This is a genomic window from Adlercreutzia sp. CNCM I-6215 (genome assembly GCF_977072315.1).
The window spans coordinates 1-424559 of sequence record NZ_CDRVMA010000001.1 but is presented as its reverse complement, the minus strand read 5'-3'; the positions used below and the strand labels follow the sequence as shown (position 1 = coordinate 424559).

The following is a 424559-nucleotide window of genomic DNA, read 5'->3' as shown; positions in this document are numbered from 1 at the left end:
TGGGCGGCGGTACCAATTTATCTTACCCAGGGTACCAAGCCCGCTGACTGGCGGTACCAGATTCTGCTGATTGTTGGTACCGGAGAGGGTTACTACTCACAAACGTCAGGGTCTTTCCCAGTATGCCCTCGATCAGAGGCGAGAAGAGCCCCCTGCACAGGCCACACCATGATGAACAGCGACAGAATTCCGCACACGCCTAGGCAGCTCAGCCCGTTCACGAAGGGACGCACGCCCCGGAACCGCACGACTACCATAAAGGCAGCCAACACGAACAGCGCGGCCGCCGATGCGGCGGAGTACGAGATGAGGCACTGCAGCACCGCCACGATATACAGCAAGGCGGATCGCACCGAACATCGATGCCCAGCGAGGACGTCCAGCACCAGCGATGCCCCACTGATGGCAGCGCCACGTAAATGGACGAATTCTTATGCCCGTAGAAGTTCAGCATGGCGCGGGCATGGGGGGCCGATGAGGCGCTGCCACAGGAAAACGGATGCCAGGTTGACCACCGGGAAAACTCCGGCACCACCATGACGAGCCACAACAGCTCGCAAATTATTCCCGAACCGGTATAGCGCGCGTAGGCGGTCAGCCGCACGGCCGCCGCAACGGGCACTCAATCGTAGAGCCACTTCGCATAAATCCGCAGGCGCCTCATGCGCTCGTTCGCCGCCGTCGTGAGAAGTATGAATGACACAATGGCGACGACAAGCAGGCCGAACTTGTCCCTTGGCGTGCGAAAGACGTACAGCACGGCGATAACGGCGATTGCGACGACCTGCATGACGAGATATTTCGTGCCGAAGATGGACGATATCACATGCCTGAGGCCCACCGGTTCGAAAAACGGCAACAGCAGGAGCGCGAAGAGGGCTACGTATTTGGAGGCGCGGACGAAAGCTTGGGGCCAATGCAGGATAGTGCCCCGAATGTTGGCGTAGGCACCTATAATGAAGAACACCCTAAGCAATCACTGGGTTGTCTGAGTCCAAACCAGTATAGGATTAGTATCGGATTAGCTGTTTAGTAGCACGGAAAAATGTCCGCACCTCCGTGCCATATATCTCGAAACCATAGAGTGAAGCACGCTTCCAACAGCAACGATGCTAAGGTCTTCCACGAGCCCCAGCTTAACGAACTTGAATAGGACTGGACTGGAGCGGGCTCTATTTGAAAACCGCATCGAGCCGATCAAAGTGGATAAGCTTTAACAAGATTAGCGCAAAGTTGCGGCACAACCATTTCAAGTCCAGACAGGTGCCAGCAAAATAGTTGTTCGACTTATATTCAGGAAATCTAAAATACTCGGGATTTCCGCCCTCCAGATATTTGCAATACAGGACACAGAAGTCATCTACATATTCCAAATACTTCCCACCTACACCATAGGCTGAGAGGAATTCTCTCGATAAGACTCCAAGATCGTGAGTTTTGGGGAAATGGTACGTATTTTTGAATAATAGATATTTGAAGCCAACCTCAATAGCCTGCCTTCCCACAAAGACAGTGGCAACTGAATCTGGATGGGTGCCTGTCAACACATTGAAGATATTAATGTACTCAAGCCAGTAATCCCTCCAAAGCGCCGTACGTTCCGCTACGCCAAAATCGGTAGCGGTTCCGTCAACTGAGCGAATACGTTCCACCGTTTCCTCGATAGATAAACCTGAAGAGAAGATGAATTCCTTTCTCGACTCCCAGTTGCTATCTTCATGAGGGGCGCCATTGAACAAGGGAGCTTTGCCGTAGTTAACGTGGGTCGCCGCGAAAGCTCCATCAAGCTGTATTACATCTTCATAGCTTAGTTCGTTTCCGAAAGACGCAAAGAGGCTCATACCAATACTTCCTGCGATACTAAATGCATTTCCTGAGCAATCCGCAATGCCGTCAATTGCGCACCGTCCCGTGATCGCCATGCCCTGCCACATAGCGTTCTCCCTCTACTCCGTAATAGCCCAAGGCAAGTACAAGAGGCCAGGTAATCGTAATAAGCGATTCCATAAGCCCGACGACAAGAAGACAACCAAAAGCAGACAAAACAACGGTAGAGCCCACACGCGCAGAAACCATCTTACTCGCAGCGAGAAGAATCAATATACAGTACAAGACAACGCCAATGAGGCCGCCAGACACTAAAACATGTAGAAAAAAATTATGTGCGTTATTGTAAAGATAATCATTGAAGAATAGAGCGAATCGAACACTTGCACCATAACCTAGCAACAAATGCCCAGGCGCCATCATCGAGAGCACGCCTTCCCATACAAAAGTGCGCAGCGTGAAAGTTGTCGTCTTTCCCAAAACGCCCACCAAGATGGGGGCGAACAGCTCTTGCACCTTCACCACCATCAGCAATACAACCGTAACGGCATAACCTCCCAACAAGCTAAATCCATTGACCAAGGAGGCAATGCGGGGCAATCTGCAGAGTGCGAGCAGGATGAAAAAGAACAGTATCGCAATGACCGATGTGGCGGAGTACGAAACGAGAAACTGAACGCAACCAATAGCCGCAAACATCACCGAACGCGCAGACAGACGACGTCCCTTCCGACGATCGAGCAGCAACGAGCAGACGATGGAGGGGAGAACGATATCGATCGACGAGTTCTTGTGGCCAAAGAAATTAAACGGTTCACGACCGCCGAAGTTGAACCCATCGGGAAAGGCCAGAATAGATACGGTATTGCAAATGGAGAGAAACCCGGTGACCACAAGAAGCGCGATCAGAAAATCCGTCATATGCCTTTGTCGAGCATACCCCACCATCAGCACAGCTACCGCTAGGGGCATCCAGTCGAGGAAGCATTGCACGTAAATCCATCCCCGACCGAAGCCCTCGTTCAGAAACGTCGAGAGAAACATGACCGCCACTATCGCAAGGGCGATGCCCGAGAAGATATCGAGTCGCTTTCTAACCGCCCCTAAAAAGAGTGTGACGATCGCAGCAAATATTTGTAAACCCAGGAGAACGGAACTATAGTCCAGTACCAACGCATTGAAGAAACCAGTCGGTGGATAAAACGGAATCAGGAGCAACGCAAACATGAGAACGTAGCGCCAGTCCGCGCAAGGACGATTCACGTAGCCGGGTACACTGGGACGACGCGAGCGCACGTTGGGACGCGCTAAGGTTTCGTCCACATGTCCCGACCCGTTAGACCGCGATCCCGATTCTCTATCTTCATGCCTCGTTTCCAAAATTCGCCTTCCTGTGTTGCGCAATAGACCCCAATAGGTGCTGGTCTATCGAATGATATATCCGCAAGGGCTATCAGAGACAGCAGACACCCCATCAAGCACAAAAGCAGAAGAAGTTCGAAGGCGTTACGTCTGTTCGCAAGGCAGAGAAAGGAGCGTCGGGGAAGTTTATCCAATTTACTTCCCCGACGCATAAAAGGCCACGCTACTTTCCGCAGCATCCGTTCTTCCGACAGGTTATCGGATGGTCGGTTGGCACCCAATCCCGGGGTCGTCGTCAATGATCTTTTAGCGCGCAGCGAGCAGTGCGTCTTACGCTTGCTACAACGGGTCTGCAGACGCCGTTTTCACTTCCCCGTTGAACAGATCAGCAAAATCCAGCAGGCTCTTTTCTGGCATGGGGCTGTAGGTGGCGAAATCTGCTGCAGGGGTAATGATTCTTTTGGCGGCACAGAAGAGCATTTTATGGCGTCGCGAGCCGAAGCGCACGGTCTTGCCGTGCACGCCAGGACGCGGCATCGCCTGCCCGGAGTGCACGGCATAGTAGCGCACGATACCGTCGTTCTGTAGGCTGTCACGCTCGAACATCATCCGCGCCTCGTCTCCGGCATCGGATCCATCGGAGTAAAGCCAAATATCGGGGCCCGCCGATAGTCGTCGGATCAGGCGACGATCGAGGCGGGTCTTCCATCGGGGCACGCGGCCGTCATGCTGCTCCAAAGCTGCCCGAAGGGCCATCCCCTCTAAGCGGTCCACCACTATCTTTGATCCGTCCAAATCCGTCCGCACCCGCCACGAGCCAACGATACGCTCGTTGCGCAGTGCATGAGCCGACCTCGCCAATACCTTTACCGACCATGCCAGGGGAATGGTCGCCCCGCCCAGGCGCAACTCGAGCCAGATATCCTCGCTCTCGCCCAAGTCGCGTGCGAAGCTGAACTGGAAGGAACGGCCCAGCCTCACCGTTGCCGTCGGACAGCCCTCCACGGCCTCCGTCAACACCAGAGTGTCCGCGCTGCCGCCGCGATCGGCCTTTCGGGGGCGCCGACGCAGCAGCAATTCCACGCCCCCTCCCCAACCGGCGAAGAACGGAGAGCTCAGCGTACCGGATACGTGCAGCTCGCCATCGCGCACGGCAATCCGCGTCAGCGTCGCGCTTGCGCAGCCGGCAGCAAACACGAGGGCGTCGCCCCGCAACACCGCAAGAGCGCCGGGAGCCACACGCCAGCGCAACGGTTCGCGGCGCTTCAGGCTCAGTGCGAACAGTCGATGCTCCTCCCGCAGATTGGGGTGCCTCAGCACCAGATCGTCGTCCACGCGCTCCATGAGGCTCCCTAGTCGGCCCAGCGCCCTATCGTAGGCCGCGCCCTCCAAGTGCGTGGGCAGCGCGATGCCCGCCTTCAGCTTCCACGAGAGATCGTTCACGAGCAGTCCCTGGATATAGAGGGGCACCTCGTTGCCGTAGCGGCCGAAAAAATCTTCGAACAACGCGATGTTGTTGCCATAGAGGCGCTCCGGCTGGCGCAGCGCGGTGGATGCCCCCTCGTCGCTGCGCATCCACCGGTATTCGGCTTCAGCGCAGAAGCCCAGTTGCATGCTGCGCTGGAGCACATCGGTGCAGTACTTTTCGTCCTCGTGCACGATGACGCCATTGGCGGGCGCGAAATCGAAGAGCACATTCCCGTCGAAGCGATTGCGCACGGCCACGTTCATGGTGGCTTGGGCAATCGTGGCGTTTTCCGGAAGCGTCAAATCGTAGACGCCCGTCTCTCGCAGTACATCGTAACGGTGGTGCAGCCGTTGGCGCTTCCCGTCGCGAATCGACACGATGGGATAGGTAGCCAGTTCCACTTCCTCGGGGCATGATTCGAAAAACTTCGAGACATTCTCCAGCGTCTCGGGGCTTAAGGAGTCGTCCGGGTCGAGGAAGAAGAGATAGCGGCCACGTGCGGCCCGGATGCCCGCATTGCGCGCCTCGGAGACGCCGGCGTTCGACTGCGCGATAACGCGCACCCAGGGACGCTCTGCGGCGAAGGCCTCGCAGAGCGCAAGGGACTCATCCGTCGAGCCGTCGTCGATAAGCAGAACCTCGAGATCGCTCTTGCTGATGGTTTGGCGCTCCAGGCAATCGAAGCACGCTTTCAAGTGCGGAGCCTTGTTGTACACGGGAACGACGACGGAGGCCGCAGGCCGACGATCTGAATATGGCTCGCGGTCGGTCATTGGCTATCCCTTCAACGACTTCTCAAGGATCTCCCGACCGAGCGCGAACTCGATGATGCGGTCCGTCGCATGGCCGTCGCACGCGCCCATGAAGCGGTCGCGGAACTTATCCACCTCGGACGAATCGAAGCTCTCGGAGCTTTCCGCAATCGCCTGAACCACCTCTTCGGTCGAGGTGCAGACAGGGCCGGGGGTGAGCGCGTCGTAATCGTAGTAGAAGCCGCGCCAATCAGCGTACTCGCCCTGATCGAAGGCGAAAAACACCATGGGCCTGCCGAAAAGCGAATACTCGAACACAAGCGAGGAGTAATCGGAGATCACCGCATCTGCGCTGCAGATAAGCTCATTGATGGCGATATCGTGCGTGACATCGAAGGCGAAATCATGACAACTCTCCGGTATGGCGGGCAGCTCGCGCACAAAGGGGTGATGTTTGATGAGAAGCACCGCATCCTCCCCCATGGCACGCTTCATGGCCTCGATGTCGAGGGCAGTCGGCGCTTCTGCATGGGCCACTCGGCCCCGAAAGGTGGGGGCGTACACGATCACGCGTTTGTCCTTCGCCTCGGGGACTACGGATAGCAGCTTGTTGCGGCTTTTCTTCAAGTATGCCTCGTCGAAGAATACATCGGTGCGACTCACGCCCATCGGCTGCACGATGCCGGGTTCATCTTGCAGCACCATAGCCTCCTCGTAGGCCCATACGACCTCCGGGCTGCTCACCGTGACAAGCGAGAGATTCTTGTAGAACGGATGGCGCAGAATCTCATCGCGAGACCCGCCGAAGATGAGATCGGCGGTGCTCATACCCCATTTCTTGAAAGCGCCGCACCCATGCCACAGCTGAACCACCTTCGTTCCCTCTCGCAGCGGCAGACAGCTTACGACGTTGGAAGCGTCGTTCAGAAAGATGCACTGGGCAGTGGCGAGATCACGGACGGCCTCGATGCAGTTGCGGTAATACTGACGCAGCCTCACGCGGGTCTCCCCGAGCGAAATGAATTCGACGTCGAGTTCGGGCACGCGACTCAGACGTTCGTAGAGAACCTCGAAGCTTTCAGGGACGGCCGGTTCCTTGTTTTCCAGAAAGACGACCTTCCCCGGTTGGATGGGCCGCTTGGCCGCGCGGCGGTACTCGCCCGGCAGGATGCGGAAGAGAAGCAAATCCTTTGCCCATTGGCGCACCCGATGAAGGACGGCGCCCTTCACTCGCGCCAAAAGCGGCTTCTTCTCACTGATCTCGTTCATCGTTTCCTCGCTTGGATGACCCTACATGTTCCAGCGGATGACCGTCTTGCCCATGGGTTTGCGGATGTCCGCCTCGAAGGCCGCCGAAATGTCCGATATTTGCCGGGTCTCGTTCACGCTGCAGACGAGAGCGGCGAGATAGTCAAGCACCTCTGGATGCTCGTGATAGAGCTGCACCGTGGCCTCGAAATCCTCTCGACCACTGCGGCTGCTGCCAAACAAGCGCAAGCCCTTTTCGAGCACCATGCGGGTGTTGATGGGCACGTTGTTCTCGGAGACGCCGAGCAGCGACACCGTGCCCTCGGGGTTGATGCGGTCGATGATCTGCTCGATGGCGGCGACGGATCCCTCGCCGCCGGCGCATTCGAAGGCGTGGTCGACGAGTTCTACGCCACTCACGTCGTCGACCAGATGCGTCTCGTCGGCGAACGTGAAGTCGTGCAGCTTCGATTCGTTGCGACCGAACACGACGATCTTCGCATCAGGGTACCGCGTATGCAGAAGCAGCGAGACGATGTAGCCCATGTTGCCATCGCCCCACACGCCAATGCGCTCGCGTCGGCCATGGGCAATTTTATCGAAGCGGGAGATGGCGTGGGTGGCCACGCTCACAAGTTCGGTAAAAGCCGCTACCTCGCAATTCACGTCCTGCGGGAGTAGCACCACGCGCTCCGGCGGAAGAACCATGCTCTCCTGCATGAACCCATCGAAACCGCTGCCACAGAACCGGCTGGACCGAAGGTAGTTCTCAGCGATAAATTCATCCTGTTCGGTGGGGGCGTTGGGGAGCATAACGACGATATCACCGGGCTGGAACGTACCTACGTTATCGCTGACCACACGGCCGATGCCTTCGTGGATGAGCGCCATGGGCAGTTTCTTGGCCAGTACCTCCTTGCTACGCGTTCCCTGGTAGTAACGTTGGTCGGCGTTGCAGATGGAGAGGTGCGTCGGCCGAACGATGACCTTGTCGGTGGTGTCCTGAGATACGACAACCGGCTCGATAGTTCGGGGGGCCGTAAGACGATAGACGGTATTCAGCATCGGCTAGGCCTCCAGCATCGCTTCTGCCACGCGCAGATCCTGCGGATAGGTGATCTTGATGTTCGACACGTCGCCGCGCACCAAAGCCACCTTCTTGCCGCGCAAAACGAAAGCCTTGCAAGCATCAGTGAGAATGGCGCTCTCTTCAGGAGTGAGCGACTCCAGCGTTTCGCGCAATTCGCGCATATTGAAGCTCTGGGGCGTCTGGCCTTGGTAGAGCACGCTGCGGTTCGGGATAGAAGAGATGAGCTCGCCGTCGAGACTCTCAACGATGGTGTCGGTGGCAGGCACGACGGTATCGCAGGCGCCATGAGCGAGAGCGGCGGCGATGTTATCCTCGATGATGCGCAGCGAGACGAAGGGCCGCACCGCATCGTGAGTGACGATGATGGAGGCGTCGTCCGCCTGGCACTCGTCCTCGAAGTAGCGGATGGCGTTCATGATGGTATCGTTGCGCTCGGCACCGCCAGCGATGACGTTGACGGCATCGGCGTACTGCGGGCAATGCCTGGCGATGATGTCCTTCGTCTGCTGAACCCAGGTTGCCGGCGTCAGCACGAGAATCCCGTCAAAGCATCCGGCAGCACAGAATTTCTCCAGCGTGTGAACGAGGATGGGCTTGTCGCCCAGATAGAAGAACTGCTTCGGCTTGTTAGGGTTCCCCATCCGAACCCCCGACCCTCCCGCAAGAATAGCAGCAAACTGCATGTACGCTCCTTTAGTCAACACGCAGCGCCCAAGACGCCACGGATCTTGTTACGTCTGCAATTCTACCATTCGCCCAAGATCGGGACTGACGTTCCACGACAGTCGCATATTGCGGCACTTTGTGAAAACCTATTTCAGGCAGCTGATAGTTGTATGTTCCGGTATAAAATAGATTTCTCAAACGCAAAAAAGGAGCTCATATGTTGATTTTGCTATTTCCCGCCCTCGGCATCATTGCTTTTTTCCTCATCAACCAATTAGGTGGAAGGCACATTCAGCAGTCCTATCAAAACGATCTCTTCGACGACGAATTCGGCAAGAGCTCAGTATTCAACATCGCCTTTCGCATCATTGCCCCCGTCGTCGTTCTTGCTTCCTTTGGTCTCATTTGCTTTTTTATTGGCTTCCGTTTCGAATTCTCGTATCTTTTGATCTCCGGAGGAACCTATTGGATCCTCCGCATTTTGGCATGGACGTTAAAGCGCCGAACCGTTCGCTCTAACCTTGCAATGGTCTTTGCCCAAGCCGCAGTTTCGCTCCTCTTGTCTTGGTATCTGTTTACGGCAATCGGGAATGACCCCTTGCGATCTCTGATTCCTGACGTCGGAGATGTTTCGCTGGAGTTTATCATCCTCGCCATGACCGTGCTGTTTTACATCTTGGCTGAAAGTCCGATGTTCCGAAAAGACCGCTCGCCTAGATCGCCTCTGATGGAAAAGCAGCTATTTGCCATCGACAAGCTCTGCCGAAAATCAATGCCCGAACGATATAAGCAAGATACGGCACTGCTGATCTTGTTCTACACTTTCGCGCTCATCGAGGACACCTATCGACCCTCGTGGATCCGACAAGCCGAGCGAATCGCTTACCATGTTCTCCCCTTCAAGAAACCGCGAACCTTTGGGCTGATGCAGACAACGTCTGACCGTCCGCTTTCAGATGAAGAGAGCATCGCTTGTGCGTATGACAAAGTGTCGGATATTTACGATGAGTTCATCGAAACATACCCTGAGTTCACAATTGACCCCATGAATGAAGAAGGACACGCACCCTGTCTGGTTTCCTTCCAAGATGGCTATATCTACGAGTTAGCAGAGATGCTCACAGCGTTAGAGATTCGGTCAAGCACCCTATACGGAAAATACTGTGGAACATATCTTCTGGACGTATATAGCTATTTCGATGCCGCCGAAGCTTTCGTGCTCCGGCAATACAACATCAGCCGATCCCAGAGCATCCAAGTTTCACACATCACGACAAAACGATGGGCTTCCTTGGCAGTTAACGGATGGTGTCCTCTGAACCAGCAGAGAGGCTTCGCTTGCCAGGGAGGAGAAGATGCGACGAGGACGCTTGTCGGCAGATATCATCCGGGCGGAGAGAAGCTGCAGTCGCACCTGATGAAGCATGATCTGAAAGGATGTGTTTATTTCGCATATTGGGGCGTTGACGGAACGGTAATCGTGCTTTCCGAGAATTCTAGAGAGGAGGAAGCTTCAACAGTAGCCAAGGAACTCGATATGTCGATCGAATCCATTTCATACCACTTTGAAGAACTCGCCTCAAACCCTCGAGGCTTTCTTGACGCTTCGCTCATCAAAGAGACTCATGGGTAAAACCAATCGAAGCAAACTATCGCGGCATAGCTAGCCGTCCGCCGTATTTTACGAGTGCCATTATTCCCGCACTCCCGAACCACGATGACAATCGATCATTTGCACCATCTTTATTCTACCGATTTAACGGCTTCAAGTGTTTGCGCATCTCTTCATACTCCTGAGTAGCCAGTTGAAGCTCTTCGAGAACACGCTTTCGCAAAGTCTGAAACGAATCCAGCATCTCTTTTGGATCCCCTATCAATAAATGCGCTTCAGAGTCGTCGGTCTGGTCGTCGATGAATATCGAAAAGACGCCACCCCCGCCATCCCGAATCACATATTCCGGCAATAACTTATACGTCTCTTCGATCTCCCCGCTGCAATCTTCGTAGTAGCGAGAGACAGCATCAATGAAATTGCTCGTCAGTTGACAGATGCTTTCGTGAATCGCCGTTACTTCGCAGTAAAACGACAGTTTCACAGAACCACTGCAGACACTTTCGATAATTTTCTGATATATATCAATTCTTTTTTCAAACAACTTTTTATTAGTAAAAAATATCGGATTTCGCAATTGATATAAATCAAAACCAGCATGCTGGCGATCATTATCGTCTGGACAAAGAGAAACTATAAGCTGGCCATGCTGGGCGTGATTTCGAAGAGTGTGAGCCAGCGCATAATTAAAATTGCCGTCGTATTCACGACGAAGATCATCGATAAAGACTTGGGCCTCAGCGTATCCATCCTTTTTGGCTGCATTGCAGAACGCTTCTAGGAACTCAACGAGGTTAACGCCATTGGAAACATAATTCATCGCATAAGCATTGACAGTAATCCTATCAGCCATACCCGTACCATTGTCGGTCGTTCCGTCAACGATCCCGCTATCAAACATCAAAATGCCATGAGTCAGTTGCCTATAGTTCCAGAGATATACGTCAAAAAGCTGGTCTACACTTGTCAAAGCGCCGGATAAAAGGATCCACTTCCTCATCACGGGGCCATATTTCGAACCAAAATACCGCCCTTCAGCAACCAACTTCACAATCCAGTCATCTGATTCGTTTGCCTTATAGCTCGTACAAGAATCCATACGAGTTCCATCCTTCCCGATTGGCGACCCTACCGATTTCTCAGGTCTTTTTCATTCCCTCCATGGCATCCTAATCGTTACAGAGCCGCCTCGGCAATCCTCTCCAACTCACTTCGAATCCCCGGGAAGGTTCTCCTCCCCTCTACGTAGTCCGCAGCCTGTATCTGCCCCTGTATTCGAGACAGCAGGCTTAAGTCGCCACTCGCTTTCAGACTCCGCGTGTTACCGACTATCTTGCTTCTCAACTTGTTAGGCGCGACCAATGCACCATCAGGTGCTAGGCAAACACCTGTTACGATCTTGAAATCACCGGGAAGACGATACTTCGTTTTGGATCCCTTCGCCCGGTGTCCATACTTGTGCAGAACGCCATCGACCTCATAGGCGAGTTTTTTCCAGGAGAAGTTGTCCTGTGAGGAGAAGGTCATGTCATCAACATAGAGAGTAAACGTGCACCCGTATGTACGAGCGAGGTCCTCTATTTCCTCGAACATTTTTGCATAGGCAAAGTACGCCACTGCCTGACTTGCCGGACTCCCTGTGGGTATCCCTCCCTGATACGTGCAAATATCTGTCAAGCACTGCGCCACATCTGGCGAGCATTCAAGCCTCTCGCGAAAAAGACGGTACACGTACTCCCGAACGCAGCTTGGGTAGAAAGAGCTGATGTCCATTGTCATAACATAGCCATTAGACCGATGCTTTGAGGCATTGTCCTTGTAAGACTTTCCCTTGGTCGCAGATATCACCCAGTCGGGCTTTTCGATTCGAGCCATCAAATCCCATACTCGACGTTGCCACTTTTTCATCTTGCTGCATGGAGCCTCGATGGTTCTGCTTCCCCCTGAAGACTTCTCTTTGTCAAAAATGTTGTATTCTGAGAAACACTTGACGCGGCGAGAATCTCCCTTTTGCATATACAATAGCTCTTCAAGATCTCGCCTCCTTCCCAGGCGATAGATGGGGCTTCTCTGAAGAGGATATTGTCTGACCGTCTTCTTCATCGGAGGTTCACCGCCATGTTTTCGATCACGGAATTCAGAACCTTAGAGGTGAGCAGCCTCGCCTTGGCCTCATTAGAACCCCCGTCGTATTGCTCTGCCAGCAACATGATAGAGGACAACTTGATGCCAGTCACATCGGCATAGCGCTCCAAAATTCGCATGGTAGGCTGCTTCGTGTTGTTTTCGATCTCGGACAGATAGCTTCTGGATATACCCAGCATAGAGCTCATCTCCGAAGCAGAGTAATCGAAAATGAGACGTATTCTCCTCAAGGCAGTACCGATCATCTCGTCCTCGTTTCTTTGAACGTTCACGAATGCCAGGCAGGCCTTTACCAAAATCGAAGCTCTACGAGGAAAACAGGCTCTTCATGGCCACCACGATTCTGATAATCGCAACGAGCAGATCGGCTCTATTTAAAATAAAGCGCGCTACTCGGGCACGAAGCGAGACTCGCTTGCCCTGCCGTTCCTCTCCTTTCGTCTCGGTGCTTCCTGTAGTAGGTCCGCAGATTCCCATGAATCGCTCCCTTCCGCCTCGCACGACAATACTTTTTTCGCGAGGCCTCCCAGAGAAGAGAGGGGTCCACAAGAAGCGGCCTACCCGGCTTTCTGCGCTCCGCGCGCTCCCAGCGCGGAGCGCCGGGCGGTGTGCACGAAGCAGTGGCTGGGGCAAAGCCCCACGGGCGTCAGAGACGCCCCAATGGATGGGAGCCGACCCGTCATAGGTGACGACCTTGATTGGGAGTATAACATATCATTTCGCTATTTGCGACAAAATTTCGCAAGTAGCATACAATGGCAGAGTTGCCCCCGTTCCCCGTTCGAGAGCGTTCACATATTTTGATCCACAAGCTGATCGAAAACACTAGGCTTTTAGTCAATGGTTCTATAACATTTCGTCGATAAGAAAAGCTCATGCCAGAGCTTTATCGGCCCCGAGCGCCCGCGTTCGGGGCCGTTTTTCTTGAATACATTTCCGTACGCAACACCGAGCGCTCCATGGTACATCAATTCTGACAGCCTCCCATGACGGCATCTTTTTCATATTCGAAACGCAAAACCGAAGGAATCGCATGACCAAAGAAGCGCTCATTACCAACGTTTCTTGCAACCTGCAGAAGCAAGCCGGGATCGCTTACGCCATCGGAATCGAGAACGTACGCATACCTTTCTATCAGGTACCCTCCGACTTCTTTTGCGAAGAATACACGACACTTTGGAGGAAGCACAATACAGCCCTGTTTAGATCGTTGCAGCTCTACGTTCGCTATTTAACTATTAGCATGGGAAGAAGTACTTCCTGATGTCGATTCCGACGCAACACCAACATTGATCATGGACTATCTGCATCCAGTTTTCAAGACAATTTGAGACGTCCCCATCACCTTCAAAGACCAGCTTTTGAGAGCGGCAACTATTTTGTCTCACGTTTCAATAGGAGATCTCGAATATATCTCGAGCAAGCACAAGGATCGCAGGAGAAACCAGGCAGACGCAATGAAGCGAGCTGCAGCAATAGATGCTGATTTGTCGCCCCCATACGAACTCGCCGCTAAGGATCTGTACGGATCGGATACTGCCAAACATTTTGCAAGTCTTCATGGTAGATTCGTGCATGACGCGCATCCAACCCTTCTGGAAGAAATAAACGACGCCCAGCAAGACTCAAGTGGAGTCACCGTATACCACTCAGAAGGATCGTACAATTTGAGCGCTGAGATCAAAGTACTATTACTTCACTTGCCCCTGCTCTGCACGTCCTATCAAGCCTTCAACGAGTACGCTAATAGCAAATATCGGTCATTGAGCCACCATCCTTATCCGGAAAACGGACGCAGCTCGAACGAGAATGCGCGATTGGACTAGCTCCGCATGATATTGCCCGATACCGACCGCTTCGCTCCCGCATATGTCTCCGTTATAAAGTGAATAGACCAACCGTCAGCGAGTACGGGCGTCGCACCTATTATAGATTCCCTCTCTTGCTTACGCGGTAATCTATAATAGGACAATTGCGGTAACTTGAAAGACTTGAAGGTCTCTTAGCATCCTTGCAGCCACATTGCCAATGATCAACTCTGCTTCGACAATCTAAGATAGAATATCTAGCATTCGAATAACGCATCACCGCAGAACCAGGAAAGCAGATTAGTGCGCAAGATCGTCATTGGCATAGCAACTTTTCTTCTGGCGGCGCTCTATGCGCTGTGCTCGTTGTTGCCGCAACGGCAATGCATCGCGTGCATCAGCCGGCAGAGCGATAGCGCGCCGATCGACTTTCGACTCATTAAGGACTATTGCGAGCGCCGCGACCCGGCTTGGGAAGTCATCATTCTTCCCAAGCAGCTGCGCAATCCAGCGACCTACCTGCTCGAGGTGGTTCGCCAGGTCTACTACATCGCGACAAGCCGCGCCGTGGTGCTGGACTCCTACTGCATCGTCGTCGGGCTTCTGCACGACCGCATCCGCGTGCCTGTCATCCAAATTTGGCACTCCCTGGGCAACATGAAGCGGTTCGGCTACACCGCCTTCGGCACCGACGAGGGGCACTCCGAGGCGACGGCGCGCCTGATGCACATGCATGAGGGTTACGACGCCATCGCCACCTCGTCCTTAAGCTTCGCCGACGAATTCGCCGCCGCGTTCAACACCGATAAGAGCAAACTCTTCGAGGCGCCCCTCCCCCGGGTCGATCTCCTGCTGGACGAGGCTCACCGCAACCGCCAGCGCGAGGCCATCCTTACTGCCCACCCGCAGCTACGCGGGCGCGAGACCATCGTCTACTGCCCCACCTTCCGCAAGCAGCCGGCCGCCAACGAGGCCGAGGCCGCGGCCGCGCTCATCGATGCTGTCGACTTCGACCGCTTCAACTTCGTCTACAAGCCGCACCCCGTGAGCAAGCAGGTCATCGACGACCCGCGCGTCGTCACCATCCCTAGCGGCCAGCTCGATGCTCTGTTCGTGGCCGACGCCATCATCAGCGACTACTCCACCGTCATTTACGAGGCCGGCCTACTCGATATCCCCGTCTACCTGTACGCCTACGACTGGGCCACCTACCGCGAGAAGCGCGGCCTCACCATCGATTTTGAAAACGACGTCCCCGCCCTGTTCACAGGCGATCCCAATGCAATCATGAAAGCCATCGAGAACAAAGATTTCGACGCAAAAGCCTACCGTGTCTTCGAAAACGCCAATGTCACGCTGCCGAAAAGCGCGTCGTGCACGGAGACGATCTGCGAAGCCATCATCAGCGCTGCAACGTCCTGCGAGAAAAATTCCTAAGCCGCTGAGCCCTATTCGTGATTCTCATAGAACGCAATAGCGTCCTGGATGGAGCCGTCGAACTTCTTCGTGCCTTTGTCCAGCACGATGCCGCGGGTGCAGAACTCTTGCGCAGCCGATGAGGAGTGGGTGACGAAGAGCACCGTCACGTCCTCGTCCTCCATGATCTCGCGCACGCGGGCGAAACACTTCTGCTGGAACTGTTTGTCCCCCACCGACAGCGCCTCATCCACCACGAGAATCTCTGGATCGCTGGACACGGCGAAAGCGAAGCCCAGGCGCGACTTCATGCCCGACGAGTAGGTGCGTACCGGCTGATCGATATACACGCCCAGATCGGCGAACTCCACCACTTTGGGCTCCAGTGCGGCAATCTCGTCCGCATCGAGCCCCATGGCGTGCCCGCGCAAATGAATGTTCTCGCGCCCCGTGAGCGCCATGTCGAAACCAGCCGTGAGCTCCAGAAGCGCGCTAACCGTGCCGTTCACGATCACCTCACCCTTAGTTGGGAACGTCACACCGGTAATCATCTTCAGCGCCGTCGATTTTCCCGCGCCGTTGTGCCCGAGAAACGCCACAGCTTCCCCCTTCTTAATCTCGAAGGAGAGATCGTTGCTGGCGTTCACCTTGGTAATGAGCTTGCGCTTGTCGCGGCTGCTGAAGATGCTGAAAAACCGCTGCCGGTCGTTCTCGTACAGCTTGTAGGTCTTCGTGACATGGTCGAACTTGATGGCGACGGGCGCCTCGGCGCTAGAGGACATCGGCCACCTCCTCGTGCGTGCGCCGGTAGATCACCAGCGTGACCAGCAGCGTGACGACGAACACCACGACAAAGCCAATAATGGCCTCCGGCTTGTCCCAAATCCACATCTTGTCGTACACCGCGCAACGGTACATCGTGACAATGAACGTGATGGGATTGAGCATAAGAACGAGCTCAATAACGGGAATTCCCAGATTAAACACGTTGAAAATGATACCCGACAACCAAAAGAGAGGCGTCGAGAGCGTCTTCATCAAGTTCATAAAGTCCTTGCTGATGGCCGAGAGCAAACTTGTCACAAGCGAGAACATATTGAAGAACACGAACATGAGCACAAGGGCCACCGGCAATTGCAGCAAATACAGATCCAACGGCAAACCGCAGAGGAAATAAACGATAAGCAGCGCCACCACAAGCCCCAGCTGAACGACGAACGTCGAAATGCTGAAGATCGTCGGAATGCCCGCAAGCGGAAACTTAATCTTCGTGACCAAATACGAGTAGCGCTTGAAAACATTGATTCCCGTGCCGAGAATTTCCTGAATGTAGAACCAGGGAACAAGGCCGCCCATAAGCCAGAGGATATAGGGGACATCGGAACCCGTCTGGTCAGCACTGCGCAGCCCAACCTCGAGCGCGAACCAGAACACCAGGATGTACACCGCCGGCTTCGCGAAGAACCACAGGGGGCCAAGTACCGCGCCCGCCGACGTTTTCTTCAGATCGAACAGCCCCAGGCTCAAGATTTGCTTGCGCCATTGCCACTGTTCCTTGAGTATCTCCGAGAGCGTGCCCACGATCCTCGTTTCTCGCAACCGATAATCAGCGAGCCTCTATTCTACCATTGCTTCGCCGCCATCACAGTACCCATACGCGATTGTTCGACCGCAGGATGAGAACGCCAGTCTCCGACTTCTCCGAATTGCAGGGACTATACGCCGCCTACAACAGCGGCAGCTGGCAAAAACAACTGCTTCCCCTTCGACGATTGCCCTAAGCAGCAGGCACGACCTGAAGTCTGAATCCAAGGCAATCAAGCACATTAACAACAGTGCTGAAGCGCGGATTGCCCGATTTGCTCAGCGATTTATAAAGGCTCTCGCGTCCGAGGCCCGTTTCCTCGGCAATAGCCTTCATGCCGCGCGATCGGGCGATAACGCCGAGCGCATCTGGCAGAATCGCTGGATCCCCCAGCTCTAGGACGGCATTGAGAAACGCAGCAACGTCCTCGCTGGAATTGACATCCAACGATGGATCCCATTCTATCCATTCGCTATTCATAGTCACGCCTCCACGACTCGTAGATCTCCTTGGCGAGTTTAATGTCCTTCGTTTGAGACGACTTCGTGCCTCCAACGAGCAGCAGGAGGAGGGCTGCGCCTTCAAGGGCGATATAGGCGCGATATCCAGCTCCGAAATGAAATCTCAACTCGAATACTCCATCGCCTACCGCTTTCCAATCCCCCGTCAATGCCCCATAGTGCTTGATCTGAAGGATCCGCGCATTGATACGCGCGATCACATTGCGATCCCTGAGAGAAGACGCCCATTTCTCATAACGCGGAGATTTGACAATCCTCGCAGTTGCTCACCCCTTATTGTATCTTATAGGATACTAATGTCAAGACGGAATTTGCGCTCTAAAGCGATATCCGACCTTGAGACTGTCCTCGATTCATCGAGTTAGGGCAAGCCCAGCCTTTGCTGGAATACTACCATACATTTGTTCTATTTTCAACGTACAATTACCCTTTATGCAATGCCAACAGGGAGAAGGGCAGAAGCATCCCCATTACATATCAACGCGACTTCGTCCATCTAATTCGCGTCACAGCTCGTCCTTCAACTCCGCCGCCAGTTCTGCATCGTGCAGACGTAGACTGCAATCGTCGGATTTCGGGAAAGCGAGCAGCGGCAGAGAACCGTACCAAATGAGAGCGTCATCGATAATCGCCAAACGCGTCGGTCCGTCCTCGAACCAAGTAGTTTCAATACCAGCCTCTCCGAGCAGAGTGTCAGCGGCGGTATCTCTGGAACCCGACCGCTCGTTCTCCTGGCGCTTTCGCACCGCGCAAGTCACCTTCAGTCCTCTTTCGCATGCATCCCGCAGCGCAGGCAGGAGCTTCTTCACCGCTGCCTCACTCGCATAAGGGGCCCTCACGAGAATCGAGCGCTTAACCTTGCGGATATCCGCTTCGAACCGGCCAAGCCAATCGCTCTGCCCAACAAAGGAGCCTCCATTCACCCCTTCATCCTCATCTGCCGGCGAACACACTTCGTAGCCGAGATTCCCGTAGGTCTTCAATCGTTTCTTGTACATGCGCTCGAGCATGGGAACCGAAACGTCCACATAGTCGTAGACGATCACTTCTGTCTTGCCTTCGAACTCGCGATGCAGCCGACCCGACTGCTGGGTGACGTTGCCGTCCCAGGATATGGGCGTCGTCAAAAACAGCGCATCAAGCTGCGGCATATCGAAGCCCTCTCCCAGATAGCTCTCCGTCGCTACCAGAATGAAGGGCTGGCCATCTTCGGACCGCTTAGCCCTTTCGATGGCCTCGCGTCTCTGCTTGGGCGTGCCCTCCCCGACCAACAGCCTCGCATCAAGGCCGAGCGAGCGCAGAGCGTGATGGAGCATTCGGGCGTGATCCTTCCGCTTCGACACCACCAAGGGCGTGCACCCGGCCGTTACGGCTTCACGAACGTCCTCAACGACCAGAGCGTTTCTCTTGTCGTGCGCGCAAAGCTTCTCCAACACTTGGGAATACGACGCACCCGCCTCCAAATCGGGCAACCGCACGCCCGTAAAGCGCGGCCGGAGAACTCGCCGATAATTCTGCAGCTGGGCTTGCTGCTTAGGATCGATTTGAACGCGCACCGGCCCACAAATCAGATAGGTAATGCCTTCCAGCCCATCAGCACGCTTCGGCGTAGCACTCAGCCCGTAGACATTGCGTGCGTTCACGGCCTTCAAGATGCGCTCGAGCTGCGGCGCTGCACCGTGATGACACTCGTCGACGATGACGAGCCCATACTCCTTAACGAAGTCTTTCGCTCTCGGACAACCCTCCGCATCCTTTTCAACCAAAGATTGGAACGTGGCAATATCGACGATCCCACCCCGCTCGCTTTTCCCTCCGCCGATCTGTCCAATGAGCGATCGCTTCCGACGGCTCTTGCGACCGGTCGGAGTGAGCAGCGGTGGTAGCTCCTCGTCGATATCAAGGAACTCGCTGAGCCGCTCCTTCCATTGGGGCACGAGGGCCGTTTTCGGCACGATCACCAGCGTCGGCATTTTGAGCCGCGCTATGACGGCAGCCCCTATCACGGTCTTTCCAAACCCCGTAGGAGCCGAGAGAATCCCGTTCTCGAACCCGAGCAACCGCTCCACTGCTTCCAATTGACTGTCCCGCAACTCGCCGTTGAAGCTCACCCGAATACCGGACCCCGCAAAGCGTTCGTCGCTTACTCGATAAGGAACGCCGGATTCTTTTAAAAGTTCGACGAGCTTCTTCTCAGCGCCTCGCGGCAACGCGATATACCCGCCGCGCTCCTCGGCAAGGCAAATGATCCTCGGTTTCCCGAACACCGATTGGTGCATGGCCTGGGCACGATAGAATTCCGGATTGCCGAAGGCGGCGAGCCGCAGCAGCCGATTGCGCGCCGCCGATGACAGCCCCTCTTTGGAAACATAGAGCATGTCCGCCTTGACGATATGAACCATCGGGGGAAAGTCTTTGGAGGTCAATAGGGCTCTCTTGGGGTGTTTCCACGGCTCACCATCCGAACCGGAGCGCGCTATCTGGCGCCCATAGGCCAATCCACCCAACGGGCCTCCAGCGCATCTCCTCACCACCTCTTTCGCCTTCTCTTCGCTTACTTTCACGACCTTCGAGAGAAAGAGCCATTGATCCTCGTACGGCTCGAACGCCTTGTCCACGAATACCGAGTTCCCTTGGCGCTGAGCGGCGCCCTGAAAAGGCAGCGCTATCAGGTTTCCGAAACCTCCCGCAGGAATGGTAGACTGCGTTGGGAACATCCTGTCGTAGGAGGAAAACGAGAGCGATTCGTCATGAGTCATACCCTCGCTTATGACGGCGCTTCCCAAATCTCGCGCCAAGGAGGCTGCTATGGGCTCATCGAAGAAAACCCAGGCATGGCCGCCATTACCGGAGCGCGACCGCTCCACGGCCACCGACACCCCCAGGCGCTCCGCCGCATCCCGATAGGCAGAGACCGCCTTCTGCCATCCCGCTTTGTCGAAATCGGCTACGAGAACCGATGTCTTGCACTCGCTATCGAGGACATAAAGACCTACAACACCCTTAAAGGAAGGATCGCGTCCTTTGAAATGGTCTATCAGCTCGCGATCGCCCAGCGGCGCGAACGACCGCGATGGGCAATCAGCGCACTTCGCTCGCACATTCTGGCATTTCGGGCACACACCGCGAACCCACTCGTTAGCGCAAGCAGGCGCATAGGCAATGCCTCCATCTTTGCGCCGATAACCGTGGGCATACACATCCTCGCGACCCTTGAACAGGCTTCGGAACAACCTTAACTTGTCAGAAGCCGGGCTCGCAGCCGTAACCAGACCTTGGGCAATCGCCTCTTCATCGAATGCCCGCGACGCGCGAGACCACTCTTCGCCCGTTGCATAGCGCCGCTCGCCTTCGGGTGATTCGCACACCACAACTGCGGACACCGAGCCGTCCCCAACATGGGGAATCATTTCGAGGCACGTATAGAGCCGTCCATCAAAGAGCGCGTATTTGGACAGCTCTTCCATTCCCTACCGCCCGTGCCTGCCGTACCAGCGGGGCTTGTCTTCTTGGCGGGTGTGGCGGCCGTGGTAGTGGTGGCGCAGAACCTGGTCGAAGATGCCGAGGCGCCACAGTATCAAGAACGACCCCAGCAGCATGATGGCGATCATAGCCCACACCGCAACACCGTGAGTGCTGCTCATGACCCAGGCGCCCACGCCCAAGAGCGCCGTCCAGGCGTACACGATGACCACGCTCTTGCGCACGCCGTAGCCCTTGCGCAGAAGCATGTGGTGCAAGTGCTTGCGGTCGGCCTGTTGGATGGGCTGATGGTGGTACACGCGGCGGATAATGGCCGCCGCCGTGTCGGCGATGGGGATGGCGGCGATCACAAGGGGCACCGCCAGCACGATGACCGTGGGCGAGCGCATAACGCCCATGAGCGAGATGACGCCGATCATGGCGCCTAAGAGCAGCGAGCCCGAATCCCCCATGAAGATGCTCGCCGGCGCGAAGTTGTAGCGCAGAAACGCGAGCGTCACGCCCAGCAAAATGATGGACAGCATCGCCGTCTCTTCCAAACCGCGCCCGAAGGCGATCAAAAACAGGAAGAACGACGCGATGGCCGCGATGCCCGCAGCTAGGCCGTCCAGGCCGTCGATGAGGTTGATGACGTTCATGAAGCACACGAGGTACAGCACCGTGAGCGGATAGGACCACCAGCCGAACTGGATGAACCCGGCGCCGAGCGGGTTCGCGATGCTCGACAGCAGAAGCCCCGAGGCCGCGATGATGGTCGCCCCCAGAATCTGCCCGGCGAACTTCACGCTGGGCTTCAGCGAGTACACGTCGTCCATGGCGCCCACGCACACGATGGTGAGCAGCCCGCACATGACGCCGGCGTGGTTGATGGCCCGATCGGTGCCGTGGATGTAGAACCCGGCCCAGCCGAAGAAGTACTCTCCGGCCACCTCCACGATGAGCGCCGCCGCGATGCCCGCCGCCATGGCGACGCCGCCCATGCGCGGCGTGGGCTTCTTGTTGACGCGCCGGGCGCTCGGGTAGTCGACGGCATCCAAACGCAGGGCGAGCCTCCGTGCCAACGGGACGCACAAATACGTCACGACGAAGGCAAGGAGGCCCAGCACCAGGAAATGTCGCAGAGTTACTCCCACGCGGCGCGCATGCAGCCTAGAACTCGAGGCCGCGGAGCCACTCGGTGAGCTCGGCCAAGGTCTCGTCGGTCACGCCCAGGCGCTGCTCGCGCTCCTGCAGGTACTTCTCGCGCTCCACGAACTGCGCCAGCTGCTCGTCGGAGAACTCGCTCATATCGATGGCCCGCACGTCCACGACGCGCTTCGCGAAATCGGGCAGCTTGTCGTTCATGGCCGTGATCTTCACCACGTCGCCCGTGTGCGGCGCCTCCACATAGTAGCCGTCGCCCAGATACATCGCCACGTGGTGCACGTCCCCGCCGTCGGCGAAGAACAGCAGGTCGCCCGGGAGCAACTCCTCGAAGGGCACCTCCACGCCCACCTCGCACTGGTAGTAGGTCGTGCGCGGCAGCTCGATGTTGAACACCTCACGGTAGCAGTACTGCACCAGACCCGAGCAGTCGAAGCCGGCCGGGGTCGTGCCGCCCCACAGATACGGCACGCCGAGGAACGAGTTCGCGCAGGCGGTCAGGTCGTTCAGCGTGCGGGCCTCGCGCACCGGCAGGGGCTGGCCCGTGGCGATGAGCGTATCGAAGCCCTCGAAGCGCTCGGCGTCGATGGCATCCTGATGCTGCTGCATCGGCGTGTCCGCCGCGGGCATGGAGGGCTTCTCCAGATACACCGGCACGTGGTAGAGCTCCTCGGCCGCCGCCATCTGCTGGCCCCACTCGGCGAGCGCCTGCTGGTACTCGCTCGTGCGGGCGACGTAATCGCGGTACTCGGCCACGAGCGCCTCGTATTCCACCTTGTCGGTCACCGGATCGAGGTACTTATCCAGCCCCGTGACCTCGTCCTTCACCGGCAGCACGAAGGTGTCGGCCAGCTCGTAGGTCAGTGGCACGTCGAAGCGGGTGAGGTCGTAGGTCTCGATGAGGTCCTGCAGCTTCTCGGAGTAGAAGATGTCCGTGGCGTAGCGGCCCACGAGGAAGTCGCAGGCGTCCACGAAGCTGTCGGAGTTCGACTTGCGCGCGCCCGCGTAGAAATCGCCCATGGAATGGCTGAGCAGGTCGGCGTAGTCGGAAAGCGACTCGTCCACCGTCTCGTACTGACGGAAGTCGCTCATGATGGTGTAGGTGGCGCCGGTGCCGTCGTCCTCGCGCGTGGGCAGCTGCACGGAGTTGCCGTGGTAGGTGCCCTTGATGCCGAACAGGTTGTTGTTCGGCGCCTGAGCCAGCGTGGAGTTGCCGGAGGCGGATTCCAGGATGGCCTGGGCGATCATAACCGACGCGTACAGGTCGTTCTCGGCGGCGATGGTGCGGGCCGACTCGCCCACCAGCGAGATGAACTTCTCGGTCGTGAGATCCTCGCTGTAGTGGCGCGCCACATAGGACGAGTTGTCGATATGCGTGAAGGAGATGGAGGGCACCGTGACGGCCACCTGCTTGAGCGGCGTCTGAGTCTGCCCCTTGATGACGGCGGCCGTGTGCGACTCGTCCGTGACGCCGCCGGCGTTGCCGGGCCTCTGCTGGCCGGAATCGACCGGGTTATCCGTATCGATGATCGGCTCGTCCGGTTCCGCAGGCTGCTCGGGATCGGTAGGATCGGTAGGATCGACGGGATCCACTGGCTCGGCAGGATCGACAGGATCGGTCGGCTCCGTTGGGTCGGTAGGCTCGGCCGGATCAGTGGGCTCGACAGGATCAACCGGATCACCAGGTTCGGTCGGCTCTACGGGCTCAACAGGATCGGTAGGCTCCGCAGGATCAACGGGATCGGCCGGGTCGACAGGAGCAGTCGGATTCTCTGGATTGTCCGGATCAGCCGGCACCTCGGGAACGACCGGCTCCTCCACATCCGGCGTTTCAGGCTGCGCAGGCGTCTTTGCAGGCTCCTCAGATTCCGGCGTGGTCTCCACAGGAGCGGGAACAGGCTCGGGCTCCGGCTCAGAAACCGCCGTCATCTCGGACTCCGGCACCGTCGGCTCATCATCGACCGCAAGGCTCCACAACTCGGCGCGCTGCGCCTCGGTCAGGCCGCCGAACTTGTCGGCATGACCCGCCATATAGTCAACGCAAGACTTATAGAGGGTCTTGCCTTCTTTGATCCAGACAAGCGCTTCCTCGTAATTGGCCGGAATGTCATGATCCCGGTCGTCCTTAACCGTGTGCCCGTCGCCGTTGTCGGCATAACCGGTGGTGTACGTTGCGGCCACGCCGCCCACAGGGGCAACGACTAGAGCCGCAGCAGTAAGAATAGATACTGCCTCCCTCGGTGAAGTCATCGTGCCTCCTCAGTAGTTGTCGTTTCGCGTTTGCGCATTTGAGTGCGCAAAACCAGGGCAAATTTTTTGCCTTGAAGCCCGCATTATAGCGCGAAGGGAAGACCTGTCCAACCGATAAAATCGATGCATTTGGCAAACGTTGAGCGACCGTCTCGGCGAATTACCTGGTCATACACTCCTATTTGCATCTCTGATCTGGCATTTTGTCACATAACCCGCAAAATGGCGTCTCAAAGACCTCATATTCAACTTCCCGGCGCCGCGGGACGAAGGGCCTTGTTCGCTTATGAGCGGGGTCATCAATCATGTTAGCAAAAGGCGCGCCTACTCGATGACGCGCTTGGCGAAGTCGGGGGCGAAGTAGTCGAAGGTGGCGCGCATGACGCGGCCGCCGCCCGTGGAGGCGTGGATGTACTCGCCGTCGCCGGCGTAGATGCCCACGTGGTAGACGCCCGAGCCCGACCCCCAGAACAGAAGGTCGCCGGGCACCAGCTCATCCAGCGAGACCCCGACGCCCAGCGCACTCTGCTCGGCAGCCGTGCGCGGCAGCTCGCGACCGAGAGCGTGGGAGAACACCCAGCGGGTGAACCCGGAGCAATCGAAACCCGAAGGGGTCGTGCCGCCGTAGGAGTACGGTACCCCGAGCTGCGCATCAGCCTCGGCGACGACCGACTGCCGCCGGCCCTCGAGCGCCTCAGCCTCAGCTTGGGCGGCCGCCTCGTCGGCCACATCGCCCACGTACTCTTTTATCTCGCGGGCGAAGTCCTGAGTTTTCGTGAAGGGGCTTTCCACCTCGGACGCATAGGCCGCAGGATGGGAGAAGGCGGTGCACAACGCCGCCAGAAGAGCAGCCGCGACAATCATCCCCGCGGCCTTGGTGTGCGCTTTGAACATAACCATGGGGCCGAAGCCTAAAGGAGGAAAGCGCGCCCGCCAACCCCCTCCACAACTTGCCCGCCTTCAGTTCACGCCCCGTGCGCGAGAACTAAACCGAACCCCCACGCCCCGTTCACGCCTTCCCCATTCATGACAAATGAAGTCAGAAGAGAAGTTGGGTCCGGCGGAGACGCGGGGTGCTGCTCACAAAGCGAGTTCCGCAGATGGTATCGAAGGCGCAAAGGGCGTGGGACGAGGATCGCCCGACGCCTTCGATACCATCGAGGACTGTCTGAGCGACTGAGCAGTACCCCGCGGCTCCGCCCCCGGAAGCCCCGCACCTACACCTCGCGCGGAACCTCCCCGGTCTCCAGCAGGTTCAATAGCTGCGCCTCGTCCAGCACGGGCACGTCCAACGCCACCGCCTTGTCGTACTTCGAGCCCGCGTTCTCCCCCGCCACGACGAAGCTCGTCTTCTTCGACACCGACCCCGACACCTTGGCCCCCATGGCCTTCAGGCGCGCCCCGGCCTCGTCGCGGGTCATGCCCGAGTGCGCAAGCATCCCCGTCAGCACGAAGGTAAGGCCCGCCAGCACCTGGGGCACCTCCTCGCCGACAGCGACGGCCTCATCGGCCATGGTCACGCCGGCCGCGCGCAACCGCTCGATGACCGACACGTTGTCCGGCGTGCGGAAGAACAGCCACATCCCGTGGGCCACCTTCGGCCCCACGCCGTAGACGCCCGCCAGCTCGTCCTCCCCGGCCGCCGCGAGCGCGTCCATGGAGGGATAGGCCGCCGCAATGGCCTCGGCCGTGGTCTTACCCACGTGCCGGATGCCCAGCCCGAACAGCACGCGCGCAAACGAGCGGCCCTTCGACGCCTCGATGGCCGCCACGAGCTTCTTCGCCACCGTGTGCCCGAGGCGCACCGGCTCCCCGTCGGCCTTCACGCGGCCCATGTCCAAGCTCGCCAGCTCTTCTTCGGAAAGCGAGTAGTAGTCGGCCACGTCCGCCACGCGCCCGCTCTCCACGAGCCGCGAGACGATCTCCTCCCCCATGCCGTCGATGTCCAGCGCCCCGCGGCTCGCCCAATGCAGAAGCCGCTCCAGCGCCTGGGCCGGGCAGTCGATGGAGATGCAGCGGAACGCCACCTCGCCCGGGTCGCGCACCACGGAGCTGCCGCAGCTCGGGCATACGCTCGGCATCTCCCAGATGCGCGCCTCGGGGCTGCGCAGGGAAAGCACCGGCCCCAGCACCTCGGGGATCACGTCGCCCGCCTTCCGCACGATGACCGTGTCGCCCACGCGCACGTCCTTGCGGTGTACCTCATCCAGGTTGTGCAGCGTCGCCCGGGCCACCGTGGAACCAGCCACCACCACGGGCGTAAGCTCCGCCACCGGCGTGAGCGCGCCGGTGCGCCCCACCTGCACGGTGATGTCGCGCAGAAGCGTCGTCTTCTCCTCGGGCGGGAACTTGAACGCGATGGCCCAGCGCGGCGCCCGGGCGGTGAACCCCATAGCGCGCTGGCGGGCGAAGTCGTTCACCTTCACCACCACGCCGTCGATCTCGTAGGGCAGCGACTCGCGCCGATCCAGGCACTCACGACAGAAGCCGCGCACTTCCTCGGCCGTGGTGCACAGCCGCACGTCCGGGTTCACGTGGAAGCCGGCCTTCCGCAGCCACTGCAGAAGCTCCCACTGGCCCTCCACCTCCAAGGCGGCGTCATCGGCGATGGCGTACATAAAGGTAGAGAGGTCGCGCATCTTCGTCACGGCCGGGTCCTTCTGGCGCAGCGAGCCAGCGGCGGCGTTGCGCGGGTTCGCGAAGGGGGCGCGGCCCTCCTCCTCGGCGGCGGCGTTCAAGGCCTCGAAGCTCTTCTTCGGCATGTACACCTCGCCGCGCAGCTCCAGCGTCTCCACCCCCGGCGCGATGGCACCGCGCGCCTCGTCGCGCAGGCGCAGGGGCACGTCGCGCACGGTGCGCATGTTCACGGTCACGTCCTCGCCGGTGGTGCCGTCGCCGCGGGTGGCCGCCCGCACGAGCACGCCGTCCTCGTAGGTGAGCGCGATGGAGCTGCCGTCGATCTTCAGCTCGCAGCACAAAGGCGGAAGCGCCCCTCCGCAGGCCTCGGCGGTGCGTTCCATCCACTCGTCAAGCTCGTCCAAGTCCATGGCGTTGTCGAGCGAGTACATGCGACGCTCGTGCACGACGGGCGCGAACTGCTCGCCCACGTAGCCGCCGACCCGCTGGGTGGGCGAGGCCGCCGTCACCAGCTCCGGGTGCGCCGCCTCTATCTCGCGCAGCTCCCGCATGAGCGAGTCGAAGGCCGCGTCCGAAATGGTGGGCGCGTCCAGGGCGTAATACTGGTAGCTGTGGTGCTCGATCTCGCGCCTGAGCGCTTCGGCCCGCGCCGCCGGATCCTGTCCTTCGAACAGATTGCCCTGCTCCGCCATGATTCCTCGCTTTCCGCATGAAGAGGCCCGGAAGCGTTTCCGGGCCTCGAATCTCTTCGCGCCTATGGTATCACTGGCGCGGCCGCAGTGCCGCCAACTCCTCGCCTAGCGGGCGTTGCTTCCTCAGAGCGCAACTCCTCCCGAGCGTGCGCACTTCCTAGTGGGTGTGGGCCACGATGGTCGCCTGGGGCAGCGACACGCCGTAGACGGCCATCTGCACGCCGCGGGCCATCAGGAAGAATCCCAAGAACAGCGCGAAGGTGCCCGGCCACAGGAAGAAGGCGATGCCGCAGAACAGCGACACAATGCCGGCGAACAGCACCCAGCCCCAGCCGGGAAGCGCATCGCGGAAGCGGACGGCCGCCACAATCTCGAAGATGCCGTAGGCCACCACGAAGATGCCCATGACCCAGGGAATCACCACAGCCGACGCTATGGGATGCACGATGAACAGCACGCCCAAGATAATATCGCAGACGGCGTAGGCGAGCGCCCAGCCGGACAGCCCCTCGGCCTCGCGGTACTTGAAGTAAGCGTAGGCATCCACGATGCCCGCGGCCAGAAACATGCAGCCGGCGATGACAGCGATGCTCACCAGCGTGAGCCCCGGCACCATGAGCAGCACGAATCCGATAATGACCAGGGCGATGCCCGCGGCGAACAGGCCCCAGTTGCGTCCTACCTTGATGTCCATGATAATCACAACTCCTTAACCCTTTGGCTATCCGCCATCGCAGTGTGCTACGGTGACGATATTCATTCTAGAAGCGGGAACATGAGAATTACGCCGCGCGGCCGTCCCGTTTCCGATAGGATTGCGCTGCGTTGGCGCTGCGTTTCATGAGGGTTTCGCTCATTATTTGGAAGGCGTGGAAAAGATGGAAGACGCGGAGGATCTGAAAGTGGCCCCCGGCCGGGGCAATGCCGAGCTGGCCTGTCTGCTGCCGCATCCGGCCGCCGATGCCAACAAGTACACCCGCGGGCACTTGAGCCTCGTGGTCGGCTCGGCGGCCTACCCCGGCGCGGCCTGCCTGGCGGCTGCGGCCGGCGAGCGTGGCGGGGCCGGCTACACCGAGGTGTTCTGCGCCGGGAAATCGATGATCACCGTGCGCGGCTGGCGGCCGTCTTTGGTGGTGCGCGACTGGAGAGCGTGGAAGCCGGCCAAGGCGCCGGCGCCCCGGCCGGGCCACCCGACGGCCTGCGTCATCGGCTGCGGCTTCGACGCGGCGGAAACTTCCCTCACGTCACTTCTCATGGAAACGGTGCGGGGCTGGAAGGCGCCCCTGCTCGTCGACGGGGGCGCCCTCGGGCTTCTCGCCAACGCCACCGGCCTGCGCCTGGCCCGCGAGCGGGCCGCCGCTGGGAGCGCGACGCTGCTCACGCCCCACGGCGGCGAGGCGGCGCGGCTGGCCCAAGGCGCCCGGGAGGCCCTGGAAGAGGCCGAGGACGCGGCTGCCCGGGCAGTGCGCAGCCCCCTCGCGGAGGCTGCGGCCGCCCTCTCCCCCGCAAGCCGCGCCACGCTAGCCGAACCCGACCCCGCGCCTGCGGCCCTGGCCTGCGCGCTCGCCGAGGCCTATGGCGCCGTCGTGGCCCTCAAAGGCCCCGTGACCTTCATCGCCTCGCCCGACGGCACCGCGGAGGTCATGGACCGGGGCACGTCCGCGCTCGCCAAGGCCGGCACGGGCGACGTGCTCGCGGGCATCGTCGGCGCCCTGCTCGCCCAGGGCCTTTCCCCCCGCGACGCCGCAGCCCTCGGCTGCGCCCTGCACGCCGAGGCGGGCCGGGCCGCCGCGGCCGCCCTCACCGACATCTGCGTCGCCGCCGAGGACCTCATCACCTACCTTCCCGACGCCATCCGCGCCATCGAGTCCTAAGGCGGGGCGGCACGCTCGCCCCCTCCTATTGACAGGGGTTAATAGCGAATCTCGCTGCGCTTTCCTCTTTGTAGCCTTATACTGAGGTGTCATTGAGAGCAGAAAGGGGAGGCCGTGCACGCCGTCAAAGTCGACAGCCGCAAGATCATGGCTGCGGGCCTGATCATCGTGGCCATCTTCGCTGCCGTCGCCATCACGGTGAATCTGTTCTACTTGGGGCAGATCCAGTCCCTCGTGCGCAACACCACGACCACCTCGGTCATGGAGCTGGCCACGGCCCGCGCCCACTACCTGGACGAATGCCTCGCCTCCGACCAGAACTCCGTGAAAAGCCTCGCCCACTTCATCGCCGACGTCACCCCGCAAGAGGCCCGCGACCAGGTGAAGGACTTCATCTCCACCCACGAGGCCGCCGCCGCCTGGATTCGCTCCAAGGACGGCGACACCTGGTGCTCCTCGAGCGAGACCGACCTGTACGATCCGGCCCTGGAAGACGAGCTGTTCGGCCCGGCCATGACCGGCGAGACCGGCTCCTCGGAGATGTACCTCGGCCACGGCGGCGAGCGCCGCATCCTCTTCTACGCCCCCATCGTGGACGCCCCCGTCACCGCCGGCCCCGGGACGACCGCCACACCCGCGGATCCCGGCGACGTCCTCGGCGCCGTCTACGTCTCCTACCCCGCCGACGAGCTGTAGAATTCCTACGGCACCACCTATTCCAGCGCCGGCGCCACCTTCGTCGTCGACTCCTCCGGCACCATCGTGCTCGACGCCAACCGCGGCGCCGACGAGGCGGTCCAGGGCAGCCTTTCGGCCCTCATCAACGACAACGCCGACTCGTCCCAGGTCTCCTCGTTGCTCGCCGGCATCGCCTCCGATACCTCCGGCAGCCTCGTCATGACCCTCGACGGCGCCGACCAGTTCGTCTTCTACACCCCCATTAGCGCCAAAAGCGGCTGGTCGCTCGTGACCATCCTGCCGCTTTCGGTGGTGGAATCCGACGGCACGCAGATCGTCGGCATCACCAACCAGATGGTGGCCGTGCTCGCCGTGGCCGTGGCCGTGGCGGCGGCGGCCATGGTGGCCCTCATGGTGTACCGGCGCCGCCGCGAGCACCGCTACGAGCAGTACATCCAGAGCGTGTACTCGGCCATCGGCGCCAACATCGACACCGCCATCTTCATCGTCGATCGCAAGGAGCGCCTCATCGAGGCCGTCTTCGAGAACACCCAGGACATCCTCGGCATTCCGGCCCGCGACTTCTTCGTCCCCAACGAGCTGTCGCCCAACGAGGCCTACGCCAACGTGGCCGCCATCGTGCACTCCGGCGCCGGCGATAAGACGCGCACCTGGGAATTCGAGGCGGACAACCCGGCGCTGGGCCGCTCGCAGTGGCTGCGCATGACGGCGCGGCCCGTGATGCTCGCCGAGCGCGAGAAGACCATCTTCTCGCTCACCGACGTCACCGCCGACCACGAGATCCGCGCCCGCCTCGAGCGCGCCGCCACCGCCGCCGAGGACGCCAACCGCGCCAAAAGCTCGTTCCTCTCCTCCATGAGCCACGACATCCGCACGCCCATGAACGCCATCCTGGGCTTCTCCACGCTCATCGACCGCGAGGCCGACAACCCCGCCCATGTGCGCGACTACAACCGCAAGATCGCCACCTCCGGCCAGCATCTTTTGGGGCTCATCAACGACGTGCTGGACATGTCGAAGATCGAGGCCGGCAAGACCACCCTGGCAGCAAGCGCCTTCGCCCTCTCCGGCACCGTGGAGTCCGTCGAGGCCATGATGCGCCAGCAGACCGACGCCAAAAACCAAGTGTTCACCGTGGAAGTGGACAAGGTCGAGCACGACCGGCTCGTCGGCGACGAGGGGCGGCTGCGCCAGATCCTCATGAACCTGCTCTCCAACGCCATGAAGTACACCCCGGAGGGCGGCCACATCCTCTTCCGCGTCGACGGCTCCGCCAAGCGCCATGGCGAGCTGCAGCACCTGCGCATCATCGTCCGCGACGACGGCATCGGCATGTCGAAGGACTACCTCGCCACCATCTTCGATTCGTTCACCCGCGAGGAGTCGAGCCTCACCAACAAGGTTCAGGGAACGGGCCTCGGCATGGCCATCACGAAGAACCTCGTCGATCTTATGGGAGGCACCATCTCCGTGGAAAGCGAGCCGGGGACGGGCAGCACCTTCATCGTCGATCTGGACTTCCCGCCGGCCGACGACGAGACGGACGGCAGCGAGGGCGACGGCGGAAAGCGAGCCGGCGACGCGAGCGGGGCCGACGGGAACGCCCTGGCGCACAAGCACGTCCTCGTGGCGGAGGACAACGCCCTGAACGCGGAAGTCATCACCGCCATCCTGAACATCCACGACGCCACCTGCGAGGTGGCCGCCAACGGCGAGGAGGCCGTGGCGAAGTTCGGGATGAGCGCCCCGGGCACCTTCGACATGATCTTCATGGACGTGCAGATGCCCGTCATGAACGGCCACGACGCCGCCCGGGCCATCCGCGCGATGGATCGCCCCGACGCCGGCACCATCCCCATCATCGCCATGACGGCCAACGCCTTCGCCGAGGACGAGCGCCAGGCCCTCGCCTGCGGCATGAACGCCCATGTCGCCAAGCCCATCGACGTCCACACCCTGGAACGCGTCGTAGCCAAGCTGTCGCGATAGGGCAAAACCGCCCTGTCGCGTTAGCCGCATTTGTCTGTTCGCTTCGCAAAACTCAGCAAACCTCGGGACAAAACATAAAATGCGTCGCAAATGTCGAGAAAATCACGATCGTGCGAGTTCTGAGAAGAGAAAAACTCGCACGATCGTGATTTTCTCCGCAAAATGAGTCAACGAAGGCGCTTCAGACTCGCACAATCGCGATTTTCTCTGCACGAAATGCTGAAAAGTTGTCCCGAGGGCTTGCTTTGGGATATCGATGGTTGCGCAGGAAGGTGGATCGACAGCGGGTTTCGAAGATCGCTCATTCTACCCGGCTGCAAGCGCTCCCGGGAGGTCGTCCAGCAGGGAGCGGGCGTCCTTGAACTGGCGGGTGAGCTCCTCCATGGGGTCGCGCCGCCGCTCGGTGGCCGCCACCGACTCCTCGGTGATGGCCATGGCGCAGGCCACGGCGTCGGTATGGGTGTAGGACAGCGAGAGGGGAATCTCCCGCACGCCCTGCTCCCGGGCCACTTCGCGGGCGCGTCCGGTGAGCACCACGTAGGGGCGCCCCTTGCTCGTGCGGCGCACTTCCACATCGAGCCAGCCGATGCCCTCGGAAAACCCCGTGCCGAGCGCCTTCAGCACCGCCTCCTTGGCGGCGAAGCGGGTGGCGTAGTGCACTTCGGGATGAGCATGGGAGTCGCAATAGGCCCGCTCGGCGGCGGAGTACACCTTCTCCACGAAGGCCGGCGAGCGATCGATGATCTTGCGCATGCGCGCGATTTCCACGATGTCCACGCCGAGGCCCACTTCCTCGTTGGGCACGTCCATGGCAAGCGCGCCATCGACGGCGGCTTGGGATTTCTTCGATCGGGCCACTCCATCTGCCTTTCAGATCATCGGGGATACGCAAAGGCGCCGCCTCGGGGTCGAGCGCGGCGCCGAAAGAGATTCGAAGCTATTCGACCGTCACCGATTTCGCGAGATTGCGGGGCTGGTCCACGTCGCAGCCGCGTTTGACGGCCACGGCGCGCGAGAGCAGCTGCAAGGGCACGCTGGCCGTGATGGGCGAGAAGGCGTCGCGCACCTTCGGCACGTAGATGACGTGGTTGGCGTGCTTAGCGATTTCCTCGTCGCCCTCGGTGGCCACGGCAATGATGCAGGCACCGCGGGCCCGGGACTCCTGCAAATTCGACACCACCTTGTCGTAAACGGGGCTCTTCGTCGCGATGGCCACCACGGGGAATCCCTCGTCGATAAGGGCGATGGGGCCGTGCTTCATCTCGCCGGCGGCGTAGGCCTCGGCGTGCAGGTAGCTGATCTCCTTCATCTTAAGGGCGCCCTCGTAGCTGGTGGCGGCCCCCATGCCCCGGCCGATGAACAGGGCGCTTGTCGCGTCCACCATGGCGTCGGCCGCCGCCTCCACCGCCGGATCGCAGTCGGCGAGGATGCGCTCGACCTGCTCGGCGGTATCGGCCAGCTCGCTGAACAAAAGCTTGATCTGCCGGCCGGTCAGCCGGCCCACCGCCTGGCCGAGCAGCATCGCCAAAAGTGTGAGGGAGACGACCTGCCCCAAAAAGCTCTTCGTGGAGGCCACGGCGATCTCCTTGTTGGCCTTGGTGTAGATGACGCCGTCGGATTCGCGGGCCACCGGGCTTCCCACCACGTTCGTGATGCCGAAGACCTTCGCCCCCTTCACGCGGGCGTCGCGGATGGCCGCCAGCGTATCGGCCGTCTCGCCCGATTGCGATACGGCCACGACCAGCGTCGTGGGCGTGATGATGGGATTGCGGTAGCGGAACTCGCTGGCGACCTCCACCTCGCAGGGGATGCGCGCCCAGCTCTCGATGAGGTTCTTGGCGATAAGGCCCGCATGGTAGGAGGTGCCGCACGCGATAATGTAGACGCGATCGACCAGGTTGAGCTCGGCCGGCGTCATGTCCAGCTCGTCGATAACCAGCGAGCCGGCGACCAGGCGGCCGGCCAGCGTATCGCGGATGACGCGGGGCTGCTCGTGAATCTCCTTCAGCATGAAGTCGGGGTAGCCGCCCTTTTCGGCGACGTCGAGATCCCAATCGACATGGGTGACGTCGGGCTTAATGGGGTTGCCGGCCTCGTCGTAGTACTCGATGCCATCGGGGCGCAGGCGCGCCATCTGCCCGTCGGCGAGCACCACCACATCGCGCGTGGCGTCGATCATCGCAATGATGTCGGAGGCCACGTAGCTGCCGGTCTCGCCGCAGCCCACCACGATGGGGGAATCCTTGCGGCAGGCGATGATCGTGCCCGGCTCGGCATCGGCCATGACGGCCAGACCGTAGGCCCCGACGAGCCGCGCGGCCGCCTCGGCCACCGCCGCACGCAAGTCGCCGGTGCCTTCGGCGAGCATGCGGTGGTAGGACTCCTCCACGAGGTGCGCCACCACCTCGGTATCCGTCTCGCTCTTGAAGACGTGCCCGCGACCGACGAGCTCCTCGCGCAGCTCGGCGAAGTTCTCGATGATGCCGTTGTGCACCACGGCGATGTCGCCGGAGCACGAGGTGTGCGGGTGCGCGTTGGCCTCGCTCGGCTTGCCGTGGGTGGCCCAACGGGTGTGCCCGATGCCGCAGGTGCCCGTCATTTCGAAGTGGCCGAGGGTGTGCGCGAGCTCGGCCACCTTGCCCTTGCGGGTGATCACCTGAATGCCGCCGTCCTGCTCCACGGCCACACCCGCCGAGTCGTAGCCGCGGTATTCCATGCGGGTGAGCCCCTCCACCAGGATGGGCGTGGCGCTCGCCTCACCGGTATAGCCGACGATTCCGCACATAAATGCTCCTTTATCGAAAGCGGGCGGCACGAGGCCGCCCTCACTCATTTGCCGGTTCGCTATTGTACCGAAGGGGTGCCGTCCCCGGCCGCCTTCCACGAAAAGCCCGTCTCGACCGCTGCCGGATCAAGCGGAAACACGGGGTGTTCTGACCGAGCGAGTTCCGCAGCGAACAGGACAGGACTGAATGTCCTGTCCTGCAGAGCGAGGACTGCCTGAGCGAATCAGAATACCGCGTGGTTCCGCCCTCGCCCGACGCCTACCCGCGAACCTCGGCGCCGGTGGCCTTTTCCACCTTCGACACGAGCTTGCCGTGGGCGCGCTCCACTTCCTCGCTGGTCAGCGTGCGGTCGGGCGCGCGGTAGACGAGGCTGTAGGCCATGGACTTCTTGCCGGCGCCCACGCGCTCCGCATCGCGGTACACGTCGAACAGCGCCACGGATTCCAGAAGCTTCCCGCCGGCCGAGGTCATCACCTGGACCATCTTCTCATGGGGCACGTCCTCGGCCACCACGAAGGCCTGATCCACCGTGACGGCCGGGAAGGTGGGCACGTCCACGTAGTCGCGGGCCGGACGGCACGCGCGCACGAGCGCCGCCACATCAAGCTCGAAGGCCACCACAGGCGGCTCGGCCCCGAAGGCGTCGGCCACGAGCGGATGGATCTCCCCCACCCAACCGATAACCGCGCCGTTCGCCATCATCTCGGCGGCGCGGCCCGGCTGCAGCTGCGGGGCCTCCTCGGCGGAAAGCGCCCGAAAGCGCACTTTGGGCAGCGCCAGCTCGCGGGCCAGGTTCTCCAGCACGCCCTTGGCGTCGAAGAAGTCGAAGGGCACCGCCGGCGAGTTCCACGCCGCCTCATGCATGGAGCCGGCCAGGACGCCGGCGAGCTTCTTGCGCTCCTTGGCCTTCTTGCGGCCCTCGGCGGCCATAAACACCGTGCCGATCTCGTAGAGCTGGATGTTCTTCACGCCGCGGGCCTGGTTGTAGGCCACCGAGCGCAGAAGCCCGGGCACGATGGACTGGCGCATGACCGACATGTCCGCATTCAGCGGGTTCAGAAGCTCCACGGCCAGCCCCAGCCCCTCGGCGGGCAGGCGCAGCCGCTCAATGTCGCCGGGCTCGGCGAAGGAGTAGGTCATGGTCTCGTTCATGCCGGAGGCGCGCAGGGTGTCGTTGATCACGCGCACCGTCTCCTGCTCCGGCGTGCGCGCGCCCACGCGCTCGCGGCCGCCGGGCAGCGTCGGCGGGATGCGGTCCATGCCCCACAGGCGCAGCACTTCCTCGTACAGGTCAATCTCGCGCTCCAGGTCGGGGCGGAAGGTGGGCGGCAGCACCGAGAGCACGGAGGGGTCGTCGGTGGCCTCCACGGCACAGCCGAGGCGCACGAGAATGTCCTCGATGAAGTCGGCGGGAATGTCGGCCCCCATCATGGCCACAAAGCGCGGAATGCGGAAGATGAGCTCCGGACGGGCGGTGGGAAGCTCGTATACGTCCACCACGCCAGGGCGCACGGTGCCCCCGGACACCTCGGCCAGAAGCGCCGCCGCGGCCTGGGAGACCACTTCGCACAAGTGATCGTCCACGCCGCGCTCGTAGCGCATGGAGGCCTCGGAGATAAGGCCCAGGTTGCGGCTCGTGCGGGAGGTGCGGCCGCGCTCGAAGGCGGCGGACTCCAAAAGCACGCAGGTGGTCTCTTCGGTGACCTCGCTGTTCTCGCCGCCCATGACGCCGGCGAGCGCCACAGCGCGCTCGGGGGTGGCGATGACCGTCATGTCGCTCGTCAGCTCGCGGTCCTCCCCGTCCAGGGTGGTGAGGCGCTCGCCGTCGGCGGCGGCGCGCACGACGATATGAGCGCACCCGTCGGCGCTGGCCACTTTCGCGAAATCGAAGGCGTGCAGCGGCTGGCCGTACAGGTACAGGATGTAGTTCGTCACGTCCACGACGTTGTTGATGGAACGGCCCCCGGCAGCGGTCACGCGCTCGGCGAGCCATTCAGGGGAAGGCCCCACCTTCACGTTGTCGATGACGCGGGCGGTGTAGCGCGGGCAGCGCGCGGCATCGGGCACCTCAACGGTGACGGCGGCCGCCACGTCCTCGCCGGCAGTCACGGCAGCCAGTTTCTCCACGTCGCCGGAAAGCGGCCAGGCCACCGGCTGCTGGTACATGGCCCCCACCTCGCGGGCCATACCCACCATGGACAGGCAGTCCGGCCGGTTCGGCGTGATCTCCAGGTCGAGCACGGTATCTCCCGCGCCCATGAAGTCCGCCATGGACTGCCCCACCGGCGCATCGGCGGGAAGCACCCAGATGCCGGAATGATCCTGGCCGAGCCCCAACTCGCGCTTCGAGCAGCACATGCCGCAGCTCGCCACGCCGCGCAGCTTCGATTTCTTGATCTTGAAATCGCCGGGCAGCACCGCGCCCACGAGCGCCACGGGCACCTTGATGTCCGCCGCGATGTTCGGCGCCCCGCAGACGATCTGCACGGGTTCCTCGGCGCCCACATCCACCGTCACCACGTGCATGTGGTCGGAATCGGGATGCGGCTCGCAGGTGAGCACGTGCCCCACCACAACGCCCTCGAAGGCCTCGCCGGTCTTCTCCACGCCTTCCACGCCCGTGCCCGTCAGATCGAGCCTGTCGCAGAACGCCTTCAAATCCTCCGGCACCGCCGTATACTCAGAAAGCCACTTCAAAGATACTTTCATACTGGTTTCTTCCTCTTAATCGCCTGTCTCGCATGACAACGAGAGTTCTGACTGGTTCCTGCCTATTCCCTACCGTGACCATGTGCAGAGGGATTTCGGGTGGTGCTCACCAAGCGAGTTCCGCAGCGAACGGAAATGCCCAGTGGGCATTTCCGCCGAGCGAGGACTGTCTGAGCGACTGAGCACTACTCGGAAGCCCGACCCCGGCAGAGCTACAACTAAAATTGCCGCAAGAACCGCATGTCGCCTTCCAAAAGCATACGCAAATCCGGCACGTCGTACTTCAGGCAGGCGATGCGCTCCACCCCCATGCCGAAAGCGAACCCCGAGTACTCCTCCGGGTCGATGCCGCTCATGGAAAGCACGTTCGGATCCACCATGCCGCAGCCCAAGATCTCGATCCAGCCGGTGCCCTTGCACATGCGGCAACCCTCGCCGTGGCAGATGCCACAGCTCACGTCCGCCTCGGCCGAGGGCTCCGTGAACGGGAAGTAGTGGGCGCGGAAGCGCGTCTTGCGCTCGGGCCCGAAGATCTGCTTGCACACGTAGTCGAGCGTGCCCTTCAGGTCGCCGAAGGTGATGCCGCGATCCACCACGAGCCCCTCGATCTGGTGGAACTGCGGCAGATGCGACGGATCGGCCACATCGCGGCGGTACACCTTGCCCGGGGCGATCATGTAGATGGGCAACTCCCAGTCCTCCATGACGTGCACCTGCACGCCGGAAGTCTGGGTGCGCAGCAGCACGTCGGACTCGCCGCGCACCCGCGAGGTGTCGCCGGACAGGTCGTGCACGTAGAAGGTGTCCTGCATGGAACGGCTCGGGTGATCGGCCGGGGCGTTCAGGGCCGTGAAGTTGTAGTAGTCGGTCTCGATCTCCTCGCCTTCCACCACTTTGTAGCCCAGGCCCAAGAAGATGTCGGACACCTCGTCGATGATGCCGTTGATGAGATGGCGGGTACCCACCTGCTGGGCGCGACCGGGTAGCGTCACGTCCACGGCCGCCGCCCCCATGGCCGCCTCAAGTTCGGCGGCATCGAGTGCCGCCTTGCGGGCGGCCAGTGCCTCTTCCACTTCCACGCGGGCCGCGTTCACGGCCTTGCCCACGCTCGCGCGCTCTTCAGCGGGCACCTGGCCCATGGATCTCAAATACCCGGTCAGCGTACCGGACTTGCCCAGCACCGCCACGCGCACCGCCTCGAGCGCCGCCGACGTGTCCGCCGCGGCGATTTCGGCCAAGGTGCGCTCGCGCAGCGCCGCCAACTCCTCTGCGATTGCCATAAGGTTCGCCTTTCTTCTCGAGCCAACAAAAAAGAGCCTTCTTCCGTCCCGCCTGGGGCCGCTTGCGGCTTACCAGGAATCCAAGGACGGGAGAAGGCTCTCGCGGTACCACCTCGGTTGGCAACGCACCCGCGCACCCATTGGGTGGCGATGCAGCGTCGCCCGCTTGTTCGCGCTCTGTGACGGGAGCACCCGGCACCCCTACTGGTCGCCTCGCCCGTGGGCGTTCGCGTTCGGGAATGCTGCTCGGAAGGGAATAAGACGCACCCAGGGGGTCGGGCTCTCTCAGCCGGTGAAGCCCTTCTCTGGCGACCGTGACGCGCGTCCGCTGTCTTCGTCATCGCATGTAACGCCACAGTATAGCGCACTTCAAGGCGGAGCGAGCGCAGAACTTTCCCGCGCCCGACAGACGGGAAGCGGGCCACGGGCACGCGAAGGCAGACGGGAAGCGGGCTCCGGCGAGCTGCGAAGAGGCCCGGCGTCCCGGCAGCGTGGCGCGGCGCCCTACAGGAAGCGGTACTTGACGGTGCGCAGGCCCCAGGCGCGGCAGCTGGAGAAGCCGAAGGCCTTCCACACGCCCGGCTGCAGATCGAGGACGCGGGAACCGCCGCCCATGGAGCCGCAGTCGTTCACCGTGGCATACACGGTCTGACCGCCGTAGACGATTTCCACCGTACGTCCGAAATAACTGCGGTAGTTCGGCATCGATTTGGGCACCGCCACACCCATGGAGTTGTCGTCGCAGACGGCGCCGGTGGACGTGGTGCCGGGGTTCGGCGTGTTCGGATCGGTGCTGCCGCCGTAGGCCGAGGCCACGCCTGAAAGCCACCCTTCCTCCGACGAGCCGCCCGACGAGCCCGAGTTGCCGGAGCCGCCCGAGCTGCCGGAATTCCCCGATGATCCTGAGCTGCCGGAATCGCCAGAGCTACCCGACGAGCCGCCGTTATCGGAAGGGCCCTCGTCGTCGGAGACGACCGGCTCGCGATCGCCCGTATTGGCGTCGGGGCTCTCCTGCACGGCCGCGGCCGCCGCTGCGGCGGCCTCCTCTTCCTGCTTGCGCAGGGCCTCGGCCTGAGCGGCGAGCTCGGCCAGACGGGCCGCGTGCTCCTCCTGAGCGCCCTCCAGGCGGGCCGTGGCATCCTCCACGACGCTTTGGGCCTCGGCGCGCTTGGCCTCCTGGGCCGCCAACGCCTCTTCCTGCTCGTTCTTCTGGGCGTTCAGCTCGTCGCTCACGTCGTCGAAGGCACGCTTGCGCTCCTTCTGCTCGGCCACCTCGTCGGCCTGATAGGACATGATCTGAGTGACGTACTCCATGTTGCGGAGCAGCTCGTCGAAGTTCTTCGAATCAAGGATGAGGCCCAAAAGCCCCATGGAACTGCCGTCGCGGTACTCGCCCACGGCCACCTGGCCTAAAGCCGCGCGCCCCTCGAGCATGGCCTGCTGGGCCTCCATGGCCGCCGCCGCCGTCTCGTCGATCTTGGTCTGCAGCTCGGCCACCTCAGCGGTGAGCTGCTCGTACTCGCTATTGATCTGGGCCATGCGGGATTCGGCCTCATCCAGCGTGGCCTGCGCCGCATCCACGGCAGCCTGAGTGTCGTCGGCAGGATCGGCCGCAGCCGGAACCGCGCCGATGCCGACGAGGGAGAAGGCGAGCAACAGGGCGAGAAAGACCCTCGTCGCTTTTCCTTTTCCGAACGCTCGCTGTGCCAAGGTTTCCCTTCCGTTCTGCCATTACGCCGCAGCTTGCCCCGGGCGAACACGCCGACCGGTGCGCTGCGTCGCTCCATCTTCCCCAAATCGACCGACCGAGGCAAGCGTCTTGCCGAAAAAGACACGAGCCGTCGACTCCTTGTCCATGGAGCATAACACTTTTTGACCATAATGCAAATACTTGTTCGTATTATTATTGCAATTTATTCGGTGTTCCGTTATACTGCGCCAAAAGCAAGAGAAAGGAGCGGCCATGCACGCCATGGTAACGGCCCGAGTGCCCCTGGAAATCCGCGACCAGGTGAACGCGAAGCTGCGGTCCATCGGCTCGTCCCCCACCGAGCTGGTGAACGCCGCCTACGATTACGTACTTGCCACCGGCGAGCTGCCCGATGCGCAACGGGGAGAATCTCCCCTTCGCATCACCCTCACCGACGCCCAGGCCAACGAGCTGCGCTTCCGCTTGCGCCAGGCCACGCGCCCCGTACCGGCGTCGTTCTGGGAGGCCCGCGACGGCGCGCCCGCAACCAGGGAAGGAGAATAGCCATGCGCCTGCTCATCGATAGCGACGTTCTGCTCGACTTCATCGGCGAACGCGAGAGCACCGCCGCCGCCTGGGTGAAGCTCCATGCCATGGAGCTGGCCGGGGCCGCGGAGCTGTGGGTCTCCGCCGAGGCCTTCGGAGAGGTGCGCGCCGCCCTCGCCGAGGCCCTATCCGACCACGACGCCCGCTCGGCTTTGCGCTCGGCCATGGCGTTTCTGTCCGTGTGCTCGATCGACGGCCCCGACGTGCGCTTCGCCCTGGAGCACGAGGGGCTGCCCTATCGCGCGGCCCTCACCGAATCCTGCGCCCGCAAGCTGCAGGCCGACTTCATCGTCACCCACGGCGGCGAGGTATCCGTCTCCCGGGCCGTGCGCCGCGTGGCCCCCGACGAGCTGTTCAGCGTGCTTGAGGCGGAGCAGGGCATCGTCTTCGACGTCATCGACTTCTAGCGGGGAACCATGATCGACGAAATCCAAGTGAAGGACGTGGCCCTCATCCGCGAGGCCTCCCTTTCGCCCTCCCCCGGTCTCACCGTCCTCACCGGCGAGACGGGCGCCGGAAAGACGGCGCTCGTCAGCGCCGTGAAGCTGCTCGTCGGCGAGCGCGCCGACAGCTCTTACGTGCGCGAGGGGGCGAAAAACGCCGAGGTGCGGGGGCGCCTGTTCCCTTCCGATCCCACCGCCGAAGAGCTCGTCGCAGTGCGCAAGGTCAGCGCCGACGGGCGCAGTCGCGCCACCATCAACGGAACCATGGCCAGCGTGTCGGAGCTCGCGCGCACGGTGGGGCCTTTGGTGGAGCTCTGCGGGCAGCACGAGTACCAATCGCTGCTGAAGCCGGCGGAGCACGGCCGCATCCTCGATGGTTGGGCCGATCTGGAAAGCACCGTAGGGGCGGCCTTTCGCGAGGCCCTCGCCGATGCCCGTGCCGCCGAGGCGGCCCTGGAAGAGATGAGGGCAACGGCGAGCGCCTCCAACACGCAGCTGGAGGAGGCCCGCTTCACGCTGCAGCAGATAGAGGCGGTGAACCCCGAGGGCGGCGAGTACGAGGAAACGCGCGACTGGCTCGCCCGGGCCGAGCACGCCGAGGTGCTCGCCCGCAACTCCCACGGAGCCGCCGAGGCGCTCTCCGGCGACGGCGGGGCGCTGGACGCCCTGAACACGGCCATCTCGCTCATCGAGGAGGCCTCCCGGGCCGACGAGTCGCTGGCGCCCTTCGCCACAACGCTGAGGGAAACGTGCTTCGTCGTGGAGGACGTCGCCCGGGATATGGCCGGCTACTGCGACTCCATCGATTTCGACGGCGAGTCTTTGGCGGCGGCCCAGGAGCGCATGGGGCAGCTCATGGGCCTCATGCGCTCCTTCGGCCCCACCATGGAAGCCGTCTTCGAGCGCTGGGACGCGGCGGCGGCCCTCGTCGGCCTCGTCGACGACGCCGATGAGAACCTGGCCCGCGCCGAGGCGGCGCTGGAAGCGGCCGAGGCGGCGCTAGCCCAGGCGGCGGCCGCCTACGACGCCGCCCGCGCCGAGGCCGCCCCGCAGTTCGCGGCAGCGGTCAACGAGGTGCTCGGACGTCTGGAGATGGGAACGGCGGCGCTGGTGTGCACGGTGGAGCCGCTGCCCCGCGAAAACTGGAGCGCCGCGGGCAGCGCGAGCGTCGTCTTCGAGTTCAAGCCCGGCGCCTCCATGCAGCCGCGCCCCTTGGCCCGCATCGCCTCCGGCGGCGAGATCAGCCGCGTCATGCTGGCCATCAAGGTGGCCTTGGGCGCGAAGGACGGAACCGAGACGCTTGTCTTCGACGAAGTGGATGCCGGCGTGGGCGGCAGCACCGCCAATGCGCTCGCCACCGTGCTGGCCGAGCTCGCGAGCAGCCATCAGGTCATCGCCATCACGCATCTGGCTCAAGTGGCCGTGCTCGCCGATGCCCATTACACGGTGACGAAGACCGCCGGCGATGCGCCCGAGACCATCCTCACCCCCGTCACGGGCGATGCGCGCGTGGCCGAAGTGGCGCGCCTGCTATCGGGCACCGCCACCGAGACCTCCCTCGCCCACGCCCGCGAACTCCTCAGGCAATAACCCGGCGCTTCCGCACAGATCGGCCGCTACCATCGGCAACGGCCGATCCGCACCCCCGCCCGTAGGGGCAGACCTTGGTCTGCCCTCCCGACAATGGCCATACGCGCGACAAGGGGCGACCAAGGTCGCCCCCTACGAAGATTATCCGACAAGTTTTTCGCAGAGATACCGCTATTCGGCTGCCTGCTGATCGGCCAACTCCTGGGCGAGGGCCTTGGCGTCGTCATAGGCCAGAAGCTGGTCGATGGTCACGAACTTGTAGCCCTCGGCGCGCAGCTGGGGCAGCGCGATCTTCAGCGCCTCAATGGTCTGGCTGCGAGGGCCGCCACCGTCGTGCATGAGCACGACATCGCCGGACTTCGCCGACAGCAGGCGCTCCGCAATGGCGTCGGCGCCCGGTCGCCGCCAGTCCTCGGTGTCCACATTCCAACCGATCTCGCTCGTGATATAGGGCTGCAGATTCCAGATGATCTCGTCGTGGAAGTTGCCGCCCGGCGAGCGGAACACCTTCGACGCCTCGCTGCCCGTCGCGTCCGCGATGGCCTGCTGGCCCATCTGCACCTCCTCGATTTGCTTTTCAGGGCTTTGGCGCGTCATGTCCACGCCGTTGCCGCCGCCGGTGGCCGCATGGTCGTAGGAGTGGGTGCCGATCTGGTGCCCCTCGGCCGCCATGCGCTTGATCGTGTCCACGTAGTCGGTCTTGTCGGAAATCTGCTCGCCGATGGTGAAGAACGTCGCCACGGCATCGTTCTCCTTCAGCACATCGAGCAGTTCTCCAGTCGTATCCCACGGGCCGTCGTCGAAAGTGAGCGCGATGACCTTCTCGCCGTTCGTGTTCGCGTTGTACTTCAGGTAGACGTTGTCGGAGCCCTCCTTCACCGTCTCCTGCACGGATTTGCCCGATACCTTGCCCGTGCGCGTCTCCACCTGGGCCGGCTCGCCGGGCACGTACACGTGGATGGCCCCCTCGCCCAGCTCCACCTGGCCCGGGGGCGTCTCCTCGGTGGTGACATCATAGTCCTCGGTCGCGTCGGCGCCGTCGTCCAGCTGAACGACATCGCCCTTGTGCAGCTCGGTCGCGCCGTCGGTCACCTCGTTGCCGTTGACCGTGCCGGCAAAGGCGGCACCGCCCCCCTCTTCCAAAACCTCCCCATCGACCGCGAGCAGGTTTCCCGGCTTCGGAGAGACCACGCCCTCGGCGATCATGTCGTTCAAGGTCGTGCCCCGATCCACCGTGCGCGTCATGCCGTTGACCGTCACGTTGAACTGCAGCGGGTTCAAATACAGATATACCCCCACGCCGATAGCGGCCAGAATGACCACGGAGACGATAATGGAGACGACGCTCGCCTTCTTCTTGCCCTTCTTCTTGTAGCGCCCTATGTCGGCATAGGGAACCACCTGGCCATCGGCCTTGGTGGCCGGGACGACCCGCGGGGGCACCTGGGCCGCATAGCCCGCGTAGCCGTGCGGCGACGATGCCTGGTGCGGCTGGGGCTGGGGCTGGGGCGGCTGATAGTCATGCGGCTGATAGGGTTGCGCCTCGTGAAGGCGCGGATCCTGCGACTGGGCGGCAGCGGCCGGCTGCTCGCGGGGCGCAACCGACTCCTGCTGGAGGGTCGGCGCCTGCGGTGCCGGCTGGGTCTGATATCCTGAGGGGCCGGCCGTCGACTGCGGCTGCGGCGCCGCGGCCCCATGGGCATGGGGAACCGAAGTCGGCGCAGGAGCACCCGGATGGCGGCGCGTGGGCTTCTTGTGCTGTCGCGGATTGTTGCGGGGGTTGTTCGAACCGTGGGAGGCGGGCTGATCGGGCATCGCTTTATTCCTTTGGAAGTACTTCAGGTGGTGCAGGAGCTTTCTCGCGATTATACGACGAAGCGCCAGAACGTCCACAGCAGAGCAGCTTGCATTTCCGTAAAGTTCGCAATCCTCAAGAGTTCCACGAAAATTGAACGCGTCTCGTCATCCCGTCGGGGCGCCCCGCGCCGAAAGGCGCCCGCGATAGCGGCGAGGCGCCCGGGCATCGGGCCCTAATTCGCGCGCGACGACCCGTAGGCGGCGTGCTTGCGGTTGCCGTAGGCGCTTCCCTTGCGCGCGCCCCTCTTCAAATCCTTCAGCACGTCTTCCTCGGACTTGTCCTCCACGGTGCTCTTCAGCTTCACCACCTGGTCGCGCAGGCGCGCCGCCTCCTCGAAATCCATGTCGCGGGACGCGGCGGCCATGTCGTCCTCCATGGACGAGATGAGCCGCAGGACCTCTTCACGGGAAAGCTCTGCCAGCTCCTTGTTCACCTGCTCGGCGGTGGTGCCCTCCACGTCTTCGGTGATGAAGCCCATGATGTCGTTGATGGCCTTGCGGATAGTCTGGGGCTTGATACCGTGCTCCTCGTTGTAGGCCATCTGGATGTCGCGGCGCCGGCGCGTCTCGTCGATAGCCCGACGCATGGAATCGGTGATGCGGTCGGCGTACATGATGACCTGGCCGGACACGTTGCGCGCCGCGCGGCCTATGGTCTGGATGAGCGAGCGGTGGTTGCGCAGAAAGCCCTCCTTGTCGGCATCCAGGATGGCCACGAGCGACACCTCGGGCAAGTCGAGCCCCTCGCGCAGAAGGTTGATGCCCACGAGCACGTCGAACTCGCCGCGGCGCAGATCGCGCAGGATCTCCGTGCGCTCCAGGGTGGCGATGTCCGAGTGCATGTAGCGAGCCTTCACGCCCTGATCCAGCAAATGGTCGGTCAAGTCCTCGGCCATCTTCTTCGTGAGCGTCGTGATGAGCACGCGCTCGTTTCGCGCCGCCCGCTCCTTCGCCTCGTCGATGATGTCGTCGATCTGGCTGGCGCTCGTGCGCACGACGATCTCCGGATCCAAAAGGCCCGTCGGGCGGATGACCTGGTCCACCTTCGCCTGGCTCACGCGCTCCTCGTAATCGCCCGGCGTGGCCGATACGTAGATGAACTGCGGAATGCGCTCCTCGAACTCGTCGAAGCGCAAGGGGCGGTTGTCCAGGCAGCTGGGCAGGCGGAAGCCGTGCTCGGCCAGCGTGATCTTGCGGGAGCGGTCGCCCTCGTGCATGCCGCGGATCTGCGGCACCGTGACGTGGGACTCGTCGATGATGCAGAGGAAGTCCTTCGGGAAGTAGTCGATGAGGGTGTAGGGCGGCTCGCCCGGCGCGCGCCCGTCCAGATGCCGCGAGTAGTTCTCGATGCCGGAGCAAAATCCCATGGTCTCCAGCATCTCCAAGTCGTAGTTCACGCGCATCTCCAGGCGCTGGGCCTCCAGGAGCTTCCCCTCTTCCTTGAACTGCATGAGGCGCTCGCGCAGCTCGTCCTGAATCGTGTCGAGAGCCTTGTCCATCTTCGGCCGCGCCGTAACGTAGTGGGACGCGGGCCAGATGGGCAGCGCCTCGTAGCTATTCAGCACCTCGCCCGTGACCTGGTCAATCTCGTCGATGGACTCGATCTCGTCCCCCCAGAACTCGATGCGGATGGGATGGTCGGCGTAGGGCGGGAACACGTCCAGCGCGTCGCCCCGCACGCGGAAGGTGCCGCGCTTCTGCTCGTAGTCGTTGCGGTCGTACTGGATGTCGATGAGCTCATGGATGACCTCGTCGCGATCCATCTCCTTCTGCTTGTCGACGAACACTGCCATGCCGGCGTAGTCCATCGGCGAGCCGATGCCGTAGATGCAGCTCACCGACGCCACCACGATGACGTCCCGCCGCGAGAGCAGAGCCGAGGTGGCCGCATGGCGCAGCTTCTCCACCTCCTCGTTGATGGAGGCGTCCTTCTCGATGAAGGTGTCCGATGAGGGCACGTAGGCCTCGGGCTGGTAGTAGTCGTAGTAGGAGACGAAGTACACCACGGCGTTGTCGGGGAAGAACTCCTTCAGCTCGGCCGCCAGCTGGGCCGCGAGCGTCTTGTTCGGCGCCATGACGAGTGTGGGCTTCTGCACCGCTTCGATGGTTTTGGCCATGGTGAACGTCTTGCCCGAGCCGGTGACGCCCAAGAGCGTCTGGTAGCGCAGGCCCTCTTCCACGCCCTTCGCAAGCGCCGCGATGGCCTCGGGCTGATCCCCCGAGGGCTCGAAGGGCGAGACGACCTTAAACGGGGTGCTCGCCAGCCGCACCTCGGGCAGCTTCCCCGCCATTTCCATGCCTTCTATATTGGAAAGATGAGTGGACACGCGCGTCCCTCCTCTCGCAGTAATTCTCTATAAGGAGAACAGTCTAGCACCTTCCGCAGGAAATGAACAGATGTTCGCTTAAAGTTCACAGCGCGACCGTGCTGTGGCGCCGGCACCCCTCCCCTAATGATGAGTGCTATACTCTGCAATCGCTGTTGACATCTCGTGACGTGAGGAGCTCATCGTGGCGAACGTGAAGAACGTGGCCCCCGGCGTCGGTCTGTGCGCCGCCATCGCCATCCCTTGCTGGTTTCTCGGCGAGGCGCTGCCCGTGGTGGGCGGCCCGGTGTTCGCCATCCTCATCGGCATGGTCATCGCCCTTTGGTGGAAGCAGCCCGCGCGCGGCACCGTGCAGGACGGCATCGCCTTCACGGCGAAGAAGGTGCTGCAGTACGCGGTCATCCTGCTGGGCTTCGGGCTGAACCTCGCCCAGATCGCGGCCGTAGGCGCCGAGAGCCTGCCCATCATCCTCACCACCATCGCCACGGCGCTCATCGTGGGCTATATCTTGTACCGCGTGCTGTCCGTGGATTCCGCCATCGCCACGCTCATCGCCGTGGGCTCGTCCATCTGCGGCGGGTCGGCCATCGCCGCCACGGCGCCGGTCATCCGCGCCAAGGACGAGCAGGTGGCCCAGGCCATCTCGGTCATCTTCCTGTTCAACGTGGTAGCGGCGCTCATCTTCCCCACCCTGGGAGGCATGCTCGGCATGTCCAACGAGGGCTTCGGCCTGTTCGCCGGCACCGCCGTGAACGACACCTCGTCGGTCACCGCCGCCGCAGCTGCCTGGGACGGCATGCACCCCGGCTCGAACGCGCTGGACGACGCCACCATCGTGAAGCTCACCCGTACGCTCGCCATCATCCCCATCACGCTCGTACTGGCCATCGTCATGGCTCGCAAGGAGAACGCAGCAGGCGCCGGTGCGGCTGTGGCCGGACCCGGCACCGACGGCCTGGCAGTGAGCGACCCTGCCGCCAACGCCGCAGCGGCTCCCACCGGCGCGAGGCTTCTCGGCGGCTTCTCACTGAAGCGCGCCTTCCCCACCTTCATCCTGCTCTTCCTGGCAGCCTCGGTCATCACCACGGTTGCTGTTGCCGCTGGAGCCGACGCGGCCGCCTTCGCGCCTCTGAAGGCCTTGAGCAAGTTCTTCATCGTCATGGCCATGGCCGCCATTGGCCTGAACACCGACCTCGTGAAGCTGGTGAGGAGCGGTGCCAAGCCCATCCTCATGGGCCTCATCTGCTGGATCTGCATCGCCGCCGTCAGCCTCGCCATGCAACATATGCTCGGACTGTGGTAAACCGAAAGCGGCCCCGAGGCGTTACGCCATCGAGGCCGCTTTTGCGCCCCTAAACAGCCAGCCGCAGCCTATCGTTTGCTCGCTAACAGGCTCTAGTCATAGGGATTACAATCCAAATCGCGCGGCCAATCATGGCATTCGAGGCAATAGTTGCTGGTCACCTCATTACCCCTAGCATGACATACATTGCATGACAGGTAGCCGCCATGAACTGAGTCGTGAGGATTGGAATCGCCATACGATTCGGTGCGCGCTGCAACGCTTTCATAGGTGCCGCCGTGGCAGCCCAGACAGGCATCGTCGGAAACGTAAGGATCATTTTGGCCAGAGGCCACGGACACCTGCTCCGTATTTGCCTGAGAATCGCCGGTTTCGGACAGGTTGGAACCCGTATTCTCAGCCGAGCAGGCAGCCAGCCCCAAGCAGGCCGTCAAGGCAACTCCGGCGATCATCGCAATAGTACGTTTGCTGTCGATTCTCATAGTTATTCTCCTTGAATGGCATGGCGGGCAGATACATAACCGAAAGTGGCCGCTCGACCGACGGAGGTGGCGGGAAGGTGGCGCGGATAGGTTCCCGAAAAGACTCCGCCCGAGGCATTGCCTGCGGCATAAAGACCTTCGATGGGCTCATCGTCCCAGTTCAACACACGGCACGATTCGTCGATGGTCAAGCCGCCGACCACGGTCAGTACCGTGCTGTTCGTCACGAGGCCGTAGTACGGGCCCTCCGCCAACGGCATGGCGGTTTCCAAGTTGCGGCGGAATTGCAAGTCCTTATTCTCGGCCGAGGAGAAATAGGCGTTGTAGGTGTCAACGGTTTCCTGGAGAATTGCCGCATCCAGCCCCAGCTGTGGCGCCAAATCGGCCACCGTGTCAGCTTTGAACATCCAGCCCTTATCCATATACTGCTTGATGGTCTCATCTGCGGTGGGCTGCATGTCGGCCATGGCGTCAACCATACCCTGGTTCAAGATAATCCAGCACCCCTTGCCGCGACCAGGCTGCGCATTGATAGCATTGGACACGAAGTTCATCGGCAGCCCCTCGTTCACAAAGCGGACGCCACGTGAATTCACGGCGATGCCAAGCGAGGAGGTAAACCAAATGCCCGGGATGTCAAGGAACTGCGCAGGCGTACCGAAATTGAAGTTCATAACCGCATGGGGAATGGGATCCATTTGAGCGCCCAGCTGCAAACCCATCATGTGCCCATCGCCGGTGGGGCCAGTAGAGGGATCCCAGCAGCTTGAGGCGGCGTAATCCTCGGAGCGCGTCCACGCCTTCATCATATCGGGATTCGCTTCATAACCGCCCGTGCATAGCACGACGCCCTTGGTCGCCTCAACTGCGTAGTAGCCGTCGGCATCCTTCGCGACAGCGCCTGTCACACGGCCCGACGCATCTTGGACCAGCTGTACACCTGCGGTATTAAAGCGAAGATCGATATGGAGTTCGTTCTGCATTACAGCGGTGAGGGCATCCATGACGATAGGACCGAAAATCCAGCTCGTCCAGTTATAGTCCTCGGGAACGGCGAATTTGTGCTCACCCTGAATCACCTGGATGCCATAGCCCGTCTCTGGCTGAGTGGTGTTGTAAATCTTGATATCACGGCCCGCTTTATCTAACGAGTCCTGCATAAAATCGATTGCCTCGCCAGAGTTGTTCACGAACGACCATACTACATCGGGTCGGGCGCGCCAGTAGGAAGCTCGCAGAATCTCTTCCACATACTGAGCCGGATCAACGACGTTGCCCGTCTCGGCCTGCATGCGGCTTCCGCAGCCGCCCACGCTCTCCCACGTATTGCGGCCCTTGCTCATCTTTTCAAGCACTACCACGTTGGCACCCAGCTCGGCGCCCTTCAGCGCGGCCATCGTGCCCGAAATGCCGCCGCCGATCACCAGCAGATCGCACTGATCGGTGTGAGTTATCTCGTCTGCGCCGATTTCCCGGGACTCGAAGCCCACAGGACCCGCAACGACATCCCATTCAGCCCCATAAGCGGGCATAAGGTTGACGTTCTCTCCGTAAATCTCAATCAGCTCGTTACCCACAGTCGCCGCGGACTCTTCCGCATAGGCCGCGTCGGCTGATCCTGTTGCAGCGGCAACAGCAGTCGCCGTGCACAACCCGCCGGCTGCCAAGCCCGCAAGGCCAACGCCCCGCAGGAACCCTCGACGGGAAATCCCCTGATTTCCCTGCGCATCCATCGTGCTTTTCGATGCACCCATCGCCATCTCCCTTCACTTCTGAACTCACTTTCGTCAAGCGACGGGAGCATTCTGCTGGCTGCACCCTATGCGGAGTCAAGGACTTTTTAGCGCACAAGAGGGGAGAAGACATAGTAGTACTGCACGGCATCGCTTCCATCAGCGCGCAGAGGGAGATTTGCGTACAGGAGCTGCGTGTAAATATTGCCAGTTAACTCCGAGCCTTCCCGGGACAAAGCGGACGACACCATGTCGAGGACACGAACGTATAACGGCTCGTTAAAAGGCATCGTTCCCTTATCGCGTTCGGAAGATTCAGAGAATATCCCATCAACCCGGATCACCAAGGCTACCGCCTTGAACGAGGGCACGAAGCGCACATGAAGGCTAGCCAAGTCGACGTAATCGGCAAAACGAGTTGGAACAGAAAAGCCGCTCCGCGGAAGGTCGGGCGACGGCTCCGCCCCATCTCCCAACCCCTCGACATGATAATGAGGCGTATAGTGGACAAAGGGGATTTCGCGGGACCAGGTGCGCACCAAACGCTGTTGCTCCGAAGAGGCCTTGGTCCAAGCGCTTTCCAGATAGAAAAACGACGGAATGTCGATCACTTCATACGCCTCTAGTAGGTATGGAACCTTCGCCAAGAGCGCCCTATCGCGATCGAGAGATTCAATCAGATCAGAAGCCCGCCGACGCTCCTCCGCCAAAGGGCTTACGCGCTGGCCCAATTCGCAATCCATAGATGTTAAATCACCTGCAAGGATAACCTCTACGGATTCTTTCATCGAGATGCCGTAAGAGCCTAATAGGCGCGCCGTGAGTAGGCACAGCATGTTCTCGAAATGAAATCCCCGATAGTTGTTCTGCCCGCGGGCCCATGGATCTTTCGGCAGATACTTCTCGTAGAGACGAATAGTGCTGGGAGCCACCCCGAGAACCGCACAGAGTTCCTTTGTCGTTATCACATTCCCCTCCTTCAACAACGACGCCCCATTCAGCATACACCCTGCACCCTATGCCGAGTTGAGAGGTTTTTCCAGAAAAGAGAGTGCCCATTTCTCTTCTCCTATCGTTATAACGTGTTATAATTATCTGAACTGATTGGAGGCATTATGGCAACGGCAACACTTACCAAGGTCGGCAACAGCATGGCCGTCCTCCTTCCCAAGGCGCTTCGACAAGAGGCAGCTATAGACCAGGATACCCCCCTGCGACTTGCCTCACCTCGCAAGGGTGTGGTAGTCATTACCTCCATGCTCGACGACGAAGAGGATAGACTTGCTCGCCTACGACGCGTCGAAGCACGCATCGCTGCCCGACGCAATAAGATAAAACCCTGGCCGGAAGGACTTACCGCTGACGACTTGATTGCGCAGGCAAAGGAGGAGCGCTATCGTGACTTCCTTGCTCTTTGACACCAACGCCCTCATCTACTGGATACATCCCGATTCATCTTTTCACGAGGAAGCGCTCTGCCTTGTGGAGGAGGCATACATCAATCGAAGCACAATATGCGCTCTCTCCTCCTCTCTGAATGATGTTTACTACATCCTCTGTCGCCACTATATGACGGAAGAAGAGGCGCGTGAATCGTTGCGGGACATCGTCGACACCTTCGACCTTATCGATCTCACCGGGCTTTTCGTGCACGAATCCATCGACTCCGACGAACCCGACTACGAAGACGGCCTCATCCGCGTCGCCGCAGAGGAACTTCAGGTAGAAGCTATCATCAGTTACGACAAAGCCGCCTTCAAGAACTCATTCGTTCCGAAGATGACGGCCCAAGAGGCACTTGTTGCTTTCTTCCAAACAGAAAAAGGTCCCGAGGATTGATTTCTCGGGACCCCATTGATTGATTCTAAGTCTAGCAGGTGGCTCTTACAGCTCCTTCTTATACTCGTTCCACCAGGCCAGGACCTCGTTGCGGAGCTCTTCGGGGGTGCCGTCGTTGTTGAAGACCACGTCGGCTGCCTCGATGCGGTCGGCATCGGTGATCTGGCGAGCGATGCGAGCGCGCACGTCCTCCTCCGAAAAGCCCGAGGCCACGGCGCGCTCGATACGGGTCTCCAACGGCGCCAGCACGGCCATGACCACATCGGCCCCGTAAGCCAGCGACTGCTGGCGGTTGCGGAACACCGAGTACTCCACCACCACGGCAGGCTTGCCCTCGGCCTCGAAGCCGTCGATGAGGTCGGTGTAGCGCTCCTCGATGCGGGGCATCGTGATGGTGTTCAGCTTGCGCGTGGCGGCCGGCGTCGCGAAGGCCTTGGCGGCCAGGGCGCTGCGCACCACTTCCCCGTTCTCATCGAAGATGTCATCGCCGAACGCTCCGCGCAAATCGTCCTTCACCGTGTCCCACATGAGCACCTCGTGCCCCACCTGATCGAGATCGATCCAAGCCAGGCCCTCGTCGGTGAGCGCCTTGCGCGCCGTGGACTTGCCGGCGCCCATGCCGCCGATGAGAAACAGCTTCTTCATGCGAACCTCCTCCAAAACCGCGCACCTTCGCGCGATCATACCCAAGTAATTCAACGGAACCATCATACACGAGAAAGGCCGCTCCGAAGAGCGGCCTTTGAAAAGTCACTGGTCGTTCGCAGTCGCACGAACCCGCAGAGGCTACTCCTCGACGGTCTCCACCTCGACGACCTCGGCCTCGGCAACAGCCTCGTCCTTCTTGCGGCGGGCCGGCTTCTCCTCGGCCTGCACCGACTCGTCCACGTCGATCTCGAAGCCGAGCTCCTCGGCGGCGGCCTTCATGGACAGGGAGATGCGGCGGCGCTCCGGGTTGATCTCCATGACCTTCACCTTCACATCGTCGCCCGCATGCACGACCTGCGCCGGGGTGTCGATGTGACGGCCGGCCATCTCGGAGATGTGCACAAGGCCCTCGATGGAGTCGCCCAGCTCGACGAAAGCGCCAAAGGGAACGATCTTGGTGACCTTGCCGTCAACGATGGTACCCACGGGGTAGTTCTCCACCAGCTGGATCCACGGATCGGGCGTGGTCTGCTTGAGACCGAGGGAGATGCGCTCACGCTGCAGATCCACGTCGAGCACCTCGACCTCCACCTCGTCGCCCACCTTGACGACCTCGGAGGGATGGTTGACGTGGTTCCAGGACAGCTCGGAGATGTGCACCAGGCCGTCGATGCCGCCCAGATCCACGAAAGCACCGAAGTCCACGATGGAGGACACGTTGCCCTTGAGGCGCATGCCCTTGGAGAGCTTGGAGAGGATCTCGGCGCGCTCGTTCTTGCGGCCCTCCTCCAAGAGAACGCGACGGGACAGCACGACGTTGTTGCGGTTGCGATCCATCTCGATGACGCGGGCCTCGATCTCGGTGCCCAGGTAGGCATCCAGATCCTTCACGCGGCGCAGGTCCACGAGAGAGGCCGGAAGGAAGCCGCGCAGGCCGATGTCCAGGATAAGACCGCCCTTGACCACCTCGATGACCTCGCCGGTGACCACTTCGCCGGCCTTGAACTTCTCCTCGACGGAAATCCAGGCACGCTCGTACTCGGCGCGCTTCTTGGAGAGGATGAGGCGGCCGTCCTTGTCCTCCTTCTGGAGAACCAGAGCCTCGATCTTGTCGCCCAGGCTCACGATGTCGGACGGATCGGCATCCTTGCGGATGGACAGCTCGCGGGCCGGGATGACGCCCTCGCTCTTGAAGCCGATGTCCACCAGCACCTCGTCGTGCTCCAGCTTGACGACGGTACCGTCGACGAGATCGCCCTCGTCGAACTCGGTCAGCGTGCCGTCGATCATCTCGTTCATCTGCTCGTCGGAGATGTCGGAGAAGTCGATCACGGAGGTGTTCTTGATTTCGGTCAAAACGGACCCCTTTCAAAAACTAAATCGGGGACCCTTCGTCATGATGGTTGATACGTACCATGTTCGCTTGCAGAAGCAAGGATCGCGGTGCAACAAACATGTCTCGGGGGCCAACAGATACTTACACTTGCCGCCTATCGGCAAGCCCGCCCAGTATAGCACCGAAGGCGCGCGGCGCTTTGTGAATTTTCCCCGAGTGCTGACATTTTTCGCAGCGCGCCCACAAGGCGGCCGAGAAGAGCCCTCAGCGCGTCGAAGGCGCCCTACGAAAGCAGCAGCACGTCCTTCCGGGCGCGCGCCTCGCTACGCACCTCATCGGTAAACCCGCCTATACTGAAGAGGACATAGACGGGCGGGCCGCCAAAGCGCCGGAAAGAGGGGTCGTCCAGGGCCTTTCGAGCCTGCTCTTCCAAGTGCCTCAGCACATTGGCGCCCACGGGCCTCGCCCAGAACTTGCACTCGCCGAACACCGCTCGGCCCTCTTCGGCGCCCAGCCCCACAACGTCCAGCTCCACATCGCGTGCGCCCCACCAAGCGCCCACCCGCTCGGGCATGAAGGGGAGCGCCCCTTCCGCGCCCGCATCCCACAGGCGGTCGCGGCACACGTCCTCGTACACGTAGGCGACCTGCCCGTCGACGAAGTTGTTCCTAATCGTCTTCAGCGCCTCCGCCCGCCGCCCCGTCTCCAACAGCCCCATCTGGGGAAAGACGAAGCGGAACCAGAAGCGCAGGTAGTTGTCCTTGATGCGGTAGAGGCCCTTCTTGCTCTTCTCGGGGTTCTCCTCCGTCACGGGCACCACGCGCTCCAGCACATCGAGCCGCTCGAGCACTTTCAGGTACTTCGACAGCCCCGTCTGCCTCACGTTCAGCGCCGCGGCGATCTCCCCGCTCTTGCGGTTGCCCGCCGCCACCGCCTTCAAAATGGAGAAATAGGTTCCCACCTCGCTCACCTCCTTCGACAGAAGGAAGTTCGGCTCGTCGTACAGATAGCTGCTGGAGTTCAAAACGCTCTTCTCGATGCCGCGGTACACATCGTCCACGCCCCTGAAGCTCTCGATGTACTTGGGGACGCCGCCCGTGACGCTGTAGAGCTCGACCAGTTCGCGGCGCCCGATCTCCTTCGTGAAGAAATCCCGGTAGAACCGAAAGGGAATCTGCTTCATGCGAACCTGCGCGGTGCGCCTCCCGTAGAGGGGGCTGTTATAGGAGAGCACCTGGCTTTCCATGAGCGAGATGAGCGAGCCGCACAGGATGACCATCACGTTGCGCTTGGAAAGCATCGTGTCCCAGATGCGCTGGAAGACGGAGGGGAACGCCGGGTTCGCCTTGCCGAGGTACTGGAACTCGTCCAGCGCGACGACGAGGCGCTCGCCGTCGCTCGTCAGACGGTCGAAGAGAACGTCCCAGTTGTCTACGGACACCTGGCCGAGCAGCTCGTCGCCCGTGAACGCGGCCACCTGTTTCTGGAAGGCCGCGCGGTTCTGTTCCTCCGACTCCTCCGTCGCCAGGAAGTACAGCGCGCGCTTGTCGCGGACGAACTCGGTGATGAGCGCCGTCTTCCCGATGCGGCGCCGGCCGTAGATGACCGCCATGGCCGCCTGGTGGTCGGCGAACTGCTCCTCCAAGGCGGCGAGTTCTTCAATGCGATCGACGAACGCGTCCACAATTGCCCCTTTCTCTCCCATGCTTCGTTGGAGGGATATTATACTTCAAAGTATTATACTTCAAAGTATAATCTGATGCACATCCAGCTCACGCAGGGCCTCCTCGCCCTATTCTTTACTTTCCGCATCATCTTTCGTGAGCGCAGACGTTGCGCTAGAATGAGAGGATGCGTTTGCGTCCGGTCGGCTTCATCGGGATAAGGCTCAGCCATGGAATTGACTCTTTCGGTGTTCCTCTCGCAGGCAGGAAATCATCCGATCCTGCTCGGCATTCTGGCGCTGGTCATCGGCGTGACCATCATCTCGGGCGCCACCGACGCCCCCAACGCCATCGCCAGCGCGGTCTCCACCCGCTGCCTCACCCCCGGCGCCGCCCTCGCGCTCGCTGCCGTGTTCAACTTCGTGGGGCTGGTGGGCATGACCTACATCTCCACGGCCGTGGCCCACACCATGTTCAACATGGTCGATTTCTCCGGCAACACCCACCAGGCGCTACTCGCGCTCATAGCCGCCATGATAGGCTCCATCGGCTGGGGCGTCTTCTGTTGGTTCTGGGGCATTCCCGCCAGCAAGTCCCACTCGCTCATCGCCGGCGTCACCGGCGGGGCCATCGCGCTGAACGGGCTTGCCGGCGTCGTGCTCTCCGAGTGGATGCTCGTCATCTACGGCATGGTGTTCTCGCTGGTGGGCGGCTTCATCCTCGGTATGACCACCACCAAGATCATCGAGTTTCTCTTCTCCGGCGTCAACCGCCAGCGCGGCAACAAGGTGTGCATGGTGCTGCAGGACATCTGCGCCTGCGCGCTGTCGTTCCTCCACGGCGCCCAGGACGGGCAGAAGTTCATGTCCATCGGGCTTTTGGGCATCGCGCTCGCCTTCGGCATGGAGACGAGCGGCGCCACCGACTTCCCCCTGTGGCTCATGATCATCTGCTCAGCGGCCATGTCGCTGGGCACGCTTCTCGGCGGCAAGCGCATCATCAAGTCCGTGGCCATGGACATGGTGTCGCTGGAGAAGTACCAGGGCGTGGCGGCCTCCCTCTCCACGGTGATCACGCTGTTCGTGGCATCCATGACCGGCATGCCCGTCTCCACTTCCCACTGCTCCACCGCCTCCATCATGGGCGTAGGCGCCTCGAAGAGCTTCCGCCGCGTGAACTGGGGCGTCGCCCGCCGTATGGTGTGGGCCTGGGTGCTCACCTTCCCCTGCTGCGGATTTATCGGCTGGGCCTTGGCCAAGCTGTTCATGATGCTGTAGAAAAGGGCCCGGACATGAGTCCGGGCCCTTGGGTGAACCGCAGCTGGGATCGCCTTACGCTTCCTCAGCGGCTTTTGCTTGGGCCTCGCGGATGGCCTTGGTCATCTGATCCACGCAGGAGGTGGAGCGCCGCCCGCAGGTGTGGCCCTCCATCATGGCGACGATGTCGTCGACGTTCTGGCCAGCCACCAGCTTGGAGATGGCCTTCAAGTTGCCGTCGCAGCCGCCGGTGAACTGGACGCTCTTGATGGTGTCGCCGTCCAGTTCCACATCGATCTGACGGGAGCAGACGCCGCGGGGAATGTAGGTGTGCATGTCGGTTCCTTTCTCGCACCTTGTTTCGGCGAGATTGTACCGCATTGTGGCCTACACCGCCGTCGCGCCGCGCTCGCCGGTGCGGATGCGCACCACTTCCTCCACAGGCGCCACGAAGATCTTGCCGTCGCCCACCTCGCCGGTGCGGGCGGCGCCCACGATGGTGTCCACCAGCGCGTCCACCGCGTCGTCTTCCACCACTACCTCGAATTTCACCTTCGGCACCATGTTCAGCATCACTTCGGTGCCGCGCACGTACTCGCTCCAGCCGTGCTGGGCGCCGCAGCCGTGCACCTGCGAGATGGTCATGCCCTTCACATCGGCGGCGAACAGGGCATCCTTCAGCGGCTCCATCTTCTCGGGCCGCACAATAGCCGTTACTCGTTTCATAGCCGCAACTCCTTTCTCAATCGCTCCGCCGTGCTAGTCCAGACCCAGGTAGGCCGGATAGGCCGACTCGCCATGGACGGCCACATCGAGCCCAGCCGCCTCATCCTCGGCGCTCACCCGCAAGCTGCCCTTGAAGCAGGCCTTGATGATAAGCCCCAGCACTACGTCCGCGATGGCCACGAAGGCGATGGTCACCAGGATGCCCAGCACCTGCGAGCCCAGAAGCGACCAGTCGCCGGTGTACAGAAGGCCGCCGTGCTCGGTCCAGGAGAGCCCGGGCACGCAGAACAGACCCGTGAGGATGCCGCCCACGATGCCGCCGACGCAGTGGCAGCCGAAGGCGTCCAGCGCGTCATCGTAGCCGAGGCGCCGCTTGGCCTGGGAAATGGCCGCGTACACGATGGGGCTCACGATAAGTCCCATGACGATCGCCGCCCAGGGCTCCACGAACCCTGCCGCCGGGGTGATGGCCACAAGGCCGGCCACCAGGCCCGTCGCCGCGCCGACGAGCGTGCACTTCCCCACTGTGATGCGCTCGGTGATCATCCAGGAAAGCACGCCGGCGGCGCTCGCGGCCACGGTGTTCAGCAGCGCGAGACCCGCCACGCCATCGGCGGCGAACTCGCTGCCAGCGTTGAAACCGAACCAGCCGAACCACAGAAGCGCCGCGCCCAGGGCCACAAAGGGCACATTGTGCGGGCGGTAAGACAGCACCGCAAACCCTTTGCGCCGCCCCAGCATAAGGCAGAGGATGAGCCCGGTGAGGCCCGAGGAGATGTGCACCACATCGCCGCCGGCGAAGTCCAGGGCCCCGATCATGTCGCCAATGAGCGAGCCGTCACCGCCCCACACCATATGGGCGAGCGGCGCGTACACCACGACGACCCACACGGCCACGAACGCGCATACGGCGCCGAACTTCATGCGTCCAGCTACAGCACCGGTGATGATGGCGCAGGTGATCATGGCGAAGGCCATCTGGAAGACGATGTCGATAATGGCCGGATAGCCCGCCGCTAACTCGGGGTCGTTGGCCAGCGCTCCTTGGCCGGACAGCACCGCGAAGGCGTCAGGTGTGCCTTCGGCCTCGGCCACCATGTCGTTCACGGCGCTCAGGCACCCGATCTGGTCGAGGCCGCCGAAAAACGGCAACGAGCCGTCGCCGCCGTAGGCGAACGACCAACCGCAAACGACCCACATAACCCCAACGATGCCGAGCACGCCGAACACCATCACCATGGTGTTCACGACGTTCTTGCGACGGGAGAGACCTCCATAGAAGAAGGCGAGTCCGGGCGTCATGAGCAGCACCAGCATGGCGCAGACGAGCATGAACCCAGTGGAACCGGTGTCAATCATCGCGATCAACCCCTTTCACAGTTCGCGGGCCCTCGGCGAAAAGAGGTCGGGAGGCGCCGCGCGCCGCACCGCGCGGGCCTCCCCACCCCTTGTCGCCCAAGATGCCCAACGGCAAGGACACCCCGATTGTTCCACGGCACCTGGTGACCTGCGCGCTCAACGATGATTGTTAACCCCCTCAAAAATAAGTGTTAACACTGGCGACCATTCCTTGTTACTGGGCGGAAACAAATGCCCGCGCGTCCCGTCACAGATCGCCGAAGCATTACAATGGCAGCGTTGCCTTTACAAAGAATCGGCGCGATTTGGTCACAAAATCGAGTTCTGGGTTTTTGCAGACCTCAAGACGACATAAGAGCAAGAGGAATATATCGCTAAACGATATACTACACAAAGTCGCAACCGTTAATTGGGTCGTATCGCCCATAAAGAAAACCCAGAACTCGATTTTGTGACCACTTTTTCGAAAAGTTTTGTCACAACGCGGAAGGATGCACTCATGAGCGTTACATTTCGACAGGTCGAGCGCGACGAAGAGGTCGAGGCCCTGGCCCATATGGCCTACCATATTTGGAACGAGTACTGGCCGGCCATCATCGGCCAAGCGCAGACCGACTACATGGTGGAGAAGTTCCAGAGCCTGAATGCCTTCCGCACCGACATTGCCGACAATGGCTACGAGTACTTCTTCATCATGCAGCACGAGGACGAGACGCCCCACGAGCTGGGCGCGGCGACGCACGGCGCCGACATCCACGACCAGGGCGACACCGTAGCCGGCCGCGTCAACGACGACGTGGAATCCGACCGCGACGACGAGTTGGCCCACGACACCGAGGACTTCGCCCGCACGGCCGCCGTCCCCCGCATCGTCGGCTACACCGGAGGGCACGTGGAGGCGGACACGAACCGCTTCTTCATCTCGAAGATCTACCTGTTAAAGGAACACCGCGGGGAGGGCCTGTGCTCGGCCACCATCCGCTTCTACGAGCGCCTCGCCCGCGAGCGCGGCCTCGATGCCCTCTACCTCACGGTGAACAAGCACAACGAGATGGCCATCCGCGCCTACAAGGCCAAGGGCTTCGAGGTCATCGACGCCGTGGAAACCGACATCGGCGACGGCTACATCATGGACGACTACATCATGGAGAAGAAGCTGCAGTAGCTGGCCCCGCGAGTCAGCCTCCATAGGGGCGACCTCGGTCGCCCCTCCCAATCAGAAAACAAAGTACTGCGGAATTCTCTTGATCCGCAATGCCTATTCGTCGACAAGAAACCGCGCCACATAATCTGCCGGAGCGATTGAGCGCACCTTTGATCGAGCAAACGCCGTAACGTCTCGCGTGACGATGAAATCAACGCGGGCGTTCTCGGCGCAGGCGCGCACTAAACCGTCTTCGAAATCAGGCTCGTCGGAATCTGCAGCCTGACGACAGAGGGCGTAATCGACTGAGCAGATAATGAAATCGTCCATCACAGCCTTGATGTAGGTTCGCGCGTCCTTCTCCCCCATGGCTTTGGAGAGGATGTAGTACAGATCTTTGAGCGACGTGGCGCAAACATATGCGACGACCTCTTCATAGGCCACGGCCTCGGCGATGGCGGCGGCTGCATCGAACCCCTCCGGCCGTGCCAAGGCGAGGTCGAGCATAACGTTGGTATCGAGAAGCACCTTACTACTCATAGCGGCTCGCAACGAGATCGCGAATCTCTTGGTCACTCAGGCGAGCGATGTCGCTACCCTGATGCTTCTTCGCAAGGCTCAGCATCATGGCCACACCGCCTTTTTTCTTCGAGTGCACACGCGTATCGGGGAGCGCCCCCGTCTCGCAAATGTAATCGACGAGGACACCGCTGCAGTATTGCCCAAAGGACAAGCCGTACTCTTGTCGTGCCAGGGCGTCGGCAAGAAGGATCTTCTCGGCATCGGCCCGTCCCGAAAACGTCTTCGTCGCCATAGCAACCTCCATTCGCTAGCCTCACTGTACCTCATCCTAAGGAATTTGTAAACAAGTACACAGAGCAGTGTATCGTATTTGGGACTCTATAGCACGAGGCGCCCGTCCTACCGCACGAAAAGAAGGACGCGCATCCGTGACGGGTGCGCGTCCTTTCTCGAACAGCTGGCATCGCCCCTGGGGAGGGAAGGAACGGGCGAGCCAGACGGATTCGGCTATCGGAGGAGGCCTACGCCCATCCTTCGAGTGCGCCGCCTCCACGGCTCGCGACGATTTGAATCGACTTGTCGACTTGCGCTATTGCTCGACTGCCTACCAGGGAAAGAAGCAGGTGTTTTGGCTGAACGAAGCGCGTTGGCTGTGAGGTTCGATTAACCTAGCGCCTCGCGCACCGTAGCGGCGATGCCTTCGGCATTCAGGCCGAGGTCGGCGAAGAGTTGGGGCACGGGACCCTGGCCGATGAAGCGGTCGGGGATGCCCAGCGTGACGGCAGGCGTCGTGGCACCCTGGCGGGCCAGCACCTCCAGCACGCCCTCGCCGGCGCCTCCCGCGATGACGCCCTCCTCCACCGTGACCACCAAACGGCAGGCCGCCGCCGCAGCGATGGCCTCCGCATCCAGCGGCTTCACCCAGCGCATGTCCACCACGCGGCACTCGATGCCCTCGGCGGACAGCAGCTCGGCGGCGGCGCGGACTTGGCCCACCATGCGACCGAAGGCGAGCAGGGCCACGTCGCCCCCCTCGCGCACCGTGCGGGACTTCCCCACTTCCAGAACTTCCGGCACATCCGGCAACGGCGCACCCTCGGCCTCGCCGCGCGGGTAGCGCAGCGACACGGGGCCCTCCAAAACCAGCGCCGTATGCAGCGCGTGCACGAGCTCCGCCTCGTCGGAGGGCGCGAGCACCCGCATGTTCGGCACCATGCGCGTGTACACCATGTCGAAGACGCCGTGGTGCGTAGGCCCGTCATCGCCCACCAGGCCCGCGCGATCGAAAGCGAACACCACATTCGCCTCCGGCAGGGCCACATCGATGATCATCTGATCCACAGCCCGCTGCATGAAGGTGGAGTACAGCGCCACCACGGGCTTCTTGCCACCCGACGAGAGGCCGGCCGCCATGCCCACCGCCTGCTCCTCGGCGATGCCCACGTCCACAAAGCGCGAGGGGAACTCCGCCGCGAAGGTCTTCAGCCCCGTGCCGCCGGTCATGGCCGCCGTGATGGCCACCACGTCCGCGTCGTTGGCCGCCTCGTCGGCGAGCGCCGCACCGAACACCTCGGTGTAGCTGGGGGCGCGCCCGGGCTTCTTCAACGCGCGGCCCGTGGCAATATCGTAGGGGCCGGTGCCGTGGAACGCCTCGGGGTCGCGGCGGGCGGGCTCGTAGCCCTCCCCTTTCCGGGTGACCACGTGCACAAGGGCCGGGCCGTCCATTTCCAGCACGAGCGATAAAACGTCGCGCAGCTCGGCGATGTTGTGGCCGTCGATGGGCGCGGTGCACACGATGCCGAGCGACTCGTAGATCATCGTGTGGGGAATCACCATTTGCTTGAGGGATTCCTTCATGTTCTTGCCGAAGCCGAGCAGCCCGCGGGCCGCGGGGCCTCCCTGCTCCATGGCCGCCTGCAGGCCCTCGCGCGCCTCGCGGTAGTGGCTGTTGGCGCGGATGTTGCCCAGATGCTTCATAAGAGCGCCCACGTTGCGCGAGATGGACATCTCGTTGTCGTTCAAGATGACGACGAGCGGCAACTGCTCGTTGCCCATGTAGTTCAGCGCCTCGAAGGCCATGCCTCCGGCGAGCGACGCGTCGCCGATGAGGGCCACCACCTTCTCGTCGGTGCCCTTCAGCTGACGCGCCTTCGCGAGACCCGTGGCGATGGAAAGCGAGTCGGACGCATGGCCCGACGGGTGCACGTCGTAGGGACTCTCCGACGGCTTGGTGAAGCCGGAAAGGCCGCCGTAGGTGCGCAGTGTTTTGAACGCCTCGCGCCGGCCAGTGAGCAGCTTGTGGGCGTAGGCCTGGTGCCCCACGTCGAACACCACGCGGTCGCGCGGCATGTCGAGCAGGCTCTCCAAGGCCACGATGATGTCCACGGCGCCCAAAGACGACGCCACATGTCCCCCGGTGACCGAGGTGGTGGCGACGATCTCCTGGCGGATCTCGCGGGCTAAAATGGCCAGCTCCTCGTTATCGAGCACCTTCAAATCGGCCGGCGAGCTGATAGCATCGAGTATGCGCGGGACATCCATGGGCGGTTTCCTTTAGGCCTCGCGGGGCATGTCGGTTGAACCCGTAGGGGTAGCGCTTGCGCCGCCCTCCTCGGCCGTCGTTTCCTCTTCCGTCGCCAGAAACGCGTCCAAGTCCTGCTCGGACAAATCGCACGCGGAAAGGCCCAGCTTCACGGCCTCCTCGTACAGCTTCAAGGCGTCATCCAGCGAGATGTCCTCGGCGGACACCTCGTCAACGATCTCGGAAAGGCGCTCGTGCACGTCCTCGAAGGTGCGACCCTGCTCGTCGGCCATGGCGCCTACACCCCCACCTGCACACAAGCAGCGGCGCCCGAGGCGCCCACCAGGGCATCCACCGGGCCGGCGGCGGCAATGTCGGCTCCGACCGCATCAGCCGCGCCCGCGCCATCGCCTTCCATAGAACGCGCGATGCGCCCCAGCACGCCGTTCACGAAGCGCGGCGAGTCGTCCTCGCCGCCGAAGCCCTTGGCCAGCTCCACCGCCTCGTTGATGGAGACCGACACCGGCACGTCGTCGCAGTGGAACATCTCGAAGACGGCCAGGCGCAGAATGGAGCGGTCCACGATGGGCATGCGGGAGAGCGCCCAGTTCTCGGACGCCGCTTCAATACGCTCATCTACCTGGGCCTGGTTCGCCTCCACGCCGCGGATGAGCGCCAGGGCGTAATCGGTCAGCGTCCCCTCCTCGATGCGGCCGAACGCGCCCGCCTCGGCAGCATCGGCCTCATCGGCGGGAGCCTCGCGCGCCACCAGGCACAGCCCGCAGTCGAGCAGCTCGCTGGGCGATTTGCCCGTCAGCTCGCTCGTGTACAGCACCTGCACCGCGCTGATGCGGTCGCGGGTGCGCTCGTGGATTCTCGGAGCCATACCGCGCGCCACCTACGCCTTGAACTGGAGGCCGTCGATGTACACGTCCACCGAGGACACCTCCACGCCGGCCTGGGTGGCCAGCGCCTCGGCGATGGCGCTGCGCAGCTGGGCCGCCAGCTCGGGCAGCACGTAGCCGTAGTAGACTTCCACGTGCACCGCCACGGAGAGCTTGCCGTCGTCGCCCATCTTGGTCTCGATGCCGGAGGTGGAGGGCTTGTTCGCCAGCATGGAGCGGATGCCGCTCGTGGCGAAGGAGCCCAGCGAGGCCACGCCGTCCACCTCGCTGGCGGCCACGGAGATGATGGTCTCCATGACCCCCGGGGCGATGGAAAGGCCCTCGACGTTCATCTGATCTGTCATAGTACGTCTCCCATCTGGGTTTCGATAAAGTCGGTTGTCGCGTCACCGGCCAAGAATACCTCGTTATCGAGCACGCGTTTGTGGAATGGGATAGTTGTTGCGATTCCTTCAATAACGAACTCGTCCAAGGCGCGCTTGGCGCGGGCGACGGCCTCGGCGCGATCCTGGCCGTGCACGACCACCTTGGCCACGAGCGAGTCGTAGTAGGGCGAGATGCGGGAACCGGGGCGCAGGTAGGTCTCCACGCGCACGCCGGGGCCCGCCGGGGGCTCGAAGCGCGTGACGGTGCCGGGGCAGGGGCGGAAGCCGTGCTCGGGATCCTCGGCGTTGATGCGCAGCTCGATGGCGTGGCCCGAAGGCGAGAACGGCGCGCGGCCCGCGCAGCTCATGGGCTCGCCGGCGGCGATGCGCAGCTGCTCCTTGATGATGTCGGTGCCGGTGATCTCCTCGGTGACCGGGTGCTCCACCTGCACGCGGGTGTTCATCTCCATGAAGTAGAACTGGCCGCGCTCGTCCAGCAGAAACTCGATGGTGCCGGCGTTGCGATAGTCCACGGCGCGCACGGCCTTCAGGGCCGCCTTCATCATGTCGCGACGCAGGTTCTCGGAAAGCGCCGGCGAGGGGGCCTCTTCCAGAAGCTTCTGATGACGCCGCTGGATGGAGCAGTCGCGCTCGCAGAGGGCCACAGCGTTGCCGTGATCGTCGGCGAGCACCTGCACCTCCACGTGGCGCGGGCGCAGCACGAGCTTTTCCAGATACACCCCGTCGTTGCCGAAGGCGGCGCCGGCCTCGGTGCGGGCGGCCTTGTACTGGGCCGCGAGATCGGCCGGGTCGTGCACCTCGCGCATGCCCTTGCCGCCGCCGCCAGCCGTGGCCTTGATGAGCACCGGGTAGCCCACCTTCTCGGCGAACGCGGCAGCTTCTTCCACCGTATCCAGGCAGCCGTCGGAACCGGGCACCGTGGGCACGCCGCACATCTTCATGGTCTCGCGGGCCGACGACTTGTCGCCCATGCGGTCGATGCACTCAGGGGCGGGGCCGATGAACACCAGGTCGTTGTCGGCGCAGGCGCGGGCGAACTCCGCGTTCTCGGCCAAAAAGCCGTAGCCGGGATGAATCGCCTCGGCGCCGGTGTTCTTCGCCGCGGCAATGATGGAGGCCATGACCAGATAGCTCTTGTTCGACTGGGCAGGGCCGATGCAGACGGCCTCGTCGGCGTAGCGCACCGGATAGGTGTCGGCATCCTCCGTGGAGTACACGGCCACCGTCTTCACGCCCAGCTCGCGGGCGGCGCGCATGATGCGCAGCGCCACCTCGCCGCGGTTGGCAACTAGAATTTTCTCGAACATGCTTGTCTCCTACGCGCCCGGCGTGGGGTCGTGGGGCTCCACGTAGAAGAGCACGGTGCCGTACTCCACCGGCGTGGCGTCGGACAGGCACACCTCGCGCACGGTGCCCATCTCCTCGGCGGCGATCTCATTCATGAGCTTCATGGCCTCCACGATGCACAGCGTCTCGCCGGCGGCCACCTCGTCGCCCACCTTCACGAAGGGCGGCTCGCCCGGGGCCGGGGCCTCGTAGTAGGTGCCCACCATGGGAGCCACCACCGGCTTCCATGTGGCCGGACGATCGCTCGCCGGCTCCTCGGCGGCCGGCGCGGGCACGGCGGCAACGGGAGCCGCCTGGGCCTGCGGAGCGGCGGGCACGGCAGCGGCCGGAGTACCCTGACCCGGCATGCGGACAGCGATGCGCATGCCCTCTTCCTCTACGACGATCTCCCCGACGCCGCTCTCCTCGGCAACGCGAACCAGCTCGCGAATCTGATTGATGTCCACGTAATCGTCCTCCTTGGTGGCGCTGGACTCCTGCTCCAGCATGAAATCGACTTTCTCGGATACCCGGTGCTTGCTCAAATAGGTGCGGGCCTCGTTGGGGAACAGGGCGTACATGAGCACGTCCTCCTCGCTTTGGGCCAAATCGCCAATCTCGGCGGCGCACTCGTCGTAGGTGGTGGTCACCAGCGTGCCGGGGGCGATCTTCGGATCCAAGATCTCGGCATCGCCGGCCACCTTCGCCACGATTTCCTTGTCCATGTTGCCCGGCGCCTTGCCGTAGTAGCCGCACACATAGTCCTTCATCTCCTTGGAGATGACGCTCCAGCGCTTGCCCGTCAGCACGTTGAACACCGCCTGGGTGCCCACGATCTGGGACATCGGCGTCACGAGCGGCGGATAGCCCACCTCGGCGCGCACCTTCGGAATCTCGGCCATCACCTCGGGCAGACGGTGCGCGGCCTTCTGCACCTCCAGCTGGCTGATGAGGTTGCTCATCATGCCGCCGGGCACCTGGTGCGAGTACACCTGCATATGAATGAGCGAGGACACGCCGCGCTTGTAGTGGCCGCGCTTGCGCATCTCCTCCCAGTACTCGGAGATCTCGAACAGCAGATCCAAGTCGAGGTCGGTGTCGTAGCGGCTCTCCTTCAGAGCGGCCACGATCATCTCCACCGCCGGATGCGAGTTGCCGAACGCGAGCGGAGCATGAGCCGTGTCGGCCACGGCCACGCCCGCCTCGGCGGCCTTCAGGATGTTGGCCGGGGCCATGCCGCCGACATAGTGGCAGTGGATGTGCACCGGCAGGCCGATTTCCTCGTTGAACGCCTTCACCATGCGCTCGGCGCGATAGGGCGTGAGCATGCCGGCCATATCCTTGATGGCGATGGTGTCGGCGCCCAGATCCTTCAGCTGCTGGCCGTATTCCAAGTAGGAGTCCAGCGTGTGCACCGGCGAGATCGTGTAGGAGATGGCGCCCTCGAACAGACCGCCGCACTCCTTGATGGCCTCGGCGTTGTCCACGACGTTGCGGATGTCGTTCAGCGCGTCGAACACGCGGAAGACCTCGACGCCGTTGCGATGCGCCGCGTTGATGAAGCGGTGCACGATCTCCTTGGAGTAGTGCTTGTAGCCGACGAGGTTCTGCCCGCGCGAGAGCATGGCGAGCGGCGTGTTGGGCGTGTTCGCCTTGATGGCGCGCAGACGCTCCCAGGGGTTCTCGTCCAAAAAGCGCAGGCAGGAGTCGAACGTCGCCCCGCCCCACGCCTCGATGGCCCAGTAGCCGACGCGGTCCATCTTCGGCAGGATCGGCAGCATGTCGCCGATCTGCATACGGGTGGCCCAGAGGCTCTGCTGACCGTCGCGGATGGTCGTGTCCATGATCTGAAGCCGTGGCATGAACTCACACCTCCTTATACACAGGTTAGTCAAAGATCAAGTTTCGGATTATAGGGGAAGCCTACCACGGCCCTGCGCCGCGCCGTCCGATTTGCCGACAAGAAACATCAACGAAGCGGCGGGAGGGGCGAACGCGGCCGAAGGGTTGCGCAGGGGGCGGCATCGGCAATCCTTAATCCAAGCGCTCCCTTCGCTCAACCACCGCAGTTCAACCACCGCAAGCCTCAAAAACCAGAGACGCCTTCTGCCCGCTTGGCATTTTTCGGAAATAGATGGGAGTTTCGAGCGCCATCGGGAAATAGATGGGAGTCTCGAGCGCCAAAACCGCCTCTCTCGTAAGCAAAACGCTCCGAGAAGTACGCAAAACTCCCAACAACTTCCGATTCTCCCGTCCCGGCTGCGCGAAACTCCCAACAACTTCCGATTCTCGCGATCCTCTTCCGCAATATCCCGGAATCGCCCTCTCGACATCCCCGCCACCTTAAATCCAACCCCTTCGATAATCCGCATCCGAATCAACGATCAGGGCCTTTCCCATCACGAAACAAGAAGGAGTTGTGATAGCTCCTCAGCTGCTTGCGAAGCCGCATGTGCCGATCCAAATGGCCGGCCCCTCTTTTCTTCTTAGGTTTGCCCATTCTCGCTGACAGCTGATCAAGGAGCTCAGCGCATTGGAATACATTGCCGAGCTGAGAGCCCGTCATGGTGACCAGATCATAGCCCGCCAGCAGAAGCGCGTCCTTTCGCCGCGCATCGCGGCTGACCCTATCGTCTGTCCCGTGGAACCTCTTACCGTCATACTCCAAAATCAGGCGCTCTTCGGGCCAGAGAATATCGCACACCGCACGCCGACACCCGCAGGCTCGCTGGATGCTCTCGGAGAAGTCAATGGGCTCGTTCAGGCGACCGCGCCGCAAACCCAAACCACCTTCGCGCGAAGAAATAAACGCCAAGGCTGCAAGCTCGGTTTCCATAGGGGGATGCCGACTTCGCCATAACATGCCGCACGGCACGTCTGGCCAACTGAACGCCATCGTGGTTGCGGGCGCGCGCAACGAAGGCCGACAGGCGGCTCGGCGTCGTCAACGGCGAGCGCACCAAAGACGACGACAGCTCGTCGGAAAGCGGGTAGCAGCCGCACAGTTCGAACCCGAGCGCGACCAGCTCTCCAAACGCAAGCGCCTTGGCCATCTGAAGGAACAAGAGCTCGGGCGAGCTGACGAGAACGCTTGGCGCGACCTTGACGAACGACCCGCGAGGGAAGGCGACCGTTGTTCGATGCTTCTTAACTACCGGCGTGTCTCTGGCTCCCTGCGAACCCTCGACAAGCACGTGCACAGGCGCTGAACAAACGTCAATGCCCGCATCGCGTAAGCAGTCGATAACGTCCTCATCGCGGAAAGCGCATTGACGGAGAGACGGAACGAAAAGGACGGGAAACGAAGGCGTATGCCCAGTCTCGCCTGGCCGCATGTCGTGAAACACCCGCAGCGCGAGCGGGTGAGAAGAAGACCACCAGCGCCAGAACTGAAGAGCCGATATGTAACCGAGGTAAAGCTTCATGGCGCACCACAATAAACGGAATTGTCGCGGAATAAAGCTGGCGGGATCGCCTCGACAAAACCAACATTCATGAGCGTATAAGTCCTGGTCATAGGATAGAAATGCGACTCTATTACGGCTTGCGGAAGACACGCTCTCCATAAGCCCCCATGACAGCCCCGCCGCATAGGAGCGCCTCGCGTTTTCCACCGCATCCGACACGCCAAGTTTTCCACCGCGCTTGCTGAGCCGCGCTTCCATCGCATTCAACAACCGTTTTTCGCTGCGTCCCCTCCCCGCCCAACCTTTCGCTCTCCTTTCGCCTTCATCTCGTCGCCAACCGATCCGGCAGCATGATGCCCTTCCATATTTGCCGCCCCCCTTTCTTTCGACTCTCACCCAAAAACTCCTCCTCCCGCCCCATTACCTTCCATCCCCCTCCTTTATCGCTTCCCTCCTCCCCGCTTTCCTACCCCGCCCCCATCAGGCTAAACGCGAAGTTTACCCCGCTGGGGTAATAGCTTTTCGGGGCGGCGCGGCGCACACTGGGCGCCATCGTTTCTAACACAAGTAAGGAAGGGAGGAAACGATCATGAGCATCGACGAAGAGAAGGGGGCCGCGGGCGGACCGGCTCCCAAGAAGCGTCCCAAGCGCGGGTGGATCGTCGCCGGCGTGGTGGCGGCCATTATCGTGGTGGCCGGCGCCGGGTTCTGGGTGTGGCACGAGCAGCCGAGCTTCTGCAACGCCATCTGCCACAGCCCCATGGACTACTACGTGGAGACCTACGACTCCGGCGACCCGAACCTGGGCGTGACCGTGCACGCGAAGGCCGGCGAGTCGTGCCTCGACTGCCACACCGCCGAGCTGACGACCCAGATCTCGGAGGTGTGCGCCTGGGTGTCCGACAACTACCCCATGACCGAAGACGGCACCATGCTCGCCACCGGCAAGCAGTTCGCCAGCGAGGAGTTCTGCGCGCGAGCCGAGTGCCACGGAGGCAAGTCCTTTGACGAGATCACCGCGGGCCTGTGGGGATTCGCCGGCAACGACGAGAAGTACAACCCGCATTCCAGCCATCAGGACATGGCCTTGGAATGCGGCGACTGCCACAAAGCCCACGAGAACCAGGTGCTCGTCTGCAACGAGTGCCATGATCTGACCCTGCCCGAGGGATGGGAGGCTCCCAATGTCCAGTAACGTAACACGTCGCAGCTTCTTCAAGGGCGCGGGCCTTGCGGCCCTGGGCGGCCTGTCCGCTGCGGCCCTCTCCGGCTGCGGGCACGGCTACGCCGCCGCCGAGCCGACCAATCCGAGCACCGGCGACTTCGACGGCCCCTCCTGGTTGGGAGCGCCGCCCGTCATCGACGAGGCCAATATCGCCGAGACCATCGAGACCGAGGTGCTCGTCGTGGGCATGGGCACCGGCGGCATCCCGGCCATGATCTCGGCCGCCGAGAACGGTGCGAAGGTGCTCGGCATCGACCGCCAGGGCACCCCGCATAACGTCCGCGAGGACATCGGCGCCATCGATTCGCGCCTGCAACAGGCCTCCTTCGACGAGTTCCCGGAGTTCCGCATCGAGAAGAAAGAGGCCGTCGAGGACATCGTCCGCTACGCCAACGGCTTTGTGAACTACGACCTGGTGAAGCTGTGGGCCGACGAGTCCGGCGCCATGGTAGACTGGCTCACCGACATCATCCAGCGCGACGGCAAGCTCGTCATGGAATTCGAGGGCGGCGTGGGCGACACCTCCGACCCGGGCCGCGACAAGGCCTTCGCCACCGGCCACAGTCCGCAAAAAACCGATGCCGTGGCCGAGGACGAGGAGTGGGGCTTCGCCGAGTCCATCTTGGCCTACGCCGCCGAGCAGGGCGCCGAGACACGCTGGTACTGCGAGTTCATCAAATGCGAGACCGACGAGTCCGGCCGCGTGACCGGCGTCATCGCCCGCGACGTGCAGGGCGACCGCCACTACCTGCGCATCAACGCCAGCAAGGGCGTCATCCTCTCCACCGGCGGCTACGGCAACAACCTGGAGATGATGGAGGACCGCCAGGCCTGGAACCAGAAGATCCGCATCGCGGCCCCCGGCTCCGGCGGCAACCCCACCGGTTCCGGCATTAAAGCGGCGCTGTGGCTCGGCGCCACTATGGACCCGCTCGGCGCGGCCTGCACCTTCAACCGCGCCTGCGTGAAGCCCGACCAGTACGCCGGCGACGGCGTGCTCGGCCGCTGGTTCTGGTTTGGCGAGCAGCCCTTCCTGAAGCTGAATCTGAAGGGCGAGCGCTTCTGCAACGAGAGCGGCCCCTACGACTACATGCTGCACTCCACCATCATGCAGCCGCACCAGACCTACGTGGACATCTGGGACGCAAACCACGCCGCGCAGGCCGAGGCCTTCGACGAGGTGGGCTGCTGCCGTCTGTTCCCCTTCCCCAACGGGGCGAAGAACAACATCCCCATGCAGGTGGTGGACGGTATGATAGAGAAGCTCATCGAGGACGGTTACGTGCAGAAGGCCGACACCATGGAAGAGCTCGCTGAGAAGCTGAACCTTCCCGTGGAGACCACCGTGGCCTCGTGGAAGCACTACAACGAGATGGCCGCGGCCGGCGAGGACACCGACTACTACAAGGAGAAGCACCGCCTGATGGCCATCGACACGCCGCCCTTCTACGGCGTGCGCACCGGGGCGTGGTTCTTGGCGACGCTCGACGGCGTCACCATCGACACGAACATGCACCCGTGCGACGAAAACGGCGACCCCATCGAGGGCCTGTACCTCACCGGCAACGACTCGGGCGGCTTCTTCTCGGTGAGCTATCCAAACCTGCTGACGGGACTCGCCTGCGGGCGCACCATGACCTTCGGCCGCCGCGCCGGCATGCTGGCGGCAACCGGGCAGGCGTAAGGCGTCCGCGTCTTCAAGGCCCCTTCGCCTTCGCGAGTCGTTTATTCCGCAACCCGCGAAGGCAGTTCGTCAAGCCCTTCCTAAGGGACACCACCCGTCGCGCCTCCCCTCCAGCGACCAGCGGTTATGAGAGCGAGCCCCCTGTCCCGCGCGGACAGGGGGCTTTCGCGTGTAGAATGGAGGGAAGCGGGAAGGAGCGAAAGGGAGCGACATGGAAACGGAATGCACTGCAGAAAAGGCGAGCCCCTTGTGCGGGTTCGTCGCGCTGCTTTTGACGCTCGGCACCACCTCTCTTATGAACGGCTCGCTCTTCCCGCAGTTCGACGCGATCTTCATGTTCGCCCGCGACATCTCCGTCACGTTCTCGGCAGCAACTTTGCTCGGCCTTGGACTTGCGGCCTACCGCGCCCCGCGCCTTCTGCGGGAGCGCGCCATCGTCGCCGTGGCGGTGGCGTGTCTTGTAGGCGGCGGCGCGCTTCTGGCCCTGGGGCTTGGGTTTTCCGCGCCGGCGCCCCTCGTTGCGGGTGCGAGCCTCGCCGCCATCGGCCGATCGGTGGCGACCATATCGGTGGCGCTTTATCTCGCGCGCCTCGAAATGCACGCGACGGCCGTGATCATCGCTGCGGCCTACACCGTTCAGCTGGCGGCGAGCCCCGCGTCATCGCTTCTGCCCCCGTGGGTCGGAACCGCTCTCTTCCTGGCTTTCCCCTTGGCGGCCATCGCGCTTACCGCCCGGGGGGCGCGCCTCTACTTCGCCGTGGCCCACGACCGGCCTTCGCCGAGCGACATCGCCGTCACGCGGCCGGCCTCGTTCCTCGCGCCGTTCTCGGCCCTGTTCGTGTGCTTGTTTTTGTTCCAGGTGGCCTTCGGGTTCGCCCTGCGTTTCGGAGAGGTGGCGGGCACGCCGCGCATGTCGTTTCTCTCGGCCATCCCGCTTGCCCTCGTGGCCCTTTACGTGATTTGCTCGCGCCGGCGCTTTCCCGCCGACGGTCTCGTGCAGCTGTCGGCCCTCGCGGTGATGGCCGGGTTCCTTCTGGCAACCCAGCCCCTGCTCGCCGCCGACAGCGGAGCGGCCGACGTGGCGCTGCTGAACGCCGGCAACGGCCTGTTCATCATGGCCGCCCAGATGGCGCTCATCACCATTGCCACGCGCAATCCGCTCGGGGCCATCACAACGGTAGCCTGGGGCAACGGCGTTTCGGCCTTAGGATCGCTCACAGGAGCCGCCGCGGGCATGCTCGCCAACGGCGCCGCTGCCAGCGTGCCTGCCCTGCGCGTGGCCATCCCCGCGGCGCTGCTGCTGGTCTTCGCCGCCTACGTGACCATCGGGCTGAAGCGCTTCACCTTCGCCGGCGCCATCGACGGCATCGATCCGGTGCTGGTGGGGGCGACGACCACTGGGAAGGGAACCGATGCGGGAGCACAAGCGGTACCGGGCGCCGGAACGGGGTCAGTGCCGGTGCCGATGCCCGCGGCCCGCACCCCCGAGGAGGCCTTTGCCTCCCGCTGCGCGGCCATCGCCGAGGAGTTCTCCCTTACCCCGCGCGAGGCCGAGGTGTTCGCCATGCTCGCCCGCGGCCGCGACCGCGCCTACATCGAGGAGGCGCTCGTCGTGTCCCGCAACACCGTGAAGGCCCACGTGAAGCACGTCTACGCGAAGCTCGGCATCCATTCCCACCAGGAGCTGCTCGATCTAGTGGAAGGTTGAACACTTCCCAGCGGCCACGTTTGCAGCGCGCTGTCAATCGAGAAACTGTTGCCTAATTATGAACAATTTACTTGCCTTTTCCTCGCTTCAACAAAGCCCCGTGTACGGACGATAAAATATGCAAGAAAACAATTGACACGGGAGGCATTGTGGCCATTCGCATCATCGTGGACTCGTCGGCGGACATGGAAGAGGGCTACGCCCGCGCCCACGACATTACCATCATCCCCATGACCATCGCATTCGGCTCCGAACAGTACGCCGAGGGCGTCGACCTTTCGCGCGAGGAGTTCTTCGAGCGCCTCGTAGAAACCGACGAGCTGCCCCGCACGAGCCAGATCCCTCCCATGGTGTTCCAAGACCTCTTCCAAGAGGCCGTCGATGCCAGCGACGAGGTCGTCTGCATCACGCTTTCCAGCCACATCTCCGGCACCTACCAGAGCGCCTGCATCGCCGCGGCGCCGTTTAAGGAGTCGGTCTTCGTGGTCGACAGCGAGAACGCCACCATCGGCGAGCGTATCCTCGCCGAGCGCGCCTGGGCCCTGCGCGATGAAGAGCTTTCCGCCGCCGACATCGCCTACTGCCTCAACCAGGAGAAGAAGGACATCCGGCTCGTGGCCTCCCTGGATACGCTGGAGTACCTGCGCCGCGGCGGCCGCATTTCCGGAGCGGCGGCCCTCGTGGGCGGCATGCTCTCCATCAAGCCCGTGGTGGGCGTCGTCGATGGCGACGTCGTTGTGCTGGGCAAGGCCCGCGGATCGAAGCAGTCGAAGAACATGGTGTTCCAGAAGATCGACGAGGCCGGCGGCATCGACTTCACGCGGCCCATCTGGGTGGCCTACTCGGGCCTGTCCGACGCGACGGCCCGCAAGTACATCGCCGACAGCCTGACGCAGGCGAAAGCCGCCGAGGAAGCAGCCGCCGACGAGTCCGCCGTGCCGGACGACTTGCCCCTCGCGCAGGTCGGCGCCGTCATCGGCACCCATGTGGGCCCGGGCGGCGTCGCTTTCGCCTTCTTTGCCAGAGAATAGACGGAACCAGAAGGGCGCCGTTCGCTCTTCCATGGAACTAGTCCAATCCTCCAGAACAGTTGCATGCCCATTTTTTCCAAGAAATTGCGTTTGTTAGCGTGAAGAGGGGCTATTCGCCTCCGTTTGACTCTGTTTTCAGCTCAAAACGGAGGAATTGCGCCCAAATTCACCGCATCGGAAGGGGCAGCGCTCCGAAAACGAGTCCGTGAATGCTAACAAACGCAATATTTCGGAAAAAACGCGACGGCGTTTTGCCCAAAGCACAAAAAGGGCTCCCCTAAGGGAGCCCTCGAGATCACCGAAGCGGCGCGGAACTTTAAACGCGCTTGATGACGCGGCCGTCGCGGGTGTCGATCTGCAGGACGTCGCCAATCTCGATGAACGTCGGCACCTGCACCTCCTTGCCCGTCTCAAGCGTGGCCGGCTTCAGCGTGTTGGTGGCGGTGTCGCCCTTGAAGCCCGGTTCGGTGTGGGTGACCTCGAGCTCCACGAACATCTGGGGCTCCAGGCTGATGAGCTCGTCGCCGGCGTACAGAAGCGTCGCCTCGTCGTTCTCCTTCAGCCAGTCGGCCGCGGAGCCCACCATATCGGCGGAGACGGGCATCTGCTCGAACGTGCTGTTGTCCATGAACCAGTAATCGGCGCCGTCGTTGTAGAGGTACTGCATCTTCTTGGACTCAAGACGCACGGAATCGAACTTCGTGCCGGCGTTGAAGGTGTAGTCGACCACGCGGCCGGTCTTGATGTCCTTGAGCTTGGTGCGCACGAACGCGCCGCCCTTGCCCGGCTTCACATGCTGGAACTCGACGATGGTGCACATCTTGCCGTTGTTGATGATGCACATGCCGTTCTTGAAATCGGCGGTAGAAATGCTTGCCACGGATGCTTCCTTTCCTGCTCACGCGCTGCGGCAAACCCTCTGGTCGCCCGCCGCGTTTGGTTCAAACTGGTACAGTATAGCCGTCTCGCGCCCTCTTCGCAAAGAAAATATGAGAGGACGCAGGTCGACGAGGACAAGCATCCCTCCATCGACCCCTAATCGCCCCTAATCGACGTAGCTGTTGATGAGGGCGAACAGCTCCTGTTTCTTGTGGATGTCCAGTTTCTGGTAAAGCCGGCGCAGGTGCGTCTTCACCGTGTTGTCGGAAATGAACAGCTCCGTGGCGATGGAGGAGATGGTGTGCCCTCGCGCCACCAGGGCCATCACCTCGATTTCCCGCTGCGACAAGGCGTACTTCCTCCCGATGAGGTCGCACCGGAGGGCCGTCTTATCCTCGTAGTGCGGCTGCTCGGCATCTCCCAGGGCCTCTTCCGCGATCGCGTCGTCCGCATCCAAGTCGATGGCGCCATCCGACGCCGGATCGGTCGCGCCCTCCCGCGTCCGAGCCAGCGACAGGAACTCGATGGGCCGGCTCGTCTCCGAGCGCGAGGGATGAAGCGCCCGTGTTCCGTACAGAACAAGCGCCAGAAAGCACACCGACCCGAGAGCTATAACGGCATACGGGGAGACGTCGAATGCCGTGCCGCAGGGGGCCAAAGCGCCCAGAAGGTACCCCAGACCTTGCGCGGCTACGCAAACGAGCGTCTGGAAGCTCAGGCAGAACACCGGGTCGATGCCGTAGTCGTGCGACACCTGAACGGCGAGGATCTGAACGCTCAGCGACAGAAAGCTGTAAATCATGTACAGAAGCGCGGCCGCAACGACAAGCGGAGTCCCATAGGCGAACGGAAGCGCCCCGAGAGCCACCACGATCAGGGGAAACGCCAGCCGGAACACACCGTCGATGGTGTAGCGCACCGTCCGAAACCGCCACAGCAGCATAAGGGCGATGGGGGCGAACAGCCCCGCGAGCGCGGAACCGTAGTTGACAAACGTCATCGCCGTCGTGTCGATGGAGAGAAACCGCACCACTCCGCCGAGAAAGGCAAAGGCTCCGCAGTACAGCACGCTGCGCCAGAAACTGCCGAGCCCGTGGATATAGCTCACCCGGTTGTCAGCGAAAGAGCACGTCGCCATCGGCGAGGCAAGGTCGATCTGGCGGTTCTGCGCGAGAAGCAATATCCAACTGGCGGCCATAAGGGCCGTTGAAATCGCCAGCGTCACCGCCGCGCCCGTAAAGGATTCGAAGAACGTCCTTGCGAAAAAGCTCACCACCCATGCCAAGAGCAGCGTCATCAAACTGACCTCGATATCGCGCAACGATATAACGTAGAACCACGAGAATACAAGCGCATAGGAGCCCGCAACGGGAATCGCGATGCCGAGCACCCACTGAGCCGTCCCCTCCACCATCGGCAGGCCGGACACGAGCAAGCTCGCAAGGGCGACGCAGGGAACCACGCCCATCCCGAAATGGCGCAGCGACCGCCGCGACAGAGTGCACCACAGCATCGCCACCGCGCTCACCACGACGCCAATTGCAATTCCCACGCCATGGGAACCGTAGAAGGCCCCCGAAGGGACAGAGAGCCAGTCGCTTTTCCACAAGAACAGCGACGAGAGCGACATGGCCGCCGCCATGCCGATCGACGATGAAACGACCTTGCCCACATCGAACAGCTTCACCGATTGCGACCCCCTCTTCAACTGCGAACAAACCGAAGTCTACCAGATCAGGAGGAGAACCGCCGCAAGCGGGGCATCTTTCGCTCCTCTCCAATCTCTCTGCCATCAGGCATTTCTCGGTAATTCACGAAAAAGGTTGACAGCTGAAAACGACTTTTCACCAAAACAGGGTCTCACACAAGCCGCTCTTCCGAGGCCAAACTGGCATCAGACGGCACAGACACCGGAGGGGTGTCGCCTCGAGGAGAAAGGAGACCATTTATGGCACAAGCAACAGAGAGGACCGTCTCGCGGAGGGGGTTCGTCAAGGGCTCTACCCTATCGGCCTTAGCGGCCATGGCCGGAGCAGGGGCCGCAAGCTCCCTCTTCGGCTGCGCACCCCAAACGGCAGAGAAGGGCGAAGACCTCGCGCAAACGGGAACCACCGACGTCGTGGCCAACGACATCCCCGAGGAGGGAGAGGTCATCTGGCAGAGCTGCTGCCACTGCGGCTTCGTCGCCTGCCCCCTGAAGTGCCACGTCGTGGATGGAACCCTGCGCTGGGTCGACAACGACACCGAAGGCGACGACGAGTTCGGTGGCGTCTCGTTCCGTTCCTGCCTGAAGGCGCGCTCTGTGCGGAAGTGGATCAACAGCCCCGATCGCCTCAAGTACCCCATGAAGCGCACCGGCAAGCGCGGTTCAGGCGAGTTCGAGCGCATCAGCTGGGACGAGGCGCTCGACATCATCGCCGAGAAGTACCGTTACACCCTTGACACCTACGGGCCCGAGGCGTTCTTCCTGTGCGCAACGGGAACCCGCAACTACCCCATCCAGCGCCTGTTCAACCTCACCGGCGGACATCTGGGAACCATCAACTCCGAGTCCAACGGACAGATCGCGCAGACCGCCAACTACCTCTTCGGCTTCGACGGCCAGACCTTCGACTGTGCCGGTGGCCTCGGAAGCAACACCTCCGCCATTAAAGATGCCGACTGCGGGCTGTTCTTCGGCTGCGGCTCGGGCGAATCGCGCATGTGCGGAATGGGGGAAGTGTACGAGGTGGCCAAGGCGCGGGAAGCCGGCATCCCCGTCGCCTTCGTCGACTACCGCCTGGGCGAGGGGTCCTCGGGCAACCCCGATGAGTGGTTCCCTATCTACCCCGGCACCGACGGCGCCCTGGCAAGCGCCATCGCCTACGTCATCATCAGCGAGGGCAAGCACGACAAGGCCTTCCTGGACAAATACGTCGTCGGCTTCGACGCCGACACCATGCCCGAATCGGCTCCGGCGAACTCCTCCTACATGGACTACATCATGGGCACCGGCTACGACAATATCCCCAAGACGCCCGAGTGGGCGGCCCCCATCTGCGGCCTTCCCTCCGAGAAGATCACGTACCTGGCGCACTTCATAACCGACCATGAGACCTGCTTCATCACCCAGGGCTTCGGGCCCCAGCGCCGCCACAACGGCGAATGGAACGCCGCCGCCATCGCCGCCCTCCCCGTCATCACCGGCAATATCGGCCGAGCGGGCACCTGCCCGGGGCTCAACGGCAAGGGTATGCAGATGAACTTCGACGGCGGCATGTGGAACTCGGTGCCCATCGGCGAAAACCCCGTCACCAAGAAGATCTCCATCTCCGGGCGCTTCAACGCCATGGACCATCCCCTGGAGATGACCGCACTGACCGACGGCATCCAGGGTGGCGACAAGCTCGAGGTCGGCATCAAGTTCCTCGCTCTTTACGAGGCCGGCTGCTTCGGCAACTCCAGCTCGGATTTGAACTGGGCGGCCACCATCCTCGAGGACGAGAGCAAGTGCGAGTTCATCCTCGGCTGCGACGTCATCATGTCTACCTCCCTGCCCTTCTGCGACATCATCTTGCCCGATCTCATGTACCAGGAACGCATGAACATGGTCTCCACCGTGACCGGCGGCTCCGCGCTCGGCTTCGTCTTCGGCCGCCCCGTGCAAGAGCCGCAGTTCGAATGCCGCCTCTCCTACGACTGGGTCGCCGATCTCGCCGAGCGCCTCGGCCTGCGCGACGAGTTCACCGAAGGCAAGACATGGGAGGAATGGATGGAGACCCGCTACGAGGAGTACAGTCGCCCCTCGGCCCCCAACGGCAACGCCCCGTCCTTCCAGGAGGGCTTGGAGATGGGCTTTTGGCGCGATCCCGTCGAGGCCGTCCCCTTCATCGCGCTCAAAGATTACGTCGAGGACCCGGAAGGACGCCCCCGGACGACTCCCTCGGGCAAGATCGAGCTGTACTCCGAGCGCCTGGCCACCATACGGGACACCTGGACGTTCCACAACGGGGAGCGCGACGTGGTGCGGCCGGTGCCCAGCTATTTCCCCGAGATCGAGGGCGTGGCCGACGTTAACGAGACCTACCCCCTCCTGTTCTCCACCTGGAAGGCGAAAAACCAGTTCCACAGCCGCTACCAGGTGATCGAGGAGCTGCAGCAGGCCTGCCGTCATTGCCTGTGGATCAACCCCATCGACGCCGAGCCGCGCGGCATTGAAAACGGCGACACCCTGCGCGTGTTCAACGACCGGGGCGAGGTGGAGATCATGGCCCGCGTGACGGCGCGCATCATGCCCGGCGTCGTGGGCATGCCCCATGCCCACCGGCGCGAGGTGGTCGACGGCGTGGACATCGGTGCCAACGCCAACACCCTGAGCGGCCACCACTGGTCGCCCATTTCCAAGAACTGCCCGTCGACCGGCTCTACGCTCGTGCAGGTCGAGAAGGCTTAAGGAGGCTTCCCATGACGCAATACGGTTTCTATTTCGACTCTTCGCGCTGCACCGGCTGCAAAACCTGCGAACTCGTCTGCAAGGACTACCACGACCTGGGGCCCGACATCTTGTTCCGCCGCATTTACGACTTCGAGGGTGGCAGCTGGGAGAAAACCCCCGAGGGGGCGTGGAACAAGACGGCTTTCAACTACCATCTGGCCGTCTCCTGCAACCACTGCGACAGCCCCGCCTGCGTGGAAAACTGCCCCACGGGCGCCATGCGGAAAGACGCCGAGACGGGCCTTGTGAACGCCGACCCGGAAGTGTGCATCGGCTGCGGCACCTGCCAGAAGTCATGCCCCTACGACGCGCCGCGCATCGATGCGGAGCTGTCGGTCTCCCGCAAGTGCGACGGCTGCCTGGCCCGCGTGCGCAACGACGAGCAGCCCATGTGCGTCGGCTCCTGCCCGCTGCGCGCTCTGGAGTTCGGCCCCATCGACGAGCTGCGCGAGAAGCACGGCGATCTCTGCCAGGTGCCGCCCCTGCCCGAGCCGACCACGGGCCCCAACCTCGTCATCGGAAGCTGCCAGGCCATCGACTCCGACACCTACAACCTCGACGAGGGCTACCTAGCCAACCCCCTCGAAGTGGAGTAGCCATGAACGCGCCCGCTGAGAACACCGCGCCCTGCGCGCTGGTACTGGGAACGCTCTTCCTTGAGAAGCCCTCTTCTTCGACAGCCAAACTGCTTTTGGAGGGCCTGGCGTCCGCGGATCTTCCGGCCGAGTGGCCCTATGGCGATAAGGCGGCCTTGGAGGAAATCGGCGAGCAGCTCCAGTGCACGGTCGGGGCCGACCCTGCTGACCTCGACCGCGACTACCATCGGCTGTTCGTGGGGCCAGGCAAGCTCGCCGCGCCCCCGTGGGGGTCGGTCTACCTCGACTCGGAGTCGGTGCTGTTCGGCGATTCGTGCGTCGCCCTGCAGCGCTGGATGCGCGCCCGAGGCATCCAGCTGCACGAAGGGGAAAGTCGCGAGCCCGTCGACCACATTGGGCGCATGCTCGTGCTTCTCAGCTGGCTTTCCGACAACCAGCCGGACCAGGTCGGCCCTTTTCTGGACGAGCACTTGATGACCTGGGCACTGCGCTATTTCGAACAGCTTGGGCCAGCGGCCGCCGGCACCCTGTACGAGCCGCTGGGGCGCCTCGCCTTGCTCACTTTGGAGGCCATCGCCCAGTCGCGGTAATCCTAGTCCCTCCCCGTTTCAAGGGCGTCCGACCCTCCCCTTCGTCGGACGCCCTTCTCTTTCTCACGTGAAGTTGGTCCATGCAGTCAGCTTCGCCCTTCGGCAACCTTAGGAGCCCCTATGAATTTCCTCTTTCTCTTGATTATCGCGGCAGTGGCGGCCTACCTCCTCCGAAGCCCTCTCAAGGCTCATCCCTCTCTCTTCTACAGCATTGCCGCGATGCTCGTCCTTCTCTACTTCTTTGGTGCCACCTTCGGCGTTCCCCGCTGGCTGTGGATGCCCCTGGTCGATCTCATTCAAAAGTGCGAGCTTGCCGTCGCCCTCTTCGCAGTCGTCATGCTCATAGGTTGCCTCGGCAAGGAGCAGACTCTCTACCGTCGAATGAAGCCGATCAGGGCCGAGCTGTCCATTATTGCCTGCATTCTCTGCCTCGGGCACATGGCCGTGTACCTTGGCTCCTACCTGCCCAGACTGCTCGGCAATGCGAGCATCAACAGCAATGTTGCCGTCGCCTTCGGCGTGGCCGTCGCACTCTTCGTGCTGCTCGCTCTTCTTGGCGTGACGTCCCTCGGCATCGTGAAGCGGGCCATGAGCAGCCGTCGCTGGACGCGCATCCAGCGATTCGCCTACTTATTCTTCGCTCTGATATTCTGCCATCTTGCGCTCATGCTTCTTCCTGCTGCCCTACACGGAGGCGTTGCCGCCCAAGAATCGCTTTTCGTGTATACGGCGGTGTTCGGAGCCTACGGAATACTGCGTTTGGGCAAAGCTGTTGCGGAGCGCCATGAAGAGACGCAGGAGGACGCGAGCGCAACGCCAGCCATCGCCATAGAAGAAGAGGCGGCCGTCGGAGATGCCGCTTAAAGGCACGAGCAAACTACCCCTTTCGATATGGGCGAAAATTTCGACTTGTTAGATTTCTTGTTTGGCAAAGCAGCTCCGATAAGACCTGCTATTTACGTTATTCGTCAGTTTTGCCCCGCGATACTCGGCGCTTACGATCCCCAAAGTCTAACAAGTCGAATTTTCCGCCCCATCGGGAGCTTATTCTTGCCCGGACACGTCACCCTGTTGGACGATCGGTCGGCAGTGGCGCTTCTTTCGGCCCTGTCGCCTACGCCTCTTCTGTTGCGGGGGCGCCCTGCGGCTCGTCGGCGGAAGGCCTCTCCGTCCCTTTGCGCCGTCTGCGGGCGGCGTCGCGCAGCTTGCCGTAGAGGCCCATGTAGGCGTTCACGATGACGCCGGTGAAGGCGGCGCAGACGAAGGTGCCCTCGCGCACGCCGGCCAAATGACCCACGAACAGGAACGCGCACAGGCACGCCAAGGCCGCGCAGGCGAGATCGAAGCCCACCTTCACGGTGCCGAACCGGGCGCCGGTCTTGCGCACCACGGCCTGCACCACGGCCTCGCCGCAGTTCATGACCGTGCCCGAGACGACCGTCATCACAATGCCCAGCGCGAGAACGACCATGCCGCCGATAAGCCACAGCCACGAGGCGACATAACTCGTCGGCGCAGCGGGGCCGAGCAGTGCCATGAAGGCGTCAATGCACACGCCGAAGAACACCGAGATGGGAATCTGCCACAAGTCCACCAGACGGAACTCCCGACGAAGAAGAGCGATTTGCACCAGCACGAGAAAGCACTGCCACCCCAGCATGAACGTGCCGAAGCTCACCATTGTGAAGCCGATGGAAAGCACGTTGGGCGTGGCGGAGATGGGCGAGTTGCCCAAATCGGCCTTCACGACGATGTCGATGCCAAGCCCCATGACCGCGATGCCCGCCAGCATAAGCGCGATGCGGCCCGTCAGAAACAGGGCGGCGCGCAGCGTCAGCGATCGCTCGGCGAGAGCGGCGGCCGAGCCTTCCGCAGATTTCGTCGAAGGAGGAAGACCGTCTTGAGTGCCTCGGACGCCTTCGGCCGAAGACGCAGTCTTTAAGCCGCCGGCTTGCGGCGAGGGTCTGTCGGACGGATCGGCAGATGCGCCCGAGCGCTCGCGCCCCATGGATTTTCCCTTGGTCCGAATCTCGCTTCCACGATTGATCTTCCGTTCCGTCATCGTCTCCTCACCGTCCTTTCCGGTGTCGCGGCGTGCAAATACCTTTCAGTTATAGCACGGGAAGAGACGCGGTTCGCAGAAAATACGCGAGCACGACTGCGCAAAGGTTAGATGGCGCAAACTCAACCGCTCACCACCGACGAGCGGCAGAACGACGGCGACGCAACGGCGACAAGGCGAAGCCCTAGATGACCACGAGGTCGTGGGTGGAGTTGGTGAACACGTCGAAGCCGTCGGCGGTCACGACGCCGAAATCCTCCAGGCGCATGCCGAACTTGCCCGGCAGGTAGATGCCCGGCTCCACGGTGACGACGTTGCCGGCCACGAGAGGCCGCTCGTTGCGCGGAGCGAGCACCGGCTCCTCGTGGATGTCGATGCCCACGCCGTGGCCGAGGCCGTGGCCCATGCGGCCGCCGAAGCCGGCCGCCGCCAGCACCGCCTCGGCCTGCTCGTGGCCCTCTTTGCCCGTGACGCCGGGTCGAAGCATAGCTTCCACGGACTCGTTGGCCTCCCGCAGCGCGTCCCACGCCGCCCGCATCTCCGGGTCGGGCTCGCCGAGGAAGACCGTGCGGGTCATGTCCGAGCAGTAGCCGTAGGAGCGGGTGCCGAAGTCGAGCACGACGCACTGGCCGGCCTCCAGCATGGTGGTGCCGGGGATGGCGTGCGGGCTCGCGCCGTTGGGCCCGGTGGCCACGATGGAGGGGAACGCCAGGCCCTGGGCACCATGGCGCAGCATGAACTCCTCGAGCTCCAGCTGCACCTGGCGCTCCATCATGCCCGGGCGCATATAGCGAACGATGTGTTCGAAGGCGGCGTCGGTGATGGACTGGGCGCCGCGCATCCGCGCGATCTCGTAGCGATCCTTCACCGCGCGCAGTCCCACCACGACGCCGTCGGTCTCCACGAAAGGCTCCCCGGCATCGGCCTCGGCGAACGCTTTCTGCAAGCAGCGGTACTCGGCGAGCGAGACACCGTCCTCGATGCCCAAAAGCGCATCGGCGGCCCCGGAGGGCCGGCCTCCCCACCGCTTGACGGCAAACTGCGCGTGGGTCTCGCGCTCGGCGCTCACTTCCAAAGGCTTGTGCCGCGCGGCGTTCTCGCAGGCCGTCACGTAGCGCGAGTCGGTATGCAGCCACGCGTGGTCGGGACAGACATACAGAGCATGAGCCGCCTCCTCGTCGAAGACATCGTCGAAGGCGGTGAGCCACTGGACGTTCGACGTGTCGCGCACGAGAAACGCCCCCACGCCCAGCTCGGGAAACGTCTCGCGCAAGCGAGCCAGATGCCGCTCGCAGGCCTTCGGATCATTCAATTCGTCGAATACCGTCATGAATTCCTCCTGGTTCGTCCGGACGCCGGTGCGACGGGGCATCCCGTGCTCAAGCAATGGCTCGCTCGGCGGAACAGTTCACTGGACTGTTCCGTTCGCTGCGCAACCTGCGCGCGGGACGCCCCGTCGCACCGGCGTCCTACCCTATCGGGCTATTCGCTACCTTCGGCCACAGCGTTTTCCAGCAAAATATCCAGTGCGCGCAGGTAGCCCTCTTTGCCGAGGCCCTTCACCTGGGCGATGCAGGCCGGCGCGATCACCGAGGTGCGACGGAACTCCTCGCGCTTGCTGATGTCGGAGATATGGATCTCCACCACCGGCACGTCGATGCATTCTACGGCGTCATGCAGCGCATAGGAGTAGTGCGTGTGGGCCCCGGGGTTGTACACGATGCCGTCGTAGTTGCCATGAGCCGCATGCAGCCGATCGATGAGCGCGCCCTCGTGGTTCGACTGGAAGCAGTCCACCTCGCAGCCATGCTCGGCCCCGTAGGCACGCACCATCTCCTCGATGGCCTCAAGCGTGTCCGACCCGTAAATGGCCGGATCGCGCACCCCCAACATATTCAAGTTCGGCCCGTTCATGAGCAATATCTTCTTCATTTGGAAGCTTCCCACCGGCGCAGATGCTCCAAAATCACGTCGTCAGGCACGGCCACCAGTTCCCAGTCGCCGATGTCACGGGGCAGCACGAAGCGCACCTCGCCGGCACGGGTCTTCTTGTCGCGCTTCATGGCGGCCAGCATCTCATCGGCCGGCTCCGACCAGTCAAGCGCCGGCAGCCCGAGCCCGTCCAAAAGCTCGTCCTGGGCATCCACCAGCTCGGCCGACGTGCCCACCACATCCACGCCGAGGCGCGCCGCGAAGCGCATCCCCTCGGCCACCGCAGCCCCGTGGGAGAACGTCCCATAGCCCGCGAGCGCTTCCACCGCATGCCCCAGGGTGTGCCCGTAGTTCAGGCACTCGCGCACCCCGCGGCTCTCCGTCTTGTCCTCGGCCACAATGTTGGCCTTGAACACCACCGACCGCGCGATGGCCTCGGTGACCACCACCGGATCGCGCGTCTCCAGGGCGGCGGCGTGATCCATCATCCAGAAGAAGAACTCGTCGGAATCGATCACCGACGCCTTGGCGATCTCGGCGCAGCCGCAGGCCCATTCGCGGTCGTCCAGCGTGGCGAGCACCGCCGTGGAGGCGCACACGTAGGCCGGCTGCTTGAACGTGCCCACGAGGTTCTTCCCCTCGGGAAGGTTCACGCCGGTCTTGCCGCCGACCGAGGAATCCACCATGGCCAGAAGCGAAGTGGGCACCTGCACAAACGGGATGCCCCGCATGTAGGTAGAAGCGACGAACCCGGCCAAGTCGCCCACGACGCCGCCGCCGAGGGCCACCACGGCGCAGTCGCGCGTGAGCCCAAGCGATGCCATGGCCGACCAGATCTCCCCGGCCACCGCGAGCGACTTCGAGTCCTCCCCCGCGGGCACGACGATATCGCTCACGCGGAAGCCCGCCGCCTTCAGCGACGACTTGGCCTCTTCCAGATACAGCGGCCCCACGTTGGAATCGGTGAGGACGAGCAGGTGCGGCGCCCGTCCCACGCCATCGAGCCGCCGCACCGACTCGCCGAGGCCGGCGAGCACCGTGGCTCCGATACGCACGTCGTAGGGCGCCTCGCCGGGGATGTTGACCACTATCTTTGTTGCGGGCACAGGATTCCCTCCTTTTCCAAAATGCGCTGCACTTCCCGCGCGATGACCGGCACCGATTTGCCAGCGGTGCTCACGCGCACGTCGGCCACCGCCTCGTACAGCGGCAGGCGCTCCTCGCAGCGGGCCCGGGCCGCTTCCAGGTTCTGGAACAAGGGCCGGGTAGACGTATCGCTGATGCGGCTGGCGGCCTCGTCGGCGGTCACTTCCAGATACACCACGAAGCCGGCCTCGCGGAAGACGTCGTGGTTGGCCGGCGTGACCACCACGCCGCCGCCGCAGGAGATGAGCAAAGGGTCAGGCTTAGCGCCCAGCTCGCGCAGCACGTCCGTCTCGATGGCGCGGAATCCCTCCTCGCCGCCCTCGGCGAAGATCTCCTTCACCTTCTTGCCCTCGCGGCGCTCGATGTAGGTATCCATGTCCACCGAGGCCGCGCCGCACGTGCGGGCGAGGCGCCGGGCCACCGACGTCTTGCCGGCGCCCATGAACCCGACGAAAAAGACCGGGCGAGTCAGCTCCATGCGTTCTGCCATCTTAGCGCCCCATGGTGCGCAGCCGCGCCTTGTAGGCCTTGATGTTCGCCTTGATGTCGGCCATGCAGGTGTCGCCGAAGGCCTCCAAGTAGGCGTTCGCCAGCGCGAAGGCCACCTCGCCCTCGGCCACCACGGCCGCCGCCGGCACCGCGCACACGTCCGAGCGCTCTTTCGACGCCTCCTCCACGCAGAGCGTGTCCAGGTTCACCGTTTCCAGCGGCGTCATGAGCGTCGGAATGGGCTTCATGGCCGCCGTGATCACGAGCGGCATGCCCGTGGTCATGCCGCCTTCTAAGCCGCCGGCGTTGTTCGACGTGCGGCGGAACTCGCCGTCGGCGAGCACGATGGGGTCGTGCACCTGCGACCCAGGACGCGCGGCTGCCTGAAAACCGAGGCCGAATTCCACGCCCTTGATGGCAGGGATGGAAAAGAGCGCCGCGCCCAGCCGCGAGGTGAGCCGATCGGCGCCCGTGGCGTAGGTGCCGAGCCCCGGCGCAAGCCCGCAGACTACGATGCGGAAGGTGCCGCCCAAGCTCTCGCCGTCGGACTTCGCGCGGTCGATGGCCTTCTTCATGGCGATGGTCGTCTTCGCGTCCGGGCAGCGCATCTCCGACAGCTCGATGTCGAGCGGCTTGTGCTCGGCGGCGTCGGCCATCGTCTCCTCGGGCATGGCCGCATCTCCCACCGACACCACGTACGACATCACTTCCACGCCGAGCGCCGCCAGAAACTCGCGCGCCACGCCGGCCGCGGCCACCCGGGCCGCCGTCTCCCGGGCGCTCGCGCGCTCCAAGATGTTGCGGCAGTCATCGGTGTTCGTGCGCAGGGCGCCCACCAGGTCGGCATGCCCCGGCCGGGGCGTCACCTCGCGCACCAAGTCGCGCGGCGCCTCGCCGAAGGCGGCCATACGCTCCGTCCAGTTCTCCCAATCGCGGTTGGCCACCTCAAGCGCAATGGGACTGCCGATGGTGCGACCGAAGCGGATGCCGCTCGTGACGCGCACCGTATCCTTCTCGATGACCATGCGGCCGCCGCGCCCGTAGCCGGCCTGGCGGCGGGCCAGATCGGAGTTGATGTGATCGACGGACACGGGCAGGCCGGCCGGCACGCCCGTCACGATGGCCGTAAGATTCGGCCCGTGACTTTCTCCGGCAGTGATGTATTCCATAGACGCAGCTTTCTCGCAGGGCGCGCCGACAGAGGGCGCCCGAGACAGATCGGCACCCATTGTAGCGCACGCAGAGGCACCCGACCGTTTCGGGACGGTAAAGTGCGGGCGGAAGCGGCCCCTGAGCCCTCTTAGAACTCGGCGTTGCCCACCGTGCGCGGGTGCGGGATGACGTCGCGGATATTGCTCACGCCCGTGAGGTACATCACGAGGCGCTCGAACCCGAGCCCGAAGCCCGCGTGCTGGCAGGTGCCGAAACGGCGCAAGTCCAGATACGCCCGGTACTGCTCGGCGTCCATGTCCAGCTCGGCGATGCGCCGCTCGAGCACTTCCAGGCGCTCCTCGCGCTGGGAGCCGCCCACGATTTCCCCGATGCCCGGCACGAGGCAGTCCATGGCGGCCACGGTGCGCCCGTCGTCGTTCAGGCGCATGTAGAAGGCCTTGATGCCGACGGGATAGTCGATCACGAACGTCGGGCGACCGAAGTGCTCCTCGGTGAGGAACCGCTCGTGCTCGGTCTGCAAGTCGATGCCCCATTCAACGGGATACTCGAAGGCGCGCCCGGCCGCTTGCGCCGCGAGCAGGATATCGATGGCCTCGGTGTAGGTGACGCGCGCAAAGTCGGAGGAGGCCACATGGTCCAGGCGCTCGAGAAGCCCCTTGTCGACGAACTTGTTCAACATGGCCAGCTCGTCGGGGCAGCGCTCCATCACGTCGCGGATGACGTACTTGAGCATGCTCTCGGCCAGTTCCATATCGTCCTCAAGGTCGGCGAAGGCAATCTCGGGCTCCACCATCCAGAACTCGGCGGCATGGCGCGCCGTGTTGGAGTTCTCCGCGCGGAAAGTGGGGCCGAACGTGTACACATCCCCGAAGGCCATGGCGAAGTTCTCGGCGTTCAGCTGGCCGGACACGGTGAGCGAGGCGGGCTTGCCGAAGAAGTCGGCGCTCCAATCCACCTCGCCGGCCACAAGCGCGCCGTCCGAGGCCGCGGCAGCCTCCTCGCTCACGAGCGGTACCTGGGCCGGGTCGATGGTGGTCACGCGGAACATCTCGCCGGCCCCTTCGCAGTCGCTCGCCGTGATGATGGGCGTGTGCACGTAGACGAACCCGCGATCTTGGAAGAAGCGGTGGATGGAGGCGGCGGCCACCGAGCGGATGCGGAACACGGCGCGGAACAGGTTCGTGCGCGGCCGCAGATGCTGCTGGGTGCGCAGGAACTCCGGCGTGGCGCGCTTCTTCTGCAGCGGGTAGTCGGGAGCCGAGGCGCCCTCGACGCGAATGCTCTCGGCGGCAAGCTCGAAGGGCTGCGGGGCGTCCGGCGTCAGCTTCAACGCGCCTTCGCACACGAGAGCCGCCGACACGTTCTGGTGCGCAATCTCGTCGTAGTTTTCCAGCGTCGCACGGTCCATGACCACTTGCAAGTCCTTGAAGCAACTGCCGTCGTTCAACGTGACGAAACCGAAGTTCTTCATATCGCGGACTGACTTGACCCAACCGGCAACGGTGACGGTCTTCCCGGCGAAGGCGTCGGCATCGGCGTAGAGCTGGGCGATCTTAGTGCGGTTCATTATGGCGCGACCTTTCGAGCTAGGGTGTTTTCCATTGCCGCTATGATAGCAGGACAGCGCCGCGCCGCCTATGGGGCCAAAGGCATTTCGGCCGCCCACCTGCGCCTCCGAGGCGTCTTAGGCGAGATTAAACCCGGCCGCCTGGGCCATAAGGGCGAACAGCTCGTCCTCGGGGATGTCGAGGGCCGCCTCGCCGGTGATGTCGCGCAGGATGCCCACCGTGACCACGGCCTGGCCGACGAGCATGCCGGCACCGTCGAAAAACCGGCACCCCGCCGCCCGGGCCGCCCGGGCCAGCGCCGTCTCGCCGTGGCCGTACACCACGTCGAACACCGTCTGGTCCGCGCTCAGAAGCGCCGTGTCGAAGGGGGCAGGGTCGCCCGCCTTCATGCCGAGCGGCGTGGCGTCGATGATGATGTCCGCGCCCGCGATGGCCTGCCGCGACGTGGCGTAGCTGCCGAACTTGAAGCCCACCTGCTTGTACACCTCGGAAAAGCTCAGGTGCCCTTCCTTGAAGGCGGGCATGTCCACCACCCGTCCGACCATCGCCCCCAGCTCGTCGGCGTAGGTGCGCATGACGTTGCGGGCCTTGGCCTTGTCACGGCCGATGAGGATCACCTCATCCGGCCCCGCCTGGGCCACGGCGTGCAGGATGGAGAGGGAGGTCGGCCCCGTGCCGCAGACGACGACGGACGTGCCGCGAAAATCGACGCCGGCCCGTTCCAAATAGGCCACGCAGCCCTGGCCGTCGGTGTTGTAGGCGATAAGGGCCCCGTCCTTGTTCACGAGCACGTTGGCCCCGTGGGCGAGCGTGGCCGAGGCGGCCCGCACATCGGCGGCAGCGAAAGCCTCGGGCTTATAGGGCGTGGTGATGTTGATGGAAAGGAAGTCGCGAGCCGCAAGGAACGCCTCGGTCTCGGGCGCCGTCGGCACATCCATGAGACCGTAATGCCAGGGCAGCCCCGCCTTCTCGTAGACGGCGTTGTACATGACCGGCGATTTCGAATGGCTCACCGGGTGCCCCAGCACATACAGCTTCTCGCTCACAGCGATTCCCTTCCCGTTTCGCGCGAGGCCCCTTCGACCCCGCGCTGCGCGCCCTGCCCGAAGCGGCGCGGGGCGCTTCCTTGTCCGCGGCGCGCCGCGGAACGGCTCGCCTCGCATTCCGCGATATTGATTGCCGGCTCCGGCTTGCGATCTCCCAAAATAGCCCGCTCGACGTTGCGCAGCAGCAGCGTGTGGGGCAGATCCTGCTCGACCAACGGCTGCAGCATATAGGCCTTCATGCCCGTCAGATGGGCTCCCAGCACATCGGTCGCCAGCTGATCGCCAACAACGACCGTGTCGGCGGCGGCTCCCCCGATCTTCCGCCGGGCCGCGAGAAACGCCGGCGGCAGCGGCTTTAAGGCCTTGGCCACGATGGGCATCTCCAACTCGCCGGCGAACCGGTACACGTCGGCGTGCCAGTTGTTCGAGAGCAAACAGAAGCTCACCCCGGCCTCCCGCGCCCGACCGAGCCACATCCCCACATCGCGCGGCACGCATCCCGTATCCCGGGCGCGCACGGTATTGTCGATGTCGAGCAGCGCATGAGTCAGGCCGCACCCGAGCAAATCGCGCTCGATATCGATGGCGCTGATGCGCGAGAAATAGCGATCGGGGGTGAGAAGCGCCATGGGTCGCACCTGAAGACCAAAAGGGCGCCCTTAGGCGGCCGCGCCTTCACCGGCGGCAGCATCGCCCGACCCGTCGGCGCCACCAGCGTTGGAATTATCGGCGATGGCCTGCTGATGCTCCTCGTAGGTCTTGCTGAACGCCGCCTGCATGTTGCCGTCGGCATCGGGATAGAAGTAGAAGAACATGTCCTCGGTTTGGGTCGGCTCGCACACGGCGGTGAGGCTCTCGAGGCCCGGCGAGCAGATGGGCGTCGGCGGCAGGCCCGCATTCGCGTAGGTGCTGTAGGGCGTCTCGGCGTGCACCTCCTCGGCCGTGGGCTCGCGGCCCACCTCGTAGGCCGTGGTGGCGTCGGATTCCAGGTAGGGCCGATCGGAGGCGAGGCGGTTGTAGAACACCCCGGCCACATGATCGCGCACCTCCTGGTCGCCGGTGGACTCCTTGGCGACGATGGAGGCCAGGTTCACCGCCTGGTACAGCGTGAGCCCCTGGCTCGCCGGGTAGCTGTTGGCGAAGTCGCCGAAGATGCTGGCGGTCTCCGTGCCGAACTGGTCGAGCATCATGCGCACGACGGCCTCGGCATCCATGTCCTCGGTCACGGCGTAGGTCTTGGGGAACAGGAAGCCCTCCAGCGAGTTCTCGCCGGCGCTTTCCAGAAACGCGTAGTCGGCCGCATAGGCGCTCGCGTTCTCGGAAGCGGCGAGGAAGGCCTCAGCGGTGATGCGGCCGCCCGTGGCGCTCGCCACCAGCTCGGACAGCTCCGCACGGGTGATGTCCTCGGGCACGGCGAGCGTGTCGCCCACCTGAGCGGGGCCGACCATGATGGCGCGCACCAGCTCCTCGGGGGTGCTGCCGCCCTGGAAGGTGTAGGTGCCGGGAATGAGCGCCGAGGCGGCTTCCAGGCGCGTGACCTCGTCGGTGAACTCCCGCGAGCTGCCGATGAGGCGCGCGGCCACGAGCGCGTCGCCGATGGAGGAGGCGGTCTCCCCCTCCGTGATGGTCACCTCCGCCGACTGGCCCGGCGCGAGCAGTTCCACTTGCGAGCCGGCACAACCGCGGAAGGCGAAGAAGCACACGGCGGCGATAACGACGACAGCCACGACGGCCGCGCAGATGAAGGGCGCCGGGGACTTCTTCGGCATGATGGCGCTCGTGTCGTAGGTGCGGAACTCCCGATCCCCCTTGGCGTGCGCCGCCCGGGCAGCGCGGGAGGAATGGGACGAATAGGTGACCTTCTTGCCATGGAGAGCCAAGGTGCGGCCTTTCTCTACGAAACGGCCCGGCGATTAGCCCCGCGAATACCTCAAGCGCGGGCACGCTCGTCGAGCCAAGATTGCAAAAACAGACTTGCGGCTATCATATCAACCTTGCCGCGCATCTCCTTCTCAGTCAGACCCTTTTCACGCAAACTCCGCTTGGCCTCGGCCGAGCTGAGCCGTTCATCTGCGAAAACGTGGGGAATGCCGCAGGCGTCGCTGATGCGCGCGGCCTCCTTGCGAATGCGGGCCGCCTGGGGGCCCTCCTCGCCGGCGAGCGTGCGGGGCAGCCCGCAGACGAGCAGCTCCGGCTCCCAGTCTTCCAGAAGCCGGCGGAAGGGCTTGGCGCAACCGGTCACCTCGGCGGCGGGCATCACGCACACCGGACTTGCCACGCGCTCGCCCGGGTCGCTCACCGCCACCCCCACGCGCACTTCCCCGATATCCAGCGCCATCACGCGCACGGGCTACTTCACCTCCAGCAGTTTCTGGCGCAGCTCGGCTTCCATGCGGCGCATCTCCGCCTCGGCCTCGGCACGCTTGGCGCGGCCCTCGGCCTGGATCTTCATTACCTCATCGAAGGTCTGGATGAGGTTCTCGTTGGTGGCCTTCAACGTCTCGATGTCCACGATGCCGCGCTCGGACTCGCGGGCCACCTCCACGGTGGAAGCTTTCAACTTCTCGGCGTTCTTGCGCAGAAGCTCGTTGGTCATGTCGGTGACGGCGGATTGGGCTTTGAGCGCCGCCTCGTTGTTGGCGAGCCCCAGCGCCAGCAGCATCTGGCTCTTCCACAGAGGAATAGTGTTCACGAGCGTCGTCTGGATCTTCTCGATCATGAGCATCTCGTTGTTCTGCACGAGACGGATCTGCGGCGCCATTTGCATGGCCACGGTGCGGGACAGATCCAGATCCGACAGCTTCTTCTCGAAGCGGTTGCACGCAGCGGCGAGTTTCTGCACCGCCTCGGCGTCCTCGGTGGAACCCGACGCCTGAGCCCTGGCGGACAGCTCGGCCAGCTCGCCCTCGCGCACCTCGGCCAGGCGCTGACGGCCGGCCAGAAGGTACATGGTCAGCTCCTTGAAGTAGGTGAGGTTCAGCTCGTAGAGCTTGTCGAGCGTGGCCGCGTCCTTCATGAGCTGCACCTGATGGCCCTCGAGGGTCTTGGCGATCTTGTCGACGTTGGCCTCGGCGGTGTCGTAACGGGCCTTGAGCGACGTGATCTTGTTCGCCGACTTCTTGAACAGGCCGAAGAAGCCCTTGTCGTCGTCATCAACGTCGAAGTTCTTGAGCTCGGTCACTACCCCGGCGATAAGATCGCCCGCCTCGCCCAAATCCTGGGTGCGCACCTTCGCGAGCGCCGTCTCCGAGAACGACGCCATCTTCTTCTGGGCGCCGGCGCCGAAGGTGAGTACCTGCTGGGAATTGGCGATGTCGATCTGCTGGGCGAAGGCGTCCACCTGGGCCAGCTCTTCGGCGGAAAGCGAGTCGGCGAGGCTGGGCGCGGCGGGCGTGTCCACCTCGACGATGGAGGCCTCGGCCACCTCGCCGTCGCTTACGGGATCGAGCGTGAGCGTCGGGGCGGGAATGTTCGTGAGATCGGTCAGTTCGTTGGTCATAGCATATCCTTTCACGGGCACGGTACGGATGAATCGGAAATTGCGAGGGGGCCTTGCGAGCCTCGCGCTCAAGAGCGTCCGGGGTTAGGCGCTCGAAGCCATTGCTTACGGTTTCACATCGAAGGGGCCTTCCGTGAGTCCCTCTTGGGCGAGCATGGCGTGCAGCACCGAGATGTCGGCGGACACATCGAGGGAGAGGTCTTGGTACGTGTCGTCGAAGAGCTTCTCGAAAGCGCTGTGCAACACTTCCAACGTATGCTCGATCTCGCTGCGCGAGCTGGAGATATTCTCGCCCTGAATAGGTTCCTCCTCTAACCGGTCGTAGGCATCGAGCAGCTTCACCGTGGTGGGAAGGTAGTACGCGGTCAGGCGGTCGAGCCCGGCGATGATGGCCGGCTCTTCCTCGGCGCGGGCGAGAATGCGGCCCACCACGTCCTGAATGGCCGTAATGCGCTCGCTCACCGCGGCGTCGTCGATGGCGGCGTTCAGCTCGTCCATCTGCCGCACGTAGTCGCGGCCGCAGGCGACAAAGGCGCGCTGCTCGGGCGTCAGGCGCTCGGAGATATCCTGCTCGCGGGCCGCCCGCGCCGCCGCCTCAGCTGCCCGGGCCGCCTCGGCCGCCTCGCGCTCGGCGAGCGTCTGGCGCTGGCTCTGCTGGAACTGACGATACTGGTGGTAGGCGTTCTCAGTCACCATGAGGGTGGTGTTCTCGTCGTCGATGCGCCCCTCGGGGAGGTAGCCGCCCTTGATGAGCGTGCGCGAGGCGGCAAGGGCGGCCTTGGGGCTCACCTGCATGCGCGCGGCGAGGTCGTCGAAGCCAACGGCCTCGCGCTGGCCCACCGCCCGCTGGAGAGCCTTCAGTTTCGAGGCACGCCGTAGGTTGCGGATGCCGAAGCCGAGCAACGTGGCGAAACCGGCCGTCAGAATGCCGAGGATCGCCGTCACGGCCACTTCGGGATTCCCGGCCACCGCCGGCGCCAGCGCCGAGACTAAGGCGGGAATGCCGAAAAAGACCATGCCCGCCCCGCCGGCCGCCGCCATGACGACCCCGGAGGCCGTCAGCCCCCACGACGAGCGGAAGCGCTTCTTTGCCTTGGCCAGCGGCGCCCACTGTTGGGCCTGCTGGGCCGCGGAGGTCACCGCCTGTTGAAAACCCTGGGGGACGCCACCTGTCGGCGCGCCCTGGGACGCCCCGTAGCCCGGATGCCCGTAACGCTGCTGCCCGTGGGCTTGCTGAGCCGCCCGGCGCTGCGCCTCTTCCTGGGCCTTGCGCGCCTTCTTCTCGCGCTTGCGCTTCTCCTGCAGCTCCTTATGGGCCTTCAGGTTCTTCTCGGGCGACTGCCCTAGCGCCTCGGCGGCCTCGTTCACCCCTTGGTCGACCATGCGGGCGAACTGCGAGAACGCTTTGTCAACCGACCGGCACATCTTCTGGAAATCCTTGGCCGACATGCCGGGAATGGGGCTGCCCGAAGGCCCGACCGACCAGGAACCGGCGCCCGGCGTATCCGGCGCCGGCTTCGCGCCCCGGGAACGCCCCTTCGCATTCCCGTTGGCGCTGTCCCGCTGGGCGCTCCGCTGCTGTTCTTGGAAATCTTCGGGCATCTCGTAGACGTACTCGGGGCCGGGTTGCTGCGGCCCGGGTTGCTGCGGCGCGCCTTGCGGCCCGGGCTGCCGAGACGCACCGTAGGGTCTCCCCCAGCTGTCGTACGGCCCTCGACCGCCCGTTCCCGGACTCTGCGGATTCATGGAACAACCCCTAACGCGCCCGCGCAATCGCCGAACCGGATCGCGCATCTCTTATTTCCCCGTCATCTTACCACGCTCCCGCGACCTCGCTCCCCACCCGCACGGAATGCGCACCACCTTTAAGTTTCCCAAGCACGAAGAGCGACCGACGGGGAACAACATAAGGACGCCAGCCGCCGCCTGCGGAACCCGTTATATTCCAAAACGCCCCAGTCGGTTGACGAACAAGGGGGGTTCTGCACGAGATCTCGAGTTATAAGCGTTACCAAGAAGCGATAGCTCTTATAGGCTATTGTTATTCGATATATTATTGTCAAAATGCCGCTTCCCAAACTTCCCGAGACGCTTATAACTCGCGATCTCGTGCAGAAACAACCTCTGTCGGCGACAAACAACTTGTCTCATCGCCGTATTCTTAGGGAACCTTCATCAGCGTGAGCCCTCAAACGAACCAAAAACGCAGAAAGGAACCCAGCAATGCTCAACGAACTCTCGCCCAACGACACGTTCTGCGACTATTACCAGCAGTGGGTGGCCATGTATAAGGAAGGGGCCGTGCGCGATGTCACGCTCAGCAAGTACCGGCTCACCTGCGCCTGGCTGCAACGGCTCATCCCCTTGTTGACCCTCGCGGAGCTCAACCGCATCACCTACCAGAAGCTGTTGAACGACTACGCCGCGAGCCATGAGCGGCAGACGACTATGGATTTCCACCACCAACTGAAAGGCGCCGTCCTCGACGCCGTCGACGAGGGCCTCGTGGAGCGCGACCCAACGCGCAAGGCCATCATTAAGGGAAAGTCCCCGCGAGCCAAGAAGCAGAAGTACCTCAACCAGTTCGAGCTGCATCGTCTTCTGAACGACCTCGATTTGGGGCCCGAGGTCAGCTGGGACTGGCTCATTTTGCTCATTGCGAAAACGGGCCTGCGGTTTTCCGAGGCCATTGCGCTGACGCCCGACGATTTCGAGTTCAGCCGCCAGGTTGTTTCGGTCAACAAAACCTGGGACTACAAAACGGGAACGGGGTTCGTCCCCACCAAGAATCGCTCTTCCGTGCGCAAGGTGCAGCTCGATTGGCAGCTCGTCATTCAGTTCTCCGAGCTCACCAAAAGGCTTCCCCGCGATGAGCCGATTTTCGTGGAAGGAAAAGTCTACAACTCCACCGCGAACAGCGTGCTGGAACGCCACTGCAAGCGCGCCGGCGTCCCCGTCATCTCCGTGCACGGGCTGCGCCATACCCATGCATCGCTGCTCCTGTTCGCTGGCGTCTCCATCGCCAGCGTCGCCAAGCGTCTCGGACACGCCAGCATGAATACCACCCAGAAGACCTACCTGCACATCATCCAAGAGCTAGAGAACCAGGATGTCGACCTCGTGATGCGCTCAATCTCCAGCCTCATCTAGACCCCCGCACGCTCACGCTGATGAAGGGCGATGAGCGAGTCGAGCTTGGAGAAGAGCGTTCCGATGCGGGATTGCTCGCGCGCGTCCGGCAGCAGAATTCGAGTATCGTTGATCGCGCTCTTCGACAAACTGGGTAATCCGGTCGATTCATCTTTCGCTTTCCAATTGATTCGTAGAAAGCAGCTTAGTGCGAATTCGATATCTATTCCAATTTTCGGAATTGCATAAAACAGCGTGTCAACCGTCCAAAATGGCGCATAAAGCTTGTAGGGCTGATCGATCGTTCCTTTTCGCCCGATCCCGATGGCATCTTCGTTTTTTGAAAGAGCTTCGTTGACGTACGTCATCAAACCGCCTGTCCCGTAAACCGGAATCAAGCCTGGTTTCAAATGCTTGTAGTCTCTTCCACTGCGAACATCAACCACTTCCCCCAACCTACGCTGTTCCCAGTCATTAGCAGATGCCTGCTGAGATGATGCAAAAAGCTCAAATACGAAGAGGCCGCAGGAGATTCGCAACAACTTGGGAACAGCGTACGTTCGACGAGTTCGTTTACGCTTCCGGCTCGCGCAATGCGGACAATCTCGACCTCGAAAGCCATTCCGTTTCAAACACATCTGGCTTCGTGCCGCAGAGTGAACAATTTGAGAATGGCGGCACGATGGCAGAGGCTGACAAAACTGCTTACTGGATCGTTGAGCCGGGATCATTTGCCTACAATCCGGCGAGGATCAACGTTGGTTCCATCGGGTATCTCGCTACCAGGGAAAATGTCATTGTCAGCTCGCTTTACGAAGTGTTTCGATCTGATGAGACCTGCGACGATAGGTTTCTGTGGCACTGGCTCAAGTCGGCCCTCTTCGCCAAGCAGATTGAGGCGTTGCAGGAAGGCGGAGTGCGCCTCTACTTCTTCTTCGACAAGCTTTTGAAGAGCGAAATCACCATGCCCTCAATCAGAGAGCAGAGCATCATCGGAAGCCTTTTCGATTGGCTTGACTCGCTCATCGCCCTTCATCAGCGTGAGCGAGTCGAGGCGTGCCTATAGGTCGAAACCACCTTCTAAGACGAATCGCCTCAAAAGATTGTCGGCACGCATGCGCACTTTGAATGCGGGAATCGGAGCGCCTTCGAGAGCCGAGAAGTACTCGCGCGCACGAGCCGCATCCAGGCTGTCAATCAACTTGTCGAATCGACCGAACTCGTTGAGGCTTTCCTCATCCGCGCCTGCCACAAGCAGCTCTGACAGAATTGCCGCATCCACGCCGAGCAGGCTGCTCGCCCGCCCGATCTGGACATTCTTGGCATGACGCTGGTACTCCGTCACATAATCGCGGAACGTCTTACCCGGATCGACGTACACGTCTCCGCTCTGAACGTCGTGGATGAACAGGTTCGCGTACTTCTGCTCCTCCTGGCTCAGGCTGGCGAAGCTCTTGTGCAGCGCCGCCAGAGCCGCCTCGGTCGCCTCAGCCTCGGAGCCTTCCAAATCGAGCTGCTTGAGCCACTTGGTGAAGTTGGCATTCATGTAGTCGGTGTCGATCTTAGTGGTGTCTATCTCCATGAGATGCCCGCTGAGATCGTAGGGGATATCCGCTCCTCCCCTTTCACGGCCACCGCCTCCGGCAAGCTCTTTGTAGCGCTGCGCAAACGCCAGGTAATCTGTCTCATCGTAGGGAACGGCAATTACCTCGTACAATTCGCTACGCTCTGCACCACATTCGTCCTCGCAGGCTCCCACCGCGATCGCCTCTTCCACAACATCATCCCCCACGGGGAACTGGTACTCCGACTCGTCCCAGCGGAAGCCCTGCACCTTCGCCGCCTCGAGGAGCGCATTGAAGGACCGGAACAGCTGCGCGAATTTGTTGCGTGCCTCCGAGCTGTCCGGCAGCTTCGACAGATCGCCCGCGCCGTTGTCCTCGAACAAGCCGATCATATCTTCGAAGACCAAGTTCATGGCAAGCAGGTTCTCGCGCAGCTTGGGCACGAACAGGCCGAAGGGCTTGTCGCCGGAGTAGAGGCTGATGGCCTCCTCGATGTTCTTTCGCATAGTGTGCGGGCGCCGGTAGTAGCGAATGGTGCCGTGGGGCTTCTCCGACTCGTTGAACAAGCGGTTCGTTCGGCTGAACGCCTGGATGATCATCTCGTAGCGCAGCATCTTGTCCAGATACAGCGTGTTGATCCACTTCGAGTCGAAGCCCGTCAGCATCTGATCAACCACGATCAGGATGTTCACGCACTTCTCGGGCGTCTTCTCGATTCCCAGGTAGGGCCGCTTGTGCGCCAACCGGTTGGAGACATCGGTCTTGAACGCCGACCACGTCGGCAGCGCGAACTCCATGCCGAAACGCTCGTTGTAGTCGGCAATGACCTCCTCAAGTGCCTCCTCCTTGATAAGCGACCGGTCGATCTTCTCCTGCTCGTTGTCGATCGAAGGATCCACGAGCACCGTCGTCATCAATTCGGGCGCCGTCTCCTTGAACAGATGGTAGTAATCGAGCGCCTCGGGGATGGAATGGGTGGCGAAAATCGCGTGGAACTTGCCGAAGCGGCTCAAGGTGGGCCAGTGCTTCACGATGTCGGCCACCACCTGTCGCTGATGCTTGGTCACGTCGCGCTGATCGGCCGTGCCGTACTGGCTCTCCGGCACCAGGCTCTCAATGCCGTGGCAGCGGTTGCCCATCTCGTCGAGGAAGGGGGCCATGGGCATCTCGTCCATGATCTGATAGTACACGCGCTCGCGCCGCGGGTCGCCCATCACCTCTTCCATGGATTTCGCCTTGGCCTCATCCAGAGCCACGGCCTGGCGCAGATCGAACTCGGGGTAGGTGGCCACTGGGCACGTGTCGAAGCCGAGCACATTGCCGTCGCGGATGCCGTCGGCGATGCTATAGCGGTGCAACTCGTCGCCGAACACGTCGGTGGTGGTGCTCAGCTTCTTGCGGTTCTCCTCGTGAATGGGCGTGCCGGTGAAACCGAACATCAGCGCCCCAGGAAACACCCGCTTGATGGTCTCCATGTTCTTGCCGAACGTCGAGCGATGGCACTCGTCCACAATGAACACGATGCGCTTCTTGCGAATCGCCTCCAGGTCGCGGGCGCTCATGGCATCCTCGTCGATGTTGCCCATCTTCTGAATGGACGTGACGATGAGCGTATCGGAGGGATCGCTGCTCTTCAGCTTCGCCTTCAGCGCATCGGTGCTCTCCGTTTTCTGTACGGTCTCGGATTCGTTGGCGAAGGAGCGGTACTGCTCCAGCGACTGAGTACCCAGTTCGATGCGATCGACCAGGAACACCACCTTGTCGGCATCCTTGGAGTTGGCGATGAGCTGGGCGCACTTGAAGCTGGTCATGGTTTTGCCGCTGCCCGTGGTGTGCCAGACGAAGCCGCCTTTCAGGCCCTTGGTTCCCCACAGTTTGTCGCGGTCGATCACCGTCACGCGGTCGGAGATACGGCTGGCCGCATAGTACTGGTAGCTGCGCATCACCTTCAGCACGCCGTCGGAGCTGTCGGCCACCGTGTAGTAGCCGATGAGCTGATGGGCCATGGGTATGCTCAGCAGGTGCTTCACCACATCGCTCCACTGGTTGATGGGGTTGTTGTTGAAGTCGGCCCAATGGAATTGGAACTTCTCGTTGAAAGCGCCATCGGGACCCGGGTTGGCGAAGTACTTCGTCTCCTCGGGGTTCATGGCGACGAAGATCTGCACCAACGAGAACAGCCCTTCGAACACGCCCTCGGCGGCGTACTTGCGAATCTGACCGATGGCCTCAGATACCGGCACACCGCTCTTCTTCAGCTCGATATGGAACAGGGGCATGCCGTTGATGAGCAGCATGAGATCGCCCCGCCGGTCGTGGCCCAGCTTCGACTTCGAGGGGAACACCGGCTGTTGCGCGATCTGGTACCGGCTTTGCCCGCCAGCGATCTCGTCGCGATGGAATATCTTAAGGGCCACTTCCTTGCCGACATGCAGGTCGTCGTTGGCGTTGTCCCGCTTGATGATAATCTCTTTACCGTTGATCAGCTCGTTAATGGCCACCGGCGTGCGCTTCTCCCGGATCTTTTCGACGATCTGCTGCATCTCGGTAGGCGTCAGGGGCGCGCCGTTCAGGCAATCGCGATGCTTGTTGTTCTCGAAGAGGATGGCCGCCCAGTTGTCCAGCAGCTGCTGCTCGGTCGGATATTTCAACACTCCGCCCGCATCGTCCCAGCCGTAGGCCTTCAGCTTCTCGATAACCGCTTCCTCGAATGCCGCCTCTGTATCGAAAACCATGAGCTAATCCTCGTCATCCTCGGGCAGGTTCCCCGTCTCGTACTCTTCGAGTCCCTCGTAGCGATAGCTCGCGTCAATGCCCTTCATGAACACCTCGCGATCAGCGGCTTTGTCAGTCAATGCCGCATTGAGAAGAGCCTTGATCTCCCTATCTCGCACGGGACTGCGTTCCATGGCAAGCAGATAGTCCTCTTTGTCGACCTGGCTCCAGTCGATTACGACACCCAGCTCTTGGCGAAGCATGGCATCGAGCCAAATTCGCATACTTCGACCATTGCCTTCCCAAAAAGGATGCGCCACATTCATTTCAACGTACTTTTCGATGATCTCATCGAAGGTGCTTTGCGGCATGGCGCTAATGCTTTCAAGCGCAGCATCCAAATAGAGAGAAGGAGCGAACCGAAAGCTCCCCTTGGCGATATTGCCGGTTCTCACATCTCCTGCAAAGTCGTAAACATCGCAAAAGAGATGGGCGTGAATCGCTTGCAAGCCTGCAAAAGTTCCTATCTCGAAGGTGTCGAGCAGCCCTTCATCGAACAACTCCAATGCCCGCTGCTTCGACAGTCGTTCCTCTTGGCGAGAAAGCTCTACAGCGTTATGGATGCCCAGCTTGTTTTTTAGAGTCATGGCAGCTCCTAGACAAACATCTTTTCAAGTAACGCTTGCTTAAGGTTTTTAAGAATATCCAACTCACGCTGATGAAGGGCGATGAGCGAGTCGAGCTTGGCGAAGAGGCCTGCGATTTGCCGCTGCTCGTCGAGCGAGGGCAGCAGAAGACGCACGGTTTGATATTCCTCGAACGAAATATTGAGAAGCCCGTCCATTCTCGCGCCAGATGAGACGAGCGTCCTCAGTTGGTCTTCCACTTGACCGCCGTTTAATTCTAGCGACGTGAATGCGGGGCAGTCGCTGCGCAGCGAGAAGCAGTGATACACGAACGGGATGCGCGCCTCATCAGCCAAAAGGTTGAAACAGGATCCAAATGGTCGCAGCTTGGACGCGCCATGATTGTAGGCCAACTCGCCCCTTCGTAGAACAATGTACTTCTGCAGACTTTCTCCCGCATTGTCGGTCGAATACCTTTCACTCTGCTCGATGAACCCCGATTCGGCGGTGATCATCATGACCGGGGCCTCGGAGAGCGGATTGCGGCGAGTCACTTCGTCGCATATTTCCCCCAACCTACGCTGTTCCCAAGGGTCGCTGAATCCTTCGAAGCGGAGGGCGGGGACGAGGGCGTTTTCGGACTTACGCTGCTCTTCCATGTTACTCACCGCCCAAAAGCTTACGCAGTTCCGCGATGCCGAGCATGTCGAACTCGTCACCCACAAGCTGGCCGAGCATTGCATCCAGCTCTCTTTCGGCTTCGCTGATCTGCTCTGCCACATCGGCATAGGTGTCTTTGTATTTCTCTTCCAGCGCGTTCACTTTCTTGATAAGACCCTCAATAGACACTTGCGGCAGCGCGTTCAGATCATCCGTGAGGGGCTCCACCCATTTGGCCTCGAGCAGCTCGTACACCTGCTCGTCGGTCAGCGCCTCAATGGTCTCGTGGGTCTTCTCTTCGAGGGCCGACTCCTGAGCTTTGGCATCCTTCTTCAAGCTCTTTAGCTTCTTCTGGAGGGCCGCGAGCTCATTCCGCTTCGCCGCGATTTCCTCCTCGGTCAAATCGCACGAATCGTCGGCATCGCCCTCTTCGGCGTCCTCGCAGGGCAGCTCCTCTTGCAAGCTCTCGCACTCGCCATTCAAGTGGCTCATCTCATCCTGCAAATCACGCAACTGCTCGGCTTCCACACTCAAGAGCGCGTCTTGTACAAGAGAGAACGGCAGGATATGGCCCTTCCATCCGTCCTGCACCTCAACGTCTTTGCCGCTCTTCTTCTTGATGACGTATTCCGGATCGACCTTCCTCGCAGCGTCGAAACCTTCCGTTTGCAGCATTTCCAAATCGGCGGCAATAACGCCCCAAGCATCATCAAGCGCCTGATAAGCGTCATATTTATCAACCAGAGTAAACGGTTCCACGAGCTTGAACACCTCATCGGCCACCGCAGCCTCCGCGCTCGGTGCGTCCACCCGCTGCCAGTTGCCGATGAGCGTCGCCACGAGCTGACGGCGCAACCCAGAGAACTCTGCGTGGTAGCGGGCAACGTAGCCTTCGACCGCCTCATTCCCCTGAATTGCATCGGCTACGTCCTCGCACGCCATCCGAGCGCAATGGCCATTGTTGGCCGTAAACAGCGCCTCACGAAGGCCGGGAAGCGCCTCCCAATACTTGCTTAGGGCGTCAATTTCCTGAACCGGAATGCCACCGAACATCGACGCATACAAGTCCCACGTTTCCGTAGGCTCAGAGGAATCCACGTAGCGCGGGATATTCAAGTTGTAATCGTTGGCGCGTATCTCGTCCTTTCCCACAAGGCGCGAGTAGCCCTCGATCGTCCGACGAGCCGTAACCGTATCGACAATGCGGCGGATATCCGAGGAGCGCAGCTGGTTATTCTTCCCGACTTTCTCGAAGTCCTTGGAAGCGTCGATGATGAGCACGTCGCTCTCGTCGCGCTTTTGGCGCAGCACCATGATGATGGTGGGGATGCCCGTTCCGAAGAAAATATTAGCAGGAAGACCGATGATGGCGGCAATCTTGTCGTTCTCGATGAGGTTGCGGCGAATCGTTCCCTCTTCTCCCCCTCGGAACAGGACGCCATGGGGCAAGACGATGCACATGATACCCGAGGGTTTCAGATGATACAGGTCATGCAGCAGAAACGCGTAGTCCGCCTTCGAGCGAGGGGCGATGCCATAGGCGAATCGGATGTCGTTCTCCTTGCCCTCCGGCTCCCACCGCTGCGAGTAGGGCGGATTGGAAACCACCGCGTCCACGTAGAGCGAGTCGTAGGTGCCCGATGGATCCGAATCGTCGAAGTAGGGCCAGTCTTCTTCCAAAGTATCGCCGTTGCGCACCGTAATGTTAGACGGCTTGATGCCCCGCATGACGAGGTTCATGCGCGTGAGGTTGTAGGTGGACTGATTGAGCTCCTGGGCGTAGTAGGCGATGCCGTCCGCATCCCCCATGCGACGCTTCACCGCATCGCCGATGGTGATGAGCAGCGAACCAGAGCCGCTCGTGGGGTCGTAGATACGAATCGTGTCCTGGCTCCGCAAATGATGAGCGACGATATCCGCCATGAGCACCGACACCTCGTGGGGTGTATAGAATTCGCCAGCTTTCTTGCCGGCGTTAGAGGCGAACTTCGAGATGAGATCCTCGTAGATGTAGCCCAGCACATCGTAATCTTGGTGCGTGCTCATGGGGATGGTCTGAATGAGATGGACGAGATCGCGCACGGCTTTCGTCTGCGACCCTGTATTGTCGCCGAGCTTGCTCAGTCCCGTCTGTAGCGTGATGAAGATGCCGTCGAACACGTTTTTGTAAAGGGGGCTCACAAGGCGGCTGAAGGCCGAGAGTGCCTCGTACACCTGCGACACAGCGAAATCATTGCCGGCTTGGATCCAAGTGGAGAACAGGTTCTGATAGGAGATGAAATAGCCCAGATGATTCTGAGCATAGCCTACGGTCTCCTCGTCCTCTTCCACCAGCTGCTCCATATCAGACGCCGTCATACCCTCGCCCAGGAAGAACTGCTCCTCCTTCTCGGAGAGGTACTTGTAGAAGATGAAGCCCAGAATGAAATCCTTGTACTCGCTCGCATCCACCTTGCCCCGCATGCGGTTGGCCGATTCCCAGATTTTCGCGGCGAGCTGTTGCTTGTTCATTCCGTTCCCTTTCGAATGGTGCACAGATCATTTCATTATAGCTAACGCTTTTATCACAGCGTTAGCATCAGTCGGAGCAACGCATCTGGAAGCGGCGCGGTTATACCGACATTTATACCGACATTTATACCGACATTTATACCGACATTTATACCGACACGATCAGCATTCAATGAGATTCTCTCAAGCAATGCACGGCTTGTATGTTCCGAAACGCAAAAGAGGGGCGAGGCAATGCCGCGCCCCTCATGCAGTCGCGCCCCTCCGCGCCGCTACAGGATCATGTTGCGGGCGATCTCCAGGGCCTCATCGATGCCGTCGGGGTTCTTGCCGCCGGCCTGGGCCATGGTGGGCTTGCCGCCGCCACCGCCCTGGATGGCCGGGCCCATGGCCTTGATGATGGCCCCGGCGTTGAAGCCCGCCGCTACCGCCTCATCGGTGCCGGCGGCCATGAGCACGGGCTTGCCGTCGTTCACACCGGCCACCACCATGGCGCCGGGCGCGTCCATGCGGCTGCGCACGACGTCCCACATATTGCGCATCTGGCCGCCGTCGCGAACCTCGGTGCGCGCGATGATGACGGGGTACCCCGCCGGCGCCAGCTGAACCTGGGAGAGCAGCGTCGAGAACATGTCGTCGCTCACCATGTCCTTGGCGCGCTTGGCCTTGGTGCGCATCTCCTTCAGGGCCTTCTGGTCGGCCGCCACGCGCTCGGACACGTCGAAGGGCGGCACGCGCAGCGTGGCCGCGGCCTCCTTCAGCTCGGCTTCCACCTTGTTCACGTAGGCGAGCGCGCCGTAGCTCGTCACGGCCTCGATGCGGCGCACGTTGGCGCCCACCGACGACTCGCTCGTGATCTTCAAAAAGCCGATCTCGGCGGTGTTGTTCACATGGCAGCCGCCGCACAGCTCGCGGGAGAGGTCGCCCGCCTCCACCACGCGCACGACCTCGCCGTACTTCTCGCCGAACAAGCCCGTGACCCCGGCGGCGCGGGCCTCTTCCAGCGACGTCTCGTAAATGGTGGTGGGCGTGGCGCTCATGATGTGCTCGTTGGCCTCGCGCTCCACCTCGGCCAGCTGCTCGGGCGTGCACGCCTCGAAGTGGGTGAAGTCGAAGCGCAGGCGGTCGGGGCCCACGTAGGAGCCGGCCTGCTTCACGTGGTCACCGAGCACGCGACGCAGCGCGGCGTGCAGGATGTGGGTGGCGGTGTGGTTGCGCTCGATGGCGGCGCGGCGGTTCGCATCCACGCGAGCCACAACGGTATCGCCCTCGGCGAGCCCCGCCTCCTCGGCGCGCACCGCGTGCACGAACAGGCCCTTCTCGGGAGCCTTCGTGTCCAGCACGTAAAGGCGTCCCTCGCCGTTCTCGATGACGCCGGTGTCCCCCACTTCTCCGCCCATCTCGGCGTAGAAGGGCGTGGCGGCCAGCACCACCTCGCCGGTCTGCCCCGGCGCCAGGGTGCCCACGCGCTCGCCATCGACGACGACGGCCAGCACGCGCGTCTCGGCGGCGGTGGCGTCGTAGCCGATGAACTCCGTGGGGCCGAGCTCGTTCAAAAGATCGCTGTAGATGCCGCCGTAGGTGGACCAGGCGGCCTCGGCGTCCTTTGCACCGGCGGCGCGGGCACGCTCGCGCTGGGCCTCCATGGCGGCCTCGAAGGCCTCCATGTCCACTTTCACGCCGCGGCCTTCCGCGATCTCCTGGGTCACTTCCACAGGGAAGCCGTAGGTGTCGTGCAGGGTGAAGGCCTCCTCGCCGGAGAGCACGTCGCCCTCAAGCTTGCCGAGGGCCTCCTCCAGGTAGGCCTGGCCCTGGCGCAGCGTGGCGCCGAAGCGGTCCTCCTCGGCCATGATGAGGCCGCGCTCCAGCTCGCGGTTCTCCACGATCTCGGGGTACACATCTCCCATGAGCCGCACGATCTCGTCCACGTACTCGTTGAGGAAGTGCCCCTCGATGCCGATGAGCTGGGCCTTCATGATGGCGCGGCGCAGCAGACGGCGCAGCACGTAGCCGCGGCCCTCGTTGCCCGGCAGGATGCCGTCGGCGATCATGAAGGTGACCGAGCGGGAGTGATCGGCGATGATGCGCAGAGCCAGATCGGTTTCAGCATCCTCGCCGTAGGTCACGCCGGCCAGACGCTCGCCCACGGCCACCAGGCTGCGCAGCACGTCGGTCTCGTAGTTGGACTGCACGCCCTGCATGATGGCGGCCATGCGCTCGAGTCCCATGCCCGTGTCGATGTTCTTCTTGGGAAGGGGCGCCAAGGTGCCGTCCTCCTGGCCGTCGTACTGGGTGAACACGCAGTTCCAGTACTCCAGGAAACGGTCGCAGTCGCAGCCCGGCGCGCAGTCGGGGCTGCCGCAGCCGAACTCCGGGCCCTGGTCGTAGTAGATCTCCGAGCAGGGGCCGCAGGGACCGGTGGGGCCGGCGCGCCAGAAGTTGTCGTCCTCGCCGAGGCGCGAGATGTGGTCCTCGGGCACGCCCAGGTTCTTCCAAATCTCAATGGTCTCGTCGTCGTCCTCGAACACGGTGAAGTACAAGCGCTCCGGCGGCAGCCCCAGCACGTTCACGGAGAAATCGTAGGCCCAGGCGCACATCTCTTCTTTGAAGTACGCGCCGAAGGAGAAGTTGCCGAGCATCTCGAAGAAGCTCAGATGACGGCCCGTGGTGCCGATGATGTCGATGTCGTTGGTGCGCACGCACTTCTGCACGGAGGTGGTGCCGATATAGGGCGCCTCCAGCTGCTTCTGCTGCAGGAAGTAGGGCTTGAACTGCACCATGCCGGCGCTCGTCAGAAGAAGCGACGGATCGTCGGGAATGAGCGAGGAGGAGGGCACGAGCTTGCAGCCCTTCTCCTGGAAGTAGTTCAGGTACTTCTCGCGAATCTCAGCGGTGGTCATGTAACGCATAGGTGTTCTATCCGTCCTTTACGGTCAACGAAAACAGTTGCAGCAGATTATAGCGCTCCTTGCGCGCTACTTTTTGGAAGACGACGTGTCATCATGGGAATGGCGCGCCGTCACCTTCCCATGGGCCTGCGAGCGCAGCTTCGGCAACTTGCGGCCGAACAGCGTCGCGTCGTCCAGCTTGATGGGCTTCATGGAGCCGGTGGTGACGCCCGGTGACGTGGCGTCCGACAGCGGGTTCACTTCCTCGTTGTCCGACGGCACGCCCTTGAAGAACACGCCGTCCTCGGCCACCAGGTGCCGGCCGGTCTTTTTCTCGAAGTAGTAGACGAACACCGATTTGGCCACGGCCACCAGCGGGATGGAGGCGAGCATGCCCACGAGCGACCCCATAAGACCGCTCATGGCGCCGCCGAGGGCCGAGCCCACCATCAACGCGATAAGGGTGAGAGCCGGGTGGATGTCCACCGAGTTCGCCATGATCTTCGGCGAGACGAAGGTGTAGACGAGCTGCTGGATGACCACGGTCCCGGCCAGGGCGATAAGGGCCACCAGCGGGCTCACGAAGACGGCCGCGATGGCCGCGAGCGCACCTCCCAGCCACGGGCCGATGATGGGGATGATGTTCATCACGCCGGTGATGAGGCCGAGCACGGCCGCGTTGGGCACGCCGACGATCTGGAACAGGATGCCGCAGCCCACGCCGATGACGGCGCACTGCAGAAGCGTTCCCTTGATGTAGCCGCCCATGACGCGGGTGAAGGTGGCGTGGAAGAACTCGGCGTCCTCGGCGTGCTTGGGGCCGATGAGCCGGCGCGTCTCGCGGCCCATGGCCGGCAGCTCCATGAGGATCCAGAAGGCGATGACGAGCGCGAACCCTAAGGCCATAAGGCCGTTGGCCAGCGTCGTGGAGAAGGCCACGATGCCGTTGGCGCTGCCCTGAGCGATGGAGGAGGCCCAGGATGCGGCCGACTTCTGCACCTCGCTGATGACGTTCTTCACCGTTTCGTCCTCGAGCATCGGGGCGTAGCGGGCGTACAGGTCGTTGCCCCAGGCGATGACCGCATCAACATAATGGGGCAGGTTGCTGACCAAGTCGTTGAACTGGGCGTTCAGGCCGAACATAGGCGAGAACAGAAGGAAGCCGATAAGGGCGAGCACGAGCGCCATGATAACATAGGCGATCGTGGTGCCCAAACCGCGGTTGATATGGCGCTTCTCCAGCCCGTTCACAATGCCGCGCAGGCAGAAGACGATGATGACAGTCCAGATGAGAATGGCCACGGGCACCGACAGGATGTTCAGCAGGTAGACGATCGCCGCCAGAAGCAGGATGGCCGCCACCACGGCCCACAGGTCGAAGAAGCGCGTGCGGGCGCGGGCCTGCTTGGTGCGCGAGATGGCGTTGGCGGCAGCGGTGGCCGTGGCGGCCGCGCTGCGCGGGTTGTTGACGGAAGCGGGCGCGTCGGCTCCTCCCTGCGATTGAGACGCGTCGGTGCTCATGGGAATCTCCTCAGGTGCAAGCTACTGAACGGTGTAGGGGCTGTTCCCCACGGGGGCCGGCTCGGCCTGAGCCGCGGCGGCGTTGGGAGAGACGGTCGGCGAGGCAGCGGCTGCGGGGTCGGCAGGGGCCGTCGCGGCCGGCGCGGCCGGCGCGTCGGTGTCGATGTCGGCGTTGGCGTTGGCCACGGCCGCATCGGCGATGGTGCCGGCGGTGCCGGAGAGCTGGTCTTCGAAGTCGTGGGCACGTTCTTGGCTGGCTGCGTTGGCGGCCTTGACAGCGGCGCGGCGGTCTTTGCCCTCGGCGACGACGGCGCGGGCGGCATCCCCCATGGCCGAGACGGCGGCGGCAACGGTCGCCCCGCGCTCGGGCGCGCGGCCGGCCTTCGCGGCGGCGCTGGCGTCGGCAGCGGCTCCCAAGCTCACGGACTCATCGGAGGCGTAGCGCGGCTTGAACTTGCTGCGCAACTTGCCCGTGAGCGAGTTCACCAAATCGATCGGAGCGCTCGTCACGGTATCGACGGCACCGGCGGCCTTCGAGACGGAATCGGTGATCTGGGTCACATCTTCCAGAATCTGGTCGACGCGCATGAGTTCCAAATTCGCCGCGTCCACCGTGAGCGACAGACGCTCCACCAGCGGATCGACGCGGCCCACGGCGGGCTTGGCCTCCTCGGCGATCTCGTTCACGCGGGTAAGCAGCGGGTCGATCTGATCGGTCACCAGGGCATCCACATGGGCGATGAGGGGATCGACCTGGGCGGTGATCTTCTCCACGTTCTTCAGCGTGGGGGTGAGCTCCTTATGGGCGTCGTCGATGGTCGAGCGCGTCGAGCGGATGGTGAGCGCCAATTCCACGACGAACCATACGAGCACCGCGCCGACGAGCACGTAGATGACGGGCAGCGCGATGTCCACGATCCCTGCGAAATCCATGATGAGCCTCCTTATAATTCCGAAGACCTGACTATACCATTACTGGAGTCATTCTAATTAAGTTGCGCAGGGCCTCCACGGAACGCGTCCGCATAGTAGCCATTCCGTAAACGGAAGTTGACATCGTGTCACACGCGAGCGGCATCGCCAGCGGCACCCGCGCTGGGGCGCCCTCGCCGGCACGTCGCCCCAACACGATGCCTGGCTCGCTGCGCGGCGCCCGCAACGCGGCGGGCGCAACACGCCGAGCCGCGACTCAACTCCCCTGGCGGTCGCGGGCGGCGGCGTCGGTGCGGTAAGCCTCCCAGCCGCGCTCGCCGGGTTGGTAGAAGCAGCCGCGCTCAAGGCCCTCGGGCAGATAGCGCTGATCGACCCAGCCGGCCGGGTAGCTGTGGGGGTACTTGTACTCGCCGTAGTTTTCCGAGCCGGGGCGATGACGATCGCGCAGGTAGTCGGGCACCTTGCGCACCGGGCCGTTGCGCACTTCGCGCAGCGCCGCATCGATCGCGGCCTCGGCGCTGTTGGACTTCGGCGCCAGCGCCAAGTAAATGGCGGCCTGGGCCAAGTTGATGCGGCACTCCGGGTAACCGATGACCTCGGCAGCCCGGAAGGCGGCCTCGGCCACAAGCAGGGCCTGGGGGTCGGCGTTCCCGATATCCTCCGAGGCAGCGATGTACATGCGGCGGGCGATGAACTTCGGATCCTCTCCCCCGTCGATCATGCGGGCGAGCCAGTACACGGCGGCATCCGGATCGCTGCCCCGCATGCTCTTGATGAACGCGGAGATGATGTCGTAGTGCATGTCCTTGTTCTTGTCGTAGGGCAGCGCGCGGTGGGGCGTGGCGGCCCGCACCATGGCCTCGGTGATGGAAACGGGGGCCTCCTTCGTGCCCGGCGCCACCATACCAGCGGCCAACTCCAACGTTGTGAGCGCCCCGCGGCCGTCGCCGCCGGCCAGAGTGACGATGGCAGAAGTGGCCTCATCTTCCAGAGCATAGCAGCCGGCAAGCCCCCGATCGTCGGCCACGGCACGGCCCACCAACTCGGCGATCTCATCATCGGCGAGCGAATGCAGCTCCACGATGCGCGAGCGCGAGATGAGGGCGGAGTTCACTTCGAAAAACGGGTTCTCCGTGGTGGCGCCCACAAGCACCACAAGGCGATCTTCCACCGCGTGCAGAAGCGCGTCCTGCTGGCTGCGATTGAACCGGTGAATCTCGTCGACGAACAGGATGGTGCGCAGGCCTCCCATGACGAGCCGCTTCTCCGCCGCATCGATTTCCCGGCGCAAGTCGGACACGGTGCCCCCGATGGCTGATACCTCCACGAAGGTGGCGCGGGTCGACTCCGCAATGACATGGGCGAGCGAGGTCTTGCCCGTGCCCGCCGGCCCGAAGAGGATGACCGAGCTTAAGGCGTCGTTCTCGATGGCCGCGCGCAGCCAGCTGCCCTCGCCCACAGCCTCCGCCTGCCCGACCACCTCGTCGAGCGTGCGCGGCCGCATGCGCACCGCCAGCGGCGCCACGTCCCGCTTCCGATCATTTTCCATAGCAGTAAACAAAGTATCCATAGCCCGTAATGGTACCACGGAGCCCATCAAAATAATAGAACAAATGTTTTTGGTCGTTCGTCCGATAAAAGAACGCTAGCGATGGCCCGAAGGGCCGAGCCCGCAACCGTGAACCCACTCAGAGGTGCGCCCAAGGAAGCCAGCGAGCGGCGGCGAGGCGCCTCAGATTGCCCCGCCTTCGGGTCAAGCGGCCTTCGTGCCGCGCAGCACCCGAAACAAGGGGCAAGATGGGGCGCATCGCCGCCGCGCAGCGTCGACAGGGCGTAATTGCGATGCAATTACGCCCGCAAAAAGAAGCGGCCCGGCGGAGGGGGCCGCCGGGCCAGAAGGAGGGGGGATGCGACTCTCGCGGAGCCGCTTTCTGCTTTAAAGAGACAAAGCAGGCAAGTGATCGGAGGGGGTTGTCTCACTTGCTGACGTCAGTATAACAGCCACCCTTGAATTCCCTATGATGCACCCATGGTGAACTTGTGGATTCATAGGCTCATCGTTAAGTAATTCTTCACATTTTAGAAGAAACCTCATCAGCGGTAACACCTATCCCTGCCGGCGGGCGAACAGCACGTTGTTCGTCTCGAGCCAGCTCTCCACGGTGCCCGTGTCGAAGCCGTCGGCCGGATCCACCACAAGCGCGTACATTTCCTCCTCGGCAAGCACCGCGTCCAGCGCGTCGGTGAGCTGAATCTCGCCGCCCACCCCCGGCTCCGCATCGGCCAGCAGTTCCATCACGCGGGGCGAGAGCAGGTAGCGGCCGAACACCGCCAGATTCGACGGCGCATCCTCTAGCGCCGGCTTTTCCACCAGCGAGTCCACCTTCCACACATCCTCGGCTACCGGGGCCCCGGCGATGACGCCGAAGCGGCTCACCTGGTCATCGGGCACGGGCATGACCGCGATGACGCTGGCGCCGCCATGGGCGTCGGAAACCGCCTTCATGGCCGGCAGCATCTCATTGCCCGGCACGAGCACGTCGCCGAGCAGCACGTAGAACGCCTCGTCGCCGGTCTTGGCCGCCGCACAGCGCACGGCATGCCCCAACCCCAGCGCCTCCTCCTGATACACGTAGCTGACCGGCAGGTTGCCGACATATTCCACCGCATCGGCATAGGCGTCCTTGCCGCGCTCGCGCAGAAGCGCCACCAGCTCCGGGTTCGGCGTAAAGTGGTCCTCAATGGCCTTCTTCTCGCGGCTGTTGACGATCACGACCTCATCAGCGCCGGAAGCCAGACCCTCTTCCACCACATACTGGATGGCCGGGCGATCCACTACCAGCAGCATTTCTTTGGGCTGGGCCTTGGTAGCCGGCAGAAAGCGGGTACCGAGCCCCGCCGCGGGAATGAGTGCCTTCATCGAGCGCCTTTCTCTTCGTTGTTCGCGTGCCGCCCATGATACTACAGATGACGCGCGCGTCGCCTCTCTCCTTCGTCGAGTTCGCTATACTGTCCCCCATGAGTAAAACGGACGCACATAGCCTCGACCCCATTCCCGACGAGCAATTCCTGGAGGCGCACGACGCCGCCGAGGGCAAACCGGCCGGCGTGCGCTTTTTGGCCTTCAACACCGTCATCGACATCGAGGCCTACGGCGAGACGGCAGCATGTCAGGCGGCCTTCGAAGAGGCCCGGGCGCTCTGCCGCCGCTATGAGCGCCTGTTCAGCCGCACGCTTCCCCACTCCGACATCGCACGCATCAACAGCGCGCACGGCCAGCCCGTGGCCATCGACCCTTTGACCTACGACCTGCTCGAGAGGGCGCTTTCCTACTGCGCGGAAAGCGAGGGCGCCTTCGACATTACCGTAGGCCCGGCGGTGCGCCTGTGGAATTTTCACGAGGGCACGGTGCCCGATGATGGTGCACTCGCCGAGGCGGTGCGCCACGTCGACTGGCACGCGCTCAGATTGTGGAAGACGCCGGCAGCCACAGCGGCCGAGAGCGACGCCGATGCCGCAACCGAGGCGGTGCCCGGGTTCGAGGCAGCGCCCGAACCCAAGGCCTGCTTCGCGCAGCTGGCCGACCCCGATGCCGCCGTGGACGCCGGCGGCATCGCCAAAGGATGGATCGCCGATGCGCTCGTGGCGGCCATGGAGGCCCACGGACTCTCGGGCACCATCGTGAACCTCGGCGGCAACGTGGCCGTGAGCGGCACCAAGCCCACAGGCGACCCCTGGCGCGTGGGCATCCGCGATCCGCGCGACCCCTCCCAGCTCATCGGCGCCGTGCCCCTGGTTGTGGGGTCGGCTGTCACGAGTGGCGTCTACGAGCGCTGTTTCACCGCACCCGACGGCACCTTCTACCACCACATCCTCGATCCGCGCACGGGACGCCCCGTCGAAACCGACGTGGCCGGCGTCACCGTCATCTGCGAGAAATCCATCGACGCGGAGGGCTTCTCTACCACCCTGCTCGCCCTCGGCCTCGAACGCGGACTCGCCCTCGCCCGTCGACACCCCGAAATTCTGCAGGCCTTTTTCATCGCCCCCGACGGCACTATCACCAACGCCCGCTGAGCGAGCTATGAAGTCTTTGTATCGGGGAGAAATCGTCGCCTCCTCGAACCGTCGGAGAACGCTAGACTAATCGTTGCATCAATGAACTAACTTTCCGACAGCCGAAAGGGCGCAATGGCCGAGGTCGCGAACAAATTCAACCTGGACTCCACGTACTTCGTGGCCTTCGAAATGGCCCATGAGGCCCTGCGCCGCGGGTTGGAGCAGGCGAGCGACCTGAACATCACCCAGTACCGCATTTTAACGAAGCTGATGCAGGCCTCGGCGCCCGTAAGCCAGGGGGAGCTCGGAAAGATTCTAGGCATGAAGCCCAATGTGGTGACCCAGGCCGTCGACGCCCTCGTCGCCCATGGGTACGCGACCCGCGAGGCTGGCACGACCGATGGCCGCACGCGGTTCCTCGCCGTCACCGACGACGGCGCCGAGCACGTCGCTGCCGTCAACCAGTCCCTGGTAGAGAGCTTGTACGCCACCTTCCCAACCCAAGATCCCACGTATCGCACCATTCTGGAAGCGGCGGTTGCCGCCGCAGCCCACATCGAACCCCCACTGCACGCTGGGCGCGCTCAACGTTTCCCTGCCACGCGCTCGCTCGTATCCATCGAGCTCATCCGCGCCGAGACAGAGCGCACCCTGCGCGATGCCACGGGCGCGTCGCTCAACGAGTGCCGCATCGTCCAACGCCTCGGCGAGACGGATCATCCCGAACGCGTCGGAACCCTGGCAGAGCAGCTGATGATGTCGCCGGTGAACGCGGCGCGCGCCGTGGATCGCCTCGTGGGCCGCGGCTGGGCCAAGCGCCTGAAGTCGCCTCACGACAAGAAGGCCGTGTACGTGGCCCTCACCGACGAGGGCGTTTACCAGGGATTTCTCATCAGCGCCACCGTGAACGAGCTGGCTGCCACCAAGCTGTGGGTGCGCCTGACTCCCGAGCAGAGGGACGCCATCGAGCGCGTGGGCCATGTGGTGGTGGCCGACCTGAACGCTCAGCGGCAAGCAAAGGAGCAGGCCGCCTACGACCTGCTCCGGGAAATCTAGGCGAGGCTCATCTTGTCCGCATAGACCTTCGCACCGAAGAGCATGGCCACATTTGCCACGACATCCGCCGCGAACCAGCCGCCCAGCGCCGGCAGGCTGATGCTCGCCGCGTTCAGGGCCGAGAACGTGCCGACCGTGAGCGCTGCGACGACGGCGCCGCACAACGCCACCGCCGCGATGAGCGAAAGCTCCAGGCTGTGCCCTGTGTGCCAGCGAGCCACGCAGGCGCACACCACCATGGAGGCCGCCCCCAGAAGCGTGCCGAGGAAAGCCGCGAACCCGATGACGCCGACGACGATGATCGGCAGCCCCGGCAGCTTCGAGGACATGGATCCCACCTGCACCGCCGACAGGATGCCGAGCACCACCACGACCAGACACGCCAGCGCCACGAGCGCCGTCGCCCAGCCCCAGAGAAACGCCGTCAGCGGGCGCGGGCGCACCGCGGGAGCGCCCGCATCGCCCTGCGCCCGCGAGGCCAGCGCGCCGTAGAGCACCGCGCCGGCCGTCGACACGCAAAGCGCGAGGCCAGCCGCGAACAGGAAGGCCACGAAGGCCGAGCCCGTGAGGATAGAGCAGATCACATCGAGCACCGGCACGCCCGAGGCCGAGATGTAGTCGAAGGCGAGCACGCCGGTGCCCCCGGCCACCGCAAGCCCGATGCGTCCCAGCAGCGCAATCACGAGCGCCATGGCATACAGCGCGAGAAACGGCCGCGCCATCGCTTTCATATCTTTCATAACGAACTCCTATCCGTACGCGCGCTCGCGCCCTTACGCCTGGCCGCCGTTGATCTCGTTCTCCACCGCAGAGGTGCCGCACAGATACCCGCCGCAGAAGGCGAGCCCCACGTCCCCCATGAGCGATCCCAGAATCGGGTCGCCGATGTAGCTGTTCTCGCCGCAAGCGCCCCCGGCGGTGTGCCAGCCGGCGTACAGGCCGGGGATCACGCGGCCGTCTGTGCCCACCACCTGCATCTGGTCGTTGATGAGCAGCCCCGCCTTCGTGCCGTACAGGTTGCCGCCGATGCGGCAGCCGTAGAAGGGCGGCTCCACGATTGGGTGCAGCCACTCGGCGGGCATGGGGTACAGAAAGTCGTCCTCGCCGCGCTCGCAGGCGTCGTTCCACTTCGCCACGGCCTCGGTGAGCACGCCCTCGGCGAGGCCCAAATCGCGCTCGAGCTCCTCCAGACTGTCGCGGCGCTTCAGCACGTCGGCGTCGATGGCGTCCTGCACGCCGTGGTGCCAGTCGCGGTAGTGCTCCGGCACCTTCTCGATCTGCTCCAGGTCGGGGGTCAGCAGCTTGCGGCAGTGCTCCTGGGCGAATCCCGCCAGGTGATCCTCGTAGTTCGCGTCGAAGATGATGTAGGAGCGGTGGCCCGGCGGCGTCATCTGGATGGTGGCCAAATCGCCCAAGGCGTAGATGGCGTTGGCGCCGTCCTCGGCCACACGGGAGTCCATGTAGCGCAGGCGGTTGCCGCAGCGGTCGATAGTCAGCCACGGCTGGCGCGAGAGCTGGGTCATGCCGTCGTAGAGGAACCGCGCCCAGGTGCCGCCCTCGGCCTGCCAGTCGACCCCGCCGTCGAAGGAGGCGGAGCTGTTGAACCCGGACACGTCGGCACCCACGCCCAGCCCCATGCGGAAGCACTCGCCGCGCTCCCCGGCCGTCAAGTAGCTGGAGGCGCAGCCCATGGCCGCCGTGGGGATGTACTTGTCCAAGAGCGCCTTGTTGTTGCAGAAGCCGCCCGCCGTGAGGATGACGGCGCGGTCGGCGCGGATGTAGCGCTCGGTCTCGTAGTCCTCGTTCACCACGACGCCCACGATGCGTCCGTCGTCGTCCTGCACGAGGGCCACAGCGGGGCTTTGGAAGTGGAAATCGACGCCGTGGGCGTAGCCGTAGTTGTACATGGCGTCGGTGGCGTCCTTCATCTTCAGCACGTGGTGGTCCAGCGTCGAGCGCTTCGGGGCCACGTACACCGGCACCTCGCCCAGACGCCAGTGCACGCCGCAGTCGGCCATCCAGTCCAGCGACTTGCCGCCCTCGCAGGCGAGCCGGTAGATGAGCTTCGGGTCGGCCGCGTAGTGGTACTCGTCCATGGCCCAATCGGTCAGCGCTTTGGGGTCGAAGGGATAGCTCGGGAAGGCGAACTTCTTCTCCTCCTGGCCCGAGTAGCCACCCAAAATGCCGCACATGCCGGCCTCCTGGGCGTTGCCGCCGGGAAGCCCCATGGCCTCCACGCAGATGACGTCGGCGCCCAGCTGAACCGCGCGGGCCGCCGCGTTCAGGCCACCGCCGCCGGCGCCCACCACGCAGATGTCGCACTCGTAGTCCCAGTTGGCAGGCACGGCCCGGGGAGGGATGGGCGTGGCGTCGTCGGCGGGGAACGAACTGGCGTTGTGCTCGCGGTAGGTGCCGTCGGCGGCGGTGGCGTTGGTAGCGGCGGAAGGCTCGGCGGTCACGGCCGCGGAGCCGTCGGCGGCCCAGTTGCCGCTGCGCACCTCGGCGGCCACGGCCGGCTCGGCGGCGGCAAGGCCCAGCATGGCAGCCCCGGCGGCGGCCACGGCCGAGCCGGTCAGGAAGTCGCGGCGGGAAAGGGCGCCAGCGCCCGTGGTGTTCTCGGCCATGGCTAGGCCTCCTTTCCAGTTAGGGCAGCGGTGGCGTCGGCATCGCTCGCTGCGGCGGCATCTCCGCCGCTCTGCGTCGCCGCGCCGCCAGCCGTCTCGGCGCCGGCGGCAATCTCCGCCTGGGCGAGCGCGTCGGCCACGGCCTGCTTCACCCCGGCGGTCGTAATGGTGGCCCCGGCGATGGCGTCGATATCGGCACTCTGGGCCGCCTCTATCATCTCGGCGTACCGCCCGTCGCGGATGGCCTCGTAGCCGCCGCGGCTCTGGCTCTCCCCTTCTTGGGTCGTTTCCAGGCAGGTGATGCGCCCGTCATCCAGAAGCAGCGTCACCGTGATGGCGCCCTCCATGCCGCGCCCGTGCCCGACATACACCCCGTCGGCGTAGTCGCCTTGGGCCCGCGCCCCCGCATCGGCCGCAACCTCGGCTGCCCAGGGATCGTCGGTGCGCAGGGCCAGCTGCTCGGCCGAGGCGGCGTCCTTCGACCCGGATCCCTCGAAGGACGCCCCGCAACCGGAAAGCCCCAGGGCGAGGGCGGCCGCGCTGCAGGCGATGGCCGTCGTTGTTCGCTTCATGTTCCCTCCTATCATTCGACTGTGCGTTCCAATTATTTCTTCGTGAAAGTTTTCTTTTTCTTTCTTCAATGAACTTTATTTTGGGAATCTTAGCAGTATTTCCCCCGTTTATCAATGCTTTATTGACTCATTTACCAATTTCGTCAATTATTACCAACTTGCAAAATTATGGATATTGACTGAAGAGTTCTACACAGGTATGGTACTTCCCAGCATCAATTTGATGCCCCGCGCAGCCGGTGCGAGTGGGTCAGCGAGGCCTCTTGTGCTCCACCCGCGGCGGGCTTCGCGGCAAGGAAGGCACCGATCCTTAAAGGAGGGATCACCATGTTATTCGACGTGTACGGCCCGAACGCCGGCTTCCAATGGCTCGGCCTGGCGATGGTGCTCATCGCGCTCATTCTGCTGAACGAGTTCGCCCGCCGCACCAAGGCCGGCGGCATCTTCATGTTCTTCGGCGTCTGCGGCGCCATGACCGTCTACTGCCTGGCCGTGGAGATCGGTGCGGCGTCCGGTGCCGAGTGGGCCGTGAACAACCCCACCCACACCGATATGAACAGCTGGTTCCACTACGCCAAGGTGTACGCCGCCACCGCCGGCTGCATCGGCTTCATGATGCTGAAGTACTCCTGGGGCAAGATCGGCCGCTCGCATTGGTTCAAGGCCTTCCCCTTCGTCATCGTGGCCATCAACATCCTCATCGCCGTGGTGAGCGATTTCGAGAGCGCCTTCCGCGCCTTCGGCACCACGTGGGTTTCCACCGAGGGCGTCACCCTGTACGGCGGTTGGCACAACGTGTTCAACGGCATCGCCGGCCTGCTTAATATCGCCTGCATGACCGGCTGGTTCGGCATCTATATCTCCAAAAAGCGCCAGGACATGCTGTGGCCCGACATGACCTGGGTGTTCATCATCGCCTACGACCTGTGGAACTTCTGCTATACCTACAACTGCCTGCCCACCCATTCCTGGTACTGCGGCATTGCCCTGCTGCTCGCGCCGACCATCGCCGGCCTCATCTGGAACAAGGGCGGCTGGATTCAGAACCGCGCCTTCACGCTTTCTATCTGGTGCATGTTCTGCCAGATGGTGCCGATGTTCGTGAACGACTCCGTCTTCGCCGTGCAGTCGGTGAACAACCCGGACGTGAACCTGGGCGTGTCCATCGTCGCGCTGGTGGCCAACATCGCCGCGCTGGCCTACATCGTCTACCGCGCCAAGAAGCTCGGCGTGAACCCGTACAAGCAGGAAGTGTTCGTGGGAACCAAGGACTTCCAGAAGGCCATGGAGCGCCGCGCCGACACCGCCTACCTGCTTGAGACCGAGCCCGCGAGCGCCACGGCCGCCGAGATCGCCGAGATGGTGGCCTACAACGAGCTGCCCGCGACCGGCACCCCTGGCTACGTCTACGTCGCCGTGGAGAAGGACGAGCAGTAGCCCGCTGCGCGACTAAGCGAGCGTTCGGCTAAGCGGCTGGCCGAACAAACCAGTACGGAAGCGAGCGAGCCGGCCGAACAAACCAACACCAACGCAAGTGCTCGCGTAAGCCCATTCTGCAGTGTCCCGCAACAGGGGGATCCGCAATCGCGCGGATCCCCCTCTTTTTTCGTTTTCGCGAAGCAAATGCCAGTTGAGGGCAGAAATGGCCAATGCCTCAGTCGAAAAATGCCAGTTGAAGGCAGAAATGGTAAGATAATCGTCCTTTTTCGAGCCGCCCTCTTACCATTTCGCCCATCAACTGGCATCTTCAGCGACTTTTCGCAAATCGTACACCCCCCCTGCCTACAAATGACGCAAGTTAACGCGGTAGCTGCGCAGGCGCTCCTCGCCGATGTCGGAGATGACGGCATCGAGGGCTGCGAGAATCTCCTCGCGTCGCTCAGGCAGCCGACCGCGCAGCATCACCGGATTGGACGCCCCCAGCATGGCGAACTCCACGGGAATCTGCAGCTGGGCGACCAGTTCCTTCACCTCCTCATATTTCTCCACCTCGGTCGCCTCATGCCATCGTCCAGCTTCGATCTCTCGGTACAGCGCCGAGCTACGGTAAGCAGCTCAGAGAACTGGTGGCTGACGACTTTCTTGCGCGTACCGACTTCGGCGAGGTGCCGCCACGCGTGGAATACACCCTCACTCCCCAAGGCGAGAGCTTCGTGCCCATCCTCCTCGCCATGAAGCAGTGGGGCGAAAAGGAGCTGGGGCTTTAAGGCAGCCTATTCGAATTTCTCGAGTAGGCTGCTCTTTCCCAGTTGTTCGAATTTCTCGAACAGTTGCGTGGCCTTTCTCCAACAAGTCATAACTTCTAAAAATTTTTGAGAAGTTATGGTACTATCTTCTCAAAAATTTTTAGAAGTTGGTATCTGGAGGAAGCCATGGACAACATTGCGGCCCTGGTGGCGGAGGCGCGCGAGCAGCCCCTTCCGAGTTTCATTCCCCGCTCAGAAATCATCCGCGAGCTCGCAGAGCCCGCTAGGTTCAACCTGGTCGAGATCATCACCGGCATGAGGCGGTCGGGCAAGACGTTCTACCTCTATCAGAAAATGAGCCAGCTTCTCGAGGCCGGCGTCCCCCACGACCGCCTGTTCTACTTCGACTTCGCCGATGACCGGCTCTCTCCCCTTGCACCCGACACGATGGCCTCCGTGATCGAAGAGTTCTGGCGGCAGGTGCCCGAAGCGCGCACTGAGGGGTGCTATCTGCTCCTCGACGAGGTGCAGGAGATGGAGCGCTGGCAGGGCGTCTGCCAGCGCCTCGCCGAGCACGAGAAGGTGACGCTCGTCATTACGGGCTCGTCTTCGAAACTGTCATCGGAGGAGATCGCGACCAAATTCCGCGGCCGTTCCCATTCCCATGAGATGCTACCGCTCTCTTTTCGGGAATTCTGCCTCTTCCAGGCCGTCGAAGGCGATCGTTTGAAAGGGCCGGCGTTCTCGCCTCAAACCCAGACCTTCCTCGAGGGACTGTTCGACCGCTATCTGACCGAGGGCGGTTTTCCTGGAGTGCAGAATCGCCTCAACGAGGATCGCATCGAGCTTTTGCAGAGCTATGTGCGCGATGTCGTAGCCCGAGACGTGGCCGAACGCTTGGGCCGCGAGGACATCCGGATCGCCAACCAATTCGCCCTGTACGGCCTGCGCAACACGGCCTGCGAGTTCTCCGTCAACCAACTCGTCGAAAGCTTCAAGGAACTCGGATTCAAGATCTATTGGGAGAAGGCGGATCGCATCATGGACCTTCTGCGCCAAGCCTTCCTGCTCATGAAAGTGGAAGAGCACGCCTTCGCGCTGAAGCCTCGGACCACGGCGACACCGAAGATGTACGGCATCGACCCGGGCATCGTCTACGCCGTCTCGCGAGCCAACCAGCAGGATGTGGGCAAACGGTTCGAAACAGCAGTCTACCTGGAACTACGCCGGCGCATGGCGGGCAAGCGCACCGAATCGATCACCTCCTACACTGCACCTGGGCCCCGGGGACAGAAGGTGGACTTCCTCCTCGGCGATGCTCTCGCCGCCGAGCCCTACGCCCTCATCCAGGTGACGGCGTCCATGGCGTCCCCGCGCACCCGCGAACGGGAGGTGGATTCCCTCGTTGCCGCCATGGAAGCGACGGGCATCAAGGAAGGCACCATTGTGACGCTAAGGGAAGAGGAGCGCATAGAAACCGAAGCCGGCCCCATTGAGGTTGTCCCTGCCTGCAAGTGGTTCTTGCGGTAGAGACGACTCGCTCCCGACAAATGCACCACGCAAAAGGCGGTCGGCCCGAGGGGCGACCGCCTTGCGTGAGATCTCGGTTGCCGCTGGAAGGAAGGAGGGAGGAAGGGCGGCTCCGAGGAAGGTTTCGAGCTTTGCTCTGCCACTATAATACGGAAAAGCCCGTCTAGGCGTATCACCTAAACGGGCTATATTGCGGAACACAGCAGCGGCCAATCGCCACTTGGAATCCGACCGCGCGCAGCAGATGCGGCACGGGTCGCGAATCGCTACTCGTCCTTCGCCGCGCGGGCCTTCGCCTGCTGGTCGGCGACAGCCTCCTCCAGAAGCGTGAGCTGCGCGGTCGCCTTCTTGGTACCGCGGAACACCATGAGCACGTACACGAGCAGGGCCACCCACAGAAGCGCGTAGGCCGCGATGATGTAGGGGGCGGAGGGCAGGATGGTGGAATAGATATCGGCAAGAATGGGATTCATGGCTCTCTCCTATCGTTCGTCGTCGAGGGTTTCCTTGAGCGCTTCGACGCGCTGGGTGAGGCGTACCTGGTTGAAACGCGTGCGGTACAGCACGAAGCCCACGAGCAGCATGCCGAGCGCGCACAGGCCCACGCACATGCCCATCTCGGGGCTCATACCGCCCTCGCGCAGCACCACGGGGTGAATGGACGACGGAATGAGGCGCGTGATCATGAAGCAGATGGGTACGTCAATGGTGGCAATGATGGCTACCACCGCAGCAAATGTCGCGCGGCGCTCGGGCTCGTCCACGGAGCTTCGCAGCACGAAGTAGGCGATCACGATGAGCATGAGAATCAGGTAGGTCGTGAGCCGCGGCTCCCAGCTCCACCACACGCCCCATTCGAAGCGCGTCCACATCTCGCCGGTGATCATGGTGAGCACCACGAACAGAAGCGCGATCTCCAGGCAAATGCGCGAGCAAGTGTCGAAGCGCTGGTTCTTCGTCATGAGGAACCGCACGGCGTAGTAGCACCCGAAGCCGAGCGCGATGAACGACGTGATGGCCACGGGCATGTGGAAGTAGAAGATCTTCTGGGACAGGAGCATCTTCTGAGACACCATCACGTCCCCGATGAGCTCGGCACCATTCACCGCAGCGCCGCCGACGGGGGCCACGTAGAAGAACGCCATGAGGAACCCGACGGTGGAAAGCACCGCGCCCGCGATGAGCGCCGGCACCACCAGCTTGTCGGGCCACTGCCCCGCCTCGGGCAGCTTCAACTTCTTATCAGTCACTCAGTCCTCCTTTAGTTGACGACGAAATCGTAGAGAACCCACGAAGCCAGGATCATGATCACATCGTAGCCAGCGCCAAGGGCCAGCGACGTAAGAAACCCGTCGGCGAACACATCTCCGCCCACGAGCGCGCAGGTGGTGGCCGACACGCAGGCGTACAGAAGCGGGAAGATCACGGGCACGAACAGAAGCGCCAGTATGACGTCCTTGCCGCGGGTGGCCGCCGTGATGGTGGAGAGCATGGTGCCGATGCCGGCGATGCCGATGCTGCCGACGACTAGCGGCACCACGAGCAGCCAGCCCGTATCGGCCGGCGCCGCGAAGCTGGAGAAGAACACCCAGTACAGCGGCACGGCGATCACTTCCACCAATGCCAAAAACACCAAATTCGACGTCGCCTTGGCCAGAAAGATCACGCCGCGGTCGAGCGGGGCCAGAAGCAGCCCTTCCAAGCAGCCGTTCTCCGTTTCCTTGGAAAACGAGCGGTTCAGACCCAGAAGCGACGTGAACACCACGAGCGCCCACAGAAGGCCGCCGGACACCTCGAGGAACTCCGAGCCGGGGCGGGCGAAGGAGAGCGCCACGCCGAACACCACGATGACGAGGAAGGCGTAGATGCCCATGGACACGATCATGTCCTTGGTGCGAAACTCCGCCTTCAAGTCCTTCGCGAGCAGCGTTTTGTACTGCGTCCACGTGCTGGGGGCCTTGCAGATGCAGCTACGCGTCCCTCCGCGATCAGCCGCGCGGTACTCCGATTCGCTCAGACAGTCCTCGCTTTGGGAATGCCCTTCGGGCATTCCTGGTCGCGTGTCGGCGCTGCGAGCAGAGCGAGCAAGTACCCTTGGGGTAAACTGCGCTCGGTCGGAACACCCCACGTCTAATCGCTGCTCTTCCTCAGCCATCTAGCTCACCCCCATCCCTACCGTCGTGCGGTACAAATCGGCGAACTCGTCGGGGCTCATCTGGTCCTTCTCTCCGAAATGAACCACGCGGCCGCGAGCGAGCACGAGCACGTGGCTCGCAAGCGCCAGGCCCTTGTCCAAGTCGTGGCTCACCATGACGAACGTGCGACCCTCGCGCACCGAGGCGATCAGCTCGTCGAAAATGTGCATGGCATGGGGGTCGAGCCCCGAGTAGGGCTCGTCGAGCAGCACTACCGACGGGTCGTTCACGAGCGCCCGGGCGATGGAGACGCGCTGGGTCATGCCGCGCGAGAACGTGCGCACCCGATCGAGCCGGCGATGTTTGAGCCCCACGGCATCGAGAAGCTCTATCACGCGGTGCTCAGGGTCGGCCACGCCGTAGAGCTTCGCGTACAGAAGCAAGTTCTCCTCGGCGGTGAGGTCGGGGTAGAGCATCGGGTTGTGCGAGATGAGCCCGATGGCCTCGCGCACGCGCTCGGGCTCCTCCTTCACGTCGATGCCCGCGAGCGTCACCGTTCCCTCCGTGGGCCGCGACAGCGTGGCGAGCATGCGCAGAAGCGTGGTCTTGCCCGCGCCGTTGGGCCCGAACACCGAGAGGAACGCGCCCTCAGGCAGCGCGAACGACACGTCGTCGACGGCCTTGCGGCCGCCGAACGACTTCGTCAGGTGATCGACGGTAAGCGCCGTTTCCACGGGACTACTCCCCCGCCTTCGCGCCGGCGTTAGCGGCGTCGGCATCAGCATCTGCGGTATCACCGGACGCCTCGGCCACTGCCGCCGCGTCCGCATCGGCCGCCGCGTCGCCCTCGGCATCTTCCACGAGCGCCACTTCCACAGCCACCGTCTCCTCGACGACGCTCTTGCGGGGCGCCGCATCGCGCGAGGCCTTCCCGCGCTCCTTCGGCTCGGCCTCCGCCAGCTCGGCAGCGGGCACATCGCCCACGGCCGGACCGCCGCGACGGCGCTCGGCGCGCTTGGCGAACAGCGGGATCAGGCAGCCCACCATGAGCAGGGCGAAGCCCACCCACACGAACGAGATGAGCGGGTTCACGCGCACATCCATGGAGAAGTCGCCCTCATCGTTCACGCCGCGGTACACCACGAACAAATCCTCCAGCGGGAACCCGATGACGCTCGCCTCCAGCTTCTGCTGCTGGGTGGCGCTCACCAGCTGCACGGCCGGGTTCACCGTGCCCACGAACTGGCCGTCCTTCGTCACGTCGAAGGTGAGCGCGTAGCGCACGTTGCCGTTGCCGAGCTCATCGATGGAGTTGCCCGTGTAGGTGAGCTGGAAGTCCTGGATGTCGAAAGTCTCGGAAACCGAATCGCTCTCCTCGTCGTAAGGCAGATACCCCGTGATCTCGGTCACGTACATGGACGAGCCGATAAGGCCCACCAAAATGATGCCCATGGCAGCGTGGGCCACCGAGCCGCCGAACAGGGCCAGGCGGCGGCGCAGCTTGGCGCCATCGACCCGTTTGAGCGAGCGGACGGCCATGAACAGCGCGTTGAAGAACAGAAGGCTCGCCACGGCGAAGCCCACCACGGCCAGACCGTTGTAGTAGATGGGGTTGCCCTGCTCGAGCAGGCCCGAGGCCTGGGTGCCGCCCATGTCGATCATGGCCTGGTAGCTGGGCAGAAGGTACGTGGCGAAATAGATCATGAGCACGACGAACAGCACAAGCGCGCACAGCGCCGGCACGCGGGCACTCCGCCAGAACGCCTTCTTGTCGGTGCGGCGCCAGCCCAGAAGCGGGCAGATGGCGAGCACGGCCAGATAGGCGATGCCCAAGGGCCGGGCGATGGCATTGTAGGTGCCGGCCGACAGCGACTGGCCGCCGAAGGGCAGCCAGCTCGGCAGGGCCGAGGACACCGTCATATAGGCCAGAAGCACCGCAAACACGATCATGATAAGGTTATTCACGTAGTAGGCCGCTTCCTTCGACATCATCGACTCGATGTCGTCATCGGCCGCATCCGTCGCGCCGAAGCTCTTGCGGCGCACGATAAGGCCCACGATACCGGCCAGAAGCGAGCAGATGATGAGCGCGCCGAACATGACGAGCGAAACCGGGTCGCCCTCGAAGGCGTGCACCGACTGCACCAGGCCCGAACGGGTGATGAAGGTGCCCAGCACCACGAAGCAGAACGTCAGGCAGGCGCAGAACACGCTCCAGCGCTTGAAGGCGCCGCGCTGGCGGTACACCGTGAACGAGTGGATGAGCGCCACGCCCACGAGCCACGGGAGCAAACTGGCGTTCTCCACCGGATCCCAGCCCCAGTAGCCGCCCCAGCCGAGCACCACGTAGGCCCACACGGCGCCCAGCCCAATGCCTACGCCCAAAAGCAGCCACGAGAACATGAGATAGGGCGTCGAGCGGTTCACCCATTCCGTGGAATCGTCGTTGACGATGAGCGCCGAGATGGCGTAGGCGAACGGAATGGTGAGGCCCGCGTAGCCGATGAACAGCGTCGGCGGATGAATCGCCATGGCCCAATGCTCCAGAAGCGCGTTCATGGAGCGGGCCGACGCCATGGCCGACAGCGTGCCGTCGCCGGTGAAATAGCGCGCGTCGGTCGCGATGAAGGGCATGTTGCCCTCGGAGAACAGGAGCACCGACACGAAGGCCGTCAGCACGAGCGAGGAAATGGCAAGCGCGCCGTTGTCGAGCGGGCGGATGTTCTTGCGCGTGGCGAACACGAGCACGGCGTTGAACACGGCGATGAGCCACGCCCAGAACAGAAGCGAGCCCTGACGCCCCGCCCAAAGGCCGGCGAGCTTGTACAGCCACGCCTCAGGAGCCGTCGAGGTGGAGCGGTTGTCCAGCACGTATTGGATGGTGTTGTCGCCCGAGAAGAAGCACCACACGAGCACAGCACAGCACACCGTGAGCGCCGCGGCCACGAGAACCGCGGCCACTCTTCCGCCCCAGGCGAAGGTCTCCGAGCGTTCGAAGGAGCGCTTCTTGTAAAGGATGTGGGCCACGCCCAGGCAAAGCACCGAGATGACGCAGCCGGCAAAGGCCACCAGCAGGCCGAGAAGTCCGATCATCGACATGGGCTAACCCTCCAGCGCGACATCGGTGGCGGCGAACTTGCCGTCATCGCCGAGCGAGCCGGTGAGCACCACCGTAGAGCCCTCGGCCACCTCGTCGGACAGGGCGCCCTCGAACACGACTGGCACCGAATCGCCCGCCTCGGTGTCCACCAAAATGAAGCGGTCGCCCTGGCCCGCGGCCTTCAGCGACCCGGCCCCCACGGAGCCGGCCACCTTCACAACCTTGCCGTAGACGCTCTCGCCATAGCCCAGCAGCTGCTCCACGGTAAGGGCGCTGTCGGCGTTCTCGTACTTCGACGGGCACTTCGTCACCAGCTCGGAGCACTCCAGCACGCCCGCATCGTTGATCTTGCCCGTGCAAATAGCGGTCACGTCGTTGCCGAACGTGGACGAGGCAGCGCCGTCGTAGCGCACCTCCAGCTGCGTGGCGGGGTCGCCCTCCGGGTCGTAAATCTTGAAGGTGAGCACGTCATTGCTCGTGGAGAAGGAATCCTGCACCACGTTGCCCGACACCTGCACCTTCTGGCCCGCCTGGGGATTCTCGGCGGCCTCGGCGATGCTCATGGTCGTGGCGGCGGTGTTGCCCCCCACGAATGCGAGCACCAAGATAAGCACGATGATGATGACGCCGGAGACGGCGATCATCCTCTTCTTCATCTTCGCGTTCATAGTCCTCCTGTTTCTAAGGTACCAAAGCGGTGTGGACCTGCCTCCCCGAAGGCCCGAAAAATTACCAACAGCCAGTATCGCCCAAGCTTTCGAAGGCGGCTAGGATAATTCCGGCGAAACCAGCAGATCAGCGCAATCGCCATACTTTCGCAATAAGGGGGGTTGCTTAGAATTGCGGAAACGCCTCGCGCCATCAACCTGCGCCTGCTCGCCCCTCGCATGAGAAGACCAACCACGAACGAGGGCGCGCACCGCGGGTGGGTGCGCGCCTTCGGGGAGGGTGCCGGCAGGGCGGTCCGGCACGATTATCGAGCGGTGCGCCCCGTCGCCGCAGGGGCGAGGGAGCGCGACGCGCCTTCTAGTAGGTCATGTTCAGCAGGGCGTAGCCGGCCTTCAGCTCGTCCTCGCACTTGTCGAGGTTCTCCTGGGCAAGGCCCGGGTTGTGGGCGCCCTCGGAGTTCTCCACCATTACGTAGTCCCAGTAGAACTGCGCATGGCGGTGAATCTGGCGGGCTTGCTCCAGGGTGGCCTCATCCAGGGAGTCCTTCTGCTCGGCCAGGGTCTTGATGTAGGCGTCCAGCTTGGCCGCCAGCTCGTGCTCGCGGTCGGTGGTCTCCTTCTGCCACTGGACGATCTGCCCGGGCAGGTCGGCGTGGCAGCCCTCGCACTTCTCCATGATGGCCGGATCCTCGGTGGGGTTCACCAGGTTGTGAGAGCTGTACTCGGTGCCATCCTCGGCCTTGGCGGGGGCCATGTGGCAGTCGGCGCAGGTGTAGCCCTGCTTGGCCATGGAGGACTGCGCGCCTCCGTAGATGGTCTCGAACTCGGGATGCTGGGCCTTGAGCATGGGCGCGCCGGTCTCGGTGTGCTCCCAATCCTTGAAGCCCATCTCGTCGTAGTAGGCGAGGATGGCCTCGGCGGTCATGCCCTCAAGCCCCGTGTAGGGGTTCGTGGTTGCTTTGGTCTCTGGGGCGAAGTAGTACTCGTTGTGGCACTGGCCGCACACCTGGGAATCGGTGGAGACCTTATCTGCATCGGCACCCATGGAATTCACGAAGAACTTCTGGGTGACCGTGGTTTTCGTCGGGTCGTTCTCATGGCAGTTGTAGCAGCTGATGGGCTCGGTCATCTGCATGAGCACCTCGGCGAAGGGCTTCTGGTAGGCCGAATCGCCCTCGGAGTTCACCATGGCGGTGTACTGGGGCGTCTTGCAGGTGATGCAGTTGGCCAGCGTGTTCTCGTTCACGCGGGGCGTCTCGGCCACGGACTGCAGGCTGTAAGGATGCCCCGCCGCCTCGTCGTAGCCCTTGGCGAAGCCGTAGCCGGCGTACATGGTCACCAGCTCCGGGTACTCGGTCAGGTAGTCCTGCTTGCCCTGGGGGCTGTTGGACTCGTTGGCCATATAGGTTTGGTACTCGTTGGGGTAGATGTCCTTCCAGGATTCCGCCACCACGACGCCGAAGGAATCGGGCTCGGGTGTCTCGGCGGGAGCCGCGGCCGCAGGGGCATCGCTTTCTCCCCCGGACGGTGCCGCCGCCGGTTCCTGGGCGGCCGGCGCGCAGGCGGCCAGCGCCGCGACGAGCGCCACGGTACCGGCCGCGACGGCCGCCATCTTGAACGTCGATCGTTTCATGTTCCCTCCTTTTGATCGCTTGTCTCACGGGCGGCCGCGCCCTGGACGGCCGCAACGATAGCCCAAGCTTACGCCCCAGATCCCGTCACTGAAAAGGGACGGTTTCACTCATATTCATGGGGACAGCAACGATAAAGGAAGGGGACGGTTACACCTTGTTTACATCTTTCCTCGAAGCGTGCCGGCGGGGACGCCCGAGGCGGAAATGCAGGGCCGACGTGGGACACGCGTCCACGCAGGCGCCGCAGGCCATGCAGTCGCCGGCACGCACGATGGCATCTTCCCCCGCCAGCGCCGGCGCGAGAATCACGGGGTCGGCGAGGCAGACGTGGGTGCACTTGTCGCAGTGGATGCAGGCGTCGTGATCGATGGCGACGTTCACTTGCCCCGCGCGCCCGAGCACTTGGAAGGTGCCGCCCAAGGGGCACAGCGCCCGGCACCACAAACGACGGCTGACGAGCAGCTCGGCGATAACGATGGCCAAAAGCGTGCCCGCACCGGCGAGGCCGCCGAAGACGAGGCCCTTGTTCACCGCGCCAATGGGCGAGATAAGCTCGAAGACGGGGAAGCCCACGAGAGCCGACAGCAGCACCACCGCCACCGCCACACCGATCTTCGCGCGCCGCGGCACCGTGCGCTCGGGCACTTTAATGCCAAGCCGCCGACGAGCCGCATCCACGCCCTCGCCGATGAGGTTCACCGGGCACACCCAGCCGCAGAAGGCGCGTCCGCGCACGAGCCCGTATACCACGACGACAAGCAGAGCGCCCGTAAGCGCCGACGCCGCCAGCAAGCTGCGCGACGCCACCGTCACCTCCAAGGCGTCCAACGGATCGAACAGCGGCGCGCCGGCGACGCTCGAGGAGGACAGGCTGCCAAAGAAGACGCCCTCAGCCGGCGTCGCCACTTCCCCGTCGCCCCCCACGAATAACCCCGCCAGCCCCCATCCAGCCAGCATCGGCGGCAAGCAGAACAGCACCAGCACGAAAACCTGCACCACCCGCCGCACAACCGTTATCTTTCCCATAGACCGAGTCACAATTTTCTCCTCAACAATGGCAACGTGCAGAGGGAACACGGGGTGTTCTGACCGAGCGAGTTCCGCAGCGAACGAAACAGCCCAGTGGGCTGTTTCGCCGAGCGAGGACTGTCTGAGCGAATCAGAATACCCCGTGGTCCCGACCGGCGGAGAGCCACAAAGCGAATCAAGGTACCCCGTAGCTCCGCTTTTGGGCGACTATCTACCCGAGTGTCTCATCCTCGAAGTTCACGTACACAAGGTTCACGTTCAGCACTCCCGGAATCTGAATGAACCGGCTCGAAATCTCGTGCGAGGCGCCGGTGGAGGGAGCCTCGATGGTGACGACGATCTTGTACCCGCTCACCTCGTGCACCTCCACCCCTTCCATGGCCGCCAGTGCCCGCGCCACCTCGTCCACCGATTCCGGCCGCGCCTCCACCACCAGTGAGGAGATGACCACCTTCTCGTCTTCCATGACCTACTCCTGGGCCACGGGATGGCAGGTGATGCACTCGGCGCGGGGGCCGTCGATCTCGTGGGTGGACACGTCCCCGCCCACGTAGTGGTCCGCGGGCAGCGGTGTGGCGGCGGAAAGGAACGTCTCCACCTCGTCATTGCCGCCGTGGCAGCCGAAGCAACCGTTGGCGCCCAGGCTCTCGTAGCGGCCCTCGTGGCTCGCCGTCATGAGCGGCGGCTCGCCGGGATTGTAGGTGGCACCGGTGTCGGCCATCTCCTGGGTGCACCCGGCCAGCGCCATGGCCCCCAGCACGCCGGCCAGCACGGCACCGGCCAGAACCTTCCGAACCTTCTGAACCTTCTTCATGTTCCACATGGGTACCCCTCCTTAAATCTTCTCGATGGAAACGCAGGTCTTCTTGAAATCGGGCTCTTTCGAAAGCGGGCAGTAGGTGTCCTGCACCACCAGGTTGATGAGCGTCTCCTCCGCGAAGAACGGCGCGAACACCATGCCCGCGGGCGGGCGGGTGCGTCCGGCCGTCGATACCGTGATGTCGCAGGTGCCGAAGCGTGAGGTGAGGCGCACGCGATCGCCGTCGGTCACGCCCAGCTTCTCGCAGTCGGCCGGGTTCATGTCCAGCAGCGCCTCGGGCAGCGCGCGGTTGAGCTCGGGCACGCGGCGGGTCATCGATCCGGTGTGCCAGTGCTCCAGCAGACGCCCCGTGCAGAACCAGAACGGGTACTCGTCGCTCGGCTCCTCCGCCGGCGGCTCGTAGGGGCGGAACACTGCCGAGGGCTTCTTGTCGGCGGACTTGTAGAAGCTCACGCCGCCGGCCTTGTCGTGCTCGCCGTAGGTTTCCACGCCGTACTCATCGAAGCCGTCCTCCTGGGGGCCGTCGCAGAAGCGCCAGAGCGTCGGCAGCCACTTCCCGTCCACCTCGCGCACGGGCCAGGTGAGACCGTGGTTGTGGATGTACTCCTCGTAGGGGGCCAGCTGCTTAGCCTCCATCTTCAGCTTCGCCTCGGCGTTGATGGCCTCGGCATCCGGGTTCAGGCTCGGGTTGCTGAAGGTGCGGTACTCCTCCCAGATGCTTGAGCACACCTCGCGGTCGGTGCCCTTGAAAGCAGCCGCATCGGCATCGTACCAGGCGCCGAACAGGTGGTCGAAGGCGTCCTCGCCGCCGATCTGCTCGCCGGCAAGCACGCGTTTGGCCACTTCCATGAGCATCCAGAGGTCCCACTTCGCCTCGCCGGGCGCGTCCACGGCCTTCTCGAACACGGCCGTGCGGCGCTCGCCGTTGCCGAAGGCGCCCTCGCGCTCGACCCACATGGCCGCCGGCAGCACCACATCGGCGTACTGGCAGGACAGCGTCGGGTACACCTCGGACACGCAGATGAAGGCGTCGTTGATACCCTTAAGGTCGCCGCGCCCGAGGAAGCGGGTGAGGTTGGGCATGGAAACGGCCCAGTTGTTGTGGGCGCTCCACAGGAAATCGATCCCGCCCTTGGAAAGCTCGCGGAACATCTTCACCGTGTGGTAGCCGGGGGTTTCGATGGCATCCAGATAGCCGTTGGGCAAATCCCAAATGGCCTCGGTGTAGCGGCGGTGATCCGGGTTCTTCACCACCAGATCGGCGGGAAGGCGGTGCGAGAAGGTGCCCACCTCGCGGGCCGTTCCACAGGCCGTGGGCTGGCCGGTGAGCGAGAAGGCGCCGTCGCCGGGCAGGGCGTAACGGCCGGTCAGCAGGTGGATGTTGTAGATGCAGTGGTTCATCCAGGTGCCGCGGTTGTGCTGGTTCACGCCCATGGTCCAAAGCGAGAGCACCCGCCGGCTCTTGTCGGCGAACACCTCGGCCAGCTCCTGGATGTCCTCGGCCGGCACGCCGGAGAGCTCGGAGGCGTATTCCAGGGTGTAGGGAGCAAGGCGAGCAGCGAAGGCCTCGAACGTGATGGGTTCCACGTTATCGACGGCCTGGCCGATGTCGCTTTTGTCGTAGCCATCGTCGGTGGCGTTGCCGATGTTCTCGGTGCCCTGCTTGAACTGCACGTGGTCGGCCACGAAGTCGTGGTCGTACTTGTCGTTCACGATGAGGTAGTTCGCGATGGCGTTGGCGATGGCAATATCGCTGCCCGGACGGAAGGTGAGCACCTTGTCGGCCGAGGCCGAGGTGCGCGTGGTCATGGTGGTCACATCGTAGTGGCGCACGTTAGCATCGGCGAGCTTGCGGGCCGTCAGGCGCGAGTACAGCATGGGATGGGCCTCGGCCATGTTGGCGCCCCAGGTGACGAAGACGTCGGTCTCGTCGATGTCGGCGTAGCAGCCGGCCGGCTCGTCGGTCTGGAAGACGTTCATGAAGCCCACGACAGCCGAGGCCATGCACAGGCGCGCGTTGGGATCGATGTTGTTGGAAAGCAGACCCGCCTTCCAGAACTTCGCCGTGCAGTAGCCCTCCACGATGGGCTGTTGGCCGCTTCCCCAGAAGGCCAGGCGGCTCTTGTCGGCCTTCCACGTGTCGCGCAGCTTGCCCGCTACCAGATCGAGGGCCTCGTCCCAGGTGGCCTCGCGCAGGCCATCGGGCGTGCCCTTGGTGGACTTGTCGTCGCGAATGAGCGGCGTGGTGAGGCGGTCCTCGCCGTACAGCGCGCCGGCCAAATAGTAGCCCTTCACGCAGTTGAGGCCCCGGCTCGAGCCGTTCTCCGGGTCGCCCGTGACCGAGATCACCTTGCCGTCCTTGGCCTCCACGATGACGCCGCAGCCGCAGCCGCAGAAGCGGCACACGCCCACGGTCTTCACGGAGTCGCCGCCCGATGCGGCCGCGTCAGCCCCGGTACCGGCGAGCGACGAGCAGCCGGCCATGGTGCCGGCCGCAGCCGCCGAGGCAAGGGCCACGGCGGTGCTCTTAACGAAGGTGCGTCGAGTCAATTCCATGTTGTTCCTCCCTTTCGGCGTGGGCGCCGTATCGCCCCGCCTTCGCGTATCTGCTAGGCCGCGCCGTTGCGGCGGGCCACGTAGGTTTCCTCTTGAGCGCCCGCGGGCACCACCACGATGGCGGGCGCGGGGTCGCTCACCGGACAGCGCTGCTCGCACAGGCCGCACCCCGGGCACACATCCGACACCACTTGGGGCGCGAACACCGCGTGGATGTCGTCGCCCTCGCGCGGCCGGTAGTCGATGGTGATAGCCTCGTCGATGAGCGGGCAGGCGCGGTAGCACACCTCGCAGCGCATGCCCTGAAACGACAGGCAGGTGTCCTCGTTGATAACGGCCACACCCATACCGGCACCGCGGCGCTCGGCAGGCACCTCCAAAGCGCCCGTGGGGCAGACTGCCGCGCAGGGAAATTCCACGCACAAGCGGCAGGCCTGGGCCCGGGCGTTCACATAAGGGGTGGAAGCCTCGCGCCCCGCGTTCAGCGGAGCCGCGTGAATGGCCTGATAGGGGCACGCCTCGAGACAGCGCCCGCAGCGCACGCAGCGCGCGGCGAAGTGCTCGGGCGCACCGGCTCCGGGCGGCCGCAGCAAGGGTAGGGGCGATGGCGCGGCGGAGGCGACCGCGCTCGCCGCGAAGACGCCCGCAGCGGCCAAAGCGGCGATTCCCGTCAAACGCATAGCCGAACCCCCTCTTCTGTTCGCACGTCCGTCGCGCGGACAGCGCGCTGCGGCATCCTTTCCGCAGCCGTCTCGCCGACGCTCATGAGACGCTTTTTCGAACCGGATTGTTTCGGCGCACAGTCTAGACGGCAACCGTCCCCATCGCGAAGGGACAGTTGCCCGTTATTTCATGGGGACGGTTGAAAAACCCGGATGGGGACGCCTCCATGGGGCTTTCACATTTGCTAAGCTGTTGAGTCAGGAAATGAAGAACCGTCTGAGCAAATCAGAATGCTCGCGATCACGCCAAGAGGCGATTCGCAACCGGGAGGCCCCATGCACTTGGACGAGCACAGCGACACCCCCTTCTACCGCCAGCTGGAAGCCCAGCTGCGGGAAGGCATCGAGAGCGGCACCTACCCCACCGGCTCGCGCCTCCCCTCCATCCGAGGGCTGGCGGCCGATCTGGGCTGCGCGCGCAACACCGTCGAGCAGGCCTACCATCTGCTCGTGCAGGAAGGCTACGTGGCGAGCCGCCCCGGCAGCGGGTACGTCGCGCAGAACGTGACCTACCTGCAGCCGGATGCCTCGGCACCCTCCTGCGCCGTGCTGCTGGGAGGCCCCCGGCGCAAAGCCCGCTACGACTTCACCTACGGCAACCTGGAGCCCGGCACCTTCCCCGCCGCCGCCTGGCGGGCCATCACCGACGACATCTTGCTGTCGGTGGAAGCCGCCGGCTGCGACGCCTACAACGACCCTTTCGGGGAGGAGAGCCTGCGCGCGGCCATTGCGTGGCGGCTGGTCACGCAGCGCGACATCGATTGCACCCCCGAGCAAATCGTCGTGCAGGGCGGCACGCAGACCAGCGTTCAGAACCTACTGACCCTCTTCGATGCCGCCCGGGACACCGTGGCCATGGAAGACCCCGGCTACGACGGCGTGCGCTCGGTCATCGAACGGGCGCGCTTCGCCATCAAGCCCTGCCGGGTGACCGACGACGTCCGCGTGTTCCTCTCCGACCTCGAGTCCTCGGGGGCGCGGCTGGCCTACCTCACCCCCTCGAGCCAGTTCCCCACCTGCCGCATCATGCCGACCGATGTGCGCGAGCGCGTGCTCGCGTGGGCCGAGGACGCCGACGCCTACATCCTAGAGGACGACTACTGCCGCGACTTCCGCTACCGGGAGCGCTCGCTGGCGCCTTTGGCCTCCATGGACGACCGGGGCCGCGTCATCTACATGGGCACGTTCTCGAAATCGCTCTCCCCCGCCCTGCGCATGAACTACCTCGTGCTGCCCACACCCCTCCTTAAGCGGTGGCGCGAGGCCTTCGCCAGCTCATACTCGCCGGTGCCCTGGCTCAACCAGCAAGTGCTCGCGCGCTTCATGACCGACGGCTCGTGGGGCCGCCACCTGCGTCGCGTGCAGACGAGAAACCGCCGCAAGTACGACGCGCTCACGGCGGCGCTGCGCGAATATATGGGCGGCAAGGTAGACGTGCTGGAATGCGGCACGGGGCTGCACCTGCTCGTGCGCGTGCGCGACGGGCGCAGCCAGGACGAGCTCGTGGCCGCCGCTGCCGCCGCCGATGTGGCGGTGTATCCCACCAAGAAGTACTGGGCCAACCCCGCCCGCGCCGCCGAGGGCGTCGTGCTCGTGGGATTCTCCTCCATCGCCGAGGTGGACATCCGCCCCGGCATCGCCGCCCTAGCGCGAGCGTGGTTCGGGTAGGCAACGATAGCTGCTGTGGTTTCAGCCGCCACCCATAGCACGAGACGCCTTTTCGCCAAACATCTCCACCGATTTGGGCATTATGCCCCCTCGTGTTACTTCGTTTTGGCAAAAACCCATGTCGTGCTACGGGTTTTTGTCCGCTTTGGACCCATCAGCCGTAGCACGAGGCGTCTTTTTGTCGGAGTTCTTCTGCGATTGCGGCAAAAAGGCGCCTCGTGCTACGACCAACGTCCGAGAACAGCCCTTTCTGCCGGTTTCGCAACGTATGCACTGCCTTGCTCTAACGCAACGATATTGACGGGTGCATCATGGATGTCGCGCACGCTAAGCCGGTCTACCAGCTGGCAGGCGCGGATGAGACCGATGGAGGTGCCGGGGAAAGCAGGTAGGAAGGTGTCGTAGAAGCCGCCGCCGTAGCCCAAGCGGAAGCCTTCGCGGTCGAAGGCGAGGCCGGGCACGAGGGCCACGGGACAGGCGAAGACGGCGGGGCGCACTTCACGAGAGGGGTCGTCAGGGGGTTCTTCCACGCCGAAGGAGCTGCGCACAAGGCCGTCGAAAGATTCCACTGCATACCAGCGCATCTCGCGCGTGCTCGGAACAACGCGCGGCAGGCACACGGTTTTCCCCGCCTCCCACGCGCGCTGAATGAGCTCGCGCGTATCCACCTCCGCGCCGAAGCTCAGGTAGGTGAATACCCCGTCGGCCGCCGCGAACTCCGGCAGCGCCGCCACATTCCGCGCAATCGCCTCATCGATGGCGCACCGCTCCCCCACAGACAGCCCCTCGCGCACCGCTTTGAACTGCGCCCGCATCAGCGCTTTGCTCGCCTTATCTGTGGGTGCGATCATTGGCATCTCCTTCCGCTCGCTTCCCGTGGCCCTCTCCGTTGGAACCCATCGCCATCGACAAGGGGCGACCAAGGTCGCCCCTACGGAGGAGGAGCCTTTTCCGTAGGGGACGGTGCTTGCGCCGCCCTCCCAACTGCAACCCACTACCGCTCCCGACAAGGGGCGACCGAGGTCGCCCCCTACGGAGGCAGCAAAACAAAGCGGGCCCCGGTCTCCCGAGGCCCGCGTCATTTCCGTGGTGGAGATGATGGGATTCGAACCCACGACCCCCACGTTGCGAACGTGATGCTCTCCCAGCTGAGCTACATCCCCACGAAGGTGTGCGCTTTCGCGCAAGGCAATAGTTTGCCCGATTTCGAAGCGGTTGTCAACCGCGCGATTTAAGAGACCACACGTTCTTCCAGCGAGTAGTCCACCAGCTCCATGGACTCATCCACGAACGGCGCGAACAGCGGCTCGCCGTTCTGGGACAGCTCCACCATACCGGTGAGCACGTCGACGTACTGATAGGATTGACGAGCGGTGCGGCCGCGCTTGCGGTCGACCTCCATGATGAACAGCTGCGGGTGAACCTGGGTGAGCACGCCTTCGCTCTCGACGATCTTCGAGCGGCCCATGTTGGCGCGCACTTTCAATCGTTGACCGACGAAATCATTCAAGGTATCATGAATGCCATCGACGATCTTTGCCTGCTTGGCCAAATCCATTGACTAACTTCCTCACATGTTGGCGGTACAAGTACAGCCCCATATCATACCACGATTGTCAACCCCCGCAACTTTTTTCGGTCGCGGGAAGTGCGACAGCCTTTAGCGGAGCACCGTCGCACTTACCCTCTGAGTCGGTGCGCAAGACAAGTGACGGAGGAATAGACCCCAGCCTGTGCGACCGCACCATTTGCTTACCGACCTTGCCTGCGTCTGCAATTTAATGCCCCCTAGAAGGCCGCGACGGGATTACCGTTCAGTGAAGAGGCTCAGGTTCGAAGGCGCAACCGCCTGTCGCACCGCTACAATGGCGCTTGCCCAGAGAACAAGCGCTTCGGGAGGTATTTCATGGCACTCATCGTGATGGCGGACTTCGATTTCGGCGATTGCGACTTCGAGCGGAAGATGGTGGAGGCCGCCGGCATCCAGTTCAAGAGCTTCGACGACGCCCGCAACCGCACGCCTGCCGAGATCATCGAGCATTTGCGCGGGGCCGACGGGGCCATCACCTCCTACGGGCGCTTCACCGCCGAGGTGTTCCAGGCTCTCCCCCAGCTGAAGGTGGTCAGCAAGACCGGCACCGGCGTGGACAACATCGACGTGACGGCGGCCACGGCCGACGGGTGCGCCGTGTGCAATGTGCCCGCCTACGGCACGGAAGTGGTGAGCGATCACGCCATCGCTCTTGCGCTCGCGTGCCTGCGACGCATCAATGAGATCGATGCCGACATGCGCGCCGGCATCTGGGACTTCCATCGCCGCCGTCCTCTGGGCCAGGCGCACGGGCGCGCCTTCGGCGTCGTGGGCTACGGCAACATTGGACGCGCGGTGGCCCGGAAGGCGCGCGGACTCGGGTTCAACGTCGTGGTGTGGGACCACAAGGGCACGCCGGGGCGCCTCACGCCCGAGGACTTTCCCTACGTGACCTTAGAAGACCTGCTGAAGACCGCCGATGTGGTCAGCTTCCACACGGCGCTCGTGCCGGCCACCCATCATCTGCTGAACGCCGACAACCTGAAGCTTATGAAGGACGACGCCATCGTGGTGAACACCTCCCGTGGCGCGGTCATCGACAACGACGCCGTGGCCGCCGCTCTTTGCGCGGGCAAGCTCTGGGGCGCCGGCATCGACGTGTTCGAGCACGAGCCGGTCTCGCCGGACGCCCCCATCATGCACGCGCCCCACACCGTGCTCACCTCGCACGCCGCCTATTGGTCCGAGGAGTCCGCCGTCGAGCTGCGGCGTCGCTGCACCCAAAACGCCATCGACGTAGTGCTTGGCCGCGCCCCCGAGAACTGCGTGAACCCCGAGGCGCTGCCCGCCGCGTTGGCGAAGTAAGAGGATTCTGGCGCGAAAATGCGGAATTGGTGCATACGCGCCCCGCTTTCGTCCGCTCATTATGTTCAGAATAGGCAAATAGGGGCCATTTCGCGCCACGTGGGGAATGGCCATGCACCAATTCCGCATTTTCGCGCCACGTGGGGAATGGCCATGCACCAATTCCGGCAGAATGCGCCAATATGGGCGGAGCTTTCTGCATACAGAAGAGCCCGGCCGCAGGCTGGACGCGGTCGGGCTGGAAGAGAAGCCGGGGAGACGGGAGGGAGTGCCGCCCTGGCGCGGGAAATGCTCGTTGGCGGCCGGACGCTGCAGGTGCCACTCACTGGCGGGCGGACGTTGCAGGCGCTACTCACTGGCGAACGGCCACGGCGAAGCCGCTCGCCACCGCGGCCGTCGGGAAGCGATCGCGATGGCTGCGAACCGCCTACCGCTCGCGCAGCTCGTGGCAGGTGCCGCACTCGAAGGTGCCGCGGTGGTGGCACTGGGCGCAGTACTTCATGGCGTCCTTGGGCAAGTCCTTCGAATGGTTGTTGTGGCAATCGGTACAGGTGGTCGGGTTCTCGTCGTGTTTCTCGCCGGCCGGGCGCTCGTGCGGATTCACCGTCGTGCCCTTGTCGTCGGTCAGCGCCGTAGAGTCAGCCGTCAGTGCCGCCATCTCGGACAGCTCGCCGTGGCAGGCGATGCAGGTGGCCTCGTCCACCGTGACGACCGAAGGCTTGGTGGCCGGCTTGTCGCCCATGGCCACCCCGTCGTGGGCCTGGGAGAGCACGGCCTCGTCAGTGTGGCAGGTGACGCAGGTCACGCCCTGGGCCTCGTGGGCTGTGCCCTGGGGGCAGGCGGAATCGGTCGCTGAGGCGGCCTCGGCGGTATGGCAGGTGACGCAGTCGGACTCCATCGTCCAGTTCACCGGCTGGCCCGCCGCTGCATCGTCACTGGACGCCTCGCCGACGTTCTGCTCGGCGGCGGCACCCGACCCGGTGTCGGCCGTAGGCTGGCTCGGCGAGCAGCCCAGAAGCGTCGCCGTCAGGGCCGCCACGGCGAGCATGGCCAGGCAGACCGCCGCGAATACGAGACGGCGATGGCCCCGCTTCACTTCACATTCCATGGGATTCTCCTCTCATCTCGCGCACGGCTCGGCGCCGCTCGCAGGGAGGCGGCCGTCCTGCGCCTTCTCGCACGGGACGGCCGTCTTACTCACCTATCGGCCGAAAGCCGGCCGTTTTCCTCGCGTATCGGCCGAAGGCCGGCCGCCCGGGCGCGGACGGCCGTGGCCGATGGATCCGCAGCGCTACTCGGCGTCCCAGTTCTCCAGACCGGAGGCATAGCGGGCGGCGATGCGGCCCCACACCTGGTTCTCGGCGTTGTTGCCGCCGGTGATGCCGTAGGTGTGGCTCTGGAAGTTGCCGAAGCAGCCGGCCGCGTACAGGCGCGGGATGGGGTTCTGCGCCGGATCGAGCACCTGGGCGTTCTCGTTCTTCATAGGACCGCCCAGAGTGGAGCAGGAGCCGGGGTAGATGGACACTGCGTAGTAGGGGCCGGCATCAAGCGGCACCATGGTCTCGGCGGCGCGGTCGAAGCGCGCGTCCTTGCCGGCGGCGGCGAAGCCCTGGTACTCCTCGAAGGTGGCCTTCAGGGTGTCCACATCCATCAGCGGATCGAACTCCTTGATCTTCTGACCCAGCTCCTCGATGGTGACGCCGGTGAGGATCCAGCCGCGCTCCAGCTCGGCCTTGTTGTCCTGGCTCCAGCCATCCCAATCGCGCACGGAGTCGGGCAGGTCGCTGGCGAAGTTGCCGCACTCGAAGAAGTCGCCCTGGCTGGTGGACAGCTTGCCGGCGTCGAAGCAGCTCTGGTCGAAGATGCCCCAGGAGGGAATGCGGTCGAAGTCGGCGATGGAGTCGTCGAAGGACAGCAGCGTGTGCCAGCCGTTGTGCGGCGAGCCCATGTTGTTCTCGTTCACGAAACGCTTGCCCAGACGGTTCACGTTGAAGTAGCTGAAGCCGGGCATGAAGTACAGGATGGAGAAGTCGTACTCCGGGTCGCGGGTCCACATGGAGTACATGGAGATGGCCATGTCCATGTGCCACAGCTTCGCCCCCACGTCCTCGACCATCTTGATACCGTCGCCGGTGTTGAAGCACCAGCCCTCGAACTTGAAGGGAGAGCACTTGAGGTACTGGTTCTTCAGCTCCTCGTTGAACTCGAAACCGCCCAGCGTCATGATGACGGCCTTGCGGGCCTTCACCGTCTTCTCCTCGTTGCCGATCATGGTGTAGGCGCCCACGATCTCCTTGGTCTGGGGATTCTGGATGAGACGCTCGTCATGGCAGTCGAACAGTACCTCCACGCCCAAGGCCTCGCGCTGGGCATCCAGCTCGTGGAAGGACAGCATGCCGAAGCCGTCGACCGAGGACAGCTTGCAGGAGCCCTCGTAGGCGTTGTCGTCCAGGAAGAAGTACTCGGGGATGGCACCGGCCAGCGCCTGCTCCACCACCTCGTAGGTCATGCCGTACTTGTCGGCGTACTCGGTGTTGCGGGCGCACTCCTCGACCCAGGCCTCGATCATGGCGTCCGGGGTCTTGCCCTTAGTGAAGGCGCGGATGTAGTCCTTGAAGCGCTCCTTCTCGGACTCCTCCACGATGGTCCACTCGCCGTTGTTGATGGAGCTGTTTCCGCCACCGCGCTCGGGAGCCTTCTCCAGCACGAGCACCTGCTGGCCGCACTCGTCGGCGCCGATGAGCGACGCCCACATGCCCGCGCCGCCGTAGCCGATGACGAGCAGGTCGCACTCGTAGTCCCAGGTCTGGGGCAGCCAGTCGCCGGTGTTGGCGAGGGTGTCGGCGCCGCCCGCGCTTTCATTCGCGCAGCCGGCCAGCGCCGCCGTGCCCGCCATGGCCGCTGCGGCCAGGCCCGCGCCCTTCAGAAACGAGCGACGGGACACGCCGAGTTGTTCGTCTTTCTTCATGAAAGATCCTTCCTCCTCATGTCGTGCGGACGCCCAAGGGTCCCCCGAGAGGCTTCGCGCTCCCTGGGATTTCGCGTTTCAGCGAACTCGCGAAGCTTCCAGAAAACACTCTCGAAGGCCGCCCGCTCCCTTGGCGGGCCCCTCCCCTTGCGGCTCTCATCCGCGTTTGCAAGACCCAAGATTACGCAGAACCGCTCGCCCGCGCATCTGAGCATCCGTCGGATTTTCGAAAAGAATCTTTCGTAGAGCAAAGACGTTTTCCCAGATCAACGCATCTAGGATTATCAATCCGATAGGCGCAAATCCCCTGATAGGCTATGATTTGAAGCTCTATGTGGACGAATCGGCTAGAATAATCGGCATCGCACAGAGGCACAGCCTGGGGAGGGGAAGCCCGTGTCAGCAACCACGCATGCGCGCGAACCTATCGAAAACGCAACCGAAGAGAGAAAAGCTCCGCACCTCGGACAGGGTGATGGAGCGGAGCCCGCAACAAGTGGCGACGGCGCGGCGGCCGAGAAGGGGTCGAGAGGCGTCCGGGGCGCAGGACAGGGCGACGCCCCGGACGCGGAACGTTCAGCACGCGCCACAGTGACGGATTCCGCCCTCCTGAACTTCCTCATCGTCGTGCTGGGATTCGGCCTGTGCCGCGCCTGGATCGTCTTCTGCCTGGGAGCGCCGCTCGTCTTTCCCGCCGCCTCCCCGACTCGTTGGATCTACCTCGCCAGCGGGGCGCTGTGCGCGGCCGTTGTGGCCCTCGTCTGCCGCGCGGGAGGAAACACGATCGCCCTCATGCGCCGGCTGCTCTTCCGAATAACGCCCTTCGCGCTTCTGGCCAGCGGCATCCTTATCCCCTTGGCGATACGAGCCAACAGCGAGCTGCTCATGGCATGCGGCTTTGTGGTCGGCGGCATCGGCGCGGGGCCATTGCAGGTGCTTTGGGGCGATCGCTTCTCGCACCACTCGGTGCAGTTCGCCGCCTTCGCCTCCCCGGCGGCCGCCATCGTCACGGCAAGCGTGGCCGCGCTCTCGGCGAGCCAGACGAGCTTCATGGGGTTCATCGTCGTGCCGCTTCTGTCCTTCGGTCTGCTCGTCTTCCATGCGGATCGCACCGGGCACCCCTGGCGCGAACTGGTCGGCAAGAGCGATCTCGACTCCTCGCGGGACAGCGCGCCTCAGAGCGCGGTCGCGGAACCTGCCGAGGCGGCGAGGGCGCAACCGACAGGCTTCAGGGCCGGCAGCCGCGTACCCCTCGGCGTGGGCAAGCTCATGTTCTCTATCATGACGTTCTCGCTGCTCTGCCGCATGTTCGACACCATGAACCGCGGCGTGGATCCCTTGGCGTTCCTCGGCGGCAGTCCGATCTTCGCCCTCGTCGTGGTAGGCGCGGCCTTCATCGCCATCGTGGCGAAGGCGGGAGAGCGGTTCAACCCCACCCTCATCTACCGTCTGTCTCTCCCCATCATGGTGGCGGGTTATGTGGCCATCGCCCTGTTGTTTGACAGCCACGCCGCCATTTCGCTGCTCATCATCAACGTGGGCTACGAGTTCTTCGACATCCTCACGTGGGTGCTGTTCGTCGACGCCTCCCGGCGCCGCAACGAGAACGCCCTGTACATCTTCGGACTGGGCGTGGCTTTCATGTTCTGCGGCATGGCGCTCGGCAATGCGGCGAGCCACATCTTAGACACCCTGGTGTCCAGCGGAAACGTGCAAGCCAACGTCGTGGCCATGGCCGCCATCCTGTGCCTGGTGATCGTAGCGTTCCTCGTCCTGCCCGAGGGAACTGTGGCGCAGCTTTCCCGCCGCGAAGGGCACGCGGAACGCGGGGCAGCGCGCGCGACCGAAAGCGGCGTTCTCGGCGAATCGGAGGCAGGAGACGGTGCCGCGTCGAGCAATCAAGCCGAAGGTGCCTCCACGGCGGATCGCATTGAGCGGCACTGCGCCGCCGTGGCCCGCGACTTCGGGCTCACTCCGCGCGAGAGCGAGGTCATCGTGCTTCTGGCCTACGGACGCACGCTGGCCATCATCGCTCGCGATTTGCACATCGCCCAGGGCACAGCCCGTACCCATATCGAGAACATCTACCGCAAGCTGGACGTGCACAAGCAGCAGGAGCTCATCGATTTGGTGGAGAACCACGAAAGCTAAGGGCGCGCGGAATTCGGCAATCGTCTGGTCAAAAAACGCGTAAAGCGGCAGCCTATCAGGATCACAGGGAGAACTTCTCCCGAGTTGGAGAGAAGTTTCGAGCGTTTAAGGCCTGCTCGACAGGGAGAATCGCCGAAAAGGGCACTATAATTTGCCACCTTACGAGTTTTTTGACCAGAAGCCCCCTGAATTCCGCGCGACAACGGATTTTGGGGGCTTCTGCTGTCCGTGGCTACTCCGCGACCTCCGCAGCCTCGACTGCGGCCTTGGCAGCAGCTGCCTGGGCGGCGGCGCGCTCCGCCCGCTCGCGCTCGATGGCGGCCAGGGCCTCCTGGGGCGTGGGAGGGCGCGGCGTTTCCCGCGCGATGGCCGCGGCCAGGGCCTCCTCGTCGGCTCCCTCGATGACGATGCCCTTGATGGCGTCGCCGATGGCCAGCTGCTCGATCACCTCGAGCCCTTCCGTCGCCTGGCCGAACACCGTGTACTTATCGTCGAACTCGGGCTGTTCGTCCAGCGAGAAATAGAACTGGCAGCTGCCGGAGTTGGGCGCGGACTTATGAGCCATGCACAGGCTGCCGAGCCGATGGGCGTTTCGCGGGTTGTCCTCCCACTCGTCGATGATGGTGTAGCGCGCGTCCCCCGTGCCCGGATGCATCCCGCGAATGGCCCCTTGAGCGGCGGCGAGCACCTGGGCCGGTCCCATGGTGCGCGTGGTGGGACAGCCGCCGAGCACCACCGATCCGGGCTTCTTCGCGTGGAACTTCAGACTATCGTAAAAGCCCTTCGCGGCCAGCTCGATGAAGTTGCCCACGGTGACGGGAGCCTCGCATCCGAATAGCTCCGCGCGAACGATGCCACGCGATGTTTCAATGACGGCGACTTCGCGGCCGTTGGGCTTATAGCCCGGGGTGTATATTTCCAGTTCGATGCGTGCCATAAACGCTCTCCTTCCCTGCAAGAGCGCACCCGCCTCGGCGCCGCGCCCATCCGAACGCCGCGCCTCTCAGACGCCGCGCTCGCAACTTCTAATAAAAAGCCCTCCCATCTTAAGACAGGCGGGGCGTATGCGCGTCCGATGGAGCATCCTATTTTGCTGCAAAGAGGCCGCAACTCGAGTTCTCAAGAACCGAGAAGGCCCGACCGCGGGCTGGAAGCGGTCGGGCCGAAAGGGAATGAGGCGGCGCGAAATCTGCAGCGAGCAGCCGAAGTTACCTAGGCGGCGAGGCGCTTGGCGATGGCGCCGATGAACTCGCCCGTGGAAAGGGTCACGGGGTTCGGCAGCGTCGTGATGCGGGCGAGGTCGCCGGTCATCTCGCCGGCCTCAATGGTGGCCAGGGTAGCCGCTTCCAAGCGGTCGGCGAAAGCCACGAGGTCGGGCAGCTCGTCCAATTCGCCGCGCTTGCGCAGGGCGCCGGACCAGGCGAAGATGGTGGCTACGGAGTTCGTGGAGGTCTCCTTGCCCTCCAGGTGCTTGTAGTAGTGACGCTGCACCGTGCCGTGAGCCGCCTCGTACTCGTAGACGCCCGCCGGGCTCACGAGCACCGAGGTCATCATGGCCAGCGACCCGAAGGCGCTCGACACCATGTCGCTCATCACGTCGCCGTCGTAGTTCTTGCAGGCCCAGATGAAGCCGCCCTCGGCCTTCATGACCCGGGCCACGGCGTCGTCGATGAGCGTGTAGAAGTACTCGATGCCGGCCTCCTCGAAGCGGGCCGCGTACTTATCGTCGTAGATCTCCTGGAAGATGTCCTTGAAGCGGTGGTCGTACTTCTTGGAGATGGTGTCCTTGGTGGCGAACCACAGGTCCTGCTTGGTGTCCAGGGCGAACTCGAAGCAGCTCATGGCGAAACTCGCGATGGAGGCGTCCAGGTTGTGCATGCCCTGGGCCACGCCGGCGCCGTCGTACTCGTGCACCAGCTCGCGGATCTCCGTGCCGTCGTCGCCGGTGTACACAAGCTCCACCTTGCCGGGGCCGGGCACGCGGATCTCGGCGTTCTTGTACACATCGCCGTAGGCATGGCGGGCGATGGTGATGGGGCGCGTCCAGTTGCGCACGCAGGGCTCGATGCCTTTCACAATGATGGGGGTGCGGAACACCGTGCCGTCGAGCATCGCGCGGATGGTGCCGTTGGGGCTCTTCCACATCTGCTTCAGGTCGTACTCCTCCACCCGAGCGGCGTTCGGCGTAATGGTGGCGCACTTCACGGCCACGCCCAAACGCTTGGTGGCCTCGGCGGACTCGATGGTGACCATATCGTCGGTAGCGTTGCGGTTCTCCAGGCCCAAATCGTAGTACTCGGTCTTCAAGTCCACGAAGGGGCAGATCAGCTCGTCTTTGATCATCTGCCAGATGATGCGGGTCATCTCATCGCCGTCCATCTCCACAAGCGGCGTGGTCATTTGAATCTTGGTCATGGTGCTCCTTACGACAGAAATCGGTTGCGACCATGCTACCGCGAAATGTGAGCAACTCGCCCCGCAATTCGCCTAGAAACAAGGTTGTAACGGGGAATTGAAGCATGGGAAGCAGGAAAGGAGAAGGAAGCTGTCCGGCTCGGAGGGGCCGAGGGAACCCGTGCTCAAGCAATGGCTCGCTTTGTGGAACAGCCCACTGGGCTGTTCCAGTCGCTGCGCAACCTGCGCGCGGGCCCCCTCGGCCCCTCCGAGCCTACTCAACTTCGGTTGCTTCGGGGACAGACGCAATCTCTTCCAGGAACGCTTTACCGTAGGTGGCGAGTTTTTTCTCGCCGACGCCGGGGAGGGCTAGCAGCTCCTCTTCCGTGGCGGGGCGGGCGGCGGCCATAGCGGCTAGGGTGGCGTCGTGGAAGATGACGTAGGGCGGCACGGCGGCCTCCTGGGCCAGGCGCAGACGCAGGGCGCGCAAACGCTCGAAGAGATCGGCGGCGCCAGGACGGGCAGCCTTCGGCGGTTTGGCCGCGCTCCCCTTGCGCACCTTCGGCGTCTGCTTGATGCGCAGCGCAAAATCGGGCTCAGCGGCCTCACGGTAGCGGGGGCCGAAGCCCACAAGCGGGAACTTCCCCTCGGTGATGGCGAGATACCCGTCGGCAGCCAAAAGTTCCACCACCTCCATGAGCAGGGCGCGCCGAGCCTCGGAGGTGCCGTAGACCGGCAGGTTCACCAGGCCCCACTGGCGCAGATTCTCGGTGTCGGCGCCGCGCAGCACGTCCACCACCGTCGTCTTGCCGAAGCGGCCGCGCAGAGCCTGCACGCAGCGCATGATGGCGCGAGCCTCGGCGGTGACGTCCACGGCCTCGAATTCCCCGTCGCAGTTCGAGCAGCACCGCTTCGCCGACGAGCTTGCAGAATTTTCCTCGGTCGGGAGGGCGGACCAAGATCCGCCCCTACGGAGGGTGGGGTCGCAGGCGGCATGGCCATCGCGGGAGTCTGGGGCGCAGGCAGCACCGTCAAGCAGGTTTGCGCCACCGGCACCCGCCCCACCGTAGGGGGCGACCTCGGTCGCCCCTCCCTGCGACGGAAGAGCCCCATCCCGAGCATCCTCCCCGAAGTAGCGGAGGATATAAGAGCGCAAGCAGCCGGTGGTGTAGCAGTAGCCGACCATGGACTCCAACATGCGGCGGCGGCTCGCGCGCACCACCTCGGCCTCCTCGGCCGTGAGCCCCTCGTGGGTCGATTCCTGCTCGATGAAGAAACGGCCCGTGGCGATGTCGCCGTCGCACCACAGAAGCAGGCATTCGGCCGGGCTTCCGTCGCGCCCGGCGCGGCCGGCCTCCTGGTAGTAGGCCTCCACCGACCCGGGCATGTTGTAGTGCACCACGTAGCTGACGTTGGACTTGTCGATGCCCATGCCGAAGGCGTTGGTGGCCACCATGACCGGGGCCGTATCGTTCACGAAGGCCCGCTGGTTGCGCTCGCGCTCCTCGGCGGTGAGCCCCGCGTGGTAGCGGGTGGCCGCGATGCCGCGCTCGCGCAAGTGGTCGCACACCTCCTCCACCGTCGCCCGCTTGGCGCAGTAGACGATGCCCGACTCGGCCCGTCGCTCGTCGATGAAGGCATCCAGGCGCGCCAGCTTCTGCTTGGGCTCGCGCCGCTCCACCGCGAAACGCAGGTTGGGCCGGTCGAAGCCCGTGACCGTACAGGCCGCGTCGCGCAGGCCCAGAAGGCGCACGATGTCGCGGCGCACCAGATCGGTGGCCGTGGCCGTGAGCGCCGCCACGGGAGGGCGGACGGGCAGCTCAGCGATGAACTGGCCGATGGAGAGGTACGAGGGGCGGAAGTCCTGACCCCATTGGGACACGCAGTGGGCCTCGTCCACGGCGATCAGCGCGAGCCGCGCCGTACGGGCGAACTCGGCGAAGCGCGGATCGGCCAGGCGCTCGGGAGCCACGTACATGAGGTCGTAGGCGCCCTCGGCCGCCCGGCGCAGCACCTCGGCCTGCTGTCCGGGCGCCAGCGTGGAATTCAGGTACGCCCCGCGGATGCCCGCTTCCTGCACGGCCCGAACCTGGTCGGCCATGAGCGACACGAGCGGGCTCACGACGAGCGCCATGCCCTCCATGACGACGGCCGGCACCTGGTAGCACACCGACTTGCCGGCACCGGTGGGCATGACTGCCAGCACATCGCGACCGGAAAGGAGCGCCGAGACCACTGCCTCCTGCCCCGGACGGAACGCGTCGTAGCCGAAACGGCTCGCCAGCACAGCCCGTGCCTGCTCCATCTTCTGATCCATGAACGTTCCCCGCCTTCGGTCGCCTCGTCTTTTGCAAGCCAGTATAGCGGGTATCGGCTCTGCCGTGGTCGCGGCAAAGCCGTCCCAAAACCGTCATCGGTTCCCGGCGCTTTCCCACACCGACCGCTGCGGCGTCGCCATTGCGTCCGCCTCAGCCGAATCGCGCCGACACGCAGCACCGCTACCCCAACCGCGCCAGCGCGTCCTCAGCAGCGGTGAGCACCTCGGCCACCTGATCGGGATCCATGGCGGAAAGCGGCACGCGGGGTTCGGGAGCCGCTGAGAAGTCGCCGATGGCCATGCGCAGCCACGCCACATCGTGCCAGGCGCCCAGCTTGTAGCCGGCCTCCTTCTGAATGCCCATGAGCGCAAAGCCCAACTTCTCATGCAAGGCCAGACTCGCCTCGTTGGGCACGGTGATGAGGCTGTAGGCGTTGCGCACGCCCTGCAGGGCCAGAAGGTCGATGAGCGCCCAGAACAGCACGCTGCCCCATCCTCGGGAGGTGCAGCCCGGCGCGAAGTAGATGGACAGCTCGGCGTTCCACGCATAGGCGGCGCACTCCCCCAGCCGGTGCGCGTAGGCGAACCCGACGATGGAGCCGTCCTCTTCCACCACCAGATAGGGATAGTCGCCGATGATAGAGGCCATGCGACAGCGGAAGGCGTCCAACGAGGGGGTCTCAGTTTCGAACGTGACCGCCGTATCGCGGATATAGGGCGCGTACACGGCCAGAATGCCTGCCGCGTCTGCCTCCGTCGCCAGTCTTACCGTGCGCACAACCGAACCTCCTTTGAATCGCCTGCGTGACGCCGTGACAACTATTGTATGCTCGCACCCATCGCCGTCAAAAGGCGAACTGGCGAGCGGAGGGGAAGCCGCGCGCTACTCGTACTCCACCACGGCCAGATCCGCCGGGCCGCTCACGATGAAGCCTACGTCGCGCACAAAACCGCCGGCGGGAACGTTCCCGTTGTGGGCGCCGTTGGCGACAGTGAGCCGCGTGCCTGAGGCCGAAGCCTTGCAGTTCCACGCGTCCTCCAAGGTCACCTCGCCGTTGAAGGGCACCACGACCGACCAGCTCTTCACGCCGGCGCTGTAGTTCGAGCCGGCCATCTCGTAGCGGAAGAAGGTGCGGCCGCCCTCCTCCCAACGGTCGGCCACCTGGAAGGTCCACTGCAGGGTGTCGTCGGCGGAGACGAGCATCTGGGCTCCGGCGCTGTTGTCCTTCACCTCGGCCCGGGCCAGCGCCACCTCCTCGCGGGAAAAGCCGGGGCTCTTCAGGGTGTCGACGAGCCATAGGCCCTCGTCAGTGAGGTCGTCCAGGGTGAAGCCGGAGGTCTTCGCGCAGCCGGGCTTGAACAGGGCCGCCGTCTCGTCCTTATTCGACAGGTTCCAGCAGATGTAACTCACGTCCAGCTCGTTCATGAGGCGTACCCACAGGTTCGCCGAAGCGTAGTCGATCTCGCCGGCACCGCTTGCCTCGCAAATGCCGAACTCGGTCACGAACACGGGCAGGCCGCCGGCCACCGCCGTGGAAAGCGCACGGCGCAGGTCATCTTCATGAGTGGCGGCGTAGAAGTGCAGCGCGTACATGACGTTGGCGTCGGGCAGCGGGTCGGCCGCCGCGGCGGCGAGATCCTGGGACCAGGTGGGCGTGCCCACGACGATGACCGCGTCCGGGTCGTTGGCGCGAATGATGGGGATGATCGCCTCAGCGTAGGCCTTGATATCAGCCCACGTGGTGCCGCCGTTGGGCTCGTTGCAGATCTCGTAGATGACGTTGTCCGCGTCCCCCAGGGCGCCGGACACGGAACGGAAGAACTCCTCGGCGGCCCACTGGTTCGTGGCGGGGTTCGCATCCGACAGGGTGTGCCAGTCGACCACCGCGTACAAGTCGGCGGCCTGGGCGTACTGGACGCCGCGCACCACCAGGTCGTTCAGCGCCGTGCGGTCGCCCGTCTCCGTGGCGTAGCCGCCCTCTTCCGCCGAGTAGGTGGCCAGGCGCACAACGTTGGCGCCCCACACGTCGCGCAGCTCGGTGAAGAACTCCTGGTTCACGTACTGCGGGTACCAGGCCAGACCGTGGGTGGAGACGCCGCGCAGCTGCACCGGCTCGCCGGAGGCATCGGTGAGCTGGGCGCCGACGACTTTAAGCGCGCCGGTCGTGGAAGGGGTGGGCGCGGGGGGCGCGGCCTCCTCGGACGGGGCCTCTCCCGCGGCGGCATCGGCCGGGGCCGCCGGCTCTGCCTCCAAGGTGTCCTGGGGACGGCTCGCGGGCTCTTCCACCACCAGGGCATTCGAGCCCCCGGCCGGGGCCAAGCCGCCCACCGTCATGGCCAGGGCCACGCCGACGCCCGCCAGCGCCACGAGCACCGCCACCGCGATGCCGATGCGCGCGAACCTTGCCCGTCCCGCCGTCTTTCCCATGGCACCCTCGCTTCCAGGGCCTATCGGCCCGCTCACTTCCAGGACCTAGAGGCCCGATCGTCCTTCGTCAGGCTCGCCATTGTACACCGCCGCCGGCGCCAGCGTCACTTCCACACACATTCCCAAGGCGCAGGCCACATCCGCCAGAAGATCGGAGGTGATGTTGGCGCGACCTCGCTCCACGCGGCTGACGACGGCCTGATCCACCAGGGCCCTCTCGGCCAGCTGTTTCTGCGTCATACCCTGCTCGCGGCGCGCCTCGGCCACCGCGCGCCCGATGGACTGGCGCAACTGGCGCCGGTCGTCCAGTATCTCGCCATCGTCATCGACGGGAAACGGCCCGCGCAGCACGAAATAATCCTGCGAACAGGCCCCCTTCCCAATAGCGAGCAGGGCGAACTCGCTGTATTCCCGGAGGCCATTCGCCCTCAAGACCTCTCCCAGGTTCTGCCGTCCCGGAGGCACCACGCGCTCGGCCACCCAGCGACGCGCCCACGCAGGCCCTATCGCGCGCTCCCCCCTTTCGACGAACGAGGAGAAAAGGAACGGCACCTCTTCGGGGCCTGCGCCCTCCGCTATCTGGATGCCCCATTCGTCGCGTTCGGCGTCGTAGAAGAGACGGCCGCAGGGAACGGCATTGCGGGCGCGGCCGTCGATGATGTCGAAGGCGAACACGACTACCCCTCCCTCGACAGGCCGTCCGACCGGCTCTCGACGACGATGCCCCCCGCGAGCAGATGCTCCCAGCGCCGTGCAAGCATCTCGCGCATCTTCGCAACATGGGCATCGGATACCGCGTGGCCGATGCCATCGGTCAAGGCCCGTATGCGCCCCTCGCCGAGAGGCGGCATTGGCAGGGGCGTCTCCACCAGCTCGCCCACGAAGCGCAAGTTCTCTTCCAACGAGCGCGTCCCCAGGTAATTGTTGGCGTTCACGTCGCTTAAGGGGTCGAAGGCGCGCACGCGCTCCTCATCCCCGTAGCAAGAGAACACGAAGGACAAGCCGCTATCGAACAGCGGCGCGAGGCGCACCGAGCCTTCGGGGCTGCGTATCACCTCTATGTTTGCGCCGTGGCGATCCCGATTGGCGATGAGATAATCAGCAATGATGAGGGCCGCCACCTGCGGGCCCCAACCGTAGCGCCGCGCAAGGTCGAACGGCGACTCCCCGGGGCGCCGGTTCAAGTCGTAGAATAAATCGAAGGCCATCTTGCGCTCGTCGGGCGCGCGGAAGCTCGGCGACTCGTTGAGCCACGTCTCGCGCTCTTCGCCGTCGATGACCACGAGCCCGTGGATGAGCCGATAGCGTGCATGGGGAATGCCCAGGTGCTCCATCACGCGGCCGGCCAGAAGCTCATTGACACACTCATGGCCGTAAATGCCCCGGTAGCTGTCGTAGCAGGAGAGCTTGTAGTAGCGGCGCGCCCTCCCCTCGCCGGCCCGCGCCTTCGGGAAGGTGCCGCTCGTTCCCGAGGTTGTCGTGCGCTCGTCCCAGCGCAGGTGGCGGAAATCCTGCAGCTCCGCAACCAGATCGTCCATAACCCCTCCCTTCAATATGATTTTTGCATCATATCACAGAAAGAGATCAGACGGTCGCCTCTTTCAGCAGTGCAGCGCCGAGGGCGAGGAATTCCTGCTGGGTCAGGGTTTCGCCGCGGCGGCGGGGGTCGATGGCGGCGGCATCGAAGATGGCGGGAAGGTGATCGACGATGTCGGCTCCGTCGAGGACGAAGGCGCCCCCAACACCACCAGACAGGGCGCCATCCACGGCCCTTAGCCCAGCCGACGAACCCGAGGCTCCCAGCAAGAGCGAGCCGCGGCCGGAGAAGTAGGTCTTGCAGGAGTTGGCGATGGTCTTGCGGCGGTTGGCGAAGGCGGCGTCGGCTATGAGAGCCGCAGCAGCGATGACCTCCGGCGTGGCAGGTGCCCCATCGGCCATGAGCGGCACGCGACGGTTCAGGCGGATGACGGCGGAATCGACCCGGGGCGGCGGGAAAAAGTTGCCCGGGCCCACGGGAAAGCGGCCGGCCGGCTCGGCGTGCAAGCCGAGCTTCACGGTGTAAGCGCCGTAGTTCTTCGTGCCCACGGCGGCCGCCATGCGGTCGGCCACCTCCTTCTGCACCATGATGGTGGCGGAGTCCAAGAAGAGGAAGGATTCGAAGTAGTCGAGCACGACGGTGGCGGCCACGGCGTAGGGAAGGTTCGCGACCAGCTTGCTGGGAAGACTCGGCTGAAGCTCCTCCTGAGGCACAGCCACGCGGTACCTTGATTCGCTCAGACAGTCCTCGCTCTGCGAAACAGCCCACTGGGCTGTTTCGTTCGCTGCGGAACTCGCTCGGTCAAGGCACCCCGTGTCTGCGCCGATCTCGGCCATAGCCGCAACAATGTCATCCCCGGTTACGTCAAGGGCGTCCTTTTCTATGAGAGCGAACTTCTCGCGCCAGGGGTGCAGGGTGTCGGCGAGGACGGCGGGCAGGTCGGGGTCGCGCTCGATGGCGACGACGCTGGCGGCGTGCTTCAGGAGCGCGATGGTGAGCGTGCCGATGCCGGGGCCCACTTCCAAAACGCGGTCGGCCTCGTCCACCTCGGCCAGGGCGATGATCTTCTTCAGCACGTCGTCGTTCACGAGAAAGTTCTGGCCGAGCGTGTACTTGGTGCCGATGCCGTGGGCCTCGAGCACCGCGCGGGTGGCACTCGGCGTAGAGAGCGGCGACAGGCGCCCGTCGCCGCCGGCATAGCTATCGGTGGCCGCCACGGCCGTTGCCCTTCTTCTTGGTGTTCTTCTTCCCGTAGGCCGGGCCGCCGCCCTTGCCGGAGGACTTGCGCGGGCCGCGGGAGCCCGACTTCGGGGCATCCTGCTTAGGGGCGGGCGCCTTCTGGCTTACGGACAGCTTCGCGCGATCCTTCGGGCGGTGCTCGGCAGCTTCGGTCGTCCCGTCGTTGTCCTCCTCCTCTTCGACTTCCTCGATTTCTTCCACGCCCTCCACTTCCACAACCTCATAGTCGTCATCGAAGTCGAGGCCCAGGGCGCCGAAGCCGCCCACGGGGGGCAGCGGGTACTCCTCGGCGTCGGCCGTGATCTCGCCGTCAGCGCGAATCTTCCCCACCCAGTCGAGCACGAGCTCTACGGCAAAGCCGGCCACGGACAGCGCCGAGCGCACCGTGCCGATGAGCGGCTCGAAGCCGTGGGGATCGCCGCCGACTCCTACCACGTGGATGACCGCAGGGCGCTTGGGCCGCGTGCGCAGGTCGGTGAAGTAGTAGGGCTGCAGGCGGTCGAGCAGCGCCTTCATCTGAGCCGGCACGCTGGCGAAGTACACCGGGCACACCACGATGAGCTCATCGGCCGCATCCAGGTGCTTGCGCACCTCGTTCATGTCATCGTCAATGACGCAATGGTGGAACAGAGCACCGGATTCCGCCACCGTCTCTTGAGGCAGCAGCGGATCGCCCTCCTCGAACACGTGGATGGGCTCCTCGGCGACGGCGCGGCACTCATCGCAGCCGATACACGGCCGCACCTCGGTGGACGACACCGACACGATGGACACCCCGTCCTCCGGGCACTCCTCGATGCAGGCATTGAACAGCTCGTCGGCCAGCGCGGCACTGCGCCCATCGGCCCGACACGACCCGTGCAAAATCACTCTATGCATTGCTGCTGCCTTTCTGCCACGGGGTGGGCTTGCGGTTGAGGAGGCGCTGTGCGTTCTCGTAGAGCTGGGCGAGCAGGGCGGCACGGGCCTCGGGCGTCGTGGCGCCGCGGACTTCGCAGAGCACGTCGGCGGTGTAGATGGTGTGGGCGGGGCCGCAATCGGTGCCGCGCAGAGGCTCGGGGGTCATGTAGGGCGAGTCCGTCTCGGTGAGCAGGCGATCGGCCGGTACCAGCTTGGCGGCCTCGCGCACCTCGTCGGCGCGCTTGAAGGTAAGCGGGCCCCCGAAGGCGATGTAGCAGCCGGCCTCCACCCAACGCGCCACCTCAGCGGCATCCAGGTTGAAGCAGTGCAGAAGCGTTCCCGCCTCGGGAAAGCCCTCCTCTTCCAGAATGGCGAAGCCGTCGTCGTGAGCCTCGCGCATATGCAGCGCGATGGGCAGTCCCGCTTCCTTGGCCAGGCGAATCTGAGCGCGGAAGATCTCGCGCTGCACATCGCGCGGCGACAGGTCGTAGTGGTAGTCGAGCCCGATCTCCCCCACCGCGCTCACGCGGCGGTCGCGCAAACGCTCGCGCAGGGCGGCCTTAAGCTCCGGCGCCCACTCCTTGGCGTTGTGCGGGTGCACGCCGGCCGCGATGCGCACGTGGGGCACCGCCGGAGCGGCGACAATGCCGGCCGTGCCATCGTCCTCTTCTTCCATGACCTTCAGATCGCGAGCGGCCTCCATGAGCCAGAGAGGCAGGACGTCGAAGGTGGCGAAGCCGTCCTCGGCCGGATCGACGATGGTCTCCACGAAGGCGACGCCGTGAGCACCGCCGCGGGCCAACTCGCAGGCCGGATCGGCCAGCATCTGCAGATGCGCATGGGTGTCGGCCACCGGGCCTTCCAGCACCGGCGAGGGCATCACACGCCACTTCCCCCCTTTGCGCTTCTGCCGAAACAGTGCGTCATAAAAAACGGGATCTTGGTCTCTCATGATCGCCTACAGCTCGGGCAGATTATCCACATCCAGGCGGGGGAAGAGGGGGTCGCCCACCTCCACGGCGACGCTGGCGGGCAGCTGGCCCCAGGCCGTGGCCTCCTGGATGTCGGTGGTGTCGGCGATCTCTCCCAGGCCCAGGCGACGGAACACCTCGGCCGAGGTGTTCGGCATGAACGGCGCCATGTACAGGGCGATGATGCGGATGGCCTCCAGACAGTTGTAGATGACGCCGGCCAGCTCATCGGCGCGGGCGGGATCTTTCGCCAGCGTCCAGGGGGCGCTCTCCTCCACGTACAGGTTCACGCGGCTCGCCAGCTTCTGCACCGCCGCCGCGGCCCCGGTGAAGTCCACCTCGGCCATGCAGGCGTCGTATTCCGCGTACAGGGTGTCGGCGATCTCGCGCAGGGGGTTGTCCTCGGAACCGGCAGGCGCCTCGGGCACGCGGCCCTCGAAGTACTTCGTGGTCATGTTCGTCACGCGGGAGACGAGGTTGCCCCAGGTATTGGCCAGATCGGCGTTGTACACCTGCACCATGCGCTCCATGGAGATGGAGCCGTCGTGGCCGAACTGCACGTCGCTCATGAAGTAATAGCGGTAGGCGTCCACCCCGAACACGCGCACCAGGTCGGCCGGCATAAGCCCGTTGCCCTTCGACTTCGACATCTTCTCGCCCTTGGTGAGCAGAAAGCCGTGGCCGAACACCGTGTGGGTGATGGGCATGCCAGCGGCCATGAGCATCGCGGGCCAGATGACGCAGTGGAAGCGGGTGATGTCCTTGCCCACAAAGTGGTACTGAATGGGCCAGCGACGATCGAACTCGGCCTCGCGCTCGGGGTCGCCGTAGCCGATGCCCGTGAGGTACGCGATGAGCGCGTCGGCCCACACGTAGAACACGTGGCCCTCATCCCACGGCACGGGGATGCCCCAGTCGAAGCTGGAACGGGAGATGGACAGATCCTGCAAGCCGCCCTTCACGAAGGAGACGATCTCGTTGCGACGGCTGACCGGCCGGATGAAGTCCGGATGCTCGTCATAGAAGGCGAGGAGTTTGTCCTGGAACTCGGAGAGCTTGAAGAACCAGTTCTCCTCGCCCGAGGACTCGTAGCGCACCGGGCGCTTGCAGTCGGGGCACACGAACTCGCCGTCCTCGTTCTTCTCCAAGTCGCTCTCAGCGTAGTAGGTCTCCTCGTGCACGCAGTACCAGCCCTCGTAGGCGCTCTTGTACAGCCAGCCCGCGTCGTAGAGCCCCTGCCAGAACTTCTGCACGGCACGGGTCTGGCGATCCTCGGTGGTGCGCACGAAGTTGGTGTAGTCGATATCCAGCGTCTTCCACGCATCGGTGAAGGCCGGGGCCAGTGAGTCGCACCAGGCTTGCGGGGTCATGCCGTTCTTTTCGGCGGTCTCGGCGATCTTCTGGCCGTGCTCGTCGGTGCCGGTGACGAACGACACGTCGTAGCCGTTCATGCGCTCGTAGCGCGCGATGGTGTCGGCGGCCACCGTGGTGTAGGCGGTGCCCAGATGCGGCGCGGCGTTGATGTAGTAGATGGGCGTGGTGACGCCGAAGGTTCCCTTAGGCATAGCGGGTAAGACTCCTTTTCCGGGCGCAGGCGGCCGATGACACCGCCGCTCCCCTTTAGGGTTGTTGCGTGCAGGCTATCTTAACACAGGGAAGGGCCGCACGATCCTTCGACTCCGCGCTGCGCCGTAGGCGCGTGATGGCGCGGGGCCGTGAGGAACCAGGGCGGCAAGGGTCGCGAGGGACGCGAGCGCCGCAAGGATCAGGAGCGCCCGAGGATTCCACCCAACGTTGCCGCAAGATCCTTTACGCTGATGGGCTTGGAGAGATGGTCGTCGGCGCCGGCGCGCTTCGATTCCTGCACATCCTCGGTGAACGCGTTGGCCGAGAGCACCACGACGGGCAGCGCGCGCAAATCATCGCGCTCGCTCTCGCGGATGCGGCGCGTGGCCTCGAGGCCGTTCATGACGGGCATCTGGATATCCATGAGCACCACGTCGAAATGGCCCGGCTCGCTCGCGTCCAGCGCATCGAGGGCCTCCTGGCCGTTGGCCGCCGTCTCGGCCGCCGCGCCGAGGGACTCCAGCAGCGCCACGGCGATCTCGCTGTTAAGCTCGTTGTCCTCCACAAGCAGCACGCGCACGCCGCTCAAATCGGCGCCCCTCGGCGCGGGCGCATCCCCCTGCGAAACATCGCACAGGGCGTCGGCGTCGTCGCTTTCCTCGAGGGAGCCTTTCGCGTCCCTTTCCACATAGCGCATGCTCACCCGCACCGTGAACACCGTGCCGCGACCCGGCTCGCTTTCCACATCAATCGTGCCGCCCATCAGCGAGACGACGGACTGGGCGATGGAAAGCCCCAGCCCCGTGCCCTCCACGGACTCGGTGCGCGAGTCGTGCTCACGCGCGAAGGGCTCGAAGACGTGCGCCAGAAACTCAGGCGCCATGCCGCAGCCGGTGTCGGCGAAGACGAACTCGTAGTCGCTCGTCCCCTCGACGCGAGAGGCGTGCTCGACAACCCGCAGCGACACCGAGCCGCCCGCCGGCGTGAACTTCACCGCATTGCCGAGCATGTTCATGAACACCTGTTGCAAGCGAAGCCCGTCGCCCTCTACCAGCGGATGGGCGAGCCCTTCGAATTCAATCACGAAGGCGATGCCCGATTCTTCGCAGCGCTGCGAGAACATCGTCTCCATCTCGAGAGCCAACGCTCGCAGATCCACCTCTCCCACGGTAAGCACCAGGCGCCCGTTCTCGATCATGGAGAGATCGAGAACCTCGTTGATCAGCGCGAGCAAATGGTTGCTCGACAGCGTGATCTTCGCCAGGCAGTCGTCCACTTTCTCCGGATGCCCCTCGTTCATGCGCGCGAGCTCCGTCATGCCGATGATGGCGTTCATCGGCGTGCGGATATCGTGGCTCATGCGCGAGAGGAAGTCGCTCTTGGCGTTGTTGGCGGCAACCGCCGCGCGATAGGAGTCCTCCATGGCCAGCTGGAGCTGCTTCTCGCGCTGCTTGAGCGCCGTGACGTCCTGGGTTGTGTAGAGAAGCCGCGTCGGCATCCCCGCCGCGTCGCGCTGCACGCAGATGAGGTTGATGTCCTCCCGTTTGACGTCTCCCCCGCGATTCATCTGGTACTCGAAGCGGATCTCGTCGGAGCCGGGCGGCATGAGATCGATGATCGTGTGCTTGTCGTAGAGCTTGGCCACCTCCGCCTTGGCCTCGTCGCCCACGACCAGGCCCTGCAGGCGCTCTATCATGGCGGTGTAGGGGCCTTCCAACTCGTAGGGGTCACTCGGCGTGACCGGGCCGCTCATGTAGCGGAACCGATCGGCATCCAAATCCATGAGCACCAGCCGCTCGGTCAGCTTGGCCACCCCGCGCTGCACGTCCTCCCGATCGCGCATCGAGCGGGTGAGCGAGCGGTGGCGGCGGTTGTTGTAGAAGATAATGCCGGCAATGACGAGGACGAATACCACCACGATGACGAACAGGGCGTTCCAACCGCCTTCATTGGCCTCGTTGATCATCTGCTCGGTAGCGGCGGCCGGGAACGTCTCCAGCATCATCCAGCCGAGACCCGGCACCTCGCGAAGGCACACCGAGCCCGTGCCGCGCTCAGCCTGGTAGCTGTACGTGACCGTCTCGTGATTGGCAAAAGCGCGCTCCAGATCGCGGGCGCCAGAGGTGGCAGAGGGGTCGGCCTGCGCCTCTTGGATAAGGTTCCTGCCAACATAGGAGGAATCCGTGGCGGCCACCACCTCCCCGGTGGGCAAGCACAGCATCACCTGGGACGCGTAGCCGAAGAAATCGCCTGACAGAAGATCGGCGAGCCGGTTCTCGCTGTAGTGGGCCAGAAGCAAGCCCACGACCGGGCCGTCCGCGCCCTCGCGAACCGGTGCGAAGAAGTACACGAGGTTCTCGTGGGTCATGCGGGTGTTGAATACGGCCTCGATGCCAGATTCGCCCGCCATGGCCCGCTTGAAGTAAGAGCGATCCGACACGTTCACCGGCTCGTGCTGGGGCGAGTGCTGCATGCCGTCGACATCAACGAAGTCGATGGTGTCGAAAGGCGAGGTCTCCTCCACGCTGATGAGCCATTCCTCGCTGGTGACGATGTCGGTCACATCCGCCGACTCCGAGGCAAGGGCGGCGATAGTCTCGATGTCTTTCTGCGTGTTCTCCATGAGGGTGGAGACCAGCACGCAGGATTGGGCCGTGGCATCAGAGACGTACTGGTTCGCCTGGGCAACGATGCGGTTGCTCGTCTGCTGCATGAAGGTGGACAGCGTGACGACGACCGCGATGAACACGAGAACGAAAGCAGCTATGGAGAGCCAGTACTTTTTCCCCTCGTCTTCCACAGCGTCCTCTCTCGTCGCGGCACAGGTAATTACACATGATACGCGAAAGAGGGCAGCTGAGAGATTACAAGTTGGAACCAGCGGCGGGAGCGGCGACGTCGGCGAGAGTCAGCCCCGAGAGGTAGTCCCCGATGGCCGCCTGAAGACCGCCCCACACGCGGCGGGACGGACAGCCCTCGGCGCGCTCGCAAGTGGAGAGCGACCCCATACAATCGAGCAGCTCCAGGCCGTCCTCGGAGGCGGCGACAATGTCGGCCAGCGTGATGGAGGCCGCCTCACGGGCCAAGCGGTAGCCGCCCTGGTTGCCGCGGGTCACATCGAGCAGCCCCGCGCTGGCAAGCGGCGCGACGACCTGCTCGAGGTACTTCTTGGAAAGCCCCTGGCGATCGGCGACGTCCTTCAAGGCCACACGGCCCTCCCCCTGGCTTTGGGCCAGGTCGATCATGAAGCGCATGCCGTAACGGGTCTTCGTCGAAATCTTCACCGGAGGTCGCCATTCTGGGTAAATCGTCGGGAATATGGTAACAATCATAGGAGGTTCTTGACAATCTCCGCAACCCGTCTATATTAATCTCTAGCAAATTACTAGACTTAGATGGAGAAGCTCGATCACGGCCCTGAACCGTGCCGGGCGAACCCATCCCCAACGCGGAAGCAGGAGCATCATGAGCCAGATCTACCTTGACCATGCGTCCACGACGCCTGTCCGTCCCGAAGTAGTGGAGGCCATGACCCCCTATTTCACCGAGCATTTCGGCAACCCCTCCTCCATCTATCCTTTGGGCCAGGAGGCCTCCGATGCCGTGGCCGCCGCCCGCGAGAGCCTGGCCGGCCTTATCGGCGCAACGCCGCGCGAGATCTTCTTCACGAGCGGCGGCACCGAATCGGACAACTGGGCCCTCAAGGGGTTCGCCCGGGCCAACGCCGCCAAGGGGCGCCACCTTATCACGAGCGCCATCGAGCACCACGCGGTGCTGCACACCTGCCAGGCGCTGGAGCGCGAGGGCTTCGAAGTGACCTACCTGCCCGTGGACGAGCACGGGCTCGTGAGCGTTGAGGACTTCAAGGCGGCCATCCGCCCGGACACCATCCTGGCCTCCATTATGTTCGCCAACAACGAAATCGGCACCATCGAGCCTATCGCTGAGCTGACGGCAGCTGCCCATGATGCCAACGTCGTTTTCCACACCGACGCGGTGCAGGCCTTCGGGCACGAGCCCATCGACGTGAACGAGCTGGGCATCGATATGCTGTCGGCCTCCTCCCACAAGATCTACGGGCCTAAGGGCGTCGGCCTCCTGTACGTGCGCAAGGGCGTGAAGCTCCAGAACCTCCTCGACGGCGGCCAGCAGGAACGCGGGCGGCGCGGCTCCACGGAGAACGTGCCCGGCATCGTCGGCTTCACCCGCGCGACCGAATTGGCCGCCGAGGAAATCGCCCCCGAGCACGACCGTCAGCTGGCCCTGCGCGACCACGCCATCCGCCGCATCCTGGAGGAGATCCCCTCGGCGAAGCTCAACGGCAGCTGGGAGAGCCGCCTGGCCAACAACGTGAACTTCTCCTTCGAGTTCATCGAGGGCGAAGGCATGCTGCTGCAGCTGGCCGCCCGGGGCATCTGCGTGTCCTCCGGCTCCGCCTGCACCTCCGGCTCGCTGGACCCGAGCCACGTGCTTTTGGCCATCGGCCTTCCCCACGAGATCGCCCACGGCTCGCTGCGCTTGACGCTGGGCCGCGACACCACCCTGGCCGACATCGACTTCGCCGTGGACTCGCTTAAGGCCACGCTGCAGCACCTGCGCATGATGAGCCCCCTGTACGAGGACTTCCAGCAGGGCAAGGTGGAATCGGTCATCGAGCGCTTCAAGGCCGACGGCTTCCCCTACGCGAACTAACATCACCCTATCACCTCCTTCATCGTCCTCCCCACCCATAGAAAGAGAGAATCCCTCATGGCCATGAACTACTCCGATAAAGTGATGGAGCACTTCACCAACCCCCAGAACGTCGGCGAGATCGAGAACGCGAGCGGCTGCGGCACCGTGGGCAACGCGGTGTGCGGCGACATCATGCGCGTGTACCTCGACATCGACGAGAACAACGTCATCCGCGACGCGAAGTTCAAGACCTTCGGCTGCGGGGCCGCTATCGCCACGAGCTCTATGGCCACCGTGCTCGTGAAGGGCAAGACAGTGCAGGAGGCGCTGGAGGTCACGAACAAGGCCGTCATGGAGGCCTTAGACGGGCTGCCCCCGGTGAAGGTGCACTGCTCGCTGCTGGCCGAAGAGGCCATCCATGCGGCGCTGTGGGACTACGCCGAGAAGAACGGCATCGTCATCGAGGGCCTGGAGAAGCCCGTGAGCGACATCTCCGAGCACGACCACGGCCACGGCGACGAGGACGACGAGTAGCCGCTGGCTCTCCGACAAGCCGCTGGTTCGACCCGGAAGCCCAAGGGCTTCCGGGCTCTTCTCTTTTCAAGCCGGCGCGTGCCGCAAAGTCGCCCACCCCTACGCTGCGACGACGATGACGTTCATGCCGTCGCCCGCGCAGGTTTGCAGCACCACCGACTCGCCGTAACCGGTTACCCGCGAAGCGATGGTCTTCCACGTGGCCGTCTCCTCCACCTGGAACACATCCCTCACCGTATAAGTGCGCTGCCCTCCCGAGCGGTCGCACACGACGACGGCATCGCCCGAGGACAGCGAACGCACCGGTGCGAACGAGCCGGGGTTATGTCCGACGAAATAGCCCCAGCTGCCGTCATCCACCGCGTCCGACCCCAACCACAGACCTCCCCCGGAGCTCGGCGTCGTGCCGCCGCGCACATCGCGGTAGGGAATGGCGGTACCGTCTACCACCAGCGTGCCAGGCTTGAGCGTTCCATCGACGTTCGATCCCTCATCAGATGGCACCTCTTCGGAAGCGGAAGAGTCGCCTTCCGCCGATGCTTCCACCGAAGGTTCGGGCCCGGGCGCGCTCGGCTGAGAGGCGAATCCCCCGCCTTCCGCCGCACTTCCGGACCCCTTCGACGCCTCCTGGCCGCCGCGCTGTTCGTCCGCCCGATCCGCCTCTTCCGAACACGCACCCGCAGCCTCGCCCGATGAGGCACCTGGACCCTCGGCAGAAAGATGAGCGTCCTGCGCCCCGGCGGCTTCGGCCGGCGTTTGCTCCCCTGCTTCCGTGGCAGCTTCCCGCGCCGCCGCGTCCGTTACCCTATAGGCCGCAAGCGCCTGCCGCACTTCGGCGCGATGGGAACGGGCCGCAGCGGCCACCTTCTCCTCCAACTTCTGGCCCACCAACGGAGCCCAAGCGTCCCCGGCTCTCACACTTTCCTCAGGCACGGACCCCTCACTTCCCCAAGCTACCGCGCCAAGCCCCAGGCCGGCGCCCAAGGTAAGCGCCAGCGCTCCTGTCACCACAGCCTTCTTTTTGCGTCCAACAACCTCTCCCATGCTCTCACCAGGCCTTTCGCTCTCAAAACCGAATGTTTGTTCGCATTGTAATGTAATACAAGCCCAATGAAAAGCCCTTTTAGTACAAAAGTTCGCTTCAATTTCGCAGTGCCGAATCCCGACGCTAGCGCAGCTTGGCGCGCCGCTCTTTCCAGTCAGGCATGAAAGTGCCCATAAGCGCGTGGAAGCGAGGGCCGTGGCCGCGCTCAAGCAGGTGGCACAGCTCGTGGACGACCACGTATTCCAAGCACTCCGGCGGGTAGAGGGCCAAGCGCACGTTGATGCAGATGCGGCCGGTCGAGGGCTGGCAGCTGCCCCAGCGACTCGTCATGTTGCGGTAGGCGATCTTGCCCGCCTTCACGCCCATGACGGGCTCCCACGCCTCGATGAGCGCCGGCACGCAGGCCGCAACGACCGCTTTCCACTGGGCCACTTCCGTAGGCGTGGCCGCGGCGGCCTCGACACGGGGCGATTGCGCGATCTCCTGCTGCTGGCGCTCTATCCAGTCGCGCTTCTCCCCCACGAACTTCCGGATGGTGGCGAGCGGCAAGTGCAGGGGCGCCGACACCTCGATGCGCCCGTCGGGAGGCTTTACCCGCAGGTGCATATTCTTGATGGCCTTGCGGGTGAGCCAGACCTCCAGCCCGTCGATGAAGACGAGCTCGGGAGGCATCATTTTTGCCGGACGCTTTCTCGCTGCTGCCATGAAATTATTCGACTCGCTTCGCTCGCTCAGAATGACACCGAAGTCATCGCGCGGCCTCCATGGCCAGGTTGTAGGCGTCGTTGCGGGAAATGCCGAACTCGGCGACAAGGTGCTTGGTGACCTCCTTGGTGCGCAGGCCCTCCGCCACCAGCTCGACAGCGCGCTCGGCAGCCGATGCCGCGGCCTCCTCGGCACCGACGGCCGCCTCCGTCTCGCCCGGGGCGTCTATCACGAGCACGATCTCGCCGCGAACGCCGCCGGGCTCCTCGGCACGGGCCGCGAACCGCTCGCGCAGCTCGGCGGCACTCCCCCGGGCCACCTCCTCGTGCAGCTTCGTCAGCTCGCGGCAGACCGCCACCTCGCGCCACGGCAGCACCTCGGCGATGACCGAAAGCGCCGCCACCAGCCGGTTCGGGCTCTCGTAGAACACGAGAGCCGCGTCCAGCCCGGAAAGCTCTGCGAGCACCGTCCGTTGCTCGGTCGCCTTGCGTGGGAAGAAGCCGCCGAAGTAGAAGCGCGAGCACACCGTTCCCGAGGCCACGTAGGCGCAGGCCGCCGCCGAGGCGCCGGGCAGCACCTCCACAGCAACGCCGGCCTCGCGCGCGGCGGCCACAAGTCGCAGCCCCGGGTCGGACACGCCGGGCATGCCGGCGTCCGAGCAGTAGGCCACCACCTCGCCGGCCGCCACGCGCTCCACCACGCCCGCAGCCCGCGAGCCGATCATCGCCTCGTCCAGCCGCGCGAGCCGCTTCTCGATCCCGAAGTGCGCGAGCAGCTTCCCCGTTACCCGGGTGTCCTCGGCGCACACCACGTCGGCCTCGCGCAGCGCCTCCAGCGAGCGCAGCGTCATATCGCCCAAATTCCCAATGGGCGTCGGCACGATGACGAGTTTTCCTGAAGTGCTCATAGGTACATTATATATGAGGAGGCGGCCACTTAGCCCTCGTCGCCCAAGCGTCGTTCGGCATCGCGAAACGCGCGGTCATGATCGCGGGCCCCGATGGCGAGGATGTCCACGATCTGAACTTGCCCGTCGCGAATACGGTAGATCACACGAAGGCCGTCGGCCCGAAACTTCAACTCCCGGCATCCGGCCAAAGCTCCGCTGAGCGCCTTGCCTATCTCCGCGGGACGAACGCGGAGTCGGGCAAGCCCTTTGTTGAGCATCGAGCGAACCGAGCCGTCGAGCGCCTCGTACTCCTTGCGGGCCCCACGGGAGAAGACGAGCTCGTAACCGCTCATGCGAAAAGCTCCCCATCAGGAAGGTCATCGGGATCAAGGGCCAAGAAGGCATCATAGCCCTCGTCGCCCAGTATCTCGCTGAACGGCACGGTCTCCCCCGAGGGATCGCGATCGATGGCGGCCAACCGCTGCGCCGCGACATCGTAGAGGCGCTGGAGGCGCAGCTGCTCCAGTTCCACCGCCATGGCCTCGAACTCGTCGTAGTCCACGATGACCGTCTCGATGCTGGCATTGCGATCGGTCACGAACAGCGGCTCCCGCTTCGCGCGGCGGCGGCACTCTCCGAAGTTCTTAGAGGCCTGGGTGGCGCTCACCACCCGATCCTTGCTGAAAGCCAGCTTCCCATCGGCGACGACAACCATGATTTCGCTCCTTATGCGTATGCAATCTACTTTAACACCGTATTTTTATGCGTATTATAACACGGAAAATGGGTAGGCAGCGAATAGTTGTCCCGAAGTCCCTATCTCATTGTGGCCCCCGCCTTCGCAGAGTACTAGCTGGTCTTGGACTATCTGCGCCTGCAGAACCGCTTAAGCAGAGGCTCCCGGCAGGAAAGCGGCATCCTTGTCCACGAAATCGGCAAGCAAGCGGGCATAGTCGCGATAGTATCCGCTTCTGTCGTGCTCCACGACCCGTTCTGCGAAGGCATCGACCCAACGAAGTAGGTGCTCCTCCAGAAACAGTCGCTGCTCCGTCAGCAGCGACGCCCTTTGAGCCTCGCCGGCCCTCGTTGTTTCAAGAGCCAACTCCCGCATAAAGGCCAATTCGATGGCCATGTGATCATCTGCGACCTTGCCCATGCCGAGAGGTTTAAAGCCGTTGCGCAGATACACGTTTCGAACTTCGAGAGTATTCGGCTGAAAGAGCGCATTGACCCTCGTAGCGTATATGGATTCCCACATGCACACCGCCGGCTTGCCCACGCCTACGAACAGGCGGTTGTACTCCCCCTCCAAGGTAAGCGGCGCCGCATCGGGCGCCTTCGGGCCGGCGCCTTCGCCAACCTTGCAAGTACGGCAATCCCGAAGGCCCCAGGCCTCGCCTAAAACCTCGAAGCACTGGTCCATAACCTCACAGGATTCATTTTCCGCGAGAGCCCGGTCGGGCACATCCGAGAACACGCGCTGCAGCAACCCGTACATTGCCGCCCGGGCGACCAGCACCTCATCAAGCGCATCACTCTGAACTTGGTTCATCTCAACAGCCCCTTCTTCGCCATACGGCCAATCTCCTGTTTTGAGAAACCGCCGCGCCCCCTGGGAGCGCGGCGGATACGGGAGGGCCACTCGTGCAACCTCGACAACAGCCGGATGACTTCAGTTCCTACATCAGCCAATCCCGAAACGAGCTGGCCGCATAGGCGCTCTCGTCGACATACGTGGCAGGAGAGGTGGTCGATTCCGGCGCACAGGCCACTTTGCCCAAATTCGTCCCCGTCTCTTCCATATCGCCGAACGTGAGCGCTCTCATAAGGCACGCCTGGACGCAATCTGGCTCTATGCCCTTCGCGCGCAGATCATAGCAACCATCGCATTTCTGCGTGATGTTCAGATCGACGCGATACTGGGGAGCCCCATAGGGGCAGCTTTTCACGCAGGACTGGCAGCCGATGCACGCGCTGTCATCATGCTGCACGGTTCCATCCTCTTCGTCAACGTACATGGCCCCTACGGGACAGTTCGCCACGCAGGCGGGATCCATGCAGTGGTTGCAGGCGAGTGACAGGTGGAAGACGCCCGGTTTGGAACCGTTCTCGCTCACGAAGCTGCTCACCCGACGGAAGAACGCCCCTTCGGGAAGATGATGGTTCTCCTTGCACACCATCATGCAGCTGTGGCACCCCGAGCACAGACTCTGGTTGAAATGAAAGCCCTTCTTTCCCATGATCTTCTCCTATTCCGCGCTCAGAACGACCTGACGACTGCTGTCGCTTCCCAGCGGATCGCCCGCATATTTGCTCACGCGCACGTTATTCGAATTGAACGAGGTGCACCCCATACCCTGCATGAGGGTGCCGTTCAGGGTGCTGACGCCGCCCATGACGTCAATGCCCTCCTCATTGAACTGCGACCAACCGCCATTGGGAAGTGCCAGCACGTCGTCCATATAGGTGGGGCTGACGCACGCTATGCGAAGCACGCTTCCGTGAGGACTCTCCACCAGAACCGTGTCGCCCGTGGCGATACCGTTCTCCTTCGCCACCTTCTCTCCCATGAACACCGGTGTGGCAAACGCCTCGCCCAGAGACTTGGTGTTGCCGTATACGCCGTTGCCGAAACGAGGGTAATGCGTGTTGTACATCAGGTAGGGAAAGTCGCCCTTCACCTGGCCTTCGAAATCCGCGTAAGTGGTCTCGATGCCCTCCACGGGCGTCACGTAGGTGGGATAGGGCTTCCACTCGTCGCCTGCACGAAGCTTCGCCTGGTTGAGGATATCGGCCTTGTACTGGCAGTAGATCTCGAATTTCCCGGAATCGGTGGCCAGCGGGTGGGCAACGGGATCGTCCACGAAGTCCTTGTACGCAATGAAGCCAAAGTTGTCGCCCTGCTTGCGCTCTACCTGGTAGACGCCCTTTTCCTTGAACTCCTGCAGCGTGATGCGCCCCTGTTGCGGCTGGCCCTCCACGCCCATGGCGTCAATATCTTCCTGGGTTATGGTAAGCAGGGGCTCATAGGTCACACCGTCGTCGCAGATGACCGTGGTGCCCGCCATGATGTTGTACAGCTTCTGCTCTTCGGAAAGCGGATACATGCCGGCGGGGTCTTCCCCCAGCGCCGTGAGGATGGCGCTCTCGAATTCCCGGTTCGTGCGCGCTTCGTACAGGGGATCGCACACTTTATCGTAGTGGTACACAATTTCGCGGCCGCCCTCGCCCGTCTCCAGGATGGCCTCCTTCTCCAAGTCGCTGATGACCGGAACGACGATATCGCAGAACTGGATGTCCAGCTTCGGAAGGATTCCGCGGCCCACTACGCATTCGATGCCGCCCTCGCGCAGGGCCCGCACCGCTTTCACGGTATCGGGGTAGGAGCGCATGGCAGACCACGTGCCGAAATCCATAAAGCGGACGTCCAGGTCGCGCTCCTCGCAGGCGCTCTCGGGAGCGTCGTTGCGAATGTCTCCGGTGAAATGGTACTTCTTGTTGAGAATCGCATCCCACACCTGTGCGGCGCTCACCACGTCGTCGCACGGCTCGCCGAGCATCTTCTTCGGGGCGATTCCCAGCTTTTCCTTGGCCTCGTCGACTCCCGAGCTGCCCGTCAAAATAAGGTTGCACGGCGCATCGCTTCCGCCATCGAAGTAGTAGCCGCCCCAGCACTGCCCCGGTTTGCCGTAATGGCCGCCCATGGAGTTGACGGCGATCATGAGCTGCTCCAGGTTCTCCGTGCGGTATGGCGCATGCAGCCGAAGGCATTGAACGTCATGACCTTGTTTTCCTTCGACAGCAATGTGGCGAACTTGGTGATTGCCTCCACCGGCGTGCCGCAGATCTTCGTGGCTCACTCCGGTGTTTTCGGAACGCCGTCGTATTCCCCCTTGACATAGCCGAGGAAGTTCTCGGCGCTCGCCGCATTGGCCGGCATCGATTCGGCGTCGAATCCCACGGTGTACTTGTGGAGGAAGTCCCAGTCCACGACGTTGCCGCCCTCTTCATCCAAGCGCAGCATCTCGTAGGCGACGGCTAACAGGAAAGCCGTATCGGTGCCCGGACGAACGGGAATCCAGTCGGCCTCGAGCATGCTGGCCGTCATATTGTAGTCGGGACCCACCACGGTGAAAGTCGCGCCGTTCTCCTTCGCTTTCATGAAGTGCCACATGGGAGAACCCATGGCGTTCCACGCGGGATTGAAGCTGTAGAGCACCACGTTCTCCGCGTTGTACATTAAGTCGAAGCGATCATTGGCCTGGCCGCGCTTCACATCACAGCCATCATGCTCCGCACCCAGGTGGGCCGGCGCCAAACGCGCGCTGCCGCGGGATCCCGTGGCCATGATGCCCACGCTGCCGCCCAAATAGCTGGCATAGGGCAGCCCGTCCCACGACACGCCCAGAAACGAACGCGAACCAAACTGCTCGAACACCCGCTTAACCTCGTCGGCCACGTACCCGACCGCCTCGTCCCAGGAGATGCGCTCCCATTCGTCCTGCCCGCGCAGCTCGGGATGGTAGTCCACCCCGCCCGGCTGCCAATGCTTGCGCTTCATGGGATACTTGATGCGATCCTCCCCCAACCACGTGGAGGACAGCGTTTTGCCGCGCGGACAGCTGCGCTGCTGAGGGTAATCCTGGGAATCATCGTGAGTGTCGTCGGTCTTCTGGCGAATAATCACACCGTCGACCACATAGCCCTTGTTCAGGCAACGTCCGCCGCAGGACTGCCAGCAGGAAAGCGTCATCCACTGACCGCCCTCCGGCAGAACGTCGATTGGCTGCCGCTGAATACCCGTATCCTCTCCCGTTTTCGGCGTCTTGGTGGGCTCAACATCGCCGCCAACGCATCCCGATAGGGCAAGCGAGCTTGCCAATAGCGAAGCCGCTCCTAGAAATGCACGTCGTTCCAGCATTCCCATCTCCTCTTTCTCGCTCCCATGCAACGAACTCGGGAATGTGCCATCGCTTCAGGCCGGCTCACCCGCCCTCGTTGCCTTACGGGAAGGATTATGGAATCGCGGGAAAACGGCTTCAATAGACGGCAGATCAATGAATCCTTAACAAATTACAACACGAAGGTCAGCAGAGGCAACGTGCATCTCGAGATGCTAGAATTCCTTAGAGAACGAAAGGGGGCACTGTGGGCGGGAAGGAACTTCGCATCGATGTGAAGCTCGTTGTGCTCAGCGCCGTCCTCATCACCCTCATTATTGCCGTTGTCGGCCTCTGGTCGGCCAAAACCCACGAGCAGCAGCTGAGGCAGGAACTCGTTGAGCAAGCCCGAGGTTTCGCCCAGCAGATGGATGCCGTGTGGACTTTCGTCGACGCCAATCAAAACCGCATCAATTACACTTCGGACGGCATATACGAATTCAAGGGACTGCACTGCTCAGTTGCGGCAAAAGCGGTAGCCCAGCTGTTCAACAGGAGCACCGACTACGTGGTTAAGTTCACGCGCACCGATCCGAGAAACCCCGGAGATGCCCCTGATGAGTGGGAACAAGGCGCTCTGGCCTCCTTCGAGGAAGATCCCGCCATTGGAGAGTACTACCAACTCGTGGAAAACGATGAGGCGATGAGCCTCCGCTATTGCACGCCGCTCACCGTGGAAGAGGGGTGCCTGTCGTGTCACGGAGCGCCCAAGGGCGAGATAGATATCACCGGCTATGCAAAGGAAGGATGGAGCATGGGCGATATCGCGGGCGCCCTGAGCATCAGCATCCCCGCGGAACGATACATCGAATCCTACAACGCCGCACTTGCGCGAGATCTCGTCTATTACACCTTGGCAATGTGCGCCGCCTTGGCCATCCTTTTCTTCGCCGTACGCCACCTCGTCACCAAGCCTTTGCACTCGGTCGTTGAGAGTTTGGGCGAAGTGGGCCGAGGGCGTATCGACATGAAGCTGAACAACAGCCAGTCGACCAAAGAGATGTCGACCATGATCAACGCGTTCAACACTATGACCGACGAGCTGGACGATCTCTACGGCAATCTGGAGCAGCAAGTTGCCGACCGAACCGAGAGGCTGCAGAAACTAAGCGAGCAGGCCATCGCCCAGAGGGAGGAGATAAAGAAGGTCAACGAACGCCTGCAGCAGGAATCGGCCTACAAGTCCGACTTCCTCGCGACCATGAGCCACGAGTTGAAAACCCCCCTTACTGCCACTATCTCCTATCTGGAAGCGCTGCAATCGAAGCAATTCAACTTATCAGACGAGGAAAAGCAACTGGCCTCAAGCGCCGAGGCCAGCAGCAAAGAGCTGCTGCTGATCATCAACAATATCCTTGAAACCAGCAGATCCAAAGACATCAAGGAGAAGATGAACTGGGAAGTGATCGATGTACTCGACTTTACCGAGTACCTTCTGCAAGAAACGCTCCCCCTCGCCCGGCGCAGAAACGTGACCATTGTGCGGAAAGCAGACCCGGCCTGCCCCCTCATCTACTCAGACTGGGGCAAATTGCGTCACGTTTTACTCAACCTGATGAGCAATGCCATCAAATTCTCGCACGAAGGGGGCATCGTCGAATTGGCGGCACGGATCTGCGAAGACGGCAAACACGTGCAGATCGCCGTAACGGATCACGGGATCGGCATTGCGCGGGAAGATCTCGACTCCATTTTCGATCGGTTCTCCCAGACGAGTCACTGGGGAAACGCGAATCCAGACGGAAGCGGCTTGGGACTCTATATCGTGAAAGAGTACGCACAGCTCCTCGGCGGAGAGGTAGCCGTTGAAAGCGAGCTTGGAAAAGGGTCTGCGTTTTTCCTCGCACTTCCCACTCATCCAGAAGGGGCTCCCAGTGAACAACATACTGCTTATTGACGACAATCGAGAAATTCACAATTCTCTCCGGCCGATTGCCGCAGCTCACGGCTACAGCCTCCTCTCGGCCTACGACGGTCTCTCCGGGCTATCAATGGCGCAGAGCTGCGGTGCCGATATTATCATCCTCGACGTGATGCTGCCCCAATCCAACGGATTCGCCCTGTGTCGGAAGATCCGAGAAGCCGGCTGCGACACTCCGGTTATATTCCTCACGGCGAAAAGCGATATCGTCGACAAGAGCATCGGCTTCGAAGCCGGAGGCGATGACTACATGACCAAGCCCTTCCAATCCGAGGAGCTGTTCATGAGGATATCCGCCGTGCTCCGCCGAACGGGATCGCAGAAGGCAAAGCCCGAGCCCCCAAAGGAAAACAAGCAAGATGTGGTTCTCGGCGATTTAGTGCTGAAACCGAGCCAATACCTCGTAGAGAAACATGGCGAGAACGTTGGCCTTACCGCCAAGGAATTCGAGATACTGCACTTGCTCTCCTCGAGCCTGGGGGATGTTTTCAGCAAGGAGCAGATCTACGAGCACCTTTGGAACGAATCGAACCCGCTCAGCCTCGACTCGATTACCGTGCTCGTTCGCCGCATAAGGGAGAAAATCGAAGACGACCCTTCTAATCCCGTCCACCTTCTCACCGTATGGAGGATCGGCTACCGGCTGGTCTAACGCTGCGCCTCGCTCTCGAAAGACGCAACGTCGAAAGGCGACCGTAAAGGACATATCCCGCCCCGCACAGGGATGACGTCGTGTGTGTCGACAGCATTTTCGACGAAACGCTGTCGCGCTCCTCCCGATCCTCTACATGATTAAAAAAGAGCTTCCCTGACATTTGTCGGGGAAGCTCACCTCTCTTGAAAGCAATTCAGGAAAGAAGCGGCCGCCTACCCCACGACCTCGGTGGTCTCCACCTCTACGGATGCCGCCACGGTCTCGGGTTCCTCAGGCGCTCCGTCGCGGGCCACCGCCCGGGCGGCGCGGGCCTCGGCTTCCTTCTCGGCCAAATTCGCCTTGGCCACGGCGATCATGAGCTTGATGCGGTTGAGCTGGTTCACCTCACTCGCACCGGGGTCGTAGTCCACGGCCACGATGTTGCTCTCCGGGTAGCGGCGGCGCAGCTCCTTAATGGTGGCCTTGCCCACCACGTGGTTCGGCAAACAGGCGAAGGGCTGGGTGCACACCACGTTCGGACAGCCGGAGCGAATGAGCTCCACCATCTCAGCGGTGAGCAGCCACCCCTCGCCCATGGAGTTGCACAGGGAAAGGATCTCGCTCGCGTAGTCGGCCAGCTCGTAGATGTCCGCCGGCGGGTGGAAGCGACTCGACTTCTCCAGCGCGTCGTTCACGGGCTTGCGCAGCTTCTTGATGGCGGCCAGGCCGATCTTGCTCCCGAGCGCGCTCTTCTTCGACTTGCCGATAGGCTGCTGGAAGATGCCGCCGGCGATGCCGAACAGGAAGAACTCGATAAGCCCGGGCACCACGGCCTCGCAGCCCTCGCGCTCGATGACGTCCACGATCTGGTTGTTGGCCGTCGGGTGGAACTTCACGAGGATCTCGCCCACCACGCCCACGCGGGGTTTCGTGCCCTCGCCGGCCAGGGGCAGCGCGTCGAAGTCCTCCACGATGCGGCGCACCGTGCGGCGGAACTCCGACTGGCGCACGCCGCGCTCGAGCTGGTGCTTGCAGGCGTCCATCCAGTACTGGAACAGGCGGTTCGCGCTGCCCGGCTCCACCTCGTAGGGGCGCGTGCGATACAAGCACATCATGAGCAAATCGCCGTACTGCAGCGCGTAAATGGCCTGGTAGAGCATCTTCGGCGTGATCTTGAAGCCAGGGTTCTCCTCGCCCAGGTCCTTGAAGGAGATGGCGATGACCGGGATGTGCCCGAGCCCCACGGACTTCAGCGCCTTGCGGATGAGCGAGATGTAGTTGGTGGCGCGGCAGCCGCCGCCGGTCTGGGTGATGAGCACGGCCAGCTTGTCGGTGTCGTACTTGCCCGACAGCACCGCTTCCATAATCTGGCCCGTGACCAGGATGGACGGGTAGCAGATGTCGTTGTTCACGTACTTCAGGCCCGCGTCCACCGCGCCGTGGTCCACCGAGGGCAGAAGCGCCACGTTGTAGCCGGCGCGCTTGAAGATGGGCACCAGAAGCTCGAAGTGGTAGGGGGCCATCTGGGGCGCCAGAATCGTCCAGCCCTCATCGCGCATCTGCTCGGTGAACTGGGGGCGCGCGAACTCGGTGGAGGCGCCCTCGCGTTGCTCGATCTCGGCCGCGGCCACCACGCCATCGGCCTTCTCGGTGAAGCTGGCGGGCACGAGCTTATCCAGGTTGTCCAAGTCGATGCACGCAGCCGGACAGCCCCTCTTCTCGGCGGCGGCGTCGGCTTCCGCCTCGGCCTCGCGGTCGGCCTGGTCCTTCAAAGCTGCAAGCAGGCTGCGCACGCGAATGCGCGCCGCGCCCAAGTTCGACACCTCGTCGATCTTCAGCACCGTGTACACCTTGCCGGCCGCCTCGAGCACCTCCTGCACCTGGTCGGTGGTAAGGGCATCCAGGCCGCACCCGAAGGAGTTCAGCTGGATGAGATCGAGATCGCGCCTTTGGGTGACCACCTTGGCCGCCGCGTACAGGCGCGTATGGTACATCCACTGATCCACCACGCGAATGGGCCGCTCCAGCTGGCCCAAGTGCGCCACGGAGTCCTCGGTGAGCACGGCCAAACCGAAGCTCGTGAGCAGCTCGGGGATAGCGTGGTTGATCTCGGGATCCTGGTGATAGGGGCGCCCGGCCAACACGATGCCGCGCGTGCCGGTCTTCTCCATCCACGCGAGGGTTTCCACACCCTTCGTGCGAATATCGCGTTTGAACGCCTCGTCCTCGGCCCAGGCCGCCTCCACCGCCGCCCGGATCTCGTCAGCCGTGAGCGCGGGGCCGCACCCGTTCGTCTCTTTCGCAAAGTTCTCGGTCAGCTCCACCACCAGGCGCTCGGCCAGCTTGTCCTTGTCGTGGTAGGGCACCCACGGCGACACGAAGGCCACATCGGTCTCGCGCAGCTCGTCGATGTTCAGGCGCAGCGCCTCGGGGTAACTCGCCACAATGGGGCAGTTGAAGTGGTTGCCGGCGGTCTCGTCCTCCTGGCGCTCCCACTTCGAACACGGCATCCAGATGAAGTCCGGGTGCTTGTCGAGCAGGTTCATGATGTGGCCGTGCGAAAGCTTCGCCGGATAGCACACGCTCTCGGAGGGCATCGATTCGATGCCGGCCTCGTAGGTCTTCTTCGTGGACGGGTCGGACAGCACCACCCGGTACCCCAGCTTCGTGAAGAAGGTGAACCAGAACGGGTAGTTCTCGTACATGTTGAGCGCGCGCGGGATGCCCACGGTGCCGCGGGGCGCCTCCTCGGGCGCCAGGGGCTCGTAGCCGAAGGTGCGCTCGGCCTTGTACTCGAACAGGTTCGGCACGGCCGACTTCTCGGTGCCGGTGCCCAAACTCTCGCCCTTCTCGCAGCGGTTGCCGGTGATGAAGCGGCGGTGCTTGCCCGTCGCCGCATCGATGCCGAAATCGTTCACTGTGAGCAGGCAGGCGTTCGAGCAGCCCTTGCAGCGCACGGTGCGATGCGTCGGCGCGAGCGCCTCGATCTCCTCAAGGGACAAAAGCCCGCTCAGGGGCACCTTCGGGCCCAGATCCGGCGACAGCGGCACGTTCTCGGTGCGCCGGCGCGTCTCCTCGAAGCGGTCGCGGGCCAACAATGCCGCGCCGAAGGCGCCCATGTTGCCGGCGATGTCGGGACGGATGGCGTTCACTTCGGAGAGCTGCTCGAAGGCGCGCAGCACCGCATCGTTCAAGAAGGTGCCGCCCTGCACGATGACCTTCGTGCCCACATCGTGCGGGTCGCGAATCTTGATGACCTTGAACAGGGCGTTCTTGATAACGGAAATCGCCAGACCCGCGGCGATGTCGCCTACGGTGGCGCCCTCCTTCTGGGCCTGTTTCACGCGGCTGTTCATGAACACGGTGCAGCGGCTGCCCAGATCCACCGGGTTCTCGGCGGAGATGGCCGTGGCGGCGAACTCGGCCACGTCCAGGTTCAGGCCGCTCGCGAAGGACTCGATGAAGCTGCCGCAGCCCGAGGAACAGGCCTCGTTCAGCATGATGTGGTCGATGACGCCGTCCTTCACGCGCAAGCACTTCATGTCCTGGCCGCCGATGTCCAGGATGAACTCCACGCCGGGCAGCATCTCCTGGGCGCCGCGCAAATGGGCCACCGTCTCAATCTCGCCGGAGTCGACCCGCAGGGCCTCCAGCAGAAGCCCCTCGCCGTAGCCGGTCACCGTGGCGTGGCCTATCTGCACGAGCGGCTCATCCGTTTCCGGGTCGCGGGGCAGCGCCTGGTACAGCTCGGCCACGGCCGCCTTGGCGCAGCCCAGCACGTCGCCCTTGTTCGAGGCGTAGGTGGACCACAGAAGCGCCCCGTCCTCGCCGATGAGCGCCGCCTTGAACGTGGTGGAGCCGGCGTCGATGCCGAGGAAGGCCACGCCCCGGTAGTCCTCAAGCGACGCGCGACGCACGCGCTCGGCGTCGTGGCGAGCGTGGAACTCCGCCAGCTCCGCCTCGTCGGCGAACAGCGGCGCCAGGCGTACCACCTCCGAGCCCTGCATGTCGCCCAGGCCCTCCAGGCGCGTCAGCACATCGAAAAGCTTCTCGGGCCGCGCGCCCTCTGCCACACCGGCGATGGCGCAGCCGGCAGCCACGAACAGGTGCGCGTTCTCGGGCACGATGATGGCCTCGTCGGTCAATTCCAAGGTTTCGTAGAAGCGCTTGCGCAGTTCGGGCAGGTACTGCAAGGGGCCGCCGAGGAAGGCCACATGCCCCCGGATGGGCCGGCCGCAGGCGAGACCGGAGATGGTCTGAGTCACCACCGACTGGAAGATGGAGGCGGCGATGTCCTCCTTGCGCGCGCCCTCGTTCAGAAGCGGCTGCACATCGGTCTTGGCGAACACGCCGCAGCGGCTCGCGATGGGGTAGATGGTCTCATGATCGGCCGCCAGCTCGTTCAGGCCGCCGGCATCCGTGTCCAGAAGGGCCGCCATCTGGTCGATGAAGGCGCCCGTGCCGCCGGCGCAGGTGCCGTTCATGCGCTGCTCGATGCCGTTGTCGAAGTAGATGATCTTCGCGTCCTCGCCGCCCAGCTCGATGGCGACGTCGGTTTTGGGGATGAAGGTCTCCACCGCCGTCTTCGACGCGATAACCTCCTGCACGAAAGCCACGTCGAGCCACTGGGACAGAAGCAGGCCGCCCGATCCGGTGATGGCGATGGTCATGGTCTCGTCCGGATAGGCCGAGGCCGCCTCGCGCAGCACCTCCACGATGGTGGCGCGCACGTCGGCATGATGGCGGCGGTACACCGCCCACAGGATTTCGTTGTCGTTGTTCAGCACCGCCAGCTTCACCGTGGTCGATCCCACGTCGATGCCGATATGGAAGGGGCACGCCTCCGCAGCGGCGCTGGCCTCGGCGGAAGTCTGGGCCGTCTCCACCGTGGTCACCCGCGGCGCGCAAGAGGCGCACGCCGCAGATGCCAGCTCTTTTGCCGAGGTTGAGGCCTCGGTGATGATCTCGGTGTACTTGCTGTTCTTGGCATTCTTCTTCATTGGCTTACTCCCAACTTACAGCTCGATGGACTCGCCGGGCTTGATAAACAGAAGGCGCATGGCGATGCGCGCCATGGTCTCAGAGGATTCGGGGCAGCCGCGCTCGATCCAGTGGGCGATGACCCCTAAGTAGGCGGCGGCGTAGAAGGCCACGTAGTACTCCACGAAAACCGTAGGGTTGTCGCGGTATTTCTCATGCAGGATGTTCTGCACCAGGTTCTCGCAGACCGCCTCACGCAGCCGCGGCCCGAAGCGCACATCGCCCCCGGGGCCAAGCACCGCGTGCAGAAAGTCGCTCTGCTCGCGCAGGTAGTCGAACAGCTCCACGAGGAACGGCAGCGGGCGGCCCGTCGCGCGGAAGGCCAGCATGTCCGCCAGGGTAATGGACTGCATGCGCTCCTGCAGGGCATCGAGGTCGGCCATGACCTCGTCCTCCAGCACGGCGAGCAGCCCGTCCTTGTCGCGGAAGTGGTTGTAGAAAGTGCCGCGGGACGTATCGGCCCGCTCGCATAAGTCGTTCACGGTGAGCGCATCGTAGCCGCGCTCCTCCATGAGCTCGACAAGGGCGCCGCGCAGGGCGCGCCTCGATTTCGCGATGCGCCGATCCTCGCAGGGGGCGGCCGGCGCGCAGGTTGCCGTGGCTATGACGGTCTCCTTCGTTCGGTTGCGATACAGCGGTCGGATTTCGACAGAACGGCCAAAAATGGACACTCTGTTCAATAGCTCGCATTATAGAGAGCGCCGCCCTTTTCGGCAACCCCTTCCTTCCCCTTCCACCACCCTTCCAAAAGCCTGTTTTCTTGTCGAAGGCGGCCCGCAGTTGCTCTTTTCCTGGTATCTTGGGGTTTCGCATTCGTACCACCGCGTTTATCGAGGAGGCAGGCGCCTGCGCGCCGAACCCTATGGCAAACAGACCTGGCAAGCATTCCGCTCCGCTCAACTCCGGCACCTCGCGCCGGGGCGCCCACTCGGCGCCGCTCGGCTCCACGCAGGGACGCCGCGGTTCCCACTCCGCCCCCGTAACGAGCGCCGGCCGCAGCACCCGGAGCGCCCAGGCCGCCCGTTCTCGCAGCGCCCAGGCGGACGCCTCGCGGACGCCTCGCGCCTCCCGCGCCCGCTCCTCCTTCGAGGGCACCGGCTTCGCGCCGACCGCAAGCCCCGTTTCCGCCGCGGGCGGCTCCCAAAGCTTCGCTGCCACGGACAGCCTTGCCCGCGCCAAAGCGGCTCGCAAGAAGTCGCGCGGTAAGAAGATCGCTCTCGGCATCGCCGCGGCCCTCGTCGTCATCCTCGCCGGTGCCGGCACGGCGCTCGCGCTCTACCTGAACGGCATCAACGCCACCATCCAGGGCGGCCTCGATGACGCCGAGTTCAAGGAGCTCGGCGAGCAGCTGGCCCCGGCCAAGGCCGACGGCTCCTATTACGTGGGCATCTTCGGCAGCGACGCCCGCAAGGGCGAGACAGCCAGCCGCTCGGACGTGACCATGCTCGCCCGCATCGATCCCGACAAGGGCGTGGTCGATCTCATCTCGGTGCCCCGCGACACCATGATCAATATCGAGGGTCACGGCACCCAGAAGATCAACGCCGCCTATGCCTTCGGCGGCCCGTCCGAGGCCGTGAAAACGCTCTCCACCTTCGCCGGCGTGCCCATCACCCACTACGTGGAGGTGCACTTCGAGGAGCTGAAGGACGTTGTGAACGAACTCGGCGGTATTCAGGTGAACGTGCCCGAGAGCTTCTATTCCGACACGAGCGGCATCTCCCTTGAGGCCGGCGAGCAGACCCTCGACGGCGACCAGGCCCTCGCCTTCGCCCGCGAGCGCCACGCCACCCGCGCCGGTGACTTCTCCCGCGCCCAGGCCCAGCGCATGATCATCGAGGCCATCGTGGAGAAGGTGCTCTCGAAGTCCATCACCGAGATCCCCGGTACCGTGGAATCCCTCGCCCGCTGCGTGACCACCGACTACTCCGTGACCGATCTGGTGTCCCTCGCGCTCACCTTCAAGGACAAGGGACTCACCATGTACTCAGCCGCCTGCCCCAGCTACACCCTGAACCAGGACGGCATCAGCTACGTGGGCACCCAGTACGCCGAGTGGCAGGACATGATGCGCCGGGTAGACGCAGGGCTTGATCCAACCGACACCTCCGCGGAAATCCCCGAGCCCCAGGCAAGCGATACCGAACTGGGCGCCGCCACCAACGCCGCCTCCCCCGCCGAGTACCGCGACCTCATGGCCGACGCCCTCACCACCGACGACGTCGTGGACGTGGAGTAGGCGACTATCCGCACCAGAAACACCGAGCGGCCCGGGCACTCGCCCGGGCCGCTCTTTTTTTGCAAGATCAAAGGCAACCGTCACATAGCTGCCGAAAGTTCATTCATCTTCCTTCGCACGGGCGCGTTGGGCCAGACGCCACGCCGAGCCGAGATTGAGCGCCCCATGCACAACAAGAAGCGCGAGGAGCACCTTGGCGGAAGCAGCATGCAGCGGCCCCCAAAAGTAATAGCCCTCGGCATAAAAGCCAAAGGCAGGCAGAACTGTTCCCGATTCCATGAGACCCGACAGGACAGCAACTGCAACGGAAAGCACCAGCGCAGCATCGAGCAAAATTCGTCCCTTTGCTCGCCAGGCGCCCCGACTCGTCAAAAGGCGGCCGGCAAAATCAACATGCTGGGCCCCGTGCACAAGCAGGACCAACCCGATACCAAGCCCCAGCCACTCGTGCGCGCCAACGCCCGTCATCGCAGGCAGCGACACCACGATATACAAAACCAGCGCCAGCGCATCAACAACGAGCACTCTCATGAGCGTCCCACCTTCCGCACGATGCCAACAAGCGCCACCACAAGGGCCACCGGCATAAGTATCCACAGGTTCAAGCTCGCATCCGATGCCTGGTGGTAGCGTGAGCCGAGGGTTTCCCAACCATGGCACTCCACCGATGCGCAGGAAGCTTCCGGGCACGTCATCTCGTGCACGCCATCCGGCTCGGGCACGTCGTCGAAACCGTGGCAGCTTCCTGAAGCGCATCCCACCACAGGACAGGGCGAAGTCTCCGTAATGGGTCGCACACTCAACGCCTCAGGCTGAACAAGCATCACAGCACCGACCGAACAGACTGCGGCCAGCAGAAACACCGCCGCCGTCACGGCGATCTTTTTCATAGGACTCCTTCCTCCTCCGAAAGAGAAGGGCCGCCCGCCCTGCGGCAGGCGGCCCGCATGTCAGAAAGACGCAGGGCTGATTGGAGGGCTCGGCTCGCGTCCGCGCAACTGACTACTTCTCGGAGGGACGCAACGGGAGAAACTTGAGCCCCAAGAAGAACACGAGGAACCCAAGGGCCACGACGCCCAGCGTCACGCCCGCCTCCAGCGGCGTCGGCCAGTAGACGAGGTTCGCATAGGCATCGGCAAGCGTGCCATCGGCGTAGGTGATGCTCATGGAATTCACTGCAGGTGCCATGTCGGCCAGGTTAGTGATTTGGAATCCGCCCACCAGCAGCTGAACGCGCTTGCAGAAGATGCCGGCGATGGCCAGCAACGAAGCCGTCACCAGAAGACCGTTGCGACGCAGGGCAGGAGTCAGGCAGATGACGGCGCACGCGACACAGCCGATGATCTCGAACCAGAAGTAGGGGGCCAGAGGACCTTGGGTCAGCATGGCCACTACCTCTGCCCCTGCGCCACCCGGGAACCCTTCGGTAAGCAGATCACAGCCAAAGAAGTACAAATCCACCAGCACAAAGGCTCCGAGCAGCTTGGCGAGACGCACGATGTTGTCTTGCTCCACGTTGAGGTAACCGGCACGGCGCAATCCAATGACAACAGCCATCACGAGCGCCGTACCACACACCAGAGCGGAGGACACGAACCAAGGAGCCAGAAGGGCTGTATGCCACATCTCGTGCCCCTGCTGAAGACTGAAGATCCAGGCAGTTACCGAATGGACGAGCACGGCGGTAACGAGAGCGATCACCGAGATGACGCGCAAGGCCACAGCGCTGACCTTGCCGCGCTCGGCCTGAATCTGGGCCCACAGGTATACGCACGACAGGATGAGGTAGGTGGAAAGGACAATGATATCCCACATAAGCGGGCTGCCCAGATTGGAGTAAACGAACAGCTCCCACACGCGGAAGGGCTGGCCCATATCCACCACTACAAGACCGATGGCGACCACCGTGCAGGCGATGGATGAGAACACCGCCACTTTCGAGATACCGCCGAAGCCGCGGATGCCGAGGGCCTTGGGCACCGACGAGATGATAAGACCGCCGGCCGACAGGCCCACGAAAAACATGAAGCCCGTGATGTAGAGGCCCCAGCTGTCGAGGTTGCGCATGGCGGTCTGCACCATGCCGCCCGACAGCTGCATAAACCACAGCACCAAGCCGACCACCATCACCACGGCGCTCACGCCGATGGCAACATTGAGAGCAGGACTCTTGACGGCCGTCGACGCGTGCTCACTAGCACGCCCTCGATCGCTGGACGCTGAGAAATCGAGGTCATCGCTGGCAAGGGCTCCACCCTGCATATACTCGGACATAATGTCACTCCCCTCTGCTAGACGAGATAGTAAGTTGAAGGCTCCGTGCCACGATCTTCCAAGAGCCGCTTGTGCGACCGTTCCGCAAGAAGACGGCTTACCTCAGAAGTCGGGTCATCTAAGTCGCCCCAAAAACGTGCTCGACCCACGCAAAGGTGCATGCAAGCCGGCTCAATGCCTTGAGACGTGCGGTGGTAGCAGAACGTGCACTTCTCCACGACGTGCTGCTGATGTTCGGGCGCATCCTTGCTGCCCATGGCATAGTCCATGTGGAATACGGGCTCTTCCCAGTTGAAAGAACGCACACCGTTGTAAGGGCAAGCACTCATGCACATGCGGCAGCCGATGCACTTGTCGTAATCCTGGCGCACCACTCCCGTTTCGGGATCCTTGTAGGTCGCTCCCACCGGGCATACCTTCACGCAGGCGGGGTTCTCGCAATGCTGGCAGGCGACGGGGATATAGCCGAACTGCAAATTGTCAGGATACGAGCCGCCCACCATGTCGAACCCCATCTCGCCACCGTTATCGGTGAAGATGCGGTTCCACCATACATCGTTGGGCAAGTTGTTCTCCGTTTTGCACGCCATGGCACATACGTGGCAGCCAATGCACTTCTTAGTGTCGATCACCATTCCATAACGGGTCATTTATCTCACCTCTCCCTCGTACTTGCGCACTTCGACGAGCGTGTCGTCGAACGACGTGTTCATATGAAGCAGATTCAAATGGTCGCAGGTCAGCTCTTGATAGCTGCCCGCCACATAGGCTCCCCGGTGCCATCCCTTGGGCGAGGAGACCATGCCCGGCCTGACGCCCATATCGAATTTCGCCTTGCACACGCAGTGGCCCCGATCGTTGTAGGCCTCGACGTAGTCGCCCTCGGCGATGCCGCGCGCTTCGGCATCAACGGGGTTCATGCGCAAATAGGGCTCCGGATCAAGCTCGCGCAGCACAGGAGCATGGTTGTACTGGGTATGCAAGTGCCATCTTGTGCGCTCGCAATAATGGTACAGGGGATATTTTTCGTGCTGCTCGCTCTCATCGTAGGCCTCGAAGGGCGTATGGTAGGTGGGCATATGGTAAAAGTCCTTGTCGATGGGCTTGCCGATGTCGATGCGAGCGCCGGGATTCTCCACGTAGAATTCCAGACGGCCGGAAAGCGTAGGCCAGCGCTGTTCTTCCCAGTGAATCCAGTTCTCGTCTCGGTCGGCCAGCACGCCCTTCTCCTTGAGGTTGTCGAAGGTAATGCCCACCGGCTCGCCCTTCTCGGTATCGACCACCATGCGCATCATTTCCTCGTTGGACTTGGCGTAGAACGCCTTGGCCGCCTCGTTGTCCATGCGCTCGGCAATGGCCCGGAAGATCTCCACGTCCTCCTTCGCCTCACCGATGGGGTCGGCCACCTTGTTCGCCATGTACAGGAAGGGAGTGTGCGAGCTGGCCTGAATCCAGTCGTACTCGAAGTAGTGGGCGCAGGGCAGCACAATGTCGCTGTACTCGCAGGTTTCGGAGAACTCCATGTCGTTCGTCACGATGCAGGGGATCTTCGGCAAGATCTCCTCGATGGTCTTGCGCTGGGCCGCATAGCTGCCGACCGGGTTCGCCCCTATGTTGTAGAGAAGGCGCACGGGGAAATCCTCGCCCTTCAGCTTGCCCGTTTCCAAGACCTCGGGCAGATGAAGCCACGGCAGCTCGTCGTGAAGGCCCTTGAGTCCCGCCGGGAAGGCGAGGCCGGCCATGTTGATCGTCGGCTTGCTCTTCCCCAAATGCCCGATAGAGGCGCCGCGCTTGCCGATATTGCCCGTAAGGGCGGCGAGGCAGGCCCAGGTCATGCCCATCTCCTCGCAGTTATCGTACAGGTGGTAGCCCGCATAGATGGTCGAGGGCGTGTCCTGGGAGTACATGCGGGCAAGCTCCACGATGGTATCCGCCGACACCTCGGTGATGCCCTCAGCCCACTCTGGCGTGCACTCGGCCATATGCTCCTTGAACAGCGACCAGGCCGTGGTAACTTTCACGCCGTTTACCTCGAAGCTGCCCTCGAGTGCGGGGTTGGCCACGTCATTGATGAGGCCCCAGGCGTCCTTGTCGGCGTCCCATACCACATAGTGGGCCGACTCCTCCAACGTGGGCACCTTGCCGGCCTTCACGCCCTGGAGTAGCAGTGTGCCGAAGAACGGGTACTCGGGCAGCTGTGCCGGGCCCTCCTCGCCGAAATCCGTCGCGCGGAGGAAATGGCCGTTGTCCTCGCGCACGAGCAGGGGAGCGCAGGTCTTCTCGCGCATGAAGTCCAGGTCGTACCATTCGTTGGCGATGATAGCGTTGAGCATAGCCATGCCGAGCGCCGGATCGGTACCGGGTTTGATGGGCACCCATTTTGTGGCCTGTTGGGCCGCGATGGTGTAGGTAGGGTCGATGACGACCAGATTGGCGCCAGCGTCCTTGGCCTCCATGCAGAAGTGCCAGCTATGGGGCTGGGAGTTGGGCGGGTTCGTATCCCAGATCAAAAGCGTTTTGGCAAAACGGTAGTCGCCAGCCATGTTACGCTGGTTGAAGTCCCAACCGCTGCCGGTCACCTCTCCGATGCCGACCAGATCGCCGTAGTCCAGGCACACGTCAAGCCCCTGGAACCCAAAGGCATTCGCGAAACCAAGACCGGCGATCAAGCCGCCGTAGGCGGCGAAAGAGTTGCCGGCAGACACAAGCACGCAGTTCGAGCGCACGCCGTAGTTCTCCGTGTTGTAGGTGAGCGTATCGGCGACAAGCTGGGTAGCCTCGTCCCACGACAGGCGCTCCCACTCGTCGGTGCCGCGGTTCTCGACATGGGGCTCTTCCAAGCTCCACGTCTTCCGCTTCATGGGATACAGCACGCGGTTGAAGTCGTACATGCGGTTCGCATGGCTAAAACCACGCATACAGATTCGCTCGTAAGCGGGATACGGAAGATCCTCATTAGATCGTATGTTTACCATTTTGCCTTCGCGAACCGTGGCAACCATCGAACAATTGCCTTGGCAGTTGCAACCGCAGACGCAAACGACCTCATGCTCCTCGTCGCCCGCAGTCTCCTCATCGGTTGCAGCAAGAGCCGTCATCGTGGCTCCGCTCACTGCAGCGGCTCCGGCTACAGCAGCTGTAGTTTTGAGAAAGCTTCGGCGCGAAATGCCTTTGACCGGTACGTTCAGTTCCGACATTTCTCCTCCTATCTCCAAATGCAGCGGAATCTCTCCGCTCTCCATTCGGGCGCCATGCATAAGCGCCCGCCCTCGCGCGGGGTCGGCCCCTCCCCGCTCTCAGTGCGCAGTATAAACCCTTTGTTACTTTGTCGCAATACATTGTGACAATAAATTTGAGCCTATTTTCTCTGTTTAGCGATTCCAGCTCTTTTCAAACCCCTGGAGGCAAGGCTCACACGCATCGGCAGATCCTGTACTGTCGGTAAGCTGCACAGAAAGTTCGCCTGCGGGTACCACTTTCAGCTCCCGCAGGGAACGCCCCTCGTCCACCGCGACGTTGAAAGACACGCACAGCCGCCCGGGTTCCGGCACAGCACGACGAGCAACGGAGAGCCAGCGAGGATGAAAGGCCAACGACCCCCCTTCGGCGTCTTCGAGAACCTGGCGGCAGCCCTCCCTCTCTAGGGCTCGTCTCACCAGATCGCGATCGCCGTCGAAAGCCAGCGCGGTCTTTAGGAAGAAGTCGTCGTAGTCGAAGGCATAGCAGGCGTGAATGTCGGCGAAGGGCTCGTTCATGTTTCGCACTTGAGCTCGATGCTTGTTCTCCAATGAGCAATAATGCAGCGCCAGTCCCAAGCCTTGCTCGCGCGCCCACAGCATCAGACGCAAGCAGTCCTCCTCGCTATCCTGCACCGCCAAAGCACCCGCATAGGTGTAGTCGAACATCACCTGCTGGGGAGGGTTGCGCAGCGTAAGGCCCAAGGACTCAAACACGGGCCAGTTCCACATGGCATAGGCAAACTCCAGCAAATTAACGCCGTCAACGCCTAGGGCATCGAGCTTCGCCAAAAGCTCTTTCATGAACGAGTCGGTTCCCGGAATGACGGGCATCTCCACCATGACCGTGGGCACTTGCTCGCGCGCCCAAGCCATACGTTCCAGCACCTTTTCCAAAAGCTCCGGCTTGTCATCCTGCTTGACAGAGAATCGAATCTCATGAAGGCCCGCCCGCACGAGACGATCGATCAGCTCGCGGCTCAGCAGGTCCCCGGACGTGTACAGGCGCAGATGAGCCGCGGGAAACAGCTCGGAGGCACGGGAGAAGAAAGCCACAGCCTCGTCTGCCATCAAAAGAGGCTCACCGCCAGTAAGCGCAATGCAGGCCGGGGAGCCGGGCTCTGCAGCCAAATCGTCCAGCTGGCGACGCCATGGAAAAGGTCGCTCGCACCAGTAGGCAAAATCCTCCTGATTGGGATTGAAGCAGAAGAAACAGTCGCGATGGCAGTTGTTCGTCAAGGCAAAACTGCGGCTCACGCAGGAGCCGGTGCACGCCTCGCAGGCAACGCTCATGGGGCCGATGGCCACACTCGCTCCTCCATTGCGGATGCGAGCCCCCCGCTCGCGCAACTGGCGAAGCAGTCCCTCGCGTTCAAGTCGTTCGCTATCGTACGGGGCGAACGCTATGCCAGTCGCCTCCAGGGCGGCCATGTGCTCGGCCTCGATGTCCTCGTACAGAGCGAGGGCCGAACGGCGCCCCTCGTCGCCCGCTCCCTTTTCGGTTTCCTTCCCGACCGCCATCTTTCCCCCTGGATAGCATCGATACGAAAGCTCGATGTAGTCGTCTTAACGTCACAGTGTCACATTATCACAATATCTTGCGACAATAAAGACTTGACTTGTCCCTCTTTGCCCAGGCATGTTTCCTGCGCACGTTGACGCGCCGTTCCGCGCCCTGGCCCCTGAAGGCAAATGGGGCCTATCGCATGAAATCCCGGTGAGCAAGGCGAGCCTGTACCATGGCGACAATGTCGTCATCGGCGAGCCCTGCGTTCGAACATACGCGGATCATGTCGTCGATTACTAGCTCGATGGGAGAATCTGAAGCCGTATGAGCACCCAAATCGTGGCGCTCGGCCACGAAAGTGCCCCGCCCCTTGCGAGTAGAAATGTAGCCCTCGCGTTCCAAATCCATATAGGCGCGATTCACCGTGTTGTAGCTGATATCCAGATCCACCGCCAAGGCGCGCACCGTAGGAAGCCTATCGCCGGGGACAAAGGCTCCCGAGCCAATAAGATAGGCAATGCGGTTCTTAATCTGTATCCACACCGGAAGGCCGGAGTTGTGGTCTATAGCGAAAGATTCAAGGACGCCCATGATGCTTCTTTCTCGCGAAACGGTACTTATATCCTATCAGAGCCCTCGCCCCTCGCGTTGGACGCCTTCAGCAAAACCATCGCTTACGGCCGTGGGCACCGTGACAACAGCGCTACCGGATCCCTTCACCGTCTCGTATTGCATGAGCATGGTACGCAGCTTCAGGGCCGCGTCCTCATCCCCGTAGATGCGGGCAGCCTCAGAAAGCATCTCCGCCAAATCGGCTTCGACACTCGCCACCGTCATGCGAGCATTGCGTTCGCGGTCGGCCTGAGCCTCCAAGGACATGACGTTTTGCAACTCCGCCGGGATCACGATGTCGCGGACCTTTACGGAGATGATGTCAACGCCCCACCCCGAGGCCTCTTTCTCGATATCGGCCTTGATCTCCTCATCCAGCTGATCGCGACGCAAGGCCACCTCCCCTACCGTTGAGCGCCCCACTGCCTCGCGCAGCGACGTCTGAGCAAGATACGATATGGCCGCGTAATAGTCCTCCACTTCCACGCAGGCCTTTTCCGCATCCCACACCACCCAGAACAGCACCGCGTCGATGTTCACAGGCACAAGATCGGCCGTCAACGTACGCTCAGCACGGAAGGGGGTGGCGATAATGCGCTGATCGACGCGAATGGTCCCATGCTCCAAAATGGGAATGGTGGCATAGAAACCAGGTCCCACCACGCGGTTCAACTTGCCGAGCCGCAGCACGACCACCTTTTCCCACCCCAGAGCAATATGCAACGAAGAAGAGGCCGCAAGTGCCGCGAGCAGAGCCGCAAGAATGCCCACGAGCGAGATGCGCCCCTCCAAAAGAAGATCGCAGACAAGCGCCGCAGCGGCCGCGGCCATGAACACGGCGACGCTGAATACGAGAGCGCCGTTGCGCGACGATTTCTTGGGCACATAGGAGGTTGCCGCCAGCATTTCCGCTTCGCTGTCGCTCCACGGGCCCGGCGCAGCTTCCCATTCAGCGCGGCGCGCTTTGCGACCCCTTGCGCTTTTCGTCATCGGTCGATCCTTCCTCTCATCTTGCTTAGCAAGTTGCCTTATTGTTCATCGTATTCCAGCGTTCCCGCTGCGAGGGCACAGCTCAGCCTCCAGCTACCGCGAACGCCATACGCATCGCGAGCTCGGGGTTCTGGGAAACGTCGAAAGAGGCGAGCCCTGTCACGCAGACCCTCAGGGCCGCCCCGCCAAGGAGCACACAGACGGCAATCCAGAGGCCCTTTGTGCGCCGATCTCCTCCAGGGTAACGACACTCCAAGATAAAGGGCGCGACCAAACCGGCTAGCACGAGCACCACCCAAAACATAATCGCCTCATCACCCGTCAGAAGGGCGCGGCCCCCCGCCTCTGTTCGGATATCAGTCAGCAAAAACGTCGCAAAGAGGGCCAGAGCCACTGCCTCTGCGATGATTATCGCACGGTCCATGTGACTTAAGCATCGCAGCGCTGAACCGAACGGCACGCGAGAATCAACGAAAGATGCAACGCCGAAGGCCACGGCCACCCCGCACGACAGCGACGAGAGACAAAAGAGTGCCGGCACAAGCCACGACCCAAAGGCGACAACCGAGGGCAGCTGCATGAGGAGCACTCCCGTGTAGACCGCTGTGATAACTCCTGCGATCACAGCGGCAACGGAGGCGACGAGCACTACGAAGAGAGGCAATCGCGCGCCAATACCATTCGAGGCAAGAGCGAAGAAAGTCGCCAAAGCGCCCGAGGCCAGAAGCGCCCACGCACCCACCGTCACGACCGTGAAGCGAGGGGCCAGCCACAGAGAGAGCACCCGCTCGGGACGGCCGGCATCGGCCATGAGGCAAAGCGATCCCACCGCCAGCAGCACCAGGCAGAGCACCCAGCCGCGGGATAACAGCTCATGGGGCACTCGCAAGTTTCTTCGCACCCACCGAATCAAACGGGGCTGCGATTTCTTTGTAGTGCGATAGGTCGCTCTCGTACCGTAGCGTCCTAAATTGGCGCATTCCAATACGCCCATAACAGCACAGGTGCCCGCCCCCGCTCCCCCGAAAAACAAGTAGGCTACGGCAAGTTCGCTGAACAACATTCTCCCCTGCCTTCCAACGCCGCCCCTACATTTCGCGAATCATCACGTGCAAGTGTATCCCCTCAATCACTTTATCGCAAGTTATTACGATAATCATTTCAAGAGCGGAATCTCCCCGTCAAACGTCAGGATCTCAGAGCCGCGCTACAGAAAGTCCACGACGCCGCAGTGGGTGTGGTAGATGGCGACGCGGATGTCCAGGTCGTGCTCGGCGGCAAGGCGCGCCAGCTCCGGCGAGGCGGCCAGCTCGGCTGCCGCGGCCCGGGCGTTCGCCACGCTGGCCTCGTAGGGGTCGCGCACGTCGCCCAGGGCCGCGACGATGCGCTCGGTGATGGCGGCCACCGGCCCCGCTTCCCCATCGAGGGCCGCCTTGATGGCGCCGCAGTGGGTGTGCCCCAGCACCAGCAGAAGACGGGTGTGCAAGTGTTCGCAGGCATACACGGCGCTGGCCAGTTCGATGGGCCCCACCACATTGCCCGCCACGCGGATGACGAACAGCTCGCCCAACCCGGTCATGAAGACGTGCTCGGGCACCACCCGCGAGTCGGCGCACGTGATGACGCAGGCGAAGGGGCGCTGACCGTTCTCGAACAGGTCGGCAATGCGCTCCTGGGACAGATCGCGCTCATGGTCGAGCGCCTCCACGTAGATGCGGTTGCCCTCCACAAGCCGCCGCAGCGCCTCCTCGGCTGGCACATGGGCATCCCCGTCGTAGTCGTCAGCGGTATAGCCCGCCGTCGTCAATTTCACAGCTTCATCCTCGCTCATACCGTCTCCCATCTTCCCGCGCGATTCTTTCTGATGGCTCTATAATGGCCCGAAGAGAGAATTTGGGCAAAGGGGCACATCCATGAGCGGGCCGAAGACGAGTCAATTGGAAATCGAGCGGATGATCCGGGCGCAGCTTGAGGCGCTGCGCTCCGACGTGGATCACAGTCGGGCCCGGGCGCGGCGACGCATCGCGGCGCTCCTGAACGAGCTTCTGGACGAGGCCGAAGGTTGTGCCGAAGCCGAGGAGGCCGCTGCCTCCCTGCGGCAGCTCGCCGAGGCGGCCCTCGCGCAGCTGACAGCGGAATGCGCTTTTACGCCGGCAACGGCCATGGCGGAATCCGTCGCCCGGACCGAGCGCTGCTCGTCGCGAGCCGTAGCCATCGCTGATGCCTTCGAGCGCGAGGCGCACCCCCTGGCCGAACGCATCCAGCGAGCCCGCGCCCAAGCCGCAGCCGCGTCCGAAGCACGCGACTTCACCGCCGTGCTGGCCAAGGCCGCCAAAGAGAGCGCCACAGCGGCCGCTGTGGAGGCCGCCCGCTCTTTCATGGCCGATGAGCATTGTCTGCCGTCGGAACCATCGGCCGTCGAAGCCCAGGGCGGATCAAGATCCGCCCCTATGGAGAAGGCTGCTGCAGAGGGGACGGCCATGCAGGTTGAGCCCGTAGGGGGCAACCTCGGTCGCCCCTCGCCCGCTGCTGTGGACGAAAGCGGGACATTGATCGCCCGCAACCATGTGCAAGAGGTCGCCCGTCGGGCGCTCGCGCTCATCGCCTCCCCCTGCACCCTGCCTGCCGATCGCGCCCTGCTCCTGGAAACGACGCGCGAGCTGGGCCCGCAGGCCGCCGCGCAGCTGGCGCTTCTGCTCCCCACCATGGAATCGAACGCCGCAGCCATGGCCGATCTTATCGCCCTCATCGAGGACGCCGAGGCCGACCTGCGCGCCCAGAGCGTCCCCTTCGCGGAAGCGTTCGGCACCTTTGCTACCTTGGAGGAGGCCGTCGGCCGCCTGGAGACGCTGCGGGCCCTCCAGCTTCAAGTCGATCGCAACGCCTACCTGAAGGCCTGCATCGACGCCGTTATGGCACGCCACGGCTACACCATCGCCCGCTCGGTCACTATGGGGCGCGACCTCATGGGCACCCATCGGCTCTTCGGCCGAGAAGACGCCACCGAGGGGCTGCACGCCTTCGTGTCGGATGCGGGCGACCTCATGCTGCAGGTGGCAGGGCTGCCTGGCGGCATCGAGGCAGTGGAAGACGGCGAGGTCGTGACCATGGAGGCGGCTCCTGGCGGGGCGCGCACCGAGCGACTCCTCGCCGACCAGCACGACTTCTGCGCCGTCTACGACGAGATCGCGGAGGATCTGGCCGCCTTCGGCATCACCAACACTGTGCGCTACAAGGCCGCACCCGATACCGCCTTCTGCCGCGAGATGCGAGCCGTCGCAGACGTCGAGGCGCGGGCGGGAATGGCGGAGCGCGACGGAATCCGCGCCTCCAACGAATCTCGCGGGCCAGGGCTGACCGAGGTCAGCCCCTACGGAGAAGATGCGGCGGCGAGGCGCGAAGCGCGGAAGCGCAGGCGCAGCGGCAACGCGACAAGGGAGATGAGATAGCATGCGCCTGTGCTCCTGCGGCTTCGCCAACCCCGACGATGCGATGCGCTGCGCCGCTTGCGGAGGCGCTTTGTCGCACGAAAGCGCAGGTGATACTCTGCTTTTGGAAGACGTGCGGAGCGGGGAGGTCGTCCGCATACCGGCCCCAGGCGGCATCCTTGGGCGCGCCGGCGACTTCTCGCCCGACCTCTTCTCGCCGAGGGTGTCCGGCGCCCATGCCGTGGTGGCCGTCGACAGCGAAGGGCGCTGGACCATCGAGCACACGGGCCGCAACGCGTCGGCCGTGGAGCGTGGTGGCGTCTGGTCGGATCTGCGCTGCGGCGCGCCCCAACCGCTGTTCGGCGGCGAGATGCTGAAGCTGGCCGACATGGTGTTCCGCGTGCAGGTGGGCACCCAGGCGGCCGTGGCGGACGGGGCCGCCGTGGAATCGGACGTGCAGGACGCTCCCGCCGAAACTGCCTGGTCCGTGCGATGTCCCGTGTGCGGGACCGAATATGCCGTGGAAGGCCCCGAAGGTCGCGTTGCCGCCTGCGCGTTCTGCAAGGATCCGCTGGATGCCCGGCAGATCGCGCGCGTCGCGGCGCGGGCCATGTCCGGCCGGTAGGCCGCCATGTTCGTCGACCGCATCTACTTCCCCGTCACCACCTTAGGTCCCGGCGAGCGCGTCGTCGTGTGGACCTGTGGCTGCACGAAGCGATGCCCCGGCTGCGCCAATCCCGAGCTGTGGGAGACGCGCCCCGAGGCCGCCATCGAGCCCGCGCGCCTCGCTGCCGTTCTGAACGACCTTGCCGGGCGCACCGGTGCCCATCGCATCACCTTCACCGGCGGCGATCCGCTGGAACAGGCGCCGGCCCTCGCCTCCGTGCTCGCGGCTATCCGCTCCACCTTCGACGACATCCTCATCTACACCGGCTACACCTTCGGGGAGCTCACCGCCATGCCCAAATTACCGAAAGGCCTGCTTCCCCTCCCCTCCTCCCCGCAACCAAGCAGCGGCGGCCTTCCCAACGAAGGAAGCGCCGGGGCCGCCCCCAGCGCGCACCCGGAGGATGCGCCGCTCATCGACGTGCTCATCGACGGGCCCTATGTCGAGGCGGAAAACGACGGCGTCTGCGCGCTGCGCGGTTCCACCAACCAACGGGTCATCGTGCTCAATCCGGCACTGGAAACCCTGTATCATGAGGAGATGCAGAAACCGCGCTCGGTGCAGAACGCGGTGTTCGACGGCCGGGCGATATCCATCGGCATCCACGGCCGGCCCCAAACGACCCGCGAGAAGGAGTAGCCCCGTGAACATGCCTACCTGGCAGCGCGAGCTGGAGAACTTCATCGGCATCAAGCCGCTCTTCGTGCTGGAGGGCAACGTGTCCGACCTCTACCCGTGGGACTGCGAAGGGCAGACCCAATTCCTTCCCCTCGCCCACATCCTGCCGGAGCTGTTCGCCGCACCGGACGGCACACGTCCCTACCGGTTCCTCTACGTGGATCCGCTGCGGGGCGTGCACGACCCCCTCGGCACCGGCGAGGTGCGCGCGCTCGCCCAGGCGGCCCAGCGCGAGGCGGAGCGCCTCACCGCCGAGGCCGACGCCTTGAACCCCGGCGCCGACCCGGCGAGCCGCCAGCAGCCCTTTGCCGCCAACCGCCTCATCCACGACTCCCTGCTCGTGCGCGCGGCCCTCTCGCGGCGGCTCGGAGAGGAAGAACCCCGCTCCGTCGCCTGCGTGTTCGACTTCGCGAGCCGGCTCGCCTCCTCGCCGGAGGACCTCACTCCCGAGGAGAACGCCGTGTTCATGAACCTGCTCCTCGGCGCGAAAGACGCCATTCGCGGGGACGGCGAGCACGTGAACACCCTCGTCCTTGTCGCCAACAAGGCCACCGACCTGCCCTCCTGGCTTGTGCGCGGCAACCCCGACGTGCGCGTCATCGCACTGCCCAGCCCCGATCGCCCGGCCCGCGAGGCTTATCTCGACATCGCCTTCCCCGACCTTGCCGCGCCCGAGCTCGACCGCCCTCGCGAGAAACTCGTCGACACCACCGACCGCATGCTGCTCACCGAGCTGGACGAGCTGCGGCGTCTGTACGCCCGCGGCGGCACGGCGCCGGAGCATGTCACCGAGCTCGTGGACCTCTACAAGTACGGCATCCGCGAGAACCGCTGGAGCGCCATGATGGACAAGCTGCGCGACGACCCCGCGGCCGCCCTGCGCCGCCGCGTGAAGGGCCAAGAGCCTGCCATCGCCAAGATCGTCTCGGTGCTCAAGCGCTCGGTGCTGGGCTTCTCCGGCATGCAGCACTCATCGGGCACCAAGCCCAAAGGCGTGCTCTTCCTCGCCGGCCCCACGGGCACGGGCAAGACGGAGACCGTGAAGGCGGTCACCGAGCTTCTGTTCGGCGACGAGCGCAGCTACCTGCGCTTCGACATGTCCGAGTACGCCGCCGACGCCTCCGACCAGAAGCTCTTCGGAGCCCCGCCGGGCTACGTGGGCTACGAGGCCGGCGGCCAGCTCACCAACGCCGTGCGCGCCAACCCCTTCTCGGTGCTCCTGTTCGACGAGGTGGAGAAGGCCCATCCCTCCATCATGGACAAGTTCCTTCAAATCCTGGAGGACGGCCGCATGACCGACGGCCAGGGCCAGACGGTGTACTTCGGCGAGACCCTCATCTTCTTCACGAGCAACGTCGGCATCTCCGAAGAGCTCCTCGACGAGCACGGGCGCACCATCGGCCGCCGCAACATCGTGCAGCCCGGCGAGCCCTACGACGTCATCTGCGCCCGGGTCCAGCAGGCCATGGCCACGCACTTCAAGCCCGAGGTCTTGAACCGCATCGGCGACAACATCGTCGTGTTCGACTACATCTCGCCTGAGGCCTCGCGCCTCATCCTGGAATCGCAGATCCGGAAGATCAACGGAAACGTGCGGAACCGCTGCGGCATCACCGTGGCCGCCGCCCAGGCCACACTCGACCTTCTGGCCGAGCGCGCGCTAGCCCCCGAGGTGCGCGAGAACGGCGGCCGCGGCATCGGCAACCTGGTGGAGGATGCGTACCTGAACCCGCTGTCCACCTTCATCTTCGACGAAAACGTGGAAGCTGGCGAAGCCGTAGAAGCCGTCGCCAGCGCCGGCGCTGTCACGTTCCGCAGGGCCGATGGGGGGGCCGGAGCCACTGATGGCTGCTAGCCCGAACATCTCGCGGGAGCCGCGGCGGGACGTGGCACCCACCATCGTGGACGCCGCTCCCACGCTCGTGGACATCGACTCCACCGCCCCCGTCCTCTCCGGTGCCGACCTTCCCTTCCAAGGCGACGGAGACCGCACCTTCACCCTGCACACCGCCGACGTCATCGGAGCCGGCGGCCAGGGCACGGTCGTCGCCGCCACCGATGAGGAGGGCCGCACCTTCGTCGCTAAGATCGCCTACCAGCCCCACGCCGTGCGCGACCGCCTCGCACGCCGGGCCGTGCTCGGCTACCTGCGGCGCCTCATGGCCGAACACCCCCTCGGTGAGGAGCACTTCCGCGAGACGCACCTCATGCCCCTGTACGCCACGGGCCAGATCAGCGACGAGGTGCCGGGGCTCGGCGAGTCCACCTACGATGTGGTCGTCATGCCCCTGTGCGACGACGCCTTCACCCGCGACGGCGCCTCCTTCGAAGAGCTGCGCGACAGGATCATTCCACAGGCCGCCAGCGCGCTTGCGCACCTGCACGACGAGGGCATTGTGCACCGAGACGTGAAGCCGAAGAACCTCTATCTTCTAGAAGGCGAGGTGGTGCTCGGCGACTTCGGCATCTCCTCGGTGCTGGAAGAGGGCCGCGATACCGGCGCCACCAAGGTGGACCGCCGCACGCCGGGCTACTCGCCCCATTCCTCGGTGGTGCAGCGCGAGAACGACTGGTACGCGCTCGGCTACACCATCTGGACGCTGTACAACGGCGGCCGTCACCCGCACCAGACGCTCATCGACGGCGACGACCTGTCGGCGGTGCTCGCCGGCGGACGTCCCGTAGCCTTCGAGGCCCGCGCGCCCGAGCATGAGACGCTGGGCCAGCTCATCTACGGGCTCACCTACGCCCATCCCCAGGGGCGCCTCGGTTACGAGGACATCCAGCGCTGGCTGGCCGACCCGGACGCGTTTCGCTACCGCGACCCGCTGGACGCCGCCGCCATGGCGGGGCCAGCGGGCTATCAGTTCGAAGGCAAGGTCTACGAGAGTCGTGCCACCCTGGTCACGGCGCTGGCGAATAATTGGGAGAAAGCCAAGCGCCACCTGTACACCCACGGGTTGGAAGACTACTTCCGCAAACTCGGCGAGACAGATCTGGCCGTGGCCCTGAACGACATCACCGACCGCGATCCGGACACGCTGCCCGAGGACGAGAACGGCGACGAGGATCTGGGGCTTTCCCGGGCGCTTACGCTCATCGACCCGGCGCGCGGCGCTGTCTTCTGGAAGGGCGAGGCCGTCGTGCCCGGGGCCTCCGCCGTAGATGCCCTGTTTGCGCGAGCCTCGGCCACGCCGCTCGGCTTCTACCGCCTTATCGCCGACGAGGAAGCGGTGCGCGACCTTCTGGGCATCGTGGCCGTGGCCGGCTTTTCGGGCCCGGCCCGCGCCGGACTTAAGTGGCTGCGCGAGCACGAGGACGCGAATTTGGGCGAGAAGGTGGACCGCGTACTGGCGGTGCTCGAGGCCACGGCGGCCGACAAAAGCGCCGTGCGCTCCTTCGCCGCACGCTACGGAAGCGACGGCTGGGCGGCGTGGGTGCAGCGGAACCTGAAGGCCTACCACGGACGCACCGGCGCGGGCGATAGGCTTATCCGGGCCGTGGGCTCCGCGACCGTGAACACCTCGGCGCCCCTGGCTGATACCGTCGAGGCCCGCGCGCGCTTGGTTCAGCGTGCCGACGATATGGCCGCCCACACCGAGGGGAGCCCGCACATCCACCACTTCGGCATTATCCGCGAGAGCGAGACGGTGGTGCCCGCCACAGCCGCCGGCTACTTCACCGCCGAGCTGTTCGGGCGCCCCGTGCCCCGGGGCTTCGCCACCGAGCTCATGGAAGCCTCCGCCGCCGATAAGGCCGCCGTGGCCTGGGCCCGCAAGCATCTGCGCGGTGCCCGCGGCGACGCCCTTGCCGAGGATGCCACCGCGGCCCTGGAGGAGGCCGCTTCCCAGATAGATGCGCTGGCCGACGCCGAGGGAAAGCACGCTCCTGTGGACGGCCTTTCCAAACCCGCCTTTTTCGGACGGCTCGTCCTCGCGGTCGCCTTCGTCCTTTTGGTGTGCTTCGTCACGCCCCGCTTCACCTTCGGAAGCTGGAAGAACGGCGTCGTGAACGCCGGCGAGCCGCTCGCCACGGCGGCCACGGTGCTCATCTCCCCCACCGGCATGGGAGAAAACTCGGTGTACCCGGACGCGCTCTGGGACATCTCATCGGTACCCACGGCCACCTTCACCGGAGCGGCGCTCCTCGGTTTTCTGGCGGCGGCCGCCACCGTGCTCGCCCCCAAGTTCGCCAGCGCCGCCTTCGCCATCCGCGGCGTGCGCACCCGCGGGCAGACGCGCCGGCGCGCCACCGCCCTGCGCAAGGAGGCGGCCCGCATTGCGGAAGGCGGCGGCGAGGCCGCCTGCTGGATCACCGGCAACGAGGAAGGGCCCGTCCCGGTGGCCCGAGACACGAGCGCGTTCATCGCGAAGACCCGGGCGCGCCGGCACCCCGAGGCCACCGCCACGGCCCTTTCCAAAGGGCTTTTCTGGGGCGGGGCGCTCATCGCGGCGGCCGGCGTCACCATCGTCACCGCCTCGGGGCTGGGCTACAACGCCTGGGCCGACCTGGCCAGCGAGACGGGATGGGACTTCCTGCAAGACCAGCTCATCTGGGGCATCGCCTACTGCGGTCTGGCCGCCCTCTCCTTCGCCGTCATCGCCGTCGCGCGGCGCGAGCATCCCACCATGGTCACGCTGACGCTTCTGACCATCGCCTGCGTCATCCCCTTCCTCGTCCTGTTCGCAGGCACCATCGGCATCTTCATCGTCGTCCTGTACTTCATCTTCTCCCTCTTCCGCCGCTAGGAGCGCCCCATGAGCACCGATACGCCTTCAACCGACACTGCCGACATAAGCTCCGCCGCCTCTCTGGCCACCCTGGTGCACCGTCGCCAGAACCTGCAGATCCTCGCCACCTTCGCCGCCCTCGTGGCGCTTGTGCTGCTGCTCAACCTCACGCCGGTGCCGGGCTGGGTGTGCTCGTTCATCGAGCTGGAGCCCGACGTTCCCGCCGACCTGCTCGGCGAGGCCTACTGGGACGACTGCTTCGGCGGCCCTCTGGGCGATTTCGCCGCCGGGTCGCTTCCCCGCCCCGAGCATTTGAGCTACGTCCCCGAGGCCGACCAGTTCCTCGCCGAACTGGAAAAGCTCGCCGCCCAAGAAGAGGCCATCGAAGCCGCAGAAGCCGAGCAAGCGGAGGCGGAACAGAGTGAAAAGGAGTCTTGAGAGATTCGCCCTCGTTACGCGCCCTTTATGCCCAGCCGATCAATCTGCGACCGCGCGAACTCCTCGATATCTCGCAGCTTCGAAAGCGGTGCGCCCAGGGCGTCTTCCGTATCGCGCAGCACATCGGACGCTACACGAGCTTGTTTGCCATCCGAAGTGCAACGAGCGGAAAGCAACTGACCGCCACGAGCAAGAGGGAATCCGCCATCCCGCAGTGGGTGCGGCAGATGCTTCCCCTCTCGCCACATTGTTTGCTTGCTTAGCCCCATAATGGCCTGAAGCGAGATTGCGAGCAAAGGGGCACATCTGCGAGCGGGCCGAAGACGAGCCAATTGGAAATCGAGCGGATGATACGGGCGCAGCTGGAGGCGCTGCGCTCCGATGTGAACCATGGGAGGGCCCGGGCGCGGCGGCGCATCGAGGCGCCGTTTTCCGAGGCGCTCGCCGAGGCGGAAGATTGCACCGAGGCGACCGAGGCGGCGGCTTCCCTTCAGGAGCTCGCCGAGGAGGCCCTCGACCGCATCGCCTGCGAATGCGCCTTTACGCCGGCCACCGCCACGGGCACGCCACCATGGTCACGCTCACGCTGCTGTGCCTGGCGCGCTTCATCCCCTATCTGGCCGTGGCCGCGGGCTTCATCGGGTTCGCGCTGGTGGTCATCTGGTTCATCTTCCCCCTCTTCCGCCGTTAGGAGCACACCCGTGAGCAATACCGCCCCCGCAACCGATGCCACCCCCACCGCTCTGGCCGCCGCCGTGCGCCGCCGGCAGAACCTGCAGGTTGCCGGCACCTTCGCCGGGCTCGTGGCCCTGGTGCTGGTGCTGAACCTCACGCCTTTGCCCCTGTGGGTCGAATGGATCGGGTTCGACCGCCACACGCCCGCGAGCCTGCTCGGCGAGGCCTACTGGGACGACTGCTTAGGAGGCCCTTTGGGCGACTTCGCCGCCGGGCCGCTGCCGCGCCCCGGCTCCTTAAGCTACGCCCCCGAGGCCGGCGCCTTCCTCGCCGAGCTGGATAAGGCCGCCGCCCGAGAAGAAGCCGCCAACGCCGCCGAGGCCGCCGGAGACGGCGCGGCAGAGGACGATGCCGCAGAGGACGAGCCGGCAGAGGGCAGTGCCGAAGCCGCCGAATAGCGGCCCTGCCCCACTTCCCCGCCCTTGGCCGCTAATGCGCAATGGCTCCGCGCTCAAAGGCGGGCGGCCCAAGGAAGCTGCGCCCCTATCCGATCTATCTGGCCACGAGCAAATTGCTCTATCTCTGCCAATTTGGGGAGCGAGCGATTCAGGCTGTTCTCCATGTCGGAGACAATGCAGCCCATCGACCGCAGTGCGCCTTCGCACACTTCATCAATCAGGCGCACCATGACCTTCTTAGAAAGCACGAGCTCCTCGGCGAGCAAGAGAAAATCACCGCGACCCACTTCGTCCACCCTGCTCGTGCGCCCAATGCGCATGGCCATATGGCGGTCAAGACCCCGATACACCGCCGTAGAGGCCACATCATATACCGGCGCGAGCTCGAACGCACGCCAATCGACGCCCCGCATGGCGGTAATGTTCTTGAGATGCCCATCGCAATTTCCCACAACGGCATTGAATACGAGGAGCTTCGCGAACGCCTGCAGATCTCTCACCGGATCGGTCGAACGCGCCGCTATTTCATCGCCCACCCACTTGGCATAGCGAACGCCGCCCGCTTCGTATTTGCGCTCAGGCAAGAGTCCCAGCACCTGGCAGAAGTCCTCCTGATGCATCCGCAACACACGATGAAAGTCAGCGCCGGCGCGGTCTTCGCGCTCAGGTAGCACCTTCCGGTCGAACCGCTCGATAACGAAGAGCGGCTGCCCCTCGATGACATCGATAAACGAGTCGGGAACGTTCAAGCCGACCGACCCGGCAACGCGCAGGCAGAAATGCTCGTTTTCGCTCAACTGCTCGAAACGCCGGCTCGACGTCTTTACGATATGCGTCGAAGGAGCGCTCCCACAGGGCAGCGCGTAGTGAGCCACGCCATCTTTTCGCTCAAGATACAGGCCCATCTTCGATTGAGCGCCCGCAAGAGACAGCTTCGCCTCCTCTTGCAACTGCGCTACCCCGTCGGCTCCTTCACGAAAAACGGCTCCTACCGTTTCGCGTGCAAGCGGCTCGTAGCCGTAAGCCTCTGCTGGCGCTTCAACATCTTCACGCCCCAGCACCACAGCGCCTATGCACTCGCTGCCCAGCGCGTCGAGCACCTTGAGATAGGACGAGCTCTCCACCTCCAGCTTTCTTGCCACCGCCGCCAGCGCGGCGCCTTCCGGCAGAAGGTTCCTGAAGAACGGTCGCGCTCGCCGCGCCGAATAGGGCTCCCCTTGGAACGGAAGCGCCACTGACAACGGCGCTGCGGGAAAGCGCTCGACGAAGGAGGGATCGTAGGAGAACTGCTCCTCGCGCCCAGGAACGGTCTCTAGGATCCCAACGCGATGACGTTCTCCCTCGATTTCCCCGAACACTGCCATACGCATAGGTTACCCCCGTTCCCGAAATTCAAGATCGAGTCCCACGCGGTTGGCAACGCGAATGGCCTTCTCCAGCTGCGCTGTCGGCTTACCGCCCTCAAGCTGCGAGACGAACATAACGCCCACATCGCAAACTTCTGCCAGCTCGGTCTGCGTATACCCGAGCCTTTTCCTGCGATCCCGTATCGCCTTTCCGAACTCTTTGGCATTGCGGATAGCCACGGCGCCCCCATCCTCTTCGAATATCGTGATCGGGATAATACTGCGGCTCTTTCCAAAAACTATCGCGATCGGAATAATTAGGCGTAAATATCCATGAAATATCGCGATCGGAATAACCACGCGACAAAAAGCGGTGAAGCAGATCCTCCCATGCTCTCCCCCTGCTCTCATCGAAAGAGAGCCGATCAGTTCTCCCATCCAACGAGGCCGTAGTCGTAGCTGTCGAGGCGGCAGACGTCGCAGAACTGCTGGGGAGGGCCATAACGGCCGCGGCCGATTAGGATAATGCGCGAAGGCGGGGCAATCTAGCAATAGAAGGTGGCCAGCGACGAGAGGTAGGCGAGAAACGCCTCATCCCACCGGCTCAGCAGCCTATCGCGGCGGTAGGCCACGGAAAATCCCCACGGGGCATCCTCAATGGGCACGCCGACATAACCCTCGTGGGGAAACGAATGCACATGCGAGCGCACCGTTATGGCCATCGTGCCGCGATCCATGGCCCGCTCGAGCACTTCGATCATCTGATCTGCGTAGCTGAGCGAGCAACCGGGAGCCTCGCGAGCCAGGCGCTCTGCCACCGGGACGAGGGAAACGTACTCGTCTGGCGATAGGCACGCTACCTCGCACCCTTCCGCATCCGCAAGGCTTGCCGTCCCACGCACGGCAAGCGGGTGGGCGGCGGGCACCCAGAAAAACATCATGTCCTTGTGCAGAGGCACTGTCACCAGCTGCTCATTGCAAATCGGATTGTTCAAGAGCGCGAAATCGCATGCCTTCTCCAATAGCATCGTCTCGCAGTCGCGATCGAGCACGGCCCGGAGGATCTTGACGCGAGCTCCCCATGCGTTCCTTTCGGAAAATGCGCAGATGTCCTCCCGGGTTATCACGTTGAACAAACCCGTCGAGGCCGCCAAGGTTACGGCCCGCTCCTCGCGGCGACGCATTTGCTCGATCTCGTCCATCATAGCCCGATGGCGCTCCTCGAACATACGGCTAAAGGAGCAGAAGACGTGCCCGTATTCGGTGAGGCGCACGCCTTTGCGGTCAGCCTCGAACAACGGCACGCCCATGGAGCGCTCCAGCCGCTCGATGGCGCTGGCAAGCCCCTGCTTGGTAATGAACAGCTCTTGAGCCGCCCGCGCGTAGCTGCCCGTATCGGCAAGTTTTGCCACATAGGCGAATACCCTCGTATCCATTAAGCCCTCCACCCGTCCATTGCAGACCCATGGCCCAGCATAGCCCTTCATCCCGTAGCGGTGCAAGTACGCAGCTTGTTGGAGGAGGGCAACAATCTGTTGATTCCCGAACCCCGAGCCAGCACGCCACAATGGCCCCATCGAGAAACCGCAGACGATTCGAGGCCATCCATCGAACGTCTCACAACTCCAGGGAGGAGCATCATGGACATTTCCCGTCGAAACTTCTTGAAGCTCGGTGCTGCCGGAACCGCCGCGGCCGGTTTGGCCGGCCTGACCGGCTGCGCGCCCTCGGCACCGAGCGCCGCAGCCTCTAGCAACGACCTGCCGGTCACGGGAGTCGAGGACTGGCTCGGCAGCGCCCCGGAACTCTCGCCCGACGACTGCGCCCGGACCCTCGAGTGCGACGTGCTCGTCGTGGGCTCGGCGCTCTCCGGCTCCATGGCCGCCTACGGCGCGATGCGCAACGGAGCCGCCGTCACGGTCATCGAGCGCAACGCCGCGCCCCATATCGGGGGCATGACCATCTCTTTCCTCAACTCCCAGACCCAGCTGGAAGCAGGTCTGCCGAAGTACGACCCCGTGGAGACGGCCAACGCCATGTTCAACCTCACCCAATATCGCTCTGACATGCGCCTGAACGCCGTGTGGTGCGAGCGCTCCGGCGAGGTGCTGGACAACCTGAGGGCCGACTTCCTGGAGCCTTACCACCAGTACTATATGCCCATGAGCCTTGAGGGCATCTTCCCCGAACCCAGCCAGGAGATCACCGCCTACATCAGCACCGGCGTGGCCTTCTCCGAAACGGACATTCTCACTGACTTCACCCACAACATCCACCAGTTCCTGGAAGACAAGGGCGTGGAAACCCACTACAACACCAAAGCCGAAGTGCTCGTGCAGGATGAATCCGGCCGCGTCACCGGCGTCATAGCCACCAACGAAAACGGCGAATCCGTTTACTACAAGGCCGCCAAGGGAGTCATCATGTGCACCGGGTCTTTCGGAGGCAACGAGGCCATGATGCGCCGCTTCTACCCTGAGCACTTCGCCGAATGGGCCCTCGCCAACAACGCCTACGAGGCCTACATGGGAGACGATCCGGTAACCGATACCGAGATGGACGACGGGCTGGGGCACCGCATGCTCTGCTGGGCCGGCGCCGAGATGGAGGAGATCTGCGCCTGGGCCGCCTGGCAGACCACCGGTTGGCGCTCGTTCCCCTACCTGCTGGTGAACTCCAAGGGCGAGCGCTTCATGAACGAGTGCACCTCGCTCCTCACCTCGGCCCACATCGCTGCCGACCAGCCGGGCCACGATGGCGTCGTGTGGCAGATCATCCCCACCAACGACTTCGAAATGCCCTCTTCCTTCGGCTATGACCGCGCCATGGCAGCCGAGATGTTCAAGATCGAGGAGAACGAGCACTACGAAGCCGATTCCATTGCGGAGCTGGCCGAAATGATCGGCCTCGATCCCGATGTACTCACCGCCACCGTGGAGCGCTACAACGAGCTGTGCGAGGCGGGAGCCGACACCGACTACATGAAGGCGGCCCGCTACCTCGACCCCATCGACGACGGCCCCTTCCAGGCGTGGAAGATGCAGTACCTGTTCTATTGCACGCTCTCCGGAGTGCGCTGCAATGAGAAGCTCCAGGTGCTCGACGCCAACCATGACCCCATTCCCGGCCTCTATGCCGGTGGCAACACCGTAGGCTACCGCTTCGGCGCGAGCTATGAGTCACTGCTCCACGGCGGCTCCAATGGCCTGGCTGCCACCCACGGCTATCTCGCCGGCGAAAGCGCCGCCCTGGCCTAGGACAGACGGAAGCCGCAGAATTCCCACCCTCCCCATCGGGGCCCTTTGCAGGGCCCCGGTCGCTTTTCGGAGGTCTCATGACGCGAGAGCAAAGGCGATTTGCTAGACTATGCGGATACGAGAACACCGCCGCGCTGAAAGCCGCGTGGACGAAAGACGAGGAGCCGCCATGCAGATCACCCCTGCCGAAGTTGCCGAGACCCTAGCCATGGTGTCCAAGCAGAACTTGGACATCCGCACCATCACGTTGGGCATCAACCTGCGCGGCTGCGTGGACGCCGATGTGGACAAGCTGGCCTCGAAGGTCTACGACCGCATGACCTCGGCCGCCGAGAAGCTCGTGCCCACCGCCGAGCAGCTCGAGCGCGAGTTCGGCATCCCCATCGTGAACAAGCGCATCTCGGTCACCCCCATCGCGGAGATCTGCGCCGCGGTAACCGCCGACGACCTCACGCCCGTGGCCGTGGCCATGGACCGCGCCGGCAAGGAGGTGGGCGTCGATTTCGTCGGCGGCTTCTCGGCGCTCGTGCACAAGGGTGCCACCCGCGCCGACCACAAGCTCATGGACTCCATCCCCGCGGCGCTCGCCGCCACCGACCGCGTCTGCGCCTCGGTGAATGTGGGCAGCACGCGGGCCGGCATCAACATGGACGCCGCCTTCAAGATGGCCGGTATCGTCAAGCGCGCTGCCGAGCTCACCGCCGACCGCCAGTGCATCGGCGCCGGCAAGCTCGTCGTGTTCTGCAACGCCGTGGAGGACAACCCCTTCATGGCCGGCGCTTTCCACGGCTCCGGCGAGGCCGACGAAGTGGTGAACGTAGGCGTGTCCGGCCCCGGCGTCGTGCGCGCGGTGCTCGCCGACCTGCCGAAGGAAGCGGACCTCACCACTGTGGCCGAGGCCATTAAGGCCACGGCCTTCAAGATCACCCGCGCCGGCGAGCTCATGGCCCGCGAGGCCTCGCGCCGCCTCGGTGTGCAGCAGGGCATCCTGGATCTGTCGCTCGCCCCCACCCCGGCCGAGGGGGACTCCGTGGCCGAGATTCTGGAGGCCATCGGCGTGGGTCAGTGCGGAGGCCCCGGCACCACGGCGGCGCTCGCCATGCTGAACGACGCCGTGAAGAAGGGCGGCGTCATGGCGTCGTCTTCGGTGGGCGGCCTGTCCGGCGCCTTCATCCCCGTGTCTGAGGACGCCGGCATGATCCGCGCCGCTGAGGACGGAGCGCTTTCCATCGAGAAGCTGGAGGCCATGACGTGCGTGTGCTCCGTGGGCCTCGACATGATCGCCGTGCCGGGAGATACCACCCAAGAGGCCATCTTCGGCATCATCGCCGACGAGTGCGCCATCGGCATGATCAACAACAAGACCACCGCCGTGCGCCTCATTCCCGCCATCGGTTGCCAGGTGGGCGACCAACTGGACTTCGGGGGGCTGCTCGGCTACGCCCCGGTCATGCCCGTGAACCCCTACGCCGGCACCGTCTTCGCCCACCGCGGCGGCCGCATGCCCGCCCCCTTGAACTCGCTGAAGAACTAGCGGCTCGAAAACCATGATCTGCGCTTCCCTCGCGTCAAAATGCACCACGAATCGAGAACGGAAAATCGCCTAACCGGGGTGCGTGATTTTGTTGCCGACTATTTCCCGGTAGGTAGTTCCAAAAGACTAGCCGTGCAACTATAATAGAGGCGTACCAGCAAAGCCCGCTTCCTTCGTCATCCAAAACTCAGGTAGCACGGGCGGCGCAGGTGCAGTTGAATTAGAAGGGCCAGTTAGCGCTGGCCCTTTCTCTTTATCAACCTCAAACTGTCACTTTTTCATTTTCGTCGCAAAGTACCCTGGACACTTTCTCATTTTCGTCGCATACTAACGATAAGCTATAATCAGCGGCGAAGGAGGCATCATGCTGAAGCGAGCTGCCTACGAGCGACTTGTAAGTTGGAAGAAAGATCCCCACCACCGCGCTCTGCTTGTGGACGGCGCGCGACAGGTGGGAAAGACCTACCTCGTCCGCGCCTTCGCCCAGAGGCACTACGGCACCACCATTGAGATCAACTTCGTTGAGTCCCCCGAAGCGAAAGCCGTCTTCGCGGGGAACCTCGATGCCGATACCCTCATCCCCCAGCTCTCCGCATTCAGCGGCACCGCCCTCACGCCGGGAGACACGCTCATTTTCCTCGACGAGATCCAGGAGTGCCCGCGGGCGCGCACGGCCATCAAGTTCCTCGTGGAGGACGGCCGTTTCGATTACATCGAGTCCGGCTCTCTCCTCGGCGTCACCTACGAAAACGTACCCTCCCTCCCCGTCGGCTACGAGAGCGAGCTGACGCTTTATCCCCTTTCCTTCGAGGAATTCTGCTGGGCCCTCGGAGAAAACGAGACAGCCCTCGAGATGGCGCGCGCATGTTTCAAGGAAGAAGCCGCCGTGCCCGCCGTCATCCACCAGAAGCTCATGGAGCTGTTCAAGTACTACTTGATAGTGGGCGGCATGCCGGCCGCCGTGGCCCGATTCGCCCAGACCCGCGACATCGCCCAAGTGCAGAGCGTCCAGAAGGACATCTTAAAGCTGTACCGGGCCGACATCGTGAAGTACGCCCGCAACAAGGCCCACGTCGGCGCTATCTTCGACGCTATCCCTGCTGAGCTCAGCAAGAAGAACAAGCGCTTCAAGCTCTCCGACCTCGCAAAGTCGGCACGCAGCGAGCGCTACGAGAGCGACTTCATCTGGCTGGCCGACGCCGGCGTGGCGATCCCCTGTTACAACGTGACCGAGCTCGTGGCACCGCTGCGCCTCAACCGCCAGCACAGCGTCTTCAAGCTGTTTTTGTGCGACACGGGACTCCTCGTCGCCATGCTCGGCGACGGCGTGCCGTTCAAGGTACTCCAGGGAGAGCTTGACATCAACTGGGGCGCCATATTGGAGAACGCCTTCGCCCAAATGCTCACAGCCAACGGATTCGACGCGCTCTACTACGAGAAGGCCAAGCACGGAGAGATCGATTTCGTCGTGCAGAAGAGCGGTAAGGTGGTGCCCATCGAGGCGAAATCCGGCCGGATATTCCGCGCCCACGTCGCCCTCGACAACGTCCTGCGTGTCAAGGAGTGGGGGCTCGATTTCGCCTACGTCTTCTGCCGTGAGAACACGACGGTGGAAGTGGAAATTCCCGAGGGGCGCGACATCCAATGCGCCATCGCCTACATGCCCTGGTATATGCTCGCTTTCCTCAAACCCGACACCCTTCCCGATTCCTTCGTCGTGGAGCTTCCCTGACGGAAGGCGACCTAGGTGCTGCGCCCATTGCAGCTTCAGAACTTTGCATTTTTGCCATTTCGCCTCTTTTCAACTTTGCATTTTTGCCATATTGGCCATATCCACTTTGTCAGTTTCATCGCAAGGCACGCTCGCCCTCGGTTTTCCCGGAGCAACGCGCTAGCATAGCCCCCAGAAAGCGCCCGCTGCATGCGGGCCCAACCCCCTTCGCCCAAGGAGCACCCGATGATCAAGACGTTCAAGATGAAGCTGTACCCCGGCATGGAAGAGGAGTACGAGCGGCGGCACAACGAGCTGTGGCCCGAGATGATCGACATGATCCACGCCCACGGCGGCCGCAACTACACCATCGCGCTGGACCCGGACACGCTGACGCTGTTCGGCTACATCGAGATCGACGACCCCGAGCGGTGGGCCGCCGGCGCCGATACGGCCATCAACCGGAAGTGGTGGGACTTCATGGCCGACATCATGGAGACCAACGAGGACAACTCGCCGGTCTCCGTCGACCTGCCCGTGCTGTTCCACATGGATTAGCGCCCCGTGGCCAAAACAACGTGGTTCTCGTAGTCTGTCCGCTTGAGCGGATGCCTCGCTGCGGACGTTTTCCCAGATTGCGGCTTTTCGGTTCTCGCTACAGCACGCTTGAAACTACGAGAACCGTGCCGTTTTGGACAAAACGGCATCTCGCTCCGTCGTCTTCACTATAATGAGCTGTTGAAATCGAAGGCGAGACGGCGAAAGCGAGCGAGATTATGCATGTGCACACCCCCATTACCGTGCGGTACGGCGAGACGGACATGATGGGGGTGGTCTACCACGCGAACTACCTGCTGTACTTCGAGGACGCGCGTATCGACTTCCTTGACGCGGTGGGGTTCTCCTACAACGAGTGCATCGAGCAGCAGGGCTACATGAGCCCCATCCACGACGTGGAGATGCACTACCGCGCGCCGTTGCGCTACGGCGAGGCCGGCTTCGTGCGCACCTCGGTGGCGAAGAACCTGCCCATGCGCACCGTTTACCGCCAGCAGGTCTTCCGCGCCGATGATGCGGCGGGCACCGACGAGGCCGGCGAGCCGCTTTTGCGCGAGGGCGCCGCCCCGCTCGTGGACGCGCTCGTCACCGTGTGCGTCGTGGAGCGCGGCACCTTCAAGCCCGTCAGCCTGCGCCGTACATTCCCCGAGCTGCACGCCCTCTACGAGAAGATCGCGGAAGAGGCGTAAGGGCTACTGCCGCGAGAGCAAATGCAGTTGAGGTGGAGCGGCCGAAGCCGCCCCCTGCGGATGAGACGGAGATATCAGTGCCAGCCAAAGCCATCCCTCCAACTGCTTGGCAAAAGTTGCAAAAGACGCAAAAGATGTCAAGGAGGCCTCCGAGATGACCAACCCCTTCACCCCGACGTTTGGCGTCATCCCCGCCCACATGGCAGGTCGCGAGCATATCATTTCTGAACTTATCCGCGCTCTGGAGGCCGGTCCGGGCGACCCGGGCCTCACGACCATCCTGACGGGCGCTCGCGGCACGGGAAAGACCGCACTCCTCTCGTATTTGGCCGATGAGGCCTCCTCCAGGGGCTGGATCGCGGCCAACGTGTCGGCGCTCCCCGGCATGCTCGACGAGATTCTTCAGCAAACACTCAAATACTCCTCTCATCTCATAAGACTATCTTCGGGAAAGACTGGGGTAACCGGACTGGAAGGCCCAGAGCTCGGTCCATATTCTCGGCACAGCACAAAAGCCAGCCGCAGGGAGGGAAAGCGGCTGGCTTTGAGCCAGAGGGTATTGCGCGGTTACGAGATGGTTGGACGGCACCTTACGCCAGGCAGCTGCGGACGCTGATGCGACCGAAGGTCATGGCCTCGCCGAGGCGCTCAAGCCTGGCAGGGCGAGAGAGAGTATAATCGGAACCGTGATGGACGATACGCCAACCCCATCCAGAGGAGACGAGTCATGAGCCGAGTTGCCACCTCTACCGACGAGACCCCAAAACCCGCATGCTTCCTATCGCGCAACCTGCGCCTCGCTGGCTCCGCCGTGCTCTTGTGCCTCTGGTGGGGATCGTTGCACAAGGCGCTGCAACTGGATCTCCGATCCACATCCCTGCACGCAATCGCGCCCTGGCCTTTTCATGACCTCGCCCTCAGCGGCAATACCATAGCCGCCCTTTCGACTGCGCTCGGAATCATCGGAGGCTGCCTGCTGCTTTTTCTCGCCTGTCGGCGCAGAGAGGGCATTCTTCGCAGTCGCAAAGCCCAGCAGCAACTCCTCCTCATCGAGATGATTCTCAGCGCCCTCTTCTACCTCGCTATTTTGATCCCCGTTGACACTCCCAAGATTTGCTCTGTTCTCTATGGGGGAGTCTGCGCCTGCGCGGTGGGAAACATCGCTATCATTGGGGGCAAACTTGAAACCTTCGACAACCGACAGGTTGTAACCGTTGCGCTCTTCGGTTTAGGTGCAGATATGATACTTGCGCCGACCTTCCCGCCCCTGTTCGCTCACGCGCCCCTCCTCGCGGCCTTTTTCTCCCTTGCATGCGTGGCGGGGCTGGCTCTCCTGAATCGGCGCCTCGACGGAGGCAGCTGCCCCTCGGAGAAGACGACTTGGATCGCTGAGCTTAATCGTATGCCGGTCTTCCTCGCCTTCACGCTTTTCGCCTACGGCTTCGTGTTCGGAGCTGCTGAGGCTCTTCGGGGGCAGCTTTCCGACAGCAGCCCTTTTGGCTGCCTCTCCGATATCTCTAGCACGGCCATCGCCGTCATCGTGCTTACCGTTCTATTCTACGGACGCCCCGCCAGCGTGGAGCTATGGTCTCGGCTGCGAGGAACGGTCTTTCCCCTTACACTTATCGGGGTGGCCCTCATGCCGGCCACCGCTCAAGGCTCGCTTGTCGTTATTGGCGGATCTGACCTGCTTTTCTACGCGTTTTTGGCGGCCATCTGCGTCGATGTGGTCCAGCTAACCGGTATCGGAATTGCCCTCATCGTGGCCAACGTGCTGTTTTGGAGAGCCCTCGGTGCTTTCACCGGGACGTTTGCCATCCTGCTGGGCGGCAGCCTCCAATCGCTTTCGCCCGAATCCTATTCCCTCCTTGCCGCGCTCATCATTGCCGCCCTATCCGCCGCGACGCTGTGGATCGGATCCGACGAGCAGATCCGCAAAAACTGGGGACTGCGGCCCAAGCTCGCTCCCAAGCAGTTCAACGATGCCGCCGTTCAGCACCGCTGCGAAGTTCTTGCCGCCACCTATCGACTCACACCTCGAGAGACGCAGTTCATCACCGCTTTAGCCCAGGGGCGTCGCCCGGCAGAGATTCAGGCCGCCGAGAACGTAACCATTCACACCGTTCGCGCCCACATCCAGCACGCCTATGGGAAGCTCGGCATCCACTCAACAGCCGAACTCCAAGCGCTCTTGAAAACAGTTCCCCTCGACGAGGGGAAGCTCACCAGGTAACCCTTCTTGGCAGGCCGCGCGCAGCCACCAGATACCGTAAGCTCTTTTCGAGTATTACGAAAAGCACTTTCGACCAGGCAGTTCTCATCATTTCTTGCTATTGTTAACAATTGATAAGAAGCGCTCTTCATCTACATCCCTTTTAGACCTTGCCATCTCGCAGCCCTCTCCCGCAAAGTAGTTTGCAGAAACCGCGGGGCGCACGGCGCACCCCGCAGAGAAGGGCGCGGCTGCGCGCCAGGGAACTTGAGCAGAGGAGCCGATCTATGCCTGAGAAAAAGAAGAAGCGAGCAAGCCTGTCATCATTCACCATCATTTTGAGCATATTGGTGGGCCTCGCCATCGTCACCGTCATCATGGGGGCAATGGGAGTCGAAGGAGTTCAAGGCGCCACCTTGTCTGATGTGCTCACTGCTCCTGTTAAGGGCTTCCAGGGAGCCATGGGCGTCTGCATCTTTGTCATGGTGCTCGGCGGTTTTCTGGGCATCGTCACCGAGACGGGCGCACTTGACGCCGGCATTGCCGCCCTCGTGCACAAGCTCAAGGGCAACGAGCTGATGCTCATCCCCATCCTCATGTTCGTCTTCTCAATCGGAGGCACCACCTACGGCATGAGCGAGGAGACGGTCCCGTTCTACCTGCTGCTCGCCGCTACCATGGTGGCCGCCGGCTTCGACTCGCTCACCGGCGCGGCCGTGGTGCTCCTCGGCGCCGGTTGCGGTGTTTTGGGCTCCACGGTGAACCCGTTCGCCGTGGGCGTGGCCGTCGACGCGCTTGCCGGCGTGGGCATCGAGGTGAACCAAGCCATTATCATCGTACTCGGCATTATCTTGTGGCTCGTGACCTTAGCTATCGCCACCGTCTTCGTCATGCGCTACGCCAAGAAGGTCAAGGAGGACAAGGGGTCTTGCTTCCTGTCGCTCCAGGAGCAGGAAGCTATGATGGAGGAATGGGGTCTTGAGGCCTCCGAGCGAGAGGCCCGCTCCAATGACGAGGCGAACGCTCCCACGATGACGGGCCGCCAGAAATGGTCGCTTGCCGTTTTCGCATTCACCTTCGTCGTCATGATCGTCGGCTTCGTCCCCTGGGGCAGCTTCGGCATCGACGTCTTCGATGCCGGCGCGGCCTACGAGGAAGTGGTCACGCCCGTAACCGGCGAGGAGATTACCGCCGCCTACGACGAGGCCAACGGCACCGTTACCACGCTGGAGGGCGAGGTTGCCGGCGAGGCCGTCATCACCGAGGAAATCTCCCCCGCCTGGTCATCGGTCCTCACGGGCATTCCTCTGGGCGGCTGGTACTTCGACGAAGCGTCCACCTGGTTTCTGCTCATGACCCTTGTCATCGGAATTATCGGCGGCATCTCAGAGGCCCGCTTCGTCCGCGCCTTCATCAACGGCGCTGCTGACATGATGTCGGTTGTACTGGTTCTCGCCCTGGCTCGCTCGGTGGCGGTGCTCATGGCCGAGACCGGCCTGGATATGTGGATTCTAGAAAACGCGGCGAATGCGCTGGCGGGCATGTCGGCCATCGTCTTCGCGCCCTTGTCCTTCCTTCTGTACGTGGTCATCTCCTTCCTCATCGGCTCGTCCTCGGGGCTTGCCACGGTCTCGATGCCCATCATGGGCGGCCTGGCTCACCACCTGAACTTCTCCGTAGAGGCCATGGTCATGACGTTCTCGGCAGGCAACGGACTCGTGAATCTGCTGAATCCCTCCTGCGGCGCCATCATGGGAGGTTTGGCCTTGGCTAAGGTCGAGTACACCACCTGGGTGAAATTCATCGCGAAGTTGTTCTTGGTGCTCGGCATCGTCTGCATGGTCATCTTGACAGCGGCCACGGTCGTCTTGTCCTAAGCGATGAAGGAGCATCCCGTGACTGAACTTACCGTTATCCGCTGCAACCACAACTACAACGCCTGGAAGGCCGTCCGATCGGAGGTAGGCTGGGCCTTCGCCGGTACCTTCCGTTCTTTCGAACGTCCCACGGCCGCCGACGCCGTGGCCTCCGGCGCACTGTCCGGCGTGCCCTGCAAGACCGTCGACATTACCGATGCGGCTTGCAGTATCGCTCCCTGGGACACCCTTCCCCGGGCGATGTCCGACGCCGTGTGCGCGGCGGCCACCCGCGGCGACAAAGTGCTATCGCTGAACGGCTACTGCATGCTGGCCCCGGCGGTAGCTGGAGGCCTCATGCGCGGACTTCCTGCCGGCACGAGGCTCGGGGTCGTGTGGCTGGACGCTCATTACGACAACGTGGTGCTGGAAGCTACCGAAGCGCATGAGACAACGCTCGTAGGCATCCCGCTTTCCACCCTCATCGGCGCCACCGCCTCAGCGTGGCGAACCACGTCCTGCAAGATGCCCGAACCACTGCCCGCATCGTGTCTTCTTCACGCTGACGGCCGCGTGTGGGTTCCCGAGGAACGCGAAAGCGCCTTGGCCTCGGGCATGCGCATTGTAGAGGAGAGCGAGTTCGCCGATTTGGAACAGTGGAAGCGCCACGTAACATCGTTGGCCGACGCGGTAGACGCCCTCTACGTCATGTTCGACGCCGATATCATGGCGGCCGAGTGGGTGCCTGGCTTTTACCGTGCCGAGCCGGGCGGCCTGCCCCGCGAAGAGGTGCTCGAGCGCCTGGCCTGCGTGATGGAAACCGGCAAGGTTGTCGCCGCTTCCACCTGGTGCTTCGATTTTGACCGGGAGCCCGAGGCAGTTCGCGTCAACGCCGAATCCCAGGGCGCCGTCGTCCAGGAGATCCTCACAGGCTGGGGATTTTCGAGCTAAGCGAGTCGAAGAGCCCCATTGCAAAGCCAGCCGCAGGAAGGGAGCGGCTGGCTTTCTTTCTAGGAGCAAGAGAAAGTTAGCTTGCGAAACTCCTTGCAAGATTTGCCTCCCAAAACCGCGACAGCACGAGCGATCAGATGCCCGAAGATAAGTCGCTCGACGATATTGCTGCCGGCCTACTCTTCGTCGATGAGGTGCAAAAGTTCCTCGCGCTTATTGATGCCGAGCTTGCGGTAGATGTTGCGCACGTGGGTGCGCACGGTGCTGACGGAGAGCACGAGCGACTTCGCGATGTAGGCCGGGGTGAAGCCACGCGCCAGATACACGAGCACCTCGGCCTCGCGGGGCGAAAGGCCCCGGGCTTCGGTCACCTTGGCACAGCGGGCCTCCAGGGTGTTCTGCATGCTCGGCTCGGCGAGCTGGAAGGCGTCGCCGGGCGCATCGGCGCGGGCAGGAAGTACACACTCGTCGGAGGCTCCCGCGATTGCAGGCGCGTCCTCATATGCCGCGCGATCGCCCGAGGCGGTCCGGGCGTCGCCTGCAGCCGGATGCACGGCAGGAGCCACTCCTTCCGCAACGGCCGACTCGCGGGGCGCCACCAGCTCGTTCCACGACGTGCGGCCGAGAAACACCAGGAGCACCGCCACGAACGCACCGGTGAGCACCGCGAGCCACGGGGCGAAGTCGTCGGTCACCGTAAGCACCTGGGAGAGGATCTGCCCCAAAAGCGCCGCAGCCGCGGCCACGCCGCAGGCGAAGCCCGACGCCACGTTCGCCGGCAATTCGCGGTTGCGCACCACGGCGAGCAGCACCGCGCACCCCAGCAGGGCGAGGACGATGTAGAACACGTAGAGGGCCACCACCGAGGCATCCCGCGGGAACGTGCCTGCGGGAAACGCGCCCAGCACTACGAACGCCGCCGCCATAAGGGGCACGAGGATGCGGTAGGACCAGGGCAGCAGGGGCGTGCGCCCCCACAAAAAGCAGACGCCGAACATCACGAGCGCCGCAACCGCTCCCCCGAGAAACGACGCCTGCACGACGCCGAAAGCGCTATGGGCCATCACGTCGGTCATGAACGCGTACACGGCGAACCCCAGAAGGGGCAGCCAGGTCACCGACACGAGGCGGCGCATCGTGTCGGCGGGACGGGCGAGAGGAAGCGCAGGGTCGCCCATGCGGGCGGCCACCGGCGGCACGACGACTCCCGCCACGAGCAGCAGGCAGAACACGGGGACGAGCGCCGAGGGCGGCAGCAGCGCGAGAATCCAGCCGACAAAGGAGGCCGTCAGCACGACGAAAGCGCACAGGACGAGGGCCTGGTCGATGGGGACGGCCACGGCTCGGGCCCATTCCGCCACCAGCGGGGGCAGCGCAGCCCCCGCCAAAAGCCCCGCGCCTACGGCCGCCGCCGGCAGCGGCATCGGGGCGAACAGAAGGCCCACGGCGCCCATCGTGCCGAGCAGGTAGGCTGCGGCCGCGATGGCAGTGACCCGGGCGCGTGCGAACACTTTGCGCGGGCGCTGCAAGCCGCGCAGGAGCACCACGACCGACGAGGTGACGGCGGCGAGAAGCAGCGCGAACAGAAACGTGTCGGCGATTGCCTCGAACTGAGGGGCCTCGGCGAACGCCCCGATAGTCGGTGCATGGGCGAGCAGCGTGGCCACAAAAGCAACGAGAGCGAGATGAATAGGGCGCAGGGCGAGCGCGGCGTGTCCATCGTCGCCGGCATCGCGCAACGCGAAACCCTCCATGGCCTTTCCGCCTCCTTTCTTCGCTCCGGTACCTAGACGAGATGTCCGCACATCGCCGGGCGATCGCGCGACACAGCGCACCGAGCCGGCGCGCTCCCTTCCAAACGCCGATTCTAGCATCGCCGCGGGATAGCGCCCGTCGATCCGGGAACTCGTGGCCGACCTGTGATAATGCAGCCGGACGCATCTGTTTCCGACTGCGTTTTCCACAATACCCAAAAAGTGCGATGCCCTTACCCATAAGCGGCGATGGCGCCCGACGGCCGCGCTCCCTATAGTGGACGTCGTTCCTCTTGGAGGCGGACTCCCACGGCTTGGTCTTCTGGGGCCATTGAGGCCAGGCCGCTCCGCCTTCACCAAGGGCTATGCGGGAACCTGGCGCAGCGCGCCGGGAACTCGAGGGGCGGCGGTTCTCCTTTCTGGCCGCCGCCCGCTTTCTTTACCTTGTGCTAACTCGGAACGGCCGCGTATCATCAGGGGGACCGCGGCCGGAATCGCAGGGCCGTCGCGTCGGAGAGAGACGCAGCGGCCCTTCTTTTTTCGGCGAGGCCGCTCTAGAACGGGCTCGTATAGAGGCGCAGGCCGTCGGGGAGGCGCACGAGACCGGCATCCTGGAGCCACGAAGCGGCCGGAGTGGCCAGAACATCGCGGCCGTTGAAGTGCTCGACGACGATCTTGCGTCGCGCGGCAGAGGCGCCCTCGCGCTTGAGGGCGGCGCGCACCGAGGCGACCAGGGCGGCGACGGCCGCCTCCAGCAGTTTTTCGTCGTCTGAAAACGCCAGCAGCGATTTCAGACGCGGCGCGGCCCAGAGCACCGGCACACCGTCGGCGATGACCACCATCGCCCCCTCGCGGCGGGACGGCCGCGCGGCCACGACGGCGGAATCGACCGCAGGGGCGTCGCCCGCCACACCCCACGCCACGTCGGGCCAGGAAATGCCGGCGCCGAAGAGGCACGCGGGGTCGTCGGCGGGAAGCGCGACGAGGGAGACGGGCGCTGACGCATCCGCAGGCTGGGCGAAGGCGCGCAGGGTCTCCACGGTCTCGCGCTGGGCAAACTGGGCCGGCCCCATGTCCTCCACGAACATGCCGCGCGCCAGATCGCCCGCGTCCTCCATGGCCTTGAGCACCGGGTACAGCGTCGTAAGCCCGCCGGGCACACCTGCCGCCAGCGCGATGTCGCGCGTCACAACCCCGTAGCGGTCGAGCAGCGATTCCACCAGAGACACCGCTTGCACCGTGGAACTCTGGCCGCTCGGCGCCAGGGCCGACCAGCGCCCGGCGAGGGCGGCGTCGAAGGCGGTCGCCGCAACCTGGCGGCCCACCACGGCCGCACGGGCCGCCATGCGGGCCTCGCTGCGAAGAGACCGGCCCCGCCGGCTGCTCGCCCGCCGCCGCGAGGGCGAGGGCGTCTGGCCGCTGGCCGCGGACGCCGATGCCGCTGCGGCCAGCCCTCCGGCGCGGGGAAAGCCCAGACCGTCGCCGGTCGCCTTCCCCTGCCACACGAGCCGCTGCAGCGCCTCGGCCACCTCGCGATCCGTCGGCGCCACGGGCTCGGTGAGCCGCGCGGCGCCATCCGCCAAGGCGCGAAATGGAAGCGGCCCTTGGGCTGCCAGCACGTGGCGCACGATGACATCCAGCGGAGGGTCTTCCAGGGCGCCTGCGTCATCTTGGCCCGGCTCGGCTACAGCGACTTCCGCCACGCCCGCCTGGGCGTCCAGGGACACTGGCGCCAGGGGCGAGTCCGTCGGGAAGAACGAGACGAGGTGCGCCTCCCCCGCTATCGACGCCGCCCACAGCACTTCGCCTACGGCGATGAGCTCGTCCAGCATGGCAGGCCGATAGTCGGGCACGCGGGCCGGCAGCACGTCTCTCTCCCACTGCTCCATGGGAAGGGCCGCGCCCTCGAACTGCGCGATGACCTGGGCTACGCCGTCGATGCCCGCAAGCGTCGGCTCACCGGTGCGCGCGACGTCCTGGCGATCCAGCAGGAAGCGCACATAGGCGTCGGCGGGAACGGGGCGCACCGCCTCGCGGGCCCGGGCGAGGGACCGGCTGCGCAAGCGGGCGAGCACGGTGCCGTCCGCCCAGCGGTCGGGCTCGAGGCGCACGAGCCTCCCCTCGGCGGCCAACCGCTCCAATGACTCCGCCGCAAGCACCACGCCGACCCCCAGGCTAAAAGCGGCCTCTTCACTGTCGAAAGGCCCGTGGGTGCGGGCGAAGCGGGCCGCGAGGCCATCCAGGGGGCGGGACAGCTTTCCCTCCCTCTGAGCCCAGGAGGGAACCGCAATGCCGAGCACCGCGCTCAAACGCGGGCCGTCATCGGCGGCGACCCATCTTTCCGCTCCGCCGATGACGGCGGGGAAAGCCCGCCGGTCCGCTTCCAAATTAGCAAGAAGAGCAGCCGCATCAGCGCCCGCGGAAAGAGCGCCCGCCTCGCCGTTCTCAGTGCGCGCAGCGACCTCCTCCACCGTGAGCGGCCCCAACTCCCGCAGAAGGTCGGCCACGCCTTCCGCGCCCCGCGCCTTCCAGCCCGCGGCCGTCCGCTGCAGCTCGGCCACGGTGCGCGCCACCACCTCCGCATCCAGCATATCTTCCACAGCACCGGTGCCCAGAAGCTCGCCCAGAAGCACCGGATCCACGGACAGAAGCGATGCCTGGCGCTCGGCATGGGGCAGATCGCCCTCGTAGAGGTGCTCGCCCAGATACCCGAACACGAGCGGCGCCGCGAAAGGCGACGGCGCGGCCGTGCGAACTTCGCTCATCTTGATGGAGCCCGAGACAAGACCGTCCATCACCTCGCGCAGGGCCTGCAGGTCGAACACGTCCTGCAGGCACTCGCGCAGAGCCTCCAGAATGATGGGGAAATCCTCCTCGCGCCGGGCCGCCTCCAAAAGCTGACCGCCCTTGAGACGCTGCTGCCAGAGCGGCGCCCGCTTGCCCGGGGCCGTCGGCGCCATGAGCAGGGCCCGGGCCGCGCATTCACGGAAACGGGCGGCGAACAGGGCCGTGAACCCCACGCGCTCACGCACGATGGATTCCAGCTCGTCGGAATCGAAGCGGAACAGATCGCTTCCCGGTAGGGCGTCCTCGGCGGCGGGCACGCGCAGCACGATGCCGTCGTCGGAGGCCACCGCCTGCGGATCGAAGCCCAGCGTGGAGGTAATGCGATGGGCCACGGCCAGCGCCCAAGGCTCGTGCACGCGGCGGCCGAAGGGAGAATGCAGAATGACACGCATATCACCCGTTTCGTCGGGGCATGCCTCCACCACGAGCCGCCGATCCGTGGGCACCGCCCCGGTACAGGCGCGCTGCGCCTCTATGAGAGCCGCCAAGTTGCGCAGGGCGTCCTCGTCCAGCCCGTCGGCCGTCAGGCGATCGCGCAGCGCCGGGGCCATGGCATTCTCCTCCGAACGAGCCTCCGGCGCTTCGTCCCGTTCGGCAGCGCGCGCAATGCCGCCGTCGAGCGCCCGCACAAGAGCCCCCCGGGCGCGGCCCGTCTCGTAGGGGCGACCAATGGCCTCGCCGTGCCAGAAGGGCAGTCGCGCGGCGCGTCCCGGCGCCGCTTCCACGATAACCCGGTCGGCGCCGATCTCCTTGATGCGCCAGGTGCTCGTGCCCAGGGCGATGATGTCGCCCACGCGCGACTCCATCACCATCTCCTCGTCCAGCTCGCCCACACGCCGGCGCCCTTGACGGGCGTCGCCCTCGGGCAGCACCACCGAGAACATGCCGCGATCGGGAATGGTACCCGCCGCCGTTACGGCCAGGCGCTGGGAACCGGGGCGCGGCGTGAGCAGCCCCGTCTCGCGATCCCACAGGATGCGCGGCGCGAACTCGGCCACCTCGCCCGAGCCGTAGCGCCCGGCGAGCATGTCGAGCACTCCCTCGAAGGAGCGTCGGCCCAAATCGGCATAGCAGGCCGACCGCCGCACGCAGGCGAGCCACTCGTCGGCTGGAAGGCCGTCCGGCGCCATGGCCACAGCGGCCACGGTCTGCTGGGCCAGCACATCGAGCGCATTGCGCACGAGCCGCGTGCTCTCGATGGCGCCGGCCTCCATGCCCTCGGCCATGACGGCGGCATCGATGACCTCCACCCGGGTACGCGGGAAGATGATGCCCTGGGAGCGGTCGCCCACCTGGTGGTTCGCCCGCCCCACGCGCTGCAGCCCGCTGGCCACCGAGGGCGGCGCGGCCACCTGCAGCGCCAAATCGATGGAACCCATATCGATGCCCAATTCCAAGCTGGAAGTGGCCACCACGCAGGGCAGCTCCCCCGCCTTCAGCTCCCGTTCCACCTGCAGCCGCTTCTCCTTGGAGACCGATCCGTGATGGGCCTTCGCGATGACCACCGCGGGCTCGGTCACCAATTTGGTGGTGGAGCCGATGTCGGAGCGGAAGGCCGTCCCCGGCGCACCCCGCATGGCATCGGCGCCCGTGGGCACGCCGCGCACCGCATCGTCGCCGAAAGCCGTCGCATCGCCGCTACCCGCAGCTGCCCAGAAGCCGGCCACCTCGGAATGGGGCGCGTCCAAGCCGAGGCGCTTCGCGTACAGCTCGTTCAAGCGTGCCGTCAGCTTTTCGCACAAACCGCGCGAGTTCACGAAGACAATCGTGGATTTGTGGGCCAGCACCTCGTCCAGAATGGCCGCCTCGATATGGGGCCAGATGGAGGAGCTGCCCAGGCGGCTGTCAGGATGCGGCGCGGGCGACGCGCCCTCGGCCATGACAGCCCGCAGCGCCCGATCGGATTTCCATGCATCCTCGACGGGTGCCCGGCGCGGACCGGCGCCCCGCTGCCGCGTGCCGTCCCCGGCACCGGCAAATCCCCCGAAGGCGGGGACGGCCGTCATGTCGCGCACGGGCACGCGCACCGAAAGATCGAGGCTCGGAAGCGCCTCCGTGGCTACCACCGTCACGGGCCGCACGCCGCCGAGGAACCGGGCCACTTCCTCGCGCGGGCGCACCGTGGCCGACAGCCCGATGCGCTGGGCCGGAGCCTCCAGCAAATCGTCCAGCCGCTCCAAAGACAGCGACAGGTGCGCCCCGCGCTTGTCGCCGGCCAGGGCGTGCACCTCGTCCACGATGACCGTCTCAACCGTGCGCAGCGCCTCTCGGGCCGCCGAGGTGAGCATGAGGTACAGCGACTCGGGCGTCGTGATGAGAATGTCGGGCGGATTGCGGGCGATCTTGCGGCGCTCGTCAGCGGGGGTGTCGCCGGTGCGCATGGCCGTGCGGATTTCGGGGGCTTTCGCGCCACGGCGCGCGCTCTCGACGGCCGCCAGCTCGGAGATGGCCGAAAGCGGCCCCTGCAAGTTGCGGTCCACATCGGCGCCGAGAGCCTTCAGGGGCGATACGTACAGCACGCGCACGCCGCGAACCCACTTCTCGCCTGTTTCAGCGACCCGAGCCTTCTCGCCCATGAGCGCGTCGATCGCCCACAGGAACGCCGCCAGCGTCTTGCCCGAGCCCGTCGGCGCTATCACGAACGCGTTCTCGCCCCGCGCGATGGCCTTCCACGCCTCGCCCTGCACCGCCGTGGGCGCCCCGAAGGCATCGGCGAACCAGTGGCGCACCGGTTCCGAGAACGAGGCCATGGCCTCAGCATCATCCATAGGTAAGTTCCCCTATCAACTACTGCTCTTAAGCCACGTCCACTGATGCAAGGTCTTTGTCGACAAGCCATCGCAAATAGTCGGAGCGCTTCATGCCTAAGCTATCCGCCCGCTTATCCATGCGCTCGATCTTCTGCTCGGTCTCCTTAAAGCCCACGAGCCTCAAATGCTCCCCAAACTTGAGGGGGCGCCCGACAACGACTTCGCCGACCGACACACCCGGGATCTCCCCCCGCACAAGCATGTCGTCCCATTCCTCGATCTGTTCCTGGGTAACACCAAAATAGTCTTCGATTTCCTTTGGGGACATGTTCTCAAAATCCTTTTTGGACATTACTGCCTCCTTGCAAGTCCGAGTTCCCGGAGAACACTTTTTGTAGGCGGCGTGAAAGCATGGTATATCAGCAGTACAGCTACCTACTTTCGTTAAACGAAATTATACTGCAGGGCGAGCGGCTCGGCAACAACCATCAACAAGCGTTGCCTCGCTGAAACCGTCTGAGAAAATGTGAGGGAAAACGGCCCATGACAGCCTCCTTTACATCGGACGGCTGTCCTTCGAGCACAGAAGTTAGGGATATACCCAGCCTTTAGAACATTTGTTTTCGTTCATTATAAGGGAACAGATGTTCTTGTCAAGAGTAAGTTTCGCCAACTTGCCTATGAAACCGAGACGGGCGCCGCCTCCCCCGTTCCCTCCTGGTAGGACTCGATGAGATCGATGAGCTCTTGCTTGGAATGCACGTCGGTCTTGGCGTATATGTGCTTGATGTGCGTCTCGATGGTGCTCTTGGAAAGGGTCATGACCTCGCGCATGTAGGGCACCGATCGGCCGCGGCCCAGATAGCGCAGCACCTCGGTCTCGCGCGGCGAGAGCTTGAAGGCCTCAGCCATGGCCGCCACGTAGTCGACGGGCTCGGCGATCGGCGCCGCGCAGGTTCCCTTCCCAGCCTCTTGCGCCACGACACTTCCGGCAAGCCCCTCTCTCGACGTCACCTCCGACCCCAACCGCACCCCAGCGCCGATTTCCGCTGCAACCGGGCCCAAAGCCCCGGCAACTCCCAGCATCCCCGGCGACTCAAAGCGTTTCTGCAGGTGCAGAAACAGCGGCAGCATCACCACGCACAGGCACACGAGCGCCAAGTACAGCGGCAGGCCAAAGCGCGGCGATACCGATGCCCCCAGTATCGCGCCCGCGAGAAATCCCAGCTGAACCATGGCACGGAAGATGCCGAACGTCTCGCTGGGAAGACAGAATCCCTTCGCCGTGATGCGCGCGAAGATCGCGAAGAACAGCACCTCCACGTACAGAGCCGCCGCACAGGCGAGCACCGAGGCGAGCACATTGCACGCCGGGTCGTCCAACGCCCGCAGCGAAAGCGAGAACACGATGAGCGGAATGGCCCACTCGTACAGAAACGAGAAGCTCATACGGCTGGTATGGGCAATGGCGAACACGGCGATGAGCCCCGCCACCACGCCACCAGCGATATAGAAGAGGATGCCGCGATCGTCCATGCCGAGCGCGACCAAACTCTCGGGGGAAGCGCTCGTCACCACGCACCCTGTGGCAATACTGCACACCATGGAGCAGAATGCCAATTTGACGAGGGAGGGAAGCACGCCGGAAAACGGCTCGATGGGCTCAGGGAAGGCGAAGCCCTCCGGTTGGTCGTTCTTGCAGAGCAGCAGCATGAGGCTCGATGCCAAAGGAAGCAGCGCCGCCACGATGCCCGAGACGGGCGCCGGAATCAGATAGATCAGCAGCACGGCCGCTACGAACACCGCCAGCGACGAGGGAATGCTCGCCTCGGTGACCTCGAGATCCACCTGGCAGAACAACTCGCCCCATGCTATCCAGAGCACTGCCGAGGCCAGCCCTCCCACGGCGCTGGTGAAAAGCAGCAGAAGGCCGTCGGGCATCACGAAGAACAGCAAGGTCGTCGCGGACACCACCGCCGATGCGGCCAAAACAAATCCCGGGGCCAAAGGTGCTCGCCGCCGGGGACGAAAGGCGAGCACGAGAAGCCCGACCGCCGACGCCGCGAGCGAGATGCGCAATGTATCGACGCCGCGCGCGCTATCGGGCGCGAAGATGCCGTTCGAGAACCACGACCCGTACACCCAGGCGATTAAAAGGCCCAGGCCCAAGTAGCGCAGCCGCGCCTGACGAAAAAATGAATCGAGCGATTGCACCCACGCGAACACGGCTCTCCTCCCCTTGAGCTTCCAACAGTTCATTGTACCTGCCGCGCCCGATATGGCAACTCACGTGAAAGGGGTGATGCTTCTGAACAGGAAAAACAAAAAATCACGGAGTAGCACGATGGCAGAGGACGCCGGTAAGGCGCACACTGGACTCGCGCTCGACCCCCAAATCGGATGCGCCGAGCAACGCGAAAAAGAGAAGGAAGGGACCTATCATGACCATCGAGACATCGTTCAGTCGCCGTCACTTCATCACCGGCACGCTCGCCGCGAGCGCCGCCGCGGCCCTGGGGCTTGCCGGCTGCGCGCCGCAGGGAACGCCCACGGCCGCAACGGGCGGCGACGAGCCGGCGGCAGGCGCCGCCGCGGGCAATGCCCCTGCCGAAAGCACCCCCACCTCCGACGTTCCCGCCTGGCTGGGAGAAGCGCCCGCCATCACCGACGCCGACTGCGCCGAGACCGTCGACTGCGAGGTGCTCGTCATCGGCGCCGGCTGCTCGGGCCTCGTGGCTGCGAACTTCGCCGCCATGGAGGGAGCCAAGACCCTGCTCATCGAGAAGTTCGACAAGGGAACGGGCCTGCGCGGCTCGGCCATCGGCGCCGTGGGCTCGCGCAAGCAGCAGGAAGCCGGCGTCAACATCGACCCGCAGGAGATCTGCAACGATCTGGTGCATTACTCCCTGAACAACGCCAGCATGGATCTGTACCAGCTGTGGGCCGCGCACTCCGCCGAGGCTGTGAACTGGTACTGCGATCTGACCGACGGCGTGGATCAGTGCAAGATCGACCTGGAGTGGAGCATGCCCGCCGAAGAGACGCGCTACAAGTGCTGGCCCACGGGTCATGGCGCCATGCTGGACAACGGCAAGGCCGGCAAGGACGAGGCCAGCGGAGAGGGCGTCACCTACGCCCAGGTGGAGGCCAATTTCCTGGCCCAGCCCAACGCCGAGCTGCGCTACCTGACGAGCCTGGAATGCCTCATCAAGGAAGGCGATAAAGTGGTGGGCGCCTACGCCTCCACCGACGAGGGCGCCACGTTCCTGCGCATCAATGCCGCGAAGGGCGTCATCGTGGCCACCGGCGGCTACGCGAACAACCCCGACATGTACATGGCTCTGCAGGCCGAGAACGCCAAGGGGCTGTGCGGGGTCGTGCCCTTCGGCAACTTCAACGCCCAGGGCCAGGGCATCAAGGCCTGTCTGTGGGCCGGCGCGGTGAAGGACGAGAACCCCACCTCCATGGTGTTCGACCGCGGCATCATGCGTCCCGACCAGCTGCCCGGCGCCCCCTTCGATATGGACTTCGGCTACTTCCACATGGCCACGCAGCCCTTCCTGAAGGTGGATATCGAAGGCGAGCGCATCACCAACGAGTCGTCGCCCTACGACTTCCTCATCCATGCCCTGGCGCGCAAGTCCAGCCAGCGCGCCTGGTTCGACATCTGGGATTCCAACTGGCCCACCGATATCGAGCGCTTCCATACCATCGGCTGCTCGGGCCTCATCAAGGGCGAGGGCACCAACCAGATGGACCCCGAGGGCGTTGAGGGCACGGCCGCCATCATCGACGCTTTGGTGGAAGAGGGCAAGATCGTGAAGGCCGACACCTTGGAAGAGATCGCCGACGCCTTCGGCATCAACAAGGAGACCTTCCTGGCCACCGTGGAGCAGTACAACGGCTTCTACGATGCGCAGAACGACACCCAGTACGGCAAGGAGCCCTTCCGCCTGTCGGAGATTCGCACGGCGCCCTTCTATGCCTGCAAGCTGTCGGGCATGGCGCTCGCCACCCTGGACGGCATCAAGATCAACACGAAGTTCCAGGCGCTCGACGAGAACAACGCCCCCATCGAGGGACTCTACGTCATCGGCAACGACTCGGGCAACTACTACAACGGCACCTACCCGAACCTGGCCGCCGGCCTGAACGCGGGCCGCTGCGTCACCTTCGGCATGCTCTGCGGCCGCCAGGTGGCGAACTTGTAGGGGCACCTTCCGTCCCCTCGGGCGTTTTGCGGCAAGAGAATCTCCGAGCCCTCCCTTTTTGGTGGCGCCCTCTCCCAGGGCGCCGCTTTTCCTTTCCGGGGTCAAACGCTCGAAAAGCCATTACAATGGAGGCAGCTGACGGGACGCGAGCAACCGCAAGGGAGGGAAATCGTGCGCAGCAACGAGGTGGCAAAATTGGCCGGCGTGACCGTGCGCACGCTGCGGCACTATCACCAGCTGGGGCTTCTGTCCGAACCGCCGCGGCGCGCCAACGGGTACCGCGACTACTCCCCTGCCGACGTGGCCCGCGTGCTGCGCATCAAGCGCCTGGCCGGCTTGGGCTTTTCCCTCTCGCGCATCGGGGACGTTCTGGAAGAGATGGATGCCGAGGGGCACGCGACATCCGCGAGCGCCTTAGACGAGCTCGACCGCGAGCTGGCCCTCGAGATCGCAAGGCTGCAGGAACAGCGACGCACCATCGCCGAACTGCGCGCCGAGCACCTCGATCCTGACCTTCCCGTGCGCTTCGCCCGCATCCTGCGCAAGCTCGCCGGCGTGGACAGCCTCGCCGAAACCTCCCCCGACGACCGCACCGCCCTCATCGTCGCCGCGCACCTCTACGACGAGAAGGAGCTCGGCGAGCTGGAGCGCGTCGTGGATACCATCGCAAGCGAGAGGCTCGTGGAGGCCATGGAACGGCTCGACGAGAAGCTCTGCGCCCTCGCGCCCGATGCCCCCGAGCAAGAGCGCGCCACACTCGCCGCCGAGTCCCTCGAGACGCTTGTCCCCGTCATCGCCTGCTTCGATGCCGCCAACTGGCTGCGCCCCGCCACCGACCGCGAGCGATTCCTGGACGAAATAGCCTTCGCGGGCTACAACGAGGCCCAGCAGGACGTGTACAACCGCATCGAGCGCGGCATCGAGGAGATCATGACCGAGCGGGCGCAACGGGAGAATGCGACTGCGGCCTCTCCACAAGTCGTCCACGAGCCGTTTGACTCCGACGCAACGTCATAGTTTTTACTGGCCCCTCGAACCCCTGACCCGCCGTTCGAGAAAGGCCCCGCCATGACCCTCGCGTCCCCGAAATTCCGCCGACCGCGCAAGCCGTACCGGCCGCGCAAGACCGCTCCCCGCTACCTGCTCTCCTGCGCCTGCTCGCTGCTGGGCAATTCCGTGGCCAGCGTCGTCTTACCGCTTGTGCTCCTCGCCACCACCGGCGACGCCCTGGCCGCTGGCACCCTCGCGCTCATCTGTGCCGCACCCCAGTTCGTCATCGGCCTTGTCGGCGGGGCGCTCACCGACCGCTTCAACCGACGCAACGTCTCTGTCGTCTCCGACATCCTGTCGGCGGCCAGCGTGGCTTTGCTGCCCATCGTTGATATGATCTGGGGACTCTCCTTCGGCTGGTTCGTGGCACTGGGACTCCTCGGCGCCGTCGGCGACATCCCCGGCATGACGGCCCGCGACTCCCTCGTGCCCACCGTCTGCGAGCGCGACGGGCGCAGCCTGCAAAAGTTCATGGGCCTCACGCAATCGCTGGACTCCCTCGTGGTCATCGCAGGTCCCGCGCTGGCCGCCTTCCTCATGGGCGCAGCAGGAAGCGTGAACGCCCTGTGGTTCACGGCCGCCATGTCGCTTTCCGCAGCTCTTCTCACTCTCACGCTGCCCCGCTCCCTCGGCGCCGTCTGCGGCGCGACAACCCCCGCCGCCAGCCCGACCGGCGTCCCGGCTGCCAGAGCTGTCAGCTCCACCAAAGACGAATCCCGACGCGGCCTTCTGCCCGACGCGTGGCAGGCCCTGCGCGACGGCGCGCATGTGCTGTTCGCGAGCGATACGCTCTTGCGCTCGTCCATGCTCATCAGCTTCGGCATCGTCATGGTGATGGGCTCGCTCCAGGGCCTCGTGCTGCCGGTGCATTTCACGGCCGCGAACAGCCCGGAGCTGCTCGGCTACGTGCTGTCGGCCATGTCCGCCGGCATGCTCGCAAGCTCGCTCGGCTATGCGGCGCTCGCCCACAAGCTGCGCCGCCGCACCTGGTACATCCTGTCGCTCACCGGCATGGCCTTGGGCATTCTGGGCTTGGGCCTTTTGCCCCCGTTCCCGCTGCTCATCGCGAGCGCGCTCATGCTGGGCCTTTCGGCCGGCCCCATCTCGGCCCTGCTCGGCTTCTTCATCTTCGACCGCATTCCCGCCGAAAACCGCGGGAGCGCCCTGGGGACGCAGAATTCGCTCACCCTGGCCGCCGCGCCCGTGGCCGTCTTCGCCACCTCGCTCGTCGTGGAGGGCGCCGGGGTGTCCGTGGCCGCCCTGGCCCTCGCTGGCTGCTGGATGCTCATCACCGTGTGGGCCCTCAACACCCACAGCCTGAAGTACCTGGACGACAAGGAGAGCCATCCCGACCCCATTCCCTTCGTTCCCAATGCCGAGCGCGTCTAGCACCGCGCGACGTCCGAAAGCCAGCAGTACGACTATCTGGCTTTCAGCGGCGCAGCCATCTGGCAACGGTCTTCGAACAAGTTGCCCGCGAGCCGGAAGGCGGGCGCCCCGCAGGCACACCATGGAGCCGGAATCATTCCCCAACCAAGGAGACACCATGGCTTGCACAACGCTTCTCGTGGGCCGCCGCGCCACCAACGACGGCTCCACCATCGTCGCCCGCAACGAGGACGGCGAGGACTTCTCGTTCGATCCGAAAAAGATGATCGTGGTCATGCCAGAGGACCAGCCGCGCACCTACACCGGCGTGGCCAGCCACCTGACCATCGATCTGCCCGACAACCCTCTGCGCTACACCTGCACGCCCAACGCCGACCCGGCAAATGGCGTGTGGGCCGAAACCGGCATCAACGCGGCGAACGTGTCCATGTCGGCCACCGAGACCATCTCGGCCAACGCCCGCGTGCTCGGCGCCGACCCGCTCGTCACCTACCAGCCCGCTGTCGGAAAGCCCGGCGACGCCAACTACAAGTCCGAGGTGCCCGGCGGCATTGGCGAGGAGAACCTGCCCACCATCACGCTGCCCTATATCAAAAGCGCCCGCGAAGGCGTTGCGCGCCTCGGCATGCTCGTGGAGAAGTACGGCACCTACGAGACCAACGGCGTGGCCTTCGGCGACGCGGACGAGGTCTGGTACTGGGAGAACATCGGCGGCCACCATTGGATCGCACGGCGCGTGCCCGACGACTGCTACGTGGTGCAGCCCAACCGCCAAGGCATCGATCACTTCGATTTGGCCGACGCGCTGGGCGATCAGCACGACTACATGTGCAGCGCCGATCTGGCCCAGTGGATCCGCGAGAACGACCTGCTCATGGATATGCCCTCCCACGAGGACGATGCCGGCGAGACCGTCGAGGGACTGCCGCGCTACTTCAACGCCCGCATCGCGTTTTCCACCTACACCTGGCTCGACCAGCTGTACAACGCCCCGCGCAAGTGGTACCTGTGCAGCCGCCTGACGCCCTCCGACCCGCGCTTTGCCGGGCCCGCGCCCGAATTCGGCCCCGAGAGTCTCGACATCCCCTGGGCCATGCGCCCCGACAAGAAGCTGTCGGCGTCGGATGTGAAGGACCTGCTCGCCACCACCTACGACGGCACCGAGTACGATCCCTACGGCACCAAGGGCACGCCAGAGACGCGCCACCAGTACCGCTACGTCGGCATCGACCGCACCTCCGAGTGCTCCATCCTGTGCATTCGCCCGAACGCACCCAAGGCGCTGCGCGGCGTGCACTGGTTCGCCCCGGCGTCGGGCCCCTTCAACACCGCCGTGGCCCTGTACGCGAACGTGAAGGAGCTCCCCGCCTACCTGGACACCCCCACGGAAGTGACCACCGACAGCCTCTACTGGAACAACCGCCTGTTGGCAGGTCTTTCCGACCCGCAGTTCTTCGAGAGCTACGAGGCCATCCAGGGCTACCGCCTGAACACCATGGCCCAGGGCTACCAGTCGCTGCGCGAGACCGACGCCGCGCTTGAGAAGCTCGCCGCCGAAGGCAAGGCGAACCTGGACGATATGGACGATCCGACGGTGATCGCCGAGCTCGAGCGCGCGAATCAGGCGCTCGTCGATAGCGTGCAAACGCAGACCCGTGCCCTGCTCGGCACCGTGCTCGACCAGCGCACGGTCACGATGAAGAACGCCTTCAACATGAACGACCACTGAGAGCGCGCCGTTGCGCCCCCGAGCGCAACGCCAATGCCTGATTGGGGCCGGCCCCGGCGCCTCGCCATTCGCTGGCGACGCCGAGGCCGGCCTTTTCGCATTCACGGTTCTTTCGCATTCACGGTTCTTTCGCATTCACGCCCCACTCGCTCCCCTCTCCCTGCAACACAGGGCTCTTCTCGTGCAAGTGAAGCGGCGCCCCCTTGCCGTCGCTGCCCCGTCGAGGCACACTAGCGCTACGGACAGGAGACGGAAAGGAGCGCCCGTGAAGCTGACCGTGGAAGAGCGGCCCGACTTAGAAGAGGCGGAGGTCACCATCCGCTGCCCGGCCATCGACCGGCGGGTGCGGGCCATCATGGCGACCGCGAACGCAGTGGATTGCCGGCTTCTCGGCACCGACGGCACAGGCACGTTCATCGTGGAACCGTCGGAAGTGCTGTACGCGGAAACCGTCGACGGCCGCACCTTCCTCTACGGCCGCGACCGCGTGCTGGAGAGCCCGCTGCGCCTCTACGAGCTGGAAGAGGCCCTCGCCGGCACCGAGTTCGTGCGGGCCTCGAAATCTCTCATCGTGAACTTCGACCACGTGCGGGCGCTTCGCCCCTACCTGAACGCCCGGCTGGAGCTGGTACTCGATAACGGCGAATCCGTCATCGCCTCGCGCCAGTACGCCCCGGCCATCAAGCAGAAGATCGGGCTGTAGAAAGGATTCGCCATGAGAAACATCGTCAAGAGCGCCTTTGTCCGCGCCTGCATCACCTTCACCGTCGCCATGGCCCTCTGGTGCACAGCCGGCCTCATCTTCGCCGGGCCCGTCGAGGGCATCGTCATCACGCTCTCGCTGCTCGCCGCCGCCTTGGCCCTGTGCGCCCTGCAGGCATTCTGGTTTACCGAGGCGGTCATCGGGCGATTGAGCTACCCCGCACGCATCGCCGGGTTCGGCCTGACGGGCCTTCCGGCGCTCGTCCTGTGCGCCGCGCTCGGCGGTTGGTTCCCCCTGGACAACATCGGCGCCTGGGTCAGCTTCGTTGCCATCTACCTGGTCACCCTGGCCGCCATCACCGCCGGCTACACTATCTACTACCGTCGCACCGCCGGCAGCTTCGACGCCGCCCTCGCCCGCTACCGCGAAGGCCGGAAAGAGTAGGCCATCGCGACGAGAAGCGATTACGTCGGTCCTCGTCCGCGCTTTCCCCGCCCGGAAGGCCGAGTGCGCCGATTTAGTAGGAAATCTGCACTTATCAGCGTCTGGAAGGCTCCTACAGTCAATTATTATATTGTTCTACGTTAATTTCGACGGCTTTTTTCAATCCAGGACGCTGATAAGTGCAGATTTTGATACAAATTCTGACAACTCGGCGTCCGACCAATTTCGCATACTGGCTCTTAGCGGATCCAAGCGCGTCGACCCGCCACAATATAACAAGCTTGGCCAACGCGTCCGTCTCTTCCCTAGAAAGAGCTGCGGCATCGCCTCATTCCAGGCAAGTGCTGAGGCCGATTCTCCTGTACAAGCGGTACTAGTTTTGTATAGTTACGTTTATTATAATCGTGACTATACAAAACCCTTATCGGGAGCGCCGACAAACAGCGGCTGTTCCTCTTCTCGAAAAGCGGCTTTACCGACGCCTGCCGAGCCGAAGCCGCCGCCTGCGGGTGCCGCCTCGTAGCGCTTGCAGATATGGGGCTGGGGCAATAGAACCGATCCGCTTGGCCGCCCGCGCTTGGCCTAACGCAGCCGCTTCTCCCCCAGAAACGGGCTCGGTTCGTCGCGGTAGAGGACGGTCAGGGCGTGCATGGCGCGGGTGACGGCCACGTAGAGCAGGTTGCGATCGGCCTCGGTGGCGTACTGGCGGCCGTCGGCGTCCAGCAGCACCGCCTCGTCGAACTCGAGGCCCTTGGCTAGGCGCACCGAGCTGACGACGATACCGCCCGGGTAGGCGTCCGTTTCATCGGTGAGCAGCGTAAGGTCGTGATCGCGCGCAATGAGCTCAGCGTAGCGGGCGGCGAGGAAGTCCGATTTCGCGATGACTCCCAAGGTGCGCCGCCCCGAGGCACGCCACCGCTCGATGGCTTCGTCCACCGCCGCGAGCACCCCCACGGTGTCGCCGCAGCGCGCAAAGCGCACCGCCTCCCCATGGCGCTGGACGGCGACGAGACCCGCAACGGGCATCACCCGGGCGGCCAGCTCGGTGATCTCGCTGGTCGAACGGTAACTCGTCATGAGCCGCACCACCCGCGCGCCCGGATAATGGGCCGCCACCGCCTCGGGCGCCGACACCGCACGGCCGTCCACGAGCTGGTTCACATCCCCCAGGATAGTGCGATCGCAGCGGAACAGGCGGGAGATGGCCTCGTGCTGCACCGGCGTCAGATCCTGCATCTCGTCGATGACCAGATGGCGCACGGCAGAAGTGGGGGCGAATCCGTCGGGGCCCGCGAAGGCCAGGGCGCACAGCACGACGGGGAAGGCGTCCTCCCATTCCACCACGCCCTTGGCCGGCGCCTTAAACAGGGCGCTCTGGCCCGTGTCGGCTAAAAAGCGCTTGTACAGCGCCAGCGGGTTCTTGGCCCGCATCATGCGCAGGAGCCGCCCGCGCAGCTCGCGGCGCGTCGGCATGGTGTGGACATAGCGGCCGAAGGTCTTGCCATGGGCCAACTCCAACGCGTCGCCGGCGATAAGGTCGAGGCGCTCATCGAAGGGCACCGGCGCGTAAGCCGCAAAGCGCTCGGCGAGCCAGGACGCCTCGGCCACGTCGCCCCCGACGGCCAAGTCGCGCGGCTCGAAGAGCTCCGATGCCGCCACCTTCCCATCGCCGGAGCCCTTCTCCCCCAGCTGAGCGCCGAGCCACGCCGTCAACGAGGCAGCGAACGCCTCGGTGCCCTTGGCGGCAGCACGGGCCGCCCGAACCGGGTCGGCCTCATCGGCAGCCGACACCGGGAGCGCCACTTTCGTGATCCCTTCCAAAAGGAGGGCCGCCAAGTCGTGCAGGCTCCACTGCCGCACTGGCTCCTCGCCCAGCTCCGGCAGCACCCCGGAAATGTAGTCGGAGAACACCCGGCTCGGCGAGAGGATGGCCACCGACTGCGAGGTCAGCCGCTCTTTCTGGCGATACAACAGGTAGGCAACCCGGTGCAGCGCGATGGAAGTCTTGCCCGAGCCGGCCACGCCCTGAATGATAAGCGTGCCGGGCGCCTCATCGCGAATGACGGCGTTCTGCTCGCGCTGGATGGAGGAGACGATATCATGCATCTTCGCGTCAGACGTGCGCCCGAGAACCGTCGCGAGTACCTCGTCGCGCACGCTGGAGCTGGAGTCCACCGCGTAGCGCAGCTGCCCCTCCTCGATGGAGATCTGCCGCTTGAGCGCGAGCGTTCCCTCCCGGCGCCCGGCCGGTGCCTCGAAGGCGGCCGGCCCCGGCTCGAAGTCGTAGAACAGCGCGGCCACCGGGCTTCGCCAATCGGAGATGAGCGCCTGGTTCTCCCAGGTGAGGGCGAAGCGCCCGAGGTAGGTGATCTGGCGTGCGGCCGCCGTCTCGCCTTCGGCCGAACCGGCAGATGAGGACGCCCCTTCCTCGCCTTCGACGAAATCGACCCGGGCGAAGTAGGGCGAATCGAGCAGCTTCTCCAACCGGCCTCGGGAGCGATGGGCCAAAGCGGCCTGGGCGTCCATGCGGTTCAGCTCATAGGCAGAAAGATGCGCCTCCTCCGGCGCCAATTCGCCACGCGAGGCCGCCAGCTGCGCCCCCGCCTCGCGATGGCTCGCCTCCGTACGCTCGGCCAACCCGCGCGCTCGATCGACGGCCGCGCGCACCGCACCCAACACCTCGTCAAGGTGGGCTTGCTCTTCCGCTTCTATGCTAGGGGATCCTCCATCGGTGTCCGCATCGGCATCTGCGTCTGCAGACCGAAGCAGGGCTTCGTCATGTTCCGCATCCGCAGCCTTCTCCTTCCTCGTCCAGATTTCGCGAAACGCGGACGGCTCGGCCCTCGCTGAGCCCCGTCCGGGAAACCTGAGAGGTCGAAGCCGTGAGATGCGCCGACGTCAAGGGGAAACGCTATGCTAGCGGCCCCGCGCCTGAGCACCAGTCGCCACCGCACCGACCTCCACAAAATTCGCGCAACTTCGCTTCCCATGCTAAGACGGTATGGCTGTAGCGAGTCGTTTACCGTTTGATGCCAAGGGGCAGCAGCCAGACGTCAGCAGGGACAACTTCCCTTAGCATGGAACTCAGCGTTTACGTGGCGTCAAAAGCGTCGCCGACTGCGGCGCCCGATGCCGCTGTCGACCGCGGCGCTCGACGCCGCCGACCACGACACCCTACGCCGCCGACCCCGAGACAAGGAGCGCTCATGCCCATGAACCCCGCCGTCCAAGCGGTCATCAAGGCCATCACGCGCCTGCAGCCCGACGTGGCCAATTCCTGGAACTCCCAGCGCAAGGTGGAGGACGCCGCCGGCAAACTCACCATTGCCGACCCGCGCTGCCGCATCGACAAGATCACCGCCACAGCCGACGACGGCTACGAGATTCCCTTGCGCGTGTTCACGCCCCTCGACATCGACTTCTCCCTGAAGCGGGGCCTGCACGTGAACGAGGATCACCGCGGCACCATCCTGTACTTGCACGGCGGCGGCTGGGCCAACGGCGACGTGGAATTCTACAGCGACGCCTGCATGCGCACGGCGCTGAAGCTCGAGCGCCGCGTCATCGCCGTCGACTACCGGCGCAGCCCCGAGCACCGCTTCCCCACCGCGCTTGAGGACTGCTACGCCGTGGCGCGGCAGCTGTTCGCCGGCACGCTTATCCGCGACGCCGATCCCGGGCGCATCGTGCTCATGGGCGACTCGGCCGGCGGCAACCTCACGGCGGCCGTGAGCCTTCTCGCCCGCGAGCGCGGCGACTTCCGCCCGCGCACCCAGATCCTCTTGTACCCGCTCGTGTACAACGACCACTCCGAAACGACGCTGTTCGATTCCGTGCGCGACAACGGCGAGGACTACATTCTCACCCGCCAGGCCATCGTCGACTACATCGAACTGTACCTGCGCACGCCCGCCGATTTCCACGACTCCCGCTTCGCGCCGCTCATCGCGACGTCGCTGGCCGACCTGCCCCGCACGCTCGTCATCACCGCCGAGTACGACCCTTTGCGCGACGAGGGCGAGGCTTTCGCTGCGCGCCTGGATGCGGAGGGCAACGAAGTGGCCTGCTTCCGCATGAACGACGGCGTCCACGGCTACTTTTTGTACCCCTCCGTGCTCTCGCTCGTGCGCGACACCTACCGCCTCATCGCGCACTTCCTCGATGGCGACCCGCTCCCGAAACCCGGTGACCGGCCATGGCTGACGCTTCTTGGTACCGACTAGACAACGTCGGCAAGTTCTACGCCGCCCAGGCGGGAAGCCCGAACCAGACCATCTTCCGCTTGGCGGCCACCATGGCCGACGAAGTGGATGAGCAGGCACTGCAGCGCGCGCTGGATGCCACTGTAGCGCAGTTTCCCGGTTTCAACGTGTCGCTGCGAAGCGGCATGTTCTGGCATTACCTGGAACCTTCCGGCACCTCGCCGCGCGTGACTCCCGAAAACCTGCCCATCTGCTACGGCCTGCATGCCGGGCCCCAAAGCGTGCTCTTCCGCGTGAGCTACTATCGCCGGCGCATCAACGTCGAAGTGTCCCACATGATCTCCGACGGGCGCGGGGCCCTGGAGTTCCTAAAAGCGCTGCTCGGCGCTTACGTGGCCGAGCGCTACGGGTTGCCCGAAGCCGCCGCCTGCGCCTATGCGGGCACCGAGGCGCAGAAGACCGAGGACAGCTTCACGGCCAACTACGACCGCTCCGCGGCGGGAAAGGCGAAAAAGCCGCGCGTCTTCCATCTGACGGGCCTGAAGACCGACGCCGACCCGCTTTACCTGGAATACCACCTATCGGCCAGCGCCGTGCATGCCGCCGCCAAAGACGCCGGAGTCAGCGTCACCTCCTACCTCATCGCGGCGGTCATCTGCGCCGTGCGCACTACCATGACTGCCCGCGACCGGCGCCGGGCCATCCACCTGGACGTGCCCGTCGACCTGCGCAGCCTCTTCGGCTCGGCCACCCTGCGCAACTTCTTCGGGCTCGCTTTCGTCTCCTACACCCCCGGCGATGCCGATGCGCCCCTAGCCGATGTGGCCGCCGAGGTGCAGCGCCAGCTGACCGCCGGATGCGAGCCCGCATCCCTGAAGCGCCGTATGATGGCCATGATCAAGCTGGAGAAGAACCCACTTCTGCGCGCGGCGCCCCTCATCGTGAAGGATGCGGCGCTGGCCGTCGCCGACGCGCGCGCCGCCCGCGAGGTCACCACTACCGTCTCGAGCCTCGGCCGCGTGGCGCTGGACGAATGCACGGCCCCCTACGTGGAAGGCATCAGCGCGCTCACGTCCACCTCCGGCCTCAACTTCATCGTGTGCACCTACGGCGACGATCTATCCATCGGCATCTCCAGCCGCTTCCTCGGCCAGAAGGTGACCCGCGCCCTGGCAGAGGTTTTGGAAGACGAGGGGATGCGCGGATATCTGAACGCAAACCGCGACGCGCCGGCGTTCCACCGCCCCGGTCCGCTGGCGGCCGCCCGCAAGGCGGCTCCCGTGCCATCGGTGTTCCCGCCGAACTCCTTCGAGCGCAAGAGCACCCGCGTCCGCACGGTTCTGGCGGTGCTCACCCTTATCTGCATCGCACTTATCGCGCTTTTGGGCGGCACTGCGGGCGGCAGCGCGCTGGCCGTGGGGGCGCCGTGTGCGGCCGTGGCCCTGAACTGGCTGTTCGTGCGGAACATGATCGTGCACGCCCCCGACTTCATCCGCGTGGTTGAGCGCTACTTCCTCGTGCTTTTGGCCGTGGCGGGGCTGTGGTTCGCATCCACGGGAAACCTCATCGTCACCACCTACGTGGTGCCGGGCCTGTGCATGCTGGCCCTCGCGTTCAACGCGGTGCTCCTCATCGCCTTCCGCGGACCGTTTGTCACCGGATACGCGAAGTACCTCATCTACGAGGTGCTGCTCGGGCTCGTTCCCCTGGCGCTTCTGGCCGCCGGCCTCATCACCTGGCCGCCCTTGGCCATAGCCGCCGGCGCAGCCGCCGCGGCCCTGCTGGCCATCCTGCTCCTGGTCGGCCGCAAGCAACTGGCCGCCGAAGCCCGCAAGCTGTTCTCGCTGCGGTAGGCCACCTGTCTCCAGTCCCTACCCCACCACTGCCAGCACGATGGCGGCGGCCAGCACCGCCACGCACACGGCCAGGGCCACGAAGTCCTCGGCATGCAGCGGGTAGTCCTTGTAGCCGCTCGTGCGCGTGCGCAGGTTGAAGCCGCGCACCTCGGCGGCGATGGCGGCGGAGTTCGTTTTGCGCACCGAGCTCACCAGAAGCGGCACGCACAGCGGAATCATGAGCCGCACCTTCTTCGCGAAGGAGCCGTCGAATTCCACGCCGCGGGCTGTCTGGGCCTCCATGATGCCGGCCATGTCGTTCATGAACACGGGGATGAAGTGCACCGTGCTCGTGAACGTGAACGCGTACTTGTAGGGCACGTGCAGCTGTTTGACGGCCGCGTTCGTCAGATCGTTCATCTTCGTGACGTAGAACACGAGGAACAACGGAATGGCCGCCGCCATGAGGCGCACGATAACCGTGAGGGCCGCCAGCAGGCTGCCGGCGCCGATATAACCCCAGGGCAGAGGCACGAGCGGCATACCGTGGGGCGTCGTGAGCAGGATGACCACGGCCAGAATGAGCGAGAACGCGAACACCGCCTTGCACAGCCCCGCTGTCTCGCGGCCCAACCCGCACGAGGCGGCCATGACGAGCGCGGCGGCCAGAAGGATCAGCAGAAACACCAGGTTGCTCGTCACGAAGCAGGCGATGGCGATGAGCACCGCGCCGATGAGCTTCACACAGGGGTTCATGCGGTGCAGAAAGCTCTCCCCCGGCACATATTCCAGAAACTTGGCCATTAGTCGATCGCCTCCACTTCCACGGCTTCGACCTCCCTATCGCATGCCTGAGCTACCGCCGTCACCATTTGGGCCACGGTGTTGGCCTCGGCCACGGCCGCGGGACAGGCCGCCTCGCGCCCGAGGATAAGCGACACCTCGGTCACCTGGGGCGGTAGGATGTGCGCCTCCTTCAGCACGCGCCCGTCGCGCAGCACCTCGAAGGTGGGGCCGTCGGCCACCACGCGCCCGGCCGTCATGGCAATGACGCGGCGAGCGAAGTCTCCCACCACTTCCATGTCGTGGCAGACCATAATGACCGTGGTGCCGTTCTCGTTCAGCTCGCGCACCACGTCCATCACCTTCACGCACTCGCGGAAGTCGAGGCCCGTGGTCGGCTCGTCCAGAATGATGGTGGGCGGCGCCAGCACGATGATGGAGGCCAGGGCGAGCAGCTGCCGCGTGCCGCGGTTCAGCAGGTAGGGCTCGGCATCCGCGTCGAAGCCGAAGCGCTCGATCATGGCGTCCACCCGCGCCTCAGCTTCGGGCCCTTCCTCGCCGAGGGCCGCAAATCCGAACATGAGCTCCTCGCGCACGGTGTTGCAGCAAATTTGCCGATCGGGGTTCTGGAAGAGAAAGCCGATGCGCCGGGCCAATTCGCTCGTCTTCAGGGAGGTCGTGGGCACGCCGTCGATGAGCACCTCGCCGGAGGTGGGCTTCAAAAGCCCGTTCACGAGTCGCATCGTGGTGGATTTCCCCGCTCCGTTGGTGCCGACGAAGGCCACGAAGTCGCCGTTGTTCACCGTGAAGCTCACGTCGTTCAGCACGGCCAGCTCGCCGTCGTAGGACGCCGACACGTTCTTGAACTCGATCATGCGAGAACCTCCTTCAGCGCCGCCGCGGCCCCGGCCACGTTGCGCACCGTGGGACCGGCGTACAGACCTTGGGCGGAAAGCGCGTTCATAAGCGTCGTCGAGCGCGGCACGTTCACACCGAGCGCCAGCAGCTCCTCGGAGTGGGCCAGCACCGCGTCCGGCGTATCGGCGAAGCGGATGCGGCCCTCGTCAACGATGACAAGCATATCGGCATAATCGGACAGAAGCGCGATCTTCTGCTCCACCACGACGATCGTGGTGCCGTGTTCCCGGGCGTAGCGGGCCAGCAGATCGAACACCGTCACCGACGAGGCCGGGTCCAGCTCGGCGGTAGGCTCGTCCAGCACGAGCACCTTGGGGTGCAGCGCCAGCACCGAGGCCACCGCCACCTTCTGCTTCTGGCCGCCGGACAGGCTGTCGATGGTGCGGTCGCGCAAATCAGCGATGCCCATGGCGTCAAGCGCCTCGTCCACGCGCGCGGGAATCTCCTCACGTGGCACCGCGAAGTTCTCCAGGCCGTAGAGGATCTCGTCCTCCACCACCGTGGACACCATCTGCGAGTCGATGTCCTGGCACACACTGCCCACCAGCCGCGACAGGTCGGTGAGCGAGGCGTCCACCGTGTCGAGGCCCTCCACCGTGACCGAGCCGTAGAAGTCGCCCGGATAGCAGTGCGGAATGATGCCATTGATGGCGTAGGTGAGCGTGGACTTCCCGCTGCCCGCCGCCCCGGTGATGCCGACGAAGCAGCCATCGGGAATGGAAAGCGTGATGTCACGCACCACCGGCGCCTCCCCTTCCCGATACCGAAAACTGAACTCGTTGAACTCGATCATGATGACCTTTCTTGCTTGTAACTCTCCCAGGGCGGAACCACAGTCGAGTAGGCGCGAGATGCGGGGCGTGCCTCCCGCGCGCAGTTCATTGAAGTGCATGAGGAAGAATCCGCGGCCCTCGGAGAGCCCTGCACTTCAATGCTGTTTGAGCACGGGAGGCACGCCCCGCAGCTCGCGCCGGACCAGCAGTTTAACGCTTCAGCACCTTCTTCAGAGGCGTCGCCAGCACCTCGACGAAGATGCAGTTGAAGGTGGCGGTGCCCAGCACGATGGCCACGTAGGCCGCCATGGCCACGGCGAAGTCGCCGCCCACGGACACGACGTTGATGTAGGCGGATAGCGCCGCGAAGGTGAAGCCGGACACGCAGGTGGAGACGAAGGTGTTCACAAGCGGGTTCACATCCAGCTTGCCGATCTTCATGGGCACGCGGATGAGCAGGCCGCACACCAGAGCACCCAGCAGCTCCGAGGGGATGTTGAGCAGCGGCGTGGCGTTCAGCATCGGAATCTGGCACACGAGCCCGGCGATAAGGCCGATGACGAGCGACTGGGCGATCGTCGGGCGAATGAGAATGATAGCCAAGCAGTAGGCGGCGATGATGAAGTTCGGCTTCATACCGAAGGAGGCGAGAAGGCTGCCCACCGTGAGCTTCAGCACGGCACCGGCAGCCAAAAGCACCGCTACCAGAATGAGATCCTGAATGGCCAGCCCCTTCTTCTCGGATGCGGCCACGGTGCGCTTGGCACCGGCGGCGGGGGTCGCGGTTTCAGCGTCGGCGGTCATACGGAGTTCTGCCATGTCGATCAGTCCTTTCTCGGGCGGTTCCTCACCGCCCCTCGTGCCCGCGCCTGCGGGCGTCCTCTTCCGTAGCAATTGCTCCTTCGCCGACGCCTTTCGAGAGGTTCCCAGCCGACCCCAACAAAAAAGGGATCTGTCCTTCGCTTAAAGGACAGATCCCTTGATCTGCGGTGCCACCTTTAATTGATTCGCACGATGCGAACCCTCTCATGAACGGGCCATCACCCATTCTGCCTTTAACGCAGGCTCACGGTCCAGATACTCGGCCTCATCGGAACAAACGACGGCGGGCCTTTCCCCTTTCCCTCGGCGATCCATTTACCCTCTGGCGTTCTGCGGGAATCTCAGCTGCGCCCGCTCTCTGTGAGTGCCCGGATGGCTTGACTTTCGCCTCATCGGTTTAAGGTATATTCAATTGCTGGTTGCGTACTTTAGCACAGAATCCCGATCGCGCAACCCCTCAATTCGGCAACCTGCCAACGAACCGGCACATCGGGCTCTAGTTTTCACCCGTTGCGCCGACGAAGAACTTTGCCCAAGCAGTAGAGCGAAAAATGTGCAAAACGGGGTACTTCTCGTAGTTTTACCAGGCTCCAGGATCAGCTCAACTTCAAAACGGAACCATTTTCCCAGGTCGAAATTGTCCGCGTCGCCCCATCTAGTCCAAATGGCTACGAGAAGTGGGGCATTTTGCACAAAACGAGGCACCTCCTCGCAATGCGAGTACCACTTCGCAGATCGTCGCCGCCCGAAACCGACAAGCCATCGCGGTTCGCAGCCAACAGATCGCCTCGGTCGCGCTCGACAAGAACACCCCGAGACAGCCGCCGCTCAATCCCAGGCAGATCCGTCCCAGATACAATCTTCCAATCCGCTTTCGGAGTTCTGGACGCACTCCTTCAACCCGCCTTCGGAAACCTCCCCCTTCAGCCATTCGCGACGATGGTAGGCCTTCAGAGACCATCCCGTCGCATACAGTTTCCTCTGAGCGTTCCCGAAACTCTTGGCGCGAATTTGAATGCGCCTGCTCATGCGAGCCCCCGCCTCATGGGCCACGCTGCGCATCTCACTGCGATCGTACAGCTGCCGTGTCGTCACCGATATCACCTTGTAGCCATCGGCCTCCAATGCCAACCGCTTCGAGGAATCCTTCGCGATCTGTCGCGAAGTAAGATGCTCGGCATTCGAATCGTACTCGATCGCCAGGCGCGACTCGCTGTGACAGAGGTCGGGGACGAGTGTTTCCCTTTTGGCGATCTTGCGCGCTTTTTTGCTCGGCCTCACGCGTCGATTCATTTCCAATCCGGGGAGGGCATAGCCGCCATAACGATGGGGAATGCTCAGCACGGACCAAAGAAACGCCTCTGGCGGTGAAGCGGCATTATCCACCACGAATCGCAGCGCCGACTTCGCTGCCGCCGATCCACGTAGCCCAGCGTTGCGGCGGATAAACGACTCGATGCGACGTTTCGAGGTCAAAGGCGCTCTACTGCCCAGTCCGTTGCGCGATGACGGGTCGATGAAGAACATCCCGCACAGGGCATCGCCCGCTTTTAAAAGCTCGTGCAAAGGAAGAACAAGTGCGAGCTGCACGAAGCACAACTCGGGGCAACTTGCATACACGCCGTCAGCGATGCGAACGAACGGCTTCTCCCGATAGGGATAAATCGACACATGAGTTACTGCCTGGGGAACGGTGCTTTTGCGATGATCGGGTACGAGCGCGTGATAGGGCTGCGGAATCTGAGGGAAAATCTTCTCCAGATAAGCAACTGTCCGCGCCGTCGGGACACACCGCTTCAATGCATTTGTTCCCACGGCGCTCTTTGACGACGGCCGGCAAGGGGCCGACAGCCAATACGAGAATGAGGATGTGCCGTAGAGAACGAATCGCATGCAGGGCAGTTTAACGGCCCAGGCGTATCGAGGACGCACGAACGGCAGATTCACCAACTCTCCGCTGTGCCAACCGTTTCACTCATGGTTGCGGCCTCCGGGGTTGCACCTCCGCAGTCGGCTCGCCCGCGTCTGCAACCGCCCTATGCGCTGTCGGCTCCAAATGTGCAAAATGGGGCACTTCTCGTAGCCCAAAAGTGGACGCTTTATCCTCGCGATGACACTGAACAGGGATTTCTCGTTCAGTCCGTCGAAGGAGAGCACCCTTGCTTCCTCGAAAACTACGATAAGTGCCCCGTTTTGCCCATTTCGCACACGAAGCACCGAGGGGCTTGGCACAGGCCCTCGCAAAAAAATGCGCGCAGAACCTCTCGCCCGTCCCCGCAACGCTCTCGTGACAGACGAGGGCAGCGACTCTTTCGACCTCCTCGCTCCCCTATACTCGAAGATGCGCGGCGCTCTGCGGCGCCGTCGCATTGCCCGCCGGCCGTGCCGCCCATGCGACGCGCGCAGCACGGCGGCCCATTCGCAGCGAGACAAAGGAGCGCTCATGGATAACGTGGTTCTGGTCACCTTCGAAGACGAGGGGAAGGCCTACGAGGAGTTCAACCGCCTGAAGGACAACGAGGCGACGGCCGACTTCACCATTTTGGAGATGGCCGTGGTGAAGAACGTCGACGGGGCCATCATGGTGCCCGACGGATACCAGGACGGCTACGACGAGACCGACAACACGGCCTTCGGTGGGGTCATCGGCGCCGTGGTCGGCTTGCTCGGCGGCCCGGTCGGCGTGCTTCTAGGCGCCGGCATCGGCCTTGTGGCCGGCATGGCCATGGACGACAAGGACATCGATGACGATGACTCCCTCATGGAATACTGCGCGAGCGAGCTTACGCCGGGCGCGACGGCGCTCGTGATGCTCGCCAAGGAGGACAGCGAGGACGCTCTGGACGCCCAGTTCGACGAGACCTGCATCATCTACCGCTGGGACGCCGACGAGGTGAATGCGGAGGTGGAACGCGGGGAGGCTCTGCGCGACTCGTTGGCCGCCGAGACTCGCAAGCAGCTCCGCGAGGCCCGCAAGGAGGCTCGGAAGGCCCGTCGCGAAGCTCGCAAAGACAAGTAGCGCGCCGAGCCCGCTCAATGCGCTCGGCCCACGTCGAGCCCCTAAGCACAAAGCGGCCGCCCTCCACTCGGAAGGGCGGCCGCTTCCATTCCAGAAGGCGGTCGAAGCGTCTTACACGATCTTCTTGCCCAGGCAAGCCGCCAACTCGCGCAGCTCGGCGACAAGCTCGCGGAACTGGGCCGGCATCAGCTGCTGGGGACCGTCGGACAGCGCCACCGGCGGGTTGGGGTGCACCTCGATCATGAGCGAGTCGGCCCCGGCGGCCACGGCGGCCTTCGCCAAGGCCGGCACCAAATCGCGCTGGCCGGCCGGATGCGACACGTCGATGCACACCGGGTACAGCGACTGCTTGTGGATAACCGGCACCGCCGCGATATCCAGCGTGAAGCGCGTGGCCGTCTCGAAGGTGCGGATACCGCGCTCGCAGAGCACCACGTTGTCGTTGCCGCAATCGGTGATGTAGTCGGTGGCGGCGAGCCACTCGGCAATGGTGCCGGCGAAACCGCGTTTGTACAGCACCATCTGATGCGTATCGGCGGTCACCTGGCCGATCTTCTTCAGCAGGCTGAAGTTCTGGAAGTTGCGGGCGCCCACCTGCAGGCCGTCCACATAATCGCTCACGAGCTGGCAATGGGCCGAGTCCATCACCTCGGTAAGCGTCTTCAGGTTGTACTTATCGCCGGCGGCCTTCATGATCTTCAGGGCCTCTTCGCCGAGACCCTGGAAAGAATGCGGGTTAGTGCGCGGCTTAAACGCGCCGCCGCGAATCCAGTGCAAGCCCAAATCGGCCACGCACTCGGCCACTTCCTCGAACTGCTCGGCGGACTCCACCGAGCAAGGCCCGGCGTAAATGGTGATCTCGTCCGTGCGCTGGCCGAGATCGGGAATGGGGGCAATCTTCACTTCGCTCATACGGACGGCGTCTCCTTCATGATCTTCAAGATGGTAGCGTAAATCTCCCGGAGGTTCTCGTTGTAGAGCGGCCCCTCGTTGTAGCTATCCACCCGCGCGAAGATTTCCTCCTCGCGGCGCGCGTCGTACAGACCCAGATGCGCACCGGGTTTCAGACCACGGATGACCAGCGAGTGGCCGGCGCGCTTGTTCAGAAGCGCGACGATCTCGCGGTCGATCTCATCGATCTGCTCACGATGCTTCTGAATCTCGGCAAGATTGCTGTTCTCTTCAGACATCGCTTTTCCTTTCGTGTACCAAAAACTTGAACGAGCCTGGCCGCACCGCCCTAAAGCGCCGCCGCCCTCGCGTGGCGTTCATGATAGCAAAGACCCCCGTCCGCACGGGGGTCGCAAGGGAAAACGGATATAGAAGCCCTTAATGGGCAGGCATCGGCAAAAACGAAGGGCGTGTCCAACGCGTCGGCGCCGAGGATGTCGCCGATCCCGACCTGCGCGATTTGCCACGCTGCACGGCGCCGGGGCGGCCCAGGGGCGCGCTGTCCCGCGAGGTACTCGCCCCGCAGCAGAGACGTCTACCGGCGCGAAATCCCGCCGGCCTTCTTCTCAGAATCGCGGGTGTACCACTCGATGAACAGATCTACCGCGCCGTTGACGATGAACGTCGCGCCCAGCACGAGCACGAAGGTCATGGAGGCGCCCCACGGGTTCACCACGATAAGCACACCGCCGATACCCACCAGCACCGCCGTCGCCAGCACGGCAATCCAGATGCTGCTGCCGAAAGCGCGCAGCCCGAAGGCGCGCACCACGTTCACGATAGCGAGCAAAATGAGCACCACGCCGAGCACCACCGAAAAGAACCCGGCGATCACTTTCGGAAAGATAAACGCAATGAGCGCGATGATGACGTAGAACACCGCCGACATAAGGGTGCCCGAATCGCGGTAGCGCACACTGCGCTGACGGAAGTACGACACAAGCCCCGCCGCGCCCATGACCGCGAGCGCCACGCCGAACAGCAAGATGATACCCTGCACGGTAATGGACGGATAGATCATCAGAAACAGACCGAATGCGATGCAAAGCACCGCCTGCACCATGTTATTCGATCGCACCAAGTTCAGAAACTTCTCCATGACGCTGCTCCTATCGCCCGACCCGTACGGCGTTCTCGCCTCGATCCGATACCGACGGGCGCCGGCCCCTCCCATGGCGCACTCGACATCGAAGCTATCTCTTATGGGCGTCATGGTAAAGCGAGCGCACAAAACCAAGCCCGTCGGGGGCTCCTTGAAAACAATCGGTTGAACAGAGATGAAGCTTGCCACCATTCCGTCAACAAGAGCACCCGCGCGAAATAATGCTGTTGCCATCTTGTTAACAGCGGGGATAGCTCTAGCGTCGCGCAGACTCCAGCTCCAGACCCAAGTCATCGCAGTACGCCTGACAACCTTCTAGCAACTTGGGAAAGTCCCCTTGCACCACATCCCAGACAATATCGGTGTCTACATCACCATAGGCGTGGGCAAGCCGATTGCGAACGCCCTTGATAGCCCGGCGCTCGAATTCGTAGTGCGCAAGGGCTTCGTCGCTGAGCGAACCGGCTTCCTCAGTCACCCGGAGCACCCGATTCATGATGGCCTCCGAGAAAAGCCGATCCGCATCAGTAGCGGGCCTTTTGAAGCGCTCCTCGGTGATGCCCAAACGCTCAATTTGCCCTTGGGTCTCCGTGATGAGATCGAACATTTCCTGAATGCGGGCGAGATCAGTGGCCTTAGCGCTCATAGACCAGCACCTTCTCCCGCTCGATGGCCGCGGCGAGGTTGGGATTCTTTATCTGCTTGGCCGTCACCACGTCGACGGCGCGCCCGCAGGCACGTTCGAGGTGCTTTTGGAACTGGGACACCTCGAACAGGGTGAAGGGGGCCGCCCCATCGTACTCGAGGCGAACATCCACGTCGCTTTCGGCAGCGAAATCCCCGCGGGCGAACGAGCCAAACACGTAGCCCTTCGTGATGGCGGCGAAACGGGCACACTCAGAGGCGACAGCTTCAAGCACATGCGCCCTTTCGGTCTCGCAGACCTCGCGCGCCATGCCAAAATGGGACACGCAGTCCTTATTCGCGGCCTCGTTCAACCGCTTAGCCTCGCTCGCGTCGCCCCCGTCCACGGCCGTGCATGCCCGTGCGTCTTCGAACTTAATCACATGAGGGCACACGGCAGCGTAGCGCTCGACCAGCGCCTCACCCTCGTAGCCTTCGGCGATAAGCCGGCGCAGCACGTCAAGGGACATTCCCTCGTCCTCCACGTTCAGCGGCTTGATGAGCAGTCCCTCGTCGGTTTGCTCGATGAGAGCATACTCGGTGAAGCCCATGTCCTTATAAGCTTTTGCCGGAATAGTGATCTGCCGCTTGCTGGACACTTTGATCCGCTGCGGCGCCATGCGAGCCGCCTCCGCCATGCTTTCCTCCTCACCAAGCGCTTGGTACCAAGCTTCCAAGCAAGTATAGCATAAGGCGACCCGCCAACTACTGACAGGTCGCCTAAGCTTAGTGCTGTTATCTACTTGTGGCTTATGCGGTCAGGGGCTCGAAATCACCATCGGGCTCGACTGCCGCAACGGCACGAGCGGAGACGCGCTCGGTCTCGGTCGCGGGCACGAGCAGCTTCGAGCCCAGGGCCATGAATCCCAGCGTACCCACCGACACGACGCCCAGCACGATCAGCACTTCGGGCACCGTCGGTGCGTAGGAGCCGAGAAGCGCCCAGCCGCCGTCGGACATGATGCCCGGGGCGCCCTCCACGTTCGGCACGATGAACGAGGTGAACAAAAGCCACAGGCGCTTGCAGAGCACGCCGGCGATGACGAGCACGCTCGCCCCCACCACGAGCCCCGTGCGCTCGCGGTTCTTCGCGAACACCAGCACAAGGAACGGGACAACCAAGCCGCCGACGATCTCGAACCAGAAGAACGGCGACGTAGGCCCGCTCGTCATGAGCGCCAGCGTCTCAGCACCGGCCGCCCCAGGATAGGCCATGGTCAGTACCTCGCAGAAGATGAAGAACGCGTCTACAGCGATGCAGGTGGCCAGAAGCCCAGCCAGCGATGCCATAAGCTCGCGGGAGGTCTCGAACAGGCGCGCCTTCTTCAGCGCGGCCAGCACGCACAGCAGAAGCGCCAGGCCCGAGTCCATGGCCGAGGCCACGAAGATGGGCGCCATAATGGCCGAGTACCAGCCCTCCTTAGCAATTTGCAGACCGAAAATCCAGGCGGTCACCGAGTGCACCAGAATGGCGCAGGGCAGGGCGAACCGCGAGATAACGGACACCGCGTGGTCGTTGCCACGGCGCATGTTCACCAGGTACAGCACGTTGATCACCAGATAAAGCGTGATGACGCAGATGTCCCACACCAGAGGCGAGGTGGGATTGGGGCCGGTCACAATACGCCAGATGCGCTGGATGCCGCCCAGGTCGATGAGGACGAACATGCCCGCCAGACAGATGCACACCGTCGATAGGATGATTGCCGGCATAGCCACAGCCTTGAAGCGCTTGATGTGGAAGACGCTCGCCGAGGAGGCCACGATAAGGCCACCGGCGGAAAGCCCCACGAAGAACATGAACATGGTGATGTAGAGACCCCACGACACGCCGTTGGACATGCCCGTCACCGCCAGGCCGCCGACCAGCTGGAAGATGTAGGCTCCGATACCCGCCACCGACAGCACCGCAAGTACCGCCGTGAGCAGTTTGTTCTTGGTTAGAAGTTCCATTTCTCGAACCTTTCAGAATGAGGGAGAGAAGGCGGGGCGCCAGCCACAAGGGGCCACATTTCCCCAGGGGATCTCGTCAAACCCCCGAAAAGAGCTGCCGGACCGGCTTATCAGGCCGTCGGCGCAACCGCCCCGCCGCGCATTGATCGCATTAATCGAAGTAGTAGACCTGCGGACGCGTGCCCTGCTCTTCGAGAAGCGCGTGAGCCTTTCGCTCGACGACGGCCTTCGACACCTCGGAGGCCGGATCGTCCAGGTCGCCAAAGATGCGGGCATGGGTCGGACAGCACACGACGCACATGGGCTCCTCGCCGCGATCGGTTCGCTCGCGGCACAGCGTGCATTTCTCGGCCACACCGCGCGGGCGCACCGGCACTTCCGCATCGCCGTAGTTGAAGTCCACGTCGCGCACCGGCTCTTCCCAGTTGAAAGAGCGCGCATTGTAGGGACAGGCGGCCATGCACATGCGGCAGCCGATACACTTGTCATAGTCGATCTCCACGCGGCCCATCTCGTCCTTGTAAGTGGCACCCGTCGGGCACACGCGCTGACAGGCAGGATTCTCGCAATGCTGGCAAGCAACGGGGAGGAACGTGCGCGTCAGGTTCGGATAGGTGCCGACGGCTCCGTCGATCACGTCGCACCCCTCGGTGGTAACGCGGTTCCAAAGCATTCCCGTGGGCACGTTGTTCTGCATTTTGCAAGCGTTCGCACAGGTATGGCAGCCAACGCAACGCTCGAGATCGATGGCAATTCCCAGTTTCGTCATGGTAGTCACCTTAAGCCTTTCGCACTTCCACTAGCGTGTCGTTGAAGGGAATGGGGGCGCCGGTAAGAAGGTCGGCGTCGCGTTCGTTCACATGATCGTTCGTCACGTTTTGCGGATTCCCCGAGATGCAATCCTTCGACCACGCGGCTTCGTAAATGCGCGCGGAGGTGGGGCGAATGGCGTTGTTCCCGAAAGCCTGGCAACTGAACGATCCGCGATCATTGAAGACTTCCACGGCATCGCCATCCTCAAGTCCGCGCTCGGCCATCGCCTGCGGATTCAGCTCGATACGCGGCGTGTAGAACTGCGCGAGCCACGCCGCACCGCGGAAATGGGAGTGCACGAAGAATCGCGTGCGGGTTTGGGCAAGCTGCAGCGGATACTTTTCCATAAGCGGATTGCCGTCGAAGACCTCGTTGTTCTCCTCCCACTGGGGAAGCGCCTGACCCGAATGGTGCTGGGGCTCGTAGTAGATCTCCATACGCCCCGTTGGCGTGGGGAATTGGAGATCGGCGTACCCGATGCGCGGCTCCTCGATTCCCGCCAGGGGCATCGTATTGTGGTTCTGCACGAGAGCGTCGAAGGTGATGCCGGCCACCAGCGGATCGGTCGCCTCATCGATCTGGAAGCGGGCCAGTTGCTCGGCGCCTTCGGGAAGCACCGATTCGAGACCCACCGATTTGGCGATAAGGTACATGACATCGTAATCGGGCTTCGACTCGAAAAGCGGATCAATGCATTTCTGCGACAGCTGAATATGGTTGTAGCCGCCTCGCACAATGCTGTGCTCCACCGTGTCCTCGAACTTCGAGCATACCGGCAGCACCACATCGGCAAAAGCCGCGGAATCCTCGTCGTACATGCCCACATGCAAAATGAAGTCGAGCTTCGGCAGCCATTCGCGCGTCTTGTTCATGTTCGCGTAGTACTGCTGCAAGGTGTTGCCGAGCGATATGATGACATGCACGCCCGCGTCCGTATCGGCGAAACGATCGGCACGCACGGGAATGTCTGCCGGCACCATATCTTCCGGCAAGGGCCACGCCGCCAGCGCCGCCCCATAGCCCTGACCGCCGCCGGGGTGCCCCAAAGCCGCACCAGGCTTACCAATCTGCCCCGTGAGCGCCGTGAGAATTACCATGGCGTGACCCTGGATATCGGGGTTCGAGAACTTGTCTGAACCACCGTAGCCGAAGCACAGATAGGCAGGACCGCCGGTAGCGTACTTTTCCGCCAGCGCCTCGATGACCTCCTGATCGATATCGCATTTCTCCGCGGCCCAGGCGGTGGTGTAGTCTTTCTGACTGGCCTTAAGCTGCTCGAACACCGGAACGACTTTCTGGCCTGCGACCTCATATATACCTTCAAGCGCGGCAGAAACACCGGGAGCGTCATAGGGAACAGCCGCATTAGTCGCCGTGTCCCATACGAGATAGTCGGCGGGATCGGCGGCCTCGCCGGTGGCAGGATCGATCTTGGGCGTCTTTCCGCTACGCAGCAATTCGCCGGTAGCCAGATCCAAGAGGAACGGCATAGAAGTATGGGCGCGCATATAGTCCTCGTTGTACCATTTGTTGTCGATGATATGCGAGATCATCGACAAGTACAGCGCGCCATCAGTTCCGGGCTTGAGAGGAATCCACTGATTTGCCTTCGATGCCGTAGTCGAGAAATGCGGATCCACGACAATGATTTCAGCGCCGGCTCGTTTTGCGTCGAAGAAATCATCGGAACGCATGAGTGAGGTCTCCAAGAAATTGATACCGCTCAAGATAATAGTCTTCGCGTTCACCCAGTCCCGCGTCTCGTTGGAGCACGACGCAAAGCCACCGCCGCCAATGGCAGGATCCACACCGTTGCCGATACCTCGATCGATACCCGGCTCCACACCCGTGCCGGCACCCAGAATCGAGGCGAGCATGCCAAAGCGCGGTTCGTTAGAGGCGGAAATGTAGACCGACTCCTTGCCGTAAGCGTCCCAGGCGCGCTTGAGCTCGGTGCCGACGATCTCCATAGCCTCGTCCCAGCTGATCTTCTCGAACTTACCTTCTCCACGTTCGCCAACGCGCTTCAGGGGCGTTTGCAGACGCAGCGGACTATACACATGCTCTATCTCGGAAAGACCCTTCATGCAGCAGCGCCGATATTTCGGATCAACGGCATCGCTCGGTTCGATCTTCGCCAGATGGCCGTCGCGCACCGTGCACTTGATGGAACAATTTCCCTGGCACATGAACTGGTGCAGGGTGTAAATCGTTTTCTCGCCGCCGTCAGCTGTGGCTTTCGTCGGTGCCAGCGCGCCGCCGCCAATGGCCACGCCCACAGCGCCCGCGCAGGCGAGGCCCGCGGCTGCGGCGCCGGTAGTCTTCAAGAAACCGCGTCGAGTGAGTCCGCCCGTGGGATGGGTTGCTTCGGACATCTCTCCTCCTTTGAATTCCCAGGGATCGAGCCGTGGGACGCCACGCGCACCTGCGGCGAATGCATGCGCCGCGAATGGATTGCGACAATGTCGCCGCGCCAGTGGGTCTTAGACTCTTTGCGCCTGCGTCTCCTCAACTGCGCAGGTCGCTATCCCCTCTTCTGGTAATCCTTGAGAATTGGCCAAATTCCACGGGAAGCACTATAGCAAATTGTCCTATGACAATGCAAGGATTATCATAGGACAATTTTCAAAACAGGTTATCTATTTTGAGGATAGTTCATCTATTGTGAGCCGCGCGCTGGTGCACTAAGCCCACTACATAGACCAAATCCTGCTCAGCAAAATAGCGGTAGATTATATCGAAGGGGTCTACAACGACTTTGCGAACCGTGTCGCCGAAGCGTCGCTTGATTGAAGTGGGCAGTATCCTCGACCCCATCTCGGGCGCAAACTCAAGAAGAGATACCGCATACCATATCTCCTCGCGCTTTGAGTCCATGTATACCTGGGTCATATCCTCAACAAAGCCTTCAGAGACCTCGACTTTAGCCACGACCAAGCCTCTTTTCGACTTCGGCTCTTGCTTCCGCTACGCCATGGAATACACGCCCGGCCGCAAAATCGGCCTCTCCCCTCTCGAGCACTTCCATAACTCTTCGCTCGTACAACGCCTCCTCTACAGCACGCGCTTTTTCTTGTGCTAAAACATCCTCGGAGCAAAAGATGTAAGCAGCATTGCCGTTCTCGGTAATGTGGACCACTTCTTCAGCAGCCCTGTCTTTAATTTCTCTTTGCTTGGTTTTCAAGGCGGCAAAGGAGTAGATAGGGGTAGCCCTTGGTGCCTCATATGCAGGAACTGGCATGGCAATCTCCTTAAAGTTCTTAGTTAGGTATCTATATAGTACTCAAAATCGATACCTTATTCAATATCAAATTCAGTTCCATAGATCAACGGATTCTGATTTGCGCTTCTGCCGCTTCTTCGGCCTCACCGATGGCTACTGGCTTCGCGCCCAAGAAGCCTACGACCTGGAAATCACAAGGCGCAAGCTCGCCCCCGAGCTCAAGCGAATCCGTCCCTTCAACCAAGCTGCCTGCCTGTAGGAATCTAGAATCCCATCGCCTTCAACCGCTCCAAAGCGGGCGCGGCGTGGCGGGCGCCGGCTTCGGGATACGGCTCGGAGGCAATCGCGATGCCGAGGCGAACATCTTCCGCCGCCTTTCCAAGCACTTCGTCTACGACGCGAGCAGGCAGGCCCCATGAGCGGGCCTCAGCTACAATATTCTCTCGCTCGATCCTATCGATGCGAATGCGGCCATCGATGCGCAAGCCCATGAACAGCACGTTCGGCGTAATCTCAAGGGCTGGCACGACGTCATAGAGCGGCGCGAGGCACACCTCGTCGCCCCCGTGGAGCAGCGCGTAGTTCTTGGCGTGAGCGTCGGTATTTCCCAGAACGGTGTTCACGAAGAGATGCCGCAGCAGCCGCTTGCGCTCTTCCAGCGAGTCGGCGGCATAGCGGGACAGCAGCTCGGCAATGCCCTTATAGGTCGGATCGCTTTTCGTGGGCGTCGCTGTTGCCGCGTACTTGCGCCCCGGCTCTATGCCGAACGCCTGCGCGCAGTCTTCCTGGTGCAGCCGCACGAGCCCCCGTTCGGTTTCAACTCGGTCGAAGCGTTCCACAGCCAGCGTAGGCGGCGCGTCGGGCAAATCGAGAATGGCCGAGCCAGCCGTCTCCGTCACATGTCGCGCGACCTCCATTCCCCATGCTTCCGCTTCGACTAATCCTGCAAGCCGGCCCTGGGGCTGCGGCTTCAATATATGTGTTGAAGGAGCCCCGTCCAAAGGAAGCGCCACAGAATTCAAAGCCCTATGGCCCGGCTCGGCCGCAGCCCAGTCTTCTGATCTCGCAATCACGCACAGCTTCTCCTGAAACCCGCCAAGCGACACCCGCAGAGAAGATGCGTCATCGTAAGGGTGCGACGGCAATGCCGCCAGGCGCGCCGACAGTTCCTCGGGAGTCAATCGCTTCTCGCGCGGCAGCTCCTGGCTCGCACGCGCCAACGCCCAATCTTCCGAGGGCATCACCTCAACGGCGCCGGCGCACTCCCAACCAATCTGGGCGAGCAATCCGAAATAGTCGCCCTCGGCAACGCCGTAGAACCGCTGCAGCTCAGCGAGCCTCGCGTCTTCGGGCAAAAGCCCCGAGAACCAGGAAAACGTCCGCCGGACACCGAAGGGTTCCTCTTGCACGCAGAGCGCCGTTGAGAGCAGAGGCGAAAAGGGGCGCTCCGAAACCGTCTCTTCCGAGAACGCGAAACGAGCGCCATTCTTCGTGCGAGCCAGTTGCCCAATCTTCTCGCCGCCGAGGCGAACCTCAAGGGTCTCGGAATTCACTGTTGACCCCCTTCTTGGCGCGAGCGCAGAAGCGACACCACCGACGCAGGGGCATCATGCACTTCGGCTTGAGCGCCCTTGGGGAGCACCACCAGCTTCAAGCCCAAATCGCTGATGGCACGCATGAGGGTCTGGGAGCTGACGCCCTTGCCATTTTCAAGAGCCGAAAGGGTGGCGTGGGAGGCACCGATGATCTCGGCGAACTCATCTTGGGTGTACCCCTTTTCCTTGCGGGTTTTCTGGAGAAACGACCCGAGCTGGTCAAGGCCGTACACATTGGTCCACTTCATCGTACATCTCCCATCGGATATCAATTTTTCTTGATATTAGCCGATATCGGGAAAATGTCAAATATTCTTGATAGATTGGAAAACGAGGTGATTGTCAAATATTTTTGACAGTTAGCCCTTGAGCAGGTCGCCCAGGCCCTCGTTGAAGCCCTCGGCGAAGGCGCTAGGGATGACGACGGTGCCCTTGCCCTCGCGCAGCGACTCGTTCAGCAGGTGCATGGTGCGCAGGCGCGAGACCGCCTCGTGGTCGCCGATGAGCCCTTCCATTTCGTCCAAGATCTCGTAGATGTCGTGCTCCGCCTCCATGAGGATGATGCGGGCCTTCTTGCGTTGCTCGGCCTGGGCCTCCAGACTCATGGCCTCCTGCAGCTCCTTCGGCAGCAGAATGTCGCGCACCTCCACCGAAAGCACGGTCACGCCCCAGGGCGCCACCTTCTCCTCCAGCACCCGTTTGAGCTCCCGATCCAGCTGCTCGCGGCGGATGGCCACCTCGGCGGCGCTTGCCCGGCCGATGGCGTCGCGCAGGGCCGTTTGGGCCGCCATCTCCACGGCGCGGGTGAAGTCGCCCACTTCGGTGCAGGCCGCGGCGGCGTCCCACACGTGCCAGAACAGCACGGCGTCCACGTTCATGGGCACGAGATCGGCCGTCAGCGTCTCCTCGGCGTAGAAGGTGGTCACCCGGGTGCGCGTGTCCACCCGCATGGTGTTCGACTCGATGACGGGAATAGTCCAGAACAGCCCCGGCCCCGACACGCGGTTAAAGCGCCCGAGGCGAAGCACCACCACGCGCTCCCACTGCTGAGCGACATGGCAGCAGCCGATGGCGAGCAGCGCCGCGAGGGCCGCCACCACGATGACCTCCAACGTCACACGGCCGACCGTAAGCCAGCCGATGCCCAGCACCGCAGCGAGCACCGCGACGAACAGCACGGCGGAGAACAGCAGCACGCCCGTCGAGGACGCACGCTCCCCCACCACCTCCGTGGCCGCATCGGGCGCCACGCGGAACCGGCGCTCGCCGGAAGACTTCTCCTTGCGGGACATTTAGGCTCCCTTCTCGGCCCGGGCTCCGGGCTTCTCGAAATCGATGATGCGGGCAGACACCTCGCCGCGCTCACGGGCCTCATCGTACTTCAGGCGCTTGATCTTTCGGCTCATGGCGCGCTCGATATCGTCTAGTCCCATGCCCAGCTCGCGACACGAGGCGATGCACTCGTCCAGCACCGCGTCGGCCTCGCCCTCCCCTTCCGCACCCATCTTCGCACCCAAATCGGTCACGAACACGCCACGACCCCGCGTCGATTCCAAATACCCGTCGGACACGAGGCTCAGGTAGGCCTTGTTCACCGTGTTGTAGTTGATGGAGATTTCCGAAGCCAGGCCGCGCACCGTGGGCAGCTTGTCGCCGGGCGCCAGGGTGCCGTCGTTGATGAGGTAGGCGATGCGGTTGCGCAGCTGCACCCACAGGGGCAAGTCGCTTGTCGGATCAACTTCGAAGGGAAACATGGACGACCTTTCTCTCAAGGACTAGAAGGGGACGGAAACAACGGGCAGCATCCCGGCCGCCACTACGACCGCGCGCAAACAGGCGCCGCCAACAAGAACGCAACCGGCGCTGGCGAGCAACGCGCGCGAGGCGAGAGACGCCTCGGCGACGTCCTTACTCGCATTGCAACGCGCGAGGACAGCCTCTATCGCAAAAGGAGCAACAAGGCCAACGAGCACAAGGCCGCCCCAGAACGGCAGAGAGCACGCACCGTTCAATACGGAGGCCACCGATGCCAACGCGGCCGCATCGGTAGGCGTTGCCCCCGAGGAAGCCGAGCCGCCGTGTTCCAGCCACGCTGCACCGAGCCACAGCGCCACGACGACCGCCTCCAGGGCAAGGAGAACCATATCGGCGCGAACGACTTGCCGCATCGTTCGGCCGAAAACCGTCGCCATTCCCGAAAATACTGCCACCATGCCCACAAGCGCCACTCCGCACGAGAGAGCCGAGATCGCGAACAGCCCCGGCAGCCACGGGCCGAACCACAACGGCACCGACGGCATACCCGACAGCAACAGTCCCGTATAGATCACCGCGACGAAAGACACCGCCGCAAGCAAGACAGCGAGCGCTCTGAATAGAGGCAGAGACACCGACGGCACCCCGAGCCACACAAGAAGCATGGCTGCCGCCAACGTGCCACAAAGCAAAAGTGCCCAGAATCCTACGACCAGATAATTCGAAGGGGATGAAACCGCCAGCAAAAGGATGCGATCGAGGCGCCCCACATCAGCCGCAAGGCACAGGGCCCCCAGCACTAAGACTACCAGCGAGGCCACGAGTATCGGCACGAACAGTCGGCGATAGGCAGCGCTTCCGTTGTCTCTGAAGCGCACAACCACTCCGCGGCTCACGGCTCTCTCGTCAGCGAGGAGCATCAGCACTGCGGCAATCAAGAGCGCGCCCGCCCCTGTCCCTCCCAGAAAGAGGTAAGCAACCACCAGTTCGCTGAACACGACTCCTCCTCTTGCCCTAGACAATGCCTACGGAACCCACCGACCCCGCATTCCGGCGTTAAGATTATCATAAGACAATCGAAGAAGCGATGTGTCCGTCAGGAAAGATTCAGGGAGAGCAGCACCAAGAATTTCGAGTTGTTAGACATCCAACGCGCTCGCAGGTGATTGCCTGCTTCCATCTTGTCTTCTCATATATCGTATTTTATTACTTTTCTTACACATTTTGTTCTGCCACAGTTTTTGAGCGAACCATCGCGCGTACCTAAAGTCTAACAACTCGAAAAAACAGCCCGAATCCGACGGCAAGCTTTTCCGAGAAGGCCTTCGTTCCCGATTCGCACGGTTAATTCACGTTGAAATCGCGCCGCTTTTGCGTCGGTTACAGCAACACCTTCACGCCGAAGTAGGCGAGCACCAGCAAACCTACGATGATGCGGTAGACGCCGAACGCCGTGAAGTCGTTCTTCTTGATGTAGCCCATGAGGAACTTGATGGAGATCACCGACACCACGAATGCCGTCACGATGCCCACCACGAGCACGGCGATCTCGGTGGCCGTCATGGCCAGACCCACGGCCATCAGATACTTGATGAGCTTCAGCACGCCCCAGCCGAACATGACGGGAATCGCGAGAAAGAACGTGAACTCCGCCGCCGCCGTGCGCGAGCAGCCGCACAGCATGCCGCCGATGATGGTGGAGCCCGAGCGCGACGTGCCGGGGATGATGGCAAGCATTTGGAAGCAGCCGATCTTCAGCGACGTCTTCCAGTCGATCTCGTCCACGGTGCGCACGCGGAACAGGGCCATCTCGGCGTCGTCGCCATCGTCGCCCGGACCCACCTCGGGCACGGGACGCGCATGGGCGCCGCGGGGACGCCGGGGGGCGCGACTGGCCAGATAGGCTGCCTCGCGCCGACGGTTACGACGCTCCAGCAGGATGAACACGACGCCGTAGACGATAAGGGCGATGGCCACCGTCCACGCGTTGTAGAAGTACTCGTTGAAGAAGTCGTCCAGCGTAAGCCCGATGGCCGCCGCTGGGATGCAGCCGATGGCCACCATGCCCCACAGCCGCCACGTACCGCGCTTCTCGACCGACGTCTTTCTCGGCGAGAACGGGTTCAGCTTATGGAAGTACAGGATGAGCACGGCCATGATGGCACCCAGTTGGATGACCACCAAGAACAGCTCCAGGAACTCCGCCGACACGTTCAGCTTCACGAACTCGTCCACGAGAATCATGTGGCCCGTGGAAGAGATGGGCAGCCATTCGGTGATGCCCTCCACGACGCCGATGAAGAACGCCTTCAGAACTTCGATGAACATGTCCACAGAAACTGCCTCCGTACGATTTGCTTGCCTGTCGGCCCAAGCGGCGAGCGGCAACCCAGGCCAGAGCGCGCCGCCAACACGAGGAAAAGCGCACAAGGGGCACTCCCTCTTTCGAGCCTCGGAAATGCTATCACGGCACTGCGAATCGTCAGGATTCCTACGGAGAAAGTCCACGTTTGTCACTTTGGTCTACCGAGGCGCCGGCCAGCCCAGCGCTCGCAGCGCGCGACACAACCCGTCGTGTCGCGCGTGCCGCCCATTCCACCACGGCTTGTGGACATAGCCGATTTCATGTCAGATACAACATATCAAGCAGGTTCGTTTTCCCTGATCAAGGCCTCTTTTCGAAAGCAACGATGCGCCAACGAACACCAAGCATCGTGGTAATAAAACTATCGAAGATCGCACTTTTACCAACGATGTCAGTTCCATTGGGGTATCATGGGACACCCGCGAGAGACCGGAAGCGAAATGTTTTTCCGGCCCGGCAAACGCAGCTTTCAACTCAACAGGCCTCGCCCTCTTCCTGGCGCTCAGGCGCACTGCGGCACAACCCGCGGCGCACGGACGTCCTTGCCTCATCACGGATGCGCCCACCAACCGAAGGGTCTCCCCCTTCCGACAAAAGGATACTATCATGCTGAAAGCTGCCCACCCCGGCGGTCTGATCCCGCCCATCCTCCATCCCTCCCCGCTCAACCGCGAAAACACCGGCGAGCGCACCGACCGGACGGGCGCGCTCCTGTTCGCAGGCGCCGTGGCTTCCTTCGGGCTAGCTCTCGTGCTCATCGGCGCTGCCGTTTCGTTCGCCGCCGGAGCGCCAGCGCCGGCGAACCTCGACCAGTCGACCCTCGTGTTCGGATCCTTGGCAGCGGCCTGCGCCCTGGCGGCACTCGGCATGATGCTGGCCTTGCGGGAGAGAAGCCTGCGCACGCAGCAAATGCGCCGCGTCACCCGTGCCGAGCAGATCCAGGGAGAGCTGGACAGTCTGGGCCTCACGCCCAAGGAGATGCCCATTGCCAAGCTCATCCTGCAGCATCAAAGCTATGCGACCATCGCCGCCGAGCGGCACCTGGCCGTGCGCACGGTGCAATTCCATGCCACGAATATCTTCCGGAAGGCCTATGTCAGCAATCGGCGCGATTTCGAGCGTGTCATCCTGGCCGACGAGCGCAACGACGACCGGAGCGACGGCGGCCGTCGCGACACTCCCTGCTGCCGCAGCAACCAAACGACACCGCCCGACGGCCGAGGCGCCGCGCGCCCCGGATGCGCCCTCCGCGGCCAAAATACCTGCTTGCCCGGGGGCGGCTCCGACAACCCGGCGACGGGCCTCCCCGCGCAAAACCCTGGCAGCGAGCAAGAGCGCGGAGATCCCGACCGTCCCGCTGGCAGCCCCACGACCCTCCGCAGCAGGGCAGCCCTGCGCCACGGCAGGCAGGAGGGAGGACGGCCATAGCCAGCGCCGTTCGCTAGCGCGCCCGCCCATCTGCTAGGCGGCGCCGGCACTCGCAGGCGCGTCCGCGAGAGGTCATCATTGGGGAAACAGACGCCCGCGCGCCGCCTTCGTCGTGGTGCCCGCGTGCTACCATGAACCCATGAGCAACTTCGCCGACATAGCGTGCCCTGCATCGCCGCAACTCGAAAGCACAACGACCGCCTCCCCTGACGGCCGCCCGAAAGACTCGGCAACATTTGCGGGAAGCCGCTCTCGAAAGACGCCCGACGTCCCCGAAGGCGAGATGCACGGCCACGGCTCCGGCGGCCCCAAGGACGTCTGGACGCACAACGTGGAAGCCACCGCGTCCCTCCTCATCGCCTTCGGCACCCTCATCACCACCTGCAGCGCCCAGGGCCTTTTCACCCCCTCGACCGCCAGTCGGTGGATTCTCGAGTACCTCGTTCCCTTCCAGCTGCCGATTTTCTACTTCTGCCTGGGCTTTCTCTACCAGCGCTACCGCACGACGCGCACCCCTCGCGCCTGGGGCCAGAACCTCCGCCGCGAGCTGGCGCTCATGGGCATCCCCTTCGCGGCGTTCACCGTGCTCGTGCTGCTCACGAACTCGGCCGTCGGCGCTCAGCCGCCCTTGTCGGTCGCCGATCTCCTCCGCGCGCTCTTCATCGAGCCCGTCATTCCCGTCGGCTACTTCTATACCTGCCTCATCATTTACGCCATCACCCCCACCGTGAAGAGCCGCCGCAACGCCAGCGGCCTCCTGTTCGCCGCCGTCGCAGCGAAAGCGGCCATCGTGGCGCTCGCTTCGCTGCCCGCCACCGCCGAGATGGCCACGCGCCTCCCCTACGCCGTCACCTCCGTGGCCGAGAACTGGATCTGGGTCGCCGGCGGCATGGCCATGGCGCTCTACCGGGGCCTGCCCCTCGTGCGCGGATCCGAGAAGGCCTGGGCCCTCGGCGCCCTGTGGGTGGCCACCAGCGTGATCGCCTTCTACGCCGGCTGGACCGGCGAGACGTCCCACGCCGTTCTGGACGCGCTCGGCGTGCTGTGGGCGACCTCCCTGTTCTCCACCGTGTTCCGCAGCGGGCGGCAGAACCGCTTCTACGGCTTCGTGACCCGCTACACCATGGCCATCTGGCTCTTCCACGGCATCTGCCTCGCCCTGTACTTCCATCTTTGGAAGGCGGCCGGCATCTCCATCGCGGCAGCACCGTGGATGGCGGCCGCGGGGGCGGCGCTCGTCTGCTACGGCATGCCGGTGCTGATCATGGCCGCCCTTTCGCGCCTTGGGAAGGCCGGCATCATCGTGTATCCGGCCCGCTATCTGCCGCCCGCGCCGGCCACCATGCTCCGGAAGACGCCGCACTAACGTATACTAGGGCCCATGAACAAGTCGCAAACATCTTTCCTGGCGGGGCAGGACCCGTATCTGGCGCCGTTCTCGTCCATGACCGACGGGCAGCTGCGCGACCCCAAGCAGCTCGTGGGCCTGGCCCGCGCCATCGACCCGGAGGGCGCGCCGGAGCGCTTGGCGTCGGGCCTGTTCGTCGCTGAGTCCGTGAACGTCATCGACCGCGCCCTTAATGCCGGGTGCGTCCCCTTCGCCGTGCTCACCGATGCGCGCTGGCTCGCCGCCTCCGAAGCGCTCTTGGAAAAGGTGCGCGCGGCTAATCCGGCCGCCCCCGTGGCCGTGGTCTCCTCGGAGGAGATGCGCGCCATCACCGGCTACGAGATGACCCGCGGGCCCTTGGCCGCCTTTCACCGGCCGCCCGAGCCCGACCTGGCCGCCCTGCTTACTGGCGCCCACCGCGTCGCCGTGCTGGAGGACGTCACGAACTACACCAACATCGGGGCCATCTTCCGCAGCGCCGCCGCCCTCGGCATCGATGCGGTGCTGCTCACGCCGGCCTGCCACGACCCGCTGTTCCGCCGCGCGTCGCGCGTTTCCATGGGCACGGTGTTCCAAGTGCCCTGGGCCCGCATCGGGCACGCGCGCGATTGGGCGGCCGAAGGCGTGGCGCGCCTGCGCGAGGCCGGCTTTGTCACAGCCGCCCTGGCCCTGGCCGACGACGCGCTTTCCATCGCCGATACGCGCCTGAAGGCAGCCGACAAGCTGGCCCTCGTACTGGGCACGGAAGGCGACGGCCTGGCCGCCTCCACCATCGCCGCCTGCGACTGGACCGTGCGCATCCCCATGCACCACGGGGTCGATTCCCTGAACGTCGCCGCCGCCAGCGCCGTCGCCTTCTGGGAAACCCGCCGGGAAGGCTAGCGTCGCGCAGCCACATCCCGTAGGGGCTGACCTTGGTCAGCCCTCATCAGGCAAGGTTATCCCTCTTGTGAGGGGCGACCGAGGTCGCCCCCTACGAATGGAGCGGAAGCTCGGCCCCCTACGAGCCGGTCGGAAGTCCCATGGCGTTCGCGATCGCCATCGTCACGCCCACGGCTATCACGCCCACGACAACCAGCGCGATGCCCAAGATTCGCAAACGAGCTCCCTGCAGAAGGCGAAGCCTCGGAGCCGCCCGACGTAAAACGCGGACGTCGGTCAAAATGAAAAGAAAGCCCGTGAAGAACGGAATACCGAACGTCCAATACTGAAAGGCGATCAGCCAGAACGGCCAGGTGGCGTAACGTTCGTCGGGCGTGAACGGCATTGCGATGAGAACTGCCATGAACAGCAGCCACACCACCAAGAGGGCGACATCGACCACGAGCCCTGCCGTCTCACCGGAGGAGAGCGTCGAGAAAGCACGCCTTACCCGAGAAACGACTACGCCATGCGGTCTGTCATCGATCGGAGCTGCGGCACTCACCGCCGTCGCGGCCCAATCCGCAGGGGAAACCCGACCCGCGCCGGCGACCTGGGTCACAACGACACCCCGGTCTGCAGGAGAAGCCCCGGCTGGGGCGAGCGCCGCGAGGAACGCAGACTTCAGGTCGCGCACCGTCTGGAAGCGGGCCGCCGGATCAAAGGCGCAGGCACGCTGGAGCACGGGGCGCAGCGCGAAAGGCACTTCCGGCCCCGCGAACCCCGCCGCAGCCACCGACGGCGACGGATCGCGCTCGGCCAGCAGGTAGTAGAGCAGCATTCCCAGCGCGTACACGTCGCTGCACTCGTCGGTCTGCCCGTAGCCGAACTGCTCGGGCGGCGCGTAGCAGCGCGTGCCGAAATGAGCCGTGTCCCCCGCAGCCCCCTCGCGAAAGGCCCGGGCAATGCCGAAGTCGATGATCGTGAGACCCGCATCGCTCACCACGATGTTCGTCGGCTTCAAATCGCGATGGATCAAAGGCGGCGAGAACTGCTCGTGCAATTCCATCACCCCGTCGCAAAGGAGTGGAAACCACTGCGCCGCCAGGGCGACCGATCCGTCGCGTTCGTACACCTCGTCCCGCAGTGTGCGTCCCTGGATGTATTCCATGACCACCACCAGCTCGTTGCCAGTGGTATGAACATCGTAGATGCGCGGCAAATGTCGGAAGCGACACCCGGCGCGCTGCGCTTGGAACAAGTGGCCGTAGGCGTCTCCCATGGCCGCATCAGCCGCGATGCGCTTGCGAACGAACGGTCCGAGCTCCGCCGCGTTGGCCCCCACAAAGTACACCACCTCGGTCGCCTCATGGGGCGCCGTCTTCAATACCTCATCGACGCGATAGCACACGTCGCGGGCAAGGGCGTCAAGGTATGCGGCAAGAGGGTCGTTTTCCATAAATGCCATGGTACCAAAGTTAGCTAATGGTCGCCTCGCCGAACCGGTAAAGCTCCTCCTCAGTCTTCTGCAGCGTATAGCCATGGCTGATGGCGAAGATGACAATGGCATCTCGCCGATTCTTGCAATACAGCTCGTTGGCGCCTCCCGCCTGCAAAAGGCGGTTCGTCTCGCGCAACGAGCATCCCATAGCGAAGGCAAGTTTCAGCAAGTTATCCCGCGAGGCGCGCCGAGCGCCGGTGAAAATCTGGTAGCCGAAGGTCTCGTTGATACCGGCCTCTCTCACCACCACTGAGCGCTTCAGCCCCTTCTCTAGCAGAAGGGCGTCCAGGTACTCCGCCAAGCTGCGCTCGCCCACCTCGCGCCGTTTGATGAACGCCCGCGGATCCGGCGCGTCCAAGAGCTCGGCCAGCATATCCTCTGTCAGCGGTTCCTCCACGCGCTTCTTTCTCCTTCGACCCATATCACGAAGCCCCTATTGTAGCGCCTCGAGCGCCCGCCTTCGGAGACGGGCGCCCGAGACGTGCGCCATCGGGCACGCTAGCTCAGCGAGAACGTCTGCTCGGCCAAGACGGCGTCGCTGAAGCTCAAAAGCTCCTCGACCTCAACCGTGATGTCGCTCATGTCCTCCAGGGCGTAGCCCATCTCCACCGTCGTAGAGGAACCAGACTTCACATCGCTCGAGTACTTCTCGGAATCCCAATCGCTGCCGATGGCTGTGCCCAGCTCAACGCCGTTTTGGAACACTTTGGGATAAAGCGCCACCATGAAGCTGGTCGCCTCGTCGGAATTGTTCGTGAAGGTGTAGGTCACCACGGCAGCCGGATTTCCCTGGTAGTCCTCAGTCACCCGGCAGCCGTCGATGGTCACGCCGTAAGCGGCCGCGTCCGATGCGCTCTGCTCGGCCGCCTGGGGCTCAGTCGCAGATCCGGAATCTTCGACCGCTGCACCCTGCGCCGTCGCCGTGTCAAGCCCGCTCTCCTCCATGGCCTGGTCGAGGGCGGCGCTGAAGGCGCTCTGCATTACGAGCACGAGAATGAAGGCGATCACGGAAAGCACGAGGCCGGCGATCCCTAGGCCCTTGCCGCTCTTCTTCCCCTTCGAAATACCTACCAATCCAATGATGGCGAAGACGATGCCGAGAATGGCCAAAAGGAAGGAGAGGTTGTTGATAATCGGCAGAATCGACGTGACCAGTGCCACGATTCCCAATACGAGAGAAGCCACGGCCATAGCCGAGCGAGGTTGCGTTTCCATAGATGATTCCCTTCTTCTAAACGCGCTATTCCTAACGGACAAGGAAGAAGGGTATCCGTTCTCGTTAACCGTTTCATTAGCTGCCAGCTAAGGCGGCCGCAAATTTTCCCTAGCTCAGGTCGACCTTGGCGCGCACGAGGTAAGCGGACAGGGCGACACCGCCACCGGCCACGGCAAGGTTCACCACCGTCTGCATGATGGACACCACGCTGAGCATAAACGACGCCGTTCCCGTGTCCCCCACCATGGCCAGAACGCCGACAATAGAGAACAGAAGAGAGATCACCCAGCCAATTCCCACATACAGCGCCACGGCCGCAGCCACCTTATGCCGCCGCGCCCACCAAGCGCCCAGCGTCAACGAGAGGAACGCCAGCCCCACGGTGTAGGCGGCGGACACGAGGGCATTCGCCACGCCCATGATCGACGAGACCACCCCGCCGTTGCCCGTCAGCGCCGACCAGCCGCCCAAAAGCGACAGCACCACCGACACCATGTCCCCATCGCCGTCGGTGATCGCGAGCATGGCCAGCGAGGCGAGCGCGCAGGCCATAAGCGTGAACACCGCCGCCAGCAAAAAGGCAGCCCAGAACTTCGCCGCCACCAGCGTGCCCGCGCGCACCGGCAGCGTGAGCGTGAGATAGCCCTCGTCGGTGAACATCGTGCGGTAGAAGCGCATCGCGATGAACACGTAGACCGCCACAAGGCTGGCCCACACGAGAAAGCCGCAGAACAGCGCGGCCATTACGAACACCACGGTCAGGTTGGAGGCGGCCGATGCCTCGTTGACGTAACGGGAGGCGAATCCCGCCGCGCGGCTCACGGCGTCGGTGGCCTCGATGCAGCCGATGCCCACCACGCCGGCGACGACCATAACGGCCAGCATGATGGCCGCGGGCTTCCAAAGCGCCCGCATTTCCTGGGCGAAGAGCTTTCCTAGCATCGGAACTCCTCTCGAAAGAACGCGTCCAGCGTCGTGCCCTTCTCCTGGGTCACGTAGGCCACGGGCGCGTGCAACAGCATCTGGCCATAGCGCAGCAGGATGAAGTCGTCCAGGAACGCCTCCACATCGCGTACGAGATGGGTGGAAAGGATGATGGACGACTGCGGCCGATAGGCGCGAATGACCGTTTGCAGGATGTAATCGCGGGCCGCCGGATCCACGCCGCCGATGGGCTCGTCCAGCAAATACAGTGCCGCGTGGCGGGCCATGACGAGCGTGAGCTGCACCTTCTCAACCGTGCCTTTGGAAAGCGCCGAGGTGGGAGCGTCCTCGGGCACGCCGAGCCGGGCGAGCATGTCACGCGCCAAGGCGGCGTCGAAGTCCTCGTAGAAGTCGGCGAAGTAGGCGATCATCTCGCGCACGCGCATGGAGCGGGAGAAGTAGGGCCGCTCGGGCAGGTAGGAGACGAGTGCCTTCGATTCCGGGCCCACCTCATAGCCCGCCACGCGAATGTCGCCCGCCGTGGGATGGGCCACGCCGGCGATCATCTTCAGCAGCGTGGTCTTGCCCGAGCCGTTCGGGCCGAGCAGCCCCACGATGCGGCCGGCGGGCAAGCTGACAGTAAAGCGATCGAGCGCCACCGTGGCGCCATAGCGCTTAGTGAGGTCGCGGCACTCGAGCAAGGGCGGCGGCGCAACTTCGGGGACAAAGGCATCCATGGGAAGCCTCCTCATCGTTCGGAATCACTGGCCCCATCCTAGCACGGACGCCGATCGTCAAGCAGGAACCCCACCGAATGAGCGAATCGCTCCCGCTAGCCTCGCTCGAAGGCCCAGAGGTTGGCGCACTGGGCGAGCACGCGCTCGGCATCCCACGTGCGAGCGCTGTTGGCGGGGCTGTTGGGGTCGTGAATGACCAGCTCGCCGTTGTCGGCCACGCCGGCCACCACGAGAAAGTGCCCTGTGCTCGTGAAATCGCCGGGGCGCATACTGCAGATGATCGGATGCCCCTGGGCGAGCTCCTCCTTAAGCCGCCCTGCGTCTGCCGGCACCTCGTGGGAGGAAAGCCCCAGATCGGCCGCGCCGTCGGTCATGAATCGCCAGGCGGTGAGACCCTCTTCCACGTAGCCTTCGGCCTCGCTGAAGGCGGCCATGGCGGCGGGATCCTTGTCGGTCTTCCCCGTCAGCGCGATGTAGACCATGGCCAGGCTCGTCGGCCCGCATCCGGCCTCTCCCACCGTGGCGCCGGCATAGGAAGCATCGCGGTACTGGGGGTCGGTCTGGTAGAGAAAGGGCAGCTCGCCGCCGCGCCACTCGTCGCGCGGGGTGCTAGCGGCCTCGGCTCCGCCACCCGCGTCCGCAGCGGCCACAGAGGCGTCGGCCGTGGGCGAGGCGATGCCCGGCCCCGCGAGCCCCAGCCCTTCGGCGTACAGGTTCGCCATCTGGAACAGCGCGACTACGACGAAGACGGAAAGCGCCGCCACGCCCAGCACCGACCACAGATGCCAGCGTCGCCGCCCGATGCGGCGGCCCCGCGCGGCGCGGCCCGTGCGAACCAGACCGCCCAGCATGGCCGCCACCACGCCCGGCGTAGCAGTCGGGGCTACGGCCGACCCGCGCGACCGCCGCCGCTGCGGCGAGGAGCTCCGGGCGGTCGTTGATCCCGCACCATCGCCCGGCCGGCCCCCCGCGCCCTGCGGCCGCACCCAGGCATCACGCCCGAAAGGATTGGGGGCGACCCCCGAAACATTCCGAACACCCGAAGCACCCCGAGCATCTGAAACGTCCAAAGCGTCCACTCTCCCAGTGCGGCTTAGGGGCGCATCTCCTCCGTAAAAGTTCCCCTCGTCAAAACGGTAGGCAGCAGTGTCCATGGGTTTTCTCCTTACGTTGCACCCCCACCTTACCGACCAGCCGGCTTACGCGTCCCATAGCGAAATCTGACATTTCCGGCAGGGCACCTTAACTTTTCCTGAAGCTGTCACGGGATGGCATGCCCATTGGCAAAACCCGGGGCGAATCGCGTACAATAGCCCTTATGGAAAAACGCGCTCACATACTGGTGGTGGACGACGAGCAGGCCATCGCCGATCTGGTTGTCAACCTGCTCGTGGCCGAGGGCATGGACGCGCTGGCCTGCTACAGCGGACAGGCGGCCCTCGACATACTCGCCCGCACGCCGTTCGACCTGGCCATCGTGGATATCATGATGCCGGGCATCGACGGCTTCGAGCTGTGCGTTCGCATGCGCCAGATGCGGGACATTCCCGTCATCTTCCTCTCGGCGAAGGACGAGGAAGTCGACCAAGTCGTCGGCTTCACCTTGGGCGCCGAAGACTACGTCACCAAGCCCTTCCGGCCCCGCGAGCTGGTGGCCCGCGTGAAGGCGCGCCTGCGCCGACGCCAAGCAGCGCCCCAGGCTTCCTCGACCCTGCTTTCCGCCGGCGCCATCGAGGTGGACTTGCGCACGCATCTGGCCACGCTCCACGGCGAGCCTTTGCACCTCACCCCCAAGGAGTTCGCCATTCTGGCGATTCTGGCCCAGTCGGTCGGCTCACCGGTCTCGGCGGCCGATCTGTTCGAAGGGGCCTGGCACGAGCGCTTCGACGACGCGGCGGCCAACACGGTCATGGTGCACATCCGCCGCCTACGCAAGAAGCTCGCCGATATCGACGCTTCCACGACGTTCATCGAAACCGCTTGGGGCGTCGGTTACAAGCTGCGCGGCGCGCCCAGCGACACCGGTCATGGCGCTTAAAAGCGAGCAGGCCCGCGTCCTGCGCCGGCGCGTGCTCGGCGGCCTCATTCGCAACCTTTTGCTGTTTAGCGGGGCCTTCGCTCTGGCCTGCCTGGCCATCGAGACCTTCATGGTGCCCTCAATCGCGAACTGGGTGGCCGACTCGACCTCGTCCTGGCGCACCCTGAACTCCTCCGAGCAGTTCCAGCAGATCCTCACCGACCAGGGGCTGCTCGACGATGCCAGCCTGTTCGACCTCTGGGTCAACGAGGCCGTCGAGGGCGGCTACACCAACGATGCGGGCACTATCACCAAGATCCAAGGCGAAGTGAACGAGATGGAAGACGCCCTGGCGGAGTATGCAAGCATGATGGCCGACTCGCCCGAGAACGCCGAGGCTGCCGCGGCCTACGCCAAGGAACGGGCCGAAAAGCTCGGGGAGGATGTGGCCGTCGCCTCGGGCACCAACGCCGCGGCCATCGGCGACGCGAGCACCTTCATTGACGACGCGACCGCCCTCGATGCCGAGACCGACAGCGCCCCGGCCGACAAGACCGCCCGGGCCGTTCCCCTCCTTCCCTATCAGACCATTCTGACCGCCGAGGCCATTCCCGCTGACGACGCGAGCGCCGCCCAAGCCATAGCGGCCCTGCGCGTGTCGGCATCCCTGCAGGAGCTGGGGCTCTCGCTGCCCGAGGCCCAGACGTTCATGCCGCCGGAGACCACGGTGGATGCGGCCACGCGAATCCTCGTCAGCGCCGCCGTCCTGGGCTATGATCAGCCGACGCTGAACGACCTTCTGCAAAGCGCCTTTCGCCAATCCCAGGAGCAGGCCTACAGCGCCTGGCTCGACCTGACCTCCGCCGAGGAGGCGCGGGCGCTGGGCGTCTCCGACGAGAACCCGGTCTGGCAAATCCAGTACGGCGAGGACGGCGTCTACCGCATGCGCGACGTCGCCACCTACACGTTCGTCAAGTCGTTCAAGCTCCCGCTGGCCCTGCTCGTCTTCGTGGCCGGCTGGCTCGCCATCATCCTGAGAGCCCTGAACCGGTCGCTGCGCTACTTCGACGAGCTGTCCGGGGCCGTGGGGCGCCTGCTCGCCGACAAGGACGCCCCCATCGAGCTGCCGACCGACTTGTCCATCGCCCGCAATGAGCTGGCGGTCATCCGCTCGCAGTCGCTGGCCGACGAGCGCGCCGCCCACGCCGCCGAGCAGCGCAAGAACGAGCTGGTGGCCTATCTGGCCCACGACATCCGCACGCCGCTCACCTCGGTGCTCGGCTACCTGGACCTGCTGCGCGAGACGACCGATCTGCCCCGGGAGACCCTGCGCAAGTACGCCGACATCGCCTATTCGAAGGCCGAGCGCTTGGAAAGCCTCATCAACGAGTTCTTCGAGATCACCCGCTACAACCTGTCGGCCATTCCCATCGAGCGGGAGACCGTGGGGGTGCGCCTGTTCTGCCAGCAGGTGGCCGAGGCGTTCTTCCCCGAGGCCGCCGCCCGCAACATCCGCATCACCGTGGACGCCGCCGGCGCGGGCCAGTTCTTCGTCGATCCGGACAAGCTCGCCCGGGCGCTGGGCAACGTGCTGCGCAACGCCGTGGCCTACGCCGACGCGAACTCCGTCATCGCCATCGCCGCCCGCCAGGACGCCCGCACGACCACCATCACCGTGGCCAACCGCGGACGCGAGATATCCGACGCCCATCTGGAGACCATCTTCGAGAAGTTCTACCGCGAAGACGGGGCGCGCTCCTCGAAGAAGGGCGGCGCGGGGCTGGGGCTCGCCATCGCCCGGGAAATCGTCGTGGCGCATCACGGCGACATCGAGGCGGCGAGCGAGCGGGGCGTCACCGTGTTCACCCTGCGCATACCCACCCAGGGGGAGGAGATTGAAGGGGCAGCCGCCGCGCCGCGCATCCCGGGCGCGACTGAGGGCGTCCAACGGCCGGTTGAGCCCGTGCCGCCCCGCACCGTGCGACCGGCAAGCACGCGAGCAACTTCCGCGCCGCCTTCCGCAACGGCGCGTCGCGGGCCCTCCGCCCGCCCGATTCCACAACGCCCCGTCGGCGAACGGACGCAAGCGCCGCGCCAAGGTACCTCTCCGTTAAATCCTCGTAACGCTCGCCACGGACAGGTTCCCGCGCGTAAGACGGTACGCGATAATGATGCGACACCCCGGCGGCGCGGCCTGTCCCGCTAGCTTCAAAACCAAAGCAGGCATCGGCCCCGAAGCACCGCTTTCCCACTTAGCGAACACCCAAGGAGGCACCATTGAACCCCATCCGCATCGGCATTCTCGGCTATGGCAACCTCGGCCGCGGCATTGAACTGGCCGTCGCCGCCAACGACGACATGGAATTGGTGGGCGTGTTCACTCGCCGCGACCCGGCCAGCGTGCACCCGCTCGGCGAGAACGTCGCCGTCTGGCCCGCCACGGAGCTGGCCGCCCATACCGACGACATCGACGTGCTCATGCTCGCCGGCGGCTCGGCCACCGACCTGCCCGAGCAGACCCCGGCAGCCGCTGCGCTCTACAACGTGGTCGACTCCTTCGACACCCACGCCAACATCCCGGCGCACTTCGCCGCCGTCGACGCGGTGGCCCGCGAGGCGGGGCATGTGGCCGTCATCTCGGTGGGCTGGGATCCGGGCATGTTCTCGGTCTCGCGCGTTTACGCCAACGCCATCATGCCCAACGGCGCCGACTACACCTTCTGGGGCCGCGGCGTCTCCCAGGGGCACTCCGACGCCATCCGCCGCATCCCCGGCGTGGTGGACGCCCGCCAGTACACGGTGCCCGTGCCCGAGGCGCTGGAGGCCGTGCGCTCCGGTGCCAACCCGGAACTGACCACGCGCCAGAAACACACCCGCGAGTGCTTCGTCGTGGCCGAGGAGGGCGCCGATACGGCCGCCATCGAAGAGGCCATCGTCACGATGCCGAACTACTTCGCCGACTACGACACCACAGTCACCTTCATCTCCCAGGAAGAGCTCGACCGCGACCACGCCGGCATCCCCCACGGCGGCTCGGTCATCCGCACCGGCACCACGGGCGCCGCCGGCGAGAACACCCATGTGATCGAGTACTCGCTGAAGCTCGATTCCAACCCGGAGTTCACCGGCAGCGTGCTCGTCGCCTGCGCCCGCGCCTGCTGGCGCATGGCCTGCGCGGGCGAGACGGGCTGCCGTACCATCTTCGACATCGCGCCGGCGCTGCTCTCGCCCATGACCCCCGAGGAGCTCCGCGCGAAGATGCTGTAAGGCCGCGCGCCCAACAGCGCCAGCGAACACGCACGCTCATCAACAAGCGGACCGCCCACCAGGTGGTCCGCTTTTTCATCGCTCGAGGCATTTTCATCGCTCGAGACAACTTGCCCCTCGGTTTTTCCAAGAAATTGCGATTGTTAGCAAACGAAGAATGCCCAAGGAGACGAGGACGACGCGAAGCGGAGCAAAACCAGCTCATTGCGCCTCATCTTTCCTTTAAAATGCTCTATCTTCCCATCAGAAGATCCCGCTTCAGAACAAGACAGAGCGTGAGCCGCCCCCTCGTGCTAACAATCGCAATTTTTGCGAAAATAGAGGCGCGCAAATTGTCCCGAGAGCATCCGGCCGCCGTAGAGCGAGGCGCAACGCGGGGCGGCCGGAAAGCCGGATATCCTGCTAGAACTTCGCGAAGCGCTCTTGGCGTTGGCGAACCAGCTCGTCGGGCGTGAGGTCGGCCAGCTCCTTGTAGGCCTCGCGGACGTAGTCGCGCACGGCGGCAATGGCGGCCTCCGGGTTCTCGTGAGCCGGGCCCTCCCCCTCCGAGATGACCGCGTCGATGATGCCGCCGGCCAAAACCGAGGCAGCGTCCATCTGCATGGCCTCGGCGGCCTCGGGCGCGCGGGTGCGGTCCTTCCACAGGATGGAAGCGAAACCTTCCGGCGAGAGCACCGAGTACACCGCATGCTCCTGCATGGCCACGCGATTGCCCACGGCCAGCGCCAAGGCGCCGCCGCTCCCGCCCTCGCCCAGAAGCACGCTCACCACGGGAACGCGCAGGCCGGCCATGGCGACCAGGTTGTCGGCGATGGCGTTGCCCTGGCCGCGCTCCTCGGCTTCGGTGCCGCAGAAGGCACCCTGGGTGTCCACCAGGCAGAGAATCGGCCGGCCGAACTTCTCCGCCTCGCGCATGAGGCGCAGCGACTTGCGGTAGCCCTCAGGTTGGGGGCAGCCGAAATTGCGGGCCACGCGATCGGCCAAGTTCACGCCCTTCTCCTGGGCGATGATCGTCACCGGATGGCCGGAAATCCAGCCGATGCCGGCAAGAATGGCCCCGTCGTCGGCAAAGGCGCGGTCGCCGTGCAGCTCGATGAAGCCCTCGACGATGCCATCGATATAGCGGCGCGCCGTGGGACGGTGCACGTTGCGGGCGATCTGCACGCTCTCCCACGCGCTGCCGGCCGGAGCCTCCAAACTCACCCCGGACTTGCGGGCCTCGCGGCGGGCGTGGCGCTCCAATTCGCGGCGGCACGCCTCCTCGGCCTCCTCGGGGCTTTCCGACCGCCCGATGAGCTCTCCCACTACCGGCACTCCAGCCAAGCTGCGCCACAACCCGGCAGCTTCCTCGTCGCGAATGCGCTCGCCCACCGCCTGGGCCTCAGGAGCTACATCCACCGAGCCGTAGGCGCCCGGGCCGACGCGCAGGGCGTCCATGACGCTGTGGTAGGTGACAATGCGCCCCATATCGTCGGCGGGCGCGTGCAGCGCGAGCAGCTGCGCCAGAACGCTGCGCATCTGGGAGCGCTCGACAATGGCGTCGATGAGCCCGTGCTCAAGCGCGAACTCGGCGGTTTGGAACCCTTCCGGCAGCTCCTGCTTGATGGTGTCGCGGATGACGCGCTGCCCGGCAAACCCGATGAGCGCGCCGGGTTCGGCCAAAATGATGTCGCCCTGCATGGCGAACGACGCCGTCACGCCGCCGGTCGTGGGGTCGGTGAGCACGGTGATGAAGGGCAGATGGGCCGCCCCCAGGCGTTCCACGGCGCAGGACACCTTCGCCATCTGCATCAGCGAGATGAGCCCCTCCTGCATGCGGGCGCCCCCGGATGCGCAGAACACGACGACCGGCAGACGCTCGGCGATGGCGCGGTCGATCATCGCGGCCACTTTCTCGCCCACCACATGCCCCATCGAGCCCATGAAGAAGCCGGACTCCATGACGCCGATGGCCAAAGGCAGCCCCGCAATGGTCGCGCGCCCCGTGCGCACGGCCTCTTCAAGCCCGCTCTTTGCGCGCTGGTCGGCGATTTTCTCGGGATAGCCGGGGAAATCGAGCGGATCGAAATCGGGCATAACCGCGTTCCACTCCTCGAACGAACCGGCGTCCACCGTGGCGGCCAGGCGCTCGTCGGAGCGCAGGCGCTGCAGGGTGCCGCAGGCCGGGCAATAGCCGCCCAGCTCGATGATCTCCTCTTTGTCGAAGAAGAGCTTGCAGTAGTGGCAGCGGCGCCAATGGGTCGGGCCCTCATCGTCGTCGACAAGCGGCGCTGGCGCCGGCGCCGACTCCCAAGGCGCCTCGGAGGGCTCCGTCGTGCTGGCGGCGGGCAAAAGCTCCACCCAACCGGTACGCAAGGTGCCCTCGGTGGCCGGAGCGAACACGCGCAGACCGCGCTTGGCAGCGTGGCGCAGGAAATAGGCGTCCTCGACGAGCGGCGCCTTGGCGCTGTCGAGGAAGATGAGCGCTGCGCCGCAAGCCTTGGCCGCCGAGAGCACCGTGTAGATGTTGGCGGAAAGCGTATCGGCGTCCACATCAGCCGTGGTGCTGCCCAGGTTGTGCGTGGGCAGCATGCGCCGAGCGAAGCCGTCCAGCGAGCGGTTGTCCACCGTGGCGAAGACGACGTCGAGGCCCGCCTGCTCCATGGGCACCACGAAGGCCCGGGCGTTCTTGGCCGAGGCGATGACGAGGGCCCGGGGCTTGGCCCCGGCCGCCGCACTTACGGCGAAGTCGTCGCCGATGGTGGACCGGACGTGCTCGGAGACGTCGGCCACCTTCTCCTCCGGGTCGCGATGGGTCGCCCCGGCACGGGCGCCCACCAGGGCCGCCGCCGTGTCCGGCAGGGTGCCGGCCGCTTCCACGATGGCGTCCAGGGCGTAGGAGACCGCCGATTTCAGCGAGCCGTCCTCGGTCACCACGGGCACCGCAGGGCCATCCGCAAGCTCGGAGACGAAGTTCCCCGCCGTGTCGAAGCTGATGTACTTGGAAGCCGCTTTGGCCATAGTTACTCCTTGGGTGCGAGCACGTACTTCTGGGTGGCCGTGGCGCAGACCTCGCCGTCCACGGACGCCTCCACCTCGGCCACCACGAGGCGGCGCGACGACTTCACGATGGTCGCTCGCAACGTCACCGTCTCGCCCGGGGCCACCTGCCGGCGGAACTTCGCCGCGTCTATGCCGGTAAGAAAACCGATGCAGCCGCGCAGCTCGGGCGATTGCAGCACCGCGATGGAAGCGCATTGGGCGAGCGCCTCCATGATGATGACGCCCGGCAGCACCGGGTGATCGGGAAAATGCCCGCGGAAGATATCCAGGTCGGCGGGCACGTCCAGCTCTCCTTCAATGGAAGCGCCGGGCTCGATGGCCACAATGCGACTCACCCACACGAACGGATCGCGATGGGGCAGAATCCCCTCGATGACCTCGCGCCCCCAGGGCAGCGGCGCGACAATCGTCTCTTCGCTCATCGACTCCCCCTAACCTTTGTACGGCGAGAAGGCCAAGGCGGCGTTGTGGCCGCCGAAGCCCAGCGAGGTCGACAGGGCCACCTTCTGCGGATAGTCGGTGACCGCCTCGGTGACCACGGCCACGGGGCAGTCCTCGGCGGCCACGGCGAAGCCGGCCGTGGGGGGCACCGCGTCGCGGGCCACGGACAGGGCGCACACGATGGCCTCCACGGCACCGGCGGCGCCGAGCATGTGGCCCGTGGTGCCCTTGATGGACGTGACGGGCAGCTCGGCGGCCGCCTCCGCGCCGCCCATGAGATTCGCGAGCGCCTTCGACTCCGTGGCGTCGTTGGCCGGCGTGCCCGTGCCGTGGGCGTTCAGGTGCCCCAGATCGGCCGGGGTGAAGCCGCCCTCGGCCAGAGCGGCGGCCATGGCGGCGGTGATGGCGGTGGCCTCCGGGTCGGGCGCGGTCATGTGGTAGGCGTCGCCCGTGCTGCCGAAGCCAGTGATCTCGGCGATGGGCTCGGCCCCGCGGGCGAGCGCGCTTTCCAACGACTCGATGACCAGGGCCCCCGCCCCCTCGCCGGCCACGAACCCGCCGCGGCGGCCGTCGAAGGGCAGCGAGGCCTCCTTGGGATCCTCGGCGCGGGTAAGGGCCGACAAATTGGTGAAGCCGGCGATGCAGATGGGGCTCACGGACTCCTCCGTGCCGCCCACGAGCGCCGCGTCGATGTAGCCGTGGCGAATGTCGCGCAGCGCCGTGCCGATGCAGTGGGCGCCGGTGGCGCAGGCGGTCACCACGTTCAGGCACTCGCCGCGCATGCCGTAGCGAATGGCCAGGTTGCCCGCCGCGATGTTCCCGATCATCGTGGGGATGAACAGGGGATTCACGCGCTTGGGGCCCTTCTCCTCCAAGGTGGCGAAGCTCTTCTGCAGCTCGTCGATGCCGCCGATGCCGGTACCGAACACCACCGCGATGCGGTCGCGGTTCTCGTCGGTGACTTCCAAGCCGGACTGGGCCAGCGCCTCGTCGGCCGCCACGATGGCGTACTGCACGAAGCGCTCGAAGCGGCGCGCCTCCTTCTTGGTCAGGCCGTGCTCGACGCCGTCGAAGTCGCGCACCTCGCCGGCGATGTGCACCTCGTACTCATTCGTATCGAAGCGCTCGATGGGCGCGATGCAGCACTCGCGCCCCATGAGCGCCTCCCACAACGCCCCGACGCCCACGCCGGCCGGCGTCACCGCGCCCACGCCGGTGATGACGACGCGATGGGTGCCGTCGGGCCGCCGGGTCTGAATGCTCTCGCTTGCGTTCTCGCTCATAGGGACATACCTCCGTCCACGCAAATGACCTGACCGGTGATGTAAGACGCCTCGTCCGAGGCGAGGAAGCGCACCAAATGGGCGATGTCGTCCGGCTCGCCCAAGCGCCCGCTGCCGATGCGGCTCACGATGGCCTCGCGCTGGGCATCGGAAAGCGCGTCGGTCATGTCGGTGGCAATGAAGCCGGGCGCCACGGCGTTGGCCGTGATGTTGCGGCGCGCAAGCTCGCGGGCGAGCGACTTCGTGAGCCCGATGACGCCGGCCTTGGAGGCGGCGTAGTTCACCTGGCCCGCGTTGCCGTACACGCCCACCACGCTGGACATGTTCACGATGCGGCCCCAGCGCTGCTTCATCATCAGCTTCGCGGTGGCGCGGCAGCAATGGAAGGTGCCCTTCAGGTTGATGTCGATGACGGCGTCGAAGTCGTCGTCGGACATGCGGGCGGCCAGGCCGTCGCGGGTGATGCCGGCGTTGTTCACGAGCACATCCACCCGCCCGTTGGCCTCGGCCGCGGCGGCGATGAGCGCGTTGGCCTCCTCTTCTATGGCCACGTTGGCGGCCACGGCCAGGGTTTCCACGCCGAACTCTTCGGCGATCTCGGCGGCTACCGCCTCGGCGGCGGGCAGGCTGCGCTCAGAAGAGCTGTTCACCACCACGTTCATGCCAGCGGCCGCAAGCTCCCGGGCCACGGCGCGTCCGATGCCGCGGGTGGAGCCGGTCACAACGGCGCAGCGGCGGTTTTCTGGTTCGGTCACGTCTATTCCTTTCCGAATTCCTCGACGAAGGCGTCGAAGGAGGGGCGATCCTGAATGGCGGCTCGGGGCGCGCTGCGGTCGATGCGCTTCACGAGATTGGCAAGCACGCCGCCGAAGCCCACTTCCGCGAACATCTTCGCGCCGGCCTCCTGAAGCTTTGCCACGCTGGCCTCGAACTGCACGGGCGACACCAAGTGCGCCACCAGCTCCTCGCGAGCGCCGGCGGCGTCAAGCGGCGCGGCGTGCACGTTGCCGATGACCGGCACCACCGCCTCGCGGAACTCCACCTGCGCCAGGTAGTCGGCGAAGGGCTCCTGCGCCGACGCCATGAGCGGGCTGTGGAAGGCGCCGGACGTGGCCAGGCGCGAGAAGCGGCCCTTGCTCGCGGCCCAAGCCTCCTCGGCGCGAGCCACCGCCGCCGGCGTGCCGGCGACGACGATCTGGCCGCCGCCGTTCAAGTTCGCGGGCACGAGCACCTCGCCCTCGGCGCACTGGGCGCACAGCGCCTCGGCCTCGGGCAGCGTGATCTTCAGAAGCGCGCTCATAACGCCGGGGTTCGCGTCGGCCGCCTCTCCCATGAGACGCGACCGCTCGGCGATGAGCGCGAAGGTGTCCTCCTCGGCGAGCATGCCGCCGAGCACCATGGCGGAAATCTGCCCGAGGGAGAACCCGAGCAGCGCGTCCGGCACGATGCCGCGCGCCTCAAGCGCCCGCCCCATGCCGACCGACAGCGCCGCGATGGCGATCTGGGCGTTGCGCGTGTCGTTCAGCTCTTCGGGCGACGCGTCGCGCACAAGCGCCGCCACGTCGCGGCCGAGCACGTCCGAGGCGCAGGCGAACACGGACGCCACCTCGGGAATATCCAGCATATCGGCGCCCATGCCGGGCTTCTGCGAGCCCTGGCCCGAGGCCATGAACACCAGACCAGCCGGGCCCAAGGGCGCCAAGGGAGTCTCATCAAGCATGGCGGCCTCCCTACACGCGCGCCCGGCGGCTGTTCAGCTCGGCCAGCTCGCCCAAGGAGCGCCCGGCCAGGGCCTCGGCCTCGCGCACCATATCGGCAATGACGCCGGCCGCCGTGCCGCGCTCGGTCACCAGCGCGGCCACCTGGCCCGCCATGACCGAGCCGTTTTCCACGTCTCCCGCCACGGCGCGGGCGAGCGAGCCGGCGTACATGCCCTCCAGCTCTTCCCCGGAGGTGGCGGCCATCTCAATCTTGCGGCATTCGCGGGCGAACTTGTTCTTCAGGCCGCGCACGGGATGCCCCGTGCCGCGCCCGGTGACGATGGTGTCGGAGTCCTTCGCCTTCAGCACCTTCTCCTTCCACGCCTCGTGCACGCTGCACTCCTCCACCGTGAGGAAGCGCGTGCCGCACTGCACGCCCTCGGCGCCCAGCGCGAAGGCGGCGAGCATGCCCCGGCCGTCCACGATGCCGCCGGCGGCGATGACGGGAATGGAAACCGCCGCACACACCGACGGCACAAGGGCCATGGTGGTCAGCTCGCCGATATGTCCGCCGGCCTCGGTGCCCTCGGCCACCACGGCATCGGCGCCGAGGCGCTCCATGCGGGCGGCCAGCGCCGAGGAGGCCACCACGGGCACCACCTTCACGCCCGCTTCCTTCCACATCTTCATGTAGTTCGCAGGACTGCCGGCACCGGTGGTCACCACTTCCACGCCCAGCTCGCACACCAGCTCGGCCACCTCGCCCGCGCGCGGATCCATCAGCATGACGTTGATGCCGATGGGCTTGCTCGTGAGGGCGCGGGCGCGGGCCACCTGCTCGCGAATCCACTCGGGCCGGGCGCCCCCGCAGGCGATGATGCCCAAGCCGCCGGCTTCGCTTACGGCGCCGGCCAGCCCTCCGTCGGCGATGCGGGCCATGGCCCCTTGCACGACGGGATACTCAATGCCCAAAAGCTCTGTGATACGGGTCTTCATGAAAGCAGCTCGTCCTCTCTTTCGCTGCGGCAACACGCGCCTTGAGATAAACTATCTGAGAAATCTTAAGGAATTCGCCCCAAAAACTGACCGCGCGTTTAAAATCTTCACCAAACATCTCATCGTTGAGCAGAAAACTTGGCGATATGGGGCATCATAGAGCAGGTTGAGGCATCATTTACGGAAAGGAACGGCTTTGGGCAGCGTCATCATCGGATCGGGCAGAGCGCTGCCCGCGCGCATCGTCACCAACGACGAGCTCTCGGAAATCGTAGACACCACCGACGAGTGGATCGTCCCGCGCACGGGCATTCACACCCGCCACGTCGCCATCGAGGAGACCTGCACCGACCTGGGCACCCAGGCGGCTCTGCGAGCGCTGGGGCTTGAGGAGGGCGGTTGGCAGCGCGAGGCGGGAGCGATCGATGCCGCCACCCTTGGCATGATCATCTGCCCGACGCTCACCGCCGACACCCACTTCCCCTCCGAGGCCGCCCGCATCCGCGAGCGCATCGGTGCCACAAACGCCGTGTGCTACGACATGTCCTGCGCCTGTTCGGGCTGCGTCTACGGGCTTTCCACCGCCGACCTCATCATGGCCGGCGCCGCCTTCGCGCGCCAGGAAGCCGCCCGCACCGGGACGCCTATGCGCTGCAACGACGTGCGCCGCGTGCTCGTCGTGGCCGCCGAGCGCCTGAGCAAGCTCGTCGATTGGGAAGAGCGCGCCACGTGCATCCTGTTCGGCGACGGCGCCGGGGCCGTGGTGCTGGAATGGCGCGACGAGGCGGAGGCCGGAGCCGGCGGCGCTGATGGCACTGCCGAAGCCGCCGGTGCCGCCGGTGCCGCCGGAGCCGACGCCCCTGGCATCCTCTCCTCGTACATGGAAAACACCGACGACGTCGACCGCACCCTCTGGTGCGACAGCGCCTTCGCCTCCCGCGAGGTGCCCTTCGGCGCCAACGGCACGACCGCCGCCGACGGCACCTCCACCACCGATGCCCCGCGCCTCGCCGCTGCCGACGCGGAAAGCGACCCCTATATGCGCATGACCGGCCAGGCGGTGTTCAAGTTCGCCACCTCCGCCATGATTCGCTGCACCGAGGAGGCGCTTACCCGCGCCGGACTGACCACCGACGACGTCACCCTGTTCACGCCGCACCAGGCCAACGAGCGCATCATCCGCTACGCCGCCAAGAAGATGGGCCTCCCCATGGAGCGCTTCCAAGTGATCATCGACCACGTCGGCAACGTCAGCGGCGCCAGCGCCCTCATCGCCCTGAACGAGGCGCTTTGCGAGGGCAAGCTGCAGCCGGGAGACATCGCCTGCATGACCGCCTTCGGCGGCGGCCTCACCGCCGGCTCCTGCGTGATCCGGATCTAGGCTGCAGCCGCGATGCGGTCGGCGGCCTCCTGCACCTTCGCTTCGATGCGGGCCTTCTCATCCCCTTCGGCCAGTATCGGCTGGTAGGTGTTGCGGTCGGTCTCCGTGGAAACCGAGGCGGCGATGAAGTCCACATCGTCGTTCTTGGCCACCGTATCGCCGGTCACGGTGAAGGTCTGCTGGAAGATGAGGCAGTCCTTGTCGTCGGGGTTGGTGTTGCCGCCGAAGCAGAAGTTGCCGAGGCTGTGGACGATGTAGCGGTCCTGATACACCTCCCAGCCCTGCACCACATGGGGATGCGAGCCCACCACCAAATCGGCCCCCGCATCAATAGCGGCGCGCCCGGCGGTCTGCTGCCCCTCGGTGATGTCGTACTCATGCTCCTGGCCCCAGTGCACGTACACGATCACGAGCTGGGCGCCCTCGGCGCGGGCCGCGGCGATGTTGTCGGTCATCTCCTTGGTGTTCTCGGCGCTGTCCTCGGGGAAGTACGACCCGATGAGCGCCACCTTCACGCCCTTCACATCCAGATACGCGATGCGGTCGTAGCCGAAGCTTTGCACCCCCTCGGCGTCCAGCGCGGCAATGGTGTCGTCGTAGCCCGTCTGGCCGTAGTCTTGGGAGTGGTTGTTGGCCAGCGTGGCCGCCTCCACCGAAGCGCTGGAGAGGATCTTGGCGTACTCCGGCTTGCCGCGGAAGGCGAACTTCTTGTCGGCCCGCTCGCCGCCCTCGGTCAGCGCGCCCTCCATGTTCACCACGGTAAGATCGTCGGAGCCGAACAAGTCGGCGACGTTGCGCAAGAAGTAGGTGGCGTCGCCCTCCTCGGCCTGCCAGCGGCTGTTGAAGGACCGCTCGTTCTCGTAGTTGATGTCGGTGCCGAGCGTGCAGTCGCCGGCGAAGGTGACGGTCAGCGTCACGGGCTCGGGAGCGGTGGCAGGGTCGGAAGCGGCGGCATTCCCGTCGGCACCCTGAGAGGCGGCATCGTTGGCAATGGGAGCCGCAGCCGCCGCCGAATCAGCCGACGATCCGGCCGCCGCACCTCCCTCGGAAGCGCCGGCGCGGCCGGCGAGCAAGAGCCCGATGGCCACAAGCTCGACCGCGATAACAACAATGAGAAGGATCTTCAGCGGAGTCGGACAGGTCGGTTTCGCGTACATGTAAAGCCTTTTCTAGAACCTTTAGAACACTAAGAGGCAAACGATTACAACAAGAAGAACGACGATCAGGGGGACGGCCACCTTGACGAACAGCGGCACGCCGGAGCCGCCCTGCGCTCCGCCATAGTTGGCACTTCCGCTCATAACGCCGGCAAACCCCACGTCGGAGGCGCGAGAACTACGAGGGCGACGCACAGGCGCCGGAGCGCCGGGAGCCCCCTCGGCGGGCGTGGCGAACCCCTGCCCGGCCCGAGAATACCACGTGCGATTGTCCATCGTGTCAATCATCGGGTCATGGCGGTCGCGATCGTCGCGCGAGTAGGCGGAAATCTGGTGGCTCTCGTTGAAGGTGCGCGAATCGATGCTGCCGCGGCCGTCGATGACCTCGCGGTTGAGCGCACGGCCCCGGCGAGCCTCGGAGAGGGCATCGCGGGAGGCACGGGCGCGCTCGTAGCTTTCCATGGAAGAGCGAGTGAGGTCGTAGCTCTCCTGGGAAGAGAGCGGGGGCACCACGCGGGTTCGGCGCTGGCCGGCGCGCTGGGCCGGAGTCGCCGCGGGCGCGGGCCGCTGCTGGGCGGCGCGACGAGCCTCCTGCTCGCGCTGCTGGGCCGCGAGCGCCTCGCGCCGCGCCGCGCGATCGGCGTCGCGCTGGGCGGCGCTGGCGGTATAGGCGCGGGACGCCTGCTGGGAGCGCAGGCGCGCGTCACGGGCGCGCATCTCGTCTTGGGTCGCGTAGGACTGCAGAATGCTCTCTCGCGAGGGGCGCGTGGTGATCTTGCCCCGCGAGCCCTGGGGAGCCCGGCCGGCCGGAGCCGGCGCATCGGGTCGCTCGGGGCTGCGGCCGTAGGCATCCCCTCGGGGGTCTTGGTTCATTCCCATGGATGATCAACCTCGTGTTCGTTTCCGTCGTGCGTTTCGCGTGTTCGTTTGGTGGCAGCACGCCTGCCGCCGAAGCAGCTTGCGTGCGGTTGTGTCCATCGAAATACAGGTGGGCTCATTATAGGCAAAATATCGCCTTGCGACCTCCCCTCTTCGCGAAAAGCCCTCAGACCTCAACAATCGGCAGCGACGAAAACCTCAACGCGTGCAGCAAGGGTCGCCAACGTCGCTCCCCCGTAGGGCTGACCTTGGTCAGCCCTAGCGAGTGGGACGACCACGCGCGACAAAACAGGGGCGACCAAGGTCGCCCCCTACGGGAGCCAAACGGCAGCGGCCCCCCACAACTTCTGCGCAACCCGCGCCGTTTCCGCTTGCATGCCGTCAACAATGGCGACGGGATGGAAACGGGCGTATTTCAAGGCGGCTTCTTTCTTCCGAACAAGTTCTCTTACGCATACGCGATTCCAACAATGCCCAGTTCAGAGCCTATTTGTGACCTGGACACCCTAAGATAGGCACTGTCAAGTTCCATTCTTGGCCCTTACCGCACGAGAGGGTTCGCCTCGCAAAGAAGAAGCCCGTCCGCGACTCCGTCGATAGGCCTCGTGAAAGGAAGAAGCGTCATGAAGGCATCGAAACTCATAGCCGCCGTTGTTTCCGGCGCCGCTGCGCTCGCCCTGGTCGGCGGCATTGCCTACGCCATGGAGCCCGACCGCGATCCGGCCACGCTGCCCATGCCCGAGGCGGCCCAGGACACGTCCATCGTCAAGCAGGTGGCCTCCATCATCGTCTACGAGGATCAGGAAGAGGCGGTGGCCATGGCCTCCGAGTTCGACGACATCCACGACGAGCTGGCCATGGACGCAGTTTCCAGCCGCGCCTCCCTGTCCGCCAAGCACAGCGCAAGCCACGATGCCGGCGCCAAGGCCGCCGCGAGCGCTGCCGGCGAGACGCCCGAAGGCTCCGACGATTCCATCGATGTGGAGGCCGTCGACGTGACCGAGCCCCTCGAGACCATCTCCCCCGAAGGCGATGAAATGGTAGCGGACTCCATCGACGTGAACGTGGCCATCGTCACCTACGTCCCCTCCTACGAAAGCGCCTCGGCTCCCGCCTCCGGCGCGGGACTGTGGATGGGCTCCGATAGCACCACCGATGGCAGCTGGGGCTACTTCATCGGCCACAACCCCGGCGACTTCACCTGCGTCATGACCCTGAAGAACGGGGATCCCGTCACCGTGTGTGACTCCGATGGGAACACGCGCACCTACTCCGTCGTCGACGAGTTCATCGTGCCCGACGACACCTACTGGGAGGACATCCAGTCCCGCGTGACCGACTACGGCGAGTCGATCATTCTGCAGACATGCTGCGGGGACAACGCCCATTACCGCGTGGTCATCGCCGTCTAGAGGCGACAGCGACCCGCTCCTCCCCTCCTCCGAGCCGCCCGGTCTTCCCGGTCGGGCGGCTCTTTGCCGGCAGGTTGCGTTACCCTAGGGAAGCACTGCGGAATGCACCCTCGAGAAAGGATCCTCATGGCACGCCTCGGCGTTATCGACCTCGGCTCCAATTCGGTTCGCCTGGTCGTTTACGAGACCAAGCGGGAAGATGCCGCCAAGCCCTTCCGCACGTTGGTCGACGAGAAGAAGATGGCCGGCCTTGCCGCTTACGTGACCGACGGGGCGCTCTCCAACGCGGGCATCGCGCGAGCCGTAGCCGTGCTGGGCGACCTGCTGAAGCTGGCCGACAACCTCAACTGCGCGCGCGTCGATATCTTCGCCACCGCCGTGCTGCGCAACTGCGCGAATTCCGAAGCGGCAACCGCGGCCATCGAGACAGCCATCAACCATAAGGTGCGCGTGCTCTCCGCCCGCGAGGAGGCCCACCTCGGGTTCGTCGGCGCCTCCATCGGCGCACCCCTTGCAGCAGGCACGCTCATCGATGTCGGCGGCGGCTCGACGGAGCTGACGGCCCTTGCGGCCGATGGCGACCATGCGGGGATCTCGATACCTTTCGGCTGCGTGCTCGCCTACGCGAACTACGTGCGCTGCATCATTCCCACCCCGGCCGAATGCCGCACCATCGCCGACGCGTTCCGCAAAGAACTCCAGGCGCTGCCGAATTTGGAGGGGTACCGAAGCGAGCGGCTCTACGGCATCGGCGGATCGGTGCGCGCCCTCGCGAAGATGGTCGCCGCCGTGTGGGGCGACGACACCCGGCCCAAGAGCATCAGCCGCAAGGACATGGAAGGGCTCGCCGATCTCCTTCAGGGCGACGTCTCCGTTTTCGCCCATCGCGCCGTGAAGGCCGCCCCCGACCGCGTCCACAGCCTCGTTCCCGGCATGATCATCGTGCGCACGCTCGCAGAGGAGCTGGGCGCCGCCGAAGTTATCCCCTGCAAATACGGCATCCGCGAGGGCTACCTCGTCACGCACATGCTTTAGGGCCCCGCCGGTTTACCCCGTGGAGCCGGTCAACCTCGCTTGCCCCACATCCCGCAGGGGCTGACCTTGGTCAGCCCTCCCAACCGGAATGGTGCCCCCAGCTGCGAAGGGGCGACCAAGGTCGCCCCCTGCGGATCGCACTTGCAGGGCTCTACAACAGCTCGGCCGCCAAACGCCGGGCCTTCTCCATCACCTCGCGCTCCAGATCGGCAATGGCCGGCGGTGTCCAGCTCACGGCATCGGCGCCGGCCGCAATGGTAGCGCGGATGGCATCGTCGGTCGGGCCGCCCGTGGCGATGATCGGCAGGTCGGGATATTCCCGGCGCAGGGCCTCCACCACCTGGGGCGTGCGGGCGCCGGCGGCCACGTTCACGATGGAGGCCCCCGCCGCAATCTGGCGGTGCACCACGTCGTCGGCAGCGCAGGCGGTCACGCACACGGGCACGGCCACCTTCTCCACGAGCGCCGAGATGGACTCCACGGGAATGGAGGTGTTCACCACGACGGCGGCCACGCCGGACATTTCGGAGTGCAGGGCCGCCTCCACGCAGCGCTCGCCCTGGGTGATAGAGCCGCCGACCCCGTTGAACACCGGGCGCTGGGACGCGGCCACAAGCGCCTGGGTGATGGCCGGCTGGCAGGTGAAGGGGTACACCGCGAGCACCGCATCGGCGTCGCAGTGGCAGATGACGGCCAGATCCGTCGAGAACACGAGCGAGCGAATCTTGCGCCCCTGAATGGCGATGCCGGGGGCCGTACGCATGACCTCGGGCACAGCGAGTACGCTCTCGTGGGCCCGCGCCCGCTCCGCATGTTCTCTCTTGATGACCTTGGTCACAGCCGCGCTCCTCGCTCTTGCCGCCCGTGGCGCCCTTGCCAGCGCCTTCTTCTTAGAGCGCTCAGTATAGCAATCCCGGCGCCCGCGCTACCGCTGAAGTCGCCCCCTGCGCCATCTTTCCGCTTCCGAGGCGGCAAGGCGCCTTCGGTGGGGTACGCTTCTGCCGACGATACCCTGCGGCGCGCAAGCCTTAAGGCCCCGGCGCCGCCCACGGAAGGAGTGCCCTATGAACGTCGTGTGCCTCGATTTGGAAGGCGTGCTGGTTCCCGAAATCTGGATCGCCTTCGCCGAGGAAGCCGGCATCCCCGAGCTTAAGCGCACCACCCGCGACGAGCCCGATTACGACAAGCTCATGAAGTGGCGCCTCGACGTTCTGGCCGAGCACGGGCTGGGCCTGCCCGATGTGCAGGCGACCATCGCGAAGATCGACCCCATGCCCGGCGCCCGCGCGTTTTTGGACGAGCTGCGCAGCCTCACCCAGGTCATCATCATCTCCGACACCTTCGAGCAGTTCGCCAAGCCCCTCATGGAGAAGCTCGGCTGGCCGACGTTGTTCTGCAACGAGCTCGTCGTCGCCGAAGACGGCACCATCACCGACTTCGCCATGCGCTGCCCCGAGACCAAGCTCACCACGGTGCGCGCGCTGCACTCCTGCGGCATGCAGACCATCGCCGCCGGCGACTCCCACAACGATTTGGGTATGATCCTGGATTCGAAGGCCGGCTTTTTGTTCCGCACCACCGACGCCATCAAGGCCGAGTACCCGGAGCTGCCGGCCCTGGAAACCTACGACGAGCTGCTCGCCGCCATCAAGGCCGCCTTATAGTTCCGTTCGCCCTAACGGGACGAACGGACCCGTCGACGCTGCGGTTCCGACAGGCACCTGCCCTTCGCATTCAGCGCTTTCCCTCACGGCCCGAAGGCCGCTCGGCCGCGCTTCAAGCGAATTGCAGGTGCCTGTCGGAACCTCGCTGACTTCCTTGGGCGAACCTGGTATCTTTTGCATTCTTATGGAAGAAGCACTCCTGGAAATAATCGAAGCCGTGCGCAGCGGCGTCGTCGGTGGCGAAGGGGCCGACAGCAGCGCCGACGCCGCATGGCTCGACAAGCTGGTGCGGCGGCACAACCGCGCCGCCCACGACGGCACGCGCCAGGTGGCCAAGCGGCGGCTCCTCCCCTTCTACCTGCGCGTGAAGGCCGAGGAGCCCGAGCGGTGGGCGGCGTGGAACGTGAGCGAGGCGACCGACGCAGCCCTCGTGCGCCTTCTGCAGGCCAAACCGCGGCGCACCGCCTCGGGCGTGGCCACCATCACCGTGCTCACGAAGCCCTGGCCGTGCTCGGGCGCCTGCGTGTTCTGCCCGAACGATATCCGTATGCCGAAGAGCTATCTTTCCGACGAGCCGGCCTGCCAGCGGGCCGAGCGATGCTGGTTCGACCCCTTCCTCCAAGTGGCCGCGCGCCTGCGGACGCTGACCGCCATGGGACATGTCACCGACAAAGTGGAGCTCATCGTGCTGGGCGGCACCTGGAGCGACTACCCCGCCGCCTACCAGCGCTGGTTCACAGGCGAGCTCTTCCGCGCTTTGAACCTGCCCGACGAGGAGCGCGCCCGCGAGGCGACCGAGCGCCAGAGGTGGTACGAGAACCGTGGCCTCCCCCGCGACCGCGACGCGCTGGCCGCCGCCGCTGCGCCCCTCCAGCAGCGCATCGACGCCGGAGAGCTCCCCTACAACGAGGCATGGCGGGAGGCCTACGGCGAGGAAGGCCCGCGCGGGCATGAGGCCAGAACACTGCCGCATCCCGGCATGTCGACGGAGGATCAGAGGGCAGACCAAGGTCTGCCCCTACGGGAAGGCGTTGAGGGTGAGGCGCTGCAAAGCTGCTCCTGGGACGCCCTTTTCGCCCTGCATCGCGCCAACGAAACGGCACCGAAGCGCGTCGTCGGGCTGGTGGTGGAAACGCGCCCCGACCTCGTCACCGCCGATGCCTGCCGAACCCTGCGCGCGCTCGGCTGCACCAAGGTGCAGATCGGCATCCAGAGCCTCTCCGACGACCTTCTCGCCGCCAACGGCCGCGCCATCACGTCCGCGCGCATCGCCGACGCCATGGCCCTCTTGCGGCGGTTCGGCTTCAAAAACCACGTGCACTTCATGGTGAACCTGCTCGGCGCCGACCCCGCCTCCGACATTGCCGACTACCGTCGTCTCGTCACCGACCCGGCGTTTCTGCCCGATGAGGTGAAGCTCTATCCCTGCTGCCTTGTGGAAAGCGCCCGACTCACCGACTGCTACGAGGCCGGCCGCTGGCGCCCCTACACCGAGGAAGAGCTCGTGGGAGTCCTCGTCCAGGACGTGCTGGCCACCCCGCCCTGGACGCGCATCTCCCGCATGATCCGCGACATCTCCGCCACCGACATCCTCGCCGGCAACAAGAAGACCAACCTGCGCCAAGTGGTAGAAGCCGCCGTTGATGCCACGGGCGAGACGGTTGCCGAGATTCGCTCCCGCGAAATCTCCGTAGAAGGCGCCACCGTGGGCGACCTTTCCCTTCAGACCATCGCCTACCAGACCGCCACCACCGAAGAGCGCTTCCTTGAATGGATCACCCCCGAAAACAAGATCGCCGGCTTCTGCCGCCTGTCGCTGCCGACGGCACTTCCCCGCGACACCGCCAACGAGTCTTCTCCCCCTCCCATCAAGAGCGAGCAAAGCGAGGCGAGGGGTTCCTCGTTTGCTTCCCCCTCCGCGCCGCAAGAGGCCATGATCCGCGAAGTGCATGTGTACGGGAAGGTGGCCGCCCTGCACCGCACCGGCGAGGGCACCCAGCATCTGGGCCTCGGGCGGGCGCTCGTGGAAGAGGCCTGCGCCCAAGCGGCGGCCGCCGGGTACACCGCGATTAACGTCATCAGCGCCGTGGGCACCCGCGTCTACTACCGCAACCTCGGCTTTAAGGACGCCGGGCTCTACCAGAAACGGCCGCTGCCATGAGCATCGCCGACGAGCAACGCGTTTCCGCATCTGGAGCAACGACCACGCAGAGCGCCTCGCAACCCGGCGCCTACTCCCCCCAGGTCATCCGCAAGCTGAACGCCCTCACGAGCGACTTCTACGCCCGCGAGGCCGCCTCGTTCTCGGCCACGAGACAAGCCCCTTGGCATGGCTGGGAGAAGGCTTGGGAGCTCATCACGGCCCACGATGCCGTGCAAGGCCCCTTCCCCAGCCACGCCGCCCGCGTCCCCGATGACAGTGCCGGCGATTCCGGGGCGCCCCTCACCATCCTCGACCTTGGCTGCGGCAACCTCCGCTTCGAGCGCTTCCTCGCCGAACACACGAACGCCCCCCTGCGCATCACCGCCCTCGACAACTGCCCCGATCTGGCATCTCCCGCAATCGGCGCCCTATCTGCCGCCTTTCCGCACAGCCCTAGCAGCTCCTCTGCTGCTTCCAAAACGAAAGGAGGGGATGCTTCAGGACAGGGCACGAACCTCCCCGAAAAGACCACCGTAGATCTCCGCGCCCTCGACATCGTGGAATCCCTCCTCGACGGCACCTTCGCCGATCGTCTCCCGCGCAACTCCTGCGACCTCGCTGTCGCCTTCGGACTCATGCACCACCTGCCGACAGGCGCCCTGCGGGCCCGGGTTCTCGAAGGGCTCCTTAGTTCCCTGAGGCCCGGCGGCTTCGCCATCGTGTCGTTCTGGCAGTTCCTGAACGATGCGCGCTTGGCCGCCAAGGCCGCCGCGGCCACTGCCGAGGGCCGCGTCGCCCACGGCTTGCTCACCTTCCAAGAAAACGACTTTCTCCTCGGTTGGCAGCACGCAGAGGGCGTCTACCGCTTCTGCCACCATACGCCCGAGAAGGAAATCGATGCCCTCCTCGCCCCCATCCGCAACCCCAGCGCACCTTCTGCCAGCAGCTGCGCGTCCACCGCCTCCCTCCCCTTGCGTGAGGTCGCCCGCTTCTCCGCCGACGGCAAGCAGGGCAACCTCAACCGCTACCTCATTTTGCAGCGCCTCTAGCCCAGACGCACCCTCGTCCCCACCGTTTTCCAGCCGCGAATTCACGGTCTTCCCGTAACAAGCGTCAATTCGTGACTGACCGGAGACCAAAACAGCCCCGTTTGAGAGAAATGCAGCCGCAAAATGACGCTTGTGACGTCAACATCGTCATTTTGCGGCTGCTCGCTCTTTTGGCGAAAGTTTGAAGGAGCTAACAAGAACGGCACATCAGCGGGAAATCTGCTAAAGTGCGCACCATGGCAAGAATACCTGACACCCCCAAAGTCGCTCGCCGCCGCGAGCGCGAGAAGCGCACCATCTCGAACATGGTGGCGATTTATTGCGCCGGCAACCACGAGGCGACCGCACGCACCGAGACCAGCCATGCCGGCGAGGCGCTCTGCCCCGCGTGCAAGGCCATCGACGACTACTGCGTCCTGCGCACCGAGCGCTGTCGGTCCATGGCCCACAAAACAAGCTGCGAGGAATGCGGCAACCACTGCTACGCCCCCGCCCAGCGCGAGCAGATCCGCGCCATCATGCGTTACGCCGGTCCGCGCATGATCACGCGCCACCCAATCGCTGCCATCCGGCATCTGCTAAAGAAATAAGGCCGACGCCCTCTCGTCCCTCGGCGAGACTACATCCCCAAATACGCCAGCAGCCCCTCGCAGCCGTCGCGCACGTCGGCGTAGGTAGTCTCGAAATCACCCGTGTACCAGGGGTCGTCGACGCTGCGGCTGGTGCCGGCGAATTCCAAGAGTTTGAGCACCTTGCCGTCCGGGTCGCCGCCGAGGATCCAGTTCATGTTGCGAATATTGGCCGTGTCCATGCCAATGATGAAGTCGAAGGCGTCGTAATCGGCGCGGCGCAGCTGGCGGGCGCGCTTGCCTTCGAAGCCGCCGATACCATGCTCGCGCAGCACCACCGCCGTGCCCGGATGCACCGGGTTGCCGATCTCCTCGGTGCTCGTCGCCGCCGACTCGATGTGGAACTGCTCGGTAAGCCCCCGCCGCGCCACCATGTCCTTCAACACGAACTCGGCCATAGTCGATCGGCAGATGTTGCCGTGGCAGACGAAAAGGACACGAATGGGAGACTGGGTCATGGGGAAAGCCTTTGCAAGGAGACCGATTGTTTAAAAGATACGGTGCATATTATCTCACAGCAACCCCCATCGCCCTAAGCCACAAGTCGCGGTTTTCTTCCAGTATCGCGAAGGCGCCATAGCACCCGTCGGTTACTTCTGGGAAAATACCGCCCAAGCATTGGACGGCTCGCTCGGAGCAACGGCCTTCCCGTACGCGCCTCGCGCTGCGAACCGAGGAACCGAGCAGAGGGAACAGGAGCATCATGGCAGAGTTCATCTACCAAATGTACAAGGCCCGCAAGGCGGTGGGCGACAAGGTTATTCTGGACGACGTTACGCTGTCGTTCTACCCCGGCGCGAAGATCGGCGTCGTGGGGCCCAACGGCATGGGAAAGTCAACCCTGCTGAAGGTCATGGCCGGCCTCGAGGAGGTTTCCAACGGCGAGGCGCGCCTGACGCCCGGCTACACCGTGGGCATTCTTCTGCAAGAGCCGCCGCTTGAAGAGGACAAGACCGTCCTCGAGAACATTCAGATGGCCTTCGCCGATGTGCTGGCCAAAGTGGAGCGCTTCAACCAGATCGGCGAGGAGATGGCCGCGCCCGACGCCGACTTCGACGCGCTCATGGACGAGATGGGCAAACTGCAGGACGAGATCGACGCCGCCAACGGGTGGGACCTCGACTCCCAGCTCTCCCAGGCCATGGACGCGCTGCAGTGCCCCGACCCGGACGCGCCCGTGAGCATCCTTTCCGGCGGCGAGCGCCGTCGCGTGGCGCTGTGCCGCCTGCTTCTGGAGCAGCCCGACCTGCTGCTCCTCGACGAGCCCACCAACCACCTGGACGCCGAATCGGTGCTCTGGCTCGAACAGCACCTGAAGACCTACCCTGGCGCCGTGCTCGCCGTCACCCATGACCGCTACTTCCTCGATCACGCCGCCGAGTGGATCTGCGAGGTGGACCGCGGGCAGCTCTTCCCCTACAAGGGCAACTACTCCACTTACCTGGAGACCAAGGCCGCCCGCATGGCCGCCCAAGGCCAGGCCCAGGCCAAGCTTGCCCGCCGCATGGAGCGCGAGCTGGAATGGGTGCGCAGCTCACCGAAGGCCCGCCAGGCGAAGTCGAAGGCCCGTCTGGCCAACTACGACGCCATGGTGGCCGAGGCCGGCAAGGCGAAGAAGCTCGACTTCGCGGAAATTCAGATTCCCGCTGGCCCGCGTTTGGGCTCGAAGGTGCTCGTCGCGAAGAACCTGCACAAGGAGTTCGACGGCCGCGTGCTCATCGACGACCTGTCCTTCGAGCTGCCTCGCAACGGCATCGTGGGCGTGATCGGTCCCAACGGCGTTGGCAAGACCACCCTGTTCAAGACCATCGTGGGCCTTGAACCGCTCGACGGCGGCGAGCTGGAAATCGGCGAGACGGTGAAGATCGCCTACGTCGACCAGAACCGCGCGGGCATCGACCCGGACAAGAAGCTGTGGGAAGTGGTGTCCGGGGGCACCGACTACATGATGGTCGGCGAGACCGAAGTGCCCTCCCGCGCCTACGTGGCCGCCTTCGGCTTCAAGGGAGCCGACCAGCAGAAGCCCGCAGGCGTGCTCTCCGGCGGCGAGCGCAACCGGCTGAACCTGGCGCTCACCCTGAAGGAGGGCGGCAACCTGCTCCTTCTGGACGAGCCCACCAACGACCTGGACGTGGAGACCCTCTCCAGCCTGGAGGCGGCGCTGCTCGACTTCCCCGGCTGCTCGGTCGTGGTCAGCCACGACCGCATGTTCCTCGACCGCATCGCCACCCATATTCTGGCCTGGGAAGGCGACGACGAGAACCCGGGCCGCTGGCACTTCTTCGAGGGCAACTTCGAGGCCTACCAGGCCGACCGCGAGGCACGCCTCGGCAAGGAAGCCGCCAAGCCCCACCGCCTCCACCGCAAACTAACCCGCGACTAGGCGCCGACAGTGGCCCTGGGGCCGACGAGGGCGCACTTATCATATTCCCCCATCGAAGAGGGCGGTCTCACAGGGATCGCCCTCTTTCTATCTTTTGATTGATATGTTGCTGAGTTTTTCTCTATCATTTTCTCGAATTCATGTCGAATATGTCCTAATCTAACTGATATAATACCCCTATTAGGCAATCTATAGATTGGATAATCATGAGAGAACACGACATGTCCCAGCAAATTAAGGAGATCCGGAAGCACTACGGGCTCTCCCAACAGGCCTTTGCGCGGCTACTCGGCATCGGCGAGGCCAGCATCACTCGCTACGAGAAGGGTATCGCCCCCACCAAGGCCAACGCCAACCTCATTCGCGCCACCATGATTCCCGCGTTCATGGCCGGCTGCCTCGAGCGCGACGGCGACGCGCTTACCCCCAAGCAGCGCGCATCGGTCGAGAAGATCGTCTACGCGGAAGTGACCTTTGACGAGGGAGGAGACGTCATGGACACGACGGAAATCTACGAGATAACGTTGCAGCAGGAGGTGTTGAACGAATCCGCCTGGGACATCATGGCGCAGATCTCCAGAGCACGCGCCGAGGCAAAGCTCAAGGGAAATGACGAGCTAACGATAATCTACGACGACATCGAGCAACAGATCGCTCGCCTTGTGCCCGAAATTCTCTCGGACTCAGCGGCCAACCAACATGCTATCGATGAGATACGAGGGCAACTGAAAGGCTTTCAGCAATTTCTTTCGACCCAGCTCGCAAAGGCGGCCTAATCATGGGCGATGAAGACAAATACACCGAAAGAGAGTTCAGCGAAAAGTTCGAAGAGCTGCGCTGGAATCTCCTGAGCGCCTATCGCCCTACCCTTGAATCGCCACCTCAGGCTTTTTTGCTCGGGGGCCAGAGCGGGGCAGGGAAAACCACGCTCCACAAGATCATCCATCGCCGACTGGACGGCAATGGCATCAGCATCAACGGGGACGACTATCGAAAGTTCCACCCCCGTTTCTTGGAGCTTCAGCGCATCTACGGAGACGAGGCCGTTAACTATACTGCGCCATGGGCAGGACGCATGACCGAGGCGCTTATCGACTCGCTTTCGCGCATCGGGTACAACCTCGTCATCGAGAGCACGTTGCGCACGGCAGAGGTGCCCCTGAAAACGGCGGAGCTGCTGCGCCAGCGCGGTTACGGGGTGTCCCTCGCGCTCATGGCCGTAAAGCCGAAGATATCGCTCGTCAGCTGCCAGATACGCTACGAGGAGATGCGCGTGGCCGGCACCACGCCCCGAGCCACCGATCCGGCGCACCACAACAAGATCATCGACCAGATCGTCTCCAACCTCGGCGTCCTGGAAGCAAGCGGAATGTTCGACGAGATCGCCCTCTACGACCGAAGCCAAACGCGTCTGTTCCCCCGCGAGGGAGCTGGCGACAGCGCCGAAGAAGCCTTACGCACCATCCTCTTCGACCCCTGGACTCCCGAGGAGCGACGCCACTACAACGAGCTCAAAGCCAAGCTGAACTACCTGAAGACAAAGTAAAACCCGCCCTGCGCTACCAACGACGAGCGGGTTTCAAGCCCCGTGGGGGACGAACCGAACCGTCCCCCACAGCTGTCTTCATTCTAGCACGAATGGAGATACCGCGGGATAGCCGAGAGATGCGCTATTCGTTATGAACGCTCTGTAGCCGACTCTTCTTCCCCAGTGTCGTCAACTGGCTCAGAATCATCAATCGCCTCGAGCCCATCGGCCGGCTCGGGATCACCGGGCTCTTCGGCATCATCAGTCTCCCCGGCCTCCTCGGCGAGGGCGGCGTCTTCGGCCAGAAGGCGGTTGAACTCCTCCACGTCGTACAGCTCGCCGGTGTCGCTCAACTCGTCCACCACGGGAATCTCGACGGCGTCGTCCGCATCGCCGGCAAAGTCCTCGCCCCAGCCGTCCGCAACGCCGTAGTCCTTCATGCCGAAGCGCGCACGACCGCAGCTCACCAGGCGCGGCTCGAAGCCTTCCGCCTCATCGTCGCCCACAGCATCGGCATTGTACCAGTGGCACTCCTCCACCGGCACGGCGGCCACTGCAGCAGCTGCGGCGGCGGCCGGTGTGGCGCCCTTCTTGGAACGCAGGGCGTTGCGGCGGCGCAGAGCGGCCTGAAGAGCGGTCTCTTCCACGACCTCGCGCGCATCGCCATCGGTACCCTCCCCGCCTTCGATATTCTCCTCGTCGAGCAGCGGATTGAAGGTGCCCGCTGAAGCGGCGGCCGCCTCGACCTCGGCAGCGCGCTGGCGCGAGGACTCGACCGCCAACCCCGCCACGGCGCCCGCAGCGGCAAGGCCGAGGACGCCCACGGACACAGGACCGGCCATCTTTACGGCATCGAGCCATTCCACCTCGCCGGTAGACGCCAGCGCCTCGTGCATGGAGCCGCCCACGCCGTACTTCATCACCTGCACCACGTGGTGTCCGCCCTGCTCGCTCACGCCGAGCTCCGAGGCTGCGGCCCAGCCGCGCTCGCGCAGCACCGCCGCCCGCTCGTTGGCCCGGGACACCACGGCATCGCGGTCGTCGAAGGCCAGAGCGTCCAGCGGGCAGGCGGCGACGCAGGCCGGCACGGAACCTTCGGCCACCTCGGCCCCGCACCCGTCGCACAGGCAGAGTTCGCCGCGCTCTCCCCGATGGCGGGGAGCGTCGGCGGGACACACCATAGCGCACAAGTGGCAGCCCACGCAGCGGGCCGCGTCCAGAGACACGAAACCCGTCTCGCCGCTCACCGCCAGCGCCCCGGTGGGGCACACTTCCGCGCAAGGCGCCTCGGCGCAGTGCACGCAGCCGGCGCGGGCCGCCTCCCACACGGTGCCGCCGTCGGCCAGCGTGCGCTCGAAGCGCGCCACGGCAAGCGGCGCCTCCTCGTCCAGCACGGCCGCCCGCCCGAACGCGCGCGCCGCCATATCCTCCGACGACGACGCAGGCCCGAGGCCGAAGCGGCCCTTGCAGGCAGCGACGCACGCCTGGCAGGCAGAGCACCGACTGCTGTCGAAAAGAATTGCCTTGACAGCCATGATGCTCCCCCTAAGCCTTCTCGATATCGACCAGGAAACCCTTGACATCGCGGGCCGCCCCCACGGGGCTTTCCGCCGCAGGGGCCAAAACGCCCCACATGGCCGCCGCGGCGTCCTCGCTGCCGAGGGCCATGCCGTTCAAGCACACATAGTGGCCCTCGTTGCCTTCGCATTGGAAGGGACGGATACGGTCGGTGACGAGCACCGGCGCCTCCGCGGATCCGCGCTCGTTGAACACGCGGGCCCACTTCCCCGTGGCCAGGCCGCGAATGCGAGCCAAACTCGCCGACATTTCCACGAAGCAGCCGGGCTCCGCGGCAGCCAGCGTCTCGCTCAGGGCGCGCCGAGCGCCGTCGCGGCCGTCCGAGCCGTTGATGACCGCCGCAATGGGATAGGCCGCGCGATCCGCCTGCATAGAGGAGTAGTCCGGCGCCAGCGCATCGGCCACGGCGGCATCCACCGCCCCGTCGTCGCCTGCGGCACCGGGTGCCTTCGCGGCGGCCGCCAGCAGCACCGGAGAGGCGTAAGCCCCGTTCAGGCGATTGTTCAACGGGGACTCCAACGGTTCGTAGTGCTCGGGCACAGGCCCGTCGCCCAACCGGTCGGACACCAAAAGCCCCACCTGTTCCCAGGTACCGGGGAAGGCCTGGTTGTCCGGCTCGAGCCATCGTCCGTCGCGCAGAATCGGGAAGTCGGGCGCATCGATGCAGGCCCAGCTCTCCCCCTCCCAAGTAAGGAGATTGCGCTCGCGCACCCAGGGCTGGCCCGCCAAGTTCGCGCTCGCCCGGTTGCCGCGCACCCGCACGTTGCCGGGCCACGTGAAGCCCCAGCCGGGGAAAAGCCCCAGACCGCTCTCGTCGGCACCGTCGCGACGTCCCACGGGTTGCTCGGCCGCATCAGCCGCACTGGCGCCGTTCGACCACAGCCCCGCCAGGAAAGCCGCGCCGCAGGCCGTCGAGCCGTCGGCGCGCAGCCCGTCGGCACCTTCCAAAAGCACCAGCTCGCCGCCGTCCCAGTCGCTGTCCTCGACGACATAGCCGTTCATCGCCCAGGCCACCTTCACCAGATCGATGCTGTCGGATGTCACGTAGTCCCACCGGGCCTTAAGGATCGGATCCGTCGCCGCACCGCCCTTGGTGTCGTACAGGTTGAACACGCGCTCCCACATATCGCCGATGATGGCAGCGTCCGTGCGGCTCTCGGCCGCCGGCTCAACCGCCGCCTCAGCATGCTGCAGAAGGCGGCCGCCGCTCGCCCGGATGCCGGCCTTCTCGAAGCCGAGGACGCTTGGCAGCTGGAACACCGTCGTCTGCTGCTGGGAAGGATCCTCCACCCGTTCCCAAAACGTAGCCGTGAGGTTCGGCGAGCCGTCGGTCACGACGAGCCACGCTAGGCGCCCCACGTCGTCGGCCGTAACGCCCGAAGACGCGCTCCCCACCAGATCGGCGCCCCACAGGAAACACCCCTGCAGCAAGCCTGTGCACAGCGCCTCGCTGAACGACGCACCGCCAGCCGGTGCCTTGGGCAGCCAATCGTAGCCGTAGTCGTTGTCGAAGGCCGCCTCCTCGCCCCACCACTCACGCAGGGCCGACACCAGGGCACGGGGCCGCAGTGAACCCGCGCCGGCCGGCTCGGTGTGGGCCTCGAGCCACGCCTGGAGCGTCGTCTCGCCCTCGGTGGGCCAGGGAAGATCGCCGCAGAACATGTCCGGCGAAAGCCCCATGGCATCGGCCAGCCCCTCATTCGCAGCGCCCCCCAGGTAGGAGATGCCGCCCCCGGGCACGCCGATGTTGCCGAGCAGCAGCTGCACCACAGCGGCCGCGCGCGCCGCCTGGGCCCCCGTGCCGTGCTGCACGAGACCGGGCCCGGCCAGCACCTTGCCCGCCCCCTCCACCGCGCCCGTGGCCGCGAAGGCCCCGTAGGCGCGCTCGAGCAGCGACCGCTCCACGCCGCAGACGGTGGCCACCGTGTCCAAGTCGTAGCGGGCGAGAAACTCCTGCAGGCGCACCCAGGCGCAAGCCGGGTCCTGCAGCGTGATATTGCGCTCGCAGCGCGGCTGGGACGGCACGGCCCAGGCAGGGACGCCCTCACCGCGCACCCAGGAGAACTCGCCGTCGAAGCGCATGTTCCACGTGTCGAAGCCGTCGGTCTGATAGCCCCAACTGGTCTTGTCGTAGGTGCCGGTCATGGGATCCCAGCCGAAGAAGGCGCCGCTTGACGCGTCGAAGGAGAAGGCGGGGTCCATGAGGTAGGAGGCGTTGGTGAAATTCAGCACGTACTCGGGCTGCCAGAGGGAATTGTCCATGGCGTATTTGGCCAGCCCCCCGAGAAACGCGATGTCGGTGCCGGGGCGGATGGGCACGTGGATGTCGGCCATCTCGGCCGAGGCCGAGCGCAGCGGATCCACGGCGATCCAAAGCGCGCCCGCATCCCGGGCACGCTCGATCCAGCGAAGGGAGAGCGGCTGGCTTGTGGCAACATCGGCACCCAGAGTGAGCAGGCAGCCCGTGTTCGCGATATCGCTCCAGAGCCCGTCGGGCTCGGCGATGCCGAGGGTCGCGGCGACACCGGCTGCGAAGGCACGCCGACCGAAAGCCGCTTCGGAGTCGATGTTCACCACGCCCCAGGATCGCAGCGCCTTGGCGAGCAGGAACTGCTCCTCAGCCACAAGGCGCGCGCCGCCGAAGCTGCCGATGGCCCGAGTGCACATGACCGGCACGCCGCGGGGACGCTTCCGGGCGCCGTAGTCGTTGTCGCCGTAGCCATCGTCGCCGTAGCCGCCGCGGTCGCTCCAGTCCCATTCGTCGAAGTCCGTCTCGCCCTGCGCCTCATCGTCGGCCTCCACGCCCTCGATGCTCTCTTCGAAGGTGGCGTCCCGCGCGTCCTTCACCAAGTTGGCGATCTCATCCAGTGCGCGATCCCAGGAGATGTCCTCCCATGCATCCGACCCGGCGCGACGCACCCGCGGCGAGGTCAAGCGCCCCGGACTGGCCGTCGTCGCGCCTTCGCTCGCGGCGTCGTTGCCGCCCGCGCCATTGCCACCATCGCCACCGGCGCCGTCCTCGGTCGCCCCTTCGGGCGCCTTCCACAAGTCGGTCAGCGCCTGAGCGCGCAGGCAGAGCCGCCCTTCAGAGAACGGATTCGCGCCGTCGCCGCGCACCGCCGCCACCCGCCCGTCCTCCACCTCGAGCACCAGTGTGCAGGCGCCCGGACACTCCTCGCAGACGACGACCGGCCCCGCAGGGGCCGCAGGCTCTTCGGCCGGCGCCTCGTCGGTGCCGGCGGGCTCTTCGGCGACCTCTTCGTCGGCCCAGGCTCGATTCGGATCCAAACCCCATGCCGCGCTTCCCGCCGCCACGGCTCCGGCGCCGGCCAGAAAGCCTCTCCGCGTCAATTTCATGGACGAACGTCTCCTTCGCACAGGCCCGCGTCCTGCTAGCGCAAGCCTATTCACACCCTGTCTCTTAGAACCTTCATTTTCACACAAGAGACCGTCGTGCGGACGCTCAAAAACCCCGAGCGCGCGCCGTAGGCGAGATGCCCACAAATTGTCCACGATTGCGGCGCTGATCTGCCCATTGATGAGGTTTATCCTCGTCTTTTCCCATTGGAAACATTCGCCCCCTAACCTAAGCGCATCAGAAAACCGCACCATGAAGGAGGCCCCATGGCCCGCATCAATCGCAACTACGAGAAGCTGCCCGGCAGCTACCTGTTCTCGGAAATCGCCCGGCGCACCGCCGCCTACCAGGAAGCGAACCCCGACGCGCGCCTCATCAAGATGGGCATCGGCGACGTCACCCGCCCGCTCGCCCCGGCCGTCGTCGCCGCCATGCACGCCGCCGTAGACGACCTCGCCGCCGCCGAGACCTTCCACGGCTACGGCCCCGAGCAGGGCTACGCCTTTTTGCGCGACGCCATCGCCGAGCACGACTTCGCCGCCCGCAACATCGCCATCGACCCCGACGAGATCTTCATCTCGGACGGCGCCAAAAGCGACTGCGGCAACATCGGCGACATCTTCGCCGAGGACAACGTCGTGGCCGTGTGCGACCCGGTCTACCCCGTTTACGTGGACACCAACGCCATGGCCGGCCGCGCCGGCGACTACGACACGGACACCGAGCGCTGGACGAACATCGTCTACATGCCCACTACCGCCGAGAACGACTTCACGCCAGCCCTGCCCGACGCGCCCGTCGACCTCATCTACCTCTGCTCGCCGAACAACCCCACGGGCACGGTGCTTTCCCGCGAGGCCCTGCAAAGATGGGTCGATTACGCCAACGCCACGGATGCCGTCATCCTCTTCGACGCCGCCTACGAGCGCTTCATCGCCGACCCCGCCATCCCCCACTCCATCTACGAAATTCCCGGCGCGAAGACGTGCGCCATCGAGTTCCGCAGCTTCTCGAAGACCGCCGGCTTCACCGGGGCCCGCTGCGGCTACACCGTGGTGCCGCGTGACCTGGTACGCGAGGGGCAGAGCTTAAACGCCATGTGGAACCGCCGCCAGACCACCAAGTTCAACGGCGCCTCCTACGTCATCCAGCGGGGCGCGGCGGCCATCTACACTCCGGAGGGGGCGGCCCAGGTGGACGAGACGATCGACTTCTACCGCGCCAACGCCCGCACGATAAAGGAGGGCCTGGCGGCGGCCGGCCTTGAGGTGTACGGCGCCGACAACAGCCCGTACGTGTGGTGCCGCACCCCTAACGGCACCGGCTCCTGGGACTTTTTCAACCGCCTTCTGGAAGAGGCCAACGTCATCACCACCCCCGGCGCCGGGTTCGGGCCGGCCGGCGAGGGCTACATCCGCCTGACCGCCTTCGGCGACGCGGACGACACGCGCGAGGCCGTCGAGCGCATCAAGCGGATGCTCGATGCCGAGAGTCGCGACTAGCCGAAGCGCACCACGGAACCGGCGCTCAGTCGAGCCCGCGCGCCGTTTGCTGACGCTTGTCAACAAACGCTCCACAATTGATCGCCGATGACGCGACTCAACAATTCGCCGCTATACTGGTCACCATCGCATTGACCGCATCGATTCAAGGAGAGACACCATGAACACCAACCATGCGAAGGCCATCAAGGGCATGAGCATTGCCAATATCGTGCTCGCAGCCCTCGGCATTTTCGGCATGCTCATCGCTTGGGCAGGCCTCGGCGTCGGCGGCGCCGCCATTTCCGGCTCCGGCTACGACTACTTCTACACCGACGACGGCCTCTATTTCACCACCGATGACGTGTCAGTGCTGCTCGGCATGCTGGGCTTCCTCGTCTTCCTCGTGATCGTCTGCGCCGTGCTCATTCTCATCGCCGGCATCCTCGGCGTGCGCGGCGCGGCCAAGCCCGACAAACTGCGCGGCATCATGATCTGGAACATCGTCGCCGCCGTGGTGAGCCTTCTCTCCTGCTGCTGGGTGTCGCTCGTGCTCTGCATCATCGTGGCCGTGTTCGCCAACAAGGATCGCGCCCTGTACGCCGCCGCGCCGGCGCCCGCGGCTCCCTACGGCTACGCGCCGGCCGCTGCGCCTGTCGCACCGGTAGCCCCGCAGCAGCCCGTGCAGCCCGCAGCCGCTGCGCCCCAGCAGCCTGCCGCTCCGGCCGCCGCTGTTCCCGTGGCCGCTGCCGTGGCCGCCGAGGCCGTTGCCGGCGCAGTGATGCCCGCCACGGCCGCTACGGCCCCTGCGGCAGAAGTCGTCGCCACCGAACAGGTCGTCGCGGCCGAGCCCGCAGCAGACGAACCCGTAGCTGCCGTCGCGGAGGAGACGGTCGCCGAGCCCGTCCCCGCCGCCGTGGTGGAAACGGTCGAGGAGGACACCTTCGCCCCGGCCGAGACTCCCGAGGAAGCCGCCGAGGCCGCAGCCGAGCCGGCCATCGTCCTGCCTGACAACTACATCGAAGACGCCCAGGCCGGCGTAGCCGTCGTCGAGGAGATCTCCTCCGACGCCGACACCGCAGCCGCCGACACTGCGACCGACGACGCCGACAACGACAAGCCCACCGCCTAACTTCGACTCGCGGGCAAGCCACATCGCTGCCGCCATCACCCGCCACGAAGGCCCTCCCACTCTATAGCCGGAGGGCCTTCTCTTTCTTGGAACGATCTTCTCTCTTTTTTTCTCTCTCTTTCTTTCTCTTTCTCTTTCCCTTTCTCTTTCCCTTTCTTTCTCGAACCGATCTCCTCTTGCCCCAAATCGGCGCATATACCCCATCCACCCGCAGAGCACCGTTCGCTAACCCGTAGCACGAGAGGGGTTTTTGCCAGGCCACCGCAGCCTTCCCGACAAAAAGCCCCCTCTGGCTGCGGGTCGAAACTCAAAAAGGGGCAAAAACCCGTAGCCAGACGTGGGTTTTTGCCAAAGCAGCATAGCCCGAGGGCCCAAAATGTCGCAAACGGGAAACGGCGATGGCAGAAAACCGTCTCAGGCTACGGATGGGTGCGCAACCGCAGGCGGTCAACGCCGTCTGCTTGCCTTCCCATCTTCTCTGCCAAAGCGCCCGCAATCGGCGGCGGCGAGCAGGATAGTTACCGAACTGCTTCGGAAAGGCTACGGGGCGGGGACTTGCCCACCTGGAGAGAGACCTATAATCGACCCATGAGACAACGCGCGCCCGCGCCAACGGCACCAGTGGCGGCGTCAACAGCCGCGCCGGTGGCGGCACCAGCGGCGGCATCGGCGCCAGCGCAGCAGCCACAACAACGGCCGCACCAGTAGCAACGGCGCCCATAATACAGCGAGGCGCGCCGACCCAAGAGGCACAAGCGCAAACCATCAGGGGTGAGAGTCATGAACCGCGAGAGGGAAATCGTCAAGGCGAGCGTATACGGCATTATCGGCAATGTGCTGCTCGTCGCCTTCAAGATGGCCGTCGGGTTCATGTCCCATTCCATCGCCATCATCTTGGACGGCGTGAACAACGCCACCGACGCCTTGTCCTCCATCGTCACCATCGTGGGCACGAAGCTCGCCGGGCGCCGGCCCGACCGCCACCACCCCTTCGGCTACGGCCGCGTGGAGTACCTCACCAGCGTCGTCATCGCCATCATCATCCTCGTGGCCGGCTTCATCTCCCTGCGCGAATCCATCGACAAGATCATCCACCCCGGCGCGCCCAGCTACTCGACCATCACCATCATCGTCATCGTGGTGGCCATCCTCGCGAAGATCGCCATCGGCATCATGTTCAAGCGCTTCGGCGACAAGACGAACTCCGAGGCCCTCATCGCTTCGGGCATTGATTCCAACTACGACGCGGTGCTCTCGGCCGGCACGCTCGTGGTAGCGGCGGCCCAGAACTTCTGGGGCCTGAACATCGACGGCGCCGTGGGCCTCATCATCTCGCTTGTGGTTCTGAAGGCCGGCTTCGAAGTGCTCGGCGACGCCCTCTCGCCGCTTATCGGCGGCCCGGAGGACAAGAAGCTCGTCGACGACATTATCGCCTACACCAACAGTTTCCCCGATGTGAGCGGCACCTACGACGTGGTGCTGGACAACTTCGGCCCCAACGAAGTCTTGGGCTCGGTGCACATCGAGGTGCCCGACGATATGTGCGCCCGCGACATCCACGCCCTCACCCGCCAGATCAGCGAAGGACTCACCGAGAAGTTCGGCATCCTCACCACCGTGGGCATTTACGCCGAGAACACCACCGGCGCCTTCGCCCCTCTGCATGCCGACCTCGACGCCCTCGCGAAAAGCGACCCGGCGATCCTGCAGGTGCACGGCTTCTACGTAGACGAGAAAACCTCGACCGTCTACTTCGATTTGGTCATAGGCTTTAAGGCCGACGACGACGCCATCCGCGACAAAATAATCGCCCATCTGAAGGAAAAATATCCCGATTACACCTACAATGTCGTCATCGACCACGATTACGAAGACGATCAGCCAACGTAGGCGATCATGGGGAAAGGGGCGCACGATGGCGGGCGAGAGCCAGAAACTGAAGCTGCTCAACCTCGCCAAGATGCTCTACGAGCGCACCGACGAGAGCCACGGCCTCACCTGCCCCGAAATCATCGCCGGGCTGGCCGAGGCGGGCATCGAGGCCGAGCGCAAATCGGTGTACCGCGACTTGGACGCCCTTCGCGACTTCGGTCTCGACATCGCGAAGCTTCCCACGTACCCGGTCAGCTACGCCCTCGTCTCGCACACCTTCACCGCCGCCGAGCTCATGCTGCTCACCGACGCCGTGCAGTCCTCGCGCTTTCTCACGGTTCGCATGGCCCATCGCCTCACCGAAGGGCTGGCGTCTCTGGGCTCCTGCCACCAGGCCGCCGCGCTTTCCAAGAACGTGCACGTGGAAGGCCGCATCAAGATGCAGAACGAATCGGTGTTCCATCACGTGGACACCTTGCACGAGGCCATCCGCCGCCACCGGCAGGTGGCCTTCCGCTACGTGAAGCACGACGTGAACAAGCGCCCACAGCCCCAAGGGGGCGGCCGCATCTACTGCGAGACGCCGGTGTGCCTCATTTACTCCGAGGGCTGCTACTACCTCATCGCCTACAACGAGAAGCACGACTCCTTCCCCAGTTACCGCGTCGATCGCATGCAGGGGCTGCGCATCACCGACGAGGCGGCCGTGCGCAACGAGCGCATCGCCACCTTCGATGCGGCGGCCTACACTTCTCGCACGTTCTCCATGTTCGGCGGCGAGACGACGCCGGCGACGCTGCTGGTGGAGGAATCGGTCATGAGCGCCATTATCGACCGCTTCGGCAAGGACGTGGAAAGCGCGCCGGTGGATGCGACCCATGCCCGCGTGCACGTCACCGTGGCCGCCAGCCCCGTGTTCTTCGGCTGGCTCGCCCAGTTCGGCACCGCCGTGCGCCTAGAGGCCCCCAGTGCCCTGGCCCGCCAGTACGCTGACTACCTGAGAGACATCGCCGACAGCTACTAGAATCGTCTAATGCACGACCTTCTCGATGAGGGACTGAAGACGGTGAACGTCGAGCGGCTTGGGAAGATGCGCATCCATGCCGCATTCCAGCGAGCGCTTGCGGTCCTCGGAAAACGCGTTGGCGCTCACGGCGATGATGGGCAGCGACGCGCGCAGCGGGTCGGACAGCGCGCGGATGGCGCGGGTGGCGGCATAGCCGTCCATGACCGGCATCTGAATGTCCATGAGCACCAAGTCGTAGGCGCACGCATCGGCATCTTCGATCATCCCCACGGCCACCTCGCCGTTTTCCGCCGTGTCCACCGCATAGCCCGCGTCGTCCAGAAGACAGCAGGCGATCTCGCGGTTGAGCTCGTTGTCCTCCACGAGCAGAATGCGGTGCACCGGGCCCCGCCCGCGGCTCGGACGCGGCGCCTCGGCGGCCACGTCGGCGGGAGCCTGGCGGAAGGTGACGTCCACGGTGAAAGTGGAGCCCTCCCCCGGCGCGCTTTCCACGGCGAGCTCGCCTTCCATAAGATCGAGCACGTTGCGCACGATGGTGAGCCCGAGTCCCGTGCCCTGAACGCCCGAAGCCGTGGTGTTGCTCTCCCGTTCGAAGGGCATGAACATGCGCTCCATGAACGCGGGCTCCATCCCTACGCCCTTATCGGCCACGACGAAGCGGAAGCTGGCAAAGCCCTGGGGCGCGCCGGCGTTCTCGGCCACGCTGATGCGCACGGTGCTGCCAGCCGGCGAGTACTTGATGGCGTTGTCCACCAGCTGGGTGAGCACGTGGGACAGGCGCACGGCATCCACGAGCACGCGATCGTGGGCCAGAGGCTCAATGTCGCAGGCCAGGGTGACGTCGGCGCGGTCCGCCAGATCCACCATGTCCATGCGCGCCTGCAGAACCAGCTCGGAAAGCGAGCATTCCGCCTCGGCCAGCTGCACATGGCCCGCTTCCATGCGGCTGATCTCCAGCGCCTCGTTCACCACGTCGAGCAGCTGCTCGGAAGCGGCCAGCACTTTGTCGCTGTAGGCGCGCACCCGCTCGGCCTCGCCGCCATGGGCCGAGATGAGCGACGCGTAGCCCACCACGGCGTTCAACGGCGTGCGGATGTCGTGGGACATGTTCGAGAGGAACGTGTTTTTCGCCACGTTGGCGGCCTCGGCCTCGGAAAGGGCGTTGCGCAGCATGGTACGGTGCTCGAGCTCGCGGGCATAGGCCTCGCGCAGCTGGGCGTTCACCGCCTCCAGCTCGTCGGCCCGCTCGCGCAGCTTGTCCGTGGCGTCGTTGATGAACACGTAGAAGAACTCGCCCGCGTCCAACGTGACGTGGTGGCCGTAGTCCTCTATCCAACGCACCGAGCCGTCGCGGCGGATGATGCGGTACTCCACGTAGTCCATGGAGTACCGGTCGGCCTGAATCTGACGGCTGATGGAGTGCTCCACGGCCTCGATGTCCTCGGGGTGCACCATGCCGGGGAAGGTGCCGCCCGTCAGCGCGACGAACTGCTCCTCGTCAGCGCAGCCGAAGATGCGCAGGCAGGCCTCGTTGACGTAGACCACCGCCTCGTCGCCATCAGCATGGTAGACGAAAAAGCCGCCTGGCATATGAGCGAGAACGTCGCCGATGTCGAGCTGGGCTAAAGCGGGGAATATGGAGGGCGCCGAGGTTGCCATGTGCTGCTTTCTTCTGTCGGTCGAAAAGGTGCTTTCCGTATGCTACCACGGCCGTTGCCCAGCGCCCCCGAAGCTGTCGATGAGCCCACGAATTTGTAACGAAAGAGAAACGTGGAAGGCTTACGAGAAATCGAACATGGCGGTGGAAAGGTAGCGCTCGCCCGTGTCGGGCAGGATGACGACGATGTTCTTGCCCACGTTTTCGGGCCGGCGCGCCAACTTCGCCGCCGCCGCCACGGCCGCGCCCGAGGAGATGCCCACGAGCAGTCCGTCATGGGCAGCCAGCTCGCGCCCGGCCTCGAAGGCCTCCTCGTCTTCGATGGCGATGACCTCGTCGTAGATAGCGGTGTCCAGCGTCTCGGGCACGAACCCGGCGCCGATGCCCTGAATCTTGTGGGCGCCGGCGCGGCCCTCGGAGAGCACGGGGGATCCGGCCGGTTCCACGGCCACCACCTGGATGGCCGGGTTCTGCGCCTTCAGATAGGCCCCGGTGCCCGACAGCGTGCCGCCGGTGCCCACGCCGGCCACGAGGATATCCACCGCGCCATCGGTGTCCTCCCAGATCTCCGGGCCGGTGGTGCGCTCGTGCACGGCCGGATTCGCCGGGTTGGAGAACTGCGAGGGAATGAACGAGTTCGGAATCTCCGCCGCCAGCCGCTCGGCCTCCTCGATGGCGCCCTTCATGCCCTTGGCGCCCTCGGTGAGCACGAGCTCCGCCCCAAAGGCGCGCATGAGGTTGCGCCGCTCCACGGACATGGTCTCGGGCATGACGATGATGATGCGGTTGCCCCGCACGGCGGCGATGGCAGAAAGGCCGATGCCGGTGTTGCCGGAGGTGGGCTCGATGATGACCGTCTCGTCGTCGAGGACCCCGGCCTCCACGGCGGCGTCGATCATCGATTGGGCGGCGCGGTCCTTCACCGAGCCGGTGGGGTTGAACGACTCCACCTTCCCGATGAGCGTGGCGGGCAGCTCGTGGGCGCGCTCGTAGTTGGTCAGCTCCACCAACGGCGTATGCCCGATCAGCTCGGTGATGTTCTTGCGGACGGTCATGGCAGGTCCTTTCTGGTTGAGGCAAAGTCGACTACCGGTCGGGAGCGCGGGGTGTTCTGACCGAGCGAGTTCCGCAGATGGTATCGAAGGCACAATGATGCAGGGAAGCGCAATGCCTGCTGCGCCTTCGATACCAGCGAGGACTGTCTGAGCGAATCAGAATTCCCCGCGTTCCCGACCGACGAGGAGGTGCATTGCCCCCATCCTACTGAATGCCCCCGCTTCGTCAACGGCCCGCGCCATAGCGGTTTCCGATGGCGACGCGGCCGAGAAAACCGTCGCGAACCGTCAAGTTCCCCCTTCCATCGTCGCTCGGCGGCCGTATAATACCTAGCAGTTCCCTAGACTTGAATTCCAACCCGCCATAGGAGCTTCCCATGACCCTGCAGCAACTTCGCTACCTCATCGCCATCGCGAACCACGGCTCCATCTCGGCGGCGGCACACACGCTGTACGTGTCCCAGTCGAGCCTGTCGGTGGCCGTGCGCGACATCGAGCGCGAAACCGGCGTCACCATCTTCGAGCGTTCCAACCGCGGCATCACACTCACGAGCGACGGCATCGAGCTATTGGGTTACGCGCGCCAAGTGGTGGAGCAGGCCGACCTCATGGAGCAGCGCTACTCCGGCCGCGGCGGCGAGGCGGCGCAAAAGCTCTCCATCACCTCCCAGCACTACGCGTTCGTCGTGGAGGCGTTCCTGGAACTGGCCGAGGAATACGAGGGCACCAGTTACAACTTCAGCCTGCGCGAGACCCGCACCTCCGAGGTCATCGAGGACGTGCGCGACTTCCGCAGCGATCTGGGCGTGCTGTACCTCTCCACGTTCAACGAGAGCGTCATCGGGCACGCCCTTTCCGACGCGAACCTCTCCTTCAACCTGCTGTTCACCGCGCAGCCCCACGTGTTCGTCAGCGACAAGCACCCCCTAGCCTCGCGCACCGAGGTGACCGTAGAGGATCTGGAGGACTACCCCCGCTACGCCTTCGAGCAGGGCGCGAACAACTCGTTCTTCTATTCCGAGGAACCCTTGGCCGAGCTGCCGCACAAGAAGTGCATCTCCGTGAGCGACCGCGGGACCTTGTCGAACTTGCTCGCCCATCATGACGGCTACACCATCTCCTCCGGCGTGCTCTCCAGCGAGATGTACACCGGCATCGCCAGCGTGCCCCTGCAGACCAAGGAACTCATGCGCGTGGGCTACATCGTTCACAACGAGCGGCAGCTCTCCCCCCTTGCCGCCAGCTACATCGAGAAGCTGAGCCTGTTCGTGGAAGGCTACCAAATCGGCCTCGCCGGGCTGTAGGCCGAAGCAGCGCGGGCAGCATCCCCCTGCCTCTGTTCCCTCCCGGGCGGCCTAGAAGGTCCTCGCGATGGTGCCGCCGCCGAGGACGACGTCGCCTTCGTAGAGGACAGCGGCCTGGCCGGGGGCGGCGGCGCGTTGAGGTTCTTCGAAGGTGACCGTCAGCTCGTCGGGGCCGGTCTGCTCGGCTGTTGCCAGCACCGGTCGCTGGCGGTAGTGAGTCTTCACCTGCACCTTGCGCGGGCCTTCCAAAACGCCTCCGCTGATGAGATTCACATCGCAAGCCACCACTCCTGAGCTGAGCAGTTCGTCTTTGAAGCCGACGACGAGCCGGTTGGCGGACGCGTCCTTCCCCAGCACGTACAGCGGCTCGCGAGCCGCCACGCCGATGCCCTTGCGCTGTCCAATGGTGTAGCGGATGAGCCCCGCATGCTCCCCGAGAACGCGTCCTTCCCGGTTCACGATCTCGCCCGGCTCGAAAGCGGTTGCAACCGAAGCAGCAACCGAACCCGACCCCGTAGGGGCGGACCTTGGTCCGCCCTCGGCCGCAACCGCCAAGGGCACGCACGGGGCCTCTCCCTCGCAGCAACGTGTCCGGCACCAGCCTTCGATGAACCCCGCGTAGTCGCCGTCGGGGACGAAGCAGATGTCCTGGCTCTCGGGCTTCTCCGCCGTGACGAAGCCGTGGGCGCGGGCCAGCTCGCGCACCTCGTCTTTGGTCAGCTCGCCTAAGGGGAACAGCATGTGGGCCAGCGTATCCTGGGTAAGATGGTACAGCACGTAGCTCTGGTCCTTGACGGGGTCGCTTGCCCGCAGAAGCTGCCAGCGCCCGGTCGCCTCGTCCCAACGGCGCCGAGCGTAGTGCCCCGTGGCCACGTAATCGAGCCCCATCTCACGACGGCGCTTTTGCAGCGCCTCGAACTTCAGGAACCGGTTGCAGTCGATGCAGGGGTTGGGCGTGCGGCCGGCCAGATAGGCGTCGCAGAACGGACGCACCACCGCCGCATCGAAGCGATCGCGCAGTTCGAAGGCATCGTGGAGAATGCCAAGACGCCGGCACACCGCCCGCGCATCTTCTACATCGCGCGACGATCCGCACGTCGACCCCGCGCAAAGCGCATGCTCGCCCAGGGCGCTTACGGCGGCCGTGCTTTCTCGCCCGGCCCCTCCGTCTCGCAAGACCATCGTCGCGCCACGCACGGCATAGCCCGCTTCCTGCAACAGCAGCGCGCACACGGAGCTATCGACGCCCCCCGACATCGCCGCCATCACGCCGGACGCCCCGGGCACCGCAGCCGCCTCTCTGTCATTTCCGAAAGTCATGGGGCGCATCATAGCACAGCGCGGCCCTCGCCCGCTTTCCCTCTTTTCCCCACCTCTCAAGCGGCGCACGAAACCTCGCCGGCCGAACGCGGCGTCAAAACATGCTACGCTGCGTCCCATGCAGGGGTACCACCCGGCGGCACGTAAAGCCACCCCGTGGTTGAGAGGGCGCAGGCGCCCAACCCTTCGAACCTGTCAGCTAACACTGTCGTAGGGAGCATGCTCACCAAGCACACGGGGCGCTTCCTGCGGGGAGCGCCTTTTTTGGCGCAACTCGCAGCCAGTACTCCGGCTTCCGGAAAGGAATCGTCGTGATCGAACCTTCCACCAATCCCACCGCCCGCACCGAGGCGGAACTGCGAGCGCTCATGGCCCGTGCCGTGCACGAGGTGCGCGAGACGAACCCGCTCGCACCTTCCATCACCAACACCGTGACCCAGAACTTCGTCGCCAACGCCCAGCTCGCCGTCGGCGGCTCGGCGGCCATGGTGTATTTGCCCGACGAGGGCGAATGCGTCGCAGCCCTGGGAGGGGCCATGTACATTAACCTGGGTACCCTGCTGTCCGTCTACGAGCAAACGGTTCCCGCCACGGCGCGGGCCTGCGCGGCGGCGGGCAAGCCCTGGGTGCTCGACCCGGTGGGCATCGGCATCGGCAGCCTGCGCACCCAGCTCATCGAGGCCGCGCGCGAGAATCCCCCCGCTATCCTGCGCGGTAACGCCTCGGAGATCATCGCCGTGGCCGAGCTGTGGGGACTCGGGAACGACGCGGCCGAAGACGCTTCCGGCGACGGTCCCCGCGGAGTGGACAGTACCGACTCTGTGGACGCCGCCGAGCGCGCCGCCGTGGCGTGCGCCCGCTTCACGGGAGGGGCCGTGGCCGTCTCCGGCACTACCGACCTTGTCACCGACGGCGCCCAGGTGGCGCGCCTTTCCGGCGGATCGCCCCTCATGACCTGCATCACCGGCTCCGGCTGCTCGCTGGGGGGCGTGTGCGCGGTCTACGCCTGCGTGGCCGATCCCTTCGTGGCGGCGCTCGCCGCAACGGCCGCCTACAACCTGGCCGGCCTGCACGCTGCCGAAACCTGCAACGGCTCCGGCAGCTTCCAAGTCGCCTTCCTCGACGCCCTCTACAACCTCACCGCCGAGGAAGTGGCCGAAGCGCCCCTGGAACTCACCAGCACATCAGCCGCATAAGCCGAGAAGCAAAAGGAGATTCCTATGAACACGCTTGTTGCCGTTGCCATCGCGCCCTTTGGCGTGGGAGACGAGCTCGCGCCCTATGTGGCCGAGGCCGTCCGCGTCATCCGCGACTCCGGCCTGCCCCACCGCACCACCTCCATGTTCACCGAGATCGAGGGCGACTGGGACGAGGTCATGGCCGTCGTACGCGACGCGACCATGATCCTCGCCGATCAGGGCATCCGCACCGAGGTAATCCTGAAGGCCGACATCCGCCCGGGGCACAGCGACACCCTGCACACCAAGGTCGAGAAGGTGGAGACACTGCTGACCGAGTAGGGGTTCGTCCACAACTTTCCATCATCTCCATGGAGGCCCTTGCGCTTTCGCGTTGGCCCGCTATGATGCTGCCCGAAATACGACACGAAGCGAAAGAGGTTCCATGCTCCGCAAAATTATTCACATCGACGAGGACAAGTGCACCGGCTGCGGCCTGTGCGTCGACGCGTGCCACGAGGGCGCCATCGCCATGGTCGACGGCAAGGCGCGCCTGGTACGCGATGACTATTGCGACGGGCTGGGCGACTGCCTGCCGGCCTGCCCCACCGACGCCATCACGTTTATCGAACGCGAAGCCGCCCCTTACGATGAGGCCGCCGTCGCCGCGCACCTGGCCGCCCGTAACAACAGCGGCATGTCCAGCAGCGCTCCGGCTGCGCCCCATGGCGGCTGCCCCGGCTCGGCCGCCCGCACGCTCATCGATGACGCCCCGAAGCCGGCACCGTCGCCCGCGCACCATGGCGGCTGTCCCGGCTCCCGCAGCCGCTCCCTGGACGGAGCCCCGGCACCAGCCGCTCCTGTACCGGCTGCTCGCACCGCCGCTCCGGCCGCTACCGGCGCCACCGACGCGCTTTCCGCCGTGGCCGCCGCTCTGCCGAACCGCTTGGCTCAGTGGCCGTGCCAGATCAAGCTCGTACCGGTGCAGGCCCCCTACTACCAGGGCCGCGGGCTGCTTATCGCCGCCGACTGCACCGCGTTTGCCTGCGCCAGCTTCCACGAGCGCTTCATGAGCGGCAACGTCACCATCATCGGCTGCCCCAAGCTGGACGAGGGCTCCTACACCGACAAGCTCGCCGCCATCATCGCCGCCAACGACATCACCTCGGTCACCGTCGCCCGCATGGAGGTGCCCTGCTGCGGCGGCCTCGAGCGCGCCGCCGCCGAGGCCTGCGCCCAGTCGGGCAAGGACATCCCCTTCGAAGTGGTCACCTTCGCCGTCAACGGCGACGTCATCGGCTAGAAACAACCGACGCGCACTTGATTGAATGCGCCCCCTAGCTCATCGAGGATGACCAGGTCAGCCCAGCTCGACCATAACCGCCTCCGAGACGATCCCGGCTACCTCCGGGATCGTCTCTTCTTCCAAGGAAGAGAAGCTCATCACGAAGGCGGGACGGCGCCGACCCCTCCCCTCGCTGCACCCAGACCGCACCTCGTCGCATACCCTTCGGGCACCCTCGACTTCGCGAGCCTCGCACCGGCAGCCTACCGTTTCGTTCGAGCTGAGCCCAGGAGCGCCCGCCTCGCAACCCGTGAACCGATAACGGCCCAAAGGCGCCAGGCGCACACCCCGAATCGCAGCGCGCCGGGCCACGCGCTCCTCGAAAGTCGCGCCATCTCTCTTATCTCCTTCGACGCCCCTCACTTCCATGAGAAAGTGCAGCCCGGCGCCCGCATTGGCAAAGTGCAAATGATCGCCGGCCGAAGACGCCGCCAGTGCGTCAATCAGCGCGCTCAGCAACCGCCGGTAACGCGTCCGCTGGCGATTGACATGGCGCTCGTAGTCCCCCGACTCCATGAACCGCGCCAACGTCAGCTGCTCCAATGCACCCACCGTGCAGGCGTAGAAACCGAGCCTGTCGCGGAACCGTTCGGCCAGCGCCTCGGGCAGCACCATGTAGCCAATGCGGAAAGCACCCCCGAGCGTCTTCGAGAACGTGTTCGCGTAAATGACCCGCCCAGCCCCATCGAGGGCCGCGAGTGGAGGTACGGGACGCCCCGCCATGCGGAACTCGCAGTCGAAGTCATCCTCGATGAGGTAGCGCGACCGGGCACTGGAAGCTTTCACGCTCCGACCGCGAATCTCCCTAGCCGCTGCACCGTCCTCGGGCGCGGCAACCCCACTCTGGGCCCATTCCAACAACGAGCGCCGGCGCGACACCGGCACCGTGATACCGGTGGGAAACTGGTGCGACGGCGTGCAGTGCAGCACGTCGATGCGGGCACGCTCGAGCGCCTCCAAGACCGGCCCTTCCCCATCGAGAGCGATCGGCCGCACCGCCACGTCGTTCGACTCGTAGATGCGCGTAAGCCGCGGATAGCCGGGGTCTTCCACGCCGTACACCAGGTCGCGGCCGAGCAGCTGCACGAGCAGACCATAAAGCGACTGGGCACCGGAACCGATCACGATCTGGTCGGGATGCACCTCCATGCCGCGAAAGCCCCGCAGATGCGCCGCGATGGCCGCCCGCAACCGAGACGATCCCTGAGGCCCCGACGCCTCCAGCACCGTGCGCTCGCTCTCGTCGGCCAACACGCGCCGCAGCGTCCGTGCCCACGCCGCGTAGGGAAACACCCCTTCCGGCGCCGTCGCCCCCGTGAAATCGGCGAGCCATTTGCGTCCGGCGCCATTCTGGCCGCACCAAGATGCCCCACATCCGGCATCGTTCTGGCCGTTCCAAGATGCCCCACATTCGGCCCTGTCATCCTCGATGCTCGCGTTGCTCCGGATTTTCGTCGCATTCCCGCAGAGGCTCGCTTCGCCCTGGAACCCCCCACGCGCCCCCGAAACATCCCCTTTGCCACAAGCTATACAAAAGGACTCGTCTTTTGTGGCAAGTTTTTCGAGGGTTTCGACGCCGCCACCTTCCGAAACCCCCATTTTGGCTACGCCGAGCGCGCTTTTGCCCTCGAAACCGGCTTTGGAAGGCGATTTCACGGTTTCACGCGTCGAAACCCTCGAAAAACTTGCCAAATTCGCGCCGATTTCCTGCACATAGAAGCCGCTGCGGGGCACGGCGCGCACATAGCCCTCGGCCACCAGCTGGTCTAAGGCCCCCTCTACGGTGACGACGCTCACTCCCAAATGCTTCGCGAACGCCCGCTTGGAAGGGAGACGCGCGCCGGCCGCAAGAGCACCCGACTCGATGTCGGCTCGAAGCGCCCGGTAAAGCTGCTCGTACAGGCTCGTCTCCCCTCCGCGATTTAGCACATACGTGAGCATCGCTTTCCCTTCCTCCTCCTGCAGCACGCTTTGAACGAGCTGCTCCTTTACGACCACCTGGTCTTCCGCCAGATCGTCAGCTCGTCGGCTCTTTGCGAAACCGAGGCCACTTCCAACTGACCTTATTAAAACTTCCCAAATTGAATATAACACTAAGTTCAGTTATCCCTTACCCTTCCGCTCATATCTTTTGCAAAAGGAAGGAGTCCTCGTGACCGAAACCGCCCCCGCCGCTAACCAGGCCGGCAACCCCGCTACTCCCATCACCTCTGCTGAGCGCGTAGCCCTCAACCGCCAGCTCGCCCAAATGCTGAAAGGCGGCGTCATCATGGACGTCACCACCCCCGAGCAGGCCCGCATCGCCGAGGCCGCCGGAGCCGCGGCCGTTATGGCGCTCGAGCGCATCCCCGCCGACATCCGCGCGGCCGGCGGCGTGTCCCGCATGAGCGACCCGGCCATGATCAAGGGCATCCAGGCGGCCGTTTCCGTCCCCGTCATGGCGAAATGCCGCATCGGGCACTTCGCCGAGGCACAGATCCTCCAGGCCATCGACATCGACTACATCGACGAATCCGAAGTGCTCTCGCCGGCTGACGACACCTACCACATCGACAAGACCGTCTTCGCCGTCCCCTTCGTCTGCGGCGCCCGCGACCTCGGCGAGGCCCTGCGCCGCATTGCCGAGGGCGCCACGATGATCCGCACCAAGGGCGAGCCGGGCACCGGCGACGTCGTGCAGGCCGTGCGCCACATGCGCCGGATGAACGCTGAAATCCGCCGCATCCAGAACCTGCGCGACGATGAGCTGTTCGAAGCGGCGAAGGAGCTGCAAGTGCCGGTGGAGCTGCTGCGCGAGGTGCACGAGGCCGGCAAGCTGCCCGTCGTGAACTTTGCCGCCGGCGGCATCGCCACCCCGGCCGACGCGGCCCTTATGATGCAGCTGGGCGCCGAGGGCGTCTTCGTGGGCAGCGGTATCTTCAAGTCGGGCGACCCGGCCCGACGCGCCGAGGCCATCGTAAAGGCCACCACGAACTTCAACGATCCTGAGATGCTCGCCGCCTTGTCCGAAGACCTCGGCGAAGCCATGGTGGGCATTAACGAGCAGGAGATCCAGATCATCATGGAAGAGCGGGGGCAGTAGAACCCATGTCCCCAACCATCGCCGTCCTCGCCCTGCAAGGGGCCTTCATCGAGCACGAGCAACGCCTGCAATCCCTCGGCTGCACCACCATCGAGCTGCGCCAGGCCGCCGACCTCGCCCGTCCCTTCGACGGCCTGGTGCTCCCCGGCGGCGAATCCACCGTGCAGGCGAAGCTGCTGCACGACCTGGGAATGTTCGAACCGCTACGCGAGCGCATCACCGAGGGCTTGCCCACCCTCGGCACTTGCGCCGGCCTCATCCTGCTCGCCGACCATTTCCGCACCCTGCCCGTCACCGTGCGCCGCAACGCCTACGGCCGCCAACTCGGCAGCTTCCACGCCGAGGGTCGCTGGGAAGATGAAGCTGTTCCTCTCACCTTCATTCGCGCCCCGCGCATCGAAGCTACCGGCCCCGGCGTCGAGCCCCTCGTCACCCTGAACGACGCACCGGTGGCCGTGCGCCACCACAACCAGATCGCCGCCGCCTTCCACCCCGAACTCGACGACGACAGCCGCCTCTACGAAGCGCTCCTCGCACCTTTGAAGCGCGCCTACTGAACCAACCGATAGACGGCGCCCGGGCCGCGCGACGGCCCCAGCCGTTCCACAAGAGACTTGTCCATCAGCCGATTGAGCGCGCGGCTGATCGTTGCCTTCGACTTGCCCAACGCGTCCATAAGAATCCGCGAGCTCACCGGTGTGGGCGCCTCTTCCAAGAAGTCGACGATGTCGCACTCCACCGTACCCGGCGCCAGCACATGAATGGTATGGAAGCGACCGGTTTCGTCTGACCACTCCGTGACGGATCGCACGATCTTCCCGCCCGCAGCGCCCTCAGGCAGCCAAACACCACCGCGCCCGCCACCCCCCGCGCGCTCTCCGAGCCCGAACCCGAACCGCCCTGCCTCCGCGCCAGCGCCGGCCTTGTACAGCGCCACCTCGAAAGCGGTGATGTGGTCAATGGCTACCGGTTCCGGCATATTCGCCTCGCGCAAGCTGGCCCGAATCTGGAAGTAACCCGTGCCCTTGTTCTCCACCACACTGCCCACCTCGGCAAACCCCTCGGCATAGGGGGTGGCGCGCAGGATGTTGGCCAGTGCCTGGTTGCGCGGGAAGGAAACGCCAAGCTCGCCCAAACGGTCGACCGTCATAGCCCGGCACAAACCGCCTGGACTCAATATCTCAATGCGGTCGTCGTACATGGTCACCTGAACCTGGGAGGCGCACCCGTCCGGCGAGTAATCGCGGTGCATAAGCGCGTTGGCCACCGCCTCGCGCACGGCCGTCTCGGGATACTCGGGTCTATCGATGCGAAACGCGCCTTCCACTTTCGACGAGACGCGCACGTTGCGACGCAGCGCCACCATCAGCTCCGATATCATCACAGGGATGGGCCCGACGATCTCACGAGAATCGAGAAAGCGCAGCCCTTCGACGCTCACATCGGCCTTCGACGTCCCCGGGATCACCGTAAACGAAAGGCAGGCCCGCGGGAAATAACGCTGTGGAAAGCGCCCGAGCGCCATAAGTCCCGCCAATGTGGGTCGCACGATCCCCTCCCCGTCACGAGCCGTCACGCAGAGCGCCTCAAGCAGCTCCTCGTCGCTCATGCCCTTGAACGCTCGCGGCGAATCGGCACGCTGCCGGCGAATAAACCCCTCCAGAAGTTCGTCGTCAAAATCTCCCGCTGAAGCCCCTTCGACCACTTCGCGATCGTAGTGCGGCGGCCGACGCCCCTCCAGCAGGCGGTCCACCTCGTAGGGGCTCAGCCTCCGATCACCATCCCCCACACGCGCATAGGAGCCGTCATGCATTGCGCGCGACTTGACGAAGCAGGGCTTAAGCTCGGGCGGCAGTTCGGGCACCGTGGCCACCACCACAGGCGATCCTTCGAACTCGACAATCTCGACTGACGCCCGCACGGGCGGCTCCATCTTCTCGCCGCACATCTGGGCAAGCGCGTCGGCCACAGCACGCGCCTTGAAGCCCGGAACACCTTGGAACCCCGCTCGCTCCGCGAGCCCCAGAATCACCACGCCACCCGACGTGTTCGAAAACGCGCTCAGCGTCTCCGCCATGCTTTTCGGAAGCCCCTGAGAAGCCGCTTTCACCTCTACCCGCTCGGTGTCGGTGCCAAGACGTCGGGCGAGACCAATATAGCTCTCCAGATCGAAATCGTACACGCCCATAGCCCACCCCCGCAAATAGTTTCAAGAAGTCTCATCAGTATGCAACAACTTGAGACTATTTGCAACAACGCTTGTATTTGTTGGTGCGCGCAAACCCAACATTGTGCAAGACCCCTGCTCAGAGAATTCAAATCATGATTTGACTGTAACATCTGCGGGACCGACATCACCGGCAACACCTCCGCCCATGCGAAAGAACACATGAAGGCCGGTGAAGGATCTGGGCATCATAGTGAAATCCGTCAGATAGTCACCGGCTACAACACGGTTAGCCATAAGAAAGAGGGACATTGGGAAACGAGGGTTGTCGGCGGTCGTTGGGAATAGACGTTAGGCAGGGGTCATTAAGGATGCGCTTGATATTGCTGTCAAGCCCTGATAGACGATTTGTCCGTTTATCAGCCACAGTTGCTTAGATGCCGGCAGAGCATGAAACAATTTCTGCCAGTAGGCGTCATTTCGCGATGCGCATCTTTTATATCCAATAGGCTGCATGGGTATCGCTAACCCACACAGCCTATTGGCGCCCAATCTCTCTAACGTACTTATCTGCGACTATTGAATCTTCTGCGACCGACATAGAGCAGCAAAGAAGCCAGTCCTATAGCAGAAGCGCAAAAGAGAATCAGAGCAATACGCACAGGCAAGCCTAAGCTGTCACTTGTTTCTGCCAAAAAGCCTAAAGAGCTAGCAGGCTTATCAGTATCAGTGACGGAGTTCGCGTTATCTGTCTGACCCGAATTGATTTCCTGGTTACCTCCTGATGCCTCAGGTGCATCCGAACCACCGTTATTCCCTTGGCCACCGTTCATGCTTCCGCTATTGCCCTGATTGGTTCCACCGTTGTCTCCGCCTCCCTGCTCGCCACCACCTGACGGATCGCGTCCGTCATCGGTTACGCTCACGGCAAGATTCAATCTCTCGCTGTATTCATCAAAAGGCATCCCCTCTTTATATGCGGCGATTCGATACTTCGTATCTCCCGTAACACTGATAGGTCCGGTGTAAACGCGTCGCGTCCCGTTTGCATCGCAGGGGCAGGTGTCGTCGGTGGTGTAGTAGATGGTCGCTCCTTCGGTGGTGGTTGTCAGGGTTAGCTTCGAACCTTTCGGTACCGTCACGCTGTTCTCTTTTGGAGCCAACGCATCGAACGTGTTCGTTCCGATGGTTGCGGTGGGCCGCACGGGTTGCGCTGCATCAGAAGTGGTGCGAATCGCCAGCTCCTTGGAAAGCGACGTGCCAGTTGCCGCAAGGGTGAGCGCCGTCATTCCGGGAAGGTCACCATAGAGCGAGAACGATGTCTTGCCCTCGGAATCCGTCATGCCAGTTGCGATGCCCTCGCCAGAAGCGTCCAAGGCGCTGATACCGTCGAGCGCCGCGATGCTGGGCGCATCCACCTGTGCCGTCACCGGCTGGTTCGCCACAGGGGTGCCGTCCGAATAGCGCACGTAGGCCACAACTTGGACAGGTTCAGGAGCATCGCTTTGCAAGACGACGGCATTCTCATAGTTCGCAACGAGCTGCGCCGGACGTTTCTCGACGGTGAGCGTCTTCGACCATGACCCGAACAGATCGCCCAACGAACACTCCGTATAGCTCTTCGCACCGTTCAGCTTCACCGAAACACTTGCTCCTTCGGACAAGGGTTCTTGCGGGTAGATGCGCAGGACCTTGGCAAGCGCTCCTCCTCCGTCGGCCTCGCTGGCGTCTTTCGAGTCGACCCATTCAAGACGGGCTCTCTCGCCATCCACGAGGGCGCTCGTTCCTGCTCCCTCATCGGCTTTCATGTATTGGCTGAATTCCAGCTCTATATATTCGGGGCAGGCATTCGCAGCTACAACGCTTGGTGCCTGCGTTGACTTCAAACCTACCTTCAGCCCGGTTCGGATGGGGAGCACCGAAAGCCAGTCCGTCCTTGCTACGTCATACCCTTCTTTGGCGACCCTCACCTGATAGAAGCCGGTTGGCGTATCCCATTGGAAGGCTCCGTCTGCGCCCGTGGTCAGCGTGCCCTCCTGCTCGTAGTCTTCGGCATTCCATTTCCGTGCATTGCGGCCGTTTGCATCGTCTGCAACATAGATGGTCGCCTTGGCACCTTCTACGGGATTACTATCCAGCGCCTCATATACGATGCCCGACGGGTCGATGATCACATTTGACCCGATGCCGTAGAACTTGTCCCAGTCGATGATGTTCCTGACATCGTCGCTGCCATTGTTCTTCTTAGGAACTTCCTTGCAAACGCTCTTCCTGTAAGCGGTTGCCTGCTCATAGGCGTTCTTTGCCTTGTCGAGGTAGTGCGCGCGCAGCAGGTGAATCGAGGTGGATCCTGCATCGATCGCCAACGAGGCCTTGCTCACCACGCCGCCAGCAGTGCTAGCCCCCTCCGTCACTACAGAGCTGCTCCCCATGGTTGCGACAAGGATGATCGTCGATCCCACCGTGTTCCAATAACCGGTCATTACATCGGTGTAGTTATGGTCGTCCTCGTTCTCCATGAGCTCTCGGTACTTCTCGGCCGCATCGCGTTCGGCGTAGAGCGCCTTGAGGCAGTTCTGGCATGCTCCATCGCAAGGGTTGCGCTTCTTGTAATAGAGAATCCATTGGTTTATGGATTCGATGTCGGCTTCAAGGACGCCTAAGGCATCCATGTTGTCTAACCATGAGTCCATGGCGAATCTCAACCCCACACCACTTCCGATGACGCCGACGCCGCCCAGAACCTGATTGACATTCGTGCACTTTGAGATTTCATTGGCCACCTCTTCTGTCTCCTTAGCCCACATCTGGCTCTTCGCCCAGGCTTTCACCATGGGCGTGATCCTCTCAGGCGGAACGTCCTTGAGGATGCGGCGCGCAAGCACGTTGTCGAGCACACTCTTTGCGCCCTCGTCGATCACGCCGCTCACCATGTCAATCCCCATACCAAAACCATCCAACCCGGCGGCTTTGAGTGCATCCACCTTGGCGGAGCGCATATGGTCATCTTTCTCCTTATGTTCTGAGAAATCGACCTTGTAGGTGTTCTGCTTCTTTGCGTTCGGATCCGTAGCTCCTTGGGGTGCGCTTTCCGTCACCAAGCACGAATAGCCCGTGTAGACGCCTTCCGTCTTGCCGTCAGCACTGTTCTTCTGCGAGTCGGTGACGTAGAGCTCGGCTTCGAGGCGGCCGTCTTCCAAGGTCTGGACTTGGACGCCCTTTGCGCTGTCGCCTTCGGAAACCTTGACGACGCCGCCTAGCTTGTCCTGAAGGCAGTTGTCCATCAGGGCCGACGGTGAGCCCGATGCGCTCACCTTGCCGATGCCCGCGCTCGTTCCCATGGCATCCAGGCTGTTTCGTATGGAGCGGTTCGTCAGCTTTCCGCACGCATAGTTGTTGTCTATGGACTCCTTCATCCTGTGGAAGAAATCCTTCACTTCCTTGATCGTTGCGGCATCCTGACCCGCATACCACCCATCTATCTCCGCATCAGTCGGAATCGAGTACTCGCCGATATCCGGGTCTTCTCCCGTGAAGTCGGGGTCGTCGATCGCAGCAATCCAGGTGTCGTCCGCATCTATGGGTGCACGGAGGCTGTCTAGGCTGATATCCGCGCGCTGCGCCTCAATCTCAGCCAGTGAAGCCTGCGCCTCCGCTTCGGTGAGCGTGCCTTCTTTGACACGCTGCTTTATCTCATTTTCGAACGCCTGTAAGGACGCATCTATTCCTTCGCAGGTTTTGCTCAGCTCGCTGCCGCTGGACGACGTGTCTCCGAACAGATTCTCCAAGTAGAGGTATCTGTCCTTGGCTTCCTGTTCGGCGCGCTTCTTGATGCGCTCCTTGAAGTCCTCGTCGTCCACGTTCGACGCATAGGCCAAGGCGAAGTTGTTGAACGTATAGGTCTGCGGGATGAAGAGCTCCTCGGCATCCAATTCGGAGATACTGAAAGACCCCGAGTCGGGATTGTCTGCCAGCAGCTGCAGATAAGTTTCGTCCACGTACTCGCCGACAAAGCGCGTATATTGCTCGTCGCTTGATTTCTTTGTAAGCGGGATGGCGACCGTCCTGTCGTCCTGCATGACCGCATACATCCATAAGGTGTCGCCGGCGTTGATCTCGTTGCCTGCTTTCTTCACGGTGACATCGAACGTCCAGTAAGCGCACGATTTCCGGGCAAGCTGGTGATGGATGGTCAGGCATTTGTCGCTCTCCTTGCCGTCGGCGATGAGATCCTGCGTCCGGCCTTCATTCGTCACCTTAAACGACCAGATCTGTGCCTGGGGTCGGTAGGTGCAGTCCGCATAGGAAGAGAAAGTGGCTCCTTCTGTGGTAGCAGTTGCATCCACCTTCACACGGTCTCCGTAAAGAAGGGAATCCGTTAGGCCTTCCGGCAGGTCGAAGCCTACCGTTGCTTTGCCCTTGCTGTTCGTGGTAACCGATTCGCCGACGTTTTGCCCGTTGATGGAAAGCTGTGCGGTTGCGCCCGGACTTGCATAGACGATGGCGTTATTGCCCTTCTGGCCCACATAGCCGGACGGCACCTCAACGCTCATCCCAAGGGATGCGAACGAAAGATTGCCCGCAGGCACCGTGGCCCCAGAAGCCGAAAGGGAGAATGGCATCGAATATACCCGTTCCTTCGTCGGTGTCAATGCGATGGATATCACCCCGGAGGTGGCACCAGAAGGGATCTTCACGGAAAGAGCGCCTTCTCTCGATGTGCATTCGAGGGTCTCGCCCGTATCCAACGCGGCTGATGCGTCGCTGTAATCGTTTCGGGGAATGTCAAACGTGAGGGTCGCATCCATGGATCGGTCGAATTCGTAGCTGATCTGAAAGATTGCTTCGCAGTCGACGACAACGGAGCTTTGAGGCATCTTCGCAGTGACGGACTTCACGCCGATCGATGCCAGGGCATCCTCCGCCTTGAAATCGGGAACGCTAAGCGCAAGTGCGCTGGTAGCTTCGTCTTCGATGCGAATGTCCTCACTGGCATAGGGAAACGCGAGTCGCTTGATCACGCCTAGGTGAGAGGCGCTTACATTCAGTGAGGGCTTGAATGCCACTATCGTGTAATCGCCTGCCTTCAGTTTGCCGGTATCGAAATGCCAGGCGGGATTCTCTTGGCCGTCAGGCCAATACACTTGCGCATAACCATCCTGGATGCACCGGGCATTGCTTGCAGTGCCGTCGAACACCAGCACGCGGCTCGTCCCTTCGAAGGCGGCGTTGAGCGAGATGGTCGCACTGCCCCAGCGCGGAAGGACGGCGGCGAACTCTCCCGCTTCTTCGTTGAAAGTTGCAGTTGCAGGGGAAAGAGCGAGCGACTCTGCAGGGGTCACTTCAAGGGAAAGCTCGGCGAGGGCGGCAGGATCGTTGGCGAGCGATTCGGACAAGATGAGCTGACCGCGCTGCACCAAGTAATCGTCGGTGGCGCTCTCACCCGTCAGGTTTTTCCCTGGCTTGAGCTCTGCGCCGTTGCGCTTCAACGTAAACGAAAGGCTGTTCCAATTGGATACGGGAGCATATTCGGGATTGCCGCCGGTATCGCTGCTTCCCGTTTTGCATCGCAGGCTTATGGGATAGACCCGCTGAACCGCCAGTTTCGAAAAACCGGTTATCGTGCCCGCGTCCCAATCGCCCGTCATCTGTCCAGCGGGACGCAGCAGCTCCTTGTCGTAATACCCTGGCATCGTTATGGTGATGAGCGTTTCTACAGCAGGTTTTAAGCCTTCTGCCGTGAAGGCGCCGTCATCCGCAACGTTTGCTTGATAGGTGGAATCACCCTGCTGCACGATAACCTTCACGTCGGTTGTCGCGACACCCTCGGGAAGGTCGAGTTTACCCGTGACCTTCACGGTATTGATGTCGTCGTCGAGCCAAACCCAATTGATTCCTTTTCCTTTCTCTAGCTGTGAGAGCTTCCAGGGGTCTGACTCCGTGCCGTCTGTGCGCTTCTTGTAGGCATAGACAGTGGATCCATCATCGCAGGGCGCATACACGCTGCCTTCGTAGTAGATATCGTCATGAGCTAGGCGCACATCCGGGTTGTCGATGCGCAGCATCACCGCACCGCATGAGTCGAATGCGCCACCAAGGTACTGAAGCGATGTCGGCAGCACGATCAGGTCTTGCGAGGCAAGCCCGTCGCAATCGGAAAACGCACTGTCGCAGAGGCGCTCTATGCCGTTGCCGTCTGGGGATGTCTCAAATGCAACAGAGGTAAGGTCACCTGCCGAGCCTGAGCTGAAGGCGTACTCCCTGATCTCCTTGACGAAGCTGGGGAACGTGACGCTCTGCAGATGTTGGTATTTAAACGCTGCCACCGAGATATAGACGTCGTAGCTTCCGTCGAGCACGGCTGCTATGTCCATCGATTTAAGGCCGCCATCTCCGTAGAGCATGACCACGTCGCGGGTTTGCCCATCGACCGTATCCTCATAGCCCTTGTTGAGATAGGCATACACTTCGGCATCATGCAGTGGGTCCGGCGCTTGCCAGCCGCAATCGAACGACCAGCCCGGATCGTTCCAGTAGCCGTTGTCCTGCACGAGCGTTCCTACCCACATCTTCTTACCGGAGCAAGAGGCGGACGTCTTCCATAGGAGCGACTTGTCCAACTCGGGGTAGTTTTCGCATTCATAGTTGTCCAGCGTGGCAAGGTTCTGGGCATCCACGCCGCTCGCAAACGGGTTGGGGCCTGGTTCTACGGACGCTTCTGTGACTGGCTGGCTATCTTCGGCGCCTTCTGCCACATCAGCATCATCCGAAGAGACAGTAGACTGGTTCGAAGCATCCTCATCCGGAACCTCTTCGTCGGAAACGGATGCGCCACCACCAGCGATGCTGTCCGTATCATCCTCGGATGCGCCATCAAGCAATATGTTGCTGGAGACTGAAAGCGCATCATCGGGCACATCGACTTCAGAATCGCTCACAGGGAGCAGTGCCGCCTGAGCGTCTTCGCTCGCGACTGCGTCCACCCGACTTGAATCTTCGGCAAATCCGACGATGGGACACATGGTCACAACCAGTGCCAAGGAGAGTGCGACGGCACAAGCTTTTGCAAAAGGAGATTTTGCTGTCTTGTCTTTTCTGGGCATGGCGGTTTCTATCTTTCTCTTGGTGAGGGATCCCGTTCATTCTCCGAAATCGAGGAACGAGGCACAATAGAGTTGCCAGGTTCGGCAATTGCCAAAACGGAAATCGTACGCTAGGGGGCGCATTTCCTGAGTACCATAGTCATTGCAACCTGCAAGCAACGAGAAAGCGCGAAATGAAGTTTCACGAACAACTGAATGCATATATCGAGCAGATCGACTGCATGGCGAAAGAGGTGAGCGAGCAGTCGGGAGTATCCGCCGCCACTCTGAGTCGATATCGTACGGGGTCGAGGCTCCCCGATACGGAATCCGACGCCTTTGAGAATCTCTGCTCTGCGATCGCCGAGCTGGCACGGCAGAAGCAGCTTGGCGATATAACCGCGGAATCAGTGCGTGAGCAGTTCATGCAGTCATCCGACCTTCGCCCCCGCGACGCCGATCGGCTCCTCGAGAACTTCGACCTCCTCCTTGCAACGCTCGATGTGGGCATCAGCAAGCTCTGTCGCCATATAAACTACGATGCCTCGACCGTGTTCCGCTTTCGCAATGGCTCGCGCCGTCCATCGGATCCCGAAAAGTTCGCATCGTCGGTGGCGGAGTACGTGGCGCGAGAATGGGACTCTGCTCGCGATAGAGCCGTGCTGGCGCATCTGCTAGGTTGCACTGAAGAGGAGCTAGCGGAAAGCTCCGTTCGGTACGAAAAGCTGATGGAGTGGCTGTTCGACGATCGCGACCATAGGGATCATCCCGTGTCGGATTTCCTGTTCAAGCTCGACGAGTTCAACCTGAACGACTACATCAAGGCCATCCACTTCGACGAACTGAAAGTTCCTTCCGTGCCGTTCCAAATGCCCACATCGAAGACGTACTTCGGTCTCGACCAGATGATGGAAAGCGAACTTGATTTCCTGAAGGCCACCGTGATCTCCAAATCAACCGAGCCGGTGATCATGTACAGCGACATGCCCATGGGAGAGATGGCGAAGGATCCGGAATTCCCGAAGAAGTGGATGTTCGGCATGGCCATGATGCTGAAAAAGGGGCTTCACCTGAATCAGATCCATGACTTGAACCGGTCCTTCGAGGATATGATGCTGGGACTTGAGAGCTGGATCCCCATGTACATGACGGGCCAGATTTCTCCGTTCTATCTCAAAGAGCCGTCGAATAACGTTTTTCTGCATCTTCTGAAGGTTTCCGGAGCCGCTGCCCTTTGCGGTGAGGCCATTGTGGGCCACCATGCCGAGGGAAGATACTATTTGACCAAATCGAGGAAGGAGTTGGGGTACTATACGGCGCGAGCCCAGGAGCTGCTGAGCGCTGCGCGACCCTTGATGGATATCTACCGCATCGACAACAAGAACGAGTTCAACGCTTTTTTGCAGGTCGATTCAGAAGCAATCGGGAAGCGCAGGAGCATCCTCTCTTCGCTGCCGCTCTACACCATCGATGCGTCCCTTCTGGTGGAGATGCTTGCAAGGTCTGGATTCGATGGAGAAGAGGCGGCCGGCATTGCCGATGCCGCCTCTTCGGCTCGTCGGCGCGTCGTGCATATTCTTGAGACTAGCGAGATCCATGTCGAGATACCGCTGCTTACCAGAGAGGAGTTCGAGGTCTATCCGTTGAACCTCGACCTTTCGAACGTATTCTGCGAGAAGGGCGTCGCGTACACGTACGAGCAGTACCTTGCGCACCTGGAGGATACCGACCGTTTCGCAGCGGATCATCCTCGGTATCAGGTAGAGAAAACTTCTTCACAGACGTTCAGGAACCTACAGATCAGCATTCACGAAGGCAGGTGGGCTATGGTGTCGAAAGAGCTTGTACCATCAATACACTTCGTCATACACCACCCAAAACTAAGACGTGCGATAGAGGAGTTTATTCCGCCTGTGGCCGAGAAATAGCCTCTGCCGCTGTTGTCTGAAGCAAATCGCGCAAACTGCTGGCAGGACTGCCATTATGTTCATCGATTATGAGGCTATCGTCCTTTCGCCATATGGCCTCAATCTTGCTATTGTTTGCGTCTATATCATCAGAATCAGGAGCCTGGTAATCGGAAAGCCCGCATGACATTAGAACACATCTAATGTCATTACAGTTGCCTTATTCGTTCGAAAGTAATTGGGCTTCGATGCCAGCCTCTCTGCAAGGTGACGTTAGATGTATTCTAATGTCATTCCAAGGCGGAGGAATACTTCCTATGTTGCATCCTGGGCATCCTCTTTGCTTGGAAGGCGCCTTGCGTAATAGCGGAACACCTCGTCGTAATGGTCTTCCACGAACTTTTCCACCAAAATAGATGTCTCTGTTTTAGTAGTAGCTCGGTTCGCTTTGCTGTAATCTTCATTGTCTTGCTGTGTTTCGCCGTGCGACATTCCTGAACCTCACCTCCTATTACGCATAACGCGAAGAGCGCACCCTATGGGCGGCTCTTTTTCGAAAAATTTTTCATTAGGTCGTGAATCCCAAGATTCGATTAGATGTTCTAGGGCTCTTGGAACGGCGCAGGGAGGCACAACATGTCATAACTGATATGACACGGTTAGCCCTGCGAAGAAGGACATTGAGAAATGCTGGTTATCGACGTCCATTGGGAGTGATTTGGAATCCTCTCGCGTATCAATGCGATGTAATAATTGCTCATTATCACGAGCAACTCCGAACTATGAAATATAATTTTCCAGAAATATGAGTAACTCAAGTTTGGTGAATGGCTATAGTGATTTACGAAATTCTCGGAAGCGCTCAACGATGCGCCAGGCAATTTCGCAGTATATCAAGCCCATCAAACACAGTCAGCAGATGCAGATCCTTGAACAATGCAAGACAAAAGCATATAATCGTCTTACTATTAGTAAAGGAGGTCGGTCCTATGGCAACTGCTTCTGTAACGGTGAGAGTCGACGAAGATACCAAGCGCGCCGCAGCTAACATCGTGGAAGATTTCGGCTTCGATCTCTCATCAGTCACGCGCGCGTTCTACCGTCAGATCGTACGCGAGCAGCGCATTCCCCTCACGCTTGAATATCCAACGCCTAATCTCGAGTCTCGCGAGGCAATAAGGGAAACGAAAGAACTCATCGCATCGGGAGATCCGGGCTACGCCACCGTATCAGAAATGTTCGAGGCGATGGGAGCATAGCGGTGCTGAGAGCCAATTACACCCCGCGCTTCCAGAAAGACGTTAAGCGCCTTAAGAAGAAGCACGTAGCGCTAGATCCTCTGAAAGAAGTCGTGGAATTGGTGGTCGCCGATACCCCAGATAGCCGATCAGAACTTGTTCGCCGGCATAACATGCATCGGCTCAAAGGCGAGTGGTCGGGAAGCATGGAATGCCATGTCGCAAACGCTGGCGACTGGTTGCTTGTTTGGGCGCAGACCGACGATCAGGCGTACTTTCAGAGAACCGGTGGCCACGACGATCTGTTCAGTGGATAGGAAGTGCTTTAGGATTGTGCAATCCACCAGGCAATATTGTTTTTCTGAGCTTACTCAGACCCTGTTCTCGCATTTTTCTGAACCGGAATTAACCTCATGTTCACACTTTTCTGAACTTGGAACATTAGCGAGCTAGTGCTATGCTCACTCCCCCTCGCAAACCGGAAAAGCCTCATCGTAGTCGGGGTCGTCCTCGCGGCGCACGAATTCGTAGAGAAGGCGGCGCGTGGCGGGCAGCTCTTTCTTCTTCAGTTGGTGTTCCCACAGCACGAGCACCTTCCAGCCGGCCGCCTCTAGCGCCGCCAGGTTTTGCTCGTCGCGCTCGACGTTGCGGGCGAACTTAGCCTCCCAGTAATCGAGGTTCTTCTTGGGCACCGACAGGCTGCACACGGGACACCGATGCCAGAAGCAGCCGCGGATCTCGATGGCGAGCTTGCGCCCCACGAACGCCACGTCCGGACGCCCGGGCGCTTTCCTCCAATCGCAGCGGTAGCCGGGAAAGCCCATCTCGCGCAGCATGCGGCGCACGAGCACCTCCGGCTTCGTGTCGCGCCGCTTGTTGCCCTGCATCGATTTGTGAGTGGCCGCCGACACAACCCCGAAATCGTAGCGGTTCGTCTTCGATAAGCGCACGCGAGATTCAGCGCCCTCCTCGCCTTCTGCAGAGTCTTCGTCGGCAGCCGCCGCTAAGACTTGCTCCCTCGCCTCGATTGCGCGATCAGTCACGCCGTCGGGAGCATCGCCCGCATCGCCCTGCGCAATCGTCTCTTTCGTTTTCTCTGTTGGCTTTTTCATGGCCGTTATTATAGCGCCTGCGCCTTCCCGCTTGCGGAACCCTGAACACTCCAATTAAGAAAGCGTAAGGTGTGCGTCTTTTTGCAAATGCTGTCACGCGGCGCGCAACCCAAGCGCTACCATGGGAGCCCCCCATCGGCTCGCCAGTCGCAACTGGCGCATTCCAGCGGCAATCACACGTCGCCGGAGCCGGCCGCCCCAAAAGCGAACCGAGCCCCAAGCGACAACGCAGCAGCCGAAGGCAAGCCAAACGAAACACCGAACCCAGGAAGGAGGAGGCCCCATGACGAACGCGCCATTCGCGCTCGACCGTCGCGAGTTCATCGCGCTCGCCGGCGGATTGGCCGCCGTGCTCGTCGTCGGCGACGGTGCCTATTTCTCCTCCCGCAGGTCGGCCGCCCACGCCCAGCCTGTACCTTCCGAATCCGGTACCCTGACCCAACCCGAAACGCCGCTTAACGGCACGATCGCCTCACCCAACACAGAGACAGCAGCGGCCGCCACGACCTCTCCCGAGACCGAGTCAGCAGCCGCGACCAATACCGAAATGCCTCCGACGACGCTTGAAGACCTACCCTGGAACCTGCGCCTCGTGAACCGCGACCATCCCCTCGCCGCCGACTTCGCGCCTAGCAATCTGGCCGAGTTGCCCGACGCAAGCTGGGTGGAGCCCCACGTCAACCACCGAGTGGATGCCCGCATCGTCGAAGATCTCACAGCCATGCTCACGGCTGCCGAAGCCGCCGGCACACATCCCATCATCTGCTCCTCTTTCCGCACCTACGACTACCAGGAGAATCTCTTCGAAAACCGCATCGAGCGAGCCGAGCGCGAGGAGCATCTGGAAGGCACCGAAGCCGAGGAGGCCGCCGCATTCTGGGTTGCCCCACCGGGCGCCAGCGAGCACCAAACCGGTCTCGCCGTCGACATCGTGGACGCTGACTACCTGGAACTGGACGAAGGCCAGGAATCCACGGCCACCCAGCAGTGGCTCATGGCCCACTGCACCGAGTACGGCTTCATCCTGCGCTACCCCACGGACAAAAGCGCCACAACCGGCATCGGCTACGAGCCCTGGCACTACCGCTACGTCGGCAAAGAGGCCGCCTCCGACATAGCGGAAAGCGGTCTCTGCCTCGAAGAGTGGCTCGTCGAAACGTACCACGTCCAGGCCTGAAGCCGCTCCGCTCCTTTTCCGCAACTGCACCCTTCCGCAGCCGCCCTCTCCGAAACCTGCCCTCTCCGAAACCGCGAAACAAAAATGCCGAGCCGTCCCACAAGAAAGGCGGCCCTAAGGCCGCCTTTTGCAAGGAGTGGGTATCGCAAGAACTTACAGCATCCAGGGCTGAACAATCGTGATCGGCACCGCCGCGCTCACGATGAGCAGACGCAGCATGAAGCCGCCGACGAGCACGCCCGCATCCGACAGCGCGCTGATCATCTGGCCCGTGCGCGAGGTCTCGAACTCGTGCTTGGCCAGCCACAGCATCCAGCACTCCAAAATCGTCGGGAGCACCAGGCCCACGATGACGAACAGCAACCAGAACGCGACGGCCCAATTGCCCGCCACCAGCGACATCACGCTCTCCCAGCCAGCGGGGCTGGGGTTGAACGCCGTGATGAACAGCAGCGCGGCAACCAGCACGAACTCGATGACGGGCAGCCAGAAGTGGAACTTCTTCATGACGACGACCTCGTTGAACTCGTCAGGCGCGTAGAACACGCCGACGAGCAGCACCGCGGCCATGCCGGTGGACACGGCGGACACGAGGAACAGAATCGGCAGAAGCGCGCTGTTCCACAGGGGGAATCCCTGGCACACGCCGAGCAGGCAGCCGGTGTAAATGGCGACGCACAGGCCCATGACGAGCCCCACGCAATCGAGCCACATCGGCACCTCGCGCTTCATCAAATCAAGCACCAGCACGATGAGCGCGACGACCACGAACACCGCCAGAAACACCACGCCCCAGGTCATTACCGATCCGAAGTTCGTAAGCAGAAGCGCGAAGCGCAGCGGATGAGCAAAGCCCGCGGCAGCGTCGAACATCAACAAGCACAGACCGATGATAACCACGATCGGCGCGATAAGGCGTCCGACGCGCATGAGGCGCTTGCAATCCGGATGGCGGTAGCGGACGAACACTGCCGTTGCGAACGCGCCGCCGCCCAAGCCGGCCAGGAAGAGGTACCACGCGATGATGGCGCCCCAGATGGGTTCGTAGATCATGTCAATCACCTCACGTAATAGATCTTGGCGCGGGTCAGATCGCCGGCGATGGGGGCCGCACCCGTGCGCGCGATTTCCTTGGAAATCTCGCTATCGGAATCGTCCAGATCCCCGAAGATGCGAGCACCGGTCAGGCAGGCATCGACGCACGAGCACATCTTCGTGCCGTTCTCATAGGAAGAAAGCGTGCAGAAGCGGCACTTGTCCACCTCGCCCGTCTTCGAATTGCGCGTGCGCACCTGATAGGGGCAGGCAGCCATGCAGTACAGACAACCGATGCACCGGCCGTGATCCACTTCGACGATGCCGTCGGAGCCCATGTGCGCGGCTCCGGTGGGGCACACGCTCGCGCACGGCGCGTCCTCGCAGTGCATGCACTGCAGCGGGATGTGTTCCACGGTCACGTTGGGGTACTTGCCCACTTCACGCTCTTCAAAGCGGATGAACGACTCATCGGGAAGCAGGTCGTTCTGGCGCTGGCAAGCCGTGCGGCAGGCATAGCAGCCGATGCACTTCTTGGTATTGATGAGCATTCCGTAGCGTGCCATCATTCACCTACTTTCTGCACGGAAACCAACGTCTCCTGCGTCATGGCCGAGCCATAGGCCGGTTCCATGTGGAAGGGAACGAAGTCCATGAAGTTCAAGCCAACCCCATAGGCCGTGCGCTGATCGGGAGACTTGCAGCCATAGTGCGAGGGCATGTAGATGGCCGTCGGGTTAATGCGCTCGGTCACCTTCACCTTGATGGGGCCCTCGGCCATCGTGTTCGACAGAATGACCTCGTCACCATCCGCGATGCCCAGACGCTCGGCCACCTCAGCGTTGATCCAGATGCGGTCGAGGCCGTAGGACTTCGTGATGTCCATCAAAGGCTCGCAGTTGGCGGTCTGCGTATGCGTGTGGATGGCCTGCTTGCCGCCGATGAGGCGGAACTCGCCGACGGTCTCGTTCGGCATCACCTGGGGCTCGACCCACACCGGGCACGCGGACAATCCAGCCGCCTCGCACGCCTCGCTCGTGAACTGAATCTTGCCCGTCGGGGTCTTCCACTCGGGAACCTTGCCGTAGGCATAGGCCTTCTCGGGGAACGAGATCGTGCCGACCTGGCGCAGCTCATCGAGGCTCGTGCCCACGCTGCGCAGCTGCGCGTCGGCCAGCTCGTCAACGGTGAACGGGAAGTACTGCCCCACGCCGCACGCCTCGGCCAGCTGCGTGAAAATCACGTCCACCGGACGCGTGTTGGGGTGAATCACCTCGAGCACCTGATCGCGCAGGGAAACAACCGGCACGCGTCCGCCCACGAACTCGGGCAGCTCGCGACGCTCCAGGTAGCTGCACTCGGGCAGCACGTAGTCGGCCAGCATCGCGGTTTCCGACATCTGCACGTCGACGACGACCATCAGATCGAGGTTCGCGAAGTCCTCTGCCAGCTGGGCGGGGTTGGAATAGCCGGCCGCCATGTTCGAGTTGTAGAAGAACAGGCCCTTGACCTTGCCCTCCTTCGCCATCTCGGCGACGTAGAGGTTGGTGCCCATGGAAGAGAGCGCCAGCGGGTACTCCTCGGCGCCCCACATCTTCGCCTCGACCTTCGGCACCTCGGGGAACTTCGCCGGATCGAGATCGCCCGCCTTCACGCTGGGGAGGAACAGCGCCCCGCCGGGCTGGTTCCAGCAGCCCAGAAGCGTGTTGAACAGGCAGAGCGCTCGCGCCGTCTCGCCCGAGTTCGCGTACGAGCACCCGAAGGCACCGCGCCAGCTCGGCTCGATGGAGGCCGCAGGGGCCGCCTCGGCGAACTCGAGCGCCAGCCGTTCGATATCGGCAGCGGGAATGCCCGTGATGCCCTCGGCCCATTCCGGCGTGTAGCCCGCAATGGCGCTCGCCCACTCGTCGAATCCGACACTGTTGGCCGCCACGTACTCGGCATCGTAGAGATCGCGATTAATAAGCACGTTGGACATGGCCAAGATGAGCGCCAGGTCGGTGCCAGGGTTGATGGGCACCCACTCGTCAGCGAAAGCGATGCTGTTGTTCAGGCGCGGATCCACCAGCACGATGTGCGCGCCGTTCTCGTGCGCCTGCTGCAGCGCGGCCACCGAGCTGGGCCGGATGGCGTCGGCATAGCTGCGGCCGATGAACATCGTCATCTTCGAGTTGGCCACATCCGATTCGAAGTTGGCCGCCCCGATGGCCTGCGTGAACCCGGACTCCTTGGAGAGGTTGCAGGCGGCGCCGTGCGTGTACACGTTGGGGCTGCCGAGCGCGTTCATGAAGCGCTTCGTGTAGTACTTGCCCGACGGGCGCGGATCCTGCACCATGGCAAGCGCCTCGGGGCCGTACTGCGCGATGATATCGTTCACCTTCTGGCCGATCTCGCTGAGCGCCTGATCCCATCCTATTACTTCGAATTCGCCGTTTTCGTTCTTCTTCATCGGGTCGGTGAGTCGATCGGGCGAATAGGCGATCTGGGAATAGCCGTACCCGCGCGCGCACAACTTGCCCTGCGCGTTCGGATGGGCCTCATCCCCAATGAGCTTCGTGAGCTCGCCGTCTACGACGTAGGCGTAATAACCGCACTTGCTCGAGCAGGAATTGCACAGCGAGTGCACCACTTCGGTTCGCTTATCCGTCTCGGCATCAGCATCGGCTTCGCCGCGAACCGACAAGCTCACAAGGCCCGCGCCGGCGGCCACGGCAGCCACCCCGGCGCTTCCAACTAAAAAGCTGCGCCGTGTTAAAGCGTGTCCTGACATAATGGTCCTTCTCTCTATCGTTTAAGCCTCGACGATGGTGACCGTGGAAACCACGCCCTCGTCGATGGCCTTCTGGGCAATATCCTCCCAATCGATGAACTTGATGGCGCCGTTGGGGCACTGCTCGGCACAGCGACCGCAGGAGATGCACTTGGTCGACGTGCCGGTCTGGGCGTTGATGTGGGGCATGTTCCAAGGGCAGGCGGCAGAGCACATGCCACAGCCGATGCACACGTCCTCGTCGACAACGCGAGCGCCGGTCTCCTCATCGGAGTGGATGGCATGGACGGGGCAGTACTTGGCGCACTGCGGATCGACGCACTGCTTGCAGGAGGCGACCGTGAACTGGCAGTTGCCGAAGATGCCGTCGTTGGTATCGACGCCGGAACCGAAATTGTAGTTGTCCCACACGCGCACGCGGGCGATGGACTGCTGGGTCGCGCCGTCGTTCTTCAGGGTGCACATCATCTCGCAGCGCTGGCAGCCGGAGCAGCGAGCGCGGTCGGTGACGATCATTTTCGTAGGAGTGGTGCGCAGCTCGATGCGGCCCGAGGCAATGGAGGCGGTGGTCACGCCCCAGGAGGCGAGCACGCCGCCGACCACCAGGCCGGCAACGCCGCAACCGGTCATGGCGAGCACGGTGCGACGGGTAAAGAAGGGCTGCTTCTTCTCGGAGGCCGGCGCAGAGCCGGGCTCGGTAGCGGACACCGGGGCCGCGGGCGGCTGCTCGGTGGCCACGGTTTCATTTTTCTGGGTGTCAGACATTTGAACTCCCCCTTGTAACTTCATGCTTGTCTCAGAGAGAACTCAAGATCGCGACGCCACGCAACAGAGGGCATCATAGTCATGAATGAAGAAGCTGTGTACCCTCTTTGAGGGGGATTACCGAACGTTTGATTTCTCCTCATCCGTCCGTAGAGGAGCCGTCATGTTTCCGTTGAAAAAGATCCCCTCATTGAGGGGAGGGGGATAAAATTGCCCTCCCTTATACTCGTACGCGACGATTACTCCAGATCGACGACCTAGTACCACGCAACATGAGTACACGAAGAGATTTGGAGCTTCATCATGGCTGATTCAAAATTGGATCCCAACAAGTCCTATGGCTGGACCGGTAAGATCCTCCGCGTCAACCTGACCGACAAAACCGTTTCCGTCTCGCCCACCGACCCTTATAAAGAGTATTTGGGCGGTATGGGAATAGCCAACAAGATCATGTACGACGAAGTGCCCGCCGGCACCGATCCGCTCTCCCCGGAGAACAAGATCGTGTTCGCCGTCGGCCCTCTGACCGCCACCGGTGTTCCCCTGGCGGGCCGCACCACCATCGCCTCCCTTTCCACCTATACCACCGATCATCAAGTTGTTGACGCCCACACCGGCGGCATGATCGGTGCGGCCATCAAGAAGGCCGGCTGGGATGCCATCGTCATCGAGGGCGCTTCCGACGAACCGGTTTACCTGAAGATCGACGATGACGACATTGAGATCAAGCCCGCCGATCAAGTGTGGGGCCAGGGCACCCGCGCCACCACCGAGGCGCTCTCGCGCAAGGAGGGCACCGACTTCTGCGTGGCCACCATCGGCCCTGCCGGCGAGAACCTGCTGCCCTACGCCTGCATCATCAATTCCCGCAACCATTCCGCCGGCGCTGGAGCCGCCGCCGTCATGGGCTCGAAGAAATTGAAGGCGCTCGTCGTGCGCGGTAGCCAGCCCATCTACGTGGCCGACCCGCAAGAGGTGGCCGACCTGTCCGACTACATGCTGCGCGAGATCGTCGGCTCCAACAACAACCACGTCGTACCTTCCACCCAGCAGGAGTGGGCCGAGTACTTCGACAAGGGCAGCCGCTGGACGGCCCAGAAGGGACTGACCTGGGCGCTGGCCGAAGGCGGCCCCATCGACACCGGCGAGCCGAAGCCCGGCGAGATCAACACCGTGGGCTACCGCTGCATGAAGGCCTTCAAAGACGAAGGCCCAGAGGCCGAGAAGTACACCATCAAGATGGACGGCTGCCACAGTTGCCCCATCCATTGCTACTCCGACTTGCGCGTGCCGGCCTCGGCGGCCAACGGCGGCTACGAGATCACGGGCAACACCTGCGTGCCGAACTTCCCGTTCACCAACTACATGATCAAGATTTTAGGCGACAACACTTCCGTTGAAGCCGGCAGTGAAGACGCCCTCATCTGGGATCAGGTATTCGGCTCCACCATGGACGATTTGGGCCTGTGGTGCAACTACGGGCAGATCTACCGCGACATCGCCCACTGCTATGCTACGGGCCTGCTCCAGAAGGTGCTGCCCCCCGAGGAGTACGCGGAAATCAATTGGGAGGGCTTCAAGAATAACGACCCCTCCATGGTGCCGCCCCTTCTGGCGAAGATCGCCGCCAACGACTCGGAGATCGCCTACATCGGCCACGGCCCCATCGTCTGGACCGAGCGTTGGAACGATCCAGACTGGTGGAACACCCCCGCTTCCACGCTCATCAACGTGCGCGGCTGGCCGGTGCACCATGCCCATGAGTGCTTCGGACAGGTGGGCCTGCTCTATAACATGGTCTTCAACCGCGACGACATGATCCACTCTGCCGTGAACTTCCAGGGCTGCGGCTTGCCCTTCGAGCTTAAGCAGCAGATCGCGGCCGAAGTGTGGGGCGACGCGAGCGCCATCGATCCGGACAAGAACTACACCCCCATGAATGAGTATAAAGCGAACTTCGCCTGGTGGTCCATCGTCACCGACGTGCTGCACGACTCGCTCACGCTGTGCAACTGGGTATGGCCCATGACGATGAGCCCCACGAAGGCTCGCGACTATCGCGGCGACCTGGATCTGGAGGCCAAATTCATGAAGGCCGTCACCGGCGAAGACGTGACGACGGAAGACCTGTACAAGATGGGTGCGAAAATCACCACGCTGCAGAGAGCCAACACCGCGCGCGGCATGGTGGGTGCCAACGGGCAAATGGGTACCAATGACTTCCGCAACGTGCACGACGTCGTTACCGAGTGGCCCTTCACCATGGATCCGGACATCGAGGTGTTCACCGAGGGCACCAACAAGATGGACAAAGAGGATTTCCAAACGGCCCTCACCATGATGTACGAATGCTTTGGCTGGGATCCCGAGCTGGGCTGCCCGACGGCCGAGTGCCTGGACTACTACGACATGCCCGACGTGAAGGAAGACCTCGCCGCCCTCGGCCTGCTTCCCGACGCCTAGGGAGATGCGCAGAGCGAAACCAATCTGCGCTGAAGGCTGATCCGTAGGGGGCGACCTCGGTCGCCCCTCCCAAGCGGCATCACCTCACCTGATAGCCGACCCCTTCTAACGCGAGCTCCGAAGGAGCTCCCCCTTCGTGAAAGGAGCCCCCGCAAACCGGTTGCGGGGGCTCCTTTTTTGCACGCACCCGTAGCACGAGGCGTGTTTTTGCCATCAGAGAAGAGCGCCTACGACATTTTTGCCTCTCGGGCTGCGGGTCGTCTTCGCCCGAACAACAAGCCCGATGCCCTGAACAGGTATTTCTTGTTCTTTTGGAAAGTTAGTCGCCTAAAACACCGCAGCCCGACCCACAAAAATGTCCAACTCATCTGAAAAGCGCGACAAAAATACGGGTCGAGCTACGGTTTCGACAGCGCAGCTCACAGACTGAACCGCCGAGGCTTGGGCAGGCAAGTCTTACACGTTGCGAATGCGCTCGACGGCGTCCCACTCGGCGAGGGCCTGGGCGCGGCGAGGAGTCAAATACGTCGTGGAATAGAAGTAGACGTCGCCGTTGGAAGCCTCCACGCGCTCGATGTCGTCGGCGCGACCCTGCGCGCGGGCCTCAGCGAAGGCCGCCTCCACCGCTTCGGCCTTCATGCGAAACGGGTCGTTGGCCAAGCTCTCCCGCGCCATGGGGCGGGGGTAGACCGACGACTCCTCGCGCACGCATTCGATGAAGGTGGCCACGGGGTCGTCCTCAGCGGCGAGGAACGCCCAGCGGGCGTAGGCGTCGGTCATGGCCGAATCGTCGTAGAGGTAGTAGCTCTCGGCACCCATGAGCAGGCGGATGTGCGCGAACTCGGGATGCGGGTCTTCCTCGGGAATCTGGTTGGAAGTCTCCTGGGGCGGGGCTGGCGGGTACCCTGATTCGCTCAAACAGTCCTCGCTCTGCGAAACAGCCCACTGGGCTGTTTCGTTCGCTGCGGAACTCGCTCGGTCAGGGCACCCGCCAGCCCCTCGGACGTCTTCTTCTGTCGCGGAGCTCGCCCGATCGACGCACTCAGCCTCTCCGCTCGGCTTCGCCTTCGCCGATCGCTCCGTCCCAACCTCTGCCGCATCCGCTGAGACGGCTTTGCGTTTGAAGGGGGATGCGCCCACGGGGCGGCCGTTGGAGGAGGAGAAGGCGGACTTCACGTGCTTGTTGGCGGCGCGGCGAGGTGCGCCTCCGGCATCGGGGCCCTCCACGTCGCCCGCATCGCGCGAGCCGTTGGGATCGCCGAATTCCATAAGCGCATCGTAGACGGCCATTTCCAAGTCTTCGGGCATCATCGACGGGGGCACCAGACCGGCAGCCTCCCATTCGCAGGGACACGATAGGAGGCTTTCCCGCGAGGCCGCGCGCACCACGTCAAGCACTGCCAGAATGGCCTCCCGACGCGCCTGCTCGGGGTCGAGGGCGTCATCTGCGACCTCACCATCGGCCGCTGCACCCGCAGTGGCCAGAGCCTCGCCATGGGGCAGCGCGTCGGCGATGTCCTCGCCGGCCGCCTGGGCGCGGGCCAACTCAATCACCGCAGCGCGGATCTCGTCTTCCTCGCGCACGGCTACTCACCGTCCATGGCCGCCACAAACAGGTCGGTGCGCGTATCGCGCAGCGAGCAGTGCTCGCACATCAGGCAGGCGACACTGTAGGAGTCGCAGGGCACCACCGCATCAAGCTCGGCCAGACCGGCCCCCTCCCGTGCGAGGAAGTCGCCGATGAGCGCTCGCACCGCCTCCACGGAGAACGTCAGTGTGTTCGCCTTTCCAGCGGGAACGCCGCCCACGGCCTCCCGCACATCCTCGATCGTGAGAGCCAGCGCCTCGTCGAAGGTGCGCCCCTCGATCATCGAGCAGGTGGCGCTCGCACACCCCGTCATCGCCAGGCATCCGCGCGTCTTGAAGCCGGCGGCCTCGATGACGCGCGTCTCGGGATTGATGCGTCCGAACAAGCGGAACGCCACCTCGCCGCGCTTCGACTTACCGACCATCGCCTGGGCGTTCATCCCCTCGGGGCGACCGCCGTTGTGGTAGTCGGCCACAATGGCCAGAAGCTTGTCCGAGTATCCGGCCACTTCGTCGTCCACTTCGGTTTGGTACACATCGGCCGTGCGCAGCAGCACTTTCTGCTTCGGCTCGTGGTATATGTCGCGACCCTCGCTCATGGGCTCCTCCTCTTCTTCGATTGTCCACCTGCAAGATTACCAGAACCTCCGCTGCGCCCCTCCCCTTTTTCAGGCGATGTCAGATTGCGGAAACGTAACGGCTCCCTCGGCAGATTCGCCGCAGCCAAGATTCCCCGCGCACAAGTCGGAAAAAGAGCTATGATGGGGAATCGCGGGAAAGCCATGATGGAACATGCATCGGGCGAAAGGGGGATTCATGAGCGTTGTCGTGAGCGGACTTCTAAGCCGCGCGAAGGCCTTTTGGCCCATGCTCGCAGGCATCATCTGCGCACGCACGGCTCTCATCGTGGCGTGCTACGGCAGCTACGCCTCCACTGACGACGGCATCTTCACCGACGGCTCCATGTTTGTCACCTGCGCGCTCTTCATCGTAGCGTTGCTCATCTTCTCGCGGTCTCGCCGCGAGCTCGGTGCTACCGCCGTGCAGTGGATCATGGTGGGAAGCATCATCGTCGCCGCCGGAGCCTCCATGGCGCTCTCCCTGCTCGACAGCACCGACCAAACTCTTGCGGCCACGGCTTTCGCCCTCAGCATTGCCAGCACCCTGGCCCTGTCGCTGTGCATGTTCTACTGGCTGCGCTGCCTGCGCGGCACCGACGAAGTGACGGCCGCCCTGTTCGTGTTCTCGGCCTTCTTTATCAGCGTCGGCATCGTTTACCTGCTCTCATTTCTGCCCACCCGGGCGCAGAACATCATCGGCATGGCGCTCATCGTGGCTCAGTTCGCCTTCCTCGGCCCGGCCGGCCTGCGCGCCGAGCACCCCACGGAGCGGCCGCACCGCCGGGCCCGTACCTTCTTCACCTTCGCCCGCAGCAACATCCAGGACTCCCGATTCCTCGCCGCCTGCGCCGTCGGCATGGCGCTTCTGGGATTCGTCGACGGCTTTCTCCGTGGCTACCCCGACGGGCTGCCCATCTCCTTCACCTGGGGCTCGCGACTGGCCTACGCCCTGTGCTCCATGCTGATATGCGCCCTGCTCATGTTCCTCGTCGTGCGCCGCCGCGAGCGCGTCATGACCGTGGACGCGTTTATCACCATGGCACTTCTGGCCTCTCTCAGCCTCGTTCTGTTCGGTGCTTTCCCTTATCGCTGGGAAATCGGAGCCGTGACCGTCAACACGTTGAACATCGTCATTTGCGCCTACTGCTGGTACGTCATCATCGCCTTCACCAGCTTCGGAACCCGCGACCCCTACGTATACGCCATGGGCGGCTGGGTGATCTGTTTCGGCTCGCGTTCCCTCGCCCGCATGCTGCTGTACTTCACTTACCCGTTGGCCGGCAACGATTTGCTCATCAACTCGCTGCTTGGGGCTCTTGTCCTCATTTCCACCCAAGTGGTTCTCGTGCAGTTCATGCACGCCGAGCGCGGCGAGTCGTCCGCAGAGAACGATCGTCTGGAAGCCGAGAACGAGCGGGTCACGCGCCAAGCCGAAGCCGATGCGGCCGAGTCGGCAGCGGCGCTGGCCAAAGCTGAGCAAACGCTGCAGAGCGTCGTGTTCAACGCCGCGAAGCGCGAGGCTTCCGCCCAGCAAACAGCCTCCGAGGCTCTGAAAGCCGCCGAAGCACGCCAGTGCATCCGTTGCAACGAGGAATGCGCCGCTATCCGGGAGCAGCTTCTCCGGATCGACCCCTCCTCGATCTCTCTCGCCTCCGCCCCTTCGTCTTCCCCCTCGGCGACGATGCCATCGCCTCTCGCCTCTTCAGCCTCGGCCGCCTTGGAGCCATCCCCTATCCCTTCCCCGCTCTCCATGGGCGAGCTGTCCGATTCCATGCGCCGCAACGTTGAGCGCATGGGCGAGCACTTCCTGCTCACCAGCCGCGAGATGGACGTGCTCACCCTTTACGCGCTGGGTCACACACAGAAGAAAGTGGCCGAAGAGCTGTTCATCACCCCCGCCACCGCGCACAGCCACATCAAGCGCATCTACAGCAAGTGCGGCATGCACTCGCGCCAGGAAATCCTCGAGTACCTCAATTCTTACGGAAACTGAGGCCGAACGTTGGAAGAGAAACGACCCCAAGCCCCGAATCGTACCGGCGAGCCGATCGCGCCGCAACGCTCGAGCGCCCCACAGGAAGCCGCTCTCTACCTGCGCTGGCTCGGCATTCTCTGCGCCATCATGGCCGCCTTCTGCCTCGGCGTCTTCGCCATCGGCTACAAAGACCCCAGCGTAGGCCGCGTGGCGACCCTCGCCGGTCTCATCGTCGCCAGCGCCGGCTTCTTCTGGCTCGCCCACCGCAAATCGGGCAAGTAGTTTTACCTCGAGAGATGGCGAAAGGCGTCTAGAGCGTCGCTCCCACTTCCCTGAGCACCTTTAGAATGCGCTGGAAATGATGTCAGCAGAAAACGCACCTCCGAAACAGCTGCCCAGCGCGCTGGCGTGAACTGCGTTAGCGAAGTGAAACTCGATTAAACCTCGTAGCTCTCCTTCAGGGCTTTGAATGCGGGCATCGAGCGTTCGATGGTGTCGCGGGCGATGCAGTAGGACAGCCGCACCCAGCCGCCGACGCCGAAGCTGTCCGAGGGAACGATGAGCAGCTCGTACTCCTTCGCGCGATCCGAGAACGCCTGGGCGTCCTCTTCCAGGGCGCGCACCCACAGGTAGAAGGCGCCGTCCGGCTCCACGTACTCGTAGCCGAGCGCGGAGAGTCCCTCGGTCAGGGCCGTACGGTTCTCCGCGTAGGCGGCCACGTCCGACGGCTCCCCCACGCAGCGGGCCGCCACGCGCTGCAGCAGCACCGGCGCGCACACGTAGCCGAGCGCCCGTCCCGCGCCCGCCACGGCCACCGCCACCGCATCGCCGTCGTCGGCGCTATCCGAAACGTATACCCATCCGATGCGTTCGCCGGGCAGCGAGAGCGCCTTGGAGTAGGAGTAGCACACGATAGTGCGGGCATAAAGCGACGGCACCCAGGGCACTTCGATGCCGTAGGTGATCTCGCGGTAGGGCTCGTCGCTGATGAGGTACAGCGGACGTCCCAGCGCTTCCTCACGCTCGCGCAGCATGACCGCCAGGGCCTCAAGGCTCTCGCGGGTGTACACGGCGCCCACCGGGTTGTTCGGCGTGTTGATAATCACGGCACTCGTCTTCGGCCCGATGGCCGCGCGCAGCGCCTCGATGTCGGGCTGGAAGCTCGGAACCGCCGCCGGCACTTCCACGATGGTACAGCCGGCCGCCTCGATCCAGGTGCGGTACTCGGGGAAGTACGGCGACACCACGACCACCTCGTCGCCAGGTTGGGTCACAGCGGCAATGGATGAAGCCAAGGCCGCCGCGGCACCGGCCGTCAGGTAAAGATGGCCCGGCGTCGCCGTCGTGTCGTAGCGATTGGACAGATACGCCGCGATGGCCTCCTTCACCTCGGGCAGACCCGCCGCGGGCGAATAGGCGTGAAGGGTCACCGGATCCATGTCCAGAAGCTCCAGCATGGTTTCGCGCACCAAATCGGGCGCCGGCACCGAAGGGTTGCCGATCGAGAAATCGAACACGTTCTCGGCGCCGATCTCGGCCTTGCGCGCCATCCCGTAGGCAAACAGCTCGCGGATGGCACTCGGCTCATCGCCCAGCCCGTACATCTTCTCGTTGATCATGGCAGTCCTTTCGCACACTCTCGCCAGCCGCCGCGCGCGGGGACTGGCCCTCATTGGCCCTAAGCCCAGTCGGATTCTCAGTTCCCCCTCAGGATACTACAACGGCGCCCTCCCCCAGGCTCGCTTCCGCCGAGCCGACCACAGCGGCCCCCAGCTGGACGATCTTCTCCTGCAAGCCAGGATGAGCGCGGAACGCGAAGGCGCGTCCTTCCTGTTCTCGCACCAAATACCCCTCGCGCTCCAGCCCCAGAAAATCGGCCCGGGCGGTGCCGTAGGCGATGCGGAAGCTGCGCTGATGCGGCGCGATGCGCAAAAGAGCCCCGGGTTCGCGGCACAGCGCCACCAGGATGGATTTCTGGCGCGCATTGATATGGGACTCGAAGATGCGCTCGATCTGCTCGTTGAGCTGCTCGAGATAGGTGATGGAAACCGCCAGCCGCTCCAGCTCGCGCAGGTACAGACACACATTCAACTCGAAATAGGGCGTGAAATCGAAGCCGAAACCGTAGTCGGTCGACCACGACTCGAACACCGCCTCGTAGCGGGCCGCATCCACCGGCGCCTCCGCCAAGGTCGGATCGAAGCCCTCCGGTATCCAGCTGAGCACGGGAAAACCCCACTTCAACGCCAGGATATTCCGCAAAAGCAGTCCCACGAGCACGTTCAGGCGCGGCAGCACGTTGAAGTAGCGGAAGAACCAGCTGATGTTGAGCAGCCGCAATACGGGACCGAAACGCATGTCGTCCCCTGCGGCACAGGCCCGCTGGCACACCAGATCCATCAGCACCTGGGACTCCGGGGGCGCCAAGCGCGGATCCAACGGCGCGAGCACCCGCTCGGGCAGCTCGGACAAATCCACCCCCTCGGAAAGCTCGTAGTACAGCGTCTCGATGAGCCCGTGGGTCACCGCGCGCCGCGCCAAGCTGTCGCAATCGCTCGAAAGACGAAAGTAGTTGGCCACCAACTGATCGAGAGACGTCAGCGGGGGCGCCCCCGCGAACAGCTCGTGCACCCGCTCCTCGTCCACCGCGATGCCCTCGTCCGCCAGGCCGCGCACCAGCGTGCGCTCGATGAAGCGCGTCACGAACGGCGACCCTTGCATGTCCTTGAGCGATCGCGCCAGCGAGGAGTCCTCCTTCGAGCGCACCTCCAGCATCTCGGTGTTGAACGACAGCGAACTGGTCGTGACCATCCACATGTCGGCCGTGCGCTCCGGATCCTCAGGGATGAACACGGCGGCCTGCTTGCGCACGGCGAGCAGGATGCGCCAGATATCCTCCTTCGAGTAGCCCTCGGGAAGATCGTAGTCGTCCAAGTCGTCGAAGAGCAGAATGCCCACGTCCACCGCCGTGCGCAGCTCGTGGAAAATGGGCAGGCTCATAAAGGCCACCAGCTCATCCACGGAGAGTCGCTTCGGCATCGCCTCCGTCTTTCCCCGCATCGCAGACTTTCCCGCCATCGCGCCGCCTTTCCTTGAGCTTGCCCTCTCGCTCCCATTCTATCAGCTTCGGAATCTCCTATTATCAGAAGTTGATCTTAAAGATAGTTATAATTGAGAATGTTATTATTATTTTGTACCAAAGTTATTATCAGAAATTTAGATATTGATAATTGAAGAGCGGGCCTTTATAGTGAGGTCAGCGAATACGCGAGCGACCAGAGGAGGCCCATTATGGGAGACTGGCCCATCATCATCCGCTAATTCCAGGGCGCAAACCGCCCGAATTCCCTGCGGCTGCCCTCCGCAGGACTCTCTGAGGTGAGAACCCCGCTGCGAAAGCCCTTGAAACGCAGCGGGGTTTCTTGCGTCTTGACACTTGTCAGAGCTTAAAGCCCTCGACAACGTCTATAAGCTCCTGTTGAGAATGAACCCCCAACTTCACGTAGATATTCTTGGTGTGAAAGCGAGCCGTGTTCAGCGATATGACGAGCTTCTCACGAATGACACCCACCGTGCGCCCCTGGGCCAAAAGCGCAAACACCTCTCCCTCCCTCGGCGTGAGTCCATACTCGGCGCCCACCGCTGCGCACTTCTCCTCGATCGAGGCCACCCCAGCAAACATCCCGGACGACATCTCCCTACCAGGTCGTGTCGCTTCCGCACCTTCGCCGCAAGTTCCATCGCGGCGCCCACGCACCTCCATCACGGCCGGAGGTCGCAGAGGCTCCGGCGACCGGATGGCCCCGATAGCCTCGACGAAGCTCACATTCTTCAAAACGATGAAGCAGAACGCCACGAACACCATAGCGCTCGCGAAGCTCGTCCACACGAGCGCCTCCTCGGTCCAGCCGAGCAGCGTCATGGCGCTGTTGCCAAGCACAGCACCGACGCCCACCCCCGACCAGTACAACGCCAGCATGAGCGCCGCCGTGGGCAGCGCCGTCACGCGGTTGCGCCCGGCGATGCTCCCCACGAGCAGGACGAGCAGCAGGTTGAAACAGGAGGCCCCTGCGTCAATGAGCGTGTTCGAAGCCGAGGCGACACCCCCCGACACCACCCGATCGCTCGGCTGCAGAAACATGCCGGCGATGATGAGCAAAGCGCACAGGGCAAACAGGCCGTCGGCGTTGGGCATACGCCCCCGCGCCAGGTACATCACGAGAATCACCGCGAGCGGTATGAAGGCCACCGGCAGGGCCGGCGCGTCGTTGAAGGGGCCGGGCAGTGCTATCACGAGACCTTGGGCGATGCTGAACACGAAGATGGTCACGAACAGCAAATGGCCCGTCGGCAGAAACGACTGGGGATTCGCCACGGCCATCTCGGCCTGCGGCTCAGAACGCGCGGCCTCCTGCAGCGGACGGGCGACAAGCGGCCGCACGCAGAGGAAGAGCACCACGAAGCAGCCGGCGTTGGCCGCCACGGCGGCCGTCGGCCCAAGCGCGCTCGCCCAGGGCTGCAGCAGGTAGGCGCACAGGCACGCCGTCATGGCCACCACGGGCCGCCGCGCCGCCTCCAGCTGCGCGAAGGCCACATAGGCCAGCACGAACAGCCACGCCTCGGCAAGGGAATCCAGCAACGAGCCGACCAGCAGTAGACCGGGGCTCGCCCAGGCGAAGCCGCAGCTGTCCAGCACAAGATAGCCCGTCACCGACACCAGGGCGATGCCGTTGAACAAGCGCGGATGCAGACATCCGGGGCGATGGCGCGCCACGACCACGAGGGCCGCGAGCACCACGACCCCGAACAGGGTCGCCCATTCGCGCACCCACGGATCAATGGACACCAAGCCCGGGTAAATGCTGCCATTGGTAGCCAGGAAGCTGAACAGGGCACAGGCGATGGCCGCGGCCACCCGCACTGAAGCCGCCATTCGGGCGCTCTCGCCCGATCTTGCGGAGGAAACCCCCGCCTCGCCTGCCGGCCGCACCTCGTCTACCATAACACCCCTCTTTGTCGCGCGCGCTAATCTGGCCGGCCCATCCTACCACGGAAGCCCCATCTGCGCCCCGCATTCTGAATGTGGGATGTCCCACCCTGCACCTTTTCCGACGAATTGCGAAAAACCGCCCCGACGATGTGGGGCGCCATCGATGCTTGAGCTCTAAGGTAGTAGCCAGAGAGACATCCACCATGCGGTCGGCGCCCGTCGCGGGACCGGCCCCGAACGAAGGAGGGTTCACCATGACCGATTCATCCGGACTTTCCCGCCGCGGCTTTCTGCAGGCCGGCATGCTGGCCGGGGCCGGGGCGCTTGCCGCCGGGGCGCTTGCCGGCTGCGCGCCGCGCCCCCAGGAAACCCCGCACCCCGAAACCGCCTCGCAAGAGGCCCACACCTACTGGCTCGGCGAAGAACCCGCTGTGGCCGATGCCGACATTGTGGACACCCGCGACACCGACTTCCTCATCATCGGCGCCGGCAACGCCGGTATGATGGCCGCCGGCACCGCGAGCGACCTCGGCCTCGACTTCATTGTAGCCGAGAAGGGCACGAGCGTGGGCGACACCCGCGAGTACGTGGGCGCCATCAACTCCAAGTACGCCCTGGAAGTGGCCGATCCAGTCGATGAGATGAGGGTGCTCAACGAGCTGACGCGCTATGCTTCGGGCCGCGTGGACCAGCGCGTCATCAAGACCTGGCTTCGCGAGGGCAAGGAGATGATCGAGTGGATCACCCCCATCATGGAGGCCAACGGAAAGACCCTCGGCGTCACCCCCATGGAGGCCGATCATCCCGCTGGCGGCACCTACTACTTCGCCCCCACCATCGAGCACTTCTTCAACCCCACTTACGAATACCCCATGCGCAACGACATCCTGGAGTGGCACATCCAGGAGGCCGGGCACGAGATCAGCTACAACTACGACCTCGTGAAGCTCGACCACGACGGCAACCGCGTCACCGGCGCCGTGTTCGCCACGCCCGAGGGCCTCGTGCGCGTAAACGCCGCCAAGGGCACGCTGCTGGCCACCGGCGGCTACGCAGCCAACCCCGAGATGATCCGCGCGAACTTGCCGCTCGTCCCCGCCTGCTGTACCGCCGCTAGCTACTCGCCGCGCTGCGACGGTTACGGCCTGCGGGCAGGACTTTGGGCCGGTGGCATAAAGGACGTGAACGGCGCGCCAGTCATCTTCGATCGCGGCGCCGTGCCCGCCGGCGTGGACTGCGGCTATGTGACCGACGCCGATGGGCGCGAGCACTTCCCCGCCACCCACTACCAGCTTAACATCGGCAGCCAGCCCTTCCTGAAGGTGAACCGCAAGGGCGAGCGCTTCGTGAACGAAAGCCTGCCCTATGACACCCTGTGCAATGCGGCCAGCTACCAGCCCGGCGGCGTATGGTGCCAGATCTTCGACGGCAACGCCGTAGACGACATCCTGCGCTTCGGCACCACGGGCTGCGCCGCCTACACCACCGCCTTCATGCAGATGGGCATGCCGCTCGACGACTTCATCGCCATGGATGGCGGCACAGGTCTCATGCAGAAGGCCGACAGCCTGGACGAGCTGGCCGTGCTGCTCGGCTTTGAAGGCGAAGCGAAACAGCGCCTCATGGACACCATCGCTCACTACAACGACATCGTGGAGTCGGGCGTCGATACCGACTACGGCAAGGAGCCCCACCGCCTCTCGAAGATTATCGAGCCGCCCTTCTACGGCTGCTGGTTCGGGGGTGCGTTGCTTACTACCTTGGACGGCCTGCGCATCAACGAGGACATGCAGGTGCTCACCGCTGACGGCTCGGTGATCGAGGGATTCTATGCCGCCGGCGACGTGTCTGGCTGCTTCTACTCCGACAACTACCCCGAGTACATCGTGGCCTGCGCTTGCGGCCGCACCTGCACCGAGGGCCGTCATGTGGCCCGTCTGCTGGCCGGCGACCTCGCCTAGCCCCTAGCCCACCTGCTGAAAGGAGCGATTACCATGAGCGAAGAGAAGAACCCCACGACGGCCTCGGCCACCGAGCACGACCCCGTTATCGCCGGCACACCCGAGGCCGCCGGCGCCTCCCCTGCCCCCAAGCGCCGTGGACGGCGCACCGCCGTGGTGGCGGCCGTGGTGGCGGCCATCCTCGTGGTGGCTGGGGTCGGCATGTGGGTCTGGCACGAGCAGCCCAGCTTCTGCGGCGCCATCTGCCACACCCCCATGGACAACTACTTGACCACCTACGAATCCGACCTAAACAGCCCCGCCACCGACAAGTGGGGCAACGAGGTGGCCGATCCGCGCACCATGCTCGCCGCCTATCACGGCAAGCTCGGCAACGACTGCATGGACTGCCACGTGCCCACGCTCAGCGAGCAGATCGGCGAGGGCGCAGCCTGGGTCGCCGGCAACTACAACTTCCCGCTCGTCGAGCGTACCGCCAGCGAGCTGACGAAGGCATCGGGCCGCGACGCCGACGAGCTGTGCCTGAACGAGGCCTGCCACAACCTCACCCGCGACGATCTGTATGAGAAGACCGCTGACATGGGCACCTACAACCCCCATTGGGCCCATCACGAAGAGCTGGAATGCACCACCTGTCACAAGGCCCATCGCGCTTCGGTCATGTACTGCACTCAGTGCCACGCCCAGGCCGAGGTGCCTGAAGGGTGGCTCTCCATGAGGGAGTCCAATGAGCTTAGCGGCGTGAAAGCTCCCGTCGCGGATTAGGGGCGAAGCCATCTAAAACAAGCAATTCCGGCACTGCGTTTTATCTGGGGAAATGCTGCATATTCCCAGGTAGAAGAACCGCTTGCGCAGTGCCCGAAAACCGTGTTTTAGCCGCATCGGTTCCCGAAACGCGAGTTTTATTCACGCCGGATCCGGAAAGCACGTCTCAGCGGCACAGCGGCACGGCTGCGCAGCCGCACGGCATCCACGGCCACAAACGAAGGGCCTCCCGCAGGAGGCCCTTCGTTTGTCGCTGCAAGGCAGCACAAGCTTACTTCACGTCGTCCAGCTTCTTGCCGGAATGGTCGTGGGTCATGCACATGGCGATGAACGCGACAACTGCGATGGCCACCATGTACCAGGCCGGCGCGATGGCGTTGCCCGTGAGGTCGATCAACCAGAACGAGATGAACGAGGCCGAGCCGCCGAAGATGGCGTTCGCCAGATTGAACGAGAGGGCAAAGCCGGAGTAGCGCACATCGGTCGGGAACGTCTCGGTGAGATAGCTGGCCAGCGTGCCGTCGTTGATGGTGAGCAGAAGGCACATGAACAGCTCGACGATCAGAATGATCCAGAAATTCATCGTGCCGAGCAGCATGAACGCCGGAACCGTGAACACGATGAAGCCCACGCAGGCGCCGATGAGCATCTTCTTGCGGCCCACCTTGTCGGAGATGCGGCCGGATAGGAAGATGAAGGCGATGTAGACGACGAGCACGATGGTGGTGATGGTCGACGCGTCGCTCGGCGGGTAGTTCAGCGTCGTCTCCAAGTAGTTCGGGAGGTACGTGAGCACCGCATAGAATCCCACGGCATTCAGCACGCAGGCGCCGAACGAGATGAGCAGCACCTTGAGATGCTTGGTGAACAGCGTGCGGATGGGATGCTCCACCTTCTCGCCCATTTCCTTCATGCGCTCCTGCATTTGGGCATATACCGGGGAATCCTCGAGATGGGTACGGATGTAATGGGTGATGTAGCCCAAGGGAAGCGCCAGCCAGAACGGGATGCGCCAGCCCCAATCGACGACGAAGGCCGAGTCGGCTCCCCAGACGGAGAACATGAACGTGGCCAGAAGCGAGCCCACGAGCAGGCCTGTTGCCGTGGAGGCGGGCACCATCGAGCAGTAGAACCCGCGATGATTGTGCGGCGCGTACTCCGCGATGAAGGTGGCAGCGCCAGCGTACTCGCCTGCCGCCGAGAACGACTGCACCATGCGCAGCAGCAGAAGCAGCAGCGGCGCGCCCACGCCGATAACGGCATAGCCGGGCAAGCATCCGATCAGGAACGTAGCGCCGCTCATGAGGAGAATAGATACCGACAGGGCCCACTTGCGACCCTTCTTGTCGCCCATGTTGCCCCAGAAAATCGCGCCGATGGGGCGCACGAGGAACGAGAGCGCGAACACGCCGAACGTGCTCATCACTGCCACCGCGTGGTCTTCCGCGGGGAAGAACACCATGGCGATAACCGTGGCCAGATACGAATAACTTGCGTAGTCGAACCATTCGATGAAGTTACCGAGGAAGGAAGACCCCGTCACCTTGCGCAGGACGGCATGTTTCTCTGCTTCGGTCGCCTCAGCGTACGTCGTTGCCGGCCGTACCGCTTCCTTAGTGCTAGATGCCATGGTAATCACCCAACCCCAAGCGCTCCGTTGTAAAAGTTCCGGTCATGGCTTCTCCTTTCAATAAGGCCCTGACTTAAGCGTTTACCTTACCATAGGAATCAATTTATGCAGGCGGGATTAGCAAAATAGTTAGTCGCACAAATCCGCTTTTTCCATTTTGACCTGGAATCTTGCCGAAAAAGAAGGGAGCTTGATCCAACTTATGACAACGAGGACGCGCAAAAAAGGAGCCCGCACGATGCGGGCTCCTTGCACAGATGCCGTAGGCTGATGCGAAATGCTTACTTCCACATCTCGGGGCGCACGAGGGTGGGATCCTCGACGCGGTTCGGGAAGTAGTCGAGGCACTCGCCCTCGCGGTAGACGTCGGCGGTGGAGCAGTGCAGGCCGCCGCCGAACGGGTAGGCGTCGCGCAGGTCGCAGGGGATGACGTTCATGCCCAGCTTGTCCATCTGCTCCTGCTGGTAGACCTCGGAGGCCTCCACGATGACGGTCTTCGGGTCGAGGACCAGGCAGTTCATGGACAGCCACACGGAGGAGTAGCACAGCGCCGGCGGCTCGGTGTGCGCGGGCTGGGCGGCCTCGACGATCTGCCAGTCGTTGGCCTCGAAGATGGCGCGCTGCGGCTCGGGCAGCGGGCGGTGCGGGTTGTTGATGATCAGGCCCGGGCGCAGCGGCACGAAGGTCGCGTCGATGTGGATCGGGTAGGGGTCGCCGGGGAAGTTCACGGCGTGCACGCGGTACTCGGGGTAGTAGCGCTGGAACCAGTCCATGGCGGCGCGGTTGGTGGTCAGGCCGTGCTGGATGAACAGGTCCTTGCCCATGCGCATCACGTCGGCGGCGTCCCACATCGGCTCGACCTCGGTGGTCACGAAGTCCTTAGCAGCCGTACGCTCGAGACGCTCCTCCAGGGAGATCTTCTCGTCGTAGTAGTTGTGCTTGTAGGAGCGGTCGGTCAGGCGCGGGCGGGGGGCCTGGGTCCACTTGAAGTCGGGATCCTGCTCGAAGTACTCCTCCATGAGCGGCCAGTAGGCGAGATACTCATAGTAGCGGCAGCGGAAGGAGTTGGCGGCGGCCATGATCTCGTTGCCGATGGTCAGCAGGATGTCGCGCGGAGGCATGCAGGTCATCATGGAGTCGTTGCGGAAGTCCGGGGTGCCGATGGCCTGGTTCCACTGCAGAGGCGTCGGGCGGTCGACGACGACGCCGCGGTCCTCGAGGATCTTCACGAGGTTCTCGAGGCACTCGTTGCCGCGAGCCACGGTGTCGGAGGGACGCAGGCCCCACATGCCGCGCATCTCGGAGTCAACCGGCACCTTCTCAGAGGTGGCGGGCTCCTCCGGCGGGATGACGGAGTTGTCGCAGCGGCCGACGATGACGCGCTTCAGCGGATCCCAGTCGTTCCAAGAGCTGACGATCTTTGCCATAACATGTGCTCCTATCTCATAGGCACTCTTCCGTCTCTTTTGAGACTAGGGGCACTATATCATTTTTTGCACGTGCACAAAACCCTTTTACCGAAGAAAGTTTTCAATTTCCCAAAAAATCATTGTCATCTCGTCAATCACTGGGTTAAGGCCTTTTTGTGCAAGTGCTTCGGTCATCAAGAAATAGGGATGCTGCTCTAGCCGAGCGGAGTTGCTGCCGTAGCTGAGCGCGAGACGCTGTTCTTGCCGAGCGGAAGATGCCGCCCTAGCCGAGCGCGACGGCGGAATCCAGCAGCATGCGCGCGATCTCGCGCACGTCGTACCCTTCGGAAATGGCCTTGACCGCTCCCCCGTCCACCAGGGCGACCACTAGCGACGGCGTCAGACTGACACCGGCGCGAACAAGAATGCGGTTCACGGCCGCGTCCAGCGCCTCGCGACCCTTGCGGTAGGCCTCGGTAACGACGGGGGCCTCGGAGGCGGCGATGAGCTGAGCGTAATGGGCGGGCATGGAAACCGTGTCATCGGGAAGGCAGGCCTCCAGCAGAAGGTCGACCAAGCGCTCGCGGCATTCCTCGGGATCGAGGGCGTCAGCCGCCTGGGCCACCTTCTCGGCGCGCGCGATCCACAGTTCAATGTTGTAGCAGCCGGCCTCGTAGAGAAGCTCGGTAACGGAATCGAAGTAGTAACCGACCGAAGAAGAGGCCGCACCGGCCCATTCTGCCACTTTGCGGTAGGTAACGGCCTCGGGACCACGCTCGCGAAGCAGGGCGGCCGCAGCCAGCACCAGCGAGGTTCGCGTAATCTGAGCTTTCAGGGATTTGGGCTTGGACAACGGCTTAGTCATGAGAGACTCGCTTCCTTATTGATTACTTGGCGTGACTCTATCAGAAAATGCCCAACAATGAAACCCCAGATGAGAGTTATTTTCTGGAAATATTTGGAGTGCCATCAAAGTTTCGCTTCATTGTGCAAGTGCACAAGCAAGCGGCAGCCAGGCGACCCTCCCCGATCGCCCGGCTGCCGCAGAAATTGTCGCTTCCCGACTACTGGATCTCGGTCAGCTTCTTCTTGGAGTTGTCGTGGGTCATGCACATGGCGGTGAACGCGACTACAGAGATGGCCACCATGTACCAGGCCGGCGCAATGGCGTTGCCCGTCGCCTCGATGAGGGCGATGGAGATAAACGACGCCGAGCCGCCGAAGATGGCGTTGGCGAAGTTAAAGGACAGCGCGAACCCGGAGTAGCGCACCTCGGTGGGGAACGTCTCGGACAGATAGCTCGACAACGTGCCGTCGTTGATGGTGAGCAGAAGGCACATGACGAGCTCCACGATCAGGATGATCGCGAAGTTCTGCGAGTTCAACAGGTAGAACGCCGGCACCGTAAACACGATGAAACCCACGCAGGCGATGATGAGCATCTTCTTGCGGCCCACCTTGTCGGAGATGCGGCCCGAAAGGAAGATGAAGGCGATGTAGGCCACCAGGCAGATCGTCGTGATGAGCGACGAGGAGCCGGCGTCGTAGCCCACGGTGTCCTGCAGGTAGTTGGGCAGGTAGGTGAGCACGGCGTAGAAACCCACGGCGTTCAGCATGCAAGCGCCGAAGGACACGAGCAGAGGCCGCAGGTGCTTGGTGAGCAGAAGCTTGATGGGTTTGTCGTCGGACTCGCCCTTCGCCTCCAGCTTCTCCTGCATCTCCTGGTACACCGGCGAGTCGGACACGCGAGTACGAATGTAGTGCGTGATGAGTCCGAGGGGACCCGCCAGAAGGAACGGGATGCGCCAGCCCCACTCGGTCACGAAGGACGAGTCGTGGCCCCAGGTCATGAACATGAACGTGGCGAGCGCGGAGCCGATGAGCAGGCCCGTGGCCGTCGAGGCGGGCACGAGCGAGCAGTACAGGCCGCGGTGGTTGGACGGCGCGTACTCGGCCAGGAAGGTGGCCGCGCCGGCGTACTCACCGGAAGCCGAGAACGACTGCACCATGCGCAGGCACAGAAGCAGGATCGGCGCCAGGATGCCCACGGCCTCGAAGGTGGGCAGAAGGCCGATCACGAAAGTGGCCGCCGACATCATGAGGATAGAGGTGGCCAGCGCCCACTTGCGGCCCTTCTTGTCGCCCATGTGCCCCCAGAAGAAGGCACCCACCGGACGCATGAGGAAGGACAACGCGAACACGCCGAAGGTCTCCAGCAGCGCCACCGTGGGATCGCCCGGAGGCATGAGCACGAGCGCGATGACCGTCGCGAAGTAGGAATAGGACGCGTAGTCGAACCATTCAATGAAGTTCCCGAGGAAGGAGGAGACCGCCACGCGCCTCAGTGTCGCGTGTTCCTCGCTATCGCGCTGGACTGCAACCACTGTTTCGCTAGACGCCATGGAAATCACCCAGATCCTTTCCGAACCCCTTTTTATTTTGTGTTTTCCGCATCGGGAAACACCCCCTTTAGAAACGAGGGAGGCCCGGCATCCGTGTCTCGCAGATGCGCGAACCTCCCCATCTTCGTGCAAGCTGGCACATCCCGGGGTCGGGAGGTTACACCTCGTGCCAGCCAGCACACGTGCCGCACCTTTTGGGCCGTGCGCGCCCTTAATGCGCCGAGGCCGCGCGAGAGCTTCGCACGGCCCCAGTTACATCCTAGTAGTCGCCCATGTAGTCAACTTGGGCCTTGCTGGCACGCAGCACGAACGCCTTCTCGGCCTTCTTGCCGCCGGCAGCCAGCTTGGAGAGCACCACGCGCTTCAGACGCGGATACGGATTCATGCCATACCACGCGAAGGCGGTGCCCCCGGTGTAGCACTCCACGATGCTGTGCACGGGAAGCGAGGCATCGCGCTCGGCATCGAGCTTGAGGTACTCGGCGATCTCGTCGGCGCACACATCGCGGATTACTTCCACGCTGATCTCGAGGTCGCGGGCCAGCTGCTTGAGCTGGTACTCCACCTCGGCCTCGTCGGCATGGGGGAAATAGGTCACGTCGTAGGTGACGGCAGAGAGCCCGGACGCCTTGGCGAAGGCGATGAACTTCTCCAGCGACACCATCTGCACATGCTCCTCGGTGCGCTCGGCGATGTCGAGCTCAGCGGGGAAGCCGGCCACGCCGTTCTGAGCGAACACGGCCTCCAGCTGCTCTTCGGTCATCGCGGGCTCGAACTCCACCGACGAGGCGATGTGCGTCAGGTTCTTAGTCATCTTCATAAGAAGCCTCTTCCTATACGGCAGTCATTTCTGACGCGCTGCTTACAGACCCTCGATGTCCTCTTGCTCGGCAATGCGGGCGGTGAGGTTCTCGGCGATCTCCTGCTGCTGCTTCGCTTTGCGCTCGGCCACCATGCCCTTGACGGACGGGATGGCGCCACCGGCGATGATCATGAGACCACCGATGATGGTGTTCACGGTCAGCGCCTCGCCGAAGACGACCAGGCCCACGAAGATGGCCACGGGCACCTCCCAGTAGGCGATGGTACCGTAGTCAGCAGCCGGCAGGTTGCGGCCGGCGACCAAGAGAAAGCCCAGAGCGATAGGACCGCAGATGATCCACAGCAGCACCGCACCGATCCAGTTGAAGGTGGTGAAGTGCACGGACAGCGCCCAGTTCTCCATGCCGGGCTGAGAGCCCAGGGAGTTCAGGATGATGGTGATGAGGCCGGCGCCCAGCACGGCGAAGATGAAGTTCCACACGCCGCGGGCCGTGGTGTCGGCGTCCTTGCGGTAGCCGTTGAAGAACATCGACAGGCCGTAGAACAGGCCAGACAGAAGGCCGAAGGCGTCGCCCACGCCCTTCTGCGGGAACTCGGGCGTCGAGGTCTCGAGGCTGAAATCAAGGCCAAAGACCTGACCGCCCACGCCGAAGCCGAGCAGACCCTCGCCGAACAACATGCCGATGAACACGACGAGCAGGCAGATCCACTGCAGGCCGCTCATGGGCTCCTTGCGGAAGATGCGGGCCGCCAACACGCAGATCACCGGGCCGGTGTAGATGAACAGTACGGCATTGGCAACGGTCGTGAGCAGCGTCGAGGTCACGTAGCATGCCAAGGACATACCAATCATCAAACCGCCGAGAGCGATGGCGGGAGTGAGCTTGAGCTCCTTGAAGGTCTTCACCTTGTGGGTGGCGACCATCAGGATGACGAAGAACAGCACGCCCATGCCCATGCGGCCGCAGGCCATGAGAGCGCCAATGGAGTCGCCGGCGTTCAGGCCCATGGTGCCATCGAACATATCCGTTCGCGTGGCCCAGCGGCTGAACAGGGGCACGAGGCCCATGCCGGTTGCAGAGATGAGCATGGCAATGGTACCCCACCCGGTCTTCATCTGATAGCCCTCGGTGGCGTTGGTGTTTTCCTGTGCCATAATCCCTCCTTTTTCTTTCCTCTGAGGTGAGATAGGTTGAATGGAACGTCCCCTCGCCCTTAAGAGAGGCGCCCCGGACACGGAACATGCCCTTAGTTCCGTGAAACAAAGAAAGGGAACAGGCCGCGCCTTTGCGTTGAAACCTGTTCCCCTTTCTTTTCTAACTTGTGCTTCTCAGGCAGCTGCCCTTAGCTGCTGATCGGCGATTCTAGCTCTCAGGCTGCTTTTCGAGCCCAGGAGCCCACGATAAGCGTCGTGCTTACTTCCACATCTCGGGGCGCACGAGGGTGGGATCCTCGACGCGGTTCGGGAAGTAGTCGAGGCACTCGCCCTCGCGGTAGACGTCGGCGGTGGAGCAGTGCAGGCCGCCGCCGAACGGGTAGGCGTCGCGCAGGTCGCAGGGGATGACGTTCATGCCCAGCTTGTCCATCTGCTCCTGCTGATGCACCTCGGAGGCCTCCACGATGACGGTCTTCGGGTCGAGGACCAGGCAGTTCATGGACAGCCACACGGAGGAGTAGCACAGCGCCGGCGGCTCGGTGTGCGCGGGCTGGGCGGCCTCGACGATCTGCCAGTCGTTGGCCTCGAAGATGGCGCGCTGCGGCTCGGGCAGCGGGCGGTGCGGGTTGTTGATGATCAGGCCCGGGCGCAGCGGCACGAAGGTCGCGTCGATGTGGATCGGGTAGGGGTCGCCGGGGAAGTTCACGGCGTGCACGCGGTACTCGGGGTAGTAGCGCTGGAACCAGTCCATGGCGGCGCGGTTGGTGGTCAGGCCGTGCTGGATGAACAGGTCCTTGCCCATGCGCATCACGTCGGCGGCGTCCCACATCGGCTCGACCTCGGTGGTCACGAAGTCCTTGTTGGCGGTGCGCACCAGGCGCTCCTCAAGGGTGATCTTCTCGTCGTAGTAGTTGTGCTTGTAGGAGCGGTCGGTCAGGCGGGGACGGGGGGCCTGGGTCCACTTGAAGTCGGGATCCTGCTCGAAGTACTCCTCCATGAGGGGCCAGTAGGCCAGGTACTCAAAGTAGCGGCAGCGGAAGGAGTTGGCGGCGGCCATGATCTCGTTGCCGATGGTCAGCAGGATGTCGCGCGGAGGCATGCAGGTCATCATGGAGTCGTTGCGGAAGTCCGGCGTGCCGATGGCCTGGTTCCACTGCAGCGGGGTCGGGCGGTCAACGACGACGCCGCGGTCCTCGAGGATCTTCACGAGGTTCTCGAGGCACTCGTTGCCGCGCTCGACGGTCTCCAGCGGACGGAGGCCCCACATGCCGCGCATCTCGGAATCGACGGGCACCTTCTCAGAGGTGGCGGGCTCCTCCGGCGGGATGACGGAGTTGTCGCAGCGGCCGACGATGACGCGCTTCAGCGGATCCCAGTCGTTCCAAGAGCTGACGATTTTAGCCATGGTTCATTCCTTTCTTGAGCACGCCCTAACCGTGCTCGCGACGATGAGGAATAATTACTATCGACAAAACCGATGAGCTGATCGGTCGGCTTTATCGATGGGTTCAATATAGCACCATTTTTGTTCACCTGCAAGAAAAAATTTCCCAGTTGAGCAACTATTTTTTTTGTTGACCTGTTGTGCATACGAGCAGAATAGGAAGAGCGCGTTCTCCACCTTCGCGGAGAACGCGCTCTTTTAATACATTAAGTTAATGTCAAGGGGCGCCTATCGCACTCCCCCTGACAGGTTGCGCATCGGTGCCTAGTCGGCGACGATGACGGTGCCCGTCTCGCCGCGCAGGCCGGCGGCCGCGCACTCGAGCGACGTGATGAGCGCCTTGCCCTCGGGGTAGTTCTCGACGTACTCGATGCAGGCCTCCACCTTCGGCAGCATGGAGCCCGGGGCGAACTGGCCCTGCTCGATGTACTCGCGGGCCTCTTCCACGGTCATCTCGGAGATCTGCTCCTGCTCGGGCGTGTTGAAGTTGATGCACACCTTCTCCACGGCGGTGAGGATCACGAGCATGTCGGCGCCGAGCTCGGAGGCCATGAGGGCGCTGGAGCGGTCCTTGTCGATGACCGCGGGGGTCCCGACGTAGCCGTTCTCGGTCTCGAAGACCGGCACCCCGCCGCCGCCGGTGGACACGACCACGTAGCCGTCCTCCACCAGGTCGCGCACGGCGTCGAACTCCACGATGCGCTTGGGGATCGGGGAGGCGACCACCTGGCGCCAGCCGCGGCCGGCGTCCTCCTTGACGGTGATGCCCATGGCCTCGGCCTTGGCCTTGGCGGTCTCCTCGTCCATGAACGCGCCCACGGGCTTGGTGGGGTTCTGGAACGCGGGGTCGTCCTCGTCGACGACGGTCTGGGTCACGATGCAGGCGGTCGAGCGCATGATGTCGCGGGACTTCAGGTCGTTCAGGATGGCCTGGGACAGCTGGTAGCCGATGTAGCCCTGGGACATGGCGCCGGCCTCGGGGAAGGGCATGTCCGGGGTCTTGTCGTCGTTGGCCGCCGCGTAGGCGAAGGCGTTGTTGATCATGCCGACCTGCGGGCCGTTGCCGTGGGAGACGACGACGTTGGTGCCGTCCTGGATCATGTCCACGATGTGCTTGGCGGTGTTCCGCACGAGCTCGAGCTGCTCCTGCGGGGTGTTGCCGAGGGCGTTGCCGCCCAGGGCGATGACAGCGGTCTTGCCGTTGCCCTTTTCGTAAGCCATAGATTTCACCTCAATCTTTCGGTGAACCAGCCAATCTCGCTTCTAGGTTGCATGTAAGAGAGACGAGACTGCGGTTCCAAACGGAACATAACATGCAACGGATGTGATTCTAGGTTTCAGGGCGATGACGACGCCGCGCAGAAGCATTCCGTTGTCAAATCGTAGGGGCGGAGCGCTTGTCCCCGCCCACTACTTCCAGCAGGGGCGAGCGCTCTCACTCGCCCCGATAAAGCATGTTCTGGGCAGATTAGCCGCAGAGGGTGGCGTACATGACGGCCTTGATGGTGTGCATGCGGTTCTCGGCCTCATCGAACACCTTGGAAGCGCGGGACTCGAACACCTCGTCCTCGACCTCCATCTCGGTGACGCCGAAGCGCTCGGCGATGTCGGCGCCGATGGTGGTGTTGGTGTCGTGGAAGGCCGGCAGGCAGTGCAGGAAGATGGCGCCCTCGTTGGCCATGGCCATGACTTCCTTGGTCACGCGGAACTTCTCGAGATGCTTGATGCGCTCGGCCCACACCTCGTCGGGCTCGCCCATGGACACCCACACGTCGGTGTAGATGACGTCGGCGCCGGTGCAGGCGTCCTTCACGTCGTCGGTGCACTTCACGGTGCAGCCGTTCTCGGCGGCGATGGCCTCGCAGGTCTTCACGAGCTCGGCGTCGGGCATGTTCTCCTTCGGGCCGCAGGCCACGAAGTTCATGCCGAGCTTGGAGCACACGACCATCAGCGAGCGGGCCACGTTGTTGGCGGCGTCGCCCATGAACACGAGGGTCTTGCCCTTGATGTCGTAGTTGAAGTTCTCCTGCACGGTGAGGATGTCGGCGAGCATCTGGGTGGGATGCCACTCGGTGGTCAGGCCGTTCCACACGGGCACGCCGGCGTTCTCGGCCAGATCCTCCACGTCGGTCTGGGCGAAGCCGCGGAACTCGATGCCGTCGTAGAAGCGGCCGAGCACGCGGGCGGTGTCCTCGATGGACTCCTTCTTGCCCATCTGGGAGCTGCCCGGATCAAGGTAGGTCACGCCCATGCCGAGATCCATGGCGCCGACCTCGAAGGCGCAGCGGGTGCGCGTGGAGGTCTTCTGGAACAGCAGCACGATGTTCTTGCCCTCGAGGTAGCGGTGCGGGGTGCCGGTGCGCTTGAGATCCTTGAAGTTCTTGGAGAGCTTCAGCAGGTACTCGATCTCCTCGGTGGAGAAGTCGAGCAGGCGGAGGAACGGACGACCGCTGAGATTGATAGGCATGTTCTGTTTCCTTTCCCTTGAAAGAGACATTTGTATCGCGCGGGGCCCCCGAGAACCGGGGAACCCGCGCCTCTTTTACGGCCCAGCGCTGGCTGGCTAGACTGGGCCGGAAAAGACGGACGTAAGAGTGCTCCTTGACGGAGCGGGCGCCTTGCGGCTTACAGAGCCTCGCGCCAGGCCGGCATGGACATGCAGCGCGGGCCGCCACGGCCGCGGGAGAGCTCGGCCGAGGGCATCTCCAGGCAGTTGATGCCCTGCTTGTACAGCACGTCGTTGGTGACGTTGTTGCGCTGGTACACCACCACGGTGCCGGGGCGGACGCAGAGCGTGTTGGAGCCGTCGTTCCACTGCTCGCGCTCGGCCGCGATGCGGTCGCCGCCGCCGCAGGGGATGAGCTTCACCGGCTGGCCGACGTACTCGGAGAGCACCTTCTCGAGATCCTCGTTGCGCTCGCGGATCTTCGTGCCGCCCTTGCCGTCCGGGGTGATCTCGAACACCGTGAGCGGGCCCATGATGCCGGGATGGATGGTGAACTTGTCGTAGTCGATCTGGGTGAACACCGTGTCCAGGTGCATGAAGGCGCGGGAGGACGGGATGTTGAAGGCCAGAATCGTGTCGATGGTCGAGGTCTCATCGTTGAACACGTTGTGGGCGATGGCGTCGATGGCGTCGGGCTCGGTGCGCTGGGAGATGCCGATGGCCAGCACGTGCTCGTTGATGTTCAGGATGTCGCCGCCCTCGATGTGGAAGGTGTCGTTGCGATCGTAGTAGGTCGGCGTGCCGGCGAAGTCCGGATGGTACTTGAAGATGTAATCGCCGTAGATGGTCTCGCGGTTGCGCGTCACCGAGTACATGCGGTTGATGGACACGCCGTTGCCGATCATCGCGAACGGGTCGCGGGTGAAGTACAGGTTCGGCATCGGGGCGCACACGAGCTTGCAGCGGTCGGACACCATGTCCACCAAAAGGTGGGTGTCCTTCTGGGGCAGCTCCTGCAGGTTGATGCCGGCCATGGTCTTCATGACCATCTCCTTGGTGCCCGCGTAATTGGAGTTGATGTAGTCGGTGATGATGTCGTGGTACATGTCGGTGCGGATGCCGGCCTCGTAGATCCACTGATCGAGGAACTGCTGGCGCAGCTCGGGCTTGGCGTCCAGAACCTCGGCCATGAGGTCCTCTAGGTAAACCACTTCCACGCCCTCGCCGCGAAGGATGTTCGCGAAGGCGTCATGCTCCTCCTGGGCCACCGGGAGGAACGGGATGTCGTCGAACAAGAGCTCCTCAAGCGTATTGGGGGTGAGGTTCAGCAGCTCGTCGCCGGGGCGGTGAAGGATGACCTTCTTGAGGTTGCCGATTTCGCTCTTGACGTTTACTCCTTGCATGTGACTCTCCAATCCGGCGGCTTGAGGTCCGCCATCATAGTTGAGAAGCTGCGGGCGAATGCCACCCTCAGCCCATCGCGGTCGGCGCGATGGATGCATCTAATGTCTCAGAATCCGGGCCAGGGGGAAGAGGTAAAGTGGTATTAGATGAGGGTTTAACTTGTCATTACCAACCCTCTGCCAGCCTTACACCCTTAGTAAACGCCCCTTGCTACGTCTCCTTCGCCCCAGGTCAAGCGTGCGACCCGAAGCTTTTGCATCGGATGCCTTCCTTGCGCATCGACGGTGCTTTGCTTTTCGGCCCCCTAACAATTACAGCCGAGGTCGCAATTCGTCGATGAACCTAAAGTATCATCATTTTTGTTCACATGCAATAAAAAAGTTCCAATCGTTTAGGGATTCAATCAAATTTCACGAATGCATAAGATAGCACAGCCTCTCCCTTGGTCGCGCTTGAGCCTGGAAGGCGGCTTATCTGAGGTGTTTTACCAGCTAAAAGTCATGTTTTTCTCATTTGGCCATGTTTAATGCACTCTTATTGGCTCCATAATCTACTTTGTCAATTAGTAGAGCGTGCATCATTCGGCCTCTTCTGCCCTCATCTTTTTTCAGTTCAAACCCTCATTTTTCGTAGTGCAGATGAACAATTTTACTTCAAGGCGTATACTGCACCTGAGAAACCGAGTCGCCCTTGCGAGTCGCTCGGCCACCCCACACGCTCGCCTTCGGAAGGAGACGCACCATGGCAACTCCCCGCCCCGCTGATCGAATCCTCGTTACCTCTGCCTTGTTTACCGGTGCCGACGACGAGCCCGCGCCCGGAGCCGTGGCCATCGGGGGCGACCGCGTTTTGTGGGCCGGCCCTCTTGAAGTCCTGCCCGAGCATCTGCGCGGCACCGATACCGAAGTCGTCGACTACGGAAACGCTCTCGTGATGCCGGGCTTCCACGACGCCCATCTTCATTACTTCCACTCCGCGCTGTACCTCTCCCCTCTGGCTGAGCGCTTCGTGGGCGAGAACGAGGCCGACGCGGTAGCGCGCCTGGCGCCCTTGGCCGCACGGCGACCGGCCGGCTCGTGGCTGCTCACCCAGGGCTGGCGCGACTACTTGTGGAACCCGGCCGGCATGCCGAGCCGCGCGTCACTTGACGCTGTCTACCCCGACCGACCCGTGGCCATGTACTCCGGCGACGCCCACACCCTGTGGCTGAATAGCTGCGCGCTGGAACGCTTGGGCATCACGGAGGAAAGCGAGCCGCCCGCAGGCGGGAGCTACGACAAAGACACTGACGGGCACCTTACGGGCATTGTGCGCGAGGCGGCAGCCATGGAGCTCATGCCGCGCATCGTGGCGGAATTCTCGCGCGAGGAGCTGCTGGACGCCTACCGCTCCTTCGAGCGTTATCTGAACGAGCACGGCATCACGGGCGTGTGCGACGTGTCGCTCATGGCGATGCCGGGCCTCGATTTCGTGCGCGACGACCTGTTCGGCGCCTTGGAAGAGGCCAGCGAGCTCACCGTGCGCGTGTCCATGTTCCCCACGCTTTTGGAAGACCGCAGCCGTCTGGCCGCCCTGCAGGCCGCCCACACGGGCCCGCTCCTTTCGGCTCAGGGCTTCAAGCAGTTCTTCGACGGCGTTTCCAGCCAGCACACCGCCTGGGTTCACGACCCCTACACCAACGCTCGCTTCGAGGGCGACTGCGGGCGCCCCACCGTGGCGGCTGAGGTGATGGAGGCGCTGGTGGCCCCGGCGGCGGCCGAGGGCTCGCCCGTGCGCATCCACGCCATCGGCGACGAGGCCATCCACCGCTGCCTCGATATCTTCGAAGCCCACCCGGTGGCCTCCCCCGCCCATCACACCATCGAGCATTTGGAGAACTTCCAGCCCGACGACATCGCGCGCATCGCGCGGGCGGACGTCATCGCCAGCGTGCAGCCACGCCACATCACCCTGGATCCCGGCGGCCCGGAGCGTGATTTGGGCCCCGAGCGCGTCCCTTATATGTGGCCCTTCCGCACCCTGCTCGATTCCGGCGCCACGCTGGCCTTCGGCACCGACTCCCCCGTTACCGACATCGACCCCATCGACGCCGTCTACACCGCTGTCACTCGCCGCGATGCCGACACCCACGAACCGCTTGGAGGCTGGCTGCCCGAGGAGCGCATCACCCTGGCCGAGGCCCTGCGCGCCTACACCGCCGGCAGCGCCGCCGCCGCCCAGCGCGAGGGCGAGCTAGGGCAGCTGGCCCCGGGCATGTTCGCCGATATCGTCGTGCTGGACCCGAACCCCTTCGAGCTGGCCCCCGAGGACATCCAGCAAGCAAAGGTGCAAGCCACCTACGTCGCCGGCAAGAAGGTGTACGAGCGATGAGATTGGGCCTCTTTAGGCTAAAATGCGCCGATTCCGTATTTTAGCCTAGGCCATCGCCCTCAAGCACTTTCGAAAGCTGCCAGAGCTCTTCCATCTCCTCCATGGAGAGGTCTTCCACGCGACGCCCCTGGCCGGCGGCCGCACCTTCCATGAAGGCCCAACGAGCGCGGAACTTGCCGCAAGTGGCGCGCAGGGCCTCCTCAGCCTGGACGCCCATCTTGCGGGCCACGTTCACCAGGGAAAACAGCACGTCTCCCATCTCCAGCTCCACCGCTGCGACAGCCGCAGGGTCGGCCGCGGCATCCACCTTGCCGTTCGCGGACTTCGGCGCGGCGGCGTAGGCGGCCTTAAGCTCGGCGACCTCCTCGTCCACCTTGACCCACACGTCGTCCACCGTTTCCCACTCGAAACCGGCCGAGGCCGCCTTCCGCGAGATCTTCTGCGCCTGCTTCAACGCCGGGAAGCTCTTCGGCACGCCGTCGAGCAGCCCCTGGGGCACGTCGGCCGCGGCATCGGCGGACTCCTTCTCGGCCATCTTTATCTGATCCCACACGTCCAGCACCTCGTTGGCGTCGCCGGCCACCACGTCACCGAACACATGGGGATGTCGCCGCACGATCTTCGCGTTCACGTCGCGGCACACGTCGTCGATGGTGAACTCGCCGGCATCCGCGGCAATTTGCGACTGCAGCACCACCTGAAGCAGCACGTCGCCGAGCTCCTCGCGCATATGCGCCACGTCATCGGCCTCGATGGCGTCCACGGCCTCATAGGCCTCTTCCACCATGTTGCCGGAGATGCTCTTGTGGGTCTGCTCCTTGTCCCAGGGGCACCCGTCCGGCGAGCGCAGCGCCTCGATGGTGGCCACGAACTCGTTGAAGGCCGGGTGCTCGGTCGGCTGCACCTCGGCTACCAGCTTCTCAGTCACAGTGTTGCTCCCTTCGATTGCGGTTTTCCGCAGCATTATAGCGCTCCTGCTTTCGTGCACCCCTCCGACGTCTTCGAGCAACGCCTTTCCGCCCTTTTTCGCGGTTTCCCAAGAAGCTCGACCGGCCTCATCCGAGCTATTTCGTCATCAAATCCCCATTTCGGAGCCTTAAAAGCGCACATTTTTCTGCAAAAACGCGACATTAGCGGGAAAAGGGGTGTACAACCTGCGGTTTTCTATTATGATCGTGTAGCTAAAAACGGAGAAACGCTGGTACCGAAGCCTTCTGGTACCAGCGTTCTTCGAGTGAAGGCCCTGTTAGAAGGGCACCGACTAGAGAAAGAGAAGTGATATGCCCGCACCTACCATGACCCCTGAGCAGCGCGCCGCCGCCCTCGAGAAGGCTCGCGTCGTTCGCGCCAAGCGCTCCGAGATCACCAACAAGCTCGCCATGGGTCTCACCACCCCGGCCGAGGTTCTCGATCAGATCGACGACCCGATCATCGGCCGCATGAAGGTCAAGGCTTTCGTGAACGCCCTGCCCGGCTTCGGCAAGGTGAAGACCGAGAAGCTCATGGAGGAGCTGGGCATTCCGGCCGAGCGTCGTCTGCAGGGCCTCGGCTCCAACCAGATGGCCGCTCTGAAGGCCGCCCTTTCCTAAGTCTCAACCGAGGCAATCTTGCAAGCGCCCGCCTATAATAGACGGGCGCTTTTGTTTTGGAAGGAACCGGCATGCCCCTTATCTATGTAGACACATTGGAAGACCCACGGCTCGATGCGTTCGCGCGGCTGACCGAGGCTCAGCTGCGCAGTAAGCTGGAGCCGGAGCGTGCGCTGTTCATCGCCGAGTCGCAGAAGGTGATCGAACGGGCCTTCGAGGGCGGCATGGAACCGATCTCACTGCTCATGGAAGAGAAGTGGCTACCCTCTATGGCTCCGCTCATCGAGCGCATGGAGGCGCGCCGGCAAGCACGGGCACGTGAGCTCGAAACGACGCAAACAGGGGCGCAAGGCGCTGCACCTGCACCGACCGGCGAACCCGAAACGCCCCTCGCGCAGTTGCCCTCCGGCCCCGACAGCCTGCCCGTGTTCGTGGCACCCCACGACGAGCTTGCGCGCCTAACGGGCTTCGAGCTAACGCGCGGCGCCTTGGGTGCTTTCCGCCGCTCCGCCCTGCCCACCGTGGCCGACGTGCTGCGCGACGCGCGTCTGGTGGCCGTCCTCGAAGATATCACGAACCACACCAACGTCGGGGCTATCTTCCGCAGCGCGGCGGCCCTCGGAGTAGATGCCGTGCTCGTAAGTCCCGCCTGTTACGACCCGCTATACCGACGGGCCGTGCGCGTGTCTATGGGTGCCGTCTTCCAGGTGCCTTGGACGCGCATTGGCGATGAGGACGTGCCGAACCGTCCCGGCTGCGGCACCTGGAGCGAGCAGGGCATCGCCGAGCTGCACGAGCACGGCTTCACCTGCGCCGCCATGGCGCTCTCCGACGACTCGGTGACCCCCGACGAGCTGAATGCGCTGCTGGCCGAGCGCGAGGCCGCAACCGGCACTCCGGCGAAGCTGGCGCTGCTGTTCGGCACCGAAGGCGAGGGGCTCTCCCCCGCCACCATCGCTCGCTGCGACTGCACCGTGCGCATCCCCATGGCCCATGGCGTCGATTCCCTGAACGTCGCCGCCTCCAGCGCCGTGGCCTTCTACGCCTTCCGCCGTTTGAGCCAGCTGGGGAGGAGACCGCAGTGAGTTCCTTCGACTTCGGTCTTGCGACCTCCGCCCAGGATGGCACCGGAAAGAAGAACGAGAGCGCCGCTCAGAACGAGGCGGGGCCAAGTAGCCATACGAGCATGACGGGTCCGCGGAAGGCCCCTCGAAGCGTCAAGATCGCGACCTGGGCCGTACGGCTTTGCTTCGCCTTCGTATTCGTCGTGAACGTGCAGTGCGCGTTGGGCTTCGCGTTCGCGCCCGAGGTTTACATGGGCGCTTACGAGCTTTCCGGGGTGCCAGGCCGCGTGGGCATCCAGGGCATCGGCATCGCCTTCCTCATGTGGAACTGCACCTACCCGCTGGTCATTTGGCGCCCAGAACGCCATCGGGCCTTAGCCGGCGTCGTTCTGATCCAGCAGATCGTAGGCCTGGCCGGTGAGTCCGCCATTCGCGCCACCCTGCCCACCGGCCACGACCTCCTCGCCAGCAGCATCGATCTGTTCATCACCTTCGACGCTGTGGGCCTGCTTCTGATGGGCGCCTCGTGGGGCATCCTTCTCCTGCTCGAAAAGCACGCCAGACAATCCGATGGCCAAAATGGAGGCAAAATTTCGAGTTGTTAGGTGTTCCGCGAGGCGCCTTTGCCTATAAGTCCGCAATGTCTGAAGCATATGTATTGCTATTCATTATTTTTTATCATATTTAGAGAAATTGGTCTTCTGGAGAAGCCAGTAGGGCAAGAGCCAACACCTAACAACTCGAAATTTCGCATCCGCTCGCTCGAATTTCCTGTCCCGAAAACGGGAAAGGATCGCGCGGGGCGATCCTTTCCAGGAGAGAGAAGGGGTTCTCGGGTTTGCTTAGTTCGCCGACACGGCGGCACGAGAGCGCGTCCGCGCCGGCAACCGCCGCTGATTGGCGGCTGGGCCTACTTCATCAGCTCAGCGACAGCCTGGGCGAAGGCGAGCGGGTTGTCGGGCAGAATGCCCTCCACGAGGAGTGCCTGGTCGAACAGAAGGCCCGCGTAGGTGCGCACCTTTTCGTCGTCGCCGGCCTCATGAGCCGCTTGCAGCGTGGCGAACACCGGGTGCTTGGCGTTCACTTCCAGCACCAGGTGCATCTCGGGCAACTCGTCAGTGCCCGGCTGGCTCTTCAGCACCTGCACCATGGCCAGCGACATGCCGCCCTCGCTCGTGACCACGGCCGGCGCATCGGTGAGGCGGGTGGAAACGACGACGCGCTCCACCTTGCCGTCAAGCGCCTCCTGCATAATGCCGAACAGCTCGGCATTGGACTCGGTGGCCTCCTCGGCCTCCTTCTTCTCCTCATCGGTGGTAAGGCCCAGGTCCTCGGAGCCCACGTTCTTGATGAAGTAGGGCTGCTTGTTCTCCTCGTCGCCGTCCACCGCGTGCTCGCCGTAGGTGCCCATGGCCATCATGCAGAACTCGTCCACGTCCTGGTCGCACAGCAGCACGTCGTAGCCCTTGGCCAAAACCGTGGTCACGAGCGGCATGGCGGCCAGGCGCTCCAGCGAGTCGCCCGCGGCGTAGAAGATGGAGTCGGCACCGGCGGGAGCCGCGGCCAGATACTCGTCCAGGGTGATCATCTTCTGCTCCTTGGCGGAGTAGAACAGAAGCAGGTCGGCAAGCGTGTCCTTCGCCATGCCGTAGCTCTGGTAGATACCGAACTTCAGCGTACGGCCGAACTGCTTGAAGAACTCCTCGTAGGCCTCACGATCGTCGTCGCGCATATTCGCCAAGTCGGCCTTGATCTTCTTCTCGAGGCGCCGGGCGATGGCGCGCAGCTGACCGTTGTGCTGCAGCGTCTCGCGGGAGATGTTCAGCGTGAGGTCGGAGGAATCAACCACGCCGCGCACGAAGCCGAAGTAGTCGGGCAGAAGCTCCTCGCACTTGTCCATGATGAGCACGTTGGAGGAGTACAGGGCGAGCCCGCGCTTGTAGTCCTTCGAGTACATGTCCCACGGCGCGCGGCTCGGCACGAACATGAGCGCGTCATAGTTGAGCGACCCTTCCGCGTGCACGGAGATAGTGCGGGCCGGGTTTTCGAAGTCGTGGAAGTCGGTCTTGTAGAACTCGTCGTACTCCTCCTGGGAGACCTCGGACTTCTTGCGCTTCCAGATGGGGACCATGGAGTTGATGGTCTCCACCTCGGTGTAGCTCTCCCACTGCGGCGCGGCCGGCTGGTCGCCCTCGGCCGGCTCGGGGGCCTCCACCTTGCGGCTCTTCGTCACTTCCATCTTGATAGGATAGCGCACGTAGTTGCTGTAGCGCTTGATGAGCTGCGTGAGCCCGTGCTCGCTGGCGAAGGTGCCGAAGGACTCGTCGGCGGTGTCGTCCTTCAGGTACACGATGACGTCGGTGCCATGCTCGGCGCGCTCGGCCGGCTTGATGTCGTAGCCGTCGATGCCGTCGGACTCCCAGGCCCAGGCCTCATCCGAGCCGATGGCGCGGGAGACGACGCGCACCTTCTTGCCCACCATGAAGGCGGAATAGAAGCCGACGCCGAACTGGCCGATGATGTCCACATCGGTGAGGTCGTCGAGTCCCTTCGCCTCGCCGGGCTCGCTTTCAGCAGCAGCCTCGGCCTGGGCGGCCTTGAATTCGAAAGAGTCGGAATGGGCGATGGTGCCGAGGTTCTTGTCCAGCTCGTCTTTGGTCATGCCGATGCCGTTGTCGGACACCGTGACCGTGCGTTCGTCGGCGGAAAAGCCCACCGTGATGGCCAAGTCGTCGCGGCCCACGGCCACAGACGGATCGGTAAGGCTGCGGAAGTACAACTTGTCCACCGCGTCCGACGCATTGGAGATAAGCTCGCGTAGGAAGATCTCGCGATTGGTGTAGATGGAATTGATCATGAGGTCGAGCAGTTTCTTGCTCTCTGTCTTGAACTTGCGCATAGGTTCTTGTCCTTCTTTCCTTGGGGCGGAAGACGCATAACGTTCCTAGTGTAGGTCGCGCGCCGGCAGTCATCTCGCGGTGCATTCGGTCTGTACGGCAGTCGTTGACCGGCGGCGACAAAGGCGTTAGCAGTCTCCCTTATCGAGTGCTAACACCACATTCTACGCAGAAGGAAACCTAAGTCAATACCTATCAAGTTTTCTTTAAGTTTGGACGAGGGAAGCCTCTCAAAATGAGGTTTCAATTTTGAGAGGAAAGACAAGGGAGCATCCTATCAAAATTGAAACCTCATTTTGATAGTGACGTTCGCCTCCTACAAGCGCTTCGAGCAAACAGGGGAGATCACCTTCCGCTCCCTGTGCAACATCGCTATCAGTTCCCCCTAAATCCGGGCCACCAAGTCCTCGGGCGACGGGAGCACACTGGCGTAGGCCGCAGGCAGCTCGTCGCCTAAACGGTACTCGCTCACGCCAATGGGCGCGCCCCCCGACCAGCTCAATTTTTGCACACAGTGTGTGCAAAAATTGCTTCGTCGATTACAGCCCCCTCCGCCCTAAAGCTGAACCTCACCGTAGTCGAGGCTGTGCTCTTCGCGCATGACGTTAAGCCACGCATCCGGGGACACCGCCGGAACCGTTGAGCGTGCGAATCCCTTGGCGTCGCGAGTGATGAGATAGTCGGCCCCCACCCTCTCGGCAGCAAGGGCAATCAGGCAATCCTCGAAGTCGTCCCAGCCGAGACGCGCCGCTCTCTCAAGGGAGGCGCCCGTAAGATCTACCGGCTCAATCACTGTGAGAGCTTTCAGGATCGCCGCCTGCAGCCGCGCCGAATCAACATAGCGGCTCAGGACGTAGAAGGCATCGACGACAGACTGGGAAGGAACCCACAGCCGAGCATCACCAAAGAATCCGGCGATGACTACTTTCTGAGCTGAGAGGAAAAACGGCTCCTTGCGGCCCAGGTAGTCGATGAGCACATTGGTATCAAGCAAGAGATTCATAGCGCCCTCGCTTTCCGTCCCTCACGAGGGAGCGATAATCGCCATCGGGCGCCTCTCCCCTCCAATCGACATCGAGTGTCGAAGCGGCCAGAAAGGCATCCAACTCCTCCCGACTCGGCCGAGAAGCAGGAGCAGTCGTCGGCAGCTCCCGTCTCTCGAGAAGATAGTCGAAGGCACTGTTGATAAGATCGGACGTGTTCGCCCCCAGAGAGGCCAGCACGCCCTTCGAAGCATCTTTCTTCGCCTGCGGAACCCGCGCACTCACAAGAACACTTTCTGCCATAACAACCTCCCATCGAATATGTTATACGTATAACATATTCGATGGGAGATGGTCAAGGGCATAGGGGATCTAATCGCAAGCTCCCTAAGGCCCAGCATCTAGCGCTCGCGGTCGATGAGGTCGATGAGCTCCTGGCGAGAGTGGACGTCGGCTTTCACGTAGATATGGCGAATGTGGGACTTCGCCGTGTTGAAGGAGATGGTGAGGTTCTGGGCGATGTAGTCGATGGAGCGGCCGCGCACGAGAAGATCGAACACGTCGCGCTCCCGGGGCGAGAGCCCGTAGCGCTCGGCCACCGCATCGCAGCGCATCCGGTAGTGACCTGGCCGACGCTCTCCCAGCGCAACATCGCCCGGGCCGCTATCGGGAAGAGCAACGCCAGCCCCGCCGGCTCCTCTAGGCTCTACCGCATCATCTCCGTCGCCTTCGCCGCCATCCGCCGCGTCGCTGCAATTGTGAGCCGTCCCACATCCGACGGAGCCCACTCCTTCTGCAGACACCCCCTCGGCAGACGCCCCCAGTGTTGACAGGCCCTCAGCCGCCATTCCGGCCGCCCTACCCGACGGGCGCTCCTCCGGACGCAACGCGTCGCCGATCAGGCGGTCGTTCAGCACCAGCATGGAGACTACCAGGAGCGCGAAGACCATGGCCACCGAGATAACCTCCAAGGACAAGCTGCCGTCGCCCTGGCTGCGCACAATTTCCAAACCCGCCAGCCAACCGAAGGTCGTCCCCAAAGCCGAGGCCCCGCGGCCCAAGCCGAACACCAATATCGGGGAAAGCCGCGACGAGTAGGCCACATAGGCCAGCAGACACCAGATCACCAGCACGAAGCAGTTGTAGGCCACCGTAATGAACTGGCTGCCGAAACCCGTTCCGCCCAAGAGGGGCGTCACGAGAATGCCGGCTGCCACGGCAATGATGATGGGATAGTACAGGCGGCTCACATCGAACTGGCGGCGCAGCAGTCCCACCACCACGAACAGCACCCCGGCCACTACCGCGGTGCTGAAGATGATGAGCGCGCCGTCGGCGTTCAGCGAGCTGATGGAGGAATGGGGCACGGAAAACCCGCGCGAGACGCCCACCACGACGGAGAAGACCGCCACGGCCACGAGCAGCCTCACGAAGAACCTTCGCAGGGGAACCGGGCCCTCGGGGCGTCCGCCCTCGCCCTCATCCGACCATTCGGGATTAGTCAGCGTGGAGACCACGGCCAGAACGGGAAGAAGGGCCGTGAACACCATGCCCACCGGATCAGGCAGCCCTACGGCCATGAAGTAGATCATGGCGGCGAACACGAAGGACGCCGCCGTGTACATGGCAGCCTCGCGCGCCGGCGCCTTCGAGTAGACGACGCCGAACCTCAGCACGATGACCGACGTGCCCGCGCCGGTCAGTGCAGCGCTCACGATAAGGTAGAGGTTCGCATCGGCGCCCAGGCTGGACGATGCGTAGGTGCCCACCGTGGCCGCGCCCACCACCACCGCCACCGCAATGAGGAGCAGGTTGCTGCCCACGAGCCGCCGCGTGAGAGGACGCACGAGCGAGAGCAGGACGAGGGCGACGCCCAGGGCAAGCGTCGAGACCAGATAGGTGAGGGAAATGGTGTCAGGGGGCAAGTCGGAGGCGGCGGAGGGGAACACGAGCACGTTGCTGTTGTACGACACCCAGATCCACGCGTAGTAAAAGCCGAAGCCCACCAGCTTAAGGGCGGGCCACTGCTCCTCTATGGTCATGCCGAGGCGGGTCGGCGCCAACTCGCTGTTGGACGCGAACGCCTCCTGATTATCACCGAACCGCTTGAGCATGCGCTTCCCCCATAATCGGCGGCCCGCCGTCCCCAAGGCCGCACTGTCAACTGAAGAACGGGCGTCGCCGTCCCATTCGTTCCACGGCTCATATCGTATACCCTCGGCTATTGGCACAACATTCCCCCTGTTCGAATTCTCACGGCGGCTGAATCGGCTCCCTCCGCCCCTCTCCTAGCCCTCAGCGCCCACGGCATCCTCATCGGCCTCTTGCGCCGCCGAGGCGACGGGCAGCCCGGCCTTCTCCGTGCGTGCCAAGAGCGGGAAGCTGATGGCATGGGCCGGGCAGGCGTCCCTGCACTCGCCGCACTTGGTGCACTCCGCCAGGGAAACCGACGCTTCGGGATGATGCAGGTCAATCCCCTCGGGGCACACGTCGGCGCACCGCGAGCAGCTGGCGCCCGAGCAATGCAGGCAGGACTCGGCGGCCACCGTCGGACGGAACGTGCGGTTCAACCGCGCCATGAGGCCCAGCAGGGCGCCCAGGGGGCAGAAGCGGTGGCACCATTTTCGCAAGAGCACGATCTCCGCCACGAGGATGACGGGGAACACCACGAGCGACAGCGTCGCCTCGCTGAACTGGAGCAGGCGCCAAAGGGCGATGAAGGTGGCCACGGAAAGGCCCACGGGGCAGATGAGGCAGAACACCGGGAACCCGAAGGCGGCCGTGGTGAGCACCGTGGCCCCGAGCACCCAGTTGCGCGAGTCGTTGGCCCCGTCGCGCTCGGCCGGCGTCGGCTTGTCGGCCTTCCGCTCCTTGATGCCGAAGACCCGGCGCAGCAAGGGCACGGGACAGCCCCAAGCGCAGAAGGCACGACCCGCCAGGGCCACGAGAACCGCAACGATGACCAGGCCGATCAGCAGCGGCGGCACGATGGTGCGCGAGGCGATGGCAGCCTCAACGGCCCCCAACGGGCAGATGGCGGCGATGTCGCCAATGCCCCAGGCCGACGGCGTTCCCGTGCCCGTATGCACGGCGAGTCCCACGCCGACCAGGCCCAAAAGGCCGACGGCGGCTATAGTGCGCTTCGTCTTCAACTTCATGGGCCTACACCCCCATCTCGCTGCCGTCTTCCACCACCGTGCGCCCGAGCTGGCCGGCTGCCTCGGGAGGCACCACCACGATGCCCCGCCGCGTACCGCCGGCAAAGGTCCCGTACACGAGCGCCGTGCACTCGAACTCGCACTGGCCGCAGCCGTTGCACGCGTCGCCGTCCACCACCGGATGGCCGTCGACGAAGGCCAGCGCGTCGAAGGCGCAGGAGTCCTCGCAGACCGTGCAGCCCTGGAAATAGGACAGGCAGCGGTCCTTCTGCACCACCGCCACGCCCAGCTTCTCGGCCGTCTCGTCGAAGGATCTCAGCGCGCCGGTGGGGCACACCTCGATGCACTTGCCGCAAAAATCGCAGTAGCCCTTGTGGAAGTCGAGCACCGGCGTGCGCGCCCGCAGAAAGCCGTCGCCCACCGAGGCCACGGCCACTGCTCCCGTGGGGCAAGCGCTGCGGCAGCGATCGCACTTGAGGCAGGCGGCCGCAAGGGCGCGCTCGTCCTGGCCGCCCGGCGGACGCAACAGCTCGCCCTCCCCCGCAAAGGCCACGCCGGCCCCGCCCACGCCCGCGCCCACGGCGCAGACCGCTGCCAGGCCGACGAAGCTGCGGCGCGTCATGGCGGTCATGACGCCACCGCGCCTTCCGCGGCGGATGGAGTGCCCTCGCAGGCGCCATCCCAGGCCGGGCGAATCTCATCCACTGCGGCACCGAGGGAGAGCGCCGCGGCGACCTCGTCGAAGAAGGCCGCCTCCGACTCCACGTACCCGCGCGTCATCTGGGCGACGCCGCGGTAGAAATCGGTCTCGGCGAACTCGTCCACGGCCTCGCACAGAGCCGGCAGCCAGTTCTGCTGATGGTGCACGAAGAAGCTGCGGGCCAGCGACACCGCGTCCGCCAGCGACACCGCGTCCGCCAGCGACACCGCGTCATCCCCGTCAAGGGCCTCGTTCGCGCGGTCCGCGAGGACTGCGGCGAACTGCAGCTCGAAGCCGAGATGGTCTTCGGGGGTCGTGTTGTCGGCAGGCAGATCGAGGCCGCCCCGCCGGTAGTAGGTCACCGCGCCGTCGCGGGCATCCTGCATGAGGATGCGCTCCTCGCTCGTGAACACCGACTCGTAGGGCGGCGCCAGAATGCGGTCGTAGCTGCCGGCGCCGAGGAACACGCGCGCGTAGTCGACGGCCAGCTCCTGGCGGGTGCCGCCGTGGCGATGGCGAAGATACTCCTTGATGGCGCGCAGCCCCTCGTCGATGGCCGTGCCATCGCCGGCAATCTCGATATGGGCGAATGCCTCGATCTGCTCGTCGGTGAGCTCGTACAGGTACAAGCTGGCAAGGAATCGGCAGAAGGCGGCGCGCGTCTCATTGGCCTCGCGCATTTCCTGGATGGCAGCCCCGTCGAGGGCGATGCGGTTGGTCTGGTCCATAGGGCAACTCCTTGGGAAGGGCCGCCCGGCCGGGAGGGGAAGACCGGGCGGCGGGAACAGTGAGGCTAGATGCTCACACCGAACAGCGACATCAGCGCGATGGACGCGGTCCACATGAGCACGCGGTAGGCGACCGCCCCGATGAACGCGCCGACGACGGCCACGATGGCCAAAGACAGCGCGCCCTCGGTCTTCTTCATGCCGGCCACGCCGCAGGCCGCGGGCACAACGCCGCCGCAGACAACGACGCCGACCCAGAACAAGATCGCGGAGTCCCCGCCCACGATGCCGGCCAGAAGGCCGTAGGCCAGGGAGGTCACCAACGCCGCGGCCGCGCCGACGAGCGTCTCGGTGGCCGCGAAGGACAGGGCAGCGCCCTCTTCCCTACGGGCGGCGCACAGGAGGTACCACAGGGCCGTGCCCGCAGCGAGCGCCGTGCCCAGGTAGCCCAAGGGCAGCGCAACAGTGTTCCAGGCCAGCTGCGAGGACATCATGTAGGAGGAACCGCACGCATAACTGAAGACGGCGGCCATGGCCACGGCGACGACACCGAGGCCCTTGAGCACCCCTTCGGAGGCGCCGCGCCGATACAGCACGAGGAACGCGACGGCAACCACGACGTCGATGCCGAGGAGCACGGCCTCCAGGAAAATGCCCGGAGCCGGGTGCGCCAGCACGGCCATGATGCGATCGACGTGGGACAGATGGGTCGCCGAGGCGATGCCGCCCACGATGATGAGGACGATGCCCGTGACGACCGCCGGCACAACCGTTTTCTTGGCCAGGCCCTTAAAGGCGTCGAGGCCGGCGCAGGCGACAAGCCACGCCCCCGCCCCCGACAGGGCGGTGAACAGAACGAGGGACCATTGAATTTCCATGGGTGCTCCTTACTCGGCCACCGGGTAGGCAGCCGTATGCGGATGATCGGCCGGCGCGATGCGATCCTGCCATTGGCCGATCATGCTCGTCATGATGTAACGGGTCGCAGGGTGGTTGCCCACGTCCTGCAGGGTGTGGATGTCGCCTTCGGAATACTTGGCCAGCTCCTTGGAGGCGTCGGAGTCAGGGTCGTCCAAATCGCCATAGAAGCGGGCGCCGGCCGCGCAGCTCTTCACGCAGGCAGGCAGCTTGTCCTGGGAGGTGAGATGCCCGCACAGCGTGCACTTCTCGGCGCACTTCTCAGCCGCGTTCCACGAGCGCACGCCGTAGGGGCAGGCCATCATGCAGTACTTGCAGCCGATGCACTTCTCCTTGTCCACCAACACGACGTTGTTCCCGTCGCGGTAGCTGGCGCCCGTGGGGCACACCGACACGCACGGGGCGTTCTCGCACTGCTGGCACATGGTCGGCAGCGCGTAGCGGGTCATGTCGGGATACTCCCCCACCGGGCCCACGGTGAACACCTTCGACCAGCGCTCGCCCAAGGCGACGCCATTCTCCATCTTGCATGCCACCTCGCACCCGAAGCATCCGGTGCAGCGGTCCAGGTTCACAACAATGCAATTACGCGCCATAGTCAAACACATCCTCGGTCTTGTCGCTGGGAGCGGGCATCCAGGGCTGGAACTGCTCGGGTTCGATCCACACGCTCTTCAGGATCTCGTCGTCGCTCGGACTTACCTTCACCTGGAAGCCGCGCAGGGTGTAGGTGCCGTACTCGGGGTTGTAGGGCGGGTCGTTCTTGGTGAGCACGTTGATGTTCATCACCTTGTAGGCCTGGGCCGGGTCGTCGGAATCCAGCAGCTCGGGAGCCCAGAAGCGTTCCTGGTACACGACGCCCTTGGCGATGGCGGTGGTGACGCGGGCCTTGCCGTGGGTCTTGCCGCGGCGGCTCTCGATGTTCACCCACTGGCCGTCGGCGATGCCGTACTTCTCGGCGTCCTCGGGGTGGATCCACATCTCCGGCACCGGGTAGATCTCGCGCAGATAGGGAATGTTGCGCAGGGTGCCGTGGTGGTACATGGGCAGTCGGCCCTCGGTGAGCACGAGCGGGTACTCGGTGTCGGTCAGGGGCGACTCGGCCGGCTCCACGTAGTAGCACAGAGGCTCGTAGTCGGCGCTGGCCGGCGGCAGCACGAGCGGCGCCTCCTCGGCGCACTGGGACCACGGGGCACCGGTGCGGCCCAAGATGATGTTGGACTCGCAGTACACTTCCAGCTTCTTCGACGGCGTGCCGAAGCCCTTGGGCTTGCCGGGATTCTCCTCGTCGTCGGCGAGGTAGGTCTGGTAGGTGCGGTACTCCTCGGGCGTGGCCCACTCGATGACGCCCTTCTCGCAGGCCTCGTCCCAGGTCATATCCAGCTTGTTCAGATGCTGCAGCTGCTTTTCGTACTCGTTCTTGTAGAACGGCGTGGTCATGCAGGCCACCTCGTCGAAGGCCTTGGGGCAGTGGGTGTTGCCGAGCTCGGCGCACTTCTGCACGATCTGGGTCCAGATGATGCCCTCTTCCACGGTCTCGAACAAGTGCGTGACCGCCTGGCGCATGACGATGGTGTTCAGCTGCGGAATGGTGAGGTTCGTCTCCAGCCACTCGGTGGTGGGCAGAAGCAGGTCGGCGCAGAGCACCGAGAACGCCGTCGGGTACATGAAGCACTGCACGATGTAGTCGAGGTTCGGCACGATCTCATCGAGGCAGGAGGAGTTGCCGAGCACCACGTGCTTGTTGCCGGAGCGCTCGATCCACATGTGGATCTGGTAGGGGTCGCCGTCCTTCATGGCCTTGAACACCGAGGGGATGTGCGCCATGTCCCAGCACAAGATGCCCTTGTGCTCGATGGTGCCGCAGCGCTTCATGACCTTCTCCTTGGAGAGCAGGCGGGGCGTGTTGCCCAGCTGGTCCTTGCAGGGGGCCGGCGCGAACTTCTGCAGCATGGTGCCGGGCTTCTCCACATTGCCCATGAGGAACTCGAGGTTCAGGGCACCCAGGGCGCACTGCTGGGACTGCACATACTGGTCGATGCACACGCCCTGCATGATGCCGGACTGGCCATTCGGGTCGGTGTAGATCTCAAGGGCGCGCTCGATCTGCTCGGGATCGAGCCAGCAGATCTCAGCGCCCTTCTCAAGCGTCCACTCCTCGCAGGACTCCTTCAGAAGCTGGCCGCCCGTGGCGCACTGCATGCCGTTGACTTCGTAGGTGCCGAACAGCGCCGGGGAGAGTCCCTCGTTCATGGGGAACTCCACGACCACCGGGGCGTTCTTCTCGGGATCCCATACCACGTAGTCGGCATCGGTGCCGGGCAGGCCCGCCTCGGTCGCCTTCAGCGTGAGGCGCGTCTCGGGGTTGATGAGGTAGGGCATGTTCGTCCAGGTGCGGCAGAATTCCGCATCGTACTTCTCGTTCTCGAGGATCCAGCGGGTCCAGGTGAGCAAGAGGGCCGCATCGGTGCCGGGGCGGATGGGCAGCCACACCTCGGCCTTGGCGGCGTCCAGGGTGTAGCGGGGGTCGATGACCACGGTGCGCAGGCCCTCCGGGCGATTGCGCAGCTCGGCCAGGGCGCGGCCGCCGGTGGCCACCGAGGAGTTGGACGGGTCGGTGCCCCAGAGCACGAGCGAGGTCACCGGGCTGTCGGTGTAGTAGTAGTCCCAGCCGTTGGAGTCGGAGAACGACAGGTTGTTGGGCTTGCCGGCGCCGTAGGCCAGAAGCGAGGCGCCCATGCGGGGCAGGTAGCACTGCGAGCAGCCCGGCTCCCACACGTTGGGGGTGTTGATGGCCTCGCCGAAGCGCTTCACGTTCGAGAAGTGCGGGTTTCCGCCGCCGCCCGTGGAAACGGAGATGGCCTCGGAGCCGTACTTGTCGGACACTTCGTTGATCTTGGTCGCGACCTCGGTGAGCGCCTCCTCCCACGAGATGCGCTCCCACTGGTTGCTTCCGCGCTCGCCCACGCGGCGCATGGGGTACTTGTTGCGGTTCGGGTGATAGAGCGCCTGGATGCCGGCGAGGCCCTTGGCACACACGCCGCCCTGGGACATGGGGCTTTCCGGATTCCCCTCGATCTTCACGACGCGGCCGTCCCGCACATGGGCCAGCACCGCGCAGCTGGCGATGCACGCGCGGCAGGACGTCTTGATGATCTTCACGTCCGACGCCTCGTCGGCATGGGCCGGATCAACTGCCGTGAGGCTGTCGGCCGCACTGATGCCCAGTGCCGTCACCGCTCCCATGGCCGCCGTGGATTTCAGGAATCCGCGACGCGTCATAGTGGCTCGACTCATAAGCCTTCTCCTTCTTTCCTCTTGATTGGCTTGCATGTCCCTGGAACAGGTGGCGTGGCGGCGCTAGGCCAGCAGTGCGCGCATGCGCTGGCCCGCTTCCGTCGTGCGCCAGGCACCGTCCCATGAGATACCGTCTACGGTCTCCAGCTTGGAGATGAAATAGCCGGGATAGATCTGCTTGGGGAAGCTCAGGGCCGGATGTCCCGCCAGGGCCTCCTCTATGGCGGCCTTGGAGGCCCCCGTCTCGCAGAGGGCGAGCACGCGCCCGTAGGCATCGCCGTAGCCGTCGGGCTCGGCGGCCAGAAGCTCGCTGAAACGCTTGGCGGGCTCGAACTCATCCAGGGCCGCGCGGCCCGCCTCAGTGGTATGCAGCAGATAGTCCACGGGCTGATCGGGAAGTTCGGCGGCGGGGGAATCAGCCACCGCGACGTCTGCGCCGCCATCGGCGCCCGCGGCATCGGCAGCGTCGGCGCTCCCGGCGCCGTCGGAGGGCAGGCTGCCAGCATGGGCGCCTTGCTCTTCAGACACCTCGATGGCCTCCACCGCCCCGCACTTCAACAGCATGGCGTAGAGCGCATGGGGCGTCTGCGTGGTGAGGGCCATGGCCCGCGACCCCGCAAGCGCGTCTTCCGCCTCGCGGAAGGGCCTCTCCTCCAAGGTCTCGCGCAGGCAGCCGAGCAGCGCCAAGGTGTTCGCGCGATTGGCCAGAAGGGCCTTGCGCACCGCTTCGTAGTTCTCCATCGTCTCTCCTCGCTCTCTTCGGCGATGGGAGCACTCTACCGAGAAGGGGCGTGGGGCCGAAACGTCCGCAATTGATGAAAAACCTGGAGCTCGTTGGTGAAATAGCTCCAAGAAGGGCCATCACCCATGGTTGGTGATGGCCCTATGAGATGCCCGTTCAGACGGAAAATTGTGGGTGAGGTTATCGCCGGGAACCTACTTCTCCAAAAGGTCGATGGCCTCCACCAGGGAGCGCATGATGTTGCGGCGGGACAGGGCGCCGACGAGCTTGCCGTTCTCCACCACCGGCACCTTCTTGATGCGCTTGGCGGCGAACAGGGCGCACACCTCGTCCACCGGCGTCGTGGCCTCTACGGAGATCACGCGGCGGGTGGCCACGGCCATGACGTTGAGGCCCATGAGCTCGCGCAGGCGCGTGGCGGCGTCCTCGTCGTCGATGTAGCGGTAGCCATTCAGCAGCGTGGAATCGACGAGCGCGATCTCGGTCTTGCCGAGGTAGCTCGCCACGTCGCCGTCGGACACGAAGCCCACCAAGTCGCCAGTGCCGTTCACCACGGGAAGCCCGCTCGTCTGGTTGGCGTCCATAAGGCGGATGACCTCGGCCATGGTAGCGGTGTCGGCCGCGCACACCGGCTCGCGGTTCATCACGTCGGCTGCCGTGTAGGTGCGCTCAGCATCCCATGACTCACCCAGGGTGCCGTCCACGGTCACGCCGTCGAAACCGGCCGCGTAGTCCACGGGCTCCGCACCGCGCTCGGCCGCCGTCACGGCCGCAGCGCCGGGCATCTTCGCCTTGTCGCGCACAAAGAACAGAATGACGAGCGCCGCTACGCCCATCAAAATGAAGGTGGTCATGAAGGCCATGTGATCGCCGAGGTAGGCCTGCTCGAGCGGGGCGGCGTCGGGAGCCACGGAAGGCGCCAGCGCCGAGATGGACACCAGCACCGCCGTGCCAAGGGAGGCCGCCACCTGGTTCAACGTATTTGACACACCCTGAGCGTGCTGGATGACGCTGTTGTCGAGCGAGTTCACGCCCCAGGTGTTCAGCGGCGTCATAGTGAACTGCAGGCCCACCACGAGCACCGTATAGGTGATCGTCAGGTTGATGAAGCTGCTGTCGATGCCCAGCCGCGCCAAGCCCGACGCCCCCAGCACCGCCACGATAACGCCAGGAATCACCACGCGGCGCACGCCGAAACGGTCGAACAGACGCCCCGACACAAGACCCATGAACGCGCCGATAAGCGCGCCCGGCAGCATGGCCACGCCCGACATAGTTGCGGAGAATCCAAGCACGCCCTGAATGTAGAGCGGCGTGATGACGCCCGTGCCCATAAGCGCCGCCTGCACGATGACGATAATGACGACCGCTGTGGCGTACTTGCGCGTACGCAGAATGCCCACCTGCAGCATAGGCTCGGGCAATGTCAGCTGGCGCCGCACGTACAGGGCGCACAGCACCAACCCCGCCGCGATGAGCCCCGCAGTGACCGCCATGTTATCGGAGGAGGCGAAGGTAGACAGCCCATACAGCACGCAGACGAGCCCTACCGTGGACAGAACCACCGAAAGCTTGTCAAAGGGGGCGCGCGCGAAGTTGCCGTAGTTTCTCAGCACCACCACAGCCAGCACGATCACCACTACCGACAGCACGGTCACGATAGCGAACAGCGCCCGCCAGCCCACCGAATCCACCAAAAGGCCCGCCACCGAAGGGCCCACGGCCGGAGCAAAGCCAATGATGAGCCCGATGACGCCCATGGCCGTGCCGCGCTTCTCGCGGGGGAACACGAGCAGGATCACCGTGAACACCATGGGCATGGACATGCCGGTGCAGGCGGCCTGCAGCACGCGACCGAGCAGCAGCACCCAGAAGCTCGGCGCCACAGCTGCCGCCAAGCTGCCCGCCGTGAACAGCGCGAAAGCCGAGATGAACAGCTGGCGCGTGGAGAAGCGCCCGATAAGATAAGCCGAAAGCGGAATGACGACCGCTTCCACCAGCGAATAGCCGCTCGTCAGCCACTGCACCGTGGTGGCGTCCACTTGCAAGTCGCCCATGATGGCCGGCAGTGCCGGCGACAACAACGTCTGGTTCAGCACGGCCAAAAGCACGCCCACCAGAAGCACGCCCACCATCACCAGTTCTTTTCTTCCAACACCCAATGCCATTCCGCATCTACCTCGCTCTCGCATCTCGTCCGTGAAAAAAGTGAATGTTCTGATGCTATGGGTTCAGCGGAAAAAGAAAAGAGGCCGCTCGGTAAGCGGCGAGGAGGCTCCTGCCATCTTTGCAATACTGCAAAGATGGCTAATCCCCCAATTCGCGCAGCATATCGAGAAGCTCTTGGCGGCGATGAATGTCCAATTTGGTGTAAATATGCTTAGCGTGAGTACGCACAGTATTCTCGCTGATAACAAGCCGCTCGGCGATGGCCGCCATGGAGTTGCCGCGGGCGATGAGCTCCATCACCTCTGTCTCGCGCATGGAAAGACCGTGGCGTTCCTGCAGTACCAGGCACTGCTTGGAAAGCCGGTCGCGAATGGCACCGGCGTCCTCCGAAGCCGAAGGCCGACGTCGACGACGTTTGGCTGGCGTGGCCGGTTTATCGTCGGCAGTAGATCTTACGCGGGAATCGCCATCCTCCAAAGACTCCGCTGACGCTCTGCCCAGTTCCGCTCCTAAGCCGCAGTTCGCCTTTCGAGTATCCTCGCCAAAGACCGAGCCGCTTCCTCTCCCCACTGACACGGCGGGCACGGCGGCAAGAGAATAGAACTCGATGGGGTCGGCGGTTACGGTGCCTTTCGACACCATCGGCCTGAAAAGGGTTCCCGTAGAGACCAGGAGCGTGATCCCCAGTCCGCAGCTAGAGATAAGCGCCACGAAATACAACCACTGGGAGCCCGCGGGCACCGTCAATTCGCTCGCCCAGCCAAAAAGGAAGCCGACGCTTTGCAAAATATAGACGATAGCCCCAAAGAACCCGTAGATGAACACAGGATTGATACCACGATCGCGGGAGACCTGGGCGCACTGCATCATCATGAGCATCTGCACAAGGGAAAAGACCATGTAGGCGACCGCCGCGAAGGCGTTCAGATACACCAAGCCACAAAACGGCATGAGAAGAAATCCCAGCGTGAGCAGCGGATATACCACGCGGAACACAGAGATGAGGCCGAAGCGAAAGCTCATGCGGTGCCACAGGACTAAAAGCACCGCAGCCGCAATAAACGAACCAAGCATGGACGCGCTGTTGACAAGCGAGCTAATTTCCTCATGTAGCAGAGCGATTCCGCGAATGACGCCGGCTACCAGAGCAAGCGACCCCACGCATAAAGCACTGCGCCAATAGTCGGCCACCACTTGACGGTAGACGCGCGGGTGCTGACGCGGGACGTCCTCGAACATGGGCTGCTCGAAGTTCATCTCGCGCACCGAAAGTGCCACGCACAGACCGCACAGAGGCACGAAGATCAGGGGGACGAGAAAAGCCGTTAGCGCAATGGGCACTAAATACAGGGCAAGGTAGATGAAGGGAGCGATAGCCGTGCCCACAATAAGGCGGAAATTGCCGGTTCTCGCATCGAGGGAAGCAAAATACCGCTGCCAGAGCATGAACATGCCGGCGCACCCGATTCCGAGAAGCACCCCGCCAGCTCCCACAAATGCAATGGCAGCCGATGCCACGTACATGGCCGTAATCAGACAGGCCGACCCAAGGAATAGCAGGACAGCGGAAAGCGAGACGAGCATGCGCCGAGCACCGTAGGGAAAGAAATACGATCCCAGCATACTCGCCAGGAAGGCGCCGCCAAAAGCCACAGCCTGAGTCAAAAAGAACGTGAGAGTCACTTCCACCGTCTGAAACTCAAGGGGAAGAAACGGGAAGATGCCGCCCCATACCGAGGTGGCATTCACCGTGAGGAAACAAGCATAGCCCCAACTTGACGCATGGCCGATTGCGCTGGCACTCTCGGTCGCCATAGCTTGACCTCCTCTCTTATCTCGGTGGCACGCATGGTAGCATAGGAGGACGCGCCTGTTAGGCAAATGACCGCACTTCGGTATCACCCGAAAACGCGCGAACTGGGGCTTTGTCCTTAAATCACACTTGTCGTGTGATTCGGCACTTCCCCTTTTCCGGTACTTTTGAAAGCGGCGAGAAGGCAATTCAACTAGAGGAGGGACTATGACTGAAACCCAATCCACCCTGTCGCGCCGCACCTTCGTCAAAGGCTCGCTCGCGGGCCTGGCTGCCACGGGAGCCGCGGGTACCGCACTCTTCGGATGCGCACCCCAATCTGGCACCGGAGCCGGGGAGGAGCCCATGGCCGCCACCGGAGAGGAGACTGCGCCCGACGAGATCCACTGGAGTCAGTGCAACGTCAACTGCGGCGGCAACTGCGTCTTCCAGTGGCACTCCCGCGATGGCAAAGTGCTCTACATGGAGACCGATAACACAGGAGATACCGACTTGCAGGCCCGCGCCTGTCTACGCGGCCGCTCCATGCGACGCTGGCTCAACAGCCCCGACCGTCTGCTGTACCCCATGAAGCGTGCGGGCAAACGCGGCGAAGGAAAGTTCGAGCAGATTACCTGGGACGAGGCTATCGACACCATCGCCAGCGAGCTGAAACGCGTCATCGACACCTATGGCAATGAGGCCATCTACGTCAACTATGCCACAGGCATGTACTCGAAAACAGGCAACCCCACCGCCCGATTGCTCAACCTGCTCGGCGGCTACCTAAACCGTTCCTATGACTATTCGGCCCACATGATCGAGGCCGTCGCGCCCTACATGTACGGTACGTCGCTCGACGGCTCTTCTCTGACTGAGGCAACCGAGCATTCTGATCTCATCGTCATGTTCGGCAACAGCCCCGCCGAAACTCGCATGGGCGGTGCCAATGCCTCATGGGATTTCGCCCGCCTTCGCGAAGCCATTCAGAACCGCGGCGGCAAAATTATCTCTATCGACCCGCGCATGAACGAGACGGTCTCCGGCCACCCTGACGAATGGCTTCCCATTCGCCCTGGTACCGACGCGGCCCTCTGCGCGGCCATCGCTCATGAATGGATCGTCGAAGGCAAAGTGGACAAGGAATCCCTCGATACTTACTGCCTCGGCTACGACGAGGACACCATGCCCGAATCCGCCAAAGGTCAGAACAAATCCTACAAGGATTACATTATGGGCACTGGCTGGGACATGGTGGAGAAGACGCCCGAGTGGGCCGCCCCCATCACTCAGATTCCTGCCTCCAGCATCCGCGAACTAGCCAACACCATCGCTGCTGCTAAGGCACCCTTCATCACCCAGGGATGGGGCCCCCAGCGCCACACAAATGGCGAGGACGCCTGCCGCTCTATTTACATGCTGCCGCTCCTCCTAGGCAAGTGGGGACTTCCGGGCACCAACAACGGGGAGCGTGAATCCATGGCGCTCACAAGTCTCGTTCCCGGCTTGCCAGCAGGCGAAAACCCCGTCACGCTTTCCATTCCCGCTTATCAGTGGGTTAACGCCGTGGATCACGGCCATACCATGACCGCCACAAATTCCGGTCTTGTCGGAGGCGATGAACTTGGTACCGATATCAAGTTCATCTGGAACTACGCCGGCAACTGTCTGACCAACCAGCATGGCGATATCAACATGACCCATGAGATTCTCGTCGACGAATCGAAATGCGAGTTCATCCTCGTCTGGGACACGGTCATGACCGACTCGGCGAAATACGCTGACATTCTGCTGCCCGATGCCATGCGCTCAGAACAAATGAACCTGCAGACCCAGGGATACACCGAATGGTACGCGGGCGTAGTTCTGGGTACTCCCGCTCAAGAAGCACCCGGCGAGTGTCGCTCGAGCTATGACGTCATGGCCGACATTGCCGATAAGTTCGGCGTGCGTGATGCGTTCACCGAAGGCCGCACTCATGACGAATGGGTAAAGTTCCTCTATGAGCAGGGGGCCGAAGAAGATGGCTCCATGCCGACCTGGGAGGAAATGCTCGAGCAGGGCGTATACAAGCGACCCGTTGAACCCTACATCGCCTTCGAGGCGTTCCGCAACGATCCCTCCGCCAACCCACTGGGCACCCCCTCCGGAAAAATCGAGATCTTCTCCGAAGCGCTGGACGAGATGTCACGTACCTGGGATCTTGAAGAGGGCGAGGTAATTTACCCCATCCCCGTCTTCCAAGCAGGATTTCACGGATACGGTTCCGTCACCGAGGAATTCCCCCTCTACTGCTGCGGTTTCCATCACAAGAGCCGCACCCATTCATCGTTCGGCTTCATCCCCGAGCTTGAAGCCGTGGCCCGTCAGCAGCTGTGGGTAAACCCCGCTGATGCCGAGAGCCGCTCAATTGAAGACGGCGACCTGATTGCCGTGACAAGTCCGGTTGGCGAGATTCGCATCGAGGCGAAGGTGACGCCCCGCGTCATCCCCGGAACTGTAATGATTCCGCAGGGCGCCTGGCACAAGGCCAACATGAATGGCGACAAGGTGGACGAGGGCGGCTGCGTGAACACGCTCACGCAGTACAAACCAACGCCGATGGCCAAGGGCAACGGCACTCACTCCATGATCGTCCAGATTGCGAAGGCCTAAGGGAGGTACGAAGATGACTCAGTACGGATTCTATTTCGACAGCACCCGCTGCACCGGCTGCCGCACCTGCGAGATGGCCTGCAAAGACTACAACGACCTGCCCGCCAACTACGCTTTCCGCCGCGTGTTCGACTACGAGGGTGGCGATTGGAAAGACAACGGTGACGGTACCTTTGAGCCGACGAGCTGGGCCTACCACGTGTCCATGGCCTGCAACCACTGTGCAATGCCGGCCTGCGTGGCCAATTGCCCCCAAGGCGCCTTGGAAAAGGATGCCGATACCGGGCTCGTGTCCCGCGACGAGGAGAAGTGCATTGGCTGCGGCACTTGCGTGAAAAGCTGTCCCTACGAGGTGCCCGTAGTGGACACCGAGACCATGAAATCCGCGAAATGCGACGGCTGCGCCTCCCGCGTGGCCGAGGGCAAGATGCCGATCTGCGTGGACGCCTGTCCGCTTCGGGCCCTCGAGTTCGGGGACATCGAAAAGCTGCGAGCGGCGCACCCCGGCACCGTGGACGGCATTGCCCCCATGGCTCCTCCGGATGCGACGAAGCCCTCTGTGGCCATTCTGGCCTGCCCGGCCGCCAAAGACTGCGGTGACACCACCGGCGCCATCGCGAATCCGAAGGAAGTGGAAAACGCCTAAGGAGCATTCAGGGCCGCCGCGACCCCTCCCTCATAGGCGGCGGCGCGCTTCCGATATGATTGAGGCGTAGCACGGATTCGCCCGATCTACGCCGTTTGAAGGGACTTGGAGACCATGCCGAAGGGATTTTTCTTCGATAACGCGCGCTGCACTGGATGCAGGACCTGCGTCATGGCCTGCAAGGACTACCACGACCATGGGCCCGACGAAGGATTTCGCCGCGTGCTCGACTACGAGGGCGGCGACTGGAACGTAGCAGAGGACGGAACCGTTTCCCAAGACGCCTTCGCCTATCACATTTCTCTGGCCTGCAACCATTGCGCCAGCCCCGCCTGCACCCAGGTATGCCCCACAGGGGCCATGCATCGCGATGAGACGGGGCTTATCTGGCCCGACATCACCAAATGCATCGGTTGCGGCTACTGTACCATGGCCTGCCCCTACCATGCGCCCGTCATCGATAAAGAGCTCAAGCGCTCGAGCAAGTGCGATGGCTGCCGCGAGCGTCTGGCCGCGGGGCAGGCCCCTATCTGCGTGGAGGCCTGCCCCTTGCGCGCCTTGGATTTCGGGGAGAAGGGCGACATCTTCGAGCGCCATGCCGAATGGTGGGACGAGGTGCGCGGCGACATCCTTCCTTTGCCTTCGGAAACGGAGACCGGGCCCAATTTATTCATCCGGCCCTGCCCCGCTGCTGCCCAAGGTCGCAAGGGCGCGCTGGTCAACCGCAAGGAAATCGGCTTATGACAAGCGGCCTCGACAATCTTTCCCTTGCGCTGTTCACCGCCTTGGCCCCTGCAGGCGTCGTAGCTTTCATCATCATGGCTCTGGCGCGCCTATTTGCTATCGACCACGAGCGCGCGGTTCGCATCGACCGCATGATCGCGCTGCCTTTCGCCGTTGCGCTCGTTGGCTTCATCGCCTCGGCAACGCATCTGGGTACGCCGGCCAACGCGCTTCACGTGTTCTCAGGCGTGGGAACCTCTCCGCTTTCCAACGAGGTGCTGGCCGCCGTGATGTTCTTATTCCTGGCTGGATCCTATTGGATGGTCGCCTTCAAGGTGAACTTTCCCGATGCTGCTGCGAAGCCATGGCTGCTCGTCGCTTGCCTTGCAGGAATCGCCCTGCTAGCGTGCACCTCCCAAGCCTACGCCGTGCGCACCGTGCCCACCTGGAACACACCTTATTCACCGGCGAACCTTTTGCTCACGGGCTTATTCGAGGGGACCGTGCTAAGCCAGCTGTTTCTTGCCGCTGCGAAAGTACCCCTATCACGATGGAGTTTTCTCCTTGTGGGCCTGGGGGCGGCGAGCCTTGCTGCCGGCGTCGTCTCCATGCTCGCCCAGAACGCCTATCTGGCCTCAATCGCCAACAATGAGATATCCGCAGCCTCGCTTGCGCCGGGCTACCCCCTTGTCATCGGCATCTTCGCCCTTGTCGGGGCTGGCGCGCTCCTCCTCGACGGCTGGGCCCTGCGACCCCGAGCAACCGAGTGTGCGCGCCTCATCCTGCGTATCGCCGCCGCCATCCTCGCCTTCGCCGCCGTCTTTGCAACACGCATTGTGTTCTACAATCTGCATATGACCGTCGGATTCTAGCCCGCCGAAATCACTGACTTGCTCAGGAGGCTTTCCTTGACCCCATCCGTAGATGTCCTGAACAGCCTGTCATTTGCAGGCGCCACACTATCTCCCCTGTTTCTGCAGGATCCACGCACTGGTAGCGCAGGAGCGCTTTTCGAAGCATTGAGCTTGCTTAACGCCGACGAGGCTACGGCAGAATGGCCTTTGGCCGACAAAACCGAGGCGCAAGAAGGCCTCGATCTTATCGTTGCGGGGCTGAAAGCGAGCCGCGCCACCGAAGCCGACGGGGCTTTCTGCGCCGAAGACAAGCTTGTGGACGAGTACCGAAGACTGTTCATCGGCCCTGCGCAAAAACCGGCGCCGCCTTGGGGCTCCGTCTATACCGACCGGGAGCAAGTCATCTTCGGGGAAAGCACACTGCGTCTGCGGAGCTGGATGCGCCAACACGGCATCGCTCGCCTCGCAGACGACCGCATGCCTGACGACCATATCGGCCTTATGCTCTCGCTGCTCGCCACTTTGACTGAAGAACGCCCCGAGCTGGTAGAAGAGTACTTGTCTGAGCATCTTCTCCCTTGGGCCCCCCATTATCTGGGCCTTCTGGAAGTCTGCGCCGAGCATCCTTTCTATAAAGGGCTCGCCCTTCTCACCAAAGCCACGCTGAAGGGAGCGCAGGACGAGCTGTCGCTTGTCGTGATCGAACCTCGCTTTTATCGCTAAGCGTCGACGGGTAATGTTGCCGTACGAAAAAGGGGCCGCCAAAGCAGCCCCATGCCATCAACAAAATCTCCTGCACCACGGCGAAAGAGTCCCTACGCTGTGGTCTTCACGGCGCCCTTGTCACAGCGGTTGCCCCAGGAGTCGATGATGTCCCTGTCGCGGTAGACGCAGATGACCTCGCAGTGGTTGGCGCACTTCTGGCATTCGATCTCGCGGGTCTTGAAGTCGAAGTCGAGCATCGCCTCGAAGTCGAAGGTGCCGCTTACGAACGGACCCGACTCGGCTCCCGTAATAGGGCCGGCATCGGCGGCAAGCAGCGCCACGCCGAAAGCGCCCATGAGGTGCCCGTCCGGATCCACCGCCACGGGCATCCCCAGCTGCTCCTCGAAGGCGTGCACCACCCCAGCGTTCTTGGAAACGCCGCCCTGGAACACCACGGGCGCGGCGATCTTCTTGCCCTTGCCCACGTTGTTCAGGTAGTTCGACGCCACAGCGTTGCACAAGCCGGCGATGATGTCCTCGCGCGCGTAGCCCACCTGGATCTTGTGCACGAGATCGCTCTCGGCGAACACGGTGCAGCGGGCGGCGATGTTGGCCGGCTTGGTGGAAGTGAGCGCGATGTCGCCGAACTCCTCTACCTCCACGCCCAAGCGGTGCGCCTGCGACGACAGAAACGAGCCGGTGCCCGCGGCGCACAAGGTGTTCATGGCGTAGTCCACCGCGATGCCGTCGGACACGCAGATGATCTTGGAATCCTGGCCGCCGATCTCCAGAATGGTGCGCACGTCCGGGTGCAGATGGGTGGTGCCCACGGCATGGGCGGTGATCTCGTTCTTGATCACGGAAGCCCCCAGCATGGCCCCCACGAGACGCCGCGCGCTGCCCGTCGTGCCAGCGCCGACGATATCCACCCCCGCGCCTTCCACCTGGCGCTCCAGCTCGCGCACGACATTCTTCGACGCCTCGGTCGGGTTGCCCTCGGTCCACAAATACGAACGCGCGATGATGGCGCGGTTCTCGTCGATGATCACGCCCTTCGTGGAAATGGAGCCGATGTCGATGCCGAGATAACCCTTTGTCATTTGCTCTTCTCCTTCTTCATGGAAAGCATGTCGTAGAACGCCTCGAGGCGCGTGTCCAGGCCGGTGTCGGAGGTCTGGGAGTCGTAGGTAAGGTACAGCACGGGCACCGAGTAGTCCTCGCTCACCTTCTGCAGCACGGGGATGCAGTCGATCTCCGGCGTGCACCCGGCGCTCTTCGCGTGGATGAGGCCGTCGAAGCCCCCCGCAGCGTACTTCTTCGCCGCCGCCACGGTGAGCGTGGAGGTGGGCCCCATGTCATAGGTCAGGTAGTCTTTCGCCCCCACGCGCAGGTTCGGCTCGTTGTAGCGAAGGTAGCGGTTCGTGAAGTTCAACATGCGGTGCACTTCCACGCCCATGGCGACGAGCTTGTGGTCGAGCCCTAGGTTGCTGCGCTCGTCGATGGCCGTAAACATCTCGCCGACGATGCCGATGCGGATGGGATCGGCGGGCTTGTCCAGCGGAATGGCGCGGAAGGCGGCCATGGCCTCGCGGTACGCCTCATTGATGTCGCGCTCGTCCAGGCAGGTGCGCATGGCGTCCATCGCCGACACCCAGGCGGCGTCGAAGGCCCCGCGCTCCATCTCGAAACCGGCGTTGGCCAGGTAGAAGTCGCGCAGGGAGTCCAAGTGCTCGATCATCTTCGCCACGGCCTTCAGCTTCACCACGCCGTGGGGAACGTCGATGTTCGGGTTCACCGTCTTCAGCACTTCCTTGGCCCAGCCGATGTACCCCAGTTCGATGCCCCGGGCAAAGTTCATCATGATGAACTCGTAGCCCATGTCCCGCAAGATGGACTCCTGCAGCTCGCCGTAATAGCCCAGCCGGCACGGGCCGCCGAACTGGATGAGGATGTCGGCGCCCAAATCGAGCGCCTCGGCGAAATCGCCCAGGATGTGCTTGAAAGGCGTGCACACGTAATCGCTCGAGTTCTGGACGCCCACCTCGCTGGCGGCGCGGGTGGCCTCGGGCAGGGGCAGGTAGTCCACGTCGAGCACCTGCTCGCAGAAGAACTTGAACGCCGGATCGTAGTAGCAGTAGCGGAAGAACGCCGCCTTGGTGTACTTATGGTGCTTGGCCTTGTGCTTGGCGGCTTTGGCGGCCTTGCGGTCGGCCAGAAGCGTCGGGGCATGGCGCCGCTCCAGCTCAACAGCCACCGAGGAGCGCACCTGCTCGATGAGGGCCTGGGGCTTACTCATGGACATAGCCTCCCTTCTGCTGGAAGCGCAGGATGTCGACGAAGCTCTCTACGCGAGTCTCCACGCCGGCGGTGCCGGACTGCGCATCGATCATCAGGTTCAGAATCGGCGTGCCCTGGATGCAGCGCATGATGGCGTCGTCGGTCATGGAGTCGGGGCCGCAGGGGAAGGCGCTGATGAGCACGATGCCGTCGATGTCATCCTGCGCCAGGAGGATAGAGCCTATGAGCTCGCGGTTGATGAGCCACGGCATGGTGCCGGAGAACTCGAAGCTCTTCTTGTAGGCGCGCTCGTGATCCATGGCGTCGGCGTAGACGACCGTGGCGCCCATCTCCTCGAGCGAATCGATGACCGCGCCGGAGAGGTACGGATCGTGGGAAATGTAGGGGTGGGCCACCACGAGGATGCCAAGCGGGCGCGCGACCGCATCGTCGCCGGCCGCGGCGGCGGCATCGGCGGCCCGGCGCTCGTCGACCAGGCGGCGCAGCGTGCGCTCCTGGGCGGTGGCCAGCGCCTCGTCGTGGGCGCGCTGGGCGTCCCAGGCGGCCTTGAAGGCAGCGCGGGCGTCCTTGGGCGCGACGCCCATGCGGGCGGCCATGTCGCAGAAGGCGCGGCGCACGTCCTTCGCCTTCCGGGCATTTTGCACCTCGCAGGAGATGACGCGCAGCTTGTCGTCGCGGAAGGTGTTGCGCACCATATCGGTGGCCGACTGGAACTTCGTGCAGAACCCGCTGCGGTGGTCGCTCGTCGGATAGCAGGGCACGAAGACGGCGTCGCAGCGGCCCGCAAGGCTTTCCACGTGCCCGATGAACACCTTCGAGGCCAGGCAGCACTCGTCCACGGAAAGACGATCGCCCCCATCGGCGATGGCCTTGTCCGTCGGGTCGCTCACCACCACGGTGCGCCCGATGGATTCGAAGAACGTGGTCCACAGCACGCCGAAGCGATAGAACAGAAGCGCGCGGGGAATGCCCACCACCTGCACATCGGCCCAATCTGTCGTTTGGGGCACGGGCAACCTCCTCAGGTATCGAGGCGCCGGCCGAGCGGCCCGGCGCGAATAAGCAGTACCGGCAATCATAGCACAGCGCCCCTTGAACCTTCGTCCAAGGGGCGCTGTCTGCACATTTCGAAATGCTGTCCGCTATTCCACGTGGATCTCGAGGGCCTTCACGCCCGCCGGCGACTAGGACGTGGCGAACGACTCCTCCAGGGGACCCTTCACATCGGCCTTGCGGCCAATGAGGCTCTTGCCGTTGTCGTCGAGGCCCGAGGTGGCCACGGCGATGGTGGTCAGCCGGTACTGGGTGCCGTTCAGATTCATGTCGAGCGGCCGGGTGAGCTTCAGCACCAGCTGCACGCTGCCGTTGGCGTTGTCCGTCGTGCCCTTATTGGTGTAGTTGTTGCCGGAGGAAAGGCCCGCAGCGTCTTCCACCGCCTGAAGTGTCCCCGACAGCGACACCGAGTCTCCGAACTTGACGTTGCCGATGTTCTCGGGCTCGGTGTTGGCGGGATCGACCGATGCCGGCGAATCCGTGCCCTCGGCCGGAGCGACGGGAATCTGGTTCGTCTGCGTGTCGATCTGCCCCGCATCGGCCACCGTGACAAGCCAGCCCTCGGTGTTGGACCAGGCCACGTTCAGCGTCACCGTGGAGGTGCGCAGCTCGCTCGTCTTCACGCCGTCGGCCTCGCTTTCCACGGTCTTCGAAAGATCCACGGTGATAGGGCCGCCGTCGATGGTGAGATCGGAGGTGGTCTTCACGATGGACGCATCAACCATGGCCTCCCCGTAGGTGGGGTCGTTGGTCGCGAGGATGTCGTTCAGATTGGCCAAGATGTCGTTGGCGTTGGCGCTGGCCAAAGGCACCGCCGCCGCCTCTCCCACCACCAAGTCGCCGGGAACCCACGTCTCGCCGGCATCGGAGTACTCGAAGGGCAGCGTCACGGGCACGTTGATCTCGACGCCCTTGTTCTTGAAGGTGGCCGTGGCAGTGGCCTCGCAGGTGACGATCTGGTTGCCCGGCGTGCCCAAGTTCGTGGGCTCGTTCAGCACGATGTCGCTGAACTTCGGGCCGATGAGCGCGTCTTGGGAGACATAGGCGTACTGCGAGATGTCCGGCGCGTCCATGGCCACCTCGTCGAAGGCGGCGATGACGCGGGCGTCGGACAGCGGCACCCGCTGGGTCTCCTCGGCGACCGGCTGCTTGTTGAAGAAGCCGGAGGTGAACAGATAGGTGAGCACGCCGGCGGCTACGAGCACGCAGATGATAAGACCAACGATGACGGCCGTGCGCTGGCCCTTCTTCACGTCGCGGGGCTGAGCGGCCTCGACGTTGCCGTAATCGTCCCCGGCACTCTGGATGAACGCCGCAGCGGCGGCTTTCGCGGCGGCGGCCTTCTTGGCCTCGGCGGCCGCGCGGGGGGAAAGACCCTCGTCGGGGGCGGAATCGGCCGGAGAGGCGCTGCGCGGATCGAGTTCAGTCATAATTCCTCCTGAGAAAGCAGACCGCCATTATGCGGCCTTAGCCTCGCAGTATACTGTATTTGACTCGATGTCGGCTAGAGCAGCGAAAGAACTATTGGACAGATTTCCCCAGGTTGCCGGCGATGACGACGCAAATCGCCATGAGCAACAGGTTGAAGATGAGCGACGTGGGAAGCTGACCGCCCGTGGCATAGCACAGTCCCAACCCGAACACCGAGGCGACCACGCCGGCCAAAGCGAGGCTGCGCAGGGCCGCCACGCGCCCCGGGTTGCGCGAGGCCGCGCGCCCGAGAACCCCCGCCGCAATGGTAATGCCGTTGGCCACCGCAGCGGCAATGCCCAGCACAAAGGCAGAAAGCGGAAGCCCCGTCGTAGCGCCCGCCCCGTCGGCAAGAGCCCCGTAGATCACCACGCCGCCCACGGCGAGTCCGAACAGGCCGCAAATCATCAGCAGGTACGAGAACATGCGCAGATACCATGAAATGGTGCTTGTCTGTTCGACTGCCACCAGCGCTCCTTTCAGCCTGCTGCCCTGCGGGCAATGTGACGGACGCCCCTCAAGCTTGCGGGCTTGTTGTGGGCTTGCCGCCTGAAGATGGGGGTCATGATACCATAGGCCCATGGATCCGACGGTTCTTCAACAAACCCCCTTGCAGCCCTCGCCCGGCATCGGAGACGGCAGCAAAAGCGAGCGCACTCCCCTGGCGCTTCGCGTGTTCGGCGCCCTGCTCATGGCCGGGGGCGTGGCCGTCGTGCCCGAAGTGATCCACACGCTCGCCCAAATGGGAACCATCTTCGTCGAGAAGACCTACACCGACGACTCGCTGCTCACCATCATCCTGTACGTCACGCTCGCGCTGTCCGCCTGCTTCTGCGCCCTGGCCTCCGGTGTTCTCGGCTTCCGCCTCCTGCGCGGCAACCGCCGGCGCGCCCGCCTCATCGCCGAGGCCGTGGCTATAGGGCTCGTCGTCGCCTTCTCCGCCGATCTGCTGCTGTTCGGCGTGAACCCGGGCCTGTGGTTCCTCGGCGCCTGCGCCCTCATCCTCATCGCGGCCCACGTCTGGGTGGACCCGTCGCTGTCCGGCGAGCGCGAGCTGCAGCGGCGGCTGCGACTCATGCAAACGCGCGAGGAGGCCGAGGACGGCACCCTCGGTCTGGACAAGACCGGCCGCGGCTATATCGAGCTGGACTTCTTCAACCTGTTCTGGATCTTCGTCATCGCCTCGGTGGCCGGGGTGGTCATCGAGTCCATCTACCACGTGCTCGTGGTCGACTTCGGCCACTACGAGGATCGCGCCGGCCTTCTGTGGGGGCCCTTCTCCCCCATTTACGGCTTCGGCGCCGTGCTCATGACGCTGGCGCTCAACCGCTTCCACAACGCGCCCATCCCCGTGGTGTTCCTCGTTAGCGCCGTCATCGGGGGCGCCTTTGAGTACTTCGTCAGCTGGTTCATGGAATACGCCTTCGGCGCCATCGCCTGGGACTATACCGGCACCTTTCTCAACATCAACGGTCGCACCAACTTCATGTTCATGTGCATGTGGGGGGCCCTTGGCGTGGTGTGGGTGAAGCTGGCCCTGCCGGCACTTTTGCACACGGTGAACCTCATCCCGTGGCGCTGGCGCTACTCGATTACGGCGCTGTGCGCGGCGCTCATGATCTTCGACGGCGCCATGACGCTCGTGGCCCTCGACTGCTGGTACTCGCGCTTGGCAGGCGCAGCGCCCGACAACGCGCTCGAGCAGTTCTGCGCCGAGCAGTTCGACAACCAGTGGATGGAAAACCGCTTCGAATCGATGAGCATCCACCCCGATGCCGCCCATCGCTCATCCTAGGAGATTTTCGTGACTGAAGACCCGTACGACATCCTCGGCGTTCCCCGCACGGCCACGTCCGACGAGATAAAGAAGGCCTATCGCAAGAAGGCGCGGGAGAACCACCCGGATTTGAACCCGGACGACCCCGAGGCCGAGGAGCGCCTGAAGAAGATCAACGAGGCCTACGACCGCATCACGAACCCGGAGAAGTACGCCCGCGAGGATGCCCGGCGCTACCGGTCGCCCTACAACCCCACCTACACCGGCTACGGCACGCCGGGCGGCAATCCCTTCGGCAGCTCCGGCCCTGGCAATCCCTACGGCGGCGGCTCGGCGCCCGGCGGCGGGTACCAGTACCAGTGGGTGGAAATCAACTGGGAGGACTTGTTCAACACCTGGAACCAGGCCTCCTCGGTGCCGCGGCCGGAGGTATCGACCACCGATTCGGCCGAGCTGCGCCAAGCGGTGCTGTTCATCGACGGCGGCAACTACAAAGCGGCCCTCACGGTGCTCGCGGCCCTGCCCATCAAGGAGCGCACGGCCCGCTGGCACTATCTGGCGGCGCTGGCCAACTACGGCGCCGGCAACACCGTGGCCGCCGTGGACCAGATCCGCACCGCCCGCAAGGCCGATCCCACCAACGGCGACTACCGCCAGGCCGAGGCCGTCATCGGCGCCCGCGCCCGCACCTACCAGCAGGAAAGCGAGAGCCGCGGCTTCGGCGGCTGCGTGGACCCGAGCTCGCTGTGCTGCTGCCTCATGTGCGGGCCGGCCCTCTGCCAACCGTTCCTGTTCTGCCTGTAGTTTATTAGTAGCGCGGAACGTCGAGCGTCGTCCACTCGGGGGCGTAGCGGGCGACCCAGTGGGCCACGCCGCGGATGGCCACGGCCTCGGCGAAGGTTTCCGCCACCGACAGCACCACGTACAGGATGAGCGTGCAGAAAATCATCGGGCCGGCCAGGGCGGCGATGAGCGACATGATCTGCGCGAAGGAGGGATCGGCCGCACCGCCGATGGCGGCGATCGTGGGCGCGGCACCCATGATGCAGAGGAACATGATCGAGAACACCACGATGCTCAGCACGAGCGAGATGCCGATGACAATGGCCATGGGGATGAGCGTCACCGCGAACAGCTGGCCCCAGTTGCGGCGCGCCTTCTCCCAGATGTCCTTCACGTTGAAGCCATCGCCCAGGCTCTGCCCCATGATCATGCGCATCTGCATGATGATGCCGGCCACATAGGTGGCGAGGGAAACGGCGATGGAGACAACCCAGCCGATGAAGGGAATCCAGCCGAAGATGCCGCCGATGATGCCGCCAATCAGGCCCACCACCAGCGTCAGTACGAAGGCGTAGAAGCCGTATTCGAAGTTCTTGCCCGTCACGATTTTTTGGGGCAAGAGGCTGCGGCCGCCGAAGGGCACCTCGCGGGACCAGAACAGAAGGTAGCCGGCCACGACGAAGTTCAGAATCGGCACGCACATGATGAGGCCGAGCACCAACAGCCGGCTCACGTAGTTCGGCGTCGCCTTCACGTCTTCCCAGGCGGCCTTCAGGCAGCTGGTGGCGTAGGCGGGCGCGGGCTGGGTCGGGGGCGTGTAGTTCATCGGATCCATGGGAACCTCCTCTTTCCGGAGTCGAAACGCCTGCACCTTGCGGCGGCCAAAGCGCGGCGCAAACCAGAGGCACTCCGACTCGAATGGCGTTGGGGCTATTGTGACACCATTCCCCTTTTGACACCGAATCAGTGGGAAAATTGTCACCTAATTCCGCAAGAATTAAGCAAGCTTGAAGGAGTCCCTGAAGAGCAGACTTCTACATCTCGCGCTTCTCCACCACCGTGTAGACAGGAAGGATGCTCGCCTTCACCACGCGATAGCAGAGAATGGCAGTAATGGGCATCCCCAAGCACAGAAGCGTGCCCACCTTGAAGGAGGCCATGGTGCCGAAGGTGTCAATGAGGGCGCCGGCCACGGTGGGCCCGAAGGCGGCCCCGCAGGTATAGCCAGCATTGAGCCACGTGATGGCCTCGGTGAGGCGCGCGTCGGGCACGGCGCGCTCGCAAACGCCGTTGGCCACGATGAGCAGAGGCGCGTAGGTGCACGCGCCCAGCAGCGCCACCACCATCAGCGTGGGCGCCGAATCGATAAGGAACATGGTGCCGAAGGACAGGCCGACGGCGCAGGCGGCCACCACGAGCTGCTTGGGCAGAGGCGCCCGCAGACGCACCATGCCGAACAGAAAGCCCGCCGTCATGGACACCGCCCCCGAGGCCATAAGGACCGCACCGGCGAAATCGGGGCTGTTCAAGTCCTCGGAAAGCGACACTGTGGCCGTATCGAACAGGCCGAGGAACGACCCGGCGAAGGCGTAGATCACGAACAGCACGCGCACCGCCTCGGAGGTGGCAAGCAGGCTCTTCGAAGGCACGGAGGCTGCCGAAGCGACGGCAGCCGCCCCCTCGGCGAGCGCGCCCTTCGAAGCGGCCGCACCGTCTCCCGCCACATCGGCGACGGCATCGGCGGCATCAGCGACATCGACGATATCGGCATCGTTCCCCGCAGCCCCAGCCTGCGACCAACCGGGATGCGGCTCGGTGCTCTTGGCCGTGCACAAAAGCACAACCCCGACGGCAAAGGCGACACCGCCGCACACCATGCCCGCCACCGGGGCGATGGCGGCAGCGAGCGCGATGGAGATGGACGGGCTGAAGATGAACGCCATGTCGTCCAGCACGCTCTCGTAGGAGAACATCGTACGCAAATCGGGGGCCGCCTCGCCCAAACGGCCAGAGCGGATGAGGTAGGTCCACCGGGCGCGGGCCATGGCCTGGGGGCTTGGGAAGAACCCCACCAGCAGCGCCCCTACGAACAGGGGCCATACCGGCCCGTGCAGCGCCACGTTCGCAATCAGAACAACAAGGCCCAGAAGCGACACGGCCGCGGCCTTGGGCACCACGGCCGACTGGCCGCGCTCGTCGATGCGCTTCGACACCCGAGGCGTCACCACGAAGATGGACAACGCAATGAGCGAGGAGGACAGCCCTGCCGTGAGAAAAGAGTAACCCGACAGCGTGATCATCGTGACCACGCCGATATTCAGCATGCTGCCGAAAAAGCGCATGAGCAAACACGCGATATCGAAGGGGTACGCCTCGCGCACGCTCAGCACTTTCTTGTAGACCCCCGGACTGACCGCCGCCACGTTCCACCTCCTTCATCGTCCCGTAGTCACGTCGTACTGCCTAGAGTAGCACGGCGCCGCAGGTGACGGAAGGGGCGGCTCCAAGAAACCGAAGGCCCCCTTGGACGCGCCCACAAGCCCGGCGCAGCCTTTCGCCCCTCTCGGTGCCCGAAACGCGCAAACGGCCCCACAGCCAGGGCAGGCTGCGGGGCCTAAAAGAGGCGGCCGCCGGGCAAGCGGCCGATCCGCCGGAACGAGGCGGCAGCTGGCACCTCAGAGGGAGCTGGCCCGAAAGAAGGGGCACGAGCCAGCGTCAACCAACCAGCTACCGAATCTCGTCCAGGGGTATGCCATTATAATCGTGGGCCGTGAAGAACAGGATAACGCCGGCCACCGCGCTGATGGCCATCATATAAAAAGCTGGCATGAGCCCGTTGCCCGTGGCGTCGATGAGCGCCGTGGCCACAAACGACGCCGTGCCGCCGAACACCACGTAGGCGATGTTCGAACCTAAGGCCGCGCCGGTGTAGCGCACTTCCGTGGGGAACATCTCCGCCTGATAGCAGGCGATGTTCGCATCGTTGAGCGATAGCGTCACGCACATGATGAGCTCGGCCACAATCACGATGGGCAGCGACGCCGTCCCCAGCATGAGGAAGCAGGGAATGGAAAGCACGATGAAGGCGACGCATGCGGTGAGCAGCATACGCCGACGCCCCACTTTATCGGACAGCGTGCCCGAGCCGAAGATGATGAGCAGATATGCAATGAGCGCGATGTCGGTGGCCAGCTGCGCCTGGGACGCCTCCATTGAGGTGTAGCTCGTCAGGTACGTCGGCAGATAGGTGAGCACCAGGTAAAATCCCACCGCGTTCACCATAGTAGCGGCAACGGAGGACAGCAGGCGCTTGCGGTACTTCTTGAACACCAAGTGCGTCGGATGCTCCGCCTCCTTGTTCCCCTCTTCCATCTTCACGAAAGCCGGAGAGTCTTCCAGCTTGGTGCGGATGTAGTGGGCGATGAAGCCGAGTGGGCCAGCCAGAAGAAACGGAATGCGCCAGCCCCACTCAATAATGGCGGCCTCGGGCAGAACCATTTTCAGCACAAGGGCCATCGTGGAGCCCGCCAGCAGGCCCGTGGCCGTCGATGCGGGGACGAGCGAGCAATAGCGGCCGCGCTTCTCAGGCGGGGCGTACTCGGCCAGAAACACGGCGGCACCCGAGTACTCGCCAGCCACTGAAAACCCTTGCACGCTGCGCAGCACGAGCAACAGGATGGGAGAGGCCAGGCCAATGGCCTGGTAGGACGGCAGACAGCCGATGAGGAAAGCGGCACCGGACATCAGCAGAACCGAGATGGCCAGCGACTGTTTGCGACCTTTTTTGTCGCCCATGCTTCCCCAGAACATGGCGCCGAGCGGGCGGAAGATAAAGGCCAGGGCGAAGATGGCGAAGGCCATCAAAGTGGAGTTCACCTCGGAGCCGGGAAAGAAGACCTGGCCAATCGTAATGGCGAAGTACGTGTAGGTGGCATAATCGAACCACTCGATGAAGTTTCCCAGAAACGACGAGGCGGCAACGCGCTTCAAATCGCTGTGGGGCTCGTGAGCAACAGGGGCGACCTCAGCCGCGGCATCGTTAGTCCTCATGGAAATCACCTGCTCCGCTGAATTCATCCTCGATGGCGATGACCATATTGGCCACGGCAACGTCACGCAGGATGATGCCCTTTTCGCGCGTAGAGGCACCAGGATGCGACAGGCAGCCCGAAGGGGGCGTGTAGTCGGCCACAATGGGCAGCACATCGTAATTGGGAAGCTCGGCGGGCAACCCCGTGTACAGCGCGGGATCGATGCGGTCCATGTCCACCAAATCGGGATAGAACAAGAGCATGAGGGACGTCTCCATCACGCCAGCATGTTCCAAATCCCAACCCGTGAAACCATCGGGGTACAACTCCTGGATGGTGGCATCGTCAACGAAATCCCAGTAGGACAAAAGCTGGATTTTCACGTTCTTGATGCCCTCGGCCGACGCCTTCTCGAGAGCCAGCTCGGCGCCTTCGAAGATAAACTGGTAGTTCTCGTAATGGCCGTTCATGAACACGATCTTGCGAGCGCCGTCCTCGATGAGGCTATAGCAGATATCGCGGGCCAAAGAGATGATCGTAGTACCCGACAGCGAAGTCGTGCCCGACAGGTGGAACCCGCCGCCGCTGCGCTGCTGGGAACGATAGCCGAAATTGATGGCCGAGCACACGATACCCTCGAGCGCGCCGTCCGTATCGGCCGTGAGCGCCTCAGCGGTCGCGCCGGCCATGGCCTTGGTAAGAGCGGCGTCCACGCACATGGCCATATGGCTGCCATGCTGTTCGAGCGCACCAACGGGGATGAAGACGACGGCATCCTTCGCGAGCTTCTCGCGGTAGGTAAAGGCGTCCATCTCTTCCATGAATACAGAGTTTTTCATAGTCACTCCTTGAAAGCAGGGGCCTTCTCTCCCAAAAAGACCCATTTGGCAAGTGCGTAAGCGGAGGGCCGGACTCTCACTTCCCCAGCCAGACCCTCCGCGAAAGCAGGGGACTTAGCGGTCGTCGGCGTCGGGATGGTCCCGATCGTAAGCGTCGGCAGCTTTCTGGGCGCCGTCGGCCATAGCAGCCAGCTTCGGATCCATTCCATCCGGGTTCGCATCGATGAAGCCCGCACCGCCGGCTCCCACTTGGGCCGCCAGGGCCACTTCGCCATCAACAGCGGCATCGTCGACTTCTTTGTTCGCCGCACTGGTGGTGAAGACGATCTGGCTCACGCCGCCGATAACGATGAGCGCGCCGCCAATAAGCTGGAAGGCGGTCAGGGTCTCGCCGAACAGGCACAGGCCCAGAAGCGACGCCATGATGGTCTCTTGATAGGAGATGGCAGCCAGCTCGCCGGCCTTCAGGCGCTTGGTGGCATGGGTGAGCAGATAGAACGCGCCGAAGCCGGTGATGAGAGCGGCGGCAATCAGCCACAGCCAGGAATCGAGCGGCATGGTGAACAGGTTCCAGGGGTGCGTGATGATCTGGCCAGCGGCGTCGACCTGCGTTACGCCATTCACTTTCTCGGTATAGGACAGCGGCTGCAGGCAGAAGTTGTGCCACAGAAGCAGCACGAGAATGGCCAGCGATGCGAACAGGAAGTTCCACCAGGAGCGCACGTTCGAGTCGCAATCCTCGCGATAGCGCGAGAAGAACAAATAGAGGCCGTAGGCGACACCCGATGCGAAGGCAATGGCGTTGCCGAAGGTATAGGTGGGATCGAGATCGAGCGTCAGGCCCTCGGGAGTGACGATGCCCACGATGAACAGCATGCCGACTACCACGGCGATGATGCAAAGAATGCCACGCCAATCAATCTTTTCCTTGAGGAAGATCGCCGCAAGGATCGTCGAGTAAATGGGGCCGGTGTAAATGAGGAACGACGCGTTCGCCAACGTCGTGTACTGGGTGGACAGGCAGTACAGGCCGGAAAGCAGCCCCAAGAAGATGCCCGAGAGCAACATCATGCCCGAGAACCGCGTGGCCTTCACCTTCTTGAAGCCGCCGATAAACAAGAAGATGATCGTGAGCGCAATAAGGCCCGCGAAGTTGCGCCAGAACGACACGAAGTCGCCTGGGGCGTCAATGAAGCGCGTGAACGCTCCGATGCCGCCCATCAAAGATGACGAGCAGAACATCATGATAAATCCGATGAGCTTGTACTTCGCCCTTTCGTTCATAGGAACCCTCTTCCCATTCGATTTCGAAGACGCCTCATTGGAAGCACCTTCCCCTATGAGAAGAATTGTGCGGCCCAGTCGTAGGCGAGCGCAAAGGTCGAGTCGCAAACCCTGTTCCTCGAAACAGAATGTCAGCGGGTTTTTGTTTGAAGCGGAGGACAAATTGGCAATAATGTCGCAAAATTGCGACAAGGGGGAAACCGCATCATGGTTCTCTTGACGTTCACCTTCAGTTGTCATCAATACAGCCACAGCGATCAGGTACTATGCGTTTAAGGAGGACATGACCAACCCCCGGATGCATACCCGAAACGAGCAGAAGGCGGCGCTCCTATGATCACTGACCTCACCCTGGGCGAGAACATCTTCAATTCCCCCGATTTGAGCATCAAGATGAAAATTCTTCATGCGGTGAACAAATCTCTCGATCAGATTACCGTGGCCGAGATCTGCCGCAACGCCGGCATCTCGCGACAGACCTTCTACCGGCACTTCGAGAGCAAGTATGACATCCCCTGGTGGTACTCCATCTTCTGCCGCCAGTTCTATTTGAACGAGATCGGCCGCACCATCGATTGGAAAACGGGCTACTACCACCATCTGCGGCTCATCGCCCAGGAGCGCGATTTCTTCCGTGAGTCCATCCAGTATTCGATCAACACGCCCTTCGGGCAGACCATCATGCCAGAAAACCGCAAGGCCGTGCTTCTCGACACCTTGGAGAACTACCGCCATGTCGAGGTGAACGACAACCTGCGCTTCATCGTGGAGGTGTTCTCGAAGCTGGAATGCGAGGTCATGAACGACTGGTTCCGCTCCGATGAGCCCACCGATCTTGCGCGCTGGACCGACGATTTGGTGAGCCTCGTGCCCGACCGCCTCTACCGCGCCCTGGAGATACCCGCAACCGATCGATAGAGTCGCGCAAGCCCTTCATCCCGTCTCGCAATGAACCCGCCGAGGCAAACCAGCAGGTTCGCTTCGGCGAACTTGTAGTACCATGGGAACGCGAACGTCAAGGCGCCCGCGGGCGCACACGATAAAGGAGCGAGTCTCAATGTACGACGGTCTTCAGAGCCCGGGGCGCAACGACGAGTGCTGGTGCGGCAGCGGCAAGAAATACAAGAAATGCCACCTCGATTTCGACGAGCGCCTGGAAGAGCTCGCCGAGGCCGGCGAGGAGGTTCCCCCGCGCGATTTGCTGAAGACCCCGGCCGAGATCGAGGGCATCAAGCGCAGCGCCGAGGTGAACATCGGCGTGCTGGATTACGTGGCCGAGCGCATCGCGCCGGGCATTACCACCGAGCAGATTGACCAGTGGGTGCACGACTACACCGTGGAGCACGGCGCCATTCCCGCGCCGCTCGATTATGAGGGCTTCCCGAAGTCGGTGTGCACCTCGGTCAACGAGGTGGTCTGCCACGGCATCCCCTCCCCTGACGAGGTGCTGCGCGAGGGCGACATCGTCAACATCGACTGCTCCACCATCAAGGACGACTTTTTCTCGGATTCTTCTCGCATGTTCTGCATCGGCGAGGCGTCGCCGGAGGCGGCCGATCTCGTGCGCGTCACGAAAGAGGCCGTGCAGGTGGGGCTGGACGCTATCAAGCCCTGGGGGCATCTGGGCGACATCGGCGCGGCCGTGAACGCCTATGCGCGCGAGCACGGCTACACCGTCGTTCGCGAGTTCGGCGGCCACGGCATCGGCCTGGAGTTTCACGAGGATCCCTTCGTGAGCTTCGTCACGGAAGCAGGCACCGGGCCCATTCTCGTGCCGGGGCTCTGCTTCACCATCGAGCCCATGATCAACGCCGGCGCCCAGGAGATCGACATGACCGACCCCAACGGCTGGACAGTCCGCACCGCCGATCGGTCGCTCACGGCCCAATGGGAGGTCCAACTCGTCATCACCGAGGACGGTTACGAACTGCTCAGCTGGTAGAGGGATAGCTCACCGGGCACCGTTTCCGAAATGATGGCGGTAACTTTACGGTCGCCATACGCTTAGCGGCCCGCTCCGATTTCGGGGCGGGCCGCTTCTATGCTGACTGGTGTTCATTCAAGAACCCTTTCTCTGAGAGGAGCTTTTCCCATGACCGAGAACACCAACCAAACCCCTGGCGTCACCGCCGGCTACGGCCCCGAAGGCCGCGAGCTCGAGCGGGGATCTCTCGCCTATGGCGAGCCCGCTCGCACCCCTGGCGACGTTGAGACCGCCGCTGCGGGCGATGCGAGCGAGATGCTCGGCGAGGTGCTGCAATCCCAGGAGCTGAACCCCGACGAGCCCGCCGTCACCAACGAGCCTGCCGTTATGCCGCAGGCTGCGCCCTCCGTCGCCGTGGCACCGGTTCAGCCGCAGCAGCCGACCGCCGCGACCCATCAAGCCGCCTACCAGGCAACCTACGGCGCACCTCAGCAGGTAGCAGCGGCACCCCAGGCTCCCACTGCGGCCGCGACGCCCGGCACCGTCCCCACGGCCTCGCCCCACGCCGCGGCAGCCGCAACCGCGGCCGCCGTCCAGAAGACGCGCAAGACCATCGACCCCGAGCAAGTTTTCCGCATCTGCGGCATGATCGTCGGCGCCGTCATCATCGTCTTCGGCCTGTGCATGCTCGCCTACTACACGCCCGACGACGTCAGCTCCCTGTTCGACACCTACCAGATGAACGGCTCCGCCGGCTTCGCAAGCGCCGGCGCCACCTCGGCCCAAGTGCTGAAGGCCGGCTTCTCGATGCTACTCATCGGCTTCGGCGCCACCGACATCTGCGCCTTCGGTGCCAAGTACATGAAGGCCAAGAAGCGCGAGCAAAAGTAACAGTTTTCGGTGACGTTTTGCATTTTCTGTGAGGGTTGCTATAATGGTCACCGATTTACGCCGAAGCCCACAAGCTTCGAACGATGAGGGCTCTGTTTTTGGAGGGGACAGAGCCCTTTGTCATATCTAGGGACTCTAAGACAGATTTCGGGTTATAGGACAAAAAGCGTGCCCGCTCCCACTGCTCACTGCCTGTATTTCGGAAATAGATGCGAGTTTCGCGCAACTGAAATTAGGAATCAGGAAATAGATGCGAGTTTCGAGCGCAGTTTTTGGCAATTTGGCTCAAAATGGAGTCGTCCTGGCGCGCGAAATTCCCAACTATTTCCGGAACGCGCGCGAAACTCTCATCTAATTCCGAAGGGCGCGCGAAACTCTCATCTAATTCCCAAATCGCTTCTCGTTGTCATCCGTCGCGCCCTGCCTGCAGAAAAAAGCCCCTCCAGCAGAGAGGGGCTCCGGTAAAGAGGGGCTCTGGCAGAGAAGGCTCGCCGAAGTCACTACACCGCGAACACCACCGAGCAGATGCTCAGCAGGATGGCGCCGAACACGAGCGTGAACACCATCATGGGCCACACGAACTTGAACCAGTGGGACATCTTCATGTCCAGCATCTGCAGCGTGGCCATCACGAGGCCCGTGGGCGCGATGTAGAGCATGGCGTACTGGCCGAACTGGTAGGCCGCCACAATGATCCAGCGGGGAATGCCCACGGTGTCGGCCAAAGGCGCGAAGATAGGCATCGCCAGCACGGCCAGGCCGCTGGAGGAGGGCACCACGAAGCCGAGCACGAAGAAGATGAGCAGCAGGCAGATCACGAACAAAGGGCCGCTCATGCCGGCCACCAGATTCGAGGCCGCATTCAGCATGGTATCGCTGATCATGCCCTCGGTGAGCACGTGGTTCACGCCGCGGGCCAGGCCGATGATGAGGGCCACGGGCACCAGGCTGGAGGCGCCGGCACCGAAGGCGTCCACCATTTTCGCCTCCCCCACGCCGTCCTTGCCCGTGCCTCCGATGAACATAACCAGGATGGACAGCGTCACGAATTCGGCGGCCATCTGCGGGAACCACCAACCGAGGTTCATGACGCCCACGATCATGATGATGAAGGCGGCTACGAAGATGACGAGCACGATCTTCTTGCGCAGGCTGAACTCCCGGGCTGCTGCGCCGCTTTCATCCAGCTCCCACTGGGCATTGAACTTCTCGCGATCCTCGTAGGAGTAGCTGAATTTCGGGTCGGCCTTCACCTTCTTGGCATACCAATGCAGGTACAGCAGAAACACAATGGCGCCCACGACGAGAGCGAAGGCGCGCACGGCGATGCCCTCGGTGAACACGGTGCCGGCCGCATTCGATGCGATGACGGCCGAGAACGGGTTCACCGTGGAGAACGTCGTGCCGATGGAGCCGGCCATGAAGATAGCGCCCACGACCACAATGGAGTCGTAGCCCAGCGCGATGAAGATCGGCGCGAGAATCGGGTAGAAGGCCACGGCCTCCTCCTCCAGGCCGCACATGGTGCCACCGAAGATCATGAACACCGACACGCCGAACACCAGCAAAAACTCGCGGCCCTTGGTCTTCTTCGTGAGGGCCGCAAGCCCCGATTCGAAGGCGCCGGTCACCTTCACTACGCCGATAAGGCCGCCCAAGCACAGGATGAACACCATGACGTCGATGCCGTCGATGACGCCCCATACCATGGAGTACGGAATGTCGGCGATGGACACCGGGTGCGGGTCGAGCCCCTCGTAGGTGCCGGGAATGGACACGGCCTTGGTGATGGCGCCGCTCGTGAACTGGTCGATGTCGATCTTCACGCCGAGGTCGTCCAGCGTCTGCTGCGTGGCGTCCAGCTGCGAGGTCTCGCCGGTGGGGGTGGTCATCTCAAGCTTGCCGCTGTCGGCGTCGTAGAGCAGCTTGGAGTACTGGCCCGCCGGCACGAACCACGTGCAGATGACGGCGATAATGGTCACGATGAACAGGATGGTGAACGCCGAGGGGAAGGAGAACTTGCGTTTCTTCTTCTCCTTTCCCGGTTCCTCGGTTGGGATGGGGCGGGCCTCCATGGTTGTCTCAGCCATGATGATCTCCTATCTGAATCGGGGCGGAGTGCCGAACGCCTCCCCGCGGATCCTCGTCGCCCGGTCCGGCAGACGGGCAGCCGGCCGGGCGGCCCGTCGAAGCGCGGCCCGAGGGCCCGCGGGAGGAAGTACTGGAGCGAGTGTAGGGTCGCCGGGACTCGCCTGCCTAGGCATAAGGCGGGGATGGCCGCTGCCCGCGCCGGGTATAATTTGGTGATATTGTGGAGACGCCTTTCTAAACGGTAGCTAAACCGCAGGTGAGAAGGCCGTTGGCGGCCCGTTGCCAACGAGGGACCGTTCGTCCGCGACGGCGCCATCCGCGATTCGCTACACTGTGCTCGCTGGCTTGCCCGCGCCCCGCGCGCCCTCCGACGCCCCCATCTTCGAGGAACGCCATGACCCTGCTGTTCTACTACACGCTTCTCATCATGTTCTTCTACACCATCGTGGCGGCCACGAGCCTGTCGGCCTTCTACGTGTCACGGCGGCGCACCTTCCTCTACGCCACCGTGGGCTTCGCGTTCTACTTCTTCGACGTCTCCCTCGTCTTTAAGGACAATTTCATCACCCCCGATGCCGTGTTCGAAGCCGCCTCGTTTTACGATGTGGGACACCCTTATACCTCCATCATCGCCGGCGGCGGCGCGTTCCTCTTTCTGTGGCTGGCCGCCTGCCGCTACTGCCGGGAAGAACGCCCCGTCGTTCGCTTTGCGCCCGTGGCACTGTGGGCCGCGCTGTCGCTGGCCGCCTATCAGCTCATCGAGAACCCGCAATGGAGGGAGTTCATCTACTACAACCTGCGCGCTGTGCTGCAGCTGGCCTGCTACGGCCTGCTCGCCTGGTGGTACACGCACTCCCCCGACCCCGAGCGGCGCTCCATCATGAAGAGCCACCGCACCGCGTTCTTCTGGGCCATCGGCCTTACCTGCGGCATCATTCTGGAGAACGTGTACGTCCAGCTGATCTTCGACCCCGGCTCCATTCCCCGCGGCATGTGGGTCCTCGCCGAGCGCAGCCCCATGGAGAACCTCCTGTTCATCTGCTACGGCCTGGCGGTTCTGCGGGGCGCGTCGGTGTCCCTGCAGCTGCGAGCCCGCGAACTGCCCGAAGGCGACGATCCGCTGCTCGCGGAGTCCATCGACCGCCTGCTGCCTTTATATAGCCGCACCTACGATCTCTCCAAGCGCGAGGAGGAGGTGCTGCGGCACGCGCTCATGGGGAAGGACAACCAGAACATTGCAAGCGCACTAACGCTTTCCGCCGGCACCGTGAAGGTGCATATGCACAACATCCTGAAGAAGACCGGCCACGCCAACCGCGCCGAGCTGGCCGCCGACTTCTGGGAGCGCTGAGCAAAGGGCTTTCGCGAGGTTTTTGCTACATCTCGAGAACATGACCCCAAAGGGCTACATATTGTGCTAGAATTCCGTTTCGCTAACTAGATATAGTGAACCAGCGAGGCATTAACCGAACCGCAAACGACAAGGAGCCTATCATGGAGAACAAGATGATCGACGGCGTGAAGGTGGCCGTGAACTACGCACAGGCCAGCGATACCCCCGTATCCGACGACGAGATCAAGGCCTACATCAAGCGCGCCTACGACAAGTACCCCCATGGTCAGCTGGAGTCGCTGACGCTGGATGTCGATGGCGAGGACGTGGGCATCCACTACGGGCTCGCACCGGTGAAGTTCGACCGCATCCGCCGCATCACCGGTTACCTGGTGGGTACGCTCGACCGCTTCAACGACGCCAAGCGCGCCGAGGAGCACGACCGCGTCAAGCACGAGGTTCCCGCCTGCTGCAAGTAACCTGGCTTTTTTCGCAGTCTGAAAGCCTACAGCGGCAATCGCCCTTCCAGGGCGCGGCCCAAGGTGACCTCGTCGGCGAATTCCAAGTCGCCGCCGACGGGAAGCCCGCTGGCCGGGCGCGTCACCTTCACGCCCAAGGGCTTGATGAGCCGCGCGAGGTAGGCGGCGGTGGTCTCCCCTTCAATGTTGGGGTTCATGGCGAGCACCACCTCGGTCACGTCCTCGCGACCGAGGCGCGCCATCAGCTCGGCGATGCGCAAGTCGCCGGGGCCGACACCCTCCATGGGTGCCAGCACGCCGCCGAGCACATGGTAGACGCCGTTGAACACGGCCGTGCGCTCGATGGGCGGGATGTCGCGGGGCTCGCTCACCACGCAGATGACCGAGTCGTCGCGCTTGGCACTGGCGCAGATCTCGCACAGGTCGCCCTCGGCATAGTTGAAGCAGCGGGCACAGAAGTGCACGCCCGCCTTCACCTCGCGGATGGCGTCGGCCAGACGCAGCGCCTCGGCCGCGTCGGTGTTCAGGATCCAATAGGCCATGCGCTGGGCCGACTTCGGCCCCACGCCGGGCAAACGCTCCAGCTCATCGAGGAGCTTTTGGATGGAAGGTGCCGCTTGCACGAATGTCGCCTTAGGGCGCGGCTACATCAGGCCAGGGATCTTCATGCCGCCCATGACGGCGTTCATGCGGGCGTTGGCCGCCTCGCTGGCGGCGCGCAGCGCCTCGTTCACGGCGGCGACGACCATGTCCTGCAGCATCTCCACGTCCTCGGGATCCACGGCAGCGGGGTCGATGGTGATGTCGGTGATGGCCATCTCGCCGGTGGCCGTGGCCTTCACCATGCCGCCGCCAGCCGAGGCCTCGAAGGTCATGGCAGCAATCTCCTGCTGAGCCGCGGCAGCATCGCGCTGCATCTTCTGAGCTTGCTTCATCATTTTCTTCATGTCCATGAAAGGGTCTCCTTTGCTGGTTCGCGGGTCGCGCCCGACTGCTAACGTATTCTAGGGCATCTCGCCCAATCTCGCCTAGACGACTTCCTCGAAGTTGACGCCGTCGCCGAAGCCGAAGGCAAGCGAGGCGGCGAGGTCGGGCTCCTCTACGGGATTCGGGGAAGGCCCGGACACGGCATCGGGCTCGGGGGGAAGCGCGGAGACGGACGGTGCTGCCATCGAAGGGGCCGGCGAGGGGGCAGGAGCGGACGCAGGCGCTTGAGGTGTCGCACCAGACGGCGCCGGCACCTGGGGCGCCTCCTCCCACGGGGGCACTTCGGAAGAGGCGGCGGGAGAGGCATTTGCGGAGACGCTCGGCGCCGGGGAGGTCGCTGCGCCCTGGGGCGAGGCGCCCCGGGAGGCGAAGGGGTCCTCGAAAGGGATATCCGCATCGTCGTAGGGAACGTAGTCGTCGTAGGGCGGCCGATCGTCATCGGGCGCGGGGGCCGGCGAGGACGCCGGCGCAGCGGCGGAAGCGGGAACCGCGGGCGCACTCACGCTAGAAGGCGCGCCGGACATCGGGCTCGCCGAAGCAGCGGACGGGGCAGGTACCGATTGAGAGGCCGGTGCGGGTACGTTAAATGCGGAAGCCGCGGCGGGAGCAGAGGCCATCGGAGCCGAGGCGCCGCCCTTGCGCAGCTCGAAGGGAATGTCCCCGTGGGCTTCACGGCGCAGAGCCTGGGCGAGCTCAGCCTGCACGTCGGGTTTCTGCACGGCGCGGAAGGCGAAGTCGTTCTCGGCGGGGAACTCGATGAGAAGCGCGCCCGCCGCCGCATCGAAGACCGCCTTGGTGTTCATGAACAGCACGCCGTAGGCCGCCTTGGACTTCTTCAGCGAGGCGAGAACACCGGCCCAGAGACGCTGAAGCGAGGCCATGTTCGAGAGCGTGGCGACGATCTCGGGCGACAGAGAGCCCGCGGCCGCCGGAGCGGACGGCGCGGGGGCCGGGGCAGATGCCGTAGACGGGGCGGAGGCAACTGCGGCCGGAGTCGCCGCGGCAGGGGCTGCCGTCGGGGCAACCCCTTCCGTAGGGGCGGACACAGGTCCGCCCTCCGCGAGCGGGACAGACTGGCTGTCGCACGGCGCTGATCCGGACGGAGCCGAGGGGCGACCAAGGTCGCCCCCTACGAGGGCCGCTCCCGCAGGCACAACGGGCGCGGCAGCCACGACAGAGGCGCCGGCCAGCTGGCGCTCCAGGGTTTCCACACGCTCGGCCAGAGCCTCCAGCGTCACATCGGCATCGGGGCGCACCATGCGCGTCAGCGCGATCTCGAAGGTAAGCCGCGGGTTCGTGGACGTCTTCAGCTCGCCGGCTACATCCCCCAGCACGCCCAGAAGTCGCGCCAGGCGGTCGACACCGAACAGCGGCAGCTCCTCGGAAAGCTCGCGGCGCGTCGCCTCGGACACGTCGAGCACCACCTCAGGTCCCGCCACGGCCATGACGTACATGTTGCGCATGTGCTCGGCCAGATTCGCCACGAACTGGGCCATGTCGGCGCCGGTTTCCACGTACTCGGCCACCCAGCGGAAGCACGCCGCCGCATCGCGGGCGCCTATCGTCCGCACGATGTCGGCCAGATCCGTGGAGTCCACGGCCCCCAGCATCCGCTCGGCCACTTCCATGGTCACCGAGCCGTCGCCGAAGGCGATGAGCTGCTCCAGCGAGGTGAGCGCGTTGCGCATGCCGCCCTCGGCCCGGTGCGCGATGAGCTCGAGCGCCTCCCCCTCGAACTCCACGTTCTCGGCGGTGCAAATGGCCCCCAAGCGAGACACCATGGCTTCGGTGGAGATGCGGCGGAAATCGAAGCGCTGGCACCGCGAGTGAATGGTCTCGGGCACCTTCTGAGGGTCGGTGGTGGCCAGGATGAATACCACGTGGCTCGGCGGTTCCTCCAACGTCTTCAGAAGCGCGTTGAAGGCGGCCGTCGAGAGCATGTGCACCTCGTCGATGATGTACACCTTGTAGCGCCCGCGGGTCGGCGCGAACTGCACGCGGCCGATGATCTCCTCGCGGACGTTCTCCACGCCGGTGCGGCTCGCGGCGTCCAGCTCGTAGACGTCCGGGTGCTCGCCGGCAGCGATCATCTCGCAATCGTCACAGGTGCCGTCGGGTGTGTCCGTGGGTCCCTTCTCGCACAAAAGCGCCTTGGCCAGAAGGCGCGCCGTGGTGGTCTTGCCGGTGCCGCGCGGGCCCGTGAACAGGTAGGCGTGGCTCACCTTGTCCTGGGCGATGGCGTTTTTAATGGTGCGCTCGATGTGCTCCTGGCCGACCACGTCCTCGAAGATCTGCGGTCGGTACTTGCGATAGAGTGCCTCGGCCATGGCCTACTCCCCGTCTTTCTCCTCGGTCTCGGAAACCAGTGCCTGCGCGCCCTCGGCCGGCTGCGCGATCTGCTCGGCCGCCACCCGGCGCCGCGCCTCCGCCTTCGCCTCGGCCTCGGCGCGCATCACGCGCTCCTCGGTCAGCTCGCGCTGGTACTCGGCCTCGTTCACGCGCTCGGCCGCCTGGGCAACCGGATCGCCCTCCTTGGCGCGACGACTGTTCAGCGCGGCCTTGATGACACCGACGAACGCCGGCGCCACGGACACGGCCACAATGCCCAGCACGATCACCTCGAAGTGCTCCTGCACCAGCGGAATGCCGCCGAAGAAGTATCCCACCAGTACGAACAGGCTCACCCAGGAGATGCCGCCGACGGCGTTGAAGAACGTGAACTTCCCGAAGTTCATGTGTCCGGTACCGGCGATGAACGGCGCGAAGGTGCGGAAAAACGGCATGAACCGCGTGATGATGATGGTCAGGCCGCCGTAGCGCTCGAAGAAGTGGTCGAGCTTGGCCATGCGCTCGGGCGTGAGCGCCTTCACCTTCCCCGAATCGATGATGCGGCTGCCGAACAGGCGCGCGATCCAGTAGTTCGACGTGTTGCCCAAAATGGCCGCCGCCCAGAACACGATGAGCGTGGCCCACACGTTCAGGCCGCCGCCGTCGGCGGAGAACACGCCCGCTGCGAACAGGAGCGAGTCGCCCGGCAGAAACGGGAAGAACACGAGCCCCGTCTCCACGAACACGATGAGGAACAGCGGCGTGTACACCCACACCGGGCCCAAAGCGATGATCCAGCCGGCGATGAAGCCGCGCGGGTCTTTCAAAAGGTTGATGAAAAAGTCGATGATGCCCACCGAGTCTCCAATCTGCAGAATAACGTAGAAGGCGGCGCGCCGCCGGCCCCATTGTATTTTCAGAGGTCACGGCAACGAGGCCCTGCGCAAAAGCGCCACGGTAATTTTACGTTGGCACCGCGGTGCGCCCTTCGCGCAAAAGTGCCTCGAATAGGTATGGGCGCTCGTCAGCGGTCCCTTATGGCTGCTTCCTCCCGGACCTGACCAGGTTCGGAACATGTCGCCGCCCATACCCATTCGAGGCACTCGAACTCGTAAGGCCTAAGTATAGGGGAAGCGCGCACGACTGGCGACGGCGCTCCCCTCCGGCAACTAAAAGTCCATAGGGCGCCCGCTAAAGACCGTCTGCGGGCATTTTCACTACGCGATCCTTGTTAAGATCTTCGTAAGGTCTTCGCAAAAACCGGGGGAATTGCTACTATTCTTTCGACCCTTAAACGTAACTCAAACACATCAGTCCCGAGGATGTCATGGCCCGATCCGATTACAGCCGCTACGACGACGAACCCAGACGCTCCCAAGGCGGCCTCTCTCTTTCCACGGGCCGCTTCGATGGCCGCTCCACTGGTGCCGCCCGTTCGTCTTCATCCTCCGATAACCGCCCGCGCAGCACCCGCCATAATCCCCTGCGCGACGAGTACCCCTCAAGTCGCGACCGGCGTCGCGAACCCGAGTCGGGACGCCGGCACTCGGGCGGCGAGCGCTCTGCACGCGGCGAGAGGCCCCGCGGCAATCAAGCGCCCGCCGGCAATCGCAGCGCCCAGGGGCGTTCGCGCAACGGCGCTCCCTCTGGCCGCGGCAGCCACGCCCCTCGCGCTGGCGCCGCATTCGCCCCCCAGATGCACACCCTCGCCCCGGCCGGCGGCTTCAGCCTCGCACGGGCGGCGATGGCGCTCATCGCCATCGCGCTGGCCGTCATCTTCGCCATGGCGCTTTTCCACATCGGTCCTTTCGCATCGGCCGCCGCCAAAGACGGCAGCAAGCACGTCGGTGTCGCCAGCGCCAACGCCGTGGGCAACAACGCTTCCTACTTCGCGCAGAACGTCGCCACCCAGGTAAGCCTCGCCCGCCCCGTCGAGCCGGAGCTGGCCCAGCTGCCCGCCTACACGCCGACCCGCGACGACCTCACCAACCTCGCCGGTCAGAAGGCCCCCTTCGCCTTCGCCCTCGGCAACGCGACCAACGACGCCGGCGAACAGCCCGCCGCGCCCGTGCTCTCCGACCGTTCCCTCGTGAGCTTGAACAACGCGCTCTCCTACTACGACAACAATGGCTATGAGGCCAGCTACCTCATCATGGATCTGGGCACGGGACGCGGCATTGCCGGCAACGTGGACGTGCCCATCTACGGCGCCAGCTCGTTCAAGGGCCCCTATTGCGCCTATGTGGTGAACAAGGAGTTCCCCAACGACATCGACCGCGCCTCGTCTTCGCGCCTCACTCAGGTGGAAAACACCATTGTCTGGTCGGACAATTCCTCCTACGGCAAGCTGCGCCGCACCTACGGAAACGACGGCATGGAAGCATGGCTGGCCGAGGCCGGCGTCGATACGGCGCTGGTGAACGACACGTACTTCCCCACCTACACGGCACGCCAGTCGGCCCTCATGTGGTTGAAGATCTACGAGTACCTGACGACTGCCGACACCTCGGCAGCCCAGTGGCTCTCCGACACCTTCGGCAAAACCGAAGTCTCATTCCTGCGCAACGGCGCCCTGGGCACCACGAGCGCAGGGCACACCGACTACCTGCCGGAAGAGGGTTCCGGCGGCGAGGAGGGCGTGGAAGACGACGGAAGCGACGAGGAGGGCTCCGAGGAGAGCACGGCCGCCGACGGCTCCGAAGGCGACGGCCCCGTGCTCGCCGAAGACGCGGAGGGCGGCCAGACGCTCATTGAAGAGGACAAGACCGTCGCCTCTATCGGCACAAACATCACCGTGCGCAACAAAGCCGGCTGGATCGACGGCCAAGACGACGACGCCGTGTGCGATTCGGGCATCGTCACCATCAACGGTCGCGACTACCTCATAACCATCATGACCAATGCGCCCGACTCGGCCGCCGGCGAGCAGGCCTTCGCCCACCTCGCCCGCACCCTCCTGGAAATCCGCAGCGACCTCGTCTGATATTCAAATCACGATTTGACAAATCTAGATTTGAATACGCGGTACTGGGATAATTGCATCGATTGAATAACCCAGCGTGCACCCTTCCGAAAGGCTCTTATGGCGAATGAATCAGGCAATCCCCTCGCCCCGCGAACGCGGCCGCCCTATTACGCCGGTACGCCCATTGAGTTTGCCGGTTACGTGGACGACTTCGACCGCGCCATTTGCGCCATGGAGTTCTCGCTGGATGACGGCGCCTCCTGGACGGCCTATCCCACTGCCGCCGTGGACAAGAGCCGCGGGGTGAACTGGCGGTTCGTCTATACCCCGGAAACCCCTGGGCGCTACCTGCTGAAGGTGCGGCCCGTGACCGAGGATGGCGAGCCCTCCGCGCTGGTGGCCGGGTTCGCCTTCGAGGCGCTGCCCGCCGGGGGCACCTACGGAGATGCGCGCATCCGCGCCGTGGGCGGTTCGTTCAGAGATGCGCGCATCTTCCGGTCCCGAGAGCTTTCGAACCTCACGGGCGAGGAGGCGGCCTTCCTCTCGGGCGCCCTCGGCATCGCCACCATCTACGATTTGCGCACGGCCGCCGAAGTGGCGGCGCATCCGGAGCCCTACATCGTGGGCATGCGCACCGTGGCCCTGGAGCCCTCCACTGAGCATCGCCGCAAGGATTCCGACAAGCGCCTGATCGCCGGCGTCATCGAGCGCTACGGCGAGCCCGAGGAGCGCATGGGCGCGAACTACCGCCGCTACGTGCGCGAGTATCCGCTGGTGGGGCAGGCCCTGCGCTCCATGGCCGCCGAGGGACGCCCCGCGCTCATCCACTGCGTGAACGGCAAGGACCGCACCGGGGTGCTATGCGCCACGCTTTTGCGCGCCACCGGAGCCGACGAGGACGCCATCATGGAGGACTATCTGCGCGTGAACGCCGACCACGCCGACCTCATCGCAGAGGAGGCAGCGCACCTCGACGGGGGCATGACCGACCACGAGCGCGCCATCCTGCTGTCGTTTCTGGAAGCGCGGCCGGCCTACCTGCGCGCCTACTTCGACGAGATCGACCGCCTCTACGGCAGCTTCGCCACCTACCTGCGCGAGGGGCTGCATCTCACCCCCGAAGCAATCGAGAGCCTTCGCGCCCTGGTGGCCTAGAACGAGAAAGGGCGCCCGCAACGCGGGCGCCCTCGCAGAGGCCAATAACCAAAGCTTACAGGATGCGCAGGCTCACGTCCTTCAGCTGGCGGCCGGTGACGGCACTCGGAGCGCCCGTCATGGGGTCGCTCGCGCTGCTCGTCTTCGGGAAGGCGATGACGTCGCGGATGGAGTCCTTGCGGGCCAGAAGCATCACGAGGCGATCCAAGCCCAGCGCGATGCCGCCGTGCGGCGGGGCGCCCAGCTCCAGCGCGCGGATGAGGTGGCCGAACTTCTCGTCGATCTCCTCGTCGGTCAGCCCCACGACGCGCAGGATGCGGCGCTGCTCCTCGGCGTTGTGGATGCGGATGGTGCCGCCGCCCACCTCGAAGCCGTCCATGACCAAGTCGTAGGAGTAGCTGCCGCAGGCCAGCGGATCGCTCTCGATCTTGTCCAGATCCTCCTTCAGCACATGGGTGAAGGGATGGTGCTCGGCAGCGTACTTCTTCTCGTCCTCGTCGTAGCGGAACATGGGGAAGTTCACGACCCACAGCAGCGCGTGGCCCTCGCGGGGGATGTTCATGGCGTCGGCCATGTGCAGGCGCAGGGCTGAGAGCACCGCGTTGGCGATCTCGGGCTTATCGGCCGCGAACAGCAGAAGGTCGCCGGGCTCCACTTCCATCTCGGCCTTCAGGGCCGCCCACTCCTCGTCGGTGAAGAACTTCTTGATGGGGCTCTTCTCCTGGCCATCGGTGGTGAACGCCACCCAGGCCATGCCCTTGGCGCCGTTGGCCTCGGCGATGCTGGCGAGCTTCTCCACCTCGCCGCGGGACCAGTCGCCGGCACCCTTGACGTTGATGGCCTTCACCACGCCGCCGGACTGGGCCACGCTCGCGAACACCTTGAAGCCGGTATCCTTCACAATGTCGGTGATGTCGTGGAGCAGCATGCCGAAGCGCACGTCGGGGCGATCGCAGCCGTACAGGCGCATGGCGTCGGCGTACTGCATCTTCTGCAGCGGGAAGGCGACGTCGGTCACGCCCACGGCCTTCAAGGTCTCGGCCATGACGCCTTCCATCATGTCGCACACATCGTCGCCCTCGACGAAGGACATCTCGATATCTACCTGGGTGAACTCGGGCTGGCGATCGGCGCGCAGGTCCTCGTCGCGGAAGCACCGGGCGATCTGGTAGTAGCGTTCCACGCCGGCGCACATGAGCATCTGCTTGAACTGCTGGGGGCTCTGGGGCAGGGCGTAGAACTTGCCCGGGTTCGGCCGCGACGGCACGATGTAGTCGCGGGCGCCCTCGGGCGTGGAGTTCGCCAGAATCGGAGTCTCGATCTCCAGGAAACCGCGCTCGTCCAGGGCCCGGCGCATGGCCTGGGTCACCGTGTGGCGCAGCTTCAGGTTGGCGAGCATCTCGGGACGGCGGATGTCCAGATAGCGCCACTTCATGCGCGTGATCTCATCGGTCTCGATGCCATCCTCAATGGAGAAGGGCGGCGTCACCGACGTGTTCAGCACCTCTACCGCATTGGCCAAAACTTCGATCTCGCCCGTGATCATGTTCGGGTTGATCGCCTCCGGTGCACGCTCACGCACGCGCCCGGACACCTTCAGCACGTACTCGCGACCCAAGTGCTCGGCCGCATGGAAGTCCTCCTCGCTCACGCAATCGGGATCGACCACCACCTGGGTGTAGCCGTCGCGGTCACGCAGGTCGATGAAGATGAGGCCGCCGTGGTCGCGAGTGTGCCACGCCCAACCGCACAAGGTCACCTCTTGGTTCACATCAGTCGCACGCAGCTGCCCGCAGGTGGCGGTATGCATGCAATATTCGTTGCGGAAGTCTTCCATAGTCGTTTCGTTGCTCCTAGGGGTCAAAAATCACGTGCCCGTAATCGTACCGCATTGCAGGCGCGCAAGCTAGCTTTCGGCGCGTTCGGCAACGGAAAAGCGCACAGACGGCAGCAAAAAGCCCCCGTCGCTCTCGCGCAGCGACGGGGGCTGAGCAATGCACGATCGGCTCTTATCCTTCAATCAGATCGCGCAGCACGTACTGGAGGATGCCGCCATTTTCGTAGTAGCGGCCCTCCGTGGGCGTGTCGATGCGCACGGTGGCATCGAAGGTCACGGCGCTTCCATCGGGCTTCTCGGCCGTCACCTTCACGACAGCCGGGCTCGGCAGCCCCGCCGAGAAGTCGATGGGCGCCACGGTGATGGTCTCGGAGCCGTCGAGGCCCAGCGTCTCCGCGTTTTGCCCCTCGATGAACTGCAGCGGCAGGATGCCCATGCCGATGAGGTTGGAGCGGTGAATGCGCTCGAAGCTCTCGGCGATGGCCACGCGCACGCCGAGCAGCATCGGGCCTTTGGCCGCCCAGTCGCGGGACGAGCCACTTCCGTACATCTTGCCCGCGAGCACCGCCGCCGGCGTGTCGGAGGCGGCGTAGTTCTCGGCGGCATAATACAGAGGCGTGATCTCGCCGGTGGTAAAGTCGCGGGTCCAGCCGCCCTTGCGTCCATCGGCCAACTTGTTCTGCAGCTTCACGTTAGCGAAGGTGCCGCGCATCATCACCTCGTGGTTGCCGCGGCGGCTGCCGTAGGTGTTGAAGTCGGCCGGGGCCACGCCATGGGCCTCCAGGTACTCGGCCGCCGGCATGTCCGGCGCGATGGCGCCGGCCGGCGAGATATGATCGGTTGTGATGAAGTCGCCGAAGTTGCCGAGCACACGGGCGCCCTCAATGGCGTCCTGGCCCGACACCTCACGGGTCATGCCGTCGAAATAGGGCGGGCGGCGCACGTAGGTAGAGCCGTCGTCCCAAGCGAAGGTATCGCTCGGCTCGGCCCCCAGGGCCTGCCACGCGGCATCGCCCTCAAACATGTTTGCGGCGCCCTGCTCGTACAAGTCGGCCGTCACGAACTCGTCCACAAGAGCGGCCACCTCGTCGGCGGCGGGCACGATGTCGGCGTAGAACACGGGATTGCCCTCAGCGTCCGCGCCAAGGGGATCCTTCTCCAGATCGATGTCCATGGTGCCGGCGATGGCGTAGGCGATGACATTGGCCGGCTGCATCAGGTAGTTCTGCGACACGTCCGGTGAAATGCGGCCCTCGAAGTTGCGGTTGCCCGACAGAACGCTGGCCAGCTCGATGTCGTCGGCCACGGCATGCATGGCCTCGGAGAGGGGACCCGAGTTGCCAATGCAGCTCATGCAACCGAAACCGCAGGTATAGAAGCCCAGCTGGCGCAATGGCTCAGTAAGCCCCGCCCGCTCGAGCAGAAGCTCGGTGGCGCGGCTACCGGGAGCCAAGATGGTCTTCACCCAGGGTGCTGGCGCAAGCCCGCGCTCGGCGGCGTTGCGCGCCATGAGGCCCGTGGCCAGCATCATGGCCTGGTCGGTAGCCGTGGTGCAGCTCGTCACGGCGGCGATGGCAATGGCTCCGTGGGTCAGCTCGTAGTCCTCGCCGTCAACTTCCACATGCACCGTCGCATCGTCGAGGCCGCGCTCGGCGCAGATGGCGCGGAAGCGCTCGCCGGCCTTGGCGAGCGGAATGCGATCGTGGGGGCGCGAGGGGCCCGCCAGAGAAGGTTGGACCGTGGAAAGATCGAGCTCGATCACCTCGGCATAGGTGCGCGGCGCAGCCTCGGGATCGTTCCAGTAGCCCTGGGCCTTCGCGTAGGCCTCAACCAGGGCCACCTGCTCGGCGCTGCGGCCCGTGAGGCGCAGGTAGTCCAGCGTGCGGTCGTCCACCGGGAACAGCGTGCAGGTGCATCCGTACTCCGGGGTCATGTTCGAGATGCAGGCGCGCTGGGTGGCGGAAAGCGCCGCCACGCCGGGGCCGAAGCATTCCACAAAGCAGCCCACCACGCCGCGTTCGCGCAGCATTTGCGCGAACGTCAGCGACACGTCCATGGCCGACACGCCTTCGGACAAGTCGCCCGTCAGCTTCACGCCAATGACGCGGGGCACAAGCGTCGTGATGGGTTGGCCCAGCGCGGCCGCCTCCGCCTCGATGCCACCCACGCCCCAGCCGAGCACACCGATGCCGTTGGCCGTGGGCGTATGGGAGTCGGTACCCACAAGCGTGTCGAAGTACACCACGGGCGTGCCATCGGCGCCGGTAAGGCCGGCGGGAGACTCCATGACCACGCTGGCGAACTTCTCGATGTTCAGCTGGTGGCAGATGCCCTGTCCCGGCGGCACGATGCGCACGTTCTCGAAGGACTCCTGGGCCCACTTCAAAAAGTCGTAGCGCTCGCCATTGCGCTTGAACTCCAGCTTCATGTTCTCATCCATGCAGCCGTCGCACCCGGCCACATCCGCGATGACCGAATGGTCGATAACCAAATCGCACGGCACTTGGGGATTAATTTTCTTCGGATCGCCGCCCAGATCGGCGCACGCCTCGCGCATGACGGCGAAATCGACGAACACCGGCACACCCGTGAAGTCCTGGAACAACACGCGCGCCGGCGTGAACTCCACTTCCTCGCCCGTCTGGCCCGCCAAGCCGGCGGTTACGATGCGCTCAGCCATGGCCTGGGCCTCTTCGGGCGTGCGCCCGCAGCGCAGCGCATTCTCCAAAAGCACGGTAAGGGAGTAAGGCAGCTGCGCCGCCCCCTCTATCTCGCTCACCGGGTAATAGGTGTAGGCCCCATCGCCCACCTTCAAAGAAGCTTCAAAGCTCATGCAACAATCTCCTTGGAACTAGGCAACATTCTCGATGATTTGGTTGGCACGGCGCTTGAGCATGCCCTTGCCGTTCTCGGCATCGAAGCGCATACGATCGGCCAGGGCGCTTTTCACAGACCCGTCCAGCTTCCCCTGGGAGAAGTCGATGACCGCCAGAAGCATATCCTGGAATTCCAAATCGCCGTGATAGCACTGGATGCCCTCGTCGATGAGAGGCCATACTTTTTCCGAGCGTTTCTCGGTCGTCGCACCCAGCTTGCACAGAAAGCGCATGGCGGCCAAACGCAAAGGACCGCTGTCCTCGTCGAACAGGGCCGCCTCGGCGCCGGGGATGGCCTTGTCGCAGGGCCGAGAGTCGAAGGACACGACGTAAGTCAGCGCATCAAGACATTCCCAACGCGTCTGAGCCTCAGAGCGCTCCAATGCGTCGACGAGATCGGACGCGAAAGGCACGAGTATTTCAGGATTCTCAGCAGCCACGCCTGCAATGACCTTCGCTGCCTGCTGGCGGCCGCGGCGGCTCCCATCGGAAAGAGCCTCCACCAACTCCTTCAGCTTCGCCGAATCCTTCAGCGCCTCCTCAACGCGCTTCTTATCTTCAGGGGTCTCTGAACTCAAGGGAAACCTCCCTTTCCTGACGAGCCCTTCGGCTCTGTCATCGACGCCAGTTTTCCAGAAAACATTATACGCGTCCTTATATTTTCAAAGAAAGAAGCCGTTCCCATTTCACGGTTAAGGGCGCACAAAAATCATGAACCACCCCTCAAAGGGGTGGTTTGCTCTGGGCCTATAAGGCCGAGGGGGGCCGGCAGCGTCTAAAGGCGCTGCCTCTCACTTCGTTCAAGC

At 63.6% G+C, this 424559-nt stretch carries 346 protein-coding genes, 1 tRNA gene, 1 other RNA gene, 2 pseudogenes and 1 riboswitch; of the genes and pseudogenes, 117 read left to right on the top strand and 233 right to left on the bottom strand.

Annotated elements, in window-relative coordinates; translation table 11 throughout:
• Positions 1 to 92: 92 nt before the first annotated feature.
• The 8 genes from ACW4LP_RS01750 to ACW4LP_RS01715 form a co-directional block, all read right to left on the bottom strand.
• Positions 93 to 341 carry a hypothetical protein gene (locus ACW4LP_RS01750; protein ID WP_455803407.1) on the bottom strand — a complete coding sequence of 83 codons (249 nt, stop codon included), beginning with the start codon at positions 339 to 341 and terminating at the stop codon, positions 93 to 95.
• 281 nt (positions 342 to 622) lie between these two features.
• On the bottom strand, positions 623 to 967 hold the full coding sequence (locus tag ACW4LP_RS01745; RefSeq protein ID WP_417003661.1) for a hypothetical protein: 345 nt from the start codon (positions 965 to 967) through the stop codon (positions 623 to 625).
• 205 nt (positions 968 to 1172) lie between these two features.
• Positions 1173 to 1934 carry a HEPN domain-containing protein gene (locus ACW4LP_RS01740; RefSeq protein ID WP_417003660.1) on the bottom strand — a complete coding sequence of 254 codons (762 nt, stop codon included), beginning with the start codon at positions 1932 to 1934 and terminating at the stop codon, positions 1173 to 1175.
• Complete coding sequence (locus ACW4LP_RS01735; RefSeq protein WP_417003659.1) at positions 1894 to 3150, bottom strand: O-antigen ligase family protein; 1257 nt, start codon at positions 3148 to 3150, stop codon at positions 1894 to 1896. The genes ACW4LP_RS01740 and ACW4LP_RS01735 overlap by 41 nt, the downstream gene beginning before the upstream one ends.
• Positions 3151 to 3528: 378 nt before the next feature.
• Positions 3529 to 5430: a glycosyltransferase family 2 protein gene (locus ACW4LP_RS01730; protein WP_227069994.1), complete on the bottom strand. Its 1902-nt coding sequence runs from the start codon at positions 5428 to 5430 to the stop codon at positions 3529 to 3531.
• 3 nt (positions 5431 to 5433) lie between these two features.
• On the bottom strand, positions 5434 to 6678 hold the full coding sequence (locus ACW4LP_RS01725) for a CDP-glycerol glycerophosphotransferase family protein (protein ID WP_455803406.1): 1245 nt from the start codon (positions 6676 to 6678) through the stop codon (positions 5434 to 5436).
• A 21-nt stretch (positions 6679 to 6699) separates the two neighbouring features.
• On the bottom strand, positions 6700 to 7722 hold the full coding sequence (locus ACW4LP_RS01720; protein WP_330036899.1) for an alcohol dehydrogenase catalytic domain-containing protein: 1023 nt from the start codon (positions 7720 to 7722) through the stop codon (positions 6700 to 6702).
• Between the two features lie 3 nt (positions 7723 to 7725).
• The gene (locus tag ACW4LP_RS01715; RefSeq protein ID WP_114539856.1) at positions 7726 to 8430 is read right to left on the bottom strand and encodes an IspD/TarI family cytidylyltransferase; all 705 of its coding nucleotides are present in this window, start codon (positions 8428 to 8430) and stop codon (positions 7726 to 7728) included.
• A 200-nt stretch (positions 8431 to 8630) separates the two neighbouring features.
• On the opposite strand from ACW4LP_RS01715, the gene ACW4LP_RS01710 reads away from it, so the two are divergent.
• On the top strand, positions 8631 to 10046 hold the full coding sequence (locus ACW4LP_RS01710; protein WP_417003658.1) for a hypothetical protein: 1416 nt from the start codon (positions 8631 to 8633) through the stop codon (positions 10044 to 10046).
• Positions 10047 to 10161: 115 nt separating this feature from the next.
• Here ACW4LP_RS01710 and ACW4LP_RS01705 read toward each other — a convergent pair whose 3' ends face one another.
• From ACW4LP_RS01705 to ACW4LP_RS01695, 3 genes are all read right to left on the bottom strand, one after another.
• Positions 10162 to 11124, bottom strand: a complete 963-nt coding sequence (locus ACW4LP_RS01705) for a hypothetical protein (RefSeq protein WP_417003657.1) — start codon at positions 11122 to 11124, stop codon at positions 10162 to 10164.
• A 77-nt stretch (positions 11125 to 11201) separates the two neighbouring features.
• Entirely contained in the window at positions 11202 to 12128 is a 927-nt protein-coding gene (locus ACW4LP_RS01700; protein WP_173113757.1) for a reverse transcriptase family protein, read from the bottom strand.
• The gene (locus ACW4LP_RS01695; RefSeq protein ID WP_302012139.1) at positions 12125 to 12415 is read right to left on the bottom strand and encodes a helix-turn-helix domain-containing protein; all 291 of its coding nucleotides are present in this window, start codon (positions 12413 to 12415) and stop codon (positions 12125 to 12127) included. Before ACW4LP_RS01695 ends, ACW4LP_RS01700 begins: the two co-directional genes overlap by 4 nt.
• Before the next feature lie 788 nt (positions 12416 to 13203).
• On the opposite strand from ACW4LP_RS01695, the gene ACW4LP_RS01690 reads away from it, so the two are divergent.
• Positions 13204 to 13434 carry a hypothetical protein gene (locus ACW4LP_RS01690; RefSeq protein WP_114539862.1) on the top strand — a complete coding sequence of 77 codons (231 nt, stop codon included), beginning with the start codon at positions 13204 to 13206 and terminating at the stop codon, positions 13432 to 13434.
• 847 nt (positions 13435 to 14281) lie between these two features.
• On the top strand, positions 14282 to 15415 hold the full coding sequence (locus ACW4LP_RS01685; protein WP_302012138.1) for a CDP-glycerol glycerophosphotransferase family protein: 1134 nt from the start codon (positions 14282 to 14284) through the stop codon (positions 15413 to 15415).
• A gap of 11 nt (positions 15416 to 15426) precedes the next feature.
• On the opposite strand, the gene ACW4LP_RS01680 is transcribed toward ACW4LP_RS01685, so the two are convergent.
• The 10 genes from ACW4LP_RS01680 to ACW4LP_RS01635 form a co-directional block, all read right to left on the bottom strand.
• Positions 15427 to 16176, bottom strand: a complete 750-nt coding sequence (locus tag ACW4LP_RS01680) for an ABC transporter ATP-binding protein (protein ID WP_302012136.1) — start codon at positions 16174 to 16176, stop codon at positions 15427 to 15429.
• Complete coding sequence (locus tag ACW4LP_RS01675; RefSeq protein WP_241520696.1) at positions 16166 to 16975, bottom strand: ABC transporter permease; 810 nt, start codon at positions 16973 to 16975, stop codon at positions 16166 to 16168. The genes ACW4LP_RS01680 and ACW4LP_RS01675 overlap by 11 nt, the downstream gene beginning before the upstream one ends.
• Positions 16976 to 17171: 196 nt before the next feature.
• Entirely contained in the window at positions 17172 to 17459 is a 288-nt protein-coding gene (locus ACW4LP_RS01670; protein ID WP_302808557.1) for an addiction module antidote protein, read from the bottom strand.
• Complete coding sequence (locus ACW4LP_RS01665) at positions 17452 to 17754, bottom strand: type II toxin-antitoxin system RelE/ParE family toxin (RefSeq protein WP_455803409.1); 303 nt, start codon at positions 17752 to 17754, stop codon at positions 17452 to 17454. The genes ACW4LP_RS01670 and ACW4LP_RS01665 overlap by 8 nt, the downstream gene beginning before the upstream one ends.
• Before the next feature lie 252 nt (positions 17755 to 18006).
• Positions 18007 to 20967, bottom strand: coding sequence for a TOTE conflict system archaeo-eukaryotic primase domain-containing protein (locus tag ACW4LP_RS01660; RefSeq protein WP_455803405.1), 2961 nt, complete (start codon positions 20965 to 20967; stop codon positions 18007 to 18009).
• A gap of 3 nt (positions 20968 to 20970) precedes the next feature.
• Complete coding sequence (locus tag ACW4LP_RS01655) at positions 20971 to 22116, bottom strand: glycosyltransferase family 4 protein (protein WP_455803404.1); 1146 nt, start codon at positions 22114 to 22116, stop codon at positions 20971 to 20973.
• 16 nt (positions 22117 to 22132) lie between these two features.
• Positions 22133 to 24376: an NlpC/P60 family protein gene (locus ACW4LP_RS01650; protein ID WP_455803403.1), complete on the bottom strand. Its 2244-nt coding sequence runs from the start codon at positions 24374 to 24376 to the stop codon at positions 22133 to 22135.
• A 324-nt stretch (positions 24377 to 24700) separates the two neighbouring features.
• Positions 24701 to 25276, bottom strand: coding sequence for a C40 family peptidase (locus ACW4LP_RS01645; protein ID WP_157012739.1), 576 nt, complete (start codon positions 25274 to 25276; stop codon positions 24701 to 24703).
• 317 nt (positions 25277 to 25593) lie between these two features.
• Positions 25594 to 27705 (bottom strand): NAD-dependent DNA ligase LigA, encoded by a 2112-nt coding sequence (gene ligA, locus ACW4LP_RS01640; protein ID WP_455803402.1) that lies wholly within the window; start codon positions 27703 to 27705, stop codon positions 25594 to 25596.
• 157 nt (positions 27706 to 27862) lie between these two features.
• Positions 27863 to 28399, bottom strand: coding sequence for an HdeD family acid-resistance protein (locus ACW4LP_RS01635; RefSeq protein WP_022739499.1), 537 nt, complete (start codon positions 28397 to 28399; stop codon positions 27863 to 27865).
• A gap of 184 nt (positions 28400 to 28583) precedes the next feature.
• Here ACW4LP_RS01635 and ACW4LP_RS01630 point away from each other — a divergent pair, with 184 nt between their 5' ends.
• From ACW4LP_RS01630 to ACW4LP_RS01620, 3 genes are all read left to right on the top strand, one after another.
• Positions 28584 to 29579 (top strand): ADP-dependent NAD(P)H-hydrate dehydratase, encoded by a 996-nt coding sequence (locus ACW4LP_RS01630; RefSeq protein ID WP_455803401.1) that lies wholly within the window; start codon positions 28584 to 28586, stop codon positions 29577 to 29579.
• A gap of 114 nt (positions 29580 to 29693) precedes the next feature.
• Positions 29694 to 30275, top strand: coding sequence for a hypothetical protein (locus tag ACW4LP_RS01625; RefSeq protein WP_455803400.1), 582 nt, complete (start codon positions 29694 to 29696; stop codon positions 30273 to 30275).
• A gap of 66 nt (positions 30276 to 30341) precedes the next feature.
• Entirely contained in the window at positions 30342 to 32267 is a 1926-nt protein-coding gene (locus ACW4LP_RS01620; protein WP_455803399.1) for a hybrid sensor histidine kinase/response regulator, read from the top strand.
• A gap of 306 nt (positions 32268 to 32573) precedes the next feature.
• Here ACW4LP_RS01620 and acpS read toward each other — a convergent pair whose 3' ends face one another.
• From acpS to ACW4LP_RS01595, 5 genes are all read right to left on the bottom strand, one after another.
• Complete coding sequence (acpS, locus tag ACW4LP_RS01615; protein ID WP_022739496.1) at positions 32574 to 33125, bottom strand: holo-ACP synthase; 552 nt, start codon at positions 33123 to 33125, stop codon at positions 32574 to 32576.
• Between the two features lie 79 nt (positions 33126 to 33204).
• Complete coding sequence (glmS, locus tag ACW4LP_RS01610; RefSeq protein WP_022739495.1) at positions 33205 to 35052, bottom strand: glutamine--fructose-6-phosphate transaminase (isomerizing); 1848 nt, start codon at positions 35050 to 35052, stop codon at positions 33205 to 33207.
• A 259-nt stretch (positions 35053 to 35311) separates the two neighbouring features.
• Positions 35312 to 37762 carry a phenylalanine--tRNA ligase subunit beta gene (gene pheT / locus ACW4LP_RS01605; protein ID WP_455803398.1) on the bottom strand — a complete coding sequence of 817 codons (2451 nt, stop codon included), beginning with the start codon at positions 37760 to 37762 and terminating at the stop codon, positions 35312 to 35314.
• Between the two features lie 218 nt (positions 37763 to 37980).
• The gene (gene pheS / locus ACW4LP_RS01600) at positions 37981 to 39042 is read right to left on the bottom strand and encodes a phenylalanine--tRNA ligase subunit alpha (protein WP_302403783.1); all 1062 of its coding nucleotides are present in this window, start codon (positions 39040 to 39042) and stop codon (positions 37981 to 37983) included.
• Between the two features lie 504 nt (positions 39043 to 39546).
• Complete coding sequence (locus ACW4LP_RS01595; RefSeq protein WP_237974077.1) at positions 39547 to 40752, bottom strand: coiled-coil domain-containing protein; 1206 nt, start codon at positions 40750 to 40752, stop codon at positions 39547 to 39549.
• A gap of 253 nt (positions 40753 to 41005) precedes the next feature.
• Between ACW4LP_RS01595 and ACW4LP_RS01590 the strand changes: the two genes are divergently transcribed.
• From ACW4LP_RS01590 to ACW4LP_RS01580, 3 genes are read left to right on the top strand one after another with little or no spacing between them, the layout of a single operon-like run.
• The gene (locus ACW4LP_RS01590; protein ID WP_022739489.1) at positions 41006 to 41296 is read left to right on the top strand and encodes a hypothetical protein; all 291 of its coding nucleotides are present in this window, start codon (positions 41006 to 41008) and stop codon (positions 41294 to 41296) included.
• A 2-nt stretch (positions 41297 to 41298) separates the two neighbouring features.
• Positions 41299 to 41745: a PIN domain-containing protein gene (locus ACW4LP_RS01585; RefSeq protein ID WP_022739488.1), complete on the top strand. Its 447-nt coding sequence runs from the start codon at positions 41299 to 41301 to the stop codon at positions 41743 to 41745.
• A gap of 9 nt (positions 41746 to 41754) precedes the next feature.
• Positions 41755 to 43371, top strand: a complete 1617-nt coding sequence (locus ACW4LP_RS01580) for a DNA repair protein RecN (RefSeq protein WP_455803397.1) — start codon at positions 41755 to 41757, stop codon at positions 43369 to 43371.
• Between the two features lie 171 nt (positions 43372 to 43542).
• Here ACW4LP_RS01580 and ACW4LP_RS01575 read toward each other — a convergent pair whose 3' ends face one another.
• Positions 43543 to 45186, bottom strand: coding sequence for a polysaccharide deacetylase family protein (locus tag ACW4LP_RS01575; protein ID WP_455803396.1), 1644 nt, complete (start codon positions 45184 to 45186; stop codon positions 43543 to 43545).
• 215 nt (positions 45187 to 45401) lie between these two features.
• On the bottom strand, positions 45402 to 47519 hold the full coding sequence (gene uvrB, locus ACW4LP_RS01570) for an excinuclease ABC subunit UvrB (protein ID WP_455803395.1): 2118 nt from the start codon (positions 47517 to 47519) through the stop codon (positions 45402 to 45404).
• A 220-nt stretch (positions 47520 to 47739) separates the two neighbouring features.
• On the opposite strand from uvrB, the gene ACW4LP_RS01565 reads away from it, so the two are divergent.
• Entirely contained in the window at positions 47740 to 48858 is a 1119-nt protein-coding gene (locus tag ACW4LP_RS01565; protein WP_455803394.1) for a YeiH family protein, read from the top strand.
• A gap of 92 nt (positions 48859 to 48950) precedes the next feature.
• Here ACW4LP_RS01565 and ACW4LP_RS01560 read toward each other — a convergent pair whose 3' ends face one another.
• The 3 genes from ACW4LP_RS01560 to ACW4LP_RS01550 all read right to left on the bottom strand — a co-directional run bounded on the left by ACW4LP_RS01560 (position 48951) and on the right by ACW4LP_RS01550 (position 52041).
• Positions 48951 to 49340: a cytochrome c3 family protein gene (locus tag ACW4LP_RS01560; RefSeq protein WP_114549053.1), complete on the bottom strand. Its 390-nt coding sequence runs from the start codon at positions 49338 to 49340 to the stop codon at positions 48951 to 48953.
• Positions 49341 to 49342: 2 nt separating this feature from the next.
• Positions 49343 to 51094, bottom strand: a complete 1752-nt coding sequence (locus tag ACW4LP_RS01555) for an FAD-dependent oxidoreductase (RefSeq protein ID WP_173113808.1) — start codon at positions 51092 to 51094, stop codon at positions 49343 to 49345.
• An 86-nt stretch (positions 51095 to 51180) separates the two neighbouring features.
• A complete protein-coding gene (locus ACW4LP_RS01550; protein ID WP_418380201.1) occupies positions 51181 to 52041 on the bottom strand; it encodes a MerR family transcriptional regulator in 861 nt (286 codons plus the stop codon).
• A gap of 147 nt (positions 52042 to 52188) precedes the next feature.
• On the opposite strand from ACW4LP_RS01550, the gene ACW4LP_RS01545 reads away from it, so the two are divergent.
• Both ACW4LP_RS01545 and ACW4LP_RS01540 read left to right on the top strand, forming a co-directional pair.
• Positions 52189 to 52491, top strand: a complete 303-nt coding sequence (locus ACW4LP_RS01545; protein ID WP_114549056.1) for an AbrB/MazE/SpoVT family DNA-binding domain-containing protein — start codon at positions 52189 to 52191, stop codon at positions 52489 to 52491.
• Entirely contained in the window at positions 52472 to 52912 is a 441-nt protein-coding gene (locus tag ACW4LP_RS01540) for a type II toxin-antitoxin system VapC family toxin (protein WP_114549057.1), read from the top strand. Before ACW4LP_RS01545 ends, ACW4LP_RS01540 begins: the two co-directional genes overlap by 20 nt.
• 45 nt (positions 52913 to 52957) lie before the next feature.
• Here the strand turns inward: ACW4LP_RS01540 and coaE are convergent, their stop codons facing one another.
• The 3 genes from coaE to ACW4LP_RS01525 all read right to left on the bottom strand — a co-directional run bounded on the left by coaE (position 52958) and on the right by ACW4LP_RS01525 (position 56580).
• Positions 52958 to 53557, bottom strand: a complete 600-nt coding sequence (gene coaE, locus ACW4LP_RS01535) for a dephospho-CoA kinase (protein WP_173113814.1) — start codon at positions 53555 to 53557, stop codon at positions 52958 to 52960.
• A gap of 141 nt (positions 53558 to 53698) precedes the next feature.
• Positions 53699 to 54916 (bottom strand): 30S ribosomal protein S1, encoded by a 1218-nt coding sequence (rpsA, locus tag ACW4LP_RS01530; RefSeq protein ID WP_114539880.1) that lies wholly within the window; start codon positions 54914 to 54916, stop codon positions 53699 to 53701.
• Between the two features lie 263 nt (positions 54917 to 55179).
• On the bottom strand, positions 55180 to 56580 hold the full coding sequence (locus tag ACW4LP_RS01525) for an ATP-binding protein (RefSeq protein ID WP_114539881.1): 1401 nt from the start codon (positions 56578 to 56580) through the stop codon (positions 55180 to 55182).
• Positions 56581 to 56790: 210 nt separating this feature from the next.
• Between ACW4LP_RS01525 and ACW4LP_RS01520 the strand changes: the two genes are divergently transcribed.
• Positions 56791 to 57837 (top strand): inorganic phosphate transporter, encoded by a 1047-nt coding sequence (locus ACW4LP_RS01520; protein WP_114539882.1) that lies wholly within the window; start codon positions 56791 to 56793, stop codon positions 57835 to 57837.
• Positions 57838 to 57891: 54 nt separating this feature from the next.
• Here ACW4LP_RS01520 and ACW4LP_RS01515 read toward each other — a convergent pair whose 3' ends face one another.
• From ACW4LP_RS01515 to ACW4LP_RS01505, 3 genes are read right to left on the bottom strand one after another with little or no spacing between them, the layout of a single operon-like run.
• Positions 57892 to 58152 carry a TIGR03905 family TSCPD domain-containing protein gene (locus ACW4LP_RS01515; protein ID WP_114539883.1) on the bottom strand — a complete coding sequence of 87 codons (261 nt, stop codon included), beginning with the start codon at positions 58150 to 58152 and terminating at the stop codon, positions 57892 to 57894.
• A gap of 51 nt (positions 58153 to 58203) precedes the next feature.
• Positions 58204 to 58542: a P-II family nitrogen regulator gene (locus ACW4LP_RS01510; protein ID WP_114539884.1), complete on the bottom strand. Its 339-nt coding sequence runs from the start codon at positions 58540 to 58542 to the stop codon at positions 58204 to 58206.
• A 33-nt stretch (positions 58543 to 58575) separates the two neighbouring features.
• Complete coding sequence (locus ACW4LP_RS01505) at positions 58576 to 59901, bottom strand: ammonium transporter (RefSeq protein WP_114539885.1); 1326 nt, start codon at positions 59899 to 59901, stop codon at positions 58576 to 58578.
• 499 nt (positions 59902 to 60400) lie between these two features.
• Between ACW4LP_RS01505 and ACW4LP_RS01500 the strand changes: the two genes are divergently transcribed.
• On the top strand, positions 60401 to 61066 hold the full coding sequence (locus ACW4LP_RS01500) for a GNAT family N-acetyltransferase (RefSeq protein ID WP_302233620.1): 666 nt from the start codon (positions 60401 to 60403) through the stop codon (positions 61064 to 61066).
• A gap of 93 nt (positions 61067 to 61159) precedes the next feature.
• On the opposite strand, the gene ACW4LP_RS01495 is transcribed toward ACW4LP_RS01500, so the two are convergent.
• The 9 genes from ACW4LP_RS01495 to ACW4LP_RS01455 all read right to left on the bottom strand — a co-directional run bounded on the left by ACW4LP_RS01495 (position 61160) and on the right by ACW4LP_RS01455 (position 70508).
• Positions 61160 to 61585 (bottom strand): PIN domain-containing protein, encoded by a 426-nt coding sequence (locus tag ACW4LP_RS01495; protein WP_114539886.1) that lies wholly within the window; start codon positions 61583 to 61585, stop codon positions 61160 to 61162.
• Complete coding sequence (locus ACW4LP_RS01490; RefSeq protein ID WP_114549065.1) at positions 61578 to 61859, bottom strand: hypothetical protein; 282 nt, start codon at positions 61857 to 61859, stop codon at positions 61578 to 61580. Before ACW4LP_RS01490 ends, ACW4LP_RS01495 begins: the two co-directional genes overlap by 8 nt.
• 371 nt (positions 61860 to 62230) lie before the next feature.
• A complete protein-coding gene (gene dxs, locus ACW4LP_RS01485; RefSeq protein ID WP_114539888.1) occupies positions 62231 to 64108 on the bottom strand; it encodes a 1-deoxy-D-xylulose-5-phosphate synthase in 1878 nt (625 codons plus the stop codon).
• A 12-nt stretch (positions 64109 to 64120) separates the two neighbouring features.
• Positions 64121 to 64381 carry an exodeoxyribonuclease VII small subunit gene (xseB, locus tag ACW4LP_RS01480; RefSeq protein WP_114549067.1) on the bottom strand — a complete coding sequence of 87 codons (261 nt, stop codon included), beginning with the start codon at positions 64379 to 64381 and terminating at the stop codon, positions 64121 to 64123.
• Positions 64382 to 64386: 5 nt separating this feature from the next.
• Positions 64387 to 64974: a transcription antitermination factor NusB gene (nusB, locus tag ACW4LP_RS01475; protein WP_302233619.1), complete on the bottom strand. Its 588-nt coding sequence runs from the start codon at positions 64972 to 64974 to the stop codon at positions 64387 to 64389.
• A 12-nt stretch (positions 64975 to 64986) separates the two neighbouring features.
• Entirely contained in the window at positions 64987 to 65337 is a 351-nt protein-coding gene (locus ACW4LP_RS01470; RefSeq protein WP_302233618.1) for an Asp23/Gls24 family envelope stress response protein, read from the bottom strand.
• A complete protein-coding gene (gene accC, locus ACW4LP_RS01465) occupies positions 65334 to 66686 on the bottom strand; it encodes an acetyl-CoA carboxylase biotin carboxylase subunit (RefSeq protein WP_114539891.1) in 1353 nt (450 codons plus the stop codon). The genes ACW4LP_RS01470 and accC overlap by 4 nt, the downstream gene beginning before the upstream one ends.
• A gap of 9 nt (positions 66687 to 66695) precedes the next feature.
• Positions 66696 to 68567: an acetyl-CoA carboxylase biotin carboxyl carrier protein gene (gene accB, locus ACW4LP_RS01460; RefSeq protein WP_443613109.1), complete on the bottom strand. Its 1872-nt coding sequence runs from the start codon at positions 68565 to 68567 to the stop codon at positions 66696 to 66698.
• Positions 68568 to 69452: 885 nt separating this feature from the next.
• On the bottom strand, positions 69453 to 70508 hold the full coding sequence (locus tag ACW4LP_RS01455; RefSeq protein WP_417177151.1) for a hypothetical protein: 1056 nt from the start codon (positions 70506 to 70508) through the stop codon (positions 69453 to 69455).
• A gap of 193 nt (positions 70509 to 70701) precedes the next feature.
• Between ACW4LP_RS01455 and ACW4LP_RS01450 the strand changes: the two genes are divergently transcribed.
• The 4 genes from ACW4LP_RS01450 (at position 70702) to ACW4LP_RS01435 (ending at position 75760) form a co-directional block, all read left to right on the top strand.
• On the top strand, positions 70702 to 71307 hold the full coding sequence (locus ACW4LP_RS01450) for a cytochrome c3 family protein (protein WP_114540474.1): 606 nt from the start codon (positions 70702 to 70704) through the stop codon (positions 71305 to 71307).
• Positions 71297 to 73021: an FAD-dependent oxidoreductase gene (locus tag ACW4LP_RS01445; RefSeq protein WP_161127484.1), complete on the top strand. Its 1725-nt coding sequence runs from the start codon at positions 71297 to 71299 to the stop codon at positions 73019 to 73021. Before ACW4LP_RS01450 ends, ACW4LP_RS01445 begins: the two co-directional genes overlap by 11 nt.
• A 211-nt stretch (positions 73022 to 73232) precedes the next feature.
• Entirely contained in the window at positions 73233 to 74729 is a 1497-nt protein-coding gene (locus ACW4LP_RS01440; RefSeq protein WP_161127485.1) for a helix-turn-helix transcriptional regulator, read from the top strand.
• 149 nt (positions 74730 to 74878) lie between these two features.
• Positions 74879 to 75760: a DegV family protein gene (locus ACW4LP_RS01435; protein WP_161127486.1), complete on the top strand. Its 882-nt coding sequence runs from the start codon at positions 74879 to 74881 to the stop codon at positions 75758 to 75760.
• A gap of 316 nt (positions 75761 to 76076) precedes the next feature.
• Here the strand turns inward: ACW4LP_RS01435 and efp are convergent, their stop codons facing one another.
• Both efp and ACW4LP_RS01425 read right to left on the bottom strand, forming a co-directional pair.
• Positions 76077 to 76640 (bottom strand): elongation factor P, encoded by a 564-nt coding sequence (efp, locus tag ACW4LP_RS01430; protein WP_114516453.1) that lies wholly within the window; start codon positions 76638 to 76640, stop codon positions 76077 to 76079.
• Positions 76641 to 76805: 165 nt separating this feature from the next.
• A complete protein-coding gene (locus ACW4LP_RS01425; RefSeq protein ID WP_114540459.1) occupies positions 76806 to 78326 on the bottom strand; it encodes a helix-turn-helix transcriptional regulator in 1521 nt (506 codons plus the stop codon).
• A 261-nt stretch (positions 78327 to 78587) separates the two neighbouring features.
• Between ACW4LP_RS01425 and ACW4LP_RS01420 the strand changes: the two genes are divergently transcribed.
• From ACW4LP_RS01420 to ACW4LP_RS01405, 4 genes are all read left to right on the top strand, one after another.
• Complete coding sequence (locus ACW4LP_RS01420; RefSeq protein ID WP_114540458.1) at positions 78588 to 81071, top strand: molybdopterin-dependent oxidoreductase; 2484 nt, start codon at positions 78588 to 78590, stop codon at positions 81069 to 81071.
• An 11-nt stretch (positions 81072 to 81082) separates the two neighbouring features.
• The gene (locus ACW4LP_RS01415) at positions 81083 to 81709 is read left to right on the top strand and encodes a DMSO/selenate family reductase complex B subunit (protein ID WP_114540457.1); all 627 of its coding nucleotides are present in this window, start codon (positions 81083 to 81085) and stop codon (positions 81707 to 81709) included.
• A 2-nt stretch (positions 81710 to 81711) separates the two neighbouring features.
• On the top strand, positions 81712 to 82299 hold the full coding sequence (gene dmsD / locus ACW4LP_RS01410) for a Tat proofreading chaperone DmsD (protein WP_161127487.1): 588 nt from the start codon (positions 81712 to 81714) through the stop codon (positions 82297 to 82299).
• A 120-nt stretch (positions 82300 to 82419) separates the two neighbouring features.
• Complete coding sequence (locus ACW4LP_RS01405) at positions 82420 to 83163, top strand: ferric reductase-like transmembrane domain-containing protein (protein WP_161127488.1); 744 nt, start codon at positions 82420 to 82422, stop codon at positions 83161 to 83163.
• Positions 83164 to 83413: 250 nt separating this feature from the next.
• On the opposite strand, the gene ACW4LP_RS01400 is transcribed toward ACW4LP_RS01405, so the two are convergent.
• The 13 genes from ACW4LP_RS01400 to ACW4LP_RS01340 all read right to left on the bottom strand — a co-directional run bounded on the left by ACW4LP_RS01400 (position 83414) and on the right by ACW4LP_RS01340 (position 96960).
• The gene (locus ACW4LP_RS01400) at positions 83414 to 84361 is read right to left on the bottom strand and encodes a YczE/YyaS/YitT family protein (protein ID WP_161127489.1); all 948 of its coding nucleotides are present in this window, start codon (positions 84359 to 84361) and stop codon (positions 83414 to 83416) included.
• Positions 84362 to 84545: 184 nt separating this feature from the next.
• Positions 84546 to 85691 (bottom strand): M24 family metallopeptidase, encoded by a 1146-nt coding sequence (locus ACW4LP_RS01395; protein ID WP_161127490.1) that lies wholly within the window; start codon positions 85689 to 85691, stop codon positions 84546 to 84548.
• Between the two features lie 152 nt (positions 85692 to 85843).
• Positions 85844 to 86293, bottom strand: a complete 450-nt coding sequence (aroQ, locus tag ACW4LP_RS01390) for a type II 3-dehydroquinate dehydratase (protein WP_161127491.1) — start codon at positions 86291 to 86293, stop codon at positions 85844 to 85846.
• Complete coding sequence (gene aroB, locus ACW4LP_RS01385) at positions 86290 to 87399, bottom strand: 3-dehydroquinate synthase (RefSeq protein ID WP_161127492.1); 1110 nt, start codon at positions 87397 to 87399, stop codon at positions 86290 to 86292. Before aroB ends, aroQ begins: the two co-directional genes overlap by 4 nt.
• Positions 87381 to 87929, bottom strand: a complete 549-nt coding sequence (locus tag ACW4LP_RS01380; protein ID WP_237418782.1) for a shikimate kinase — start codon at positions 87927 to 87929, stop codon at positions 87381 to 87383. The genes aroB and ACW4LP_RS01380 overlap by 19 nt, the downstream gene beginning before the upstream one ends.
• 1 nt (position 87930) lies before the next feature.
• On the bottom strand, positions 87931 to 89097 hold the full coding sequence (gene aroC / locus ACW4LP_RS01375; protein ID WP_161127493.1) for a chorismate synthase: 1167 nt from the start codon (positions 89095 to 89097) through the stop codon (positions 87931 to 87933).
• Between the two features lie 131 nt (positions 89098 to 89228).
• Positions 89229 to 90668, bottom strand: a complete 1440-nt coding sequence (asnS, locus tag ACW4LP_RS01370; protein ID WP_161127494.1) for an asparagine--tRNA ligase — start codon at positions 90666 to 90668, stop codon at positions 89229 to 89231.
• 117 nt (positions 90669 to 90785) lie between these two features.
• Positions 90786 to 91715 carry a shikimate dehydrogenase family protein gene (locus ACW4LP_RS01365; RefSeq protein ID WP_202427830.1) on the bottom strand — a complete coding sequence of 310 codons (930 nt, stop codon included), beginning with the start codon at positions 91713 to 91715 and terminating at the stop codon, positions 90786 to 90788.
• Positions 91712 to 92344 carry a YqeG family HAD IIIA-type phosphatase gene (locus ACW4LP_RS01360; protein WP_161127496.1) on the bottom strand — a complete coding sequence of 211 codons (633 nt, stop codon included), beginning with the start codon at positions 92342 to 92344 and terminating at the stop codon, positions 91712 to 91714. The genes ACW4LP_RS01365 and ACW4LP_RS01360 overlap by 4 nt, the downstream gene beginning before the upstream one ends.
• 30 nt (positions 92345 to 92374) lie before the next feature.
• Entirely contained in the window at positions 92375 to 93595 is a 1221-nt protein-coding gene (gene mltG, locus ACW4LP_RS01355; RefSeq protein ID WP_161127497.1) for an endolytic transglycosylase MltG, read from the bottom strand.
• A gap of 50 nt (positions 93596 to 93645) precedes the next feature.
• On the bottom strand, positions 93646 to 94062 hold the full coding sequence (gene ruvX / locus ACW4LP_RS01350) for a Holliday junction resolvase RuvX (protein ID WP_117284972.1): 417 nt from the start codon (positions 94060 to 94062) through the stop codon (positions 93646 to 93648).
• A 3-nt stretch (positions 94063 to 94065) separates the two neighbouring features.
• Positions 94066 to 95214 carry a toxic anion resistance protein gene (locus ACW4LP_RS01345; protein WP_161127498.1) on the bottom strand — a complete coding sequence of 383 codons (1149 nt, stop codon included), beginning with the start codon at positions 95212 to 95214 and terminating at the stop codon, positions 94066 to 94068.
• 105 nt (positions 95215 to 95319) lie between these two features.
• Entirely contained in the window at positions 95320 to 96960 is a 1641-nt protein-coding gene (locus ACW4LP_RS01340; RefSeq protein ID WP_161127499.1) for a 5-bromo-4-chloroindolyl phosphate hydrolysis family protein, read from the bottom strand.
• Positions 96961 to 97437: 477 nt separating this feature from the next.
• On the opposite strand from ACW4LP_RS01340, the gene ACW4LP_RS01335 reads away from it, so the two are divergent.
• Entirely contained in the window at positions 97438 to 98364 is a 927-nt protein-coding gene (locus tag ACW4LP_RS01335) for a site-specific integrase (RefSeq protein WP_455803393.1), read from the top strand.
• Here the strand turns inward: ACW4LP_RS01335 and ACW4LP_RS01330 are convergent.
• Positions 98361 to 98882, bottom strand: coding sequence for a restriction endonuclease subunit S (locus tag ACW4LP_RS01330; protein ID WP_455803408.1), 522 nt, complete (start codon positions 98880 to 98882; stop codon positions 98361 to 98363). The two genes, ACW4LP_RS01335 and ACW4LP_RS01330, sit on opposite strands and share 4 nt — an antisense overlap.
• Here ACW4LP_RS01330 and ACW4LP_RS01325 point away from each other — a divergent pair.
• The gene (locus tag ACW4LP_RS01325; RefSeq protein ID WP_455803392.1) at positions 98825 to 99409 is read left to right on the top strand and encodes a restriction endonuclease subunit S; all 585 of its coding nucleotides are present in this window, start codon (positions 98825 to 98827) and stop codon (positions 99407 to 99409) included. The genes ACW4LP_RS01330 and ACW4LP_RS01325 overlap by 58 nt on opposite strands.
• Here ACW4LP_RS01325 and ACW4LP_RS01320 read toward each other — a convergent pair.
• The 9 genes from ACW4LP_RS01320 to ACW4LP_RS01280 all read right to left on the bottom strand — a co-directional run bounded on the left by ACW4LP_RS01320 (position 99404) and on the right by ACW4LP_RS01280 (position 114682).
• On the bottom strand, positions 99404 to 102643 hold the full coding sequence (locus ACW4LP_RS01320; RefSeq protein WP_161127503.1) for a type I restriction endonuclease subunit R, EcoR124 family: 3240 nt from the start codon (positions 102641 to 102643) through the stop codon (positions 99404 to 99406). The genes ACW4LP_RS01325 and ACW4LP_RS01320 overlap by 6 nt on opposite strands.
• A gap of 3 nt (positions 102644 to 102646) precedes the next feature.
• Complete coding sequence (gene fic / locus ACW4LP_RS01315) at positions 102647 to 103270, bottom strand: protein adenylyltransferase Fic (RefSeq protein WP_114540314.1); 624 nt, start codon at positions 103268 to 103270, stop codon at positions 102647 to 102649.
• 8 nt (positions 103271 to 103278) lie between these two features.
• A complete protein-coding gene (locus tag ACW4LP_RS01310; protein WP_455803391.1) occupies positions 103279 to 103908 on the bottom strand; it encodes a hypothetical protein in 630 nt (209 codons plus the stop codon).
• A 1-nt stretch (position 103909) separates the two neighbouring features.
• Positions 103910 to 106420, bottom strand: coding sequence for a type I restriction-modification system subunit M (locus tag ACW4LP_RS01305; RefSeq protein ID WP_455803390.1), 2511 nt, complete (start codon positions 106418 to 106420; stop codon positions 103910 to 103912).
• A gap of 272 nt (positions 106421 to 106692) precedes the next feature.
• Positions 106693 to 109329, bottom strand: coding sequence for an alanine--tRNA ligase (gene alaS / locus ACW4LP_RS01300; RefSeq protein WP_161127506.1), 2637 nt, complete (start codon positions 109327 to 109329; stop codon positions 106693 to 106695).
• A gap of 66 nt (positions 109330 to 109395) precedes the next feature.
• Positions 109396 to 110829 (bottom strand): AI-2E family transporter, encoded by a 1434-nt coding sequence (locus ACW4LP_RS01295; RefSeq protein WP_455803389.1) that lies wholly within the window; start codon positions 110827 to 110829, stop codon positions 109396 to 109398.
• Positions 110830 to 110850: 21 nt separating this feature from the next.
• Positions 110851 to 111762, bottom strand: a complete 912-nt coding sequence (locus ACW4LP_RS01290) for a DUF948 domain-containing protein (RefSeq protein ID WP_161127508.1) — start codon at positions 111760 to 111762, stop codon at positions 110851 to 110853.
• Positions 111763 to 112018: 256 nt separating this feature from the next.
• Positions 112019 to 113332, bottom strand: coding sequence for a replication-associated recombination protein A (locus ACW4LP_RS01285; RefSeq protein ID WP_302223807.1), 1314 nt, complete (start codon positions 113330 to 113332; stop codon positions 112019 to 112021).
• Between the two features lie 537 nt (positions 113333 to 113869).
• Complete coding sequence (locus ACW4LP_RS01280) at positions 113870 to 114682, bottom strand: UTP--glucose-1-phosphate uridylyltransferase (protein ID WP_302223805.1); 813 nt, start codon at positions 114680 to 114682, stop codon at positions 113870 to 113872.
• Between the two features lie 98 nt (positions 114683 to 114780).
• On the opposite strand from ACW4LP_RS01280, the gene ACW4LP_RS01275 reads away from it, so the two are divergent.
• Positions 114781 to 115839, top strand: coding sequence for an FAD:protein FMN transferase (locus ACW4LP_RS01275; RefSeq protein ID WP_302223803.1), 1059 nt, complete (start codon positions 114781 to 114783; stop codon positions 115837 to 115839).
• Between the two features lie 114 nt (positions 115840 to 115953).
• A complete protein-coding gene (locus ACW4LP_RS01270; RefSeq protein ID WP_114549209.1) occupies positions 115954 to 116877 on the top strand; it encodes a MarR family winged helix-turn-helix transcriptional regulator in 924 nt (307 codons plus the stop codon).
• Here the strand turns inward: ACW4LP_RS01270 and ACW4LP_RS01265 are convergent.
• Genes ACW4LP_RS01265 through ACW4LP_RS01255 form a run of 3 tightly spaced genes read right to left on the bottom strand, consistent with a single transcriptional unit; the run spans position 116874 to position 120073 of the window.
• The gene (locus tag ACW4LP_RS01265; RefSeq protein WP_231699500.1) at positions 116874 to 117617 is read right to left on the bottom strand and encodes a hypothetical protein; all 744 of its coding nucleotides are present in this window, start codon (positions 117615 to 117617) and stop codon (positions 116874 to 116876) included. The two genes, ACW4LP_RS01270 and ACW4LP_RS01265, sit on opposite strands and share 4 nt — an antisense overlap.
• 33 nt (positions 117618 to 117650) lie before the next feature.
• On the bottom strand, positions 117651 to 119501 hold the full coding sequence (locus tag ACW4LP_RS01260) for an FAD-dependent oxidoreductase (protein WP_173113917.1): 1851 nt from the start codon (positions 119499 to 119501) through the stop codon (positions 117651 to 117653).
• A gap of 2 nt (positions 119502 to 119503) precedes the next feature.
• The gene (locus ACW4LP_RS01255) at positions 119504 to 120073 is read right to left on the bottom strand and encodes an FMN-binding protein (protein ID WP_022739423.1); all 570 of its coding nucleotides are present in this window, start codon (positions 120071 to 120073) and stop codon (positions 119504 to 119506) included.
• 327 nt (positions 120074 to 120400) lie between these two features.
• Between ACW4LP_RS01255 and ACW4LP_RS01250 the strand changes: the two genes are divergently transcribed.
• Positions 120401 to 121510 (top strand): DUF5692 family protein, encoded by a 1110-nt coding sequence (locus ACW4LP_RS01250; RefSeq protein ID WP_223900428.1) that lies wholly within the window; start codon positions 120401 to 120403, stop codon positions 121508 to 121510.
• 345 nt (positions 121511 to 121855) lie between these two features.
• Here ACW4LP_RS01250 and ACW4LP_RS01245 read toward each other — a convergent pair whose 3' ends face one another.
• Positions 121856 to 122062 (bottom strand): hypothetical protein, encoded by a 207-nt coding sequence (locus ACW4LP_RS01245; RefSeq protein WP_022739421.1) that lies wholly within the window; start codon positions 122060 to 122062, stop codon positions 121856 to 121858.
• Here ACW4LP_RS01245 and ACW4LP_RS01240 point away from each other — a divergent pair.
• Positions 122053 to 122280 (top strand): winged helix-turn-helix transcriptional regulator, encoded by a 228-nt coding sequence (locus ACW4LP_RS01240; protein ID WP_161127533.1) that lies wholly within the window; start codon positions 122053 to 122055, stop codon positions 122278 to 122280. The two genes, ACW4LP_RS01245 and ACW4LP_RS01240, sit on opposite strands and share 10 nt — an antisense overlap.
• Before the next feature lie 165 nt (positions 122281 to 122445).
• Positions 122446 to 123789 (top strand): ATP-binding protein, encoded by a 1344-nt coding sequence (locus ACW4LP_RS01235; RefSeq protein WP_161127513.1) that lies wholly within the window; start codon positions 122446 to 122448, stop codon positions 123787 to 123789.
• Positions 123790 to 124055: 266 nt separating this feature from the next.
• Here ACW4LP_RS01235 and ACW4LP_RS01230 read toward each other — a convergent pair whose 3' ends face one another.
• From ACW4LP_RS01230 to ACW4LP_RS01175, 12 genes are all read right to left on the bottom strand, one after another.
• Positions 124056 to 124262, bottom strand: a complete 207-nt coding sequence (locus ACW4LP_RS01230; protein ID WP_022739419.1) for a hypothetical protein — start codon at positions 124260 to 124262, stop codon at positions 124056 to 124058.
• A gap of 9 nt (positions 124263 to 124271) precedes the next feature.
• On the bottom strand, positions 124272 to 125039 hold the full coding sequence (gene ccsA, locus ACW4LP_RS01225) for a cytochrome c biogenesis protein CcsA (RefSeq protein WP_161127514.1): 768 nt from the start codon (positions 125037 to 125039) through the stop codon (positions 124272 to 124274).
• A gap of 11 nt (positions 125040 to 125050) precedes the next feature.
• On the bottom strand, positions 125051 to 125839 hold the full coding sequence (locus ACW4LP_RS01220) for a heme exporter protein CcmB (protein WP_161127515.1): 789 nt from the start codon (positions 125837 to 125839) through the stop codon (positions 125051 to 125053).
• A 105-nt stretch (positions 125840 to 125944) separates the two neighbouring features.
• Positions 125945 to 126703 carry an ABC transporter ATP-binding protein gene (locus tag ACW4LP_RS01215; protein ID WP_161127534.1) on the bottom strand — a complete coding sequence of 253 codons (759 nt, stop codon included), beginning with the start codon at positions 126701 to 126703 and terminating at the stop codon, positions 125945 to 125947.
• The gene (locus ACW4LP_RS01210) at positions 126663 to 129023 is read right to left on the bottom strand and encodes a heme lyase CcmF/NrfE family subunit (RefSeq protein WP_455803388.1); all 2361 of its coding nucleotides are present in this window, start codon (positions 129021 to 129023) and stop codon (positions 126663 to 126665) included. The genes ACW4LP_RS01215 and ACW4LP_RS01210 overlap by 41 nt, the downstream gene beginning before the upstream one ends.
• A 3-nt stretch (positions 129024 to 129026) precedes the next feature.
• Complete coding sequence (locus ACW4LP_RS01205) at positions 129027 to 129692, bottom strand: cytochrome c maturation protein CcmE domain-containing protein (protein ID WP_177721927.1); 666 nt, start codon at positions 129690 to 129692, stop codon at positions 129027 to 129029.
• A 358-nt stretch (positions 129693 to 130050) separates the two neighbouring features.
• Positions 130051 to 131325 (bottom strand): ammonia-forming cytochrome c nitrite reductase subunit c552, encoded by a 1275-nt coding sequence (locus ACW4LP_RS01200; protein WP_302384631.1) that lies wholly within the window; start codon positions 131323 to 131325, stop codon positions 130051 to 130053.
• A gap of 148 nt (positions 131326 to 131473) precedes the next feature.
• On the bottom strand, positions 131474 to 132364 hold the full coding sequence (locus ACW4LP_RS01195; RefSeq protein ID WP_417177605.1) for a NapH/MauN family ferredoxin-type protein: 891 nt from the start codon (positions 132362 to 132364) through the stop codon (positions 131474 to 131476).
• Positions 132365 to 132566: 202 nt separating this feature from the next.
• On the bottom strand, positions 132567 to 132821 hold the full coding sequence (locus tag ACW4LP_RS01190) for a chaperone NapD (protein WP_417175595.1): 255 nt from the start codon (positions 132819 to 132821) through the stop codon (positions 132567 to 132569).
• Between the two features lie 3 nt (positions 132822 to 132824).
• On the bottom strand, positions 132825 to 133178 hold the full coding sequence (locus tag ACW4LP_RS01185) for a hypothetical protein (protein ID WP_417177604.1): 354 nt from the start codon (positions 133176 to 133178) through the stop codon (positions 132825 to 132827).
• A gap of 12 nt (positions 133179 to 133190) precedes the next feature.
• Entirely contained in the window at positions 133191 to 135731 is a 2541-nt protein-coding gene (locus ACW4LP_RS01180; RefSeq protein ID WP_417177603.1) for a molybdopterin-dependent oxidoreductase, read from the bottom strand.
• 53 nt (positions 135732 to 135784) lie between these two features.
• Complete coding sequence (locus ACW4LP_RS01175) at positions 135785 to 136411, bottom strand: 4Fe-4S dicluster domain-containing protein (RefSeq protein ID WP_302384625.1); 627 nt, start codon at positions 136409 to 136411, stop codon at positions 135785 to 135787.
• A gap of 318 nt (positions 136412 to 136729) precedes the next feature.
• Between ACW4LP_RS01175 and pdxR the strand changes: the two genes are divergently transcribed.
• Positions 136730 to 138121, top strand: a complete 1392-nt coding sequence (gene pdxR / locus ACW4LP_RS01170) for a MocR-like pyridoxine biosynthesis transcription factor PdxR (protein WP_417177601.1) — start codon at positions 136730 to 136732, stop codon at positions 138119 to 138121.
• 221 nt (positions 138122 to 138342) lie between these two features.
• Here pdxR and ACW4LP_RS01165 read toward each other — a convergent pair whose 3' ends face one another.
• The 3 genes from ACW4LP_RS01165 to ACW4LP_RS01155 all read right to left on the bottom strand — a co-directional run bounded on the left by ACW4LP_RS01165 (position 138343) and on the right by ACW4LP_RS01155 (position 139679).
• Positions 138343 to 138972 carry a 5-formyltetrahydrofolate cyclo-ligase gene (locus ACW4LP_RS01165; protein ID WP_417175622.1) on the bottom strand — a complete coding sequence of 210 codons (630 nt, stop codon included), beginning with the start codon at positions 138970 to 138972 and terminating at the stop codon, positions 138343 to 138345.
• A 236-nt stretch (positions 138973 to 139208) separates the two neighbouring features.
• Positions 139209 to 139284, bottom strand: a tRNA-Ala gene (locus ACW4LP_RS01160).
• Between the two features lie 68 nt (positions 139285 to 139352).
• Entirely contained in the window at positions 139353 to 139679 is a 327-nt protein-coding gene (locus tag ACW4LP_RS01155) for a Veg family protein (protein ID WP_173113948.1), read from the bottom strand.
• A 348-nt stretch (positions 139680 to 140027) separates the two neighbouring features.
• Here ACW4LP_RS01155 and ACW4LP_RS01150 point away from each other — a divergent pair, with 348 nt between their 5' ends.
• Positions 140028 to 141017, top strand: coding sequence for a C-terminal binding protein (locus tag ACW4LP_RS01150; RefSeq protein ID WP_418133720.1), 990 nt, complete (start codon positions 140028 to 140030; stop codon positions 141015 to 141017).
• A 427-nt stretch (positions 141018 to 141444) separates the two neighbouring features.
• Here ACW4LP_RS01150 and ACW4LP_RS01145 read toward each other — a convergent pair whose 3' ends face one another.
• Positions 141445 to 142125: a cytochrome c3 family protein gene (locus ACW4LP_RS01145; RefSeq protein ID WP_302233566.1), complete on the bottom strand. Its 681-nt coding sequence runs from the start codon at positions 142123 to 142125 to the stop codon at positions 141445 to 141447.
• 183 nt (positions 142126 to 142308) lie between these two features.
• Positions 142309 to 143985: an FAD-dependent oxidoreductase gene (locus ACW4LP_RS01140; protein WP_302233565.1), complete on the bottom strand. Its 1677-nt coding sequence runs from the start codon at positions 143983 to 143985 to the stop codon at positions 142309 to 142311.
• A gap of 591 nt (positions 143986 to 144576) precedes the next feature.
• Between ACW4LP_RS01140 and ACW4LP_RS01135 the strand changes: the two genes are divergently transcribed.
• Positions 144577 to 146136, top strand: a complete 1560-nt coding sequence (locus tag ACW4LP_RS01135; protein WP_302233564.1) for a LuxR C-terminal-related transcriptional regulator — start codon at positions 144577 to 144579, stop codon at positions 146134 to 146136.
• A gap of 232 nt (positions 146137 to 146368) precedes the next feature.
• On the opposite strand, the gene ACW4LP_RS01130 is transcribed toward ACW4LP_RS01135, so the two are convergent.
• The 13 genes from ACW4LP_RS01130 to ACW4LP_RS01070 all read right to left on the bottom strand — a co-directional run bounded on the left by ACW4LP_RS01130 (position 146369) and on the right by ACW4LP_RS01070 (position 162772).
• Positions 146369 to 147073: a peptidylprolyl isomerase gene (locus tag ACW4LP_RS01130; protein WP_302233563.1), complete on the bottom strand. Its 705-nt coding sequence runs from the start codon at positions 147071 to 147073 to the stop codon at positions 146369 to 146371.
• Positions 147074 to 147348: 275 nt separating this feature from the next.
• On the bottom strand, positions 147349 to 148551 hold the full coding sequence (locus tag ACW4LP_RS01125; protein ID WP_302233562.1) for an NADP-dependent isocitrate dehydrogenase: 1203 nt from the start codon (positions 148549 to 148551) through the stop codon (positions 147349 to 147351).
• Between the two features lie 253 nt (positions 148552 to 148804).
• The gene (locus ACW4LP_RS01120; RefSeq protein WP_455803387.1) at positions 148805 to 150847 is read right to left on the bottom strand and encodes a RecQ family ATP-dependent DNA helicase; all 2043 of its coding nucleotides are present in this window, start codon (positions 150845 to 150847) and stop codon (positions 148805 to 148807) included.
• A 181-nt stretch (positions 150848 to 151028) separates the two neighbouring features.
• On the bottom strand, positions 151029 to 151625 hold the full coding sequence (locus ACW4LP_RS01115) for a GNAT family N-acetyltransferase (RefSeq protein WP_417177452.1): 597 nt from the start codon (positions 151623 to 151625) through the stop codon (positions 151029 to 151031).
• Positions 151626 to 151730: 105 nt separating this feature from the next.
• Positions 151731 to 153275: a cellulase family glycosylhydrolase gene (locus tag ACW4LP_RS01110; protein WP_417177453.1), complete on the bottom strand. Its 1545-nt coding sequence runs from the start codon at positions 153273 to 153275 to the stop codon at positions 151731 to 151733.
• A gap of 45 nt (positions 153276 to 153320) precedes the next feature.
• Positions 153321 to 153950, bottom strand: coding sequence for a helix-turn-helix domain-containing protein (locus ACW4LP_RS01105; RefSeq protein WP_302233558.1), 630 nt, complete (start codon positions 153948 to 153950; stop codon positions 153321 to 153323).
• Positions 153951 to 153952: 2 nt separating this feature from the next.
• A complete protein-coding gene (locus ACW4LP_RS01100) occupies positions 153953 to 154813 on the bottom strand; it encodes a hypothetical protein (RefSeq protein WP_147272677.1) in 861 nt (286 codons plus the stop codon).
• 46 nt (positions 154814 to 154859) lie between these two features.
• The gene (locus tag ACW4LP_RS01095) at positions 154860 to 156029 is read right to left on the bottom strand and encodes a ribosomal RNA small subunit methyltransferase A (RefSeq protein WP_241520657.1); all 1170 of its coding nucleotides are present in this window, start codon (positions 156027 to 156029) and stop codon (positions 154860 to 154862) included.
• Positions 156013 to 156930, bottom strand: coding sequence for a flavodoxin family protein (locus ACW4LP_RS01090; protein ID WP_451917886.1), 918 nt, complete (start codon positions 156928 to 156930; stop codon positions 156013 to 156015). The genes ACW4LP_RS01095 and ACW4LP_RS01090 overlap by 17 nt, the downstream gene beginning before the upstream one ends.
• Positions 156923 to 157831 carry a TatD family hydrolase gene (locus ACW4LP_RS01085; protein ID WP_302223931.1) on the bottom strand — a complete coding sequence of 303 codons (909 nt, stop codon included), beginning with the start codon at positions 157829 to 157831 and terminating at the stop codon, positions 156923 to 156925. Before ACW4LP_RS01085 ends, ACW4LP_RS01090 begins: the two co-directional genes overlap by 8 nt.
• Before the next feature lie 78 nt (positions 157832 to 157909).
• Positions 157910 to 159487, bottom strand: coding sequence for a methionine--tRNA ligase (gene metG / locus ACW4LP_RS01080; protein WP_302223921.1), 1578 nt, complete (start codon positions 159485 to 159487; stop codon positions 157910 to 157912).
• A 200-nt stretch (positions 159488 to 159687) separates the two neighbouring features.
• Positions 159688 to 162288, bottom strand: coding sequence for a hybrid sensor histidine kinase/response regulator (locus ACW4LP_RS01075; protein ID WP_157012531.1), 2601 nt, complete (start codon positions 162286 to 162288; stop codon positions 159688 to 159690).
• Between the two features lie 64 nt (positions 162289 to 162352).
• The gene (locus tag ACW4LP_RS01070; protein ID WP_302223924.1) at positions 162353 to 162772 is read right to left on the bottom strand and encodes an RrF2 family transcriptional regulator; all 420 of its coding nucleotides are present in this window, start codon (positions 162770 to 162772) and stop codon (positions 162353 to 162355) included.
• A gap of 181 nt (positions 162773 to 162953) precedes the next feature.
• Between ACW4LP_RS01070 and nifS the strand changes: the two genes are divergently transcribed.
• Both nifS and nifU read left to right on the top strand, forming a co-directional pair.
• Positions 162954 to 164180 carry a cysteine desulfurase NifS gene (nifS, locus tag ACW4LP_RS01065; protein ID WP_157012533.1) on the top strand — a complete coding sequence of 409 codons (1227 nt, stop codon included), beginning with the start codon at positions 162954 to 162956 and terminating at the stop codon, positions 164178 to 164180.
• Between the two features lie 57 nt (positions 164181 to 164237).
• A complete protein-coding gene (nifU, locus tag ACW4LP_RS01060) occupies positions 164238 to 164696 on the top strand; it encodes a Fe-S cluster assembly scaffold protein NifU (protein WP_321203145.1) in 459 nt (152 codons plus the stop codon).
• A gap of 99 nt (positions 164697 to 164795) precedes the next feature.
• Here nifU and ACW4LP_RS01055 read toward each other — a convergent pair whose 3' ends face one another.
• The 9 genes from ACW4LP_RS01055 to ACW4LP_RS01015 all read right to left on the bottom strand — a co-directional run bounded on the left by ACW4LP_RS01055 (position 164796) and on the right by ACW4LP_RS01015 (position 172217).
• On the bottom strand, positions 164796 to 165740 hold the full coding sequence (locus ACW4LP_RS01055) for a sortase domain-containing protein (protein WP_157012534.1): 945 nt from the start codon (positions 165738 to 165740) through the stop codon (positions 164796 to 164798).
• A gap of 124 nt (positions 165741 to 165864) precedes the next feature.
• Positions 165865 to 166416: a M48 family metallopeptidase gene (locus ACW4LP_RS01050; protein WP_157012585.1), complete on the bottom strand. Its 552-nt coding sequence runs from the start codon at positions 166414 to 166416 to the stop codon at positions 165865 to 165867.
• Positions 166417 to 166489: 73 nt separating this feature from the next.
• Complete coding sequence (rsmI, locus tag ACW4LP_RS01045) at positions 166490 to 167353, bottom strand: 16S rRNA (cytidine(1402)-2'-O)-methyltransferase (protein WP_157012535.1); 864 nt, start codon at positions 167351 to 167353, stop codon at positions 166490 to 166492.
• A gap of 29 nt (positions 167354 to 167382) precedes the next feature.
• Complete coding sequence (locus ACW4LP_RS01040; RefSeq protein WP_114539202.1) at positions 167383 to 167688, bottom strand: type II toxin-antitoxin system RelE family toxin; 306 nt, start codon at positions 167686 to 167688, stop codon at positions 167383 to 167385.
• Entirely contained in the window at positions 167685 to 168050 is a 366-nt protein-coding gene (locus ACW4LP_RS01035; RefSeq protein WP_114539203.1) for a type II toxin-antitoxin system Phd/YefM family antitoxin, read from the bottom strand. Before ACW4LP_RS01035 ends, ACW4LP_RS01040 begins: the two co-directional genes overlap by 4 nt.
• Before the next feature lie 171 nt (positions 168051 to 168221).
• Positions 168222 to 168887: a TorD/DmsD family molecular chaperone gene (locus tag ACW4LP_RS01030; RefSeq protein WP_114539204.1), complete on the bottom strand. Its 666-nt coding sequence runs from the start codon at positions 168885 to 168887 to the stop codon at positions 168222 to 168224.
• 127 nt (positions 168888 to 169014) lie between these two features.
• Entirely contained in the window at positions 169015 to 169575 is a 561-nt protein-coding gene (locus ACW4LP_RS01025; RefSeq protein ID WP_114539205.1) for a 4Fe-4S dicluster domain-containing protein, read from the bottom strand.
• A gap of 9 nt (positions 169576 to 169584) precedes the next feature.
• Positions 169585 to 171057 (bottom strand): molybdopterin dinucleotide binding domain-containing protein, encoded by a 1473-nt coding sequence (locus ACW4LP_RS01020; protein WP_455803386.1) that lies wholly within the window; start codon positions 171055 to 171057, stop codon positions 169585 to 169587.
• Between the two features lie 134 nt (positions 171058 to 171191).
• The gene (locus ACW4LP_RS01015; protein ID WP_455803385.1) at positions 171192 to 172217 is read right to left on the bottom strand and encodes a molybdopterin-dependent oxidoreductase; all 1026 of its coding nucleotides are present in this window, start codon (positions 172215 to 172217) and stop codon (positions 171192 to 171194) included.
• 266 nt (positions 172218 to 172483) lie between these two features.
• On the opposite strand from ACW4LP_RS01015, the gene ACW4LP_RS01010 reads away from it, so the two are divergent.
• On the top strand, positions 172484 to 174172 hold the full coding sequence (locus ACW4LP_RS01010; RefSeq protein ID WP_223900393.1) for an ATP-binding protein: 1689 nt from the start codon (positions 172484 to 172486) through the stop codon (positions 174170 to 174172).
• A complete protein-coding gene (locus tag ACW4LP_RS01005) occupies positions 174150 to 174848 on the top strand; it encodes a response regulator transcription factor (protein WP_114539208.1) in 699 nt (232 codons plus the stop codon). The genes ACW4LP_RS01010 and ACW4LP_RS01005 overlap by 23 nt, the downstream gene beginning before the upstream one ends.
• A gap of 215 nt (positions 174849 to 175063) precedes the next feature.
• Here the strand turns inward: ACW4LP_RS01005 and ACW4LP_RS01000 are convergent, their stop codons facing one another.
• Both ACW4LP_RS01000 and ACW4LP_RS00995 read right to left on the bottom strand, forming a co-directional pair.
• Positions 175064 to 179830, bottom strand: a complete 4767-nt coding sequence (locus tag ACW4LP_RS01000) for an acyl-CoA dehydratase activase-related protein (RefSeq protein WP_451917883.1) — start codon at positions 179828 to 179830, stop codon at positions 175064 to 175066.
• 15 nt (positions 179831 to 179845) lie between these two features.
• Entirely contained in the window at positions 179846 to 180475 is a 630-nt protein-coding gene (locus ACW4LP_RS00995; RefSeq protein WP_367891187.1) for a TetR/AcrR family transcriptional regulator, read from the bottom strand.
• Positions 180476 to 180732: 257 nt separating this feature from the next.
• Between ACW4LP_RS00995 and ACW4LP_RS00990 the strand changes: the two genes are divergently transcribed.
• Positions 180733 to 182109 (top strand): LCP family protein, encoded by a 1377-nt coding sequence (locus ACW4LP_RS00990; protein WP_302012039.1) that lies wholly within the window; start codon positions 180733 to 180735, stop codon positions 182107 to 182109.
• Positions 182110 to 182208: 99 nt separating this feature from the next.
• On the opposite strand, the gene ACW4LP_RS00985 is transcribed toward ACW4LP_RS00990, so the two are convergent.
• From ACW4LP_RS00985 to ACW4LP_RS00935, 11 genes and pseudogenes are all read right to left on the bottom strand, one after another.
• Entirely contained in the window at positions 182209 to 182640 is a 432-nt protein-coding gene (locus tag ACW4LP_RS00985; protein ID WP_114539211.1) for a DUF4405 domain-containing protein, read from the bottom strand.
• Entirely contained in the window at positions 182637 to 182999 is a 363-nt protein-coding gene (locus ACW4LP_RS00980) for a hypothetical protein (protein ID WP_114539212.1), read from the bottom strand. The genes ACW4LP_RS00985 and ACW4LP_RS00980 overlap by 4 nt, the downstream gene beginning before the upstream one ends.
• 112 nt (positions 183000 to 183111) lie before the next feature.
• Positions 183112 to 184383 carry an NrfD/PsrC family molybdoenzyme membrane anchor subunit gene (nrfD, locus tag ACW4LP_RS00975; RefSeq protein ID WP_227070122.1) on the bottom strand — a complete coding sequence of 424 codons (1272 nt, stop codon included), beginning with the start codon at positions 184381 to 184383 and terminating at the stop codon, positions 183112 to 183114.
• Between the two features lie 17 nt (positions 184384 to 184400).
• On the bottom strand, positions 184401 to 185033 hold the full coding sequence (locus ACW4LP_RS00970) for a 4Fe-4S dicluster domain-containing protein (RefSeq protein WP_114539213.1): 633 nt from the start codon (positions 185031 to 185033) through the stop codon (positions 184401 to 184403).
• Positions 185034 to 187274 carry a molybdopterin-containing oxidoreductase family protein gene (locus tag ACW4LP_RS00965; protein WP_227070150.1) on the bottom strand — a complete coding sequence of 747 codons (2241 nt, stop codon included), beginning with the start codon at positions 187272 to 187274 and terminating at the stop codon, positions 185034 to 185036.
• 213 nt (positions 187275 to 187487) lie between these two features.
• Positions 187488 to 187580: pseudogene (locus ACW4LP_RS00960) on the bottom strand (twin-arginine translocation signal domain-containing protein); the annotation flags it as partial.
• A 174-nt stretch (positions 187581 to 187754) separates the two neighbouring features.
• Positions 187755 to 189050 (bottom strand): radical SAM protein, encoded by a 1296-nt coding sequence (locus tag ACW4LP_RS00955; protein ID WP_173113996.1) that lies wholly within the window; start codon positions 189048 to 189050, stop codon positions 187755 to 187757.
• Positions 189051 to 189318: 268 nt separating this feature from the next.
• Positions 189319 to 189717, bottom strand: a complete 399-nt coding sequence (locus ACW4LP_RS00950) for a GntR family transcriptional regulator (protein WP_157012545.1) — start codon at positions 189715 to 189717, stop codon at positions 189319 to 189321.
• Positions 189718 to 189753: 36 nt separating this feature from the next.
• Positions 189754 to 190728, bottom strand: a complete 975-nt coding sequence (locus tag ACW4LP_RS00945) for a slipin family protein (protein ID WP_455803384.1) — start codon at positions 190726 to 190728, stop codon at positions 189754 to 189756.
• Positions 190729 to 190810: 82 nt separating this feature from the next.
• Positions 190811 to 191791, bottom strand: a complete 981-nt coding sequence (gene nrfD, locus ACW4LP_RS00940) for an NrfD/PsrC family molybdoenzyme membrane anchor subunit (protein ID WP_157012547.1) — start codon at positions 191789 to 191791, stop codon at positions 190811 to 190813.
• 144 nt (positions 191792 to 191935) lie between these two features.
• Entirely contained in the window at positions 191936 to 192541 is a 606-nt protein-coding gene (locus ACW4LP_RS00935) for a carbonic anhydrase (protein ID WP_181869661.1), read from the bottom strand.
• Positions 192542 to 192641: 100 nt separating this feature from the next.
• Here ACW4LP_RS00935 and ACW4LP_RS00930 point away from each other — a divergent pair, with 100 nt between their 5' ends.
• From ACW4LP_RS00930 to ACW4LP_RS00895, 8 genes are all read left to right on the top strand, one after another.
• Positions 192642 to 194177, top strand: a complete 1536-nt coding sequence (locus ACW4LP_RS00930; RefSeq protein WP_455803383.1) for a hypothetical protein — start codon at positions 192642 to 192644, stop codon at positions 194175 to 194177.
• Between the two features lies 1 nt (position 194178).
• The gene (locus ACW4LP_RS00925) at positions 194179 to 194781 is read left to right on the top strand and encodes an FHA domain-containing protein (protein ID WP_415979587.1); all 603 of its coding nucleotides are present in this window, start codon (positions 194179 to 194181) and stop codon (positions 194779 to 194781) included.
• 6 nt (positions 194782 to 194787) lie between these two features.
• Positions 194788 to 195462 carry a 4Fe-4S single cluster domain-containing protein gene (locus ACW4LP_RS00920; protein WP_114549384.1) on the top strand — a complete coding sequence of 225 codons (675 nt, stop codon included), beginning with the start codon at positions 194788 to 194790 and terminating at the stop codon, positions 195460 to 195462.
• 10 nt (positions 195463 to 195472) lie between these two features.
• A complete protein-coding gene (locus tag ACW4LP_RS00915; RefSeq protein WP_241521398.1) occupies positions 195473 to 197356 on the top strand; it encodes an AAA family ATPase in 1884 nt (627 codons plus the stop codon).
• Positions 197346 to 200249 carry a protein kinase domain-containing protein gene (locus tag ACW4LP_RS00910; protein WP_181815589.1) on the top strand — a complete coding sequence of 968 codons (2904 nt, stop codon included), beginning with the start codon at positions 197346 to 197348 and terminating at the stop codon, positions 200247 to 200249. Before ACW4LP_RS00915 ends, ACW4LP_RS00910 begins: the two co-directional genes overlap by 11 nt.
• Positions 200250 to 200258: 9 nt before the next feature.
• A complete protein-coding gene (locus ACW4LP_RS00905; protein ID WP_114549381.1) occupies positions 200259 to 200669 on the top strand; it encodes a hypothetical protein in 411 nt (136 codons plus the stop codon).
• Between the two features lie 532 nt (positions 200670 to 201201).
• Entirely contained in the window at positions 201202 to 201360 is a 159-nt protein-coding gene (locus ACW4LP_RS00900) for a hypothetical protein (protein ID WP_304007975.1), read from the top strand.
• A gap of 10 nt (positions 201361 to 201370) precedes the next feature.
• Complete coding sequence (locus ACW4LP_RS00895; RefSeq protein WP_114549379.1) at positions 201371 to 201802, top strand: hypothetical protein; 432 nt, start codon at positions 201371 to 201373, stop codon at positions 201800 to 201802.
• A 53-nt stretch (positions 201803 to 201855) separates the two neighbouring features.
• On the opposite strand, the gene ACW4LP_RS00890 is transcribed toward ACW4LP_RS00895, so the two are convergent.
• The 3 genes from ACW4LP_RS00890 to ACW4LP_RS00880 form a co-directional block, all read right to left on the bottom strand.
• A complete protein-coding gene (locus ACW4LP_RS00890; RefSeq protein WP_302012058.1) occupies positions 201856 to 203166 on the bottom strand; it encodes a HipA domain-containing protein in 1311 nt (436 codons plus the stop codon).
• Between the two features lie 9 nt (positions 203167 to 203175).
• Positions 203176 to 203586: a helix-turn-helix domain-containing protein gene (locus ACW4LP_RS00885; protein WP_241521380.1), complete on the bottom strand. Its 411-nt coding sequence runs from the start codon at positions 203584 to 203586 to the stop codon at positions 203176 to 203178.
• Positions 203587 to 203693: 107 nt separating this feature from the next.
• Positions 203694 to 204584, bottom strand: coding sequence for a LysR family transcriptional regulator (locus ACW4LP_RS00880; protein WP_181815566.1), 891 nt, complete (start codon positions 204582 to 204584; stop codon positions 203694 to 203696).
• A 204-nt stretch (positions 204585 to 204788) separates the two neighbouring features.
• On the opposite strand from ACW4LP_RS00880, the gene ACW4LP_RS00875 reads away from it, so the two are divergent.
• The 9 genes from ACW4LP_RS00875 (at position 204789) to ACW4LP_RS00835 (ending at position 215916) form a co-directional block, all read left to right on the top strand.
• Positions 204789 to 206405: an FAD-dependent oxidoreductase gene (locus tag ACW4LP_RS00875; RefSeq protein WP_114549158.1), complete on the top strand. Its 1617-nt coding sequence runs from the start codon at positions 204789 to 204791 to the stop codon at positions 206403 to 206405.
• Between the two features lie 169 nt (positions 206406 to 206574).
• Positions 206575 to 207939 (top strand): PFL family protein, encoded by a 1365-nt coding sequence (locus ACW4LP_RS00870; RefSeq protein ID WP_114549130.1) that lies wholly within the window; start codon positions 206575 to 206577, stop codon positions 207937 to 207939.
• Positions 207940 to 208303: 364 nt separating this feature from the next.
• Positions 208304 to 209671, top strand: a complete 1368-nt coding sequence (locus ACW4LP_RS00865) for an ATP-binding protein (RefSeq protein WP_114549131.1) — start codon at positions 208304 to 208306, stop codon at positions 209669 to 209671.
• Positions 209672 to 209896: 225 nt separating this feature from the next.
• Positions 209897 to 210208 carry an L-rhamnose mutarotase gene (rhaM, locus tag ACW4LP_RS00860; RefSeq protein WP_114539230.1) on the top strand — a complete coding sequence of 104 codons (312 nt, stop codon included), beginning with the start codon at positions 209897 to 209899 and terminating at the stop codon, positions 210206 to 210208.
• Positions 210209 to 210426: 218 nt separating this feature from the next.
• Positions 210427 to 210897 (top strand): acyl-CoA thioesterase, encoded by a 471-nt coding sequence (locus ACW4LP_RS00855; RefSeq protein ID WP_114549132.1) that lies wholly within the window; start codon positions 210427 to 210429, stop codon positions 210895 to 210897.
• A 154-nt stretch (positions 210898 to 211051) separates the two neighbouring features.
• Positions 211052 to 211513 (top strand): ATP-binding protein, encoded by a 462-nt coding sequence (locus ACW4LP_RS00850; protein WP_114539238.1) that lies wholly within the window; start codon positions 211052 to 211054, stop codon positions 211511 to 211513.
• Positions 211514 to 211624: 111 nt separating this feature from the next.
• Positions 211625 to 213130, top strand: coding sequence for a helix-turn-helix transcriptional regulator (locus tag ACW4LP_RS00845; RefSeq protein WP_455803382.1), 1506 nt, complete (start codon positions 211625 to 211627; stop codon positions 213128 to 213130).
• Between the two features lie 266 nt (positions 213131 to 213396).
• A complete protein-coding gene (locus ACW4LP_RS00840; protein WP_114539240.1) occupies positions 213397 to 214986 on the top strand; it encodes a YfcC family protein in 1590 nt (529 codons plus the stop codon).
• Between the two features lie 18 nt (positions 214987 to 215004).
• Positions 215005 to 215916, top strand: coding sequence for an arginase family protein (locus ACW4LP_RS00835; protein ID WP_181815567.1), 912 nt, complete (start codon positions 215005 to 215007; stop codon positions 215914 to 215916).
• Between the two features lie 176 nt (positions 215917 to 216092).
• Here the strand turns inward: ACW4LP_RS00835 and ACW4LP_RS00830 are convergent, their stop codons facing one another.
• The 4 genes from ACW4LP_RS00830 to ACW4LP_RS00815 form a co-directional block, all read right to left on the bottom strand.
• Positions 216093 to 217670, bottom strand: a complete 1578-nt coding sequence (locus ACW4LP_RS00830) for a helix-turn-helix transcriptional regulator (protein WP_114549135.1) — start codon at positions 217668 to 217670, stop codon at positions 216093 to 216095.
• Between the two features lie 554 nt (positions 217671 to 218224).
• A complete protein-coding gene (locus ACW4LP_RS00825) occupies positions 218225 to 223285 on the bottom strand; it encodes a DEAD/DEAH box helicase (protein WP_455803381.1) in 5061 nt (1686 codons plus the stop codon).
• Between the two features lie 28 nt (positions 223286 to 223313).
• Positions 223314 to 223619 carry a hypothetical protein gene (locus tag ACW4LP_RS00820; RefSeq protein WP_114539244.1) on the bottom strand — a complete coding sequence of 102 codons (306 nt, stop codon included), beginning with the start codon at positions 223617 to 223619 and terminating at the stop codon, positions 223314 to 223316.
• A gap of 326 nt (positions 223620 to 223945) precedes the next feature.
• A complete protein-coding gene (locus tag ACW4LP_RS00815; protein WP_173114049.1) occupies positions 223946 to 225493 on the bottom strand; it encodes a LuxR family transcriptional regulator in 1548 nt (515 codons plus the stop codon).
• A gap of 215 nt (positions 225494 to 225708) precedes the next feature.
• On the opposite strand from ACW4LP_RS00815, the gene ACW4LP_RS00810 reads away from it, so the two are divergent.
• From ACW4LP_RS00810 to ACW4LP_RS00785, 6 genes are all read left to right on the top strand, one after another.
• Positions 225709 to 227478, top strand: a complete 1770-nt coding sequence (locus ACW4LP_RS00810; RefSeq protein WP_114539246.1) for an FAD-dependent oxidoreductase — start codon at positions 225709 to 225711, stop codon at positions 227476 to 227478.
• Positions 227479 to 227649: 171 nt separating this feature from the next.
• Positions 227650 to 228495, top strand: coding sequence for a MerR family transcriptional regulator (locus ACW4LP_RS00805; RefSeq protein ID WP_455803380.1), 846 nt, complete (start codon positions 227650 to 227652; stop codon positions 228493 to 228495).
• Positions 228496 to 228546: 51 nt separating this feature from the next.
• On the top strand, positions 228547 to 229917 hold the full coding sequence (locus ACW4LP_RS00800) for an MFS transporter (RefSeq protein WP_114549140.1): 1371 nt from the start codon (positions 228547 to 228549) through the stop codon (positions 229915 to 229917).
• A gap of 157 nt (positions 229918 to 230074) precedes the next feature.
• Positions 230075 to 231646, top strand: a complete 1572-nt coding sequence (locus ACW4LP_RS00795) for a C69 family dipeptidase (RefSeq protein WP_161127948.1) — start codon at positions 230075 to 230077, stop codon at positions 231644 to 231646.
• A gap of 265 nt (positions 231647 to 231911) precedes the next feature.
• Positions 231912 to 232349 carry a LytTR family DNA-binding domain-containing protein gene (locus ACW4LP_RS00790; RefSeq protein ID WP_114539250.1) on the top strand — a complete coding sequence of 146 codons (438 nt, stop codon included), beginning with the start codon at positions 231912 to 231914 and terminating at the stop codon, positions 232347 to 232349.
• 12 nt (positions 232350 to 232361) lie between these two features.
• Entirely contained in the window at positions 232362 to 232793 is a 432-nt protein-coding gene (locus ACW4LP_RS00785; protein WP_114549142.1) for a hypothetical protein, read from the top strand.
• A 582-nt stretch (positions 232794 to 233375) separates the two neighbouring features.
• Here ACW4LP_RS00785 and ACW4LP_RS00780 read toward each other — a convergent pair.
• Positions 233376 to 235430: a HelD family protein gene (locus ACW4LP_RS00780; protein ID WP_455803379.1), complete on the bottom strand. Its 2055-nt coding sequence runs from the start codon at positions 235428 to 235430 to the stop codon at positions 233376 to 233378.
• Positions 235431 to 235999: 569 nt separating this feature from the next.
• Here ACW4LP_RS00780 and ACW4LP_RS00775 point away from each other — a divergent pair.
• Both ACW4LP_RS00775 and ACW4LP_RS00770 read left to right on the top strand, forming a co-directional pair.
• Complete coding sequence (locus ACW4LP_RS00775; RefSeq protein WP_114549144.1) at positions 236000 to 237016, top strand: alpha/beta hydrolase; 1017 nt, start codon at positions 236000 to 236002, stop codon at positions 237014 to 237016.
• On the top strand, positions 236989 to 238848 hold the full coding sequence (locus ACW4LP_RS00770) for a DUF6320 domain-containing protein (protein ID WP_455803378.1): 1860 nt from the start codon (positions 236989 to 236991) through the stop codon (positions 238846 to 238848). The genes ACW4LP_RS00775 and ACW4LP_RS00770 overlap by 28 nt, the downstream gene beginning before the upstream one ends.
• 18 nt (positions 238849 to 238866) lie before the next feature.
• Here the strand turns inward: ACW4LP_RS00770 and ACW4LP_RS00765 are convergent, their stop codons facing one another.
• The 5 genes from ACW4LP_RS00765 to ACW4LP_RS00745 all read right to left on the bottom strand — a co-directional run bounded on the left by ACW4LP_RS00765 (position 238867) and on the right by ACW4LP_RS00745 (position 243941).
• Complete coding sequence (locus tag ACW4LP_RS00765; RefSeq protein ID WP_418686075.1) at positions 238867 to 239634, bottom strand: energy-coupling factor transporter transmembrane component T family protein; 768 nt, start codon at positions 239632 to 239634, stop codon at positions 238867 to 238869.
• Positions 239634 to 240488, bottom strand: a complete 855-nt coding sequence (locus ACW4LP_RS00760) for an energy-coupling factor ABC transporter ATP-binding protein (RefSeq protein WP_455803377.1) — start codon at positions 240486 to 240488, stop codon at positions 239634 to 239636. The genes ACW4LP_RS00765 and ACW4LP_RS00760 overlap by 1 nt, the downstream gene beginning before the upstream one ends.
• Complete coding sequence (locus tag ACW4LP_RS00755; RefSeq protein ID WP_455803376.1) at positions 240485 to 241324, bottom strand: energy-coupling factor ABC transporter ATP-binding protein; 840 nt, start codon at positions 241322 to 241324, stop codon at positions 240485 to 240487. The genes ACW4LP_RS00760 and ACW4LP_RS00755 overlap by 4 nt, the downstream gene beginning before the upstream one ends.
• Before the next feature lie 190 nt (positions 241325 to 241514).
• Entirely contained in the window at positions 241515 to 242123 is a 609-nt protein-coding gene (locus ACW4LP_RS00750; RefSeq protein WP_117284736.1) for a hypothetical protein, read from the bottom strand.
• A gap of 831 nt (positions 242124 to 242954) precedes the next feature.
• A complete protein-coding gene (locus tag ACW4LP_RS00745; protein ID WP_117284737.1) occupies positions 242955 to 243941 on the bottom strand; it encodes a hypothetical protein in 987 nt (328 codons plus the stop codon).
• Between the two features lie 628 nt (positions 243942 to 244569).
• Here ACW4LP_RS00745 and ACW4LP_RS00740 point away from each other — a divergent pair.
• Entirely contained in the window at positions 244570 to 245145 is a 576-nt protein-coding gene (locus tag ACW4LP_RS00740; protein WP_161127740.1) for a DUF1269 domain-containing protein, read from the top strand.
• Positions 245146 to 245256: 111 nt separating this feature from the next.
• Here the strand turns inward: ACW4LP_RS00740 and aroF are convergent, their stop codons facing one another.
• The 10 genes from aroF to ACW4LP_RS00690 form a co-directional block, all read right to left on the bottom strand.
• On the bottom strand, positions 245257 to 246057 hold the full coding sequence (gene aroF, locus ACW4LP_RS00735) for a 3-deoxy-7-phosphoheptulonate synthase (RefSeq protein ID WP_455803375.1): 801 nt from the start codon (positions 246055 to 246057) through the stop codon (positions 245257 to 245259).
• The gene (locus tag ACW4LP_RS00730; RefSeq protein WP_022739332.1) at positions 246054 to 246335 is read right to left on the bottom strand and encodes a chorismate mutase; all 282 of its coding nucleotides are present in this window, start codon (positions 246333 to 246335) and stop codon (positions 246054 to 246056) included. Before ACW4LP_RS00730 ends, aroF begins: the two co-directional genes overlap by 4 nt.
• Positions 246336 to 246631: 296 nt before the next feature.
• The gene (locus ACW4LP_RS00725) at positions 246632 to 247195 is read right to left on the bottom strand and encodes an HdeD family acid-resistance protein (protein ID WP_022739331.1); all 564 of its coding nucleotides are present in this window, start codon (positions 247193 to 247195) and stop codon (positions 246632 to 246634) included.
• Between the two features lie 259 nt (positions 247196 to 247454).
• On the bottom strand, positions 247455 to 247844 hold the full coding sequence (locus tag ACW4LP_RS00720) for a HepT-like ribonuclease domain-containing protein (RefSeq protein ID WP_117284742.1): 390 nt from the start codon (positions 247842 to 247844) through the stop codon (positions 247455 to 247457).
• Positions 247834 to 248520 (bottom strand): nucleotidyltransferase domain-containing protein, encoded by a 687-nt coding sequence (locus ACW4LP_RS00715; RefSeq protein ID WP_161127741.1) that lies wholly within the window; start codon positions 248518 to 248520, stop codon positions 247834 to 247836. The genes ACW4LP_RS00720 and ACW4LP_RS00715 overlap by 11 nt, the downstream gene beginning before the upstream one ends.
• Positions 248521 to 248632: 112 nt before the next feature.
• The gene (nrfD, locus tag ACW4LP_RS00710) at positions 248633 to 249835 is read right to left on the bottom strand and encodes an NrfD/PsrC family molybdoenzyme membrane anchor subunit (RefSeq protein WP_278570713.1); all 1203 of its coding nucleotides are present in this window, start codon (positions 249833 to 249835) and stop codon (positions 248633 to 248635) included.
• Between the two features lie 151 nt (positions 249836 to 249986).
• Positions 249987 to 250604 carry a 4Fe-4S dicluster domain-containing protein gene (locus ACW4LP_RS00705; protein ID WP_223900593.1) on the bottom strand — a complete coding sequence of 206 codons (618 nt, stop codon included), beginning with the start codon at positions 250602 to 250604 and terminating at the stop codon, positions 249987 to 249989.
• A 10-nt stretch (positions 250605 to 250614) separates the two neighbouring features.
• On the bottom strand, positions 250615 to 253023 hold the full coding sequence (locus tag ACW4LP_RS00700; protein ID WP_278570711.1) for a molybdopterin-dependent oxidoreductase: 2409 nt from the start codon (positions 253021 to 253023) through the stop codon (positions 250615 to 250617).
• Between the two features lie 280 nt (positions 253024 to 253303).
• Positions 253304 to 253579, bottom strand: a complete 276-nt coding sequence (locus ACW4LP_RS00695; RefSeq protein WP_278570710.1) for a hypothetical protein — start codon at positions 253577 to 253579, stop codon at positions 253304 to 253306.
• Complete coding sequence (locus tag ACW4LP_RS00690; RefSeq protein WP_223900591.1) at positions 253572 to 253889, bottom strand: hypothetical protein; 318 nt, start codon at positions 253887 to 253889, stop codon at positions 253572 to 253574. Before ACW4LP_RS00690 ends, ACW4LP_RS00695 begins: the two co-directional genes overlap by 8 nt.
• Here ACW4LP_RS00690 and ACW4LP_RS00685 point away from each other — a divergent pair.
• The gene (locus ACW4LP_RS00685) at positions 253888 to 254130 is read left to right on the top strand and encodes a helix-turn-helix domain-containing protein (protein WP_278570709.1); all 243 of its coding nucleotides are present in this window, start codon (positions 253888 to 253890) and stop codon (positions 254128 to 254130) included. The two genes, ACW4LP_RS00690 and ACW4LP_RS00685, sit on opposite strands and share 2 nt — an antisense overlap.
• Before the next feature lie 4 nt (positions 254131 to 254134).
• Here ACW4LP_RS00685 and ACW4LP_RS00680 read toward each other — a convergent pair whose 3' ends face one another.
• From ACW4LP_RS00680 to ACW4LP_RS00655, 6 genes are all read right to left on the bottom strand, one after another.
• Positions 254135 to 255424, bottom strand: coding sequence for a HipA domain-containing protein (locus ACW4LP_RS00680; protein ID WP_278570708.1), 1290 nt, complete (start codon positions 255422 to 255424; stop codon positions 254135 to 254137).
• Positions 255421 to 255714 (bottom strand): helix-turn-helix transcriptional regulator, encoded by a 294-nt coding sequence (locus ACW4LP_RS00675; RefSeq protein ID WP_022739321.1) that lies wholly within the window; start codon positions 255712 to 255714, stop codon positions 255421 to 255423. Before ACW4LP_RS00675 ends, ACW4LP_RS00680 begins: the two co-directional genes overlap by 4 nt.
• Positions 255715 to 255825: 111 nt before the next feature.
• On the bottom strand, positions 255826 to 256758 hold the full coding sequence (locus tag ACW4LP_RS00670; RefSeq protein WP_455803374.1) for a slipin family protein: 933 nt from the start codon (positions 256756 to 256758) through the stop codon (positions 255826 to 255828).
• Entirely contained in the window at positions 256759 to 257220 is a 462-nt protein-coding gene (locus ACW4LP_RS00665) for a GntR family transcriptional regulator (protein ID WP_114539269.1), read from the bottom strand.
• Between the two features lie 21 nt (positions 257221 to 257241).
• On the bottom strand, positions 257242 to 258219 hold the full coding sequence (gene nrfD, locus ACW4LP_RS00660) for an NrfD/PsrC family molybdoenzyme membrane anchor subunit (RefSeq protein ID WP_173114072.1): 978 nt from the start codon (positions 258217 to 258219) through the stop codon (positions 257242 to 257244).
• A 382-nt stretch (positions 258220 to 258601) separates the two neighbouring features.
• Positions 258602 to 259549: an undecaprenyl-diphosphate phosphatase gene (locus tag ACW4LP_RS00655; RefSeq protein ID WP_278570699.1), complete on the bottom strand. Its 948-nt coding sequence runs from the start codon at positions 259547 to 259549 to the stop codon at positions 258602 to 258604.
• Between the two features lie 643 nt (positions 259550 to 260192).
• Between ACW4LP_RS00655 and ACW4LP_RS00650 the strand changes: the two genes are divergently transcribed.
• From ACW4LP_RS00650 to ACW4LP_RS00640, 3 genes are all read left to right on the top strand, one after another.
• Entirely contained in the window at positions 260193 to 261014 is an 822-nt protein-coding gene (locus tag ACW4LP_RS00650; RefSeq protein WP_022739316.1) for a helix-turn-helix transcriptional regulator, read from the top strand.
• A gap of 283 nt (positions 261015 to 261297) precedes the next feature.
• Complete coding sequence (locus ACW4LP_RS00645) at positions 261298 to 262380, top strand: acyltransferase family protein (RefSeq protein WP_278570697.1); 1083 nt, start codon at positions 261298 to 261300, stop codon at positions 262378 to 262380.
• 15 nt (positions 262381 to 262395) lie between these two features.
• Positions 262396 to 263283, top strand: a complete 888-nt coding sequence (locus ACW4LP_RS00640) for a TrmH family RNA methyltransferase (protein WP_455803373.1) — start codon at positions 262396 to 262398, stop codon at positions 263281 to 263283.
• A 118-nt stretch (positions 263284 to 263401) separates the two neighbouring features.
• Here ACW4LP_RS00640 and ACW4LP_RS00635 read toward each other — a convergent pair whose 3' ends face one another.
• From ACW4LP_RS00635 to ACW4LP_RS00610, 6 genes are all read right to left on the bottom strand, one after another.
• Entirely contained in the window at positions 263402 to 264721 is a 1320-nt protein-coding gene (locus ACW4LP_RS00635; RefSeq protein WP_455803372.1) for a serine/threonine protein kinase, read from the bottom strand.
• Positions 264722 to 264740: 19 nt separating this feature from the next.
• Positions 264741 to 265160 carry a helix-turn-helix domain-containing protein gene (locus tag ACW4LP_RS00630; protein WP_022739312.1) on the bottom strand — a complete coding sequence of 140 codons (420 nt, stop codon included), beginning with the start codon at positions 265158 to 265160 and terminating at the stop codon, positions 264741 to 264743.
• 101 nt (positions 265161 to 265261) lie between these two features.
• Complete coding sequence (locus ACW4LP_RS00625) at positions 265262 to 265978, bottom strand: DUF5067 domain-containing protein (protein ID WP_418686071.1); 717 nt, start codon at positions 265976 to 265978, stop codon at positions 265262 to 265264.
• A gap of 109 nt (positions 265979 to 266087) precedes the next feature.
• On the bottom strand, positions 266088 to 266921 hold the full coding sequence (locus ACW4LP_RS00620; RefSeq protein ID WP_303148815.1) for a hypothetical protein: 834 nt from the start codon (positions 266919 to 266921) through the stop codon (positions 266088 to 266090).
• Positions 266915 to 267640 carry an ABC transporter ATP-binding protein gene (locus ACW4LP_RS00615; protein WP_117284759.1) on the bottom strand — a complete coding sequence of 242 codons (726 nt, stop codon included), beginning with the start codon at positions 267638 to 267640 and terminating at the stop codon, positions 266915 to 266917. Before ACW4LP_RS00615 ends, ACW4LP_RS00620 begins: the two co-directional genes overlap by 7 nt.
• Positions 267641 to 267735: 95 nt before the next feature.
• On the bottom strand, positions 267736 to 268794 hold the full coding sequence (locus ACW4LP_RS00610; protein WP_455803371.1) for a C39 family peptidase: 1059 nt from the start codon (positions 268792 to 268794) through the stop codon (positions 267736 to 267738).
• 164 nt (positions 268795 to 268958) lie between these two features.
• Here ACW4LP_RS00610 and ACW4LP_RS00605 point away from each other — a divergent pair, with 164 nt between their 5' ends.
• The 3 genes from ACW4LP_RS00605 (at position 268959) to ACW4LP_RS00595 (ending at position 272924) form a co-directional block, all read left to right on the top strand.
• Positions 268959 to 269678 carry a response regulator transcription factor gene (locus ACW4LP_RS00605; protein WP_455803370.1) on the top strand — a complete coding sequence of 240 codons (720 nt, stop codon included), beginning with the start codon at positions 268959 to 268961 and terminating at the stop codon, positions 269676 to 269678.
• Positions 269668 to 271863, top strand: a complete 2196-nt coding sequence (locus ACW4LP_RS00600; RefSeq protein WP_278570682.1) for a sensor histidine kinase — start codon at positions 269668 to 269670, stop codon at positions 271861 to 271863. Before ACW4LP_RS00605 ends, ACW4LP_RS00600 begins: the two co-directional genes overlap by 11 nt.
• Positions 271864 to 271934: 71 nt before the next feature.
• Positions 271935 to 272924 carry a diaminopimelate dehydrogenase gene (locus ACW4LP_RS00595; protein WP_278570681.1) on the top strand — a complete coding sequence of 330 codons (990 nt, stop codon included), beginning with the start codon at positions 271935 to 271937 and terminating at the stop codon, positions 272922 to 272924.
• A gap of 402 nt (positions 272925 to 273326) precedes the next feature.
• On the opposite strand, the gene ACW4LP_RS00590 is transcribed toward ACW4LP_RS00595, so the two are convergent.
• From ACW4LP_RS00590 to ACW4LP_RS00565, 6 genes are read right to left on the bottom strand one after another with little or no spacing between them, the layout of a single operon-like run.
• Complete coding sequence (locus tag ACW4LP_RS00590; RefSeq protein WP_418686068.1) at positions 273327 to 275924, bottom strand: acetyl-CoA carboxylase carboxyltransferase subunit alpha; 2598 nt, start codon at positions 275922 to 275924, stop codon at positions 273327 to 273329.
• Between the two features lie 2 nt (positions 275925 to 275926).
• The gene (gene fabZ, locus ACW4LP_RS00585; RefSeq protein WP_223900573.1) at positions 275927 to 276388 is read right to left on the bottom strand and encodes a 3-hydroxyacyl-ACP dehydratase FabZ; all 462 of its coding nucleotides are present in this window, start codon (positions 276386 to 276388) and stop codon (positions 275927 to 275929) included.
• 9 nt (positions 276389 to 276397) lie between these two features.
• Positions 276398 to 277690 (bottom strand): beta-ketoacyl-[acyl-carrier-protein] synthase family protein, encoded by a 1293-nt coding sequence (locus tag ACW4LP_RS00580; protein WP_418686067.1) that lies wholly within the window; start codon positions 277688 to 277690, stop codon positions 276398 to 276400.
• A complete protein-coding gene (gene fabG / locus ACW4LP_RS00575; RefSeq protein WP_455803369.1) occupies positions 277687 to 278445 on the bottom strand; it encodes a 3-oxoacyl-[acyl-carrier-protein] reductase in 759 nt (252 codons plus the stop codon). The genes ACW4LP_RS00580 and fabG overlap by 4 nt, the downstream gene beginning before the upstream one ends.
• A 2-nt stretch (positions 278446 to 278447) precedes the next feature.
• Positions 278448 to 279410, bottom strand: a complete 963-nt coding sequence (locus ACW4LP_RS00570; protein ID WP_278570669.1) for an ACP S-malonyltransferase — start codon at positions 279408 to 279410, stop codon at positions 278448 to 278450.
• Between the two features lie 10 nt (positions 279411 to 279420).
• A complete protein-coding gene (locus ACW4LP_RS00565) occupies positions 279421 to 280386 on the bottom strand; it encodes a nitronate monooxygenase (RefSeq protein ID WP_302569099.1) in 966 nt (321 codons plus the stop codon).
• A 196-nt stretch (positions 280387 to 280582) separates the two neighbouring features.
• On the opposite strand from ACW4LP_RS00565, the gene ACW4LP_RS00560 reads away from it, so the two are divergent.
• On the top strand, positions 280583 to 281767 hold the full coding sequence (locus tag ACW4LP_RS00560) for a beta-ketoacyl-ACP synthase 3 (protein ID WP_278572454.1): 1185 nt from the start codon (positions 280583 to 280585) through the stop codon (positions 281765 to 281767).
• On the opposite strand, the gene ACW4LP_RS00555 is transcribed toward ACW4LP_RS00560, so the two are convergent.
• Together ACW4LP_RS00555 and ACW4LP_RS00550 are read right to left on the bottom strand one after the other, a co-directional pair.
• Entirely contained in the window at positions 281764 to 282924 is a 1161-nt protein-coding gene (locus tag ACW4LP_RS00555; RefSeq protein WP_302569098.1) for a CapA family protein, read from the bottom strand. The two genes, ACW4LP_RS00560 and ACW4LP_RS00555, sit on opposite strands and share 4 nt — an antisense overlap.
• Before the next feature lie 21 nt (positions 282925 to 282945).
• Positions 282946 to 283803, bottom strand: coding sequence for a hypothetical protein (locus ACW4LP_RS00550; protein ID WP_022739296.1), 858 nt, complete (start codon positions 283801 to 283803; stop codon positions 282946 to 282948).
• A 623-nt stretch (positions 283804 to 284426) separates the two neighbouring features.
• Here ACW4LP_RS00550 and ACW4LP_RS00545 point away from each other — a divergent pair.
• Positions 284427 to 285215, top strand: coding sequence for a sortase domain-containing protein (locus tag ACW4LP_RS00545; protein WP_302569097.1), 789 nt, complete (start codon positions 284427 to 284429; stop codon positions 285213 to 285215).
• Positions 285216 to 285341: 126 nt separating this feature from the next.
• On the top strand, positions 285342 to 286250 hold the full coding sequence (locus tag ACW4LP_RS00540) for a Ppx/GppA phosphatase family protein (RefSeq protein ID WP_302569096.1): 909 nt from the start codon (positions 285342 to 285344) through the stop codon (positions 286248 to 286250).
• 151 nt (positions 286251 to 286401) lie between these two features.
• Here the strand turns inward: ACW4LP_RS00540 and ACW4LP_RS00535 are convergent, their stop codons facing one another.
• Complete coding sequence (locus ACW4LP_RS00535) at positions 286402 to 287088, bottom strand: beta/alpha barrel domain-containing protein (RefSeq protein WP_270358574.1); 687 nt, start codon at positions 287086 to 287088, stop codon at positions 286402 to 286404.
• Between the two features lie 226 nt (positions 287089 to 287314).
• Here ACW4LP_RS00535 and thrH point away from each other — a divergent pair, with 226 nt between their 5' ends.
• From thrH to ACW4LP_RS00515, 4 genes are all read left to right on the top strand, one after another.
• Positions 287315 to 287914, top strand: a complete 600-nt coding sequence (thrH, locus tag ACW4LP_RS00530; protein WP_117285118.1) for a bifunctional phosphoserine phosphatase/homoserine phosphotransferase ThrH — start codon at positions 287315 to 287317, stop codon at positions 287912 to 287914.
• Positions 287915 to 288098: 184 nt separating this feature from the next.
• A complete protein-coding gene (locus ACW4LP_RS00525; protein ID WP_302569095.1) occupies positions 288099 to 290075 on the top strand; it encodes an elongator complex protein 3 in 1977 nt (658 codons plus the stop codon).
• Positions 290072 to 291106, top strand: a complete 1035-nt coding sequence (locus ACW4LP_RS00520) for a class I SAM-dependent methyltransferase (protein ID WP_455803368.1) — start codon at positions 290072 to 290074, stop codon at positions 291104 to 291106. The genes ACW4LP_RS00525 and ACW4LP_RS00520 overlap by 4 nt, the downstream gene beginning before the upstream one ends.
• A gap of 236 nt (positions 291107 to 291342) precedes the next feature.
• The gene (locus tag ACW4LP_RS00515; protein WP_114548690.1) at positions 291343 to 291696 is read left to right on the top strand and encodes a nitrous oxide-stimulated promoter family protein; all 354 of its coding nucleotides are present in this window, start codon (positions 291343 to 291345) and stop codon (positions 291694 to 291696) included.
• A gap of 29 nt (positions 291697 to 291725) precedes the next feature.
• Here the strand turns inward: ACW4LP_RS00515 and ACW4LP_RS00510 are convergent, their stop codons facing one another.
• Positions 291726 to 292193, bottom strand: a complete 468-nt coding sequence (locus ACW4LP_RS00510; protein WP_114548689.1) for a low molecular weight protein-tyrosine-phosphatase — start codon at positions 292191 to 292193, stop codon at positions 291726 to 291728.
• A 245-nt stretch (positions 292194 to 292438) separates the two neighbouring features.
• Between ACW4LP_RS00510 and ettA the strand changes: the two genes are divergently transcribed.
• The 3 genes from ettA to ACW4LP_RS00495 all read left to right on the top strand — a co-directional run bounded on the left by ettA (position 292439) and on the right by ACW4LP_RS00495 (position 295664).
• Entirely contained in the window at positions 292439 to 294118 is a 1680-nt protein-coding gene (gene ettA, locus ACW4LP_RS00505) for an energy-dependent translational throttle protein EttA (RefSeq protein ID WP_114548687.1), read from the top strand.
• A 206-nt stretch (positions 294119 to 294324) separates the two neighbouring features.
• Positions 294325 to 294894 carry a helix-turn-helix domain-containing protein gene (locus ACW4LP_RS00500; RefSeq protein ID WP_114548686.1) on the top strand — a complete coding sequence of 190 codons (570 nt, stop codon included), beginning with the start codon at positions 294325 to 294327 and terminating at the stop codon, positions 294892 to 294894.
• A 2-nt stretch (positions 294895 to 294896) separates the two neighbouring features.
• Positions 294897 to 295664 carry a zeta toxin family protein gene (locus ACW4LP_RS00495; RefSeq protein WP_455803367.1) on the top strand — a complete coding sequence of 256 codons (768 nt, stop codon included), beginning with the start codon at positions 294897 to 294899 and terminating at the stop codon, positions 295662 to 295664.
• Positions 295665 to 295795: 131 nt separating this feature from the next.
• Here the strand turns inward: ACW4LP_RS00495 and ACW4LP_RS00490 are convergent, their stop codons facing one another.
• Together ACW4LP_RS00490 and ACW4LP_RS00485 are read right to left on the bottom strand one after the other, a co-directional pair.
• On the bottom strand, positions 295796 to 297181 hold the full coding sequence (locus ACW4LP_RS00490) for a 4Fe-4S dicluster domain-containing protein (protein WP_455803366.1): 1386 nt from the start codon (positions 297179 to 297181) through the stop codon (positions 295796 to 295798).
• A 10-nt stretch (positions 297182 to 297191) separates the two neighbouring features.
• Entirely contained in the window at positions 297192 to 300581 is a 3390-nt protein-coding gene (locus tag ACW4LP_RS00485; protein ID WP_455803365.1) for a molybdopterin-dependent oxidoreductase, read from the bottom strand.
• A 267-nt stretch (positions 300582 to 300848) separates the two neighbouring features.
• Between ACW4LP_RS00485 and ACW4LP_RS00480 the strand changes: the two genes are divergently transcribed.
• The 4 genes from ACW4LP_RS00480 (at position 300849) to ACW4LP_RS00465 (ending at position 306091) form a co-directional block, all read left to right on the top strand.
• Complete coding sequence (locus ACW4LP_RS00480) at positions 300849 to 302084, top strand: LL-diaminopimelate aminotransferase (protein WP_227070528.1); 1236 nt, start codon at positions 300849 to 300851, stop codon at positions 302082 to 302084.
• A 160-nt stretch (positions 302085 to 302244) separates the two neighbouring features.
• Entirely contained in the window at positions 302245 to 303195 is a 951-nt protein-coding gene (locus ACW4LP_RS00475; RefSeq protein ID WP_114548680.1) for a hypothetical protein, read from the top strand.
• Between the two features lie 780 nt (positions 303196 to 303975).
• Entirely contained in the window at positions 303976 to 305085 is a 1110-nt protein-coding gene (locus ACW4LP_RS00470; RefSeq protein WP_302808984.1) for a cation diffusion facilitator family transporter, read from the top strand.
• Between the two features lie 25 nt (positions 305086 to 305110).
• Positions 305111 to 306091 carry a helix-turn-helix transcriptional regulator gene (locus tag ACW4LP_RS00465; protein WP_418687369.1) on the top strand — a complete coding sequence of 327 codons (981 nt, stop codon included), beginning with the start codon at positions 305111 to 305113 and terminating at the stop codon, positions 306089 to 306091.
• 6 nt (positions 306092 to 306097) lie between these two features.
• On the opposite strand, the gene ACW4LP_RS00460 is transcribed toward ACW4LP_RS00465, so the two are convergent.
• On the bottom strand, positions 306098 to 307753 hold the full coding sequence (locus tag ACW4LP_RS00460; protein ID WP_455803364.1) for an ATP-binding protein: 1656 nt from the start codon (positions 307751 to 307753) through the stop codon (positions 306098 to 306100).
• A gap of 120 nt (positions 307754 to 307873) precedes the next feature.
• A complete protein-coding gene (cysK, locus tag ACW4LP_RS00455; RefSeq protein WP_418686456.1) occupies positions 307874 to 308806 on the bottom strand; it encodes a cysteine synthase A in 933 nt (310 codons plus the stop codon).
• Positions 308807 to 309183: 377 nt separating this feature from the next.
• Between cysK and ACW4LP_RS00450 the strand changes: the two genes are divergently transcribed.
• Positions 309184 to 310110 (top strand): LysR family transcriptional regulator, encoded by a 927-nt coding sequence (locus tag ACW4LP_RS00450; protein ID WP_418686455.1) that lies wholly within the window; start codon positions 309184 to 309186, stop codon positions 310108 to 310110.
• Between the two features lie 51 nt (positions 310111 to 310161).
• Here ACW4LP_RS00450 and ACW4LP_RS00445 read toward each other — a convergent pair whose 3' ends face one another.
• The gene (locus ACW4LP_RS00445; RefSeq protein ID WP_418686454.1) at positions 310162 to 311430 is read right to left on the bottom strand and encodes an MnmA/TRMU family protein; all 1269 of its coding nucleotides are present in this window, start codon (positions 311428 to 311430) and stop codon (positions 310162 to 310164) included.
• A 112-nt stretch (positions 311431 to 311542) separates the two neighbouring features.
• Positions 311543 to 311664, top strand: a riboswitch (TPP riboswitch).
• Positions 311665 to 311741: 77 nt separating this feature from the next.
• Between ACW4LP_RS00445 and ACW4LP_RS00440 the strand changes: the two genes are divergently transcribed.
• The 3 genes from ACW4LP_RS00440 (at position 311742) to ACW4LP_RS00430 (ending at position 313911) form a co-directional block, all read left to right on the top strand.
• Positions 311742 to 312626 carry a hydroxyethylthiazole kinase gene (locus ACW4LP_RS00440; RefSeq protein WP_418686453.1) on the top strand — a complete coding sequence of 295 codons (885 nt, stop codon included), beginning with the start codon at positions 311742 to 311744 and terminating at the stop codon, positions 312624 to 312626.
• Positions 312627 to 312650: 24 nt separating this feature from the next.
• Positions 312651 to 312950, top strand: a complete 300-nt coding sequence (locus ACW4LP_RS00435) for an MTH1187 family thiamine-binding protein (protein ID WP_455803363.1) — start codon at positions 312651 to 312653, stop codon at positions 312948 to 312950.
• A gap of 103 nt (positions 312951 to 313053) precedes the next feature.
• Entirely contained in the window at positions 313054 to 313911 is an 858-nt protein-coding gene (locus ACW4LP_RS00430) for an ATP-binding protein (protein WP_455803362.1), read from the top strand.
• Between the two features lie 57 nt (positions 313912 to 313968).
• Here the strand turns inward: ACW4LP_RS00430 and ACW4LP_RS00425 are convergent, their stop codons facing one another.
• Positions 313969 to 315951, bottom strand: a complete 1983-nt coding sequence (locus ACW4LP_RS00425; RefSeq protein ID WP_455803361.1) for an aminotransferase-like domain-containing protein — start codon at positions 315949 to 315951, stop codon at positions 313969 to 313971.
• Positions 315952 to 316156: 205 nt separating this feature from the next.
• On the opposite strand from ACW4LP_RS00425, the gene pdxS reads away from it, so the two are divergent.
• Positions 316157 to 317035: a pyridoxal 5'-phosphate synthase lyase subunit PdxS gene (gene pdxS, locus ACW4LP_RS00420; RefSeq protein ID WP_418686459.1), complete on the top strand. Its 879-nt coding sequence runs from the start codon at positions 316157 to 316159 to the stop codon at positions 317033 to 317035.
• Positions 317036 to 317040: 5 nt separating this feature from the next.
• Positions 317041 to 317592, top strand: coding sequence for a pyridoxal 5'-phosphate synthase glutaminase subunit PdxT (pdxT, locus tag ACW4LP_RS00415; protein WP_455803360.1), 552 nt, complete (start codon positions 317041 to 317043; stop codon positions 317590 to 317592).
• Here pdxT and ACW4LP_RS00410 read toward each other — a convergent pair.
• On the bottom strand, positions 317586 to 319223 hold the full coding sequence (locus ACW4LP_RS00410; RefSeq protein WP_455803359.1) for an ATP-binding protein: 1638 nt from the start codon (positions 319221 to 319223) through the stop codon (positions 317586 to 317588). The genes pdxT and ACW4LP_RS00410 overlap by 7 nt on opposite strands.
• A gap of 545 nt (positions 319224 to 319768) precedes the next feature.
• Positions 319769 to 326305, bottom strand: coding sequence for a chitobiase/beta-hexosaminidase C-terminal domain-containing protein (locus ACW4LP_RS00405; RefSeq protein ID WP_455803358.1), 6537 nt, complete (start codon positions 326303 to 326305; stop codon positions 319769 to 319771).
• Positions 326306 to 326478: 173 nt separating this feature from the next.
• On the opposite strand from ACW4LP_RS00405, the gene ACW4LP_RS00400 reads away from it, so the two are divergent.
• The 3 genes from ACW4LP_RS00400 (at position 326479) to ACW4LP_RS00390 (ending at position 329746) form a co-directional block, all read left to right on the top strand.
• Positions 326479 to 328212 carry a hypothetical protein gene (locus tag ACW4LP_RS00400; protein WP_114548669.1) on the top strand — a complete coding sequence of 578 codons (1734 nt, stop codon included), beginning with the start codon at positions 326479 to 326481 and terminating at the stop codon, positions 328210 to 328212.
• Between the two features lie 968 nt (positions 328213 to 329180).
• On the top strand, positions 329181 to 329450 hold the full coding sequence (locus ACW4LP_RS00395; protein WP_114548668.1) for a type II toxin-antitoxin system RelB/DinJ family antitoxin: 270 nt from the start codon (positions 329181 to 329183) through the stop codon (positions 329448 to 329450).
• 2 nt (positions 329451 to 329452) lie between these two features.
• Entirely contained in the window at positions 329453 to 329746 is a 294-nt protein-coding gene (locus tag ACW4LP_RS00390) for a type II toxin-antitoxin system RelE/ParE family toxin (protein ID WP_114548667.1), read from the top strand.
• Between the two features lie 144 nt (positions 329747 to 329890).
• Here ACW4LP_RS00390 and ACW4LP_RS00385 read toward each other — a convergent pair whose 3' ends face one another.
• Positions 329891 to 330541, bottom strand: a complete 651-nt coding sequence (locus ACW4LP_RS00385; RefSeq protein ID WP_114548666.1) for a very short patch repair endonuclease — start codon at positions 330539 to 330541, stop codon at positions 329891 to 329893.
• 121 nt (positions 330542 to 330662) lie between these two features.
• Between ACW4LP_RS00385 and ACW4LP_RS00380 the strand changes: the two are divergent.
• A pseudogene (locus ACW4LP_RS00380) lies at positions 330663 to 331641 on the top strand (M15 family metallopeptidase); the annotation flags it as partial.
• Positions 331642 to 331871: 230 nt separating this feature from the next.
• On the opposite strand, the gene nrfD (ACW4LP_RS00375) reads toward ACW4LP_RS00380, so the two are convergent.
• The 4 genes from nrfD (ACW4LP_RS00375) to ACW4LP_RS00360 are packed head-to-tail and all read right to left on the bottom strand — an operon-like array spanning position 331872 to position 336288.
• Entirely contained in the window at positions 331872 to 332771 is a 900-nt protein-coding gene (gene nrfD / locus ACW4LP_RS00375; RefSeq protein WP_114548665.1) for an NrfD/PsrC family molybdoenzyme membrane anchor subunit, read from the bottom strand.
• Between the two features lie 5 nt (positions 332772 to 332776).
• Entirely contained in the window at positions 332777 to 333319 is a 543-nt protein-coding gene (locus ACW4LP_RS00370) for a 4Fe-4S dicluster domain-containing protein (protein WP_041714836.1), read from the bottom strand.
• Positions 333319 to 335523 (bottom strand): molybdopterin-containing oxidoreductase family protein, encoded by a 2205-nt coding sequence (locus ACW4LP_RS00365; RefSeq protein ID WP_114548664.1) that lies wholly within the window; start codon positions 335521 to 335523, stop codon positions 333319 to 333321. The genes ACW4LP_RS00370 and ACW4LP_RS00365 overlap by 1 nt, the downstream gene beginning before the upstream one ends.
• A gap of 21 nt (positions 335524 to 335544) precedes the next feature.
• Positions 335545 to 336288 carry a 4Fe-4S binding protein gene (locus tag ACW4LP_RS00360; protein WP_114548663.1) on the bottom strand — a complete coding sequence of 248 codons (744 nt, stop codon included), beginning with the start codon at positions 336286 to 336288 and terminating at the stop codon, positions 335545 to 335547.
• 303 nt (positions 336289 to 336591) lie between these two features.
• On the opposite strand from ACW4LP_RS00360, the gene ACW4LP_RS00355 reads away from it, so the two are divergent.
• The gene (locus tag ACW4LP_RS00355) at positions 336592 to 338751 is read left to right on the top strand and encodes an aldehyde ferredoxin oxidoreductase (RefSeq protein ID WP_022739251.1); all 2160 of its coding nucleotides are present in this window, start codon (positions 336592 to 336594) and stop codon (positions 338749 to 338751) included.
• A gap of 456 nt (positions 338752 to 339207) precedes the next feature.
• Here ACW4LP_RS00355 and ACW4LP_RS00350 read toward each other — a convergent pair whose 3' ends face one another.
• Positions 339208 to 340335, bottom strand: coding sequence for a hypothetical protein (locus ACW4LP_RS00350; RefSeq protein WP_256156614.1), 1128 nt, complete (start codon positions 340333 to 340335; stop codon positions 339208 to 339210).
• 2 nt (positions 340336 to 340337) lie between these two features.
• The gene (locus tag ACW4LP_RS00345; RefSeq protein ID WP_114548661.1) at positions 340338 to 340937 is read right to left on the bottom strand and encodes an iron-sulfur cluster assembly scaffold protein; all 600 of its coding nucleotides are present in this window, start codon (positions 340935 to 340937) and stop codon (positions 340338 to 340340) included.
• A 217-nt stretch (positions 340938 to 341154) separates the two neighbouring features.
• Here ACW4LP_RS00345 and ACW4LP_RS00340 point away from each other — a divergent pair, with 217 nt between their 5' ends.
• Both ACW4LP_RS00340 and ACW4LP_RS00335 read left to right on the top strand, forming a co-directional pair.
• Entirely contained in the window at positions 341155 to 342951 is a 1797-nt protein-coding gene (locus tag ACW4LP_RS00340) for a LuxR C-terminal-related transcriptional regulator (RefSeq protein ID WP_455803357.1), read from the top strand.
• A 9-nt stretch (positions 342952 to 342960) separates the two neighbouring features.
• The gene (locus ACW4LP_RS00335) at positions 342961 to 343215 is read left to right on the top strand and encodes a hypothetical protein (RefSeq protein ID WP_302223464.1); all 255 of its coding nucleotides are present in this window, start codon (positions 342961 to 342963) and stop codon (positions 343213 to 343215) included.
• A 155-nt stretch (positions 343216 to 343370) separates the two neighbouring features.
• Here ACW4LP_RS00335 and ACW4LP_RS00330 read toward each other — a convergent pair whose 3' ends face one another.
• The 3 genes from ACW4LP_RS00330 to ACW4LP_RS00320 all read right to left on the bottom strand — a co-directional run bounded on the left by ACW4LP_RS00330 (position 343371) and on the right by ACW4LP_RS00320 (position 347935).
• Positions 343371 to 344552: a pyridoxal phosphate-dependent aminotransferase gene (locus ACW4LP_RS00330; protein ID WP_302223465.1), complete on the bottom strand. Its 1182-nt coding sequence runs from the start codon at positions 344550 to 344552 to the stop codon at positions 343371 to 343373.
• A gap of 88 nt (positions 344553 to 344640) precedes the next feature.
• Positions 344641 to 346011, bottom strand: a complete 1371-nt coding sequence (locus ACW4LP_RS00325) for a hypothetical protein (protein ID WP_288219973.1) — start codon at positions 346009 to 346011, stop codon at positions 344641 to 344643.
• Between the two features lie 361 nt (positions 346012 to 346372).
• On the bottom strand, positions 346373 to 347935 hold the full coding sequence (locus ACW4LP_RS00320) for a response regulator transcription factor (RefSeq protein ID WP_443613356.1): 1563 nt from the start codon (positions 347933 to 347935) through the stop codon (positions 346373 to 346375).
• Between the two features lie 242 nt (positions 347936 to 348177).
• On the opposite strand from ACW4LP_RS00320, the gene ACW4LP_RS00315 reads away from it, so the two are divergent.
• Positions 348178 to 349884 (top strand): FAD-binding protein, encoded by a 1707-nt coding sequence (locus ACW4LP_RS00315; protein ID WP_302223470.1) that lies wholly within the window; start codon positions 348178 to 348180, stop codon positions 349882 to 349884.
• Between the two features lie 33 nt (positions 349885 to 349917).
• Positions 349918 to 350649, top strand: coding sequence for a cytochrome c-type protein Cgr1 (gene cgr1 / locus ACW4LP_RS00310; RefSeq protein WP_302223471.1), 732 nt, complete (start codon positions 349918 to 349920; stop codon positions 350647 to 350649).
• A gap of 271 nt (positions 350650 to 350920) precedes the next feature.
• On the opposite strand, the gene ACW4LP_RS00305 is transcribed toward cgr1, so the two are convergent.
• The 10 genes from ACW4LP_RS00305 to arcA form a co-directional block, all read right to left on the bottom strand.
• Positions 350921 to 352279 (bottom strand): MFS transporter, encoded by a 1359-nt coding sequence (locus ACW4LP_RS00305; protein ID WP_302223472.1) that lies wholly within the window; start codon positions 352277 to 352279, stop codon positions 350921 to 350923.
• Positions 352280 to 352560: 281 nt separating this feature from the next.
• The gene (locus ACW4LP_RS00300; protein ID WP_114539333.1) at positions 352561 to 353706 is read right to left on the bottom strand and encodes a serine/threonine protein kinase; all 1146 of its coding nucleotides are present in this window, start codon (positions 353704 to 353706) and stop codon (positions 352561 to 352563) included.
• Positions 353707 to 353971: 265 nt separating this feature from the next.
• Entirely contained in the window at positions 353972 to 354553 is a 582-nt protein-coding gene (locus ACW4LP_RS00295; protein ID WP_114548657.1) for a TetR/AcrR family transcriptional regulator, read from the bottom strand.
• Between the two features lie 199 nt (positions 354554 to 354752).
• Positions 354753 to 356090 carry an MFS transporter gene (locus tag ACW4LP_RS00290; RefSeq protein ID WP_417179729.1) on the bottom strand — a complete coding sequence of 446 codons (1338 nt, stop codon included), beginning with the start codon at positions 356088 to 356090 and terminating at the stop codon, positions 354753 to 354755.
• Between the two features lie 259 nt (positions 356091 to 356349).
• Positions 356350 to 356910, bottom strand: coding sequence for a hypothetical protein (locus ACW4LP_RS00285; RefSeq protein ID WP_302012175.1), 561 nt, complete (start codon positions 356908 to 356910; stop codon positions 356350 to 356352).
• 42 nt (positions 356911 to 356952) lie between these two features.
• Positions 356953 to 358068 (bottom strand): DMT family transporter, encoded by a 1116-nt coding sequence (locus ACW4LP_RS00280; RefSeq protein ID WP_114548655.1) that lies wholly within the window; start codon positions 358066 to 358068, stop codon positions 356953 to 356955.
• Positions 358069 to 358327: 259 nt separating this feature from the next.
• Entirely contained in the window at positions 358328 to 359473 is a 1146-nt protein-coding gene (locus tag ACW4LP_RS00275) for an amidinotransferase (protein WP_022739237.1), read from the bottom strand.
• Positions 359474 to 359776: 303 nt separating this feature from the next.
• Positions 359777 to 360733 carry a carbamate kinase gene (gene arcC / locus ACW4LP_RS00270; protein WP_455803356.1) on the bottom strand — a complete coding sequence of 319 codons (957 nt, stop codon included), beginning with the start codon at positions 360731 to 360733 and terminating at the stop codon, positions 359777 to 359779.
• 247 nt (positions 360734 to 360980) lie between these two features.
• Complete coding sequence (gene argF, locus ACW4LP_RS00265) at positions 360981 to 361979, bottom strand: ornithine carbamoyltransferase (RefSeq protein ID WP_114548652.1); 999 nt, start codon at positions 361977 to 361979, stop codon at positions 360981 to 360983.
• A 158-nt stretch (positions 361980 to 362137) separates the two neighbouring features.
• The gene (arcA, locus tag ACW4LP_RS00260) at positions 362138 to 363361 is read right to left on the bottom strand and encodes an arginine deiminase (protein ID WP_022739234.1); all 1224 of its coding nucleotides are present in this window, start codon (positions 363359 to 363361) and stop codon (positions 362138 to 362140) included.
• 742 nt (positions 363362 to 364103) lie between these two features.
• Between arcA and ACW4LP_RS00255 the strand changes: the two genes are divergently transcribed.
• Entirely contained in the window at positions 364104 to 365732 is a 1629-nt protein-coding gene (locus ACW4LP_RS00255; protein ID WP_161127897.1) for an amidohydrolase, read from the top strand.
• Positions 365733 to 365772: 40 nt separating this feature from the next.
• Here the strand turns inward: ACW4LP_RS00255 and mazG are convergent, their stop codons facing one another.
• A complete protein-coding gene (gene mazG, locus ACW4LP_RS00250; protein ID WP_455803355.1) occupies positions 365773 to 366660 on the bottom strand; it encodes a nucleoside triphosphate pyrophosphohydrolase in 888 nt (295 codons plus the stop codon).
• Between the two features lie 352 nt (positions 366661 to 367012).
• Here mazG and mihF point away from each other — a divergent pair, with 352 nt between their 5' ends.
• The 3 genes from mihF (at position 367013) to ACW4LP_RS00235 (ending at position 368990) form a co-directional block, all read left to right on the top strand.
• Complete coding sequence (gene mihF, locus ACW4LP_RS00245) at positions 367013 to 367321, top strand: integration host factor, actinobacterial type (protein WP_022739229.1); 309 nt, start codon at positions 367013 to 367015, stop codon at positions 367319 to 367321.
• 71 nt (positions 367322 to 367392) lie between these two features.
• Complete coding sequence (locus ACW4LP_RS00240) at positions 367393 to 368406, top strand: TrmH family RNA methyltransferase (RefSeq protein ID WP_157012702.1); 1014 nt, start codon at positions 367393 to 367395, stop codon at positions 368404 to 368406.
• Positions 368403 to 368990, top strand: a complete 588-nt coding sequence (locus ACW4LP_RS00235; protein WP_237974468.1) for a hypothetical protein — start codon at positions 368403 to 368405, stop codon at positions 368988 to 368990. Before ACW4LP_RS00240 ends, ACW4LP_RS00235 begins: the two co-directional genes overlap by 4 nt.
• Before the next feature lie 305 nt (positions 368991 to 369295).
• On the opposite strand, the gene htpG is transcribed toward ACW4LP_RS00235, so the two are convergent.
• The 13 genes from htpG to ACW4LP_RS00170 all read right to left on the bottom strand — a co-directional run bounded on the left by htpG (position 369296) and on the right by ACW4LP_RS00170 (position 385792).
• Positions 369296 to 371284, bottom strand: a complete 1989-nt coding sequence (htpG, locus tag ACW4LP_RS00230; RefSeq protein WP_157012703.1) for a molecular chaperone HtpG — start codon at positions 371282 to 371284, stop codon at positions 369296 to 369298.
• A 554-nt stretch (positions 371285 to 371838) separates the two neighbouring features.
• Positions 371839 to 372285, bottom strand: coding sequence for a type II toxin-antitoxin system VapC family toxin (locus ACW4LP_RS00225; RefSeq protein WP_157012704.1), 447 nt, complete (start codon positions 372283 to 372285; stop codon positions 371839 to 371841).
• Complete coding sequence (locus ACW4LP_RS00220) at positions 372269 to 372568, bottom strand: hypothetical protein (RefSeq protein ID WP_157012705.1); 300 nt, start codon at positions 372566 to 372568, stop codon at positions 372269 to 372271. The genes ACW4LP_RS00225 and ACW4LP_RS00220 overlap by 17 nt, the downstream gene beginning before the upstream one ends.
• A gap of 98 nt (positions 372569 to 372666) precedes the next feature.
• Positions 372667 to 374379 (bottom strand): helix-turn-helix transcriptional regulator, encoded by a 1713-nt coding sequence (locus tag ACW4LP_RS00215; RefSeq protein ID WP_237974467.1) that lies wholly within the window; start codon positions 374377 to 374379, stop codon positions 372667 to 372669.
• Positions 374380 to 374553: 174 nt separating this feature from the next.
• Complete coding sequence (locus ACW4LP_RS00210) at positions 374554 to 375423, bottom strand: 4Fe-4S binding protein (protein WP_022739216.1); 870 nt, start codon at positions 375421 to 375423, stop codon at positions 374554 to 374556.
• 4 nt (positions 375424 to 375427) lie between these two features.
• The gene (locus tag ACW4LP_RS00205; RefSeq protein WP_022739212.1) at positions 375428 to 376054 is read right to left on the bottom strand and encodes a 4Fe-4S dicluster domain-containing protein; all 627 of its coding nucleotides are present in this window, start codon (positions 376052 to 376054) and stop codon (positions 375428 to 375430) included.
• On the bottom strand, positions 376051 to 376851 hold the full coding sequence (locus tag ACW4LP_RS00200; protein WP_157012707.1) for a TorD/DmsD family molecular chaperone: 801 nt from the start codon (positions 376849 to 376851) through the stop codon (positions 376051 to 376053). Before ACW4LP_RS00200 ends, ACW4LP_RS00205 begins: the two co-directional genes overlap by 4 nt.
• 65 nt (positions 376852 to 376916) lie before the next feature.
• The gene (locus ACW4LP_RS00195) at positions 376917 to 377729 is read right to left on the bottom strand and encodes a DmsC/YnfH family molybdoenzyme membrane anchor subunit (protein WP_022739206.1); all 813 of its coding nucleotides are present in this window, start codon (positions 377727 to 377729) and stop codon (positions 376917 to 376919) included.
• A gap of 9 nt (positions 377730 to 377738) precedes the next feature.
• The gene (locus ACW4LP_RS00190) at positions 377739 to 378365 is read right to left on the bottom strand and encodes a 4Fe-4S dicluster domain-containing protein (RefSeq protein WP_022739203.1); all 627 of its coding nucleotides are present in this window, start codon (positions 378363 to 378365) and stop codon (positions 377739 to 377741) included.
• The gene (locus ACW4LP_RS00185; protein ID WP_157012708.1) at positions 378355 to 381066 is read right to left on the bottom strand and encodes a molybdopterin-containing oxidoreductase family protein; all 2712 of its coding nucleotides are present in this window, start codon (positions 381064 to 381066) and stop codon (positions 378355 to 378357) included. The genes ACW4LP_RS00190 and ACW4LP_RS00185 overlap by 11 nt, the downstream gene beginning before the upstream one ends.
• 63 nt (positions 381067 to 381129) lie before the next feature.
• A complete protein-coding gene (locus tag ACW4LP_RS00180; protein ID WP_114548966.1) occupies positions 381130 to 381807 on the bottom strand; it encodes a hypothetical protein in 678 nt (225 codons plus the stop codon).
• A gap of 195 nt (positions 381808 to 382002) precedes the next feature.
• Positions 382003 to 383976, bottom strand: a complete 1974-nt coding sequence (locus ACW4LP_RS00175) for an MDR family MFS transporter (protein WP_455803354.1) — start codon at positions 383974 to 383976, stop codon at positions 382003 to 382005.
• A gap of 139 nt (positions 383977 to 384115) precedes the next feature.
• Complete coding sequence (locus ACW4LP_RS00170) at positions 384116 to 385792, bottom strand: LuxR family transcriptional regulator (protein WP_022739179.1); 1677 nt, start codon at positions 385790 to 385792, stop codon at positions 384116 to 384118.
• A 205-nt stretch (positions 385793 to 385997) separates the two neighbouring features.
• On the opposite strand from ACW4LP_RS00170, the gene ACW4LP_RS00165 reads away from it, so the two are divergent.
• From ACW4LP_RS00165 to dmsD (ACW4LP_RS00145), 5 genes are all read left to right on the top strand, one after another.
• Positions 385998 to 388424 carry a DMSO/selenate family reductase complex A subunit gene (locus tag ACW4LP_RS00165; protein ID WP_302223595.1) on the top strand — a complete coding sequence of 809 codons (2427 nt, stop codon included), beginning with the start codon at positions 385998 to 386000 and terminating at the stop codon, positions 388422 to 388424.
• 13 nt (positions 388425 to 388437) lie between these two features.
• Complete coding sequence (locus tag ACW4LP_RS00160) at positions 388438 to 389070, top strand: DMSO/selenate family reductase complex B subunit (protein ID WP_022739171.1); 633 nt, start codon at positions 388438 to 388440, stop codon at positions 389068 to 389070.
• 114 nt (positions 389071 to 389184) lie between these two features.
• Positions 389185 to 389814, top strand: a complete 630-nt coding sequence (locus ACW4LP_RS00155; protein WP_022739168.1) for a 4Fe-4S dicluster domain-containing protein — start codon at positions 389185 to 389187, stop codon at positions 389812 to 389814.
• The gene (locus ACW4LP_RS00150) at positions 389811 to 390665 is read left to right on the top strand and encodes a dimethyl sulfoxide reductase anchor subunit family protein (RefSeq protein WP_022739165.1); all 855 of its coding nucleotides are present in this window, start codon (positions 389811 to 389813) and stop codon (positions 390663 to 390665) included. Before ACW4LP_RS00155 ends, ACW4LP_RS00150 begins: the two co-directional genes overlap by 4 nt.
• A 36-nt stretch (positions 390666 to 390701) precedes the next feature.
• Complete coding sequence (gene dmsD, locus ACW4LP_RS00145; RefSeq protein WP_231699571.1) at positions 390702 to 391370, top strand: Tat proofreading chaperone DmsD; 669 nt, start codon at positions 390702 to 390704, stop codon at positions 391368 to 391370.
• Positions 391371 to 391462: 92 nt separating this feature from the next.
• On the opposite strand, the gene ACW4LP_RS00140 is transcribed toward dmsD (ACW4LP_RS00145), so the two are convergent.
• The 5 genes from ACW4LP_RS00140 to ACW4LP_RS00120 form a co-directional block, all read right to left on the bottom strand.
• Entirely contained in the window at positions 391463 to 392452 is a 990-nt protein-coding gene (locus tag ACW4LP_RS00140; protein ID WP_157012711.1) for an acyl-CoA dehydratase activase, read from the bottom strand.
• Positions 392449 to 393648 carry a hypothetical protein gene (locus ACW4LP_RS00135; protein ID WP_232325713.1) on the bottom strand — a complete coding sequence of 400 codons (1200 nt, stop codon included), beginning with the start codon at positions 393646 to 393648 and terminating at the stop codon, positions 392449 to 392451. The genes ACW4LP_RS00140 and ACW4LP_RS00135 overlap by 4 nt, the downstream gene beginning before the upstream one ends.
• On the bottom strand, positions 393641 to 394660 hold the full coding sequence (locus ACW4LP_RS00130; protein ID WP_237974463.1) for an acyl-CoA dehydratase activase-related protein: 1020 nt from the start codon (positions 394658 to 394660) through the stop codon (positions 393641 to 393643). Before ACW4LP_RS00130 ends, ACW4LP_RS00135 begins: the two co-directional genes overlap by 8 nt.
• Before the next feature lie 174 nt (positions 394661 to 394834).
• Positions 394835 to 396133 carry a hypothetical protein gene (locus ACW4LP_RS00125; protein ID WP_161127902.1) on the bottom strand — a complete coding sequence of 433 codons (1299 nt, stop codon included), beginning with the start codon at positions 396131 to 396133 and terminating at the stop codon, positions 394835 to 394837.
• A gap of 91 nt (positions 396134 to 396224) precedes the next feature.
• Positions 396225 to 396641 (bottom strand): hypothetical protein, encoded by a 417-nt coding sequence (locus ACW4LP_RS00120; protein ID WP_161127903.1) that lies wholly within the window; start codon positions 396639 to 396641, stop codon positions 396225 to 396227.
• A 112-nt stretch (positions 396642 to 396753) separates the two neighbouring features.
• On the opposite strand from ACW4LP_RS00120, the gene ACW4LP_RS00115 reads away from it, so the two are divergent.
• Together ACW4LP_RS00115 and ACW4LP_RS00110 are read left to right on the top strand one after the other, a co-directional pair.
• The gene (locus tag ACW4LP_RS00115) at positions 396754 to 397968 is read left to right on the top strand and encodes a putative ABC transporter permease (protein WP_157012715.1); all 1215 of its coding nucleotides are present in this window, start codon (positions 396754 to 396756) and stop codon (positions 397966 to 397968) included.
• 9 nt (positions 397969 to 397977) lie between these two features.
• Positions 397978 to 398754 carry a DnaJ domain-containing protein gene (locus ACW4LP_RS00110; RefSeq protein WP_302404994.1) on the top strand — a complete coding sequence of 259 codons (777 nt, stop codon included), beginning with the start codon at positions 397978 to 397980 and terminating at the stop codon, positions 398752 to 398754.
• A 4-nt stretch (positions 398755 to 398758) separates the two neighbouring features.
• Here ACW4LP_RS00110 and ACW4LP_RS00105 read toward each other — a convergent pair whose 3' ends face one another.
• The 5 genes from ACW4LP_RS00105 to ACW4LP_RS00085 form a co-directional block, all read right to left on the bottom strand.
• On the bottom strand, positions 398759 to 399568 hold the full coding sequence (locus ACW4LP_RS00105) for a DUF4013 domain-containing protein (protein WP_302404995.1): 810 nt from the start codon (positions 399566 to 399568) through the stop codon (positions 398759 to 398761).
• Positions 399569 to 399767: 199 nt separating this feature from the next.
• The gene (locus tag ACW4LP_RS00100; protein WP_455803353.1) at positions 399768 to 401156 is read right to left on the bottom strand and encodes an MFS transporter; all 1389 of its coding nucleotides are present in this window, start codon (positions 401154 to 401156) and stop codon (positions 399768 to 399770) included.
• Positions 401157 to 401460: 304 nt separating this feature from the next.
• Positions 401461 to 402783 (bottom strand): MFS transporter, encoded by a 1323-nt coding sequence (locus ACW4LP_RS00095; protein WP_157012718.1) that lies wholly within the window; start codon positions 402781 to 402783, stop codon positions 401461 to 401463.
• On the bottom strand, positions 402773 to 403603 hold the full coding sequence (locus ACW4LP_RS00090; RefSeq protein ID WP_114548955.1) for a creatininase: 831 nt from the start codon (positions 403601 to 403603) through the stop codon (positions 402773 to 402775). The genes ACW4LP_RS00095 and ACW4LP_RS00090 overlap by 11 nt, the downstream gene beginning before the upstream one ends.
• A 114-nt stretch (positions 403604 to 403717) precedes the next feature.
• Positions 403718 to 404887 (bottom strand): DMT family transporter, encoded by a 1170-nt coding sequence (locus ACW4LP_RS00085; protein WP_114548954.1) that lies wholly within the window; start codon positions 404885 to 404887, stop codon positions 403718 to 403720.
• A 333-nt stretch (positions 404888 to 405220) separates the two neighbouring features.
• Between ACW4LP_RS00085 and ACW4LP_RS00080 the strand changes: the two genes are divergently transcribed.
• The 3 genes from ACW4LP_RS00080 (at position 405221) to ACW4LP_RS00070 (ending at position 407702) form a co-directional block, all read left to right on the top strand.
• The gene (locus tag ACW4LP_RS00080; RefSeq protein ID WP_114548953.1) at positions 405221 to 405805 is read left to right on the top strand and encodes a TetR/AcrR family transcriptional regulator; all 585 of its coding nucleotides are present in this window, start codon (positions 405221 to 405223) and stop codon (positions 405803 to 405805) included.
• A 139-nt stretch (positions 405806 to 405944) separates the two neighbouring features.
• A complete protein-coding gene (gene map / locus ACW4LP_RS00075; RefSeq protein ID WP_302012635.1) occupies positions 405945 to 406829 on the top strand; it encodes a type I methionyl aminopeptidase in 885 nt (294 codons plus the stop codon).
• Positions 406830 to 406979: 150 nt separating this feature from the next.
• Positions 406980 to 407702: a hypothetical protein gene (locus tag ACW4LP_RS00070; RefSeq protein WP_455803352.1), complete on the top strand. Its 723-nt coding sequence runs from the start codon at positions 406980 to 406982 to the stop codon at positions 407700 to 407702.
• A 500-nt stretch (positions 407703 to 408202) separates the two neighbouring features.
• Here the strand turns inward: ACW4LP_RS00070 and ACW4LP_RS00065 are convergent, their stop codons facing one another.
• Positions 408203 to 409792: a YfcC family protein gene (locus ACW4LP_RS00065; RefSeq protein ID WP_455803351.1), complete on the bottom strand. Its 1590-nt coding sequence runs from the start codon at positions 409790 to 409792 to the stop codon at positions 408203 to 408205.
• 395 nt (positions 409793 to 410187) lie between these two features.
• On the opposite strand from ACW4LP_RS00065, the gene ACW4LP_RS00060 reads away from it, so the two are divergent.
• Both ACW4LP_RS00060 and nrdD read left to right on the top strand, forming a co-directional pair.
• Positions 410188 to 411144 (top strand): response regulator transcription factor, encoded by a 957-nt coding sequence (locus ACW4LP_RS00060; RefSeq protein WP_455803350.1) that lies wholly within the window; start codon positions 410188 to 410190, stop codon positions 411142 to 411144.
• A 143-nt stretch (positions 411145 to 411287) separates the two neighbouring features.
• Positions 411288 to 411605 (top strand): anaerobic ribonucleoside-triphosphate reductase, encoded by a 318-nt coding sequence (gene nrdD / locus ACW4LP_RS00055; protein WP_114548947.1) that lies wholly within the window; start codon positions 411288 to 411290, stop codon positions 411603 to 411605.
• A 26-nt stretch (positions 411606 to 411631) separates the two neighbouring features.
• On the opposite strand, the gene recR is transcribed toward nrdD, so the two are convergent.
• The 5 genes from recR to ffs form a co-directional block, all read right to left on the bottom strand.
• A complete protein-coding gene (gene recR, locus ACW4LP_RS00050) occupies positions 411632 to 412228 on the bottom strand; it encodes a recombination mediator RecR (protein WP_302012632.1) in 597 nt (198 codons plus the stop codon).
• A gap of 21 nt (positions 412229 to 412249) precedes the next feature.
• A complete protein-coding gene (locus ACW4LP_RS00045) occupies positions 412250 to 412558 on the bottom strand; it encodes a YbaB/EbfC family nucleoid-associated protein (RefSeq protein ID WP_022739071.1) in 309 nt (102 codons plus the stop codon).
• Positions 412559 to 412633: 75 nt separating this feature from the next.
• Positions 412634 to 414919, bottom strand: coding sequence for a DNA polymerase III subunit gamma/tau (gene dnaX / locus ACW4LP_RS00040; protein ID WP_455803349.1), 2286 nt, complete (start codon positions 414917 to 414919; stop codon positions 412634 to 412636).
• A gap of 3 nt (positions 414920 to 414922) precedes the next feature.
• On the bottom strand, positions 414923 to 415777 hold the full coding sequence (locus tag ACW4LP_RS00035; protein WP_455803348.1) for a VTT domain-containing protein: 855 nt from the start codon (positions 415775 to 415777) through the stop codon (positions 414923 to 414925).
• A gap of 145 nt (positions 415778 to 415922) precedes the next feature.
• Positions 415923 to 416016: signal recognition particle sRNA small type (gene ffs / locus ACW4LP_RS00030), an RNA gene on the bottom strand.
• A gap of 231 nt (positions 416017 to 416247) precedes the next feature.
• On the opposite strand from ffs, the gene ACW4LP_RS00025 reads away from it, so the two are divergent.
• Positions 416248 to 417903, top strand: a complete 1656-nt coding sequence (locus ACW4LP_RS00025) for a hypothetical protein (protein ID WP_455803347.1) — start codon at positions 416248 to 416250, stop codon at positions 417901 to 417903.
• 99 nt (positions 417904 to 418002) lie between these two features.
• Entirely contained in the window at positions 418003 to 419040 is a 1038-nt protein-coding gene (locus ACW4LP_RS00020; RefSeq protein WP_455803346.1) for a tyrosine-protein phosphatase, read from the top strand.
• A gap of 55 nt (positions 419041 to 419095) precedes the next feature.
• On the opposite strand, the gene aspS is transcribed toward ACW4LP_RS00020, so the two are convergent.
• The 3 genes from aspS to ACW4LP_RS00005 all read right to left on the bottom strand — a co-directional run bounded on the left by aspS (position 419096) and on the right by ACW4LP_RS00005 (position 424331).
• The gene (gene aspS, locus ACW4LP_RS00015; protein WP_455803345.1) at positions 419096 to 420877 is read right to left on the bottom strand and encodes an aspartate--tRNA ligase; all 1782 of its coding nucleotides are present in this window, start codon (positions 420875 to 420877) and stop codon (positions 419096 to 419098) included.
• Between the two features lie 172 nt (positions 420878 to 421049).
• Positions 421050 to 423710, bottom strand: coding sequence for an aconitate hydratase AcnA (acnA, locus tag ACW4LP_RS00010; protein WP_455803344.1), 2661 nt, complete (start codon positions 423708 to 423710; stop codon positions 421050 to 421052).
• Between the two features lie 18 nt (positions 423711 to 423728).
• A complete protein-coding gene (locus ACW4LP_RS00005) occupies positions 423729 to 424331 on the bottom strand; it encodes a HEAT repeat domain-containing protein (RefSeq protein WP_415979475.1) in 603 nt (200 codons plus the stop codon).
• Positions 424332 to 424559: the final 228 nt, after the last annotated feature.

Bases quoted from the DNA above. Each gene is read 5' to 3' on its own strand.
- asnS (WP_161127494.1), bottom strand. From the start codon at position 90,668: ATGAACCGCACTAAGATCGCCCAGCTCTACGCCGATGCCGACGCCTTC.
- ACW4LP_RS00970 (WP_114539213.1), bottom strand. From the start codon at position 185,033: ATGACCCGTTATGGAATGGTGATCGACACTAAGAAGTGCATTGGCTGC.
- ACW4LP_RS00025 (WP_455803347.1), top strand. From the start codon at position 416,248: ATGGCCCGATCCGATTACAGCCGCTACGACGACGAACCCAGACGCTCC.
- glmS (WP_022739495.1), bottom strand. From the start codon at position 35,052: ATGTGCGGAATCGTCGGCTATACCGGTGAGGCGAGCGCCACGCCCATC.
- ACW4LP_RS00610 (WP_455803371.1), bottom strand. From the start codon at position 268,794: ATGGACACTGCTGCCTACCGTTTTGACGAGGGGAACTTTTACGGAGGA.
- ACW4LP_RS00495 (WP_455803367.1), top strand. From the start codon at position 294,897: ATGGGCGATGAAGACAAATACACCGAAAGAGAGTTCAGCGAAAAGTTC.
- ACW4LP_RS00460 (WP_455803364.1), bottom strand. From the start codon at position 307,753: ATGGCAACCTCGGCGCCCTCCATATTCCCCGCTTTAGCCCAGCTCGAC.
- ACW4LP_RS00410 (WP_455803359.1), bottom strand. From the start codon at position 319,223: ATGGGCGTGTACGATTTCGATCTGGAGAGCTATATTGGTCTCGCCCGA.
- ACW4LP_RS00640 (WP_455803373.1), top strand. From the start codon at position 262,396: ATGAACAAGTCGCAAACATCTTTCCTGGCGGGGCAGGACCCGTATCTG.
- ACW4LP_RS00320 (WP_443613356.1), bottom strand. From the start codon at position 347,935: ATGGTAGACGAGGTGCGGCCGGCAGGCGAGGCGGGGGTTTCCTCCGCA.
- ACW4LP_RS00210 (WP_022739216.1), bottom strand. From the start codon at position 375,423: ATGAAGTTGAAGACGAAGCGCACTATAGCCGCCGTCGGCCTTTTGGGC.
- ACW4LP_RS01400 (WP_161127489.1), bottom strand. From the start codon at position 84,361: ATGACGGAACGGAAGATCAATCGTGGAAGCGAGATTCGGACCAAGGGA.
- ACW4LP_RS01715 (WP_114539856.1), bottom strand. From the start codon at position 8,430: ATGCAGTTTGCTGCTATTCTTGCGGGAGGGTCGGGGGTTCGGATGGGG.
- map (WP_302012635.1), top strand. From the start codon at position 405,945: ATGTACGACGGTCTTCAGAGCCCGGGGCGCAACGACGAGTGCTGGTGC.
- ACW4LP_RS00155 (WP_022739168.1), top strand. From the start codon at position 389,185: ATGCCGAAGGGATTTTTCTTCGATAACGCGCGCTGCACTGGATGCAGG.
- ettA (WP_114548687.1), top strand. From the start codon at position 292,439: ATGGCAGAGTTCATCTACCAAATGTACAAGGCCCGCAAGGCGGTGGGC.
- ACW4LP_RS01710 (WP_417003658.1), top strand. From the start codon at position 8,631: ATGTTGATTTTGCTATTTCCCGCCCTCGGCATCATTGCTTTTTTCCTC.
- ACW4LP_RS00295 (WP_114548657.1), bottom strand. From the start codon at position 354,553: ATGACTAAGCCGTTGTCCAAGCCCAAATCCCTGAAAGCTCAGATTACG.
- ACW4LP_RS00625 (WP_418686071.1), bottom strand. From the start codon at position 265,978: ATGGAAACGCAACCTCGCTCGGCTATGGCCGTGGCTTCTCTCGTATTG.
- ACW4LP_RS01590 (WP_022739489.1), top strand. From the start codon at position 41,006: ATGCACGCCATGGTAACGGCCCGAGTGCCCCTGGAAATCCGCGACCAG.
- coaE (WP_173113814.1), bottom strand. From the start codon at position 53,557: ATGAAGAAGCTGTTTCTCATCGGCGGCATGGGCGCCGGCAAGTCCACG.
- ACW4LP_RS00590 (WP_418686068.1), bottom strand. From the start codon at position 275,924: ATGGCCAAAGCGGCTTCCAAGTACATCAGCTTCGACACGGCGGGGAAC.
- ACW4LP_RS01275 (WP_302223803.1), top strand. From the start codon at position 114,781: ATGAGTAAAACGGACGCACATAGCCTCGACCCCATTCCCGACGAGCAA.
- ACW4LP_RS00285 (WP_302012175.1), bottom strand. From the start codon at position 356,910: ATGAAGATGACTAAGAACCTGACGCACATCGCCTCGTCGGTGGAGTTC.
- aspS (WP_455803345.1), bottom strand. From the start codon at position 420,877: ATGGAAGACTTCCGCAACGAATATTGCATGCATACCGCCACCTGCGGG.
- ACW4LP_RS01270 (WP_114549209.1), top strand. From the start codon at position 115,954: ATGGCCGAGGTCGCGAACAAATTCAACCTGGACTCCACGTACTTCGTG.
- ACW4LP_RS01090 (WP_451917886.1), bottom strand. From the start codon at position 156,930: ATGCATAGAGTGATTTTGCACGGGTCGTGTCGGGCCGATGGGCGCAGT.
- thrH (WP_117285118.1), top strand. From the start codon at position 287,315: ATGAACGTCGTGTGCCTCGATTTGGAAGGCGTGCTGGTTCCCGAAATC.
- ACW4LP_RS00400 (WP_114548669.1), top strand. From the start codon at position 326,479: ATGAAGTTTCACGAACAACTGAATGCATATATCGAGCAGATCGACTGC.
- ACW4LP_RS01100 (WP_147272677.1), bottom strand. From the start codon at position 154,813: ATGGACGATCTGGTTGCGGAGCTGCAGGATTTCCGCCACCTGCGCTGG.
- ACW4LP_RS01395 (WP_161127490.1), bottom strand. From the start codon at position 85,691: ATGACGGTATTCGACGAATTGAATGATCCGAAGGCCTGCGAGCGGCAT.
- ACW4LP_RS00345 (WP_114548661.1), bottom strand. From the start codon at position 340,937: ATGAGCGAGGGTCGCGACATATACCACGAGCCGAAGCAGAAAGTGCTG.
- ACW4LP_RS00990 (WP_302012039.1), top strand. From the start codon at position 180,733: ATGGCAAACAGACCTGGCAAGCATTCCGCTCCGCTCAACTCCGGCACC.
- ACW4LP_RS00195 (WP_022739206.1), bottom strand. From the start codon at position 377,729: ATGGAAATTCAATGGTCCCTCGTTCTGTTCACCGCCCTGTCGGGGGCG.
- ACW4LP_RS00705 (WP_223900593.1), bottom strand. From the start codon at position 250,604: ATGACGAAACTGGGAATTGCCATCGATCTCGAGCGTTGCGTTGGCTGC.
- ACW4LP_RS01645 (WP_157012739.1), bottom strand. From the start codon at position 25,276: ATGGTTATGTTCAAAGCGCACACCAAGGCCGCGGGGATGATTGTCGCG.
- ACW4LP_RS01000 (WP_451917883.1), bottom strand. From the start codon at position 179,830: ATGAAGAAGAATGCCAAGAACAGCAAGTACACCGAGATCATCACCGAG.
- cgr1 (WP_302223471.1), top strand. From the start codon at position 349,918: ATGAGCGAAGAGAAGAACCCCACGACGGCCTCGGCCACCGAGCACGAC.
- ACW4LP_RS00910 (WP_181815589.1), top strand. From the start codon at position 197,346: ATGGCTGCTAGCCCGAACATCTCGCGGGAGCCGCGGCGGGACGTGGCA.
- uvrB (WP_455803395.1), bottom strand. From the start codon at position 47,519: ATGGCGGGGAAGCTGCCCGAGGTGCGGCTGGCGAGCACCCCGTTTAAG.
- ACW4LP_RS01680 (WP_302012136.1), bottom strand. From the start codon at position 16,176: ATGTCCTCTAGCGCCGAGGCGCCCGTCGCCATCAAGTTCGACCATGTC.
- dnaX (WP_455803349.1), bottom strand. From the start codon at position 414,919: ATGGCCGAGGCACTCTATCGCAAGTACCGACCGCAGATCTTCGAGGAC.
- ACW4LP_RS00315 (WP_302223470.1), top strand. From the start codon at position 348,178: ATGACCGATTCATCCGGACTTTCCCGCCGCGGCTTTCTGCAGGCCGGC.
- nrfD (WP_157012547.1), bottom strand. From the start codon at position 191,791: ATGTTGTTCAGCGAACTTGCCGTAGCCTACTTGTTTTTCGGGGGAGCG.
- ACW4LP_RS01515 (WP_114539883.1), bottom strand. From the start codon at position 58,152: ATGCACACCTACATTCCCCGCGGCGTCTGCTCCCGTCAGATCGATGTG.
- ACW4LP_RS01310 (WP_455803391.1), bottom strand. From the start codon at position 103,908: ATGGAAGAGCAGCGTAAGTCCGAAAACGCCCTCGTCCCCGCCCTCCGC.
- ACW4LP_RS01025 (WP_114539205.1), bottom strand. From the start codon at position 169,575: ATGGGAAAGAAGGGCTTTCATTTCAACCAGAGTCTGTGCTCGGGGTGC.
- ACW4LP_RS01440 (WP_161127485.1), top strand. From the start codon at position 73,233: ATGGAAACGGAATGCACTGCAGAAAAGGCGAGCCCCTTGTGCGGGTTC.
- ACW4LP_RS00875 (WP_114549158.1), top strand. From the start codon at position 204,789: ATGGACATTTCCCGTCGAAACTTCTTGAAGCTCGGTGCTGCCGGAACC.
- ACW4LP_RS00635 (WP_455803372.1), bottom strand. From the start codon at position 264,721: ATGGAAAACGACCCTCTTGCCGCATACCTTGACGCCCTTGCCCGCGAC.
- ACW4LP_RS00325 (WP_288219973.1), bottom strand. From the start codon at position 346,011: ATGGCGGGAAAGTCTGCGATGCGGGGAAAGACGGAGGCGATGCCGAAG.
- ACW4LP_RS00065 (WP_455803351.1), bottom strand. From the start codon at position 409,792: ATGGCTGAGACAACCATGGAGGCCCGCCCCATCCCAACCGAGGAACCG.
- arcC (WP_455803356.1), bottom strand. From the start codon at position 360,733: ATGGCTTACGAAAAGGGCAACGGCAAGACCGCTGTCATCGCCCTGGGC.
- ACW4LP_RS00600 (WP_278570682.1), top strand. From the start codon at position 269,668: ATGGCGCTTAAAAGCGAGCAGGCCCGCGTCCTGCGCCGGCGCGTGCTC.
- ACW4LP_RS00930 (WP_455803383.1), top strand. From the start codon at position 192,642: ATGAGCGGGCCGAAGACGAGTCAATTGGAAATCGAGCGGATGATCCGG.
- ACW4LP_RS01555 (WP_173113808.1), bottom strand. From the start codon at position 51,094: ATGGGTGCATCGAAAAGCACGATGGATGCGCAGGGAAATCAGGGGATT.
- ACW4LP_RS00445 (WP_418686454.1), bottom strand. From the start codon at position 311,430: ATGACTTTCGGAAATGACAGAGAGGCGGCTGCGGTGCCCGGGGCGTCC.
- ACW4LP_RS00140 (WP_157012711.1), bottom strand. From the start codon at position 392,452: ATGACAAAGGGTTATCTCGGCATCGACATCGGCTCCATTTCCACGAAG.
- aroQ (WP_161127491.1), bottom strand. From the start codon at position 86,293: ATGAAGAAGATATTGCTCATGAACGGGCCGAACTTGAATATGTTGGGG.
- ACW4LP_RS00955 (WP_173113996.1), bottom strand. From the start codon at position 189,050: ATGGCCGCCCTGGAGGCGACTGGCATAGCGTTCGCCCCGTACGATAGC.
- ACW4LP_RS00385 (WP_114548666.1), bottom strand. From the start codon at position 330,541: ATGAAAAAGCCAACAGAGAAAACGAAAGAGACGATTGCGCAGGGCGAT.
- ACW4LP_RS01705 (WP_417003657.1), bottom strand. From the start codon at position 11,124: ATGGATTCTTGTACGAGCTATAAGGCAAACGAATCAGATGACTGGATT.
- ACW4LP_RS01305 (WP_455803390.1), bottom strand. From the start codon at position 106,420: ATGAACAAGCAACAGCTCGCCGCGAAAATCTGGGAATCGGCCAACCGC.
- ACW4LP_RS00580 (WP_418686067.1), bottom strand. From the start codon at position 277,690: ATGAGCGAGAACGCAAGCGAGAGCATTCAGACCCGGCGGCCCGACGGC.
- ACW4LP_RS01030 (WP_114539204.1), bottom strand. From the start codon at position 168,887: ATGAACCAAGTTCAGAGTGATGCGCTTGATGAGGTGCTGGTCGCCCGG.
- ACW4LP_RS01290 (WP_161127508.1), bottom strand. From the start codon at position 111,762: ATGGATTTCGCAGGGATCGTGGACATCGCGCTGCCCGTCATCTACGTG.
- ACW4LP_RS01175 (WP_302384625.1), bottom strand. From the start codon at position 136,411: ATGCGTTTGACGGGAATCGCCGCTTTGGCCGCTGCGGGCGTCTTCGCG.
- ACW4LP_RS01280 (WP_302223805.1), bottom strand. From the start codon at position 114,682: ATGAAGGCACTCATTCCCGCGGCGGGGCTCGGTACCCGCTTTCTGCCG.
- metG (WP_302223921.1), bottom strand. From the start codon at position 159,487: ATGCCTAAGGGAACCTTCGGCGTCACCACGCCCATCTACTACATCAAC.
- ACW4LP_RS01120 (WP_455803387.1), bottom strand. From the start codon at position 150,847: ATGGATCAGAAGATGGAGCAGGCACGGGCTGTGCTGGCGAGCCGTTTC.
- ACW4LP_RS01575 (WP_455803396.1), bottom strand. From the start codon at position 45,186: ATGCCCGATCAGCCCGCCTCCCACGGTTCGAACAACCCCCGCAACAAT.
- ACW4LP_RS01200 (WP_302384631.1), bottom strand. From the start codon at position 131,325: ATGAAACGATCGACGTTCAAGATGGCGGCCGTCGCGGCCGGTACCGTG.
- ACW4LP_RS01720 (WP_330036899.1), bottom strand. From the start codon at position 7,722: ATGCTGAATACCGTCTATCGTCTTACGGCCCCCCGAACTATCGAGCCG.
- ACW4LP_RS00510 (WP_114548689.1), bottom strand. From the start codon at position 292,193: ATGACCCAGTCTCCCATTCGTGTCCTTTTCGTCTGCCACGGCAACATC.
- ACW4LP_RS00135 (WP_232325713.1), bottom strand. From the start codon at position 393,648: ATGAGTAAGCCCCAGGCCCTCATCGAGCAGGTGCGCTCCTCGGTGGCT.
- arcA (WP_022739234.1), bottom strand. From the start codon at position 363,361: ATGCAAGGAGTAAACGTCAAGAGCGAAATCGGCAACCTCAAGAAGGTC.
- ACW4LP_RS00165 (WP_302223595.1), top strand. From the start codon at position 385,998: ATGACTGAAACCCAATCCACCCTGTCGCGCCGCACCTTCGTCAAAGGC.
- ACW4LP_RS01185 (WP_417177604.1), bottom strand. From the start codon at position 133,178: ATGTGGAACATGAAGAAGGTTCAGAAGGTTCGGAAGGTTCTGGCCGGT.
- ACW4LP_RS01325 (WP_455803392.1), top strand. From the start codon at position 98,825: ATGCCTGCTGAGATGATGCAAAAAGCTCAAATACGAAGAGGCCGCAGG.
- ACW4LP_RS01285 (WP_302223807.1), bottom strand. From the start codon at position 113,332: ATGGATACTTTGTTTACTGCTATGGAAAATGATCGGAAGCGGGACGTG.
- ACW4LP_RS00525 (WP_302569095.1), top strand. From the start codon at position 288,099: ATGGAAGAAGCACTCCTGGAAATAATCGAAGCCGTGCGCAGCGGCGTC.
- ACW4LP_RS01295 (WP_455803389.1), bottom strand. From the start codon at position 110,829: ATGAGCACCGACGCGTCTCAATCGCAGGGAGGAGCCGACGCGCCCGCT.
- ACW4LP_RS00280 (WP_114548655.1), bottom strand. From the start codon at position 358,068: ATGGCACAGGAAAACACCAACGCCACCGAGGGCTATCAGATGAAGACC.
- dxs (WP_114539888.1), bottom strand. From the start codon at position 64,108: ATGGATGTCCCGCGCATACTCGATGCTATCAGCTCGCCGGCCGATTTG.
- ACW4LP_RS01220 (WP_161127515.1), bottom strand. From the start codon at position 125,839: ATGCCCGAAGGGCATTCCCAAAGCGAGGACTGTCTGAGCGAATCGGAG.
- ACW4LP_RS01650 (WP_455803403.1), bottom strand. From the start codon at position 24,376: ATGACTTCACCGAGGGAGGCAGTATCTATTCTTACTGCTGCGGCTCTA.
- ACW4LP_RS00360 (WP_114548663.1), bottom strand. From the start codon at position 336,288: ATGTCTGACACCCAGAAAAATGAAACCGTGGCCACCGAGCAGCCGCCC.
- ACW4LP_RS00880 (WP_181815566.1), bottom strand. From the start codon at position 204,584: ATGGATACGAGGGTATTCGCCTATGTGGCAAAACTTGCCGATACGGGC.
- ACW4LP_RS00870 (WP_114549130.1), top strand. From the start codon at position 206,575: ATGCAGATCACCCCTGCCGAAGTTGCCGAGACCCTAGCCATGGTGTCC.
- ACW4LP_RS01265 (WP_231699500.1), bottom strand. From the start codon at position 117,617: ATGAAAGATATGAAAGCGATGGCGCGGCCGTTTCTCGCGCTGTATGCC.
- ACW4LP_RS01510 (WP_114539884.1), bottom strand. From the start codon at position 58,542: ATGAAACGAGTAACGGCTATTGTGCGGCCCGAGAAGATGGAGCCGCTG.
- ACW4LP_RS01700 (WP_173113757.1), bottom strand. From the start codon at position 12,128: ATGAAGAAGACGGTCAGACAATATCCTCTTCAGAGAAGCCCCATCTAT.
- ACW4LP_RS00645 (WP_278570697.1), top strand. From the start codon at position 261,298: ATGCACGGCCACGGCTCCGGCGGCCCCAAGGACGTCTGGACGCACAAC.
- ACW4LP_RS00450 (WP_418686455.1), top strand. From the start codon at position 309,184: ATGACCCTGCAGCAACTTCGCTACCTCATCGCCATCGCGAACCACGGC.
- ACW4LP_RS00200 (WP_157012707.1), bottom strand. From the start codon at position 376,851: ATGGACCAGACCAACCGCATCGCCCTCGACGGGGCTGCCATCCAGGAA.
- ACW4LP_RS01500 (WP_302233620.1), top strand. From the start codon at position 60,401: ATGAGCGTTACATTTCGACAGGTCGAGCGCGACGAAGAGGTCGAGGCC.
- ACW4LP_RS00290 (WP_417179729.1), bottom strand. From the start codon at position 356,090: ATGGCGTCTAGCGAAACAGTGGTTGCAGTCCAGCGCGATAGCGAGGAA.
- ACW4LP_RS01260 (WP_173113917.1), bottom strand. From the start codon at position 119,501: ATGGCCGAGAACACCACGGGCGCTGGCGCCCTTTCCCGCCGCGACTTC.
- ACW4LP_RS00485 (WP_455803365.1), bottom strand. From the start codon at position 300,581: ATGAAATTGACGCGGAGAGGCTTTCTGGCCGGCGCCGGAGCCGTGGCG.
- ACW4LP_RS01140 (WP_302233565.1), bottom strand. From the start codon at position 143,985: ATGAAGAAAGACGAACAACTCGGCGTGTCCCGTCGCTCGTTTCTGAAG.
- ACW4LP_RS01560 (WP_114549053.1), bottom strand. From the start codon at position 49,340: ATGAGAATCGACAGCAAACGTACTATTGCGATGATCGCCGGAGTTGCC.
- ACW4LP_RS00740 (WP_161127740.1), top strand. From the start codon at position 244,570: ATGGATAACGTGGTTCTGGTCACCTTCGAAGACGAGGGGAAGGCCTAC.
- ACW4LP_RS00915 (WP_241521398.1), top strand. From the start codon at position 195,473: ATGCCTACCTGGCAGCGCGAGCTGGAGAACTTCATCGGCATCAAGCCG.
- nusB (WP_302233619.1), bottom strand. From the start codon at position 64,974: ATGGCTCCGAGAATCCACGAGCGCACCCGCGACCGCATCAGCGCGGTG.
- ACW4LP_RS00435 (WP_455803363.1), top strand. From the start codon at position 312,651: ATGAACACGCTTGTTGCCGTTGCCATCGCGCCCTTTGGCGTGGGAGAC.
- ACW4LP_RS01405 (WP_161127488.1), top strand. From the start codon at position 82,420: ATGAATTTCCTCTTTCTCTTGATTATCGCGGCAGTGGCGGCCTACCTC.
- ACW4LP_RS00865 (WP_114549131.1), top strand. From the start codon at position 208,304: ATGCTGAAGCGAGCTGCCTACGAGCGACTTGTAAGTTGGAAGAAAGAT.
- ACW4LP_RS00020 (WP_455803346.1), top strand. From the start codon at position 418,003: ATGGCGAATGAATCAGGCAATCCCCTCGCCCCGCGAACGCGGCCGCCC.
- ACW4LP_RS01360 (WP_161127496.1), bottom strand. From the start codon at position 92,344: ATGGCGCTTCTCACCCCCGATCGCTATTTCTCGCGCATCAGCGCCATC.
- nrfD (WP_227070122.1), bottom strand. From the start codon at position 184,383: ATGTCCGAGTATATGCAGGGTGGAGCCCTTGCCAGCGATGACCTCGAT.
- ACW4LP_RS00370 (WP_041714836.1), bottom strand. From the start codon at position 333,319: ATGGCACGCTACGGAATGCTCATCAATACCAAGAAGTGCATCGGCTGC.
- ACW4LP_RS01055 (WP_157012534.1), bottom strand. From the start codon at position 165,740: ATGGGAGAGGTTGTTGGACGCAAAAAGAAGGCTGTGGTGACAGGAGCG.
- ACW4LP_RS00795 (WP_161127948.1), top strand. From the start codon at position 230,075: ATGGCTTGCACAACGCTTCTCGTGGGCCGCCGCGCCACCAACGACGGC.
- ACW4LP_RS00470 (WP_302808984.1), top strand. From the start codon at position 303,976: ATGAACCGCGAGAGGGAAATCGTCAAGGCGAGCGTATACGGCATTATC.
- ACW4LP_RS01130 (WP_302233563.1), bottom strand. From the start codon at position 147,073: ATGGCACGCATCGAACTGGAAATATACACCCCGGGCTATAAGCCCAAC.
- ACW4LP_RS00190 (WP_022739203.1), bottom strand. From the start codon at position 378,365: ATGGCGCGTAATTGCATTGTTGTGAACCTGGACCGCTGCACCGGATGC.
- ACW4LP_RS01420 (WP_114540458.1), top strand. From the start codon at position 78,588: ATGGCACAAGCAACAGAGAGGACCGTCTCGCGGAGGGGGTTCGTCAAG.
- ACW4LP_RS00475 (WP_114548680.1), top strand. From the start codon at position 302,245: ATGAACACCAACCATGCGAAGGCCATCAAGGGCATGAGCATTGCCAAT.
- ACW4LP_RS00655 (WP_278570699.1), bottom strand. From the start codon at position 259,549: ATGTTCATCGAAGTTCTGAAGGCGTTCTTCATCGGCGTCGTGGAGGGC.
- ACW4LP_RS00730 (WP_022739332.1), bottom strand. From the start codon at position 246,335: ATGTCTGAAGAGAACAGCAATCTTGCCGAGATTCAGAAGCATCGTGAG.
- nrdD (WP_114548947.1), top strand. From the start codon at position 411,288: ATGGAGAACAAGATGATCGACGGCGTGAAGGTGGCCGTGAACTACGCA.
- ACW4LP_RS00405 (WP_455803358.1), bottom strand. From the start codon at position 326,305: ATGCCCAGAAAAGACAAGACAGCAAAATCTCCTTTTGCAAAAGCTTGT.
- ACW4LP_RS00430 (WP_455803362.1), top strand. From the start codon at position 313,054: ATGCTCCGCAAAATTATTCACATCGACGAGGACAAGTGCACCGGCTGC.
- argF (WP_114548652.1), bottom strand. From the start codon at position 361,979: ATGCCTATCAATCTCAGCGGTCGTCCGTTCCTCCGCCTGCTCGACTTC.
- ACW4LP_RS00725 (WP_022739331.1), bottom strand. From the start codon at position 247,195: ATGGAGAAGTTTCTGAACTTGGTGCGATCGAATAACATGGTGCAGGCG.
- ACW4LP_RS01740 (WP_417003660.1), bottom strand. From the start codon at position 1,934: ATGTGGCAGGGCATGGCGATCACGGGACGGTGCGCAATTGACGGCATT.
- ACW4LP_RS00090 (WP_114548955.1), bottom strand. From the start codon at position 403,603: ATGAAAAACTCTGTATTCATGGAAGAGATGGACGCCTTTACCTACCGC.
- ACW4LP_RS00820 (WP_114539244.1), bottom strand. From the start codon at position 223,619: ATGTCCAAAAAGGATTTTGAGAACATGTCCCCAAAGGAAATCGAAGAC.
- fic (WP_114540314.1), bottom strand. From the start codon at position 103,270: ATGACTCTAAAAAACAAGCTGGGCATCCATAACGCTGTAGAGCTTTCT.
- ACW4LP_RS00825 (WP_455803381.1), bottom strand. From the start codon at position 223,285: ATGGATGATGCTGAGGCCATGGCCTCGTTCTCGGAACCGGTGCGCCAC.
- ACW4LP_RS00700 (WP_278570711.1), bottom strand. From the start codon at position 253,023: ATGTCCGAAGCAACCCATCCCACGGGCGGACTCACTCGACGCGGTTTC.
- ACW4LP_RS00785 (WP_114549142.1), top strand. From the start codon at position 232,362: ATGAGAAACATCGTCAAGAGCGCCTTTGTCCGCGCCTGCATCACCTTC.
- ACW4LP_RS01730 (WP_227069994.1), bottom strand. From the start codon at position 5,430: ATGACCGACCGCGAGCCATATTCAGATCGTCGGCCTGCGGCCTCCGTC.
- rhaM (WP_114539230.1), top strand. From the start codon at position 209,897: ATGATCAAGACGTTCAAGATGAAGCTGTACCCCGGCATGGAAGAGGAG.
- ACW4LP_RS01725 (WP_455803406.1), bottom strand. From the start codon at position 6,678: ATGAACGAGATCAGTGAGAAGAAGCCGCTTTTGGCGCGAGTGAAGGGC.
- ACW4LP_RS01585 (WP_022739488.1), top strand. From the start codon at position 41,299: ATGCGCCTGCTCATCGATAGCGACGTTCTGCTCGACTTCATCGGCGAA.
- ACW4LP_RS01215 (WP_161127534.1), bottom strand. From the start codon at position 126,703: ATGCCGACGCCGCTAACGCCGGCGCGAAGGCGGGGGAGTAGTCCCGTG.
- ACW4LP_RS01695 (WP_302012139.1), bottom strand. From the start codon at position 12,415: ATGATCGGTACTGCCTTGAGGAGAATACGTCTCATTTTCGATTACTCT.
- ACW4LP_RS00885 (WP_241521380.1), bottom strand. From the start codon at position 203,586: ATGGGAGAACTGATCGGCTCTCTTTCGATGAGAGCAGGGGGAGAGCAT.
- ACW4LP_RS00615 (WP_117284759.1), bottom strand. From the start codon at position 267,640: ATGGATGCCTTTGTCCCCGAAGTTGCGCCGCCGCCCTTGCTCGAGTGC.
- ACW4LP_RS00340 (WP_455803357.1), top strand. From the start codon at position 341,155: ATGAGCGTTGTCGTGAGCGGACTTCTAAGCCGCGCGAAGGCCTTTTGG.
- ACW4LP_RS00920 (WP_114549384.1), top strand. From the start codon at position 194,788: ATGTTCGTCGACCGCATCTACTTCCCCGTCACCACCTTAGGTCCCGGC.
- ACW4LP_RS00950 (WP_157012545.1), bottom strand. From the start codon at position 189,717: ATGGGCGTCCTTGAATCTTTCGCTATAGACCACAACTCCGGCCTTCCG.
- ACW4LP_RS00480 (WP_227070528.1), top strand. From the start codon at position 300,849: ATGGCCCGCATCAATCGCAACTACGAGAAGCTGCCCGGCAGCTACCTG.
- ACW4LP_RS00060 (WP_455803350.1), top strand. From the start codon at position 410,188: ATGACCCTGCTGTTCTACTACACGCTTCTCATCATGTTCTTCTACACC.
- ACW4LP_RS00205 (WP_022739212.1), bottom strand. From the start codon at position 376,054: ATGACCGCCATGACGCGCCGCAGCTTCGTCGGCCTGGCAGCGGTCTGC.
- ACW4LP_RS00965 (WP_227070150.1), bottom strand. From the start codon at position 187,274: ATGTACGACTTCAACCGCGTGCTGTATCCCATGAAGCGGAAGACGTGG.
- ACW4LP_RS01630 (WP_455803401.1), top strand. From the start codon at position 28,584: ATGGAAGACGCGGAGGATCTGAAAGTGGCCCCCGGCCGGGGCAATGCC.
- dmsD (WP_161127487.1), top strand. From the start codon at position 81,712: ATGAACGCGCCCGCTGAGAACACCGCGCCCTGCGCGCTGGTACTGGGA.
- cysK (WP_418686456.1), bottom strand. From the start codon at position 308,806: ATGACCGTCCGCAAGAACATCACCGAGCTGATCGGGCATACGCCGTTG.
- ACW4LP_RS01180 (WP_417177603.1), bottom strand. From the start codon at position 135,731: ATGGAATTGACTCGACGCACCTTCGTTAAGAGCACCGCCGTGGCCCTT.
- ACW4LP_RS00395 (WP_114548668.1), top strand. From the start codon at position 329,181: ATGGCAACTGCTTCTGTAACGGTGAGAGTCGACGAAGATACCAAGCGC.
- ACW4LP_RS00670 (WP_455803374.1), bottom strand. From the start codon at position 256,758: ATGTCCCGCAAGGAGAAGTCTTCCGGCGAGCGCCGGTTCCGCGTGGCG.
- nrfD (WP_278570713.1), bottom strand. From the start codon at position 249,835: ATGGAACTTCTAACCAAGAACAAACTGCTCACGGCGGTACTTGCGGTG.
- ACW4LP_RS00220 (WP_157012705.1), bottom strand. From the start codon at position 372,568: ATGGCAGAAAGTGTTCTTGTGAGTGCGCGGGTTCCGCAGGCGAAGAAA.
- ACW4LP_RS00800 (WP_114549140.1), top strand. From the start codon at position 228,547: ATGACCCTCGCGTCCCCGAAATTCCGCCGACCGCGCAAGCCGTACCGG.
- ACW4LP_RS01165 (WP_417175622.1), bottom strand. From the start codon at position 138,972: ATGATCGCACCCACAGATAAGGCGAGCAAAGCGCTGATGCGGGCGCAG.
- ACW4LP_RS00905 (WP_114549381.1), top strand. From the start codon at position 200,259: ATGAGCACCGATACGCCTTCAACCGACACTGCCGACATAAGCTCCGCC.
- ACW4LP_RS00125 (WP_161127902.1), bottom strand. From the start codon at position 396,133: ATGACTGAACTCGATCCGCGCAGCGCCTCTCCGGCCGATTCCGCCCCC.
- ACW4LP_RS01255 (WP_022739423.1), bottom strand. From the start codon at position 120,073: ATGAAGCGAACAACGACGGCCATCGCCTGCAGCGCGGCCGCCCTCGCC.
- ACW4LP_RS00465 (WP_418687369.1), top strand. From the start codon at position 305,111: ATGGCGGGCGAGAGCCAGAAACTGAAGCTGCTCAACCTCGCCAAGATG.
- ACW4LP_RS00565 (WP_302569099.1), bottom strand. From the start codon at position 280,386: ATGAAGACCCGTATCACAGAGCTTTTGGGCATTGAGTATCCCGTCGTG.
- ACW4LP_RS00330 (WP_302223465.1), bottom strand. From the start codon at position 344,552: ATGATCAACGAGAAGATGTACGGGCTGGGCGATGAGCCGAGTGCCATC.
- ACW4LP_RS00080 (WP_114548953.1), top strand. From the start codon at position 405,221: ATGATCACTGACCTCACCCTGGGCGAGAACATCTTCAATTCCCCCGAT.
- ACW4LP_RS00570 (WP_278570669.1), bottom strand. From the start codon at position 279,410: ATGCTTGATGAGACTCCCTTGGCGCCCTTGGGCCCGGCTGGTCTGGTG.
- ACW4LP_RS01380 (WP_237418782.1), bottom strand. From the start codon at position 87,929: ATGGCAGAACGCATGGAGCTGACTCGCCCGGTCTTTTTCGTCGGGTTC.
- ACW4LP_RS00540 (WP_302569096.1), top strand. From the start codon at position 285,342: ATGGCACGCCTCGGCGTTATCGACCTCGGCTCCAATTCGGTTCGCCTG.
- ACW4LP_RS00650 (WP_022739316.1), top strand. From the start codon at position 260,193: ATGCTGAAAGCTGCCCACCCCGGCGGTCTGATCCCGCCCATCCTCCAT.
- pdxR (WP_417177601.1), top strand. From the start codon at position 136,730: ATGCACTTGGACGAGCACAGCGACACCCCCTTCTACCGCCAGCTGGAA.
- ACW4LP_RS00620 (WP_303148815.1), bottom strand. From the start codon at position 266,921: ATGCTAGGAAAGCTCTTCGCCCAGGAAATGCGGGCGCTTTGGAAGCCC.
- ACW4LP_RS00550 (WP_022739296.1), bottom strand. From the start codon at position 283,803: ATGGGAATGAACCAAGACCCCCGAGGGGATGCCTACGGCCGCAGCCCC.
- ACW4LP_RS01340 (WP_161127499.1), bottom strand. From the start codon at position 96,960: ATGAATCCGCAGAGTCCGGGAACGGGCGGTCGAGGGCCGTACGACAGC.
- ACW4LP_RS01050 (WP_157012585.1), bottom strand. From the start codon at position 166,416: ATGATGCCTCCCGAGCTCGTCTTCATCGACGGGCTGGAGGTCTGGCTC.
- xseB (WP_114549067.1), bottom strand. From the start codon at position 64,381: ATGGCCGACGAGCAGGGTCGCACCTTCGAGGACGTGCACGAGCGCCTT.
- ACW4LP_RS00255 (WP_161127897.1), top strand. From the start codon at position 364,104: ATGGCAACTCCCCGCCCCGCTGATCGAATCCTCGTTACCTCTGCCTTG.
- ACW4LP_RS00115 (WP_157012715.1), top strand. From the start codon at position 396,754: ATGGATCCGACGGTTCTTCAACAAACCCCCTTGCAGCCCTCGCCCGGC.
- ACW4LP_RS01150 (WP_418133720.1), top strand. From the start codon at position 140,028: ATGGCACTCATCGTGATGGCGGACTTCGATTTCGGCGATTGCGACTTC.
- ACW4LP_RS00240 (WP_157012702.1), top strand. From the start codon at position 367,393: ATGCCCCTTATCTATGTAGACACATTGGAAGACCCACGGCTCGATGCG.
- ACW4LP_RS01660 (WP_455803405.1), bottom strand. From the start codon at position 20,967: ATGGAAGAGCTGTCCAAATACGCGCTCTTTGATGGACGGCTCTATACG.
- ACW4LP_RS01545 (WP_114549056.1), top strand. From the start codon at position 52,189: ATGGCAACGGCAACACTTACCAAGGTCGGCAACAGCATGGCCGTCCTC.
- ACW4LP_RS00925 (WP_415979587.1), top strand. From the start codon at position 194,179: ATGCGCCTGTGCTCCTGCGGCTTCGCCAACCCCGACGATGCGATGCGC.
- ACW4LP_RS00715 (WP_161127741.1), bottom strand. From the start codon at position 248,520: ATGGCGGAGGCGGCTCGCATGGCGCCGCAGCGGATCAAAGTGTCCAGC.
- ACW4LP_RS00095 (WP_157012718.1), bottom strand. From the start codon at position 402,783: ATGAGGACTAACGATGCCGCGGCTGAGGTCGCCCCTGTTGCTCACGAG.
- ACW4LP_RS00355 (WP_022739251.1), top strand. From the start codon at position 336,592: ATGGCTGATTCAAAATTGGATCCCAACAAGTCCTATGGCTGGACCGGT.
- ACW4LP_RS00845 (WP_455803382.1), top strand. From the start codon at position 211,625: ATGAGCCGAGTTGCCACCTCTACCGACGAGACCCCAAAACCCGCATGC.
- ACW4LP_RS00545 (WP_302569097.1), top strand. From the start codon at position 284,427: ATGAAGGCATCGAAACTCATAGCCGCCGTTGTTTCCGGCGCCGCTGCG.
- ACW4LP_RS00500 (WP_114548686.1), top strand. From the start codon at position 294,325: ATGAGAGAACACGACATGTCCCAGCAAATTAAGGAGATCCGGAAGCAC.
- ACW4LP_RS00215 (WP_237974467.1), bottom strand. From the start codon at position 374,379: ATGCTCAAGCGGTTCGGTGATAATCAGGAGGCGTTCGCGTCCAACAGC.
- ACW4LP_RS01040 (WP_114539202.1), bottom strand. From the start codon at position 167,688: ATGAGCGGTTACGAGCTCGTCTTCTCCCGTGGGGCCCGCAAGGAGTAC.
- ACW4LP_RS01230 (WP_022739419.1), bottom strand. From the start codon at position 124,262: ATGAATCCCATTCTTGCCGATATCTATTCCACCATCCTGCCCTCCGCC.
- ACW4LP_RS00160 (WP_022739171.1), top strand. From the start codon at position 388,438: ATGACTCAGTACGGATTCTATTTCGACAGCACCCGCTGCACCGGCTGC.
- ACW4LP_RS01145 (WP_302233566.1), bottom strand. From the start codon at position 142,125: ATGGAATGTGAAGTGAAGCGGGGCCATCGCCGTCTCGTATTCGCGGCG.
- ACW4LP_RS00045 (WP_022739071.1), bottom strand. From the start codon at position 412,558: ATGGACATGAAGAAAATGATGAAGCAAGCTCAGAAGATGCAGCGCGAT.
- ACW4LP_RS00770 (WP_455803378.1), top strand. From the start codon at position 236,989: ATGGCTGACGCTTCTTGGTACCGACTAGACAACGTCGGCAAGTTCTAC.
- ACW4LP_RS00185 (WP_157012708.1), bottom strand. From the start codon at position 381,066: ATGAGTCGAGCCACTATGACGCGTCGCGGATTCCTGAAATCCACGGCG.
- ACW4LP_RS01250 (WP_223900428.1), top strand. From the start codon at position 120,401: ATGTTATTCGACGTGTACGGCCCGAACGCCGGCTTCCAATGGCTCGGC.
- ACW4LP_RS00070 (WP_455803352.1), top strand. From the start codon at position 406,980: ATGACCGAGAACACCAACCAAACCCCTGGCGTCACCGCCGGCTACGGC.
- ACW4LP_RS00985 (WP_114539211.1), bottom strand. From the start codon at position 182,640: ATGAGAGTGCTCGTTGTTGATGCGCTGGCGCTGGTTTTGTATATCGTG.
- ACW4LP_RS01320 (WP_161127503.1), bottom strand. From the start codon at position 102,643: ATGGTTTTCGATACAGAGGCGGCATTCGAGGAAGCGGTTATCGAGAAG.
- ACW4LP_RS00810 (WP_114539246.1), top strand. From the start codon at position 225,709: ATGACCATCGAGACATCGTTCAGTCGCCGTCACTTCATCACCGGCACG.
- ACW4LP_RS00690 (WP_223900591.1), bottom strand. From the start codon at position 253,889: ATGCCAGTTCCTGCATATGAGGCACCAAGGGCTACCCCTATCTACTCC.
- pheT (WP_455803398.1), bottom strand. From the start codon at position 37,762: ATGAAAGTATCTTTGAAGTGGCTTTCTGAGTATACGGCGGTGCCGGAG.
- ACW4LP_RS01125 (WP_302233562.1), bottom strand. From the start codon at position 148,551: ATGACCAAGATTCAAATGACCACGCCGCTTGTGGAGATGGACGGCGAT.
- ACW4LP_RS01580 (WP_455803397.1), top strand. From the start codon at position 41,755: ATGATCGACGAAATCCAAGTGAAGGACGTGGCCCTCATCCGCGAGGCC.
- ACW4LP_RS00490 (WP_455803366.1), bottom strand. From the start codon at position 297,181: ATGGCTGTCAAGGCAATTCTTTTCGACAGCAGTCGGTGCTCTGCCTGC.
- ACW4LP_RS01690 (WP_114539862.1), top strand. From the start codon at position 13,204: ATGACCAAAGAAGCGCTCATTACCAACGTTTCTTGCAACCTGCAGAAG.
- ACW4LP_RS01335 (WP_455803393.1), top strand. From the start codon at position 97,438: ATGCTCAACGAACTCTCGCCCAACGACACGTTCTGCGACTATTACCAG.
- ACW4LP_RS00605 (WP_455803370.1), top strand. From the start codon at position 268,959: ATGGAAAAACGCGCTCACATACTGGTGGTGGACGACGAGCAGGCCATC.
- fabZ (WP_223900573.1), bottom strand. From the start codon at position 276,388: ATGAGCGAAGAGACGATTGTCGCGCCGCTGCCCTGGGGGCGCGAGGTC.
- ACW4LP_RS00515 (WP_114548690.1), top strand. From the start codon at position 291,343: ATGGCAAGAATACCTGACACCCCCAAAGTCGCTCGCCGCCGCGAGCGC.
- ACW4LP_RS00300 (WP_114539333.1), bottom strand. From the start codon at position 353,706: ATGGCAAAGATCGTCAGCTCTTGGAACGACTGGGATCCGCTGAAGCGC.
- alaS (WP_161127506.1), bottom strand. From the start codon at position 109,329: ATGCGTTACATGACCACCGCTGAGATTCGCGAGAAGTACCTGAACTAC.
- ACW4LP_RS00175 (WP_455803354.1), bottom strand. From the start codon at position 383,976: ATGGCATTGGGTGTTGGAAGAAAAGAACTGGTGATGGTGGGCGTGCTT.
- ACW4LP_RS00830 (WP_114549135.1), bottom strand. From the start codon at position 217,670: ATGGAGGGTTTCGCGTTGCGCGATGCCGGCGACGATGGACACGCCGCG.
- ACW4LP_RS00980 (WP_114539212.1), bottom strand. From the start codon at position 182,999: ATGAAAAAGATCGCCGTGACGGCGGCGGTGTTTCTGCTGGCCGCAGTC.
- ACW4LP_RS01470 (WP_302233618.1), bottom strand. From the start codon at position 65,337: ATGACAGATCAGATGAACGTCGAGGGCCTTTCCATCGCCCCGGGGGTC.
- aroF (WP_455803375.1), bottom strand. From the start codon at position 246,057: ATGAGCGAAGTGAAGATTGCCCCCATTCCCGATCTCGGCCAGCGCACG.
- ACW4LP_RS00750 (WP_117284736.1), bottom strand. From the start codon at position 242,123: ATGGCAGAACTCCGTATGACCGCCGACGCTGAAACCGCGACCCCCGCC.
- ACW4LP_RS00890 (WP_302012058.1), bottom strand. From the start codon at position 203,166: ATGGCAGTGTTCGGGGAAATCGAGGGAGAACGTCATCGCGTTGGGATC.
- ACW4LP_RS01020 (WP_455803386.1), bottom strand. From the start codon at position 171,057: ATGATCGCCGTCAACTCCATGGGCGGCCATTACGGCAAACCGGGGCAG.
- nrfD (WP_114548665.1), bottom strand. From the start codon at position 332,771: ATGATCTACGAACCCATCTGGGGCGCCATCATCGCGTGGTACCTCTTC.
- nifU (WP_321203145.1), top strand. From the start codon at position 164,238: ATGGCCATGAACTACTCCGATAAAGTGATGGAGCACTTCACCAACCCC.
- ACW4LP_RS00945 (WP_455803384.1), bottom strand. From the start codon at position 190,728: ATGACGAAAAGCGCAAGGGGTCGCAAAGCGCGCCGCGCTGAATGGGAA.
- ACW4LP_RS00775 (WP_114549144.1), top strand. From the start codon at position 236,000: ATGCCCATGAACCCCGCCGTCCAAGCGGTCATCAAGGCCATCACGCGC.
- mihF (WP_022739229.1), top strand. From the start codon at position 367,013: ATGCCCGCACCTACCATGACCCCTGAGCAGCGCGCCGCCGCCCTCGAG.
- ACW4LP_RS00850 (WP_114539238.1), top strand. From the start codon at position 211,052: ATGACCAACCCCTTCACCCCGACGTTTGGCGTCATCCCCGCCCACATG.
- ACW4LP_RS00675 (WP_022739321.1), bottom strand. From the start codon at position 255,714: ATGAAGTGGACCAATGTGTACGGCCTTGACCAGCTCGGGTCGTTTCTC.
- ACW4LP_RS00685 (WP_278570709.1), top strand. From the start codon at position 253,888: ATGGCAATCTCCTTAAAGTTCTTAGTTAGGTATCTATATAGTACTCAA.
- nifS (WP_157012533.1), top strand. From the start codon at position 162,954: ATGAGCCAGATCTACCTTGACCATGCGTCCACGACGCCTGTCCGTCCC.
- ACW4LP_RS00760 (WP_455803377.1), bottom strand. From the start codon at position 240,488: ATGATCGAGTTCAAGAACGTGTCGGCGTCCTACGACGGCGAGCTGGCC.
- accC (WP_114539891.1), bottom strand. From the start codon at position 66,686: ATGTTCGAGAAAATTCTAGTTGCCAACCGCGGCGAGGTGGCGCTGCGC.
- ACW4LP_RS00855 (WP_114549132.1), top strand. From the start codon at position 210,427: ATGCATGTGCACACCCCCATTACCGTGCGGTACGGCGAGACGGACATG.
- ACW4LP_RS01415 (WP_114540457.1), top strand. From the start codon at position 81,083: ATGACGCAATACGGTTTCTATTTCGACTCTTCGCGCTGCACCGGCTGC.
- ACW4LP_RS01635 (WP_022739499.1), bottom strand. From the start codon at position 28,399: ATGGACATCAAGGTAGGACGCAACTGGGGCCTGTTCGCCGCGGGCATC.
- ACW4LP_RS00520 (WP_455803368.1), top strand. From the start codon at position 290,072: ATGAGCATCGCCGACGAGCAACGCGTTTCCGCATCTGGAGCAACGACC.
- ACW4LP_RS01505 (WP_114539885.1), bottom strand. From the start codon at position 59,901: ATGATTGACACCGGTTCCACTGGGTTCATGCTCGTCTGCGCCATGCTG.
- ACW4LP_RS00840 (WP_114539240.1), top strand. From the start codon at position 213,397: ATGCCTGAGAAAAAGAAGAAGCGAGCAAGCCTGTCATCATTCACCATC.
- ACW4LP_RS01155 (WP_173113948.1), bottom strand. From the start codon at position 139,679: ATGGATTTGGCCAAGCAGGCAAAGATCGTCGATGGCATTCATGATACC.
- ACW4LP_RS00105 (WP_302404995.1), bottom strand. From the start codon at position 399,568: ATGGATCCGATGAACTACACGCCCCCGACCCAGCCCGCGCCCGCCTAC.
- ACW4LP_RS01235 (WP_161127513.1), top strand. From the start codon at position 122,446: ATGGACAACATTGCGGCCCTGGTGGCGGAGGCGCGCGAGCAGCCCCTT.
- aroC (WP_161127493.1), bottom strand. From the start codon at position 89,097: ATGGAATACATCACTGCCGGAGAAAGTCACGGGCCGAATCTTACGGCC.
- ACW4LP_RS00665 (WP_114539269.1), bottom strand. From the start codon at position 257,220: ATGTTTCCCTTCGAAGTTGATCCGACAAGCGACTTGCCCCTGTGGGTG.
- ACW4LP_RS01190 (WP_417175595.1), bottom strand. From the start codon at position 132,821: ATGGAAGACGAGAAGGTGGTCATCTCCTCACTGGTGGTGGAGGCGCGG.
- ACW4LP_RS00170 (WP_022739179.1), bottom strand. From the start codon at position 385,792: ATGGCGACCGAGAGTGCCAGCGCAATCGGCCATGCGTCAAGTTGGGGC.
- ACW4LP_RS00720 (WP_117284742.1), bottom strand. From the start codon at position 247,844: ATGAGCGCTAAGGCCACTGATCTCGCCCGCATTCAGGAAATGTTCGAT.
- ACW4LP_RS00275 (WP_022739237.1), bottom strand. From the start codon at position 359,473: ATGGCTAAAATCGTCAGCTCTTGGAACGACTGGGATCCGCTGAAGCGC.
- ACW4LP_RS01210 (WP_455803388.1), bottom strand. From the start codon at position 129,023: ATGTCGATGATCGGACTTCTCGGCCTGCTGGTGGCCTTTGCCGGCTGC.
- ACW4LP_RS00305 (WP_302223472.1), bottom strand. From the start codon at position 352,279: ATGGCATCTAGCACTAAGGAAGCGGTACGGCCGGCAACGACGTACGCT.
- ACW4LP_RS00365 (WP_114548664.1), bottom strand. From the start codon at position 335,523: ATGTCAGGACACGCTTTAACACGGCGCAGCTTTTTAGTTGGAAGCGCC.
- ACW4LP_RS00085 (WP_114548954.1), bottom strand. From the start codon at position 404,887: ATGAACGAAAGGGCGAAGTACAAGCTCATCGGATTTATCATGATGTTC.
- ACW4LP_RS00225 (WP_157012704.1), bottom strand. From the start codon at position 372,285: ATGAATCTCTTGCTTGATACCAATGTGCTCATCGACTACCTGGGCCGC.
- ACW4LP_RS01490 (WP_114549065.1), bottom strand. From the start codon at position 61,859: ATGGCGACGAAGACGTTTTCGGGACGGGCCGATGCCGAGAAGATCCTT.
- htpG (WP_157012703.1), bottom strand. From the start codon at position 371,284: ATGCGCAAGTTCAAGACAGAGAGCAAGAAACTGCTCGACCTCATGATC.
- ACW4LP_RS00180 (WP_114548966.1), bottom strand. From the start codon at position 381,807: ATGGAGAACTACGAAGCGGTGCGCAAGGCCCTTCTGGCCAATCGCGCG.
- ACW4LP_RS01035 (WP_114539203.1), bottom strand. From the start codon at position 168,050: ATGGTTGTCGTCGCCGATGGGAAGCTGGCTTTCAGCAAGGATCGGGTG.
- ACW4LP_RS01495 (WP_114539886.1), bottom strand. From the start codon at position 61,585: ATGAGTAGTAAGGTGCTTCTCGATACCAACGTTATGCTCGACCTCGCC.
- ACW4LP_RS00765 (WP_418686075.1), bottom strand. From the start codon at position 239,634: ATGGCCAAGTTTCTGGAATATGTGCCGGGGGAGAGCTTTCTGCACCGC.
- ligA (WP_455803402.1), bottom strand. From the start codon at position 27,705: ATGGCGGAGCAGGGCAATCTGTTCGAAGGACAGGATCCGGCGGCGCGG.
- ACW4LP_RS01445 (WP_161127484.1), top strand. From the start codon at position 71,297: ATGTCCAGTAACGTAACACGTCGCAGCTTCTTCAAGGGCGCGGGCCTT.
- ACW4LP_RS00555 (WP_302569098.1), bottom strand. From the start codon at position 282,924: ATGTACGCGAAACCGACCTGTCCGACTCCGCTGAAGATCCTTCTCATT.
- pdxT (WP_455803360.1), top strand. From the start codon at position 317,041: ATGTCCCCAACCATCGCCGTCCTCGCCCTGCAAGGGGCCTTCATCGAG.
- ACW4LP_RS00755 (WP_455803376.1), bottom strand. From the start codon at position 241,324: ATGATCGAGTTCAACGAGTTCAGTTTTCGGTATCGGGAAGGGGAGGCG.
- ACW4LP_RS01670 (WP_302808557.1), bottom strand. From the start codon at position 17,459: ATGAATAGCGAATGGATAGAATGGGATCCATCGTTGGATGTCAATTCC.
- ACW4LP_RS01085 (WP_302223931.1), bottom strand. From the start codon at position 157,831: ATGCCCTCGCCGGTGCTGGAAGGCCCGGTGGCCGACACCCATGCGCAT.
- ACW4LP_RS01205 (WP_177721927.1), bottom strand. From the start codon at position 129,692: ATGAACGCGAAGATGAAGAAGAGGATGATCGCCGTCTCCGGCGTCATC.
- pheS (WP_302403783.1), bottom strand. From the start codon at position 39,042: ATGGCAATCGCAGAGGAGTTGGCGGCGCTGCGCGAGCGCACCTTGGCC.
- accB (WP_443613109.1), bottom strand. From the start codon at position 68,567: ATGCCACGGCTTCAGATCATGGACACGACCATCCGCGACGGTCAGCAG.
- rsmI (WP_157012535.1), bottom strand. From the start codon at position 167,353: ATGAGCACTTCAGGAAAACTCGTCATCGTGCCGACGCCCATTGGGAAT.
- ACW4LP_RS01110 (WP_417177453.1), bottom strand. From the start codon at position 153,275: ATGGGAAAGACGGCGGGACGGGCAAGGTTCGCGCGCATCGGCATCGCG.
- ACW4LP_RS01345 (WP_161127498.1), bottom strand. From the start codon at position 95,214: ATGACCAACGAACTGACCGATCTCACGAACATTCCCGCCCCGACGCTC.
- acnA (WP_455803344.1), bottom strand. From the start codon at position 423,710: ATGAGCTTTGAAGCTTCTTTGAAGGTGGGCGATGGGGCCTACACCTAT.
- ACW4LP_RS01520 (WP_114539882.1), top strand. From the start codon at position 56,791: ATGGAATTGACTCTTTCGGTGTTCCTCTCGCAGGCAGGAAATCATCCG.
- ACW4LP_RS00150 (WP_022739165.1), top strand. From the start codon at position 389,811: ATGACAAGCGGCCTCGACAATCTTTCCCTTGCGCTGTTCACCGCCTTG.
- ACW4LP_RS00900 (WP_304007975.1), top strand. From the start codon at position 201,202: ATGCGCCTTTACGCCGGCCACCGCCACGGGCACGCCACCATGGTCACG.
- ACW4LP_RS01450 (WP_114540474.1), top strand. From the start codon at position 70,702: ATGAGCATCGACGAAGAGAAGGGGGCCGCGGGCGGACCGGCTCCCAAG.